A 461373-nucleotide genomic window follows, 5' to 3' on the forward strand; every position below is an offset into this window, starting at 1 on the left:
CAATGGTGAAACCGATCATCTCGGGGAGGATCATGGAACGGCGCGACCAAGTCTTGATCGGCTTCTTGTTGTTGCCCGCGGTCTCCACCTTCTTCGCGAGATGGTGGTCGACGAACGGACCCTTTTTGAGTGAACGTGCCATGGCCGATTAACCCCTGCGATCGCGCACGATGAATTGCGTGGTGCGCTTGTTCTTGCGCGTCTTGTAACCCTTGGTCGGAACACCCCACGGGGTGACCGGATGCGGGTTGCCCTGGCCAGCCTTCGCCTCGCCGCCACCGTGCGGGTGATCGACGGGGTTCATGGCGGCGCCGCGGACGGTCGGCTTGATGCCGCGCCAACGCTTGGCGCCGGCCTTGCCGAGCTTCTCGAGGCTGTGCTCGTCGTTGCCGACTTCGCCAATGGTGGCGCGGCACTCGACCGGCACCTTGCGCATTTCGCCGGAGCGAAGACGCAGCGTGGCGTAGCCCTGCTCGCGAGCGACCAGGTAGGCGCTGGCGCCGGCCGCACGGGCCAGCTGGGCGCCCTTGCCCGGCTTCATCTCGACGCAGCACACGGTCGAACCGACCGGCACGTTGCTCAGCGGCAGCGTGTTGCCCACCTTGATGGGCGCGTCGCGGCCGGCGATGACCTGATCGCCGTCCTTCAGGCCCTTCGGGGCGATGATGTAACGGCGCTCGCCATCGACGTAGCACAGCAGCGCGATGTGCGCGGTGCGGTTGGGATCGTATTCGATCCGCTCCACGCGCGCCGGAATGCCTTCCTTGTCGCGCTTGAAGTCGATGATGCGGTAGTGCTGCTTGTGACCGCCGCCGATGTGGCGGGTGGTGATGCGGCCATGGTGGTTACGACCGCCGGTCTTGCTCTGCTTTTCGATCAGGGCCGCGTGCGGCGCGCCCTTGTGCAGGCCCGGGGTCACGACGCGGACCGCATTGCGGCGGCCGGCGGAAGTGGGCTTGAAAGTCATCAATGCCATGGGTCTTTCCTCAGGCCTTGGCCATCACGTCGATCGACTGGCCGTCGGCCAGCTTCACGTACGCCTTGCGCCAGTCGCCGCGGCGGCCCATGCGGTTACGGAAGGCCTTGTTCTTGCCCTTCACGTTGACCACATTGACGGCCTCGACCTTGACGTCGAACAGCTTTTCCACGGCGACCTTGATGTCGGCCTTGGTGGCTTCGTTCGAGACTTCGAAGACGTATTGGTTGGAAACTTCCTGCAGACGGGCGGTCTTTTCGGACACGCGCGGCGCGCGGATGATGCTGTAGAGCTTGGCGTCGTTCATGCCAGCCACTCCTCGATCTTCTTGACCGCATCGCTGGTGAGCACGACCGAGTCGGCGCCGACGAGGGCGACCGGATCCAGGCCCTGGACATCACGCACTTCGACGTACGGCAGGTTGCGGGCCGAGAGGTACAGGTTCTCGGTGGCCTCTTCGGTGACGATCAGCGGACGGCGGCCGACTTCCAGGCTCTTGAGCTTTTCGATCAGGCCCTTGGTCTTCGGCGCGTCGATGTCGAAGCTCTCGACGACCTTGATGCGGCCCTGGCGGTTCAGCTCGGACAGGATCGCGGCGATCGCGGCGCGGTACATCTTGCGGTTGACCTTCTGCGCGAAGCTGCGCGGCTTGGCCGCGAAGGTCACGCCGCCGCCGACGAAGATCGGAGCGGTCAGAGCGCCGTGACGGGCGCCGCCGCCCTTCTGCTTCTTCGACTTCTTGGTGGTGCCGTTGACTTCGGAGCGGGTCTTCTGGGCCTTGGTGCCCGAACGACCGGCGTTGCGATAGGCGACGACGACCTGGTGGACCAGATCTTCGCTGAATTCGCGGCCGAAGATCTCGTCGGAGACCGACAGAGTCTTGGTGCTGTTGTTGATGGCGAGTTCCATCGTCATCTCTCCTTATGCCTTGCTCGAGGGACGGACGATCACGTCGCCACCCGGCGCGCCCGGCACCGCGCCCTTGATCGCGATCAGGCCGCGCTCGGCGTCGACCTTGACCACTTCAAGACGCTGGGTGCTCTGCTGGACGGCGCCCATGTGGCCGGACATCTTCTTGCCCGGGAAAACTCGGCCCGGCGTCTGGCGCTGGCCGATGGAGCCCGGCGAACGGTGCGACAGCGAGTTACCGTGCGTCGCGTCGCCCATGCGGAAGTTCCAGCGCTTGATCGTGCCCTGGAAGCCCTTGCCCTTGGTGACGCCCTGGACGTCGACCAGCTGGCCGGCGCTGAAGATGTCGGCCTTGATTTCGCCGCCGACTTCGAACGCGCCGATCTGGTCGGCTTCCACGCGCAGCTCCCACAGGCCGCGACCGGCTTCGACCTTCGCCTTGGCGAGGTGACCGGCTTCGGGCTTGTTGACGAGCGCGGCGCGGCGCACGCCGACCGTCACCTGCACGGCGCTGTAGCCGTCGGTGTCTTCGGTCTTGATCTGGGTAATGCGGTTCGGAGTGGCCTCGATGAGGGTCACCGGAACCGACTTGCCGTCTTCGGTGAAGAAACGGCTCATGCCGGCCTTGCGACCGACGATGCCCAACGAATACTTCTTCGCGGTCATAGTGGTTGCCTCAGGTCAGCTTGATCTGGACATCAACGCCAGCCGCGAGTTCGAGCTTCATCAGCGCGTCCACGGTCTTGTCGTTGGGGTCGACGATGTCGAGCACGCGCTTGTGCGTGCGGGTCTCGTACTGGTCGCGCGCGTCCTTGTCGACGTGCGGGGAGACGAGAACGGTGTAGCGCTCGATCTTGGTCGGCAGCGGGATCGGGCCGCGCACTTGCGCGCCGGTCCGCTTGGCCGTTTCGACGATCTCGCTGGCCGAGCGGTCGATCAGACGATGATCGTACGCTTTGAGCCGGATCCGGATCTTTTGGTCCGCCATGAACGGAATTCCTTGGTTGAAAGAGCGACGGGACGGCTTCTGGGTGCGCCGGCCCCACGAAAACGCAAACACTCCAGGGCAACACCCTCGCCCCGGAGCTTCCTTGCCTGGAAAAGCTAAGGCGGCCCGGTTTCCCGGCCCGCCCAGACTGAGCAGAACGCACGAAAGGCCCCGTTACTGTTCCTTGGTTGCCAGAAGGCCCGGAACGTACGGAGCTGCCGTGCGACATATCCCTGTCTGGCGAATACGAGGGACGTCCTGTTCCTCATTTCGCTGGTTGTGCCGGCCCGGAAAAAACAGGGCTGGCACGGTGGTCGCGCATTCTAGCGGCATTAGCGGGGGAGATGCAACACCCCTGCCCTGCGGGATCGCGGACCGGCTCTCGGCGCCGTTCATGGAGCTGAGGAGCCTGAAAAAAGCCGCGGCGGCCAGATGGCCGCCGCGGGATCTTTTCGCCTGAGACTTCGGAGCGGAGTCCTCGTCTCTGGGTCCCCGCTTGCGCGGGGATGACGATTCGGCAAAGCCGTGCGCGCTATGCGCGCACGGGCCGAATCGTCACTTGACGATCTTCGACACCACGCCGGCGCCGACGGTGCGGCCGCCTTCGCGGATCGCGAAGCGCAGGCCTTCGTCCATCGCCACCGGGTTGATCAGCGTGACCACCATCTTCACGTTGTCGCCCGGCATCACCATCTCGACGCCCTCCGGCAGCTGGCACGCGCCGGTGATGTCGGTGGTGCGGAAGTAGAACTGCGGACGGTAGCCCTTGAAGAACGGGGTGTGACGGCCGCCCTCGTCCTTCGACAGCACGTACACTTCGCCTTCGAACTCGGTGTGCGGGGTGATCGAACCCGGCTTGGCCAGCACCTGGCCGCGCTCCACGTCGTCGCGCTTGGTGCCGCGCAGCAGCAGGCCCGCGTTGTCGCCCGCCTGGCCCTGGTCCAGCAGCTTGCGGAACATTTCAACGCCGGTGACCGTGGTCTTCTGGGTCGGACGGATGCCGACGATTTCGATTTCGTCGCCCACCTTGATGATGCCGCGCTCGATACGGCCGGTCACCACGGTGCCGCGGCCCGAGATCGAGAACACGTCTTCCACCGGCATCAGGAACGGCTTGTCGATCGCGCGCTCCGGCTCCGGAATGAAGCTGTCCAGCGCCTCGACCAGCTTGATGATCGCCGGCACGCCGATGTCGCTCTGGTCGCCTTCCAGCGCCAGACGGGCCGAACCGTGGATGATCGGGGTGTCGTCGCCCGGGAACTCGTACTTGCTCAGCAGCTCGCGCACTTCCATCTCGACCAGCTCGAGCAGCTCGGCGTCGTCGACCATGTCGGCCTTGTTCAGGAAAACGACGATGTACGGCACGCCGACCTGACGCGACAGCAGGATGTGCTCGCGGGTCTGCGGCATCGGGCCGTCAGCGGCCGAGCACACCAGGATCGCGCCGTCCATCTGCGCCGCACCCGTGATCATGTTCTTCACGTAGTCGGCGTGGCCCGGGCAGTCCACGTGGGCGTAGTGACGGTTCGGGCTTTCGTACTCGACGTGCGCGGTCGAGATCGTGATGCCGCGAGCCTTCTCTTCCGGCGCCGCGTCGATCGCGTCGTACGCCTTGAATTCGCCACCGAAACGCTCGGCGCCGACCTTGGTCAGAGCGGCCGTCAGCGTGGTCTTGCCGTGGTCGACGTGACCGATCGTGCCGACGTTCACGTGCGGCTTGGTGCGCTCGAATTTACCCTTAGCCATGATTGTCTCTCTTAATTTCTGTGATTCGTGATTCGGGATTCGGGATTGGCGGTCAAAGGCCGCCACCCCTCATCGATCCGTTATTGACCGGCTTCGGCGCGGATTTCGGGAGCGGGTCGGATCCGCTGTTGCGAATCCCGAATCCCAACTCCCGAATCCCTGCCCGATCAGCCGCCCTTCTTGATGACCGTTTCGGCGATGTTGGTCGGCGCTTCGGCGTAATGGTCGAATTCCATCGTGAAGGTCGCGCGGCCCTGGGTCAGCGAACGGATCGTGGTCGCGTAACCGAACATCTCGCCCAACGGCACCATCGCGTTGATGGTCTTGCCCGACGGCGTGTCGTCCTGGCCCTGCAGCAGGCCGCGACGACGGCTCAAGTCGCCCATCACGTCGCCGACGTACTCCTCCGGAGTCACCACTTCGACCTTCATCATCGGCTCCAGCAGGACCGGATCGGCCTTGCGGAAGCCTTCCTTGAAGGCCATCGACGCGGCGAGCTTGAACGCCATTTCCGACGAGTCGACGTCGTGGTACGAACCGAACACGAGCTTGACCTTCACGCCCACGACCGGGAAGCCGGCCAGCGGACCGCTGGTGATGGTCTCGCGCAGGCCCTTCTCGACCGCCGGGATGAATTCCTTCGGAATCACGCCGCCGGTGATGTCGTTGACGAACAGGAAATCGTTCTCGACGTCCTCGTTGGCCTTGTCCTTCTCGTTCATCGGCGACAGCTCGATCACGACGTGACCGTACTGGCCCTTACCGCCGGACTGCTTGGCGTGCTTGTAGTCCGACTTGACGTCCGACTTGCGGATCGTCTCGCGGTACGCCACCTGCGGCTTGCCGACGTTGGCTTCGACGTTGAACTCGCGCTTCATGCGGTCGACGAGGATGTCCAGGTGCAACTCGCCCATGCCGGCGATGATGGTCTGGCCCGATTCTTCGTCGGTGCGCACGCGGAACGAAGGATCTTCCTGCGCCAGGCGGCCCAGGGCGATGCCCATCTTTTCCTGGTCCGACTTGGTCTTCGGTTCGACCGCCATCGAGATGACGGGCTCCGGGAAGATCATGCGTTCCAGGGTGATGATGTGATCCTGCGCGCACAGCGTGTCGCCGGTGGTCACGTCCTTCAGGCCCACGGCCGCGGCGATGTCGCCAGCGCGGACTTCCTTGATTTCGTCGCGCTGGTTGGCGTGCATCTGCAGGATGCGGCCGACGCGCTCCTTGCGCGACTTGACCGGGTTGTACACCTGGTCGCCCGAGTTCAGCACGCCCGAGTAGACGCGGAAGAAGGTCAGCGAACCCACGAACGGGTCGGTCATGATCTTGAACGCCAGCGCCGAGAACGGCTCGGAATCCGAGGCCTTGCGGCTGTCTTCCTTTTCGTTCTCGTCGATGCCCTGCACCGGCGGACGATCCGACGGCGACGGCAGCAGGTTGATCACGCCGTCGAGCATGGCCTGCACGCCCTTGTTCTTGAACGCCGAGCCGCAGAACACCGGCACGATCTCGACCTTCAGGGTGCGCTCGCGCAGACCGGCGATGATCTCGGCTTCGGTCAGCTCTTCGCCGCCCAGGTACTTCTCCATGAACTCTTCCGAGGCTTCCGCCGCGGCTTCGATCATGAAGCCGCGGGCTTCCTCGGCCTTGGCCTGGAGTTCGGCCGGGATGTCGCGGTATTCGAACTTGGTGCCCTGCGAGGCGACGTCCCAATGGATCGCCTTCATCTTCAGCAGGTCGACCACGCCCTCGAAGCCGTCTTCGGCGCCGATCGGCACCTGCATCGGAACGGCGTACGCGCCCAGGCGCGCCTTCAGCTGTTCGACGACCTTGTCGAAGTTGGCGCCGGTGCGGTCCATCTTGTTGACGAACGCCATGCGCGGCACCGAGTACTTGTTGGCCTGGCGCCAAACGGTCTCGGACTGCGGCTGCACGCCGCCGACGGCGCACAGCACGAACACCGCGCCGTCGAGCACGCGCAGCGAGCGCTCGACTTCGATGGTGAAGTCGACGTGTCCGGGGGTATCGATGATGTTGAAGCGGTGCTCGGGCAGCGACTTGTCCATGCCCTTCCAGAACGCGGTGGTCGCGGCGGAAGTGATGGTGATGCCGCGTTCCTGCTCCTGCTCCATCCAGTCCATCGTCGCGGCACCTTCGTGCACTTCGCCGATCTTGTGGCTGACGCCGGTGTAGAACAGGATGCGTTCGGACGTGGTGGTCTTGCCGGCATCGATGTGGGCCATGATGCCGAAGTTGCGGTAACGCTCGATGGGAGTGGTGCGAGCCACGGGACCCTCTCGTAAGTTTTCGAATTCCAGATGGCCGGACGCCGCCTCGTGGGCGGCCTCCGGTTCGCTAGGCGGCCGTCAGCCGCCGCGGCAACATCTCATGCGGATGTTGCGGAAGCCCTGTCGCCAGGGCTTGCGATCACCAGCGGTAGTGAGCGAACGCGCGGTTCGCTTCCGCCATGCGGTGGGTTTCTTCGCGCTTCTTGATCGCCGCGCCGCGGTTCTCGGAAGCGTCGAGCAGCTCGGCGGCCAGCTTGCGCGGCATCGAGCTTTCGCCGCGCTTGCGCGCGGAGTCGATCAGCCAGCGCATCGCCAGGGCCATGCGGCGCGAGGAGCGCACTTCGACCGGCACCTGGTAGGTGGCGCCGCCGACGCGGCGGGACTTCACTTCGACCGACGGGGAAACGTTGGTCAGCGCCTTTTCGACCAGCTCGAGGGCGTTCGGATTCTTCTCGCCGATGACGTCCATCGCGCCGTAGACGATCTTCTCGGCGACCGACTTCTTGCCGCTCTGCATGACCATATTGATGAAACGCGCGATCGTTTCGCTGCCGTGCTTGGGATCGGGCAGGATCGAACGCTGCGGGGCGGAGCCTTTACGCGACATGGTGCGTACCTATTCTCGTGATTCTTGAACGTGCGTGATTGCGGGTGGCGGCGCCTGCGGCGCGCCGGGCATCGACGCGATTAGGACTTCGGACGCTTGGCGCCGTACTTGGAACGGCCCTGGCGGCGCTTGGCGACGCCGGCGGCGTCGAGCGAGCCGCGCACGGTGTGGTAGCGCACGCCCGGCAGGTCCTTCACGCGGCCGCCGCGGATCAGCACGACCGAGTGCTCCTGCAGGTTGTGGCCTTCGCCGCCGATGTACGAAATGATTTCGTACCCGTTGGTCAGGCGCACCTTGGCGACCTTGCGCAGAGCCGAGTTCGGCTTCTTCGGGGTGGTGGTGTACACGCGGGTGCAGACGCCGCGACGCTGCGGGCAGTTGGCGAGCGCCGGCGAGGTGCTCTTGTACGTGGTCGCCTGCCGCGGCTTGCGGACGAGCTGATTGATGGTTGCCATCTGGAACTCTTGTTTAAGGGCCGGGCGGCCGCTTCGTGAGAAACGAACGGCAAGCCGAAACCACCCGACCTGCCGAGACGAAAAAGTATAGCCCGCGCTTAACGTTTCCGTCAACGCAGGCAGCGCGAACAGGCGAAACCGACACCCGGAGGCGGCAGTTTCGTTTCCTTATTCGATGATCCCGCCCTGCCCTGGGCCGAACACTAGGCACTCCCTGTGCCTAATTTCGTGATCTGGGATTTCGACCCATAGGGTCCAATCCGGTCGGCGAGTCTAGCACGTTTTGCCAGACTTGCCAGCCCCACAGCGACCCGCCGTCCCCGTTCATGCGGGTCCGCGGCAACGGATGGAGCAAAAAAGAGGCGGGCATCGCTGCCCGCCTCGGTAGTGCCGCTTCGGCGCCGGCCCGGCCTGACGGCCGGACCGGAGCGCGAATCGCTTACTCGGCGTCGTCGCCGGCGACCGTCTCGACCGGAGCCGGAGCCTCGACCGCCGCGCTCACCGGACCGGCCAGCGCTTCCATCTCCGAGTCGGTCAGGCCCGACGCGTTCTTGCGGCGCTGGCTGTGGTACGCCAGGCCGGTACCGGCCGGGATCAGGCGACCGACGATCACGTTCTCCTTGAGGCCGCGCAGGTTGTCGCGGGTGCCGCGCACGGCCGCCTCGGTCAACACGCGGGTGGTCTCCTGGAACGAAGCCGCCGAGATGAACGACTCGGTCGCCAGCGAGGCCTTGGTGATGCCGAGCAGGACCGGGTCGTACTTGGCCAGGATCTCGCTGCGGGCCTGCAGACGCACGTTCTCCTCGATCAGGCGCTGACGCTCGACCTGTTCGCCGTTGAGGAACTTGCTGTCGCCGCCGTCGACGATCTCGACCTTGCGCAGCATCTGGCGAACGATCACCTCGATGTGCTTGTCGTTGATCTTCACGCCCTGCAGGCGGTAGACGTCCTGGATTTCCTTGGTCAGGTAGACCGCCAGCGGCTCCACGCCCAGCAGGCGCAGGATGTCCTGCGGGCTCGGCTCGCCGTCCACGACCGTCTCGCCCTTCTCCACGTGCTCGCCTTCGAACACGATGATCTGGCGGTACTTCGGGATCAGCTCTTCGTGCTCCTCGCCGTCCGCCTGCTTGATGATCAGGCGCTGCTTGCCCTTGGTGTCCTTGCCGAAGCTGACGATGCCCGAGACTTCGGCCAGGATCGCCGGATCCTTCGGCTTGCGCGCTTCGAACAAGTCGGCCACGCGCGGCAGACCGCCGGTGATGTCGCGGGTCTTGGACGCTTCCTGCGGGATCTTGGCGACCACGTCGCCGACGCCGACCGGCGCGCCGTCCTGCAGGTTGACGATCGAGCGCGGCGGCAGCAGGTACTGCGCCGGCAGGTCGGTACCCGGGATCGACAGGTCCTTGCCGTTCTTGTCGACGATGCGCACGATCGGACGCAGGTCCTTGCCCTGCGAGCCGCGACGCTTGGGATCGGTGATCTCGCGCGAGGCCAGGCCGGTCAGTTCGTCGGTCTTCTCGATCACGGTCACGCCATCGACGAAGTCGATGAAGCGCACGAAACCGGCGACTTCCGAAACGATCGGGTGGTTGTGCGGATCCCAGTTCGCGACCGTGTTGCCGGCCTTGATCTCGGCGCCATCGCGGAAGTTGATGGTCGCGCCGTACGGGATCTTGTAGCGCTCGCGCTCGCGGCCGTGCGGGTCGAGCACCGACAGTTCGCCCGAACGCGACACCGCGACCAGGTGGCCGCCGGCGTGGGCGACGTGCTTGAGGTTGTTGAACTTCAGCGAACCGGTGGTCTTGACGGTGACGTTGTCGATCGCCGCCGCTCGCGACGCCGCGCCGCCGATGTGGAAGGTACGCATGGTCAGCTGGGTGCCCGGCTCGCCGATCGACTGCGCGGCGACGACGCCGACCGCTTCGCCGTGGTTGACCAGGTGGCCGCGGCCGAGGTCGCGGCCGTAGCAGCGCGCGCACACGCCGAAGCTGCTTTCGCAGGTGATGGTCGAGCGCACCTTGATCGACTGGACGCTGGCGTCCTCGAGCTTCTGCACCCAGGCTTCGTCGAGCAGGGTGTTGCGGGTGACGATCGGTTCCTCGTCGTTGCCCGGCAGGAACACGTCCTCGGCCACGACGCGGCCCAGCACGCGGTCGCGCAGCGGTTCGACCACGTCGCCGCCTTCGACGATCGGGGTCATGGTCAGACCCTCGACGGTGCCGCAGTCGGTTTCGGTGATGACCACGTCCTGGGCGACGTCGACCAGACGGCGGGTCAGGTAACCCGAGTTCGCGGTCTTCAGCGCGGTATCCGCCAGGCCCTTACGGGCGCCGTGGGTCGAGATGAAGTACTGCAGAACGTTCAGGCCTTCGCGGAAGTTCGCGGTGATCGGCGTCTCGATGATCGAGCCGTCCGGACGCGCCATCAGGCCGCGCATGCCGGCGAGCTGACGGATCTGCGCCTGCGAACCGCGCGCGCCGGAGTCGGCCATGATGTAGATCGAGTTCATCGACTTCTGCGGGACCATCTCGCCCTTGGCGTTGGCCACGGTGTCGGTGCCGATCGCGTCCATCATCGCCTTGGCCACGCGCTCGTTGGTGCGCGACCAGATGTCGACGACCTTGTTGTAGCGCTCGCCCGCGGTGACCAGACCGGACTGGTACTGCTGCTGGATTTCCAGCACTTCCGATTCGGCCTCGGCCAGGATGCCCTTCTTCTCGCCCGGGATGATCATGTCGTCGATGCCGATCGACACGCCGGCGCGGGTCGCGTAACCGAAGCCGGTGTACATCAGGCGGTCGGCGAACACGACCGTGTCCTTCAGCCCCAGCATGCGGTAGCAGGAGTTGATCAGGCGGCTGATGTTCTTCTTGGTCAGCTCGGTGTTGGCCAGCGCGTACGGCAGGCCGTCCGGCAGGATCTCGCGCAGCAGCGCGCGGCCGACGGTGGTGTCGACGACCGAGGTCTTCTGCGAGCGGGTGCCGTCTTCGGCGATCACGGTCTCGGTGATGCGGACCTTCACCTTGGCGTGCAGCTGCACGACTCGGTTGTCGTAGGCGCGCTTGACTTCGGCCACGTTGGCGAACGCCATGCCCTCGCCCGCCTTGTTCTCCAGGGCGCGGGTCATGTAGTACAGGCCGAGCACGACGTCCTGCGACGGCACGATGATCGGCTCGCCGTTGGCCGGCGACAGGATGTTGTTCGACGCCATCATCAGCGCGCGCGCTTCCAGCTGGGCCTCGAGGCTCAGCGGGACGTGCACGGCCATCTGGTCGCCGTCGAAGTCGGCGTTGAACGCGGTGCAGACCAGCGGGTGCAGCTGGATCGCCTTGCCTTCGATCAGCACCGGCTCGAACGCCTGGATGCCCAGGCGGTGCAGGGTCGGCGCGCGGTTCAGCAGCACCGGATGCTCGCGGATCACCTCTTCGAGGATGTCCCAGACTTCCGCTTCTTCGCGCTCGACCAGCTTCTTGGCGGCCTTGATCGTGGTGGCCAGGCCGCGGCGCTGCAGCTTGGCGAAGATGAAGGGCTTGAACAGCTCCAGCGCCATCTTCTTCGGCAGGCCGCACTCGTGCAGGCGCAGGGTCGGGCCGACCACGATGACCGAACGGCCCGAGTAGTCCACGCGCTTGCCGAGCAGGTTCTGGCGGAACCGGCCCTGCTTGCCCTTGATCATGTCGGCGAGCGACTTGAGCGGGCGCTTGTTGGTGCCGGTGATGGCGCGGCCGCGGCGGCCGTTGTCCATCAGGGCGTCGACCGATTCCTGCAGCATGCGCTTCTCGTTGCGCACGATGATGTCGGGCGCATTGAGTTCGAGCAGGCGGCGCAGGCGGTTGTTGCGGTTGATGACGCGGCGGTACAGGTCGTTCAGATCCGAGGTCGCGAAGCGGCCGCCTTCCAGCGGCACCAGCGGGCGCAGATCCGGCGGCAGCACCGGCAGCACGGTCATGACCATCCACTCCGGACGGTTGCCGGACTCGAGGAAGGCTTCGACCAGCTTGATCCGCTTGGTCAGGCGCTTGAGCTTGGTCTCGCTGTTGGTCGAGGCGATCTCCTCGCGCAGCTGCAGCATTTCGGCCTGCAGGTCGATGGTGCGCAGCAGGTCGTAGACCGCCTCGGCGCCCATCGCGGCTTCGAAGTCGTCGCCGTGTTCCTGGCGCGCCTGCAGGTACTGCTCCTCGGTGAGCAGGTTGCCGCGTTCCATCGGGGTCAGGCCCGGCTCGGTGACCACGTACGCTTCGAAGTACAGGATGCGCTCGATGTCGCGCAGGGTCATGTCCAGCATCAGGCCGATGCGCGAGGGCAGCGACTTGAGGAACCAGATGTGCGCGACCGGCGACGCCAGGTCGATGTGGCCCATGCGCTCGCGGCGGACCTTGGCCAGGGTGACCTCGGTGCCGCACTTCTCGCACACCACGCCGCGGTGCTTCATGCGCTTGTACTTGCCGCACAGGCACTCGTAGTCCTTGATCGGCCCGAAGATCGCGGCGCAGAACAGGCCGTCGCGCTCGGGCTTGAAGGTACGGTAGTTGATGGTTTCCGGCTTCTTCACTTCGCCGAACGACCACGAACGCACCAGGTCCGGGGAGGCCAGGGCGATCTTGATCGCGTCGAAGTCCAGCGCGGGACGCTGCTGGTTGAAGAGATTGAGCAAGTCTTTCATTTCTTTACTCCAATCGGAGGAATTCGGCAGGCGGGGAGCAACAGCGGGGAAAGAAGCGGGGATGGGGGATGGGGAACTGCGGGTAGCGCCAGGCGCCGGATTCCCTCAGTCCCCTAACCCCGATCCCTAATCCCGCTCTTAGTTCTCTTCCAGCTCCATGTTGATAGCCAGCGAACGGATTTCCTTGACCAACACGTTGAACGATTCCGGCATGCCGGCGACCATTTCGTACTCGCCGTCGACGATGTTCTTGTACATCTGGTTGCGGCCCTGCACGTCGTCGGACTTCACCGTCAGCATTTCCTGCAGGGTGTAGGCCGCGCCGTAGGCTTCCAGCGCCCAGACTTCCATTTCGCCGAAACGCTGGCCGCCGAACTGCGCCTTGCCGCCCAGCGGCTGCTGGGTGACGAGCGAGTACGGACCGGTCGAGCGCGCGTGCATCTTGTCGTCGACCAGGTGGTTCAGCTTCAGCATGTGCATGTAGCCGATGGTCACCGGACGCTCGAACGCCTCGCCGGTACGGCCGTCGTGCAGCACGGTCTGGCCGCTGCTCGGCAGGTCGGCGAGTTCGAGCATGCGCTTGATCTCCGACTCGGCCGCGCCGTCGAACACCGGCGTCGCCATCGGCACGCCGTCGGTCAGATTGCGGGCCAGACGCAGCAGTTCCTCATCGGTGAACTGCTTCAGGTCGACGCGCTGGCCGTGCACCTTGGTGTCGTGGTTGTAGACGTCGTCGAGGAATTTGCGCAGGTCGGCGATCTTCTGCTGCGCCTCCAGCATGCGCTGGATCTTCTGGCCCAGGCCCTTGGCGGCCCAGCCCAGATGCACTTCGAGGATCTGGCCGATGTTCATACGCGACGGCACGCCGAGCGGGTTCAGCACGATGTCGACGGTCTGGCCGTCGGCCGCGTACGGCATGTCCTCGACCGGAACGATGGTCGAGACCACGCCCTTGTTGCCGTGACGGCCGGCCATCTTGTCGCCCGGCTGGATGCGGCGCTTGACCGCCAGGAACACCTTGACCGTCTTGAGGATGCCCGGAGCCAGGTCGTCGCCCTGGGTGATCTTGGCGCGCTTGTCGGCGAAACGGCGTTCGAATTCCTTGGCGTGAACGTCGATCTGCTTCTGCGCGCGCTCGATCGCCTCGATCGCTTCCTCGTCCTTCATGCGCAGGGTGAACCAGTCGGTGCGCTTGAGGCCGTCGAGCACCAGCGAGGTGACGGTGTCGCCCTTCTTCAGGCTGGCGCCGCCGTTGGCGACCTTGCCGATCAGCTGCGAACGCAGGCGGTCGTAGATCGCCGCTTCGAGGATGCGGAACTGGTCGTCGAAGTCCTTCTTGACCCGGCGGATTTCCGACTCTTCGATCTGGCGGGCGCGCTTGTCCTTCTCGATGCCGTCGCGGGTGAAGACCTGCACGTCGATGACGGTGCCGTCCATGCCCGGCGGCACGCGCAGCGAGCTGTCCTTAACGTCGGAGGCCTTCTCGCCGAAGATCGCGCGCAGCAGCTTCTCTTCCGGAGTCAGCTGCGATTCGCCCTTCGGTGTGACCTTGCCGACCAGGATGTCGCCGGCGCGGACTTCGGCGCCGATGTACACCACGCCCGACTCGTCGAGGCGGTTCAGCGCCTGCTCGGAGACGTTCGGGATGTCGGCGGAGATTTCCTCCGGCCCCAGCTTGGTGTCGCGCGCCGAACAGGTCAGCTCCTCGATGTGGATCGTGGTGTAGCGATCCTCCTCGACCACGCGCTCGGAGAGCAGGATCGAGTCTTCGAAGTTGTAGCCGTTCCACGGCATGAACGCGACCAGCATGTTCTGGCCGAGCGCGAGCTCGCCGATGTCGGTCGAGGGACCGTCGGCCAGCACGTCGCCGCGCGCGATCACGTCGCCCACCTTCACCAGCGGACGCTGGTTGATGCAGGTGTTCTGGTTCGAGCGGGTGTACTTGATGAGGTTGTAGATGTCCACGCCGGCGTCGGTCACCGCGGAGATTTCCTCCTCGTTGACCTTGACCACGATGCGGCCCGCGTCGACCTGCTCGATCACGCCGCCGCGCAGCGCGTTGACGGTCACGCCCGAGTCGCGCGCCACGGCGCGCTCGATGCCGGTGCCGACCAGCGGCTTCTGCGAACGCAGGGTCGGAACGGCCTGGCGCTGCATGTTCGCGCCCATCAGCGCGCGGTTGGCGTCGTCGTGCTCCAGGAACGGAACCAGCGCGGCCGCGACCGACACGGTCTGCATCGGCGAGACGTCCATGAAGTGGATCTCGCTCGGCGGCTTGAGCAGGGTTTCGCCCTGGAAGCGGCAGGCGACGAACTGGGCGGTGATCATGCCCTTGTCGTCCTGCGGCGCGTTGGCCTGGGCGATGACGTACTCGTTCTCCTCGATCGCCGACAGGAACTCGACGTCCTCGGTGACCTTGCCGTCCACGACCTTGCGGTACGGCGTCTCGAGGAAGCCGTACTTGTTGGTGCGGGCGAACACCGCCAGCGAGTTGATCAGGCCGATGTTGGGGCCTTCAGGCGTTTCGATGGTGCAGACGCGGCCGTAATGGGTCGGGTGCACGTCGCGCACTTCGAAGCCGGCGCGCTCGCGGGTCAGGCCGCCCGGGCCCAGCGCCGAGACGCGGCGCTTGTGGGTGACTTCCGACAGCGGGTTGTTCTGGTCCATGAACTGCGACAGCTGCGAGGAGCCGAAGAACTCCTTGATCGCGGCGGCCACCGGCTTGGCGTTGATCAGCTCCTGCGGGGTCAGGCCTTCGGATTCGGCCATCGACAGGCGCTCCTTGACCGCGCGCTCGACGCGGACCAGGCCGACGCGGAAGGTGTTCTCGGCCATTTCGCCGACCGAACGCACGCGGCGGTTGCCGAGGTGGTCGATGTCGTCGACCACGCCGCGACCGTTGCGGATCTCGGTCAGGGTGCGGATGACGTCGAGGATGTCCGAGGTGTCGCCCAGCTCGTTGCGCAGGCGCGTGGACTCGTCGTCCTTGCGCTCGGCGAAGTACTTCGCGTCGTACAGCACCGAGGCGCCGGTGGTTTCCTTGCGGCCGATGCGGCGGTTGAACTTCATCCGGCCCACGCCCGACAGGTCGTAGCGCTCGAAGGTGAAGAACAGGTTGTGGAACAGGTTCTGCGCGGCGTCCTTGGTCGGCGGCTCGCCGGGACGCATCATGCGGTAGATCTCGACCAGGGCCTCGAGCTGGGTCTTGGTCGGGTCGATGCGCAGGGTGTTGGAGATGTACGGACCGCGGTCGAGGTCGTTGACCCAGATCGTGCCGATCTGGTCGATGCCGGCCTTGCGGAAGGCCTGCAGGTGGTCTTCGTTGATCTCGTCGTTGGCCGAGGCCAGCGGCTCGCCGGTGCGGGTGTCGACGACGTCGTGCGAGAGGATGCGGCCCATCAGGTAGCTGTCCGGCACGGCCAGGGCGGAGATGCCCGACTGTTCCATCTGCTTGACGTGGCGCGCGGTCACGCGCTTGCCGGCTTCGACGATCACGCGGTCGCCGTCAGCCAGATCGAAGTCCAGGGTTTCGCCGCGCAGGCGCTCGGAGACCAGCTCCCACTGCACGCCCTCGGGCATGATGTGGAAGGTGTTGATCTCGAAGAACTTGTTGAGCATCTCCTCGTTGCCGTAGCCGAGCGCGCGCAGCAGCACGGTGACCGGCAGCTTGCGGCGGCGGTCGATACGGGTGAACACCGCGTCCTTCGGGTCGAACTCGAAGTCCAGCCAGGAGCCGCGGTAGGGGATGATGCGGGCGCTGTACAGCAGCTTGCCCGAGCTGTGGGTCTTGCCGCGGTCGTGGTCGAAGAACACGCCCGGCGAGCGGTGCAGCTGCGAGACGATGACGCGCTCGGTGCCGTTGACGATGAAGGTGCCGTTGTCGGTCATGAGCGGGATTTCGCCCATGTAGACCTCTTGCTCCTTGACGTACTTGATCGCCTTGGTCGAGGACTCGCGGTCGTAGATCACCAGGCGCACGGTCACGCGCAGCGGAGCGCCGTAGGACAGGCCGCGGTTGCGGCATTCGCGCTCGTCGAACACCGGGTCGCCGAGCTTGTAGCCCACGTACTCGAGCGCGGCGTTGCCGCTGTAGCTGGAGATCGGGAACACCGACTTCAGCGCGGCGTGCAGGCCGCGGTCGGCGCGCTTGGCCGGGTCGGTGTGCTCTTGCAGGAATTCGCGATAGGAGTCGACCTGGATCGCGAGCAGGAAGGGAACTTCGAGGATGGACTTGCGCTTGCCGAAGTCCTTGCGGATGCGCTTCTTTTCGGTGAACGAATAGTTCTGGGAAGCTGTGGTCATGGTGAGCTACCGCCTCGATTAGCTAATGGGCCGGGAAAGCCGCGTGCCGGCACCTTCCGGGCGAACCGCGCGTCCGCGGTTCGGGGGACTAATGACTGAATGCAAAAATTGCCAGTGGGAAGTCGCTGGTATTGCCGGCACCAGCACGCCTTCTCCCGCTACTTCCGACTGACAACTCACGACGGGAACGCGGACCGAAAAAAACCTCGAACCGGTCCGGAATGCGCGATCCCGCTACAACGGCCAAAGGCCGGGGGCTTTCGCCCCCAGCCTTCGGTTGGTCGCCAATACCAGCCGGCGACGCAAGTACGGCTTACTTGACTTCGACGGTCGCACCAGCGGCTTCGAGGTCCTTCTTCATCTTGGCAGCGTCGTCCTTGGAGACGGCTTCCTTGACGTTCTGCGGAGCGCCTTCGACCAGGTCCTTGGCTTCCTTCAGGCCCAGGCCGGTGATGGCGCGGACGGCCTTGATGACTTCGACCTTCTTCTCGCCGGCGGCCTTCAGCACGACGGTGAACTCGGTCTGCTCTTCGACCGGAGCGGCATCGGCAGCGCCGCCGCCGGCGACGACGACCGGAGCAGCGGCGGTGACGCCGAACTTCTCTTCGATCGCGCGGACGAGTTCCATGACTTCCATCAGGCTCTTTTCGGCGATGGCGTCGACGATCTGTTCGTTGGACAGGGACATTGTGTTTAACCTCAGGAAAATTTGATCTTACGAATCGGGTTCAGTGAAGCGGTCGCGAAGACGGTGCGGCGATTACGCCGGTTCCGCTTCGGCCGGAGCTTCGGCTGCGACTTCGCCGCCGCCCTGCTTGTCGGCCACGGCCTTGACGGCGCGGGCGAACATCGAGGCGGGCTCGGACAGCACGCGGGCGAGCATCGCCAGCGCCTGCTCCAGGGTCGGCAGCGAGGCCAGGACTTCGACGTGGCTGGCCGGATAGACCTGACCGCCCACGGCGACGACCTGAGCCTTGAGCTTGTCGTTGCCCTTGGCGAATTCCTTGATCAGACGACCGGCGGCGCCGGGTTCGTCCACCGAGAACGCATACAGCAGCGGACCGACGAGCTTGTCCTGGACGCACTCGAATTCGGTACCGGCGACGGCGCGCGAGGCCAGGGTGTTCTTGACGACACGCAAGTACACACCGGTTTCGCGAGCCTTCTTGCGCATCGCGGTCAGCTGGCCGACCGTGATGCCCGCGTACTCGGCTGCAATCAAGGAGTGGGCCTTCGCGGCGACTTCTGCCAGCTCGGCGACTACTTCTTGCTTCTGAGACAGATTGAGAGCCATTGCACTCCTCCGAAAAGCCGGGATTCGGGATTTGGGAATCGGGATTCGCCGAGCGGGGCTTTCGCCTTCGCTCCGCCAATCCCTGATCCCGAACGACCCATCCCAGCCTTTATTGACTCCGCTCGCGGCTCCTGCCGCTTGCGGTCCTGGGCGGCGACGGTCCTTGTCGCCGGGGATGCCCGCAGGCATCCCGGGTGGTGGCCTTTCCTGAAAAAATTCAGTCAGGGGCACCATCTACGCCGGCCCGGCTCCGAGGAGTCCGAATTAAGCGATCCCGCTTTACCGACGGCGACTCCTTGCCGTGTCGAGCTTCCGTGCCCGTCGTCGGTATGCGCTGACCGCGCCTGCGGTCTTTGACGGCTATCGCTTCGGGTTGCCCCTGGGCGATGCCCTCAAAATTTCGGCTTGCGGCGGTGTTCGGCCGGTCGCCTGTGTTTCGTTTGGGGTCCGCGGTGAGGCGTGTCCCGGGTATTCGTCGCTTGCGGCCAGAGTTCGGCGGCTCTGGATCCCCGCTTTCGCGGGGATGACGCAATGGCAAAGGCGCTCGCGCTATGCGCGAGCGCGCCATTGCGTCACTTCAGGGTCAGCGAAGCCTGATCGACGATCACGCCCGGACCCATGGTCGAGCTGATCGAGATCTTCTGCAGGTACTGGCCCTTGGCGGTGGCCGGCTTGGCCTTGATCAGGTCGAGCAGCAGCGCCTGCAGGTTGTCCTTCAGCGAGCCGTCTTCGAACGAGACCTTGCCGATGGTGCAGTGGATGATGCCGGCCTTGTCGGTGCGGTAACGCACTTGGCCGCCCTTGGCGTTCTTGACCGCTTCGGCCGGGTTCGGCGAGACGGTGCCGACTTTCGGGTTCGGCATCAGGCCGCGCGGGCCGAGCACCTGGCCGAGCTTGCCGACCACGCGCATCGCGTCCGGGGTGGCGATGACCACGTCGTAGTTCAGATCGCCGGCCTGCATCTTCTCGGCCAGGTCGTCCATACCGACGGCTTCGGCGCCCGCGGCCAGGGCCTCGTCGGCCTTGGCGCCGGCGGGGGCGAACACCGCCACGCGCACGGTCTTGCCGGTGCCGGCCGGCAGCACGGTCGAACCGCGCACCTGCTGGTCGGACTTCTTGGCGTCCACGCCCAGGCGCACGGAGACGTCGACGGACTCGACGAACTTGGCCTTGGTGGCGGTCTTGACGATCTTCACGGCTTCGTCGAAGGCGTAGGCCTTGCCCGGAACCACGGCGGCCTTGATGGCCTTTTCGCGCTTGTTCATTGCCATGTTCTTAACCCTCCACCACAAGGCCCATGCTGCGGGCGGAGCCCGCAATCGTCTTCACCGCCGCATCCAGGTCGGCCGCCGTCAGGTCGGCTTCCTTCTGCTTGGCGATGGCTTCGAGCTGGGCGCGGGTGACCTTGCCCACCTTGTCGGTGTTCGGGCGCTTGGAGCCGGAGGTGATGCCGGCGGCCTTCTTCAGCAGCACCGAAGCCGGGGTCGACTTGGTGACGAAGGTGAAGGTACGGTCCGAGTAGGCCGTGATGATGACCGGGGTCGGCAGACCCGGCTCGAGCTTGGAGGTCGCGGCGTTGAACGCTTTGCAGAACTCCATGATGTTCAGGCCGCGCTGACCCAGCGCGGGACCGACCGGCGGCGAGGGGTTGGCCTGACCGGCCTTGACCTGCAGCTTGATGTAGCCGACTACTTTCTTTGCCATTGCTGTGCTCTCCGGGTGCTAGCGCCTAAAGACCCCAGGCTCCCCATCGGGCCGGAAAATCGCGCGTTCCGGCATCGCGTTGTCTCTCGCGCGAACAGCCGCCCGGGGACTGCTCCGGGGCGGCTGGTCGGTGATGGCTGCCGCCCTGCCGGGCAGCGAGCCGCGCACTATATCAGATTTTTGGGCTGGTGCGGAAGGCGGCCCCGGACGCCGGCCTGCGGGCCGGCGCGGGCGCCCTGCCCGGCTCAGGTGGCCTTTTCGACCTGCCCGAATTCCAGCTCGACCGGGGTCGAGCGGCCGAAAATGAGCACCGCGACGCGCAGGCGGCTCTTTTCGTAGTTGATTTCCTCGACCACGCCGTTGAAGTCGACGAACGGGCCGTCGACGACCCGGACCATCTCGCCCGGCTCGAACAGCACCTTCGGACGCGGCTTCTCGACGCCTTCCTGAACGCGCTGCAGGATACGGTCGGCCTCGGCGTCCTGGATCGGCAACGGGCGGTCGGCGGTGCCGCCGATGAAGCCCATCACCTTCGGGGTTTCCTTGATCAGGTGCCAGCTCTCGCTGTCGATGCGGGGAATGCCCGCCTCGTCGTGGGTGGCGATCTGGACCAGGACGTAGCCCGGGAAGAACTTGCGCTCGGAACGGCGCTTCTGGCCGGAACGCATTTCCACGACCTCTTCGGTCGGGACCAGGACCTCGCCGAAGCGGTCGGTCATCTCGAAGCGGACGATACGGTCGCGCAGCGCCTGGGCCACGGACTTCTCGAAGCCCGAGTAGGCGTGGACGACATACCAGCGCTTGTTTTCTTGCGTGTTCAATTCGGGGGTACTCAACTCGGTCGTCTCCTCAGCGCGCCAGCAGGAACTTGACCGCCGCCTGGATCACCCAGTCGAAACCGGACAGGATCAGGCTCAGGATCAACACCGCGATCATGACCACCCAGGTGGTCTTGAGGGCTTCTTCGCGGGTCGGCCAGACTACTTTGCGCAGCTCGAAGCGCGACTCGGACAGGAATTCGCGGGTCTGGATGCCCTTGGCCGAGAGCAGGAACACGGCCGCGCCGGCGACCAGGCCGGCAACGACGACGCCCGCACGCAGCGGGCCGCTCCAATTCTCGAACCAGATGTAGGCGAACACACCGCCGGCGGCCAACAACAGGGCCACGACGTACTTGACGAGATCGCCGGCGCTGCCGCCGCTGGATTTGTGGTGTTCGGCCTTGCTGTTCATTCTCGGGGCGATTCCCTCGCGAAAGCCCGCCCATCCCTGCGCGGCCCTTTCAATGGCTTGCCAGTCGCCGGGTCGTCCGAGCCGGCTCGGTGTAAGTGGCACGCCAGGAGGGACTCGAACCCCCAACCTGCGGTTTTGGAGACCGCTGCTCTGCCAATTGAGCTACTGGCGTACGTCTGAAATCTCGGGTCCGGAAGGATACTTTCAAGTCCGCGCCCGTGAAGGACTGGGACTACCGGCCGGCCATTGTCTTCGAAAACCGGTCGCCGCGAAACACTTATCGCGCCGGGCGCCCTAAACAACGAAGGCGGACCGGGTTGCCGGCCCGCCGTTCGCGGCCAGGCGGCGACCCGGGGGCCGCCGCGAGGTACAACGATTACTTGACGATCTTCGACACCACGCCGGCGCCGACGGTGCGGCCGCCTTCGCGGATCGCGAAGCGCAGGCCTTCGTCCATCGCCACCGGGTTGATCAGCGTGACCACCATCTTCACGTTGTCGCCCGGCATCACCATCTCGACGCCTTCCGGCAGCTGGCACGCGCCGGTGATGTCGGTGGTGCGGAAGTAGAACTGCGGGCGGTAGCCCTTGAAGAACGGGGTGTGACGGCCGCCTTCGTCCTTCGACAGCACGTACACTTCGCCTTCGAACTCGGTGTGCGGGGTGATCGAACCCGGCTTGGCCAGCACCTGGCCGCGCTCCACGTCGTCGCGCTTGGTGCCGCGCAGCAGCAGGCCCGCGTTGTCGCCCGCCTGGCCCTGGTCCAGCAGCTTGCGGAACATTTCAACGCCGGTGACCGTGGTCTTCTGGGTCGGACGGATGCCGACGATTTCGATTTCGTCGCCCACCTTGATGATGCCGCGCTCGATACGACCGGTCACCACGGTGCCGCGGCCCGAGATCGAGAACACGTCTTCCACCGGCATCAGGAACGGCTTGTCGATCGCGCGCTCCGGCTCCGGAATGAAGCTGTCCAGCGCCTCGACCAGCTTGATGATCGCCGGCACGCCGATGTCGCTCTGGTCGCCTTCCAGCGCCAGACGGGCCGAACCGTGGATGATCGGGGTGTCGTCGCCCGGGAACTCGTACTTCGACAGCAGCTCGCGCACTTCCATCTCGACCAGCTCGAGCAGCTCGGCGTCGTCGACCATGTCGGCCTTGTTCAGGAACACGACGATGTACGGCACGCCGACCTGACGCGACAGCAGGATGTGCTCGCGGGTCTGCGGCATCGGGCCGTCAGCGGCCGAGCACACCAGGATCGCGCCGTCCATCTGCGCCGCACCCGTGATCATGTTCTTCACGTAGTCGGCGTGGCCCGGGCAGTCCACGTGGGCATAGTGGCGGTTCGGGCTTTCGTACTCGACGTGCGCGGTCGAGATCGTGATGCCGCGAGCCTTTTCTTCCGGCGCCGCGTCGATCGCGTCGTACGCCTTGAATTCGCCACCGAAACGCTCGGCGCCGACCTTGGTCAGAGCGGCCGTCAGCGTGGTCTTGCCGTGGTCGACGTGACCGATCGTGCCGACGTTCACGTGCGGCTTGGTGCGCTCGAATTTACCCTTGGCCATGGCTATCGCTTCTCGTGTTTGGTCTGTGTGTCGCGTTGGCTGTCGGTAACTCAGCCGGTACTGCCTTGAAGATGGTGCTCACGAAAGGAATCGAACCTTCGACCTCCTCCTTACCAAGGAGGTGCTCTACCGACTGAGCTACGTGAGCGAAACTTTTTGCTGCGCTGGACGGCGTCGATTCAATGGAGCGGGAGACGGGGATCGAACCCGCACCATCAGCTTGGAAGGCTGAGGTTCTACCATTGAACTACTCCCGCGCCGCGTACAGCTGCTACAGCGTTGGAACTTGCAACTAAACCTTTACCGCTTTGCCTGAGCGCCGCATCGATGAAACCGATCGTCGCACCGGCCAACCTGGTGGAGGGAGGTGGATTCGAACCACCGAAGGCGTAAGCCAGCAGATTTACAGTCTGCCCCCGTTGGCCGCTTGGGTATCCCTCCGAAGAGCCCGTAATTTTGAAGTGCGATCTTCAGCTTGTCAACGCACTTTCACGAAATCTTGCGGGATTTTTTCGCCCCCGCCGCCGGCGCGTGCAGCCGTCGGAAGCGGGGCCGCGTAGTTTACTCAAACATTGAACCGGAAGTGCAATACATCGCCTTCCTGGACGCGATATTCCTTGCCTTCCAGGCGCAGACGGCCGGCGTCGCGGGCGCCGGACTCGCCCTTGTACTTGATGAAGTCGTCGTAGGCGATGGTTTCGGCCCGGATGAAGCCCTTCTCGAAGTCGGTGTGGATCACCGCGGCGGCCTGCGGCGCGGTCGAGCCGGCCTTGACCGTCCAGGCGCGCACTTCCTTGACCCCGGCGGTGAAGTAGGTCTGCAGGCCCAGCAGGGCGTAGCCGGCGCGGATCAGGCGGTTCAGGCCCGGCTCGGCCAGGCCGAGGTCGGCCAGGAAGGTGTCGCGGTCGGCGTCGTCGAGCTGGCTGAGCTCTTCCTCGATCGCGGCCGAGACCGGCACCACCTGGGCGCCTTCGGCGACCGCGCGGGCGCGCACGGCGTCGAGGTGCGGATTGTTCTCGAACCCGTCCTCGAGCACGTTGGCCACGTACATGACCGGCTTGAGGGTCAGCAGGAACAGGTCGCGCAGCGCCGCCTTGTCGTCGTCCGACAGGTTCAGCGCGCGCGCCGGAGTGCCGGCGTCGAGCCCCTTGCGCACGCGGTCGAGGACCTCCTTGCGCACGATCGCTTCCTTGTCGCCGGTCTTGGCCGAGCGCTCGGCGCGCTGGTAGGCCTTCTCGACGCTCTCAAGGTCGGCCAGCGCCAGCTCGGTATCGATGGTCTCGATATCGGCGATCGGATCGACCTTGTTGTTGACGTGGATCACGTCCGGGTGCTCGAAGCAGCGCACCACATGGGTGATCGCGTCGACCTCGCGGATATGCGCCAGGAACTTGTTGCCCAGCCCCTGCCCGCTGGCCGCGCCGGCGACCAGGCCGGCGATGTCGACGAACTCGACCGCGGTCGGGATCAGCTTCTGCGGCTTGACGATCTCGGCCAGCGCGTTGAGGCGCGGATCCGGCACCGGCACCGCGCCGACGTTCGGCTCGATCGTGCAGAACGGGAAGTTGGCCGCGGCGATGCCCGCCTTGGTCAGCGCGTTGAACAGGGTCGACTTGCCGACGTTAGGCAGGCCGACGATGCCGCATTTGATGCCCATGGGTGCTGAGTCCGGGAATAGGGGTTAGGAATCGGGGAGCTGGAGTCGCTTGCCGGGTCGCGCGCTTCGCTGCGGGCAGGCGAACTTCGAGCTGGAAAAGCGGGGTTAGGGGTTGGGGAACCGGAGTCGCGCGCTGGACCGCGCGTTTCGCTGCGAGCCCGCAACCCCATCGAAAATTCTCAGAAGAAGGCCGAGAACCAAGCGCCGGGAAACTCCAGTTCCCCAACCCCCAATCCCGAATCCCGCTTCACTTCGCGGTATGCAACCGCGTCATCGCATCCATGAAATTGCCCTGCACCGCCAGCGGCATCACGTCGATGGCCTCGTCGATGGCGCGCAGGATCGTGGCCTCGTCGTCCTTGCCGGGACGGCCGAGCACCCACGGGGTGACCTTGTCCTTGTGGCCAGGATGGCCGATGCCCACGCGCAGGCGGTGGAACTTGCCGTGGCCGAGCAGTTGCATGGTGTCGCGCAGGCCGTTCTGGCCGCCGTGGCCGCCGTCGAACTTGAGCCGCACGGTGCCGGGCGCGAGGTCGAGCTCGTCGTGCGCCAGCAGCGCCTCCTCGGGCTCGATCTTCCAGTAGCGCAGCGCGGCGGTCACCGACTTGCCGGAGAGGTTCATGAAGGTGGCCGGCTTCAGCAGCCACACCGGCTTGCCTGCGATCTCGATCTTCGAGGTTTCGCCGAACAGCTTGGATTCCAGGCCGAAACGGCCGCCGAACTTTTCGTTCAAGGCGTCCACAAACCAGAACCCGGCGTTGTGCCGGGTCCGGGTGTATTCGGCGCCGGGGTTGCCCAGGCCGACGATCAGGCGCAATCCCGCCATGAACTCAGGACAGTCCGCAAACGCGGACCGGCGCGCCGACGATGGCGCGCCGGCCGGCGATCACTTCTTGTCTTCGTCCTTCTTGGCGACCTTGGCGGCCGGCACGTCCGCGGCCGGCGCGTCTTCGGTCGACTCGGCCTCTTCCTTGCCGTGCTTGGCGATCACGACGGCGACGTCGTGTTCCTTGCCCAGCTTCAGCTCGGGGATCTCGACGCCCTTGGGCAGCTTGAGCTCCGACAGGTGGACGATGTCGCCGACCTTCAGCTCCGACAGATCGATCTCGATGAACTCCGGCAGGTCCTTCGGCAGGCAGGACACTTCGACTTCGTTGAGCTCGTGGGTGACCACGACGTCGGCCGACTTGCCGGCCGGCGACTTGTCTTCGTTGAGGAAGTGCAGCGGCACGGCCACGCGCAGCGCCTGGTTGGCGTCGACGCGCTGGAAGTCCAGATGCATGATGATCTGCTTGAACGGGTGGCGCTGCATGTCGCGCAGGAGGACCTGCTCGACCTTGCCGTCGACGTCCAGGCTCAGGATCGAGGAGTAGAACCACTCGTTCTGGCTGGCCAGCCAGATCTTCTCGTGCTCGAGCTGGATCGGCTGCGGCGCGGCGGCGCCGCCGTAGATGATGGCCGGGATGCTGGCGGCACGACGCAGGCGGCGGCTCGCACCCTTCCCCTCGACGTTGCGGCCAGTGGCCTTGATGATGTGTTCGGACATTGGTGTTTACTCGGTATTTACAGCGTTGGAACCGCCTCGCGGCGGCGGGGAGGCTCATCCGCGACCAGATGAGCCCTGAAACTTATCCGTTGGGTCAGTCGACGTAGAGCGAGCTGACCGATTCGCCGAACGCGATGCGCCGGATCGTCTCGGCCAGCAGTTCCGCCACGCTGAGCTGGCGGATGCGGCCGGTGGCGCGGGCCGCGGCGGTGAGCGGGATGGTGTCGGTCACCACCAGCTCGTCGAGCTGCGACTTCATCACGTTGTCGATCGCCGCGCCCGACAGCACCGGATGGGTGCAGTAGGCGACGACCTTGAGCGCACCCTGCCCCTTCAGCGCGGCCGCGGCCGCGCACAGGGTGCCGGCGGTGTCGACGATGTCGTCGACCAGCACGCAGGTCTTGCCCGACACGTCGCCGATGATGTTCATCACCGTGGCGACGTTGGCGCGCGGACGGCGCTTGTCGATGATCGCCAGGTCCGCGTCGTCCAGGCGCTTGGCGATCGCTCGCGCGCGCACCACGCCGCCGACGTCCGGGGACACCACGACCATGTTGTCGGTGCCGTGCGCGCGCCAGATGTCGGCGAGCAGCAGCGGCGAGGCGTAGACGTTGTCGACCGGGATGTCGAAGAAGCCCTGGATCTGATCCGCATGCAGATCGACCGTGAGCACCCGGTCGGCGCCGACCGCGCCGAACATCTTGGCCGCGACCTTGGCGGTGATCGGCACGCGCGAGGAGCGCGGACGGCGATCCTGGCGGGCGTAGCCGAAGTACGGCACCACCGCGGTCACGTTGGCCACCGATGCGCGCTTGAGCGCGTCGATCAGGACCAGCAGCTCCATGAAATTCTCGGCCGTCGGCGCGTTCGTCGGCTGGATCACGAACACTTCCTGACGGCGCACGTTCTCCTCGATCTCGACCTGCACTTCGCCGTCGGAGAAGCGGCCCACCAGGGCCTTGCCGAGCCGGATGCCGAGCTCCTTGCACACGGCCTCGGCCAGCGGCCGGTTGGCGTTGCCGCTGAAAACCAGCAGGTTGCGATCGTTTTGCACTGTCATTTACTCCGCTTCGCTCTGACCGGGCGGCTGTTGCCGGGATTCGGGATTTGGGATTCGCGATTCGGCAAGCGCGGCTTGCGAATCGCGAATCCCAAATCTCCAATCCCTGGAACGAAATGGCAGGGGCGGTAGGATTCGAACCTACGAATGCCGGGATCAAAACCCGGTGCCTTGGGCCACTTGGCGACGCCCCTGCGGAAACCTTGTAGAACGCGAGGTGGAACCGAACTTGCTGCGCGGCGCGGCGAAGCCGGAAGGCTCAACCGCGCCGGTTGGTTTCGAGCGCGGCGCGCAACGGCGAACGTTGCGCTCCGGCCGCCGTCCAGGCGCGCAGGCCCGGCGGCAGTTCCGCCAATGCGGCTTCAGCGGATTCGCGCGCGGCGAACTCGACGAAACACCCGCTGCCGGACCCGGTCAGGCGTGGCGATCCGATCCGCGCCAAGGCGGCGAAGGCGGCCTCGACGGCGGCCTCGCGCTGACGCAGCACCGGCTCGAACGCATTCCCGAGCGGTTTACCCGAAACGAAGTCCGCCATTGTCGCGGGCGCGGCATCCCGCGTCAATTCGGGGGAACGAAAAAGCGCCGCGGTCGGGGCGTGCACGCCCGGATCGGCCAACACGTACCAGGCGGGCGGCAGTTCCAGCGGGCGCAGGTCCTCGCCGACGCCCTCGGCCCAGGCGTTGTCGCCGCGCACGAACACCGGCACGTCGGCGCCGAGACCGAGGCCCAGTTCGGCCAGGGCGTCGACGCCCAGACCGGTGCCCCAGAGCGCATCCAGGGCGACCAGCACGGTCGCCGCGTCGGACGAGCCGCCGCCGAAGCCGCCACCGGCTGGAATGCGCTTTTCGATGACGATGTCTGCACCTTGGCTGCAACTAGATGCTTTTTGCAGGGCTAGCGCGGCCCGCACCGTGAGATCGTCGGCCTCGGCCACGCCGGCCACCGAGCCGCCGTGGCGGACGATGCGGCCGTCGGCGCGCGGGCGCAAGCGGATGCTGTCGCCCCAGTCGAGGAGACGGAACACGGTCTGCAACAGGTGGTAGCCGTCGGCGCGGCGGCCGACGATGCGCAGGAACAGGTTCAGCTTGGCCGGGGCGGGCCAGGCCGACCAGGCGGGGTCGTTCGGGGCGTCGGACATCGCTACGGCTCGGTCGGTTCAGCGGGCCGGGGCCGTCGCCCCGTCCTGCCACTGGTCCACGATCAGCCGCACCCGCGCCGAATCGCGGCGCGCGTCTAGCCGCGACGGCAGGTCGCCGCTGGCCGGCCATTCGTAGGCGATGGTCCAGCCGCCCTGGGCGATCGACTGCGGGCGGCCGTCGGGGCCGGGGACGATGCGCGCGTCGCGGCCGGCGCCGGCCGGCAGGCCGCGCAGCCAGTCGCTGAGCGCGGCCACCGGGATGTCCCAGCCGGTGGCCTGGAACAGCAGTTCGGCCGCGTCCGCGCCTTCGCGCGGACCGCCGTCCAGGCCTTCCAGGCGGGCGCCGTCGGCGCCGCCGCTGAGGCGCCAGCTCTGCCGGGTCACCGGCGCGCTCAGCGCCACCTGGTAATTGGCGCCGCGCTGGCTCCATTCGATCCGGCCGCTGCCGCCCTTGCCGGCATTGGACACGGCGATGCGGCCGCTCAGCGACCACTGCGCCGCGGCGCGCACGCGCGCGGCGCGGGCGGCTTCGCGCGCGGCCGCGTCCGCGGCCGGCAGCACATGCCCGGCCGGCGCGCCGGGACGCACGCCCGGGCCGGCGCAAGCGCTCAGCAACGCGGCCAGAATCGCCACCGCGCCGAAGCGGACGCGCGCAGCCGCGCTGGCGCGGGCAGCGCCCGCGAACGCGACCGCCTCGTTCGAGGCCGCCCGTCCGGCATTCCCGGCGACGGCGTCGACGACACCGTCCGCATTCGCGACCGCCGCGCTCACAAGCCGTACTTCTTCAGCGCGCGCTGCAACGAGCGGTTGTCGGCATCGATCTTGCGCCCTTGCTCGAAGTACTTGCGCGCTTCGTCGCGACGGCCGGTTTCCCACAGCAGTTCGGCCAGATGCGCGGCGATTTCGGCGTCCTTCTGCATGGTCAGGGCGCGGCGCAGCTCGACCTCGGCCTCCTTGACCCGGCCCAGGCGGTACAGCACCCAGCCGTAGCTGTCGACGATGGCGGCGTTGTCCGGCTCGGCAGTGCGCGCGCGCTCGATCAGCTCCAGCGCTTCTTGATAACGCGTGGTGCGGTCGGCCAGGGTGTAGCCGAGCGCGTTGAGCGCGGCCACGCTGTCGGGTTCGGCGACCAGGATTCGGCGGAAGTCGGCTTCGGCGCGGGCCACGTCGTCGCGGCGTTCCCAGCTCAGGGCGCGCGCGTAGAGGATCTCGGGTTCGTCCGGGAACGCGGCCAGGCCGCGCGCGAAGGCCTCGTTCTCGCCGGCGACGTTCTTGTCCTCGGCGCGCAGGTTGGCTTCCAGGATGTAGGCGTCGCGGCGGGTGTCGTCCTCGGCCGAGGCGTCGGACTGGATCGCGCGCAATGCGGCGAAGGATTCGTCGCCGCGCTTGAGCTTGTGCAGCACGTTGGCCGCGCGCAGCCGCGCGATTTCGCGCTGCGGGCCGCCGGGCACGCCCTGATACCAGCTCAGGGCCTGGTCGAAGCGTTGCAGGTATTCGGCCAACTGGCCCAGCAGCAGGCGCCGCGCCGGATCGGGCTTGGCCGCGCTGGCGCTGAGCTCGTCGTAGAGCGCGGTCAGGGTCGGCTTGTCGTCGGCGCGGGCGAGGTACGACGCGCGCAGGGCGTAGGTCTGGTCGTCCTGCGGGCCGCGCGCGAGCACCGCGGCGACTTTCTGGAAATCGCTGAGGCCTTCGTACTGTTCGGCGACCAGCGCGCGCAGGTTGTTGTCGGTGTCGGCCAGCGGCTCCAGGGTCGCGAGCAGGCGGGTGGCCTCCTCGGTCTTGCCTTCGTCGCGCAGCTGGCTGACCCGCAGCAGGCCGACCCGCGGCTCGCCGGGGAAGCGGCGCACCACCTCGTCGATGATGCGTTCGGTCAGCTGCGGCTGGTCCAGGCGCTGGGCGAGGCCGCCGAAGGCGACCCAGGCCATCAGGTTGCGCTTGGGCAGGTGGCCGCCGTCGACCAGCTTCTCGACCATGCGCGCGGTCTGCTTGGGGTCCTTGGAACCGGCGGTCAGCACGCCGAGCGCCTGGCGCCAGCCGGTGTCGGGCGCGGCGGTCATCAGCGCCTGCAACTGGCGCAGCGCGGCGCGTTCGTCGCCGCGGCGCAGCGACAAGGTCGCCTCGGCCGCGGCCAGCGAGCTGCCCTGGGCGCCGAGCTTGCGCCACAGCGCCAAGGCCTCGGCGGCGGTGGCGTCTTCGCGCGCGACCAGGGCGATGCTGGTGGCGCGCTCGGCGAGCACCGGGTCGGCGGCGGCGCGCGCGGCCTTGAGATAGGCCGTGGAGGCTTCGTTGAGCTTGCCGGACTGCAGCGCGAACTCGCCGACCAGCAGCGATTCAAGCGAGGCCCCGGTCGGGTCCTTGGCGGCGCCGGCCTGGATCGCGGCGCGGGCCGCGGCGAGCGCGGCGGCGCTGGGTTCGGCGACCGCGCCGGCCGTCGGGACCGGAGCGCTGGCGACGGCGCCGGCGCTCCAGCCCACAGCCGCCAGCAACAGCGCGGCAGCCAGCGGCGCGCGCCGGCGGACGGGGGTTTCGGGCTTGTGTTCGGCGCTGTCTATTGGACCGATCGAGCAAATCGAATCGTGAGAAGCCACGGGGGGACCAGTGGGCCGGTAGAATGGCGGCCTTCAGCAGCCCGCAGCTTATCGCAAGCGCCTGAACCGATGTCCCGCGCCCGCCGCCGTTCGATGGAACTTTCCCGCTCGCCCGGGACGGTCGCGGCGCGCGCGCGAAACGCGGGGCGGCGCCTAACCCCATGAGCTTGTTCGTCCTCGGCCTCAACCACCAGACCGCGCCGGTCAGCCTGCGCGAACGGGTGGCGTTCGCCGGCGACGCGGTGCCGGCCGCGCTGGCCTCGCTGCGCGCGCTGGCGCCGGTGCGCGAGGTGGCGCTGCTGTCGACCTGCAACCGCACCGAGATCTACGCGGTCGCCGAAGACGACGGCCGCGCCCTGGCCGAATGGCTGGCGACCCATCCCGACGACAGCGGCGACCTGCACGGTTATCTGTACCGCCATCGCGACGCCGAGGCGGTGCGGCATCTGTTCCGGGTCGCGACCGGCCTGGATTCGCTGGTGCTCGGCGAGCCGCAGATCCTCGGGCAAGTCAAAGACGCCTGGGCCGCGGCGCGCGGCGCCGGCACCCTCGGCGGCCAGCTCGACCGGCTGTTCCAGCAGGCGTTCTCGACCGCCAAGCGCGCGCGCACCGACACCCGCATCGGCGCCAATCCGGTGTCGGTGGCCTCGGCCGCGGTGCGCCTGGCGCAGGAGTCGTTCGCCCGGCTCGAGGACTCCAGCGTGCTGCTGGTCGGCGCCGGCGAAACCGTCGAGCTGGCCGCGCGGCATCTGGTCCAGGCCCGCGCCAAGCGCCTGCTGATCGCCAACCGCACCCTCGCCCACGCCCAGGACCTGGCCACCCGCCACGGCGGCGTGGCGCTGCCGCTGAGCGAACTCGACCGCCATCTGGCCGAGGCCGACATCGTGCTCAGCGCCACCGCCAGCCGCGAACCGATCCTGCGCAAGCCGCAGGTCGCCGCGGCGCTGGCGACGCGCAGGCACCGGCCGATGCTGCTGCTCGACCTGGCCGTGCCGCGCGACATCGCCGCCGACGTGGCCGAACTGAAGGACGTATTCCTGTACACCGTGGACGATCTGGAACGCGCCATCGAAGACAACCGCCGCAGCCGCCGCGAGGCCGCGACCGAGGCCGAAGCCATCGTCGAGCTGCAGGTGGCGCGCTTCGTCGAAACCCTGGCCGCGAGCACCCGCACCGCGCCGATCAAGCGCCTGCGCGACCACGGCGAGGCCGCGCGCGAGGAAACCCTGGCCAAGGCGCGCGCACAGCTGGCCGCCGGGCAGGATCCGGCCGAAGTGCTGAACTTCCTCGCCCACACCCTGACCAACCGCCTGCTGCACGCGCCGACCGTCGCCTTGCGCGAAGCGGCGCTGACCGGCAATCCGGAGCTGGCGCGGGCGGCGGACAAGCTGTTCCCGGCCGCGCCGGGATTCGGGATTGGAGATTCGGGATTGGCAAAAGCCGATTCGCCGGCGGTCGAGGCGAACGAGGCGGACGAGCGCTAGCGAACGCCGCCGCTGCTTCGCCGCGCCGCAACCAATCCCGAATCCCCAATCCCGAATCCCGGCTCCATGACCCCCAGCCTGCGCCGCAAACTCGAAGCCCTGGCCGAACGCCGCGAAGAACTCGAACGCCTGCTCGCCGACCCCGGCGTGATCGGCGACAACGAGCGCTTCCGCAAATGCTCGCGCGAGTTCGCCCAGCTCGAACCGGTGACCCTGGCGCTGGCCGCGGAAACCCAGGCCAAGGCCGACCTCGCCGCGGCCGAAGCGATGCGCGCGGATCCGGAGCTGCGCGAGCTGGCCGAGGAGGAGATCGCCTCCGCGCAGGAACGCCTGCAGCGGCTCGACGTCGAGCTGATGGCGCACCTGATCCCGAAAGACCCGCGCGACGAAGGCGACCTGTACCTGGAAGTGCGCGCCGGCACCGGCGGCGACGAGGCGGCGATCTTCGCCGGCGACCTGTTCCGGATGTATTCGCGCTACGCCGAGCGGCAAGGCTGGAAGGTCGAGGTCGAGTCGGCCAACGCCGGCGAGCACGGCGGCTACAAGGAAATCATCGCCCGGGTCGAAGGCCGCGGCGCGTATTCGAAGCTCAAGTTCGAGTCCGGCACCCACCGCGTGCAGCGGGTGCCGGAGACCGAATCGCAGGGCCGCATCCACACCTCGGCGGCGACCGTGGCGATCATCGCGGTGGAGCCGGAAGGCGAGCCGATCGAGATCAATCCGGCCGACCTGAAGATCGACACCTTCCGCTCCTCCGGCGCCGGCGGCCAGCACGTCAACAAGACCGAGTCGGCGATCCGCATCACCCACGTCCCCACCGGCACCGTGGTCGAGAACCAGACCGAGCGCAGCCAGCACGCCAACCGCGACAAGGCGCTCAAGCGCCTGCAGGCGATGCTGGCCGACGCCGCCGCGGCCAAGGCCGCCGCGGCGCAGGCGCAGGACCGGCGCCTGCAGGTCGGCAGCGGCGACCGCAGCCAGCGCATCCGCACCTACAACTTCCCGCAGGGGCGGATCACCGATCACCGGGTCGAGGGGCTGACCCTGTACGACCTGCCGAACGTGATCGCGGGGGAACTGGACGGGTTGATCGGGCGGTTGCTGCATGAGCATCAGGCCGACGAATTGGCGCAGTTGTCGGCGGGCTGAGGTTTTTTTGTAGGAGCGGCGCGAGCCGCGACCGCGACAACGCAACTACGCCGAACCTTGCGCCGCAGCCGCGTTGTCGCGGTCGCGGCTCGCGCCGCTCCTACAGGGGGATCGCGCGGCTTCGATTGCCCGTCGGCAGTCATGACGCCGCCCCCGGCCTGCGGCCATAATCGGCCCTCCCCCGCCGCGCCGACTTCCGCATGAGCCTCGCCATCCGCCGCGCCAGCGCCGCCGACCTCGACCTCGTCGCGCCGCTGTTCGACCGCTACCGCCACTTCTACACCCAGCGCAACGACGAGGCGGTCTCGCGCGCCTTCATCGGCGAGCGTCTGCAACGCGGCGATTCGGCGCTGCTGCTGGCGAGCCTGGACGGCGCCGACGGCGCCGGCTTCGTCCAGCTCTACCCGACCTTCTCGTCGGTGCGCGCGGCGCGGGTGTGGGTGCTCAACGATCTGTACGTGGAAGCGCACGCGCGCCGCCGCGGCGTCGCCCGCGCCCTGCTCGACGCCGCCGCCGGCTTCGCCCGCGCCGACGGCGCCGCGCGGCTGGAGCTGGAAACCAACCACGACAACGCCCAGGCCCAGGCGCTGTACGACGGCGCCGGCTGGCTGCGCTTCGACGGCACTCAGCGGTATCACCTGCCGCTGGCGCAGGCTGGCTTGCCGCCGGCGCAAGCCTGAGCGCCGCGGGCCGCGCCATGACCGATCCGCGCGCCGCGCTGCGCCAGTCCCTGCGCGCCAACCCCAGCGATGCGATGGGCTGGGTGATGCTGGCCGAACACGAACTCGACGCCGGCGACGCCGCATCCGGCGAACTCGCCGCGCGGCGCGCGCTGGAACTGCGCCCCGGCCATCCCGAAGCGCTGGCGCGGCTGGGCCGCGCGCAGTGGATGCTCGGCCGGCGCGACGAGGCGGTACACAGCCTGCGCGCGGCCGCGCGCGCGGCGCCGAACCATCCCGGCATGGCGGTGTGGCTGGGCCACGCGCTGGAAGACGTCGGCGACGGCGAAGGCGCGCTGGCCGCCTACGCCCACGCCTATGCGCTGGCGCCGCAGGAACCGCAGATCGCCGCGTACCTGCTGGCATGGCGACGCAAGCTGTGCGATTGGCGCGACCTCGACCGGCTCTCGCGCCAGGTGCGCGACGCGGTCGCGCGCGCGCAAGCCTCGGTCGAACCGTTCGGCTTCCTCAGCGAAGACGCCAGCGCCGCCGAACAGCGCCGCTGCGCCGGCCTGCGCGCCTCGACGATCGCGCGCGCGGTGCGCACGCTGGCGCCGGCGCCGCGCAAGGACGCGCACGCGCCGGTGCGCGCCGGCTTCCTCTCCAACGGCTTCGGCAATCACCCGACCGGTCTGCTGACCGTGGCCTTGTTCGAAGCGCTCAAGCGCCGCGGCGGCTTGCAGGTGCATCTGTTCGCGCTGAACCGCGACGACGGCAGCCAGCTGCGCCGGCGCCTGCGCGAGGCCGCCGACGAACTCCACGACGTCGCCCAGCAGCCGCACGCGCGCATCGCCGACGCCATCCGCGGCGCCGGCATCGACGTGCTGTTCGACCTGCGCGGCTGGGGCGGCGGCGGCACCCCGGAAGTGCTGGCGATGCGGCCGGCGCCGGTGCAGGTGAACTGGCTGGCCTATCCGGGCACCAGCGCCGCGCCGTGGATCCATTACGTGCTCGCCGACCGCTTCGTCCTGCCCGAGGCGATGGCCGCGGACTTCAGCGAAACCGTGGCCTGGCTGCCGCGCTGCTTTCAGCCGTCCGACACCGCCCGCACCGTCGCCGAACCGCCGGACCGCGCCGCCTGCGGCCTGCCCGCGCAGGGCGTGGTGTTCTGCTGCTTCAACAACAGCTACAAGCTCAACCCGCGCAGCATGACCCGCGCGCTGGAGGTGCTGCGCGGCGTGCCCGGCAGCGTGCTGTGGCTGCTGTCGGGGCCCGGCAACGCCGACGCGAGGCTGCGCGAGTCCGCCGCCCAGCGCGGCCTCGACCCGGCGCGGCTGGTGTTCATGCGCAAGCAGCCGCATGCCGACTATCTGGCCCGGCTGCGCCACGCCGATCTGTTCCTCGACACCCATCCCTACAACGCCCACACCACCGCGTCCGACGCGCTGTGGGCCGGCTGCCCGGTGCTGACCGCGCCCGGCGCGACCTTCGCCGCGCGCGTGGCCGGCAGCCTCAACCACCATCTCGGCCTGGGCTACATGAACGTCGCCGACGACGAAGCCTTCGTCGCCCGTGCGGTCGCGCTCGGCAACGATCCCGCCGCGCTGGCGGCGCTGCGCGCGGAACTGGCCGCGCGCCGCAGCGACAGCGGCTTGTTCGACATGGACGGCTTCGCGGTCGACTTCGCCGCGATGACCCTGGCGATGGCGCGGCGCCAGCGCAAGGGCGAAGCGCCGGCGCCGCTGCAGGGGCCGGTGCGCGGGTAAGCGCGCATTCGCGGCTGTCGCAGCCTGCGCGCGCGTCGGTGGTTAACATCGCGTCGATCCGTTTTTCACGTCGAACGTTCGCGAGCGCGGCTACGGTCGCAGCATGGAAATGAACGATTCAGACGCCGCAGACGCGTCCTGACGCGGAGGAATTCAATGCGTAGACTGGCCGTCTTTTCGCCGTTCGCCGAATCGCCCGTGAACACGCTGCACCTGGAATTGCGCACCGCTACCGCGCGCCAACACCAAGATCTCGATGCAGCGCTCGCCGGCGGTCTCGACGACCGCGACGGCTACGTCCGCTACCTGCTCGGCATGCTCGCCCTGGTCGAATTGTTGGCGACGCCGCCGGCCGCGGTGGACGCGCGTTCGGCTTGGACGCAATGGTTCGACCCGCGCCGCGGCGAGTTGCTGCGCCAGGACCTGCGCGCCCTCGGCCTGCTGCCGCTGGCGCACGGCCTGGCGCCGCTGCCGGCCTCGTGCTGGATGGGCGCGAACTATGTGCTGGAAGGTTCTGCGCTCGGCGCGCGCGTGCTGCTGCGCGCCGCCGAACGCCTGCGCCTGCGCGAGCCCGGCCTGCCGCTGGCGTTCCTGCAGCACCACGCGCGCCGCGACGATCGCTGGCCGCGTTTTCTCGACGAACTGCAAATGCTCGACGGCCGCCTGCGCGATGACGCGGTGCGCGGCGCGCGCCATGCCTTCGGCGTGGTCGCCGACGGGTTGATCCAAAAGGAATCTGCGTGACCGATCCCCAGTTGCAGGCCGCCTACGACGCCTGCGCGCGCGAACCGATCCATCTAAGCGGCGCGATCCAGCCGCACGGCGCCTTGCTCGCGTTCGCGCCGCGCACCGGCGCGATCGCGGCAGCGTCCGACAACGCCGGCGAACTGTTCGGCACCGACGCGGCCGCCTTGCTCGGCCACCCCATCGACGAACTGTTCGACGGGCACGTGCTGGAGTTGATCCGCGCCACCGCCGCCGCCTCGCGCCCAGGCGATTTCCCGCGTCTGGCCGGCCTGGTCAACGCCGGCGTCTGGGGCGGGCTGCATCACCTGTCGGTGCATGTGCGCGCGGACCTGATCCACGTCGAACTGGAGCCCGCCGCGCGCGGCGGCGCCGAGCCGCTGGAAGCGCACGCGATGATCGCCGGGCTCGACGCCGGCGCGCAGGCGGCGGCGTTCTTCCAGGCCGTGGCCGAACAGGTGCGCACGCTGACCGGCTACGACCGGGTCATGGTCTACGCGTTCCGCCACGACCACTCCGGCGAAGTCGTGGCCGAATCTCTCGGCGGCGAACTCAGCTCCTACGCGGGCCTGCGCTTTCCCGCGTCCGACATTCCGCCGCAAGCGCGCGCGCTGTACCTCGCGAACCGGGTGCGGGTGATCCCGGACGCCGGCTACGTCCCGGTGCCGGTGCGCACGACCGCGCAGGCCGCGCCGCTGGACATGAGCTTCGACATGCTGCGCAGCGTGTCGCCGATCCATCTGGAGTACCTGCGCAACATGGGCGTGCGCGCGTCGATGTCGATCTCGCTGATCGTCGACGGCCGCTTGTGGGGGCTGATCGCCTGCCACCATCCGCAGCCGCGTCTGGTCGGGCCGCGCGAGCGCATCGCCGCGGACGTGTTCGGCCGTTACGTGTCGCTGCTGCTGAGCACCGGCGACCTCAAGCGCAGCGCCGCGGCCGAAGCCCAAGCGCGCCTGCACCGCGACCGTCTGGAACAGGCGCTGGCGCAATCGTCTTCGCTGTTCGCGGCCCTGCGCGAACAGCCCGACGCGCTGCTCGGCGCGCTGGCCGCCGATGCCGCGGCGGTGGTCGCCGGCGACGACGCAGTGCTGGTCGGCGCGCAGCCGGATCGGGAGGTGCTGGCGCCGGCCCTGGCCTGGGCGCGCAGCCACGCCCGTCACGCCGCCGCCGGCACCGCCGCGCGCGCCGACTGGAACCCGGGCGAGCACGGGCCGGCCGGCCTGTTCGCAGCGCCGCTCGACGACGGCGCCAGCGGCTGGCTGCTGCTGTTGCGCAACGAACAGGTCGAGCACGTGCGCTGGGCCGGTTCGCCGGTCGACGCCTATCAGCTCGACGCCGGCCGCCTGACCATCGGCCCGCGCACCAGCTTCGCCGAATGGAACGAAACCGTGCGCGGCACCGCCGAGCCGTGGTCGGAGGAAGACGCCGAAGGCGCCGAGCGCCTGCGCCTGTTGCTGTCGCGCTACCTGCACGCCAACGCCCACGGCGGCGCCGCGCACGACGACATGGGCGGACGCCTGGTGCGCCTGGACGCGCACGGCCACCGCCGCCGCCTGCTGCGTCTGGCCAACCTGCTGGCCGATGCGGCCGAGCACCTGGACCCATCGCAGCGCACCCAACTGGACGAGGCGATCGCGAGCATGGAAGCCGCGCTGGCGCTGCCCACCGGCGCGGATCGCCGCGCCGCCGGCTGAGCCGGCCGGCCGCGCAACCGACCGGTGCGCGCGCGCACGCCTTCGCTGCGCCGCAACCCCGCCCGCGGCCGGTTTGCGCTAGTCTCGGCGGCATGACCGCCGAACGCGATTTCATCCCCCTGAACCTGTGCGTGCTGACCGTTTCCGACAGCCGCACCCTCGCCAACGACAGCTCCGGCGATTACCTGATCCAGTCGCTGACCGACGCCGGCCACCGCCTGGTCGAACGCAAGCTGCTGCCGGACGACCGCTACCAGCTGCGCGCCGCGGTGTCGCAATGGATCGCCGATGCCGGCGTCGACGGCATCCTGGTCACCGGCGGCACCGGCTTCACCGGCCGCGACTCCACGCCCGAGGCGCTGCTGCCGCTGCTGGACAAGGAAATGCCGGGCTTCGGCGAACTGTTCCGCGCGATCAGCTACGACGAGATCGGCACCTCGACCCTGCAGTCGCGCGCGTTCGCCGGGCTCGCCAACGCCACCTTCGTGTTCTGCCTGCCGGGCTCGACCTCGGCCTGCCGCACCGCCTGGGAAAAGATCGTCGGCGCGCAGCTCGACGCGCGCACCCGCCCGTGCAATCTCGCCACTCTGCGTCCCCGCCTCAAGGAGTGATGCGCATGTCGCTGGACACCACCTTGCGTTTGCTGGCCAAGGCCAGCGGCCTGAGCGTGACCGACCTGGCCACCGCGATCCCGCGCGCCGGCGCCAACACCGTCAGCGCCTGGCTGCGCGGCGAGAAGCTGCCCGGCCGCGACCAGCTCGATGCGCTGGCGCGCGCGTTCGGCGTTCCCGCCGGCGCGCTGCTGGCCGAGCTGGCGAGCACGCTCGATCCGGCCCGCACCCAGGGCGAACACGACCTGCTCGCCGCCTACCGCGCGCTCGACACCCGCCAGCAAGGCGCCTTGCTCGAAGTCGCCGCGAGCATGGCCGGCACCCGCCGCGCCGCCGCGCCGCGCGCCGCGCGCAAGACGCCGGCGAAGAAGAAGGCTTCCGTCCGCAACAAGGCCGCCCGATGAGCAAGCTCAAGCGCAAGGACTACGAAGCGCAGCTGGAACCGCTGCAACTGGAACTGGCGGCGCTGGGACGCTGGCTGCAGCACAGCGGCAAGCGCGTGGTGGTGCTGTTCGAAGGCCGCGACACCGCCGGCAAGGGCGGCGCGATCGGTTCGATCTCGGAAAACCTCAACCCGCGCCAATGCCACATCGTGGCCTTGTCCAAGCCGAGCGAACGCGAATCCGGGCAGTGGTATTTCCAGCGCTACGTGCCGCATCTGCCGGCGGCCGGCGAGATCGCGCTGTTCGACCGCAGCTGGTACAACCGCGCCGGCGTCGAGCAAGTCATGGGCTTCGCCAAGCCCGAGCAGGTCAAGGCCTTCCTCAAGCAGGCGCCGGTGTTCGAGAAGCTGCTCGTCGACGACGGCATCCTCTTGTTCAAGTACTGGCTGTGCTGCGACCAGGACATGCAGGAGGAGCGCTTCGCCGAGCGCCTCAACGACCCGCTCAAGCGCTGGAAGCTGTCGCCGATCGACCTGCAGGCGCGCGCCCACTACGACGACTACACCCGCGCCCGCGAAGCGATGCTCGAGGCCACCCACAGCAAGCACGCGCCGTGGACGCTGGTGGACTTCAACGACCAGCGCCAGGGCCGGCTGACCCTGATCCGCGACCTGCTCTCGCGCCTGCCCGACACCGACGTGGCGCCGGCCAAGCTCGACTTCCCGCCGCTCAAGGGCAAACCGGCGAAGGAGAAGTTCGGGGTGTTGAAGCCGATCGGAAAAACGGGCGGCAAGAAGGACTGACCACGTCACCGGAGGCGATATGGACCGCGAACAGGCCGAGCGCACCAGCCTGTTGTTGGCGAGCATGAACGCCACGCTCAACCGGTATTTGCTGCATTTGCAGCCGCAGTTGCCGCACGACGAGTTCCGCGCCTTGTGCGAGGACATCGGCCGGGTCAGCGGCGAGCTGCTGAGCGTGACCGCGCCGCTTTACCAGCAATTCCCGCAGCTCAAGCCCGAGGAACTCGGCGGGCCGTACCGGATGGAATTCGTCGAGGTCCCCGAGGCGATGTTCGCGCGCAAGGCGGTGCCGCCGAGCGCCGAGTTCGACTGAGCGCGCCGATCGGCCGCCCCCTGTAGGAGCGACGCGAGTCGCGACTGCGACAACGCAACCATGACGCAAGGTTCGGCGTAGTTGCGTTGTCGCAGTCGCGACTCGCGTCGCTCCTACAAAAAGCCAAAACCTCAGCCCTGCGAGCGCCGATACGGCTGAAACAGCTGCAACAGCCACGGCTTCTGCGCCAGCACCAGGCTCACCCCCACCCGCTCCTGCGCGCTCAAGGCCGCATCGCGCGCCAGCAACGCATCGAACTCGCGCGCGACCTCGCCGAGCCTTAGCTTGAGCTGACGGATGCCGGCCGGGCTCAGCGCGCCGCTGAGCAGCAGCAGCACGTCCTGCTCGCCGTCGAACGGGTCGGCGAAGTAGTCGTGCAGCAGCTTGAGGCGGAAATAGCGCTCCATCGGCCCGTCGGCGCGCCAGCGGAAGTTGCGCGCGGTCAGCGGGCGGCCGCGGTTGCCGGGCATCAGCTCGATGATGCCGAGCCGGTCCAGCCGCACCAGCAACTGGGTCCAGCGCGCGTCGTCGAAGTTGAAGTGCGCTTGCGCGTCGGACTGCTTCCAGCGGTTCAAGGTCAAAAACAGCGCCAGCAACAGCGCCGGCTCGTCGACCAGCGCCTGCTCCTGCGCCTCGCTGAGCGTGGCCATCGGCGCGCGCCCGCGCCCGGCTTCGGCGCTGAGTTCGGCCAGGCCGATGTCCAGCACGTCGCAGATCTCCTCCAGCCGCGCCAGGCTCATCGCCCGCCGCGAGAACATGCGCTTGACCGCCGCCTCGCTGAGCTTGAGCCGGCCGGCGAGGTCGCGGTAGGTGAGGTCCTGGGCGCGCAAAAAACGCTTGAGGGCGTCGACGAGTTCGATTGAGAGGGCCATGGGTAGCAAAATACGCTACCTCGCAGGGAAAGCCGAGCGACCTTGCCGATCCACGTTGCCAGCCGCACGGCCGCCGCGGAAGTTAGGCCGCAGCCCGCAACGAGGTGGCACGAATGCCAAGGATCGCCGAACGCCTGTTTCCCCTTGCGATGGCGTTGATCGCCGTCGTTGCGCTGCCGGCGGGGGTGCCGGCGCAGGCCGCGTCGAAGAATCTCAAGGACGCCGGTTATCTGAGCCTGTCGCTGGGCGCGCTGGCGTTCGACGCATCGACCGACGCGTCCACCGACGCCGCGCATGCGCTGTCGAACGGCGCGGAATTTTCGGTCGCGACGATCCAGGCCAGCGGCAACGCCGTCGCGGTCACCGTGTCCGCGGCCGGCGCGGGCACTTCGGTGCTGGTCAAGCTCTCGGCCGAACAGGCGCGCAACCTCAGTCTGGCGGTCGGCGCGTCGGTAGTCGTCACCGCGGTCGCCGCCGGCTGGCTGCTCAGCGACGCGGCCGGCCACGTGTTCTGTTTCGTGCCCGATCAGCGGGCGCGCCGCCATCTGCACAGCCGCCGGCTGAGCTGAGATGGACCTCATCACAGGACAGTTGGGCAGGGAGCGGGACCCGGTGCAGGGACAGCGCCGGCGCAACACCGCCGCAGCATCGCGCGCGCCCGGCAGGACGCTGATGACCGCGACGATGCTGGCGGCGGCGCTGGCGCTGCTGCCCGCACAAGGACGTGCGGGCACCGCTTGCAGCGACGAGCCGATGGCGCCGCGCAAGCTCGCCGACGCCGCGCAGACCGCGCTGACCGTGGCCGATGCGCTGGACCGGCGCGATGCGCCGCTGGCGCTGGTGGCGCGGGTCGGCACCGACCTGTCGGCGCAAGGCCTGGTCTACAGCCACGTCGGCTTCGTCGTGCGCGACCATCCGGCCGGGCGCTGGACCGCGGTGCATCTGCTCAACGAATGCGGCAGCGACCGTTCCAATCTGTACGCACAGGGCCTGGTCAATTTCTTCGCCGACGATCTGGTCAACCAGGACGCGCGCATCGTCTGGCTGGAGCCGGCGCTGGCGCAACGTCTGGCCGACCGCCTGCGCGCGTTGCCGCAGGGCGCGCTGCATCAGCCGCACTACAACCTGATCGCGCGGCCCGGCAGCGCCGATTACCAGAACTCGACCGCGTGGGTGCTGGAAACCGTCGGCGCGGCGCTGGCGCAGACGCCGGCGGCCGACCGCATTGCCGCGTTCGCCGCGGCGCAGCGCGACGGCTTCCGCGCCGACCGCGTGCGCATCCCCTATTCCAAGCGCGTGCTCGGCGGCTTGTTCAGCGCCAATGTCGCGTTCACCGACCACCCGGTCGGCACCCGGCTCGGCGGCGACTATCCGGTGGTGACGGTGCGTTCGATCGTCGACTACCTCGACCGCAGCGGCCACGTGCAGGCGCAGCGGGAATGGCGCAACGGGCGGGCGATGGAGACCTTGGGCGCGTTGTAGCGGGGCTTTGGCTTTTGCGTAGGAGCGGCGCGAGCCGCGACCGCGACAACGCAGCTACGCCGCCAGTTTCGCCGTAGTTGCGTTGTCGCGGTCGCGGCTCGCGCCGCTCCTACAGGTCAGGCAGCGACCGGATGTCGCGGCGGTCGGGCGAACCCGCCGCGAGCGTCCGGCGCGGGCTCAGAACACGAAGTCGACCACGCCCTCGACGAAGTCGCCGGCCTTGTCGGCGCCGGCGCTGAGGCCGTCGCCGATGGTGTCGGTGACGTCGCGCACCACGCCGCCGCCGGGGATGCCGGCCCAGTCCATGGCGTCGCCGGCCCAGCCGCCCCACTGGTCGATGGTCTCGTTGGCGAGTTCGCCGCCGCTGTCGATCAGCACATCGGTGAAGTTGCCGGGGTCGGAGGCGATGGTGAGCAGCATCTGGCCCCAGCCCTTGATCAGGTCCGGGCTCACCGCCGAGGTGCCGATGCCGGTGTAGCCCTGGTCGCCGTTGAACTGGCCGTAGATCTCGCGGTGGGCGTTCTCCCACGCGTTGTGCTGGCCGCCGGAGACCGAAGCCAGTTCCTGGATGTCGCCGACCAGCGGGGTGCTGGCCTGGAAGCTGGCGTCCTGGGTCAGGGTGGTTCCGCCGTTGCAGTTCTCGGTGAAGGTGAAGGTCTGGGTGCCGCGCAGCACGTGGCCGTCGAGGGTGTTGATGGTGATGGCGTGGGCGCTGTCGTCGAGGCGGATCTCGACCGGCAGCCAGGTCGGCGGCGGGCCGCCGGTTTCGAGCATGTAGCGGCCGCCGTCTTCCAGGCGCTGCGCCGGCGGGCGGATTTCCATGCCGCCGGCGCCGAACACCTGGTCGGGGTTCTGCACGAAGTGGTCGTAGGCTTCCTGCGGCGTGGCGTTGGGGATATCGCTCTGGTACACCGCGCGGGTCACTTCGCGGCCGACCTCGCCGATCGGCGGGTTCGGCTGCAGGTCGCGCAGGATGTTGCTGACGTCGCCGTCGCTGGGATAGCGCGGCGTGCCCGGCGTGTGGCCGGTCAGATAGCTGGCGAAGCCGCGCGTGGCCAGCGCCAGCAGCGCGTCGCGCTGGTGTTCCTGCTGGTCGTGGCTGCCGCCGACGGCGAGGTCGGGATCGGGGCCCTGCACGCCGATTTCGAACTGGTTCGGGCCGGCGTCGGCCTTGACCGGATTGAGCCCGGGCGCGCGCGGGTCGGCCGGCGGCGGCGTCGGCGGGCAGACGGGGAAGTTGGCGGGGCGGTAGGCGTCGATGGGCAGCATGGGGGAGAACTCCTTTTCCGCGGGGGACTGCCGCCATTGCACTCCCGCGCCGGGCGCGCGCCAATCGGGGCTGGCCCGAGCTAGGGGTGGCCCTAGGATGCTGGCGCTTCGGCCCTTTGTAGGAGCGGCGCGAGCCGCGACCAACCGAAGCGCCGTACGCAAGCGCCCCTCTCCGAAGCCCTAGGCCTCACCCGCTGCCTTTTGTAGGAGCGGCGCGAGCCGCGACCGCGACAACGCAACTACGCCGCAAGTTTCGCGGTGGTTGCGTTGTCGCGGTCGCGGCTCGCGCCGCTCCTACATAAACAGCCGACGCGCCCGTTCAGCCGCAGACGAAGCCGTCCCCCGCCTCGCCTTCGCCGGCCGGCTCGCGTTCGACCCGATCCACCCGCGAATTCGGCGGCCCCTGCCGCAGCCACTCGGCCAGACGCTCGACCGCCGCCTCGTCGCCGACCGCCAACACTTCGACCCGGCCGTCGCGCAGGTTGTTGGCGTAACCGCGCAGCTCCAGCGCCACGGCCTGCTCGCGGGTACTTGCACGGAACCACACGCCCTGTACCTTGCCGGCGACGTAGAAGCGCGCTGCGGCCATCAGGTGTGGCCTGCGCTCGCTCCACCCTTGCTTGCCTCAACCGGCGGCGCCTTCTCGCCCGGCTTCGGCCCGCCAGCCTTGGCGATGGCCTCCTCAAGCTTCTTCGCATCGATTGGCCCGAGGAATTTCTCCGCGACCTTGCCGTCGGGCGCGATCAGATACGTCATCGGCAGCCCCTTCGGCGTGTCGAACGACTTCGGCGGATCGGCCACGTCGACCACCGCGATCGGATACGACACCGGATGCTGCTTGAGGAAGGCCTCCATGTCGGCCTTGTCGATTTCCTCGTAGGCCAGGCCGATCACCTCGATGTGCTCGCGCATCGCGTCGAGCGCCGACAGCTCGGGCATTTCCTTGATGCACGGCGCGCACCAGGTGGCCCAGAAGTTCACCACCACCCATTTGCCGCGGTGTTCGGCCAGGTCGTAGGTCTTGCCGTCGAGGGTGGCGATGCGCAGTTCGGGAACATCGGACGCGGCGGGCGTGTCGGCCGGCTTGTCGGCGGGCGCCGGCGCGGCGGCTTGCGCGGCGATGCGCTCGGCGTCGGCGCGCTTGATCTCGTCGGTCCGGTCGACCGTCCGGGGGTCGTCGGATTTCTGGCAGGCGCCGAGCAGCGTCGCGGCGATCGCGACGGCGAGCAGCGGCAGCGCGCGGCGGGGGCGGGCGGTGGAAATCATGGTGCGTCCTCCTCGGCATGGATGCTGGACACGCGCCGCTTCATCAGCGCGCGCAGCGGTACGCGCAGTTCGTCCATCGCCGCCACCGCCGACTGGCCGAGCGAGTCGTCGCGGCAGGGCAGCATCGCTTCGGCGATGGGAATGCGCAGGTTGCAGGCTTCGTACAGTTCGCCCAGCGACAGGTCGTCGAGATCGCGCGCCAGCAGCCATTCGCCGCTCTCGGCGCGCCGCACCACGCTGATGTCGCCGAGCTGTTCCAGCATCTGCTGGACCAGCGAATCGGTCAGCATCGGCTCGAGCTGCTGGATGTCGTCGATGTGCAGCCCGCTGCCGCGCTTGCGCGCCTCGGCGAAGCGGGCCAGCAGGCGCAGCAGGCCGTACATTTCGAAGCCCAGCGGCAGCCGCATCGCGGCCGGCTGGTAGCGGAACGCGGCGATCGAGGACGCCAGCGAGGCGCCCAGCAGCACCGCGATCCAGCTCAGGTAGATCCACAGCAGGAAGATCGGCACGAACGCCAGGGTGCCGTAGATCTTCGAATACGAGCCGAAGCTGCCCAGGTACAGGCCGATGCCGCCCTTGACCAGTTCGAACAGCACCATCGCCAGGAACGCGCCGGCTACGGCGTGGCGCCACTTCACCGTGCGGTGCGGCACGACGACATAAATCGCCGCGAACGCCAGCCACTCCAGCGCCATCGGCGCGCCGCGCAGCAGCAGGCTTTCGAGCCAGCGGCCGGGCTCGGTGGCGAACACGCCCAGGGCGAAGAACCGCGCCGAGGTCGCCAGGCTGGCCGCGGCCAGCAGCGCGCCGAGGGTCAGCACGGTCCAGTAGATCAGGAAGCGGCCGATGCGCGGGCGCGCGGAATGCACGCGCCAGATCCGGTTGAACGCCGCTTCCACGCCGTTGAGTGTGATCAGCAGCGACACCACCAGGGCGATCACGCCGGCGGCGGTGAGCTGGCCGGCGTTGGCCGAGAACTGCTTGAGGTAGGACTCCACCGAGCGCGCCGCCGACGGCACGAAGTTGGAGAAGATGTAGTCGCTGAGCTTGTCGCTCCATTCGCCGAACATCGGGAACGCGGACAGCACGCCGAACACCACCATCGACAGCGGCACCAGCGCGAACACGGTGGTGTAGGACAGCGCGCCGGCGGCCTGGAACAGGTTGTCGTCGAGGAAGCGGCGGGCGAGAAAGCGGAAGAACGTGTCAACGCGCGCGCGGTCGCGCACGCGGTCGCTCCAGCGGTAGATCGAATCCAATGGCTCCATCGCAGGGAGGGTAACCGATGGGGCGTTGGGGAGGGATGCACGGGGTCGGGCGGCCCTCATCCGCCCTTCGGGCACCTTCTCCCGCAAGCGGGAGAAGGAACAGCATGCCGCTGCGTAATGCTTTAGCCCCTCTCCCGCTTGCGGGAGAGGGGTTGGGGTGAGGGCCGCGCCGCACGCATTCCTCTATCCTGTCCGGCGCAAAGGAGACCCCGATGACCGAAGTGTTGGTGCTCTACTACAGCCGCGGCGGTTCCGTCGCCCGCCTCGCCCGCCAGATCGCGCGCGGCATCGGCGAAGTCGAGGGCGTGAGCGCGCGCCTGCGCACGGTGCCGCCGGTCGCCGCCGTCACCCAGACCGCCGCGCCGCCGGTGCCCGAGGACGGCGCGCCGTACGTCGAGGCGCGCGACCTGGAGGAATGCGCCGGCCTGGTGCTCGGCAGCCCGACCCGCTTCGGCAACATGGCCGCGCCGGTCAAGCACTGGCTCGACGGCCTCGGCGCGCAATGGGCCAGCGGCACCCTGGTCGGCAAGCCGGCGGCGGTGTTCACCTCGACCGCGACCCAGCACGGCGGCCAGGAATCGACCCTGCTGAGCATGATGGTGCCGCTGCTGCACCACGGCTGCGTCCTCCTCGGCATCCCCTACACCGAGCCGGCGCTGAGCCACACCCGCGGCGGCGGCACGCCCTACGGCGCCAGCCACGTCGCCGGCGCCCAGGACGACCCGACCCTCAGCGACGACGAGGCCGCGCTGGCGCGCGCGCTCGGCCGCCGGGTCGCGGCGCTGACCGCGAAGGTGAGCCGGTGAGCGCGGCGGGCTCCGGTTCTGGCGCGGGCGCCGCCCCGACGCCGCCCGCGCCGCGGCCGCGCCCGCAGTGGGTCCTGCTGGGCTGCCTGGTCGCCCTGAGCGCCCTGTTCGCGCTGTGGTACCTGCTGCCGGGCCAGCACTGGATCGCCGGGCTGACCGTGTTCGTGCTGCCGCCGGCGCTGCTGGCCGTCGGCGTGGCCCTGCGCAGCCGGCTCGCGGCCTATTGGGCCGGGGTGCTGGCGCTGTTCTGGTTCTGCCACGGGGTCATGCTGGCCTGGTCGTCGCCGGACGAACGGCTGTACGCCTGGATCGAGCTGATCCTGGCCCTGGCGGTGATCTTCTCGGCGAATCTGGCCGGGATGAAGGCGCGGCTCGGGCGCAAGCGCGGCTGAGGCGCTGTTCCGGCCGCGCGGCGCAGCCCTGGGGCTTCAGCCCCGACGCTTGCGCGCCGGCGCCCGGCGATCCGAATGGAGCGCATCGGGCCCGAAGGCCCGCCCGTTAAAGATCCGGCCCCGCAGGCTGCGGCGACCGGACCGCGCAGCAGAAAGGGCGCGCAAAGAACTCGCCGGCCGCGGGGTCCTATAATCGACGCCCCTCCTCCGCGACCACGCACCCACCCGAGATGGACAAGCTCTGCATCGTCACCACCGGCGGCACGATCGACAAGATCTACTTCGACGACAAGTCGGACTACCAGATCGGCGAACCGCAGATCGGCCACATCCTCGAGGAGCTCGGCGTCGGCTTCCGCTACAGCGTCATCCCGATCATCCGCAAGGATTCGCTGCACATCACCCAGGGCGACCGCGAGCTGATCCGCGCGACCATCGCCGCGCAGGACGCGCGCCACGTGCTGGTCACCCACGGCACCGACAGCATGGTCGAGACCGCCAAGGTGCTGGCGACGATCGCCGACAAGACCATCGTCCTGACCGGCGCGCTGAACCCGGCGCGGTTCCGCGGCTCGGACGCCGAATTCAACATCGGCACCGCGGTCGGCGCGGTGCAGTCGCTGCCGCCGGGCGTGTACATCGCCATGAACGGGCGAATCTGGGATCCGGCCAAGGTCCGCAAGAACGTCGAGGCCAACCGCTTCGAAGCGATCTGAACGCCGCGCCGCGGCGCGTCCGCGGCGGCGCCGGCATCGCCGTACGACAGCGCGGGGCCCGGTTCGCGGTGCGGACCGGGCCCCGTCGTTTTTTGCGCGCCGTCGCGCGCCCTCGCCCTGCCCTCGCCGCCCCGCGAACCGCCGCGGCGTGAGCGCCGCCGCAACCCGCCTGTGATCGCGTTCGCGAAGCCGGTCCGGTTTTCGATCCACACAAGCTGTGCAATCCGCCTTTGCGGCGCCGCGCGATCGATTAGCATCGGCGCTTCGTTCCATGACAGCGGTGATCCAAGATGCGTCGATCCGTTCCGGCCCTGGCGGCTTCCGCGCTGGCAGTCCTCGTCCTGACCGCCTGCCAGAAACCCGCCGACCCCGCCGCCCCGTCCGCGGCCGCGCCGGCCGACGCCGGCAAGGCGCCCGCAGCCGCCGCCAGCCCCGCCAACCCGCTGGAACCGCCGGCGCGCGCGGTGCGCAGCGATGCGGTCGGCTACGACGGCTTCAGCGGCGGCGCCGAACCCGGCAGCCCGGCCGACGCCCGCTTCGGCGCCGACGCCGCCAGCGTGCGCGGCGCCTGGGGCGGCGAAATGAAGGACAACGGCGGCCAGCGCCCCGGCGCGGACTGCTTCCTGCTGTATCCGGTGCGCGGCGCGATCACCCACCAGTACGGCTTCCTGATGGGCAAGAACGGCCTGGCCGGCATCGACGTCTACGATCCCAAGGCGCAGGCGCCCGGCGGCGGCCGCATCGGCATGAGCATCGACGAGATCAACCGCGCCTACGCCGGCAAGATCAAGCAGGTGCCGAACCCGACCTTCGAAGGCGCCGCGTTCCTCGAAGTGCCCGCGCCGGACGGCAAGAACAGCCAGCTGACCTTCGAGACCGACGCGCTCGGCAACGTCACCAACTGGCGCATCGCGGTCAAGGACGCGATGGCGCACGAGGAAAGCTGCACGCGCTGAGCGGCGCGCCGGGCAAAAAGAAACCCCGGCCGAAGCCGGGGCGCGAACGTTTTCGCCAAGGCGGAAACCGTCATCCGGGCCGCAGCCGCGGCCCGGACCTCAGAAGGTGATGCTCCACTTGTCGATGCGGCCGGTGTCGCCGTTGGCGTTGTCGTTGACCCGCAGCTTCCAGGTGCCGTTGAGCGCTTCGCTGGACAGGTTGAAGGTGAAGGTGCCGCTGAGGTTGTCGGCGCTGCCGCCGGCGTAGTTGCTGATGTTGTAGAGCGAACCGTCCGGCGCGACCAAGTCGACCTTCAGGTCGCCGCGGTAGGTGTGCAGGATGTTGACGCTGACCTGCGCGTTGCTCGGCGCGTTGCCGGTGCGGCCGGAAACGCTGATCGGGCTGTCGACCGTGGCGTTGTCGTTGATCGCGTAGTCGGTCTCGTTGCTGTAGGTCTGGGTGCCCGGACCCGGCCCCGGGCCGCTGCCGGCGGTCTTGCCGAGTTCGCCGAGGAAGGCCAGGCCGAGCTTGGCGAACGGCACGCTGTTGGTCGCCGAATTGCCCATGTTCGCCAGCGTGTCCGACGGCGAGTGGATGTACGGCGAATAGCCGCCGCTGGAGGTGCCGCTCTCGAAGTAGATCGCCGCCGGGAAACCCGCCGAGGTCCACGAGGCGTGGTCGGAACAACCGTAACCGCAGGTGTAGCTGCCGAGCGTGCCGCCCAGATACGTCGCATGCAGATCGCGCAGGAACTGCTGCAACGACGAGTTGGAGTAGTCGGTGACCAAACGCACCGGGTTGGCGCCGCCGTTGCGGTAGTTGGTCATGTCGAGCTGCAGCACGCCGACCACGTTGACGCCGCGGTTCTGGAAGTCGGTGGCGATGGCCTTGGAGCCGCGCAGGCCGACTTCCTCGGCGGCGTAGCCCATGAACTTGATCGTGCGCTTGGGCTTGTAGCCGCTGGCCAGGGCCACGCGCAGCACTTCGGTCAGGGTGGCGATGCCGGACGCGTCGTCGTCGGCGCCCGGCGCATTCATCGCATCGCCGCTGCCGCTGCTGGAGATCGAGTCCAGGTGCGCGCCGAGCACCACCACTTCGTTCGGCAGCTCGCTGCCCTGGATGGTGAGGATCGCCGACGGCTGGGTCGAACAGGTGCTGCAACCGGTGAACAGCTCGGCGCTGACGTCGCTGCGGCCGTTGCCGAGCGCCAGCCAGGTGTCCTTGATCCAGGTCGCCGAGGTGCGGCCGTGGGTCGAGGAGTAGTAGCGGTTCGGGTACTGGGTCGACAGATGGCTGATGGTGCCGCGGATGTTGGCTTCGCTGACCTGGCTCAGCCACGGATTGACCGTGGCCTGGTTGTCGACGGTGTAGGTCGCGAACTTGCTGTCGATGGCCTCCCGGCTGCGGTCGGCCTTGACGAAGGCCTCGGCTTCCTGGCGGCTGTCGAAGGCGAAGTAGCCGCCGCAGCGCTTCTCGTTTTCGTGGACGTGGCGGATCAGGTCCGGCAGCTGATGGGTCTTGAGCTCGGCGATCACCAGCGGCTTGCCGACCGCGTTGCTCAAGCCGGTGGAGTTCTTGGCCAGGGTCTTGGCGCCGGCGTCGAAGGTTTCGCGCGAGGTGACGATGTAGACCGGCTTGAACGGATCCTCGCCGGCGGCGAGCGCATGGGCGTGATCGTGGTTCTGCGCGTACGCGGGCGCGAGCGCCGCGGCGAGCGCGAGCGACAGCGAGGCGGCGATGAGGCGTCGGGACCGGGCGTGCGGGGAAGCGGATTGCGGATTCATCGGAAAGCGCTCCAGGTAACGGGCGTCGGCGGCGGATGCTCCGGCATCGGCGCGCGGACGCAATGGACGGAACGGCGTGCGCGTGGCGCACGTCGCGATGACTTGCTGCGCATGAAAGCGCCGTCGAGCCGTACGGGGGAGAACGAACCGATGCGCCGGGATTCGACGCTAAATGCGCTCCGCACGACGGACAAGCGACAAGCGAAGCGAGCGCACATTCGCGTTCGTGACTTGGATCATGCAACCGCGCAGTAAACGCTTACGGTGTTCGTTCGCGGGCTCTCAGCCACGAAAAGGCCGGAAATTTTCGGAGTTTCGCGAATGGAAACGGCATGTCTGCGCGCGCATCGATCGGTCGGCAAGCGCCGCCGGTTGTTGATGGAAGACGAGTTTCGGTGCGAACGTAGAAGCGTCGGGGCCGACATCCACACGCTGGCGTCCGGTTCGCGCGACGACGCTCTGCCGGAGGCTGTTCGAGCCCGACGGCGCGCACCCGGACAGCCGCACCGCGTCGATGCCGAAGCGATTCGTTCAGCCTGCAAGCGCAGATGAAGCGCTTTTGCGCGCTCGAATCACCATGTATCAGCCAATTCGCCGCCGCCGCGCGCAACCTCGGCACAACCGGTTCGCGGCGGTTTGATTTAGCCGCGCGATAGCCTTATTACTCGCCGCGGCCCTGCAGGCTCGACAGCGTAGCGCCTGTCTTGAGCGCGGGGCCGCAGCGACATCGGGCATCCCCTCTGGATCAAAGGACTGCTATGGACACGATGCAAGACCAGGCGCCGGGCGTACCGGGCCAGAACCATGTGCGCGGAACCGGCGGCGACGACACCGTCGTCGGTTCGCAGGGCGACGACATTCTCGACGCCGGCGCCGGCAGCGACACGCTCGAAGGCGGCGACGGCCGGGACTGGCTCGTAGGCGGCATCGGCGCCGACATCCTCGTCGGCGGAACCGGCAACGATGTGTTGGACGGCGGCTACGACACCGACGGCGACACGTTCCGGTTCGAAGCCGGATTCGGACAGGACATCATCCGCAATCGACGTTGGAAAGACCCCGCCAATGGCGTGGAAGCGATCGAGTTCGGCGCGGGGATTTCGACCGCCGACATCCAGGTCGCCCGGATGGGCAGCGCGCTGATCCTCACGGTGGCCGGCACCGCGGACTCGATAACGATCGAGGACCACTTCGTCACCACGATGGACTACAACTTTCAGATCGACGAAGTCCGCTTCGCCGACGGCACCGTGTGGACCGCAGCGGATCTGATCGAACGGATGCCGGGTCCGTCCGAGCAGCGGGACATCATCACGCTCGGCGACGGCGACGATGCCATCAGCGCGCTCGCAGGCAACGACGAAGTGCTCGCGGGCGACGGCAACGACACCGTGCTCGGCGGCGACGGCAACGACTTTGTCGACGGCGGGGCCGGCGATGACACGCTCGCCGGCGGCAACGGCGACGACGGCCTCAACGGCGGCGCGGGCAACGACCACCTGCAGGGCGGCGCCGGCAACGACAGCCTGACGGACTACGACAACGGCGACGACCGCTTGAACGGCGGAACCGGCAACGACTACATGCAAGGCGGAGACGGCAACGATACCTATCGTTTCGACAAGAGCTTCGGCAGCGACACCGTCTACGAATGGCGGCACGCCGGCAGTCAAGCGCGCAACAGCGTCGAATTCGGCGTCGGCATCAAGCCCGCCGACATCATCGTGCGGCGCGACGGCGAGGGCCTGACCCTGAGTCTGGCCGGCGCCAGCGATACGGTGCGGTTCCAGAACTACTTCATCGATACGTTCGACGAGACCTTCCAGATCGCCAGCGTGCGCTTCGCCGACGGCACCGTCTGGAACGAATCCGACCTGCTGTCGCGCCTGCCGGGCGCGAGCGCCGGCGACGACGTGCTGTCCGGCGCGTCCGGCAACGACACGATCGATGGCCTCGACGGCGACGACCTGCTGCTCGGCCAGGCCGGCGACGACACCTTGCGCGGCGGCAACGGCGGCGACGTGCTGTGGGGCGGCGACGGCAACGACCGGCTCGAAGGCGGCGCGGGCGGCGACGTGCTGCGCGCGGGCGCGGGCGCCGACCTGTTGATCGGCGGCGACGGCGACGACCGCATGGAAGGCGGCTACGACGACGACAGCGACGCGTTCCGGTTCGGGCCGCGCTTCGGCCAGAGCGAGATCGTCAACGCGCGGTCGGGCACGGCGAACAGCGTGGACGCGATCGAGTTCGCCGCCGGCATCGCGGCGGCCGACGTCAAGGCGATGCGCAAGGGCGATTCGCTGGTGCTGACGGCGCGGGCGACCGGCGACACGATCACGGTGCATGGGCAGTTCGGCGAGGGCCAGGCGCCCAGCGACGGCCAGCGCATCGACGAAGTCCGCTTCGCCGACGGTACCGTGTGGAGCCTGACGGACCTGGCCGACATGCTGCAGGTCGCCAGCGCCCAGGACGACGGCCTGTCGCTCGGCGACGACGACGACGTGGTCGATGCGATGGCCGGCAACGACCATGTGTACGCGCACGGCGGCGACGACATCGTGCTCGGCGGCGCCGGCGACGACGTCCTGCACGGCGGCAGCGGCTACGACAACCTCGCCGGCGGCCTCGGCAACGACACGCTCGACGGCGGCGACGGCAACGACACTCTGCTCGGCGGCGCCGGCAACGATGCCTTGCAGGGCGGCATGGGCGACGACCGCCTCAACGGCGGCGCCGGCAACGACGTGCTGAGCGGATACGCCGGCGCCGACATCTACCGTTTCGACCGAGGCTTCGGCAACGATACGATCGTCGACTTCAACGACGGCACCTTCGGCATGATGGACACGATCGAATTCGGCACCGGCATCAAGGCCGCCGACATCGCGGTGCAGCGTCGCGACGATGCGCTCGTGTTCGCGTTGGCGGGCAGCACCGACACCGTGACGATCGAGCGTTTCTTCACCCGGCACCCCAACCCCGACAAGCAGTACGGCCGCGTCCGCTTCGCCGACGGCACCACTTGGTACGAATCCGAGCTGCTGGCGCGTCTGCCCGCCCCAAGCGCAGGCGACGACCTGCTTTACGGCGCCGGCGGCCGGGACACGATCGATGCCCTCGGCGGCAACGACACGGTCTACGGCCGGGAGGGCGACGACATCCTGCGCGGCGGCGCCGGCGACGACTTCCTGATCGGCGGAGAGGGCAACAATCAGCTGGACGGCGGCGCCGACAATGATCGACTTGAGGGAGGGTCGGGAGACGACATCCTCAACGGCGGCGCGGGCAACGACTTGCTGTACGGCTATGCGGGCAAGGACACTTATCGTTTCGACTTGGGGTTCGGCCAAGACATCCTCTACGACCAGTACATACTTTCTGACCGCGACGGCGAGACCAGCACGATCGAATTCGGCGCCGGCATCGCCGCGGCCGATATCGAGGTGCGGCAAGCAGGTAACGATCTAGTACTGGCGAGGGTCGGCAGCACCGACACGGTGACGGTGGTGGAACAGTTCAGCCGATGGAACGGCGGCCTCCAAAGCGGCGTCTACGGCGTCGACACGATCCGCTTCGGCGACGGCACGGTCTGGAACCGCGCCGACGTCTACGCGCGGCTCGTCGCACCCGGTGGCAACGGCGAACTGGCGGGCCTGATCCAGACGATGGCCGACTTCGGCGGTACGGAGCCGATGCCGCTGCACTCGCAGGCGTCGTTCGACAGCTGCGCGCTGGCGATTCCGCTGGCCTGACGCTGGGCCGGGTCGGCGACCCGGGAACGCAACGCGAGACGCCGCGGCTTCGCGCCGCGGCGTCGCTGCGCTGGAGCGCGATGCACCATGCACGCGCGCTGCGACATCGTTTTTCGTACAACCGGCAGCAAGCCAGCGCTGCCTCGGCACCACCGCATCGCGGCGGTTTGCCTTGGCCGAGCGATACCACCATCGCTCGACGCGGCCATACAGGCTCGGCGGCCGGGAATATCGTCTTGAGCGCGAGGTCGCGCAGCAAATGGACACGCTTAAATAATCAAGGAACGTTTGCGTTCGTGGCGGGGATCATGCGACCGCTCAGCAAACGCTCTCGCCGTTCTTCCCGACGCTGTTTGGCAGTCGAAGATCCCGAACTCTCCGGAGTTTCGCGACTGGAAACGGCGCGCCTCGCGCTCGTCCAGCGGCGGCCGAACCTGGATCTTCCCGACCAGGAGCGATGCGGCGCCCGGGATCGAACCGCGTTGCGGCACCAGCCGCTGCCGCGCCCGACGCGTGCGGCGGAAGCGGCTTCCGCATGGCGCCGGAGGAGTCGTCGCTTTGCGTTCCGCCACCACGCTCCACCGCTTCGAAAGGCGCACTTCGTGCGCATTGCGCTGATGCGGCAGCGACCGCATCGATGCCGTCCGTCGGATCACGCAGCGCGCACGCATTCGATCGCGCTTGTTCGCACATTAAAAACATACTCGATGACGAACGCGTGTGATCGATCGATGCAATCGCCGCAAACCGGCCCCAGCGCGGTTTGCATTGCCTGATCGATATCACTATTACTCGCTGCGGCTCCGCATGCGCGCCGGCGGACAGCGTGGGCGCGGGCCGAGCCGTCACGCATCCGCCCACGACCAAAGGAAGGCCATGAACGCGAACCACCACGCGCTGCTCGACACGCCGGAACAGGACGTCCTGCACGCAGCTCCGCCCGCCGCAGCCGTCGCCGCACCGCTCGCCGGCGCGATCGCCGGCGAAGGCAACGACATCGTCGACGGCGACGCCGGCGACAACGTCCTCGACGGACTCGGCGGCCAGGACTTCCTGTTCGGCGGCGACGGCGCCGACACCCTGATCGGCGGAACCGGCAACGATACGCTGGACGGCGGCGACGACGACGCCAGCGACGTCTTCCGGTTCGAGGCCGGCTTCGGCCAGGACACCATCGTCAATCGCCGCCGCGGCACCGCCGGCAGCGTCGATGCGATCGAGTTCGGCGCGGGCATCGCCGCCGCCGACGTCAAGGTCAGACGCGACTACTACGGGCTGACGTTGACGATCGCCGGCAGCACCGACCGGATCCGCATCGACGGGTACTTCGCGCCTTCGCTCGACCCCGCGTCCGCGGACGGCCTCCCGATCGACGAAGTCCGCTTCGCCGACGGTACGGTGTGGCGGTTGGCCGACCTGCTCGCGATGCTCGTCGTCCCGACCGAGCAGGACGACGGGCTTTCGTTCGGCGCCGACAGCGACATCGTCAACCTGCTGGGAGGCAACGACATCGTCTATGCCGGCGACGGCGACGACATCGTTCTCGGCGGCGCCGGCGACGACATGCTGGTCGGCGAGGACGGCGACGACAGCCTCGCCGGCGGCAACGGCAACGATACCCTGTACGGCGGCAAAGGCGCCGATCTGCTGCAGGGCGGCGCCGGCGACGACATGCTGTGGGACGGAGCCAACGACGACGGCAGCGACGCCGGACTCAACAGCGACGACCGCCTGAACGGTGGCGCCGGCAACGACTACTTGCACGGCGGCGGCGGCAGCGACACCTATCGCTTCGACAAAGGATTCGGCAACGACATCCTTCAAGAAGAAAGGACATACTTCGATACCGCCCGAAACACGATCGAGTTCGGCGCCGGGATCAAGGCGGCTGACCTTCTCGTGCGCCGCGAGGGCATGGGGCTGCTGCTGAGCCTGGCCGGCAGCAGCGATACGGTCCTGATCCAGAACTATTTCGCCGATTACCAGGACGACAGCTTCCAGATCGCCAGCGTGCGTTTCGCCGATGGCACCGTCTGGGACGAAGCCCAGTTGCTCTCGCGCCTGCCGGGGCCGAGCGAATCGGACGATGTGGTCTCCGGCACGGCCGGCAACGATACGCTCGCCGGACTCGGCGGCAACGATCTGCTGCTCGGCCAGGGCGGCGACGATGTCCTGCGCGGCGGCGACGGCCACGACACCCTGCGCGGCGGCGCCGGCAACGACCGGCTGGAAGGCGGCCTGGGCCAGGACGCGTTGGACGGCGGCGCCGGCGACGACATCCTCGACGCCGGCGAGGACGGCGGATCCATGTACGGCGGCACCGGCGCGGACCTGATGATCGGCGGCAGCGGCAACAACCACATGGAAGGCGGCTACGACAACGACAGCGACATTTTCCGGTTCGGGCCGCGCTTCGGGCAGAGCATGATCTTCAATTCGAGCGCGCGCACCGACGGCGTCGTCGACGCGATCGAGTTCGGCGCCGGCATTTCGGCCGCCGACGTCAAGGCGATGCGCCGCGGCGAGTCGTTGATCCTGGCCGTGCCCGGCACCGGCGACTCGATCATGGTCTACGAACACTTCAGCTACGGGCCCGAGCACAGCGCCAGCCACCGGATCGACGAGGTCCGCTTCGCCGACGGCACCGTCTGGACCCTGGCCGACCTGACCGCGATGCTGCTCGAAGCCAGCGCCCAGGACGACGGGATCTCGCTGACCGACGGCGACGATTCCATCGATGCGCTGGCCGGCAACGACTACGTCAACGGGTACGCCGGCGACGACATCCTGCTCGGCGGCGCCGGCGACGACTTCCTGTACGGCGGCGACGGCGACGATCGGCTCGTCGGCGGCGACGACAACGACGTCCTGACCGGCGGCGCGGGCAACAACGTTCTGCTCGGCGGCAACGGGAGCGACGCACTGCGCGGAGGCGACGACGACGACCGTCTCAACGGCGGCGCCGGCGACGATGTGCTGACCGGATACCTGGGCAGCGACACCTATCGTTTCGACAAGGGTTTCGGCAACGACAGGATCGCCGACTACGACGATTATGGCGCCGGCGACATCGACACGATCGAGTTCGGCGTCGGGATCAAGGCCGCCGATATTGCGGTGCAGCGCCAGAACGCAGCCCTGGTTCTGGCCGTGGCCGGCACCGGCGATACGGTGACGATCGACAACCATTTCGGCGATTACGCCAATTTCCAGATCGAACGCGTCCGCTTCGCCGACGGCACGATCTGGACGGCGGCGGACCTGCTGGCGCGCCTGCCCGCCCCCGGCGCGGGCGACGACCAATGGACGGGCGGCGACGGCAACGACACGATCGACGGCCTGAGCGGCCACGATACGCTGTCCGGCCGGGGCGGCGACGACACCTTGCGCGGCGGCGACGACACTGACGTTTTGCGCGGCGAATCCGGCAACGACCTGCTGCAGGGCGACAGCGGCGCCGACACGCTGGACGGCGGCCTCGGCGACGACAGCCTGCACGGCGGCGACGGCGACGATACCCTCGTCGGCAACCTGGGCAACGACGTGCTCGACGGCGGAGCCGGCAACGACCAACTGGTCGGCGACACCGGCATGGACGTCTATTGCTTCGACGTGGGTTTCGGCAACGACACCATTTACGACTACTTCCCGATGATGTACCGCGACTTCGAGAAGAATGCGATCGAGTTCGGCGCCGGAATCTCCGCAGCCGATATCGAAGTGCGGCAAGTGGGGCAAGACCTGCTGCTGGCGATGGTCGGCAGCACCGATACGGTCACCGTGACCGGCCAGTTCGGCGACTGGGACTACGGTATGGGAAGCACCGTCTTCGGCGTCGATGCAGTCCGCTTCGAAGACGGAACGGTGTGGAACAGGGCGGACATCTTCGCGCGTCTGCCCGGCTCCAGCGGCATCGCCGAAGCCTCGGGACTGGTCCAGGCGATGGCCGAATCCGGCGGCGCGGCCTTGGCCGCATCGCCGTCGCTGGCGCAGGTCTGCGGCAACAACGCCTTCACGATCCTGCCGGTCTGAGCGCGGCCCGGTGCGCGGCGGCGACGGACGCCGCGCACCGATGGCATCAGGCGCCGCGAACCCGCGCCGGCGGCTGCGCGCCGCCCGGCCCGGCGCAGACACGAAAACGCCGCGGCGCAGGCCGCGGCGTTCGTTCTGCGCGCGTCGCGGCCGGCGGGCCGCGACGCGGACGTCGGCGCATCAGAAGGTGATGCTCCAGGCGTCGATCCGCCCGGTATCGCCGCTGGCGTTGTCGTTGACCCGCAGCTTCCAGGTGCCGTTCAACGGCTCGCTCGACAAGTCCTTGTTGAACGTGCCGATGACGTTGTCGGCGCTGCCGCCGGTGCGGTTGTGGATGTTGTAGAGGGTTCCGTCCGGCGCGACCAGGTCGACCTTCAGATCGCTCTTGTAGGTGTGGTAGATCGTCACCTGCACCGGCGTGCTGGCCGAACCGTTGCCGCTGCGGCCGGAAACCACGATCGAGCTCTCCACCGTGGCGTTGTCGACGATGGCCACGTCGGTGTCGTTGCTGTAGGTCTGCGCGCCGCCGCTGCCGACGGTGACCGAACCGGTCTTGGTGTTGGTCGCGCCGTCGTCGTCGGTCACGGTCAGGGTGACGGTGTAGGTGCCGGCGGACGCGTAGGTCTTGCTCGGATTGGTCGCGGTCGAGGTGGTGCCGTCGCCGAAGTTCCAGCTGCGCGAGGCGATGGTGCCGTCGCTGTCGCTGGAGGTGTCGGTGAAGCTGACGCTGAGCCCGCTGGCGGTGCTGCTGAAGTTCGCGGTCGGCGGGTTGTTGGTGCCCGGGCCGCCGCCGGTCACGGTGAAGCGCGCGGCGTTCGGCGTGCCCGGCTTGCCCGAGGCGTCGGTGCCTTGCACGTAGACCGTATGCACGCCCGCGGCCAGGCCGCCGGTCGGGATCGAACCGGTGACGTTCTCGTTGCTGCTGTTGAAGCTGCCGTCGCTGGCGCTCAGTGCGATCGCCACCGCCCCGCTCGCCCACGGCGGCGTGTCGATGTAGGCGCGCGCCGAGGCGATGTTCTGCACCGCTTCGCTGCCGTTGCTCTGGTTGAACTGGCCGTCGTTGACGTTGGCGGTGACCGTGACCGGCGTACCGGCCGGCACCGACGAAGACGACACGCTCACCGAGGTCGTGTCCGGCCCGCTCGGCAGCTGCAGCGGCGCCCACAGCGTACGCGCCAGATAGCGCAGCGTGCGCAGGTTGTTCGGCAAGGTCGTGCCGGTGAAGCTGCTGCAGCTTTCGAAGAAGCTGCCGCCGAGCTCGATGGTGTAGCTGGGCACGCCGAGCAGGCCGTACATGGTGTCGTCGGTGGTGCCGTCGGTGGCGTAGAGCTCGTCGGACTGCTGCGGCCGATAGCCGGTGAAATACGCCATGCGCCGGCCCAGGGTCTGCAACGCGTCGCGGTTCGGCGCCGGGTTGCTGGTGTCGCCCCACGACCACAGCACCTGCGCGGCGTTGCTGTGGATGTCGATGAACACGCCCTGGTAGTCGGCCGGCGTCGGCGTATTGACGTCGTCGGGACGGCGGTCGGGGAAGATGCCGCCGGTGTAGACGCCGTTGCTGCCGCGGGTGCCGGCGACCAGGCGCATCAGGTTCTGGGTTTCCGGATCCGACGACGCGGTCGGGCCGCGATAGGTCTCGGCGCACTGGTTGCCGCTGGAGCCGCCGGACACGCTGTTCCAGTGGTACGGGAAATTGCGGTTGAGGTCGGTGCCGAAGCTGCTCGCGCTGCAACCGCCGCCGTTGCTGTTGTTGACGTTCTTGCGCCAGGACGAACCGGCCTCGGCCTTCTTGCGTCCGTCGGGGTTGGCGTTGAGCACCAACTGGAAGGCGAAGTTGTCGAGCAGCCAGGTCGCTTCGGCGTCGGTGCCGTAGCCGTTGACCAGGCCTTCGGCGAAGCGCGTGACCAGTTCGGCCGGCGCGTACTCGCGCGCGTGGATCGAACCGAACAGCACCAGCGTCGGCTTGTTCGGCAGCGCCGCGTCGGTCGCCGAGTTGGTCAGCTTGAACACCTTCATGTCGTAGCCGGTGCCGGCGTTCTGGGTCTTCTGCCAGCTCGGCCCGATGACCCGCACGCTGGCCAGCTGCGGCTTGCTCGCGGCGAGCTGGTCCATGGTCTGGTAGGTTTCTTCGACCGTGCGGAAGCAGGTGTAGCCGGGGATGCTCTTGGCGCCGTTCAACGAAGACTTCAGCGCGCTTTGCAGGCGCTGCATCTGCGCGGTGGATTCCTGGTCGACTTCGTACTGGAAGCCCGCGGCGCGCAACGCGGCCAGGTCTTCGGGCATGGCTTCGACCTTCACGGTCTTGGCCTGACGGTCGACGATCAAGTGCTGGAAGCGCGAGGCGATGCGTTGCAGCTGCTTGGGATTTTCGTATTTGGCGGTGACGAACACGGGCTGATCGTCGGCGGCCGCGGCGCTGGCGGACAGCGCCAGCAACAGCGGCAACGCGGCAGTGTGGAAGCGCATTGGGAGACTCTCCAAGGACCGGTGCGGTGGGCGGCGACGCGCGATGCGCGCGCCGGAGTCATGCTGTGGATGCGCGGTGGGCGCTGGCAAGCGCCGTGCGGCGCGTAACTTGCGTGTATTCGTGAAGCAGACCAGCAGATCGCAGCTGTGCGCAGTGGCGCACAGTTCGGTCGCTTCCTGTAGGAGCGGCGCGAGCCGCGACCGCGAATCCGCAACTACGGCGCAACTGGCTGCAACCCGCGGCTGCGGCAACTCGCGCGCGCGATGGCGGGTTTCGCCGTGGTTGCGGATTCGCGGTCGCGGCTCGCGCCGCTCCTACAGGGGGACACGAAACAATGCGGTGCCCCGAAAAAAGCCGCGGCCCGAAGGCCGCGGCGTGGTGCGGGTCAAACCGGTCGGATCAGAACGTGATGCTCCACTTGTCGATGCGGCCGGTGTCGGCGGTGGCGTTGTCGTTCACCCGCAGCTTCCAGGTGCCGTTGAGCGCTTCGCTCGACAGGTCCTTGGTGAAGGTCTGGATGATGTTGTCGGCGCTGCCGCCGGTGCGGTTGTGCAGGTTGTAGACGGTGCCGTCCGGCGCGACCAGGTCGACCTTCAGGTCGCTGCGGTAGGTGTGGTAGATCGTCACCTGGATCGGCGTGGTCGCCGAGCCGTTGCCGGTGCGGCCGGACACCACGATGTTGCTCTCGACGGTGGCGTTGTCGGGAATCGCCACGTCGGTGTCGTTGGTGTAGGTCTGCGCGCCCGGGCCGCCGGACACCGTGACCGCGCTGGTCTTGGTGTTGGTGGCGCCGCCGTTGTCGGTGACCGTCAGGGTGACGTTGTAGGTGCCCGCCGCGCTGTAGGTCTTGCTCGGGTTGGTCGCGGTCGAGGTGGTGCCGTCGCCGAAGTTCCAGCTGCGCGAGCTGATGCTGCCGTCGCTGTCGCTGGAGCTGTCGGTGAAGGTCGCGGTCAGGCCGCTGGTGGTGAAGCTGAAGTTCGCGGTCGGCGGAACGTTCGGCGTGCCGCCGCCCGAATCCAGGCCGTCGATGAACTGCGCGCCGGTGTTGGCCGGATCGAGCCAGTCGCTCAGGCGCGAAGCCGCGGCGCCGCCGCCGGTCCACGAGGTGAACACGCGGCCGTACTGGTCGCTGCGGTTGGTGCCGGTCGCGCTGCAGCTCGACGGGCCGCCGTGCAGCTGGCCGAGCACGCGCTTTTCCGGGCTGTAGATCGGCGAACCCGACGAACCCGGCTCGGTCACGCCGCCGGTCGGCTGCCACTGCACGTTCAAGTGGGTGGTGCCGGCGCCGCCGCCCCAGGCCACGAACGAGGTCGGGCTGGTCGAGTTGCTGATGCGCTTCTCGGCCACGTTCGGGTGATGGATGGCGATCGCGCCCGGATAGTTCTGGTCGCGGCGGTCCCAACCGGCCCAGAACAGGTTGAACGCCGGGTTGGCCGCGTTGTTCAACTCGAGCAGGGTGAAGTCGGAGGTGGCGTAGGTCGCCTTGACCGTCGAGCCGGTCTGGCTCTGGCTCATCGAGCCGTCGCCGTTGGCGCCGCTGGCCGGCGTGTTCGGCGCGCGGCAGGTCGAGTTCTGGTAGTTCCAGTACACCACGATCGACGCGGCGGTCGAGGCGGTGCCCATGCCGCAGTGGTGCGCGGTCAGGAAGTACATCTTCCGGTCGTTGGCGGTGTTGTTGACCAGCGAGCCGGTGCAGGCCAGCGAACCGTTCTTGGAGTACGCCGCCACCGAGCGGATGATGTCGCGGCGGCCGTCGCCTTCGGGGCAGACCACGTCGATGTTGCACGAACCGGACACGCCCTTCTCGCCGTTCTGCTCGGCCAGGCGGCGCGCCAGCGGGCCGAAGCCGACGTAGTCGTGGTTGACCTTGGTCAGATGCAGGCGCAGCTGATCGGCCTTGGCGCGCGGCACCACCACTTCGATGACCGCTTCGGCGCCCGGCACCACCGCCGTCCACAGCTGGCGCTGCGCGTTGTTGTTGCTGGCGTCGTACTGGCTGATCAGGGCGCGGTCGCCGCCGGCGGCCTGGGTGGCCGGATACACCAGCAGGCGGCCGCCTTCGGGCATGTAGAAATCGGTGAAGCCGAAGTTCAGCGACAGCGCCTTCTCCGAACGCACGCGCTGGCGCCAGATCAGGGTGTCGGCGTCGACCGACTCCCACACGCCGGAGTTCTGCGGCGTCATGTCGACCGTCATCGGCTGGGCGAAGCGCGGGATGTCGCCGCGCGCTTCGCGCACGCGATCCTCGGCCTTGAGCTTGGCCACGTCGACCGCCGGCATGCTGCGCAGGGCGATCTTGTCGAGGCCGGAAAGATTGGCGTGATCGAACGCCGCGGGCCGCGAAGCCGGCGCGGCGAGAGCGGCGCTGATCGACAAACCGAGCAACATCAGGGAACCACAAATGCGTTTCATTGGGTCTCTCCGTCCGTGATTTGGGCAAGATCGCGACGCCCGGCGTGGCCGGTGCTGGATGGCGATTGGCGTCGGATCAGGCGATGGGAACTGGATGCTCCAGCGAGTGAGGCAGGGACTGCCGCATGCTTCCCCTACAGCTTGCGTTTGAAGCTGGCTTGCGTGTGACGCTGGCTTTCGTTTGACGCTGGCTTGTGCATGAAGCCGGCGCGCGTGCGGAACCGGACGACTTGGAATCCGGTTCGCGCTCGCGTCCGTCGTGCGTAGGTAGCGCTTCGTCGCAGCGATTGCGTTGTCGATCCGCGTGACAACTTCCGCGTGGCGTCGGCATTCGCCGCATTCGCCACGGCAGCGACTTTGAATCACCCCCGTCGCGCACAACAAGACGCAAATCCGCCGGTTCCACATAGCATCCGTGCCTCGCGTCACGCATACGACTAAGAGTTGTTGCAGATGAAATCGGTGGAAAAAACAGGAAATCGGAATTGAGAACGCGCGCGAATTCAGAATGCGCCGCAGCGCACGAAGGGCTGGAACTTCGAGGTAGGGAGGCGGATATCCGCACGCTTGTTCGGAAAATTTTCCGCCCGCGCGAACGCGAAACCCACGGCGAAGCGACTGTAGGAGCGGCGCAAGCCGCGACCGCGCCGGCGCACCTGCGACGCGACCGGCCGCAGCCCGCGGCGGCGGCGAGTGCCGCGCTCGATGGCCGTTGACGTCGCAGGCGCGGTGGCGCGGTCGCGGCTTGCGCCGCTCCTACAGGGAGGCATCGAAGAAGGCGGCGATCGGGACGCATCGAAACAAAAAAGCCCCGGCGGAAGCCGGGGCTTGGGTGCCGCGCGGGCCGTTACGGCCCTGCGGTCAGGATCAGAACGTGATCGTCCAGTTGTTGATGTAGCCCGTGTCCGCCGATGCGCGATCGGCCGCGCGCAGCTTCCACGTACCGTTGAGCGCTTCGCTCGACAGGTTCACCGTGTAGGTCTTCTTGATGTTGTCGGTGCCCGAGCCGGTGCGGTTGTGCAGGTTGTACACCGAACCGTCCGGCGCGATCAGATCGACGATCAGGTCGCCCTGGTAGGTGTGGACGATGTCGACCGCGACCTGGGTGTTGCTCGGCGCGTTGCCGGTGCGGCCGCTGACGCTGATCGAGCTGGTCACGCCGGTGGCGTTGTTGTCCGGAATGTTGACGTCGGCGCCGTTGCTGTAGGTCTGCACGCCGCTGCTTCCGACCGTGACCGTGCCGGTCTTGGTGTTGGTCGCGCCGGCGTTGTCGGTGACGGTCAGGGTGACGGTGTAGCTGCCCGCCGCGCTGTAGGTCTTGCTCGGATTGGTCGCGGTGGAGGTCGTGCCGTCGCCGAAGTTCCAGCTGCGCGACGCGATGCTGCCGTCGCTGTCGGTCGAGCTGTCGGTGAAGCTCACCGTCAGCCCGCTCGCCGACGAACTGAAGTTCGCCACCGGCGCCTGGTTGCCCGGCGTACCGGACGAATCCAGGCCGTCGACGAACTGCGCGCCGGTGCCGGAGGTGTCGAGCCAGTCGCTCAGGCGCGTGGCCGCGGTGCCGCCGCCGGTCCAGGAGGTGAACACGCGGCCGTAGTAGTCGGCCTTCTGTTCCTGCGGCACGGTGCAGCTCGACGGGCCGCCGTGCAGCTGGCCGATCACGCGCTTGTCCGGGCTGTACAGCGGCGAGCCCGACGAACCCGGCTCGGTCACGCCGCGGTTGACGCCCCACTTCACGAACAGATGGGTGCCGTTGGGAACCGTCGGCGGGTTGTAGTCGGCGCCGCCGTAGCCGGTGAAGCGCGACGCGCTGTCGGAGAAGCTGATGCGCTTGTCGGCGACGTTGGGATGGTGGATGGCGATCGAGTTCGGATAGTTCTGGTCGCGGCGGTCCCAGCCGGCCCAGTACAGGTTGTAGGCCGGATTCGCCGCGGTGCTCAGCTCGAGCAGGGTGAAGTCGGACGCGGCGTTGGTCGCGCGCAGGGTCGCGCCGGTCTGCGACTGCGACAGCGAGCCATCGCCGTCGGCGCCGCTGGCGGCCGAGCCCGGCGTGCGGCAGGTCGAATTCTGGTAATTCCAGTAGACCACCATCGAGTTGTTGACCGAGGCGCTGGTCATGCCGCAATGGTTGGCGGTCAGGAAGTACATCTTCTTGTCGTTCGCGGTGTTGTTGACCAGCGAACCGGTGCACCACATGGTGCCCTGCTTCGAATAGGCGCCGACCGCGCGGATGATGTCGCGGAAGCCATTGCCTTCCGGGCAGACCACGTCGATCTCGCAGCTGCCCGAGGCGGCCTTGGTGCCGGCCTGCTGCTGCGCGGCGCGCACCAGCTTGCCGAAGCCGACGTAGTCGTGGTTGACCTTGGCCAGATGCAGCTTGAGCTCGCCGAGCTTGGCCTTCGGCACGACCACTTCGATCACCGCTTCGTCGCCGACCACGACCGGCGTCCACAGTTCGCCGAAGGCGTTGTTGTCGGCGCTGGAGAAGCTGCGCACGCGGCCGGCGGCCGAGGCCGGGCCCTGGTCGGCCGGGTAGATCAGCATGCGCGCGCCGGCCGGCAGCTTGAACTTGTCGAAATGGAAGTTCAGCGACAGCGCGTCCTTGGACTCGATGCGGGTACGCCAGATCGCGGTGTCGGCGTCGAGGTCTTCCCATTCGCCGTCCTTGAGCGTGTCGATGTCGACCGCCAGCGCGGTGGCGAAGCGCGGGACTTCGTTGCGCGCGTTGCGCTTGACGTCTTCGGCGCGCAGCTTGGCGACGTCGACCGCCGGCATGGTGCGCAGGGCGATGCGGTCGACGCGGGTCAGGCGGGCGTGGTCGAACGCGGCCGGGCGCAGGGCCGGCGCGGCCAGCGCGCTGCCGATGGACAGCGCGAGCAGGCCGAGGCTGAGGCAAATTCGTTTCATATCGGTCTCCATCAAGTGGGATGCAGCGATGGCGCCGCCGGGCGGCGGCGCGATGGGCATGGCGACGAGCGAATCGATGCGGCGGTGCGGCTATGCGGAGGTGCGGTTATGCGGAGGTGCGGCTATGCACAGACGCGGCTATGCACAGATGCGGCGATACGGCCGCCATCCGCGCCGCGGCGGCGCGGCGCGCGCACCGGTCCGAGGCGAACCGGGCGCGGCCGCGACCGCGACCGCGGCGGCCCGCGTCCGGGCCGCTGCGCGTCGGCGCGTTGCCGCGTCCGGCGGCGAAGCCGGACGCGGCGATGGCGTTGCGCTCCCCTCAGCGCGGACGCCCGGCGGCACGGGCCGCCGGACGGTGTTGCCGGCCTTGCGGCCGTGAAGCGCGAACGCGTGCCCTGCCCCGCGCGCCGCGGCTGCGGCGCCGCGCGAGGCCGGTTTCAGAACGTGAGGCCGAAGCTGTTGATGTAGCCGGTGTCCTGCGCGGCGCGGTCGGCGACGCGCAGCTTCCAGGTGCCGTTGAGCGCTTCGCTCGACAGGTTCTTGGTGTAGGTCTGGTTGATGTTGTCGGCGCTGCCGCCGGTGCGGTTGTGCAGGTTGTAGACCGAGCCGTCCGGCGCGATCAGGTCGACGATCAGGTCGCCCTGGTAGGTGTGGACGATGTTGACCGCGATCTGGGCGTTGCTCGGCGCGTTGCCGCTGCGGCCCGACACGGCGATCGAGCTGGTGACGCCGGTGGCGTTGTTGTCGGGAATGTTGATGTCGGCGCCGTTGCTGTAAGTCTGCACGCCGCCGGCCGAAACCGTGACCGACGCGGTCTTGCTGTGGGTCGCGCCGCCGTTGTCGGCGACGGTCAGCTTGACCGTGTAGGTGCCGGCCGCGGCGTAGGTCTTGCTCGGGTTGGTCGCGGTCGAGGTGGTGCCGTCGCCGAACTCCCAGCTGCGCGAGGCGATGGTGCCGTCGCTGTCGGTCGAGCTGTCGGTGAAGCTCACCGTCAGCCCGCTGGCCGACGAGCTGAAGTTCGCCACCGGCGCGGTGTTGCCGCCCGGCGCGCCGCGGAACGCCGCGACCGCGGCCTTGGTCTGCACCAGCACGCGCTGGTTGTGGTTGCGGTCGGCGGTGCCCATGGCGATGCCGTTGTAGGTCACGTCCGGGTTCGACCAGTAGTTCAGGCGCGGGCAGCCGCCGCTGCAGGCGTAGGCCATGATCGTGCGCCACTTGTTGCCGGTGGCCGGCTCGTAGCGGTAGCCGTGGCCGTAGGCGTACGGCGTGTTGGTCGGATCGGCGGCGGGATCGTGGCGCGCCGACAGCAGGTGGCCGATTTCGTGGGCGAAGCTGTAGTAGCCGGTAGCGCAGTCGTAGTGCACGGTCGCGAACGCGGTCGCCGCGGTCGAGCCGATCGAATCGGCCAGGCCGCAGTTGCCGGCGTCGTCGATGATCAGCACGCTGACGTCGGCGGCGTTGGCGTCGCGGCTGGCATGGATGTCGTCCATGTAGCCGTCGCTGGGATTGGCGAAGCGTTCTTCGTCGGTGAAGTGGCCGTCGCCGGCCGAGGTGTACTCGACGGTGCGGTAGTTGGCCAGTTCCAGTTGGATGCCGACGTTGGAGTTGGCGTAGCCCTGGTTGCTCTCGGCGATGGCCAGATCGACCAGCGCGCGCATGTCGCCGCCGTAGGCGGTCACCGCCTGGTTGGTGGCGACGACCTGGACGCGGATGGTCGCGGTCGCGCCGGGATCCACCGCGGCCGGGCCGACCGCGGCGAGCGCGGCGCGGCTCGCCGCGCGCATGTCGATCTGCGGCAGGTCCGAATCGCGGTAGCCGGCCGGGTGGTCCGGCGGCATCCGGCTTTCGTCGACTTCGACCACGGCGTGGGTGCCGTCGGCGAGCGGACGGATGCGGTAGAGCTTGCCGTCCACGCGCACGTTGCCGGTCACGCCGTCGCCGCGGCGCACCAGCGCGACCGAGTTGCGTTCGTCGCGGCGCGTTTCGCGCGCGTCGTGCGCGGCCGCCTTGGCGTTCTCTTTCAGATGGCCGAGCCATACCGTGCCGCCGTCGCCGGTGTCGCGCGCGTTGTCGAGCACGGCATTGACCAGATGCGAGCCCAGGCGCAGCTCGATCTCGCGCGTGGCCTTGGACACGAGCCTGGCGTCGGCGCGCTGCAGTTGCAGCGAGGCGGTCGCCGGCGCGGCGGCCAGGCGCTTGGCGCCGAGCGCGGCGGCGGACGGCGCGGCGGCGATGCCGGCGCGCGCGGCGGGCGCGTCGCCGAGGAACAGCGGCTGCGCGGCGAACGCCGGCAGGATCGCGAATCCGGACAACAGTACAGCGGCACGCGCGGCATGGCGCGCGCGCAGGCGTGAGGTGGTGCGCATGTTGTTGAACCCCGAAGTAGAAGGCCGCGCTGCGGCCGCAAAGTAGGTTGAAGCGTCGATGGCGCCGGCGCGTCGCCCGCGCGCGTGGTCCGCTGCGCGTGCGCGTCCGGTCGTGTCGCGGATCGGATCGTCGGCCCGTCCGCACTACGACGCTAACGGCATCGGGCCGGCACCGGCAATGCTTCGCAAGCGCTTGCGGCGCTTACCTTCGTGATGCCTGTCATGCATCGTAAAAATGCTCGATCGGCGCGGTTTTTTACGTCTCATCCGGCGATACGGACGCAAGAAAAAACCCCGGCCGGAGCCGGGGTCTGCAACTGCTGCAATGCGATGCGCGATGCCGCGGGCAATGCGGCTGCGCCCGCGACCTCGCCCCGGCCGAAGCCGCGGCGCGATCGCCGATGCGGCGGCGGCAAGGACGCAGGCGCCTGCCGCCGCCGACGCACGTTACGGCGTGGCGGTGCGCGCCGCCTGCACCGCCGCGGCCGCGTCGACCAGACCGGCGCCGCAACCGCCCGAGCAGTTCTTGGCGGCGATCGGCCGCGCCGTGCTCTTGAGGATCTGCTCGACCTTGTCCGGCGACAGCTTCGCCGGCGCCGCGGCCTGGATCAGCGCGGCGATGCCGGCGACGTGCGGCGATGCCATCGAGGTGCCGGCCAACGGGCCGTACTTGTTGCCGGCCACGGTCGAGATGACGCCATCGGTCGCGCTCGGCCCCAGCAGGCTGTTTTCGCCGCCCGGCGCGGTCACGTCGATGGTCGCGCCGAAGTTGGAGTACGAGGCGCGCTTGCCGCTCTTGTTGGTCGCCGCGACGCTGATCGCGCCGTCGCAGCTGGCCGGCGAGTAGTTGGCGACGTCCTTGTTGCTGTTGCCCGCGGCGACGACCACGACCGTGCCGTTGGCCCGCGCCTCGGCGATGGCGGCCTGATAGGCCGGCATGGCGCTGCAAGGCTTGCCGTTGCCGAGCGAAAGATTCATCACATCGGCGCGATTGGGATTGGCGGGGACGCCGGAAACGCTGCCGCCGGAAGCCCACACGATCGCGTCGGCCACGTTCGAGCTCATGCTGGAACCGCCCTTGCCGGAAACGCGCAGCGGCAGGAGCTTGGCGTTGTACGCCACGCCAAGGCCGCCCTTGGCGTTGTTGCCCACGGCCGCGACGGTGCCGGCGACATGCGAGCCGTGCCCGTTCTTGGTCGAGTCCTCGGGATCGGGGTCGCGTGCGTCGCCGTCGCCGGACGCGCCGCAATCAGGGTCTTTGCCGGCGTCGACGCATTGCTGTCCGTAACCGGTCGCGGTGTCGATGAAGTCGTAGCCCGGCAGCAAATTGGCGGCGAGGTCCGTATGCGTGGCGTAGATTCCCGAATCGATCACCGCGACCACGATGCCGCTGCCGGTGCTCATGCTCCACGCGCTCGGCGCGCGGATGCCCGCGGCGCTATCGGCGTAATGCCACTGCTTGCTGAGGTCGGGATCGTTCGGCACCGCGAACTCGGTCTGCAGTTCGTCGATCTGGACGAACGCGACGTTGGGGTCGGCCGCGATCTGGCGCATCAGGGTTTCGGTCTGGCCGCGGTCGAGCGCGGCGTCGGTGGCGACGACGCGGGCGCCGCTGAGGATCATCGCCCGCACCGGCTTCAGCCCGAGGCCTTGCTTGAGCGAGGCCGGCAGCGCCGCGCGCGACGCGGCGGCGTTCAGCGAGGAGCGCAGGTTCTGCGGCGCCTGGGTCGGCGCGCTGCCCGGCACGTAGCCGACGATGAAACGGCTGTAGTGGCCGTTCGGCTTCAGGTTGTCGAGGTACACCTGGCCGGCCATCGCCGGCGCGGCGGCGCACAGGACGAGCGAGGTGGCGACAGCGAGCGCAAGCGCGCGGCGGGGCGAAGACTTCATGGATCGCATTCCCTAGATTGATTGAATCGGTGGTGTCGGCATTCGGCACCGCGTCCGCGGGGACCGCTGTGCGCTCTCGGGCGGGCCCGCGATACGCGCGGCCCGATCACAGACTGGCGCGGCGATGCGGTTGCGCGGCCGCGAAAGGGTCGCGCACGCCCCGAAAAATCGTGACGGACATCACGCTGAATTTCTTTTAAGACTCGTCCTACCGCGCGAATGCCTGGGTCGCCCCCGACGCTGCGCGCAACGAAAAACCCCGGCGCGGGCCGGGGTTTTCGACTGCCGCAACGCGGCGCGGCGCGGCGATGGGGCGGGCGGCCGCTGTGGCTGCGGGCCGCGCCTTTGAGGCCGAGGTTCGCGGCGGCTCAGGCCGGACCCGCGCGCCGGCGCCCGCGCCTTACTTATCCACCGCCTCGGGCTGGCGGATGATCGGCCCGAGCGAGATGTGGTTGTCCGGCTCGATGAACTGCACGTCCGGATCGGCGGCGAACGCGTTCATCAGCGCCACCGCCTCGCCGCGGCTCAGCGCCGGGCTGACGCTGAACACGTCGGCGTTGATGCCCATGCGGTGCTTCCAGGTCAGCTTGAGCCCGCTCTTGCCGGCCTGCGCGGCGGTGCGGTCCAGGCGCGGCTGCACCGCGCCTTGTTGCTTCAGCGGCTGCGAATCGTCGCGGTACTTGACGATGAACTGGCCGAACGGGCCGGCGCCGGCGGGTTCGCCGACATGGGCCTTGGGCGCGCCGGGGTCGGCGGAGAGGCGGTCGGACGGCATGGGCTTGGGCTCCGGTGCGGAAGGGGCGCCTGCGACCGCAGCCTTCGCGGGCGGCGCGGCGGCCTCGGGCGAGACGTTGCCGGCGGCGCTGCAGGCGCCGACCGCCAGGCACAACGACGCGGCGGCGGCCGAAAGGACGAGGCGACGGGACGAAGACGGCATGCGGGCGACTCCTGGCTGCGGAATGGTCTGCAACGCGCGGCGAGGCGCGCTGGGGTCGATGTAACGGCGCGCCGGCCGAACCGCGGCTGAAAGCGCGCTGGATTGTCCCACAGCGTTGCGGAGTCCGGCGTTGGGCGGTCGTTCGCGACGGCTCGCGCGGGCGCGGCGGCGGCGGCGGCGGCATCGCAAGGGCGCCGGAATTTCGGCGCCGGCGGAATGAATGCGCGGCGGCGATGCCGACGCATGAACGCTCGTCGCTGCGCCTGTGCGGAAAATCCGTTCGCGGCCTGAGGTTGTCGATCCTGTTCGCGGAGATATGTTCGCGGCGATCCTGTTCGCGGAGAGCCTGTTCGCGGCGATCCGAAGCGAAGGCGCCGGGACTGACGTTCCTCCCGCAACCAAGCCGCGCGCCGCAGCCGGGCTCGCAGTCGCTGCGCAGTTGCCCGCGGGCCCGAGGTCCCTGCCCCGGCCAAGGCTCGCATCGAAACGGGAGCCCCGCGCAATGGCGTCGCGCGCCGGAGCCGAACTGCCACAGCGAAACCGCGCGCCGGCAGCGAAGCTGCCCACGCAACCAAGCCGCTCGTACGCGACAAGCCCCGGCCGAAGCCGGGGCCCGTCTACGGCCGCCGCGGTCCGCACGGGCGCCGCGCGCACGATCGCCGGCGCGCGCGGCGCTGCCGCGAGGCGGCTTACTTCGTCGCCGCCGCCACGGCCGCCGCCGCGTCGATGATGCCGGTGCCGCAGCCCTTCGGGCACTTGTTGCTGGCGATCGGCCGCGCGGTGCTCTTGAGCAGTTGCTTGACCTGCGCCGGCGTCTTCGACGGCGCCACCGACAGGATCAGCGCCGCGGCGCCGGCCACGTGCGGCGCGGCCATCGAGGTGCCCTGGTAGTACGCATAGCCGTTGTTGCCGACGGTGGACAGCACGCCGTTGGCATCGCCGGCATACAGGGTGGTGCCGCCCGGCGCGGCGAGGTCCATGCTCTGGCCCCAGTTCGAATACGAGGCGCGCGCGCCGCTCTTGTTGCTGGCGGCGACACGGATCACGCCGTTGCAGCTGGCCGGGGTGAAGCCGGCGACGTCGACGTTGCTGTTGCCGGACGCGACCACCACGGTCGAACCGTTGGCGACGGCGGTGTCGATCGCCGCCTGCCACGCCGGCGTGTCGCTGCACGGCGCCGCGCCGCCGAGCGAGAGGTTGATGACCTCGGCCGGATTGGGATTGGCCGGAACCCCGGCGACGCTGCCGCCGGAGGCCCACACCACCGCGTCGGCGATGTCCGAATCGCCGCCGAAGCCCTGGTTGCCGAGCGCCCGGATCGGCACGATGCGCGCGTTCGGCGCCACGCCGGCGACGCCGATGCCGTTGTTGGTCACCGCGGCGACCGTGCCGGCGACATGGGTGCCGTGCAGGATGCCGGACACGTCGTTGGGATTGGCGTCGCGGCCGTCGCCGTCGTCGGACTTGCCGCAGCCGGGGTTGGCGCCGGCGTCGCGGCACTCGGCGTCGGAAAAGCCGGTGGTCGAGGAAATCATGTCGTAGCCCGGCAGCAGGTTGGCGTTGAGGTCGGTATGCGACACCACGCCGCTGTCGACCACCGCGACCACCACGCCGCTGCCGGTGCTGGCGTTCCACGCGGTCGGCAGGCGGATGCCGACGGCGCTGTCGGCGTAATGCCATTGCTTGGAGAAGTTCGGGTCGTTCGCCGTCGCCTGCACGCGGCTGATGCCGTCGCGCTGGACGAACTCGACGTTCGGATCGGCGGCGATGCGCCGCATCAACGCCGCGGCCTCGGCGCGGCTGAGGTCGGCGTCGGACTGGATCACGCGGCCGCCGGGCATCAGCATCTGGCGCAACGGGCGCAGCTGGATGCGCCGGCTCGTCGACGCCGCCGGCTTCGCGCCCGCGGCCGCCCGCTCCAGCACCTGCGCCATCGCCTTCGGATCGGCGGCCGGCACGCTGCCGCTGCGCAGCTTGACGATGAAGCGGCTGTTGCCGTGGTCGAGAAGATTGCCGAGGTAGACCTGGCCGGCGAACGCCGGCGCGGCGAGGCCGGCCAGGGCCAGCGCGGTGGCGGCGGCGAGCAGGGTCTTGCCGGTCGTACGGTGGGTGAAGCTGGGCATCGTCGAGCGCTCCTGAAGGGGTTGCGAATGCGGCGCGCGGACGCCGCGCCGGTTACGCGGCGCGGCGGCGCATGGCGTGGGCAGACCGCGAAGGACAGGTCCGGCGTCGATGGTTGCGGACAGTGGAGCGCGGCGGCGCAGCCGAACGGGCGCGCCGGCCGCGTCGGAACGCAAACCCGGTCGCAATCGGATCGAATTCGGACGAGTCCTAGAAAGGCTCCCGTACGCAGGCGCCCGGCCAGATCGATAACGCGGCGGCTCCCTGTAGGAGCGGCGCGAGCCGCGACCGCGGTACCGCGCCTACGACGTCAGCAACCATCGAGCGCGGCGCTCGACGCCGCCGCGGGCTGCGGCCGGCTGCGTCGTATGTGCGGTGGCGCGGTCGCGGCTTGCGCCGCTCCTACAGGGGGCGACCGAAGGATTCGCGGATGAGCGGAACCGCAAAAAAAAACCCGGCCGAAGCCGGGGCTGGGTCGCATCGCTGAGCGCGGCCCGAAGGCCGCGCGGCGGCGATCAGAAGGTGATGCTCCAGTTGTTGATGTAGCCCGTGTCCACCGACGCGCGGTCGGCCGCACGCAGCTTCCAGGTGCCGTTCAAGGCTTCGCTCGACAGGTTCACCGTGTAGGTCTTCTTGATGTTGTCGGTGCCCGAGCCGGTACGGTTGTGCAGGTTGTAGACCGAACCGTCCGGCGCGATCAGATCGACGATCAAATCGCCCTGATACGTGTGGACGATGTCGACCGCGACCTGGGTGTTGCTCGGCGCGTTGCCGGTGCGGCCGCTGACGCTGATCGAGCTGGTCGCGCCGGTGGCGTTGTTGTCCGGGATGTTGACGTCGGCACCGTTGCTGTAGGTCTGCACGCCGCTGCTGCCGACCGTGACCGTGGCGGTCTTGGTGTTGGTCGCGCCGGCGTTGTCGGTGACGGTCAGGGTGACGGTGTAGCTGCCCGCCGCGCTGTAGGTCTTGCTCGGATTGGTCGCGGTGGAGGTCGTGCCGTCGCCGAAGTTCCAGCTGCGCGAGGCGATGCTGCCGTCGCTGTCGGTCGAGCTGTCGGTGAAGCTCACCGTCAGCCCGCTCGCCGACGAGCTGAAGTTCGCCACCGGCGCCTGGTTGCCCGGCGTGCCGCCGGCCGCAGCGACCGCCGCGGCGGCGTCGACCAGGCCCGAACCGCAGCCGCCGGAGCACTTGTTCGCCGCGATCGGGCGCGCGGTGCTCTGCAGGATCTGCAGGATCTGCGCCGGCGTGCGCGGGCTCGGCGCCGCGGCCTGGATCAGCGCGGCGATGCCGGCGACGTGCGGCGACGCCATCGAGGTGCCGGCCATCGGGCCGTAGGCGTTGCCGCTGACGGTCGAGATGATGCCCTCGGTCGAGCTCGGTCCGAAGATGCCGTTCTCGCCGCCGGGCGCGGTGACGTGGATGGTCGCGCCGTAGTTCGAGTACGACGCGCGCGAGCCGGCCTTGTTGCTGGCGGCGACGCGGATCACGCCGTTGCAGCTGGCCGGAGTGAAGCCGGCGACGTCGACGTTGTCGTTGCCCGCGGCGACCACCACGGTCGAACCGTTGGCGATGGCCGTGTCGATCGCCGCCTGCCACGCCGGCGTGTCGCTGCACGGCGCCGGGCCGCCGAGCGAGAGGTTGATGATCTCGGCCGGATTGGCGTTGGCCGGAACCCCGGCGACGGTGCCGCCGGAGGCCCACACCACCGCGTCGGCGATGTCGGAATCCGAACCGAAGCCCTGGTTGCCGAGCGCGCGCACCGGCACCACCTTGGCGTTGTAGGCCACGCCGGCGCCGCCGGCGCCGTTGTTGGTCACCGCCGCGATCGTGCCGGCGACGTGGGTGCCGTGGACGATGTTCGACGAATCGTTCGGGTTCGAATCGCGGCCGTCGCCGTCGTCGGACTTGCCGCAGCCCGGGCTGGCGCCGGCGTCGCGGCACTCGGCGTCGGAGAAGCCGGTGGTCGACGAAATCATGTCGTAGCCCGGCAGGATGTTGGCGTTGAGGTCGGTGTGCGACAGGATGCCGCTGTCGACCACCGCGACCACGATGCCGGTGCCGGTGCTGCTGTTCCACGCGGTCGGCGCGCGGATGCCGACGGCGCTGTCGGCGTAGTGCCACTGCTTGCTGAAGCTGGGATCGTTCGGGGTCGCGAACGCGTGGCGGATGCCGTCGACCTGGACGAACTGCACGTTCGGATCCGCGGCGATCTGGCGCATCAGCGCGGCGGCTTCGTCGCGGCCGAGCGCGCGATCGGAGGCGATCACGCTGGCGCCGGGCACCAGCATGCGCCGCACCTGATGCACGCCGAAGCGCGCGCCCTTGGACGCGGCCGGCAGCGCGAGCTTCGCCGCGGCGGCGTCGAGCGAGCGCGTCAACGCCGCGCCGCCGCTGGCGGCGGCGCTGTCGTTCTTGTACTTGACGATGAAGCGGCTGTAGCTGCCGCCGGCCTTGAGCGCGCCCAGGTGGGCGTCGCCGGCGAACGACGGCGCGGCCAGCGCGGTCAGCGCGAGCGCGGTGGCGGCGGCGAGCAGATGCGGACGGTGGCCGCGGACGGAACGCAACGACATGGTGTACCCCTCGAAAGTAAGCGCCGCGATGCGGCGAAAGGAACGTTCCGGCGCGCGGATGTGGCGGGGCCGGGGGACGCGGGAACGTCGTCAAGGGCGCGCGTGGGGTCGCGCCTGGGAGCACACGCTAGTGGTTGCGGTGGCATGCGAACAGGTGTTGCAAGCGTCAATTGAGTGCGTAGGTTCGATGTCAATCACAGTCCGCGCATCGGTAATGAAGCGTTCGTGCGCCGGCGCATTCGCGTGCTGTTCTCGCCTTTTTCCCGGCGCATCGTTTTCCCTGTAGGAACGGCGCGAGCCGCGACCGCGACACCGCAAAAACGGCGCCTGCAACCTATGCACGCATCGTCTTGCGGCTGCGTCGCACGAACGCGGTTTGCGCCGGACGCCGCGTTGTCGCGGTCGCGGCTCGCGCCGCTCCTACAGGGAGCAACGAGCATCGCGAACGAAAAAGCCCCGGCCGAAGCCGGGGCTTTGCGGTGCATCGGCTATCGCGGCCATCGCCGGCCGCGACGCGATCAGAACGTCACGGTCCAGCTGTTGATGTAGCCGGTGTCGACCGACGCGCGATCCGCCGCGCGCAGCTTCCAGGTGCCGTTGAGCGCTTCGCTCGACAGGTTCACGGTGTAGGTCTGGTTGATGTTGGCGGTGCCGCCGCCGCTGCGGTTGTGCAGGTTGTAGACCGAACCGTCCGGCGCGATCAGGTCGACGATCAGGTCGCCCTTGTAGGTGTGGACGATGTTGACCGCGACCTGGGCGTTGCTCGGCGCGTTGCCGGTGCGGCCGGACACGCTGATCGAGCTGGTCACGCCGGTGGCGTTGTTGTCCGGGATGTTGAAGTCCGCGGTGTTGCTGTAGGTCTGGGTGCCCGGGTTCGGGTTGCCGCCGCCGAGCGAGTCCAGCGCCGCCTTGGCGTCGACGATGCCGGTGCCGATGAGCTGGTCCGGGGTGGTCGGGAACGCACGCGCGGTGTTCTTGAGGATGGTCTCGATCTCGGCCGGAGTCTTCGGCGTCGTCGCCTTGGCCTGCAGCAGCGCGACCACGCCGGCCACGTGCGGCGTCGCCATCGAGGTGCCGCCGTAGGACGCGTAGCTCTCCGAACCCGGCGTGGTGGTGCCCGAGTTCAGCGTCGACAGGATGTTCGAGCCCGGCGCGGCCACGTCGACCACGGCGCCGTAGTTCGACTTCTGCGTGCTGCTCCACACCGAACGCTTGCCGGCGCTGTCGACCGCGCCGACCGCGACCACGTTGTTGCAGTTGGCCGGACGCGCGTTGGACGCGTTGACGTTGCTGTTGCCGGCCGCGACCACCACGGTCACGCCGCGCGAGACCGCGCCGTCGATCGCCGCCTGGTAGGTCGAACCGCAGGCGCCGCTGCCGCCGAGCGACATGTTGATGACTTCGGCCGGATTCGGATTGGCCGGAACGCCCGAGACGGTGCCGCCCGAAGCCCAGGTGATCGCGTCGGCGATGTCGGCCAGGGTGCCGCCGCACTTGCCGAGCACGCGCACCGGCACGACCTTGGCGTTGAACGCGGTGCCGGCGACGCCGGCGGCGTTGTTGGTCACCGCCGCAACGGTGCCGGCGACGTGGGTGCCGTGCCAGCTCGAGTTGCTGCTGTAGGTGACGCCGCATTCGCCGGCGGCGAACCAGTCGCCCTGATCGGCGGGATTGGAATCGCGACCGTTGCTGTCGCGCGCGGCGGTCGAGTCGCTGATGAAGTCGTAGCCGGCCAGGATGTTGGCGTTGAGGTCGCTGTGGCTGGTGATGCCGGTGTCGATCACCGCCACGACCACGCCGGTGCCGGTGCTGACGTCCCAGGCCTGCGCGGTGTTGATGCCCGACGCGCCATAGCCCCATTGCTCGCCGAAGCGGGTGTCGTTGGGGGTGAAGAACGCGGTCATCGGCGCGTTTTCTTCGACGTATTCCACGTTCGGATCGGCGGCGATCTGGGCCATCAGCGAGCGCGTTTCGACCGCGTCGAGACGACGGCCGGCCTGGACCACGTCGGCGCCGGTGCCGATGCGGCGCAGGTGCTTGAGGCCGAGCTTGGCGCCCTTGCCGGAGAAGCTGGCGGCGGCGGCGTCGAGGGCGCTGTTGAGGGTGGCGGCGTTGCTGCGCTCGGCGCTGCCGGCGCGGTACTTGACGATGAACTGGCCGTTCGGGGTGGCGTTGGCCAGCGCGGCGAGGTTGATCCGGTCGGCGGCGGACGCCGACATCGCTACGCACGACAGCGCGGCCACGGTGGCGGCGGCGAGCGCGTGCTGGCGCAGCGCGCCGTTGGAGCGGTAGGACATGGTGGAACCCCCAAAATCGAAGTGCCGCTGTGCGGCGTCTCAACGCGCGGTACTCGGGCGGCCACGTCCTTGTCTGCACACGCCAGCGTCCACGCTGTTTGTGTACGGACTCGGTGTTGTCCCGGTCCGCCCTAACACGCTACGGCGTCATTTGAAGTGCCAACAAGCCGGTTCGGGTGTTCAGACAGGGCACGACTCGTGAGCGAGATCGCAGATTCGGACTTCGGTGGCGCGATCGGCTTTGCCGAAGCGGCTGCATCGCGGGTGTTTGAAACGCATACACGACGACGCGCGAACTGCGCTCGAGCGACGGTTCGATGGGTAGGAAGTTGCGGCGATGAAACATCGTCGATGCACGCTCGCTGCGCGCGTCGCACCGGCCAGATATGTGTGCCGGGTGTACGCATACGATCGCGGGCTCGAGCCTGCGCGTGCGGCGCCGGCGATGCGGCGCACGGTCTTGCAGGATTTGGATCGTGCCAAGCGCGCTTCAGGCCGGAGCTTGCCGGCCGAATCAGGAAGTCGCGCCGACCTGCGCAACGCTGGCGTTCGCGCCAGAGCCGGATCGTGGCAAACGCGTCGCGGCCCGAAGCTTGCCGGCCGAATCAAGACGCTGCGCAAATGCACGCAACGCCGGCAACCCACCCGCGTTCGCGCACGAGTCGGATCGCGCCGAACGCATTGCGGCCGCAACCGGCCGGCTTACAGCATCCCGGTCTCGAGCCGCGCCGCCTCGGACATCATGTTGCGGTTCCACGGCGGATCGAACACCAGCTCGACGTCGGCCTCGGCCACGGTCGGGATCATTTCCAGCTTGCTGCGCACATCGTCGACCAGGATGTCGCCCATGCCGCAGGCCGGCGCGGTCAGGGTCATGCGCACCTCGACCGTGCGCTGGCCGTCGTCGCGGTGCTTGACCCCGGCCTCGTAGACCAGGCCGAGCTCGACCACGTTGATCGGGATCTCCGGATCGAAGCAGGTGCGCAGCTGCTGCCACACCAGCCGCTCGACCGCCTCGTCGTCGGCGCCGGCGGGCAGCTCCAGCGGCTCCGGCGGCTCCTTGCCGATGGCGTCGGCGTCGCGGCCGTGGATGCGGAACAGGTTGCCCTCGACGAAGACGGTGTAACTGCCGCCGAGCGCCTGGGTGATATAGCCCACGCTGCCGGCCGGCAGGGTCACCTGCTCGCCTTGGGGCACCATGACGACGGCGCAATCGCGCTCGAAACGGACGGGTTCGCTGCTGCGGGAATACATGCGTGAAAGATGGGGGTGCCGGGGGACGGCTCAAGAGGCGCCATTCTACCGGCCGCGGGCGGCTATGCTGTAGGGCTTGCCCCCGCCCACAGTGTTCCGCCGATGACCGTCGCCTCGCCCGACCGCCCCGCCCCGCGCAGCGCCGCCGGTCCGCGCCCGGATGCCCGTCCGGGCCCACGCCTGTATTCCTGGCTGCTGATCGCCCTGGGCACGTTCGGCTTCGCCGCGTTCTGGGTCCTGGCGGCGCTGGCCTTCGACCGCCAGTTGGGCTGGATGGCGGTGATCGGCGCGCTCGACATCGCCTGGATGCTGCGCCTGGGCGGCTGGCGCCCGGGCTGGAAGCGCGCCGTGGCCGGCGCCGCGGCGACCGCGCTGATCGTCGCGGTGGCCAACTGGGGCATCGTCGCCGGCCAGCTCAGCGGGCCGTTCGGGCTGGACCTGATCTCCTCGGCCGGCAAGCTCGGGCCGAATCTGTTCCTGACCCTGTTCCAGCTGGCCAGCTCCGGGCTGGACCTGGTGTTCATGGTCGTGGCGCTGGCGGTGGCGGCGTTCGCCTCGCGCTGAGCGCGGCCGGGTTCCGGCTGCGCATCTCCGTGTAGGAGCGGCGCGAGCCGCGACCGCGACAACACAACTGCGACGAAGGTTACGGCGTAGGTGCGTTGTCGCAGTCGCGGCTCGCGCCGCTCCTACAGGCAGCTACGGCTAGCCCCGCTCAAGCCGCCGCGGCGAAGCCGATGTCGTGTAGGCAGGCGACGAACAGCCGCGCCGCTTCTTCGATCTCCGCCACCGACAACGCGCCGTAGCCGAACAGCAACCCGGCGCGCTGCGGCGGGCTGATGTAGCACGGCGCCACCGAGTACAGCCCCAGCCCGCGCGCCTGGGCGTGGGCGATGAAGGCCTCGCCCTCGGCCGGGCTGCGCCCGCGCAGCCACACCAGCAGGTGCATGCCGGCGCGCGAGTCCTGGATCTCCAGCGCGTCGCCGGCCAGCCGGCGCAACGCCGACAGCAGCGCGTCGCGGCGCTGGCGCAGGGTCTTGGCGGTGCGGCGCAGGTGCCGCTCGAAGCCGCCGTCGGCGAGGAACTGGGCCAGCGCGGCCTGCTCGATCCCGGGCGAGCCGAAATCGTCGACCCATTTGGCCGAGATGAAATCCTCGCGCAGCCCCGGCGGCACCACCATGTAGCCGAGCCGCAGCGACGGAAACAGCACTTTCGAAAAGGTGCCGACGTAGATCGTGCGGCGCGCGTCGTCGAGCCCGTACAGCGCCGCGTGCGGCTGCGCGTCGAAGCGGAATTCGCCGTCGTAGTCGTCTTCGAAGATCCAGCATTCGTGGCGGCGCGCGTACTCCAGCAGCGCGCGCCGGCGCGGCAGCGACATCAGCGCGCCGGTCGGGAACTGGTGCGAGGGCGTGGTGCAGATCAGCCGCGGCGGCCGCTCCGGCAGCAGGTCGGTGCGCAGGCCTTCGGCGTCGACCGGAATCGGCCGCAGCCGCGCGCCGTGGATCTGCAAGGCTTCGCGCACGGCGAAGTAATGCGGGTCTTCCAGCGCCGCTTCGTCGCCGTCGTCGAGCAGCACCCGCGCGGTCAGCGCGATCGCCTGCTGGGTGCCGGCGACGATCACCACGTCCTCGGGCGCGGCGCGCACGCCGCGGCGCAGCGACAGGTAGTCGCAGACCGCGGTGCGCAAAGCCGGCAGGCCCTGCGCGGTCGGGTAGTTCGGCGGCGTGTAGGCGGCCGCGTGCGACAGCGCGCGCGCCCAGGCCGAGGTCAGCAGCGGATTGGTGAACGGCACGCCGTACTGGAAGCTGTGCACGGTGCCGGGCAGGCGCCGGCCGGGGATGTTGGCGTGGTCGTGGTAGCGGCGCAGGCGCTGGGCGTAGGCGCTTTGCGCCGGCAGCCGCGACGGCGGCTCGCTCGGCGGCTGCGCCGGCGCGCCGGGCAGCACCACGAAGCTGCCCGAGCCGACCCGCGCCTGCATGAAGCCTTCCGCGCGCAGTTGCTCGTAGGCGGCCAGCACGGTGTTGCGCGACAGCCCCAGTTGCTGGGCCAGCAGCCGGCTCGGCGGAAAGCGCATCCCGGCCGGCAGGCGCCCGGCCAGCACCGCGTCCTTGAGCGAGCGGACCAATTGGCCGTGCAGCGGGCCGCGGCCGTCGAGCGGCAGGTACATGGGCGGACTCCCGATTGGCCCTGTCGCGGGCCGTTGCGCAGCGAGTGTGCCAAGCCGATTCGCCGCTGACGAGGCGCCGGGCCCGCGCGAACGCGGGTTTGCCGGTCCGGGCACATCGACGCCGCGAGACCGGCGCAATGCCGGCGGCCCGGCGGTGCCGCCCGGCGCGCGGCCCGCAGCGCCGGCCGGACCGGATTGGCTCCTGCGCTCCCGGGCTAATTGGCCCTCCAGATGACGGCCGCGGCTGGCTAGCTTAGGGGCCAACCGCAAGCCGGTACGCCGCCGAGGCCCCCATGAGCGTGCAACACCACCGCATTCATTTCGCCGAACACCTGGACCTGAGCGCGGCTGCGGTCCGGGACGGTTCCACCTTGCACATGGTCCGCGCCAGCGGCCGCGCCGTGCAGCTCGACCTGCCGCCGAACTGGCTGTCGCTGTGGCTGCCGCTGCGCGGCCCGCTGCGGCTGGAAGCCGCCGACAGCGCCTGGGACCTCGCCCCTGGCCACCTGCAGGTCTGGCGCGACAGCCGCCTGCGCAGCAGCGCGCGCGGCCCCTGCTGGTGGCTGTGCCTGTGCGGGCCCGACACGGCATGGAAACCGCATCTGGACGGCGCCCCGCAGGCGCAGGGCAACGACCTGTTCCCGTGGGAAGGCGCGGCGCCGCGCGAAGCCAGCCGGCTGCTGGTGCGGCTGGGCCGATTGGACGCGCGCCCGAACGAACTGTCCGCCAACGGCCCGACCCTGCTGCGCACCCTCGGCGCGCTGCTGCGCGACGAGCAGCGCGACCTGCTGGAACGGCTGCCGCGTTGCAGCGGCCGCACCCTGCGCCGGCGCCAGCAGACCCTGCTGCGGCTGCTGCGCGTGCAGCACCTGATCCGCCGCCATCCCGACGTGCGCCTGGACCTGGGCCGGCTCGCCCGCAGCGCCAGCTATTCGCCGTGCCACCTGATCCGGATCTACCGCGAAGTGTTCGACGAAACCCCGACCGAATACGCCGCGCGGCTGCGCTCGGACCGCGCCTGGCGCATGGTCCGCGACACCCGCATGCCGGTGTGCGAGATCACCGAGGCGCTCGGCTTCGAAAGCCAGAGCGCGTTCTGCCGCGCGTTCAAGAACTCCTTCGGCGTCACCGCCACCCAGGCGCGGCGCGCGGAAAGCGCGCGCATCGCCCGCGGCCGCGCCGCGTGAGCGCTGCATCCATCCGCGCGATCGCCGCGTAACGCTGCGAACGCTTCCCGCCGCGGCGGCCTCGCCGGCGCGGCCCATCCGTCACCCGCCCGCCACCGAGCCCGCCATGACCGCCGCCTTCCGCTCCGCCCGCTCCCTGCCGCTGTGGACCCTCATCGGCGGCCTCATCGCCGCCACCCTCGATATCAGCTACGCGATCAGTTATTGGGGCCTCACCAAGGGCGTGCCGGCCGAACGCGTGCTGCACAGCGTCGCCTCCGGCCTGATCGGCCGCGAGGCCGCGCTCGGCGGCGGCGCCGGCACCGCGGCGCTGGGCCTGTTCCTGCACTACTTCATCGCCGTGCTGATGGCCGCGGCCTATGCCGTCGGTGCGAGCAAGCTGGCGTGGATGCGCCGCAGCCCGTGGCTGGCGGCGACCCTGTACGGCCTGTGGCTGTTCGTGGCGATGAATTTCATCGTCGTGCCGTTGTCGCGCGCCGGCATGAAGGGGCTGCCGCCGGATCCGGTGTGGATCGGGCTGAGCATCCTGGTCCACATCGTGTTCGTGGCCTGGCCGATCGCCTGGGCGGTCAATCGTGCCTTGAACGCGAAGGGCGGCCTGCATGCGCGCTGATCCCGGCAAGACCCGCTCGCCTCAAGCCGGCGCCCGGGTACGACGCTTCGAACTCGGCGCTGCCTGCCTGGCCGCCGCGCTCGCCCTGAGCTTGAGCGTCGGCTGCCTGGCCCAGGCCGGCACCGCACCGGCCGCGACCGCCGCGACCGCGAACCCGGCCGCCATCGCCTTCCCCGCCGGCTACACGCGCTGGACCCACATCAAGAGCGGCCTGATCACCTCCGCCCACGCCGCGTTTCCGCGCTTCGGCGGCCTGCACCACGTCTACGCCAATCCGGCCGCGCTGCAGGGCCTGCGCGGCGGCGCCTATCCCGACGGCGCGGTGCTGGTCTACGACCTGTTCGAAACCCGCGACAACGCCGGCATCGTCGACCAAGGCCCGCGCCGGCACATCGACGTGATGGTCAAGGACAGCGCGCGCTTCCAGGCCAGCGGCGGCTGGGGCTACGCCGAATTCGCGGCCGGCGAGCGCAGCGACCGCTTGAAGGGCGCCGAACGCGACGGCTGCGCGGCCTGCCACGCGACCCGGCGCGCGCACGGCGATGTGTTCAGCGAATGGGGCAATGCCGGCGAAGCCGACGCTTCGAGCTAGTGAGCGCTCGCCGCGGCCGATCGGGCAGCGCCGAGGCCGAAGCCCCGCCATAGGGGCTCCGCAACTGCGAGGCAGGTAGCGGAAGGGGCTTCAGCCGCGACGCATTTCGACCGCAGGGCCGGAAAACCCGATCCGCCCAAGCCCCGCCCCGCCCGAAATGCGAGAATCCGTCCTCGCCCCCCCACCGTCCCGGCCGCCGCACGCGGCGCCGGCGCGGCATTACCGCCGCGCTCCGCCAAGCGGCCGGCAGGACAGACCATGATCGCCAACGACGTACTGCGCAGCATCCGTTACATGCTCGACCTGAGCGACCAGAAGGTGGTCGAGATCGTCCATCTGGCCGACCCCGGCTTCGCGCTCGAAAAAGCCGACGTGCAAGCCTTCCTCAAGAAAGACGAGGACGAAGGCTACGCGCCGTGCGACGACGCCGTGCTCGCGCGCTTCCTCGACGGCCTGGTGTTCCACTACCGCGGCCGCGACGAAAGCCAGCCGCCGCGGCCGCTGGAAAAGCGCGTCAGCAACAATCTGGTGCTGAAGAAGCTGCGCGTCGCCTTCGAGCTCAAGGACCTCGACATGCATCAGGCCTTCGCCGATGCGGGCTTCCCGGTGTCGAAACCCGAACTGAGCGCGCTGTTCCGCCAGAGCGACCACAAGAACTTCCGCGCCTGCGGCGATCAGATGCTGCGCAACTTCCTCAAGGGCTTGACCTTGCGGATTCGCGGCGCCAATTGAGCGACGGCGGCAGCGGCCGCCGACCGTCACGGGTGGGAACGGGCGCGTGGTTATCCGCGCCCGTTCCGACCAGCGACGGGCGGCTCAATGCCCGCCGTCGAGCGCCTTCAACTCCGACACCAACGCGCTCGCCATCTCCGCGCCGTCGCCGTACAGCATGCGGGTGTTGTCGGCGTAGAACAGCGCATTCTCGATCCCGGCGAAACCGGTGCCCTTGCCGCGCTTGATCACGATGGTGTTGCGCGAATTGACCACGTCGAGGATCGGCATGCCGTAGATCGGCGAGGCCGGGTCGGTCTTGGCGACCGGATTGACCACGTCGTTGGCGCCGATCACCAGCGACACGTCGGTGGTGGCGAATTCGGGATTGATGTCGTCCATGTCGGCGATGAGGTCGTACGGCACGCCGGCTTCGGCGAGCAGCACGTTCATGTGCCCGGGCATGCGGCCGGCGACCGGATGGATCGCGAACTTCACCTTGACCCCGCGGTCCATCAGCTTCTGCGCCAGCTCCCAGATCTTGTGCTGGGCCTGCGCCACCGCCAGGCCGTAGCCGGGCACGATCACCACGCGTTCGGCGAAGGCCATCATCGCGGCGACGTCGCCGGCTTCGATCGGCTTCTGGGTGCCGGCGATTTCCTGCGCCTGGCCGCCGCCGCCGAAGTTCGAGAACAGCACGCCGCTGATCGGCCGGTTCATCGCCTTGGCCATCAAGCGCGTCAGCAGCATGCCGGCCGCGCCGACCATGGTGCCGGCGATGATCAGCGCCTCGTTGCCGAGCACATAGCCTTCGAACGCCACGGCCAGGCCGGTGAAGGCGTTGTACAGCGAGATCACCACCGGCATGTCGGCGCCGCCGATCGGCAGGGTCATCAGCACGCCGAGCGCCAGCGCGGCGACGAAGAAGGCGATGATGACGCCGACGTTGAGGGTCATGAACGCGGCGATGCCGAGCACCACCACCGCCAGCGCGACCACGGCGTTGAACGCCTGCTGGCCGGGGAACACCACGCGCTTGTCCAGGCGCCCGTCGAGCTTGGCCCAGGCGATCACCGAACCCGACAGCGACACCGCGCCGATCGCCGCGCCGACCACCGCCAGCACCAGCGCCACGGTCGGCGTGTGCATCGCGATCACGCCGCGTTCGAGCTGCGCCTGCAGCGGGTCGGCCGGCATCTGCGCGGCCAGCCGCAGCAGTTCGACCGCGCCGATCGCCGCCGCCGAACCGCCGCCCATGCCGTTGTACAGCGCGACCATCTGCGGCATGTCGGTGATGGCGACCTTCTTGCCCGAGATCCACGCCGCCGCGGTGCCCAGCAGCAAGGCCGTGGCGATCAGGCCGAGGTTGTGCAGGCCCGGCAGGAACAGCGTGGCCACGGTCGCGATGATCATGCCCGCGCCGGCCCAGCGGATGCCGCTGCGCGCGCTGACCGGCGAAGCCATGCGTTGCAGGCCGAGCAGGAACAGGGTCGCGGCGACCAGATAACTCAACTTCACTACAGTCGAAAGGACGTCCATCAGCGCGCGCGCTCCAGAGAACGATAACTGCCCGAGCGGCAGCACCCAACCGAGAAAGGAAGCAGCGGCGCAGGCGGCCGCGACGAAGACGGCGGCCGCGGCCGCCGCGAGGTACCGCACCGGCGGCGCATCAACCGCCCGCCTTGCCGCCCGGCGCCTTGCTGGACTTGAACATCTCCAGCATGCGCTCGGTCACCACGTAGCCGCCGGCGGCGTTGCCCGCGCCGAGCAGCACCGCGACGAAGCCGATGGCTTTTTCCAGCAAGGTGTCGGCGTGGCCGAGCACGATGATCGCGCCGATCAGCACGATCCCGTGGATGAAGTTGGAACCCGACATCAGCGGGGTGTGCAGGATCACCGGCACCCGCGAGATGATTACGTGGCCGGCGATCGCGGCCAACATGAAGATGTACAGCGCCACGAACCCGTCGCTCATCCGTTCCGTCCCCATGCGATGTCCGGGCCATCATAACCGGCCGTGAATGCGGCGCCACCGTTGTCAACCGATCCGGACCGCGGGCGTTCCCGGATTGCGTAAGCGCCGCACATTCCGGCGCAGGGATCCGCCGCATGGCCGACACCATTCATCCTCATCGCCGTCCCCGCCGCCGGCACGCCCGCCGCCGCCCGGGCGCGCGCGGCTGAGGCGCCCGAGCGTGCTGCAACCGCCCGCCGCCCGTATCCTGGAGGCCGTGAGCGTCGACCACGACCCGCTGCCGCCGAACGACCCGCTGGAGCATCGCTACGACGCTCGCGGGCCGCAGCGTGCGCAGGCGTCGGGCCCGCGGCCGCCGGCGGACGCGCCGCGACCGGCCCGCGCCGCCTACGGCGAGGCCGTTCGCGGCGACGCCGAGGACGCGCTGCCGCCGCTGCCCGAGCCCGAACCGGCGCCGGCGCGGCTGCCGGCCAGCCTGGAGGAATTCCTCGCCGGCCTGGGCTCGCGCGCGTTCCGCTTCGCCGAACTGGGCCTGCGCCACCGCGAGGACGCGCTGGACGCGGTCCAGGACGCGATGATGAAGATGCTGGGTTACCGCGAGCGTCCGGCGCAGGAATGGACGCCGCTGTTCTGGAGCATCCTGCGCAGCCGCATCGTCGACGTGCAGCGGCGCCGGGCGTTCCGCCTGCGCTGGCTGCTGCCGGCGGCGCGCAACGAGGACGACTCGCCGGCCGACTGGGCCGACGACGGCCCCGACCCGCAGCGCGCCCACGACGGCCGCGAAGCCTACGGCCGGCTGGCGCAGGCGCTGCAACAACTGCCGCGGCGACAACGCGAAGCGTTTTCGCTGCGGGTCCTGGAAGAACTCGACGTCGCCACGACCGCGCGGGCGATGGGCTGCAGCGAAGGCGCGGTGAAGACGCATCTGTCGCGGGCGCGCGAAGCGCTGCAGCGGCAATTGGAGGAATGGCGATGAACACCGACCCGCGCAGCGCCGAAGGCCGCACCCCGGCGCCGCACCGCGCAAGCCCGGCGGCCGATGCGGATGCGCGTTTCGACGCGGCCCTGCGCGCTTTGCACGCGCAGTCGCTCGAACGCGTGAGCCCGCAGGTCCGCCAGCGGCTGCGCACGATCCGCAGCGAGGCCGCCGCGCAGCCCCAGCGGGGCCGCGGCGGCCTCCTCGGCTGGGCCCTGGCCAGTTCCGGCGTGGCCGCGATCGCCCTGGCGCTGGGCCTGCAGTTCGTCGGCGGCGGCGTGCCCGCGCCGGGCCCGGCGACGGCGCCGGTCGAAGTCGCCGCGGCGCCGTCGCGCGCGGCCGCCGCGCCGGTCGCGGTCGAGACCGGCTACGACCCGGACACCGCGGTCGCCACCCTCGACGAAAACCCCGATCTGTACCTGTGGCTGGCGTCCAATTCCGACGCCCTGCCGCGCACCCACGTGGAGTGACCGCCATGCGCCGTACCTTCTTCCGCCGCGCCGGCCTCGCGCTCGCCCTGGCCGCGCTCGCCGCGCCGGCGCTGGCCGCGCCGCCGGCTCCTGCCTCGGCCTCGGCTTCGGCCGCCAACCTGCCGGCCTGGGACCAGCTCAGCCAGGCCCAGCGCGAACAACTGATCGCGCCGATGCGCGACCGCTGGAACACCCAGCCCGACGAGCGCCAGAAGATGCTCGACCGCGCCCGCCGCTGGCAGCAGATGACGCCCGAGGAGCGCCGCGAGGCGCGCAACGGCATGAAGCGCTGGGAAGGGCTGGATCCGGAGGAGCGCGGGCAGATGCGCGCGCTGTTCGCCAAGATGCGCGGCCTCGACGACAACGGCAAGCGCGCGCTGATGGAGAAGTGGCGCGCGATGACGCCCGAACAGCGCCGCGCCTGGGTCCAGGCCAACCCGCCGCCGCCGAAGCCGCACGGCGACCATCCGTTCGGGCCGCCGCCCCCGCCGCCGCCGCGCAATTGACGACGAACCGCCGCAAAAGCCGCGCCCGCCCCCTGCAGGAGCGGCGCGAGCCGCGACCGCGCCACCGCAACAACGTCGCAACAGGCCGCAGCCGTACGCAATCGATCCCGAGTTGCCGCGAACGCCGCGCCGCCTCCCCTGTAGGAACGACGCAAGTCGCGACCGCGCAACCGCAACAACGACGCAACAGGCCGCAGCCGCACGCAATCGATCCCGAGTTGCCGCGAAAACCGCGCGGCCTCCCCGTAGGAGCGACGCAAGTCGCGACCGCGAAGCCGCAACAACGACGCAACAGGCCGCAGCCGCACGCAATAGATGCCGAGTTGCCGCGAACGCCGCGCCGCCTCGCTGTAGGAGCGACGCAAGTCGCGACCGCGAAGCCGCAACGACGACGCAGCGGCCCGCCGGTGTACGCAATCGATCGCGACAGCGGCGTAGATGCGGTTTCGCGGTCGCGACTCGCGTCGCTCCTACAGCGGGCGTTACAGGGTTCAACCTCCGCGCGAACGCGGAGATCCGATGCTGCGGGGCAGGAACCTGGGCAGCGTTCGGATCTCCGCGTTCGCCGGTTCCGTTTCGCCGGCGATGCGGGCTCCGCTGCTGCGGCACAGCCTCGAAACCCGAGGCTCGCGGTTGCAAGAGCGCCTTCAGGCCCGACGCCTTTTTCTCAGCGCATCGCGATCTGCAACAACAGCGCCGGGCCCGACGGCCCTCCCACAAAAAAGGCCCGCACAAAGCGGGCCTGTTCGCACCGACCGCTTACGCCGCCGCGCTCTGCGCCTCGGCCTTGCGCTCCGGCCACACCGTCTTGGCCAGCAGCTCGTCGTTCCAGTCGTACTTGAGTTCGCCGCCGTCGACGAACAGGCTGACGAAGTTGAACACGTTGCGGGCGAACATCTCGCTGGCATGCACCGCGCCGGCGCTGGCGAGGTTCAGCGGGCCGGCGATGATCACGCCGTCGGCGTCGATGGTTTCGCCGGGACGGGTCAGTTCGCAGTTGCCGCCGGTTTCCGCGGCCAGGTCGACCAGCACGCTGCCGGGCTTCATCCCGGCGATCATCGCCGCGGTCACGATCTTCGGCGCCGGCCGCCCCGGCACCGCGGCGGTGCAGACGATCACGTCGATGTTCTTGAGGTGCTCGCCGAGCCGGCGCTGCTGTTCGGCGCGCTCCTCGTCGGTGAGCTGGCGCGCGTAGCCGCCCTCGCCCGCGGCGCTGACGCCGAGGTCGAGGAACTTGCCGCCGAGCGATTCGATCTGCTCGCGCGTTTCCGGACGCACGTCGAAGCCTTCGACCTGCGCGCCCAGGCGCTTGGCCGTGGCCACCGCCTGCAAGCCGGCGACGCCGGCGCCGACGATGAGCACGCGCGAGGGCCGGATGGTGCCGGCGGCGGTGGTCAGCATCGGGAAGAAGCGCGGCGCCAGTTGGGCGGCGATCAGCACCGCCTTGTAGCCGGCCATGCCGGCCTGCGAACTGAGCACGTCCATGGCCTGGGCGCGGGTGGTGCGCGGCAGGCGCTCCAGCGGGAACGCCAGCAGCTTGCGCGCGACGATGGCCTCGCCGCGCGCGGCATCGGCCTGCGGCTGCAGCAGCCCGACCAGGGCCGCGCCTTCGCGCAACAGGTTCAGCCGCTCGCTGTCGGGCGCCTGCACGCACAGCACCACGTCGGCCTCGGCGGTGGCGCCGGCGGCGTCGTCGGCCAGTTCGGCGCCGGCCTGGACGTAGGCCTCGTCGGTGAAGCTCGCGCCGCGTCCGGCGTCGCGCTGGATGCGCACGCGGGCGCCGCGGGCGACCAGTTTCTTGCAGGTTTCCGGCGTCAGCGCCACGCGCCGCTCGCCGGCAGCGGTTTCGCTGGCCACGCCTATCGTGATGCCCGACATGCTCTGCTCCGTGCCCGGTTCGCCGCATCGTAGCGGATGCGAAGGCGCGCGCGCGATCCCGGCCGGCGAACGGTCGCTCAGAAGCGGCGGGAAGTCACAGGGGCGCCACCGATGGAGCACGCCGTTGCGAGAGTGCTTCAGTCTTGAGGCCGGCTGCCGGGAGCGCGGCGAGCCGGGCGGAAAGCGCCGCGGCCGAAGCCCCTGCCACCGCAGCGAGCCGCGTGGCGGCCCGCGCTTCGCTCAGCCTCAGATCACCCGGTCCAGATGCCTGCGCACCTGCCGCATCGCCTCGTCGAACGCGGTGCGCTCGGCGCCGACCACCAGGCGGCCGTTGGAGGCCAGCACCGCCAGTTCCTCGGCCGAGGCGACCAGGGCGCGCACGCCGCGGCGGTTGACCAGCAGCAGGCGCGAGGTCAGCGGGCTCAGCCAGGCCACCTTGACCGCGATGGTTTCGCCTTGCAGGTTGGTCAGGCGCAGCCAGTCGCCGGGTTCGAGCTGGCGCATGCGCTCGGCCAGCAGCGGGTCGTGCCCGCCCTGCGCGGCCTGATCGTCGAGGTAGCGGCGGCGTTCCTCGGCCACGTCTTCCTCGACCTCGGCGGCGCTGGGCTGCGGATGGTCGGCGCGTTCCTTGTCCGGCGTGGCCAGCGCGCGCACCAGCCCGGCCATCGCGTGCTGCGCGGCGCTTTCGTCCAGGCCCGAGGACGACAGGCACTGGATGATGATCGGCTGCAAGGCCAGCAATTGATCGGCGAGTTCGCGGCCGCGGTTCTCGGCGGCGAGCTTGTCGGCCATGACCAGCGCGTCGCCGAGCGCCATCGCCTGGGCGCGGCGCTTGGGGTCTTCGTTCTCGCGCAGCAGCACCTGCACCAGATGGTGGCGCCACGGCGTGGAAATGAAATCGGCGACCGCCGAGGTCAGCTTGCCGTCGGCGATGCGCTCGCGCACCGCCTGGTCGGCCTGGCTGCGCGCGGCGCCGAGGCGCTCGCGGCCGTAGGTGGCCTTGGCCGCGCGCTGTTCCTGCAGTTCGATCCGGCGGCGGTGCTGGGCCAGCATCGCGTCGAGCTCGGCGTGGGCCAGCTCGAACACCGCCAGGTCTTCGTTGTAGTCGGAGACGATGCGCTGGGAAATGTCCGAAGCGCGCTCGAGCAGGTCGCGGTCCTGCGGGGTCTCGCCGTCGTTGCCTTCGCAGGCCTCGGTGATCGCGTCGAGCAGGCGCCGCGCCGGGTGTTCGCGTTTGACGAACACTTCGTTGTCGGTCAGCGCGACCTTGACGTAGGGCATGACCAGCCGCGCGTACACGCGGCGGGCGCGGTCCTGCAGGGCGTGGTTGCGGAACAGCGAGTCGAACAGCAGCGCGACCAGATCGATCGCGTCGTCTTCTTCCGGGCTGAAGCAGGTCTGGTCGGGATTGAAGCCGAGCCGGCGCGCGCCGTCGTAGAGCTGGTCGCGGATGGTCTCGCCGAGGCGTCCGGACACCGCCAGCGCGCGCGCGAACGCGTCGGACGGCTCGGGCTGCAGCAGCGAGGCCATGCCGACGACTTCGTCCACGCGCAGTTCGCGGCGCTGGGCCATCGTGCGCTGCGGCTGGTGGCCGGGCGGCAGGCCGCCGGTCTTGATCATGCCTTCGCGCCAGGCGTGCAGTTGCGTGCGCAGTTCGGCCAGCTCGGCCGCCATCGCGGCGACCTCCACCTGCGACACCGGCGCGCCCTGCGCCGCGTAACCGGGACTGGCGCCCGGGCCCGCCGGCGGCGGATACGATCCTTGTTGATAGTCGTGCGGCACGGACGCTGCGGCCTCGCGATGCGGAACGGTGTCGAACACGCCGTCGAGCGTGTTGCGGTCGCGGCGATCTTCGGCCGCCGCGCGCGCCGGACCGGCGGCCGGCGGCGGCGCGCCGGCGGCCATGCCGTAACCGGCGGTGGCGAGCAATTGGTTGATGCGCGCGTACATGTCGCCGAGCAGCCGCGCCAGTTCCTGCTCGTACTGGCGGAACAGGCGCATGCGCAGGCTTTCGGTGACCTGGGCGTCGGCGTAGACCGAGGTGAAGGCGCGCACCAGCCGGTACGGCCCGATCGGATTGACGCCGTCCGGCGCTCCGAGCGCCTGGGCCAGCATCTGCAGGCGCGCGCGCACCATCTCCAGCGGACGCTGGTAGCGGTGTTCGAGCAGTTCGATCAGGCGCTCGCCGTCGAGGTCGAACGCCAGTTGCTGTTCGCCGACCAGGGTCAGCGGCGAACCGCCGACCCCGCCGACCGCCGCGCCGGGCGCGCGATACGCTTCGAAGCCCGCGGCGATCTGCTGGCGGAAGGCCATGACATGACTGGCCTGTTGCTGGCGCAGGACCCACAATGCGGCCTGATCTTCGAATTGGTGGTTGCGGCCGTCGCCCTTGAGCGAATCGGCCTTCAGGGCGTCCTCGATCGGTCCGTACAGGGAACCGGGCAGCCCCCCGAGTTGCTCGAGCGTCTGTCGTTTGAGTTCTTCGAGCACGCGCGCAGGATCCGCCCGCGTGTTGTGAACGACGCCGTGCAAGTGACCAGACACTCGCAGTTCCCCCTGGTGGATGCGGCACGTCTTTTTACGACCGCGAGCGTCAGGATAGTGCCTAGATTCGACCAAGCTGCGACCGTCACCGTGTCGCCGTTCATTTTTGTGACCAAGGTTCAGATTCCTTAAATGCCCAACCTCGACGCCCCCCTTCTCAACGCCCTCGACCAGCGCCGCTCGGTGCCGGCCAAGCAACTTTCCGCGCCCGGACCGGACGAATCCACCCTGCAGCGTATGTTGGCCTCGGCCGTGCGCGTGCCCGACCACGGCAAGCGCGTGCCGTTCCGCTTCCTCACCATTCAAGGCGACGCCCGCCACGCCCTCGGCGAACGCCTGGCCGCGCGCGGCATCGAACGCTTCCCCGACGCCGGCCCGGCGGCGGTGGAGAAAGACCGCGGCCGTTTCTCGTACGCGCCGCTGATCGTCGCCGTCATCGCCCAGCTAGGCCCGGACGAGAAGATCCCCGAACTCGAACGCACCCTCACCGCCGGCTGCGTCTGTTTCGCCCTGCTGCAAGCCGCGCAGGCGCTCGGTTACGGCGCGGTGTGGCTGACCGGCTGGCCGGCCTACGACGAGGAAGTGGCGCGCTGGTTCGGCGTGCAGGCGCACGAGCGCATCGTCGGCTTCATCCATATCGGCACCGCCCGGCTCGACGCGCCCGAACGCGAACGCCCGGACCCGGCCGCGCTGACCCAGGCCTGGACGCCGTGAGCCGGGGCCGCGCGCACTCGCCGTATCCGCGCCGCGGCGCACGTGCTGGAATGGGCGCATGACTTCGAACGCCGCCGCCGCGCTCACGCCGGTCTATCTGATCGACGCCAGCCTGTACGTGTTCCGCGCCTGGCATTCGATCCCCGACGACTTCCAGGACGCCGAAGGCTGGCCGAGCAACGCCGTGCACGGCTTCGCCCGCTTCCTGCTCGAACTGATCGAGCGCGAGCGGCCGCAGCACATCGCGGTGGCGTTCGACGAAGCGCTGGACTCGTGCTTCCGCAACGCGCTCTACCCGGCCTACAAGGCCAACCGCGAACCCGCGCCGGACGCGCTCAAGCGCCAGTTCGGCCATTGCAAGGCGCTGTGCTCGGCGCTGGGCCTGAGCGTGCTGGCCGACGTGCAGTACGAGGCCGACGACCTGATCGGCAGCGCGCTGCTGCGCATGCGCGGGCACGGCTACCGCGGCGTGATCGTCTCGGCCGACAAGGACCTGTCGCAGCTGCTCGACGCCGCCGACGAGCAATGGGACTTCGCCCGCGGCCTGCGCTGGACCGCCGCCGGCGTGCCCGAGCGGCACGGCGTACAGGCGACCCAGATCGCCGACTACCTGGCGCTGTGCGGCGACGCGGTCGACAACATTCCCGGCGTGCCCGGCATCGGCGCCAAGACCGCGGCCGCCCTGCTCGGCCATTTCGGCAGCCTCGACGCGCTGCTGGCGCGGGTCGAGGAAGTCCCGTTCCTGCGCCTGCGCGGCGCCGCCAGCGCCGCGGCCAAGCTGCGCGCGCACCGCGAGCAGGCGCTGCTGTGCCGGCAGCTGACCACGATCGCGCTGGACGCGCCGCTGGCCGACGACGGCGGCCACTACCGCCGCGGCCAAGCCGACGCGCAGACGCTGCAAGCGCTGTGCGACCGCCTGCGCTTCGGCCCGATGACCCGGCGCCGGCTGTACACGGCGGTCGGGCTCGACTTCGCTGCGTCACAGGTTCCGTCGTAGCATCCAGGTCTTCCCGCGGAGTGCGCGCAACGCGCGTTCCGCCCGCGCGCCGGCGCGGATCCGCACGGCGCGCCCGCATCGATTCCGAATTTCCACTATCGCCCGCCGCCGCGGCTGCGGGCCACCGGCGAGGACCGCTATGACCGCAGACGCCCGACCCCAAGATCATTCGGCCCAGCACGACCCCGTGGAAACCATCTACAACGGCCAATGGCTGCGGATGATGCGGCGCGGCCACTGGGAATACGCCGAACGCACCCACGGCAAGGGCATGGCGGTCATCATCGTCGCGGTCACCCCGGCCGACAACGTGCTGTTCGTCGAACAGTTCCGGGTGCCGCTCAACGCCCGCACCATCGAAATGCCGGCCGGCCTGGTCGGCGACGACCACGCCCACGACACCCTGGAATCGGCCGCCGCGCGCGAACTGGTCGAGGAAACCGGCTGGGAGCCCGGCAAGGTCGAGGTGCTGCTGACCGGCCCGACGTCGGCCGGCATGAGCAGCGAACGCATCGCCTTCGTGCGCGCGACCGACCTGCGCCGGGTCGGCCCCGGCGGCGGCGTCGCCGGCGAGGACATCCTGGTCCACGAAGTCCCGCGCGCGGACGCGCCGGCGTGGCTGATGGGCAAGCAGGCCGAGGGCTACGAGCTCGACCTTAAGCTGTGGGCCGGGTTGTGGATGATCGAGCGCAATCCGGACGGGTCGCCGGCGCGGTGACGAACTGCCGCGCAGTCCGACTGTAGGAGCTGCGCGAGCTGCGACCGCGGGGTTTCCGCTCGCGTCGCAACTCGCGCCGTAGTTGGATTGTCGCGGTCGCGGCTCGCGCCGCTCCTACAGGAGGCTTCCTGCAGGAGCGGCGACCACGAGGTTTGCGTTCGCGCGCGGGTACAACGGGCCCCGGCCGCGATGCGATCCGCGTGCGGATCGCATCGCGCCGCGCTCAGGCGAACTTGTCGGTCGCGCGCACCAGCGCGTCGATGTTCTCGGCTTCGAACGCGGAATGGCCCGAGGCCGGGGTGATGCTCAGTTCGGCCTTCGGCCAGGCCTTCTTCAGTTCCCACGCGTTCTGCACCGGGCAGACCACGTCGTAGCGGCCGTGCACGATCGCGCCGGGGATGTCGGCGATCTTGTGCGCGTCGCGCAGCAGCTGCTCCTCGACTTCGAAGAAGCCGCCGTTGACGAAGTAATGGTTCTCGATCCGGGCGAAGGCCAGGGCGAACTGGGCGTCTTCGTGGCCGCTGACGAAGTCGTCGTCGACGTGCAGGAAGCTGGTCGCGCCTTCCCACACGCTCCACGCGCGCGCGGCGTCGAGGCGGGTCTTCTCGTCTTCGCTGGTCAGGCGGCGGTGGAACGCGCTGATCAGGTCGTGGCGTTCGACCGGCGGGATCGCGTCGACGTAATGCTCCCAGGCGTCGGGGAACAGGCGCGAGGCGCCTTCCTGGTAGAACCATTCCAGTTCCCAGCGGCGCAGCATGAAGATGCCGCGCAGCACCAGCTCGGTGGCGCGCTGCGGATGGGTCTGCGCATAGGCCAGCGCCAGGGTCGAACCCCAGGAACCGCCGAATACCTGCCAGCGCTCGATGCCGAGCTTGACCCGCAGCTTCTCGATATCGGCGACCAGATCCCAGGTGGTGTTGTCGACCAGGTCCGCGTGCGGCGTCGAGCGCCCGCTGCCGCGCTGGTCGAACAGCACGATGCGGTACTTGGCCGGGTCGTGGAAGCGGCGCATCTTGGCGCTGCAACCGCCGCCGGGGCCGCCGTGCAGCATCACCACCGGCTTGCCCTCGGGATTGCCGCACTGCTCGTAATACAGGCTGTGGCGGTCGTCGACCTGGAGCGTGCCGGTGTCGAAGGGTTCGATTTCGGGATAGAGCGTGCGCATCGCGGGCCTCGCAGTCGGGATGCGCGCAGTTTAGCCGGCCGCGCCGGGGCGGTCGGTGCCGGGCGCGGCGGTTCGGGTCGGCGGGCCGGAGTTGGGGCCTGGGCTGGCGGGCCGGCATTCGCCGACCCGGCTCGGCGGTTCCCAGTGCGCGCGGTTCAGAACGCGGCGCCGTGGCCGCACATGTTCAGCCCGGCCGGCGGCCGAGGCTGACGCGGTCGCGCTGCTCCCAGTCGCGCTCGGTCGCGACCTCGCTCAATCCCGCCGCCGCCAGCAGCGCGCGCACCGCCGCGCCCTGCTCCCAGCCGTGTTCGATCAACAGCCAGCCGCCGGGATGCAGATGCGCCGGCGCCTGCGCGGCGATGACCCGGATCGCGTCGAGCCCGTCGCGGCCGGAGGCCAGCGCGCCGGCCGGTTCGAAACGCAGGTCGCCCTGCTCCAGGTGCGGATCGGCCGCCTCGATGTACGGCGGGTTGCTCGCGATCAGGTCGAACCGCTCGCCGGCCAACGGCGCGAACCAGTCGCCGTGACGGAACTCCACGTTGCCCAATCCGAGTTCGAGCGCGTTGGCGCGCGCCACCGCCAGCGCCTCGGCGCTGACGTCGACCGCCAGCACCCGCGCGCGCGGCCGTTCGACCGCCAGGGCCAGGGCGATCGCGCCGCTGCCGGTGCCGAGGTCGGCGAGGCGCAATTCGGCCTGCGCCGGCAGCCGTTCGAGCGCGAGTTCGACCAGCCGCTCGGTCTCCGGCCGCGGGATCAGCGTCGCCGGGCTCACTTGCAGGTCGAAGCGCCAGAAACCGCGGCGGCCGAGCAGATAGGCCACCGGCTCGCCGGCCTCGCGGCGCGCCAGCCAGTCGTGGAACTGCGCCAGCGCGGCCGCGTCGGGGACGTGGTCGTCGTGGGCGAACAGCCAGCTGCGCGGGCGCCGCAGCGCCGCGGCCAGCAGCAGTTCGGCCTCGGCCGCCTCGACCCGGCTGCGCGCGCGCTTGAGCAGTTCGCCGACCCGGACCGGCGCCGCGCCGTCGATGCTCATTCGACGCCTCGATCGGCGCCAGCTGCGCTTGCGCTTTTCGGCCCGACTCCGTCGCAGACGCATTGCGCATTGCAACAAAAAAAATCAATTACCCGTTTCATGACGTATTCCAAAGGGAGCCGCTGCGAAAAACCGGCAAGGCCGACGCATCGAACCGATCACAAATTTGAACAAAAAACCGCAGCGGCGTCACCAAATCGAACTGTCGAATTGCGCAAAGAAGACGATTCGAAGCCACGTGTTGTCAGCCGAAAAAGATTCGTGATAGCCAAGACGGCGAGGATGTCCGCTCGCAGCACGGCTTCGCGGCCGATGCTGCGGGAGCATGCTCCGTCCGCGCAAGCGGGCGTCGCTTTCAACTCAACCAGGAAGTTTTTCTCATGAAGAAGATTTCGATCCTGAAAGTGCAGAAGCTGAAGACCACCTCGGTCGCCGCTTATCCGATCTGGTTCTGCCTCCCCTGGCCGCGCCTGTGACCTGAGCCGCGCCGGCGACCGGCCGCGTCGAGACGCGGCCGCACACCCGGCGTGCGCATGACCGAGTGCCGCCAGGGACGGGCGGATCCCCTTCCATCCCGGCTTCGTTGCCGCATCCGCGCAAGCGGGCCGCGGCGGCGGTGTGGCGCGCTCGCGTCGTGCGCGACGTGAGGAAGCGGGCCGGCGAGCGATCGCCGGCCCGCTTGCGCAGCACCGCAACCCGACGGCCCCGCGATGGCGAACAGCGACGACCAGACCTATTACGTGATCCCGCTGTCGGTGCAGCGCGAGGGCGACGCCTATTACATCGGCAACGCCGAGCTGGGCGAGTTCTACGAGTTTCCCGAGGACGGCCTGCGCATCGTCGAGCGGCTGCAGGCCGGCGACAGCGTCGGCGCGATCAAGCGCGCGCTCGGCGCGCGCGACGCCGGCGGCGCGGTCGCGCTCGAAGACACTCTCGACGTCGACGATTTCGTCGCCCAGTTGCGCGACATCGGCTTCATCCTGCCGCCGCAGGAGCGCGACGCCTACCAGCGCCGGCTCGAAGAATCCGCCGCCGGCGACCGCCGCCTGTCGTTCCGCGGCAACACCGCGCTGGCGCGCGCGCTGTTCTCGCCGGCGACGCTGGTCGCGTACCTCGGCGTGCTGGCCTACGCCGGCTACAGCGCCTGGATCGACCCGCGCCTGCGCCCGAACCTGCAAGCCTTCTACCTGGAACAGCACCTGACCCTGACCCTGGTCGCGCTGCTGGGCCTGTACTTCGTCACCACCATGCTGCACGAGCTCGGCCACATGCTGGCCGCGGCGCGCTACGGCGTGAACTCGCGCCTGGGCATCGGCAACCGCCTGTGGGATCTGGTCGCCGAAGCCGACCTGACCGGCATCCTGTCGCTGCCGCGGCGCCAACGCTATCTGCCGCTGCTGGCGGGCATGATGGTCGACGTGCTCAACATCGCCCTGCTGAGCCTGGCCGTCGGCTGGCTGCTCGACCGCGGCGGCGATCCGTTCGTGGTGCAGCTGCTGCAAGCGCTGGTGCTGCAACTGCTGATCACCCTGTCGTGGCAGCTCAACATCTTCCTGCGCACCGACTTCTACTACGTGGTGTGCAACTACTTCGGCCATCCCGACCTGGACCAGCAGGCGCGGCTGTACCTGCGCGACCGCCTGCACCGTTTCAGCGGCGGCCGCATCGGCGCGGCCGCCGCGCCCGGCGCGCTGGTGCCGCGCAACCTCGGCGTGCTGCGCGCGTTCTCGCTGCTGTGGGTGGCCGGGCGGGTTTCCGCGTTGGCGCTGCTGGCGTTCGTGCTGATTCCGACCCTGACCCGCTACATCGTGCGCGCCTACGACATCTTCGCCAGCCCGGCCGCGACCCGCGCCGCGGCGCTCGACGCGACCGCGTTCGCGGCCATTTCCGTGGCCCTGTTCGCCGCCGGCATGTACCTGTGGCTGCGCCGGCGCTGAGCCGTTCCTTCGAATCCGAAACGACATTCCGCATAAGGAGATTGCGATGAACCTCGCCGCCGACGCCCTCGCGCCCACCGCCGCGCCGCTGCGCCTGCGCCCGCCCGGCGCCGCCGCGCCCGCCGGCGCGCCCGCGCGCCGCTTCGCCATCGACGCCGACTTCGGCCACGGCGGCACCTGGGCCGGCATCGCCGACCTGGCCGAGGCGGCGTGGCGCGAACTGGGCGAACGCGGCCGCGAGGACCTGATCGACGCGCACAACCCCGAACTGCACATGGCGCTGGCGCGCCACCGCGACCGCATCGCGCTCAAGTACGCCTGCCTGACCGAGACCGCGCACGATGCCGAGCGCACCCGCAATTTCCCGCTCGACCGCGCCTACCGGCTGGTGCACGGGCTGGTCGGGCTGATGCTGGACTGGAAGCGCGCGCTCGCGCCGCAGCAGCCGTGGCGGGTCGCGGCGTACGGCTACGACCGCGCCGAGCATCTGGCCGCGCGCTTCTTCGCCGAACTGGCGCGGCGCGGCGCGGACGCGGGCATCGAAGTGGTCGCGTACAGCGCGCTGGACGCCGCCGCGCTCGCGCAACGCGCGCCGGGCCTGTCGGCCGAGCCCGTCGCCGACGACGGCGCCGCGCCGACGCCGCCGGTCGCGCTCGACGAGGCGGGTTACGTCGCGGTCCACGCGCAGCTCGAACGCGGCGATCCTCTGGCCTGGGAAATCCACGCGCCGGCGCTGATCGCCTACCACCGCGCCCGCGGCGAAGACGCGCTGGCCGCGCGCGCCGCGCTGCGCGCGCTGTGCCTGAGCAACCACTACGGCTATTACCACGAGTCGGCCAGCTTCGCCGACGCGGTGCTGGCGCATTTCGAGGACATGGTCGGCGACGACCAGGACGCGCGCTGGAACTACATCGGCAACATCTTCCAGGGACTGGTCAGTTCCGGCCAGCAGGAGCGCGCGCTGGAACTGATCCTGACCCGCGCCGAGCCGCATCTGACCCGGATCGAACTGCGCGCGAAGATGCACTACCTGCTGTCGATGATCCACCTGCGCTACGCGCGCAAGCCCGACATCGCCCTGGCCGAGCGCTACATCCTGCAAGCCGCGCAGGACATCGCCGCCGCGCGCGGCCGCATCGACGACGCCGACCAGACCTTCCTGAGGGTGTTCATCGACAACGGCCTGGCGTTCCTGCGCGTGCGCCAGGGCCGCGCGCCCGAAGCGCTGGCGCTGTGCGAGAGCGGCTACGGCCTGCTGACCCGCGAACTCGGCGAAGCCCGCCACGCCCTGCACCGCTCGGTGCTGCAGTACAACGCCGCCCAGGTCTACGTGATGCTCGACCGCGCCGACGACGCGCTGGCGCATTACCGCAAAGCCATCGAGATGGATCCGTACTACTCCGAGTACTACAACGAAAGCGGCAACCTGCTGCAGCGCCAGGGCCGTTACGAGGACGCGCTGGCCCAGTACGAACTGGCGATCCGCTACAGCGCGCCGTATCCGGAAGTGCACTTCAACCGCGGCGTCTGCCAGTCCCATCTCGGCGACTGGGAGGCGGCGCTGGCCAGCTTCGCGCTGAGCCTGGAGCTCAACCCGCAGCAGCCGGAGATCCATCAGATCCGCGCCGAGATCCACGAGCAGCTCGAAGACGCCGACGCCGCGCTGGCCGATTACGACGCCGCGATCGCCCTGGCCGCCGACTCGGTGACCGCGCGGGTCAACCGCGCGGTGCTGCACTACGGGCGCGGCGACTATCCGCTCGCGCTGGCCGACATGGACCGGGTCATCGCGCTCGACGACGGCCAGCCCGAGCATTACGAGAACCGCGCCGAGATCCACAAGGCGATGCAGCGCGACGAGCTGTACCGCCGCGACCTCGACCGCGCCGAGGCCTGTCGCGCGGCGGCCTGATCGACTCGGCCTGACGACGCGGCCTGACGACACGAACCGGCGACGCGGCCTGAGCGTCGCTCGCGGCCGCGACCCCGCGCCGCGCGCCGCCCGCGCGCGGCGTTCGCGCAAGCTCGTGCTGCGGCGCAACGGCGACCGGTGCCTGCGTCGCCGTAGCCGCTGCAGCGCGCTTCGCCGCCGCAGCGCGCGCAGTGGCTTGATCGGATGGGAAAAACTTCGCCGCGCCCGCGCGGTTAAACGTTTTTGCGTTGTTTAAATCGATCTAAACGTTGACACCGGGAAATTCCCGCTCGCACTGTCGCCTCGTCGCCGCCCCGGCGACAGGCCGGCGCGAACACGGCGCGCGCGGCTCCCGCCCGCCCACCGCCGCGTCTTCGCCGACGCCCACCGCAGGGAATCGCACCATGCCCAAGCCGACTCCGCATTCCACCGTTGCCGACCGTTCGCGCCGCTGGCGCCTGCGCGCCCTGGCGCTGTCGCTGGCCGCGCTCGCCGCGCCGGCGTCCGCCGCCGAATCGGCGATCTTCGGCGGCGGCCCGTTCTATTCCGGCGGGCAGACCGTCATCAACGACCTCAAGTCCTCCGGCTTCACCACCGTGTTCCTGTGGAGCATCCACATCGAGGACAACGGCGACCTGGTCTACAACGACATCCCTATCGTCAAGAACGGCGCCTACACCGGCAGCGACGCCGACTGGCCGGCGCGGCTGGCCTCGCTGAAGACCGCGCCGACCTCGGTCAAGCGGGTCGAAGTCTCGATCGGCGCCTGGGGCGTGCCCGACTTCGAACGCATGGCCAAGCTCGCCAACGGCACCGCGGCCGGTTGCGGCAGCACCCTCGTCTGCGGCACCGGCAGCACCAGCATCCTGTACCGCAACTTCCAGGCGCTGAAGACCGCGACCGGCGCCGACGCGGTCAACTTCGACGACGAGAGCCACTACAACGTCGCCGACACCACCGCCTTCGGCCAGATGCTGGTCGCGCTCGGCTACAAGATCACGTTCGCGCCGTACACCAACCAGAGTTTCTGGAAAGGCGTGAAGGACAACCTCGGCGCCTCGGTCGACCGCATCTACCTGCAGGTCTACGACGGCGGCGCCGGCAACGACCCGGCCAACTGGAACACCGCGATGGGCATGACCGTGATGCCCGGCCTGTGGACCAAGCACGGCAGCGGCTGCACCGCCGGCGACAGTCCCGCCTCGGTGCAAACCCGCATGGCCGGCTGGAAGACCAGCGCCGGCATCAACGGCGGCTTCCTGTGGCTGTACGACGACATCCAGAAGTGCTCGGCGCAAGGCACCAGCGCGCAGTACGCGGCGGCGATCAACAATGCGCTCAGCGGCAACAGCGCGCCGGTGGCCAACTTCGGCGTGACCGTCAACGGCCTGACCGCGAACTTCAGCGATTCCTCCAGCGACGCCGACGGCAGCATCGCTTCGCGCAGCTGGAATTTCGGCGACGGCTCGACTTCGACCGCGACCAACCCGTCGCACGCCTACGCCAGCGCCGGCAACTACACCGTCGGCCTGACCGTCACCGACAACGGCGGCGCCAGCAACACCAAGACCTCGACCGTTTCGGTCGGCGCCGGCAACGTCAACCTCGCGCTGAACAAGCCGACCACCAGCTCGGCCGCGTGCAACAGCAACGAGAGCGCGGCCAAGGCGGTCAACGGCAGCGTCTCCGGCGGCAACACCGACAAGTTCTGCTCGCTGGCCTCGCCGGCGTGGCTGCAGGTCGACCTGGGTTCGGCGCAGACGGTCAGCAGCTTCACCGTCAAGCACGCCGGCGCCGGCGGCGAGTCGGCGAGCTGGAACAGCAAGGCCTTCAGCATCCAGACCTCGACCAACGGCAGCAGCTGGAGCACGCCGGTGTCGGTGACGGCGAACAGCGGCAACACCTCGACCCATGCGATCGGCGCGACCTCGGCGCGCTACATCAAGCTCAACGTGACCACGCCGACGCAGAACGGCGATCCGGCCACGCGGATTTACGAGTTCGAGGTGCGCTGAACCGCGTCGTAGCCACGATGCCCCCTGTAGGAGCGGCGCGAGCCGCGACCGCGACAACGCGACTACGCCGAAACTCGCGCAATCGTTGCGTTGTCGCGGTCGCGGCTCGCGCCGCTCCTACAGGCAAAAAAAAAGATCGCCGGTGTTGCCACCGGCGATCCCCTACCACCATCCAACTTTTAAGCGCGCGGCTCAGGCCTGTTCGAGCGCCACCGCCACCGCATGCACCACCGCGCCGATCTTGAGCGCGCTCTGCACGCCCTGCGCGCTGATCTCGTGCTTGCGCAGCACCTTCTCGTGCGAGTCCATGCAGGCGCCGCAGCCGTTGATCGCCGACACCGCCAGCGAGGCCAGTTCGAAGGTCATCTTGTCGATGCCCGGGTTGGCCATGACGTTCATGCGCAGGCCGGCGCGCAGCTGGCCGTACTCCTCGTTCTGGATCAGGTGGGTGGCGCGGTAATAGATGTTGTTCATGCCCATCACCGCGGCCGCGGCCTTGGCGCCGGCGATTTCCTCGGCCGACAGCTTCTCGGCGGCGAAGGCTTCGATCGCCTCGGTCAGCGGCTTGTAGCGCGAAGCGATCGCGCACGACAGAGCGATGGCGCGGATCTGCTTGGCGTCCAGGCCCTGCGAGCCGGCGTCGCTGAGCACGCTGTCGAGGTTGAGCTTGAGGTCCTTGGCGTAATCGGGCAGCGAATTGCGAAGATCGGTAAGGCTCATCGGAAAGCTCCTGGAATTCTCGAATCGGGGGACGGCCGCGATGCGCGCGCTCAAGCGCCTGGCGGGCGTGCGCAGGCGCACGGCTGGCTGGGAACTCGATCTGGGCGTAAACGCAGCGGCCGCGCTTGCAGCGAGGTAAAAACAGCCGGGGCGAACCCCGGCTGCAGGCACCCGCACGGAGGGGAGGGAGGCCGGTGCGACCGGCCGCATGCGGGGTAGTGCCGAAGAAGACTGCGCTGCCGGCGCGAACCGGCGGCGCAGGGAGAACCGAGGGGGCGCCGGGTCACGGAATCCGGCGCCGCGGGACGAACGTCCCGAGGTCGAAACCCTGCGCCGGGCCGCCGTTCGGGGGCGGCCGGCGCCGGGCGCCTTGCGGCTTAGGCGACCTTCAGGGTGTTGTCGCCCTGGTTCCAGTTGCACGGGCACAGCTCGTCGGTCTGCAGGGCGTCCAGCACGCGCAGCACTTCCTGCGGGTTGCGGCCGACCGAACCGTCGGTGACGTAGACGAAGCGGATGATGCCTTCCGGGTCGACCAGGAAGGTGGCGCGCTGGGCGACGCCGTCTTCGCTGAGGATGCCCAGGGCCGAGGTCAGGTCCTTCTTGATGTCGGCCAGCATGGGGAACGGCAGGTCGCGCAGGTCCTTGTGGTCCTTGCGCCACGCCAGGTGGACGAACTCGCTGTCGGTGGACGCGGCCAGCACCTGGCAGTCGCGGTCCAGGAACTGCTGGTTCAGGTCGCCGAAGCCCTTGATCTCGGTCGGGCAGACGAAGGTGAAGTCCTTCGGGTAGAAGAACACCAGCAGCCACTTGCCCTTGTAGGTGTCGTTGTCGATGTCCGCGAAGGCGGTGTCGAGGTTGTCGATGCCGACGGTGGCCTTGACCTTGAATTTCGGGAACTTCTCGCCGATCGAAAGCATGCGGGTATCTCCTGGATGGGATGGGAGGGTGGTGAAGGAAGGGGGGTGCAGCGGAGGCACAACCTTAGGACGCTTATGTTGCGCTACAGCAATTGATTACTGAAATGAATTGTTCCTATTATGCCGATAGCCATCTTCAATTGACAGCCGAGCGATGAACCTTCGAGACCTCAAATATCTGGTCGCCCTCGCCGATCACAAGCACTTCGGCCGCGCCGCCGCGGCCAGCTTCGTGAGCCAGCCCACGCTTTCGACCCAGATCAAGAAACTCGAGGACGAGCTCGGCGTCTCGCTGGTCGAACGCGCGCCGCGGCGGGTGATGCTGACCCCGGTCGGGCGCGACATCGCCGAGCGCGCGCGCAAGGTCATCGCCGATGTCGAGCAGATGAGCGAGATCGCGCGCCGCAGCCAGGATCCGGAGGCCGGCACGGTGCGGCTGGGCCTGTTCCCGACCCTCGGCCCTTACCTGTTGCCGCATGTGGTGCCGAACCTGCGCAAGCGCTTCCCGCGCCTGGAGCTGCTGCTGGTCGAGGAAAAGACCGACCAGATCCTCGCCCGCCTGCGCGACGGCCGCCTCGACGCCGGCCTGCTGGCGCTGCCGATCCACGACGACCAGTTGCACGTCGAACCGCTGTTCGACGAACCCTTCATGCTGGCGGTGCCGCAGCAGCATCCGATGGCCGCGCGCGACGCGCTGGACCTGCACGATCTCGACGACCAGCACCTGCTGCTGCTCGAAGAAGGCCACTGCCTGCGCGACCAGGCCCTCGACGTATGCCGCATGGCCGGCGCCGACGAACGCGACGGCTTCCGCGCGACCAGCCTGGAAACGCTGCGGCAGATGGTCGCCGCCGGCGTCGGCATCACCTTGCTGCCTACGCTCGCGGTGCAGCCGCCGGTGCCGAACTCGCCCGACATCCGCCTGCTGCGCTTCAACGGCAAGGCGCCGCACCGGCAGATCGGCATGCTGTGGCGGCGCAGTTCGGCGATGTCGGAGTTCCTGATGCAGTTGGCCGACGAGTTGCGCAAGCTGCCGGCCGCGCTGTTGCAGCCGCCCGGCAACCCCACCGGCAAGCGCAAGCCGGCCGCGGGCGCGCGGTGATCGAGCTGCGCCGCGAATGGATCGCCGCGGCGCTGGCGCTGTGCGCGGTCGGTTGGTGGTATTCGCCGATTTCGCCGCGCGCGCTGCCGTTTCCGGCGCAAATGCCCGGCTTCGCCCAACCGTGCCTGCCGCCGCCGCTGGTCGCCGCCGGCGCCGAACCCTTGCAGACCGCGGTGCCCGGCGAACTGCGGCCGTTCCGGCTCGAAGCCGGCACGCTGACGCCGCTGGCCGGTTTCAGCATCGACGCGCGGGTGCTGTCGCGGCGCGATTACCGCGCCGACCGCCTGGCCGATTTCGCGCCGACCGATCTGGCGGTCGGTTGGGGCCGCCTCGACGACGACGCGGTGGTGGCGCGCATGCGCTTCAAACAGGAAGTGCGTTTCGTGACGTATTACTGGGACCAGGAGCCGCCGATTCCGATGCAGGAAATTCTACGTTCCAGCGCCAACCTGCACATCATCCCGGCCGATGCGCAGGTCGCGCGCGAGCTCAAGCGTACCCGCGCCGACGCGCGCGTGCGCGTCGACGGCTGGCTGGTGCGGATCGACTCCAAGCGCGGCTGGGACGCGACCAGTTCGCTGACCCGCGACGACACCGGCGCCGGCGCGTGCGAGATCGTCTACGCCTGCGCGATCCAGGTGCGCTGAGCGCGCGGGCGCTCGCGGCGAGCGCATCTGCGCGAACGCGCGCGCGACGCTGACGGCCGTCACTGGCGGCGCGCGCGGGCGCGTTCGACCATGCGCGTCCTCACGCACAGGACCCGCCCGCATGACCCAGCGCATCGTCGCAGTGATGATCGACCGTCCCGCCGATTGGGAATACGGCCCGTTGCTCGGCGCCGCGCACGCGTGGTTCGGCATCGACGTGGTCAGCGTCAGCCTCGACGCCGCGCCGCTGACCACGATGGGCGGGCTGAGCCTGCAGCCGCAGCGGCGCCTCGACGAGCTCGATCCGGCCGACGCCGAACTGTGGGTCGTGCCCGGCAGCCCGCTGTGGGACGAAGCGCCGGCGCCGGCGGCGATCGTCGCGGCGCTGCGCGCGCGCGCCGCGGCCGGCGGCGCGATCGCCGGCATCTGCGGCGGCACCCGCGCGCTGGCCGCGGCCGGGCTGTTGAACGAGCGCGGCCACACCAGCAACGAACCCGGCTACCTCGATGCGGTGCCCGGCTACCGCGGGCAAGCGCATTACCGCGAACAGGCCTGCGTCAGCGCCGGCGGCATCGTGACCGCGCCCGGCAGCGCGCCGGTGTCCTTCGCCGAAGCGTGCCTGCGCCTGGTGGTGCCTGAGCAGGCGGACGGGATTGCGCAGATGCGCGGAATGTTCGCGCGCGAGTTCGCTTGAGGGCACGAGGCGCGACTTGGGACTCGATTCAAAAAGTCCCAAGGCCTGTCAGCCAAAGCCGCGACCCGCTCGTTTCGCCGAATCCCGGATCCCGAATCCCGAATCCCGAGCTTCAGCCCAACCCCACCGGACAACTCACCCCGGTGCCGCCGAGCCCGCAATAACCGCCCGGATTCTTCGCCAGATACTGCTGGTGATCGTCCTCGGCGTAATAGAACTCCGGCGCCGGCGGCGCGGTGATTTCGGTGGTGATCTCGCCGAAACCGGCCTCGCGCAGCTTGGCCTGGAACGCGTCGCGGCTGGCCAGCGCGGCCTGGTACTGGCTGTCGTCCTCGCAGTAGATCGCCGAGCGGTACTGGGTGCCGGCGTCGTTGCCCTGGCGCATGCCCTGGGTCGGGTCGTGGCTTTCCCAGAACACCTTCAGCAAGTCGTCGAAGCCGATCTTGGCCGAATCGTAGACCACCAGCACGGCTTCGGTGTGGCCGGTCTGGCCGCTGCACACTTCGCGATAGGTCGGGTTCGGGGTGTAGCCGCCGGAATAGCCGACCGCGGTGACCGCCACGCCGGGCAGCGACCAGAACTTGCGTTCCGCGCCCCAGAAACAGCCCAGGCCGAACTGCACCCGCGCCAATCCCGGATACGCATCGCGCAGCTTGGCGCCGGTGACGAAGTGGGCGTTGTGCAAGGGCATCGGCGTCGCGCGGCCCGACAGCGCGTCTTCGCGCTGCGGCATGCGCTGCTTGAACGCGCCAATACCGGGGATGAAGGAACCGGCCATCGTCTGCCTCCGTGTGCGGGGTGTGGCGGGATCGCCGCCGTGCCAATGAAATGCGGTGCCGGTCGCAGGATTCAAGGTTCGCGCGCCGCCGCGCGGCTTGTCCGCGCGCGCCGCGGGCGGGAAGCTCGACGGCGGCCCGCCGCGCCGCCCGCCGCGCGCGTCCCCCGCCCGCTGCCCCGCCCACCGCCGAGGATGCCCCGATGCCCGCACGCCCCGCTCCCGCCCCGACCCGCGCCGCGCGCCGCCGCGCGCGCCTGTCCGCGCTCGCCCTGGCCCTGCTGTGCCTGAACGCCGCGCCGGCGCTGGCCGCCGACGAATTCGGCAGCGACTGGGACGACCCGCGCACCGCCGACCCGCCGGTCGCGCGGCCGCACACGCGCAGCTGCACGGTCGAGATCCTCGACACCGCGTTCGCCGACTTCGAATGGCACCTCGGCAACGTCGCCCCGCCCGCGGCCTGCCCCGGCCCGTGGAGCAAGGTGGTGCTGGAAATGGACGGACAGGTCAAAGGCGTGCAGTACGACCGCCTCGGCCATCTCGAAATCGGCGGCGTCACCGTGTTTTCGACCAGCACGCCGGAGCCCTCGCGCGACGGCATCGGCTGGCATGTGGAGAAGGACCTCAGCGGCTACGCCGCGTTGCTGAAGACGCCGCAGCAGGTGCGCATGGCGCTCGGCAACGTGGTCAACGACACCTACACCGGGGTGATCTACGTGCAGGCGCGGGTCGTGTTCTACAACGCCGACCGCCGCAACCCCGCCGCCGACAGCGCCGATGCGGTCGCGCCGCTGGCCAACGCGCGCCGCGACGGCGGCGACCTGGTCGGCGACTACACCTTGCCGGCCAACGCCACGCGCTGGGTCGGCGAGGTCTACGCCACCGGTTCCGGCGGCGGCTGCGAGGAGTTCTGGTATTTCACCGCGCCGCCGGAAGCGAACTATTCCTGCACCGCCCAGCACGGGCCGTACCGCGAAGTGCAGGTGCTGATCGACGGCCGCGTCGCCGGCATCGCCATGCCGTATCCGCACATCTACACCGGCGGCTGGTCGAACCCGTTCCTGTGGTACGTGCTGCCGGCGCCGCGCGCGTTCAACATCGAGCCGATCCGCTACGACCTCACGCCCTTCATCGGCCTGGTCGGCGACGGCCGCGCGCATGAAGTCCGGTTCCGCGTCGCCAACCTGCCCGACGGCGCTTCGGGCTGGACCTTGCAGCCGAACCTGCAAGCCTGGACCGACGCGCGCCGCGGCGTCACCGGCGGGCGCCTGCTGAGCTACGAACTGACGCCGCTGGCGGCGCAATCGAAGTACAGCGCGACCCCGGACGGAACCTTCCAGGTCGACACCCGCGGCGGCCACCGCCTGCGCGCGAGCGGCTACGTCGATACGTCAAAGGGCCGCGAATACACCACGGTCGAACGCATCGTCGGCAACAACGGCCTGCACAGCTGGGGCGCGGACGAGAACCCCGACGGAATCAAGGCGCAATGGAACGACACCGAAACCGTCAGCCGGCTAGGGCGCGGCCTGCCGACCGTGTCGACGTTCGCCCAGCGTTTCGGCTTCGACGGCGCGATCAGCGTGACGCCGTCGGGCAGCGCGCAGCGCATCGTCACCACGATGAAGATCTTCGACCACGCCGACCGGCTGCAAACGCCGGGGCTGGGCCAGCCGGCGCTGGCGCAGGTCAAGCGCAACACGTTCGAAGGCGAAGCCGGCTGGAATTACGGCGTGCCGCGGCCGGAGCGGCATGCGACGGGGCATTCGGTCCAGCGCCATCGCAGCTATGGCACGCAGGGCTGCTACGACCACGAGATTTCTCAGCGCAACGGGTTCATCGACGTGGATCGGTATAGTTGCGGCAAGCCGTAAGCTCGGTTCGCAGCGCTAGTGCGCGCTGTGACCCGGCGCGCACAACGCCATCGAACCGAGGAAGCACCCGCGTGACCCAGCCGCCGCTCTCCTCCGAGACGTTCCTCAGCGCCGCGATCGCGGCTTTGCCCGATCTGGCGACGGTGATCGAAGACCAAATCGACGATTGGGCGCCGCAGAAGGTTCCGGGCACGATCCTGTATGCCGCGATCGGCGACCGCCTGGCCCGAACCGATCGCGAGGTCCTGCGCAGCAGCGGCATCTTCGATCTCGTCGAACGGGCCATGCGCGGGACCTCGGGCGGATTGGACGTGTGGATCGCAACGGGCTTGATCGAGGGCCTGATCGCCAAGGGCAGGACGCTGGGCACCTGGCCCGACATAGCGTCGCTGTTGGGCCCGCAATCCAGATCGCACGCCGAAGCGTGGGACGGGACGCTGTAAGAACCGGCTGCGGCGGGCGTCGGCGCCGGCGCGTGGTTGCGCGGATCGCCGCGACGCACGCGTCGGGCATCGGATCGCGCCGGGCCTACCTGTAGGAGCGGCGCAAGCCGCGACCACGCACCCTCACGCTCGCGCCGCAACTGCGCTCAATAACGCAGCAACGAATGCACCGGCGCCTCGCCGCTCCAGCGCGCGCGCCCGTTCAACGCCGGCAATTCGATCAGCACGCTGGCGCCGACCAGCACCGCATCCAGACGCTCGACCAGCTCGCGCGCCGCCGCCAGGGTGCCGCCGGTCGCCAGCACATCGTCGACGATCAAGGTGCGCTCGCCCGGCTTGAGCGCATCGCTGCGCGCTTGCAGGCTGTCGCGCCCGTATTCCAGTTCGTACTCCACCGTCACCAGCGGCGGCGGCAGCTTGCCGGGCTTGCGCAGCGGCACGAAGCCCGCGTGCAGCTTCTGCGCCAGCGCCGCGCCGAAGATGAAGCCGCGCGATTCGATCCCGCACACCGCCTGCACGCCGCTGCCCTGCCAGGGCTCGGCCAGCGCGTCGATGCAGCGGGCGAAGCCGCCGGCATCGGCCAGCAGCGGGGTCACGTCGCGGAAGGTGACGCCGGGTTTGGGGAAATCCGCGACGCTGCGGATCAGGCGTTGGATCGGGACCAGGGAATCGCTCATGGGATCGTCGGTGGCAAAGGGGGTATGCACGCGATTGTGCGGGTTCGCGGCGGCGCGCGGCGTCAAGACGGCTTGCGCGCGAACAGCGGCTGATCGCCGCGCGCCAGGCCGAGGAAGATGCCGGCCAGCGACAGCGCGATGCCGAGCAGTTCCAGCCCGCCAAGCTGCTTATGGAAGATCAGCACGTCCCACACATACGCCAGCAGCGGCTGCAACAGCAGGCACAGGCCGACGATGCCGGCCGGCAGCAGCGGCATCGCCCGGCCGATGACCAGCCAGCCGAGCACCTGGGCGATCGCGGCATAGGCGGTCAGGATCAGCCAGTCGTGCGCGGTCTGCGGCCACATGGTCTCGCCGCCGAGCGGCACGGTCAGGCCGAGCACCAGCACGCAGCCCATGCACAGCCACCATTGCAGCGCCTCGTTCGGGGTCTCGCCGCGGCGCGCCTGGGCGGCGCGGAAGGCGAGCAGGAAACCGCCGTAGGCCAGCGCCGCGGCGAGGCCGAAGAACACGCCGAGGCGGAAGCGCGCGTCCATGTGCTCCCAGCCCGGCGCCAGCAGCAGGCCGAGCCCGACCAGGCCCAGGCACAGCCCGACCCACAGCTTCCAGCCGGCGCGTTCGCCGAGGAACAGCGCACCGGCGCCGGCCAGCACGAACACCTGGAAATTCGCCAGCAAGGTCGACAGGCCGACGCCGACGTAGACGATCGAGCGGTGCCACATCCACAGGTCGAAGGCCAGGAACACCGCGCCGAGCATCACCAGCGCCAGCACCCGCGGCTGCGGCCGCCATGTGCGCAGGCGTCCGGGCCGCCACGGCCGGCCGAGCAGCACCAGCAGAATGATCGCGGCCAGGGCCATGCGCCAGAACGCCGAAGCGCCCGGGCCGATCCCGACCCAGCGCACGAACACCGCCGAGCTGCTGATGACGCTGGCGCCGAGCAGCATCTGCAACAGCGGCGCGTTGTTGGACGAAGGCGTGGCGACGGAGGCGTTCATGCGCGCCTCCGCTGTGAACGTCGATCGATGCGGGACATGCTCGGACTCCGGTGGTTCGCCCGCGTCTCGGCGCGGGCGGCGCGTCCGTCGCGGCGGCCGGCGCTGCGCCGGCCGCGCCGCTGCGGGCGCGCGAGGTTGGGTTGGGTGGTGGATGCCGGGGCGGTCCCGGCCCGATCCGCGGCTCAGGCCGGAATCGCGGGCGCCCGGCGCGCCTCAGGCGCCCGGGCGAGCGGCGCGGGCGCCGCTCAGGCCGGCAGCCACGCCGGCGGCGGCATCGCCGCGTACGGGTCCGGTTCGGCCGGCGGGTCGCCCAGGGCCAGTTCCCGGACCACGCCGTCGGCCTGCGCCCAGGCCGCATCCGGCACGCACACCTGGACCGCGCCGAACAGCGGCAGCTCGCCCATCCCGCCGATCAGCGCCTCGCCGCGCAGGAACACCGGAATGCCGGCGTCTTCCAGCGCATGGCGGACCAGATGGGCGTCGATCAGATGGGCGGCTTCGTAGACGACTCGCATCGTCGCGTCCTTCGGCCGGCAGGCCAGGCGGGGTCGCCGCCAGCATACGCCGCAAAAGCGCGCCGGGCGTATCCACTTTCGTCATACCGGCGCGGTGAAATCGGGCGAAAACCGCTGCGCGGCCGGTCCGGCCGGGCCAACCGGCCGCTCCGGCAAAGCCGCGCCCACGCGGCCGCCGGACCGCCCGCCCAGGCAAGCGGCCGCCGCACCGGCTAAACTCCCGTTTCTCTCATTTTCGAAGATGCCGCGCCGCATGTCCGCCGATCCGTCCCGCCTTGCCCCCGAACATCCCAGCGATGCCGCCCCCGCGCAGAAGCAGGATTTCGTCCGTCAGATCGTTCGCGACGACCTGGCCAGCGGCAAGCACCAAACGGTGCGCACGCGCTTCCCGCCCGAGCCCAACGGCTACCTGCACATCGGCCACGCCAAGGCGATCTGCCTGGACTTCGGCGTCGCCCGCGAGTTCGGCGGCCGCTGCAACCTGCGCTTCGACGACACCAACCCGGCCAAGGAAGACCCCGAGTACGTCGAGGCGATCCAGGACGACGTGCGCTGGCTCGGCTTCGAGTGGGCCGAACTGCGCCACGCCTCGGATTACTTCGACCTGTTCTACCTGGCCGCGCAGAAGCTGATCCGCCAGGGCGACGCCTTCGTCTGCGACCTCAGCGCCGAGGAAGTGCGCGCCTACCGCGGCAGCCTCAACGAGCCGGGCCGCAATTCGCCGTACCGCGACCGCAGCGTCGAGGAGAACCTCGACCTGTTCGCGCGCATGCGCGCCGGCGAGTTCGCCGACGGCGCGCGCACCCTGCGCGCCAAGATCGACATGAGCTCGGGCAACATCAACCTGCGCGACCCGGCGCTGTACCGGATCAAGAAGGTCGCCCACCAGAACACCGGCGACGCCTGGCCGATATATCCGATGTACGACTTCGCCCACTCGCTCAGCGATTCCTGCGAGGGCATCACCCACTCGCTGTGCACGCTGGAGTTCGAAGACCACCGTCCGCTGTACGACTGGTGCGTGAGCAAGGTCGACCTGCCGAATTCGCCGGAGCTGCTGGCGCCGCTGCTGGCCAAGGGCCTGCCGAACGAAGCCGCGATTCCGCGCCAGATCGAATTCTCGCGCGCCAACCTCAACTTCACCGTGATGAGCAAGCGCAAGCTCATGGTGCTGGTGCAGGAAAAGCTCGTCGACGGCTGGGACGACCCGCGCATGCCGACCCTGCAGGGCATCCGCCGCCGCGGCTACACCCCGGCGTCGATCCGGCTGTGGGCCGAGCGCCTGGGCGTGAGCAAGCAGAACTCGGTGATCGACTACTCGGTGCTGGAAGGCTGCCTGCGCGAAGACCTCGACGCGGCCGCGGCGCGGCGCATGGCGGTCGTCGATCCGCTCAAGCTGGTCATCACCAACCTCGACGACGCGCACGAGGAATCGCTGCACTTCTCCAACCACCCGAAGGACGAAAGCTTCGGCTCGCGCCAGGTGCCGTTCTCGAACCAGCTGTGGATCGAGCGCGAGGACTTCGAGGAAGTCCCGCCGAAGGGCTTCAAGCGCCTGATCCCCGGCGGCGAAGTGCGCCTGCGCGGCGCCGGCATCCTGCGCTGCGACGAAGTGGTCAAGGACGACAGCGGCAAGATCGTCGAACTGCGCGGCACGCTGGATCCCGAATCGCGTCCCGGCATGGCCGGCGCCGACCGCAAGATCAAGGGCACCATCCACTGGGTCAGCGCGCGCCATGCGGTCGAGGCGGAAATCCGCTTGTACGACCGCCTGTTCGACGTCGCCGCGCCGGACGACGACAGCGACGGCAAGACCTACCAGGACCATCTGAATCCGAATTCGCGCCGCACCGTCGTCGGCTACGTCGAGCCGTCGGCCGCGCAGGCCGCGCCGGAGCAGGCGTTCCAGTTCGAACGCGTCGGCTACTTCGTCGCCGACCGCTACGACCACCGCGCCGACAAGCCGGTGTTCAACCGCGCGGTGACCCTGCGCGATACCTGGGCGAGCAAGGAATGAGTCCGCAGGCATGAGTCCGAAAATCCCCAACCCGCTGACCCGGCAGGTGCAGTTGCTGCTGCCGGACTGGATCGACGCCGCGGTCGACCGCACCCGCATCTACGCCAGCGACGAGGAAAAGGTCGCGCTGGCGATCGAGCTGTCGCGGCGCAACGTCGAGCTCGCCACCGGCGGCCCGTTCGGCGCGGCGGTGTTCGACGGCCACGGCCGCGTGGTCGGCGTCGGCGTCAACCGGGTCGTGCCGCAGAACTGCTCGGTCGCCCACGCCGAGATGATGGCGTTCATGTGCGCGCAGACCGCGGTCAGCCAGTTCCGCCTCAACGAACTCGGGCCGATGACCCTGGCCACCTCGGCCCAGCCGTGCTGCATGTGCTACGGCGCCAGCTTCTGGGCCGGCATCAACAACCTGCTGATCGGCGCGCGCTCGGAAGACGTGATGCGCCTGACCGAGTTCGACGAAGGCCCGCTGCCGGCGGACTGGATCGGCGAGCTGGAACGCCGCGGCATCGCCGTGCGCCGCGACCTCGAGCGCGAGGCCGCGTGCGAGGTGCTGCGCAAGTACGGCGAGAGCGGCGTTTCGTACTGACGGCGGCGTCCGCCGCGCGGCGTCGCGGCGAACGGCAGGCATCGGCACGCAGGCATGAAGATCTGGAAGATGTTCACCCAAGCGGAACTGGCGCTGCCGGATTGGATCGACGCCGCGGTCGACCGCTCGCGCCGCTACCTCAGCGATGAGGATCAGGTCGCGCTGGCCGTGGATCTGTCGCGGCGCAACCTCGCGCAGCGCACCGGCGGCCCGTTCGGCGCGGCGGTGTTCGACATCCACGGGCACGTGGTCGCGGTCGGCGTCGACTGCGCTGCGGCGCAGGATTGCCCGATGGCCCACGCCGAGACGATGGCCTTCCTGTGCGCGCAGCGCACGATCCGGCATTCCCGGCTCGGCGGCATGGCCGGCAAGACCCTGGCCGTCTCGGCGCAGCCGTGCGGCATGTGCTGCGGCGCCAGCGTCCTGGCCGGCATCGGCACGATGCTGATCGGCGCGCGCAGGCAGGACGTGGTGCGTCTGGCCGGGATCGACGACGGCCCGGTGCCGGCGGACTGGGCCGAGGAGTTGCAACGACGCGGCATCGTCGTGCGCCGCGACATCCATCGCGAGGCGGCCTGCGAAGTGCTGCGACAATACGGCGAGAGCGGCGCAGCGCGCTGATCCCGCCCGACCGCTGCGCCGCTCTCGCCGTATCGTCGCCGCGCGTAACCGCCGCACGCCCGTATCCGCGGGCCGGCCCTGCCGCGGGTTGACGCCGCGGCGGCCGCCTGTGCTTCATTCTTCCCACATCACCGCGAGCTGCCCCATGACCGACTCCGCCCTGTTCTGCCTGTGCCGCGCCGGGTTCGAACCCGAGCTCGCCGCCGAACTGAGCGAACGCGCTGCGCTCGCCGGCCACCCCGGCTACGCGCGCACCCAGCGCAACAGCGGCTACGTCGAGTTCGTGCTCGAAGACGCGGCCGCCGCCTCGCGCGCGCTGCCGTGGTCGAAGCTGATCTTCGCCCGGCAGAAGCTGGTGCGGCTGGCCGACCTGCGCGGGCTGGACCCGAGCGACCGGATCGCGCCGATGCTGGCCGCGCTCGACGCGGTCGGCGGCGCCGGCCTCAACGTGTCGATGTTCGGCGAATTGTGGGTCGAGCATCCCGACTCCGACGAAGGCAAACCGCTGGCAGGCCTCGCGCGCAGCTTCGGCAACGCGCTGCGCCCGGCGCTGCGCAAGGCCGGCTGGCTCAGCAAGAACGACGACCCGCGCCGGCCGCGCCTGCACGTGGTGTTCCTGGCCGGCGACCACGCGGTGCTGGCGATGTCCGAACCGCACGACAGCGCGCCGTGGCCGCTCGGCATCCCGCGCCTGAAGATGCACCCCGACGCGCCGAGCCGCTCCGCGCTGAAGCTCGAAGAAGCGCTGCTGACCCTGCTCGACCCGGACGAGCGCGAGCGCCGCGTGCGCGACAACATGCAGGCCGCCGACCTCGGCGCCGCGCCGGGCGGCTGGACCTGGGTGCTGATGCGCAACGGCATGAAGGTCACTTCGGTCGACAACGGCCCGCTGCGCCAGGCCCTGCTCGACAGCGGCCGGGTCGACCACCTGCGCGCCGACGGCTTCACCTGGCAGCCCAAGCGCACGCTCGACTGGATGGTCTGCGACATGGTCGAGTCGCCGGCGCGCGTGGCCGAGCGCATGGCCACCTGGTTCCGCGAGAACTGGTGCCGGCAGGCGATCTTCAACCTCAAGCTGCCGATGAAGAAGCGCTGGGAAGAAACCCGCGTGTGCCTGGAAGCGTTCGAGCATCAGGCGCACCGGCCGCTGATCGTGCGCGCGCGCCAGCTGTATCACGACCGCGAGGAGATCACGGTGTTCGCGACGACGCGTTGAGCGGCGGCGGCCCGGGGTCGAACCAAGATCGCTCGCGCACTCGCCTCGTTGCGAAGACGCTGTTCGCGGCGTCGCGTCGAGCCGCGGCGGCCCGGCGCCGAACCGGGACCGTTCGCGCACCCGCCTCGTCGCGAGGAAAACCGGAATCCATTTGCATGTCGCGCGCACCGGCGGCGAACGTCGCGGCCTTCATGCCGACGCGACAATGCTGAGCGCAAACGCAACGCGCGCGGCTCGCTCATCGTCGTCGGCGCAGCGCCGCGTTCATCGCGCGTTGCGGCAATCGCGAACCGATTAACGAAGGTTTGATCGCAGCGGGTTTAGCGTCGCCTGCGTCCCCACAGCGCGAGGTTCACCCCCATGCGTCAGCACGCGATCCAGCGCAACGCCCTGCTCGCCTTGGCGATGGCCGCGGCTCTGTCCGCCGGCAGCGCCGCCGCGCAGGTGCCGTCGAAAGTGCAGGCCAAACACGACGCGGTCGAGAAGGCCGACGTCGCCGCCGCCGACGCCAGCCAGGCCCGCGACAGCGCCGCCAGCGCCGGACTCGCCGCCACCGCCGCGGTGCAGACCAGCGAGCAAGGCGCGATCAGCGAGCGCGGCGCGATCGCCGCGCAGGCCACCGCGCAACAGGCCCAACGCGCCGCCGTCGACGCGCAGAGCGCCGCCCGGCAGGCGATCCGCGCCGCCGACGAAGCGCGTTCGGCGCAGGCCGCCGCGGTCTCGGGCAGCAACCCCGCCGGCGCCGCGGTGCAGGCGCGCGCCGCCATGAACGAAGCGCGCACCGCGAACGCGGTCGCCGCCGACGCCGGCAGCGTCGCGCGCGCCGCCGCTGCGGCGACCGCCGAAGCCAACCAGTTGCCGGACCGGGTGATCGCTCCGCCCAGCGACGGCCGCAGCGTGAACTTCGCCGCGCTCGACGTCGACGGCGACGGTTCGATCAGCCGCGAGGAATCGCGCGCGCATGGCGCATTGAGCGCGAACTTCCTCGCCGTCGATGCGAACGCCGACGGCCGCATCAGCGTTGGCGAGATCGAAGGCTGGCGCCGCTGAGGCCGTACACCGGCCCCATCTGTAGGAGCGGCGCGAGCCGCGACCGCGCCACGACGACTGCGCCGCAACTTCCGCACCCATCGCGGCCGCCACAGCGGGAATCCAGGACTTCGAGCGTTCTCGCACGAGAGCCCTGGATTCCCGCGTTCGCGGGAATGACGATCTTGAAGTTTCGTGCCCGACTGTAGGAGCGGCGCAAGCCGCGACCGCGCCACGACGACTACGCCGCAACTTCCGCACCCATCGCAACCGCCACAGCGGGAATGACAGCAAGGGGGCGTCGCCTCAGAACGTCGCGCCTACCGCCAGACTCGCGTAATCGTGATCCGCCAACGAATCGTAACGCGCGCTTCCGGCGTAATCGGTGTAGCTCACGCTGGCGAAGTACCGCTTCGCATACTTCGCCGACAACCCGAGCGTCAACTGCCGCCGATCCTCGACCAACTGATTGTCGACCGCGAACCCGCGCACGTCATGGCCGAAACTCAGGCTCGGCGAAACCGTCCAGTCCGCGCCGACCGCATAGTCGAGCTGCGCGCGCAAGCGATAGCCCCAGGCGTTGCGCGTATAGAACCCCTTGTCCACGCAACCGCGCGGATTCTGGATCGGCGGGCACACGCCGCCGTAACCCTGCGGCGAAAACCCCCAATGGAAGCCGCGCCCATAGCGCGCCTGGCTCAGCGCGGGCAAGTCCGCGTAGCTGTACGCCACTTCGCCCGCCAGCGTCGCCTGCTGCGCGCCGAACGCGCCGGCGAAGCTGCGCTGGAAATTCAGCAGCACTTGATCCTTGTCGACCCGGTCGTAACCACGCAGCACCGCGCCCGGCGCCAGCACCGCGTTGCGCGCGCCGATCGGGCCGCCGCTGCTGGTCAGGGCGCGGAACATGTCGGCGGTGTTGAGCTGCACCGGCTGGCCGCGGGTGTGCGAGAGCTCGGCGCCGAGCTTCCAACCGCGCCAGCGGGTTTCGGCGCTGAGGCCGAAGATGCGCACATCGTCGGGGTATTCCCATATCTCGCGGATGGTCGACAGCCGCGCCGACAGCTGCGCGTACGCCGCGGGCACGCCGGCGGCGATCAGCCGCGGCGCCAGGCCCGGATCGGTGCGCGCCGCGTCGATGGTGGTCGCGTCCAGGTACGGCGCGCGCGAGTTGATGCGCAGGTAGTACGCGCCCCAGCCGCGGCCGCTGGCCTCGTCGCGATAGCGCAGCGACAGGCCGTACTGGCCGCGGTCGCTGCCGTACCGGTCGCGGTCGCGCGGCAGGATCGCGCCCATCGACTGCATGAAACCGTCGCTGAGCCAGCGCCCCGCGTCGGCGGACGCGCTGTTGATCGGGTAGTAGGCGTTGGACTGGATGCCGGCGCAGCCACGCTCGATGCCGAGATCGCTGCCGGAGAAGAACGTGCCGCAGGGGTCGTACTCCGACGGCCGCCAGTTCCACTGCCAGAACCCTTCCAGGCTCAGCTTCGAATCCAGCGTCCACTTCGCCCATAGCATCTCGACCGGAATCTGCGCCTCGCCGGCCGCGTCGGTGCCGGGCCGGCGCAACGTGGTGTAGTCGACCGGGTTGATCTGGTTGACGCCGCTGAAGAACAACCCGCTGCCCCACTTCACCGCCTGCTTGCCGACGCGCACGTCGAGCGCGCTGTCGTCGTCGAGCTTGAGATGTCCGTAGACATAAGCGTTGAGCCAGAGAAACCCGGAGAACTTGTTCGAACGCGAGAACCCGCCGTCGCTGAGCGGCGCCGACGGATCGAAGCCGTTGGGCACGTTGCCCTGGCGGGTTTCGCGCCGGTCCAGGGTGGCGTCGTACCAGGTGCGCGCGCTGAGGTTGACGCCGACGTCGCGGTATTTGAGGTCGACCGACTGCACGATCTTGAACAGGCTCGAAAACGCATCGCCGCGGCCGAAGTTCAGATTGCCGTCGTCGGCGGTGTCGGCGCCGGTGCCGCCCTTGGGCCGGCCGTCGGAGGCGTAGCCCTTGCCGAGCAGATGCGGCTGGGCCTTGCCCGTGCGCACCGCGGTGCCGGCGACCGCGCGCAGGTTCCACTGGCCCTGGATGCGGCCGTCGGCCAACTCGAATTCGGCAGCCGCGGCCGGCGCGGCGGCGAGCGCCGCCAGCGACAGGACGCACACTCGGCGCGTGAACGAACTACGGAAAAAAACACCGGAAAACCGCTGAAAAACCGACATGAAAACCGATCCTGCAACACTGCTGCAGGGTTTCTAGCACCGCCCGCGCCGGCGCCGCACTACTACTTTAGGCTGTGTTCCGCGCCGCCCCGGTTGTGCGCGCGCGCAGTTGCGGCATAGTGCGATGCCTGTCCCGCCCGAGCCCGCCGCAGTCCATGAATTCGCCGCAGTCGATGAGTCGCGATGCCGCCGCCGTCCCACCCGCCGGCGCCGCGCCGCTGGGCCACAAGGACGCCCGCACCCTGCTGCTGTCGGCGCTCGGCGGCGCGCTGGAGTTCTACGACTTCGTCATCTTCGTGTTCCTGACCGAGACGCTGCGCAAGCTGTTCTTCCCGGTCGGCATGCCCGAGTGGCTCGGCACGCTGCAGGTCTACGGCATCTTCGCCGCCGGCTATCTGGTGCGGCCGATCGGCGGCATCGTCATGGCCCACTTCGGCGACCGCTCCGGGCGCAAGCGCATGTTCACGCTCAGCGTGTTCCTGATGGCGCTGCCGACGCTGTTCATCGGCCTGCTGCCGACGTATGCGCAGATCGGCCTGGCCGCGCCGCTGTTGCTGCTGTTCCTGCGCATCGTCCAGGGCATCGCGATCGGCGGCGAAGTGCCGGGCGCCTGGACCTTCGTCGCCGAGCACGCGCCGCGCGGCCGGGTCGGCTTCGCCTGCGCTTCGCTGTCGGCCGGGCTCACCGCCGGCATCCTGATCGGCTCGCTGATCTCGACCGCGATCAACACCTTCCTGGCGCCGGCGCAGGTGCTGGACTGGGGCTGGCGGGTGCCGTTCGTGCTCGGCGGCGTGTTCGGTTTTCTCGCCGTGTACCTGCGCCGCTGGCTCAGCGAAACGCCGGTGTTCGCCGCGATGCGCGACAGCCGCCAACTGGTGCGCGAGCTGCCGCTCAAGCAGGTGCTGCGCGACCACCGCGCCGGCATCGTGTTGTCGATGCTGGTGACGTGGCTGCTGACCGCGGCGATCGTGGTGGTGATCCTGATGACGCCGACCATCGTCCAGCAGAAGTTCGGCATGGCGCCGTCGCGCGCCTTCCTCGGCAACAGCCTGGCCGCGTTCTGCCTGACCCTCAGCGCGATCGGCGGCGGCTGGCTGGTCGACCGCATCGGCCGCGGCCGCGCGCTGCTGCTGGGTTCGCTCGGCGTGCTGCTGAGCAGCTTCGCCCTGTATTACGACCTCAACCACGGCGCGCACAACTTCCTGCTGCTGTACGCGCTGGCCGGCGTGTTCGTCGGCGTGGTCGGGGTGATCCCGGCGGTCATGGTCGCCGCGTTCCCGGCGCCGGTGCGGTTCTCGGGCCTGTCGTTTTCCTACAACGTCGCCTACGCGGTGTTCGGCGCAGCGACGCCGCCGTTGATCGGCGGTTATCTGGCGCCGCATTTCGGCGGCATGGCGCCGGCGTACTACGTGATGGCGGTGGCGCTGGTCGGGGTCGCGGTGTCGCTGTATCTGCTGGCCAATCCGCGCCAGCAGTTCCACGAGGATTGATCGGCCTGTCCGGCTCGACCCCGCTTCAACAAACCATTACGAAATACGCGCCGAAGATAAAAAGCCCGGCGATCCAGCAGGCGAACATCGCCAGCACCGCGGCGAAGATCCAGGCCGCGCGCGCCAGACCGCCGCGGCCGAGCGTGCGCCGCACCGCGAGCGCCGGCAAGGCCAGGCCGGCGAGCGCGAACGCACCCAGCACCGTCCAGCCCAGCGCCCAGAACGCGGCCGATTTCTCGCCGTATTCCGGCGGGCATTGGGTGGTGGCGAACGCCAGCGCGGGCCAGCACGCTGCGACCGACGCCAACGCCGCGCCGCAGACGCGGCGCATTCGCAAGACCTGCGCGCCGCTCACACGCCGGCCGCGCGGCGCCAGAAGTAGTGCGCCAGCGGCGGCACCTTGCCGGCCAGCCCCAGCAACGGCCCGCGCACCAAGGTCGCGGCGAGGTCGTCGTTGGAGAACAGCTTGTTCAAACCGTCGAAGCCGTACGCCGCCAGCGCGTTCTCGCTGCGGCGTTCGCGCGCCCAGCGTTCGAGCCGGTGCGGCGAGCCCGGATCGGCGCCGCGGCGGCGCGCCTGCTGCAGGCTCGCGCGCAGGCCGGCGACATCGCGCAGGCCGAGGTTGACGCCCTGCCCCGCGAGCGGATGGACCACGTGCGCGGCATCGCCGATCACCGCGACCCGGCCGGACACGTAGCGCTGCGCGAGTTGCCGGCGCAGCGGGAACGCGGCGCGTTGCGAGACCTTCGTCAGCGCGCCCAGGCGCCCGGCGAAGGCGCGTTCGAGTTCGATCAGGAACGCTTCGTCGCTCGCGCCGAGCAGGCGCCCGGCTTCGGCTTCCGGCAGCGTCCATACGATCGAGCTGCGTTTGTCGCGCGCGCCGTCGTCGCCGAGCGTCGGCAGGAACGCGATCGGCCCGCCCGGCAGGAAACGCTGCCAACAGGTCGCTTCGTGACTGCGTTCGCTGTCGACGTAAGCGACCAGCCCGCGCTGGCCGTAGTCGTGCGCCGGTGCGTCGATGCCGGCGAGCCGGCGCAGTTTCGATTCGGCGCCGTCGGCGGCGACCACCAGCCGCGCGCGCAAACGCCGGCCGCCGGCCAAGGCCACGCCGACGCTGTCGGCCTGGTCGCGCTCCAGCGCTTCGACGTCTTCGGGGCAATGCAACTGCACGCCGGCCGGCGCCAGCGCCGACCACAAGCGGTCGACCAGCAAGCCGTTCTCGACGATCCAGCCCAGTTCGCGCCGGCCGAAGGCGTCGGCGTCGAACGCGATCTCGCCGCCGCCGGCCGCGTCCCACACCCGCATCGCGCGGTACGGTTGCGCGCGCGCGTCGCTCACCGCGTTCCACACGCCCAGATCGTCGAGCAGCGCGGCGTTGTCGGGCGCGAACGCGTACACGCGCAGGTCCGGACGCTGCGGCGACCACGGCGCCGGTTCGCGCGCTTCGACCAGGGCCACGTCGAACCCGTCGCGCGCGAACGCCAGCGCGGCCGCGGCTCCGACCACGCCGGCGCCGACCACGACCACATCGAGCAGGTCGCGCCGGCTCATGCGCGGCCGCCTTGGCGTTGGCTGCGGCACAGCGCGGGGACGTCGCCGCGGTAGCCCATCGCGCCGCCGACCAGGAACGACTGCGCACTCGCCAGTCGGTCGAACGCGAACAGCCCGAGGCTGCGCAGCGGCCGCATCAACTCGGTCTCGTTCGACGCCAGCCGCGCCAGCCCGTCGGAAAAATTCACCGTGCGCTCGCGGTCTTCCTTGCGCCGCTCCAGGTACTGCGCGAGCAAGGCCTCGTTGCCGCAGTCGGCGTCGCCGGCCTCGCGCCGGGTCTGGATCAGTTCGGCCAGGGTCATCGCATCGCGCAGGCCGAGGTTGAAGCCTTGCGCGCCGATCGGGTGGATGGTCTGGGCGGCGTTGCCAACGAGCACCGCGCGCGCCGCTACGGTCTGCCGCGCCAACACCCGGATCGCCGGATACAGGCTGCGCGCGCCGCAGCTGAGCAAGCGCCCGGCGCGCCAGCCGAACGCGTCCTGCACGCGGGCGAGGAAGCCGGCTTCGTCGAGCGCGGCGACCGCGTCGGCGTCGGCGGTAGCGACGCCGTGGATCAAACCGTAATGGCGGTCGCCGCGCGGCAGCAGCGCGGTCGGGCCGTCGCGGCCGAGGCGCTCGTAGGCGGTGCCGTCGGGCGTGCGCTCGCCGCGCAGGCGCGCGACGAACAGGGTCTGGCGGTAATCGTGATCGTCGCTGCCGATGCCCAGCGCCTCGCGCACGCCGCTGCGGGTGCCGTCGGCGGCGACCAACAGCCGGGTGCGCAGGATCCGTTCCCCGGCCCCGTCGGCCACGCGCGCTGCGCGCCAGCCGTCGTCGCTGTCGGCCAGGCCGACGAACCGCACCGGCCGGTAGCGCAGCAGGCGCGGCAGTTCGGCCAGCCGCGCTTCCAGCGCTTCGCCGAAGTCGCGCGCCACCACCACCCGGCCGAACTCCTCGCGGCCGTAGCGGTCGGCTTCGAGCACGGTGCGGCCGAAATCGCCGCGGCGGCTGATGTGGATGCGGCGGATCGGCCCGGTCGGCGCGCGCAGCTTGGCCAGCACGCCGAGCGCGTCGAGGGCGTTGAGGGTGGCTTCGGCGAAGCTGAGGTTGCGTTCGTCGAACACCGCCGGCAGCGCGCCGGGCGGGGCGGCCTCGATCAGGCCGACATCGAGGCCGATCCGGTCCAGGGCGATGGCGAGACTGGCGCCGACCAGGCCGCCGCCGACGATCAGGACATCGTGGCTGGCGTGGATCTGCGCGCCGGAGGAATGCGGCGTAGCGTCTGAAGTCATGGCGTTCATGATACTTGGGCGCTCGCTAAGCGCGCGTTCGCGGATGTCGCAGCGCGGCGATCGGGCGGCAAAGCGCCGGGCCGCAAGGCCGCCGCGCACGATCGCCGCCGCGGCCGCATCGCCGGTGCCCGCAGACGTGCCCTGCAGCCACGAAGCCGTCCTTTCGGCCCCGCCGAATCAACCACTTAGCCCGCAACCGCGACCCAGGCGGCACATTCGCCCCCAGCTTCTTTAGAATGGCCGCATCGACGCGCCCGCGTCCGGAGCCAGATCCATGAAGCCGAACACCCGCAACAGCCTGATCCTCGCCCTGCTGGCCGTGTTGATGGTCGCCACCCGAGTCAATCACTGGGCGCCGATCCCCGATGCGTCGTGGGCGGTGTTCTTCATCGGCGGCTTCTACCTGCGCAGCTGGACCCGCTGGGCGTTCCCGGCGCTGATGGCGCTGGCGGTGCTGATCGATTACGCGGTCATCAGCCGCATGGGCATCAGCTTCTGGGACCACTACTGCGTCTCGGCCGCGTACTGGTTCCTGATCCCGGCGTATTTCGCGATGTGGGCCGGCGGCCTGTTCGTGGCGCGCAACTACAAGCGCCGCTGGAGCACCCTCGGCGTCGCCGCGGTCGCGATGGTGGCGTCGGTGGCGGTGTGCCAGTTGCTGAGCCAGGGCAGCTTCTACTGGATCTCGGCCTCGGTGCCGAACCCGACCGTCGCCGGCTGGGCCGCCAACTACTTCGAATGGCTGCTGCCGTACCTGCGCACCACCGCCACCTACGTCGGCATCGCCGCGCTGGTCCAGGCGATCGCCGCCGGCGCGAGCAAGACCGCGCTGCCGGCGCAGTCCGACGACGCGCGCAAGCGCTGATCCGCGCAACGCACGGGTCGACGCGATGGGCAACCGCCTTTCCAAGATCTACACCCGCACCGGCGACGACGGCTCCACCGGCCTCGGCGACGGCAGCCGCACCGGCAAGGATTCGGCCCGGGTCGGCGCCTACGGCACGGTCGACGAAGCCAATTCGACCATCGGCTTGATCCTCGCCGCCGAGTTGCCGGCCGATGTGCGCGAGCAACTGGTGTCGATCCAGCACCAGATGTTCGACCTCGGCGCCGAGCTGTGCATCCCGGGCCACGCGGCGATCTTCGCCGCCGACATCGACCGGCTGGAACAGTGGCTCGACGCGCACAACGAGGACCTGCCGCCGCTCAAGGAGTTCATCCTCCCGGCCGGCGGCGAGGCCGCGGCGCGCTGCCACATCGCCCGCACCGTGGTCCGCCGCGCCGAGCGCGAGACGGTGGCGCTGGCGCGGGTCGAGGACATCCGGCCCGAGGCGGTGCGTTACCTCAACCGCCTGTCCGACCTGCTGTTCGTGATCGCGCGCGTGCTCGCCCGCGCCGGCGGCCACGGCGAGGTCACCTGGAACCACGAGCGCCGCAAGGCCTAGCCGCGTGCGCGTCTATACGCATCCGGCCTGCACGCGCCACGACCCGGGTCCGGGCCATGCCGAGCGGCCGCTGCGTCTGGTCGCGGTGACCGAATCGCTGCGCGAAGCCTTCGCCGAGCGCCTGCACTGGTGCGAGGCGCCGGCCGCCAGCCGCGGCCAGTTGCTGCGCGCGCACTCCGACGAACTGCTGAGCCTGGTGCTCGACACCGCGCCGGACGGGCCGATGCAGCTCGATCCCGACACCGTGCTGGCGCCGGGCTCGGCCGAAGCCGCGTTGCGCGCCGCCGGCGCCGGCGTGGCCGCGGTCGACGCGGTGCTCAAGGGCGAAACCGGCCGCGCGTTCTGCGCGGTGCGCCCGCCGGGCCACCACGCCACCGCGGAGGTGGCGATGGGCTTCTGCCTGTTCAACAACATCGCCGTCGCCGCCGCCCACGCCTGCGACAAGCACGGGCTGGCGCGCGTGGCGGTGATCGACTTCGACGTCCACCACGGCAACGGCACCCAGGCGATCTTCGACAGCGATGCGCGGGTGATGTACGTCAGCTCGCACCAGATGCCGCTGTATCCCGACACCGGCTACGCGCACGAGCGCGGGGTCGGCAACATCGTCAACGCGCCGCTGCCGGCCGGCACCGGCAGCGAAGGCTTCCGCCGGGTCTGGCGCGAGCGCCTGCTGCCGGCCATCGACGGCTTCCGCCCGCAGCTGGTGCTGATCTCGGCCGGCTTCGACGCGCACAAGCGCGACCCGCTGGCGCAGATCGAGCTCGACGGCGACGACTTCGCCTGGCTGACCGCCGAACTGGTCGCGATCGCCGAGCGCCATGCGCAAGGGCGGGTGGTGTCGATGCTGGAGGGCGGCTACGACCTGGCCGCCTTGCGCGAAAGCGCGGTCGCGCATGTAGGCGCTCTGCTCGCCTGAGTCCCCGGCAGGAGGCGCGAGCCGCGACCGCGGAGTAGCCGGTCGCGTCGCAAGCGAGATGTCGCGGTCGCAGCTTGCGCAGCTCCTACAGTCGCTGCACCCAGCTTCCGAAGCCCCTGTAGGAGCGGCGCGAGCCGCGACCGCGAGGTCGCCGCCCGCGCCGCAAACCGGACGTCCCGAAGCCGGCCGCTCCAACCACCAGGCCGAATCCGCGGCCGACTACAGCGGCCGACCGCATCCGCCGGCTCCGGCCGCCGCGCGCATTACGTCGCTTCGGTTCCTTCGAACTCCAACGCCGCCGAATTGATGCAGTAACGCAACCCGGTCGGCCGCGGCCCGTCCGGGAACACGTGCCCCAGGTGCGACTGGCAGCGCGCGCACTTGACTTCGATCCGGCGCATTCCGTGACTCTCGTCGGCCTGCTCGCTGACCGCCTCGGGCCGGATCGGCTGGTAATAGCTCGGCCAGCCGCTGCCGGAGTCGTACTTGGTGTCGGAGCCGAACAAGGGCTCGCCGCAAGCCACGCAGGTGTAGGTGCCGGCCTCCTTGTGGTTCCAGAAACGGCCGGTGAAAGCGCGCTCGGTGGCCGAGCAGCGGCACACCGCGTATTGCTCCGGCGACAGCTGCTCGCGCCATTCAGCTTCGCTCTTGTCGACCGGGGCGGCGGGGTCGGGGGTGGGGTGCTGGCTCATGCTGTCCTCCTGGGGTGGGCGGCGGCGCGTTGCCGGCACGGTCGCGGGAGTTGGATCGAAAATCCCGGCCGGACCGGCGCGCGTTGGAAGATGAACGCCGATGGCCTACAAATGGCGTTCGCGTTGCCCGCTTGCAAGGGATGGGGCAAGCTAACCGCCGTTTTTCAACGTCTGCCGGATGCTCGCGTGCGCAAACCCCTCCGCCTGCTCCCGTTGTCGCTCTGCATCGCCATCGCCCTGCCCGCTTATGCGGCGGACGACAACGAGAACTGGGGGCTGTGCCCGCTGATCGACGCGGTGCCGTCCTTCGACGACGCCCCCGCCCCGACCGGCACCGCCGACCAGCGCTCCAGCCAGCCGACCGCGATCGACGGCGGCACCCTGCAGCGCGGCGGCGACGACCAGAACATCGTCGTCCAGGACAACGTCCGGCTCAGCCGCGGCGACCAGTTCCTCGGCACCGACAAGCTCAGCTACAACCAGGAATCGGGCAAGTACACCGCCGAGGGCCATGTCCGCTACCAGGACTCGAGCATGCGCCTGGTCGCCGAGCACGCCGAGGGCGACCAGAACGCCGACCAGCACCAGATCGACGACGTCGAATACCAGCTGACCTCGCGCCGCGGCAACGGCGGCGCCGAGCGGATCCAGCTCAACGGCGCCAAGGGCGCGCTGCACAGCTCGACCTATTCGACCTGCGCGCCGAACCAGCGCGCCTGGGAGCTGCGCGCCCACCGCATCGACATCGACACCGAGGAAGGCATGGGCGTGGCCCGCAACGCCACCCTGCGGATCGGCAAGATTCCGGTGCTGTACGTGCCGTGGTTCATGTTCCCGGTCGACGACCGCCGCCGCACCGGCCTGCTGTATCCGAACATCGGCATGTCCGGCAAGAACGGCTTCGACTGGCGCCAGCCGATCTACCTCAACCTGGCGCCGAACTACGACGCCACCTTGTTCCCGCGCTACATGACCCGCCGCGGCGCCGCCCTGGGCGTGGAGTTCCGCTGGCTGTACGAGAACGGCTCGGGCGAGACCTACGTCAACTGGATGCCGCGCGACGACCTCTCGCGCAAGGATCCGGACCGCTACAGCTACTACATCCGCGAAGGCAATCCGGTGCTGAAGCCGGGCGAGGCGATCCCGCTGCTGCCCGAAGGCCAGCGCCCGCGCGACAACCGCGGCGAGTTCGCGTTCAAGGGCACCCACCGCTTCAACGGCACCTGGTACGCCGGCGCCAACCTGGCCTGGGTCAGCGACAAGTACTACCTGCAGGACTTCAGCAACAGCCTGTACGGCCAGTCGGCGACCTCGCTGCGCAGCGAGATCGGCGTGTACGGCCGCGGCCGCTACTGGGACGCGAGCGTCATCGCCGACCACAACCAGCTGGCCGACTTCACCCTGCAAGAAAGCTCGATGGCGTACGACCGCCTGCCGCGCGCGACCTTCCACTGGCAGCAGCCGATGCTGCCGTGGCTGGAAACCGGCGTCGACACCGAGGCCGTGCGGTTCCAGCACGCGGACGTGAAGTACGTCAGCAACGACCCGACTCCGGGCATCCCGGCCAGCCGGCGCGCCGAGATCCCGGGCGGCAGCCGCTTCGACGTGCGCCCGTTCGTCAGCTTCCCGTTGGAAGGCGCGGCTTGGTACATCCGGCCCAAGCTGGCCTGGCGCTACACCGCCTACGAGCTCGACGCCAGCCTGGCCAAGCAGATCGCCAACCAGCGCGCCGACGCCTTCGTCGCGGCCAACTCGGGCACGGTCAAGACCGACGAGATGGTGCGCGGCTTCTACGACAAGTCGCCGACCCGCAGCCTGCCGATCACCTCGATCGACGCCGGCCTGTACTTCGACCGCGAAACCGAAATCCGCGGCGACCATTACGTGCACACCCTGGAGCCGCGCGTGTTCTACCTGCGCGCGCCGTACCGCGACCAGGACGGGCTGCCGCTGTTCGACACCAATCCGATGTCGTTCAGCTGGGGCGCGCTGTTCCGCGACAACCGCTACTCCGGCGCCGACCGCCAGACCGACGCCAACCAGCTGACCACCGCGCTGACCACCCGCCTGATCAACTCCGAGGACGGCCGCGAGCGGCTCGCCGCGAGCATCGGCCAGATCCAGTACTTCGACGACATCCGCGTGGTCGCCGGCGCCGAAACCCCGATCAAGCAGGGCAAGTCGGCCTGGGTCGCCGACGTCAGCGTGTCGCCGACCGACCGCTGGACGATCAACGCCACCTACCAGTGGGACCCGCGCCTGCGCAGCGAGGACGTCGCCACCCTGCGCGCCCGCTACCTGTTCGGCAACGCCGGCGTGGTCAACTTCGCCTACCGCTACCGCCGCAACCTGGCCGCGCCTCCGGGCTCGCCGCGCGATCAGGCCGACCAGTACGAGCAGGCCGACGTCTCCTTCCTGTACCCGATCAACAACAACTGGAGCATCGTCGGCCGCTACTACTACTCGATCAAGGACAGCCGTCCGCTCGAGCAGATCGCCGGCGTGCAGTGGGAAAGCTGCTGCCTGGCGGTGCGCGCGATCGCCCGCCGTTACCAGCGCAACCGCTCCGAAGACCTGAACAGCTCGTTTCAGGTGGAGTTCGAACTCAAGGGTCTAGGCTCGGCGGGCCAGAACACGGAGAAGGTTTTGCGCCGTGCTATTCTCGGCTACAACCGCGACGACCTCTATTTGACGCCTCCGTCTCCCTCGGTCAGCCGCGAAAACCGCGGTCCCGGCGGCGACGAGGCCATCCTCGACCCGACCCTATGAACAATCGTTTTGCGCGCACTCTGTCCGCGGGCGTTCTCGCCGCGGGCCTGCTGATCGGCAGCGTCCACGCCCAGGAGCTGCAGCCGATCGACCGCATCGCCGCGGTCGTGGACGAGGACGTGATCCTCAAGACCGAGCTCGACCGCGCGGTCGCCAACATCCTCAACCAGTACGCCGGCCGCAGCGAACAGCTGCCGCCGCGCGACGTGCTCGAACGCCAGGTGCTCGAGCGCCTGATCCTGCTGAAGCTGCAGGTCGCCCAGGCCCAGGGCACCGGCGTGCGCGTGACCGACCAGGAAATCGAGCAGGCCATCGCCGGCATCGCCCAGTCCAACCGCATCAGCGTCGACCAGCTGCGCCAGCAGATCGCCCGCGACGGCAGCTCCTACGCCGACTTCCGCAGCTCGATCCGCGACGAACTGCTGGTCCAGCGCCTGCGCCAGCGCTTCGCCCAGACCCGGGTCTCGGTCAGCGACGCCGAAGTCGACGCCGCCCTGGCCGCCCAGGCCAACACCGGCACCCAGTACCACCTGGCGCACATCTTGATTTCGCTGCCCGAAGGCGCCACGCCCGAGCAGATCGCCACCGCGCAGAAGAAGGTCGACGGGGTCAAGACCCTGATCGACAAGGGCGAGATGGACTTCAACGCGGCCGCAGTGCGCTATTCCGACAGCCCCAACGCGCTGGAAGGCGGCGACCTGGGCTGGCGCAGCGTCGACGAAATCCCGGCCGCGTTCGCCGAGATGATGAAGTCGATGAAGGCCGGCGACGTGACCCAGCCGCTGCGCGGCCCGAGCGGCTTCCAGCTGCTGAAGCTGGTCGAGGTGCGCGACGCCTCCAAGTCCGGCCCGCAGATGGTCACCCAGTACCACGCCCGCCACATCCTGGTCCGGGTCAACGACAAGATCACCGAAGCCCAGGCCAAGGCCAAGGCCGAGACCCTGCGCGCGCGCATCGCCGGCGGGGCCAAGTTCGAGGACGTGGTCAAGGAAAGCTCCGAAGACCTCGGCACCCAGGCCAAGGGCGGCGATCTGGGCTGGTTCACCCGCGACGAATTCGGTCCCGAGTTCGGCGGCGCGGTCGCGGCCCTGGGCGACAACGACATCTCGCAGCCGATCCACACCAGCGCGGGCTATCACATCGTCCAGCGCCTGGGCACGCGCGAAAGCGACATGGCCGACCAGAGCAAGCGCGCCCAGGTCCAGGAGACCATCGGCCGGCGCAAGCTGGAAGAAGAATGGAACCGCTTCCTGCGCGAGAAGCGCAGCGAGGCCTATGTCGACTTCCGCGTCGGCAAGGGCTCGGAAGGCAACCAACCGGGTACCGAAACCACGCTGCCGACCAAGGGCGGCTGACGTGACCCCGCCCCGGCTCGCGCTGGTGCCGGGCGAGCCGGCCGGCGTCGGGCCGGAGCTGTGCGTGCGGCTGCTGCAACAGCCGCGCGACTACGATCTGATCTGCTACGCCGACCCGCGCAGCCTGCGCGCCGCGGCCGACGCCCTCGCCCTGCCGCTGACCCTGCTGCCGCCCGACCGCCCTTCGCGCGCGCCGGGCGAGGTCGCCGTGGTCGACATCCGCAACCCCGTGCACCCCGCCTTCGGCACGCCCGAGCCCGGCAACGCCGCGGCCGTAATCCAGGCCCTGCGCGACGCCGCCCAGGCCTGCCTGGACGGGCGCCTGGACGGGATCATCACCGGCCCGGTGCACAAGGCCGTCATCAACGAGGGCGGCATCGCCTACACCGGCACCACCGAGCTGCTGGCGCAGCAGGCCGGCTGCGAGGTGGTGATGATGCTGGCCAACGACATCGTCCGGGTCGCCCTGGCGACCACCCACCTGCCGCTGCGCGCGGTCGCCGAGGCGATCGCGGCCGAGCCGCTGGCGCGGACCCTGCGCACCGTCGACGCCGCGCTGCGCGGCGATTTCGGCCTGGAACGCCCGCGCATCGCCGTGCTCGGCCTGAACCCGCACGCCGGCGAAGCCGGGCACCTGGGCCGGGAGGAGATCGAGGTCATCGAGCCGGTGCTGGCCGCGCTGCGCGGCGAGGGCCTGGACCTGATCGGCCCGCTGCCGGCCGACACCGCGTTCCTGCCGGCCAAGCTGGCCGGCTTCGACGCGGTCGTCGCGATGTACCACGACCAGGGCCTGCCGGTGCTCAAGTACAGCGGCTTCGAGCGCGCGGTGAACCTGACCCTGGGGCTACCCTATCCGCGCGTCGCGGTCGACCACGGCACCGCCCTGGACCTGGCCGGGCGCGGCCTGGCCGACCCGTCCAGCCTGATCGCCGCCGCCGAAACCTGCGCCCGCATCGCCCAGATTCGTTCGTCCCGCACCACCCGCATTCCGCCCGGAGGCTCGCCATGACCGGCACCGCCAAGACCCACGCCAAGGGCTTCAAGCCCGAGGCCAAGAAGCATCTGGGCCAGCACTTCCTGCACGACCGCAACGTCATCGCGATGATCGTGCAGGCAGTGGACCCGAAACCCGGCGACCGCCTGGTCGAGATCGGCCCCGGCCAGGGCGCAATCACCTTCCCGCTGCTCGACCGCCACGGCGAGCTGACGGTGATCGAGTTCGACCGCGACCTGATCTTCCCGCTGACCGAGTCGGCACGCACGCACGGCACGCTGGAAGTGATCCATCGCGACGTGCTGACGGTGGACTTCAGCGCGCTGGCGCACAACGGCGGCCCGATCCGGCTGGTCGGCAACCTGCCCTACAACCTGTCCTCGCCGATCCTGTTCCACGCGCTGGAGCACGCCGCGGCGATCCGCGACATGCATTTCATGCTGCAAAAGGAAGTCGTCGACCGCATGGCCGCGGCGCCCGGCAGCAAGGTCTACGGCCGCCTGAGCGTGATGCTGCAGGCCTATTGCGAGGTGATCGCGCTGTTCGACGTGCCGCCGGCCGCGTTCCGGCCGCCGCCGAAGGTCGACTCGGCAGTGGTGCGGATGATTCCGCTGGCGCCGGAGCGGATCGGCATCGACGACCGGGCCCTGTTCGCGCGGGTCGTCCGCGACGCCTTCGGCCAGCGTCGCAAGACCCTGCGCAACGCCTTGTCGCTGGTCTGCGACGGCGCCTCGATCGAAGCCGCCGGGCTGCGTCCCGACGCCCGCGCCGAGCAACTGGACGTGGCCGAGTTCGTGCGCCTGAGCAACTGGCTGCGCGCGCACGACAAAGTCCTGCCCGATCCGTCCGCGGCCTGACCGCGGCGGCGCGCGCGGATCCGTCCGCCGCGCCCGCAGCGGCCGGCGCCGGCCGGCTCCGCACGGCCTGCGTCCGCGATCCCAGCGCCCTCGCCCGGGACGTTTTGCCCCTCCCCGCGTTATTGCCTCAACTCATTCCCGCTTCATCCCCGCTTTGCTTAAACTGCCGCCATGAACCGCCCCACCGAATACGTCTTCGACATCGACGTGGCGACCCGCTACCTGGACGATCAATCCGCTCCGGAGCAGGACCGCTACGTGTTCGCCTACACCATCCACATCCGCAACGCCGGCAAGATTCCCGCGCGCCTGATCTCGCGCCATTGGGTGATCACCGACGCCAACGGCAAGGTGCAGGAAGTGCGCGGCGACGGCGTGGTCGGCGAGCAGCCGTGGCTGCGTCCGGGCGACGATTACGAATACACCTCCGGCGCCGTGCTGGAGACCAGCCTGGGCACGATGGAAGGCAGCTACGCGATGGTGGCCGACGACGGCACCCGTTTCGACGCGCCGGTTCCGTCGTTCACCCTGACCGTGCCGCGCACGTTGCACTGAGCGCGGACGGCACATGAGCGTTTGGGCAATCGGCGACCTGCAAGGCTGTTACGACGCCACCCAGCGGTTGCTGGAGCGGCTGAAATTCGATCCGGCGCAGGACAAACTCTGGTTCTGCGGCGACCTGGTCAACCGCGGCGGGCAATCCCTGGAAACCCTGCGCCTGGTGCACTCGCTGCGCGAGCACAGCGTCGTGGTGCTGGGCAACCACGACCTGTCGCTGCTGGCGATCGGCCAGCGCACCGAGGAAGAAAAGCGCAAGGTCAATCCCGACCTGCAGCGCATCGTCCTGGCCGAGGACGGCGAATCGCTGCTGGACTGGCTGCGCATGCAGAAACTGGTCCACGCCGACCGTTCGCTCGGCTGGATGATGGTGCACGCCGGGCTCGCGCCGCGCTGGACCACGGCGATGGCCGAGCGCCATGCGCGCGAGGTCGAGGAGCGCCTGCACGGCGACCAGTACCGGCGCCTGCTGAAGAACATGTACGGCGACCGCCCGGCCTGGAATCCCAAGCTGGCCGGCATCGACCGCCATCGCGCGATCATCAACATCTTCACCCGCCTGCGCTATTGCACGCCGCGCGGCCGCATCGCGTTCGAGGACAAGGGCAGCCCCGGCACCCAGCCGGTCGGCCTGTACCCGTGGTACGAAGTGCCGGGCCGGGCCGAACGCGATCTCAAGATCGTGTGCGGGCATTGGTCGACGCTGGGCCTGTTCATCGGCCATGGCGTGCACGCGATCGACACCGGCGCGGTCTGGGGCGGCAAGCTGACCGCGTTGCAGCTCGACACCGACGAGTTGCGGCTGGTGCAGGTGCCCGGCCGCGACGTGCCGGCGCATCCGCCGCGGCCGCGGCCGCCGCGGCCGGCGAATCCCGGTTCGAATTCGCAATCGAATTCGAAACCGCACTCGAACTGAGCGGAGCCTGCGCATGCGCCACGGATGGCGGAACGGTTGCGATCTTCGTCCGCCGCGCGCGGCGCGTTCGCTGGCAGCGCGCGAACCGGCGAACGCGCTCGCGTTGCGCATCGCGGCGCCGCTGCTCGCTCTGCTCGCCGCGGCCTGCTCGCAGTCGTCCGCGCCGCCGGCGCAACGCGTCGAAACCCGGGCGTGGCCGGCGCCTGCGGCGCAACCCGCCGCGCCCTCGCCGCCGCTGGTCGCGGCCGCGCGCGCGCAGGTCGGCGTGGTCCGGCGGTACGACCCGGCGTACGTGCAACTGGACTACCCCGGCGGCGACGTCGCGCCCGACCGCGGCGTCTGCACCGACGTGGTGATCCGCGCGCTGCGCGTGCAGGGCCTGGACCTGCAGCGCCAAGTGCACGAAGACATGCGCGCGAACTTCGCCGCATATCCGTCGTTGTGGCGCGCGAGTTCGACGGACCGCAGCATCGACCACCGCCGCGTGCCGAACCTGCGCCGTTGGTTCGAGCGCCAGGGCTGGTCGCTGCCGGTCAGCGCGCAGGCCGGCGACTACCGCGCCGGCGACGTGGTGACCTGGAACCTCGGCCGCGGCCAGACCCACATCGGCATCGTCTCCGACCGCCGCTCGTGGGACCGGCAGCGGCCGCTGGTCCTGCACAACATCGCCCGCGGCACCCAGGAGGAAGACGTGCTGTTCGCCTACGAAATCACCGGGCGCTATCGGCCGCAACTGGCGGCGACGGCGACGGCGACGGCCTCGCGCTGAGCGGAGCGATGCGATGACCGCCGGACTGCCGCAACCGCCGCACGAACCGGGCCGCCAGCCGACGGTGGCCGAGTCGCTGGACGCCATCGCGGAATGGTCGGAAGCGAGGAAACGGCGCAGGAGGACGCTGCTGCTGTTTTACGCCAGCGTCGTGGTCGCGCTGGTCCTGGCTCAGATCGTCCTGGTCAATCTCAATCCGCCGCAGCCGGCGCAGAACCCGGCACCGGCGCCCTCCGCCGCGGCGCCGACGGCTTCCACGCCCGCCGCCGACCCGATCGCGGACCGCGCGTTCGACGCGACGCTCGACCGCCTGCAAGCCGAAAGCGCGGCGAGCGCCGATGGGCGCGAACGCACCCGCGCCCATCGCTCGCAGTTGCAGCAAGCCATCGACCGAGCCGGGCTCGAACTGAAGATAGAACGCTTCGAATGCGGCCCGCGTTTGTGTGCGGCCTGGCTGCTCGGCGGCGGCGACGCCTACGACGGGCTCAACGCGGCGCTGCCGACGATGCCGCAAGCGCCGCTGCGCGCCATCGCCGGCGCCGCCACGCTGCCGGAGCAACGCAGGCATCCGCTGCTGCTGTCGATCGGTACGGACGCCGACGCGGCGGACACGGCGCCGACCGCCGCGCCCTGAGCGCAGCCGCCCGCCGTTTCAGTCCATGCCGAGGCGGACGTAGTCGACGTACTCGAAATCGAATTCGTTGCGCTCGTCGGCGCGGTGGCGCTCGCGCGCGGTCTCGCGCCACTCGGCCGCATCGAAACGCGGGAAGAACGCGTCGGCGTCGGCGACCGCGGTGTCGACCCGGGTCAGGTACAGCCGCGTCGCCGACGGCAGGCACAGCGCGTAGATCTCGCCGCCGCCGATCACGCACAGCTCGGCGGCGCCGTCGGCCGCGGCCAGTTCCAGCGCCTGCTCGGTCGAGCCTACCGCCTCCATGCCCGCGAACGGCGCCGCGCCGGAACGGGTCAGCACCAGATTGCGCCGGCCCGGCAGCGCGCGGCCGAGCGACTGCGCGGTCTTGCGCCCCATCAACAGCGGCTTGCCCAGGGTCAGCGCCTTGAAGCGCTTGAGATCGTCGGACAAACGCCACGGCAGCGCATTGCCGCGGCCGATGGCGTGTTCGCGGTCGAGCGCGGCGATCAGGCTCAGGCGTGGCGCGGAAGTTGCGGATGCGGATGTAGTCATCGGAAAGCCTCGTCGAGAACCAGCGAAAGCCGTGCGTTGCCGCCGGCGCCGGAGCGGTCGAATTCGATGTCGTCGAGCTTCCAGGCGCCGTCTTCGCGGCGCATCAGCGCGTAGTCGCGGCGTTGCCGCGGCGGGTCGGGCGCGGCGGCGACGGTCAGCACGATGTCGATGCGCGCGCTGCCGTCGGCGAGCATCGTCGCGCGGCCCGGCGCGAAGCCGAGCAGGTTTTCGTCCTGGAAGCTGCTGCTGAAGACGTCGTCCTCGATCAGCGGCGGCTTGTCGCCGGGATGCTCGGCGATGAAGCGGTCTTGCAGCCGCAGCGCCTCGCGCAGGCGCCCGCGCAAGGCGCGGGTCACCTGCGGCCCGCACGCGGCCAGGCGCGCGCCTTGCGGCAGGCCGGCCGCGCTGCCGTCGGCGTAAGCGCGGACATGCAGGCGATAGAACGCGGAAGCCGCTTCGATCGCTTCCGCGGGGACGCGCGCATCGGCGGCGTCAGCGGCGGCCGGCGCAGGTACGGACGCGGGCGCGGCGGTGCGCACGCAACCGGCCATCGCCAGCAACGCGATCGCGAACCCACCCACCATGGCCGAACGATGCTGCGGCATGCGCGCTCCTCGCGGCCCGGCGGCGCCGGCGCCGTTCACTCGCGACCGCCGCACGCGGCGGCGGCGTTCATACCGCCACCGGCGCCTTGATCGCCGGCGCCGGGTCGTAACCCTCGATGGCGATGTCGTCGAAACCGAACGCGAACAGATCGCTCACGTCCGGATTGAGCTTCAGCGTCGGCAGCTTGCGCGGCTCGCGCGCGAGCTGCTCGCGGGCCTGTTCGTAATGGTTCGAATACAGATGCGCATCGCCGAGGGTGTGGACGAAGTCGCCGACGCCGAGCCCGCAGCCCTGCGCGATCATGTGGGTCAGCAGCGCGTAACTGGCGATGTTGAACGGCACGCCTAGGAAGATGTCGCCGCTGCGCTGGTACAGCTGGCAGCTGAGCTTGCCGTCGACCACGTAGAACTGGAACAGCGCGTGGCACGGCATCAGCGCCATCTGCGGCAGGTCGGCGACGTTCCAGGCGCTGACGATCAGCCGGCGCGAATCGGGATTGCGCTTGATCTCGTCGACGACCCAGCGGATCTGGTCGATCTCGCGGCCGCGGCCGTCGGCCCAACGCCGCCACTGCTTGCCGTAGACCGGGCCGAGCTCGCCGTCGGCATCGGCCCATTCGTCCCAGATGCTGACCTTGTTGTCTTTCAGGTAGGCGATGTTGGTTTCGCCGCGCAGGAACCACAGCAGCTCGTGCACGATCGAGCGCAGGTGCAGCTTCTTGGTGGTGACGAGCGGGAAGCCCTGGTTCAAGTCGAAGCGCATCTGCCAGCCGAACACGCTGCGGGTGCCGGTGCCGGTACGGTCCGACTTTTCCGCGCCGTGCTCGAGCACGTGGCGCAACAGATCGAGATACTGGCGCACGGCTCAGCCCTTGGCCGGCTCGGCGGCCGGCAATTGCGGTTGCAGGGTCGGCGAACGCGTCGACAGCCACAGCCAGAACAGGCCCAGCACGATCAGCGGCGTGCTCAGCACCTGGCCCATCGTCAGCCAGCCGAACGCCAGATAGCCGTGGTCGCCGAGCTGCTGGTCGGGCACGCGCACGAACTCGACCAGGAAACGGAAGCAGCCGTACAGCAAAGCGAACATGCCCGACACCGCGTAGCGCGGGCGCGGCTTGCTCGAGAACCACCACAGCACCGCGAACATGGTCAGCCCTTCCAGCGCGGCCTGATACAGCTGCGAGGGATGGCGGGCGTAGCGGTCCAGCGCGCCGGCGGCGAACTGGGTCTGCAGTTGCTGCGCGGTCCAGTTGGCGAACTCCGGCGCGCGCGGGAACACCACGCCCCAGCCGGCGTCGGTGAACTTGCCCCACAACTCGCCGCCGATGTAGTTGCCCAGGCGGCCGAAGCCGAGGCCCGGCGGCACCAGCGGGGCGATGAAGTCGAGCGTGTCGAAGAAATGGGTGCGGTGGCTGCGCGACCACCACCACACCGCGGCGACCACGCCGAGCAGGCCGCCGTGGAAGCTCATGCCGCCTTCCCAGATGCGCAGCAGCATCAGCGGGTCGCGGACCAGGTCGGCGTAGCCGTAGAACAGCACGTAGCCGATGCGGCCGCCGAGCACGACGCCGATCATGGCGTAGAACAGCAGGTCGCCGTAGGCCGCTTCGCTGACGCCGGGCAGGCGGCCGGCGCGGACCCGGCGGCGTCCCAGCCACCATGCGGCGACGAAACCCAGCAGGTACATGATGCCGTACCAGTGGATTTGCAGCGGGCCGAGGGACAGCGCGATCGGGTCGATCTGATGCAGGGTGATCATGCGACGGGACGGGCTCGGAGCAGCGGAGGACCGAGCTATTGTGCCCCAGCGCGCCGGCGCGCAGGGTGCGGGTTGCGGCCGCTGGGGCTCGGGCCGCGCCGCGTTTCAGCCGCGCTTACGCTGGCATCGGTTAGGCCCGTCGTCCGGCGGCTACAACAGCGCCGGTTCGTCGGGCAGTTCGTTGCCGGCCGTGCCGGCGCCGCGCGGAAACGCCGCGGCCATGATCTCGTTCAAGGCGGCGATGCCGCCGAGCACGGCCGCCTCGGCCTCGCCCGCGGCCAGCGCCTGCTGGATGCCGTCGCAGACCGCCTGCCAGCGCTCGTCGCCGACCCGGCGCGCGTAGCCGCGGTCGGCGACGATCTCGATGCGGTGATCGGCCAGCAGCAGGTACAGCAGCACGCCGTTGTTGCCGGCCGTGTCCCACACCCCGAGCTGGGCGAACGCGGCGCGCGCGGCCTGGCGCGCGTCGCGCCCGGCCAGCAGCTCGCTCCAGCCCAGCCGCGCCTCGACCGCGAAGCGCAGCTGGCCGCTGTGGTCGGCTTCGCCGGCGGCGATGGCCGCGGCGATGCGGCGCAGGCTGGCTTCGGGAAACCGCCGCCGCGCCGGCGCGGCGCACAGGTGCCTGAGGATGCGCATCACCAACTCCCCGAGGCGCCGCCGCCTCCGCTCGAACCGCCGCCGCCGGACCAACCGCCGCCGCCCCCGCCTCCGCCGCCGCCCCAACCGCCGCCGTAGCCGCCCCAGCCGCCGCCGCCGGCGTAGTGCCCGCCGCCGCGGCCGAACAGCGAGAAGACGAAGCCCGCCACCGCCGCCAGCGCGACGACGCCCCACGACATCGCCAGCAACCAGGCGATGACGCCGGCGCCGATGCCGCCGATCGCGCCGCGCAGCAGGGCCGACATGCCGCCGAAGATGCCGCGGATCAGGCTCGAGCCGACGATCGCCACCACCAGCGCCATGACCCAGTTGCTGTCGCCGCCGTCGCGCGACGCACCTTGCTGGCCCTGGGCCAGCGGCTCGGGCAAGGGCTCGCCGTCGATCAGCCGGGTCAGCGCCGCGGTGGCGTCGATCAGGCCGCCGGCGTAGTCGCCGTTGCGGAACTTCGGCGCGAGGTATTCCTGGATGATGCGGCCGGACTGGGCGTCGGTGATCGCGCCCTCGAGCCCGTAGCCGACCTCGATGCGCACGCGCCGGTCGTCCTTGGCCACCACCAGCAGCACGCCGTCGTCGACGCCCTTGCGGCCGAGCTTGAACTGCTCGAACGCGCGCACCGCGTACTGGTCGATTTCCTCCGGTTGCGTGCTCGCCACCATCAGCACCTGCAGCTGGCTGCCCTTGCGCTGTTGCAGCGCGCGCGCCTGCGCTTCCAGGCCGGCGCGCGCGGTCGCGTCGAGGGTGCCGGTGGTGTCGACCACCGGCGAATCCATCGCCGGGATCGGCGCCAACGGCTGCGCGAACGCAGCCGCGGCGGCCAGCCACAGGCCCAGCGCCAACAGCGCTCGTAAAACACGGCCGCGGGTTCGCATCGCCGACAGGTTCACCATGATCCGCTCGCTCCTCCGCCGCCGCTGCGGCCACCGCCGCCGGACCAGCCCGTGTCGCTGGAGCCCGAATCCGAACTCGAACTTGGGCCCGAACCCGATGCGGATCGGGTGCGGCCGTCTTTATCGCCCGACCCGCGCCTGCGGCCGTCGCGCGCTGCGCTTGTGCGCCTGCCGCCGCCTTCGCGTTCGAACAAGAACACCGCCATCCACGCGATGTAGGCAGCGATGCCGGCGCCGAGCCAACTGCCGGCGTCGAGCGCGGACAGGTCGCCGCCGCTCCAGCGCTGCAAGGCGCGCCAACCGAACCACGCCAACCCGGCCACCAAGCCGGCGCGCACGGCGAAACTCAGCGCGCCGCGCTGCCACGCGATGATCGGCGGCGCGATCGCGCCGAGCAGCAGCGGCAGCGCGAACAGCACCGCCATCGCCGCCACGCCGATATCGCCCGGCGCCGGCGCGCCGCGCCGGACCAGCGCCGCGGCGACCGTCGCGACCGCCAGGCCGACCGCCACCGTTCCGGCCACGCTGCGCAGCCAGCGGTATTGCGGCAGCGCCTGACCGAGCGCGCCGGCGGCCGCGGCCCACAGCAGCGGCGCCCACACCGCGGCCGGCCCGCTCCAGATCCACGCCGCCAGCGCCGGCGGCAGCAGCGCCGCGGGCGCGGCCGCGGCCAGCGCCCAGCCGCGCCGGCGCGCGCACCAGCCCAGGGCCAGGGCGAAGCCGGCGCCCGCGGCGCAGATCCAGTCGAGCGGACGCCACGCGGGGGCCGCGCCGGCGTCGGCACGATAGTCCGCGGCCGCCGGCGGCGGCAGCGGTTCTTGTTCGATCAGCGCGGCCAGCGCCGCGCTCGCCGCGTCGACGCCTTCGGCGTACTCGCCGCGCCCCAGATGCGGCAGCAGATAGTCCGCCAGCACCCGCTGCGCCTGCGCGTCGGCGATGCGGCCTTCCAGTCCGTAACCGACCTGGATGCGCGCGCGCCGGTCCTCGCGCGCGACCACCAGCAGCACGCCGTCGTCGACTCCGGCGCGGCCCAGCTTCCAGGCGTCGAACACGCGCTGCGCATACGCGGCGATGTCTTCCGGCGCGGTGCTGGCGACGATCAGCACCTGCAACTGCGCGCCGCGGCGTTCGCGCAGCTCGCGCGCGCGCGTCTCCAGGCGCGCGCGGGTGGCGGCGTCGAGGCTGCCGGTCGGGTCTTGCACCGGCGAGTCGAGCGCGGGCAGCGGCGCCTGCGCCGGCGCGGCGAACGTCAGCAGGCACAGCAGCAGCGCGGCCGCGCCGATGCGCCAGCGCGCGGCGAACGCGGCGACGACGGGCGCGGCCGTCATCACCAGCTCCCCGACGAGCCGCCGCCGTCGCTGCGCCCGCCGCCGCCGGAGTAACTGCCGGAGCTGGAGGAACCCGACGAAGACGAGGACGAGGAGCGGCGCCGGCGTTCGCGTTCGCGCTCGTCGTAATCGTCCCAGTCCGGGCCGCGCGACGATCCGCCGCCGGCGAACGCGCTGACCGACAGGAACGCGGTGGCGATGTAGGTCAGCAGCGCCATCGGCATCCAGCGCTCCCACTCCGCCACGTCCGGGTCGATTTTCGGCAGGGTCAACAGATACGCGCCGCCGGCGACCGCGGCGATGATCGCCAGCCGGCCGAAGAACGCCAGCGGGCCGCGGCGCCAGGCCGCGCGCATGCCGAACAGCGGGATCAGCACGAACGGCGAGACCATCAATCCGGCGAAGATCATCAGCGGCCAAGGCAGCCGGTCGGGCTCGGGTTCCGGCAGCGGGGTGCCGTCGATCAGGCCGATCAGCGCGTCGTAGGCGCGCGTCAGGCCGCCGGCGTAGTCGTCGTCGCGGAACGCCGGGGTCAGGATTTCTTCGATGATGCGCGCGGCGTTCTGCTCGCCGACCGCATCGTCGAGCCCGCGGCCCAGATGGATGCGCATGCGCCGGTCGCGCTTGGCGACCACCACCAGCACGCCGTCGTCGATGCCGGCGCGGCCGGGCTTCCATTGTTCGAACACGCGCTGCGCGTAGGCGGCGATGTCCTCGCCGCCGGTGCTGTCGATCAGCAGCAGCATCAGCTGCGCGCCTTTGCGCCGTTGTAGGTCGAGCGAGCGTTCGCTCAGGCGCGCGGCCGCGGCGGCGTCGAGGGTGGCGGTGAGGTCGACGACCGGGCCGGTCAGCGCGGGCACCGCGACGGCCGCGGGCGCCGCCGCTGCGACGGTTCCCTCGGCCGGCGCCGCTTCGGTGACCGGCGCCGCCTCGCGCGCGAACGCCGGCGTCGCGACCAGCCACAGCGCCGCATGCGCCACCGCAAGCACGGCCGCCGCCCAGCGCAGCGAGGGCCGGCGCGCGGCCATGCTCATCGCCGTGCGGTCAATGCTGCGGCGCCGGCTGCGGCGGCGGCGCCTGCGCGGGCTGCGGCGGCGCGGGCTGGGCCGAACCGAAGTCGACCGTCGGCGCCTGCTGGATCTGCGCTTCGTTCTCGACCGTGAAGTTCGGCTTGGTCGCATAGCCGAACAGCTTGGCGGTGAGGTTGGTCGGGAACTGGCGGATGAAGGTGTTGTAGTCCTGCACCGAGGCGATGTAGCGCTGGCGCTCGACCGTGATCCGGTTCTCGGTGCCTTCCAGCTGGGTCTGCAGGCTCAGGAAGCTCTGGTCGGCCTTGAGCTGCGGATAGTTCTCGCTGACCACCAGCAGGCGGCCGATGGCGCCGCGCAGTTCGCCCTGGGCCTGTTCGAACTGCTGCAGCGAGGCCTGATCGTTGGCGTTGACGTTTATGCTGCCGACCTTGGCGCGCGCCTCGGTGACCTGGGTCAGCACCTGCTGCTCGTGGCTGGCATAGCCCTTGACCGTGGCGACCAGGTTCGGGACCAGGTCGGCGCGGCGCTTGTAGACGTTGAGCACCTGCGACCAGGCCGCTTTCACGCCCTCGTCCTTCTGCTGGATGGTGTTGTAACCGCAGCCGCTGAGCAGCACGGCCAGGGCGAGCACGATCAGGGGACGGAACATGGCGTCGGCACTCCGGCGGGATGACGGCCGCATTGCAGCATTGGGCGCGGGGCGGCGCAATGGACGGCGCGTGACGAAGTCCCTCCCACGCCAGCCTGCGCCCCGCACAAACGCGAAAGGCCGGCGATCGCTCGCCGGCCTTCCGCGCTGCGACGCCGGCCGGCTTACTCGGCCGTCAGCCGCTGCGCCGCGCGCTTCTTCGCCCACAGGTTCAGGCACTCCACCAGCGCCGAGAAACCCATCGCCGCGTAGATGTAGCCCTTCGGCACGTGGATGCCGAGGCCGTCGAGGATCAGGAACACGCCGACCAGGACGATGAAGGCCAGCGCCAGCATCTTGATGGTCGGGTTGGAATCGATGAACTGGCCCAGCGGACGCGCCGCCAGCAGCATCACGCCGACCGCGAGCAGGATCGCGGCGACCATCACCGGGGTGTGGCTGGCCATGCCGACCGCGGCGATCACCGAGTCCAGCGAGAACACGATGTCGATCACCGCGATCTGGGCGATGACCATCATGAACGACGCCGCCGGCTTGGTGTGGACGTCGTCGGAGTCTTCCTCGCCGACGATCAGGTCCTTGATCTCCATCGAACCCTTCACCAGCAAGAACGCGCCGCCGAGGATCAGCACCAGGTCGCGGATCGAGATGCCGATGCCGGCGACGGTGAACAGGTCGCTGGTCAGGCCGGCCAGCCAGGCCAGGGTCAGCAGCAGCGCGATGCGGGTGATGCAGGCCACCGCGATGCCGAACTTGCGCGCTTTTTCGCGCTGGTCGAACGGCAGCTTGCTGACCGCGATCGAGATGAAGACGAGGTTGTCGATACCCAGCACGATCTCGATCGCGCTCAGGGTGAACAAGGTGATCCAGACTTGCGGATCGCTCAACATTTCAATCACGTGCGGCCTACCTCTGAGTGTTATGGGTGTAGCGCCCGCGGCGAGGCCGCGGGCACGGGCGCGCCGCGGCGGGCGGCCCGGGGCGGACGGCGCGGAAACGCCGTCCTTGCGATGCGCGATGCGTTCCCTGCCGGGGCGGTCAGCCCGTCAAGTGCTGCCACAGGCGCGGGCCGAGGATCGAGGCCCACACCAGCAACACGTTCATCAGCAGCACGAACACCGCCGCCGAGCCCATGTCCTTGGCGCGGCCGGCGAGTTCGTGGAATTCCGGGCCGTAGCGTTCGATCACCGCCTCGACCGCGGAGTTGAGCAGTTCCACGCTCAGCACCAGCAGGATCGAGCCGATCAGCAGCGAGCGCTCGACCCCGGTCTCGCCGAACCACCAGCCGACCGGCGCGAGCACCAGGAACAGGTAGACCTCGAGCCGGAACGAGGACTCGTGCAGCCAGGCCGCGCGCAGGCCCTGGAACGACCAGGTCGCGGCCTTGAGGATGCGGCCGGGGCCGCGCGGCAGATGCCCGTATTCGTCAGCCATGCCGGCAGACCTCGGCGAGAACTAAGGCCGCACAGGCGCGCGCGGTCGGGAACGACGGGGTGGTCGGCATGGGCGGACGTTCTCGGGGCTAAGGCCGGGGCCGGCCCGGCGACGGCGGCCGGCGGCCGCCACAAGGCCGCGATTTTGCCACAAGCCCGGGGCCATCGCCCCGAACGGCGGGGGTGCGGGCGGCCGGCGGCGGCGCGGCGGGCGGGGTCGAGGCGGGTCGGAGCCGGCTGCAACGGGCCGGCGGCCGGACCTGTCCACCCGCCGGAACGGTTCAGCCAGCTGACCGCGCCGCGGCCGCAGCCCCTGTAGGAGCGGCGCGAGCCGCGACCGCGGGGTTGCATGTTCGCGCCGCAAGATGGCAACCCCGCGGTCGCGGCTCGCGCCGCTCCTACAGGGGGTTGGTCAGGGCTTGGCGATATCGCGCTGCCAATAACCGCGCAACTGCGCCTGCTGGCGCGGGCTCAACCCCGTCGCACACTCGTCGAGCAACCCGGCGGCGGTCGCCGCGTCGCCGCCGGCCTGGGCCTCGCGCGCCGCCTCCAGCAGCGCGCGCCGGCGCACGTCGAGGTTGCCGAACGGGTCGAACCAGGAATCCACCCGCGCCGCGTCCTTGACCCCGTTCCAGAGGAATTTCGAAGCGCCGGCCCCGGCGGCGACCGCGCGGTAACGGGCGATGGCCTGCTCGCGCCCGATCCGCCCCTGCAACCGCTCCAGCCGGGTCCGCAGCAGCCGCGTCTGCGCGCTCGCGCCTTCGGCCTCCCACGCGTCCAGCGCGCGCCCGACGAACGCGAAGTCGACCGCGCCGCTCGCCGACTGCACGCCGAGCAGGTTGAACACCGCGATCGCCGCGCGGTATTCGGGCCGGTCGTGGGCGGCGATCTCGCCGGCATCGGGCCGGCCGAGACTGGACGGCTGAACCACGCGGATACCGGCCTCGTCGGCCAGGATCGCTTCGATGTCGTGCTTGTGGAACTCGCCGATCACCACCGCGATCGTGCCGCCGGGGTGCGCGCGCGCGGCCGCGGCGATGCGCTGCGCCTGCAGGTAAGTGCGGTACAGATACAGCCGGCGCGGCAGATCGTGCTTGCGTTTGGCCGCGGGCGTCGCCGCCCAGGCCGCGACTTTTTCGAGTTTCGCCGGGTCGTCGGCATGGAACAGTTCGCGCTGCAACGACGGGGCGGCGAAGCTCAGGAACCCGAACATGCCTTTGAGCGGCCGCAGTTCCGGCGGCGTATCCAGGGCCATGCCGAAACCGAGCCGCTGGTCTTCCACCGGCGGCTCCCAGTCGATCGGGCACAGCTCGATGCCGCGGCGGCGCGCGAACGGCACCGCCACGTCCTGCACTTCGTAGGTGAACTCGTAGAAATCGCCGCGCGCGTAGGCGTCCGGCGTGCGTTCGATGCAGATCGCATCGGGCTTGGCGCGGTCGAGGAAGGCCTCCAGCAACGCCGGCTGGTCGCGCTCGGCGACCAACTGCGCGGCGTGGTCGACGCCGAGCACGACGACCGTCGTCGGCGCGGGCGCCGCGGCCGCCGCCGGCCCGGCCCGCGCCGCGCCGTGCGCGTCCGCCGCCGTCGCCGCGAACGCCTGCATCGCCAACAACGCGCCCAGCCACCAAGTCTTCACCGGCCCGCTCCGTTCGGATCAGCGCGCACCATGTCACGCCGCGCCGCCGCGTACCCGTGTCGGATGTCGTAGTCAGGCCATTACTGCTGGCGCAGCGCCTCGATCGGATCCAGCTGCGACGCCTTGCGCGCCGGGTAGTAACCGAAGAACAAGCCGGTCGCGATCGAGAACCCCGCCGCCAGCGCGATCACCTGCCCGTTCAAGGCCACCGGCAGCGCGCCGAGGCGGCTCACCAGCAAGGTGCCGACCACGCCGATGGCGATGCCGAGCGCGCCGCCGATCAGCGAGATCAGCATCGCCTCGGCCAGGAACTGGCGCTGGATGTCGCGCGGCCCGGCGCCGACCGCCATGCGCAGGCCGATCTCGCGAATCCGCTCGGTCACCGACACCAGCATGATGTTCATGATGCCGATGCCGCCGACGATCAGCGAAATCGTCGCCACCGCGCCGAGCAGCAGCGACATCAGCCGGGTGGTCTGGGTGCGGGTCGCGACCACTTCGGCGATGTTGCGCACGCTGAAATCGTCGTCCGCGCCGGGCTGGATCTTGTGGCGCTGGCGCAGCAGCCCTTCAATCTGCTCCTGCGCGTACGACACGTCCTCGGCGCGGCCGACGCCGACCGCGACCTGCATCACCGCGCCGTTCGGCAGCCCGGTCGCGCCGAGCATGCGCCGGCGCCCGGTTTCCAGCGGCACCAGCACCACGTCGTCCTGGTCCTGGCCGAAACCGCCCTGCCCCTTCGGGTTCAGCGTGCCGATTACGGTGAACGGCACCCGGCCCAGGCGGATGGTCTGGCCGATCGCGTCCTCGTCGCCGAACAGCGCGCGGCGCACGGTTTCGCCGAGGATCACCGACTTGGCGCCGCTGCCGTAATCGCGCGCCTCGAAGTTGCTGCCCGAGCCGATGCTCCAGCCGTTGATGTCGAAGAAGTCCGGCTGCACGCCCTGCCACTGGGTCGACCAGTTGTTCTCGGCGTACACGGCCTGGGTGCCGCCGCGCAGCGACGCGGCGACGTACTGCACTTCCGGCACTTCGTTGCGGATCGCCTCGGCGTCGGCTTCGGTCAGGGTGAAGAAGCTCGACGAGCTCAGGCGCACGCCGCCACCGCCGCGTCCGCCGCCGCCGGAGCTGATATCTAGGCGGTTCGAGCCCAGGCCCGACACCAACTTATCGATTTCCGACTGGGTGCCCTGGCCGACCGAGACCATCACGATCACCGCGGCGATGCCGATGATGACGCCGAGCGAGGTCAGCGCGCTGCGCAGCCAATTGCCTCGCAGAGCGAACACCGCTGTGCGTAGCACTTCGAAGAAGTTCATCGCTCCAGCCCCCGCTCCTGCTCCTGCTCGTGCAACTCGCCGTCGCGCATCACGAAGATGCGGTCGGCGTGCGCGGCCACGTCCGGGTCGTGGGTGATCAGCACCACGGTGTGGTCCTGCGCCTGCAGGCTCTTGAACAACGCCAGGATCTCCTCGCCGGTGCGGGTGTCGAGCGCGCCGGTGGGTTCGTCGGCGAGCAGGATCGGCGGGCGGTTGATCAGCGCGCGGGCGATCGCCACGCGCTGTTGCTGGCCGCCGGACAGTTCGCTGGGCCGGTGGCCGGCGCGCTGGCCCAGACCGACCGCTTCCAGCGCTTCCTGCGCGCGCTGCATGCGCTCGTCGCGGCGCACGTTGGCGTAGCCCATCGGCATCGCCACGTTCTCCAGCGCGTTCATCCGCGGCAGCAGGTTGAAGCCCTGGAACACGAAGCCGATCTTGTCGCGGCGCAGGATCGCGCGTTCTTCCTTGTCGAGCGTGGCCACGTCGACGCCGTCGCACAGGTAGACGCCGCTGCTCGGCGTGTCCAGGCAGCCGATCAGGTTCATCAGGGTCGACTTGCCCGAACCCGAGGGCCCCATCAGTGCGACGAATTCGCCGCGCGCGATGCGCAGGTCGACGCCGTGCAGCGCGATCACCTCGGCCTCGCTGCCGGGCGAATAGACCTTGCCCAGCGCGCGGGTCTCGATCACCGCATCGCCGCGCGCGGGAACGGCCGCAACGCTCATTTCGCGCCGCGCCCGCTGCCGACGACGACTTCGTCGCCTTCCTTGACGTTGCCCGACACCTCAGTCCAGCTGCCGTCGCTGGCGCCGACCCGCACCGTCACCGCTTCGGGCTTGCCGCCGACCAGCTTGTACAGCGGCGCGCGGCGCGCGCTGACCAAGGCGCCGATTTCGCTGTCCCACTTCTGCTTCTGCTCGTCGCTGAGCAGGCCGCGGAACGCGCCGAACTGTTGGTTGAAGCGTTCCAGCATGCGCTGGCGCGCCGCGCCGGAGACCGCGCCGGCGGCGCGGTTGCGGTTGTTGTTGTTGCCGCCACCGCCGCCCGGCCCGCGGCCGCCCATGATGATCGTCGGCGCGCCGCCGCCCGGCGGACCGCCGTTGGCGCCCGCAGGCGCGGCGCTGCGCGCGGCCATGCGCTGCTTCATCTGCTCCAGCGCGGCGTCGAACGCGGCGCGCTGCTCGGCGCTGAGCTTGAGCTGCTCGGCGACGCGCGGCAGGTCGTTGCCGAGGCCGCCGCGCTGGCCGCCGCCGGGCCCGCCGGGCGTTGCGCCGGCCGCGGCCGCCGCGTCGTCGTCGGGCTTGTAGCGCAGCGCAGCGTTGCCGACGCGCAGCACGTCGTCGCGGTGGCTGACTTCGATCTCGGCGTTGGCGGTCATGCCCGGCAGCAGCACGCCGTCGGCGTTGTCGACCGAGACCACCACCGGATAGGTGATGACGTTGCTGGTGTTGGTCGCCGACAGGCGCACCTGCTGCACCGCGCCGCGGAACTTGCGGTCGGGGAAGGAATCGACGGTGAAGTTGACCGCCTGGCCCGGCTTGACCTGGCCGATGTCGGCCTCGTCGATGGCCAGCACGATCTCCATCTTCGACAGGTCTTCGGCGATCTGGAACAGCACCGGCGCCTGCAGGCTCGCGGCCACGGTCTGGCCGGGCTCGATGCTGCGGGTCAGGACCACGCCGTCGACCGGCGCGCGGATCACCGTGCGCTGCAGGTTCAGGCGCGAGGTCTGGGTCGAGGCGATCTGCTGTTCGATCTGCGCTTGAGCGCCGTTGAGCTGGGCGCGCGCCTGATCGAGCGCGGCGCGGGCCAGGTCGGCGTCGCTGCGCGCGATCAGCTGGTCCTTGACCAGCGAGGATTTGCGCTGGTAGTCGAGCTCGGCGTTGCGTAGGGTCGCCTGCGCGGTGGCCAGCGAGGCGCGGGCGTTGGCGACCTGGGCGTTGCCCTGGTTGATCTGCGCCTCGTAGGTGGCCGGGTCGATGCGCGCGATCACCTGGCCCTTGCTCACGTGGTCGTTGTAGTCGGCCAGCACGTCGATGACCTGCCCGGAAATCTGGCTGCCGACGTCGACGGTGGAGATCGCCGACAGCGCGCCGGTCGCGGAGATCGTCACGCGGATGTCGCCGCGCTCGATCTTGGCGGTGCGGTAGGCACCGGCCGCTTCCTCGGCGCTGCGCTTGCTGTAGAAGTGCCAGCCGATGCCGGCCAGGGCCAGCACCGCCACGGCGATGGCGGCGCGCTTGGGCCAGGGCGACTTGCGCGGGCGCAGGGAAGGACGGGACGAGGTCGGCTGGGCTGCGCTCATGAGGTCTGGACGGTGGGCTCTGCGGGTGCCAACGCACGTGGCTGAACAGGGTTGACACCGAATGCCGCGGGTTCGCTGGCGCGCGCTGCCGATGTTCAGTTTGAGCGCGTCGGCGAAGCGGCGGCAAGGCGGTGTCGGTGCATGGATGCCGCGGCGGGTCGAAGCGTCGCGCGACCGCTGCGAGCGGCGCCGGCCTTCGTTCGAGGGACTTCGGTCCCGACGCTTCTGTTTCGGATTGCGACGCACTGAGCGGACAGCGTCGGGACCGAAGTCCCTCCCACGACAGCCGACCTCGGCCGGAAGCGCCGCTTCGAATCCCGAATCCCGAATCCCGAATCCCGGCCCTCAGGCCTCAGGCACCCGCGGCACCGGCGCCGCCGGCGGCAACGGCGCCAGCGGCGGCGGCAGCCCGGGCTTGAACCGGATCACCGCGGTGGTGCCCTGCCCCGGCGCGCTGGTCAGGGTCACCGGCCAGCCGAAGCGTTCGCCGAGCCGGCGCACGATCGACAGGCCCATCCCCTTGCCGTCGCCGGCGGAGAAGTCGGCGCGGTAGAACGGGGTGAAGGCCTTGGTCAGCGTCTCCACCGACATGCCGATGCCGGTGTCGCGGATCTCGATGCTGTCGCGGCCCAGGCGCACGTCGATGCGGCCGCTGTCGGTGAAGCGCACCGCGTTGCTGAGCAGGTTGGCGACCATCACCCCGAGCGCGTGCGGCGGCGCGGTCAGGCGCGGGCCGCCTTCGTCGTACAGGTGCAGCTCCACCGGCTTGCCGTTGAGCAGCGGCAGGATCCGCTCCATCTCGTTGTCGACGATGTCGCGCACCGCGAACTCCTCCGACTGCGGCTCCACGTCGGATTCGCGCGCCAGGATCAGGAACGCGTCGATCACCGCCTCCATGTCGCGGCCGGCGCGCTGCACCCGCAGCAGCGAGCGCTGCGCGCGCACCGGCGTGTCCGGGTCGGCCAGCATCAGGTCGGTGGCGACGCGGATCACCGTCAGCGGCGTGCGCAACTCGTGGCTGGCATCGCGGGTGAAGTCGCGCTCGCGCTGGACGAAGTCGCTGACGCGCTCGGCCAGCCCGCTCAGCGCGCTCGACAGCCGGCGCACTTCGCTGCCGGGGTCGTAGGGGAACTTGATCGGTTCGATCAGGCTGGTGTCGGGATCGCGCGGGTCCCATTGCGAGACCACGTTGGCCAGCCAGCTGACCGGCGACACCAGCCGCTTGGAGGTGCGGTAGGTATGCCAGGAGATCAGATACGTCGTCAGCAGCGAGAACAGCAGCGAGAACAGGCCGGTGTAGAGGATCGCCTCGTCGATCAGCGAGGTCGAGTACACCAGGTAGAAGCTGCCGGGCTCGCGCCGGTCCACCAATACCACCTTGCCGCCGCCGGGCAGGTTGTGCAGGCCCGAATCGACCCCGCGCATCTGCGCCGGCAGCACCGAGTCGCTGGCGCCGGCCGGGACGAAGTGGCCGCGCGTGGTCGAGGTGCGCGGCAGCGGATAGGCCGGGTCGCGCTTGCGCCCTTCCCAATAGTCGTCGGCCTCGCGCTGCATGCGCTGCTCGAGCACCACATGGCGCACCGCCAAGCCCGCCAGGAGGATGCCCAGCGTGATCGCTATGCTGCCGATCAAGGCTTGCAGGATGAACGCAAGCTTGATCTTGCGCGGTAGCCCTTGCGGCATGGCGGTGGCGGCGGACGGGTCCAATCAGTCCGGCGGCTGCGAAATGTCCGCCACCCGGTAGCCGGCGCTCTGCACGGTATGCAGCAGTTGCTTGTCGAAAGGCTTGTCGATGGTCTTGCGCAGGTTGTACAGATGGCTGCGCAAGGTGTCCGAATCGGGCAGGCCGTTGCCCCAGATCTCGCGCTCGATCTCCTGCCGGCTGACCACGCGCGGCGATTCGCGCATCAGGATCGTCAACAGGCGCAGGCCGATCGGCGAGAGCTGGAGTTCGCTGCCGCCGCGGGTGACCCGCAGGCTGGCCGGGTCGAGCACCAGGTCGGCGACCTTGAGCACCTCGCCGCCGACCTGGCGGCGCTCGCGCCGGATCAGGGCGCGCAGGCGCGCTTCCAGTTCCTGGATCGCGAACGGCTTGGTCAGGTAGTCGTCGGCGCCGGCGCTGAGGCCGGTGAGCTTCTCGTCGAGGGTGTCGCGCGCGGTCAGCATCAGCACCGGCGTCGACTTGCGGGCCTCCTCGCGCAGCTTCTTGCAGACCTCGATGCCGTCCATGCGCGGCAACATCAGATCCAGCACGACCACGTCGTAGCTGTTCTCCGTCGCCAACCGGTATCCGTCAAGACCGTCGGCGGCGTAATCGACCTCGAAGCCTCGGCTTTCCAGGTACTCGCCCACCATCTCGGAGATATTGCGGTTGTCTTCGACGATGAGGACCAGGCCCCCGTCTCTCGTACCCTGCATGCAGCGTCTCCACTGTCCTTCAGTTTTGTGAAGATTGCCCTCCACAAGGTGGACGGTTCGTGAAGGCGATACTGTAGGGCCATCACAAACCGACCTCCCGGCCCTTGCATGCTCGCCGACCGCCTCTACCCGATCCTGCTGTTGCTCGGCTCCAACATCTTCATGACCTTCGCCTGGTACGGGCACCTGAAGTACAAATCGGCGCCGCTGACCGTGGCGATCGCGGTCAGCTGGGGCATCGCCCTGTTCGAGTACTGCCTGCAGGTGCCGGCCAACCGCATGGGCAGCGCGGTCTATTCGGCGCCGCAGCTCAAGGGCATGCAGGAGGTCATCACCCTGGTGGTGTTCGCCTGCTTCTCGATCTGGTACCTGGGCCAGCCGCTGAAGTGGAACCACTGGGCCGGGTTCGCGCTGATCGTGGTCGCGGCGTGGCTGATCTTTCTGGACTGAGCGCCGCGCCGACGCGCCGCTGCTGAGCCGACGATGGCCCGCCGCAACCCGCCCTTCGCACCGCCCTGCATCGGCTTGAGCCTGCGGGCCGTGGTCGGGGAGTACCTGCGCCACGGCCGGCTGCTGTCGGCCGCGGCGTTCGGGCTCGATCCGCAGTGGGAGCTCGACGTTGCGCTGGCGCACGGCTGGGAGCGTTCGACGCTGCATGCCTCGGCAACCGAACAGCTCGAACGCGACGTGCGCCTGCGCCATCGCGGCGGCTGGCGGCCGCTGACGCTCAAGCCGTTCTACCTGCGCGGGCGCTGCCTCGGCGCGAGCCTGGACCTGTGGCGCGGCCTGCCGCTGGCGCAGGCCCTGCCCTGGCTGCGTGAGTTGCGGCCGGCGCCGGCGCTGGAGTGGTTCCACTTCGTCGGCGCCGACCAGGGCGCCGTGCTCGTCGACGGCCGCACCGGCCTGCATTTCCGCCGCCGCGGCCGGCGTTTCGTCCTCACCGCCGTGGACGCCAGCATCGCCGCTCCGGCCGACGATCCGGACCTGCCCGGCGGCTTCGACAACGGCCAGTGGTTGCGCAACCTGATGGCGCCGTGCGACGAGCCGGCGCAGTGGCGCGCGCTGGCGGCGCGGGACGCCGATCCGCACGCGGCCCTGCAGGCGATCCGCGAGATCGCGCCTTACCTGCCGGGGCGCTGAGCGCGCCGGCCCGGCGCCGGATCCTGCAGCGGAACAGGCCTCGTCACGGCCCGCAGGTCGAAACCACCTCGACCTCGCGTTCCCAGGCGCGGCCGCGCAGATCCAGGCTGAGCCGGCCCTTCCATACCGTGCGGGTGGAGTCCTCGTCCCGACGGGCCTGGACCGCCGCGGCCGCCGCCACCGCGCGCCAGCCGTCGCGGGTCTCGACGTACAGCCGCGGCGCCTGCAATTGCAGACGCGCCGACACCCGTTCGGCCGGCGCCGCGAAGCGCAGCAGCGCGCCGCGACGCTCGCTCAGGGTCTGCGATTCGACATCGCCGGCGCCCTGCCGGCGCAGCGCCAGCGGCTTGCCGTCCAGCGACAGATACAGCGCCGGCCAGTCCGACAGTTCGCCGGCGTCGTTTCCGCGCGCGCGCCACACCGTCGCCACGCGCTTGCCGGAGCCGGTCTCGCCGTTGCCGCCGACCCACACGTCCACGAGCGGACAGGTCTTGCTGTCGGTCGCCTGCTCCAGCCAAGACGACGCGCGCAGCGGCAGGTCGGGCGTGGCAGGCGCGGCCGCGTGCGCGCTGGCGATGCCCAGGCTCAATGCGAGCAATGCAGCGAATTTCACGGTCGGCACCCTTGCGTGGCGTCGCGGCGCGAACGCCGCGACGGCGGTCAAAACCTGATCTTGCCGGTCAGGATGTCCTTGAACATCACCCAATCGCCGGCGAAGGAATAGAACGGGTGCTTGAAGGTCGCCGGCCGGTTCTTCTCGAAGAAGAAATGCCCGACCCAGGCGAAGCCGTAGCCGCACACCAGCGCCGCCAGCAGCAGCCACGGCCGGCCCTGGGCGATCGCCAGCGCCAGCAGCGCCAGCACCCCGCAACTGCCGATGAAATGCAGGCGGCGGCTGGTGCGGTTGCTGTGCTCGCTCAGGTAGAACGGATAGAACTCGCGGAACGTGGCGAAACTCTGGGACATGCCGGTTTCCTCCCTGCCTGCGCCGGATTCATTTGAGTTGCCGCGACAGTTGCCGCTGGCGCAGCCACAGCACCGCGGCGAACAGCAGCAGTATCGCGCCCATCGCGGTCATGGCGTTGAGCCGGTCGCGTTCGACGAGGCCGAAATACAACAGTACCGCGCCGAGCAGCAGCGGAAACGTCGCCAAGACGACATTTCCGCGCCGGGCGATGCGGTAGCCGGCCTCGCCGTTGCTGACCAGCGCTTCGTTGCGCTGCACCCGCTGCGCGCATTCGTCGCTGCAGGCCAGCGCCGGGCCGGCGGCATCGCGCGCGCACTGCGCGCAGACGCCGCGGCCGCAAGAGCGGCAAATGCCCAGCGCGGGTTCGGGAGCGTGGCGATAGCACAGCATGCGCGGGTTCCGGGCGGGGCCGATGCCGATCCTGCGCCCGCGCGGCGGCCGGTTCAAGCCGCGCCGGCGCGAGCGCTCAGGCCGGACGCGGCGCGAACATGATGACCGCCATCCCGGCCAGACACAGCGCCGCGCCGAGCAGATCCCAGCGGCTGGGCTTGACCGCGTCGACCCACCACAGCCAGAAGATCGCGACGGTGACGTAGACGCCGCCGTAAGCCGCGTAAACGCGCCCGGAGGCGGTCGGATGCAGGGTCAGCAGCCAGGCGAACAGGGCGAGGCTCGCGGCGGCCGGCAGCAGCAGCCAGGCGCTGCCGGCCTTGCGCAGCCACAGGTACGGCAGGTAGCAGCCGACGATTTCGGCGACGGCAGTGATGAGGAACAGCAGCAGGGTTTTGAGCATGCGGCGCTCCGGGATGGTGCGGTCGGCGGGTGCTAGAAGGCCGACTGAAAGAAAGAGCCGGGCGCCCGCGTGCCCTCATCCGGCCCTGCGGGCCACCTTCTCCCGCCAGCGGGAGAAGGAAAGGCGGGATCTTCTTCGCTAACGAAGCAGTGTGGGAGGGCCTTCAGCCCGACGCTATCGGCTCAGCTCGCCGCCGACCGCCCGCGGCTCACTCGCCGCGCTCGGCCCGCTTGGCTTTTTCCCAATACTCGTCCTGCCGCTCCAGCGACAGCTCCGCCAGACCCATGCCGTCCTGCGCGGCCTGCAACTCCATCGCGCGGAAGCGGCGTTCGAACTTGAGGTTGGCGCGGCGCAGCGCGGCGCCGACATCGACCTTGGCATGACGGGCGAGATTGGCGCAGACGAACAGCACGTCGCCGATCTCCTCCTCGAGCCGGTCGCGCGCGGCCGCGTCGTCGGGCGCGGCGGCGACCGCGTCGAACTCGACCCGCACTTCCTCGATCTCTTCGTGCAGCTTGGCGATCACCGGCGCCGGCGCCGGCCAGTCGAAACCGACCGTGGCCGCGCGCTTTTGCAGTTTCACCGCGCGCTGCCATTCCGGCAGGCCGCGGGCGATGCCGGCCAGGGCCGAGGTGTCGGACTCGCCGGCGGCCTGGCGTTCGCGGCGTTTTTGTTCTTCCCACGCCACCGTCTGCGCGTCGGCGTCCTCGACGCTGGCTTCGCCGAACACGTGCGGATGCCGGCGCACCATCTTGTCGCTGATCGCCGCGACCACGTCCTCGAACGCGAACGCGTCCTGCTCCTGGGCCATGCGCGAATGGAACACGACTTGCAGCAGCAGATCGCCGAGTTCGTCCTTGAGCGCGTCGAGGTCGCCGCGGTCGATCGCGTCGGCGACTTCGTAGGCTTCCTCGACGGTGTACGCGGCGATGCTGGCGAAGGTCTGCTCGATGTCCCACGGGCAGCCGCGTTCGCGGTCGCGCAGGCGGGTCATGATTTCCAGCAGGCCGGCGATGCCCGGCGGCAGGTTCAACACTTCAGCCATCGCGCCAGCTCCTCCACGGCAGCGACGCATCGCCCAGGGCGGTGAAGTCGCCGTTGAGCAGGTTGTCGCGCTGGTTGTAACGGAACGGCCGGCCGCGCGGATCCAGCAGCGCGCCGCCGGCGGCTTCGAGCACGCATTGGCCGGCGGCGGTGTCCCACTCGCTGGTCGGGCCGAAGCGCGGATACAGGTCCAGCGAGCCTTCGGCGATGCGGCAGAATTTCAACGAAGAACCCAGGCTGACCATGGCGATGCCGCCGGCGGCTTCGCGATGGGCGCGGGCGAGGAAGTCGTCGCTGCGCTGGCTGTGGTGCGAGCGGCTGGCGGCGACGCGCAGCGGCTGCGCCGGCGGCACCTGCACGCGCACGCGGCGCTCGTGCTCGCCGTCGCGGCGGTAAGCGTGGCCGCCGCGCGCGCCGTGCCACAGCGCGCCGCCGACCGGCGCCAGGACCACGCCGAACACCGGTTCGCCGCGTTCGATCAAGGCCAGATTCACCGAAAATTCGCCGTTGCGCTTGACGAACTCGCGGGTGCCGTCGAGCGGATCGACCAGCCACAGGCGGTCCCAGGCGCGGCGCTCGGCGGTGCCGATCTCGTCGGCGGATTCTTCCGACAGCACCGGAATGTCCGGGGTCAGCCGGGCCAGCCCGTCGAGGATCAGATGGTGCGCGGCCAGATCGGCCGCGGTGACCGGCGAGGCGTCGGCCTTGCGCTCGACCGCGAATTCGCCGTCGTAGACGGTGAGGATCGCGTCCGCCGCGGCGCGGGCGATGGCGATGGCGCCTTCGACCAGGGCGCCGTCGGCGACGAAGACGGGGGCGGCCGGCGCGCTCATGGCGCGATCTCGGCGTTGGCGGCCGGGTCGGCCGGCTCGGCCGGCGGCGGCGCCGGTTCGCCGTGGCGCAGCCATTCGCGCGCGATGAACAGCGCGGCGATGCTGCGGCCTTCGGAAAAGTCCTCGCGCAGGATCAGCTCGTGCAGGCGGTCGAGCTTCCACGGCACCACTTCCAGCTCCTCCGGCTCGTCGCCGGGCAGGCGCTCGGGATACAGGTCGCGCGCCAGCACCAGATAGGCCTGGTGGATCATGTAAGTGGGCGCCAGGCTCAGCGCGCGCAGCACGGTCAGCGAACGCGCGCCGTAGCCGGCTTCTTCCTTGAGCTCGCGGTCGGCGGCCTCGATCGCGTTCTCGCCGGCGTCGATCCGGCCCTTGACCAGGCCGAGCTCGTAGCGGTGCACGCCGGCGGCGTATTCGCGCACCAGCAGGACGGTGTCGTCGTCGAGCATCGGCACCACGATGACCGCGCCGGGACCGGCCGCGCGCGGCCGGCCGAGCAGGCGCTCGTAGCGGCGGCGCTCGCCGTTGGAGAACTCCAGATCCAGCGACTCCATGCGGAAATCGGTGGCGGCGTGCTCGACGACGTTGTGGACGATCGGCAGCCGCCGGCTCATGGCGCGGCTCCGGACCTGAGCGGCGCGCGGCGCGGCGCGGTGAGCGGAAGGCGGAAAGGCACGATAATGGGGGGATGCGAGAGATCACTCACGACCCCCTGATGCTAACAGAGCCCGGCAACGCTGCGGCGGACGCCTGGCGCGAACGCGACTTGAACGTGCTGTGGCACCCGTGCACCCAAATGCGCGAGCACCCGCACACCCTGCCCTTGCTGCCGATCGCCAGCGGCCGCGGGCCGTGGCTGATCGGCCACGACGGCAGCCGCTACCTGGACGCGATTTCCAGTTGGTGGACCAACATCTTCGGCCACGCCGAGCCGCGCATCGCCGCGGCCATCGGCGAACAGGCGCGGACCCTGGAGCACGTGATCCTGGCCGGCGTGTCGCACCCGCCGGCGGTGGAACTGGCCGAACGCCTGCTCGCGATCGCCCCGCGCCAGGCCGGGCGCGCGCCGCTGGCCAAGGTGTTCTACGCCGACAACGGCTCGGCCGGGGTCGAGGTCGCGCTGAAGATGGCCTTCCACTGGTTCCGCAACCGCGGCGAGGACCGCCGGACCAAATTCGTCGCCCTGGAGAACGGCTACCACGGCGAAACCCTCGGCGCGCTCGCGGTCGGCGATATCCCATTGTACCGGCGCATCTACGCGCCTTTGCTGATCGAGTCGCTGTTCGCGCCGTCGCCCGACGCCTACCAGTGCGAACCCGGGCAGAGCCCGGCCGAACGCGCCCGCCAGGCCGCGCAGGCTTTGCGCGATCTGCTCGAACGCCATGCCGGGGAAGTCTGCGCGATGATCCTGGAGCCGCGCGTGCAGTGCGCCGGCGGCATGCGCATGCACGACCCGGAGTACCTGCGGCTGGCGCGCGAGATCTGCGACGAGCACGGCGTATTCCTGATCGCCGACGAGATCGCGGTCGGCTTCGGCCGCACCGGCACGATGTTCGCAAGCGAACAGGCCGGGGTCATGCCCGACCTGCTGTGCCTGTCCAAGGGCCTGACCGGCGGCTCGCTGCCGCTGGCGGCGGTGCTGGCGACCCAATCCATCTACGACGGCTTCCTCGACGATTCGCGCGAACGCGCGTTCCTGCATTCGCACAGCTACACCGGCAACCCGCTGGCGTGCGCGGCGGCGCTGGCGAGCCTGTCGATCTTCGCCGAGGACGATGTGATCGAACGCAACCGCGCCACCAGCGCGCGCATGGCCGAACTGGCCGCGCCGCTGGGCGAACACGCGCACGTCGCCGACCTGCGTCAGGCCGGCATGATCGTCGCGTTCGAACTGACCCGCGGCGGCGACAAGCGCACGCCGTTCGATCCGGCCGCGCGCATCGGTTTGCGCGCCTACCGCGCCGCGCTGCAACGCGGCGTGCTGCTGCGCCCGCTCGGCGACGTGCTGTACTGGATGCCGCCGTACTGCGTCGACGAAGACGCGCTGCAACTGCTCGCGCGGACCACGCGCGAGGCCATCGACCACGCCATCGCCGAGGCCGACGCATGAGACTGACCCGCGTGCATGTGGACGCCGCGCTGGCCCCGGGCCAGGACGTGGTGTTGCCCGAAGGCCCGGCCACGCATCTGGCGCGGGTGCTGCGCCACGAGACGGGCGACGCCTGCGTGCTGTTCAACGGCGACGGCCGCGATTACCACGGGCGGATCAGCGCGATCGGCAAGCGCGAGGTGCGCGTCGAGATCGTTTCGGCCGAAGAGGTTTCGCGCGAATCGCCGTTGCGGCTGGTGCTGCTGCAAGGCGTGGCGCGCGGCGAGAAGATGGACCTGATCCTGCAAAAGGCCACCGAACTCGGCGCGAGCGCGTTCCATCCGCTGTGGTCGCAGCGCAGCGAGGTCAAGCTCGATGCGGCGCGCGCCGACAAGCGCCTGGCGCATTGGCGCAGCGTGGTCGCTTCGGCCTGCGAGCAGAGCGGCCGCGCGGCGGTGCCTGACGTCGCCGCGCCGCTGGCGCTGGCCGCGGCGCTGGCGGCGCTGCCGACGGGCGGGCTGCGGCTGATCCTGGATCCGGACGGCGAACTCGGTTTCGCGACCCTGCAGGTCGACGCCGCCGCGCCGGTGCTGCTGGCGATCGGGCCCGAAGGCGGCTGGTCGCCGTCGGACCGCGAGCAACTGCGCGCGGCGGGTTTCCACGGGCTGCGGCTGGGGCCGCGGATCCTGCGCACCGAGACCGCGGGGCTGGCGGCGATCGCGGCGTTGCAGGCGCGGTTCGGCGATTTGGCCTGAGCAGCGGGCCGACTGGCCTGGGCGGGCTTGTTTGCGGGAGCGGCGCGGGCAGCGATCGCGAATCCGCAGCAACAAGGAAACCGCTCCGTCAGCGAAAGGCTTGCAGGCAGAGGCGTCGTGGTTGCGGATTCGCGGTCGCGGCTTGCGCCGCTCCTACAGGGGGCCTCGGCGGCGGAAGTCGGGCGCGCGGGCTCAGGCCGCGGGCCAGGCGATGCGCACTTCGGTCGAACGCCCGGGCACCGTCACCAGCGACACCCGCGCGTTCAAGCCGCGCAGACGTTCGAGCAAGGACGGCAGGCCCAGCCCGCGGCCGCTGGCGCCTTCGGCCTGCGGCGCGGTGGTGATGCCGGGTTCGAACGCTTTCAGGATCGTCTCGCGCTCGCTCAGTTGCGCAGCCTGCGCCGCGCTCAGGCCGCCGTCGCGGACCAGCGCCGCGCGCAGCCGCACCAGGTTGACGCCGCGGCCGTCGTCGCGCACGCACAGCAGCCAGCCCTCGCGCTCGTCGAAGCTCAGGCCCAGGCGCACCAAGCCGACCGGGTCCTTGCCGATCCGGCGTCGCATCGACATCGACTCGATCCCGTGCAGCACCGCGTTGGCGACCAGTTCCATGCCGAGCTCGCGCAGCATCGCCGCCTGCGCGGCGTTCAAGCGCGCGAACGGTTCCAGCGCGGCTTCGACCCGCACCGCCTTGCCGTGCGCGCCGGCCAGGCGGCGCGCCAGCCCGCCCCATTCGCCGAACATCGCCTTGTCGGCCGGCAGCGCGCCGGGGCCGTCGCCGGACAACGCCAGCAACGCGGCCCAGGCGGCCGGGTCGTAATCCTCGCCGGCGACGGCGCCGAGGCGGGTCGCGGCATCGGCTTCTGCGCGGCGTTGCGATGTCAGCACTTGTGCGTCTATCGCAGCGGCCGCGTCCGGCTGCGCGGTCGTCGCAGCGGGTGCGGCGGGGCGCTGCGGCTCGAGCGGCGGCTGGGCGGGGTGCTGCAGGGTTCGTACCTGCGATGAATCTGGCGTGCCATGGATTGGCGTTGGAACCGCGGGCGGTATGGGTTTCGAGGTCGCGGCGGGCGTTGGCGCGGATGTGGATGTGGATGTGGATGTGGATGTGGATGTGGATGTGGGTGTGGATGCGGGTGCGGGTGCGGGTGCGGGTTTCGATGCCGATGTCGGTGTCGGTGTCGGTGTCGGTGTCGGTGTCGGTGTCGGTGTCGATGCCTTCGGCGAATTCGACATCGCCTCGAAGTTGCGCACAGGCGGCGCGGGCGATTGAGCGGGCGACGCGGGCGAAGCCGCGTTCTCGTCAGTCTTGCGCGGCGGAGGCGGCGAAACCGAGAGCGGCGCCGGCGTGCGCACAGGGCGTTGCGCAATCGGCGTCGGCGTCGGGTGCGTTGGCGGCGCAGACAGCGGTGTCGGCGGTGGACGCAGCGACGACGCGGACAGCGGCGGTAGTGGACGCGCAGCCGTTTCGGCTGTCGCCGCGGTGCGCTCCGGGATCGGCCGGGGCGTGGGCGGCAACGATGCAGCCTGCGCTGCCGGCACGCGGTCGGGCGGCGCAGATGTGGGCGTCGCAGGCGCGGGTTGCACAGGCGAAGGCGGTGCGGGCGCAGGCGAAGGCGGCGCGAGAGAAGCCGGTCGCGCTTCGGTCGCCGCAGTCGCCGCAGGCGCCGCGGGAACTCTGTCCGCCACAGTCAGTGCCGATGGCGTCGTCTTCGCCGCCGGTAACGCCGGCAACACCGGCGGCGTGGACAGCGCCTGCCGGCGCGCCACCGGCGCAACTCGCCGACCGCGTCCCTCGCCCTGCTCCGCCGCCGCGGGGACCGCGTCCTGCGCGACCGCGCTCGCGCGCGCAACGCTGACGCGCGCATCCAGGCCGGCGAGAAACTCGCGCAGCGCCGCGATCCGCCCGGTCAGCGTTTCCAGGTCCGCGGCCAGGCGCGCGTCCGCGCCCGCGGACGTGCGCTCGAACTCGGCCAGATCGCGTTCGAACTGGCGCGCCGGCGTTTCCAGCAGTTCGAGTTCGACGGATGCGGCTTCGCTGCCGATCGTGCGCGCCTGTTCCAGCAACGCGTCGAGCGCGGCCCGGCGCTCGGCCGTGCCGGCGGCCGCGCGCAACCGCGGCAGGCCGGCCTGCGCGCGCCGCAGCGCGGCTTCGGCGCGGAACAGGCCGCCGCGCAACGGCGCGCCGCCGCCGGCGCAGGCGCGCAGCAGGCCGTCGAGTTGGCCGCGCAGGCGCAGCCGCGTGCCGGCCAGTTCCTGCGCCAGACGCAGGCGTTCGCCGATGTCGCCGACGATCACCAGCAGATACGCCACGCGCTCGCCGCTGCGCACCGGCTCGAAGCGGAAGCCCAGTTGCAGCGGCCGCGACGGCGATCCGGGCAGGACGATTTCGGCCAGCGGATTGGGCCCGGCCGGCGGCCCGCCGCCGCCCGCGGCGAAGCGCTGGCGCAGATGGACGCGCAAGGCTTCGGCGGCGTCCGCGCCGAGCATCGGCCGCAACGCTTCGAGCAGGTTCATTCCGGGCCAGAGCTTGCGTTGCAGCACGCCGAACAGCGACGGCGACACCGGTTCGCGAATGACGAAGTCGGCGTCGATCAGGCACATGCCATCGGGGCAGGCGCGCAGGACGCGCTCGCAGTGTTCGCGCCGCTGCGCCTGTTCGTCGCGCTGCCGCTGCAGCCGCCGCGAGTGCGACCGCAGCAGCAGGCAGGCGCCGGCCAATAGGGCCGCGCCGACGATCATGCAGGCGGTCGTGGCGGTCGCCGGCGACGGCGCAGCGACATCCATCGCGCCGACGAAGGCCGCGCCGAAGCGCAGCGTCGCCGCCGCGGCGACCAGCGCGGCGCCGACGGCCACCGCGGCGGCCGCGACCGGCACCACCCATCGGCGCGCTTGCGGTTCGTCTGCGTTTTCGGACATGGCCCTGCTCCCTGCGCGCGCCGTCGCCGCGACGGCGCGCGCCGTCAATCGCGAAGGCCGGCTCCGACCGCGCGGCACGATCCCGCGGCGGCGTTTTATCCGGGGGGAACTCCACCGTCGCCGGCGCGCGGCCGGAGCCGCCTTCGCGAACCTGCGCGGCCGCCCGGCCGCTCGATCCTCTACTCCCCGCAGCGATGCGGGCCCTGCTGTGCAACCGCCGCCCTGCCTCGGCGGCGCCGAACGCCGGCGCCGAGGGCGGCGGCCGGTTCCTGCATTGCGCCGCGGCGTCCGCGCGGCAGTGCGCGGACGCCGCGGTCGGCGCGGTCAGAAATAAATCTGCGCGCGCACCTGAGCGATGTCCGGGTCGAGTTCGACGCCGCGGCGGCGCGCGTCGGTCCACACGTAGTTGAACTGCAGCTTGAAGTGCTGGCCGAGGTACCAGTTGGCGCCCACGGTCCAGTCGCTCTGGCGGCCGCCGAGCGCGGTGCCGGGGTCGTCCAGGTCGACCCGCGAATAGCGCAGCGCCAGTTCCAGCGCGCCCCACTCGCGCGCCGGCACCGCGTTGCCGAACGCGGCGCCCTTGTAGCTGCGCTTCTCGCCGGTCAGCATCCACGCCGCGGCGGCGTAGTAGCCGTCGGCGCTGTAGTCCGGCGCGCCTGCGCGCTGCGCGCGCAGGCGCAGGTACTCGCTTTGCAGCAGCAGCGGGCCGCGCTGCCAGATCGCTTCCAGGCCGAGCCGGTCGATGCCTTCGACCTGCTTCAGCGCGCCCGAATCGACCAGCCGGCGCGGGGTCAGGAACGCCTCCGGACGCACCTGCACGCGCAGGCTGTCGTCGTCGCGCTTCTCGTTCGACATGGCCACGCCGAGGTGCAGCACCTGGGCGTCGTCCTTGATCGGGTTGAACACCACGCGCCCGCCGAGGGTGCGGCCCTTGTTGTCGCCCAGCAGGTCGCCGCCGGCCTGGACGGCCAGGTTGAAGTACCAGCGCGGGACCTTGTCGTAGGTCCAGTCCACGCCGAGGCGGCGGCCGGCGTAGAACGCGGTGACCGGCAGCGCGCGTTCCATGAACGTCGTCGCGGTGGTGCCGACCGCGCTTTCCTCGTAACCGACCGGGCTCTTGAACTGGCCGACGCGCAGGTCGCCGCCGGCGCCGGAGAAACGGAAGAAATTGTCGAGCCAGACCTCGTTGCGGAAGTCGTAGCCCAGGGTCAGCTCGAACACGCCGGGCTTGCGCACGTAGGCGTTGAGTTCCTGCCGGCGCCAGGCGTCGTCGTCGGCGAAGCCGGTCCGGTCGAAGTCGACGTAGTCGTAGCTCAGATTGCCCTTGAGGCCGGCTTCGATGCCGGAGTCGCTCACGTACTTGACCGGCCAGTCGCCGAGCACGCTGTAGCCCTTGTCGCCGGCCCAGGCCGACGACGCCGCCAGCAGCGGCAACAATCCCCATCCCACTCGTTTGAAACGCATGCAGCCTCCTTGAGGCTTTAACCAGGATTCGTGTCGCAGGCGTGCGGGAGGGCGCCGCGGCGCCGCGTCGGTACGATCCGACGCGGCGCCGCCGGCACCATTCGGCAGGCCCTTGCCACCGGCGCACCCCACGCGCGGTCGCCCGCCGTTGCGCCCTCCCCTTGCCCGTTGCTTTCGCGATGCGGAACGTGTCGCGCATCGCATCGCGAGATAGTTCCGGCGCGCTTCGATAGCGAGTCGAACGGGGTCTTGTCCAGCGCGAAAAACAGCAAAGTCGTTGTTTGCGCGCGAACGCACACCTGTTCACGCACGTGCGTTGTGCCTCATGCGGATAGTTCGCGCATCGTTGCATCGGTGCCGCCGCCGATAGCGTGATCGGCTTCGTTCGCGCGCGGGTTCGCTATCGCAATCGATGGCGCATCAATGCACTGGCGCATCGGCGGCGGCGCGGCGCAATCGATGCGATGCATAAATACGGTGTCTATTCGTCGTGTGAGGTCACGCACATGCAAACCTGCAGGCGCTAAGCATCTGCAGGGACAGGTCCGATAAAAAAACTTCGCGAATCGCGGCGCAACGGCGGCGCCGAATGCGATGCCGGTCGCTCATCGTTCATCTTGTGCGCGAACCGATGCGTTCGTTCGGTGGCCGGCATACGTCGCCGATGCACAGATCCCGCGCATGCGGCCCAGCCCGGATCCGGCGGGCTCAGATCTCGAAGCAACTCAGATCTCGAAGCAGCTCGGATCTTGAAGCAGCTCAGATCTTGAAATAGATCCGCCGCGCATCCAGCGCGCGCACCACCAGCCACCACACCGCGACGAAGGCCACGGCGAACGCCAGCGACGGCAGGTACGGGCCGAAGCGCGGCGTCATCCAGTCGGCGAAGCCGTGGCGGTAGACCGGCTCCAGCCACTTCAGGCCCATCAGCAGGTACAGCAGCAGCGCCGAACCGCCGTAGGCGGCGATGGCGTTGACCCCGAACGCGCGCCCCAGCGGCGGCCAGCCGCGGCGGTCGACGAGCGTGTGGCACAGCGCCAGGATCCAGCACGACCAGCCGCCGGCCCACAGCACATAGGCCGGCGTCCACAGGTTCTTGTTGATCGGTTGCGCCAGGCCCAACGTCCAGCCCGCGGCCAGGCAAGCCGCGCCCGCGATCAGCAGCGCGCGCACGTCGCCGCGGCGCAGCCAGTCGCCCGCGCGCAGGCCGAGCAGCGCGGTCGCCAGCGCGCCGAGCGTGGACACCAGGCCTTCGGGATCGTGGCCGCGGCCGCTGGCCGGGTCGATCTGGTAGACGTGCGCGCCGAGGATCGAAAAATCGATGCGGCTGGCGAGGTTGACGAACGGCTCGTAGCTGCCGCCCGCCGCAAGCAGGACGAAATAACCGGCCAGCAGGCCGCCCCACAGCGCCCATTGCGCGCGCGCCGACAGGTACAGCGCGATGCACGCGGCCGCGGCGAAGCACACGCCGATGCGTTGCAGCACGCCGGGCAGGCGCAGGTATTCGCGGTCGGTCACCCACATCGCGATGACATGCAGCAGCAGGCCCAGGCCGACGATGCGCAGCGCGCGCCACAGCGCCGGGCGCAACAGCGCCGGCGCGGGCGTGCCGGCCTCCAGCCGCGGCAGCAGCGCCAGCGCGATCGACACGCCGACGATGAACAAAAACATCGGGAAGACCAGATCGGTCGGAGTGAAGCCGTGCCACTGCGAATGCAACAGCGGCGCGTAGACGTGGCTCCAGTCGCCGGGGTCGTTGACCAGCAGCATCGCCGCCACGGTCAGGCCGCGCAGGGCGTCGACCGAGGCATAGCGCTTGGGCGCGGGCGGGCGCGCGGCGGAAACCGCCGGCGGCGGCGCCGGCTCCGCGCTCACGCGGCTTGCGCGAGGGCTTCGCCGATCATCGCTTCGACCGCTTCCAGATCCGGCAGCAGCGCGGCGTCGTCGTTGAGGCGCACCCGCGCCTGCACGCCCAGCGGCATGACTTCGTCGTCGCGGCTCTGCAGGTACAGGCCGGACGCGGACACGGTGACCAGACGCGGGAAGCCCTGGGTCAGCATGGCGAAGTACGGCAGGCGCGACGCGGCGCTGAGCGCCTTGAGCACCACCACCTTGCTGCCGAGGCCGCCGGGTTCGCGGGCCAGGCCCGAGAGTTCGCCGAACGCGATCATCGGCAGGTTCCAGCCGCGCCAGCGGATCTGCCCGAGCAGCCAGCGCGGCGCGTTGGCGATCGGCGCCGGCGGCGCGTACGACAGCACTTCGGCGATGGTGGCGTTGGGCAGCAGCAGGCGCGCGCCGGCGACCTGGACCAGCACGCCGCGGATGTCGATCGGCGCAGCGCCGTCGCTGCCGCCGTCGTCGGGCGCGGCGCCGGTTTCGTCCTGCACGCCCTCGGCCGCGTCGGCTTCGTTGTCGGGGATCGGATTGGACATCGCGCTTTCCTCGCCGCGGCGTGCGGCTCTTGGCTGGCCCCGCCGCGCGGAGCCGGTGATTGGCAACAGCGGCGCGCGCATGCGCTGCCGCACAACATCATCCACTGGTTGCACCGCCGGCGCGCCGCGCATCGCTGCGCCTGCGGCCGCCTTCGTTCGACGCGACGCGGGCCGCGCCCGCGCCGCGCCTGCGCTCAGACCGGGCTTTGCCGCGACCAGCGCGCCGCCAGGCGCGCGGCCAGATCGCCGGGCTGGCCGCTGAGCGCGCCCTGGGCGATCGCGGCGCTGGCGGCGGCGGCGTCGTAACAACCGTCCGGCGCCTGCCCCGCGACCAGCGCGCCCTGCGCGGCCAAGGCCATCGCCGCGTCGACCTGGGCCGCGTCGGCGCCGCTGAACAACAGCACCGCGCTGTCGCCGGGCGGCAGCGCGGCGAGCACGTCGGCGCCTTCGGCGAACTGGATGCCGCTGTCGGACACTTCGATGCCCAGCCCCGCCGGCAGGATGTAGATCACCCCTTCGATGGTGCGGGTGCCGGCTTCGGCGAGCTTTACCAGCACCGGCGTGGCGCGCTGCATCTGCGCGACCAGCTTGTCGTAGCGGCCGCCGTCCAGGCGCTGTTGCACCAGCACCGGGCGGTCGAAGTTGTCCGGCAGCGCGCCGAGCAGCTGGCGCACCGCATCGGGGCCGCCGATGCCGGCGAGCACCAGCACCGCGCCGTTGCGGCCGCCGCCGAGCTCGGTCGGCTGGTCGGCGACCAGTTCCAGGCCGGAAATGCGCCGTTCGATTTCTTCCAGGTCGTGGCGCGGCGCCGGCGGCGCATGCGCGCCGCTCTGGCCGGTCGCGGCCTCGACCAGGCTGGTTTCGTCGGCGAACGACCAGTCCGGCACCGACGGCGCCGCCGGCGCGGGCGCCTTGGGCGGGGCCGGGGCGAGCTCGTCGCTGGCGAATTCCAAAGAGGTGTCGAAGTTGCGCGGCGGCGCGGCCGCGGGCGCGGCAGCGGGTTCGTCCGCCGCTTCGGGATCGTGCAGGGCGAAGGCAGCGTCGAGGTCGACCAGTTCGCGCACCTGGCCCGGCGCCGGCGCGCGCCACATTTCCATGTCGCCCAGGCCGGTCTCGTCGAGCGGCGGCAGCGCGGCGTCGCTGGCGTCGGCCTGCCAGTCGTGCGCAGCGGCGTCGTAGGCACGCGCCTCGCCCGGCACCTGCGCCGAATAGTCTTCGGCTTCCAGGCTCAGGTTGGAGAAATCGAAATCGTCGCCGTCGCCGCGGCGCGGCTCCTGCGATTCCAGGCCCAGCGCCTGGCGGGCGAAGAATTCGCGCGCCTCGTCGGGCAGTTGCGGCGGCTCGCTCAACACGCGGTCGCCGGCCGAACCGATCGGCGCGACCCGCTCGAGTTCGCCCAGCGATTCGGCGCCGAACGACAGCGGATCGGCCGGCGCTTCGGCCGACACCGGATCGAAGCTGACGTGCGCTTCGGGCGCCGGCGGCAGTTCGTCGGCGTCGTAGGCCGGCAGCGCTTCGACCGCTTCGATTTCCTCGATGTCGCCGTAGTCGGCGGCGTCGAAGCTCAGGCGGGTCGGTTCGGCGCGGTCGGCTTCGGCCGCCTTGGATTCGATGACCTCGGATTCGAAGCCGATCGGATCGAAGCCGGCGTTGTCGGCGGCGCCGGCGTCGAGCGCGAGGCCGTCGCCGCTGTCGTCGAACTCGAGGAACTGGCCGTCCGCGTCCGGCGCTTCGGCGTCGTCGGCCGGCTCCAGGCGCGGCTCGGCGGCGGGCTCGGCGGCAGCCGGCGCGCGCTCGTCGTGCGCGGCGGCGGCCGCGGCCGGACCGGCGGCGGCCACGGCGCCCGGACGCACGAACGCCAGCACGTTGTCGCCGGCCGGGATCTCGTCGGGCTGCTGCGCCAGCGGCGAACCTTCGTGCTCCGGCTTCTGGAAGCCTTCGGCCTGCAGCGACGGCGGCGTCTGCGGCTCGGGCTCGCGGCCCGGCGGCAGCACGTCGTCGTGGCGGTGCAGCTTGGCGCTGAGGTGGCGCGCCCAGCGCGCCGCGTCCCAGCCCTCGCGCGAGGCGGCCAGTTCGGCCTCCTCGAAGATCACTTCGATCGACGGGTCGACCAGCAGGTTCTCGAACCGGTCCAGCGCGTCCTCGGACGCGGGATCGAGCACGACCACGACCACGTCGGGATCGGCCGCATCCAGCGCCTTGGGATCGAGCACGGTCGGATCGCCTTGCAGGACCAACTGCGCGCCGGCCTCGGCCAGCGCTTCGCGCAGGCGCTCGCAGGCCACGCCCGCGCGCGCCAACAACACTACACGACGATCGCCGTCAGACATGGGGACGCGCGATTCCCAGCAATTCGAAAACGTTGCGGATCAATTCCGGCTCCTGGTAGGGCTTGCCGAGATAGCGTTCGACGCCGATCTCGAACGCGCGCTGGCGGTGCTTCTCGCCGCTGCGCGAGGTGATCATCACGATCGGCACATGGCGCAGGATCGGATCGGCCTTCATCTGCGTGGCCAATTCGTAGCCGTCCATGCGCGGCATCTCGATGTCGAGCAGCATCAGATCGGGCACGCGCTCGGCCATGCGCTCCAGCGCGTCGATGCCGTCCTTCGCCGTCGCGACTTCGAAGTTATGGCGCTCCAGCACGCGGCCGGTGACCTTGCGCATCGTGACCGAGTCGTCGACCACCATCACCAGCGGCACCTTGCGCGCTTCCGTCGGCAGCGCCGGCGGCGGCGCGTTGAGCGCGAAGTCCAGCAGCTGCGCGGTACGCCGGCGCACCAGCGGGGCGACGTCGAGGATCACCACCACGCGGCCGTCGCCCATGATGGTGGCGCCGAAGATGCCCGGCACCGACGCGATCTGCGGGCCGACCGGCTTGACCACGATTTCGCGGTTGCCGATGACCTGATCGACCGACACCGCCGCGCGCAGGTCGCCCGAGCGGATCAGCAGCAACGGCATCTGCAGCTGGCCTTCGGCCTTGGCCGGCGCGTGGCCGACCAGCACGCCGAGGTCGTGGACCAGGTAGTCCTCGCCGCCGTAGCGGTAGGCCAGATCGCCCTGGTCGAGCAGGTCGCGCGAGAGCCGGCCGACGCCGCGCACCGAGGCGATCGGCACGGCGAAAGTGGTGTCGCCGATGCGCACGAACACCGCCTGGGTGACCGCGAGCGTCTGCGGCAGGCGCAGGGTGAAGCGCACGCCCTGGCCGGGCGTGGACTGGATGTCGAGCGCGCCGCCGAGCTGGCGGACTTCGCTGGCGACCACGTCCATGCCGACGCCGCGGCCGGCCAGGCGGCTGACCTCGTCGGCGGTGGAGAAGCCCGGCTCCAGGATCAGCATGTCCAGGTCGGAATCGGACAGCACCGCATCGCTGCGGACCAGCCCGCGTTCCTCGCCGCGGCGGCGGATCGCCGCGCGGTCCAGGCCGGCGCCGTCGTCGGCCACTTCCAGCACGACTTCGGAACCTTCGCGGCGCACCGCGATGCGCACCGTGCCCTCGTCGCCCTTGCCGGCGGCGCGGCGCTTGGCCGGGGTTTCCAGGCCGTGCGCGACCGCGTTGCGCAGCATGTGTTCCAGCGGCGCGGTCATGCGCTCCAGAACGTTGCGGTCGAGTTCGCCCTGGGTGCCTTCCAGCTTCAGCGCGACCTGCTTGCCGAGTTCGCTCGAGGCCTGGCGCACCACGCGGCGCAGGCGCGGCAGCAGCGTATCGAACGGCACCATGCGCGTGCGCATGAGGCCTTCCTGCAGCTCCGAGCTGACGCGCGACTGTTGCAGCAGCAGGGTTTCGTACTGACGGGTCAGGTCGTCGAGGGTGATCTGCAGGCTGTTCTGGTCGGCGGCCGATTCGGCCAGCGCGCGCGAGAGCTGCTGCAGGGTCGAGAAGCGGTCGAGTTCCAGCGGGTCGAACGAATGCTGGCCGGCATCGCCCTCGCGCTGGTAGCGCGCGATGATCTGCGCTTCGGTTTCGATTTCCAGGCGGCGCAGCTGGTCGCGCATGCGCAGGTTGGTCTGGGCCATTTCCGCGATCGCGCCGCGGAACGCGCCGAGCTGCTGCTCCAGGCGGGCGCGGTAGATCGCGACCTCGCCGGCGTAGTTGACGAGCCGGTCGAGCAGGTCGGCGCGGATGCGCACCTGTTCCTGCGGCGCGCGCACGCCGATGTCGTCGTCGTCGCCGAGCGGCTGCTCGACGATCGGCTCGGACAGCGGCTTGAGGCCGTTTTCGTCGAGCTGCGGCTGCGCGATCGCCGGCGCGGCGGAGCCCTCGTCGCCGGCGCCGATGGTCAGCTCGCCGCGCGAACGCGCTTCGAACACCGCGATCAGCGCCTGCGGCATGGCGATCGCCTTGCGCTGGCCGACCCGGGTGATCATCGCGTGCAGGCGGTCGAAGCCGCGCTCGAGCAGGACGACGCTGTCGCGGCCCAGCTCGGTGCGGTGGTCGACCACCGCTTCCAGCAGCGATTCCATGACGTGGCCGAGTTCGCCCACGGCCATGATGCCGGCCATGCGCGCGCCGCCCTTGAGGGTGTGCAGGTCGCGCTGCAGGCCGACCAGCAACTCGCGCTCGCCCGGGGTTTCGCGCAACTGCGCGAGCAGGCCGTCGGAGTGGTCGAGCAGGTCGCCGCCTTCTTCGACGAAGATGTCGACCAGCTCGGGATCGAGCTCGCTCAGGTCCAGGGTTTCTTCCGGATCCGGATCGGCGTGCGCGGCGTGCGCGAACGCAGCGGCCAGCGCCGCGGACACGCCGGGGATGGCGTGGCCGGAGCCGGCGGCAGCGGCGGTATCGGCGGCGCCCGTCGCGGCGAGCGAATCGCCTTCGTCGTTGGCGGCGGTGTCGGCCGGCTGCGCGTCCACGCGCGCGTCGTCCAGCGACGCGCCCGGCGCGGTTTCTTCGGTTTGTTCGGTTTGCTCGCGGGCCAGACGCTCGGCGGCGTATTCGGCTTCCAGGCGCTCGTATTCCAGACGCTCGGCTTCGGCCTGTTCGGCGGCGATGCGCTCGGCTTCCAGACGCTCGGCTTCGGCCTGTTCGGCGGCGATGCGCTCGGCTTCCAGACGTTCGGCTTCAACCTGCTCGGCGGCGATGCGCTCGGCTTCCAGACGCTCGGCTTCGGCCTGTTCGGCGGCGACGCGCTCGGCTTCCAGACGCTCGGCTTCGGCCTGCTCGGCGGCGACGCGCTCGGCTTCCAGACGCTCGGCTTCGGCCTGTTCGGCGGCGATGCGTTCGGCTTCCAGACGTTCGGCTTCGGCCTGCTCGGCGGCGACACGTTCGGCTTCCAGACGTTCGGCTTCGGCCTGTTCGGCGGCGAGACGTTCGGCTTCCGCGCGCTCGGCTTCGGCCTTCTCGGCGTTCTGGCGTTCGGCCTCGGCGGCGTACTGCGCTTCCAGACGCGCGTACTCCAGGCGTTCTTCTTCGGCCAGTCGCGCGGCCTCGGCCTGCTCGGCGGCGACGCGTTCGGCTTCCAAACGTTCGGTTTCGGCCTGCTCGGCGGCGACACGCTCGGCTTCCAGACGTTCCGCTTCGGCCTGCTCGGCGGCAACGCGCTCGGCTTCGAGACGTTCGGTTTCGGCCTGTTCGGCGGCAACGCGCTCGGCTTCAAGACGTTCGGCTTCGGCCTGCTCGGCGACGACGCGCTCGGCTTCCAGACGTTCGGCTTCGGCTTGCTCAGCGGCAACGCGCTCGGCTTCGAGACGTTCGGCTTCGGCCTGCTCAGCGGCAGCGCGCTCGGCTTCGAGACGTTCGGCTTCGGCCTGTTCGGCGGCAACACGCTCGGCTTCCAGGCGCGCCGCTTCGGCCTGCTCGGCCGCAAGGCGCTCGGCTTCCAGGCGCTGCGCTTCGGCCTGTTCGGCGGCGAGACGCTCGGCTTCGGCACGCTCGGCCTCGGCCTTCTGCGCCGCCAGACGCTCGGCGACCAGGCGCTCGGCTTCGGCCTGTTCGGCGGCGAGGCGTTCGGCCTGCTGACGTTCGGCTTCGGCGCGTTCGGCGGCGATGCGCTCGGCTTCGACGCGTTCGGCCGCGGCCTTGGCCGCCGCTTCGCGTTCGGCGCGCGCGCGCGCTTCGTCGCTCTGGCCCAGCGAGCCGGCGAAGGAGGCGAAATCGATGGTGAATTCGGAGGTGCGGCGGCCGTCGGTCCGGCCGGCCGGCACTTCGGCGGCGGCGGGGCCTTCGCCCTGGAACGCGCTGAGGTCGTTGACGCTGAGATCGTTGGCGGCGGCATCGGCCGGCGCGTCGAAGTCGAGGTCGTCGACCGGCATCGGCGCGCGCGCGTCCGGCAGGCTGTCGCGCAATGCGGCCAGGCGCTCGGGCAGGCCGAGGAACATCGGCACGTGCGGGCTCGCCGACTTCAGCGCTTCGATGGTGGTGCGGATCGCCGCGGCGACCGCGTCCATCGCGGCCACGCCTTCGGCGCTGGCCGGCGCGCCGCTGGCGAGCAGGCGCTTGACGTAGGCCTCGGTGGGACCGGTGACGTCGGTGATGACCGGCACTTCGGTCATCGCGAACGCGCCGTTCATGGTGTGGATCGAGCGCTGCAGCGCGTCGTTGGCCGGCTGCGGCTTGACCCGCGAGGCCTCGAGCCAGGATTCGATCGTGACCAGATGGCCGGCGACTTCGCCGTCGAGGATTTCCAGCAGCACCGGATCGACCGAGGCCGGCACGTACGGGCCGTCGACCAGCGGCTTCGGCGCCGCGGCTTGTTCGGCCTGCGCTTCGGCCGCCGCGGCGGGCGCGGCCGGCGGCTGGTAGAACGCTTCTTCGCCGCTGGCGAGCAGGTCGGCGTGCGCTTCCAGGCCGGCGATGTCGACGCTCAGCGGCGCTTCGTTGCGCAGCGCGGCGTAGAAGCCCGGCAGCGCGCGGAACGCATGGTCGACCAGGTCCAGCACTTCCGGGCTGGCGACGCGGCCGTGTTCGCGCACGCGGTTGAGCAGGTTTTCGATCTTCCAGCTGAACTCGCCCAAGGTCTTGGCGCCGACCAGGCGGCCGCTGCCCTTGAGGGTGTGGAAGACGCGCCGCACCGGCTGCACGCGGGCCAGATCGTCCGGCGCTTCGCGCCAGGCCGGCAGCAGTTGTTCGAGGTTGCCGATCTCTTCCTCGAATTCCTCCAGGAAGATCTCGCGCACTTCGTCGTCGATGTCGTCGACCTGTTCGAAGCCGCCGTTGGCGCCTCCGGACGGGATCAGGAACGACGGCGGCGACGACGGCACCGCTTCGACCAGCGAGGTGTTGACCAGGCCGCCGGACACGCGCTCGGTGAAGTCGGCCGGCGCCGGGGGCGGCTGGGTGGGCTCGGCGTCGAACGCGGAGGCGTACTGGGCGGCGCCGTGCTCGGCGTCGAGCGAACGCGGCTCGCCGTCGGCGCGCTGCGGCGCTTCGATGTCGGCCAGGCCCCATTCGGGCGCGACCGGAATCTGCGGCGGCGTCTGCGCGGCCGGCGCTTCGGCCGTGGCCGGCGCGGCGGCGTCGTGCGCGGCGGCTTCGGCCGGCGCGGCGACGGGTTCGACCCGGATCACGTCCGGCAACGGCCAGTAACGCAGCGCTTCCAGACTCTGGCGCGCGATGTCGAGGATGTCGTCGCGGTTCGGGCGCTGCTCGCGCAGCGCTTCGAGGTAGTACTCCAGGCTGGCCAGCGCGTCGGCCAGGGTGTCGAGCTGCTGGCCGCTGGGCACGCGGCGGCGGCCGATCAGTTCGACTTCGGTGTAGCGCTTGACCCCGGTCAGGTAATCGGCGGCCAGCGGCAACTCGATCATGCGCAAGGCGCCGGCGACTTCGTCGAGCACGCGCGGCACTTCGCTGAGTTCTTCGTGGTCCCACTTGGTCTCGACGAAGGCGACGAAGGACTGGCGGGCGTCGCCGAAGTTGGCGATGGCTTCGCGCGCGACCACGTCGAGCACCTTGCGCGCCTCGCCGGCGAGCAGGTCCTCATCGCCCTTCTCGTCGGCCAGGCCGAGCCGGCTGACCTGATCGTCGAGCGAGGCGTCCACGTACAGCAGCGCGCCGGCGACGTCGAGCAGGGTGCCTTCGTCGGCGGCGCGGCGGCCGTCGACGATGTCGTTCATGGCGTCGCGCTGCTGCAGCACGACGGTGCGGGCCATGCCCAGGCCCATCATGCCGAGGGTGTCGCTGACCCGCGCCAGCGCCTCGACCTGCGGGCGCAGTTCGCCCGGGTCGGTCTGGTTGGTGCGCAGGTGCAGGTCGAGCGCGTCCTTGACCCGCAGCAGGTCTTCCTTGATCGCCGCGGCGACGGTGTCGAGCAGCGCACGGTTGCGGCCGCTGAGGCTGCCGCGCGCGTGTTCGAGTTCGGATTCGCTGGGCAGGTGCGCAGCCAGTTCGAAGGTCTGGCGCAGATCGTCCAGGGCCGGATGGCGACCGTCGCTGTGGGCGACGTGGTACAGCAGCTGACGGGTCGGTTCGGCCGCGGGTTCGCCGCGCGGCGCGCTGAAGCCGTCGTCGGACAGCATCTGCCGCGCTTCGCGCTCGACGCCGCCGAACGCCTGACGCAGCGCGCGGGTCGGCGGCAACGCGCCGTCGCGGACCGCGTGGGCCACGGCCGAAGCCACCCACAGCATGCGCCGCACCGGTTCCAGCACGGCTTCGGCGAGCAGGCCGTCGATCGCGGCGGCCAGTTGCACGACCTTGCCCGGCGCGCCGTCTTCCGGCCACGCCGCCAGCGCTTCGCGCAATGCGGTCAGGTGCGGGGCGCTGGCGTTGCGGCCGCCGGCCGCGCCGACCGGCAGCGGCGGCGGCAGGTGCGCCGGCAGCGGACGGTCGAGGTTCGGCGCGAACAGCACGCTTTCGCTGAGCCCGGCTTCGCCGCGCGTGGCGCGCAGCTCGTTGAGCAGCGGCAGCAGCACGATCGGGATGTCGCGGTGGCCGCCCTGCAGGCGTTCCAGGTAATCCGGCAGCAGCACCACGCCGCGCATCAGCGCGGCGCAGGCTTCGTCGCGGTCGTGCACGTTGCCCTGCTGCAGGGCCAGCGCCAGCCGCTCCATTTCTTCGGCGACCATCGCCGGCGCGTACAGCTCGACCATGCGCAAGGTGCCGTGCACCTGATGCAGATGGGCCGCGCAGGCGCGCATGCGCGCGGCGTCGGCGGGATCTTCGGCGAACGCCTCGATCTCCTGCCGGGCCTGACGCAGGGTTTCGTCCAGCTCGGGCTTGATCCAGCCCAGCGTGGTGGTGTCGATAGCTTCGCGCAGGGCGGTCATGGCGCGCGGCGCCCGTCAACGCGGGCGCGTCGCAGACGCGATCCGTGGCTCAGCCAACGATGTGTCGGACGCTTCATCCTCGGTACAACCCTATTTCGTATGTCTGTTCCGGAGCCGCTTGCCGCTGCCGCCCTGCACTGCCACGCCTGCGCTTCAAGCGGCTCCTGCCCGCGCTCAGGCCGGCAGCTTGAAGTCGGCCACCGAACGGCGCAGGTCCGCCGCCAACTGCGCGAGGTTTCCAATCGACGCGGCGGTCTGGTTGGCGCCCTGCGAAGTCTGCGAGGTGATCTGCTGAATCGTGTTCATCGTCTGGGTGATGTTCGAGGCCGCGCTGGACTGCTGCTGCGCGGCGCTGGAAATGCCCTGAATCAGGTTCGACAAGTCCGACGACACCTTTTCGATCTCGCCCAGCGCGGTACCGGCGTCCTCGGCCAGGCGCGCGCCGGCGACCACTTCGGAGGTCGTCTGTTCCATCGAGCTGACAGCTTCGTTGGTGTCGGACTGAATTGTCTGGACCAGCGTCTCGATTCGCTTGGTTGCGTTGGACGCGCGTTCCGCCAGTCGCTGCACTTCGTCGGCCACGACCGCGAACCCGCGGCCCGCTTCGCCGGCCGAGGCCGCCTGGATCGCCGCGTTGAGCGCCAGGATGTTGGTCTGCTCGGAGATGTCGTTGATCAGTTCCACGATCGAGCCGATTTCCTGCGAGCTTTCGCCCAGCCGCTTGATTCGCTTCGAGGTCTCCTGGATCTGGTCGCGGATCGAGTCCATGCCCTGAATCGTCTGCCGCACCACGCCGGCGCCCTTGGTCGCGATCTGCACCGAGCGCTGCGCCACGTCGGCCGACTCGGCCGAGTTCTTCGACACCTGGTCGATCGAGGCCGCGATTTCGCTGATGCGGTCCGACGCCGAGTTGATCTCCTGCGCCTGGTGCTCCGCCGCTTCGGCCAGATGCATCGCGGTGGCCTGGGTTTCCTGGGCGCTGGAGGCGACCTGCACCGAGGTGTCGGTAATCGTCTGCACCAGGCTGCGCAGCTGTTCGACCGCGAAATTGATGGAGTCGGCGATCGCGCCGGTCATGTCCTCGGTGACGGTGGCCTTCACCGTCAGGTCGCCTTCCGCGAGCGAACCCATTTCGTCCAGCAAGCGCATGATCGCTTCCTGGTTGCGGTCGTTGAGTTCCTTGGTGGTCTGGTAGCGGCGCTGCTGGGCGTAGTTCAGCGAGAACAGCAAGCCGGCGATCGCGACCAGCGCGCCGAGGCCGGAGATGATCGACAGCCAGATGTTGCCGAGGAAGCTGGTGTCGCTCATCGAGCCGAACGAGGTCAGCGCCGAGAACAGCGACTGGCTGTCGGCGAGCATCTTGTCGGAGCCGCCGGTGATCGATTCGGCCGCGGCCTGGGCCTGGAACAGGTCCTTGGAGCTGGCCGAGATCGCGTCGAGGTCCTTCTTCATTTCCAGCCACAGCGCCTCGGCCTGGCCGAGCGCGGCCAGCGCGCCGCCGTTGCCGAGCGCGTTGACGCCGAACGAGGAGTCGCCCTTGCGCAGGCCGGTGAGGATGTTGCCGAACACGATCGCGTCGCGGCCGAGCGCTTCGCCGGCCATGCCGGCGCCGCTGCCGCCGGCGCGGATTTCGGTGATGCGGCGGGCCATCGTCGCCGACAGCACCACCTGGCGCAGGGCGATGTAGACCTGCGAGGACGGCGAGCCGGAGGCCGACATCGCGCGCACCAGTTCGTCCAGGCGCGCCTGCAGCTGCGGCACGCGGCCGGAGAAGCTGTCGGCGTTGGTCGCCAGCGCCAGCACCGCCTTCTCCGAGGCGATCACCTGGTCGGAGCTCTTGCCCATCGGCTCCCAGGTCTTGGTCGCGGTCTCGATCGGGCCGGACACGTTGGCGGTGTTGCCGTAGTTGTCGTTGAGCGACTTGATGTCGCCGTCGATCGCCGACTTGGTCGACTTGAACGCGGCGAACGCGTCCTTGTTGCCGCCGACCGCTTCGCGCGCCTGCACCGCGAGCTTCTGCGAGTTCACCTGCAAGCGCGAGGCCGCCGAGCTGGCGCCGCCCAGGCGCGCCGCCTGCCAGGTCGCGTAGCCGGTATTGAGGCCGAACACCAACACCGATATGCCCAGCACGATCAGCCAGGTATTGGCGCCCAGCATGCGGCTCTTGCCGGCGTTGTCCATCACAGTGCTCATGGTTCGGGAACCTCGGGTGTACGTGCGTGCGGTCTTGTTGGAGGAAGCGGCTGCGTCAGGCCGCTGCTTGTCGGAATTCGGGGGTGCGGGCCAGGCGGTCGAGGTTGAACACCCCCCAGGCCTGCTCGTCGACGCGGTAGGCGCGCTCGACGAAATGCGCGTAGCGGCCGGCGACCAGGGCCTCGGCGTCGTCCAGGGCGAGCAGGTTGTGCTCGTGGAAGCTGCGCTGGCCGTAGAGCTCGTCGATCAGCACCGCGACGTCGCCGCCGGGCTGGCGCACCAGCAGGATGCGCTGGCCTTCGTGCAGCACCGTGCGCTCGCCTTCCAGGAACTGCTTGAGGTCGACGATCGGCAACAGGTTGCCGCGCACGTTGGCCACCCCGAGCATCCACGGCTGCGCCCCGGGCACCTGGGTGACCTGGGGCAGCGACAGGATTTCCACCACTTCGGCGAAGGTCGAGGCGAGCCGGCGCGCGCCGATGCGGTAGCCGACGCCGCGCCACAGGCCGGGCGCGTCGAGCTGTTCGGGCAGACCGGCCACGTGCGCCAGCGAACGGCGCTCGTAATCGCTCAGCACATCGAACGGCGTCTTCAAAATCATCGTTTCACTTATCCAGCAGTTCTTTGATCCGCGCGATCAGATCGTCCTCGCGCGGCGGTTTGACGATGTAGTCGCGCGCGCCCTGGCGCATGCCCCAGGCGCGGTCGGTCTCCATGCCCTTGGTGCTGACGATCAGCACCGGGATCTGCTTGGTCTGCTCGTCCCGGCTCAGCGCGCGGGTGGCCTGGAAGCCGTTCATGCCGGGCAGCACCACGTCCATCATCACCAGGTCGGGCCGCTCGCGCTTGGCCGCCTCGATGCCGTCCTCGGCACTGCCCGCGGCGAACACCTCGTGACCGTTGCGTTGCAGCAACTGGGTCAGCACCGCGGTATCCGTCGGCGAGTCCTCGATAAGCAGGATGCGTGCCATGGTGTTGCCCTACCCCCCGGTCAGGCGTGTACGTGCTTGCGGATCGCGTCGAGGAGCTCCTCGCGCGTGAACGGCTTGGTCAGATATTGCTCGGAACCGACGATGCGGCCCCGCGCCTTGTCGAACAGGCCGTCCTTGGACGACAGCATGATGACCGGCGTGCCCTTGAACAATTGATTGTTCTTGATGAGCGCGCACGTCTGATACCCGTCCAGACGCGGCATCATGATATCCACGAAAATGATCTGCGGCTGTTGGTCGGCGATCTTGGCCAACGCTTCGAATCCGTCGATGGCCGTGACCACCTCGCATCCTTCGCGCTTCAACAGCGTCTCGGCGGTTCGACGGATGGTCTTGGAATCGTCGATCACCATGACCCTGAGACCATCGAGGCTGCCGCTACGAACCTCGTCGAGCATTCTTTGTATCCCCCATTGCAAACGCCTTGAAATCCCCGGGGCGTCGCGAAGCCGTCTTTATTTCAAGCCGCACGCAGGCTGTCAAGCACGCATTTCGCGCCCGGAAACTGAATACGCACGCCAAGCAGATCACAGGACAACGACTTCGGCGGTCACACTTCGCCGGACGCCGCTTCCCTCGGCTACGCCATCGTCCTGTCCTGCGCAAGGCAGGCGACCTGATCGCTGCGTGTCGCAAATGGACGCTGCACGGCCGTTTGCGACCCCTACATCATGACAGATACCGGCGACCTGCCTGCTACCATCCCGTCAATCTTTGAGGATTCCGTTGCCATGCCGTTGGACATCGTCGTCGTGATGGACCCGATCGGGTCGATCAAGATCGCCAAGGACTCTACCTTCGCCATGTTGCTGGAGGGCCAGCGCCGCGGCCACCGTCTTTGGTATGTGGCGCCCGGCGGGTTGAGCCTGGACGGCGGCGCCGCGCGGGCCAAGGTCGCGCCGGTGCGCGTGCGCGACGATAAAACCGGCTGGTACGAATTGGGAGATTGGTCACAAATCGAACTCGGCCCTGCGCACGTGATCCTGATGCGCAAGGACCCGCCGGTCGACGCCGAGTACCTGCACGACACCCAGATCCTCTCGGTCGCCCAGCGCGCCGGCGCGTTCGTGGTCAACGATCCGCAGGGCCTGCGCGACTACAACGAGAAGCTGGCCGCGCTGCTGTTCCCGCAGTGCTGCATCGACACCCTGGTCAGCCGCGACCCGGCCGAGCTCAAGGCCTTCGTCCAGCGCCACGGCCAGGCCGTGCTCAAGCCGCTGGACGGCATGGGCGGGCGCTCGATCTTCCGCGCCGCGGCCAGCGAGGCCAACCTCAACGTGATCCTGGAAACCCTCGGCGACGGCGGCAAGCACCTGGTGATGGCGCAGAAGTACCTGCCGGAGATCGTCGACGGCGACAAGCGCATCCTGCTGGTCGACGGCGTGCCGGTCGACTACGCGCTGGCGCGCATTCCGCAGGGCGACGAGTTCCGCGGCAACCTCGCCGCCGGCGGCCGCGGCGAAGGCCGCCCGCTGAGCGAGCGCGACCGCTGGATCGCCGCGCAGGTCGGCCCGGAGATGCGCGCGCGCGGCATGCTGTTCGTCGGCCTGGACGTGATCGGCGACTACATGACCGAACTCAACGTCACCAGCCCGACCTGCATCCGCGAACTCGACGAGCAGTTCGGCCTCAACATCGCCGGCCTGCTGTTCGACGCGATCGAAGCCCGCCTGTCGGCCGCGCGCGCCGCATGAGCGCGGCCGGCGTCCCGCACCTGCCCGGCGGCGGGCTGGCCGAGCCGCAGCGCTTCAGCGCGACGATGGTGCTGTCGGTGCTGGTCCACGGCATCGTCCTGCTCGGCGTCGGCTACACCCTGGAGAAGGCCGCGCCGGTGGCGCCGACCCTGGACGTGATCCTGACTCAGACCCAGACCGCGCTGACGCCGAAGCAGGCCGACTTCCTCGCCCAGGCCAACAACCAGGGCGGCGGCGAACACGACAAGAGCACGCGACCGCGCGACAACCAGTCCGGCCCGTCGCCGCAGGCCGAGGCCGGCGTGGCGCAGATGGCGCTGCGCGCGCAGTCGCCGGCGCAGCAGCCGCAGCCGACCGCGCGCGTGGTCAGCAGCACCCGCGGCGAAACCGCGACCGCGCGCGAACGCATCACCCAGACCCCGACCGAGCGCCCGCTGCCGGCCGGCCAGCGCAAGATCGAGCACGACATCGAGATGGCGCGGCTGGCGGCCGAGATCCACATGCGCTCGGAGCGCTACGCCAAGCGCCCGACCCGCAAGTTCGTGTCCGCCAGCACCACCGAGTACGCCTGGGCCGGCTACCTGCGCGGCTGGGCCGACCGGGTCGAACGGGTCGGCAACCTCAACTACCCCGACGAAGCGCGCCGGCGCAAGCTCGCCGGGCAGGTCGTCATCAGCGTCGCGGTGCGCCGCAACGGCAGCGTCGAGCGCACCGACATCGTCCGCAGCAGCGGCATTCCCCTGCTCGACGATTCGGCCCTGCGCATCGCCAAACTGGCCGAGCCTTACCCGCCGCTGCCGAAGACCGAAGAAAATCCGGACATCCTGCACGTGACCCGGACCTGGAACTTCCTGCCGGGCGGGTCGCTGGTCGACGAGTAAGCCGCGCCGCGCCCGCGATGCCGCGGCGCAGGCATGCGGGGCGCAGCCGTACGCACGCTCAGGCGCGAAAGCGCACAGGCGTACAAACGCAAACGGTTCGGCGACGGGTAAATCGTCTTCGGCTCGCGCTATCGTGGGCGGCGCGCCCGCACGCGCGACCGTCTCCGGTTCAATGGATTGAAACGCATGCCCGTGTCCCGCCGCCACGCCAGACATCCCGCCCGCCGGTTGCCGGCCGTCGCCCTCGCCGCCGCGGTTTGCGCCGCGCTGCTGCTCGGCGCCTGCGGGCGCGACGCGCCGGACGCTGCCGACGCCCCCCCTGCCGCCGCGGTCGCCGATGCCGCCGCGCAAGACCCGCGCTGGGCCGCGCTCGGCGCACGCCTGTTCGCCGACGCCCGCCTCAGCGCCGACGGCAAGGTCAGCTGCGCCACCTGCCACCGCGCCGAGCATGCGTTCTCCGACGGCCACCCGGTCTCGGTCGGCGTACACGGCAAGACCAGCACCCGCAACGCGCCGAGCCTGCTCGATGTCGCGCAGTTACCTCACTTCTTCTGGGACGGGCGCGAAGCAAAGCTCGAAACCGTGGTGCTGCAACCGCTGACCAACCCGGTCGAGATGGGCCTGGGCTCGCGCGACGAACTGCTGCAGCGCCTGTCCGCCGACCCGGCCTACGCCGCCGCGTTCGCCGAACTCGGCGGCGTGTCCGCCGACGCCGCCGCACGCGCGCTGGCCGCCTACCTGCGCACCCTGCGCAGCGGCGACAGCGCCTTCGACCGTTACCAGGCCGGCGACCGCACCGCCCTCGACGCCGACCAGCAAGCCGGCCTCGCGCTGTTCACCGGCAAGGCCGCCTGCAACGAGTGCCATCAACTGCAATCTGGCCGCGCGCGCTTCACCGACGACGGCTTCCACCACCTCGGCGTCAACGACGGCGCCATCGCCGGCCGCGTCGCCGGTTTGATCCAGCGCCTGGACGGCCGCCGCGACCTCGGCGAAGCCGTACTGACCGAAACCGATATCGCCGGCCTCGGCCACTTCGTCGCCAGCCGCAAACCCGCCGACCTCGCCGCGTTCCGCACGCCCTCGCTGCGCAACATCGCCCGCACAGCGCCGTACATGCACGACGGCTCGGTGGCGACGCTGGAGGAGGCGGTGGATCAGGAGGTGTACTACCGCGGCATCAACAAGGGGCGGCCGTTGTCGATGACGGTGGAGGAGCGGCGGCAGTTGTTGGCGTTCTTGCGCGGGTTGTCGGATTCGACGCCAACCGCCACCGCGACGAGGGCCGCGATCGTTCCACCAGCCCGCCCCTGAGCGGAACGCGTCGCGCGAGACGGCTTTGTCGGCTCCGCCATCGCAACGATGGCCGCCATCTGCCGCACGAGCCGAATCGCCGTGCTTGCGCCTGGACTAAAGCGCGCTCAGATGCCGCTGTCCCTGGTTCGCGGATTGGCGATCAGGTCGGCCAGCACTTTGGGATCGTTGGAGAACTTCACGGTGATCATGGCCGGGAAGTACACCATCACCGTTTTCTCGCGCATGTAGTAGAAGACGAAGAAGTTGTCGCGCCCAAGACGAACGCCGACCTTTCCGGACAACACCCCAAGGTCGGACACTTGCCTGAAGCTGATGTCCGGGTGCACCAGGGCCACCAGCTTGCGGGCGCATTGCGCCGCATAGGCGACCGCCGCGTCCTTGCCGGTCACATCCTTGCCGTTGAGCGACAGTACATAACCGCCGCGTCCGTCGGGACGCATCTCCGCCACCAGCACTTCGCGCTCCGCGCACGCGGCCTGCGCCGCGCCGGGGGCGGCGGCGGCGAGCAACGCGAGCCATAAACCGAGTTTCATCGTTTCATTCTCCCGTGTAGCGCCGGAACATACTGTTCGAATCGGCGACGGAAGCTTTGAAACCCCACTCCTCCGCGACTCGCGCACTTCCCGCCATCGATGTGGCGGAAACCATTGCTGCTCGCCCCAACACAGCACTGCAACAAATCACGGCAGAACAGACAGCTCTCCGAGCTCGACCTCGCTGTCGAACGAACCCCGGCCACCGAGCATCAACTCGCGAGAACGCAAAACCCTGCCATCCTGACACCGAACGGTGAAGTAGTACGCCTGTTTGTTCGCTGGAACCACGAAACTGGCGGTGAATGCAGTCGCAACCCCACGGGACGAACTCGTCGTCCCGGTCGACGCCCGAACCAGGCTGAGCGTGCAGTCTTCGCGTGCGGCTCCCGAATCGCTCGCAGGTACGGTTCCGGAAACCCGAACCGGCATGTCTCCACCGAACGCGGCGCAACCGCTCGCCAATAGGACCGCAACCAGCGGAGAAAGAAAACATGGCTTTACTTTTCGCATTTGCTTCCCTTATTCAGGCAGTTTTCGAAATTCGCCTGATTCTGGTCCGCGAAGGCGTTCGCAGGGTCCTCGAAGCGGTTGCCTTTGTCCGGCCCATTGCGCAAATACTCGGCAGCGTAGGCCGTTCGCGAAATCTTCCCGACATTCCACTGGTGAATTACGTGGTAGTACTCGTGAAGCACCAGGTGCGGATTGGAGAAGAACTGACCCACGGAAAAGTCCGGGGGCAGCCGGATCGAATTCTTGCGCGTGGTGATCCATTCGTTCTTCACGAACCTTTTGTTCCTCACATCCACGCCTGAGATCGACTCACCAAAGATCAATTTGAGGCAGTCCGCCATCAACCCGGATGCAGGCGCCAGTCCCAGCGGATCGGCCAGACTGACCGGGTCGCCTTCAACATACGCATAAGGGTTCAACCCTCCACTCAGACCGATCGGATCCTCGCTGATGAAGCGCGCCATGCCTGGATGGTAGTAGCGCGCACGGTAGTAATACAGTCCACTGGCATCCATCTCGCGACCTGTGTATTGGTAAGGATTGTCGAATCCAGCCTGAGATGCCTGCGTCTGTCCGTAAGGGGTGTAGTCGTAGCGTTGCACCACAGCGCCAGCGGCATTGCTCAGCGCCTTGGTGCTGCCAAGCGCGTCGACCATGAAATAAGTCCGCCCAGACGCATCGGTGCGCGCGAAACGCTCGTCGATGTCCAGCCCGGTCAAGATTCCACTGACTCTTGCGCCACGGCTCTCCTGTACGGCATCCAACCCATCGTACAGATACTGCACGGATTGGCCGTTTTCGACCTTGCCGACGCGCCGGCCGAGCGGGTCGTAGACGAAGCTGGCTATGGTCTGGCCTTCTTGCTGGATCTGAGTCAATTGGCCGCGCCCATTCCAGACATAGGTACGGCTTCCGTCGTCGACGAGATTCCCATTGGCGTCGTAGTTGAGCGTCCGATCGCGGTACCGGGTCTGGCGTTGGTTGTCGTCGAACGTATTTCCATCGCTGACCTGCGGCAGCAAAGTGTTGGCCCACGAACCGGTCTGCGCCACACGTTGTCCGGTTCGGTCGTAGCCGTACCCCATGGTCCCAAGTACAGAGCCATCGGCACCGGCATAAGCCAGTCCGGCCAGATCGCCGGCCGGATTGAACTCATAGGCAGCGACTACCCCGTTCGGCAGCGTAACCGTCTTGCGACGACCGGCTTCGTCGTAGTCGAACAAAACGATCTCGCCTGCTTGCGCGATCCGACGCAGTCTATTGCCGTCGTCATAGCGATATTCGACCTTGGCCTGGCTACCGGCGGTCATGCCTATCCTCCGGCTCATCACGTCGTACTCATACGCAACCGAGCCCGCGGCGCTGGTTTCCGTCAGCACCCGATCGAAGTCGTCGTAGTCCCAACTGACCGTTCCAGCAGCGGAATCCAGGATCTGGCGGCGCCTATCGCCCGCGTCGTACACGAACGCCTGGGTGCTGCCGTCGGCCAAGGTCGCGCCGCTGGGCCGGCCCAGCTCATCATAGCTCACGCTGGATGTCTTTCCGGCGCGGTTCGTGTGAGTCTTGACCTTGTCCCCATCGAAGTAGGTCCAGGTTTCGGCTTGCCCCAGGGCGTCGCGACGCTCGACCAATCGATCGCGATCATCGTATGCATACGTGATTCCGTTGCCGTGCGGCAACAACACTGCCGTCAAGTTGCCGTTGTTGTCGTAGTCCAGCTCCATCATCCGCCGCATCGGGTCGGTTTGGCTGCGCATTCGGTCGCTGCTGTCGTAGCTGCGCCGGGCGATCCGGCCCTCCTCATCACGTACCACCACCAATCGTCCGAGTGAGTCATAGGCGAACCCCGTGGCGCGCCCCAACGGATCCACTACCGCCGTCAGCTCGCCGCCTTCATAGCGATACGTCACCGTATTGCCTTTGTTATCGGTCACCGCGATCCGCTGCCCAGCCGCGTTGCACTGGATGTCGACGACCCGGTTCATGGCGTCGGTAACGCGGGTCAGGCAATTATCGGTGTACTCGAACGTCGCCCTGCGATTCAGCGGATCGGTGACGCTGCCGACCAAACCATCTGCTCGATAAGACACCCGGATCGACCGCGATTTCGGCGTACCCGCCATTTCGGTCATTTGGGTCAACTGGTCCGCTGCGTTGTACTGGTATTCGGTCTTTCTCCCCAGCGGATCGGTACGCACCCGAACTTGGCCGGAGGCATAGCGCTCGAACAGGTACGTTTGCTCCTTGTTGGTTCCGTAGCCGTAGGTGTCGCTGATCGGATAGGGCGCGGCGTTCTCGTCGAACACCACCCGCCGCTTGACTCCGTCCGGGCGCGTCACCAGCACCGCCAGATGGCCTTCGGGCGTGTTGCTGTATGCGAACGTGAAGATGCTATTGTCCGCCAGCGTTTGCTTGGCGATGCGGCCGATCCAGCTGCCGTACTTGGGATATTCGTTGTAGACCACGCGATGGCCGCGCCGGTCGATCACCGACTCCATCACGTGCTGCATCAGGTAAGTGCCAAGTTTCTTGTGGTAATCCGCGTACAGACAATAGCGATAATCGACGTTGATGCCCTCGGGACATACTGCGAAATCATCCGAGAACGAGCTCACCTTGTAGGTGTACTTTTGGGTCGTCAGGTCCGGGTAGGTCACCGTCTTGAGCAGGCCTTGCTCGTTGTACTCGTACCCCCAGGTTCGCCCGGTGTGGTCTTTTACAGCGCTGATCCGGTTCTGGTTGTCGTAGGTAAAGCCGACGATGCGTCCGTTCGGCGACACCAACTGGCTCAGCAGGCCGGCGTTGTAGACCAGCCGCGTCTGGTTGCCGAACCGGTCCTGCACCCACTGCAGGCGGGTGTTGTTGTAGCTGCCGAACTGCATCTGCGAGCCGTCGCGCAGGGTCACGCGGTAGGCGCGGCCGTACGGCTGCTCAGGGTCGGAATCGAAGATCGAACGCATCACCGCACCGGCGAACGCGCTGCGCGATCCGTTCTGTCGCCACTCGCCCTGCGCGCCGCTGCCGGACAAGCGGTCGAACTGCACCGCCGAACCGTTCGGCAACACCATGCGGATCGCTGCGTAATCGTCGCCGGTGCGCTGCAAGTAGTGGCCGAAGCCCAACGACATGCCCAGACCGAACTCGCGCTTGACCATGTCGCGCGGGCGGTAATGCCGTTCGACCGTCAGCGGCACCACGTCGTTGATCGTCACGTCAGTGTCGGCGTAGATGAAATCGCCGGTGTGCAGATCAACGGGATCGCCTTCAGTACCTGGCCCACCAAGCTTGGCGCCATTGACTAAGCACATTTGGGGTTTGCATTCGCCATCTTGATCCGGCGGCATGCCCTCCTTCGGCGGCGGATCGTTGTTCGGCACGCTGTACATGCCGCCCATCGTCTGGTGCAGCGCCACGCCGCGCTCTGGTTCGAACTGGCGGCCATCGGCCGAGACCGTGCCCTGGCCGTACACCCGCCAGCCTTCGCGCGGGTCGTAGATCCAGAAGTCCGCCAGCGTGCCCGCCGGCTTGCGGTCGTAGTTCGGGTAGTACACGCGGATGCCGCCCGACGCGGCCGGGGTCAGGCCCTGCACCTGGGCGCCGCCCGGTTCCAGGGTGAACGCCATCGGGTGGTTTTCTTTGACCGGGAACGGCGCGCGGTTGACCGGCGTCGGCACGATCGCCAGTTCGGTCACCAGTTGGCCCTTGCGGTCGCGGATCACCGCGCCGGCGGGGATCCGCAATTCCAGACCCGGCATGTCCGGGTGGCCGATGCGCATCTCCTGCTTCAGCGGCGAGGCGATCTTGATCTTGTCGCGCGCGGTGATGCGCGGCAGGTGCAGCAGGTAGTTCAGTTCGGTCAGCTTGCCTTTCGCCACGCGCACGCCGACCACGAACTGGCCGTATTCGGCCTGCGCGGTGTTGGCGCTGCTGCCGTCGACGTACAGTTCCTGCCAACCGGCCGCGGCGTCGAGCAGGGTGAACCAGCCGTCGGCGTCGGTGCGCGCCTTGTGCGCGCCGATGCTGACTTCGACGTTCGCGACCGGTTGTTCGTCGACGCGTACGACCCGGCCGCGCACGACGGTCACGCCGTACAGCGCCGCGGTCTTGGCCATCGACGGGTTCGGCGTCGGCGATTGATCCGGCGTGTAGATGCGCCAGCGGCTGTCGGTGTTGTCGGCGCCGGGTGACCACACGCCGTCCTTGAGTTCGCCGCGCGCGCGGCACGGGGCGTACCAGGCGCCCTTTTGTACGCAGCGGCGCGCGTCTTCGTCGCCGGTGATCTGCACGTCGGTCGGCGGCGTCGCCGGCGTCTGCTCCGCGTTCAAGGCCGCGGTGCGGAAGTCGATCGCAACGGTCGCCAGCGGCTGGCCGTTGCGGCCGCGCACGCCGTCGATCAGCAGGGTGTACGGCGAATCGGGGAACAGCGCCTGCTGCGGGGTCACGAACGCGAGACGGCCGCCTTCGGCGGGCACTACCTTGGCGACGGTGCGGCCGCCTGGGCCGAACAGCACGACGCTGCTGGCGTTGACTTCGCTGGCTTGCAGCGGCTGGGTGAAACGCAGCCACAGGCGGCCATCGGGGGCCACGTTCTGCGCTTTCGCTGCCGGCCACGAGGCGGCGAGCACCGGCGCCGCCTTCGCGGCATCGGCGGCGCGCGCAACCGGCGTAGTTGCAGCGAAGCTTTGCGTTTGCGGATCGAAGCGCGCGTCGCCGCTCACGCGGCGGCCTTGCGCATCGACGCCGCCAGTCAAACGCACGCTGCCGTCGGCGTCCAGTGCGCCGGCATGGCCCAGGCGCGGCGGCGTCCACGCGCCGCCGACGATCTGCACCGCGTCGTCGCGCGAATCCCACAATTCCGCCTTCGCGACGCCGGCGACGCCCGGCGTCCAACCGCCGCTGAGCAACAAGCGGCCGTCGCTGAGCAAGGTCGCCGCATGGCCGGCGCGCGGCGCCAGGCCCGGCAACTGCGCTGCCGTCAGCGTCTGCGTCGCCGGATCGAACCACAGACCTTCGGTGTGCACCTGACCGGCGGCATCGACGCCGCCCCAGACCAACACCCGGCCGTCGGCGAGCACGCTGACGCTGGCCAGCCGGCGCGGCGAACCCAGCGGCCAATGCCGCACCTGGCTGCCTTGCGCATCGTCGCGGCGCAGGCTCAGGCCGCGGCCGTCGCGTTCGAGCACCAGCCAGCGTCCGTCCGGCAACTGCGCGCGCGCTTCGCGCGACTGCAGCGCCAGTTGCTGCGACAGCGACACCGGCAACGGCTCCAGCGCCGCGCCGACGTCGCCCGGCCGCAGCGACACCGCGCCCAGCGACAGGCCCAGTGCCAGCGCCATCGCACCGATGCGCCAGTTCTTGCGCGTTCCTTGCTTCATCCGCAGCATCGCACTTCTCCCGATCCTTCAGCAGCTTGGGCCGTCGGCTGAAACCGACATCGAACCCTGGTGACAGTCGCGCTCAATCGATCCGACGAACTCGCGAGGTTTCAAGGAACCGCAGCGAGCGTGAACTGCGCACTCGCCGTGCCCCCGTGGTTCGGATCCATCCACACTCGGTAACGCCCGGCCTCGGGCAGCGGCGGCAGGTCGATCCGGAAATCGCTGGAAGACTCGTAGGTGCGCCAATGGCTTCCGTCGGGCCGGTAGACCCAGTACGACACGCCGCGATTGCCCGGCGCCGAGGTCTGATTCGATACGTTCAACGCCAGCGTCTCGCCGGCGCTGCCGTCGAAGTACAACCAGCGATCCTGTCCGCGCCGCTCCAGCGTCGCGCTCGCGGCGACGCCGCGGGCCAGCGTTTGCGATTCGATCGCGCTCAAGTTCGCCTTGAAGCTCATCGTTCCTTGCCCGGGAGCGCTGACGACGACGCTGTAGGTTCCCGCCTCCAGGTCGTCCAGATCCAGGTCGCAACCTTCGTAGAACGCATAGCAATACTGGTACGTGCGGCGACTGCCGTCGGCCCTGAGCACGTCCACGAAAAAATAGGAATCGCTGCTCAAGGACAGGTCGAAAAGCCCCAGGCCCAGATCGGCGCCGGACTCCGCGGAGAAGGTCAGGTAGGCATTTTGGCCGCGGACTTGCGTGCCGATGCCGACGGCCGCGGCTCCGGTAACGAGCGAGCGGGACTGGCCGGAGAGCAGGGTCAGCTGGGCCGAGACGACAGCCCCGTACTGAGGATCGACGAACACCGTGTAGTCGCCGCTCGCCGGCAGATTCCACAGATTCATCGTCAGATCGGCGCTGGTGTAGTTCTGCAGCAACACACTGCCGTCGGGTTTGTAGACCGTGTAGTAGACGTAGTTTCCGACAGGCGTCGTGACTTGAGCCGAGACATTCAATGCCAGGGTTTGCCCCGACTGCGCCGCGAACCGTATCGCCGCATTCTGGCCGCGCCGCGCCAGCGACAGGTTCGCCGGAACATCCGGCGTCAGCACAACCGTCGCGTCCGCGCTGAGGCTGGCCTTGAAACTCATCCGCCCGTTGCCGTCGTATGGCGGTACGACGATCACGGAGTACTTGCCGGCGTCGAGATTGCGCAGGTCGAATTCGCAACCGCCGTAGGAGGCATAGCAATAGTCGTACGTCAGTTGGGTTCCGTCCGGCCGGTACAGATAGACAGCGACGTAGCTGGTCGAACCCGGCGTGGCCAGGTCGCCGATGCCGAGACCGAGATTCGCGCCCTGGGCTGCGTCGAAGGTGAAGTAGCTGCGCTCCCAGGGCGTTGAGCTTTGATAGTCCGCCGGCGCGCCGTCCACGGCGAGACCGTCGCCCGTATCGAGTTCGACCTGCGCTGTCGCAGCCGCGCCGTATTCCGGATCGACGAACAGCAGGTACTGGCCGGTGGCCGGCAGGTTAGCCAGGTTCAGGCTCAGGCCTGTGGTCGAATACGTCTGCTGCAACACGCCGCCGTCGGGCTTGTACACGGTGTAGGTCTGATAGCTGCCGACCGGCGTGGTCGCGAAGTTCGAGGCGTTGATCGCCACCGTCTGGCCGGCCGTGCCGGCGAAACTCAGACGACCGTTCTGGCCACGACGGCTCAAGACCAGATCGAGCGGAACGTTCGGCGACAGCGTCGCGATCAGGTCCGGGCTCAAGGTGGCGTTGAAGCTGAAGCGGCCGTTGCCGTCGTACGGCGGCGTCACCACCACGCTGTAGGTGCCGGCGGCGAGATTGCTCAGCTCGAAGTCGCATCCGCGGTAGTAGGCGTAGCAATAGTCGTAGGTGAGCTGGCTGCCGTCGGGGCGATACACATACACGCTGACGTAGCTGGTCGATCCCGGCGTGATCAATTCGCTGATCCCCAGGCCGAGGTTGGCGCCCTGCTCCGCGGTGAAGGTGAAGTAGGCGCGTTGCCACGGCGTCGAACTCGAATACTGCGCCGGTGCGCCGCCCATCGCGAGGCCGTCGCCCGTATCGAGTTCGACCTGCGCTGTCGCGGTGGCGCCGTACTCGGGATCGACGAAGACCGTGTATTGACCGCTCGCCGGAAGATTCGCCAGGTTCAGGCTCAGGCCTGTGGTCGAATACGTCTGCTGCAACACGCCGCCGTCGGGCTTGTACACGATGTAGGTCTGATAGCTGCCGACCGGAGTGGTCGCGAAGTTCGAGGCGTTGATCGCCACCGTCTGGCCGGCCGTGCCGGCGAAACTCAGACGGCCGTTCTGGCCATGGCGGCTCAAGACCAGATCGAGCGGAACGTTCGGCGACAGCGTCGCGATCACGTCCGGGCTCAAGGTGGCGTTGAAGCTGAAGCGGCCGTTGCCGTCGTACGGCGGCGTCACCACCACGCTGTAGGTGCCGGCGGCGAGATTGCTCAGCTCGAGGTCGCATCCGCGGTAGTAGGCGTAGCAATAGTCGTAGGTGAGCTGGCTGCCGTCGGGGCGATACACATACACGCTGACGTAGCTGGTCGATCCCGGCGTGATCAACTCGCTGATTCCCAGGCCGAGATTGGCGCCCTGCTCCGCGGTGAAGGTGAAGTAGGCGCGTTGCCACGGCGTCGAGCTCGAATACTCCGCCGGTGCGCCGCCCATCGCGAGGCCATCGCCCGTATCGAGTTCGACTTGCGCTGTCGCAGCGGCGCCGTACTCGGGATCGACGAAGACCGTGTATTGACCGCTCGCCGGAAGATTCGCCAAGTTCAGGCTCAGCCCCGTCGTCGAATACGTCTGCTGCAACACGCCGCCGTCGGGCCGGTAAACCGTATAGGTCAGATTGCGGCCGGCCGGCGTGGTCGCGAAGTTCGAGGCAGTGATCGCCACCGTCTGGCCGGCCGTGCCGGCGAAACTCAGACGGCCGTTCTGGCCGCGGCGGGCCAGGGCCAGATCGAACGGAACGTTCGGCGACAGCGTCGCGATCACGTCCGGGCTCAAGCTGGCTTTGAAGCTCAGCCGGCCGTTGCCGTCGTACGGCGGCGTCACCACCACGCTGTAGGTGCCGGCGGCGAGATTGCTCAGGTCCAGCTCGCAACCGCCGTAATAGGCGTAGCAATAGTCGTAAGTGAACTGGCTGCCGTCGGGTCGGTAGACGTACACGCTGACGTAGCTGGTCGAACCCGGCGTGACCAGATCGCTCAGCCCCAGGCCCAGGTTGGCGCCCTGCTCAGCGGTAAAGGTGAAATACGCGCGTTCCCACGGCGCCGAGCTCGAGTACTCCGCGGGCGCACCGCCGGTTGCGAGACCGGAACCGCTGTCGAGTTCGACCCGCGAGTTCGCGGTCGCCGCGTATTCGGGGTCGACGAACACCGTGTATTGCCCGTCGACCGGCAAGTTCGCCAGATTCAGGCTCAATCCGTTGCTCGAATAGCCCGACTGCAGGAAGCCGCCGTCGGGCTTGTAGACGCTGTACGCCACGTTGCGCACGCCCGGCGCAGTGACGATGTCGGCGACGTTCAGGCCGAACGTCTGCCCGGCCGTGCCGGCGAAGCTGAGCCGCGCATTCTGGCCGCGGCGGCTCAGCGAGAGGTTCAACGGCACGTCGGGACTCAGCCTCGCGCGTACGTCGGCGCTGATCACGCTGTTGAAGCTCATCGTGCCGTCGCCGCCGCTGGGCGCGGTGACCGTCACGCTGTAGGTGCCGGCGACCAGGTTCGACAGCTCCAGGTCGCAGCCGCCGTAGTAGGCGTAACAGTAGTCGTAGGTCTGGGTGCTGCCGTCGGGACGGTAGACGTACACGCCGACATAGCCGGTGGATCCCGGCGTCGCCAGATCGGTGATGCCCAGCCCCAGATTGGCGCCCTGTTCCGCGGTGAAGGTGAAGTAGGCGTTCTGGCCCGGAGCCTGGGTCAGGAAGCTGCCGGGATCGCCGTCCGGCGTTACGGTCTGCGCCTGTCCCGACACCAGAGTCAGCCGAGCGCGGACTTTCTCGCCGTAGTAGGGATCGATGTAGACCAGGTAATCGCCGCCGACCGGCAGGTTCCACAGGTTCAAGGTCAGGTCCGTGCGCGCGCCGCCTTGCTGCAGCACGGCGCCGTCGGGCTTGTAGACCGTGTAGTACACGTCGCGTCCTTCCGGCGCGGTGACCTGCCCGGCCACGGTGAAGGCGAAGGTCTGCCCGGCTTCGGCGCTGAACTTGACCCGCCCGTTCTGGCCGCGTCGGTCCAGCGCCAGATCGATCGGCGCGTTCAACGCGGCCGTTGCGACCGCATCGGCACTGAGCGTCGCCTGGAAGCTCACGGTCGAGGCATCCGACGGCGGCACTATCAACACGCTGTACTCGCCTGCCGCAAGACCGGCGAGATTCAGATCGCAACCGCCGTAGTAGGCGTAGCAGTAATCGTAGTTCAGCTGGCTGCCGTCGGGACGGTAGACGTAAACGTAAAGAGGATTGCCCGAACCGGGCGTCGATACGTCGGCGAGGCCCAAGCCGAGGTTGTCGCCTTCTTGCGCGGTAAAGGCGAGATAGACGTACTGAGAAGGCACCCGCGTGGCGATATTGCGCGGCTCCGCGCCCTTCTCCAGCCGGCCGACTTCGCCGGGCAGCAGAACCACTGTGGTCTTGGCGGTCTCGCCGTATCCCGGATCGACGAAGATCAGATAGTCGCCGCTCACCGGCAGATTGCTCAGATTCATGGTGAGCCCGGTCTGGGTGTAGCCCTGTTGCAGGCTGCTGCCGTCCGGCTTGTACACGGTGTAGTAGACGTAGCGATCCGCCGGCTCCGTCGACTGCTGCGACACGTTGAACGCGAACGTCTGGCCCGCCTGTGCGGTGAAGCTCAGGCGCGCGTTCTCGCCGCGCTTGGTGAGGTCGATGCTGTTCGGCGAGTTCAGCGCCAACGCGATCTTGCGGTCGTGGCTCAGGGTCGCCTTGAACGCCATCGTGCGGTTGCCGTCGTAGGGCGGCGTCACCACGACGTTGTAGGTTCCGGCGGCCGGAATGCCCATATCCAGCTCGCAACCGGCGTAGTACGCATAGCAGTACTGATAGCCCAGCTGGCTGCCGTCGGGCCGATACACATAGAGGCCGACATAGCTGCCGCTGCCCGGCGTGACCAGATCGCTCAAGGCCAGGCCGAGCGTATCGCCTTGCTCGGCGTCGAAACTGAAGTAGACGTTCTGTCCCGGCGTCTGGGTTTCGAAGCTGCCGAGCGAGCCGCCCGGATCCGGGCCTCCGACCTGCCCGGACACCAGCTTGGCCTGCACCTGCGCGGTCTCGCCCTGGCCCGGGTCCACATAGATCAGGTAATCGCCGGTCGCCGGCAGGTTCGGGAGGTTCAAGGTGATCGTGGAGCGGGTGTTGCCTTGTTGCAGCACGCTGCCGTCGGGCTTGTACACGGTGTAGTAAACGTCGCGATCGGCCGGCGCCGTCGACTGTGCGGAGACGTAGAAGGCGCGGGTGTTTCCCGCTTCGGCGGAGAAGGTCAGGCGTGCGTTCTGGCCGCGCCGGTCCAGCGTCAGCGCGAGCGGCGAATCGACCACCAGGGGCGCGACCGCATCCGCGCTCAACGTCGCGGTGAATCCCATGCGGCGCTCGCCGTCCGAAGGCGCCAGCGCCACGGCGGTATAGGTGCCGGCCGCCAGGTTGGACAGGTTGACGTCGCAGCCGCCGTAACCTGCGTAACAGTATTCGTAAGCCAACTGGCTGCCGTCCGGCCGGTAGACGTACAGGTAAATGCCGGCGTTGCTGCCCGGCGTGATCAGATCGCTGATGCCCAAGCCGAGATTGGCCCCTTGCGCGGCATCGAAGCTGAAGTAGATGTTCTGTCCCGGCGTGCCGGTGAGAAACTCGGCGCTGCTCTGCCCGGGCTCGATTCCACCGGACTGCCCGGACACCAGGGTCGCCTGCGCCGTCAGGCTTTCGCCGTAGTACGGATCGACATAAACCGAGTAGTCGCCTGCGACCGGCAGCCGCGCCAGATTGAGGGTCAGGCCGGTGCGCGCGCTGGCTTGCTGCAATACGCCGCCGTCGGGCTTGTAGACGGTGTAATAGACCTCGCGGCCCGCCGGCACCGTGGTCTGGTCGGCGATGTTGAAAGCGAACGTCTGCCCGGCCTGGGCGGCGAAGCTCAGGCGAGCGTTCTGCCCGCGCCGCGGCAACGCCAGCGTCGCCGGGGTATCCGCGCTCACGGCGATTTCCCGGTCCGCGCTGACCGTCGCCTTGAGCGAGAGCGTGCGCGCGCCGTCGTAGGTCGGCCAGATCACCACGCCGTACTGGCCCGGACTCAGCGCGGGCATGTTCACATCGCAGTCGTAGCCGGCGTAGCAGTACTCGTAGGCGTACTGACTGCCGTCGGGCCGATAGACCACCACCTGCTGATAGCTGGTCGATCCTTCGGTGACCAGATCGTGCAGACCCAGGCCGAGGTTGGCGCCGGCAGCGGCTTCGATGATGTAGCGCTTGTTCTGGTAGGCGACGTTGGTCGAAATCGCCAGAGGCTCGGCTTGCAGGCCCAACACCGCATTCTTCTCCCAGCCGAGGCTCCACGACGCCGCCGCGCTCGGCTTGAGCAGCAACAGGTGCAGGCCGGCAACCAGGCGCGGCAAGTGCGCGCTCGGCGCGGTCGCGCTGACGCTGTTGCTGGCCAGCAGCCGGTTGTCCGGTGCGTACAGCGAGTAGCTCACCGAACCGACCAGATCGCCGAATTGCAAACTGGTCAGGTCGCGGCCGTTCGAATCGAGCAGCAATGCGACGTATTGGTTGTCCTGCGCCGTCGTCAGGATGCGCGGCGCCGCGTCCAGGTTGAGGCGGCCGCCGTTGACCACATCGGCAGCGGCGACGCCCGCCGGCACCACCACGAACTCATCCGCGCTCTGCGCGCTGCCGTACGGCGTGCTGACCGTGATCCTGCCGCTGCCGGCGCGCACCGGCACCGGGAACGTCAACTGGGTCTGGCTCGAGGTGCCCGGCACCGCGATGCGGTCGCCGAGCAGCACGCGGGTCAGGTCCGGCGCCGGATACAGACGCTGGCCGGTCACCGTGACCTGCGTTCCGGCGACGCCGATCAGCGGCGACACGCTCGTTATCTGCGGCGGCTGCGCGTCTTCGTCGACGACGAAGTCGGCCGGGCCCGACACGGTCTGCGTTCCCACCGTCACCGTCAACGGACCGGTGCTCGCGCCCGCCGGCACCGTCACTTTCAGTTCGGTCAGCGTCGCCGACGTCACCGTCGCCGCGACGCCGCTGAAGCGCACGACGTTGTCGCCCGCGGTCGTGCTGAAACCTTGCCCTTGGATCGTCACCGCCACGCCGGTCGCGCCGCGCGCCGGCACGAACGAGAACACCGCCACCTGGCCCGCGGCCAGGCGTTCGATCTTCAGCAGATTGCCGACCTTGTCGTAGACGTAGCGCGCGCTTTCGCCCGACTGCTCGTTGACCATCACCACCAGGCGGCCGTTGTCGTCGTAGACGTACTTGGTCGCCAGCGCCAGCGAGCCGCTGACCAGCAGCGCCAGGGCCAGCACGATCACCCAGCCGCGCGAGAGAAGGCCGAAGCGCCGACGCGGCGAATGCGCATCGTGCTGCGGCCGCGCGCCCGTATCGTTACGGGCAGGGTGCATACGCTGTTCCATGACGCTTTCTCCAAGCGCAACCCGGTCGGCCCGGGTTTCCTGATTCGCATCCGGCATACCGCCGGCGGGTTTACAGCGGTCTTTCGTTTACGCGCCGCCCGGCGCCGCGGGCGGCTTCGGCCGCGCGCCGTCCGGCAGCGTCTGCGTCACTTCGATTTCCTGCCGCCCCGCCGGCTTGCCGGCGATCGCCACTTCCATCACGTAGCGACCCAGCGCCCATGCGCCCGCGCCTTGCTTGACGAATTCCAGGTTGGTCGTCGCCGCGCCGCTCAAGGTCAGGTCGGTGTTCTGCTCGCCGACCACCTGGCCGTTGCTCATCTCGATCAGCTTGACCGACACCGGCACGCTCTTGGCCGAACCTTGAGTGCGCAGCGAGGCGATGATCTTTTCCTGCGGCAGGAACCGGGTCAGCGGCATCACCGTGCCGTCGGGATTCGGGGCCACGCCGACATCGAGCGCGAACAGCGTCAATCCCTGCGTTTCGACCTGCGCGCTTCCGGTGCTGCTCGCAGCCGCAGCAACGACTTGAGGCTTATCGGTCTGCCTGTCGCAACCGGCGCTCAGCACTGCGGCTGTCAATGCAGTCAAAAGAACTGGAACCGATCTGATCATTGGTCTGGGCTCTCCCGAACGATCCAAGTCTGCGTTATCGCATCGACTCCGACAAAATCTCAAGACATAACCGGGACGCACTTTATCCGCATGCACATATAAAACGTGCTTCCCGCGAGCATAGAAGACCAAGAAAATCCAGGGATCTAGCCTCTCGACCGCGCTCGTCGCACTCAACCTGCGCCATGACGTCAAGGCCGATTGCGAACTTCCTCCACGAGCCTGCACGACGTTCGCGTCAGAAGCAGCAGGCGCGCCAGTCCTCAGTCGCGCTCCGGGCCCATCAACGCTGCACGCGAATCGAAATGCATCAAATCGCGCCAGCACAGCCTGACTTTCGCAAAATCAGAATCAAGCGCACCGCAAAGGCACACCGCTCACGCAACCGCTTTCAACGAGACTTGAAGTAGCCGACCCGCTTGAGCTGTCCCAGATAACGCCGCCGGAACGACGACACGCCCGGAATCAGCGACAGCAGGAAGCACGCCACGAACCAGATCACGAACCCGTCGCGCTCGCGCATCGCCGTGCGCCATGGCCCGTACTCGAACAGCGCAAGGAACGGCAGAAACACCACGACAGCGAATGCGAGGTACGCCAGCAGCCCCAGCAGCACGCGCAACGGACCAGGCGCTCGCGCGGCCGCGAGCAAGGCATTGGCGTATCCCGCCAGGAGCGCCGGCCAGGCCAGCGCCCACAAGGCGAAGTACAGCGGTACAGCCAACCAGATCAATTCGACCTCCCGATCCGCAGCCTCGGACTCAACGACCGTAACGCTGGCCCGCGGCGGCGCCGCCCAACTCGCCGCCGCCGACGATCGCGCCCTCGGCGATGGCGCCGATGGTGCGTCCGTTGGCGTAACTCAGATTGCTGGAGCCGACCACGCTGCCGATCACCGGCCGCCGAATCGGATCGATGAACCGGCTGAGCCAGTGATTCAACGGTCCTCCCGCCGCACCGCCGAGAGCGGCGCCGCCGACGGCCCACCAATCGTAGTTGCAGGGGTTGGTGTAATCCTTGCCGCTGGCGGCATTGCCCAATCCTTGGCCGAGCAGGCTGGCGGCAGCCGCGCCGGCCGCGCCGCCGGCCCAGTGCGCCGCGAAGGGATTGACTGCGCCGACCAGGCCGCCGGCGGCGGCTCCGAGCAACGCGCCCTTCCAGCCGCCGGAAATATAGCCGCCGATGCCGCCGGCGATCGCGCCGTAAATCGCACCCGGCACGCCGAAGTGACCGGTCGGATCGACATTGACGATCGGATTGCCGGCCACGTAGGCGTAGGTGTTGACTCCGCCCGCCAGGCCGATCGGGTCTTCGCTGATGAAACGTCCCATGCCGGGGTGGTAATAGCGAGCGCGGTAGTAATACAAACCGCTTTCGTCGCGTTCGCGCCCCGCGTACTGGTACGGGTTGTCGAAGCTGCTCTGACTCGCCTGAGTCTGTCCGTACGGGGTGTAGTCGTAGCGTTGCACCACCGCGCCGGCCGCATCGCTCAAGGCCTTGGTGCTGCCCAGAGCGTCGGACAGGTAGTAGGTGCGCCCGGAGGCTTCGCTGCGGGCGAAACGCTCGTCCATCGCCAGGCCGGTCAATATGCCGGTCACGCGACTGCCGCGCGCCTCCTGCACCGTGTCCAGGCCGTCGTAAAGGTATTGCACGGTCTGGCCGTTCTCGGTCTTGCCGATGCGGCGCCCCAACGGGTCGTATTCGAAGCTCGCGACCGTTTGCCCGCCTTGCTGAATGCTGGTCAGCTGCTCGCGGCTGTTCCAGACGTACGTGCGGCTGCCGTCGCCGACCAGATTGCCGTCGTCGTCGTAGCTCAGGACCTGGCCGAGGAAACGGATCTGGCGATGGTTGTCGTCGAACGCGTTGCCGTCGCTGGCCGCCGGCAGCAGGCTGTTGGCCCACGAGCCGGTCTGCGCTATCCGCTGGCCGACGCGGTCGTAGCCGTATCCGATGCTGCCGAGAACGGTGCCGTCGGCCTTGGCGTAGGCGAGCCCGATCAGGTCGTTGGCGTCGTTGAACGAGTAGCCGGCGACCACCGCGTTCGGCAGCGTCATGCTCTTGCGCCGGCCGATCTCGTCGTAGTCGAACGCGATGGTTTCGCTGCCCTGGATGATGCGCCGCAATTGGTCGGCATCGTCGTAGCGATACTCGACCTTGGCCTGGCTTCCGGCGGTCATGCCGATGCGGCGCCCGGCGGCGTCGTACTCGTAGATCACACTGCCGGCGGCGCCGCTTTCCATGCGCAAGCGGTCGAAATCGTCGTACTCCCAGCTCAAGCTGCCGGCGGCGGAATCGACCAGGCGCTTGCGCCGGTCCACCGCATCGTAGGTCAGCGTCTGCACGCTGCCGTCGCCGAAAGTGAAGGTCTGCGGACGTCCGAGCGCATCGTAGGCGATGGCCGTGGTCTGGCCCTTGCGGTTCTTGTAGGACTTGACCCGGTCGCCGTCGAAGTAACTCCAGAACTCGGCGCGATCCAGGCCGTCGCGCCGCTCCTTCAGGCGGTCGCGTTCGTCGTAGACGTAGGTGATGCCGTTGCCGTGCGGCTGCAGGATCGCGGTGACGTTGCCGTTGTTGTCGTAACTCAGCTCGGTCGCCTGCCGCTGCGGATCGACGACCTTGCGCACCCGGTCGTTGTGGTCGAACTCGCGACGGCTGATGCGCCCGTCGGCATCGCGCATCACGATCAGCCGGCCGAGCGTGTCGTACGCCATGCCGGTGGCCCGTCCCATCGGATCGACCACTGCCGTGAGCTCGCCGCCCTCATAACGGAAGGTGGCGGTATAGCCCTTGGCGTCGGTGATCGCCAGCGGCTGGCCCGACGCGTTGCAGCGGATATCGGTGCTGCGTTGCAGGGGATCGGTGATGCGGCTGAGGCAGCCTTCGATGTATTCGAGCGTAGTGACGCGGCTCAAGGCGTCGGTCACGCTGCGCAATTGTCCGTCGCCGTAGTAGGACATCTGGACCGTCTGCGCTTTGTCCGTGCCGGCCATGACCGTCTGCCGGGTCACCTGGCCCGCCGCGTTGTACTGGTATTCGGTCTTGCGGCCCAACGGATCGGTGCGGACCTTGACCTGGCCCGACGCATAGCGTTCGAACAGGTAGGTCTGCGCCTGGTCGGTGCCGTAGCCATAGGTGTCGCTGATCGGATACGGCGTCGCGTTCTCGTCGAACACCACCCGCCGCTTCACGCCGTCCGGACGCGTCACCAACGACGCCAGATGGCCTTCCGGCGTATTGCTGTAGGCGAACGTGTACACGCTGTTGTCCGCCAGCGTCTGCTTGCTGATCCGACCGATCCAGCTGCCGTACTTGGGATACTCGTTGAAGACCACGCGATGGCCGCGCCGGTCGGTCACCGATTCCATCACGTGCTGCATCAGGTAGGTGCCGAACTGCTTATGCGCCTTGGCGTACAGGCAGAACCGCGGATCGACGTTGATGCCGGACGGGCACACGTCGAAATCGTCGGCGAAACTGCTGGTGATGTAAGCATAGCGCTGCGTCGTCAGATCCGGATACGTCACCGTAGACAGCAGGCCCTTGTCGTTGTAGTCGTAGCTCCAGGTCCGGCCGGTGTGGTCCTTGACGGTCTTGATCCGGTTCTGCGCGTCGTAGGTGAAATTCACCATGCGCCCGTTCGGCGATACCAACTGGCTCAGCAAGCCGGCGTTGTAGACCAGCCGGGTCTGGTTGCCGAACCGGTCCTGCACCCACTGCAGGCGGGTGTTGTTATAGCTGCCGAACTGCATCTGCGAGCCGTCGCGCAAGGTCACGCGGTAGGCGCGGCCGTACGGCTGCTCGGGATCGGAGTCGAAGATCGAACGCATCACCGCGCCGGCGAACTGCGAACGCGATCCGTTCTGGCGCCATTCGCCCTGCGCGCCGCTGCCGGACAATCGGTCGAACTGCACCGCCGAGCCGTTCGGCAACACCATGCGGATCGCTGCGTAATCGTCGCCGGTGCGCTGCAGGTAGTGACCGTAGCCCAACGACATGCCCAGACCGAACTCGCGCTTGACCATGTCGCGCGGGCGGTAATGCCGCTCGACCGTCAGCGGCACCACGTCGTTGATCGTCACATCGGTGTCGGCGTAGATGAAATCGCCGGTGTGCAAGTCGACCGGGTCGCCCTCGCTGCCCGCGCCGCCGCCCTTGGCGGCCTGATCGGCGCAGCCCGGATCGGGACAATTGCCGTCCTGATCCGGCGGCATGCCCTCCTTCGGCGGAGGATCGTTGTTCGGCACGCTGTACATGCCGCCCATCGTCTGGTGCAGCGCGACGCCGCGCTCGGGTTCGAACTGGCGCCCGTCGGCCGAGACCGTGCCCTGGCCGTACACCCGCCAGCCTTCGCGCGGGTCGTAGATCCAGAAGTCCGCCAGCGTCCCCGCCGGCTTGCGGTCGTAGTTCGGGTAGTACACGCGGATGCCGCCCGACGCGGCCGGGGTCAGGCCCTGCACCTGGGCGCCGCCCGGTTCCAGGGTGAACGCCATCGGGTGGTTCTCTTTGACCGGGAACGGCGCGCGGTTGACCGGCGTCGGCACGATCGCCAGTTCGGTCACCAGTTGGCCCTTGCGGTCGCGGATCACCGCGCCGGCAGGGATCCGCAGCTCCAAGCCCGGCATGTCCGGGTGGCCGATGCGCATCTCCTGCTTCAGCGGCGAGGCGATCTTGATCTTGTCGCGCGCGGTGATGCGCGGCAGGTGCAGCAGGTAGTTCAGTTCGGTCAGCTTGCCTTTCGCCACGCGCACGCCGACCACGAACTGGCCGTATTCGGCCTGCGCGGTGTTGGCGCTGCTGCCGTCGACGTACAGTTCCTGCCAACCGGCCGCGGCGTCGAGCAGGGTGAACCAACCGTCGGCGTCGGTACGCGCCTTGTGCGCGCCGATGCTGACTTCGACGTTCGCGACCGGTTGTTCGTCGACGCGCACGACGCGGCCGCGCACGACGGTCACGCCGTAAAGCGCCGCGGTCTTGGCCATCGACGGGTTCGGCGTCGGCGCCTGATCCGGCGTGTAGATGCGCCAGCGGCTGTCGGTATTGTCGGCGCCGGGGGACCACACGCCGTCCTTGAGTTCGCCGCGCGCGCGGCACGGGGCGTACCAGGCGCCCTTTTGTACGCAACGGCGCGCGTCTTCGTCGCCGGTGATCTGCACGTCGGTCGGCGTCGTCGCCGGCGTCTGCTCCGCGTTCAAGGCCGCGGTGCGGAAGTCGATCGCAACGGTCGCCAGCGGCTGGCCGTTGCGGCCGCGCACGCCGTCGATCAGCAGGGTGTACGGCGAATCGGGGAACAGCGCCTGCTGCGGGGTCACGAAGGCGAGACGGCCGCCTTCGGCGGGCACCACCTTGGCGACGGTGCGGCCGCCGGGGCCGAACAGGACCACGCTGCTGGCGTTGACTTCGTTGGCTTGCAGCGGCTGGGTGAAGCGCAGCCACAGGCGGCCGTCGGGGGCCACGTTCTGCGCTTTCGCTGCGGGCCACGAGGCGGCGAGCACCGGCGCCGACTTGGCGGCGTCGGCGGCGCGCGCAACCGGCGCAGTTGCAGCGAAGCTTTGCGTTTGCGGATCGAAGCGCGCGTCGCCGCCCACGCGGCGGCCTTGCGCATCGACGCCGCCAGTCAAACGCACGCTGCCGTCGGCGTCCAGCGCGCCGGCATGGCCCAGGCGCGGCGGCGTCCACGCGCCGCCGACGATCTGCACCGCGTCGTCGCGCGAATCCCACAATTCGGCTTTCGCGACACCGGCCACGCCCGGCGTCCAGCCACCGCTGAGCAGCAGGCGGCCGTCGCTGAGCAAAGTCGCCGCATGGCCGGCGCGCGGCGCCAGGCCCGGCAGCTGCGCCGCCGTCAGCGTCTGCGTCGCCGGATCGAACCACAGGCCTTCGATGTGCACTTGCCCGGTCGCGTCGACGCCGCCCCAGACCAGCACCCGGCCGTCGGCGAGCACGCTGACGCTGGCCAGCCGGCGCGGCGAACCCAGCGGCCAATGCCTTACCTGGCTGCCTTGCGCATCGTCGCGGCGCAGGCTCAGGCCGCGGCCGTCGCGTTCGAGCACCAGCCAGCGCCCGTCCGGCAACTGCGCGCGCGCTTCGCGCGACTGCAGCGCCAACTGCTGCGACAACGACACCGGCAGCGGCTCCAGCGCCGCGCCGACGTCGCCCGGCCGCAGCGACACCGCGCCCAGCGACAGGCCCAGTGCCAGCGCCATCGCACCGATGCGCCAGTTCTTGCGCGTTCCTTGCTCGATACGGTTCATCGTTCGTTTTCCTGTATCCGAAGTCCGCCGTCGCCGCCGCAAGCCGCGGTCACGGCGAAGTCACCGTCAATTGCGCGCCGACCTTGGCGCCGTAGTTCGCATCGACCTGCACCAGGTAGTTGCCGCTGTCCGGCAGGTTCGGCAGCGTCATCGCGGTGCCGGTGCGGGTGTAGGTCTGCTTGAACAACGCGCCGCCGGGCCGGTAGACCGAGTAGTACACGTCGCGGTTGGCCGGGTCGGTGGTCTGCGATGCGACCGTCAGCGTCAACGACTGGCCCGCGGTCGCGGCGAGATTCAGCGCCGCGTTCTGGCCGGCGCGGTTCAGCGCCAGCGTGAACGGCGTAGCCAGCGACAAGGTGCCGGTGGCGTCGCGGCTCAGCGTCACCTTGTAGCTGGCCGTACCGTCGCCGCCGCTCGGCGGCACCGCGAAGATGCTGTAGGTGCCGGCCGGCAGGTTCGGCAGGTCCAGCTCGCAGCCGCCGTACTGCGCGTAGCAGTTTTCGGAAACCAGCAGGGTGCCGTTGGGGCGGTACACGTACAGCGCGACGTTGCTGGTCGAGCCCGGAGTGACCAGATCGCTGAGGCCGAGGCCGAGGCTGGCGCCCTGCGCGACCGCGACCGTGTAGTAGGAGCGGTCCCACGCCGCCGCGCTCGTGTGCGACACCACCGCGCCGTCGACGCTGAGGCCGGCGCCGCTGGACAGTTCCAGACGCGAGCTCGAGGTCATGCCGTAATCGGCGTCGACGAACAGGCTGTACTGGCCGGCGACCGGCAGGCTGGCGAGGTTGATCGCCAGACCGTTGGTCGCATAGCTCTGTTGCAGCAAGCTGCCGTCGGGCTTGTAGACCGTGTAGTAGACGTTGCGCACGGTCGGCGCGATCGCCAGGTTCGAGGCCTTGATCGCGAGGTTCTGGCCGACCGCGCCGGCGAAGGCGAAGCGTCCGTTCTGGCCGCGGCGGCCGAGGTTCAGCGAGATCGGCGCATCCGGCGCCAGGGTCGCGGCGACGTCGGCGCTGAGCGTGGTCTTGAAGCTCATCGTGCCGGCGGCCCCGCTCGGCGGGACGGCGATGATGCTGTAGGTGCCGGCCGGCAGGTTCGGCAGGTCGATCTCGCAGCCGCCGTACTGCGCGTAGCAGTTTTCGTAGGCGAGCTGGGTGCCGTTCGGGCGGTACACGTACAGCGTGACGTTGTTGGTCGAGCCCGGCGTGAGCAGATCGCTGAGGCCGAGGCCGAGGTTGGCGCCCTGCGCCACCGCGACCGTGTAGTAGGCCCGCTGCCACGACGCCGCGCTGCTGTACTCGGCCGGCGCGCCGTCGACGCTGAGGCCGTCGCCGGTGTCGAGCTCGACCTGCGCGGTCGAGGTCATGCCGTAGTCGGCGTCGACGAACAGCGTGTACTGGCCGCTGACCGGCAGGTTGGCCAGGTTGAGGCTCAGGCCGCTGGTCGAATACGACGACAGCAAGCTGCTGCCGTCGGGCTTGTAGACGGTGTAGTAGACGTTGCGCACGGTCGGCGCGACCGCGATGTTGGAGATGTTGACCGCGACCGTCTGCCCGGCCGTGCCGGCGAAGCTCAAGCGCGCGTTCTGGCCGCGCTGGGCGATGTCGAGGTTCAGCGGCGCGTTCGGCGTCAAAGTGCCGGCGACGTCGGCGCTGAGCGTGGTCTTGAAGCTCATCGTGCCGCTGGGACCGCTCGGCGGGACCACGATCGCGCTGTAGGTGCCGGCCGGCAGGTTCGGCAGGTCGATCTCGCAGCCGTTGTACTGCGCGTAGCAGTTCTCGTAGACGAGCTGGGTGCCGTTCGGGCGATAGACGTACAGGCCGACGTTGTTGGTCGAGCCCGGCGTCACCAGATCGCTGAGGCCGAGGCCGAGGTTCGCGCCCTGCGCCACGGTGAAGGTGAAGTAAGCCCGCTGCCACGGCGCGGCGCTGCTGTATTCGGCCGGAGCGCCGCCGACGCTGAGGCCGTCGCCGGTGTCGAGCTCGACCTGCGCGGTCGAGGTCATGCCGTAGTCGGCGTCGACGAACAGCGTGTACTGGCCGGTCGCCGGCAGATTCGGCAGGTTGAGGCTCAGGCCGCTGGTCGAGTACGACGACAGCAAGCTGCTGCCGTCGGGCTTGTAGACCGTGTAGTAGACGTTGCGCACGGTCGGCGCGACCGCGATGTTGGAGACGTTGACCGCGACCGTCTGCCCGGCGGTGCCGGCGAAATTCAGGCGTGCGTTCTGGCCGCGCTTGGCGATGTCGAGGTTCAACGGCACGTTCGGCGACAGGCTGCCGGCGACATCGGGGCTGAGCGTGGTCTTGAAGCTCATCGTGCCGGCGGTGCCGCTCGGCGGCACGGCGATGATGCTGTAGGTGCCGGCCGGCAGGTTCGGCAGGTCGATCTCGCAGCCGCCGTACTGCGCGTAGCAGTTCTCGTAAACGAGCTGGGTGCCGTTCGGGCGGTACACGTACAGCGCGACGTTGTTGGTCGAGCCCGGCGTGACCAGATCGCTGAGGCCGAGGCCGAGGTTGGCGCCCTGCTCCACGCTGAAAGTGAAGTAGGCGCGCTGCCATGGCGCCGCGCTGCTGTACTCGGCCGGCGCGCCGCCGACGCTGAGGCCGTCGCCGGTGTCGAGCTCGACCTGCGAAGTCGCGGTGTTGCCGTACTCCGGATCGACGAACAGCGTGTACTGCCCGCTGGTCGGCAGGTTCGGCAGATTCAGGCTCAGGCCGGTGGTCGAGTACGACGACAGCAGGGTCGCGCCGTCGGGCTTGTAGACCGTGTAGTAGACGTTGCGCACGCCCGGCGCGGTGACGATGTTGGAGGCGTTGACCGCGACCGTCTGCCCGGCCGTGCCGGCGAAGCTCAAGCGTGCGTTCTGGCCGCGCTGGGCGAGGTTGAGGTTCAGCGGCGCGTTCGCCGACAGGGTGCCGGCGACATCGGGGCTCAGCGTGGTCTTGAAGCTCATCGTGCCGGTGGCCCCGCTCGGCGGGACGGCGATGATGCTGTAGGTGCCGGCCGGCAGGTTCGGCAGGTCGATCTCGCAGCCGTTGTACTGCGCGTAGCAGTTCTCGGAGGCGAGCTGGGTGCCGTTCGGACGGTACACGTACAGCGCGACGTTGTTGGTCGAACCCGGCGTGACCAGATCGCTGAGGCCGAGGCCGAGGTTCGCGCCCTGCTCCGCGGTGAAGGTGAAGTAGGCCCGCTGCCACGGCGCGGCGCTGCTGTACTCGGCCGGCGCGCCGCCGACGCTGAGGCCGTCGCCGGTGTCGAGTTCGACTTGCGCGGTCGAGGTCATGCCGTAGTCGGCGTCGACGAACAGCGTGTACTGGCCGGTCGCCGGCAGGTTCGACAGGTTCAGGCTCAGGCCGCTGGTCGAATAGGTCGAGGTCAGGGTGCTGCCGTCGGGCTTGTAGACGGTGTAGTAGACGTTGCGCACGGTCGGCGCGACCGCGATGTTGGAAACGTTGACCGCGACCGTCTGCCCGGCGGTGCCGGCGAAGCTCAAGCGCCCGTTCTGAGCGCGTTGGGCGATGTTGAGGTTCAACGGCACGTTCGGCGCCAGGGTGGCAGCGAGATCCGGCGTCAGATGGGTCTTGAAGCTCATCGTGCCGTTGCCGCCGCTCGGCGGCACCGCAACCACGCTGTAGGTGCCGGCCGGCAGGTTCGGCAAGTCGATGTCGCAACCGTTGTACTGCGCGTAGCAGTACTCGTACGCCAACTGCGTACCGTTCGGACGGTACACGTACAGGCCGACGTAGCTGGTCGAACCCGGCGTGACCACATCGCTGAGGCCGAGGCCGAGGTTGGCGCCCTGCTCCACGGTGAAGGTGAAATAGGCGCGCTGCCACGGCGCCGCGCTGCTGTATTCGGCCGGTGCGCCGCCGATCGTCAGGCCTTCGCCGGTGTCGAGCTCGACCTGCGAGGTCGCGCTGTTGCCGTAGTCCGGATCGACGAACAGCGTGTACTGGCCGGTCGCCGGCAGGTTCGGCAGGTTCAGGCTCAGGCCGGTGGTCGAATAGGTCTGCGCCAGGGTGCTGCCGTCGGGCTTGTAGACGGTGTAGTAGACGTTGCGCACCGCCGGCGAGGTGAGGATGTTCGAGGCGTTGACCGCGACCGTCTGCCCGGCGGCGCCGGCGAAGTTCAGCCGCCCGTTCTGGCCGCGGCGGGCCAGGTTGAGGCTCAGCGGCGCGTTCGGCGCCAGGGTCGCGACGAGGTCGGCGCTGATCACCGCGTTGAAGCTCATCGTGCTGGCGCCGCTGCTCGGCGGCACCACGGTGACGCTGTAGGTGCCCGCCGGCAGGTTGACCAGATCCAGGTCGCAGCCGGCGTACTGCGCGTAGCAGTACTCGTAGGTCAGCTGGGTGCCGTTGGGCCGGTAGACGTAGACCGTCGCGCTGCTGGTCGTGCCCGGGGTGACGAAGTCGGTCAGGCCGATGCCGAGGTTGGCGCCCTGCTCCGCGGTGAAGGTGAAGTACGCGTTCTGGCCCGGCGTCTGGGTGATGAAGCTGCCCGGATCGCCGTCCGGCGGGATCGTCTGGCTCTGGCCCGACACCAGCGACAAGCGCGCGCTGGTCTTGGCGCCGTAGTACGGATCGACGAACACCAGGTAATCGCCGCTGGCCGGCAGGTTGCGCAGGTTGAGGGTCAGCCCGGTCCGGGCCGTGCCGGTCTGCAGGCTGCTGCCGTCGGGCTTGTACACGGTGTAGGTCACATCGCGCGCGGCCGGGTCGCTGGTCTGGCCGGCGACGTTGAAGGCGAAGGTCTGCCCGGCTTCGGCGGCGAACTTGATCCGCGCGTTCTGGCCGCGGCGGTCGAGCACCAGGTCCACCGGCGTGTCGACCGACACGGTGCCGTTGAGATCGGCGCTGAGCACGGCCTGGAAGCTCATCGTGGCCGCGCCGCTCGGCGGCGCCACCATCACCGTGTAGTCGCCGGCCGGCAGGTTGGCGAGGTTGAGCTCGCAGCCGTTGTACTGCGCGTAGCAGTTTTGGTAAGTCAGCTGGGTGCCGTTGGGACGATAGACGTACATCGTCGCGCCGCTGGTGGTGCCCGGAGTCAGCAGATCGCTGAGGCCCAGGCCGAGGTTGGCGCCCTGTTCGGCGCTGAAGCCGAAATAGATGTTCTGGCCCGCGACCTGGGTGGCGAAATTGCGCGGCTCCGCGCCGAGCTGGACCGTGCCGGTCTCGCCCGGCAACAGCACCGCCTGCATCTTGGCGGTTTCGCCGTAGTACGGATCGACGAAGACCTCGTACTGGCCGGCCACCGGCAGGTTGCGCAGGTTCTGGGTCAGCGACGTGCGCGCGCTGCCCTGCTGCAACACGGTGCCGTCGGGCTTGTTGACGTAGTAGTAGACGTCGCGGTTGGCCGGCAGCGTGGTCTGGCCGGAGACGTTGAAGGCGAAGGTCTGGCCGGCTTCGGCGACGAAGCGCAGGCGCGCGTTCTCGCCGCGCTTGGTCAGGTCGAGGTTCAGCGGCGCGTTGATCGCCAGCGTCGCGGTCTGGTCCGTGCTCAGCGTCGCCTTGAACGCCATCGTCTGCGCGCCCGAAGCCGGCGGCGTCACGGTGACGTTGTAGGTGCCGTCGGTCGGGATCGTCAGGTTCAGATCGCAGCCGTTGTTCTGCGCGTAGCAGTACTCGTAGCTCAGCTGGGTGCCGTTGGGGCGGTAGACGTACAGGGTCGCGCCGCTGGTCGTGCCAGGCGTCAGCAGATCGCTCAGCGCCAGGCCGAGCTGGTCGCCCTGCTTGGCCGGGAAGCTGAAGTAGACGTTCTGGCCCGGCGTCTGGGTTTCGAATTCGCCGAGCGAACCGCCCGGATCGGGGCCGCCGACCACGCCGCTGACCAACTTGATCTGCGCCGCCGCGGTTTCGCCCTGGCCCGGATCCATGAAGACGTAGTAGTTGCCCGTGGCCGGCAGGTTCGGCAGGTTCAAGGTCAGCGCCGCGCGCGTGTTGCCTTGCTGCAGCACGGTGCCGTCGGGCTTGTAGACGGTGTAGTACACGTCGCGGCTGGCCGGCGCGGTGGTCTGCGCCGAGACGTTGAACGCGCGCGTCTGCCCGGCCTGCGCGGCGAAGCTCAAGCGCGCGTTCTGGCCGCGCCGGTCGAGCGCCACCGGCACCGCGGTATCGGCGGTCAGAGCCACCGTCAGATCGGCGCTGAGCGTGGCCTTGAACGCGACCGTGCGGTCGCCGGAACTCGGCGGTATCACCACCGCGCTGTAGTTGCCGGCCGGCAGGTTGGGCAGGTTGAGATCGCAGCCGTTGTACTGCGCGTAGCAGTACTCGTAGGCCAGCTGGGTGCCGTCGGGTCGGTAGACGTAGACCGTTGCGTAGCTGGTGCTGCCCGGCGTCAGCAGGTCGCTGATGCCCAGGCCGAGGTTCGCGCCCTGCTCGGCGCTGAAACCGAAATAGACGTTCTGGCCCGGCGTGGCGGTGGCGAACTCGCCGCTGCCCTGGCCCGGCAGCACTTCGCCGGTTTCGCCGGAGACCAAGGCCAGCTGCACGGTCGCGGTCTCGCCGTAATACGGATCGACATAGATTTGATAGCCGCCGCTCGCCGGCAACTTGGCCAGGTTCAAGGTCAGCCCGGCCTTGCTGTTGCCTTGTTGCAGCACGCTGCCGTCGGGCTTGTACACGGTGTAGTAGACGTCGCGGTTGGCCGGCACGGTCGTCTGGCCGGCGACGTTGAAGGCGTAGGTCTGGCCGGCCTGCGCGGCGAAGCTCAGGCGGCCGTTCTGGCCGCGCCGCGACAGCGACAGCGACGCCGGCGCGTCGGCGCTCAGCGGCAGCACGAGGTCGGCGCTCAACGTCGCCTTGAGCGAAAGCAGGCGTTGGCCGTCGGACGTCGGCGTCAGCACCAGGGTGTAAGGGCCGGAGATGCTGAGGCTCGGCAGATTGAGATCGCAGCCGCCGTTGTTGGCGTAGCAATAGTCGTAGGTCAGCTGGCTGCCGTCGGGACGGTACACCGCGGCCTGCACCGAACTGGTCGAGCCTGGCGTCAGCAGGTCGCTGAGGCCGACGCCGAGGTTGTCGCCGGCGGCGACGTCGATGACGTAGCGCTTGCTCTGGTACGCGGTCGCGGTGGCGACCGCGAGCGGTTCGGCCTGGGTGGTCAGGGTCGCGTTCTTTTCCCAGCCGAGGTTCCACGCCATCGGCGCGCTCGGCTTGAGCAGCAGCAGATGCAAACCGGCGCCGAGTCGCGGCAGATGCGCACTCGGCGCGCTGGCGCTGGCGCTGCCGGTCAGCAGTTGGCGGTTGTCGGGGCCGTACAGACTGTAGGCGACGGTGCCGCTGGCGATGCCGGCGAACTGCAGGCTGGTGAGGTCTCGGCCCGGCGCTTCGAGCAACAACGCGATCTGTTGATTGGCGACCGTGGTCTCCAACGCGCGCGCGGCTGCGTCCAAGGTCAGCCGTCCGCCGTTGACGACATCGGCGGCAGTAACGCCGGCCGGCACCACAACGAACTCATCCGCGCTCTGCGCGCTGCCGTACGGCGTGCTGACGGTGATCTTGCCGCTGCCGGCGCGCACCGGCACCGGGAACGTCAGCTGGGTCTGGCTCGAAGTGCCCGGCACCGCGATGCGGTCGCCGAGCAGCACGCGGGTCAGGTCCGGCGCCGGATACAGACGCTGGCCGGTCACCGTGACCTGCGTTCCGGCGACGCCGATCAGCGGCGACACACTCGTTATCTGCGGCGGCTGCGCGTCTTCGTCGACGACGAAGTCGGCCGGGCCCGACACGGTCTGCGTTCCCACCGTCACCGTCAGCGGACCGGTGCTCGCGCCCGCCGGCACCGTCACTTTCAGTTCGGTCAGCGTCGCCGACGTCACCGTCGCCGCGACGCCGTTGAAGCGCACGACGTTGTCGCCCGCGGTCGTGCTGAAACCTTGTCCCTGAATCGTCACCGCCACGCCGGTCGCGCCGCGCGCCGGCACGAACGAGAACACCGCCACCTGGCCCGCGGCCAGGCGTTCGATCTTCAGCAGATTGCCGACCTTGTCGTAGACGTAGCGCGCGCTCTCGCCCGACTGCTCGTTGACCATCACCACCAGGCGGCCGTTGTCGTCGTAGACGTATTTGGCCGCCAGCGCCAGCGAGCCGCTGACCAACAGCGCCAGGCCCAGCACGATCGCCCAGCCGCGCGAGAGAAGGCCGAAGCGCCGACGCGACCAACGCGCCTCGCGCTGCGACCGCGCGCCCGAACCGGTACGGGCAAGATCCACACGCTGTTCCATGACGCTCTCTCCAAGCGCAACCCGGTCCGACCGGGCTTCCTGAGGGGTCGATCGATCTGCCGCCGGCGTTCCGCCGGCGGGTTTACCGCGGTCTTGCATCGCCCGCCGGCGTTTACGCGCCGGCCGGCGCCGGCGCGGCCGCCGGCTTGGGCCGCGCGCCGTCCGGCAGCGTCTGCGTCACTTCGATTTCCTGCCGCCCCGCAGGCTTGCCGGCGATCGCCACTTCCATCACGTAGCGGCCCAGCGCCCATGCGCCCGCGCCTTGCTTGACGAATTCCAGGTTGGTCGTCGCCGCGCCGCTCAAGGTCAGGTCGGTGTTCTGCTCGCCGACCACCTGGCCGTTGCTCATCTCGATCAGCTTGACCGACACCGGCACGCTCTTGGCCGAACCCTGGGTGCGCAGCGAGGCGATGATCTTCTCGTCGGGCAGGAACTGGGTCAGCGGCACCACCGTGCCGTCGGGGTTCGGCGTCACGCCGACATCGAGCGCGAACAACGTCAGCTCAGGCGCTTTGGCCGGCGCGGCCGCGCTCGCCGTCGCGGCGGCGGCCTGCGGTTCGGCGGCCTTCTGGCCGCAACCCACGCTCAGCGCCGCGCACACCAGCGCCGCCGGCACCATCCATCCGATCTTGTTCATGCACTTCCCATCCTGCTGTCGATATCGCCGAATCCCGCGGCTCTCGCCGCCACCCGGCGAACGGCCGATGCCGTCCGCCGCAAACTTCCTGTTCCCGCACGGCCAGCGACGCATGTTCGGAGCATCGCGACGCTTCCCGCGCGACGCGCGAGCGCTGCGCGATCGAGCGCCCGCAACTCACCCGGCCCCGCTGTTTACACGCGCAACCCGAGCCAAACGGCTCACCGATCGCAGCGGCGAATCGCGCGTCGCGACAACCGCGCGCAGCGATGCGCCCGCCCGAAAGCGGCGTCGCGGCCTCGCTATGAACCCCCTAACCCAAACGATTGTCGACGGCTATGACGCTCCATCCTTGAGCCACGGATCCATCCTTTCGCGCTGGCGCGCGCCGTTGGCGATGTCGAACCACACAGACCTTCGATCTGCGCGCGGACTAATAGCAAACGGATTCGTTCATAGACAGTAAAAAAGCCTACCGGTGTGACAAGCCTCACTTAATCCGGCGAAATCGTCGCGCGCGCGGCGGAACTCGCGAAACGGCCCGCGATACGGACGGTTCGAGTCGCAAGCGGATGCGATCCGTCGCGCGACGCAACGCACAGCGCGAACTGTGCGTTGCGACGCGTATACGGATAACGGCGATCGATGCGCGCGAGTGCGCGCGATGGCGTGCGCTCGCGCGAATCCGCACGAACGTACGCGCGCTACCGCGCATGCGGCGATGGTCGGAACGATGGCGTAGCGCGGATCCGCCGGCGCGGCGGTTTCACCCGCGCCGGCGTGGCGACGTCACTTCGCGCTCAGCGCCGGACCCGGATGGCGCTCGACCAGCTTCCACGGCACCAGCGACCACTCCGGGTATTCGCAAGCGCGCGCGACCCGGGCGAAGTACGGGCCGAGGTAGAGGCCTTGCGGGGTCAGGTACCAGATCGAGGTGCCCCAGACGCCGGGATCGGAGTAGTCGCAACCCTCGTCGTCCTTGGGCTTGGCCATGTCGTCCGGATGCAGCCCGGTCAGCGTCTTGATCGTCCACGGCGCCAGCGTCGACTCGCGATATTCCTGCAAGCGCTTGTAGCCGGGACTGTCGTAATCGCCGTTGCCCGCGCTGCGCGGCGGCTGGCCTTTGCCGAGCCACAGCACATCCTCCAGCGCCAGTTCGCGGCCGCTGCGCAGGTCGATGGTCAACGGCGAATCGCCGAAGTCCGGATGCGCGCCGCCGCAGTAGTAGCTGCTCATCAGACTCAGGCTGAGGAAGCGGCGGTCGAGCAGGCGCGGGGTGACGGTCTGCTCGAACTCACTGTTCGGCGCGGACAGGCAGCCCAGGGCATCGACCACCGAGCGCCACAAGCGGCGGTTCAGGATTTCGTTGACGCGCGCGCGGGCCGGCGCGTCGGCGCCGGATTCGAGCGTGAACAACTCCATGCCGGTGCGCGGCTCGCGCCACCATTGCAGGCGCTGGCCCTGGAACTGCTGGGTCTTGGTCTTCTTCAGGCTCAGTTCGCCGACGCGCAGCGCGTCGAACGCGGACGCGTCGTCGCCGATGCGGCGATAGCGCTCGCCGTCGCTGCCGGCGCGCAGCGCTTTCAGGTCCACGCGCTGCAGGCGCACCGGCAGGCTGCGCTTGCCCGCGCTCCACTGCCCTTGCAGCGCGCCGTCTTTCTCGCTCAGTTCCCAGCGTTCGCTGACGGCGTCGTCGCGGCTGCGCACTTCCAGGTGCAGGCCCTTGCCGTCGCGCTTGCCTTGCAGTTCCAGGTCGTGCAGATGCTTGAAATAGAAGTATTGGCCGTAGACCTCGGCGCCCTCGCCTTCATTCAATTGCACCGCCACCGGCAGCGTGCCGACGGTGCCGCGCCAGACTTCGGGCTGCGCGGATGCGAAGGCCGGCAGCGCCAAGGCGGCGCAACACGACAGCAGGAACGGGCGCAGGGTTTTCATGGTTCGTCCTTGAGCGGGGGATTGGACGGGAGCCGTCGGTCGCAGGCGTGGCGGTAAACCACCGGCCGCGGACGGCGATGCGTTACGAGGAGCGCGCGCGCAGCGCGACCTGTTCGGCGATGGTCAGGGCGACGTTGTTGCGCAGGTACGCCGGCTCGATGCGTTCGGGCGCGACGGTCTCGCCGCGCGCGTACGCGGCCGCGGCCAGGCGCGCGAGATCGGCGGCGTGCGGCAGCGCGTCGGCGTCGATCGCGGCGAAGCGCGCGCCCAGGCGCTGGCGCAGGGCGCCGTCGGTAGCGGCGAAACCGGTGCCGACGCCGAACCAGCCGTCGCCGTCGCCGGGCAGTTGCGCCGCATCCGGCGCGAGCACGGCTTCGCGGTCGAGCGCGTGCGGCTCGCCGTCGCGCAGTTCGTAGGCGGCGGTGTAGACCTCGCCCATGCGCGCGTCGATCGCGCTGAGCACGCGCTGCGGCGCGGCGCCGGCGGCCGGCGGCTGCGCGCGCAAGGCCAGCACCGCCAGGGTCGAGACCGGGATCACGGGTACATCGAGCGCCAGCGCGACGCCCTGGGCCAGGGCGATGGCCAGGCGCACGCCGGTGAACGCGCCGGGGCCGCGGCTCAGGGCCACGGCGTCGAGCTCGCGCCGCTTCACTCCGGCCTCGGCCAGCAGTTGTTCGGCCCACGGCAGCGACAGTTCGGCGTGACGGCGCGGCGCCAGTTCGAAGCGCTCGCGCACGTCGCCGTCGAGCCACAGGGCGACGGAGCAGGCTTCGGTGGAGGTTTCGAAGGCGAGGAGTTTCATCGGGCGATTATCGCGCGGATGGGCGTGGGTGGCGTGATTGGGGCGGTGGGCGGGGCTTGTTCGTGTCGTCGTTCCCGCGGAAGCGGGCTCCGCTTTACTGCTGAGCCGAACATCGAAATCGCGGCGTTCTCGCACGAAAAGCCCTGGATTCCCGCTTTCGCGGGAATGACGGTAGGGAGGGTCGCCGAAAATCGGAGGAACGACGGCATCGCCCTTTGAGCAGCCGCCTCAGTACCCCGCCGCCGGCTCCCACAGTTCCAGCAAGCCGCCTTCCGGATCCAGCGCATAGCCGAACTTGCCCTGCTCGGACTCCTCGTACCGGTCCAGCACCTGGCAGCCTTCCTCGCGCAGCCCCTGCAGCGTCGCCTGCAGATCGTCCACGCGCAGGTTCAGCATGTAGGGCTTGTCGCTGGGCTTGAAGTACTCGCTGTCCTCGCCGAACGGCGCCCATACCGTGACCGCGTCGCTGCCGGTGTCGGCGCGGCGCCAGCGCAGCAGCGCGCCGCCCCAGCCCTGCACGTCCAGGTCGAGATGGCGCTGGTACCACTGCGCCAGCGCGGCCGGGTCGCGCGCCTTGAAGAACACTCCGCCCAATCCGTGCACGCGCGGCTTGCGCGCCGCCGGTTCCTGTTCGCTCATGGCCTGCCCCTCCAGCGTCGACCGCATTCAGCGGTAGTAGTAGTCCTCGCCGTCGCGCGCGGACGAGGCCGATTCTAGGGCCAAGGGACGGCCGGCGAAGAAGTCGGCGACGTCCTCGACCCGGCGGCTGCGCGGCAGCGGCGGCAGCGAGTCCAGGAAGGTGCGGCCGTAGCTCTTGCTGTGCAGGCGCGGGTCGCACAGCACCAGCACGCCGCGATCGCTTTCGCTGCGGATCAGCCGGCCGGCGCCCTGCTTCAGCGCGATCACCGCCTGCGGCAGCTGTTCGTCGCGGAACGGGTTGCCGCCGCGGCGGCGGATCGCGTCCAGGCGCGCCTCGAACACCGGGTCGTCGGGCGCGGCGAACGGCAGCTTGTCGATGACCACCACGCTCAGCGCCTCGCCGGCCACGTCCACGCCCTCGCGGAAACTCGCCGCGCCGAGCAGCACGCCGTTGCCGGACGCGCGGAAGCGCTCCAGCAGCACGTGCCGCGGCGCCTCGCCCTGGACGAACAGCGGCCACGGCCCGTCCTTGAGCAGTTCGGCGGTCTCGCGCAGCGCGCGGTGCGAGGCGAACAGCACGAAGGCGCGGCCGCCGGAGGCTTCCAGCACCGGCCGCAGGCGTTCGACCATGGCCTCGTTGTAATGGCGCACGACCGGATCGGGCAGCCCTTGCGGCAGATACATCAAGGCTTGCGTGGCCCAGTCGAACGGGCTCGGCGCGAGCAAGGTCTTCGGCTCGAACAGGCCGAGCTTGCGCGCGTAGTGCTGGAAATTGCCGCCGACGGTCAGCGTGGCCGAGGTGAACACCCAGGCCGCGCGCGAACGTTCGCGGTGCGCGGCCAGCGGCCCGGCCACGTCGAGCGGGGTGCGGCTGAGGCGGAAACCGCGCGCGGTCAGCTCGTACCACAGCACGCTGCCGTCGCGGCCTTCCGGCGGCGTCTGCGCTTCGGCGGCTTCCTGCGCGGCGGCGAACGCGTCCTGGTTCTCGGCCTCGGCCGGAATCTCCTCGCGCCGCGGCGGCGAGAAATCGTCGTCTTCCTCGGGCTCCGGCGGCGGACGCGGCACCGGCGCGCCGCGCCAGCGGGCGAGCCGTTCGATGAACTCCGCCGCGCGCGCGTGGCAGCTGTCGAAGCCCGGCGCGGCGCCGCGCAGCGGTTCCAGCGCGTCGCGCAGATTGGCCAGCGCCGCTTCCAGGTTGTCGAACGCGTCCTCGACCGCCGGCACTTCGCCGGCGCGGCGGCGGGTGCCGCGCACCGGCAGTTCGTCCATCGCCGTGCGCAGCACGCGCACCGAATGCTCCAGGTCGCGCGCCGGCACCTGCAGGCTCGCCAGCGCGCCGGTCACGCTCTTGCATTCGGCCAGCGCGTCGCGCGCCAGTTCCACCAGCGGCCGCGCGCTGATCGCCTCGCCGAAGAACTGCGCGGCCAGCTCGGGCAGCTGGTGCGCCTCGTCGATCACGAACGCCTGCGCGCCCGGCAGGATTTCGCCGAAGCCTTCCTGCTTCAGCGCCAGATCGGCGAGCAGCAGATGATGGTTGACCACCACCACGTCGGCCGCCTGCGCGCGCTGGCGCGCCTGGACCACGAAGCAGTCGGCGTAGAACGGGCATTCGCTGCCGAGGCAGTTCTCCGCGGTCGAGGTCACCATCGGCAGCAGCGGCGATTCTTCCGGCAGCGCTTCGAGTTCGGCCAAGTCACCCAGGCGGGTGCGCCCGGACCAGGCGACGATGCGCTGGAACTGCGCGGCCAGATCGCGCGAGGAGAACTTCGGCTCGCCCTTGGCCTGCTCCACGCGATAGCGGCACAGATAATTCGCGCGGCCCTTCAGCAGCGCGGTCTTCAAGCCCACGCCGAGCGCATCGCGCACCCGCGGCAGGTCGCGGTGATAGAGCTGGTCCTGCAGCGCGCGGGTGCCGGTGGAGACGATGGTCTTCAGCCCCGACAGCAGCGCCGGCACCAGATAGGCGAAGGTCTTGCCGGTGCCGGTGCCGGCCTCGGCCAGCAGGGTCTCGCGGCTTTCGAACGCGTCGGCGATCGCCGCGGTCAGATCCTGCTGGGCCGGCCGCGGGGCGAAGGTTTCGAGCTTGCGCGCGATCTCGCCGCCGTCGCTCAGCGCGGCCCGACTGGCGACGCCGAGGCGACTGGGATCCATCGGCGTGTCAGTACCTGGCGGGCGCGGCGACGGTGCAGACCGCGATCTTGTCCTGCGCCTGCTTGCGCGACTTGATCAGGCCGTCGCGTTGCGGCACCAGCGCGTCGTAATGGTCCTGGCGCTGGGCCAGCTTCATCGCCGCGTTGACGCCGTCGAGCTTGCCCTGGCGCGCCTGGGCGATCGCCGCCCAATGCCGGCGGCACAGCGGGCCGACCTGCGAGCCGCCGTCGAAGGCCTTCTGCGCGTAACGCTCGGCATCGTCGAGGCGATGCAGCAGCAGCGCCGCTTCGGCGCGCTCCTGCAACAGCGCCGGGTCGTCGGCGTTGATCTGCAAGGCCTGATCGAGCGCGGCCGCGGCGTCGGCGTACTTGCGCGCCTTGACCAAGGCATCGGCCTTCTGGCGCAGGTCTTCGACCTGGGTGTCGCGCAGCGGCTGCACATCGAGCTCGCGCGCGGCGGCGCCGGCGGCGCGCACCTGGGCGACCGCGGCTTCGCCGTTGAAGTTGGCTTCGGCCAGCGCCGCAGGCTGCGGCGGCGCGACCGAGCAGGCCGCGGCGAGCGCGGCCAGGGTCGCCAGGGCGGCGCCGCGATACGCGGCGCGCGGGGGAATGCGGATCATCGATTACTGCTCCGGGGACGGGGGAGTGGGCGCCGGCTCGCGCGCAGGCTCGTCCTTGTCCTTGCCGATGCCGAACCATTCGCGCCAGCCGCCGCCGCTGGATTCCTCGGCTTCCGGCTGCGGCGCCGGACACGGCGCGTACTGCGGCGCGAAGCCGGCGACGAACGGGAACCGGCGCGCGCCGGCGCAGGCCGCGTCGGTGCTGTTGCTGCCGATCACCGGCTGCCAGTCGATGCCCTTGTCGGTGACCTGCAGCGGCGCGGTCGGCAGGCGCGAGAAGATCGCCGACCACACCCGCATCGCGCCGGTGGCGCCGTACAGGCCGGTGGTCTGGTTCTGGTCGTTGCCGACCCAGATCACCGCCAGATGATCGCCGGTCCAGCCGGCGAACCAGCTGTCGCGGCCGTCGTTGCTGGTGCCGGTCTTGCCGGCCGGCTGCAGCTTGCCCAGGCCGTCGCCGATCAGCTGGCGGCCGGTGCCGTTGGTGACCGCCTGCTGCAGGGCGATGGTGATCAGGCGCGCGGCGATCGCGTCGCCTTCCTGCGCCGGCGCGGGTTCCTTGTCGTAGCGCTTGACCGCCTTGCCCTGCGCGTCGAGCACGCCGCGCACCGCGTGCAGCGGCTGCACTTCGCCGCCGGAGGCGAGGAACTGGTACAGCTGGGCCATCGCGTACGGGCTTTGGTCGACCGCGCCGAGGATCAGCGAGGGATTGTTCGGCGCCTGGATGCCGGCGAGCTTCTGGGTCAGTTCGCCGATCGCTTCGGGCGAGACCTGCATGCCGACGCGCACGGTGGCCTGGTTGTACGACATCGCCAGCGCATCGACCATGCGCACCAGGCCGTGGCTGCGGCCGTCGGAATTGCCGGGGTTCCAGTTGCGGCCGCGGCCGAGCTTGACCGTCACCGGCGAATCGTCGATCCAGGTCGACAGGTTGAACTCGCTCGGCCGCGCCAGCGCCAGCAGGTACACGAACGGCTTGAGCAGCGAGCCGACCGGACGCTGCGCCTCGACCGCGCGGTTGAAGCCCGGCTGGGTGAATTCGCGGCTGCCGACCACGGCGACCACTTCGCCGTTGTGCACGTCGGTGACCACCAGCCCGGCCTGCAGCGGCGGGCGGCGCTTGTTGTCCAGGCTCTTGAGCGTGCGCGCGACCGCGCCTTCGGCCTGCGCCTGCGCGGCCGGCGACATGCCGCTCATCACGCTCAGGCCGGCGCCGGCCAGCGCATCGGCCGGATAGTCGCGGGCGAGCTGGCGGCGGATCAGGTCGACGTACGCGGGGAAGCGGTTGGCGGCGATGTTGCCGGGGTTCTGGGTGATTTCCAGCGGCGTCTTGACCGCGCGGTCGTGTTCTTCCTGCTTGATCAGCCCGGTTTCGAGCATCTCGCCGAGGACGAAATTGCGCCGGCCCAGCGCGCGCTCGGGATTGCGCCGCGGGTCGTAGTACGACGGGCCGCGGACGATGCCGATCAACAGCGCGATCTGCTCGGTGTTGAGGTCGCGCAGATCGCGCCCGAACCAGAACTCCGACGCGGCGGCGACGCCGTGGATGGCCTGCGAGCCGCGCTGGCCGAGGTAGACCTGGTTGAAGTACGCCTCCAGGATCGTGCGCTTGTCGTAGCGCGCCTCGATCAGCAGTGCGTAGATGATCTCCTTGCCCTTGCGGGTCAGGGTCTGTTCCTGGCCGATCCCGAGCAGGCCGCTGCGCGCGAGCTGCTGGGTCAGGGTGCTGGCGCCCTGCTTGGCGCGGCCGGCGGCGACGTTCTTGAACGCGGCGCGGGCCATGCCCGACAGGTCGATGCCGAAGTGGTGGTTGAAGTCGCGGTCTTCGACCGCCTGCAAACCGGTGACCAGCAACTCGGGCACTTCCTCGATCCGCACCAGCCGCCGTTCTTCCTGCTTCTGGCCGTACAGCGTGGCGATGCGCGCCGGGTCCAGCCGCGCCACGCGCAGCGCTTTCTTGCTGGTCAGGTCGCGCACCGCGGCGACGCGGCCGCCGGATACGCTGACTTCGATCCGGCGCGGCTGCACCGGCCCGTCGACGTCGTTGAAGCCGCGGCTGGCGATGGTGAAGCGGCCGCCGTCGCGGGCGTAGGTGCCCGGGCGCTCGCCGCCGTCCTCGCGGTACGACGCGGCATCGAGTTCGGTCTTCAGCGTGGCCGCGTCGAGCGCCGCGCCGGGCGCGACTTCGAGCGGACGCGCGTAGACCCGGGTCGGGATCTGCCACTGCAGCTGGCCGAAGCGTTCGCCGACTTCGTGGTTGAGATAGAGCGTGTACGGGATCAGGAAACCGAGGCCGAGACCGCCGGCGGCCAGGGTCCAGGTCACCAGCCGGCGACGCCAGCCCGGCCCGGCCTGCCCGTCGTTGTCGTCGTGCTCGTCTTCGTCGTAATCGATTCGGGCCACGGAGATGCTGTGCGTTGAGTCGCGGGCAAGTCTAGCGCAGGCGTCCGGGAGGCGCGCCGGCGGTGCCCTGGGTGGAGGTTGGAGAATCCGACCCCGCGATTGGGCATTGGTTCAGGCCGGGCGACCGGATCGGCAAAGTTTTGCGGGCGGGGTTCGGGGTTGCGCGCCGGCTGCGGCCGGCTGCGGCCGGCTTCGACGCAGGCGCGGTGTCGCGGTCGCAGCTACAAGAACTCCGGCCGGCTCCGTATCCGACTGTAGGAGCTGCGCAAGCTGCGACCGCGACACCGCGCCAACGACGCAACCTGCGCCCTCACCCACGCGGCGGCATCGGCCCCAACCGCCCGGCGATGCCGTCGCGCAAGCCGCTCAGCATCGCCCGCAGATAGCCCAGCCGCGGTCTCAGGAACACCGCGGTGCCGACGAACTTCAGCACCAGCCGCGGCAGGTCCTGCGCGGTCCAGCGCGCCGGCACCTCGGCGCGGCGGTACAGCAGCACGCGGTTGCGCATCATGTAGTACAGCCGGGTCGGGCTGTGCACCACGGTCTTGTACGCCGGCAGCAGGGCGCTGATCGCGACCAGGTCGCCGATGCGGTGCTGCATGTGCGCGTCGCAGACGCCGTACAGCTTGTAGCCGCGGTATTTGGCGCGCGAGCTCCATTCGATGTCGACGTTGTCGATGAACAAACCCTCGTCCATGCCGCCGACCGCGTCGAGCGCGTCCAGCGGCAGCAGGCTGCCCGAGGTGATCAGGAAGTCGCAGTCCACCGTCTGCCCCGGCCCGCCGAACAGCTTGCGGTTCAGCGGAAACGCGATGCGCACGAACGGCGCGACCGCGCCGGTGCGCTGGTCGCGGAACTGCGGGCCGACCGCGGCGACCGGGCCCTGCGCCTGCAATTCGCGCAGGCTGCGCTGCAAGGTCGCGACCATGCCGGCGCCGACCAGGCTGTCCTGGTCCATCAGCAGGATCTGCGCGAACCCGGCCTCGCGCGCGAGCCGCGCGGCATGGTTGATCGCGCTGCCGAGGCCGACGTTGCGTTCGCTGCGCAGCACCTGCACGCCCTGCGCGCGCAGTTCGTCGAACAAGGCCGCGACTTCGGCGCCGGGGCTGGCGTTGTCGAAGATCAGCACCCGGCCGACCTGCGGCCGCACCGCGGCGACGACGGCGCGCAGCAGCTCGATCTGCGGGTGATAGGTGACGATCGCCGCGCACACGTCGGCGCAGGCGGGGACGGCGGAGTCGCTCATGTCAGCGCGGCTCCGCGGCGCGGGTGCGCGGGAGGGGCGGGCTGGGGATTCGGGAGGTGGGGCGGTCGGGCATGGGCGGCATTATCGCCCAGGTGTGCGGATCGGGTCTGGCAAGCGGCCGGCAGGCTGAGCGAACGGCGTATCGCCGGACCCCGCCCTCAGTTGCTCGCCGCCCCCGCCGCCTGCACCCGCGCCGCCAGTTCGGCCAGCCCGGGCGCGTTGGCGTCGAGCGAACGCGCCGCCTGCAACGCGGCGCGCGCGGCGCGCAGTTCGCCGGCGCCGAGGCGCTCGCTGCCGACGCCGATCCAGCGCTGCGCCAGCCGCGCCGAGGCGTCGCGCACGGCGACGCCGCCGCCTTCGAGCGCGCGCCGCGCGTCCAGGCATTCGCCGGCGCGCGACAGCCGGTTGCCGCCGAGTTCGCGTTCGAAGCAGCGCTTGGCCGCCGGCAGCAGGCGCGCGGCGGCGGCGCGCACCGCCGGGTCCTGCGGCGCGATCGCCTGGGCCGCGCGCAGTTTGTCGTAAGCGCTGTCGCCGGGCGGGGTCAGCAGGTCGCCGCGCTGTTCGGCGGCGGCGGCTTCGGCCAGCAGCCGCTGCAGCGATTGGCGCCGATGGCCCGGGCCTTCCTGATCGAAGCGTTTGCGCGATTCGCGCGCGCGGTCCAGATGCTGGTGCGCCAGCGCCACCGCCGGCGCGGCCGGGGCGAGCTCGCGCGCCAGATCGAGTTCGGCCTCGGCGTCGGCGAAACGGAAATCCGCGGCCAACCGTTCGCTGCGTTCCGCATGCGCCGCGGCCACGGCGGTCAATCCCTCGCGCGCCGCGGCATCGTCGGCGCGCACCGCGAGCAGATCGCGATACGCCTCCGCGGCCAGATCCAGACGCTGCCGGCGCAGCGCCTGCGCCGCTTCGCCGCGGCGCCGCTCGACCCGCAATTCGAGCAAGGTCAGGCTGTCGGGCAGGTCGGCGTGGCCGGGGTCGGCCTGCTGGGCGCGGGCGATGCCCTGCGCGCCGCGCACCAGTTCGCCGCGCTCCAGCGCCTGGCGCGCCTGTTGCAGCAGTTCGGCGAGGGTGTCGTCGCGGCCTTCCAGCGCGTCGTTGCGCTGCGGTTGCAGCTCCAGCACGCGCAGGTACAGCGGCAGCGCCGCGTCGGGCGCGCCGTCCAGGCGGCCTTGCTCGCGCGCGCCGGCGGCGGCGGCGACCATCCGGTCGAGCCCGGCATGCGCGGCTTCGCGCTGGCGCAGCAGTTGCGCCAGCGGTTCGACCTTGGCCCGCGGCATGGCCAGGTCGCGCGCCAGTTCGATGCGCTGGCGGGCGAATTCGAAATGGCTGCCGTCGATGGCCTGGCGCGCCTGCTGCAAGGCCATCGCGCCGGTGCGGGTGAGGCCGTCGCGGGCGTCGCTGCGGTCGGGGTCGACCGCCAGCGCGGCTTCGTAGAGTTCGCGCGCGCCGCGGCCGTCGGGCGAACTCAGCCGGCCTTCGGACAGGGCCTGCGCGGCCTGGTCGCGCAGGCGTTGCAGGCGAGTTTCCGGCCACACCCATTCCGACAGCGGCTGGCGCCACAGCGCCAGCGCGGCGAACACCGCGACGACGGCCAGGATCAGGGCGGCGCGCGGCCAATGGCGGGCGAGCCAGTCGCGCGCGCCGGCGCTTTCGGTTTCGGGCGGGCGGCGCCGCGCGGCGGCGTCGAAATCCAGTTCGGTCCAGTCGCCCGCGGCCGGTTCGATGCGCGCGCCGCCCGGCGGGGCGGCGGCGAGATCGGGGCTGGCGGGCGGGCGCGGATTCACGGCGCACAGGATAGCGCTGCGCGGATGACGATCGCGATTGCGTCGAGGTTGCGCGCGGCGGCGGCAGTTGGGGCGGACGACGGTGGAGGCGTGCGGTTCTTGTGCGGTGGCGGTCGGTGGGTTCGGCTTCGTCGGAGCCGGAAGCGTCGGGCCTGAAGGCCGTCCCACACGGGTGTTCGCCTCAGCTCAGGCAGGGTTCGGCGCGTGGACGGCGCGAGGGGATTCGTGTGGGAGGGACTTCAGCCCCGACGCCTTTCGCTCGGTACGCGGCGACCGGCAACAAAAGCGTCGGGACTGAAGTCCCGCCACAACAGCCCAAGCATCGGAACCCAAGCCGTTCCACCGCTTACTTGCGCTGCGCGTACTCCACCCCGGGCAGCGACGACAGCTTGCCGAGCAGGTTCGACAACTGGCCGTAGTCGCCCACGCGCAGGCGGAAGCGCAGCCGCACCTGCGAGCCGTTGCGCTCGACGTCGCTGCGGATGCTCAGCACGTGCGCATTGCCCTGGGCGATGACGTTGGTGACTTCCTTGAGCAGCCACTTGCGGTCCAGCGCCAGCACTTCGATGTCGACTTCGTAGCTGGAGCCCTTGCGCCCCCACTCCACCGGCAGCACCCGCTGCGGCTGGGCCGCGGCCAGGCGCTCGAACGCGGCGCAGCCGGGGCGGTGCACGCTGACGCCGCGGCCGCGGGTCAGGTAGCCGACGATCGGCTCGCCCGGCAGCGGCTGGCAGCAGCGCGCCAGTTGCACCAGCAGGTTGCCGACGCCTTCGACGGTGAAGTCGGTGGCCTTGCCGGGCGGCTTGCGCGAAGACACCGCGAGCACGCTCGACGCCGCCGCCGGCGCGGCCGGCGCCGCGCTGGCGCGCTCGTGCTCCAGCAGCGCGCGGCCGACCTGATGCGGGCCCAGGTAACCCAGCGCCACCTGCACGTACAGATCGCCGTCGCTGGCCAGGCTGAAGCGCTCCAGCACCGGCGCCAGTTCCGCGCCGAGCAGGCCGAGCCGGCGCAGTTCCTTGTCCAGCAGTTCGCGCCCGGCCGCCTCGTTGCGCGAGCGGTCGAGCTTGTGGAACCAGGTGCGGACCTTTTCGCGCGAACGGTTGCTGGCGAGGAAGCCGTTCGCCGCGACCAACCAGTCGCGGCGCGGCTCGCCGGTCTTCGCGGTCAGGATCTCGACCCGGTCGCCGCTGCGCAGCTTGTGGTCGAGCGGCACGATCCGCCCGTCGACCTTGGCGCCGCGGCAGCGGTGGCCGACCTCGGTATGCACGTGGTAGGCGAAATCCAGCGGCGTCGCGCCGGCCGGCAGGTCGATCACCTCGCCCTTGGGCGTGAGCACGTAGACGCGGTCCTCGACCAGCTCGGTGTCGAGTTCGCCGGCCAGCGCCTCGTCGCCGCCGCCCTCGGTCTTGGTGTCGAGCAGGCGCCGCATCCAGGCGATCTTGCGGTCGAACGCGGCGTCGGCGCTGTGGCTGCCGACCTCCTTGTACTTCCAGTGCGCGGCCACGCCGAGTTCGGCCTGGCGGTGCATCTCGACGGTGCGGATCTGCACTTCCAGGGTCTTGCCTTCCGGCCCGACCACGGCGGTGTGCAGCGAGCGGTAGTCGTTGCGCTTGGGCCGGGCGATGTAGTCGTCGAACTCGCTCGGGATCGGCGTCCACTGCGCGTGGACCACGCCGAGCGCGGCGTAGCACGCGCCCAGGTCGTCGACCATGACCCGCACCGCGCGCAGGTCGTAGAGCTCGCCGATCGGCACGTCCTTGCGCTGCATCTTCTTCCAGATGCTGTAGATGTGCTTGGGCCGGCCGGCGATCTCGGCGCGCACGCCCTGCGCGGCCATCGCCTCGCGCAGCACGTGCTTGACGTGCTCGATGTAGCGCTCGCGGTCGACGCGCTTTTCGTCGAGCAGGCGCGCGATCTTCTGGTAGGTCTGCGGCTCCAGGTGGCGGAACGCGAGGTCTTCGAGTTCCCACTTGAGCTGCCAGATGCCGAGCCGGTTGGCCAGCGGCGCGTGGATGTCGCGGGTCAGCGCGGCCAGTTCGCGCCGGGTCGCCGGCGCCAGGCGGTCGGCGTGGCGCAGCCGCGCCAGCTGCCGCGCCAGCAGGATCGGCACCACCCGCAGGTCGCGCACGATCGCCAGCAGCAGCCGGCGCAGGCCTTCGCTGCCGGATTGCCGGCCGGGTTCGGCGTGCAGCGCCCACACCTGTTCGGCGGCGCGCTGGCCGTCGAGCAGCGCGGCGACCAGTGGATGCTCGCGCTCCCAGCCCGGGCCCAGCGCCGCGGCCCAGCCCGGGTAGGCGTGCAGCAGCGCCGCGGCGACGGTGTCGCCGTCGGCGCCGAGCATCGCCAGCGCGTCGAGGGTGGCGGCGACCACCGGCGGCGGGTCGAGCGCGCCCTCGCCGGCTTGCGCCGCGGCGGCGGCGCCGTGCATCGCGGCGCGCAGCGGCGCGGACAGGGCCGACGCCGCGGGCAGGGCCAGGACGTCGGACAGGGGCGGTTCGGGCGGTTCGGCGGAAGCGTTCACTGCGGGGGGAGTGGAGAAGCGGGAGGAGCTAGCGTCTACACTAGCGAGCATCCGTCCCGAGTAACAGCCGAGGAACCGTACGAATGTCCGCAATCGCCCCCACCGCGTCACGCCGCTTCGCCCTCGCCCCGCTGCTGCTCGCCCTGGCCGCCTGTCTGGCCGCGCCGGCCGCGCTGGCGCAGCAGAAGATCGAACAGCAGATGAGCGCCGAGCAGTTCAAGAATTCCGGCCTGACCAAGCTCAGCGACCAGGAGCTGGCCAACCTGAACGCCTGGCTCAACCGCACCCTCGACACCGAAACCGCCAAGGCCGCCGACAAGGCCAAGAGCGAAACCGCGCACGAGCGCCGCGGCTTCTTCGAAAAGAGCCCGGCCAAGGAGCCGGTGGTGGCGCGCATGAGCGGCCGTTTCGAAGGCTTCTCGCGCGGCATGACCTTCGTCCTCGACAACGGCCAGGAATGGCGCCAGGACGACAACGCCGACCTGCCGGGCGTGAACCTGGACTCGCCGCAGGTGCGCATCGCCCCGAGCATCATCGGCAACGCCTGGTACCTGTCGGTGCAGGGCTACAACACCCGCGCCAAGGTGGTCCGGGTCAAGTGATTCCCCGCGCCCCGCCGCACGGCGGGGCGTCCTTCCGCTTTCGCCCCGCTTTCGCCTCAGCGCCGGAGTTCAAGCATGCGAGTGTCGTTGCCGTTGGCCGTTGCCCTGTCGTTCGCCCTCGCTGCCGCCGCCCACGGCGCCGAGCGTTCCTACGTGCCGCTGCAGCAGCGCCTGAGCGCCGAGCAGCTCAAGGCCACCGGCCTGGACACGCTGTCGTCGCAGCAGATCCAGCTGCTCGACCAGCTGCTGTCGCAGGACCATGCCAGCGCGGTCGAGGAAACCGCCAAGCAGGTGCGTTCCGAACGCCGCGGCCTGCTCGACCGCCACGGGCCGGAGGAGCCGCTGGTGAGCCAGCTCAAGGCCGGCGAGTTCCGCGGCTGGTCCAGCGGCACCGTGCTGGAACTGGAGAACGGCCAGCGCTGGCGGGTCATCGAAGGCTCGCTGTTCATCGGCAAGCCGATCCCGGCGCCGAAGGTGACCATCCGCCCGGGCTTGATGGGCGGCTGGTACCTGGAGGCCGAGGGACAGACGCAGAAGGCCAAGGTCAAGCGGGTGGAATGAGCGGCGGGCGGCGGCCCGTAGCGAACGAAGGCGGCCGAAAGGCCGCCTTCGTCGTTTCGGCGCGGCGATGTCGGCGAAAGTCTCGCCTCGGGAACGAAACCCGAAGCGCGGCTCAGCCGCGCAACCCCGCCAACCGCTGCGCCAGCTTCTTCGGCGACACCCCGCCGCGCACGCCCAGTTCCTGCGCGAACAGCGACACGCGCAGCTCCTCGATCTCCCAGCGCAGCGCCTGCCAGCCCGCGTCGTCGCCGGCGCCGGCCGCGGTCGCCGCGTCGAGCGCGTCGACGAAGGGCTTGAGCTCGAGCATGCGCGCCTGATCGCGCACCGGATCGCGCAGCGCGCGTTCGCCGCGGGTCGCCAGCGCCTTGAGGTAGCGCGGGTACTCGGCCAGCGCCGCGGTCGGCACGTCGCGCAGGAAGCCCGGCGGGGTCAACCGCGCCAGCTGCGCACGCATGTCGTCGAGATTGCCGCTGGCCCAACCCATCAGCGGCGAGTCCAGGCGCGCGCGCACCTCGGCCACCGCGGCCAGGATCGCCTCGGCCTGGCGCAGCCGCTCCATCGCCTCCGGGAACAGCTTGCGCGCGACCTCGTCGCGGCGCTGCTCGAACGCGGCCGCGTCGCGCACCTGCACCAGCTCGGCGTCCTCGCCGAGCAGCGACTGCACCGCGCCGTCGACCAGATCCTCGCGCAAACGGTCGCCGTCGCGCGGACGATCCAGCGCGGCGCGGCCGCCGGCGTTGCCGGCTTGCGCCTGACGCAGCAGCGAATCGCGCTCCTGGCGCGGCGCGGCCGATTCGATCGCCGCGTACAGCAGGCCGATCTTCGGCTGGATCGGCAGCTGCTTGCGCGCCTGCTTGAGCTTTTCCAGCATCGCCAGCGCGAGCAGGCGCCGCACCCCGCGCGGATGCGCGCGCCAAGCCGCCTCGCGTTCGGCGTGCACGCGCAGCGACACGCTGTCGCCGTCGTCGTGCAGGGCCGGGAACGCCGGCACGCCGGCGGCGCCGGGCACCGACATCGGGATCGGCTGCTCGGGGAACGCGGTCAAGCCGCGCTGGCCCAGGCCGTCGGCGGCGCGCGCCGCGAACGCGCGCGCGGCGCGTTCGCCGAAGCGCGCGCGCAGCTCGTCGAGGTCGCGCGATTCGGCCAGCACGACGGGTTCGCCCTTGGGTTCGCCCTTGCCGCGGCGTCCGTCGCCGCCGCCCGGGTATTCGAGCAAACGCAGATTCATGCGCAGATGCGCTTCGATCGAGCCCGGATCGAAATCGGTCGCGGCGATCTCGACCCCGCCGAGCTTGCGCAGGAACCGCGCCAGGGTGCCGACGAAATCGTCGGCCTCGGGCTTGGGATGGGCTTCGTAGAACGCCTTGGCGAAATCCGGCGCCGGCACGAAATTGCGCCGCAGCGCCTTCGGCAGCGACTTGATCAGCGCCGCGGCCTTGTCGGCGACGAAACCCGGCGCCAGCCACGACAGCTGCGCCGGGTCGAGCGCGTTGAGCAGGTGCAGCGGCACCGCCAGGGTCATGCCGTCGTCGGGCGCGCCGGGCTCGAAGCGGTAGCGCACCGCCAGCCTGGCCTGGCCGAGCTGCAGGTACGGCGGGAACCGCGCGGCCTCGCTCTCGCCGCCGATCATCAGATCGTCGGCGCTCCATTCCAGCGCAGCCTTCTCGTTCGCGGCCAGCTTGTTGTACCAAGCGTCCAGCGCCTGCGCGTTGTGCACTTGCGGCGGCAGGCGGTCGAGATACCACTGCGCCATCCACTCCTCGTCGACCACCAGGCCGGCGCGGCGCTGCTTGGCTTCTTCTTCGCGCGCCTTGGCCAGCACGGCGAGGTTGCGCGGCAGGAACCCGGCGCGGGTGTTGATCTCGCCGGTGACCAGCGCGTCGCGGGCGAAGATCGCGCGGCTTTCCTCGGGATACAGCGCGCCGTAGTGGATCGGCCGCTTCGGCGCCAGCACCAGCCCGAACAGGCTGATCTGCTCGCTGCCGACGACGCGGCCCTGCGAACGCGACCAGCGCGGGTCGTGGTGGCGGCGCGCGAGCAGGTGCGAAAGCTCCTGGATCGCCCAGTCCGGCTCGATCGAGGCATTGGTCATCGACCACACCCGCTCGGTGTCGAGCAGGGTCGCCGACAACAGCCACGGCGGCGGTTTCTTGGCCAGCGGCGAGCCCGGGAACAAGGTGTACTTTCGCCCGCGCGGACCGTCGTACAGGCCCTTGTCGCCGCGGAAACCGATCTGGGTCGGCAGGCCAGCGATCAGCGCGCGGTGCAAGGTCGCGTAGCCGGCCGCGTCGAGCGGCTCGGGCGAGGCCTCGCCGCTGCGCCAGCCGAGTTCGTCGCACAGCAGCTTCAACTGGCGGTGCAGCTCGCGCCACTCGCGCATGCGCAGGAAGCCGAGGAAGTGCTTCTCGCACCAGCCGCGCAACTTGGATTGAGTGAGTTCCTGATGCGCGTGCTGGTAAGCGTCCCACAGCTTGAGGATGCCGACGAATTCCGAGCGCGGATCGGCGAACAGCGCATGCGCGTTGTCGGCCGCGGCGCGCTGGTCGGACGGGCGTTCGCGCGGGTCCTGGATGCCGAGGAACGCGGCGATCGCGACCATCTCGCGCAGGCAGCCGTGCTGGTTCGCGGCCACCAGCATGCGCGCCAGCTTCACGTCGACCGGCAAGCGCGCCATGGTGCGGCCAGTGGCGGTGAGCTTGCGCTGCTCGTCGACCGCGCCGAGTTCGTTGAGCTGCTGCCAGCCGTCGGCGACGGCGCGGCTGTCGGGCGGTTCCAGGAACGGGAACGCCTCGATATCGCCCAGGCCGAGCGAGAGCATGCGCAGGATCACGCCGGCCAGCGCGGCGCGGCGGATTTCCGGATCGGTGTAGCGCGGCCGCGATTCGAAATCCGGCTCGCTGTAGAGGCGGTAGCAGGTGCCTTCGCTGATGCGCCCGCAGCGGCCCTTGCGCTGGTCGGCGCTGGCCTGGCTGATCGGTTCGATGTGCAGCCGGTCGAGCTTGCCGCGCGGGCTGTAGCGCTTGACCCGGGCCAGGCCCGGGTCGACCACGTAGCGGATGCGCGGCACGGTCAGCGAGGTTTCGGCGACGTTGGTCGCCAGCACGATGCGGCGTTTGGGGCCGGGATTGAACACCCGGTCCTGGTCGCGCACCGACAGCCGCGCGTACAGCGGCAGCACTTCGGTCTCGCGGTATTTGCGCCGCTCCAGCGCCTGGTGCGCGTCGCGGATCTCGCGTTCGCCGGACAGGAAGATCAGCACGTCGCCGCGCGGATCCTCGCGGGTGATTTCGTCGCAGGCCGCGACGATGCCGTCGTTGACCGAGCGCTCGCCGCCGCGCGCCTCGCGCGCGCGGCCGTCGGCGCCTTCGCCTTCGCCCTCGCCTTCCAGCGGCCGGTAGCGCACCGACACCGGGTAGCCGCGGCCTTCCACGCTGACCACCGGCGCGCCGTCGAAATGCGCGGCGAAGCGCTCGGTGTCGATCGTCGCCGAGGTCACGATCACCTTCAGGTCCGGCCGCTTCTTCAGCAGTTGCTTGAGGTAACCGAGCAGGAAATCGATGTTGAGGCTGCGCTCGTGCGCCTCGTCGATGAGGATGGTGTCGTAGGCCGACAGCCAGCGGTCGGACTGGATTTCGGCCAGCAGGATGCCGTCGGTCATGAACTTGACCGCGGTGCGTTCGCCGACGTTCTCGTTGAATCGCACCTGGTAGCCGACCGCGCCGCCGAGTTCGGTGTCGAGTTCCTCGGCCACGCGCCGCGCGACCGCGCGCGCGGCGATCCGGCGCGGCTGGGTACAGCCGATCAGGCCGGCGGCGCCGCGGCCGGCGGCCAGGCACAGCTTCGGCAGCTGGGTGGTCTTGCCCGAACCGGTTTCGCCGGCGATCACCACCACCGGATGCTTGCGGATCAGCTCGACGATGCGCTGCGCTTCGGCCGCGATCGGCAAAGCCGGGTCGACCGGCGCCTGCGGCAACGCGGCCGCGCGCGCTTCGCGCTGCGCGGTCGAGGCGGCCAGCGCGCGCGCGAACGCGTCCTGCGCGGCCGCGTCGCCGGGCTTGCCGCTCCAGCGCGACCACAGCCCGTGCAGGCGCGCGCGGTCGCGGCTCAGCGCGCCGTCGATGGCGCGGCGGGCCTGCCGTAACGCAGCGCTCGCATCGCCCTGCCTAGACTGTTTGGATTGACTGGTATTCATCGATAGATCGTCTGCATTGCAGCGCTAAAAACAAACCATTTCACTTCCGCGGCGACTGCGCCTATTGTCGCCGCAAAGTCCGGACCCCATAGAAACAACGTCCGGATCGCCGGAACCCCGTCCTCCAATGCACGTCCCCCAATGAAGGAGTCGCACATGGCCAAGTCCAACAAGTCCGACAAGACCCAACCCGGCAAGTCCGGCAAGGAAGCGCCGGTGAGCCCGGCGGCCTCGCCCGGCCCGGGCGACCGCGGTCCCTCGATCGATATCGGGATCTCGCCGGCCGATCGCAAGAAGATCGCCGAGGGTCTGTCGCGCTTCCTGGCCGACAGCTACACCCTGTACCTGAAGACCCACAACTTCCACTGGAACGTGACCGGGCCGATGTTCAACAGCCTGCACGTCATGTTCGAGACCCAGTACAACGAGCAGTGGACCGCGCTGGACGAGATCGCCGAGCGCATCCGCGCCCTGGGCTTCAACGCCCCGGGTTCGTACGCCGAGTTCGTGCGCCTGTCCTCGATTCCGGAAGAACCGGGCCTGACCGACGCCGCCGACTGGCGCGAAATGGTACGCCAGCTGGTGGTCGGCAACGAAGCGGTGTGCCGCACCGCGCGCAAGGTACTCGACCAGGCCGACGACGTCGACGACGCGCCGACCGAGGATCTGCTGACCCAGCGCCTGCAGACCCACGAGAAGTACGCCTGGATGCTGCGTTCGCTGCTGCAGTAAGCGCGCCGGGCCCGGCACGGCGAACGCCGGTCGGGCCGCGGCCCCGAAGCCCCTCTCCCGCCTCGCGGGGAGGGGCTTTCTTGTTTGCAGGCCTTGCTCGTGGCAGGGCCTTCAGGCCCGACGCTTGCCGGTCCGCCCGCCGCGACCTGGGCCCGAAGCGCCGTGCCTGAAGGCCCTCCCGCAACGCCCCGACCCGCCGCCGCGGCGGCTTCCGAGCCCGCGCGCGGCATTCTCCGACCGCCGCGCGCGGCCGCGCCGTTAAACTAGGCCCATGTCGTCCCCCGCACTCGAAATCCTCCACCGCGTCTTCGGCCATACCGCGTTCCGCGGCGAACAGGCGCAGATCGTCCAGCACGTGGTCGACGGCGGCGACGCCCTGGTGCTGATGCCCACCGGCGGCGGCAAGTCGCTGTGCTACCAGATTCCGTCGCTGGTGCGCGAAGGCTGCGGCCTGGTGGTCTCGCCGCTGATCGCGCTGATGCAGGACCAGGTCGAAGCGCTGCGCCAGCTCGGCGTGCGCGCGGCCTACCTCAACTCCACCCTGTCGGCCGACGACGCCGCGCGGATCGAACGCGAACTGCTGGCCGGCGAACTCGACCTGCTGTACGTCGCGCCCGAGCGCCTGCTGACCGCGCGCTGCCTGAACCTGATCGACCGCGCCAAGATCGCCCTGTTCGCGATCGACGAGGCCCACTGCGTCTCGCAATGGGGCCACGATTTCCGCCCCGAATACCGCGAACTGACCATCCTGCACGAGCGCTGGCCGCACATTCCGCGCATTGCCCTGACCGCCACCGCCGACGCGCCGACCCAGCGCGAGATCGCCGAGCGGCTCAATCTGGAAGACGCGCGCCGCTTCGTCAGTTCGTTCGACCGCCCGAACCTGCGCTACCGGGTCGTGCACAAGGACAACGGCAACCGCCAGCTGCTGGATTTCCTGTCCGCCCACCGCGGCGACAGCGGCATCGTCTACGCGTTCTCGCGCCGGCGCGTGGAGACCGTGGCCGAACAACTGGTCGCCGCCGGCATCCACGCCCTGCCGTACCACGCCGGCATGCCGGCGGAGACGCGCGCGGGCAACCAGCGCCGCTTCCTGCAGGAAGACGGCGTGGTCATGGTCGCCACCATCGCCTTCGGCATGGGCATCGACAAACCCGACGTGCGCTTCGTCGCCCACGTCGACCTGCCCAAGTCGATCGAAGGCTATTACCAGGAAACCGGCCGCGCCGGCCGCGACGGCGAACCGGCCGAGGCCTGGCTGTGCTACGGCCTCGGCGACGTGGTGAGCCTGCGCCAGCTGATCCAGCAGGGCGAAGCCGGCGAGGAGCGCAAGCGGGTGGAGCTGCGCAAGCTCGATTCGCTGCTGGGTTATTGCGAATCCACCGAATGCCGGCGCAAAGGCCTGCTCGGCTGGTTCGGCGAACCGCATCCGGGCGACTGCGGCAACTGCGACAACTGCCTGGAACCGCCGCAGAGCTGGGACGGCACCACCGCCGCGCGCAAGGCGCTGTCTTGCGTGTACCGCACCGGCCAGCGCTTCGGCGCCGGCCACATCATCGACGTGCTGCGCGGCCAGGCCACCGAGAAAGTCAGCCGCTTCGGCCACGAAGACCTCAGCACCTTCGGCATCGGCGCCGACCTCGACGCGCGCCAGTGGAGCAGCGTGTTCCGCCAGCTCGTCGCCGGCGGCCTGCTCGAAGCCGACATCGAACGCCACGGCGCGCTGCGCCTGACCGGCGAATCCGGCCCGGTCCTGCGCGGCGAGCGCAGCCTGCGCTTCCGCGCCGAAACCGCCAAGCCCGCGCGCGGCGCCGGCGGCAAGAAATCGCGCGGCGGCGCCGGCGCGGCGGCCGCGGCCGCGGCGGTCGCCGACCTCGCCCCGGACGCGCTGATCCGCTTCAACGCCCTGCGCGAGTGGCGCTCGACCACGGCGCGCGAACAGAACGTCCCCGCCTACGTGATCTTCCACGACGCCACCCTGCGCGCGATCGCCGAGCAGGCGCCGGACGACCTCGACGATCTGGCGCAGATTCCGGGCATTGGCGCGAGCAAGCTGGATCGTTATGGCGAGGCGGTGTTGCAGCACCTGCTCGATCACGAGTAAGCGGCGCGCGGGCGGGTCCCGCGTCGTCGGCCGAGTTTCGCCGTCATCGGATTGGCGCGGTCGCGGCTCGCGCCGCTCCTACAGTCGGATACGAACCCCCCTGCAGGAGCGGCGCGAGCCGCGACCGCGACACCGCAACCACGGCGCACCCCGCACGGCCGCCGCCCGCCTCACGCCCACCGTCGCCGCCTCACGGCAACTGATACGAGAAATTCAGATTCCACCGCGGCTTGCGGTCGTCGGTTTCCAACGGCATGTCCGCCGTCGGCTTCGCATACGCGAAGTCGACGTTGTAATGCTTGTTGTCCGACAAGCGCACGCCCAACGCCACCGTGCCCAGCCGGTTCGGCGCCGGCCGCCGGCCGTCGCTCAGCGACACCTGCGCGTGCTGCACGCTGAGGTAAGGCGACACCGCCTTCAGCCAGCGCGTGTCCGGCTTGAAGTTGCGGCTCAGCTCCAGGCCTACGCCCCAGCCGCGGTCGCCGGAGGTCTCGCCGGGATCGTAGGCCAGGGCGAAGCGGCTGCCGCCGAAGCTGATCTGTTCCGACGACGGCAAGCGGTCGCGGGTGTACTGCGCGGTCGCGCGCAGCACCGCGAGGTAGCGCTGGTCCTTCCACGCCCGGCTCTGCGCATAGCCGAGGCTGTAGCGGGTGAAGGCCACGTCGCTGGCCGCCGGCAGGATCGCCCCGCCGATGTTGGTCAGGGTCTCGGCCTTGGCGCCCCAGGCGTCGAGGCCGCGCGCGATCTGCACGCTGACCTGGCGCGCGCGGTCTTTCTTGGCCTGGGCGAAGTCGAGCCCGGCCTGCACCACCCGGGTCTTGGAGCGCTGCTCCAGGGTCGCGCCGTTGATCGTGTTGAGGTAACGGTCGGACTGGTCGGCCGCGTACGCGCCCAGCGACAGGAACAGCGAGCGCTCGGTCTCCAGCTTCAGCGGATAGCGCGCGCCGAGCGCGTAACGGTCCTGTTCGACGCGATGGTCCAGGAACGCCGGCAGCGGCGTCTGGGTGACCGGCACGCCGCGATAGCGCGAACCTTCGGCGCGGCCGATCCAGCCGTCGCTGCCGAACAATTGCTGGTATGCGGCGCTGTAGAAACGCTCGTCGCCGCGGCCGTCGGGATACAGCGCCGCCAGGCTCCATTGCTCGGCCAGCGGCGTCAGCGCATTGAGGTTCAGCGTCGCCAGGCCCTGGGTGCCGGGATGGTTGAATTCCAGCGCCCAGGTGGCATCAAAGCGCTTGGCCGCGACGGTGACGTCGAGCGAGGTCGCGCCGTCGGTGGTCGTCGGCGCCGGCACGTTGAGGCCGATCTTCGCGCCCGGCAGGAAGCCGAGGATCTGCGAATAGCGTTCGAAGGTCTTCTGCCGCAGCGGCCGGTCGTCGACGATGCGCTGGGCGATCGCGCGGATCTTGCGCTCCAGCTTCCCGGCCTTGCCCTGGATGCGCACCTGGGCGACATAGCCTTCCACCGCGACCACCCGCACCGCGCCGTCGGCGAAGTCCTGGGTCGGCACGTAGCAGAACGACAGCGCGTAGCCGTGCTTGCGATAGAGCTTGGTGCAGGCGTCGGCCGCGGTCAGCAGTTGCGCGACGGTGATCTGCCGGCCGGCGAGCGGCTTGAACAGGCCGATCACATCGTCGAACGGCACCGACTTCACCCCCGACACTTCGAATCGCGTCGGCGTCAGTTCCAGCGCCAGGAACGCGGCCATCTCGGGATTCTGCTGCGGCGCGACCGTGGTCTCGACCTTGGACGGGCCTTTCGGCAGCGGCGCCTGCGGCAGCGTTTGCAGCGGATTGCCGGTGCTCGGCAATCGCGGCGGGGCGGTTTGGGCGGATGCCGGCAGGTTCGCGTACAAACACGCGGACATCGCCAGCGCGAGTGGATAGCGCTTTCCCCAAAGCCCTGTAGCCATGCGCGGCCCCTTGTCGATCGTCGGCAAGCTGCGAAATCGGCGCCGGCCGTCGCGGGGCGACCGCGGGCGCCGCAAAAGGAAGGCGCGTCGGCCCTGGGCCGGGCGCGCATCCGCAAGACTCTCGTCCAATCTACGTCGTTATGCCGCGGCGGGAACGGCGCATGGCCGTTCCCGCGCGGCGGATCACACCCCAACCAGAACCCAGCCGACGGTTACGGCTTGGCCCCCTTCTTGCCGCCGAGCAGGCCGGTGCCGAGCAGGCCGCCCTTGTCGTTGCCGCCGGTGGCGTTGCCCAGCACGCCGCCGAGCAGGCCGCCGTTCTGATTGTTGAGCCCGGTCGCCCCGGCTACGCCGTTGACGACCGTGCTCAGCCCCTGAGTCACAGGCTGCAGCGGCCCGTTGACCGCCGCCGTCGCCGCAGTGCCGACCTGGGTCACGCCGCCGCCGACGCCAGCCACCGCGCCGCCGACCAAATTGGTCACAGGCGCAAGCGGAGTCGCCGCGCCGGCGCTGGCCAGCCCGGTGCCGACGCCGCCGACCGTAACGCCGATGCCGCCGACCGCGGTGGTCGCGCCGGCCGCGGTCACGCCGACCGGATTGGCGATCGAACCGGCGTTGCCGAGCCCGGCGGTGATGCCGGTGCCGACCGTGCCGAGGTTGCCGCTGAGTCCGGTCACCGCACCGCCGACCAGACCGGTCACGCCGGCCGCGCCGCCCGGTACCGGCGCGCCGCTGATCGCCGCGCCGAGACCGGCGCCGGCCGAAGCCACGCCGCCGACCACGCCGCCCGCGCCGCGCGAGACGTTCGCGACCAGATTGCCGCCGCCGTTGCCGCCGGCGGTGCCGCCGTTGACCTGCAACAGGCCCGCCACCGGCGTCGCGATCTGGCTCAGCGCGCCGGTCAGCTGCTGCCCGGCCTGCCCTTCGAGCACGCCGCCGAGCTTGCCGCCGACCGTCTTGACCCCGCCGCCGACGCCCGAGACCAGCCCGCCGGCCGCGCTGGTCAGCGGCTGGATCGGCGATCCCTGGAACGCGCCGACCGTGGCGACGGTCTTGCCGAGGTCGTCCACGGTGGTGCCGACGTTGACCACCAGATTGTCGACGCCGCCGACCGTGGTGCCGACCGGATTGGCGATGTTGCCGATCTGGCCGAGCCCGCCGCTGGTGGCGCTGCCGAGGCCGCTGACGGTCTTGCCGAGGTCGTCGACGACCTTGGCCAGGCCTTGCGTGGTCGGGTTGTTGCCGCCGAGCAGCGCCTGGTTCGGAATCTGCGCGCCGAGCGAGCTCACCCCGCTGCCGACGCCGGACACCAGATTGCCGACGGTGCTGATGATCGAGCCCACCGCATTGCTGGAGGTGCTGCCCGGCCCGCCGGGATTGCCCGGACCGCCCGGATTGCCGGGGCCGCCGGGATTGCCCGGGCCACCGGGATTGCCCGGCCCGCCCGGATCGCCGGGGCCGCCGGGATTGCCCGGACCGCCCGGATTGCCGGGACCGCCCGGTTCGCCCGGACCACCGGGGCCGCCGGGCTCGCCGGGGCCGCCCGGACCGCCCGGGTTGGGATTGAAGCTGGATTTGACGCCGCCCGAGCCCGAGCAGCCGGTCGCCGATACCGTGATCGTCAAGATGCACGCGGCCAGCAGGCTGTAGGAAAGGGCCTTACGAATGCCTTGGGTGTCCATCACGTCCTCCGAATGCAGCCTTGCGCTGCTCCGTGCCCTGAGGTTTGGACGGCCGTGCCTGCGTCTGCGTGGGGCGAGACCGGCTAAGCGCCGACAACGCACATTCGAGGTGCGAATCTCGTGTGCATCGCGGACAGGCTGCGCCTGTTTATCGTTAAGGGCGCGTGATGAAAACCGTGATGACGATCAAGCCGCGGAAGATTTCCGATAGCCGGCATTTCCGGTGAGAAACGGTGATTTTCGTTCACTGTGGCAGACAGAAACGCACTTTGCGCAACGGCCCGGACAGCGTCCGACGCGTGACGAAAGTCGCGGAATGCGACGGTGCGCGCGAGGGCGAAAGTCGCAATCTGAAATTGGAAACAAGCCGATGTTCTGCAGGCCACCCAACGGCCGCCGCGGTCGTCGACGCGACACGCAAACCGATGTTTACCACGATGCAATTCAGGGGTCCGATGGCGGCGGTCGCGGCGCCGGCGCCGATTTACGCATTTATTGCAATATTTACGTAAACAGCGGCCCGTGCGTTACGCAAGTAAAAATTGGCAGGAATCGGCACTCACCATTCGACGCTGCCGCGGATCACCGGCTGCACCTGCCCGCCGAGCCAGACCGCGCCGTCTTCGTCGATGCGCAGTTCCACCCGTCCGTCGCGGCCGACTTCGCGGCCCTGGCTGGCGCAATAGCTATCGCCCGCGCGCAACCGCCCGTCGGCGAGCAAGGCGCTGGCGATCGCCGCGTTGGCGCTGCCGGTGACCGGATCCTCGGCGAAACCGTCGGCCGGGCAGAACGCGCGCACGGTGCGCGCGCAGCCGGCCACGTCGCCCGGCGCGAACAGCGCCAGCCCGAGCGCGTCGCCGCGCAGCGCGGCGATCGCCGCCAGATCCGGCCGCCATTCGCGCAAGGCGCGCGCGTCGGCGACCTCGGCCAGCCACCAGCGCGCGCCGTTGTCCCACAGCGCCGGGCGCAGCGCGCCGAGCGGCAGGCCGCGCAAGGCCGCGGCCAACCCGGCGGCGTCGGCTTCGAGCGCGACCGGCGCGGCGCGCGGCGTGCGGATCGAAACGCGCGGCCCGGTCGCGTCGTGCGCCACCTGCACCGGCAAGAGTCCGGCGGCGCACTGTTGCACCATCGTCTCGCGCCCGACCGCCACCCGCCCGGCGTCGAGCACGGCCCAGGCCGCGCCGACGCTGGGATGGCCGGCGAAATCCAGTTCGCGCACCGGAGTGAAGATGCGCGCGCGGTAATCCGCGCCCGGCTCCGGCGGCAGCAGGAACACCGTTTCCGGCAGATGCATCCAGGCCGCGAACGACTGCATCGCCGCATCGTCGAGGCCTTGCGCGTCGAACACCACCGCCAGCGGATTGCCGGCGCCGATGCGGTGGGCGAACACGTCCAGTTGCAGATAGCGGCGCAGGCTCATGCCCGGATCGTAACCGCCGCGGCGCGCGCGGTGATGTGGCTTTCGGCCTGTTGACGCGCGCGCCGGAGCCTACGCGCCGCCGCTCACGGACAACGATTGGCGCTTTTGTAATCGGTGTAGCGGTCGCGGCCGTCGTAGTAATGGATGCCGCGGCCGTCGAACTTGATCTTCTGCAAGGCGCCGTTGAGCAGTTGCTCGTGATGCAGGTGCGCGCCGAACGAGGTACCGGTGTTGCCGACCGCGCCCAGCGCCTGCCCTTGCTCGAGGCGGTCGCCGACCTTGACCGAATACGAATTCAGATGCGCGTACAGCGTGCTCCAGCCGCCGCCGTGATCGACCACCACGTACTTGCCGTAGCTGCGGTTGCCGAGGTTGCGCACCTTGCTCACCGTGCCCTTGGCCGCGGCCACGACCCGGTCGCCCTCGCCGTTGGCGCGGCTCAGGTCGACCGCCAGTTTCGGGCTGTGGTCTTCGCGGGTGTTGCCGTGCCAGACCTGCTTGCACGGGAACGGCATCTGGAACTTGGGCGCGGCGGCGACGGCGCTGGCGGACAAGACCAGGCCCAGCGCGGCGGCGGCGAAACGAACGAAACTGCGGTTCATGCGAATGCTCCTGTGACGAAAACCGAACGCCGGCGGCGCGCACGCGCCGCCGCAGAGAAAACGCCGCGAAGCGGTCTGCATCCACGAATGCAGACCGCAGCGCGACGCCCCGCCAATCGCACTACGGCCGCCTGCGGGCGGCCGCTGGGCCCCGGGGGCACGGGCCCAAGGTGCGCGGCGGGAGAAACTGTCGCCTTGTGGAAGGGCCTTCAGGCCCGATGCCTTCGTTTCAGTCCGGCGCGGACCGACAAAACTGCGCGGTCCCATGCGTGCGCATCACTTCGGCGCGCAGCAGCTCGCGATCGGACGACACCGCCACCGCGCTGACCAACGCGGCCTGCAACGCCAGCGCGCACCACAGCCCGCAGCGGCAGCGCGGCCAAGGACGCAACGAAAACCACGACATGACGAAACTCCGCGCGCCGCAACGCAGCACAAGAAAACCGGCCGGCGGCGGCACGGCCCGAACCGCGGGCGCGCACCGCCGCCACGCCGCGACCTGCGCGGCGGACCGGGGAGAGAACAAAAGCGCCGCAGCGCGACAGCGGCCGCGGCATCGCCGCCCCGTCGTGCCCGCGAACGCCGGCATCCACCAGGGCTTTACCCAAACATCGCCCTGAAGCCTCCGTATCCCCGCTTCCGCGGGGATGACGATCGGCAACAGACGCCGCGACACCCACCTACCCCGTCATGCCCGCGAACGCGGGCATCCAGGGCTTCATCCAAACGTCGCCCTGAAGTCTCTGGATCCCCGCTTTCGCGGGGATGACGCTCTGCAAGAGACGCCGCGACACCCACCTATCCCGTCATGCCCGCGAACGCGGGCATCCAGGGCTTCATCCAAACGTCGCCCTGAAGTCTCTGGATCCCCGCTTTCGCGGGGATGACGGGCTGCAACAGACGCTCAGCGCCCGTCGATCAAACGCGTAGCGATATCCGGCGAAAACGTACCCGCCGGCGTATTCGGCGCGATCCCGCAATTGCCGTCCGAATCGCCCGGCACCTTGACCCACAACAGCATCTCCGCGCCGCTGGCGGAATTCTGCGACACCGCGCCGAGCTTGCGCCCGGCCGGATTGCACCACTCGCCGTTGGAACCGTTGCCGTTGCGGCTGGTGTCGACCACGAACGGCTTGGCGTAGCCGAACTGGTTCTTCAACGCCGCGCTGACCGCCGCGCCGTAGCGGTTGGAATCGGCGGTGGTGTGGTAGTTCGACACGTTCAGCGCAAAGCCGCGGATCTCGCCGGCGGCGGCCGCGTGCAACCGCCGCGCCATTTCTTCCGCAGGCACCCAACTGGCGTTGCCGCCGTCGTGATAGACCAGCGCATTCGGCGCGCGCAGCTTGAACTCGCGCGCGGCGTACTTCAGCAGATCGGTGCGCACCGCGCGCTGGTCGGCGGGCAGACAGTCCAACTGCGCCAGCGCGTCGGGTTCGATCACCACCACCGCGCGGGTGTTGCCGATGCCGGAGGCGAAGCTGGAAATCCAGGTGCGGTACGCTTCCGGACTGCCGGCGCCGCCGCCGGAATGGCCGCCGCAGTCGCGCCCGGGAATGTTGTACGCAACCAGGATCGGCAACTTGTCGGCGCTGCGCGCGGCCTCGACGTAGCGCGACACCGCGCTGCCGATCGAGCCGCTCCAATTGCCGAACCAACGCGCCATCGGCTTGCCCGAAACCGACGCGCGGATCTTCGCCGCGCGCGCATCGCCGCCGTGGTCGCGCACCCAGATCGCCGGGTTGGAATCGGGATCGACGTAGAAGCCGCCGTTCTGGTTGGCCGCGGTAGCGCAGCCCGAAGCGAACAGCCCGGCCAGCGCCAGCGACAACGGCGCGATCGAGCGCGAGCCCGGAACAAGGCGAATACTTTGACGCATATCTCCTCCTGCAAGTGACGCGGACGTGGGGGACCGCCGCCGGCGGCGCGTTGGTTTCGCGCGCTACCTACTTTTGCTTACGACAGCCATCAGCTGCGCTTTTTTGCCGGCGCCGACCGTCGGCAAAATGCCCGGCGCCGGCGCGTCGCTCTTTTAAGCGCCTCACATTTTCGAACTTTGCTTGCGCGGCCCATCGACAGGCCGAACAACGCGTGTTAGTCGTGGACGCATGCTCCCTCCCCGGAGCATGCGTCCAACGGACTATCGACCGGCCAGCGGAACCACGAACCAGCGCGACCGAACACTCCCTCCAGAGCACGCGAACAAGTCTAGGCCGACGGCCTGTCGGCGACCTGTCGCGCGGTGCGGAAGCGGCACGAAAACCGGCGTACGGGCGCCGTTGCGTGCGCCTCGCCCGAGCCGTCGCAGCAGCGCTTTGGCCCCGTCCCCCACCGCACAACGGCGGCGCCGCGCGCGCTCGCCCAGGAGTTTTTCATGCGCATTTTGCTGGTCGAGGACAATCTCGATCTCGCCGATTCGGTGGTGCAGCACCTGCGCCGCACCGGCAACGCCGTCGACCACGAGGCCGACGGTTTGAGCGCGCTGCGCTTTCTCGAACACGAAAGCTACGATCTGGTCCTGCTCGATATCGGCCTGCCGCGCATGGACGGATTGAGCCTGCTGGCCGAGCTGCGCCGGCGCGGCGACGCCACCCCGGTGCTGATGCTGACCGAGCGCTCGGACATCGAGGACCGGATCAGCGCGCTCGACGTCGGCGCCGACGACTACATCGGCAAGCCCTTCGACTTCCGCGAACTGGCCGCGCGCTGCCGCGCCCTGACCCGGCGCCGGCAAGCCCAGGCGCAGACCTCCAGCCTGGTGCGGATCGGCCCGATGCTGATGGACAACGCCGCGCGCCGGCTGCGTTTCGAAGACCGCACGATCGACCTGCCGAACCGCGAGTACAGCCTGCTGGAAATCCTGGTCGGCCGGCTCGGGCAAGTGGTCAGCAAGGCCGAGATCACCAACCGCCTGTTCGCGCTCAGCGAGGAGGCCGGTTCGAATACGGTCGAGCTGTACGTGGCGCGGCTGCGCAAGAAGCTGCCGCAGCAGTTCCTGCGCATCGTGACCGTGCGCGGCACCGGCTATCTGGCCGAAACCTTGCGCGACTGCGCGCAGGCGCAGCCCGCGGGCGGCACGCATGAGTGAGGCCGTCGCCGCTCCCGCGCCCGCGCCCGCGCGGCCGCCGCCGTCGATCCGGCGCACCCTGCTGCTGTCGCTCGGCCTGCTGTCGCTGGTGGCGATGCTGTTGCTGTTCCTCGGCGCCGGCAACTACGGCCGGCGCGCCGCCGACCTGTCCTACGACCGCTTGCTCAACGCCTCGGCGCTGACCATCGCCGACAGTCTGGCGGTGGTCGACGGCCGGCTCGAAGCCAACATCCCCTGCGCCGCGCTGGAACTGTTGTCGGCCGCGCCCGACGACCGCGCGTTCTATCGGGTGTACTCGCCCGACGGCGGCACCCTCACCGGCTACGCCGACCTGCCGCGCCCGCCCAGACCGGTCGGCGAGCAACCGCTGTTCTTCGACGCGCCCTACCGCGGCGAAGCGGTGCGCTTCGCGGTGCTGCGCCGCGCTGCCGGCGGCGACGGCGCCGGCGTCGCGCTGGTGCAGATCGGCCAGACCCGGCGCGCGCGCGAAGCGGTCGCCGACGACATCGTCTGGCACGTCACCGGCTGGATCGCGCTGTTCACCGCGGCCACCCTGGTGCTGGCGTGGCTGGCGGTCGACCGCGCGCTGCAACCGCTGGCGCGGATCGAACAGGACTTCAGCGTGCGCACGCCGTTCGACCTGCGCCCGATCGACCGCGCGGTGCCGACCGAGCTGTCGCACGTGGTCGCCGCGCAGAACCACTTCATGTCGCGGCTGTCGACCAACATCGACGCCTTGCGCGCGTTCATCGCCGAGGCCGCGCACCAGATGCGCAATCCGCTGGCCTCGCTGCGCGCGCAGGCGCAGTTGGCCCTGCACCAGAACAATCCGCAGCAATGGCGACAGGGGCTGCAACAGATCGACCGGCACGCGGGCAAGCTCAGCCGCCTGCTCAATCAATTGCTGAGCCATGCCCACGTCACCCATCGCGCCGAGCTGCACCACTTCAAGCCGCTGCAACTGGAGACCATCGCCCGCCAGGCCCTGCACGAATCGGTGCCGCTGGCCGAGCCGCGCCCGGACGTGCGCTTCGAATGCGACGCCGGCGACACCCGCCTGCTCGGCGATGCGCTGATGCTGCGCGAGGCGATCAAGAACCTGATCGACAACGCGATCAAGCACGGCGGCGACGCGCCGGTGCGGGTGCGCCTGCAACGCGACGACGGCGATCTGGCGCTGAGCGTGGCCGACGCCGGCCCGGGCATGGACGCGGGCGAACGCGAGCGCGCGTTCGAGCGCTTCGTGCGCGGCGACCTCGCCAGCGCGCAAGGCGCCGGCCTCGGCCTGGCCATCGTCAAGCGCGTGGTCGAAAGCCACGGCGGCCGGATCGAACTGGCGCAGTCGGCGTTCGGCGGGCTGGAGGCGCGCCTGCGCCTGCCCAAGGACGCGGCATGAAAGCGCTGCGTTGCGCCGCGCTGGCCGCGCTGTTCGCGGTCGCCGCGCTGGGCATGCTGTACCTGGCGCCGGCGCAGGCGCGGCCGAAGCAGAACGAGCGCATCAGCGTGTACGCGCCGCGCCTGCCCAAACAAGCGCAGCTGGTGCTGCACGGTTCCTCCAACGCCGGGCTGATGCGCGCGCTGATCCTGGATTACCAGCGCCTGCATCCAGGCGTAGAGGTGCGTTACTCGCACCTGGACACGCAGGAGCTGTACGACCGTGCCCTGCGCCCGGGCAACGCCGGCGAACGCGCCGACCTGCTGCTCAGCGCCAGCACCGACCTGCAGACCAAACTCGTCAACGACGGCTACGCCCGCGCCCACCGCTCGCCGCAAGGCCAGGCGCTGCCGGCGGCCGCGCGCTGGCGCGACGAAATCTTCGCCTACGGCTACGAGCCGGTGGCGATGGTCTACCACAGCGGCCGGCTCGACCCGGCGCAGGCGCCGCGCGACCGCGACGGCCTGCTGCGCCTGCTGCGCCGCGCCGATCGGCCGCTGCTGGGCCGCGTCGCCGTGCAAGACCCGCGCGACAGCGCCGTGGCCTATTTCATCGCCACCCAGGACGCCAAACTGCTCGGCCCCGGCGCCGCGCCGCTGCTGGCCGAATTCGGCGCCCAACGCGCGCAGCCGTACAAGCGCATGGACGCCCTGCTCGACCGCCTCGGCGACGGCGAACTGAGCCTGGCCTACGGCGTGTTCGGCTCCTACGCCCTGCAACGCATCGAACGCGGCGCGCCGCTGCGACTGGTGTTGCCGCGCGATCATCTGCTGCTGGTCGCGCGCACCGCGCTGATCCCGCGCGATGCCCCGCACGCCGACGAAGCGCGCCGTTTCCTCGACCATCTGTTGTCGCCGCGCGGCCAGACGATCCTCGCGCGCGAGGCTTATCTGATCCCCGCATTGGCCGACATCGCGCCGCCGCAGGCCTATCGCGGCCTGCTCGGCGCGGTGGCCAATCCGCGCCGGGTGCCGTTGGGGCTCGGCTTGCTGGTGTATCTGGACGCGACCCGGCGGCGGAATTTCCTGCGCGACTGGAACGCGGCGCTGGGCGCGGACGCACCGCCGTCGCGAGCCGCGACATACTGAGCCCCTGCAGCTGCGCACCCGATCGCAAGCAGCGCATCGATGCGGGCCGGCGACCGCCAACGAATCCGCCGACGCGCCATCGGCAGCGAGTCGGCATCGCCGAAACCGATGCGATAAATCCTGCGGAACTTCGAGCGGCGTTCGAAGATGTTCACGTGAGCTCGTCGCAAGTCACGCGAAGTACGTCCAACTCCGCGGCGTCGTCGGCTTCCTTGCGCTTCGACACACATTCGACCGTCATCGCTGCATCGCCTTGCTTGCTGGCGCGGATTTTCGCCGTGTAGCTTGCGGCTGTCGGCGGCAAGAACGCTACCGACGTTCCGCACACATGCGCTCGCGGAAATCCATGCAGGCAAGGAGTTTTCATGAACAAGCTGACACGTCTCGTCGCCGCTACCGCTCTCGTTCTCGGCACCACCTCCGCCTTCGCAAACGGCGGCGATCTGTCGCTGAGCCGTTCCGCGATCAGCCCCAGCCAGACCGCTCTGGACATCGACCAGATCGACGGCCTGGACTCGATCGCGTTCAGCAAGTCGCAGCAACAGCAGCAACAGCAGCAGCAGCAACAGCAGAACAAGCTCAACTCCAACATCGGTTCTGCCGCCTATACGGTGTCCTCGCAGGGCTTCATCGTCTGAATTTGGCGGCGACTGCGGCTCCGTTCAATCGCGGAGCCGCAGTTTTCCGCCGCGGCGATGCGCGCAGCCTCGCAAGCCCGCAGGAGAACGGCCGTGCTGCAATTGATCTACACCCTGACGGGCGACGACGCCCATCCCCCGATCCTCGACGGCCAGATCAAGGCCTTTCTCGGCAAACTCGCCGATCGGCTGGAAAACGCGATATGGCTGGGCCGGCTGCGCGGACGCGCCGGCGCTGTCGAACTGTATCGCCGCTACTGCGCGCTGGATGCGCAGGCCCGCGCGTCGACGCTGCTTTCGCCTCAGGGATACAGCGCGGTGAATGCCTTGTCCCACAGCACCAGCGACGAGAACTTCGAGGCCGCTACCGCGCTTTTCAGCCAGGCCGCCGGGGCGACGGACAGCGTCGAAGACGCCTGGATCCATCAGGCGGCGGGGACGCTCAACGTGGACCTCGGCAGCGGCTTCTGCCGTCGTACGGACCCCACCAGCCCGGTGTTCTTCGGCGAATTCGATCCGCACAGCGACGCCGAGTCCGCGCTCGTACTCGCCAAGCTTTCCTCCGCCTACCTCGGGATCGAAAGGGCCTCGCCCACGTTCGCAAAACTGATCCGCAACAACACGCGCCTGGTCCTGGTGAGGAAGAACGCCGGACTGGTTCCGGCCTCCGAACAGGTCGACACCGAACTGGGCGGAATCCGCCTGCGCAATGTGCATCAGGACGATTACACCCATGGCCAGCTCATGGACGACCTGATCCACGAGAGCGTGCACAACTATCTGGCCACGTTCGAATACATCCATTACCCGTTCCTGATCCACGGCGGGAGCAACGACGCCAATGCGCGCCCGGTCTCGCCGTGGTCGATGCGGCCGATCCGCGCGCTTCCGTTCGTGCACGCGGCGTTCGTCTATTTCGCGATCCTGAATTTCGCGCAACGAAGGCTGCGGCAAGGCATCGACGACCCCGACGAACGCGCGGAAGCCGTGCGCTGCCGCAATCGCTATGCGTCGGGTTTTCTCGTACCGGGCAGCCTTTCGGACAAGGTTCGCGAGGCCGCCGACGTCGATCCGCGCGCATTGCAGATGCTCGACTGGATGCAGCGTCTCGTCGCCAGCCAGTTCGAGCCCGGCCTGCAGCGCGACGCCGACGAACCGGCTCTGGCCGCCGCTGTCCCATAACCCGCTTCAGCATTTTTCGGAGACACCGCATGAACTTGTTCCGATACTTCCGCGCCCGCCGCGCGTGCTTGCTGGCGTTCGCACTTGCCGTCGCCGGCGCTCCCGCGCTGGCCGGATCCAGCGGAAGCGCCACGATCCACAGCAGTCAAGGTTCGCTCGAACTGCACAGCTCCGGCAACGGCGTGTATGTCGCCGTGTCCAAACCCAGTTCCTACTGGTCCTACGCGAGCGGCGACCAGATCGCCAGCGTAGCCGGCCGGCCGGTACGCACGCCCGAGGACATCTTCAGCATCTTGCGCGCCACCTCGGCCAGCACCGTCGACAGCGTGGTGTCGCGTTCCGGCACGACCCTCAGCGTGACCCTCAAGGTCTACAACTACCGCAGTTCGATGCCCCCGGCGCCACCGCCGCCGCCCCCGCCGCCGGGCGCCTGACCCGGCCCCACCGCGACTTTCCGCGCACAGGAGCGCACGCCTTGAACATCGTGATCGTGAAAGACGACGCCATTCCGGAAGCCCTGGAAGAACTGCTGCCGGCGCACAGCCACGGCGGCCGCTATCGCGTGGTCTTGCTGAGCCGGTTCATCGCCATGCACGGGCTGCAGTTCGACGAAGCCTCGGGCCGCTTCCTCGGCGCGGGCGGCGACGGCGGCGAGGCGCTCGCCGATGTCGATCTCGTGGTCGACCGGGTCGTGGAAGTCAGCCGGCAAACTTGCGTCGCCGTCGCCGGCGCCGGAATTCAACCGCCGGCCCGCGGCCAGTTGCTGCAGGCCTATCAGTCGCTGCTCGCGCGCTATCGCCGCCCGCGCGCGGGCGGCGAATGCTACAGCACCGTCGGCACCTTGGTTCCGTTGTTCGCTCAGTGGGCGATCGTGCGGCGCATGCTGCCGTGGCTGCGGGTACCCGAGTACAAGTACGGATACGGCCCGGAGCCCGTCGACGCCGGCGATTTCCTTCGGCCGATCTACAAGACGCCGTTCGATTTTTACGACTGGCGGCCGAATCGGGCGCCGGAGGGCATCCCCAACGACAGGTTCGTCGTGGAGCGGCCGGCCGGCGATCCAACGCTGACGTTCTTCTGCGGGCATCGCGCCGCCACCCGCGCGCTGACCGACAGCGACCGCATCGATGCGTCGATGGCCCTGCGGCTGGCCGACGCGACCACGCTGCTCGCGGACCGTTTCGGCGCCTGGATGGGCGAGGTGCTGTGGTTCGTCGACGGCGACTCGATCGTCTTCGCCGCGTTCTCGCATCGCCTCGACGCCGGCAAGCGCTTTCCCGAGCTTTTCGCCATGTTCGAGCAAGCGATAGCCGATCGCATCGCGTTGGAATCCGGCGCCGCCTGATCCGGCAGGCCCAATGGCGAACATCCGCGCCGACGCCCGCTGAAGCGGTTCGTTCGCCGACGCGCTGGCGCGAGGCCAAGCGCGTGGCCTTTCACCGGCGGTTTTCCGTGGGCGGCTTTCCGGCCCGGCGCTTTCCGCCCGGTTCGCTGCGATTTCGAACGAAAGCGCCGGGTCCGAAGGCTCCGCCTCGGCAGGGAGCCCGCGACGGATTCAGGCAGGCTGCTCCTGCTCGCCGACCACCACCACCACACGATCCGGCGCCACCGGATCGTTGGTGAACACCCGCACCAGCGACCGCGTCCTGCGGGTGACGACGGACGCGTACACCTCGAGCAATACCGAGCAGACCACCACGGCCCGATTCGGCGTGCGGATGAAATGGCGGCAGATCAGATCGCCGGGCCGCGCGACCAGCTCGTCCGTGACCAGCAGGCGCGTCGTCAGCCCGTTGGCGCTGGCGTTGCGGACCGCGATGCAGGTCTCGCTGACCTGGATCGGACCTTTGCCGGTCAACGCAGGAAGACCCAGCGCACCCGAATCGCATACCAACAGAACGGGGTTGAACTCGGTCACCCGGACGAAGACCCTCATGTTTTCGAACAGGCGCCGCTTGAAGGATCAGCATCTGAGCATCCATTCAAAAACCTGACTAGAGATAGCGATCAAGTTGGCTGAACTAGTCAGCTAACGGCGGAGATGCAGTGCTGGACGACCTCGACCGAAGCAGGAAATCTGGCTGAACCAGTCAGCTAAAAGCCGCGACGCAATCCAGTTTTTGGCATGGCCGATGCGCGCGATCGCGGCGCGCATCGACGAGCCGCCGCAAACGAAACCGCGCCGATCCGGCGCGGCCTGCACCGCACGGCATCGGCGCGAGATGCGGTTCGCGCCGATGCGGGCGCCCTCGGCTCAGCGCCGCGGCTCGAGCGCGGACGTACCGAAGATCAACTGCTGCGCCATCGGCCGGCCGATGAAACGCTGCGGGAAGATCGGCTGCGGCGCGCTGGCCGCGTTCAAGCGCTCCAGCTGATCCGCGCTCAGACGCACGCCGAGCGCGCCGAGATTGTCCTCGGCCTGGCTCAGGGTGCGCGCGCCGATGATCGGCGAGACCACCGCCGGATGAGTCAGCGTCCAGGCGATGGCGACCTGCGAGCGCGATACGCCGAGCTCGTCGGCGACCTCGCCGACGACTTCGGCGATGTCGAGCGAGCGCTGGTTGAGGTGGCCGATCGATGCGATCACGCCCTTGCGGTCGCTGGCGATGTCGGCGCTGTTGTCGTCGGACAGGTCGCTGCGGCTGTACTTGCCGGTCAGGATGCCGCCGCCCAGCGGCGACCACGGCAGCACGCCGAGGCCCAGCGCCTGCGCCATCGGCAGCAGCTCGTGCTCGACGCTGCGTTCGAGCAGACTGTACTCGATCTGCAGCGCGACCAGCGGCGACCAGCCGCGCAGGTCGGCTAGGGTCTGCAGTTCGGCCACGCGCCAGGCCGGCGTGTTGCAGATGCCCAGATACAGGACCTTGCCGGCGCGGACCAGATCGTCGAGCGCGCGCATGACCTCGTCCGGGCGCGTGGTGAAGTCCCAGGCGTGCAGGTACATCAGGTCGATGCGGTCGGTGTCGAGCTGGCGCAGGCTGGTTTCCGCCGAACGCACCAGGTTGTAGCGGTGGTTGCCGCCGGAATTGATGTTCGAGGCATCGCGCGCCATGGTGAACTTGGTTGCCAGCACGATGCGCTCGCGCCGGTCCTTCATCAGCCGGCCGAGAATCCGCTCGGACGCGCCGTCGGTGTAGTTGACCGAGGTGTCGACGAAGTTGCCGCCGCGGTCGAGATAGGCGTCGAAGATGCGCTTGGCCTCGGCTTCGTCGGCGCCCCAGCCCCATTCGGAGCCGAAGGTCATGGTGCCGAGCGACAGCGGCGAAACGCGCAGCCCGGAGCGGCCGAGCAAACGGTAGTGATCGAGCGAAGCGGGAGCGGTCATGAGCGTGGTTCCGAAGATCGACGGGGCTGCCGTGGGCGACGCGGAGCGTCGGCTGGCGAGGTCGCCGGCAGCGGCGAAGGTCGTCCTTCGCCTGGGTCCATTGTTCGGATCCGGCGGAAACGCCGGTAGCCGGCTTTTACGCGATCCTTGCACGATCGTCCGGCCGCGTCGGATGATGCCCTCCCCGACCGGAACCGCGCCCATGCCCCGCCCCGAGCCGTTACGAGACGCCATAGCGCGGCACGCGCCGCGCGACGGCACGTTCGATTGCGCGATCGCGGGCGCGAAGCTGATCCGCTGCTCCGCGCCGACGATGCCGATGCCGGTCATCTACGAGCCGACCGTCTGTTTCGTCGCCCAGGGGCGCAAGCGCGCGAGCCTCGGCGAGAGCGTGCTGCATTACGACCCGGCGAATTACCTGCTGGCCTCGGTCGGGCTGCCGGTCATGGGGTCGGTGGTCGAAGCGAGCGCGGCGCATCCCTATCTGTGCCTGCAACTCGATCTCGATCCGGCCGTGCTCGCCGAGCTGGCGTTGAAGTTTCCCCGCACCGCCGCCGCTGACTCCGTCGCGTCCGGCCTGACGCTCGGCCGTACCACGCCGGCCTTGCTCGACGCCGCGACCCGGCTGGTGTCGCTGCTGGACACGCCGGACGACATCGAAGCGCTGGGCCCGCTGGCGACCCGCGAAATCCTCTACCGGCTGCTGACCGGCCCCAGCGGCGGCGTCATCCGCGCGATGACCCAGGCCGACAGCCGCCAAGGCCAGATCGCCCGCGCGATCCTGTGGCTCCGCGCCAACTTCACCCAGGTCTGCCGCATCGACGAGGTCGCGCGCGTCGCCGGCATGAGCCGCTCGGCGTTCCATGAGCACTTCAAGGCCGTGACCGCGATGAGCCCGCTGGAATTCCGCACCCAACTCAGGATGCAGGAATCGCGCCGCTTGATGGTGGCCGACGGGCTCGACGCGGCCAGCGCCGGTTATCAGGTCGGCTACGACAGCCCTTCGCAGTTCAGTCGCGACTATTCGCGCCTGTTCGGTTCGCCGCCGGCGCAGGACGCCAGGCGTTTGCGCGCGGTGGGCGATTGAGCGCGCCCTGCGACCCGCAGTAAGCGCCTTCGCGCCGGCGAGCTTCGAACCGATACGCTAAGCGGCTCGTGCGGCAGCCGAAACGATATCCAGCGCGACCGCCTCGGCCGTGCGGATGCCGTCGACGCCGGCCGACAGGATGCCGCCCGCGTAACCGGCGCCCTCGCCGGCCGGAAACAGGCCGCGCGTGTTCAAGCTGTGGCCGTCGTCGCCGCGGGTGATGCGCACCGGCGAGGACGTGCGGGTCTCCACGCCGGTCAAGATCGCGTCGCGCATCGCGAAGCCGCGGATCTGCTTCTCGAACGCCGGCAGCGCTTCGCGGATCGCCGCGATCGCGTACTCGGGCAGCGACGGCGCCAGATCGCCGAGGCGCACGCCGGGCTTGTACGACGGCAGCACCGCGCCGAATTCGCTCGATGCCTGGCCCTTGAGGAAATCGCCGACCAACTGCCCCGGCGCTTCGTACTCGCCGCCGCCGAGTTCGAACGCGCGCGCTTCCCAGTGCCGTTGCAGCTCGATGCCGGCCAGCGGGCCCTCGCCGTACGGCGCGAAATCCTCCGGGGTGATGCCGCAGACGATCGCCGCGTTGGCGTTGCGCTCGTTGCGCGAGTACTGGCTCATGCCGTTGGTGACCACGCGCCCGGGCTCGCTGGCCGCGGCGACCACGGTGCCGCCCGGGCACATGCAGAAGCTGTAGACCGAGCGGCCGTTGCGGCAATGGTGCACGAGCTTGTAATCGGCGGCGCCGAGCAGGGGATGCCCGGCCTGCGGGCCGAAGCGGGCAGTATCGATCAACGACTGCGGGTGTTCGATGCGGAAACCGATCGAGAACGGTTTGGCTTCGACGAACACGCCGCGCGCATGCAGCATCGCAAAGGTGTCGCGGGCGCTGTGGCCCAGCGCCATGACCACGTGGTCGGCGCGCAACTGTTCGCCGCCTTCGAGCGTCACACCGCGCACGTGGCGCACGCCGGCGCTGTCGGTCTCGACCAGCAGATCGTCGACGCGGTGGCTGAAGCGGATTTCGCCGCCCAGCGATTCGATCGTCGCGCGCATCTGCTCGACCATCGACACCAGCCGGAACGTTCCGATGTGCGGCTTGCTGACGTAGGCGATCTCCTCCGGCGCGCCGGCCCGGACGAACTCGTCGATCACCTTGCGCCCGTAGTGCTTCGGGTCGCTGATCTGGCTCCACAGCTTGCCGTCGGAGAACGTGCCCGCGCCGCCTTCGCCGAACTGCACGTTGGATTCGGGGTTCAGCGTCTTCTTGCGCCACAGGCCCCAGGTGTCCTTGGTCCGCTCGCGCACGGCCTTGCCGCGCTCCAGCACGATCGGCCGGAAGCCCATCTGCGCGAGCACCAGCGCCGCGAACAGGCCGCACGGGCCCATGCCGACGACGAGCGGACGCAGCGGCAGCTCCTGCGGCGCGCGCGCGACGAATTTGTAGCTCGTGTCCGGCGTGCGCATCACCTTGCCGCCGTCGCCGTCGCGCGCGAACTGGGCGGCCTCGGCGTCGAGCTGCAACCGGCGCAGGATGTCGGCTTCGCGCGGGGTGTCCACGTCGACCGAATAGATCAGCACGATCGCGCCGCGCCGGCGCGCGTCGTAGCTGCGCTTGGCGACGGTGTAACCGGCCAGTTCGTCGTCGGCGATGCCGAGCCGCGCCACGATCGCTTCGCGCAGCGCCGCCTCGGGGTGGTCCAGCGGCAGCTTGAGGTCGGTCAGTCGAAGCATGCGGTACATCCGATGGCGCGGGTTCGGCGCCGTTACTAGAGAAATAGGGGGGCGCAGCGGGCGCGCCCGGTCATTGTATAAGTTTCGCCCGGCCGGGCCGAATGTCCCCGGGCGCAGGAAAACCGGGCCCGGGCTGCGGCATAGTCGGCGCTTGCGCCCCACCGGCCCGGCCGGCCGCACTCACAGCGAAGGAAACCACCGATGCCGCACGCTCATCCCCACGTGGACCGAAAGAACTACGCCGCGCTTCCCGACGCGGTGGGCCCCTACTCCCACGCGGTCAAGCACGGGCAAACGCTTTACCTTTCCGGATTCACCGCATTCGGCACCGCCGCCCAGGGCAGCAGCCTGGCGGAACAGGCCGACGCCGTTTTCGATCAGATCGAAGCCGTGGCCGCAGCCGAGGGCGTGGGTATGCGCTCGCTGCTCAAAGTCACCGTGTTCATCACCGATATCGGCCAGATAGCGCAGCTCCGGCCCGTATTGTTGCGTCGCTACGACGGAAATCTTCCGGCCAGCAGCCTCGTCGAGGTTTCGAAACTGTTTTCGCCGGAACTGAACATCGAGATCGAGGCCATTTTCGCGGTCTGAATCGGCGGCGCTTCGGACGCGACGGCCGGCGGAAGATCGCCAGCGGGCTTTACGCCTGGCATCCCGCGAGCCCCAAGGTCGGCCTGAGCGTCGGCGCCCGTCGCGTCGGCCGGTTCGATCAGGCCGAGAGAATCGCGATCCGGTTGCCTTCGCTGTCCTCGATCTCGGCCACGAACTGGACCGCGTCGACCGGCGTCTTCGGAAACAGCACCTTGCCGCCTTGGATTACGGCTTTTTCCAGCACCGGCTCGATGTCGGCGACGCTGAAATAGACGATCGCCCCGTTCTTCGTCGGCACGTAGACCTCGCCCTGGGCCAGCGCCCCGCTGGCGCCGTCGCTGCCTTCCTGAAACGGGAAATGGGCCATCCTGCTGCCGTGGACCGTCACCACGTCGCCGAAGCGCACGTCGAAGACGAGCGCATAGAAGCGCATCGCTCGGTCGAGATCGGCTACGGGTATTTCCACATGCGCTATCAGGTTCACGGGTCGGTCGCTGCTCGGGGCCGGGGCCATGTTATCGCTCCGCAGCGGGTCGCCAAGCGCAGGCGCGCGACGCTGCGACCACACCAGCTTGCGCAGCCTGCGCCGTGGAAGCTGTTGCGGCTCGCGCCGCCGGTGTTTTCCGGCGGCGCAACGAACCTTACAACTGCGACTTGTCGGTGACGAACACCGGCAGCGGCACCTCCAGCGCTTCGTCCTTCACCGCCCGGCCGGCCAGGAAATCGGCGATGTTCTCGGCGATGCGCGGATGGCCGAGCCACAGTTCGTTGTCGTGGCTGGCGCCGCGAACCAGCAGTTCCTGGCCCTTGCTGAAGCCTGGCAGCAAGGCCTGCGCATTGGCTCGCGGCGTGCGGCCGTCGAGGGAGCCGCTGACGAACAGCACCGGCACCTCGCTGCGCAGCGGCGCGCGGAACGCGTCGCCCAGATCGACCAAGCCGAGGCCGTCGGCGAGCTGCGGGAACGGAAAGTTCAACGCGTCGCCGAACAGGCTTTCGCGCGCCTGCGCCTCGACCAGGGCGCGGCGTTGCGGGCTCTGGCCGGAGGCCACGTCCATCGCCAGCGGCATCGCGCGGAATCCGCCGAGGCTCTCGCGCATCATCAGGACGAAGCCGGCCAGCAGGCTGTAGTCGCCGGCTTCGGCCTCGCGCAACATCAGCGGCAGCATCCGCTGGGTGGAGCGCCGCCCGAGCGCATTGGCGATGGCGATCTGCGCGTCGTATTCGCCGATGACGACTTTCCTTCCGTCGTGCATGGAACTGCGGCCTTCGCGCGGCTGACGGCGCAGCGCTTCCAGCACGCGCCGGGCCGATCCCTGCAGATCGTCGAAGCCGTCCTTCCTGGCGACGACGGCCAGATCCGCCAGCAAGGCGTCCGCCGCCAGCGGCAGCTTGATCGTGTCGTCGGGCCCCTCGCTGCCCATCAGCACCACGCGGTCGAGACTCGATCCATGTCGGCGCACCGTGGCCAACGCCAGATGGGTGCCGTAGCTCATGCCCCACAGGCTCAGGCGCTTGAGGCCCATCGCGCGCCGCAGGTCTTCGATGTCGTCGGCGCTCTCGGCCGTGGTGTAGGCGGCCAGGTCGACGCCGCTCTTGCGCCATTCGGCGATGCACGCGGCGGCGGTCGTGCGCAGTGCGGCCAGCGCGGCCTCGCGCTGCAACGGCTGGGCGTCGTCGAAGCGATGCGACTGCGAGCATTCCGGCGGCATCTGCGAAAAGTCGGTGCCGCGCTGGTCGAGCAGCAGCACGTCGGTCTCGCGGCGGACGCGGTCGAACACCGGCCAGCGCGGCCCGAGCGCGGTCCCGAAACCGGAGCCGCCCGGGCCGCCGGCCAGATAGACCACCGGCGCCGTGCGGCCGTCGCCGCCGGTCGCCGGCAGGCGCACCACGCGCAGGCGGATGCGCGGCCCATCGGGCTCGCTGTGCTTGCGCGGCACCTCCAGGAACGCTTCCTCGGTCGCGATGGTGCCGTTGCCCTTGGTTTCCATCGCATAGGGCTTGAACGCCAGCGGCGCGGGCGCTTCGCGGGCCAGTGCCGGCGCCGCGCAGGCCAGTGCGATGCACAGCGCCGCCAAACGCGCGACCCGATGCCGGGAGCGACCGCGATGGCCGGGAACGAAAAGCGATGGGTTGGACATGGCGAACTCCGGTTGGGCGGGATCTGGACGCGGATGAGGCGTTCGCATCGTTCGAAGGAACGAAGCCGCCTCGCCGCGAAGCCAGCATCCGCTGCGACCGACGGGCCCGGCCGCGCCCGTCCGCCGAACAGCTCCAAACGGCGGTCCAGCGTCTCCGCCGGGCCGATAAGATGGACGCATGCAGATTCCGCGCACCTTCGCCGTACTCGCCGTCTTGCTCGCCGCCGTCGCCGCGTGGCTGGCGGCGGCGACGCCCGACATGACCAAGGTGCAGGTAATGACCGGAGAAATGGCGCCGGCGACGATGCCGGCGTCCGGCAGGCTGCCGCAGCGCCCGCCGGCCGGCGCGGACTGGCGCCCGCTCGATCAGCGCGTCCTCGCGGGCTGGCGCGATCCTTATTGGCTGCGCTGGCGCTCGACAGCACCCGCGGCGGCCGACGATGCCGGCCGCGCGCTGCGTCTTTCGCTGCGCGGCGCCAGCCGGCTCTATTGGAACGGGCAGCCCCTGGCGGGCAACGGCCTCGTCGGCCGAACCGCAGCGCAGGAACAGCCCGGCCGCATCGACATCGTCCGCGTGTTGCCGCCGTCCGCGGCCGGCGGGACGGACGAACTGCTCGTGCTCGCTTCCAGCCTCCATCAGAACCTGCCCCTGCACAGCGCGGATGCCTTCGCCATCGTGGCGCCGGCGGAACTGCTTTACCGCGACGTCATGCGTCCTTGGCTGATCGCCGCCTTCGCCACGGGCGCGCTCGCGACGGCGTGCCTGTATTTCCTGGCGGTCCAGCGCGGCCGTCCGCGCAAGCCCGGCGCTCGTTCGCTGCTCGCGCTGTGCGCGGTCGGACTCGCGCTGCCGATGATCGAAGCCTGGCGTCCGCTGCTGGGCTACGCCTATCCATGGCACGGGCAGCGCCTGCTGATGCTGCTGGCGCTGCACACCGCGGCGGCGGCGCTGCTGCCGGCCTACCTCGCGCGTCGCTTCGGCGTTGCCGTGCCCGCCGGCGTGCGCATCGTCTACCTGTCGGCGCTGGTGGCGCTCGCGGCGTTCCTGCCCGGCTTCGATACGCGCTCCGCAGCGGTGCTGTTGCTGAGCCTGCTCGCCTCGGCGGGCCTGTTGCTGCGCGTGCGCGATGCGCAAGAGGAACGCGGGCCGATCCTGGCCTTGCTGCTCGCCGGCTCCGCGGCGCTGGCATTCGCGCCCGGCGCCTTCCTCGATGGCCCGTATTTCCTGCTGCTGGCGGTATTGATGGGCTTCCTGCTGCTGCGCCACGCGGCGCACCTGCGCGCGCTGGACCGCCACAACGCGAGCCTGCGCGAAGAACGCGCGCAGCTCTCCCTGCAGCTGTTGCAACGCGGCATCCATCCGCACTGGCTCATGAACACCCTGACCTGCCTGCAGGAGCTGATCGAGCAGGCGCCGCCGCGCGCGAGCCGGCTGGTCGAGTCCCTGGCCGAACAGTTCGACCGCCTGCGCGACAGCAGCACCCGCCAGAGCGTTCCGCTGGAGGACGAACTGGCGCTGTGCCGCAGCCACCTCGACATCGTCGGTCTGGCTTCGGATCAGCGCATCGCGCTGGAGGTCGACGCCGACGACACCCGGCTGTCGCTGCCGCCCGGCATCCTGCATGCCCAGATCGAGAACGCGTTGACCCATGCCGGCGCCGGCGCCTGCGCGCAGCGCCCGTTCCGGCTGCGCGTACACCGCCTGCGCGACCGCTGGATCGTGGAATTGCGCAGCGCCTGCGGCTCGGCGCCGCACCGCGGCCGCGGCACCGGCACGCGCTACATCGAGGCGAGTCTGGCTTCCGCCTATCCGAACGGCTGGCGTTTCGACCAGGGCATCGACGGCGCCGATTGGTGCGGACGGATCGAACTGACATGCGCATCCTGATCGTCGAGGACGAACCGCTGGTGCGCCAGCGCCTGTTGCGCCTGAGCGCGGAGCTGGCCGGCACGCGTGCGCGTTTCGACGCGGTCGCGGACCTGGAATCGGCCGGCGACCGGCTTCAACGCAGCGTCTACGACGGCCTGTTGCTGGACCTGAACCTCGAAGGCGAGGACGGATTCGAACTGCTGCGGCGCGCGGTGGCCGGACGCTACCACTGCGTCGTGGTCTCGGCCCATCGCGAACGCGCGTTGCAGGCCTTCGAGCATGGCGTGCTGGATTTCGTGCCCAAGCCGTTCTCGCGCGAACGCCTCGGCGAGGCGCTCGAACGCCTGCTCGATGTCGGCCGTTACCGCTCCGGCCGCGCGCGCTATCTCGGCATCTGGCGCGCCCAAGGCACGGCGCTGGTCGAACTGGCCGACGTGGTGTGGATACGCGCCGACGGCGACTACAGCGAACTGCGCATGCGCGACGGCCGCAGCGAACTGCACGACAAATCCCTGGCCGGCCTGACCTCCCTGCTGCCGCCGGATTTCGTCCGCTGCCATCGCTCCTACCTGGTCAACCTGCGCCATATCCGCACCCTGCATGCCGGCTCGGGCAGCCGCTACTGGCTGGTGCTCGGCGACGGCGGAGAGTTGCCGGTGGGCCGCGCCTACGTTGAGGGGCTGCGACGCGAACTCGGGCTCGAATGAGCGCGCTGCGGGCCCTGGCTGCGAACGGGTCTTGAAACATACCGGCGGCGCTCAATCGTCGCTCGCCAGCAGCCGCGCGCGGCGACGGCGCCGCTGATGTTCCAGCCGCGTCTGGCAGCGCTGCGAGTATTCGATCACTTGCCGCGACAGTTCCGGCCCGAACGCTTGCTCCACCGCCAGCGCCGACCAGATTCCGCGTTCCAGCCAGCGGCTGTAGCGATGATGCAGATGCAGCCATTTGCCGAAGCGCTCCCGCGGCAGTTGCATCCAGTGGCGGCGCCCGGTCATCACGGTCAATGCGGCTTCGACGAAAATCCGGTTGGCGTCGTGCTGGTTCGGGCGCAGACGGACCATCGGCCGAGCCGCCCGCAGGAACTGCGCCCATTCCTCGTCGTTCAGACGGACGAATCCCGATTCGTCCACCGGCGCCGACGGGCGCGTTTCGATCGCGGACGATGCCATCGGCGCCTCGTCCTTCGATGGTTGGGCCGCCGGCTGCGGACGGTCCGCGCCTTGCATCGATACGGGCGCGCCGAAATCCGCTTGCGTTTCAGTTGCACGGTTCATGCCGATTTCCGTAGGGACTGTCGTACTGCGGCGACGCCGGAACGGCGAGCGCCGCCACATCCAGGCGCGCGCCGTCCTGAGCGCGCATGCCCATGGCTCTTGCGTAAACACCCGCGATCCGCGGCCACAGCGCTACGCCCGAATTCGCTTCGGGCGCAGGCGGATCCTCGACGTTGCGCGCATCGGTGCGCCGTCGGCGGTCGGGGGCGAATCGAACGCGCATACGCCGCATCGGGCACGCACGCGCGACATTCGGTCCGCTATAGATCTAAACGCATGTGACGCGCGTCGCCCTACGTCTCGCGCATCTCCAACGAAAGTTACATTTGCATCCCTTGGCGCGTTGCGATGGTTCGACGACTGCTATGCGGCACAAGCGGCGTACTGCCCGCCAGTAGCGCTGCGATCAACCTCACAACGAACGCATGCGGCGCCTGGCCGACGGCCTCACCGATCAAGCGGTGAAAAGCGCCTTGAAGTCGGTGAACGAGCTGGCACAAAGGCTGCATCGACGGCGTCGATCAGCGCGCCGACAGGATCGGCGCGATGAACCCGGCGCCGACCGTTCCCCAGCCCGTCAGAGACCTTCGCTGGGCCTGAGCGCCAATAGTCTCTCGAGAAACTATCGGACTGGCCCGCGAGACCGCTATCGCTACGCGGCGCCGCGCAAGCGCCGGCCGACAAGTTCACGCTGCCGATGCCGATGCCGAAGGCCGCTCAAATCGACGGCGATCATTCCAAGCAACAAAAAAACACAAAAAACCGGCCTCGCGATGACGCCCCCTCATATCGGCGATCGAGCAAGCCGTCGCCGGATTTCTATTGCGACACACACAACACTATTGCCGATGCGCGCGAACTCACCGACGGGCAAGTGTGAGAGCTATCACGACGAGCTCGAGGATTAGAGAGTAACTAGCTTCAACAACGGAAGTGTTCGGATCGAACGCGCCGCGCCGACGACTGCCGAGCGTTGCGCGTGCGGACAGGGAGGTCGCCAGGCCTGTCTACGTCGGCCCTCATCCCGGAATTGCAGAAATTCGGCCCGGAACTCTCCTGTGCGCGCTTTGCGCGCCGACGCTTCGCCGCACGACGCATGCGCAAGAGCCCGGGAATATTCGCGGCACTCGGCGTAGTGCGAACCAAACACAGGGCGCACTGCCGCCCTGCTTCGCGGCCACGGACGGCCGCAGCGCGACAACGGACGCGTTCGTTGCCGCTACACCGCCCCCACCGGGCAGGAAGCATCGCGAGAGCGCAGGACGCGTTCGCCGATCGCTTGCCAATGGACTACCCCACCGACAATGGAGCGTGTTATGAAAACTCTGGCTGCGTTTGGTTTGGTGTTGTTGATCTCGGCTCCGCTGGCGAACACCGCGGAAGCGCAACAAACGCCATTCAAGAAATTGAACGAGAAAGCCCGTTTCATCCACGGCGAAAACCTGGTGACCCGCGCGTTGCCGGAAACCGGCGCTTCCATCGACGCGCGCCTGCTGTCGCCTCGGCAAAAGGCGGCCGGGTTGAGCACGGTCATGGTCGCGCCCGACGGCGCGCAGTATGCGGCGACGATGAATCCCGAGGACGTGGCCATCTTCGAAAAGGCCATCGCCGACCTGGAAAAGGTCGGCCGCACGCCGGCTTCGTTTGGCACGCTGCCGGTCTTGCCGGCGGCGTATCGCAACGCCTTGTACACGCCCAAGGTCGTCATCGGCAACGACGACCGCGTGCAGGTCACCAACACCGTCGTGGACCCGCACTGGCATATCGGCCGCATCGGCATCGGCTGCACCGGCACCTTGATCGGGCCGAAGCATGTGCTGACGGCGGGCCATTGCGTGTCCAACGGCTCCGGCACCTGGTATTCCGCGCTGGACTTCACCACGGCGCAGAACGGCAGCTACCAGCCCTGGGGCACGACCACATGGGCGCGCGCGCTGACCACGACCGCCTGGCACAACGGCGCCGACAGCAATTTCGACTACGGCATGATCGTGCTGAGCTCGGCGCCGCACGGCGGCTACTCGGGCTGGGGCACCTATTCCAACGGCAACTATGTGATCACCGGCTATCCGGGCGAAAAGCCCTTCGGCACGATGTGGACGCATTCGGGGTCCGTGTCGACCAGCGGTTCGTATCGGCTGTGCTACACGATCGATACCTCGGGCGGCAACAGCGGCAGCGGCATCGCCGCCGGCGGCTATGTGCGCGGCATCCACACCACCGGATCGTCCAGCCAGAACTGCGGCACACGTCTGACCAGCACGGTGTACAACACCTTGCAGGGATGGATTTCGAGCAATCCCTGAGTTCGCTGCATGGATTCGGAGCGGATCGATCCGGCGCCGATTGCCGTGAAGCGGAGCGGCATGTCCGCGACGGCGTCATGCGGTTCGACTCCGACGGTCTGCCACCGATAGACGCCAACGCACTGGATTCGATCCGAACCGGCGACACCGTGGCGCATCTCCGCGATGCGCCACGGCGTTCGACCGTCAACCAGCTTACGAGGCCAACATGAAATCCATCGCCCTGATCGCCGCGCTGACGCTGATGACCGGCTGCGGGCTCGACGGCAACCGAACGGCGCAGGCGCAAGCGCCGCTGGTCAGCGCGACGATCGCCGGCAGCGCCGAGTCTCCGGATCCGGTACTGGCCAAGGTCATGGAGCTGGAGAAGCGCGGCGTGGTCAAGGACGTGGTCGTGCAGGAATCGTTCCCGGTGCAGATTCGCCTGCGCGCGCCTAAAGAAGTCATCGAGGAGTTGAACCGCATGCCGCGTACCGGCGGGTTGCGCTGATCCGAACTCGTTGCGGCCGGGCGATCGCATATGCGCGGAGGACGCCGTCGACAGTCTTGCTGATCGGGGGGCCGGTTCTTCGCCGGCCTCCCGTTCCGCACCGACGGCCATGCGCCGGCTTCCGCATCACGCTCGAACGGTCCGATTGCATGCACGGAGCCGGTCGGCGACAGCTTCGGTCCGCGACGCGCAGGCAACTGCGCGGGACATGCACGGGTACGGTACGTCGAGCAGGAAGCCCCGGACTCAGTTCGCGCCCGCGGCCGCAGCCGCAGCGACCTTGCCGACCCAGGCTCCCGCGTCGACGACACGCTGCGGGGCCTCCTCCCGGGCGACCCGTTCGAGCATCGCGCGATTCCTGTAGCTGCCGACGACCATGACGCGCTGGCCCGGGTGGTCGCGCACGGCCTTGCGCACCTGGCTGGCCATGTAGCCCTCCCATCGGGCCTGCGCGGCCGCGAACTCCGGGCCGGCCAGCGCGAACTGGGCCGACTGCAAGCCATGGGCCATCGCCGCGGTCTTTTCGTCCTGGATTTGTCCCGGCTGCTGCCAGTAGGCCAGCAGCGCTTCGTCGGTCGCCTCGTCCAGGCGGGCCAGGACGGCGGCTCCGGCCGGGTTGCGTTGTTTGAGCGTTGCGAACGCCGCGCCTGCCTGGCCGGTAATCTCTTTATAAAGATCGCCGCCGGGCTCCATGGCGACCGTATTGACCCGCATCTGGGCGAGCAAGGGCCAGATCACCGCCGGATATTCCGGCCGCCCCGGGGTCGGCTTTTTCTCCGCCAGTTCGTCGGGCCGGACCTCCAACACCAGGACGTCCGGGCGGAAGTCGGCGATCGCCGAGCGCAGTCGCTCATAACCGAAGGCCGGCTCGCGATCGTGCAGACCGTGCAGGGCGCCGACGACCACGACCCGGTCGTCGGCGTCGAACGCCTTGATCGAGCCGATCGCCAGCAACTGGAGGGGGAGAGCGAACAGCAAGGCGGAGTACATGTTGCGCACGGCGGAGCACCTCGTTCCAGGACCTGGAGGCACGCTAAGCCGGGGCCGCCCGCAGCGGCCAGCGCAATTCTGCGAGCGGGACCGCCCGGTCGGCGAGCGGGCTCAGCGGGCGCGGAAGCTCGCGAGGTTGTCCCGGTAGCGCCGGCTCAGGCGCAAGGTGTGGCCGCCCTGCAGGACCACATTGGCGTCGCCCCGGCCCAGGTTGCGGATCTCGCTGATCCGGTCCAGGCGCACGATCGCGCCGCGATGGATGCGTGCGAAGCCGGCCGGGAGCTCGTCGGTCAGCGCGGCGAGCGACCGGTCCATGAGCAGGCTGCGGCCGCCGGCGTGCACCTCGGCGTAGTCGCCGGCGGCGGCGATCCAATCGATCTCCTGAAAGCGGACCAGGCGCGAGCCGGCGCCGACGCGTATCCACAGCCCTTCGCTTTCGGGCCGTTCCGGCGCCGCTTCGGCGGCTTCGGCGACGTCGACAGCGTCGGGGCGCTGGCGCAGGTGCCGACGGATCAGCACGGCGATTATCAAGGCGGCATAGGCGAAGGCGGCCTTGTCGAAGTTGGCCAATACCACCGGCCCTACCATCGCCAACGGGTTCGCCAGCCCCGACCCGTAAACGGGCCAGAAAACCGCGACGAACAACGCGACGTGCAGTGCGCTGGCCACCAAGTATCCAAACACGGCGATGGCCGACTGCAGGCCCTTGTTCAAACCGCTTGCGAACAAGCGTTCGGCTGCGGCCATGATCGCCGGCGCCAGCACCGCCCACACCGAGAAGATCGCCGCGGTGTACCCCAGCGTGCCCCACCAATCCTGGGGACGGCCCCGGTAGGCGGCGAAAGCCTGCCCTTGAGCGGCGCTGACCAGGCTCACCAAGGCCCAAGCCGCCACGCCCAGCAGTATCGGGCGCACGCGGGGCGCAGGCAGGCGGGCCTGGATCCGGGTTCGAATCTTGTCCCACGCCTTGCGCATCGAAGTTCGATTCTTTCGGGTAACTCGGAGCGTAAGTCTGCTGGGTTTTGCTGCGCTTGTAACCTGCCTTTCGTTGGCAGGATCCCGTGAGACGGCGCGGAGCGGATCCGCCCGCAAGCGCAGTATCGATGCCGCCGTCTACGGCACCCGACCGGTCGTGGGCGAAGACGGAAAGCCGCCACGCCTGCTCGGCCAACGTTATACGTTGCGCACCGCCAGCCACCCTGCGCCACCCGCGCCGCCGCGTGACAGACCGATGCGATCGACGGCGCGCCCCGGAAGGCGCGCCGTCGTTTACGGCCAAGCCGAGTCAACCTGCGGCAAGCGTCACTTGTCCAACTTGTCGCGCACCTTGTCGGCGAGCTCGCCGGCCTTGGTCTGCGCCTTGCCGATGTTCTTTTCGGCGACGCCTTCGAGTTCGGTCTGGGTATCGCCGGTCATCTTGCCGATCGCTTCCTTGACCGAGCCCTTGACCTGCTTCGCCATGCCTTCGATACGGTTCTTGTCCATGTGGCACCTCGTAGTGGGGGTTAGCTCCCGGCGTCGGCGACGCCTGGGACGACGCCACTGTGCGCGTCCGCGAGTCGTTGCAACAGCGATGAATGCACCAACCCGGCTAGTGCGTTTGCGCCGTCAGGAACGGCTGCGCTTCTTCGCCCTCGCCGGCGATCCGCCGGCGCTGCCGAAGAATCCGCGTTCGCGCGCCCAGACGATGGCCTCGCTGCGGCTGTGGACGCCGAGCTTCGAGTACAGCGCAGCCACATGGTTGCGAACGGTGTTCGGCGCCAGTTCCAGGCGCGCGGCGATTTCCTTGTCGGCCAGGCCCTCGCAAATCAAACCGAGAACGTCGCGCTCGCGCGCGGTCAGCTCGCCGAGCTCGGCCGACGGAGTCGACTGTCCATTGCGGCGCACGTTGGCCAGCTTCTCGATCAGCGTCTGGCTGAACCACGAGGCGTCCTGCATCACCGTCTCGATGGCGCTCACCAGTTCCAGTTCGTTGCGCTTGCGATCGCTGATGTCCATCAGCACGAGCAGGTAGCAGTCGGCGCCCTGAATGCTCACGCTCTCGGCCGACACCAGACAGTCCAGCGCGCCGCCGTCCTTGCGCGCGATGCGGAATTCCAGATTCTGAAGCGCCGCCTGCTTGGTCAGAACGTTGCCGACCTGCAAGGCATCGGCGGTGCGTTCGAACAGGCCGGAACCGGCCAGGGTCTTGCCGATCACGTCCTCGGCGCCGTAACCGGTCGCTGCGAAAAACGCTTCGTTGGTCTCCAGGATCGCCAAGCGATCGGCGCTGCACACCAACGTGGGCACCGGCGTGAGCTTGAACGCCTTGGCGAAACGCTCCTCGCTCTGGCGCAACGCGATTTCGGCTTTGCGTCGCGGCTCCAGGTCCATGAAGGTGAACAGCATGCAGGCTTCTTCGCCTACCTCGATGGGCTGTCCGGCGACGATCACCAGCTTGCTGCCGCCGTCGGGCAGGCTGAGCTCGGCTTCCATCTGCGGGATCGTGGCGCCCTCTCCCAACCGCTGGATCGCCAATTCGCGATTCTGCGCGCCCTCCAGCACATCCAGCTCGTACACCGAACGGCCGATGACCCGGTCGCGCTCGTGGCCGGTCATCTCCAGGAAGCCCTGATTGACCTTGATGTAGCGCAAGTCGCCGAGCCGGCAAATGACTGCGGGCGAAGGATTGGCGTTGAAGGTTTTCTCGAAGCGCTGCTCCGCGCTCGCCCAGTCGGTGGCGTCGGCGAGGATCAGGACCAAACAGTCCGGTGCGCCATCGGCATCCGTCAGCACCAGGCTGCGCACGCGGTGGACCCAGCGCGCATCCGCATCCGCGACCGGAACGACTTCGACGACCACGTCGCTGAAGGCTTCGCCCGCGACGACCCGGTCGATCGGATAACTGCCTTCGCTCAGGCGATGGTGGTTGCGATAGCGCAATTCATAACGGTCGCGGTATTCGCTCACGGTCGCCCCGAGGCCTTCGATCGCCTCCACGCCATGCATCTTCAGCGCGGCGTCGTTGGCCCAGACGATGCGTTGATCGGGCTCGACGAGGATCACGCCGTCGCTGAGTCCGCGGATGATCTGCTGCAGTTGCTGTCGGTCGGTCTGGCGTTGCAGGACGGGGTCGTTCATGGCCGGTCGCAGCTGGGGGAGCGGCGATGATCGTGTAGAGGATGTGATCGCCGGATGAGACGAATGCACCAGATCCAGTAGTGCATTTGAAAGACGCCCAGACGCATTCGCGTGCGCAGACTGGATCCAGGACAACGGCCGCTCGGCGAAACCCGCCAAGCGCTATCCGGTGGATGGACACCGCACAGCGCCGTCGAGCCGTTCGAACCTGCCCCCCACTGCAATTCGAGGTAATCCATGAACACCGTTCTCGTCGATCCGCGCCCCGCGCGTATCTCCTGGGGCGCCGTTTTCGCCGGCGGCCTGATCTCGCTGATCGTGTACTTGGTGCTGAGCGTGCTCGGCACCGCGATCGGCGCGTCCGCGCTGGATCCGATCGGCGACGCGCACCCGTTGGCCGGGTTCGGCACCGGCACCGGCGTCTGGCTGACCGGTACGACGTTGCTGGCCATCTTCGCCGGCGCGTATATCGCCGGCCGCTCGGCACCGAGCCAGGGCGCGCTGCATGGCGTGTTGACCTGGGCGGCGACCACGCTGGCGACCGTGTGGCTGCTGGCCTCGCTGGCGGCGGGCCTGGCCGGAGCGGCCGCCAACACCGTCGGCAAAGGGCTGAGCCTGGCCGGCCAGGGTGCGGCCGCGGCCGCGCCGCAGCTGGCGTCCAGCGTGCAGGCGCAACTGCGCGAAAACGGCATCGCCCTGGACTGGGACGACCTCAAGCGCGAGCTGGACACCGCCCTGCGCCAGACCGGCAAGGCCGAGCTGGATCCGCAGCGCCTTCGCCAGGATGCGCAGCGCAGCGCCGACGAGGCCAAGGGCGTCGCGCAGGAGGCCGCGCTCGATCCGCAGGCTGCGAACGCCGAGTTGAGCGATTGGTTCGCCCAGGTGCGCGAGCGCGGCGAACCGGCCCTGGCCGCCGCGGACAAGGACGCGCTGGCGCATTTGATCGCCGCCCGCACGGGTCAGTCGCTCGACCAGGCGCGCGTCACCGCCGACCGTTACGCGCAGACCTACGACCAGGCGATGGCCAAGTACCAGCAGCTCAAGACGCAGGCCGAACAGAAGGCGCGCGAAGCGGCGCAGACCGCCTCGGCGGGCGTGTCGAAGGCCGCCTGGAGCAGCCTGATCGTGCTGATCCTGGGCGGGCTGCTGGCGTTGTTCGCCGGTCGCCTGGGTTACCGCCGCCAGGTGCTCTGATCTGAGCTCGCCGGACCAGGCAAGCTTGGCTCCGCGTAATCAAGGCAAGCCGACGCCCCTCGGGGCGTCGGCTGTCGCCGTTCAGGGCTTCACTCCACTCGCTACACGTCCGTCGCCGCGGATCCTCGCTCACAGCGACTCGAGGAACGCCACGACATCGGCGCGTTCGTCGCGACTCAGCGCTTCGAAGCGGCGGCGGCTGTTCTCGCCCTCGCCGCCGTGCCAACCGATCGCCTCGACCAGGCTGCGCGCGCGGCCATCGTGCAAGTAGCGCACGTTCTGCGCGCCGCCCTGGACGAAGCGCAGCGAACCCAGCCCCCACAGGGGCGGCGTGCGCCACTGTTCCGGGCGGGCGCGGCCTTCGGCCAGGGTGTCGGCCAGTCCCGGCCCCATGTCGTGCAGCAGCAGATCGCTGTAGGGATGGATGGTCTGGTCGCGCAGTTCCGCGAACGGATGGGTGCTTCCGGTTTTCAGCGTCGGCGCGTGGCAGGCCGCGCAGCCGGCGCGCTCGAACAGCGCCGCGCCGTTGGCGATGCGCGCCGGTTCGATCTGGTGTTCGAGCGGCACGCGCATGCCCGCCGGATAGTCGCTGCGCACGCTGCGCTGCGCCGGCACGCCGATCAGCGCCAGGTACTCGGCGATGCGTTGCAGTTCGGTCTCGGCGACCGACACCGGCGCGGTCGGAATGCGGCAGTCGGCGCCGCCGCGCTGGCAGCTGCGCGAGGGGAACACCGGCGAGGTCACGCCGATGTCCTTGACCAGGGCGTCGCCGACCTGCTGGCGCAGGCTGGCCTTGGCGGCTTTCCAGCCGAACCGGCCGAGCAAGGTGCGGCCGGTTTCCGGATCCTCGATCCAGTTGGGAACGCCTTTGACTCCGTCGCCGTCGGCGTCGTCCGGATCGGCCAAGGCCAGTACGGTCGCCTCGGCCACCGCTTCCAGCAACCCCAGGCCGATGACCTGCGGCGCCTGGCGCGCGGAATAGCGCGCGGGCGTCGGCCCCTTGAACGCGTACACCGGTTTGCGCAGCTCGATCGTCTCGCCGTCGTGCAGGGTGCGCGTGGCGACCTCGTAGGAACCCACGCTGACGCCGTAGTCGGGCGCTGCGGCGTCCTGCGCGTTCTGCTGGACGTTGAAGCCGTACGTCGCATCCGGCAAGACGACTGCGCCCGAATCCCCGGCCGCAGCAAGGATCGACAAGGTATCGAGGCGCACGCCGACCGCCGGCGCCGCGCCGCGGCCGTTGGCCGTGTGGCAGGCGATGCAGCTGCTCTGGTTGTAGCGTGGACCGCGCTGGCCGATGTGCGCGGCGAACACCGGATTGACTGTCGGATGCTCGGAGTGCCGGCCGTCCTGGAACGAGGTGTGGAACAGCCGCCGCCCTTCGACGAAACGCTTGGCGTTGCCGATGCCGATGTTGTTGGCCATCTGCTGGAACATCCGCATCGGCTCGTCGGAATAGTTGTACGACACGCTGGTGAGGCCGCCGAGCAGCGTGTCATCGGGCAAGGGGTGCGAGTCGAGGTTCGGCGCGACGCCGTACCAGGGCCGCAGGCCGACGCCGACGATGTACAACTGCTCGAACGAGTAATAGCGGTCGCCGCCGCCGTCGACGGTCGGACGCTTCAGACGCGGCGCCGGCGCCAGTTCGATCTTGTCGCCGATCTTCAGCGGGCTGTGCGGGCTGGTGCGCCAGTTGGACTGGAACACCATCATGCAGTCCTCGCGCGGCTGCCCGGCGTGGCAGACCGGCAGGTTGCCTTCCTTGGGATTGTTGAAGCCGTAGTTCAGCGACCAGCCGTAGTCGCGCACGTTCGGATTGTTGATGTTGCGGAACAGGCTGAAGGTGGTGCCGTCGAAGGTGCCGTCGTTGACGCGCAGATAGACTTCGATGCGCTGGCGGCCGGCGGGCACGCCGTCGCGGATTTCCAGGCCGAAGGTGCGGTTCTGGAAATAGAAGGTCGGGAACGTGAGGTAGCGGCCGGGGCCGTTGTCGGGCGCGAACCAGTCCTCGCCGCGTTCGCGCGCATGCCGTTCGGTCGGCCGCATGCCCATCAGCGTCACGAGCGTGCCGTCGGCCTCGGTGTAGCTCAGTTGCTCGACCAGCGGCGTGCCTTGCGGAAACAGCTCCGAATACCCCGGCGGCGCGCTGCGCGCGGCATGGTGTGTCGACACGGCGATGCGCGCCGCAGACCTTGCCGCGTCGGTTGCGCCCGCGGGCTCCGTCGACGCAGGGTCGTTGCCGCCGCAGGCCGACAGCAGCAACCCCAGCGCCGCAGCCGCGAGCGCGTGTACGCGCAGCGCACGGGCCTTGCTGCGCGACGGCGCGGATCGACGGCCCTCGAATCGGGTGTCGCGAGACGGCAGACGAACGTCTGAGTGCGGACGCATGGGCGGTCTCCTTGGCGAGCGGCTGAGGAAGGACGCTGCCCCGCAAGCGATGGCCTCGAGCGCGGGCGAATCGAGCCTAGCAGCCGCTGTCCCGGCCTCCACGTGCCGGTGCCGGACACGCGTCGCAGTTCTTCGGCATTCGCCGTCCAGCGGCTGGCGCGATTGAAGAAATGCAATCGCGTCATCGTTGCCTTTCGATACTCTGTCACTGCGGTTCCGTGCTTTCGCCTGCGGTTGCGAAGCATCGGCCAATGGCCCGGGTGACGAGAGTGCGCTTTGCCGATTCCGGTTGTTCGGCCGATGCGCATCGGCGAACCGGGCCGCTCAGCCTGGATCGAGCTCGATTTCGGCCGCTGAAACTCGCGCCGGACCCGGTCGGCACGACGCCGGGTGCTAGCATTCACAGCGATGTTGAGCCCCGGCGCGAAAACCCGGATCCGCGGATTCCTTTCAGGCGAAGCCTGGAAGCGCCGCATCGCGCTGTGGGGCGGCGCCGTCGCGGTCGCCTTGGCCGCCATCGTGTTCGCCAGGCTTGGAGACGCCGCCAGCCGCTTGTTCGTGTCGGCGCTGGCGATCTCGCCGTACTGGTCGCTTGCGATCACGCCGGCGGTGTTCGCGCTGCTGGCCTGGCTCACCCGCGGCAGCCTCAAGGGCACCCGCGGCAGCGGCATTCCGCAGGTGATCGCCGCCGTGCAGTCGCGCGACCACGGATTGCGCGAAAACTGGCTCTCGCTCAAGGTCGTCGCCAGCAAGCTGTTGCTCACCGTGGCCGCGCTGGCCGGCGGCGCCTCGGTCGGCCGCGAGGGGCCGACGGTGCATATCGGCGCCGGCATCATGCACGCGGTCGGCCGCTGGATGGGCTATCGCGATCCTTATCAGACGTCGCGCTTCCTCCTTGCCGGCGGCGCCGCCGGCATCGCCGCCGCGTTCAATACGCCGCTGGCCGGCGTGGTGTTCGCGATCGAAGAACTCAGCGGCACTTTCGAGCACCATTTCTCCGGCGTGTTGCTGACCGCGGTCATCGCCGCGGGTGTGGTCTCTCTGGGGCTGATGGGCAACTACGCTTACTTCGGCCACGCCAATGTCGCCCTCGCCTTCGGCCCCGGTTGGTGGGCGATCGCGTTGTGCGGCGTGGTCTGCGGATTGCTGGGCGGCGCCTTCGCGCGGTTGATCGTAGCGGCCGGCGCCGGGCGTCCGCACTGGCTGTTCAAGCATCGCGCGCGTGCGCCGGTCTGGTTCGCCGCCGGCTGCGGCCTGGCGCTGGCGCTGCTCGGGCTCTGGCTCGGCAAGGGCATGTTCGGCACCGGCTACGAACAGGCGCGCGAACTGTTGCAGGCCGACCACCCCCATGGCGGTCTGTTCGGCGTGGGCAAACTCGCGGCCAACCTGGTCTCCAGCCTGGCCGGCATCCCTGGCGGGCTGTTCGCGCCGGCGCTCGCGGTCGGCGCCGGCATCGGAGACAACCTGTCGCAATGGGTGCCGTCGGCGCCGCACCAGGCGGTGATCCTGCTCGGCATGTGCGGCTACCTCGCCGGTCTGACCCAGGCGCCGCTGACCTCGGCGGTGATCTGCATGGAAATGACCGACAACCGCGAGTTGATGCTGCCGGTACTGGCGACCGTGCTGCTCGCGCGGGCGTGCTCGGCGCTGGTCTGCCATACGCCGATCTACAAGGCTCTGGCGAATCAGCTCGCCGGGACCGGCGCCGGGCAAGCGGCGCCGGTCGCGCGCTGAACGCGCGCGTGGCGAGACGCACTACGCTGCAATGCATCCGCGACGAGTCGCCTTGAGCCTCAAGGAGACCGAGCGCCGCCCGCCCTGTCGCGCGCTTGACCTGAAAGTCGTCGAACAGCCGACGTCGACGCCGCCGCGTTCCCCTCGATAGTTCGCAGCGCGGATGCGCGTAGCGCCGGTGAGCTCGAAGCGCCGCCCGAAGTCGAACGGCGCTCAAGCGCGGGAAGCGCAGGTCAGTTCCAGTTGTCGATCTTGACGTCGTCGGGGCTGGGGCGACCGGTCCCGGTTTCCAGGTACGCCTTGAGGCTCATCAAAAAGATCGCCCACTTGGTGCTGCAATGGTGCATGGACTCCGATGCCTCTCGCCAACCCTCGTGCTTGAACAGGACGACCGCATACTCGCCTTCCTGCTTCAGATCGAAGCCGATCTTGGTGCCGATCCAGTCCTGCGGACCGGCGGCCACTTGCCACGATACGCGCTTGCCGGGATCCAGTTCGAGCACGTTCATCTCGAACGCGCCGATTTCGTTGTCGCCGGCGTAGAACCGGAACGTAAGCGAACGACCGACCTGGCTGTCGCCTTCGACCGTGGTCGTCCACCATGCGCTGATGCCCTCTCGGGTGGCCAGCGCGTCGTAAACTTTTTCCATCGGCGCTTTCGTCGCGATCTTGTGCAGGATATCGACCATCTTGGTTCTCCTTGGTGGTTGCTTGAAAGTTGCGTAAACCGCTTATTTCGACGGCGATTGCGCGGCCCGAGGCGCGGAAGCGCTGCCTTCGACCGCCCCTTCGAGAAAAGGCCCGACCGTTTGCGCCAGCAGCGGCGAAGACGCGATCTCGTAGTGCGTCACGCCCGGCAGGATCGCCAGACGATTTCTGGAAACGCCTTCGCGCTGCCAGCCGCCGTCGCGCTTGCCGCCACCGAGCAGTTGAAAGAATGCGATCTCGCTTTCCGGACGGAACAGATCGCTGTCGCCGTACACGAGCATGACCGGCCCTTGCAGTTTCGACACGTCGGCCGACCAATCGAAGGGACGCGACAGGAAGCCGCCGATGGCATCGAGAAGGCGCGGGAAGTCGTCGGGCTTGGGAGCTACCGCGACGTAGGACTCGTACATGGGCGTGCCCTTGAACATCGGAGCCGCGCTGGCGTTGATCCCTTTCTGCTGACCGCCGATCGCCGGGTAGAACGCATCGTTGGAATAGGAAGAAGACACCAACACCAACTTGCGCACCCGCTCGGGCCGCTGGACCGCCATGCGCAGCGCGACGCCGCCGCCGAGGGAATAACCGACGACGTCCGCGCTGCCGTAGCCCAGACGTTGCACCAGCGCGCCCATGTCGTCGCCCATCGCCGCGATGCTGAATGGCCGATCGCCGAGCGCGGTACGGCCATGGCCCTGCAGGTCGACCAAGATCACGGTGTTGCGCCGGGCGAGCGCGTTCAATACGGGGCCGAACATCGCACCGCTTCCAAGGCCGCCGTGCAGCAACAGCAACGGTTCGCCTTGGCCGTGCAGTTCGTAGTAATAGTCGACGCCATTGATCGGAACAACGCCGCTGCGCGGCGTCGCGGCGGCAGCGCGCGAGGACGTGGATGCGCTCCCGCCGGCCGCTTCAGGTGGCGCAGCGTATGCCGCGGGGGCCGTCAGCGCGGCGAACAGGCAGGTCAGCAACAAGGACAGGCGCATGGGAATCTCCGGAAAGTGGATGGCGGGCCAGCCGTTGCTTGGCCTTCCCTCAAACGACGTACGGCCGTGAGCCAAATCGACATCGAAAAATATTTCGGGCGTTCCTGCCGTTTGCCTGCGCTCGCAGCGACGTTTCCGCGGACCGGGGCACGGCGACACCGGCGCGATCGGCGCCGAAAGTTGACGACCTTCCAATCCCCGCGCCCAGCGCCTCGCGCTTGACGACCCTCTGCGCCATGCATCGATATGCTCGCCAGCCAGGCGCTTCGGCTTTTTCGAGCCGTCGCTCGATGAGGTTCGGCTCCGACGCCGTCAGCCAGCCTCCGCCCCCTGTGCGCCCGGCTGACGCCCTATCGCAAGCGACCGGCTTAGATTATCTTGACGATCAAGATAAATGCAAGGACCCTTCGATGACCATCGATTCCATCGTCTTCAGTCTGTCCCTGACGACGCTCGCCGCCGGCGCGCTGCTGGGCGGCGGCGCTTACGAAACCCGGGTCGTCGACCCGGTCTGGCCACGCCGGATCGAGATCGTGCAGCCCCGACACGGCGGCATGTCGCGCGCGCGCTTCTGGATCCCCGCGCATGCGGTGTTCGAGCTGCTGCTGATCGCATCGCTGGTTCTGGCGTGGGCGTCGCCGCAGGTCAGGACCTGGTTGCTCGTGAGTCTCGCGAGCCACGCGGCGGTGCGAATCTGGTCCGCGTTCGACTTCATTCCCAAAGCGCTGGCGTTCGAGCGCGGCGACGCCGCGGCCGTCAGCGAGGAATCGATCGAGGACTGGGTCAGACGCAGCAAATGGCGTTTGCCCTTAGACTGGGCCACCTGCGGCGCGTTGCTCGTCGCATTGTCCCAAGCCGGCGGCGCCTCATGACCCGGCATCGATCGCTCGAACCTATTCATGGCCAAGCAAAGCAAGACCTCGCCGCCCGCGGACCCGTCCTTGGTTGAGCAGGTGGGGCTGTGCGTGCGCAGAATGGGCGCGCAGAGCGTTCTCACCAGTCAGGTGATCGCGCAGATCTTCGACATGCACACCACCGACCTGGAAGTTCTCGATCTGATCTTCCTGAAGAAACAGGTGTCCGCCGGACAGCTTGCGGAAGCGACCGGCTTGTCGACGGGATCGGTCACCGCCTTGATCGACCGGCTGACGGCAGCGGGCTATGTCGAACGAACCACCTGCGCTCAGGATCGGCGCCGGGTGCTGGTGTCGGTGCGCCCCGAGGCGATCGAGCCGATCAAGTCGGTCTACATGGACATGAAACGACGCATGTTCGCGTTGTGGTCGGGCTACTCGGCGAGCGAGCTGGAGCTGGTTTGCGACTTTCTGACCCGAAGCACCGCACTCCAGGTCGAATGCGTCACGACCATCCGCGCCGACAACGCGGCCGATCGCCCCGCCAAGAAGACGTCGCGCAAAAGACGCACGAACCCGGCCGTTTGAACGGCGATGCATGCTCTCGTCCGAAAGCATGCTTCTGCCGAGCCACACTGCCCTGCTCCGACCTCGCACCGCTTTGCCCGATCCACCGCGACACCGAAGCCACCACGCCATTCGCCCACGCAGACAGGAGTTCCATCGATGCGCCGTCTTTTCGCCACGATCGCCTGGTCGCTCGCTGTAGCGCCCGCTGTCCTCGCTGCCGCGCCGGCGCCGAAAACGCCGGTATTCGATGTCCACGTCCACCTGCGCGAGGGCGAGGCGTCGCTGAAGACCTACGAGACCGAGGCATCCGACGCCAAGCTCGAGCTGGCCGGTTTCGCCGGCATGTGGTTCGGCGGCCCGCATCAGGCGCTTCAGGGCGATCCGGCGGCGATACGCCAGGCCAACGACGCCCACCTCGCGCTCGCGGCCAAGCATCCGGAAATGCTGCCGGTGGCGACCGTGCATCCGTACGACGGCCAGGCCGCGCTCGACGAACTGGCGCGCGTCGCCGGCCGCGGGGTCAAGGTGCTCAAGCTGCATCCGCACACGCAGAAGTTCGATGCCGCCGACCCGCGCGTTCTGACCCTGGTGCGCAAGGCCGGCGAACTCGGCGTCGTGGTCCTGTTCGACAACGCCAACATCCTGCCCGGCGACAGCGAGCGGCTGTTCAACCTCGCCGTGCAGGCGCCCAAGACCCGTTTCATCTTCGCCCACATCGGCGGCATGAATTTCCGTTTCTGGAACATGCTCGCGCTGGCGCGCACGGCCAAGGACTTCTTCGCCGACAACATCTTCTTCGACATCTCCGCCACCGCGGTGCTGGTGGCCGACTCGCCGATCGAGGCCGAGTTCGTCTGGACGTTGCGCAACGTCGGCATCGACCAGGTGCTGCTGGGCTCCGACTATCCGCAGTTGCCGCTGGCTCAGGCGGTCGATGCGCTGAACCGCCTGGACTTGAGCGAGCAGGAGAAGGAGAAGATCCGGATCGGCAACGCGCGCAGGTTGTTCGGCTTGCGCTGACCCATCCAGGCGACGGACTCGGCAGGAGCACGACGCCCCCTCTGCTTTTCCATGGTCCGGCGGCAGGCCGTCCACAGGAAGGAAGAAAACGCAGAAAGTTCGGCGAAACTTCGCCAAAAAGAGACTGCGGCTATTCGACTAGTCCGCAAGCCGAAGACGAAGCGGCCAGAAGCAGGGCCTTTTCGTGGGCATCCAGCGGGCAGACGCGGTTCGAGCTCGGGGGAATGGTGGAGCGTGGGCAACCGAGGTCCAACTCTCTTGATTGTCCAGAGTTACCCACGGTTATCCATAAATACCCTGAATCAAGGCCTCACAGCATGATGCTCGGCAAGCGTGCGCCGCCATCGGCGAGTCGGGCGGCGCACGCCGGAGCCCTTGCTTTCGGCAGGGTGCGGCGCGATCCGCCGGCGCTATGCTGCGCTCAACCGTTCGTGCCGGAGTTCGCCGTGATGAAGCCGCCGTGGTGGGTGTTGTCCGTCGCGATCGCCGCGGCCGCCGCCGCCGCGCCCGCGCAGGCGCGCATGCAGTACGCGCCGTTCGCGATGGTGGAGCATTTCGGCGACCGTCCCGTAGTGCAGGCGCGCATCGATACGACGCCGGTCGCGCTGCAGGTGCATTCCGGCGCGTCGGGCACGATCGAGATCACGCCCGAAGCGGCCGACGCCCTGGGCTATCGCGAGCGCGCCGCGTCGGGGCGCTACGGCATCGACCGCAGCGGCCACCTGGCCGCCGCAGGCGCTTCGCGCACGACCTTGCGCCGCTTGAGCGTCGGGCCGAGCGCGGTCGTCGACGTTCCCGCGTTCGTGCACGCGTTGCCGGGCGCGAAGGTCGAACTGCCTGGCGCGGGCGAAGCGGGAATGCTTGGGGTCGGATGGTTGCGCAAGACCCGAGCGATCGTCGACTTCGACGGCAAGCGCATCGGTTTTCCCGATGAGGCCGGCGACAGCGCCGCCGAGCGCGCGCGCCTGGTCGCGGCCGGCTACGCCGCACTGCGCATGGTCTGGGACGAGAAGGAAGCGTGCTACCTGATCGATGCGAGCCTGGACGGCCGTCCGGCGCGGTTGATCGTCAACACCGTGTCCAAGGGCTATCTCGACCTGCCGTCCGCGCGCGCGGCGAAGCTGAAGTTCGGCGGCCGCACCGGCACCGCCGGCGGCCCGGGCGGCGCCAGCGTTCCGGTGCACAAACCGCTCAAGCCGGTGAGCGTGCGCATCGGCGGTATCGACTACGGCCGCATCCAGCCGCCGGCGTGGGACACCGGGGCGTATCTGTCGGCGGCGTCGGCGCAAGGCGGCGGGCCGATCCAGGGCGCGCTGGGCGCCACGTTCTGGATCGCGCACAAGGCGTCGATCGACTTCGGCGACGGCTGGCTGCTGCTGGCCCCGCCCCCGCGCAGCGATCGATGACCGCACCGGCAGGCTTTGCGGCACGCACTCAGCGACCGACGAACATCTACAAAGTCCCGGGCGATTCGCTCAGCCTCGATCGGATGCAGACGTTCGACTCCGCGATCGCTTCCATTCCTTCAGCGCGCGACTACCGCTTCGAAAGCGTCAGCAAGACGCTCTTTTCCCGCTCCAGCGCCCGGCGGGCCGCGGGTCGGGCGGTCAGGCGATCGTTCATGGCGGCGAGATGGGTCAGCTCTTTAATCGGCAGTCCCAGTTCGCGCCCCCACGGGTAGAAGACGAGCGCATAAGGGTCGGCTAAGGTGAAGCGATCGCCCATGACCCACGGACGATCCGCCAACAGCGCATCGATTTCGCGCAGTTGAGCCCAATACGTCTCTTTGGCCTGCGCTTTGATCGCCGCGTGCGCAGCCGCGTCCGCCGCAAACTGTTCGGGGTGGATGAACTGTTTGAACGTCTGGTGTACGGCCCCGGACAGCCACGCGCAAAAGGCGAGCGTGCGCGAGCGTTCCAACGCATCCGCGCCGAGCAGTTCGCCGTCGAGGTGGTTGTATCCGATCCATCCAAGAATCGCGACGGTTTCCAACAGCACTCGTCCGTCGTCGAAAACCAGCGCCGGTACTTTCGCGCGCGGGTTGATCGCCAGGTAGTCGGGCCTGAATTGCTCGCCCGTGAAGATGTTGACCTTCCGGAGTTCGAATGCGATGCCGGCTTCTTCCAGCGCGACATGCGATGCCATCGAGCAAGCGTAAGGGCAGTAGTAAAGCGTCGGCATGGCGGCGTGTCCTCAGGGTGGGGATTCAAGGTGTTCGGGGCGCTCTCTATCGCCGGTCCGGTGGATGCGTGGCGACGGCGCAGGCGCGGGCGCTCGACGTGCGAGCTGCCGTCGACACCGCCTGTTACTCCTCGGCGAGGCATCGACACCCGCAGCGTGTTGGCTGGTGGGCAAGATAGCGGGCTTGCATTTGCGCCACAATCGAACAAAGTTGCGCAGAACCTTTGCGAAAAATGAGGAGATCCATGGATCGGCTGGAGACCATGTCGCTGTTGCTCGACAGCCTGGACGCCGGCAGCTTCTCGGCAGCGGCGCGGTTGCGCGGCCTGGCGGTCGCGTCGTTGACCCGCAAGATCGGCCAGTTGGAACGGCAATTGGGCGCCGCGCTGCTGATCCGCTCCACACGCCGCCTGACCTTGACCGACGCCGGCCGTCGCTACGTCACGGATGCGCGCCGGATCCTGGCGCAAGTGGACGAGATGAAGCGCGAGGCAGCCGGCGAGTTCATCGAACCGACCGGTCGCTTGGTCATCAGCGCGCCGCGCATGTTCGGACGCAAGCATGTACTGCCGGTTGTCGGCGATTTCCTGCGCGAACACAAAGGAATCAGCGTCCATCTGCAATTGCTCGACAACAACGTCGACTTGAGCGCCGGCGCTGCGGATATCGCGGTGCGGATCGGCGCATTGACCGACAGCAGTCTGGTCGCTACCCGGCTCGGCGCCATGCGTGCGTTGCTGGTCGCCAGCCCCGGGTTGCTGCAGCAGCACGGCGTGCCGCAGCATCCGCGCGATCTGGCCAAACTACCGGCGGTTGCGCTGGATATTCCGCTCTCGAACCTCGCGGCCCACGACCCGACGGGCGCGCAGACACGCCTGTCGGTGACCGGCGCCGAGGCGGCGGTCGATGCGGTGGAGGCCGGCCTCGGTTACGCACGGCTGCTGCACTACCAAGTGGCCGATGCGCTGAAAGCGGGACGGCTGGTGCCCGTTTTGGAATCTTTCGAGCCCACACCGTTGCCGGTTCATGCGTTGCATCATCCGCTGGCGCAATTGCCGTTGAAAACCCGTCGTTTTCTCGATTACGCGCGCGACCCGCTGCGCGCTTCGTTGCGCAAGATCGCGCGCACCGCCGCATAGTTTACGGTCGTCGGTTGAGGCGTCGGCTGGGATACGTCCCGTTCGAACTCCGCGACTGTTGGCACGATGTCGCCAGGAATGTGCCCTCGGCAGCAGCACTAAGAGGCGACGACATGGGCAACAGCCAGCAAGGACAGGCTGGTCGACAAGGCCGACGGGGCCGCAGGATCAAACCTGGAAGGATCGCGACCGCGAGCGTGAAGGGCGCGAGGTTGGCCGCAACCCGAACCAGGGGCGCGGACCACGACGATCAACGCAAGCGCGGCTCAGGGACTATGGATATTCGACAAGTCCATAGGCACGCGACGGAAAGGCCGCAGACAAGGCCTTTCGCGAGTGGGTGCGGCGGAAATATGCGGCTGGACCGCGGGGGAATGGTGGGTCGTGATGGATTCGAACCATCGACCAGCGGATTAAAAGTCCGATGCTCTACCGACTGAGCTAACGACCCATTCCGAACTCCGGGCGCGCCGGAGCCGGGCATTCTAGCCCAGGATGACGCCCGCGTCAGGCCCCTGGGGCGAACGCGTTCAGACGTACTGGGTCGGGTCGGCGACGCCGGCGGCGTGGAAGCCCTCGGCGCGCAGGCGGCAGGCGTCGCAGTGGCCGCAGGCGCGGCCGGCTTCATCGGCCTGGTAGCAGGACACGGTCTGGCCGAAGTCGACGCCCAGGCGCACGCCTTCGCGGACGATGTCGGCCTTGCTGAGGAACTGCAGCGGCGCGATCACGCGCAGGCCGGCGCCCTCGACCCCGGCCTTGGTGGCGAGGTTGGCCAGGCGCTCGAAGGCGTCGACGAATTCCGGGCGGCAGTCGGGATAGCCGGAGTAATCGACCGCGTTGACCCCGCAGAAGATGTCGTTGGCGCCCAGAACTTCGGCCCAGCCGAGCGCGATCGACAGCATGATGGTGTTGCGCGCCGGCACGTAGGTCACCGGGATCGCGTCCTTGGCCGCGTCCTGGCCGATCGCGTGGCCGTCGTCGTCGAGCGGCACCTGGATGCTCTCGTCGGTCAGGGCCGAGCCGCCGATGCTGCGCAGGTCGACGCTGACGGTCTTGTGCGCGGCCGCGCCGATGGACTGCGCGATGCGCGCGGCGGCGTCGAGTTCGGAGGTGTGGCGCTGGCCGTAGCGCACGCTCAGCGCATGCACCGCGAAGCCCTGCTCGCGCGCGATGGCGGCGACGACGGCGGAGTCCATGCCTCCGGAGACGAGGACGACGGCTTTTTTCATGGTTTTGACGATCGGCAGGGATTACGGGAGGGAGACAGGCTACAGCAGCCGGGCTTGCGCGGTTTGGCGCCTGCGGGGCCTGCGGCCCGATGCATCTGCGCTCTTGCGGCAAGGCCTGGACGGCCTCCCGCAAGGGCTCAAGCGGCGCTCAGCGCCCCGGCGCGTCGTCCCACAGGATCTTGTGCAGTTGCAGCTGGAACCGTACCGGCAGCCGGTCGGCGACGATCCAGTCGGCCAGGTCGCGCGGGCGGATCTGGTGGAAGCTCGGCGAGAACATCACCGCGCAGATCGCGGTCAGGCCGTGCTCGGCGACGATGGCCTTGGACCATTCGTAGTCCTCGCGGCTGCAGATCACGAACTTGATCTGGTCGCGCGCGCTCAGCAGCGGCAGGTTGCTCCACAGGTTGCGGTGGGCTTCCTTGGAATCGGGGGTCTTGATGTCGAGCACGCGCGACACGCGCGGGTCGACCGCGGCGATGTCGATCGCGCCGGAGGTTTCCAGCGAGACTTCGTAGCCGGCATCGCACAGGCGCTTGAGCAGTTCGATGCAGCGCTTCTGCGCCAGCGGCTCGCCGCCGGTCACGCAGACGTGGCGGGCGCCGTGCTGAGCGACTTCGGCCAGGATCGAATCGAAAGTCCACCACTCGCCGCCGTGGAATGCGTAGGCGGTGTCGCAGTACTGGCAGCGCAGCGGGCAGCCGGTCAGGCGCACGAACACGGTCGGCCAGCCGATGCTGTCGGATTCGCCTTGCAGCGACAGGAAGATTTCGGTCAGCCGCAGGCGCTCGGAGGACGGCGCTGCGGCCGTCTCGGAGACAACGGCGCTCATGACGGGACTCAGTTGCGCAGCCGGCTCAGCTGGATCGCGTTGAGGCGATCGGCAGCGGTGCGGGCCGCATCGGTACCGGGATACCGGTTGGCCACGTCGGCGAGCGTGCGCTCGGCGGCGTCGACCTGTTTCAGCCCGAACTGGGCCAGGCCGACCTTGAGCAGGGCCCCGGCGGCCTTGTCGTGGGTCGGATAACGATCGAGCAGGGCCTGGAACTGCTCCTGCGCGAGCTGGTAGTTCTGGGTGACGTAGTAACTCTCGCCGAGCCAATACAGTGCGTTCGGCGTGTAGGCGCCGTTCGGGTGCACGGCCAGGAACTCCTGGAACAGGCGCGCCGATTCGACGTACTGGCCGGCCTTGAGCTGGTTGAACGCGGCGTCGTAGGCGGTGCGTTCGTCGCCGCTCTGGGCCAGCAGGCCCGGATCGCCGTGCACGCTCGGCGGGGTGTCCTTCACCGCCGGCTTCGCCGCCGCGGGCGGCGGCGAAGGCTTGGCGGCCGCTTGCGGCCCCGGCGCGGCGGCGGCGGGCGCGCCGCTTTCGAGCCGGTTGAGGCGGTTGTCGGTGTCCAGGTACTGCGCCTTGCCCGATTCCTGCAGCTGGCGGTTCTGCTGCTGCAATTCCTCGACCTGGGCGCGCAGCGCCTGCATTTCCGACTTGAGCTGGGTGACCTGGTTGAGCAGGTCCATGTTGGCCTGGTTGTCGGAAGCGCGCTGTTCCAGCGTCGCCACCCGATCGGCCAGGCTCGCGCGCTGGGCAAAAGCGGGCGTGGCGGCCGCTAGGGCCGCCACGACTGCCAAGGCCAGTGCGAACTTGCGATCTGCGAACTTCCGCATCGCGGGTCAGCCTCGTCTTGAGTTGCTCGGTAAAGCTTCAGCCGCCGATTACTTGGCGGTGTAGACGATCTCGACGCGACGGTTCTTCGACCAGCAGTCTTCGTTCGAGTCGGTGCAGACCGGACGCTCCTCGCCGTAGGACACGACGGTGATCTGGCTGCCCGAGCCGCCGTTGGCCTGGATGGCCGAGGACACGGCATTGCCGCGGCGCTCGCCCAGACCCAGGTTGTACTCGCGGCTGCCGCGCTCGTCGGCGTTGCCTTCCAGGGTCATGCGCGAGGACGGACGGTCGCGCAGGTACTTGGCGTGGCAGCCGACGATGGCCTGGAATTCCGGCTTCAGCGAATCCTGGTCGAGGTCGAAGTAGACCACGCGCTGGCGCAGGCAGGCGTCGGTGTCGAGGTCGTTCGGGCCGTAGGCGCCCGAGGCGACCGGGCCGGTGTCGCCGCCGGGCTGGGTGGTGGTCGGGCCGGTGCCGGTGTCGGTCGGGACGTTTTCCTTGACCTTCTTCGAGCAGGCGACGGCCGCGGTGCAGAGCACGGCGACGAGCAGGATGCGGGCAGCGTTGTTCATGGGTATTCCTCGTCAGTTGTAACGTGGGGCAGGAGTCGTTCGGGGAGTGGTGCAGGCGTAATTCGGCGCGTTCCGCGCGTGGGGGCCGGCCGGCGCATCAGCGCGGCAGGCGGTAGGGCCCCCAGGCCGGTTCGCGCACGTCGCCGTCGGCGAGCACCAGGCGCTGGCGCACCCGGGCATCGGCGGAAACGGCATACAGCACGCCACGGCGTCCTTCGCGCGCAGCATAAATGATCATGGAGGCGTTCGGGGCAAAGCTCGGCGATTCGTCCAGCGAACCGGGCGACAGGGTGCTCCACAGGGCGCCGCCGGTGCTGGAATCCATGACCGCGATCCGGTAGGTGTTGCCCGCGCCCTGGGCGGTGGCGATCTTCTTGCCGTCGAAGGACACGCTGGCGCTGGCGTTGTAGCTGCCCTGGAAGGTCACCCGGGTGGCGCTGCCGCCGCTGGCCGCGACCGAGTAGATCTGCGGCTTGCCGCCGCGGTCGGAGGTGAAATAGATCTTGCCGCCGTCGGCCGACCAGGTCGGCTCGGTGTCGATGCCGAAGTGGTTGGTCAGCTGGGTCAGCGCCTTGCTGCCGAGGTCCATGACATAGATCTCGGGGTTGCCGCTGCGCGACAGGGTCAGGGCCAGGCGGCGGCCGTCGGGCGAGAACGCCGGGGCGCCGTTGATGCCGCGGAACTTGGCGACCAGCTCGCGGCTGCCGGTGCCGATGTTCTGGATGTAGATCGAGGAATTGCCGCCTTCGAAGCTGACGTAGGCCAGGCGGTTGCCGTCCGGGCTCCACGACGGCGACAGCAGCGGCTCGGGCGAGCGCACCACGGTCTGCGGGTTGTAGCCGTCGGAGTCGGCGACCATCAGCGCGTAGTTGGCGCCGCGGCCGGTGCCGGTGGCGGTCACGTAGGCGATGCGGGTGAAGAACGCGCCGCGCACGCCGGTGACCTGCTCGTAGATCTTGTCGGCGACCTGATGGGCGACGTCGCGCAGGGCGTTGGCGCGCGCGGTCAGGGCGAAGCCGAGCAGGCGCTGCTGCTTGCCCACGTCGTACAGCTCGTACTCGACCCGGTAGCTGCCGGCGCCGGCGTCGAGCACGCGGCCGACCACGATGTAGTCCTGATTCAGCGCGCGCCAGTCGGGGAAGCTGATTTCGCTGCCGCGGGTCGGCTTGGCCGCCATCTGCTCGACCGGCAGGCCGCGGAACTGGCCGGAACGGTTGAGGTCGTTGCGGACCACTTCGGCCACGTCGGTCGGCGGCGCCGCGCCGCCGCCCTGGTAGGGCATGGGCACCACGGCGATCGGGGTGGCCGAAGCCAGGCCGCCGACGATGTCGATCTCCAACCCCTTTTGCTGGGCCGATGCGGCGAAGGGGATCAGGACGGCGAGCAGCGTGGCCAGCCAGCGCAGGGGTCGTTTCATCGGCACTCCGTGAAGATCCAACGGGGGTTTGTTCAGGTTCGGCATTGTTAACGCTGTTGGGTGAACGTGGGCTCAAAACCCAGGGTCAATTTGCGTTTCAAAGTGTTATCGGCGCGCGTACGGCGGCAAACGGCGCGTAAAGAGCGTCATAAATGTCCAATTCGGTCGAATTCGGCCCATTCAGGCCAGCCGACGGCGTATCCGCCGGGCGGACCGCCCGAGCCGGCACAGGCCGGCGCGGTCAGCGTTCGCGCACCTGCCGCCACCAGCGTTTGACCCGGCCGGCGCGCTCGTCCGGTTCGGGCACGTGCACGGCCAGCCGCAGTTGCGGCTTGAACACCTGCTGGTAGCCCTGGTACGGCAAGGGGCTGGCCTCGCGCACGGCCGCCAGCAAGGTGTCGCGCGCGGCGGCGTCGAGGCCGCAGGGTTCGATCACGCGCACCGAAGTCACCGCGCCGCCGGGCGACTGGTTCAGTTCGAGGGTGCAGACGCTGTCGGCGGCGGCGCTGTCCGGCGGCCGCCAGTGCTGGCCGATCGCCTGGCGCAGCAGTTCGTAATAGCGCAGCTGGTTCTGCGGCAGGCAGTGCTCGGGGCTGTCGCAGGCCTGGCCGATTTCGTTCTTGGCCGCGGTTGCGGGCGCGGCGGCGACCAGAGCGGCGGCGGCGAGGATCGCAGCCGACAGCAGACGGTGAGAGGCGGCGCGCATCAGCGGTCCTCGGCGCGGAAATTGATGGTCAGGCTGCGCTGGAACACGCTTTCGAACCCGGCGTACGGCAGCGGCTGGGCCTTGAGCACCGCCGCTTCGACCGAACGCCGGCCGGCCTCGTCGTAACTGCAGGGCTCGACCACTTCCACCGCGATCACCTGCCCGCCGGGCAGCTGGCGGATGCTGAGGCGGCACGCGGCGCCGAGCGGCACCGAGTCCGGACGCGTCCACTTGCTCTTGATCGCCGACTGCAACGCCGCCTGATAGCGCGCCAGCAAGCCGGTATCGGCGCCCTGGTTGCCGGCCTGCTGCGCCGGCGCGGCCGCCGCAGCGGATTGGCTGGCCTGGGTCGCGCGGCGGTCGGCGAGCTGTTGCAGCTTCTGCTCGGCCAGATTCTGCTCGCGTTGCAGGTTCGCGCGCTCGCGGCGGATTTCCTCGAGCTTCTTCTGCCGCTCGGCGTCCTGCTGCTCGGCCAGGCGCTGCTTCTGCTGCGCTTCTTCCTGGCGCTTCTGCTCGGTCAGGTCGACCTGTTCCTGGCGCGCCTTGGCTTCCTGCAGCTTCTTTTCCTCGGCCGGATTCGGCGTCGGCGCGTCGACCACCTGCTCCTGGCTGGTGGTGTCGGGCACCGGAATGAAATCCTGCGGCGACTGCTGCTGCGGCGACACCGCGTCCTGCGGCTTGGGCTCGGCGACCGGCTGCGGCAGCGGCTCGGCCTCCTCCGGCAACGGCTCGGGCTGTTCGACCGGCTTGACCTTGCTGCGCAGGGTGCGCTGCATCGCCGGCGACAGGTCGCTCATCTCGGCCAGTTCGGTGGTCACCGGCGAACCGGCCGCGGACACCGCGCCGCTGTTCCAGCTCAGCAGCGCGGCGATGATCAGCGCAGCGAGCAACAGGCCGTGCAGCAGCACGACCAGGATCAGCGCTTGCACCGTGTCGGCGCGGCTCTCCCTCATTGCTTGTTCTTCTCGGGCTGGCTGATCAGGCTGACCTTCTCGACCCCGGCCTTCTGCAGGATGTTCATCGCATCCATGACCGGCTGGTAATTGGAGCGGCCGTCGCCGGCGATGTAGACCTGCAGCTTGTCCTTGTCGTTCTGCTTGACCATCGCCCCGACCTTGGTCGCCAGGGTTTCGGCGGTCACCGCTTCCTTCTTGCCGGCGCGCACGGTCAGGAAGAAGTTGCCGGACTCGTCGACCTGGACCACGACCGGGTCGCTGGTGGTGTTGGTCGATTTGGCGTTGGACTTGGGCAGGTCGACGTCGACGCCGAGCGTCAGCAGCGGCGCGGTGACCATGAAGATGATCAACAGCACCAGCATGACGTCGATGTACGGCACGACGTTGATGTCGGCCTTGAGCTTGCGTTTGTGCGGGCGGCGGATGGTGCCGGACATGACGGATTCCTCGGGTTGCGCGCTGGTGGTGCGGGGCGCCGCGCCCGCTCGGGTCGCGTCGCGCGCCCGCGGCGCGGGCTATGCGGTGGCGATGGCTTGCGCCCGCATCACTCGTCCAGGTGCGCCTGCCGTTGCAGGATCGAGGAGAACTCCTCGGAGAACGCGTCGTAACGCACCGCCAGCCGCTCCACGCCGGTGGCGAAGCGGTTGTAGGCCCACACCGCCGGGATCGCCACGAACAGGCCCATCGCGGTCGCCAGCAGCGCCTCGGAAATGCCCGGGGCGACGTCGGCGATGCCGACCTGCTTGGACGCGGACACCAGCGAGTGCATGGTCACCATGATGCCGAACACGGTGCCGACCAGGCCGATGTAGGGCGAGGTCGAGCCGATGTTGGCGAGCAGTTCCAGGTTGTGCTCGAGCCCGTCGATCTCGCGCGAGCCGGTCGCGCGCATCGCGCGCTGGGCGCCTTCGATCTGGGCGCGGGCGTCGACGCCGCGGCGCTGGCGCACGCGGTTGAACTCGCGGAAGCCCGATTCGAAGATCGCTTCCAGGCCGCCGATGCTGCGCGCGCGCTCGGTGGTGCCGGCGTACAGCTTGGACAGTTCGGCGCCGGACCAGAAGCGCTCTTCGAAATGGTCGGCTTCGGCCTTGGCGCGGCGGATCACTTTCCATTTGCGGAAGATGATGAACCACGAGGTCAGCGAGGCGATCACCAGCAGCGCCATGATGAACTGCACCGGCAGGCTGGCCTTGATCACCAGGTCCAGCAGGCTGAATTCGGCGGACGCCTTGCCGGCGGCGGTGGCGGCCTGGGTCACCGCTTGGGTGGCTTCCTCCGGCAGGGCCTGCACGGTGGTGGCCAGTAGCGCGATCAGCGATGACGTCATGCTCGGTTCTCCATGCCCGGTGCGAGGGCTTGTGTGGGGCGTGCGGCGCGTCGGGAGTCAACGTTCCGCAGGGTGTCGTGGGGTTGGCGGCGCAGGTTGTAGCGGGCGGGTCGAAGCGGGCCGGTGCAGCTGGCGGGGCGAAGCGGGCGGAACGGAACGCAAGCGGCAACGGTTGGCGCGGGTTTTACTACCGGGCCCGTGAAGCCGGCCGCAATGCGGACGGCGACGCGGCTCAGCCGCCCGGCGCCGGCACTTCCTGCGCCTGCAACTGCGCGTACAGCGTCGGCGGGATCGGGCACGGACGCAGTTGCCGCGCGTCCACCGAAGCGATCTTCACCTCGGCCTCGATCAGCCGCTCCTCGCCGCGCAGCACGCGCTGGACGAAGATCAGGCTGGCGCGGCGGCAGCGCACCAGTTCCACGGTGACGCGCAGTTCGTCGTCCAGCCGTCCGGGCTTGAGGAAGCCGATCTGCATGCCGGCGACCACGAACATCAGCCCGTGCTGCAGCCGCAGGCCGTCCTGGCCGTAACCCAGGGCGCGCACCCATTCGCTGCGCGCGCGCTCCATGAAAGCCAGGTATTGGGCGTGGTACACCAGCCCGCCGGCGTCGGTATCTTCCCAATAAACGCGTGTCGGCCAACTGAATAAGCCGGGAATTCGCGCCGCATCCGCCGCGGCCGCGCTCATGCGCGGCCCCCGTGCGGTGCGGCGGCCGGCGTCGCTGCGGCTCGCATCAGAACAGTTCTCCGGCTCCGCCCGGCCGCTCGCGCGGGTCCAGGCCGAAATGGCGATAAGCGCGCGAGGTCGCCATGCGGCCGCGCGCGGTGCGGATCAGATAGCCCTGCTGGATCAGGAACGGCTCGATCACGTCTTCCAGCGTGCCGCGCTCCTCGCTCAGCGCCGCGGCCAGCGATTCGACCCCGACCGGGCCGCCGTCGAAGGATTCGATGATGATCCGGAGCATGCGCCGGTCGAGATCGTCGAAGCCTTCCGGATCGACCTTGAGCATCGCCATCGCCGCATCGGCGACGGCGCGGTCGATGTGGCCGTTCGCGCGCACCTGGGCGTAGTCGCGCACCCGCCGCAGCAGGCGGTTGGCGATGCGCGGGGTGCCGCGCGAGCGCTTGGCGATTTCGGCCGCGCCCTCGGCCTCGCAGGCGATGCCGAGGATCTGCGCCGAGCGGCGCACGATCCGGGTCAGTTCCTCGGCGTTGTAGAACTCCAGCCGCTGGACGATGCCGAAACGGTCGCGCAGCGGCGCGGTCAGCAGGCCGGCGCGGGTGGTCGCGCCGATCAGGGTGAACGGCGGCAGGTCGATCTTGATCGAGCGCGCGGCGGGGCCCTCGCCGATCATGATGTCGATTTGGTAGTCCTCCATCGCCGGGTACAGCACTTCCTCGACCAGCGGCGAGAGGCGGTGGATTTCGTCGACGAACAGCACGTCGTGCGGCTGCAGGTTGGTCAGCAGCGCGGCCAGGTCGCCGGCCTTCTCGATCACCGGGCCGGAGGTCTGGCGCAGGTTGACCCCGAGTTCGTTGGCGATGACGTGGCTCAGCGTGGTCTTGCCCAGGCCCGGCGGGCCGAAGATCAGCACGTGGTCGAGCGCCTCGCCGCGGCCCTTGGCCGCCTCGATGTAGATCTTGAGCTGCTCGCGCACCGGCTGCTGGCCGAGGTATTCGTCCAGGCGCTTGGGCCGGATCGAGGCCTCGATGGCCTCGTCTTCGCGGGTGGCGCCGGAACCGATGATGCGCTGATCGTTCATGCGGATATGTTCGCATGGGACGGGGCGCGGGCGCAGCGGCGGAACGTACCGGATCGGCCGCCGCTGCGCGCTCGTCGCGGAAACCATGCGCTCGGACGCGGCCCGGCGCGCAGCGTGCGCCGTTCGCCTCGGCGCCGGCCGGGCCGCGCCTGTGGACAAATCGCGCCAGGCCGGCCGCGGCGGGACGCGGCGGCTCCCCTGCCCCGCCCGCGACGATCCGGCCGGCCGCTCAGACGAAATGCACGTCGTAGCGTTCGTGCATCTGCGCCAGTTCGTCCGCGCCGACCTCGCCGCGCAGGATCTTCGGCAACGCGCGGAAGTAATCGAAGCGGTCGGTGCCCGGCGCCAGGGTCACGAAGACGTCGGCGACTTCGTCCGCGCCGGCGCGGAAGGAATGCGTCACCCCGGCCGGGATCACCGCGAGCCCGCCCTGCTCCAGGCGCACGCTCTCGCCGTCGATCTGCATCTCCAGGACGCCGTCGAGCACGTAGAACGCCTCGCTGGAGCGCCGGTGCAGGTGCGGACGGGCGCCGGCGGCGCCGGGTTGCAGGCGCAGGCGGTTGCAGCCGAGCGCGCCGCAGCAGTCGCTGGCGTCGGCCAGCAGCCACAGTTCGCTGCCGTCGCCGCGCAGCCGCTCGGCCTGGTCTTGCTGGATGACGAACACGCCGTTGTCGCGGCGCGTGGCGGAGCGAAGATCGGTCATGGCGCAATCCTCATCGCAGAAAGTGGCGATGAGGCTAGGCGCGCCCGGCGCGCGCCGGCAATCCGGCGCCGGTGGAACGGTTCTTCCCGGCGCGACGCGCGCACCGCAGCATTCCGCGCCGGGGCTTGCCGGCGGCGGCCGACGCGGTTACGACGACTCGCCGCGGCGCAGGTCGGCGAAGAAGCGGTGGAAGTCGCGGGCGCGGTACAGCTCGACCAGTTCGCCGAAGAATTCGAAGCTCACCACCTCGGGCTCGGCGTGCGGACCGCGCTCGCGATAGTCCAGGCACAGCATCCATTCGACGCCGTGCATGGCCAGGATCAGCAGCCGCTCGCAGCCGGCGTAGCCGCGCAGGAAGCCGGACGCCGCGTCGCCGCCCTGGAACGCCTCGGCCCAGTCGGCCAGGGTCTGCAGGTCGTCGAGCGCGCACACGGTATTGTCGGGAATCGCCGCTTCCCAGTCGTAGCGATGGCGCGAAGGCTGGCGCCGCAACGGCACCCATTCGAACTCGGTGTCGCCGCCGTTCTGGCGCAGGTACAGCGCGCGCAGCAGCGCAGGCAGGCGCAGGCCCAGGCGCGCTTCGGCCGCGGCGAGCGCCGCTTCGTCCGCGGGTTCGGCGCGCTCGGCCCAATAGCCGGGGCCGCTCCAGAACGTATCGAGCGCCGGCGGTTGCGGATCGCATTCGACCTGCGCAGCCGGATCGTGGCGCGACTGCAGGGCCGGGCTCCAGTACTGGAGCTCGACCAGATCGGCGAAGAATTCGGCGTGGCCCGGGTAGTCGCGCAGGCGTCGGCGCCGGTCGGTCAGCACGATGCGCGGCGCGCCGGGCGCGCTGTAATCCAGGCACAACGTACCGTCGCCCTCGCCCAGCGCGATCGCGATCAGGCGGCTGTCGTCGGCCGCGAGCGCGGCGAAAGCGTCGTCGCGGCAATCCTCGCGCCGGCGCAGTTCGGCCAGCGAGAACCATTGCGCCAGCGGCAGCAGCCGCGCGCGCGGCACCAGCCAGTCGGCGTCGATCCAGTCGTCGCCGTGCAGCGGCTTCGCCCGCGCCATCCGCACCGCGCCGCCGTCGTAGCGCGCGTACAAGGCGCGCAACCACTGCGGCACTTCGATCGCCAGCCGGGTTTCGGCCGCGGCGATGTCGGCCGCGCCGGCGCCGGCCCGGCCGAGGTTGCGTTGCTCGTCCCAGAACGTCTCAAGACTCGGCGCGCGGCCGTAGACGCGCCAGTCCAGGACGCTGCCGGCCATGCTCAGATCTCGACCTGCGCGCCCAGCTCGACCAGGCGGTTGCCCGGAATGCGGAAGAATCCGGTCGCCGGCGCCGCGTTGCGGTGCATGAAGGCGAACAGGCGGTCGCGCCAGATCGGCATGCCGCGGTGGCGGCTGGCGACGACGGTCTCGCGGCTGGCGAAATAGGTCGTGTCCATCGGATCGAAGTAGATGCCGCCGGCGTCGCACGAGCGCATCAGCGCCAGCGGCACGTCGGGCACTTCCATGAAGCCGAAGCGGATCAGCACGCGGTAGAAGTCGTTGCCGATCGCCTCGATCTTGAGCCGCTTCTCCTTGGGCGCGTACGGCACGCCGAGGGTTTCCACGGTCAGGAACACGTTGCGCTCGTGCAGCACCTTGTTGTGCTTGAGGTTGTGCAGCAGCGCGTGCGGCACCACGCCCTTGTCGGCGGTCATGAAGATCGCCGTGCCCGGCACCCGCACCGGCGGCGCCAGCATCAGCCCGGGCAGGAAGCTGTCGAGCGAAATGCCTTCCTTGCGCACTTCCTCGTGCAGCAGCTCGCGGCCGCGGCGCCAGGTGCGCAGCAGGGTGAACACGATCAGGCCCAGCGCCAGCGGGAACCAGGCGCCGTCGAAGAACTTGGCGCCGTTGGCGATGACGAAGCCGACGTCGACCACGAAGAACAGCACGCACAGCGGCAGCACCCACTTGCGCCAGCGCGGCCACAGCGCGCGCGCGACCAGGGCCAGCAGCAGGGTGTCGATCAGCATCGTCGCCGACACCGAGATGCCGTAGGCGGTGGCCAGCGCGGTCGAGCTGCGGAACGCCAGGACCACGGTGATGACCGCGATCGCCAGGATCCAGTTGATGTACGGAACGTAGATCTGGCCGATCGTGCTCGAGGAGGTGTGCTTGATCTGCATGCGCGGGATGTAGCCCAGCTGCATGGCCTGGCGCGACACCGAGTACGCGCCGGTGATGACCGCCTGCGAGGCGATCACCGCCGCCATCGTCGCCAGCACGATCATCGGATACAGCGCCCACGGCGGCACCGATTCGAAGAACGGATTGACCACCGCGCGCGGATGGTTCAGCACGAACGCGCCCTGGCCGAGGTAGTTCAGCATCAGGCTCGGCAGCACCATGATGTACCACGCGTAGCGGATCGGCTTGGCGCCGAAGTGGCCCATGTCGGCGTACAGCGCTTCGCCGCCGGTCACCGCCAGCACCACCACGCCGAGGATCAGCACCGACTGCGCGCCGTGTTCCATGAAGAAGCGCGCGCCCCACATCGGGTTCAGCGCCTTGAGCACTTCCGGGCCCTGGATGATGTTGTAGACGCCGATCGCGGCCAGCGACACGAACCAGATCATGGTGATCGGCCCGAACACCTTGCCGACCTTCTCGGTGCCGAAGCGCTGGGCCAGGAACACCATCACCAGGATCACCACGGTGATCGGCACGATGAAGCGGTGCAGGCCGGGCGCGGCGACTTCCAGGCCCTCGACCGCGCCGAGCACCGAGATCGCCGGGGTGATGACGCTGTCGCCGAAGAACAGCGAGGCGCCGAAGATGCCGAGGATGCCGACCACGTACGCCGAGCGCCCGCCCTTGGCCAGGGTGCGCTGGGCCAGGGTCATCAGCGCCATGATCCCGCCTTCGCCGTCGTTGTCGGCGCGCATGATGATGGTGACGTACTTGACCGTCACCACGATCATCAGCGCCCAGAACACCAGCGACAGGATGCCGAGCACGGTGTCGTGGTTGCTGGTCAGGTGGAAGTGCGGCGAGAACGCTTCCTTCAGTGTGTACAGCGGGCTGGTGCCGATGTCGCCGAACACCACCCCGATCGCGCCGACGATGAGTCCCGGCAGGCCTTGCTTGCCGTGGTGGTGCCCGTGTTGGCCGTCCGACGCGGAGTCGTGGGCCTTTTTCGGGGCGTGCGAGGTAGGAACGGTAGAAGACATTGTCGTCAGATTCCGGGCGGTGAACCGCCGTCTCAACGCAGCGCGGACTGTAGCGCTTTGCGGATGATGGCGGCGGCTTCGTCGCCGGCCGCGGTGGCCTCGCGCGCCATGCGCGCGGCTTCGGCCGGCTTGTAGCCGAGCTGCTGCAAGGCCACTACGGCCTCGCTCTGCGGGTCGGCGGGGATGCCGCCGCTGGGCAGGGTGGCGCCGGCGCCGGCCAGGTCGGCGGCGCGGTCGCGCAGTTCCACCACCATGCGCTCGGCGGTCTTCTTGCCGATGCCGGGAATGCGGGTCAGCGCGGTGACGTCGCCGACCTGGACCAGCCGCGCGAATTCGTCGACCGACACGCCCGACAGCACCGCCAGCGCGATCTTGGCGCCGATGCCGCTGACCTTCTGCACGTCGCGGAACAGCCGCCGTTCGCTCTCGCGCAGGAAGCCGTACAGCGAGACGCTGTCTTCCTTCTGCGCGTAATGGGTGAACAACGCGACTTCGCGGCCGACGTCGGGCAGGTCGTAGAACGTGCTCATCGGCGCTTCGAGCTCGTAGCCCACGCCATGCACGTCGACCACCAGCCACGGCGGCTGCTTGTGCGCCAGGATGCCTTTGAGGCGACCGATCACGGGATGACTCCGATAGGGCGATGCGACCCGCCGTCGCCGGCGCGTCGCGAACAAGAGAAAAGGGAAACCGAAGCGCGGCGGCTATCAGGGACAACGCGGACGCGCGCGCGGGACCCTACCCCGCGCGCCGCGGACGGCGCGGCGACGACCCGGACGGCGGCCATCTCAGGCGCCGCGCCTGCGCAGCTGGTGGGTGGCGATGCCGGTGCGCTGGGCCGTAGCGCTCACATGGGCATGGGTCAGCGCGACCGCAAGCGCGTCGGCGGCGTCGGCCTGCAGCTTCACTTCGGGCAGGTTCAGCAACAGCCGCACCATGTGCTGGACCTGCTGCTTGTCGGCCGCGCCGCGCCCGACCAGCGACTGCTTGATGAGCCGCGGCGCGTATTCGCTGATCGGGATGCGCCGGCGCACCACCGTGGCCAGGGCGGCGCCGCGGGCGTGGCCGAGCTTGAGCGCGGAAGTCGCGGACTTGTCCATGAACACCGTCTCGATCGCGACCTGCATCGGCCCGAATTCGTCCAGCGCCGCTTCCAGGCCTTCGCACAGCAGGCCCAGGCGCGAGGGGAAATCCTCGGCGTCGAGCAGCTTGAGCGCGCGCGCGGCGACGAAGGTGCAGCGGCCGTCGGCGGCCATGTCGATCACGCCCAGGCCGGTGCGCTGCGAGCCGGGGTCGATGCCCAGGATGCGCACGTGGCCGGGATTGGGGATTGGGGATTGGGGATTGGGCATGGCGCCGCGTCAGCGCGAGTCCGCCGACGAATCCCGAACCCCGAATCCCGAATCCCGATGCTTACGCATACGCATCCTCGCCGAGGTCGGCGTTGGAATAGACGTTCTGCACGTCGTCCATGTCTTCCAGCCAGTTCAGCAGCTTGACCACCTGCTGGGCGGTTTCGCCTTCCACCGCGCTGGTGTTGTCGGCGCGGAAGGTCACTTCGGCCTGGCCGGGGACGAGGCCGGCGGCTTCCATCGCGGCCTTGACCGCGGCGAAGGCCTCGGGCGCGGTCAGCACGTCGATCGAGCCGTCTTCGGGATAGACCACGACGTCGTCGGCGCCGGCGTCGATCGCCGCTTCGGTGATCTTCTCCTCGTCCGCGCCGCCCTCGAACCACAGCACGCCGCGCTTGGCGAACATGAAGGACACCGAGCCGTCGGTGCCGAGGTTGCCGCCGAACTTGTTGAACGCGTGGCGCACGTCGGCCACGGTGCGGACCTTGTTGTCGGTCAGGCAGTCGACGATCACCGCCACGCCGCCGGGGGCGTAGCCCTCGTAGCGCACTTCTTCGTATTCCACGCCTTCCAGCGCGCCGGTGGCCTTCTTGATCGCGCGCTCGATCACGTCCTTGGTCATGTTCGCCGACAGGGCCTTGTCGACCGCGGTGCGCAGGCCCGGATTGCCGTTGGGGTCGCCGCCGCCGCGGCGCGCGGCCACGCTGATCTCGCGGATGATCTTGGTGAAGATCTTGCCGCGACGCGCGTCTTCGGCGTTCTTGCGTGCTTCGATCGACGGACCTCTACCCATGGCGTTACCGGCTTATGTCTGAACAAGCCGGCGATTTTACCTGATCGGTCCTGCGCCGGGACTCGAAAAGCGCGATCCGTGCGACGCCGCCCGGATCGCCGGGCGCCGCTCAGTCGCCGAACCGGCCGCGACGGAAGAAGGCCTCGGCCATGCGCGCGGCCTGCGCCGAGAACAGCAGGCCGCTGTGGCTGGCGTCGATGACCGCGTGCGCGGCCAGCCCCGGCAGGCGGGTTTCGGCGACTGCGACGGTGCCGTCGCTGTCGCCGTCGAAGTGGCCGAAATAGCGGCCGAGCCCGTGCGGGCTGCGGCCGGCGATCAGGCCGACCTGGGCCGCGCCCTGCCACGGCGGGCAGCCTTGCAGCAGCAACGCGGCGGCGCGGCCGAGCACCGGCGCGCTCCAGGAACGGCGCGACAGGCCGCCGGCGGCGGAACTGCCGAGCAAGGGCGAGCCCAGGCAGACCACCCGCCGCACCGGCAGCTCGGGGTGGTCGCGCAGCGCGCTCAGGGTGATCAGGCCGCCGAGGCTGTGGGCGAGCACGTGCGCCGGTTCGCGGCGCAGGCTCTCGACCAGCTTGGGCAGCACCGCGTCGGGGCCGGCGGCGGCGCCGGCGTAGGCGAAGGTCTCGGGCTGGAAGCCGGCCGCGGCCAGGCGCGCGCCGAGCCAGGCCATCGACACGCCGGGCATCCAGATGCCGTGCAACATCACGATCCTGCGCAGGTTGGGCGAGCGGGCCATAGCGATGCGGAGTGGGAACCTGCGACCACTATCGGGCCGCATCGGCGGCGCGCCAACCGGCGGCGGCGGCCGGTAGTCACCATGACTTCAGGCAGCGGCCACGACGGGGCGGTCGGCCGTAGCGTCGCCGCTCCCGTCCCGGAGACCGCCGCATGCCTTCGCTTCCGCGCCACGCCCTGCCGCTCGTGCTGTGCCTGCTGCCGCTGTCCGCCGTCGCCCAAACCGCCGTCCAGGCGCCCGTCGCGGCCGACGGCCCGCGCGGCGAACTGTTCGCGCCCGGCGTCGTGTCGACCGCCGCCAACGAAACCAGCGCCAGCTTCAGCGCCGACGGCCGCACGGTCTACTTCATGCGCGGCGACTACGCCTCGGCCGACACCACCATCCTGACGGCGCAGCGCACGGCCAAGGGTTGGGGACAGGTACGCACGGCGCCGTTCTCCGGCCGCTGGCGCGACTCCGAGCCGCACCTGACCCCCGACGGCCGGCGCCTGTACTTCGTCTCCAACCGCCCGCCCGCGCCGGGCGCGGCGGCGGTGACCGTCGCGCGCGCGGGCCAGTCCTTCCCCGGCGCCAATCTCTGGTACGTCGACGCGCGCGCCGACGGCGGCTGGGGCGAGCCGGTGCATATCGACGGCGAGATCAACCGGCTGCCGACGGTCTACAACCCGTCCCAGGCGGCCAACGGCAATCTGTACTTCTCCGCGGTGCGCGAAGACTCCGGCGGCGCCAACCAGCTCTATCTGGCGCGCCGCGAAGGCGACGGGTTCGCCGCGCCGCAGCGGCTCGACATCGGCGTGGGGGTCAAGGCCAACCGCATGGACCCGGCGATCGATCCGCAGGAGCGCTTCATCGTGTTCGCCGGCAACGAGGGCGATTCGCGCGGCGCGGCCGACATCTACATCGCCTTCCGCGCGGCCGACGGCGGCTGGGGCAAGCCGTTCGCCCTGCCCGGCGAGGTCAACAGCGTGTGGCTGGAAAACGCCCCGACCCTGGGCCGCGGCTTCGGCGAGCTGTACGTCACCAGCATGCGGCCGCAGACGGTCGAGTTCCCCAAGCGCGGCGACGACCCGGCGGCGATCGCCCGGCGCATCGCCGGGCCGCTCAACGGCTCGCGCAACCTGTGGCGTTTCGATATCGCCGCGCTGCTGCGCGCGCACGGGGTCGAGGAGACGCCGGCGCCGCAGCGCTGAGCCGACGCGCGCCGGGCGGCCGTCGGCCCCGGCGCCGCCTGCCCGGCCGCGGGCCGGCCCACGCGGCCCGGTTACAAACGTTCAGCCAAGCCGAACCGCGTTCACAGTTCCGCGCCGCGCGTCCGCCGGCCGGCGAGACCGGTCCCGACCGGGGTCACGCGCCCGGCCCTCGCGGCAAATCCGTCAAGTCCCGGCGATGCGATCTGCGTCGCCAAAATGAGATGGATGTCATCGAACAACAAATGTGAAACAGCCAAGCATCCAAATCGTGATGGCGTGCAAATATTGCACGGCCGGCGCGCCGCAGGATGCGCGCCACCCGCAGTCGACGGCACCGCTCTCATGGCCCCGCGCTCCACGACGACCGCCCTGCCCATCGCCAACGTGCTCGCCTCGGCGCTGCTGGCCGTGGTGGCGATGTACTCGGCGGCGCCGGTGTCGTGCGAACAGCCCAGCCATATCGGCCTGGTCCACCCGGTCCACCTGTTCTTCGACCGGGCCAGCGCGCGCCTGGAGCGCAGCTACCCGAAGCTGATGCAGTGGTCGCCGGCGCAGTGGGTCCTGCCGCGCCGGATCGACTGCCGCTGCACCCATCCCGCACCGCCGCCGCCGACCCCGGCCGCGGCCTCGCGCTGGACCGGGCCGCTGCACCGGGCGCTCGGCGCGCTCGGCTGAACCGACCCGCCCGGGTTCGCGCTTCGCAACCGCCGCAGCGCACATAACCGCGAACCGCCGCGCGCCGGCCGCCGCGGGCGCGCGCGCGGTCACGGTCGCGCGGGTCCCGGGCCCCTAGATTCGCGCGGCGTCCGGCGTGGGCGCGACCCCAAGGTACGGTTATGAATCGATCTTCGTGGTTCCTGGCGCTGGGTCTGGCGCTCGCGCCGATGCTGGCCGCACAGGCGGCGCCGCCCCGGGTCACCAGCGGGCTGGTCGGCGAATGGCATCTGGACCTGTCCGGCAACGCCGCCCCCGACACCAGCGGCTACGGCCGCAACGGCAACGTCGTCGGCGGCGCGGCGTCCTCGTGGGGCTGGCTCGGCACCGGCGCCGACCTCAGCGGCGGCAAGTACGTCGAGGTGCCGAATTCCAGCAACCTCAACGTCGGCACCGGCAGCTTCACCGTGGCCGCGTGGGTGCGGCTGGCCGCGCCGGGCTCGTCGGGGGTCAAGACCCTGATCGAGAACCGCGGCGCCGGCGCCGGCCGCGGCTACGCCTTCGGCATCGACCAGGGCCGCAACGTGCTGCTCCAGCTCAACGACGGCAGCGCCTGGAGCAACTACGTCTCCGACGGCAGCGTGAGCCTGGCGCCGAACCGCTGGCACCACATCGCCGCGGTGGTCAACCGCAGCGCCGCGCCGTACACGATCTCGTTCTACGTCGACGGGCGCCGCGCCACCACCCAGCCGACGCCGATCGCGGCCAACCTGGACAACACGACCCAGCCGTTCCTGATCGGCGGGCACAAGGACACCGCGTCGTACCGCTTCAACGACCGCGCCGACGAAGTGCTGGTCTACAACCGCGCGCTGCCGGCCGACGCCTCCGGCGGCCTCGGCGACATCATGTTCCCGGGCCGAACCACGTATCAGTCGACGTACTGGAACGACGGCGGCACCCGCCAGCGCTACAACAACTGCTACAACTACGCCAACAACCGCGCCACCAACACCTTCGCCCAACCCGGCCGCGCCACCGGCGGGCAAGCCGGCACGATGAGCTGCGCCGCGGTGCGCGCGGCGGCCGAGCGCGACGGGCTGGAGCCGGTCGCCGACACCGCGATCAACGCGACCAGCTACAAGAACATCGCCGCGCTGGTCGTCGCGCCGGGCTACGACTACCACTGGTACCGTCGCGACGGCAACGGCAAGTGGACCCACAAGCCCGGCCAGACCGCGGCCACCAACCGCGACAACGGCGGCGCCGAAATCACCGACCCGCGCACCGCCAACCGCGGGCCGTACAGCGATTTCTGCGGCTTCTACCGGGTCTGGTCGGACAGCATCGAAGGGAGCGGCCATGAACAGGTCAACTGACACCGCGTCCACCGTCTCCGCCCGAGGAACCGCCATGCGCAAGCGCTCGCGCCTTACCCTGCTCGCCGCCGCGGCGTTGATCGCCGCGCCGCTGTTCGCCCACGCCGCCGACGCGCCGGGGCTGCGCATCACTTACCTGGTGTATTCGGGCCGGCCGAACCCGGAGCTGACGGTGACCGATCCGGCGCAGCTGCGCGCGATCGAAAGCCGCCTCGGCGATGCGCTGGCCGCGCCGGCGCGCGCGGGCGCGGCGGCCGACGCGGTGCTCGGCTACAACGGCATCCTGATCGAACACGTCGGCGGCCCGGCGGCGAAAGCCAAGCCGCAGGCGGCGACGGTGAAGGGACAGCGGCTCAGCGTGGATACCGCCGCGGCGACCGAGTTCAAGTCGGCGACGGCGACGACGCGGGTCTCGGCCGCGGCCGGCGATCTGGAATCGATGCTGCTCAAGCTCGGGCAGAAGCGCGGCGTGCTGGATGCGGCGACGTTGAATGTGTTGCTCGAGCAGAAGTGAGGTGCGGGCGGGGCGGTTAGCCCCGCTTGCTGAGGCATCGCGGACGCCGGCGTTGCGACGCCGGCGTTCGCGTTTGCGCGCGTCGAAACGATTTCGCCGGAGTGTGTGGCTTCGCGGTCGCGGCTTGCGCCGCTCCTACAGGTAAGCCATGCGGTTACGGCGAAGGCTTCGCGGCGCGGCTGAAGATGAATTCGTGGTCGCGGGTGTCGCCGACGATGAAGTCGTAGTGGCCGACTTTCTCGAAGCCGTAACGGCCGTAGAAACGCTGCGCGCCGTAATTTTCCGACCACACGCCGATCCACAGCCGGCGCGGTCCGTCGCGTTCCAGCCAGGCCAGCGCGGTTTCGAACAGGCGGCTGCCCCAGCCGCCGTTCTGCGCGTCGGGCAACAGGTACAGGCGCTTGAGTTCGCCGTCGCCGGGCGCGACCTGCGCGTGCGGCAAGCCGCAGGCGCCGGCCAGCGCGTGGCCGACCGCGACGCCGTCGCGTTCGAGCAGCCACGCCGCGCACTCGGGGTCGGCGAGCAAAGCGCCGATGGCTTCGTGCGAATAGGTTTCGGCGAGGAAACCGCTCAGGTCGACCGGCGGATAAGAGTCGCCGAAGGTGACGACGAAGCAGCGCGCGGAGATTTCCGCGAGCACGGCGGTGTCGGCCGGGGTGGCGCGGCGGATGGCGAAGTTCGCGGACATGGCGGGTGCGTTCGTAGACGACGATGTTGCGGATTCTAAATGCGGAAGGGGCTTCAGCCCCGACGCTTTCGTGCCGGATCGTCGCGATCCCGGCGCAAAGCCTCGGGGCTGAAGCCCCTCCCACGACGATCGAAGCGGTGGCCCGACGTACGCGCCGGGCCGCCGCAGCGAAACTCAGGCCGGATCTTTCGGCCGCACCATCACATGCACCTCGGCCAGTTGCGCGTCCGGGATCGGCGACGGCGCGCCGGTCATCAGGCATTGCGCGGTGGTGGTCTTGGGGAAGGCGATGACGTCGCGGATCGATTCGGTGCCGGCCATCAGCGCGGCGATGCGGTCGATGCCGAAGGCGATGCCGCCGTGCGGCGGCGCGCCGTACTTGAGCGCGTCGAGCAGGAAGCCGAACTTGGCCTCGGCCTCCTCGGCGCCGATGCCGAGCAGGTCGAACACCGCCGACTGCATCTGCGGACGGTGGATGCGGATCGAACCGCCGCCGATCTCGTTGCCGTTGAGCACCATGTCGTAGCCGCGCGACACTGCGGTCTTCGCGTTCGCGCGCAGGTCGGCGATGTCGTCCACCGCCGGCGCGGTGAAGGGATGGTGCAAGGCGACGTAGCGCTGCGCTTCCTCGTCCCACTCGAACATCGGGAAGTCGGTGACCCACAACGGCTTCCAGCCTTCGCCGACCAGGCCCAGGTCCTTGCCGAGCTTCAGGCGCAGCGCGCCCATGAAGTCGCTGGCGGTCTTGTAGTCGGCCGCGCCGAAGAAGATCGCATCGCCGCTCTGTGCGCCGCTGGCTTCGACGATCTTGGCCAGGGTGGCGTCGTCGAAGAACTTGGCGATCGGCGAATTGATGCCTTCGCGGCCCTTGGACGCGTCCTCGATCTTCATCCACGCCAGACCCTTGGCGCCGTGCTTGGCCGCATGCGCGCCGGCCTCGTCGATCTGCTTGCGCGACCAGCCCGCGGCGCCCGGCGCGCGCAATGCGATCACGCGGCCGTCGGCGTGGTTGGCCCAGTCGGTGAAGACCTTGAATTCGCAGCTCTTGACCAGCTCGGCGATGTCGACGAATTCCAGCTCGATGCGCAGGTCGGGCTTGTCGGAACCGTAGCGGCGCATGGCTTCGGCGTAGGTCATGCGCGGGAACGTCGCGTCGAGCTCGACGTCGATGGTTTCCTTGAACACTTCGCGGATCATGCCCTCGACCGTGTCCTGCACGTCGCGCTCGGACACCCAGGCGAACTCCATGTCGAGCTGGGTGAACTCGAGCTGGCGGTCGGCGCGCAGGGCTTCGTCGCGGAAGCAGCGCGCGATCTGGTAATAGCGGTCGAAGCCGGCCACCATCAGGATCTGCTTGAACAGCTGCGGCGACTGCGGCAGCGCGTAGAACTCGCCCGGGTGCATGCGCGCCGGGACCAGGAAGTCGCGCGCGCCCTCGGGCGTGGCCTTGGTCAGGATCGGGGTTTCGATGTCCTGGAAGCCGCGCGCGTCGAGCCAGCGGCGCAGCGACTGCACCAGGCGGATGCGGGTGCGCATCATCTTCTGCATTTCCGGACGGCGCAGGTCCAGGTAGCGATAGGTCAGGCGGGTTTCCTCGCCGGCGTTCTCGTGGGCGTGGAACGGCAGCGGCTCGGCCTTGTTGAGCACTTCGATCTGCGCGGCCAGCACTTCGACCTTGCCGCTGCGGATCTTGTCGTTGGCGGCGCCGCGCGCGCGTACCGTGCCGGTCACGCGCACGCAGCTTTCCGCGCTGAGATCGCCGGCGGCCTTGAACAGATCGCCCATGTCCGAATCGACCACGATCTGGACCACGCCTTCGTGATCGCGCAGATCGGTGAACACCACGTGGCTTTGCACACGGTTGGTGTTGACCCAGCCGCACAGGGTGACGGTCTGGCCGATCAGCGCCTCGTCGACGAGGCCGCAGAAGTGGGTACGCATGGAAGCTCCGGATTGGTCGATCGGGCGGGCCGATCGTTGGATCGTGGGGGTTTTGCCGCTGGCGGCTCGCAGGGACCGCGGCGCGAAGCCGGGCCGGAGCCGTCCCGCCGGCGCTCAGGCCGGGGCCGGACATTCTAGTCCAGGCGCCGCGGGGATTGGCTCAGGCGGCGCAGGCCGGATGTTTTTGCGCGGAGCGCTTTGCCGGGAGAGCCTTTTTGCAGGAGAACTCCGGGTGGGAGGGCCTTCAGGCCCGACGCTGATGGCTAAGGTCGCGGCGGCCTGGCAGGAAAGCGGCGGGCCTGAAGGCCTGCCACAAAGCAGCAGTTTCGGTTTTAGGCCTGCAGGGGTTTCGTGCCTGAAGGCCCTGCCACGAGAAAGGGCGCCTCGCGGCGCCCTTTCAGGTATCGCTGAAGGCGCGGCGGCGTCAGCTGCCGCTGGCCGCCGGCTTGGCGGCCGGCGCCGGAGCCGCCGCGGCCGGCGCCGGATCGGCCTTCTTTTCCGCCGGCTTGCTCGCCGCGGCGCCGCCGCTGCTGCCTTCGCCGGCCAGATTGCGCTTCTTGTCGCCGTCCTTCTTGAAGTCGGTTTCGTACCAGCCGCCGCCGGCCAGACGGAACTGCGGCGCGGTCAGCTGGCGCCCGACCTGGTCGGCGCCGCACTCGGGGCAGGCCGAGGGATCGGGGTCGGAAAGCTTCTGCAGGCGGTCGAAGCTGTGGCCGCAGGCATTGCACTGAAAGGCGTAGATGGGCATGGCGGGGAACGTGGGGAAGCCGACTCAGGCTGGCTAGTTTGGGGCTCGACGCCGCCGATGCAAGCGCGCGGCCGCGGCGAGCGGCCGGTTTCGGCCCGGATCCGCGCCCGCTCCGCCCGTCCGGCGGCGGTTTCAGCCGCCCGGCGGGTTCGGATCCGGCCGCCCCGCAGCGACCGCGGCCGCGGGCACCGCGGTCGGCTCCGGTTCGGGCCGGCCGACCCCGGCCGCGGCCTCGCGGCGGCGGCGGTCGCCGGCGTCGTCGGGATGGCTGGGGCCGCCTTCGCCGACATGCCCCTCGGCCGGATCGACGTCGAACGGCGCGCGGAACACCAGCGACGGCAGGATCGTGGTCAGCGCGGCGTACAGCAGCAGCGCGCCGAACCACGCGTCCGGCAAGGCGAAGCGCTCGCGCAGGATGCCGGCCAGGACCAGGGTGAAGATCAGCGTCGGCGCCAGCGCCACCGACACCCGCAGGCTGGCGCCGTGCTTCTCGCCGAACAGCGCGCGCCGTTGCAGCCAGACCACGCCGATCCGCAGCGGCAGCACCACCGCGGTCAGCAACAGGCCCAGCCCCAGCGCCTCGAAGCTCAGCGCGCCGCCGGGCACCTTGGTGCCGGCGTTGAAGAAATAGAACGGAACGAAGAACGAGGCGAACAAGCGCACCGCATGCAGGTTCTCGTGCGAGGCCAGCAGCGGCATGCGTTCGCGCAGCAGCCGCGCGATCAGGCCGGCGACGAAGGCGCCGACCAGGTAATAGACGCCGAGCTTGGCGGTGGCGAACGCGGCGATCATGCCGACCATCACCAGCAGCGAGAACTCCGAGCCCGGCGCATGCGGCGCGACCCAACGGCCGAGCGCGACGAACAGCAGCGGCAGGCCGACCAGCATCGCGATCAGCGCGCCGGACGACAGCGCCATGCGCACCGGATCGCTGGCCTGCAACACCACGAACAACGCCGCCAGCGCCAGCAATTCGCCGGCGATGGCCTTGCTGGTGACCCAGAACCGCTCCTCCTCGTCCAACCCGAGCCGCGCCAGGCTGTCGAGGATGAAACCGGTCGACGGCGTCAGCAGCGCCAGCGCGAGCAGGCCCGCGGCCTGCCAGCCGAGCCCGCCGTAGCGCCAGGCCAGCCAGCCCACCCCGACCAGGGTCGCGGTGCGGATGAGCAGATGCGCGACCAGCGGCCACAGCCCCTTGCGCAAGGCGCTTAGCTCGACCTCCAGGCCGGCGAACAGGAACAGCGAGGAGATGCCGAGCGTGGCCAGCATGCCGACCACGGTGTCGTGGGATTTGTCGCCCCAGGCCAGCATCGCGACGATGCCGAACAACAGGCAGGTCAGCGGCGCCGGGATCTTGTAGCGCTGCAACGCGCGCGGGACGACCAGCAGGCCGAAAATCAGCAGCAGATAGATCAGTTCGCGGCTCATGCGGCCCCCTGTTGCGAAATCAGGGCGGGACGATAGGGGAGAGGATGTCTAGGCGGCGACAATGGCCCGGGGGCAATGCATGCCATGCACGCTCCAAAGTCTATTCCCCATCATTCCAGCGAAAACCGGAATCCGTTTTGACTTTGCCGTTGCCGTTGGCTCCTTGCTCCCCCCGCCGCCCCGAACTCGCCACAGGCAATGAGAGACCCGAAGGGCGCGCGCATGGATGCGCGCGTGCGGGACCGGGCCAGGATGGCCCTTGTCCCGCATCCCTGCGCAGGCATCGAACCTTAGTGGCTCTTGATTCGAAAACAAGGAAAGCGCCTTTCTTTGGTTACTTTCTTTGGCAAGACAAAGAAAGTGACCCGGCCGCTTGCGGACGGAAGCTTTGGATTGTGGCTTGTCGTCGCGCGCAACCAACAGGCTCAGACGACGTTCGTCGTAGTTGCGTTGGCGCGGTCGCGGCTCGCGCCGCTCCTACAGGGGGCGTTTCGCTGTGAATTTCAGAATGACGGACCTGGGGATACGCCAAGACAACGCACCCCGCCACCAGACACCGAACTCACGCCCCGTCGTACAACCCCATCCAGGCCGCCTCGGCCTTCTCCAACTCCGCCGCCACCTGCTCGCGCTGCCGCGCCAACTCCGCAGCATTGTCGCCGCCGCCGGCGTACTTGGTCGGATCGGCCAGATCCATGTCCAGCGTATGCAGCTTGGATTCCAGCTCGGCCACGCGCTTCTCGGCCTCGGCCAGCTTGACCGGGTTGATCTTCTTGCCGGACTTGCCGGCCGCAGGCGCGGCCTTGCCCGCAGCGCTGGCAGCGGCGGCGGCTTTGGTCGCGGCCGCGCCCTTGCCGTCGTTGCTGTTGTCGCGCGTACGCAGCCACACCGCGTACGCGTCGAGGTCGCCGTCGAACGGTTGCGCCACGCCATCGGCGACGCGCCAGAAGGTTTCGCAGACCAGGCCGATCAAGTGGCGATCGTGCGACACCAGCACGATCGCGCCGGGGAAATCCGACAACGCTTCGGCCAGCGCTTCGCGCACGTCCAGGTCGAGGTGGTTGGTCGGTTCGTCGAGCAGCAGCACGTTCGGCTTGCGCCACGCGATCAGCGCCAGCGCCAGGCGCGCGCGCTCGCCACCGGAGAAACCGTCGACCGATTCGAACGCGCGGTCGCCGGGGAAATTCCACTTGCCTAGGAAATCGCGCAATTGCTGGGTCGCGACGCCCGGAGCGATTTCGGCCAGATGGTCGATCGGGCTCACCCCGGCGTGCAGCGATTCGACCGTGTGCTGGGCGAAGTAACCGATGCGCAGGTCCGGATGGCCGCCGCGCTCGCCGGTCAGCAGGTCCAGTTCGCCGACCAGCGATTTCACCAGGGTCGATTTACCCGCGCCGTTCGGCCCCAGCAGCGCGATGCGGTCGCCGGCCTCGAGAATGAAGCTGACGTTGTCGAGCACGACATGATCGCCGTAACCGCAATCGGCGTGGATCAGGCGCAGCAAGGCGTGCGGCAGCTTGGCCGGCGCGGGGAATTCGATGCGCATCGCGCGCTCGACCCGCACCGCCTCGGTGCCGACCATCTTGGCCAGGCGTTTGACCCGCGACTGCGCCTGCTTGGCCTTGGCCGCGCTGGCGCTGAAGCGGTCGATGAAGCTCTGCAGATGGGCGCGTTCGGCCATCTGTTTTTCGTGGGTGATCTGCTGCAGGCGCAGGTGTTCGGCGCGCTGGCGCTCGAAGGCGGTGTAGTCGCCGGTGTAGAGCTTGGCCTTGCCGTCGTGCAGATGCAGGGTGTGGGTGGTGACTTCGTCGAGGAACTCGCGATCGTGCGAGATCAGCAGCAAGGTGCCCGGATACTTCAGCAGCCACTGCTCCAGCCACAGCACCGCGTCGAGGTCGAGGTGGTTGGTCGGTTCGTCGAGCAGCAACAGGTCCGACGGCGTCATCAGCGCGCGCGCCAGGTTCAGGCGCACGCGCCAGCCGCCGGAGAATTCCTTGACCGCGCGCTCGTGGGTGTCGGCGCTGAAGCCCAGGCCGTGCAGCAGCTTGCCGGCGCGCGCGGTGGCGTCGTAGCCGCCGAGTTCCTCGAGCTGATGGTGGGCGTCGGCGACCGCTTCCCAGTCCTCGCGCTCGACCGCTTCGCGCTCGGCGACGATGACCTTGTAGACGTTGGCGTCGCCGGACAGCACGAAATCCAGCGCAGGATCGTCCAGCGCCGGAGTCTCCTGGGCCACGCTGGCGATGCGCACCCGGTTGGGCACCTCGATGTCGCCGCGGTCGGCCTCGACTTCGCCCTGGATCGCCGCGAACAGCGAGGACTTGCCCGTACCGTTGCGGCCGATCACGCCCACGCGCCAGCCGGCGTGCAGGGTCAGGTCTACGTTGGACAGCAGCAGGCGTTCGCCGCGCCGCATGGCGAAATCACGGAAAGCAATCATGCCGATATGGTCGCATGACTGATCGGTATTTGCTCATGAGGATCGGTTCGGCCGCGCGGCGGGCCGCCGTCGAATAATCGGGACACCGGCCTCAGACCGCCCCCACGCGTCAACGAGATCGCCTTTCGCGGCAAACCGCCCCAGCGGGCCGGCCGCGCGGGTTCGCTCGGCCCGACGTTCCCCGTTCGCACCGCCCGGAGTCTTCATGCACCGCCGTCTGTCCCTGCTCAGCCGCGCCGTATCGCTCGCCCTCGTCGCCAGCGTCGCCCCGGCCGCCGCCCTCGCCGCCGACGCCCCGGCCGAGGCCGAACGCGCCAATCCGACCGACCTCGACACCCTGATCGTCACCGGCACGCGCGTGTCCGACCGCACCGTGGCCGAGTCCACCGCGCCGATCGACATCATCACCCCGCAGACCCTGGAGGCGACCGGCACGGTCGAACTGGCGACCGCGCTGGCGCGCGCCCTGCCCTCGCTGAACTTCCCGCGCCCGGCGATCACCGACGCCACCGATGCGGTGCGTCCGGCGCAGTTGCGCGGCCTCGCCCCCGATCAGGTGCTGGTGCTGGTCAACGGCAAGCGCCGCCACACCACCGCGCTGATCAACCTCAACGACAGCATCGGCCGCGGTTCTTCGCCGGTCGACCTCAACGCGATCCCGATCGCCGCGATCGAACGCGTGGAAGTGCTGCGCGACGGCGCTTCGGCGCAATACGGTTCCGACGCCATCGCCGGCGTGATCAACATCGTGCTCAAGGGCGCGGGCGAAGGCGGCTCGGTCGCGGCGCGCTACGGCCAGTACAGCGCCGGCGACGGCGAGCAGTACCAGCTGTCCGGCGACGTCGGTTTCAAGCTCGGCGACAACGGCGCCGTGCATCTGGCCGCGCAGGGCGGCCACAGCGACAACACCAACCGCGCCCGCCCCTACCTCGGCCCGGTCACCCCGACTAGCAACCCGAAGGGCCGCGTGGTCCATCGCTACGGCGATCCGGAAATCGACCAGGGCGCGTTCGCCTACAACGCGCAGTACCAGGCCGCCGAAGGCGTGGAGTTCTACTCGTTCGGCACCGCCAGCCGCCGCCGCGCGATTTCCAACGGCTATTACCGCGCGCCCGGCAATCCCAACAACATCCTCTCGGTCTATCCCGACGGCTTCCTGCCGCAGATCGACAACGTCAGCAAGGACCGCGCCGCCGTGCTGGGCCTGCGCGGAAAAACCGCCGGCGGCTGGAACCTCGACCTGAGCTACAACTACGGCCAGAACCAGCTCGACTTCGACGTGCGCCACAGCCTCAACCGCACCCTCGGCGCGTCCTCGCCGCGCAGCTTCTACATCGGCAGCCTGGAAACCACCCAGAACGTGCTCAACGCCGACTTCAACAAGGCCTTCGACGTGGGCTGGCTGAAGTACCCGCTGACGGTGGCGTTCGGCGCGGAATGGCGCGGCGAAAAATTCAACCAGAGCGCGGGCGAACCGGCGTCCTACATCGCCGGCCCCGAACCCGGCGCGCCGGGCGCGCAGGTGTTCCCCGGCTTCACCCCGTCCGACGCCAGCCGCCGCGACCGCCACAGCTATTCGTTCTACGCCGACCTCGAAAGCGATGTGACCGACAAGCTCTCGCTCGGCGCGGCGGCGCGCTACGAGAGCTACAGCGACTTCGGCGAAACCACTTCGGGCAAGCTGTCGGCGCGCTACGCCTTCAACGACAAGGTCGCGCTGCGCGGCACCGTGTCGACCGGCTTCCGCGCGCCGTCGCTGCAGCAGCAGTTCTACCAGTCGACCCAGACCGTGATCGTGCTCGGCGATCCCAACCCGTTCCAGGTGCGCACCTTCGCCGTCGACGACCCGGCCGCGGTCGCGCTCGGCGCCGAACCGCTGAAGGCCGAGGAGTCGACCAATCTCGGCCTGGGCCTGGTGCTGCAACCGGTCGAAGGCCTGTACATCACCGTCGACGCGTACCAGGTCGACATCGACGACCGCATCATCCTCTCGGAAAACCTGCGCGGCCCGGCGGTCGCGAGCTTCCTGGAAGCGCGCGGCTACCCGGGCATCAACGGCGGCCGCTACTTCACCAACGCGGTCGACACCCGCACCCGCGGCCTGGATATCGTCGGCAGCTACAAGTTCCAGCTCGCCGGCGGCGCGCTCGACCTGACCGCCGGCTACAACCGCAACAAGACCACGCTGGAACGCATCGCGCCGAACCCGCCGGAGCTCACCGCCGGCGGGCTCAACCTGCAACGCATCGGCCGGGTCGAGCGGGGCCGCATCACCCAGGGCGCGCCGCAAGACAAGTTCTTCCTCGGCGGCAGTTGGAACCGCGACGGCTGGCGTTTCGACGCGACCGCGACCCGTTACGGCGAATTCCACACCTTCAACGACGATCCCAGCGGCGTGCGCGATCAGACCTTCGCGGCGAAGTGGACGTTGGACCTCGCGGCGACCTACGCGGTCAACGGCTGGGAGTTCACCGTCGGCGGCGACAATGTGCTCAACGAATATCCCGACGAGTCGATCTACGCCAACAGCGAAAGCGGGCAGCTGCCGTACACCAGCTACGCGCCGTTCGGCTTCAACGGCGCGTTCGCTTACGCCAAGGTCGGCTACAAGTGGTGAAAGCGCGGGAGGCGGCGGCGCACGCCGCCTCCTGCTGTCGTGGACGGCGCGTTGCGGGACCCGGCTTCGCGCCGCAACGCCCCGGCGTCGGGCTTACAACGTGGACAGCAAGGCATCGGCGAACAGGTCGATGGTCTTCTGGCTCAAGCTGGTGTTGTTGAGCACGACCAGGCTGGTCCGCCCGTCCAGGCGATGGCCCAGCAGCGAACGGTAGCCCTCGGTGTTGCCGGTTTCCCAGGCGAACGGCATCGACCGGGCGCCGATCTTCACCGTCCGCACCCGCCCGCCGAGCGCGTACTCGTCCGCCGCAGAGCGCACCGCGCTCAACGCGGCGCGCGATGTATCGCTGAGGAAGCCGTCGGCATAGGCGCCGTGCGCGGCGCGGATCAGGTCTTGCGCGCGACCGCAGTAACCGCCGGACGCGAGGCCGTACACCCGCTGCGGAAACATCTTGCGCACTAGCGGTTCGGTCGAGGCGTATCCGATCGCCACGCGTTCGCGCGCATCGTCGGTGTAGCGCGGCACGATCCCGGGCAGCCGCAACGGGGTCAGGGTCAGGCTGTCGACCGCGTCGGCGAACATGCGGCCGGTCACCGTCTCGACGATGCCCTGCACGATCACCCAGTTGGTGAATTGGTAGTCGAAGCGGGTTCCGGGATCGAACGCCAGGTCGCCGGAGCAGAACGCGGCGATCGCCTCCTGGGTGGTGTACGGCCGCGTCCATACGCCCGGATCGGCCTTGGGGTCGAAGCGGTTGGGGATGCCGCTCATGTTCGACAACAAGTGCGCAAGCGTGACCCGCGCGCCGGTGTCGGCGCGATACCCGCTGAGGTAATCGCTGATGCGTCCGGCCAGATCGAGCTGGCCGCGGTCGACCAGCCGCAAGACGCTCAGCGTGGTCAGCCATTTCGAGATCGACGCCAGCGGGTACAGCGTGTCGACCGAAGCCGCGCGCCCGGCTTCGATATCGGCCATGCCGAAGGCGCGGGAGAACACGACGCGACCGTCGTGCACCAAGCGGACGACGCCGTGGAAGCCGTTGTCGCGGACGAAGGATTCGACGATCCGCTGCCGCGCGGCGGACGCGGGCTGCGCGGCGCGCGCGCCGAACGGCAGCGCGGCCTGCGCGATTGCGGCGGCGGAGGCGGCGAGAAACGCGCGACGCGTCCAACCCATCTGCATCGTCATCCGAATCCCCTGCGCGGCGGCCTGCGCCACCCTATCCAATCGCGACAGCGGCGGCAGATGCTTAAAGTCATATCCGCGCGGGCGCAGCGCCGGCGCGGTTCGCGCCGTGCCGCACGGGCGGCGAAGGCCGCGCCGTTCGGCCCGGTTTTGTGCGAGAGGCCCGAAACCGGCGCGGCCCCGGTGCTACCTTCTGCGGGCCGAACGACTCGGCGCGATCATGGGAAGGACCGTCATGTTCAAGTCTGTCTTGCTGACCCCCGTAGTGCTCGCCACCGTCACCGCGATCGCCGCGCTGCTGCCGATCTCCAGCGCGTTCGCGGCCTGCAACGATTGTCCCTGGCTGTTCAACCGCTGCATGAGCCGCGCCGATACGCCGGAAAAGGCGCAGGCCTGCGAAGAAGCGCGGCAGTTGTGCGAGGAGACCTTCTGCACCAATCCGCTCGCCAAGCGCCTGTCGGCGCCGGCGGTCGTCGAGAATCCGTTGCCGAAGGCGCGCGACGGCGAAAGCCGCCAGCCGCAGGCGCGCAGCAGCGCGCGGTAACGCCTTCGCCGGCGACGATGGCCGGCTCGAAGCCCCGCGTTTGGCGGGGCTTTTTTATGTCTGCGCCGGTGCGAACCTTGCGCGGGCGTGCGTTCGGCGGGCGATGTTTCGCCTTGGGGACTTGCGTTCGTCGCAGGCGGGTTGGCGCGGTCGCGACTTGCGTCGCTCCTACAGGGGGCTTGGCGGGAAACGCGAACGCTCGTGCTTTCGGCGCGCGGGAACCACTCGCGGATCGCGCGGTCTCAGAGCCCGGCCAACGTGTGGGCGCGCTGCATCCGCCCGCGCATTCCCGGCCGCCTCCCGCGCAAATCCCGCCACCGCCGCCGTCGCGACGGCGCGGGGATGAATCCCGGTTCATCCTCGCGCATCACGCCGGAGCGACCGGCACGCAGGCATAAAACCCGCTGTTCCCTCTCGGCTGCAGGCCTTGCCGCGCGGGCTCGGGCGGCTGCGCGCCGGCGTCGCCGCCGCGCTCGTCGCGGGGCGAAAAATCCCGCAGAAACAATCGTTTGCGAGAATGAATCGAACGAGAAAGACTTGCATCTGAATCGTTCAGCACACATTCTTCCAAGGACCAGACCACAGGAGAGCCGATGCACCACACGTCCCTGATCGCGATCCTGGTAGCCGGCTTCGTCCTGGCCTTCATCTTCGGAATGATCGCTCAACGCCTGCGGCTGTCGCCGCTGGTGGGCTACCTCATCGCCGGCGTCATCGCCGGCCCCTTCACGCCCGGCTTCGTCGGCGACCAAACGCTCGCGCCGCAGTTGGCCGAGATCGGCGTCATCCTGCTGATGTTCGGCGTCGGCCTGCACTTCTCGCTGGGCGACCTGCTCGAAGTCAAAGCCATCGCGCTACCGGGCGCGATATTGCAGATCGCGGTCGCCACGGCCTTGGGCTGGGGCATGGCGTATTACCTGGGCTGGTCGCACGGCGCCGGCCTGGTGTTCGGTCTGGCGCTGTCGGTCGCCAGTACCGTGGTGCTGCTGCGCGCGCTGGAAGAACGGCGGCTGGTGGAAACCGCCAAGGGACGCATCGCGGTCGGCTGGCTGATCGTCGAGGATCTGGCGATGGTGCTGGCCCTGGTGCTGCTGCCGGCGCTGGCCGGCCTGCTCAAGGGCGAAGGCGGCGACGCCAGCCAGATCTGGAGCCAGTTGTTCGTGACCCTGGCCAAGGTCGGCGCGTTCGTGGCCTTCATGCTGATCGTCGGCCGCCGGGTGATTCCGTGGATCCTCGAACGCGTGGCCGGCACCGGTTCGCGCGAACTGTTCACCCTGTGCGTGCTGGCGATCGCGCTCGGCGTGGCGTTCGGCTCGGCCGAACTGTTCGGCGTGTCGTTCGCGCTCGGCGCGTTCTTCGCCGGCATGATGCTCAACGAATCCGAATTCAGCCATCAGGCCGCCAACGAGACCCTGCCGCTGCGCGAAGCGTTCGCGGTGCTGTTCTTCGTCTCGGTCGGCATGCTGTTCGATCCGCAGATCCTGCTCAAGGAACCGCTGGAAGTGCTGGCGGTGTTCGCGATCATCGTGATCGGCAAGTCGCTCGCGGCCTACGCCCTGGTGCGCGCGTTCGGCAAGCCGAACTCGACCGCGCTGATGATTTCCGCGAGCCTGGCCCAGATCGGCGAGTTCTCCTTCATCCTCGCCGGCCTCGGCATGGACCTGGAGATCCTGCCGAAGGAAGGCCACGACCTGATCCTGGCCGGCGCGCTGCTGTCGATCGTGGTCAACCCGCTGCTGTTCGCCTGGCTCGACCGCAAGAACGCGCGCGAAGCCGCCGCGGCGCAGGAAGCGCGCGGCGAAGACCCGCCGCAGGTGCCGGCCGACATCGACAACCACGTCATCCTGGTCGGCTACGGCCGCGTCGGCAGCGAGCTGGCGCGCCTGCTCGGCGAGCACAAGATCCCGATGGTGGTCATCGACGGCGAGGAAAGCCTGATCGCCAAGGCGCGCGCGGCCGGGCTGCCGGCGATCCTCGGCAACGCGGTCAACGAGCGGGTGCTGCGCGAAGCGGTGCCCGAGCGCGCGACCACGGCGATGCTGGCGATCCCGCATGCGCTGGAAGCCGGCGAGATCATCGCCAAGCTGCGCGAGATCAACCCGGGCCTGAGCATCGTCGCGCGCGCCCACAGCGACAACGAGGTCAAGCACCTGATCGAGCACGGCGCCGACGGCGCGGTGATGGCCGAGCGCGAGCTGGCCCACAGCCTGGCCGAAATGGTCATGGCCGCGCCGGTCTACCGCGGCGAACGCCAGCTGCCGCCGTCGACGGCGCTGGTGTGAGGGCGCCGGCGCGGTACGCGCTGGCGCCCGATGTCGGCTAGTGTGATGTCCTCCCGCCGCCGCGGACCGCGAGGTCCGCAGCGGCAGGCGCCGGCGCCGGGCGCCGGCGCCTTTCGTCCACCGCCCTTGCCGAACCGCAGCCATGAGCGATATCGAACCGTCCGCCACCGATCCCAGCGCAAACGCCGCCGCCCCGCCGCCGCAACTGACTCCGATCGAAGCGCGCGTGGTCGCGGTGTTGATCGAGAAGGAAGCGACCACGCCGGACGTGTATCCGCTGACCCTCAACGCGATCGTGGTCGCCTGCAACCAGAAGACCTCGCGCGACCCGGTCACCCACCTGGAACAGGGCGACGTCGCCCACGCGCTGCGCCAGCTGGAGCCGCGCGGCTGGGTCAAATCGCACCATTCCCCGCGCGCCGAGCGTTACGGCCACCGCGCCGGCACCGCGCTCGACGCGACCCGCCCGCAGACCGTGCTGCTGGCCCTGCTGATGTTGCGCGGCCCGCAGACCGCCAACGAACTGCTGAGCCGCAGCGAGCGCATGGCCAAGTTCGAATCGGCCGGCGACGTGCAGTACGCGCTGGAGCGTCTGTCCCAGCACCAGCCGCCGCTGGTCAAGCTGCTCGGCCGGCAGAGCGGGCAGCGCGAAGACCGCTACGGCCATTTGCTGTGCGGCGAACCGGAATGGACCGCGTCGGCCTCCGGCGCGGACCCGACGCTGGCGAGCCCGGCGGCGCAATCGGCGCTGACCGAGCGCATCGCCGCGTTGGAGGCGAAGGTCGCCGAGCTCGAGGCGCGGCTGGAAGCGGCCGGCGCCTGACGTGCCGGGCCGCGCGTAGCGGCCGCGGCTTTGTGCAGGAGCGGCGCGAGCCGCGACCGCGGCACCGCATACGCCCGCGCCGCTTGCTTCGCGCGGGTGGTCTTGATCGCCTTCGATTCGTTGCGCCGGTCATTGCCTTGGCGCGGTCGCGGCTTGCGCCGCTCCTACAGGTAGCCACCGCGGCAACGCATGCGTCCGCACCGCTTGGTTCGTGCGGGTGGTTTTCGTCGCCTTCGATCGGTTGCGCCGGCCAATGCGTCGGCGCGGTCGCGGCTTGCGCCGCTCCTACAAAAAGCCACGGCCGCTACCTGTAGGAGCGGCGCGAGCCGCGACCGCGGCACCGCATACGTCCGCGCCGCTGGATTCGTGCGGGTGGTTTTCATCGCGTGCGATTGGTTGCGCCGAGCATCGCTCCGGCGCGGCCGCGGCTCAGGCCAGCGGCAGGTAGATGTCGGTGCGCAGCACCGCTTCCGGGGTTTCGTCCGGGTCGTCCAGGTATTCGTGGAACAGCGGCGCGGCGCGCAGGGTTTCGCCGCTGTCGGGCAGCCAGCGCGCCAGCAGGGCGTCGGTCAGCGCTTCGAGGCCGTCGAAGGCGCCGACCAGACGGACCCGCGCGTAGCGTCCGCCGCCCAGCGTTTGCAGGCGGATGCCCTCGCCCGGGTCGTCGGCGAAGGCCGCGCCGAGCGCCAGCATGCAGTCGAACGCGCAGGCCTGCGGCGGCACGTCGCGGCGGTCGTCGAGCGGGACGCCGTACAGACCGCGCAGCGAGTCGAGCAAGCCGTTCTGCGCCGCCCAACCGAACAGGCGGCCATAGCCCTGGTTCTGTTCGGGATACGCGCCGGTCACCCGCAACGCGGCGACCTGGAACGGTTCGACGCTGACCACTTCGACCCGCAGCGGCGCGGCCGTGCCGTCCTCGGGCGCGGGCGGCTGGGCCAGGCGGTCGATCTCGCGCCACAGCCGCTCCGGCTCGGCGCGCAGTTCGCTCGGGGTGCCGCCGATGCCCTGGCGCAGCGCGCGGGTGAAGGCCTGCGGAGTCTGGTAGCCGACCGCGAGCGCGGCGTCGGTGACGGTGCGCTCGCCGTTGGCGAGCAGGCGCAGGCCTTGCAGCAGGCGCAGCCGGGCCACGGTCTGGCCGGTGGTTTCGCCGGTCATCGCGCGGTAGACGCGGTGGAAGTGGAACGGCGAGAACGAGGCCGCTTCGGCCAGCCGGCCCAGCTCCGGCGGCTCGTCGCCGTGGCCGATGGCCTGTTCGATCAGCGCCACCGCGCGCTGGATGCGGCGGTGATGGGCGTCGCGGGTGCCGGGCTTGAGCGCGCCGCGCGCCGGCGCCGCGGCGGTGCGGCCGCTGTCGGGCGCGGGTTCGACGATGGGCGCGCCGGCGGCGGCGGCTTCGGCCACGGTGGAGACGGCGGCGGGCGCCGGCACGGGAGCCGCGACGGCGGCAGGCGATTCCTTGACGGGGGGCATGGTCTTGCTCCTCGCGCTCGGCGGTGGGATGGCGGTCAGCATCGCAGTCGCGGCGGTACGCGGCGGTTCCTATCTTGCGCTTTCGCGCGCCGCCGCAGGCTCAGTACGACAGCGCCAGCGCCGCCAGCACCGCCGCCTCGGTCAGCTCGGTCAGCGCGCCGCAGGTGTCGCCGGTCATGCCCTGCAGCCGGCGCAGGCAGGCCCGCCGCCACAGCGCGAACACCAGCGAAGCCGCCGCCAGCGCCAGCGCGCCGCGCCAGCCGGCCAGCGCGCACAAGGCCGCGCTGACGATCAAGGCGGCGATGCAGGCCGCGCGCGGCGCCGCGACCAAGGCCTCGCCGAGGCCGGCCTTGCGCACGTACGGCGTGGTCACAAACGCCAGCGTCAACGTCGCGCGCGCCAGCAGCGGCGCCAGCGCCAGCGCCGCCCACGCCGGCGCCGGCAGGCTCGCCAGCGCGGCGAACTTCAACAACAGGACCAAGGTCACCGCCACCACCGCGAGCGGACCGCTGCGCGGGTCTTTCATGATCTCCAGGGTGCGCGCGCGGCTTTGCTGCGGATCCGCGCGCAGGCCGCCGACCCAGGCGTCGGCCATGTCGGCCAGCCCGTCCAGATGCAAGGCGCCGGTCAGCGCCGTCCACGCGATCAGCAACAGCGCCGCCGACAGCAGCGGCGGCCGCGTCTGCAACGCCCACGCCAGCGCGCACAGCAGCGCGCCGATCAATGCGCCCGCCAACGGATACCAGATCAGCGCGCGGCGTTGCGCCTCGGCGTCGGCGAACGCCCGCGCGGGCACCGGGATGCGGGTCAGGAAACCGATCGCGGCCAGCGCGGCGCGCATCAACCGTCGACTGGATCGGCCTGCGCGCTTGCGTCGGCCTCGGCGCGCGCGTGCGCGCCGTCGCGCGCGGCCTGCGGCGGCCAGCTGACGCTGTGCAGCGAGGCGTGGGCGACATCGATGTTGAGCAGGTCGGTGTAGCGGCGGCCGGCGGCGATGCAGCGCAGCAGGCGGATCGCGCCGCCGTGGGTCACCACCAGCACGCGGCGGCCGCTGTGGCGCTCGGCGATCTCGTTCATCGCCGCGGTCAGGCGCGCGGCGAATTCGTCGAAGCCTTCCGCGCCCGGCGGCGGGTGCGCGACCGGATCGGCCCAGAACCGCGCCAGCGCGTCGCCTTCTTGCGCGGCGATGGCGTCGACCGGGCGGCCCTGCCAATCGCCGAAGTGGTATTCGCGCAGGCGCGGCTCCAGCGCCCACGGCAGACCGCGCGCCTGCGCCAGTTCCTGCGCGAACGCGGCGCAGCGCTGCAACGGCGAGCTGACGATGGCGTCCCAGTCGCGCCCCAGCACCGCGTCGCGCATCTGCCGCCAGCCCAGTTCCAGCAGGCTGTCGTCGAGCTGGCCGCGGTAGCTGCGGTGGCCGGTGTCGCCGTGGCGCAGCAGGTCCAGGTGGACCGGGCCGGCGTGGACGGAGCCGGCCTGGGCGTGGCCGGCGTGGACAAAGCCGGAATCGGCGGCGCCGGAATCGACAGAGCGTGGCGGGGTCATCTCGGCGTCGGTCCTTGTACGCGGTCGGTGGCGGACACCGATGATGCCCGCGCGAGCCGGGTCAGGGAAATAGGCCGCAAGCTGGGCGCGCCCGGCGCGGGCGCCGCTGCCGGAGCAGGGCCGGCCGACGCGCCCGCGTTCACGCCGACGCGCCGGAGACGCCGGCCTGGGCGAAGGTCGCCATGCCGTTGTGCAGATCGCAGGCCAGCCGCAGCAACGGCACCGCGACCGCGGCGCCGCTGGCTTCGCCCAGGCGCAGGCCGAGATCGAGCAGGGGCTGCGCGCCGAGCGCGTCGAGCAAGGCGGCGTGGCCGCGCTCGTGCGAGCGGTGCGCGTACAGCAGCCATTCGCCGCAACCGGGATTGAGCCGCTGCGCGGCCAGCGCCGCGACGGTGCAGATGAAACCGTCGACCAGCACCGGCACGCCGTGCTGGGCGCAGGCGATGTAGGCGCCGGCCAGGGCCGCGATCTCGAAGCCGCCCAGGCGCCGCAGCCGTTCCCAATCGCTGTCGGCGTCGGCGTGCAGCGCCAGCGCGCGTTCGATCGCGGCGACCTTGCGGGCGATGCCGGCCTCATCCAGCCCGGTGCCGGCGCCGGCCAGTTCCTTTGGTGCGCGCTGCAACAGCGCGCAGGCCAGCGCCGCCGCGGCGGTGGTGTTGGCGATGCCCATTTCGCCGCCGATGAACAACTGCGCGCCGGTGTCGCGCGCGGCGCGCACGCTGGCGACGCCGGCCGCGAGCGCGGCGCGCAGCTGCGGCTCGCTCATCGCCGCGGTTTCGCAGAAGTTGGCCGTGGACGCGGCGATGACCGCGCGATGCACGCCGCTGATCGGACCCGGATCGTTGACCGTGCCGAGGTTGACCACGTCCAGGTTGGCGCCGAGGCTGCGCGCGAGCACCGCGATGGCCGCGCCGCCGCCGGCGAAGTTGCGCAGCATTTCGCCGGTGACCGCCTGCGGAAACGCCGACACGCCTTCGGCGGCGACGCCGTGGTCGGCGGCGAACACGCTGATCCACACCCGTTGCAGCGAAGGCCGCGGCGTGGCCTGCAGCCCCGCCAGCCGCACCGCCGCGTCTTCGAGCCGGCCGAGCGAGCCCGGCGGTTTGGTCAGTTGCGCCTGCCGCGCGAGGGCCTGTTCGGCGATGGCCGCGTCCGCGCGCAGGCACGCGCGCGACCACCATTGGGTTTCTTCGTTCAAGGTCTCGCTCTCCGCATCGTGCCCGCCTACAGCGCCGGGCCTTTCAATACCAGCGGCAAACCTGCCGCCACGAATGCCACCCGCTCGCAGCTCTGGCCCAGCGCCTGATGCAGGCGCCCGGCCTCGTCGACGAAGCGACGGCCCAGTTCGCCCATCGGCACCACGCCGAGGCCGACTTCGTTGCTGACCAAAAGCACCGACCCGCGCAGCTCGGGCAAGGTCGACAAGAAGGCTCTGCGTTCGCGTTCGAACACTTCTGCATCGCAGTGTTCCAGCAAATTGCTGAGCCACAACGTCAAACAATCCACCAACACGCACCGCCCGGGCGCCGCATGCGCCCGCAACGCGTCCGCCAGCGCGAGCGGCTCCTCCACGCACCCCCACCGCGCCGGCCGCCGCGCCCGGTGATGGGCGATGCGCGCATCCATCTCGCCGTCCAGCGCCTGCGCGGTGGCGATGTAGACCACCTCGTCGTGCGCCGCAGCCAGACGTTCGGCCAACGCGCTCTTGCCCGAGCGCGCGCCGCCGAGGATCAGGGTACGCATACGCGCTCCTCGTCGCCGTGACGCAGGCCGAACAGTGCGGCCAACGCGTCGGTGTCCAGGTGTTGTTCGACCGCGTCGGCGAGGCGGTCGATCGATGCTTCGCGCAAACCTCGCAGGTCCAGCGTTTGCGCATCGTCGAGGCCGGCCCAGCGCAGCAGCGCGGCCAGCGCCTGCGGATGGTCGAACAGGCCGTGCAGATAGGTGCCCAGCACTTGCCCGTCGGCCGACAGCGCGCCGTCGCAGCGGCCGTCGGCGAAGCGCAGCGCGGGCCGGCCCAGGCCGGCGCCGGCGCTGACGCCGCAGTGGATCTCGTAACCCTCGACCGCGGCATCGGCGAAGCTCAGATGGCCGCGCACGTTGCGCAGCAGCTTCTGCCCTTGCAGCGTGGTGTCGAGTTCGAGCCAACCCAGGCCCTGGCTGGAACCGGCCTCGCCTTCGATGCCGTGCGGATCGTGCACGGCGCCGCCGAGCATCTGCATGCCGCCGCAAATGCCGACGACCCGGCCGCCGTAACGCAGATGGCGGGCGATCGCCTCGGCCCAGCCGTTGCGGCGCAGCCAGTCCAGATCGGCGCGGGTCGACTTGGAGCCCGGCAGCACGATCAGATCGCAGGCCGGCGGCGTTTCGCCGGGGCCGACGAAGCGGCAATCGACCTGCGGATGCGCGCGCAGCGCGTCGAAATCGGTGTGGTTGCTGATCCGCGGCAGCGCCGGCACCGCCACCCGCAGGCGCGCGCCGGGCTTGGCGCCGGCCTCGCGCGGCAACGCGTCTTCGGCTTCCAGGTGCAGGCCGTGCAGGTACGGCAGCACCCCGAGCACCGGCTTGCCGGTTTCGCGTTCGAGCCAATCGAGCCCGGATTGCAGCAAACCGATGTCGCCGCGGAAACGGTTGATTACGAACCCGGCGACGCGCGTGCGTTCGCTGTCCGACAACAAAGCCAGGGTGCCGACCAGATGCGCGAACACGCCGCCGCGGTCGATGTCGGCGATCAGGATCACCGGGCAATCGACCGCCTCGGCATAGCCCATGTTGGCGATGTCGCGGTCGCGCAGATTGATCTCGGCCGGACTGCCGGCGCCCTCCACCACGACCGCGGCGTAGCGCGCGCACAGGCGCGCGTGCGAGGCCAGCACCGCCTGCATCGCGACGCGCTTGTAGTCGTGGTAGGCGCGCGCGTCCAGCTCGGCGACGGCGCGGCCGTGCACGATCACCTGCGCGCCGGTGTCGCTGTTGGGCTTGAGCAGGATCGGGTTGAAGTCGGTGTGCGGCGCCAGCCCGGCGGCCTGCGCCTGCACCGCCTGGGCGCGGCCGATCTCGCCGCCGTCGGCGGTGACCGCCGAATTCAGCGCCATGTTCTGCGGCTTGAACGGCGCCACCGCGACGCCGCGGCGGTGCAGCCAGCGGCACAGCGCCGCGACCAGTGCGCTCTTGCCGGCGTCGGAGGTGCAGCCTTGCACCATCAGCACGCGTGCGCTCATTCGTGCAGGTCTCCGAGTTCGGCCAGCGCGGCGTCGAGCCGCCGCCATTCGTCTTCGCCGCCCGGCAGGCCGAAGCGCAGGCTCGCCGGTTGCTCGAACAACCGGGTCAGGATCGCGCGCCGGGCCAGCGCGTCGTGCAGTTGCGCGGCGCGCGGATCGCGGCGCCACTGGAAGAACGCGCTGCCGCCGCTGGGCGCCAGGCCGTGCGCCGCGAGCAAGGCCGCCAGCCGTTCGCCCTGCGCGCGCAGTTGCGCGCGCATGGCCTGTTGCCAGTCGCGGTCGGCCAAGGCGTGGCGCAGCACGTAACGCGCCGGGCCGGTCAGCGTCCACGGGCCGAGCCGTTCGCGCAGCGCGGCCAGCAGCGCCGGTGCGGCGCAGACGAAGCCGGCGCGAGCGCCGGCCAGGCCGAAGAACTTGCCGGCCGAGCGCAGCACGATCAGCCCGTCGCGCGCGGTGTCGCCGCACAGGCTGCGCTCGGGCGTGGCGTCCATGAAGGCCTCGTCGATCAGCAACCAGCCGCCGCGCGCGGCCAAGCCTTGGTGCAGCGCCAGCAGCGCGTCGCGTTCGAAGCGGTCGCCGCCGGGGTTGTTGGGATGGATCAGCACGACCACGTCGTAGCGTTCGCGCTGCGCGAGCAAGTCGTCGCCAGACAAGGTTTCGACCTCGTGGCCGGCGCGGCGCCAGGCATGCGCGTGTTCGGCGTAGCCCGGCGCGAGCACGCCGACGCGCGAGCGCGCGCGCAGCTCGGGCAAGGCCTGGATCGCCGCCTGCGAACCGGCGACCGGCAACGCCTGCGGCGCGCCGTAATAGCCGGCGGCGATTTCGGCGAGGCCGTCGTCGTCCTCGGGCAGCCGCTGCCAGGCGCGCGCGGGGATTTGCGGCAGCGGCCAGCTGTCCGGGTTGATCCCGGTCGACAGGTCCAGCCACTGCGCCGCGGGAATGCCGTAGCGCTGCGCGGCGCGCAGCAGACGACCGCCGTGTTCAAGCATGGGGCGCTCCCGACGGTTGCGACGCGTTGCGCTCAGCCCGCATGCCGCCACTCCAAGACCGCGACCACGGCGACGATCAGCAACCACAGCCACGCGCCGCGTTCGACCAGGGCCAGCGCGCGGCGCACCGACCCGGCGTCGGGCGCCGCGCCTTCGCCGAGCAGCGGACGCGCTTCCCACACGCCCTCATACGGCGCCGCACCGCCGAGGCGCACGCGCAGCGCGCCGGCGCCGGCGGCCATCACCGGGCCGGCGTTGGGGCTGTCCCACGTCGGCGCCTGGGTGCGCCAGCAGCGCAGCGCGCAGCGGCCGTCGCCGAGCGCGGCGTAGGTCAGCGCGGTCAGCCGCGCCGGCACCCAGTTCAGCGCGTCGTCGATGCGCGCGGCGGCCCAGCCGAAACGTTCGTAGCGTGGGTTGCGGTAACCCCACATCGCATCGAGCGTGTTGCTGAGCCGGTACAGCACCGCGCCGGCCGGGCCGAGCAGGGCGAACCAGAACAATGCGGCGAACACCGCATCGCTGCCGTTTTCCAGCACCGACTCGGTCGCCGCGGCGGCGACCCGCTCGGCGTCGAGCGCATGGGTGTCGCGGCTGACGATGCGGCCGACCGCGGCGCGCGCGTCTTCGAGCCGGCCGGCCTGCAACGCGGCGGCGACCGGCGCGGCGTGTTCGCGCAGGCTGCGCAGGCCGATCGCGAAGTACAGCGCCAGCGCCGCGTACGCGCCGCCGAGCCATGGCGACGCGCCCCACAGCGCGAGCTGCAGCCAGCCCGCGGCGGCGCTCAGCGGCAGCACCGCCAGCGTCCACGCCGCCAGCCCGCGCGCGCGGCTGTCGGCGTGCAGCGCGGTTTCCAGCGCGCGCGCCAGCCGCCCGAACGCGACCAGCGGATGGGCGCGGCGCGGCTCGCCGAACGCGGCGTCGAGCAGCGCGCCGCCGAACATCGTCCACGCCAGCGCCTGCGCGCTCATGCCGCGAACAGGCGCACGGCCGCGTCGGGATTGGAAGGGAAATAGAAGTGCACGAAGCTCGCGTGCATGCGGCTGCGGCGGTACACGGCCTCGCGGCTCGGCCCGCCGTTGGGGTTGACCGACATCGCCACCGCCTCGTCGTCGATCTGCGCCTGGGCGTAGTGGAAGGTGTGGCCGCGCAACTCGCCTTGCGGCAGCGCCACCGCTTGCAGCCCGAGCGCGGCCAGCCGCGCGCCGATGCGCGCATGGCCGCGCAGCAGTCCGGCCATCGGCGCGGCGCGGCCGTCGCGGTCGCTCAGTTCGTCCAGGCAGTACAGCAGGCCGCCGCACTCGGCCAGCAGCGGTTTGCCGGCGTCGACATGGGCGTGCAGGCCCTGGCGCAGCGCCGCGTTGGCCGCGAGCGCGTCCAGGTGCAGTTCCGGATAGCCGCCCGGCAGCCAGGCCGCATCGCACTCGGGCAAGGCCTCGCCGGCCACCGGCGAGAAGAACGTCAGCTCGGCGCCGGCCGCGCGCAGCAGATCGAGGTTGGCCGGATACAGGAAACAGAACGCGGCGTCGCGGGCGACCGCGATGCGGCGGCCGCGCAGGCTCTGCGTCGGTGCCGGCATCGATGCAGCGGCGAATTCGAGCGCCGGCGGCAGCTGCGCGTCGGCGTGCGCGGCCCAGGCATCGGCCAGCGCGTCAAGGCGCGCGTCGATATCGCCGAGTTCGCCGGCCGCGACCAGCCCCAGGTGCCGCTCCGGCAAGGCCAGCGCCGGATCGCGCGGCAACGCGCCGAGCCAGCGCAGATCGGCCGGCAGGCTCTCGCGCAGCAACTGCGCGTGGTACGCGCTGCCGATCCGGTTGGCGGCCACGCCGTACACCTGCAAGCCGTCGCGGTAACGCGCCAGGCCGGCGGCGAGCGCGCCGAAGGTCTGCGCCATCGCCGAACCGTCGATCACCGCCAGCACCGGCACGCCGATGCGCTGGGCCAGGTCGGCGCTCGACGGCGAACCGTCGAACAAGCCCATCACCCCTTCGATCAGGATCAGATCGGCTTCGGCCGCCGCCGCGTGCAGGCGCGCGCGCACGTCGTCCTCGCCGCACATCCACAGATCGAGTTGCTGCGCCGGCGCGCCGCTGGCGCGTTCGAGCACCATCGGGTCGAGGAAATCCGGCCCGGTCTTGAACACGCGTACGCGCCGGCCCTGGCGCGCATGCCAACGCGCCAATGCAGCGGTGACGCTGGTTTTTCCTTGATTGGAAGCGGGCGCGGAAACCAACAGCGCCGGGCAGCGGGCGGGACTCGCAGCAGCCGGAATGCCGCCGACGCCCGATGCCCGGCTGCCGACGCCCGGCTTCAAAGCTCGATCCCCTTCTGCGCCTTGATCCCGGCCTTGAACGCATGCTTGACCACGCGCATGTCGGTGACCGTATCGGCCGCCTCGATCAACGCATCCGGCGCGCCGCGGCCGGTGACGACGACATGCTGGCGCGGCGGACGCGCGGCGACCGCGGCCAGCACGTCGTCGACGGCGACGTAGCGGTGCGCGAGGGCGATGTTGAGTTCGTCGAGCAGGACGAAATCGTAGGCCTCGTCGCCGAGCATGCGCGCGGCCACCGCCCACGCCGCCTGCGCGGCGGCGATGTCGCGCTGCTTGTCCTGGGTCTCCCAGGTGAAGCCCTCGCCCATCACGTGATAGTCGAGTTCCTCGAAGCGGCGGAAGAACGCTTCTTCGCCGGTCGAAAAGCTGCCCTTGATGAACTGCACCACCCCGCACTGCAAGCCGTGGCCGAGCGAGCGTGCGAGCATGCCGAAGCCCGAGGAGCTCTTGCCCTTGCCGTTGCCGGTGTTGACCACCAGCACGCCGCGCTCGATGGTGGCGCGGGCGATCTTGCGGTCGATCAGTTCCTTCTTGCGCTGCATGCGCTCGCGATGTTTTTCCTCGCCGGCGGCGGCGAAGCCGGCGCGGTCGCGCGCGTCCTCGCTCATGCCGGCGCTCCGGCGCGCTGGCGCGCTTCGAACAGACGCGCGACGGCGTAGACCGCGAAGCCGGCGCCGACATAGCCGGCCAGGGTGCCGAGCGCGCGCGGATAGTAGTGCGGGATGCGGTCGACGAAGCCGATCCAGCTCGCGTCCGGATAACGCCCGGACAGGAAATAGAAGCCGCCCTTGGAAATCAGATAGGCCACCACCGAAGTTCCCAGCAGGGTCAGCGCCAGCACCGGCACGGTGGCGATGCGGTCGCGGTGCATGCGCGCGTACACGCGTCCGCCCCACCACAGCGCGCCGTAGGCCACGGCCAGCGCCCAGTACGCCGGCGACAGGCACCAGTCGGTGACCCGGCCCAACGCCAGGCTGGCCAGGTCGAGCAGCGAGGACAGCACGAAAAACGCCGGAAACAGCCAGGCCGGCCGCAACAGCGCGCCGGCCAGGAAGAACACCGCCCACGACGCGCTCGGCAAGGCGTCGACGGTGGCGAAATGCTGGCCGCGCGTGCACACCATCAGCGCGGCGAGGGCCAGGGCGGCGACGATCTGCGCGTTGCGCGAACGCAGCGGCAATGCGGCTTCGCTCGGCGGAAGCAACCAGGTCATGACGGACTCCTCAGGGATCGGTGCTGCGGACGTTGCGGCTCAGTCTTGCGCGCGCGGCGCGGCGCCGCGCGCGCCGGCGAAGCGCGCGAGCAGCGCGTGCGCGAGCAGCGCCGCGCCGATGTAGGCCATGGTGGTGCCGACGAACACCGGGCCCCAGCGCAATACGCGCTGCACGTACTCGGCGAAGTTCGGATCCGGGTAACGGCCGCCGAACCAGTAGAACGCGCCGTTGGAGATCAGGAACGACGCCGTCGCCGCGACCAGCGCCACCGCCAGCGCGCCGGCGAACGCGCGCGGCCGCGCCGCCATCGACGGCGCCCAGGCCCGGCCCAGGTACCACAGCACCGCGTACGCCAGCAGCAGGAACCAGTACGACGGCGTCACGCAGTAGTGCTGGAAGAAGTCCAGCCCGCGCCCGGTGATGGCGAGGTAGTCGATCGCCACCGCCGCGGCGAGCAGGCCGGCGAACAGCCGGTGCCGCTGCAGATACAGCCCGCCGAGGAAGAACACCGCCATCGACGCGTCGGGCAGGTGCAGCAGCGTGCCGACGGCCTTGAACCGGGTCGCCGCCAGCAACACCGACAACACCGCGAGGATCGCGAACTGCGCCGGGCCGGCGAGCAGCGGTTGCAGATCGTCCAGGGTCCGGATCGGCGCGTGGGAATGGGTCGTGGGCTTCATCGTCGGGTCTCCTTCTGGGCCGGCCGCATGCGGGGTCAGCGATTGGGACGGTAACGCAGGCTCAGCAGATAGGTGCGGCCCGGCTGATTGTAGAAGGCCGCGGTTTCGTAACGCCGGTCGAACACGTTATTGGCCGAAAGCTGCACGTTCCAGTCGCTGCCCAGCGCGTAGCCCAGGCGCAGGTCGGTCAGCGCGTAGCCGCCGAGGCGGCGGGCGTTGGCCAGATCGTCGTAGCGGTCGTTGGCGGCGTAGACGCTGGCGCCGAACGAGAACGCGTCGTCCGCGCCGAGCGCGAAGCGCCGGTCCAGGTCCAGCCGCGCACTCTGCCGCGCGCGCCGCGGCAGGACGTTGTCGCGGTAGCTGCCGCGGCTGTCGTTGCGCGGATCCAGCCAGGTCGCGCTGGCGCGCAAGTCCCAGCCGGCCACGCGCGTGTCCAGCGCCGCTTCCAGGCCGCGGATGCGCGCGCGGTCGACGTTGCCGGGCAGGCCGATCGACGCGTCGTAGGCGATCAGATCGTCGATCCGGGTCTGGTACGCGTTGAGCGACCACACCTGCCGGCCGCCGTCGCCGAACGTGCCGCGCAGGCCCAGTTCGAAGCTGCGCGAGGTTTCCGGGCCGAGCTCCGGATTGCCGTAGCCCGGGTAGTACAGCTCGTTGAAGGTCGGCGCCTTGAACGCGGTGCCGTAGCTCGCGGTCAGGCGCAGCGCGTCGCTGAGGTTCCAGCCCCACAGCACGCTGCCGGTGGTCTTGCCGCCGAACTGGCTGTCGTCGTCGCGGCGCACGCTGGCCTGCAGCGCGTGCGCGCCGAAGTCGCGCTGGTATTGGCCGAACGCGCCGCGCAGCACGCGCGAATCGCGCTTGTACGCCGTGTTGCTGTCGACTTCGTCGCGCTGCCAGTCGAAGCCCAGCGTCAGCAGGCCGCCGCCGAGGCCGAGGTCGCCTTGCAGCGAGCCGAGCTGGCGGCGGGTGTCGAAGGTGCTGGAGTACTTGCCGTCCTTGTATTGCTCGCTCAAGTCCCAGCTGCGCCCGGCGTTGAGGCTCAGCGCGAGGCGCTCGCTGGGGCGGTAGCGCAGCTTGGCGCCGACCACTTGCTGGACGATGTCGGCCTGGTTGTTCTGGCTGCCGTCGTACTCGTTGCGGCCTTCGGCGCGGAACGCGCGCGCGTCGGCGTCCCATTGTTCGTTGAAGCGGTAGCCGCCCTGCATCGTCAGCGAGCTGTTGCGGTAACCGTCGCGGTCCGGCGAGTGGGTGAAGCAGCCGGCGCCGCGCGGATTGGGCTTGCCGCGGCAGGCGTTGATGCCGTCGGTGTCTTCGTGCGCGGCGTTGACCGAGTACCAGCCGCGCTCGCCCTTGCCGGCCACGCCCGCGGAGGCGCGGTGGGTCTGGTTGCTGCCGATGCCGACGCTGAAGCTCGGCGCGAACGGCCCCTGCGGGCGGCGGGTGAAGATCTGGATCACGCCGCCGATGGCTTCCGAGCCGTACAGGCTGGAGAACGGGCCGCGCACGATCTCCACGCGTTCGATCTGTTCGACCGGAATGTCCTGCAGCGAGGCGCCGCCGCTGGTGGCCGAACCGAGCTTGATGCCGTCGACCAGCACCAGCACGTGGTCGGACTCGGTGCCGCGCAGGAACAGCGACGTGCTCTTGCCGGGCCCGCCGTTGTTGGCCAGCGAGGCGCCCGGCGTGCCGCGCAGCAGGTCCGGCAGCGAGGCCGGCTGCAGGCGCTCGATGTCGGCGCGGTCGATCACGGTGACCGCGGCCAGGGTCGCGTCCTGGGTTTGCGCGGTGCGGCTGGCGGTCACCACGACCTGATCGAGCTCGACCGCGGGCGCGGCCTGGGCGACGGCGGCGGCGCCGTACAAGGCGACGGACAGGGCCGGCGCGAGCGCGCGGCGGAAGGACACGATCTGGGACGAAACGGACGGCGGCATTGCGTGCAGGTCTCCAGGCCGCGCCTCACCCGCGCGGCCGACAAGGGTCGGGACCGACGCAGACACGGCACGGACAGATGCGCGCAAGCGCGATCGCCCCGCTACCAGGCCCACCGCCGGTCGGTTCGCGCTCCGGGCCGGTCTCCGGGCTTGCGAGCGGAACCTGTCGAGCGTCCTTGTCCGGGTTCCGGTACCGCGCCTTCCCATGCCGCCCTTGCGGGCGCAGGCACAGTGGCCGTTGCGGTACGTAGACTCGCCTACCGTTGCGGGGGCAGCTCCGGCTTGAGCGCGCGGACCGTTCTGGACGAACTGGCCAGCGGCGCGACCGGATTCCCGTTTCAATCGCCGGACTGTGCCGGCGATCACCTTGAGCGCGGGCATCTTAGCAGCCGGGCGCCGGAGCGCGGCCAGTACGCGCGAACCGCGTGCGTCCCGGCCGACGCAGAAACGCAGGATTCGGACTCGTCCCATTCAAATCCGGCGCCGCGCTCGGCGATGCTGGCCGCGTTCCAACTCCTGCGGACGCACGGGACACCCCTCCCGCTTTCCGGCCGCCGGCCCGCGTCGCAGTCGCGGCCGGCGGTTCTTTTTGTCCGCACGCCGCCGGCCCCTCGCTCATGCCCTCAGGCGACCCGCCGGGGCCTCGCTGCGCCTTCGCCGACGACTCCAGCGGCAAAAACGAGGCGGCTACCACTTTTTGATTACTTGCGTTAGCCGCTTTCTGGCCGCTTCATTGACCCGGTTGTTACGACCGTGTTAAACCCGATGACATCGCTGTCAGTCCCCTTGCAGGAGTCTTCATGCACGCCAGCCGCACGCACCGCCGCCGCGCCCGCCATCCTCTCGCCCTGGGTCTGTTGATCGCCCTGGCCGCGCCCGCCGCGCTGGCCCAACAGCCCGCCCAGGCCGACGCCAAGACCCTGGACCAAGTCATCGTCACCGGCACCCGGGTCAGCGACCGCACCGTCGCCGAATCGACCGCGCCGATCGACATCATCACGCCCGAAACCCTGGAAGCCAGCGGCACGGTCGAACTGGCCACGGCGCTGGCGCGCGCCCTGCCCTCGCTGAACTTCCCGCGCCCGGCGATCACCGACGGCACCGACGCGGTGCGGCCTGCGCAGCTGCGCGGCCTCGCCCCCGATCAGGTGCTGGTGCTGGTCAACGGCAAGCGCCGCCACACCACCGCGCTGATCAACCTCAACGGCAGCCAGGGCCGCGGCTCCTCGCCGGTCGACCTCAACGCGATTCCGATCGCCGCGATCGAACGCGTGGAAGTGCTGCGCGACGGCGCCTCGGCGCAGTACGGCTCCGACGCCATCGCCGGCGTGGTCAACATCGTGCTCAAGGGTTCGGGCAGCGGCGGTTCGATCGCCGCGCGCTACGGCCAGTACAGCGCCGGCGACGGCGAGCAGTACCAGCTCTCCGGCGACCTCGGCCTGCAAGGCGAGCGCAGCTGGCTGCATCTGGCCGCGCAAGGCGGCCATCAGGACCAGACCAACCGCGCGCGGCCGTTCCAGGGCGTGGTCGAACAGCGCTACGGCGATCCGGAGATCGACCAGGGCGCGTTCTCCTACAACGGCGAATTCAAGCCGGTCGATTACCTGACCTTCTATTCGTTCGGCAGCTACAGCGAACGCGACGTGCTGTCCAACGGCTATTTCCGCTTCGCCGCCGACCCGCGCAACATCCCCTCGATCTATCCCAACGGCTTCCTGCCGCAGATCCACAACGTCAGCAAGGACCGCGCCGCGGTGTTCGGCCTGCGCAGCGAAACCGCCGGCGGCACCCAGATCGACCTGAGCTACAACTACGGCCACAACGGCCTGACCTTCGACATCGAGAACACCCTCAACCGCAGCCTCGGCCCGAGCTCGCCGCGCAAGTTCTACGCCGGCGCGCTGGAAGTGACCCAGCACGTGTTGAACCTCGACTTCACCCGCCCGGTGGATTTCGGCTGGAAGTACCCGATCACCTTCGCCTGGGGCGCGGAATGGCGCGGCGAGGAATTCAGCCAGCGCGCCGGCGAGCCGCTGTCGTACGCCAACGGCGGCGTGCCCGCGTCGAACGGCCAGATCATCCCCGGCGCGCAGGTGTTCTCCGGCTTCCGCGCCAGCGACGCCGGCGAGTTCGACCGCCACAGCTATTCGTTCTATCTGGACGTGGAAGGCGACCTGACCGACAAGTTCTCCGCCGGCGTCGCCGCGCGCTACGAGAGCTACAGCGACTTCGGCGACACCACCTCGGGCAAGCTGTCGGCGCGCTACGCCTTCACCGACAAGGTCGCGCTGCGCGCCACCGCCTCCACCGGCTTCCGCGCGCCGTCGTTGCAGCAGCAGTTCTTCCAGTCCATCGCCACCAACTTCATCAGCGGCATTCCGTACGAGATCGGCACCTTCCGCGTCGACAACCCGGCCGCGGTGGCGTTGGGCTCGGAGCCGCTGAAAGCCGAGGAATCGACCAACTACAGCCTGGGCCTGGTGTTGCAGCCGGCCGACGGGCTGTACATCACCGTCGACGCGTACCACATCAAGGTCGACGACCGCATCCTGCTGTCGGAGAACCTGACCAGCACGGCGGTGCGCAACTACCTGCAGGCCAACGGCTATCCCGGCATCGGCGGCGGCCGCTACTTCACCAATGCGGTCGACACCAAGACCCAGGGCGTGGACGTGATCGCGACCTACGCCTGGGACGTCGGCAACGGCAAGCTCAGCACCACCGCCGGCTACAACTATTCCAAGACCGAGATCGAGAACATCGCGCCGAACCCGCCGCGGCTGGCGGCGATCGACCCGGCCGCGGTGCGCATCGGCCGCACCGAGATCGGCCGCATCACCAAGGGCGCGCCGAAGGACAAGTTCTTCCTCAGCGGCGACTGGAAGACCGGCAACTGGAGCTTCAACGCCACCGCCACGCGCTACGGCGAGTTCACCGAACTGCATGCGACCGATCCGCTGCAGGACCAGACCTTCGGCGCGAAGTGGACGCTGGACCTGGCGGCGACGTATCGCTTGAACAACTGGGACTTCACCGTCGGCGGCGACAACGTGCTCAACGAGTATCCCGACGAGTCCAAGCTGGTGCGCGGGACGCGCAACTATCTGCCGTACAACACGGCGTCGCCGTTCGGGTTCAACGGCGCGTTCGCTTACTTGAAGGCGGGCTACAAGTGGTGACAGCGTTCGCGGTTTGAACGACTGGTCGAAGGCCCGGGCGAACCGGGCCTTCGCTTTTTTGGCGCGGCCCTCATCCGCCCTTCGGGCACCTTCTCCCGCAAGCGGGAGAAGGAACAGCAGGCTTTCGTCTCTCTCCCGCAGCCAGCTTTAGCCCCTCTCCCGCTTGCGGGAGAGGGGTTGGGGTGAGGGCCGCCTACCAGATCCCCCAGCATCCCCATCATTCCGGCACATCCCCACCCGCCACCAATCGGCTATACAACGCCGACACCGCCCCCACTGCCAGCACGCCACCCCGGAGCCCTTCGATGCGCCCGATCGCCCTGCTGTCGCTGTCCCTCGCCCTGTCCCTGGCCCTGTCCGCCCACGCCGCGCCCGCCGCGCGCGACTACGCGATCTTCATGCAAGGCCGCGCCGCCGGCGAACAGAAAGTCGCCGTCGCCGACGACGGTTCGGTCCGGGTCGACTACCACTACACCGACCGCGGCCGCGGCGACCGCAGCACCACGCGCTGGCGCGCCAACGACGACGGCACCCTGCGCGAGTACAGCGGCAGCGGCAACGATTACCTGCTCAATCCGTTCGAAGAAAACTACCGCGTCGACGGCGCCAAGGCGCAATGGAAGAACCCCGCCGAACGCGGCGAACGCGAACTCGCCGCGCCGGCGTTCTTCCTGCCGCTGCAGGCCGCGCCGGAAGCCACCGGCGCGCTCGCCCGCGCGCTGCTGAAGGCGCCGCAACGCAAGCTGGCGCTGCTGCCGGCCGGCGAAGCGAGCATCGCCGCGGTCGGCGACTACGACATCGCCGGCAAACGCGGCAACGCCAAGCTGCGGCTGTACCGCATCGAAGGCCTGGACTTCACCCCGCGCATGGTCTGGCTGCGCGAAGACGGCGCGACCGCGGCGGTGATCTTCGCCTCCGGCTGGTTCGTGGTGGTCGACCGCGAGTTCGAGGACGCCGCGCAGAAACTGGTCGAACTGCAGGAAGCCGCCGGCGCGCAATGGGGCGCCGATCTGGCCAAACGCCTGACCCACGCGCCGCAAGGCCCGCTGCTGATCCGCAACGCGCGCCTGTTCGACCCGCGCGACCTCAGCGTCAGCGCCGGCACCAGCGTGCTGATCGACAACGAACGCATCGTCCGGGTCGCGCCCGACGCGCAGATGCGCGCGCCGGCGTCGGCGCAGACCCTGGACGCGCGCGGCCGTTTCCTGATGCCGGGCCTGTGGGACGTGCACAAGCACTACACCGCGATCGAAGACGGCGCGCTCGACATCGCCGCCGGCATCACCAGCGCGCGCGACATCGCCAACAACTTCGACACCTTCCTGGAACGGGTCAAGCGCTTCGACGCCGGCAGCGAAGTCGGCCCGCGGGTGCTGATGGCCGGCTTCATCGACGGCCCCGGCCCCTATGCCGGCCCGACCAAGATGCTGGTGTCCACGCCCGAGGAAGCGGTCAAGGCGGTCGATTTCTACGCCGACCGCGGCTACATGCAGATCAAGAGCTATTCCTCGCTGAAACCCGAGCTGGTGCCGGTCATCGCCGACCGCGCCCACGCGCGCGGGCTGCGCTACAGCGGCCACGTGCCGGCGTCGATGTCGGCACGGCAGTTCATCGAGAACGGCGCCGACGAGTTGCAGCACCTGCTCTACGTCGAACTGAACTTCATGTATCCGGAAGTGAAGGACACCCAGAGCATGCAGCGGCTGACCGCGGTCGCCGCGCACGCGCACGAGTACCCGCCGGAAGCGCCGAAGGTGCGCGAGTTCATCGACTTCCTCAAGCGCCACCGCACCGTCATCGACGCGACCATGGCGCTGGAGGAAGACCTGTTCGGCGGCGACCCGACCGACAAGACCCCGCCCGGCCTGCGCGGCGTCGCCGAGCGCTTCCCGCCGCAGGCGCGGCGCAACCTCAGCTGGGGCGCGCTGAAGCCGCCGCACGGCCAGGAGGAGGCGTACAAGCAGGCGTTCCCGAGCATGCTCAAACTGCTCAAGGCGCTGTACGACGCCGGCGTGACCCTGATGCCGGGCACCGATGCGATGTCCGGCTACATGCTGCACGCCGAACTGGAGGCGTACGCGCGCGCCGGCATCCCCAACGCCGAAGTGCTGCGGCTGGCGACGCTGACCCCGGCGCAGGTGCTTGGCGTGGACAAGGACCGCGGCTACATCGCACCGGGCAAGTACGCCGACTTGGTGCTGATCGACGGCGACCCGACCCGGGACATGCGCGACATCCGCAAGGTCGATGCGGTGTTCAAGGGCGGCAAGCGGTTCGATCCGGGCGAGATCGAGCGGGCGCTCGGGATCGTGCCGCGCAAGGCGCCTGTGGTGGCGGTGGCTGAAGGACGGTAACGCCGGGGTTTGTGGTGTCGCGGTCGCGGCTCGCGCCGCTCCTACATGGCTTCCTGTAGGAGCGGCGCGAGCCGCGACCGCGACAACCCGAACCACCGCGCCACCGCTTCATCCCGAAAACGAAAACGGCCCGCATCGCGGGCCGTTCTCTTTTGCTTCGCAAACTCCGAGCCTCAGCCCTTGGCGAACACCAGATGCCCGCCCGCGGCATCGACCTGGATCGTATCGCCATTGGCGAACTCGCCGCTGAGGATCTTCTGCGCCAACGGATTCTCGATCTGCTGCTGCACCGCGCGCTTCAGCGGCCGCGCGCCGTACACCGGATCGAAACCGACGTTGCCGATCAAGGTCAGCGCCGCCTCGCTCAGCGACAGCTTCAGGCCGCGCTCGGCCAGCCGCTTCTCCAACCCGTGCAGCTGGATCTTGGCGATCTCGCGGATCTGGCTCTTCTCCAGCGGATGGAACACCACGATGTCGTCGAGACGGTTGATGAACTCCGGCCGGAAGTGGGTCTGGACCACGCCCATCACCGCCGCCTTCATCTGCGTGTAGGCCTCCGGCGTGGTGTCGCTGCTGAGTTCCTGGATCATCTGCGAGCCCAGGTTCGAGGTCATCACGATCACCGTGTTGCGGAAATCCACGGTGCGGCCCTGGCCGTCGGTCAGGCGGCCGTCGTCGAGCACCTGCAACAGGATGTTGAACACGTCCGGGTGCGCCTTCTCGACTTCGTCGAGCAGGATCACGCTGTAGGGACGGCGCCGCACCGCTTCGGTCAGGTAGCCGCCTTCCTCGTAGCCGACATAGCCCGGAGGCGCGCCGACCAGACGGCTGACCGCGTGCTTCTCCATGAACTCGCTCATGTCGATGCGGATCATCGCGTCGGAGGAATCGAACAGGAACTCGGCCAGCGCCTTGCACAGCTCGGTCTTGCCGACGCCGGTCGGGCCGAGGAACAGGAACGAGCCGCTCGGGCGGTTCGGATCGGACAGGCCGGCGCGCGAACGCCGCACCGCGTCGGACACCACCCGCACCGCCTCGTCCTGGCCGACCACGCGCGCGTGCAGCGCCTGCTCCATCTTCAGCAGCTTGTCGCGCTCGCCTTCGAGCATCTTCGCCACCGGGATGCCGGTCCAGCGCGCCACGACTTCGGCGATCTCCTCGGCGGTGACCTTGTCCTGCAGCAGCTTGAAGCCCTGGGTTTCGGCTTCCTGCGCGGCCTTGAGCTGCTTCTCCAGTTCCGGCATGCGGCCGTACTGGATCTCGCTCATGCGGGCGAAGTCCTGGGTGCGCTGCGCGGCTTCCAGGTCGAGCTTGGCCTGCTCGATCTGTTCCTTGATCTTGGTCGCGCCCTGCAAGGTCGCCTTCTCGGCCTTCCACACCTCCTCCAGGTCGTTGAACTCGCGCTCGAGCGTGGCGATCTCGGCTTCGAGATCGGCCAGGCGCTGCTTGGATTCGGCGTCCTTCTCCTTTTTCAGCGCCTCGCGCTGGATCTTGAGCTGGATCAGCCGGCGCTCCTTGCGGTCGAGCTCCTCGGGCTTGGAGTCGATCTCCATGCGGATGCGCGAAGCCGCCTCGTCCATCAGGTCGATGGCCTTGTCGGGCAGCTGGCGGTCGGCGATGTAGCGGTGCGACAGCGTCGCCGCGGCGACGATCGCCGGGTCGGTGATCTCCACGCCGTGATGCACCGCGTAGCGCTCCTTGAGCCCGCGCAGGATCGCGATGGTGTCCTCGACCGTCGGCTCGCCGACGAACACCTTCTGGAAGCGGCGCTCCAGCGCGGCGTCCTTCTCCACGTACTTGCGGTATTCGTCGAGCGTGGTCGCGCCGATGCAGTGCAGCTCGCCCCTGGCAAGAGCAGGCTTGAGCATGTTGCCCGCATCCATCGCGCCCTCGGCCTTGCCGGCGCCGACCATGGTGTGCAGTTCGTCGATGAACAGGATCACCTGGCCTTCGTTCTTGGACAGGTCGTTGAGCACCGCCTTGAGCCGTTCTTCGAACTCGCCGCGGAACTTGGCGCCGGCGATCAGCGCGCCCATGTCGAGCGACAGCACGCGCTTGCCGCGCAGGCCTTCGGGCACCTCGTTGTTGACGATGCGCTGGGCCAGGCCTTCGACGATCGCGGTCTTGCCGACGCCGGGCTCGCCGATCAGCACCGGGTTGTTCTTGGTCCGGCGCTGCAGCACCTGGATGGTGCGGCGGATCTCCTCGTCGCGGCCGACCACCGGATCGAGCTTGCCGTTCTCGGCGCGCGCGGTCAGGTCGATGCAGTACTTTTCCAGCGCCTGGCGCTGGTCTTCGGCGTTTTCCGATTGCACGCTCTCGCCTCCGCGCAGTTTGTCGATGGCCGCCTCGAGCTTGGCCTTGGTCGCGCCGGCCGCCTTCAGCGCGCGGCCGACATCGCCGCCGTCGTCGAGCGCGGCGAGCAGGAACAGTTCGCTGGCGATGAACGCGTCGTTGCGCTGCTGCGCCAGCTTGTCGGTGACGTTGAGCAGGCGCGCCAGATCGTTGCCGAGCGACACGTTGCCGGCCTGGCCGCTGACCTTGGGCAGCTTTTCCAGCGCCTCGCCGAGGCGCTCGCGCAGCGACGGCACGTTGATGCCGGACTGGGCCAGCAGCGGCCGGGTGCTGCCGCCGCTCTGGTCGAGCAAGGCGGTCAGCAGGTGCGCCGGTTCGATCACGCTGTGGTCGCGCCCGACCGCCAGCGACTGCGCGTCCTGCAAAGCCTGCTGGAAGCGCGAGGTCAGCTTGTCCATCCGCATGGAGGGTTCTCCCGAAAAGTAGGTGGCGGCTGGGCGCGCAGTGTCGCGCGCGGGCCGCGAATGACCTGTTAATGCGGGCTTTGGCGGGTGTTTCAAGATCGGCGCAAACGCCGGATTCAGGCCGCCGCGGGCCGCTCCGGCGCGCTGCGGGCGCTGCGGAAAACGGCCGGTTTTCACGGTCGGCGACAGCAAGGGAGCGCTGGATTCCCGCCGCTGCCGGCGGCGAAAAAGCGAATCCCCCGGCCGCGGGCTGCGGCTCGGGGGATTCGTCGTCCGGGATCGCCTCCCAGGCTCGCCGCGCGCGGCCGCGGCGGCGCGGCTCAGACCCGCGAGGTCGGCTGCAGGATTTCGACCCAGTAGCCGTCCGGATCCTTGATGAAGGCGATGTCCTTCATGCGCCCGTCGGTCAGGCGCTTCTGGAACGCCACGCCGAGCTGCTCGAAGCGCGCGCACGCCGCTTCCACGTCCGGCACCGACACGCAGATGTGGCCGAAGCCGCGCGGATCGCTGTTGCCGTGGTGATAGGCGAAGTCCGCGTCGTGCTCGGTGCCGTGGTTGTGGGTGAGTTCGAGCACGCCGCGCTGGCTCAGCAGCCACTGCCCGCGCGCCGGTTCTTCGGCCGGAATCTGCGCCGGGTCGTCGACCAGCACCAGGAAGTACAGGCTGAACTGCGCTTCCGCGAAGTCGCGCTTGCGCACCAGGGTGAAGCCGAGCACGCGGGTGTAGAAATCCAGCGAGGCCTTCGGGTCCTTGATCCGCAGCATGGTGTGGTTGAACACGAAGTCGCGCGTGGCGGCCTCCGGTTGCGCGGTCACGCCGGGCACGGCGTTGAGTTCGTTCTGCAGGGACATGGCGTGGGCCGGTGTGAGGGTCTGAAGGTTTGGGGCCGCCGACGCGGGCTCTCAAGCCTGCGCCGGCGGCTCGACCGGATCGCGCTGCAACGACAGCAGGATCAGCAACGCCGCCAGCCCCACGTACGCGCCGATGAACTGCCAGGCGATGACCTTCTGCAAGCCGTCCAGCGCCCACGGCAGGTACACGCCGCCGCGCGGATCGACCGAATGGATGATGCCGAACAGCGCCAGCGCGGCGCCGCCGAGCAGGAACGCCGCGGCCCGGCGCAGGCGGCCGTCGACCATCGCCGCGACCGCCGAGGTCCAGATCATCGAGGTCATGATGAAGCCGTTGCCGAGGGTCACGATGACCGCCAGCTCCGGCAGGCCGTGGCCGTCGAGCAGGCCGGCGAGTTCGGCGTGGCGGGCCGGATCGATCCAGGCCGGGTTGCCGGTCTTGATCGACAGCATGTACGCGACCGGCGGCAGGAAGCCGAACACCATCGCGGTGGCGTGCTTCGCCGGCGTGGCCTGGAACGCCTGGGTGGTGATGTCGAGCGCGACGTAGACGATGATCGGCGCCAGCACCGCGAGCGGCAGCCACTGCACCAGCCCGGAGACGATGCCGAGCATGCCGCCGAGGCCGATGAACAAGCCGGTCAGCAGGGTGTAGCCGCTGCGCGCGCCCATGTGCTTGTACGCCGGCTGGCCGATGTACGGCGTGGTCTGGGCGACGCCGCCGACGAAGCCGGCGACCAAGGTCGAGAACGCTTCGGCCAGCAAAATGTCGCGGGTGCGGTAGTCGTCGCCGGCGGCGCGCGCGCTTTCGCTGACGTTGATGCCGCCAACCACCATCAGCAGGCCGAACGGCAGCAGCAGCGGCAGGTAGGGCACGGTGTACTTCAAGCCGTCGATGAAGCCCAGGGTCGGCAGCGGCAGCACGAGTTGCAACGGTTGCGGAGTCGGCCAATGGAAACCCGGCGCGCCCAGGCCGAGCGCGCCGAAGCCGTAGAACAACACGGTGCCGAACACGAACGCGACGAACACCCCCGGCAGCTTCACCGGCAGCTTGCCCTTGGCCACCAGCACGTACAGCAACAGGCCCAGGGTCATGAAGCCGACCAGCGGCGAACGCAGGGTTTCGATCAGCGGCAGGAAGCCCATCAGCACCAGCGCGGTGCCGGCGATCGAGCCGAGCAGGCCGGCGCGCGGAATCAAGCGGGTCACCGCGTCGCCGGCGAACGACAGCGCGAACTTCAGCAGGCCCATGACCACCAGCGAGGCCATGCCGAGCTTCCAGGTGGCGTCGGCCGCGGCGGCCGCGTCCATGCCGGCCTGCTTGAAGCCGACGAAGGCCGGGCCGAGCACCAACAGGGCCATGCCGATGCTGGTCGGCGCGTCCAGGCCGAGCGGCATCGCGGTGACGTCGTCGCGGCCGCTGCGCGCGGCCAGCCGGCGCGCCATCCAGGTGTAGATCAGGTTGCCGACCAGCACGCCGAACGCGGTGCCGGGGAACATGCGGGTGTAGATGACTTCGGCCGGGAAGCCGAAGATGCCGATCAGCGCGGCGGCGATGAAGCCGAGGATCGAAAGATTGTCGACGACCAGGCCGAAGAAGCCGTTGAGGTCGCCGGGGACGAACCACGAGCGCTGTATCCGCTTCATATCGACGTTCACCGTCCGCGTCCCCCGTACCTCAACCCCGACGCGGCCAATGGCAAACGAAGCCACCCCCGCGCCGCCCCAGCCGCGAAATCGAAACAAGATGCTGGCGACCCAGCGCGAACGTAGCTCATCGACGGTACTCGTAACGCGGAAAGGGACGCGTCCATGCCGGTTGGGCCTGCGATCCGTTCGCAGCCGCGAGTGTGCCGCCAATCGGCGGCGTTGGGGCGATCCGAGCCGGGCCGATGGGTTATCGGCTCATGCCCTACCGGTGCGGTGAATCCGACCCTTCTATCCCTTCGTTCCGGCGCAAGCCGGAACGAAGCAGCGCTGCGGAAACAGGTGTCCTACTCCGCCACCTCGAGCCAACCGCGATACCGCACCAGCAGCCCCACCAGCGGCAACTGCGCGGCCACGTCGAAGTGATAACGCCCCTCGCGTTCGAACTCGCGCGCGCGCACGCCGGCGAACCAGCCGCGCGGCAACGGCAGGCCGAGCGCGCGCACGCGCATCAGCCGCCAGGACAGGCCCGGATCGTGGCGCTCGCCTTCGGCTTCGCCGTGCTCGGCGCCGTAGCTGGTCGGCGCGCCCATCGCCGCCGCCGGCAACGCCGCGGACGAGACCGTGATCGAATCGCCCGTGTGCGCCGACACGGTGCGCGCCAGCGCCGCCTCGGGCGCCTCGCCGACCGGTTCCAGCGCGAACGCGAAACGCATCGGCCCCAAGCGCTCCAGCACCAGCCCGTCGCGCCCGCTCAGGCGCGAGCGCAGGGTCGACTTGCCGAACCGCCGGGTCCAGGTTTCGCCGTGCGGCCCGGCCTGGATCTCGACTTCGATCGGCCCGGCGTAGGCCTTGGGCAACCGCACGATGCGCGCGAACAGCCGCGAGCACAGGCCGTGGCCGCGCTCGACCACGGCTTCGCCGCGATACGACTGGCGTCCGCTGCGTCCGTGCAGCAGCCGCAGCGTGCGCGGCAACAACACGAAGCGCACGCCGAGCGCGCGCGGATACAGGCCTTCGCGCGCGCCGAGGCGGGTAGCGTCGCGAGCAACGTTGGTTGCGCCGGCGTCCATCACAGTCCACGCAGCGATTGGGGCACGACGTACTCGCGGCCGTCGAAGGCCAGGCGCACGCTGCTCTTGTTCTTGGCCACGGTCTTTTCGCTGCAGTCCTTGCCGTCGGCGACGGCGCGGCTGCTTTGCCCGGCGCTGGCGACCAGCAGGCCGGCGTAGCCGTGGTCGCGCTTGGCGTCGATGGCGACGGTGCGCTTGGCGTTCTCGAATTCGCCGGCGCAGTTGCCGTCCCATTCGCCGCGGTCCAGCGCGACTTCCAGCTTGCGCAGCACCGGCCGCAGCTTGCCCTCGTCGGCGGCGTAGAGGTTCAGCACCGTGCTCGCGTACGGGTTGACCCGCGAAGAACCGCTGTAAGCGACGCGCACGCCGAACGCGGTGACGCTGTCGTTGAGGCGGTAGCGCGCGGTGTCCAGGGTCACCGAGGAAATCCGCATCGCGTCGGAGGTCAGCGCCTCGTTCTCGCGATAGCGCTGCAGGATCCGCGGCCGGTTCGAATCGCCGACCAGCACCTCCAGGTCGGCGACGTCGACGTCGCCGTCGGCGGCCTCGTGGCGCAGGCGCACCGCCAGCAGAGTCTTGTCGGGCGAGGCCGGCCAGACCTTGCAGGCGACATCGCCGAGCTTGATCCAGCGCGTCGGCGCGCCGGGCGTGCGCAGCAGTTCGCCGTTGTCGCCGGTTTCGCTGGTCGAGCCCGGATAGGCGGCCAGCAGCAGTTCGTAGGAACGCTCGTCGCAGCCGTCCGCATGCGCGCTGAAGGACGCGGCGAGGGAAAGCGAAAGCAACAGGACCGTCCGTGGGGCCGTGCGCATCAGTTTTGCATCCAGATCAGAGTCGCCATGCGTCCGGTGCGGCGGTCGCGGCGGTGGGAATAGAAACGGTCGGGGTCGGAAATCGTGCACAAGCCGCCGCCGTGGATGTGGTCGGCGCGCAGGCCGGCGCGCGCCAGCCGTTGCCGCGCCAGCGCGTACAGATCGACCCGCCAATGGCCCGGCCGGGTCGCGACGAACGCGGCGTCGGCGGCGGCGTCGACGGCGAGGAAGGCGTCGCGCACGTCGGCGCCGATCTCGTAGCGCTGCGGCCCCGCGGCCGGGCCGAGCCAGGCGCGCAGGCGCGCGGGATCAGTGCGCATCGCCGCGACCGTGGCCTCGAGCACGCCGTCGGCGAGCCCGCGCCAGCCGGCGTGGGCGGCGCCGACTTCTTGGCCGTCGTCGGCGGCGAACAGCACCGGCAGGCAGTCGGCGGTGAGGATCGCCAGCACCGTGCCCGCGGTGGAGGTCACCGCGGCGTCGGCTTCGGGTTCGCCGTTCGCATCGTCGCCGCCGTCGAAGCGGACCACGCCGGCGCCGTGCACCTGATGCAGCCAGCGCGGCGACGCCGGCAGCGCCGCGGCCTGCGCGAGCAGCTCGCGATTGCGCAGCACCGCGGCCGGCTCGTCGCGCTGTTCGCCGTAGAGCGTGCCGAGGTTGAGCGCGTCGAACGGCGCCTGCGACACGCCCAGGCCGGCGCGCACGGTGGTGAAGCCGCGCACGCCCGGCGGCGCCGGCCAATCGGCTTCGATCCAAGGTGTCGCGGCGCGACCGCCCATGCTCAACGCCCGGCCTCGGCCGCGGCGCGCGAATCGGCGCGCAGTTCGGCGATCAGCTGCAGCATGTCGGCCGGCACCGGCGCGGTGCAGCGCACCGGTTCGCCGCTGACCGGGTGGACGAATTCCAGGGTCTCGGCGTGCAGCGCCTGACGCTTGAAGCCGCGCAGGGCCTCCACCAGCGTCTCGCTCGCGCCCTTGGGCAGCTTGAGCGGGCCGCCGTACAGCGGGTCGCCGACGATGGGGTGCTTGAGGTGCTGCATGTGCACGCGGATCTGGTGGGTGCGCCCGGTTTCCAGGCGGCATTCCAGCAAGGTGTGGGCGCGGAAGCGCTCGCGCAGGCGGTAGTGGGTGACCGCGTCGCGGCCGTCCTCGCGCACAGCCATGCGCAGGCGGTCGCGCGGGTGGCGGTCGATCGCGGCATTGGCGGTGCCGCCGGCGACCAGCGCGCCGACCACCACGGCCAGGTACTGGCGGTGGACTTCGCGCGCGGACAGCTGATCGACCAGCGAGGTGTGCGCCGGCAAGGTCCGCGCCACCACCATGACCCCGGAGGTGTCCTTGTCGAGGCGGTGGACGATGCCGGCGCGCGGCAGCGCGGCCAGCGACGGGTCGCGGTGCAGCAGGGCGTTGACCAGGGTGCCGGCGGGATTGCCGGCGCCGGGGTGGACGACCAGCCCGGCGGGCTTGTCGAGCACGATGACCTCGGCGTCCTCGTACAGCACGTCCAGGGCGATGTCCTCGGCCACGGCGTGGGTCTGGGTGTCCAGGACCACGTTCAATTCGACCGCCTCGCCGCCCTGGACCGGGTCGCGCGGGCGCGCCTCGCGGCCGTTCAGGCGGGCGTCGCCGGACTTGATCCAGGCGGCCAGGCGCGAGCGCGAGTAATCGGGGAACAGTTCGGCCAGGACGGCGTCGAAACGGCGGCCGGCCGCGCTGTCGGGCACGGTCGCGGTCAGGGTCTGGCGGGAGTCGGTCATTGCGGCATCGGCTGGTGAGGGAAGACGGGTCCGGTTAAGGGCTCGGACCCGCGGACTGCTATTATCGGCGCTTCGTGCCTCCGGCGCCTGTCGATGCCTGCCATGACCGTACGTTCCACCCCGTCCCGCGCCCCGCTCCGCCTGCTGGCCCTGTTGCTGATCGTGGCCGTCGCCGGCACCGGCTGCTCGCGGGTCGGCAAGATGTTCAAGAAGAACAAGGACAGCGACGAAGGCCAACCGGTCGAGGCGATCTACGAGAAAGCCCACAAGTCGATGACCAACGGCAACTGGGCCTCGGCCGAGGTCAGCTTCCGCCGCCTCGTCGCCCAGTACCCGTACGGCCCGTACACCGAGCAGGCGCTGATCGAGACCGCGTACGCCCAGTACAAGTCGGGCAAGCACGACGACGCGATCAGCAGCATCGACCGCTTCATCCGCACCTACCCGACCCACCGCAACATCGCCTATCTGTACTACCTGCGCGGGCTGGTCAATTCCAGCCGCGACACGGTGTTCCTGCAGAAGGTCTGGCGCCTGGACGTGAGCCGCCGCGACCTGGCCACGCCGATGCAGGCGTACAACGACTTCCAGATCGTGGTCGAGCGCTACCCGAACAGCCGCTACGCCCAGGACGCGCGCAAGCGCATGATCGTGCTGCGCGACACCTTCGCCCGCCACGAGCTCGACGCCTCGCTGTACTACCTGCGCCGCACCGCCTACGTGGCCGCGGCCGACCGCGCCAAGTACCTGCTCGAAACCTACCCGCAGAGCGGCTACCAGTACGACGCGATCGCGGTGCTGCTGAAGGCCTACGAAGGCCTGGACAACCAGGCGCTGGCCGCCGACGCCAAGCGCGTGCTGCAGCAGAACGACCCCAACCACCCGGCGCTGACCGGCAAGTGGCCGGACTACCCGAGCAACCTGCGCAAGCTCAACCCGTTCGCGGGCGAGCGCTCGGCGGTCGACAACCGCGACAAGCTCGAAGCCAAGCGCGCCGAGCAGGCGGGCAAGGGCCAATAAGCCGCCGCCTTCCGCAACGAAAACGCCGCCTCCGGGCGGCGTTTTGGTTTATGGAGCCCCCCCCTGTAGGAGCGGCGCGAGCCGCGACCGCGTCACCGCAACCACGACGCAACAACGAACATGCGACGCAGCATCCGCCGTCGCGCTGCGATCAGTCGCAAGGGCTAGGCTGCGCGGGCGGATCGCCGCCGGGCCTTAGCCGCCGGCCGGATCCGATTCCGCCGTGGGTACGCGCCTGCGGCGACGCTGAGCGCCGCCGGTTTCGTCGTGGTTGCGTTGTCGCGGTCGCGGCTCGCGCTGCTCCTACAGGGAGCCGGCCCGAGTTGCCGCGGCAGCGGCCTCAGCCGGAATAACGATTGGTGATCGGATAGCGCCGCTCGCGCCCGAACGCGCGCCGCGAGACCTTCGGCCCCGGCGCGGCCTGGTGCCGCTTCCATTCGCTGATGCGCACCAGCTTGAGCACGCGGTCGACCGTGGCCGCATCGAACCCGGCCCGCACGATCTCGTCGCGCGACTGCTCCTGGTCGACGTAGCGCAGCAGGATCGCGTCGAGCACGTCGTACGGCGGCAGCGAATCCTGGTCCTTCTGGTTCTCGCGCAGTTCCGCCGACGGCGGCCGGTCGATCACCGCCCACGGGATCACCGGCGAACCGGCGACCGCGTTGCGCCAGCGCGCGAGCGCGAACACCTCGGTCTTGTACAGGTCCTTGATCGGCGCGTAGCCGCCGCACATGTCGCCGTAAATAGTGGCGTAGCCGACCGCGTACTCGCTCTTGTTGCCGGTGGTCAGCAGCAGGCCGCCGAACTTGTTGCTCATCGCCATCATCAGCGCGCCGCGGGTGCGCGATTGCAAGTTTTCTTCGGTCACGTCCACCGGCTTGCCGTCGAAGGCCTCGGCCAGGGTGTCCAGAAAGCCCTGGAACGGCTTCTCGATCGGCAGCGCCAGCAGGCGCACGCCCTGGCTCGCGCACTGTTCGGCGGCCAGGTCGTTGGACAGATCGGCGGTGTAGCGCGACGGCATGCGCACCGCGACTACGTTCTCCGGGCCGAGCGCATCGACCGCGATGGCCATGACCACCGAGGAATCGATGCCGCCCGACAGGCCCAGCCAGACTTTCTCGAAACCGTTCTTGCGGCAGTAGTCGCGGGTGCCGCGCACCACCGCGCGCCAGGCCAGGGCGTCGCGGCTTTCCTCGTGCTCGACCGGCCACGACACCGGGGCGAAGCGGCGGGTCGCGTCGTCGTAGTCGGCGACCAGCCAATGGTCCTCGAACGCGACCGCGGCCGGATGCACCGCGCCGTCGCCGTCGGCGAGCACCGAGGCGCCGTCGAACACCAGCGCGTCCTGGCCGCCGACCACGTTGAGATAGGCCAGGGCCACACCGGTCTCGCCCACGCGCAGGTCGAGCAACGCGTCGCGCTGGGCGTGCTTGTCGCGCTCGAACGGCGAGGCGTTGGGCACCAGCACCAGGCTGGCGCCGGCGCGCGCGGTCGCCGCGAGCGGCTCGGCGAACCACAGGTCTTCGCAGATCACCACGCCGACCTGCACGCCCTTGAGCTCGAACACGACCGCCTCGCCGTCGGGATCGACGTCGAAGTAGCGGCGCTCGTCGAACACCGCGTAGTTCGGCAGCTCGCGCTTGCGGTAGGTCGCCTCGACCCGGCCGCCGCGCAGCACGCTGGCGGCGTTGTAGACCACCGACCCGGCCGCCTGCGGCCAGCCGACCACCGCGACGATGCCGTGCGCGGCCGCGGCCACGCGTTCCAGCGCGGCCTCGCAATCGGCGAGGAAGCCCGGGCGCAGCAGCAGGTCTTCGGGCGGATAGCCGCTGATCGCCAGTTCCGGGAACAGCACCAGGTCGGCGCCGTGCTCGTCGCGCGCCTGCGCGATCAGCGCGCACATGCGCTCGGCGTTGCGGTCGACCGCGCCGACGGGGAAATCGAACTGGGCCAAGGCGATGCGCAGCGGTGCGGACATGCGGGACTCGAGATTCACAAGTGGGAGTGGAAAGCCGGCGCGAACCAGGGTCCGCGCCGGATCGGAAACTCGCTGCGCTCAGGGCTGCGCGTAGCCGGCTTCGCGCTGGGCCCGGATCGCCAGGATCAGGACAGTATCGAACTCGCTCAGGTAGCGGTACAGCGCCACGTAGCCGCTGGCGTCGCGGCCGATGACCAACTCGCGCAGTTCCGCTTCGGCCGGCCGGCCAATCAGCGGATTGTCGCTCAGTACGTCGATCGCGCGCACGATGCCGTCGATGCGCTGCTCGCGCCTTGCCGCATCGTGGCGGTCGAGATGATCGAGAATGCGGGCGAAGTCCTCGGCCACGGCCGGCGCCAGGACGATTCGGGTCACGGCTCGCGCCCGAGGGGCTTCTTCGCCGGCGCCGCCGCGTTCTCGCCGCGCGCGCGGCGGCCAAGATAGTCGCGCATTTCATCCCACTCCAAGGCCTGCCCGTCGGCGACGAAGCTGCGCCAGCGCGCCTGCGCTTCGTCGAGGAACTGCGCGCGGCGCTCGGCCTCGCCGACCTTTTCCTCCAGCGCGCCGAGGATGAAGCCGTGCGGCGTGGTGCCGGCGCGTTCGGCGGCGTCGGCGATGCGCGACTTGAGTTCGTCGCTGAGGCGGATGGTGGTGGTGGACATGGCGACCTCGACCGGTGGGGCCGAAGCCGAATGTAGCACGCCTGTGCTACAAACGAAAAAGCCGCCCGAAGGCGGCTTTTCGCAGGTACGGGCCGGAACCTCCGGCCCGCACGCCGACTTGCTTTTACTTGGCCAGACGCTTGGCGATCGCCGCGCCGAGGTCGCCCGGCGACTTGACCGTGGTGACGCCGGCCTTCTCCATCGCCGCGAACTTGCCTTCGGCCGTGCCCGAACCGCCCGAGGCGATCGCGCCGGCGTGGCCCATGCGCTTGCCCTTCGGCGCCGAGGCGCCGGCGATGAAGCCGACCACCGGCTTGGTCACGTACTGGGCGATGAACTCGGCCGCTTCTTCCTCGGCCGAACCGCCGATCTCGCCGACCATGATGATGCCTTCGGTCTGCGGATCGTCCTGGAACCACTTCAGCGCGTCGATGAAGTTGGTGCCGTTGATCGGGTCGCCGCCGATGCCGATGCAGGTCGACTGGCCCAGGCCCACGTCGGTGGTCTGCTTGACCGCTTCATAGGTCAGCGTGCCCGAGCGCGAGACGATGCCGACCTTGCCCGGCTTGTGGATGTGGCCCGGCATGATGCCGATCTTGCACTCGCCCGGGGTGATCACGCCGGGGCAGTTCGGACCGACCAGGACCACGTCGTCGTAGCCGTTGAGGGTGTTCTTGACCCGCAGCATGTCGAGCACCGGGATGCCCTCGGTGATGCACACGATGACCTTGATGCCGGCGTCGGCCGCTTCCAGGATCGCGTCGGCCGCGAACGGCGGCGGCACGTAGATCACCGACGCGTCGGCGCCGGTTTCGTTGACGGCGTCGCGCACGGTGTTGAAGACCGGCAGGCCCAGGTGCTGGGTGCCGCCCTTGCCCGGGGTCACGCCGCCGACGACCTTGGTGCCGTACTCGAGCATCTGCTCGGCGTGGAAGGTGCCCTGCGAGCCGGTGAAGCCCTGCACGATCACCTTGGTGTTCTTGTTGATCAAAACGGACATGTCATCGGCCCCTTACTTGCCAGCGACGGCGGCAACCGCCTTCTTCGCGCCATCGTTGATGTTGTCGGCCGGGGTAATGGCCAGACCCGAGTTCTTCAGCAGTTCCTTGCCGGCTTCCACGTTCGTGCCTTCCAGGCGCACGATGACCGGAACCTTGACGTCGACTTCCTTGACCGCGGCGATGATGCCCTCGGCGATCATGTCGCAGCGGACGATGCCGCCGAAGATGTTGACGAAGATGGCCTTGACCTTGTCCGAGCTCAGGATGAGCTTGAACGCTTCGGTCACGCGCTCCTTGGTGGCGCCGCCGCCGACGTCGAGGAAGTTGGCCGGCGAGCCGCCTTCCAGCTGGATCACGTCCATCGTCGCCATCGCCAGGCCGGCGCCGTTGACCATGCAGCCGATGTTGCCGTCCATGGTGACGTAGTTGAGGTCGTGCTGGCTGGCCTTGACCTCGGTCTCGTCTTCCTGGCGGATATCGCGCATGTCGGCGAGATCCTTGTGACGGAAGGTCGCGTTGTCGTCGCTGTTGACCTTGCCGTCGAGCACGGCGAGGTCGCCGTTGGTGAGGACGGCGAGCGGGTTCAGTTCGACCAGCGCCAGGTCCTTCTCGTTGAACAGCTTGTACAGGCCCAGCATGATCTTGGTCAGCTGGCCGGCCTGCTTGGCGTTGAGGCCCAGGTCGAAGGCGAGCTCGCGGCACTGATAGGCCTGCAGGCCCTGCACGTAGTTGACGTGGATGGTCTTGATCGCGTCCGGGTTCTCCTCGGCGACCTTCTCGATCTCCACGCCGCCTTCGGCCGAGGCGATGAAGGTGACCGACTTGGTCGAGCGGTCGACCAGGACCGACAGGTACAGCTCCTTGGCGATGTCGGTGCCTTCGGAGATCAGCACCGTATCGATCGGCAGGGCGACGCCGGCCGACTGGTAGGTCTCCATCTTGGTGCCCAGCATGGCCTGGGCGTACTGCTTCACTTCGTCGAAGTTCTTCGCCAGCTTGACGCCGCCGGCCTTGCCGCGGCCGCCCGCGTGGATCTGGGCCTTGACCACCCACAGGTCGCCCGGAATGGCCTTGGCGGCCGCAACGGCCTCTTCGGGAGTGCGCGCAACGCGCCCGGCCGGCACTGCGATGCCGTAGTCGGCAAACAGCTGCTTTGCCTGATATTCGTGGAAATTCATGCGTCACCGAGGGGAGTGAAAGACGTCCCGCGCGGACGCACGGCCGAGGGCCGGAGCGGGCGCGAGGGGGCCGCATTGTCGCCGATCGCGGCGGGGCGAGCAAAACCCCGGGTCGCCGGGCCGACGGCCGGTGGGCCCGGCGCGGGCCCGCGGCGCGGCCGCGCGCGGCGCCGGCCGGGCCCAGGACGGCGCCGTCGGCGGGCTGTGGCCAGATACGGCAAGGTCCCGACGCGCATGGCGCAAGGCGGGTGCCGGCCCGGTTACATCGCGGCACTACCCGCGTTCCGCCCGCGCCGGCCAGCCGCCCTATACTGATCGATACTCCGCCCGCGCAGGGAAACCCGCTTGCCGTCAGGTCTCGCCCCCGTCACTCCGGCCGATGCCGACTCCGCGCTGCGCCGCGAACTCTATTTCTTCACCCTCTACCGGTTGCTGGAAGCGGCCCTGCTGGTGCTGTTCCTGTTCGGGCCGGTCGACAACCTGATCGCCGCGCCGCGCCACGACCTGTTCGCCCGCTCGCTGGCGCTGTCCTATCTGTTCATCGCCGGCCTGCTGTTCGTGTTCGGCCGCCGCGGCGACCTGCGCGGCCATGTCTTCGCCGGCATCGCCTGCGACCTGTTCTTCGGCCTGCTGTCGATCCACGCCCTGCCCGGCGCCGGCACCGGCATCGCCCTGATGCTGATGTTCAACGTCGGCGCGGCGGCGCTGCTGCTGCCGACCCGGTTCGGCATCGGCGCGGCGATCGCCGCCTGCCTCGGCCTGATCGGCGAGTGGCTGTGGACCGAGCTCGGCAACGAAGCGCTCGGCCGCACCGTCGCCGAACCGGTGATGTTCGCGCTGGGCTACCTGTCGATCGCGCTGCTGACCAACACCCTGGGCCGGCAGATGCGCGAGAGCCAGGAACTGGCCGAACGCCGCGGCGCCGAGGCCGCCAACTACGCCGAGATCAACGAACTCATCATCCGGCGAATGCGCACCGGCGTGCTGCTGGTCGACGGCGAAGGCCGGCTGCGCCTGGCCAACGAGGCGGCGATGCTGCTGCTCGGCGACAGCGGCGAGCACAACGGCAGCCAGCACGGCCATCGGGTGCTGGCGATCGCCTCGCCGGAGCTGGCGCGCCGGCTCGGCCGCTGGCGGGTCGAGGGCCGCCCCGACGAAAGCCCGCTGCGGCTGGCGCCGGACCTGCCGGAAGTGGTGCCGCGCTTCACCCGCCTGCTCGCCGGCAGCGACCAGACCCTGATCTTCCTCGACGACACCTCGCTGGTCTCGCGCCGCGCCGAATCCATCACCCTGGCCGCGCTCGGCCGCTTTTCGGCCAGCCTCGCCCACGAGATCCGCAACCCGCTGGCGGCGATCAACTACGCCGTGCAGTTGCTGGAGGAATCGCGCGACATCGCCATGTCCGACCGGCGCCTGCTCGAAATCATCCGCCAGCAGGGCACGCGCATGAACGGCATCGTCGAGAACGTGCTCGGCATGGCCCGGCGCGAACCGGCCAAGCCCGAGCACGTCGAGCTGATGGGCTTCGTGCGCCAGTTCGTCGACGAGTACCGCGCCAGCCACCCGATCGAGCTCGACACCTTGCGCGCCACCGGCTCGCACACGCAGGCGCCGGCGCTGATCGATCCGCGTCAGCTGCACCAAGCGCTGACCGTGCTGGTGCACAACGCGCTGACCTACGGCCGCCAGCCCGGCGAGCCGGCGCGGGTGACCGTGCACGTGTACTTCGACGAAGTCGGACTGCCGGCGATCGACGTGCTCGACCGCGGCCCCGGCATTCCCGACTCGGTCGCCGAACGCCTGTTCCGGCCGTTCTTCACCACCTCCGCGCACGGCACCGGCCTGGGCCTGTACATCGCGCGCGAGCTGTGCCGGGCCAATCAGGCCTCGCTCGACTACGTCGCCGTGCCCGGCGGCGGCGGCTGTTTCCGCATCCGTCTGGCCGGCGCGAGCGCGCTTTCGCCGGCCTGAGCCGCAATGTGACTGCGCGCACGGCAAGCAGAAAACGTGCCATCAGCGTCTTGGCCGCGACAGGTTCGTTAAGTTATCGTGGGCGGTGGAGGGCGTAATGGCTGAAACCCGTAGTGCATTGGTGGTCGACGACGAACGCGACATTCGCGAGCTGCTCGTCATGACCTTGGGCCGCATGGGCCTTCGTTGCGACACCGCGTCGGGCCTCAACGAGGCTCGCAGCCAGCTGCTGCGCAATCGTTACGATTTGTGCCTGACCGACATGCGCCTGCCCGACGGCTCGGGCATGGACCTGGTCGCCGAGATCAGCCAGAAGTATCCGAACACGCCGGTGGCGATGATCACCGCGTTCGGCAACGTCGAGGCCGCGGTGGAAGCGCTCAAGGCCGGCGCGTTCGATTTCGTCGCCAAGCCGGTCGACCTGTCGGTGCTGCGCGACCTGGTCCGCCACGCGCTGGAACTGCACGAAACCCGGCGCAACGCCAGCGAAGCGGTCGGCTCGCGCCTGTACGGCGAATCGCCGGCGATGATCAAGCTGCGCCAGACCATCGGCAAGGTCGCGCGCAGCCAGGCGCCGGTGTACATCGCCGGCGAATCCGGCGTCGGCAAGGAACTGGTCGCGCGCACCATCCATTCCGAGGGCGGGCGCGCCGACGGACCGTTCGTGCCGGTCAACTGCGGCGCGATCCCGGCCGAGCTGATGGAAAGCGAATTCTTCGGCCACAAGAAGGGCAGCTTCACCGGCGCCCACGCCGACAAGCCCGGCCTGTTCCAGGCCGCCGACGGCGGCACCTTGTTCCTCGACGAAGTCGCCGAGCTGCCGCTGGCGATGCAGGTCAAGCTGCTGCGCGCGATCCAGGAAAAATCGATCCGCCCGGTCGGCGCTCAGGCCGAAGTCACCGTCGACGTGCGCATCCTGTCGGCCACCCACAAGGACCTGGCCGCGCTGGTCGCCGAAGGCCGCTTCCGCCAGGACTTGTACTACCGCATCAACGTGATCGAACTGCGCGTGCCGCCGCTGCGCGAGCGCCTGGACGACCTGCCCGGCCTGGCCGCCAAGATCCTGCACCGCCTCGCCGGCACCCAGGGCCGGGTGGTGCCGCGCCTCGGCGACGACGCCCTGGAAGCGCTGCGCGCCTATACCTTCCCCGGCAACGTGCGCGAACTGGAGAACATCCTCGAGCGCGCCCTGGCCCTGGCCGAAGGCGAAGTCCTCAGCGCCAGCGATCTGCGCCTGCCGCGCCTGGCCACCCAGGGCGGCCCCGCCGCGACCGCCGCCCCCGGCGCCGCGCCGGCCGCCGCGGGCCAGCCAGCGCTGCCGCCCGGCGCAGTCGACCCGCGCACGATCAGCCCGCGCGACACCGCCACCAGCGCGCTGCCGTCGTACATCGAAGAGATCGAGCGCGCCGCGATCCAGCAGGCGCTGCAGGAAAACCGCTACAACAAGACCCGCACCGCGGCGGCGCTGGGGATCACGTTCCGGGCGCTGCGCTACAAGCTCAAGAAGCTCGGGATCGATTGAGGCGAGGCGGCCGGTGGCGGCCGTACCTTCTCCATATAGATAGAGAACGACAAGCCCGACAACAAGACGCCGGCCCGCGAGGGCCGGCGTTTTTGTTTTGGCCTGGCTTGGGCGGGCAGCGGGGCGGCACGCCAGGGCGTCGTGGCGGTCCGCCCTGGGCGGCGTCTGCGATGAGCGCCGAGCGCCGCGCCCTGCGTGCGCGCGTTCGCAGCCACCGGCGCCTGGCGCCTCGGCGAACCGCGCAGTGGCGAATCGACGCGACATACAAGCGGACACGTTTGCGCGCATCGCTTCGGTGCATCGCCCGCGAATGCGCGTCGCTGCCAACCGAAGATCGTCGCATGCATTCGACGCACACTTTCGAATGCAAATGCGCTACATCGATCGCGCTCGAATGCATCGCGATCCTCGCAACGATATCGCTTCGAATCGTTGCAGCAGCAAAGGACGCACGATGCATGCACTCAACAGCGCACTGCATACACGCTTACTGCATACCCCTTCGAATTGGCACGAGCTCTGCGTAACCCGATACGCACCAGCAACGCGTGCGCCCGTCGGACTTTCGCGGTCGCCGTCCTTGCCGGCGCGAGCCAACGACTTACACCTCCTAGGGGAAACACCATGAACAAGCAGCAAGGCTTCACCCTGATCGAACTGATGATCGTGATCGCGATCCTCGGCATCCTGATCGCGATCGCGTTGCCGGCGTATCAGGACTACACCATCCGTACCAAGAACGCCGAGTGCTTGAACGTTGCCGCCGCGGCGAAGCTGGCGGTTTCCGAGACCGCCCAGGATCGCGGTTCGCTCGGTGCGATCACCGCGCAGTCCATCACCGGCTACAGCTTCAGCGCCAGCGAGTACTGCGCCGACGTGACCATCGGCGTCAAGGGCAAAATTACCGCCACCACCCGCGCCACCGGCGGCACCCCTTCGGCTGTCTTCGAACTGACCCCCTCCGCCGATCTCGGCCGTATCGACTGGGTCTGCAAGGAAACCAACAAGGCCCGCAAGTCGCAGCTGCCGGCCGAGTGCAGGGGCTGATTCGCGAGACCCATCGCAACGCGATGATCGACGGATCAGGGCGCCGACCACGGCGCCTGCATCCGGCAGCCCGAACGCCGGCCCGCAAGGGCCGGCGTTTTTTGTTCTGTCCGGCACAGCCGCGCGCAATTGCGCGCAACCAAAGGCTCGTTCCAGGGTCGGTCGAGGCCGCCGCCGACCGTCTGCCACGACTGCGAACAACAGCGAGCCAAACGAGCCGCAGAAAGTCGCCCGCACTGGGCCGGGCCTGCGGCTGCGCATGCTTCCTCAACACCGCCAGGCGTTGAGCGCCAAGCAGAGACGCGATCTTCGACTTCAGGCCCGACGCTCGCCCATGCCGCCACGCGGCCTCAACCCGCCCGTTATTGCGTACTAGTAAACGGGACCGGATACATCGCGCGACCGACGTCGGTCGGTAGCCGCATCAGCGAAGTACCGGCGCTGGCGTTAAAGACCAGGCGTACCTGCAGTTATTAGCCCTTCGGTTCAAGGGCCTGTTCAGCCGCCAAATCCGGGCAAACCCCCTCGCGACGGACGTCGTGAAAACGCGCGGGCGGAAATGATTGATGACAATCACATTTCCAGGGTGGCGCCTTCCAATCTGACGCATTTGGTCACCACTCCGGCCTCTGGACTGACCCAAAGCGTCACCCCGCTCACCCCTGCCCACCTTCGTTGCGTGACTGCCCTAGCAGTTTCACAGCCAGTGCCATCGGCATCGCTACTTGGCACGGGTTGTGCGTAGTCCTTACGTGCACGGACAGCTCGCCTGGCACCTTCGATGGATCGAAAGCCTAGCCTGCTGGCACGTGAAGCAACCAACACTCCTAGGGGATACACCATGAAGAAGCAGCAAGGCTTTACCCTGATCGAACTGATGATCGTCATCGCGATCCTGGGCATCCTGATCGCCATCGCTCTGCCGGCCTATCAGGACTACACCATCCGCACCAAGAACGCTGAGTGCATCAACGTCGCCGCCGCCGCCAAGCTGGCCGTGTCGGAAACCGCTCAGGACCGCGGCTCGCTGGGCGCGATCACCTCGCAGGCGATCACCGGCTACAGCTTCGCTGCCAGCAGCTACTGCGCCAGCGTGACCATCGCCGCCGGCGGCGAAATCACCGCCACCACCCAGGCCACCGGCGCTGGCACCCTCGCGGTCTTCAAGCTGACCCCGAGCTCCAACACCGGCCGCATCGACTGGGCTTGCACCGAGAGCGCCGGCGCCAAGAAGTCGCAGCTGCCGGCCGAGTGCCGCAAGTAATAGCTGAGACTCACGCTCCAAGCGCTTCACCAGAAACCCCGGTTCGCCGGGGTTTCTTCTAGGTAAGGACGCAATGCCCAGCGTCCGCGCCGAACGGATCCACCCCCCTGTCGATCCAGACAACCAGCATCAACATCAGCGGTCTACGGGGTTCCATATGAAGCGGCAAACAGGTTTTACTTTGATCGAGCTGATGATCGTGATCGCGATCCTCGGCATTCTCATCGCGATCGCGCTTCCGGCCTACTTGGATTACGTCACGCGTACCAAGAACGCCGAATGCCTCAACGTAGCGGCTGCCGCCAAGCTATCGGTATCGGAAACCGCCCAGGACCGCGGCTCATTGAGCCTGGTCACTGCGACCAACACAGGCTACAGCTTCGCTGCTTCGAGCTACTGCGCCAGCGTCGACATCGGAGCCAACGGCGTAATTACGGCCGTCAGTTCCACCTCCAGCCCCGTCGCTTTCACCTTGCGCCCGACCTCGGGCAGAGGCGTACTCGAGTGGGATTGCAGCGTACCCAGCGGCACGAATCTGACGCTGGTGCCGGCGGAATGCCGCTGACAATCGGCTGAAGCGTCGCCCGCGCTGCCTGTTTGGAGCCGCTGCGCAACGCCTGCTCAACACTCGGCACGAACCGGTTCTTGCCTTTATAGTCTGCGCCGGGGATTTATCAGGACAGACTCATGCAGGCTCGCATCGCGCTTTTCGCCGCTTTGGCGTTGACGGTGTTCGTTTACTGGACGGGCCTCTCCGGCCCGTTCATGTTCGACGACCTACCGAATCTCAACCCTGTCCAGAACTGGCTCAACGGCGAGATGAGTTGGCAGTCGGTCATGCTCGACAATCAGTCGGGCATGCTCGGCCGGCCGGTATCGATGGCCAGCTTCCTGCTCAGCGCCGAGTTGGGCGGACACACCCCGTTCGCCTACAAACTCGGCAATCTGCTGATCCACCTGTTGTGCGGCCTGGTCGGTTGGCAGGTCCTGCGCCGCGCGCTTCGCGAAGACGGCCGGCTGCAGGCCAACGCCGATCTTTTGGCCGCCATCGCCGTCTCGCTGTGGTTGCTGCATCCGATCCACGTCAGCACCGTGCTCTATTCGGTGCAGCGCATGGCCCAGCTCAGCACCTTGTTCGTGCTGCTGTCCTTGTGGACTTATCTGACGGCGCGGCGCCAGCTGATCGAAAACCGCGTCGGGAAAGCGACGCTCAGCCTGTTCGTCCTGTTTCCCGCATTCTTCATCGCCGGCTTGCTGAGCAAGGAGAACGCCGCGGTCGCGCCCGCGCTGTGCCTGGTGTTCGAGCTGGCTTACTTCCTCGGCCGCACCGAACACCGTCGGGTCCGGCAAGCGTTCTTCGGCGTGTTTCTGGCGCTGCCCGCGCTGGGCGCGGTCGCCATTCTCGCGTCGTCGCCCGGGCGGCTCCTGGGCGGCTATTGGGAACGCGACTTCACCTTGACCGAGCGTCTGCTGACGCAGTCGCGGGCGCTGATGGACTACGTCGGCACGCTGCTGCTCCCGCGCACTCCGTTGCTGGGCCTGTACACGGACGATTTCGTCCCGTCCACCGGCTTGCTGAGCCCCGCGACCACGCTGTTGTCGCTGCTCGCATTGCTGGTCATCAGCGGCGGCGCCATCGCGCTCCGCAAGCGCGCGCCTACGTTCTTCGCCGGCTGGTTCTTCTTTTTGGTCGCGCACGGGGTGGAATCGAGCATCCTCGGGCTCGAACTGTACTTCGAGCATCGCAACTACCTGCCGGCATTCGGCCTGATCTTGGCGGTCATCGGGCTGACCTCGCTGATTCCCCACGACATCCCGACCAACATATTCAAGCCTCGCACGCTCGGCTTGCTGGTCGCAGGCGGGCTGGCGCTGTCCTTCGCCTTCGCCACCGGCGGCCGCGCCCGAGTCTGGCAGGCGGAAGACACCATCCTCGCGCAGGGATTGAAGTTCCATCCCGACTCCATGCGCGCCCAGTTGCTCCGGGCCACGCATGCCTTGCAGCAAGCCAATCCCCAGGGCGCTTACGATGCGTTCGCCGATCTGCTGACCAGCCCGGTTGCGCGCAACAGGGTGATCGGCCGCATCAGCTGGGTCACGCTCGACTGCATGCTGCGAAAACCCGTCCTCGCCCAGGACTTGCGCACCGCGGTGGCCGATGCGCGCCCGAACCTGAGCACCGCCGAGGTGCCCGCCCTGAGACTGCTGGCCAAAGTCAGCAGGGAACAAAACTGCGGCGAACTGACCGACTCGGTGTTGGCCGACAGCCTGTTGACGATGCTCGACAAAGCCAAGAACCAGCCCGATCGTTCGCGCTCGAAATGGCTGACCCGCTACCTCACCGCCGAAGTCCTGGCGCGCGCCGGGCGCTTGCCGGAAGCGCAGCAACAAGCGGAGCTGGCCTGGAACGCCAGCGGCGACCTGCCCGTCGGCTCCTTGCTCGCCAACCTCTACGCGCATCGGAAGCTGCGCCCGCAGGCGGAGCAGTTGCTGACGGTCCTGGATCAACGCATGAAGCCCTACGACAAGATCGGCCGCGCGGAACTGGCGAAGACCCGCGCACTGCTAGATCAGAAGTGATATGCACGGAGCCTTTGCAGCCAACCGGGCGTCGACAGGCGTCGCCGCGCCAGCCCGGTTCAATCGCGCGCATTGGCTCCTGTTCGCTGTCCTGCTTGCGACCTCGTTGATCTATGCGCTGGGTCTGGACGGCCCGTATCTGTTCGACGACAGCTTCAACCTGGAGCCGGTGCGGTTGTGGGAACGCGGCCGGTTAGGCTGGAGCGAAGCGATGTTCGGCAACGTCTCCGGCGTACTGGGGCGTCCGGTGTCGATGGCCAGCTTCATGCTGAGCGCGGGCCTGGGCTCGCCCACGCCGCTGGACTACAAGCTCGGCAATCTGCTCATCCATCTGATTTGCGCGGTCTTGATCTATCGCCTGCTGCGTCGCCTGCTCGCAGGACGCGACGCGGCGCTCGCCGCAGTGGCGTTGACGGCGCTGTGGGCGCTGCATCCTCTCCACGTCAGCACCGTGCTGTACGCCATCCAGCGCATGGCGCAGCTGAGCAGCCTGTTCGCATTGGCGTGTGTGCTCGCGTATCTGCGAGGCCGCGATTCGCTTCGAGACGATCGCAAACGCGCCGCCGGCCTTTGGTTGTTCGTGGCGTTTCCCCTGCTGTGGATCGCGGGATTGTTCAGCAAGGAAAACGCGGCGGTCGCTCCCCTGCTGTGCCTGGTTCTTGAGATCGCCTACTTCCAGCGGACTCCCGCCTCCAAGCGTTGGCTATCGGCGTTCTACGCGGCCACTTTACTGCTGCCCGCCATTGCCGCGGCGTGGATACTTGCGTTCAAGCCGGGGACGGTTCTGGCCGGTTACGCGATCCGCGATTTCGGCATGCCCGAAAGACTGCTGTCGCAGAGCCGCGCGCTGGTCGACTATCTGGGAATGTTGGCCGTCCCGCGCGCAGAGCGCATGGGATTGTTCGCCGACGACTTCGCGACCTCGCACGGCTTGTTTTCGCCGCCGACCACAGCGGCGGCGATCGTGTTTCTGTCGGCGGCCAGCATCGGCGCGATAGCGCTCAAGCGCAAAGCCCCGCATATCTTTGCGGGGTGGTTCTTCTTCCTGTTCGCGCACTCGGTCGAATCCAGCATCCTGCCCCTGGAGCTGTATTACGAACATCGCAACTACCTTCCTTCGGTCGGTTTGCTGCTGATGCTCGCCGGATTGATCGGCCTGTTGCCGGCCGGTTGGCGATCCCGGCGCCGTGTGCGTTTCGGCATTGCCGGCCTGTGGGTCGCGGCCTGCATCGCGCTGGCGACGATCGCCGCGCAGCAGACGCAGGTCTGGCGAAGCAAAGATCTGATCGTAGAGCAAGCGCTGCGCGGACACCCCGAATCGGTCCGCGCCCGCCAGGCCAAGTTCGTGGCGCTGGTGAACAAGCGCCGGTACGACGAAGCCGAAGCGGTCCTGCGCCCCCTGGAATCGTCCGCGCAGCCACGCAGCCGTCTGCTCACCGAACTCGACCTGCTGTCCGTCGCGTGCCTGCGCGGCAGCGGCGTGGACCCGAACAGACTCGATCGCGCCGTCGCCGATGCCCAGCCCCGCCTGACCATCGGCGAGATGCAGTCGGTAGGCTTGCTGATGCAGGTCACCGATGCGGGACGGTGCCCGGCCTTGAACGACGCCGAGATCGCCGGCGCGGTAGCGGCCCTGGCCGAAGCGGCAAGCGAACAAGGCGGCGACATCCTGCCGAAATGGCAACTGCGCTACGCGGCCGCTTCGATCTACGCGCGCTCGGGCCACTGGCCGGACGCGTTGAAGCAGGCACGGCTCGCGGCGGTTCCGCCGGCAGGCATCGAAGTGGATGGGATTTTGATTCAGGCGCTCGCACATAATGGGCGTCTCGACGAGGCCCGCGAGAAACTGCGGGTGCTGGTCGGCAAAGCGGACCCTCGCGACCGTCGCGCAGGCTTCATCATCGAGCGCGCCCGCGACAGCATCGCGACGAGCGCCTCTCCCTCAACCTCCTCGGACACCCCGCCGCATGAGCCCCATCGATAGCAAGCCGCCGTTCCTGGTCTTCGCTGCTCCCGACATCCAGGAGCCGGAAATCGCCGAAGTCGAAGCCTGTCTGCGTTCGGGATGGCTCGGCACCGGGCCGCGCGTCGCCCGTTTCGAAGCCGACGTCGCCGCGTACAAAGGCATCGGGCCCGAACTCGTTGCGGGCGTCAACTCGTGTACGGCCGCAATGCACGTCAGCATGGTGGCCGCAGGCATGGAGCCAGGCAGCGAAGTCATCACCACGCCGATGACCTTCTGCGCCACCGTCAATTCGATCGTCCACGCCGACCTGGTTCCGGTGCTGGCCGACGTGGATCCGGCGACCCAGAACATCGATCCCGATGCGATCGAAGCGGCGATCACGCCGCGCACGCGCGCCATCCTTCCGGTGCATTTCGCCGGCAGGCCTTGCGACATGGAGCGCATCATGGCCATCGCGCGCAAGCACGACCTGATGGTCATCGAGGATTGCGCGCACGCGATCGAAACCGAGTACCGCGGAACCAAGGCCGGCACGTTCGGGGATTTCGGCTGCTTCAGTTTTTACGTGACCAAGAACGTGGTCACCGGCGAGGGCGGCATGATCGTGGGCCGCGATCCGAAACTGGTCGCGCGCGCACGCACGCTGGCTTTGCACGGAATGAGCAAGGACGCCTGGCATCGTTTCAGCGACAAGGGCTACAAGCACTATCAAGTCGTCGAATGCGGCTTCAAGTACAACATGATGGACCTGCAAGCGGCGATCGGGCTGCACCAGCTCGCCCGCGTCGAGCAGAACTGGCTGCGGCGACGCGAAATCTGGCAGGCCTACGACGAAGCGCTGGCGGATCTGCCGCTGGGGCTGCCCGCGGCGCCCGAGGCCGATACCCGTCACGCCTTCCATCTTTATACGGTGATGGTCGATCCCGAACGCGCGGGCATCGAACGCGATGTCTTCCTCGACCGCATGAATGCGCTCGGGATCGGCACCGGCGTGCACTACCAGTCGGTCGCCGAACATCCTTATTACCGCGAACGCTTCGGCTGGCATCCCGATCAGTGGCCGAACGCCCGCAAGATCGGCCAGCGAACGGTGAGCCTGCCGATTTCCTCCAAGCTCAGCGATTCCGATCTGGCCCGGGTGGCCGCAGCGGTCGGCAGCGCGCTCGCCTGATCCACGCCGCAGATGCCGCATCTTCCTTCCCACCCATCGGATCGCGCGGCTGCGGCCGAGGCGCCCGCCGGCAAACGCCACGGGCTCGCCCGGCGCATTTTGACCTGGGCGCTGATACTCGCAGCCGGCGCGTTCCTGGTCCGCGTGCTCGCGCCGCAGATGGCCCTGGTCGGCACCTCGATCCGCGACGTGCGCTGGTGGCAGGTCGCCGCGGCCATCGTCGTGGCGACGCCGATGTACGCGCTGAAGGGCTGGTACCACCTCAATCTGCTCGACCGGCTCAATCGCGGACGCAGTTCGCGGCGCGAAGCGCTGCCGATCTATCTGCAGGCGCAGATCGTGCGTTACCTGCCGGGCAAGATCTGGGGGGTGGTGTATCAAAGCCAGCGCATGGCCGCGACCCATCGCGCCAGCGACGTGGTGATCGCCAATCTTTGGCAGATGGCGACCACCAACGCGCTGGCCGTCGGCCTGGTCGTGAGCTTGCTGCTGGCCCTGCGGGTTTCGATGGCCTGGCTGCTGTTGCTAGTACCCGTTGTGCTGGCGGTGGAGTGGCTGCATCGCCATCCCGCCATCGAAACCTGGGGACTGCGTCTGCTGAGCCGGTTCCTGCCGAAGCTGGCGCCGCTCGCCTCCAGCGAACCGGTTCCGCCGATGCCGTGGAAGGGCACGGCCCTGCTGTGCTCGGAATGGATTTTCTATTTCCTCGCGTTCGCGGCGATCCTGTACGGCCGGGTCGGCTGGTACGAGTGGGCCTTGCTCGGCACGTGGTACGGCGGCGCTTCGGTATTGGCGCTGGCGGCTTTCGTCGTCCCGGCCGGCATCGCGGTTCGCGAGGCGATCTTCGTCTCGGCACCGAGCTTGATCGGCGTGGACGCCGCGACCTTGGCGGTGACCGCCGCGTTGGCGCGGCTGGCGTTCCTGGCGGCCGAAATCGCGGCCGCCGCGTTCGCGACCGTATTCGCTCTCGCCCTGAGACCCCGCCGTGAACGACGCTGACCGCCAGCAACGCGAGCATTGGGACGGTCTGGCCGGCATCGATCCGGATGCGGCGATCATCGACCCGTTGGACCGTCGCGGCCTGAAGAACCGGTATTTGGCCGCGATCCGCGATGGCGCGTTCGAGGACAGCATGGCCCGACACGGGATCGTCGCCGGCGCGTTGCTCGACCTGGGCTGCGGTACCGGCAGCGCTTCGCAGCCGCTGATGCGCGCGGGGCACCGCATCGTCGGCGTCGATATTTCTCTCGGCCTGCTGCGCCACGCCCGCGCTCGCTGCGGCGACGAAGGCTGTGCGTTCGTCAAGACCGACGGACACGCGCTTCCCATCGCCGACGCGGCGATGGACGCCGCCGTGATCTATGTGGTGTTGAGCTATCTGACCGACGATGCGGCCGCCTTGGCGCTTCTGCGCGCCGCGCGCGCCGCGCTCAAACCCGGCGCGCCCTTGGTGATGATCGAGCAGGCGCGCCGCAGACGCAGACTCTGCGAGGACGGATTGAAGATCCATCGCACCATTGCGCAGTGGAACTCGTTGCTGGAACAAGCCGGCTTCGCCCTCGGGCGCTGCACCGTTCTGCGCCATGGCCGCTTCCCGACGACGCCGCTGGTACGCCTCGGGCTGCTGCCGCAGCGCAGTTGGGCCTTGCTCGCCCGCCTGGAAGCGCGGGTGGCTCGCTGGACCGGCGTGTTCGGCTGGGATTACGCCGAGGTCCGCTTCGAGGCGAAAGCATGATCGCCATCATCGGCGGCGGCCCGGCGGGCATCGCCTTGGCGGCGGAGCTCGATGCGCTCTCGATCGGATACGAGCTGTTCGAGGAACGCCAGTTGGCCGCAACCTGGCGCGCCGCGCCGCCGGACCTGCGGGTTCTGAGTCCGTGGTGGACCAATGTGCTGCGCTGGCGCGATGCCTTGCGCGGCAATCCTTTGCGCAAATCGCCGGCCAGAGAGTATGTGGCCCACCTGCTCGAAGTCTCCGGCGGCCTGCGCGGAGCCGTCCACGAGCGCACCCGGATCTCGGCGATAGAGACGGCGCAGAACGGCCATTGGCGCTTGTTCACCGAACACGGCGAGCGCGGAGTCTATTCGGCCGTCGTGCTGGCCACCGGCTATTTTTTCCGCCCCATGCTGCCGCAGCCGGAAATCGTCAGCGACGGTTCGCTGCCGATGCTCCACGCCGCGCAAATTTCCGACTACGCGCAATTGAACGGTTTGCGCGCCGGCGACGCCCCCGTCGTGGTGGTCGGGCGCCGAGTGACGGCAGGGCAGTTGATGCTCGAATTGAACGCCAGGGGCATTGCGTGCGCTTTGAGCCTGCGTTCCCCGATCGAGTACCGCCGCCACGGCCTTGTCGCCTCGCTGCGCGAAGCGGCCTATTTCTTCTGGGAGGAGTTGCAGGCGCGCCTGCGCCCGGGCTTACGCCGCCCTTCTTACCCGGTCATGGACGGCGGAGCGACGCGTGCGCTGGTGGACAGCGCGACGGTGAAGATCTGGCCGAAAATCGACCGCATCGAGCGCGGCGCGCTCTTGCTCGAGGACGGTCGCCGGGTCGAGGCCGCGGCGGTGGTGTTGGCCACTGGCTACCGCGCCGTGCTCGACCTGCTGCCGCAGCCTGCGGAACTCGACGAATACGGCGTTCCGGCGCATCGCGATTTCGAATTGCGCGCGCATCCCGGCCTGTACCTGCTGGGTTTCGACAACCTCTACGATCATCGCAGCCGTTATCTGCGCGGCATCCGCGCCGACGCCCGGCGCTTGGCGCACCGGTTGTCCATGCGCTCAACCGCGGCGAAATGAATCCACCGCCTTGCTCAAGCGCAACGCGATGGAGAAGCCTTTGGCGCGCAACGGACGCAGCGCCAGGTCGCTGACGGTCAACGCCTCGTCGCTGCCGCCCCACGCGCGCTTGTAGGCGCTCAGGCTCGACTGCCCGGGCGGAGACGGCAGGAAGTCGAAACGCTGCATGCCCGCCTCGCGGGCGCGCCGGAGCATTTCGAGGAACAACAGGTCGGACGGATAGTGCGCGCGCGCTTCGGGATCGTGCGCCCCGTGCATGTAACACGCCCTGCCTCGCTGAAAGCCCGCGCAGACGAAACCGCAGATCGTCCCGTCCAGTTCCGCCACGATCGCGGCGGCCGGGGCGATGAGTTCGAAGTAGCGGCGGTTGTAACGGATCGAACCGCCGTGCCGGCGCAGCGTCGCCTGATACAGACGGTCGATCTGTGCGCCGTCTTCGGCGCGTCCCGGCCGCAACCGCAACGGCGAGCGCGGCGCCCGGTTGCCGGCGCGCCGGGCCTTTTCCCACGAACGTTCCTGCCAATCGGCGAGCCGCCCGATCGCGATGCTGCCGATCGAATGCACGGCCTGGACGCGCGCATCGACGGGCGCCTGGGCCGCTTGCAGCCGAATCAGGTCGGCGCGCAGTCCGGCAGCGGCGGCAACGCGCTCGTCGAGCGCCTGCGCATCCAAAACCGCTGAGCTACCGATCAGGAAATCCGGATACGCAACGCGGAACGGGCCGGCCTTGAAGCAGGCCACCGTACCGCCGTCGCGCAATCGCGTCAGTTGCGCGCCCAAGCCTTCGCCGAGGGCTTGCGTCCATTGGGCGGAGTCCAGATCAAGCACGTTTCGGACCGCCCGTCCGCATCGTCCCGGCGACATCCTCGGCGATTCCGCGCAAGGAGAAGCGCTCGCTCATTTTCGCCAACGCCGCTTCGTCGTGACCGCTGCGCAGGCAATGGGCGATCGCCTCGGCAAACGCCGGCGCCGAGACTTGCCCGGCCAGCCAGCCGGTTCCCCTGCCGATCAACGACGGCAAGTCGCCGACCGGCATCGACACGACCGGCAACCGGAACTTCATCGCATCGGAATAGACCACGGGAATGCTTTCTACGCGCGACGGCAGCAGCAACCTGTCGGCTTCGGCGAACGCCCGCGAAGCGCCCTCCTTGTTGAGATAGCCGCTGAGCCGCATCGGACGCCCATCGCGCTGCAGAGCCTGCACGGCCTCGGCGACGAGTTCCGCGAGCGGTCCGCCGCCGGCGATGTGGACCTCGGCGATCAGTCGCCAATCCTCGTCCTTCAGCAGACGCAGGGATTCCAGCAGAAGATCCACGCCCTTGTTCGGATGCCAGCGCCCCAGAAACAAAAGCCGCCAAGGCGGCGACGACGCGACCGGCCTGTCCCGACGCGCATCGAGTCTGCGAGTGCTCGGAAGAAAGGCGAACTCGCGCCCGGTCAACGCGGTGGCGTCCGCTCCCAGCTTCAGCCCGTCCGCATAGGCCGCATGCGCCTGCAGCGATATCCGCTTCAAAAAACCTCTCACCACCGGCAGCCGGCCCAGCGACCAGATATCGCTGCCCAATGCCCACACGCTGTAGTTCGTACCGTGCCGGCGCTTGAGCGAGCGCGCCGCCCATCCCGACGGCAGGACCCAGAATGCGAGGGCGTGCGCGACGCGACCGTCGGCGCCCGCAGCGATGGTGATGCGCCGCAAGGAACGCAGCGTGCCGAAGATCGCCGGCCAGTTTCGCGGATCCGCGGGAGACAACAACGAAAGCGGCTTGTCCGGCGCGCGGAAGGTCCAGACCTCGACCTCGCCGACCCGCGAAACGCCTTCGGCCCGTCCCGGCACTACCGCGCGCACCGGCATGATCGCGCTCAATTCCTCGGCCAGATCGGCGACGAACGCACCGGCGGCCTCGCTGCCGTCGCCGCCCTGAGCGAACGACGTGCTGATCAGCAGTGCGGTATCGGATTCGGCCATATCGCTCAGGTATCCGAGCCGCGCGCCCGTCCCGACAGGCAAGGGCTCGTCGGCGCCGATGAGCCCGCGCTCGCGCAGGGCGGGCGGCTCATGGCCTATCGGTGCGCGTATTGTAGGTCAGCGACGTGATCTGCTCGGAAATCAGCCCGATCAGAAACACGATCACCGCCGCGCTCAACATCAGCGCGCTCATGTTGGTGAAACGGCCTTCGTTGAAGTAAGTCCAGGCGTAGTGCCCCAGCCCCAACGCGGCGAAGCCGAGCGAGGTCGGCAAGAACAGCTTCAGCGGCGAATACAGGGTGGCGATCTTGAAGATGATCAGCAGGAAGCGGATACCGTCGCGCAGCGGCCGGATATGGCTCTGCGTGCCGACCCGCTTGGCCACGTCGATCGGCACGTAGGTCACCGGGTAGGCGCTGCGGAAGAACGCCATCGTGCTGGTGGTCGGGTAGCTGAAACCGTTCGGCAGCAGGTGCAGGAACTCGCGGAACTTGGCCGCGCGCACGGCGCGGAAGCCCGAGGTCAGGTCCTGGACCTTGTGCCCGGTCATCCAGCTGGCCAGCCGGTTGTACAGCGCGTTGGCCGCGCCGCGGCCGATGCTGGCCTGGCCGCTGGCGTTGCGCGCGCCCACCGCCATGTCGTAGCCGCGGTCGAGCTCGGCCAGCAGCAAGGAAATATGGCCCGGATCGTGCTGGCCGTCGGCGTCCATGAACACGATCACCTCGCCGCGCGCGGCGCGCGCGCCGCGCTTGATCGCCGCGCCGTTGCCCATCGAATACGGCGAGCTCAGCACCCGCGCGCCGAGCGTGGCGGCGATCTGGGCGGTGTCGTCGGTCGAACCGTCGTCGACCACGATGATCTCCGCGTCCGGCCACGCCGCACGCAGCGCCGGCAAGGTACGGCGCAGCCCCTCCGACTCGTTCTTGGCCGGCAAAACAATAGAAATAGACATGCCACCTCCCCGTGGCGGAGGATACCTTGTCCCGGTTGGACCTGACACGGGCCGACCGCAGAATAGCGACGCCGTTCCGCTCGCCACGACCTGAGATTGCGGTAAAGTCAGGGTGGGGAAAACTGAGGGCTGAGATGTCCACCGCTACTGCCAACCTGGTGGGAATCACCGGCATTGCCCGGCGTTTGGTCATGGACGGCGCCCTGGACGAGGTCAAGGCCCGCGAAGCGATGGCCGCGGCCAGCGCCGAGCGCAAGCCGCTGGCCTCATACCTGGCTGAGAACCGCCTGGCGACCTCGGCCCAGCTGGCCGCCGCCAACTCCATCGAATTCGGCGTGCCGCTGTTCGATCCGACCGCGATGGATCCGAACCAGTCGGCCTCGCGCCTGATCAGCGACGAACTGGTGCGCAAGCACAACGCGCTGCCGCTGTTCAAGCGCGGCAACAAGCTGTTCATCGGCCTGGCCGATCCGACCAACAGCCGCGCGCTCGACGAGATCAAGTTCCAGACCAATCTGGTCATCGAAGCGATCCTGGTCGACGAGGCCCTGATCAAGTCGACCCTCGACCGCTGGACCGAAACCAACGACACCCTCGGCGACGCGGTCGGCGACGGCGAAGGCCTGGACACCCTGGAGGTCGGCAAGGACGACGAGGGCCTGGGCGCCGGCGGCGACACCGGCATCGACGCCAAGGGCGACGACACCCCGGTGGTGAAGTTCGTCAACAAGGTGCTGGTCGACGCGATCCGCCGCGGCGCCTCGGACATCCACTTCGAGCCCTACGAAACCGAATACCGGGTGCGCCTGCGCATCGACGGCCTGCTCAAGCAGGTCGCCAAGGTCCCGAACAAGCTGCATTCGCGCATCGCCGCGCGCCTGAAGGTCATGGCGCAGCTGGACATCGCCGAGAAGCGCGTGCCGCAGGACGGGCGCATCAAGCTCAACCTGTCCAAGACCAAGCAGATCGACTTCCGCATGAGCACCTTGCCGACCCTGTTCGGCGAGAAGATCGTGCTGCGTATCCTCGACGGCTCGGCCGCGCGCCTGGGCATCGAAAAGCTCGGCTACGAGGACGACCAGCGCGACCTGTTCGTCAACGCGGTGGTCAAGCCTTACGGCATGGTCCTGGTGACCGGCCCGACCGGCTCGGGCAAGACGGTGTCGCTGTACACCGCGCTGAACATCCTCAACGACGACCAGCGCAACATCTCCACGGTCGAGGACCCGGTCGAAATCCGCGTGCCGGGCATCAACCAGGTGCAGATGAACGTCAAGCGCGGCATGACCTTCGCCGCCGCGCTGCGCAGCTTCCTGCGCCAGGATCCGGACGTGATCATGGTCGGCGAAATCCGCGACCTCGAGACCGCCGAAATCGCCATCAAGGCCGCGCAGACCGGCCATATGGTGCTGTCGACCCTGCACACCAACGACGCCCCGCAGACCATCGCGCGCCTCATGAACATGGGCGTGGCGCCGTACAACATCACCTCCTCGGTGACCCTGGTGATCGCCCAGCGCCTGGCCCGGCGCCTGCACGACTGCAAGCGCGAGGTCCACCTGCCGGAACACGCGCTGCTGGCCGAAGGCTTCACCCACGAAGAAATCGCCGCCGGCATCGCCCTCTTTGAACCGGTCGGCTGCCCCGACTGCACCGAGGGCTACAAGGGCCGTACCGGCATCTACCAGGTCATGCCGATGACCGAAGAAATCCAGGCGATCGTGCTCGAAGGCGGCAACGCGATGCAGATCGCCGCCGCCGCCACCCGGTCCGGCGTGCGCGACCTGCGCCGCTCGGCCCTGGTCAAGGTGCTCAACGGCGTCACCAGCCTGGCCGAAATCAACCGCGTAACCAAGGACTAACCCATGTCCGCGTCCCGATCCGCCACTCGCACCGCCACCAAGACCGCCCCCCAGGTCCGCCGCGAAAATCCGCTGGAAGTCTTCGTCTGGCAGGGCACCGACAAGCGCGGCATCAAGATGAAGGGCGAGCAGGCGGCGAAGAACGCCAACCTGCTGCGCGCCGAACTGCGCCGCCAGGGCATCACCCCGAACGTGGTCAAGCCCAAGGGCAAGCCGCTGTTCGGCGCCTCCGGCAAGCGCATCACCCCAGGCGACATCGCCATCTTCAGCCGCCAGATCGCCACGATGATGAAGTCCGGCGTGCCGATCGTGACCTCGCTGGAGATCATCGGCGAGGGCCACAAGAACCCGCGCATGAAGAAGCTGCTCAACGCGATCCGCGCCGACCTGGAAAGCGGTCTGTCGCTGTATGAGGCGATGAGCAAGCACCCGGTCCAGTTCGACGAGCTCTACCGCAACCTGGTCAAGGCCGGCGAATCCGCCGGCGTGCTCGAGACCGTGCTCGACACGGTCGCGACGTACAAGGAAAACATCGAAACCCTGAAGGGCAAGATCAAGAAGGCGCTGTTCTACCCGGCCACGGTCGTCGCGGTCGCGATCCTGGTCAGCGCGATCCTGCTGATCTTCGTGGTGCCGCAGTTCCAGGCCACGTTCAAGAGCTTCGGCGCCGACCTGCCGGCCTTCACCTTGATGGTGATCGGCATGAGCGACTTCATGATCCAGTGGTGGTGGGCGATCCTGTTCCTGGTGATCGGCGCGGCGGTCGCCTTCATCATGGCCAAGAACCGCTCGCCGGCGTTCGCCCATTTCCTCGATCGGGTCATGCTGAAGATCCCGGTCGTCGGCCAGATCCTGCACAACGCCGCGATCGCGCGCTTCGCCCGCACCCTGGCGGTGACCTTCCGCGCCGGCGTGCCGCTGGTGGAAGCGCTCGACACCGTCGCCGGCGCGACCGGCAACGTGGTCTACGAGAAGGCGGTCAACCGCATCCGCGACGACGTCTCGGTCGGCTACCAGGTCAACATGGCGATGAAGCAGGTCAACCTGTTCCCGCACATGGTCGTGCAGATGACCGCGATCGGCGAAGAAGCCGGCGCGCTCGACACCATGCTGGTCAAGGTCGCCGAGTTCTACGAGCAGGAGGTCAACAACGCCGTCGATGCGCTGTCGAGCCTGCTGGAACCGCTGATCATGATCATCCTCGGCGTCATCGTCGGCGGCATGGTGGTGGCGATGTATCTGCCGATCTTCAAGCTGGCGGCGACGATCTGATCGGCGATATCCTCACCGCATGGCATTCCTAGATCAGAATCCCGGCCTCGGGTATCCGCTCGCGGCCGGTTTCGGGCTGCTGCTCGGCAGTTTCTACAACGTCGTCATCCTGCGCCTGCCGAAGCGGCTGGAATGGCAGTGGAAGAAGGACGCGCGCGAGGTCCTCGAACTGCCGGAGGTCTACGACCCGCCGCCGCCCGGAATCGTGGTCGAGCGCTCGCACTGCCCGCACTGCAAGCATCAGCTGTCGTGGTTCGAGAACATTCCGCTGTTCAGCTACCTCGCGCTGCGCGGGCGCTGCCGTTACTGCAAGACCCCGATCTCGATGCAGTACCCGGCGGTCGAGCTGCTGACCATGCTGCTGATGCTGGCCTGCGTGGCCCGCTTCGGTTTCGGCTGGCAGGGCTTCGGCGCGATGGTGCTCACCAGTTTCCTGATCATCCTGTCGGGCATCGACCTGCGCACGCAGTACCTGCCCGATAGCCTGACCTTGCCGCTGATGTGGCTCGGCATCGTCGCCGCCAGCGACAACCTGTACTTCCCCGTCAAACCGGCCGTGCTCGGCGCGATCGCCGGCTTCGGCAGCCTGTGGCTGGTCAACTGGATCTACAAGCAGTACCAGGTGGTCGTCAAACACGTCAAAGACCCGCGCGAAGGCATGGGCGGCGGCGACTTCAAGCTGCTCGCGGCGATCGGCGCCTGGGTCGGGCTCAAGGGCGTGCTGCCGGTGATCCTGATGTCGTCGCTGGTCGGCGCGGTGATCGGCTCGATCTGGCTGGCGATCAAGGGCCGCGACATGGGCATCCCGATCCCGTTCGGGCCGTACCTGGCCATCGCCGGCTGGATCGTGTTCTTCTGGGGCGAAAACCTGCTGCAGGCCTACCTGTCCTTCTCCGGACTGCGTTGATGGCCGGGTTCTGCGTCGGCGTCACCGGCGGCGTGGCTTCGGGCAAGAGCGAGGTCACCCGGCGCTTCGAAGCGCTGGGCATCGTCGTCGCCGACGCCGATCTGGCCGCGCGCGCCGCGGTCGCGCCGGGCAGCGAAGGCCTGGCCGAAGTCGCGGCCGCGTTCGGGCCGCAGGTGCTCGCCGCCGACGGCGGCATGGACCGCGCCGCGATGCGGCGCCTGGTGTTCGCCGACGAGGCCGCGCGCAAGCGGCTGGAAGCCATCGTCCACCCGCGCGTGCGGGCGATGCTGCAGGCGCAGTGCGAGCAGGCGCCCGGCGCCTACGCGATCGCCGCGATCCCGCTGCTGGCCGAAGGCGGCCGCGATGCGTATCCCTGGCTGCATCGGGTGCTGGTGGTGGACGTGCCGACGGCGGTGCAGCAGGCGCGGGTGATGCAGCGCGACCGCATCGACGCCGAACTGGCCGCGCGCATGATCGCCGCGCAGGCGACGCGCGAGGCGCGGCTGGCGGTGGCCGACGACATCGTGGTCAACGACGGGCCGCTGGAGGCGCTGCAGGCGCAGGTCGAAGCGCTGGATCGGCGTTATCGGGCGATGGCCGACGCCGCGGCCTGAGGCTTCGCGAATCCGCGCCGGGCGATCGGCCCGTCAGCTTCCAACGACCGATCGCGCGTTGGCGCGCGAAGACCTTCCCGCGACGCCACGAAACGGCCTTCAGGCCCAGGACTTTAGATCCCGGTCGATGTGTTGCGCCGTAGTTGCGGTGTCGCGGTCGCGGCTCGCGCCGCTCCTACAGTCGCGAGCGAAGCCGCGCCGCCTCATTACGCCGGCCACAGACTCCGGATCGCCGCCACGCCCTGCGCCCCGTGCCGGCGCGCATCGGCCAGATCCTCGACCCCGAGCCCGCCGATGGCGTAGATCGGCAGCGACGCCGATTCGCGCAAGGCCGCGAACGCCTCCCAGCCGATGCCGAGCACGCTGGGGTGGCTCGGCGTCGGCTTGATCGAGCCGACCACGGCGAAATCGCAGCCCAGGGCCTGCGCCGCGCGCAGCTCGCCGGCGTCGTGGCAGGACGCCGCCAGCGGCAGTTCGGCCGGCAGCGGGCGCTCGCCTACGGCGGCCGCGTCGCGCAGTTGCGCCGCGCGCAGGTGCGCGCCCACGCCGAGCTCGCGCGCCAGCGCGAGGTCCGCATTGATCAGCAGTTCGGCCTTGGCCGTACGGCAACGCTTGGCCGCGGCCGCGGCGAGCCGGCGCCAGCGCGCGGGATCGGCCGCGCTCAACGCCGGCGCGCGCAGCTGCACGCGCTTGACGCCGGCGGCCAGCGCGGCCGCCAGCGCCGCCAGCCAGGCCTCGTCGTCGGCGCCGGGTTCGGGCGTCACCAGATAACGGTCGGGCTGCTCCAGCGCCGCCACCACCGGCCGGTCGGCCGGCGGCATGGCGTAGCTGGCCAGCTTGTGCGGCGGCACCCAGACCAGGGCCTGGCCCTCGCGCCCGCGCGCACTGCCGCGCCACGCGCGCACCTCGCGCACGTCGAGCACCAGACGCTTGTCGGGATAACGCTGCGGCACCCGGATCAGCTCGGCGCCGATCTCGCTGTCGATGCCGAGCTCCTCGTGCAGTTCGCGGCTCAACGCCGCCTCGGGCGTCTCGCCCGGCTCGCGCTTGCCGCCCGGGAATTCCCACAGACCGGCCAGATCGCGGCCTTCGGTGCGGCGGGTCAGCAGGACCCGGCCGCGCGCGTCGCGGATGACGCCGGCGACGACTTCCACGACCCGGGATGGGCGATTGGGGATTGGGGATTCGGCGACGGGCGCCGCGACCGCCGAGGGCGGCTCGGGATCGGCATCGGCGGCGTCGCCCATCCCGAATCCCGAATCCCGAATCTCGGCTGTATCAGCCCAACTGCCCATGGCAATGCTTGTACTTCTTGCCGCTGCCGCAAGGGCAAGGATCGTTGCGGCCGACATTGGCGAAGGCTTCGTCCGCCAGCACCTGCTCGGCTTCCTCGTCGGCGCCGAAACCGCCGGCGCTGGCGTGCTGGAACTGCATCTGGCCGAGCTGGGCTTCGGCCTGGGCGCGTTCCTGCTGCTCGAGCGCGGCGATTTCTTCCTCGCTCTGGATGCGCACGCGCGCCAGGATCGTCACCACCTCGCGCTTGACCTTGTCGAGCATCTCCGAGAACAGCTCGAAGGCTTCCTTCTTGTATTCCTGCTTGGGCTGCTTCTGCGCGTAACCGCGCAGGTGGATGCCCTGGCGCAGGTAGTCCATGCGCGCCAGATGCTCCTTCCAGTTCTGGTCGAGCACGTTGAGCATGATGTGCTTTTCCAGCATGCGCATGGTCTCGGCGCCGAGCTGCTGCTCGCGCGCGGAGAAATGCCCTTCCACCGCCTCGTGGACCTGGCGCGCGACCGCTTCGGCGTCGAGCTCCTCGGCCTTGGCCGCGGTCTCGACCAGCGGCACCTGCACGCCGAACTCCGAGGCCAGCGTGGCCTGCAGGCCCGGCAGGTCCCACTGGTCGTCGACCGAGTCGGCCGGCACGTGGCGCTGCACGATCTCGGCGACCACGTCGCCGCGGATGCCGTCGACGTTCTCCTGCACGCTCTCGGCTTCCAGCAGCTCGTCGCGCTGGCCGTAGATCACCTTGCGCTGATCGTTGTTGACGTCGTCGAAGTCGAGCAGGTTCTTGCGGATGTCGAAGTTGTGGGCCTCGACCTTGCGCTGCGCGTTGGCGATCTGCTTGGTCACCAGCGGGCTTTCGATGATGTCGTCTTCCTTCAGGCCCATCCGCGCCATCACCTTCTGCACCCAGTCGGCGGCGAAGATGCGCATCAGATTGTCTTCGAGCGACAGGTAGAAGCGCGAGGAACCCGGGTCGCCCTGGCGGCCGGCGCGGCCGCGCAGCTGGTTGTCGATGCGGCGCGATTCGTGGCGTTCGGTGCCGACGATGTGCAGGCCGCCGGAGGCCTTGACCGCGTCGTGGCGCTGCTGCCACTCGGCCTTCAGGCGCTTGTGGGTGACCTCGTCGACCGGCTCGCCGTTGTTCTGCGCGGCGAGCTCGGCGAGCTCGGATTCCAGCGAGCCGCCGAGCACGATGTCGGTGCCGCGGCCGGCCATGTTGGTCGCGATGGTGATCGCGCCCGGACGCCCGGCCTGGGCGATGATGTTGGCCTCGCGCTCGTGCTGCTTGGCGTTGAGCACCTCGTGGTGCACGCCGGCGGCCTTGAGCTGCTGGCTCAGCATTTCCGACACTTCGATCGAGGTCGTGCCGACCAGCACCGGCTGGCCGCGCTCGTGCGAGGCCTGGATCTCGGCCAGCACCGCGCGGTACTTGCCGTTGCGGTTGAGGAACACCTGGTCGGAGTGGTCCTTGCGCTGGGCCGGACGGTTGGTCGGGATCACGATCACTTCCAGGCCGTAGATGCTCTGGAATTCGTACGCCTCGGTGTCGGCCGTACCGGTCATGCCGGCCAGCTTCTTGTACATGCGGAACAGGTTCTGGAAGGTGATGCTCGCCAGGGTCTGGTTCTCGCGCTGGACCGGCACGCCTTCCTTCGCTTCGACCGCCTGGTGCAGGCCGTCGGACCAGCGCCGGCCCGGCAGGGTGCGGCCGGTGAATTCGTCGACGATCACCACCTCGCCGTCGCGCACGATGTAGTCGACGTCGCGCTGGTAGATCGCATGGCCGCGCAGCGCCGCGTTGAGGTGGTGCACGACCGAGATGTTCTGCCCGGCGTACAGCGATTCTTCGTCGCCGATGATGCCGGCCTTGCGCAGCAGTTCTTCGGCGTGCTCCTGGCCGGCTTCGGACAGGTGCACCTGCTTGCCCTTCTCGTCGACCCAGTAGTCGCCGTCGCCGTCTTCCTTCTCCTGACGCGTCAGCGAGGGGACGATGCGGTTGACTTTGATGTACAGCTCCGGCGATTCGTCGGCCGGACCGGAGATGATCAGCGGGGTGCGCGCCTCGTCGATCAGGATCGAGTCGACTTCGTCGACGATCGCGTAATGCAGGCCGCGCTGGAAGCGGTCGTCCTTCGACAGCGCCATGTTGTCGCGCAGGTAGTCGAAGCCGAATTCGTTGTTGGTGCCGTAGGTGATGTCGGCGGCGTACGCGGCGTGCTTGTCGGCGTGGTTCATGCCCGGGTAGACCACGCCCACGCTCAGGCCGAGCCAGTTGTAGAGCTTGCCCATCCAGGCCGAGTCGCGCCGGGCCAGGTAGTCGTTGACGGTGACGACGTGGGTGCCCTTGCCTTCCAGCGCGTTGAGGTAGACCGGCAGCGTGCCGACCAGGGTCTTGCCCTCGCCGGTGCGCATCTCGGCGATCTTGCCCAGGTGCAGGACCATGCCGCCGATCATCTGCACGTCGTAATGGCGCATGCCGAGCACGCGCTTGGACGCTTCGCGGCAGACCGCGAACGCCTCCGGCAACAGCTTGTCGAGCGATTCGCCATCGGCGATGCGCTTCTGGAACTCCGGCGTCTTGGCCTGCAGCTGGGCGTCGGAGAGTTTCTCGAACTCCGCCTCGAGCGCGTTGATCTTGACGACGGATCGTTGCAGTTGGCGCAGCAGGCGGTCGTTGCGGCTGCCGAAAACGCGGGTAAGCAAGCTGTTGAGCATGACGGGTCCGTGTAAAGCGAACGGGGTTGCACAGGCGGGACGTGTTAAGAACGCGTTGCCGCCGGCAAGTTCCCCAGGAATCCAGAGGACCGCCCGATCGCTGCGTCCGAACCCCCGCGAACGGGGGCCGTAAAACGCGATCGGGGGCGCCATGCGCCCCCGATCGGATCGAGCCTGGTCTTTGGCCACACGCATTCTAGCGTGGGGGGCGACCTGAACGGTATCAAGGGGGAAAAGCGACGGCGGAATGTGGGACTTTGCCCGATTCCACGGTTCGCGAGTCAGTCCTCAGCGGCGACTTGCGCGTCCGGCCGGCCGCGGAGCGGCCGGCGTTCGAGGGGCCGCGAGCCAGTGGCTCGCAAGCAGGCCCCTCTCACCCCCGGAGCGGCGACTGCTGGTTGAGGAACTTGACCGGATTGACCACCCGCCCGTTCTCCCACACCTCGAAATGCACGTGGGCGCCGGTGGAGCGGCCGCTGGAACCGGCCTTGGCCACTTCCTGGCCGGCGCGGACCAGCTCGCCGACCTTCATCAGCAGGCGCGAGTTGTGCGCGTAGCGGGTCACGTAGCCGTTGCCGTGGTCGATCTCGATGACGTTGCCGTAGCCCGAGCGCACGCCCGAGTAGCTGACCACGCCGTCGGCCACCGCCAGCACCGGGTCGCCGACGTCGGCTTCGAAGTCGATGCCCTTGTGGAACGCGGCACCGCCGTTGAACGGGTCGGCGCGGCCGCCGAAGCCGGAGGTGATGTAGCTGTTGGCGATCGGCGCGCGCGAGGGCACCGCGTTCATGTCGATCTGGCGGTTGAACAGCAGCGATTCCAGCACCGTCAGCTGCTCGCCGGAGGCCTTGAACTGCTGCTTGAGCTGGTCCATGCCCATGTCGAGCTCGGGCTTGGACATGTCGCGGACCGGGCCCGCGCCGCCGACGCCGACCGGCTTGTTGAAATCGAATTCGCCGTCCTGGAGCTGGCCGATCCGGGTCAGGCGCTCGCCGAGGGCGTTGAGGCGGTTGGCCTCGGCCTGCAATTCGCCCATGCGCGCGGCCAGGGCATTGATCTCGCGCTGCGCGTCGCGGCGGGTGACGGCGATCTGGTCGTGCTGCTGGGCCAGTTCGGCGCGTAGCATGCGGTTGTCGGCGATGCCGGCGCCGGCGCCGACGCAAACGCCGGTGCCCAGCAGCAGCGCGATCGCCAGTGCGGGACGGCGGGCGCCGGCCCGGCCGCACTGCTGGAAGAAGTTCCCCAGCCGTTCGCGCGTGTGCTCTACGATGGATTGATAGGTCATGAGTCCGATGTCTGATTCCAAGCCCAAAAGGCCGCCGTCGCGCCGCCCTTCCGCTCCGCGCATCGCCCTGGATGCGTTGATGGAGGACACCGCCGGCAACCCGATCAAGCGAGCCTTGTGGCTCGAAGATCTGGACCTTCGGTTACGCCCCTACCTGCCGCCTTCGCTCGCCGCGCACGCGCGGCTGGCCAACTTCGAACGCGGCAGGCTCGTGTATGTCGTCGATGCTCCGGTGTGGCGCGCCAAATTGCGGCTGGCCGCACCGGAAATGCTCGACGCAGCCCGGTCCGTCGGGCTGAAAGCGGCCGAACTCGTCGTCAAGACGACGATCCCGCAACCGGCGGCAGCACCGGTGCGGCAGGCCAAACCCCTGTCGGCCGCGACGCAGAAAGCGTTGCAGGCCGCGCTGGACTCGCTGCGCGGCCCCGATGATTCCAAGGGCCGCGGCGACGCCAGCTGACGCTCGGACGGTACGCGCGGGGGGCGTTCCGGTAAGGGCCGAGTGCCGGGTCGGGGCATCCTACTGGCCCAACCCCGGGGGTTTGTTAAACGATCGGAAGCATTCCGGAAAAGTTCCGTTAGAAATTCGTTAACCCGTCACGTGGCATTCACGAGTGTGATCTGGTTAACGTTCCTGACTTTTCCGGGCCGGCATCACGGGCCGGTAGAGACGCGCGTTCAGCTTGGAACGCGGATCGGAAGCGCTGGGCGGGCACAAATTTCCCGCGGTGCAGCAGGCGCGGAGCCTGCCGCGGGCGTCCGCCTCAGGCGAACGCGGTCTCGCTGGCGTAGGCGACCGGGCCGGCTTCGGTCTGGTCGAAGCTGACCAGTTCCCAGGCCGAACGCTCGGCCAGCAGCGCGCGCACCAGCTTGTTGTTGAGCGCGTGGCCGGACTTGTAGCCCTCGTAGGCGCCGATGATGGCGTGGCCGGCCAGGTACAGGTCGCCGACCGCGTCGAGGATCTTGTGGCGGACGAACTCGTCGGCGTAGCGCAGGCCGTCGTCGTTGAGCACGCGGAATTCGTCGAGCACGATCGCGTTGTCCATCGAGCCGCCGAGGCCGAGGTTGCGTTCGCGCATGTATTCCAGGTCGCGCATGAAGCCGAAGGTGCGGGCGCGGCTGACTTCGCGGATGTAGTTCTGGGTCGAGAACTCGACCTGCGCGCGCGACTGCGAGGCCGGGATCGCCGGGTGGTCGAACACCACGGTGAAGCCGAGGCGGAACCCGTCGAACGGCTCGAACCGGGCGACCTTGTCGCCGTCGCGCACTTCCACCGGGTGCTTGATGCGAATGAAGCGCTTGGGCGCGTCCTGCTCGGCGATGCCGGCGGACTGCAGCAGGAATACGAACGGACCGGCCGAGCCGTCCATGATCGGCACTTCCGGCGCGGACAGCTCGACATAGCAGTTGTCGATGCCCAGCCCGGCCATCGCCGAGAGCAGGTGCTCCACCGTCATGACCTTGCCCAGACCGTAGGTCAGGCCGGTGCACAGGGTGGTTTCGGTGACCAGGTCGGCGCGCGCGGGCATCTCCACCACCGGATCGAGATCGGTGCGGCGGAACACGATGCCGGTATCGACCGGCGCCGGGCGCAAGGTCAGGAAGACCTTTTCGCCGCTGTGCAGACCCACGCCGGTGGCGCGGATGACGGTCTTGAGGGTGCGCTGGCGCGACATGGGCGTGAGGGGCTTTCCGCGGAACGGGTGAGGACTTGCAGCGATCGGCCCGCGTGGCCGCTGCGGCTCGTCGGGGCGGAATAGCTAATGGGGGTTGTCACTAAACCGCGCAAGAGTAGCACGCGGGTTCCTGAACCTGAACGCAAGGGACACACTGTCCCGCCGTTGTCAACAGCGCTGCGCAAACTGACCGATCGGCCCTGGAACGGGCCGACCGGCCCAAAAGCCCCGACGCCTGAGCGCCGGGGCAAGGTGCCCTGGGGACCGGGGACGAGTCCGGCCCGGGGATCGCGCTGGCCTTCGCGGGCGGCAGGCACCGGCAACGGTCCGCGGCGCGGACGGTTGACACCCGTCCGCTCCGAAGTCGCGCCGCGCGCCCTGCCCGCGCGGCCGTCAGTCCGCCTGGCGGCGCAGGAACGCCGGGATGTCCAGGTAGCTGTTGTCGCTGCCGAAGTCCGCCACCGCCGGGCCGGTCGGTTCCTGGCGGGCGCTGCCGCGCAGGTTGCCGCCGAAGCTCGGCATCGGCGCGTGGCCGACGTCGTCCATCGCCGAGAACTCGGGCTGGCCGGTGGTCGCGTTGCGCACCAGCTGGATCGGCGCGCGCTGCGGTTCGCGCTCGTAGCCGCTGCCGCGCACCGACTGCTTGGCGACGACGCGGTTGAGGCCGGTGGCGACCACGGTGACCTTGACCTCGTCCTGCATGTCCGGGTCGAGCACGGTGCCGATGACCACGGTCGCGTCTTCGGAAGCGAAGTTCTCGATGGTGCGGCCGACTTCGTCGAACTCGGCCATGGTGAAGTCCGGACCGGCGGTGATGTTGACCAGGATGCCGTTGGCGCCGGCCAGGTTGACGTCGTCGAGCAGCGGGTTCTGGATCGCCGACTCGGCCGCGGCCTGGGCGCGGTCGTCGCCGCGCGCGGCGCCGGTGCCCATCATCGCCAGACCCATCTCGCTCATGACCGTGCGCACGTCGGCGAAGTCGACGTTGATCAGGCCCGGACGCACGATCAGGTCGGCGATGCCCTGCACGGCGCCGAGCAGCACGTCGTTGGCGGCGCGGAAGGCCTGGATCATGGTCGCGTTGCGGCCCAGCACGGTGATCAGCTTTTCGTTCGGAATCGTGATCAGCGAATCGCAGTGGTGCGACAGTTCCTCGATGCCCTTGAGCGCGACCTGCATGCGCCGGCGGCCCTCGAACGGGAACGGCTTGGTGACCACGGCGACGGTCAGGATGCCCATCTCCTTGGCCAGTTGCGCGACCACCGGCGCGGCGCCGGTGCCGGTGCCGCCGCCCATGCCGGCGGTGATGAACACCATGTCGGCGCCGGTCAGCGCGTCCATGATGCGCTCGCGGTCTTCCAGCGCTGCTTGACGACCAACCTCCGGATTGGCGCCCGCGCCCAGGCCCTTGGTGACGTTGCTGCCGAGCTGCAGCTGCAGCTTGGCGCCGCAGTTCTTGATCGCCTGCGCGTCGGTGTTGGCGGTGATGAATTCCACGCCGTCGACGTTGCCGCTGACCATGTGCGCCACGGCGTTGCCGCCGCCGCCGCCCACGCCGACGACCTTGATGACCGCGTTCGGGGCCATTTTTTCAACCAGTTCGAAATGTGCCATGTCCTCGTCCTCTTTGAGCCGGGATTTGGGAGTGGGGATTCGGGATTCGCAAGATGCGATCCGACCCTCCATCACCTTCTCGGCGTTTATGGTTTTTATGTTGAACAACTAAACGACCTAACGCTTCGTTACGACTTCCGTGTTTGCCCTGTTCCGAGTTGCCTCTAGCTTTTGCTCTGCCTCTAAAACGAATCCCGACTCTCGAATCCCGGCCTTCAAAACTCGCCGCGATACCAATTCTTCAACTTGCTCAGGAAACTGCCGGCGCGACCGGTCGAGATCACCGGACGGCGCGGGTTCTCGATCTGGCTGCCCATCAGCAGCAGGCCGACGCCGGTGGCGTGGACCGGGTTGCCGACCACTTCGCCCAGGCCGGTGACGTGCTGGGGAATGCCCACGCGCACCGGCATCTGCAGCATTTCCTCGGCCAGCTCGACCACGCCTTCCATCTTCGCGGCGCCGCCGGTCAGGACCATGCCGGCGCGCACGTGATGCTCGAAGCCCGAGCGGCGCAGTTCGGCCTGGATCATTTCGAAGATTTCCTCGTAGCGCGCCTGCACCGCCTGCGCCAGCGAGTGGCGCGGCATGCGCCGCGGCGGGCGGTCGCCGACGCTGGGCACCTGGATGGATTCCTCGGCGGTCGCCATCTGCGCCAGCGCGCAGGCGTAGCGGACCTTGATCTGCTCGGCCTCCGGGGTCGGCGTGCGCAGCATGTGGGCGATGTCTTCGGTGACCTTGTCGCCGGCGATCGGCAGGCTGGCGCTGTGGGCGATGGCGCCCTGCACGAACACCGAGATGTCGGTGGTGCCGGCGCCGATGTCGACCAGGATCACGCCGAGCTCGCGCTCGTCGCTGGTCAGCACCGCGTTGCTGGAGGCCAGCACGCCGAGGATCAGGTCGTCGACCTGCAAGCCGCAGCGCTGCACGCACTTGCTGATGTTGGCCGCGGCCGACTGCGCGCACACCACCAGGTGCGCATGCACCTCCAGGCGCACGCCGGTCATGCCGACCGGGTTGCGGATGCCTTCCTGCGAATCGTCGAGCACGTAGTCGCGCGGGATCGCGTGCAGGATCTTCTGGTCGGCCGGGATCGCCACCGCCTTGGCCGCTTCCAGCACCCGGTCGAGATCGCCGTAGGTGACCTCGCCGTCGCGGATCGGGGCGATGCCCTGCGAGTTGCGGCACTGGATGTGGTTGCCGGAGATCGAGGCGTAGACCGAGCGGATCTCGCAGCCGGCCATCAGCTCGGCTTCCTCGATCGCGCGCTGGATCGACTGCACGGTGGATTCGATGTCGACCACCACGCCGCGCTTGAGCCCGCGCGATTCGTGCGAACCGATGCCGATCACCTCGATCGGATTTCCGGGCGAATACTCGCCGACCAGCGCCACCACCTTGGAGGTGCCGATGTCGAGGCCAACGATGAGCGACTTGTCGCCTTTGCGGTTCATGACTGTCCTTGCTGCTTCGGTGCGGCCGCCGGCGCCTGTTGCGCCGGCGCCCACGTCAGCGAAAAACCATTGGTGTAGCGAAGATCGGCGCGCTCGAGCACCTGCGCCTTCTGCGCGGTGAGCTGCGGCAGCATGTGCACGAAGCGGCTCAGGCGCGAACGCTGCTCGGTGCGGCCGATCACGATGCGCGCGCCGTTGCTCAGGCCCATCGTCCAGCTGCCGCGCTGATCGACCTGCAGGTCGCGCACTTCCAGCCCGACCGGCGCGAACAGCTCGCGCGACTCGTTGTACAGCGCCACCACGTCGGCGACCCGGCTGTCGGGACCGCCGAACTGCGGCAGCTTTTCCGGGACCTGCAGATCCTTGCCGAGCGGGAACAGGCGGCCCTGCTCCGACAGCAAACGATCCTCGCCCCAGCGCGCGAACGGCTTGTGCTCGATCACCGTCACTTCGAGCACGTCCGGCCAGCGCTTGCGCACTTCGGCGCGCTCGACCCACGGCAGCTTCGACACCGCGTCCTGCGCCTTGGGCAGGTCGACCGCGAAGAAGCCGCGCTGGGCGTACGGCAACAAGGTCTTGCGCAGCGCCGCCGTATCGACCCGCTCGAACTCGCCGGTGACGCGCAGGCGCTTGAGCGGCCACTGGTTCGCGCCGATCCAGCCGTTCAACACGGCCACGACCGGCAGCGCCACCAGAGCCAGCGCCAGCACCCATCCGACGAGTCGCAGCAGGGCGTTCACGCCGCGCCACCTCCCGCGATCGCGGTGGCTTCGAGCACGCGCCAGCACAGCTCGTCGTATTCGATGCCGATCTGGCGCGCGGCCTTGGGCACCAGGGAATGGCTGGTCATGCCCGGCGCGGTATTGACCTCGATCAGATAGAACTTGCCGTCGCGGTCGCGCATGAAATCGACCCGGCCCCAGCCCTTGCAGCCGGCGGCGACGAAGGCCTCCATCGCCAGGCGGCGGATCTCGTCTTCGGCGGCGCCGTCCAGGCCCGGGCACAGGTACTGGGTGTCCTCGGCGATGTACTTGGCGTGGTAGTCGTACCACTCACCCTTCGGCACGATCCGGATCGACGGCAGCGCGGTGTAGCCGTCGCCGTCGATCAGCACCGCGACGGTGAGCTCGTCGCCGACGATCATCTGCTCCATCAGCATCTCGCCGGGGTAGCGCGCGGCCAGAGCCACCGCCTGATCGATGTCGGCATCGGCGAGCACGCGCGAAACGCCCACGCTGGAGCCTTCGCAGGACGGCTTGATGATGACCGGCAGGCCGATCTCGCGCGCCGCCGCATGCACGTCGTCGCCCTTGGCGATGCGCTTGAAGCGCGGGGTCGGCAGGCCGGAACCGATCCACACCTGCTTGGTCCGGATCTTGTCCATCGCCAGCGCCGAGCCGAGCACGTCCGAGCCGGTGTACGGCACGCCGAGCGCTTCCAGCACGCCTTGCAGCACGCCGTCTTCGCCGCCGCCCTTGTTGCCGTGCAGGATGTTGAACACGCGGTCGACGCCGCCTACGCGGATCTGCTCGATCAGCGCCGGGATGCCGTCGACCGCGAACGCGTCGACGCCGCGCGAGCGCAGCGCTTCGAGCACGCCGCGGCCGGAATCCAGCGACACCTCGCGCTCGGCGCTGGTGCCGCCCATGAGCACGGCGACGCGGCCGAACACGGCCGGGTCGGTGACGCGCAACGCAGCGAACTTCGCACTCACTTCGACTCTCCCTGGAAACCGTTGCTGGCGATCTGCTGGGCCGCGGCGCCGATGTCGCCGGCGCCCATCAGCAACAGCAGGTCGCCGTCGTTCAATACGTCCGGCAGCACGCCGGCCAGATCGGCCGCGCCGGGGACCACGACCGGGTCGATGCGGCCGCGCGCGCGGATCGCGCGCGCCAGCGACTTGGCGTCGGCGCCGGCGATCGGCGCTTCGCCGGCCGGATAGACCTCGGTCAGCACCAGCGCGTCCACCGACGACAGCACCGCGGCGAAGTCGTCGAACAGGTCGCGGGTGCGGCTGTAGCGGTGCGGCTGGAACGCGACCACCAGGCGCTTGTCCGGCCAGCCGCCGCGCGCGGCGGCGAACACCGCTTCGAGTTCCTTGGGGTGATGGCCGTAGTCGTCGACCAACTGCACGGTCGCGCCCTTGTCGGTCTTGATCTGCGCCAGCAGGTTGAAGCGGCGGCCGATGCCGGCGAACTTCTCCAGCGCGCGCGCGATCGCGTCGGGCTGCACGCCGAGCTGCCACGCCACCGAGGCCGCGGCCAGCGCATTGAGCACGTTGTGGCGGCCCGGCAGCGCCAGGGTCACCGCGGTGCGGGTCGCATCGGGCAAACATAGGGTGAAATGCATCGCGCCGCCGTGCTGGCTGACGTCCTCGGCGCGCACGTCGGCTTCTTCGCTGAAGCCATACGTCATCACATGGCGCGGGGTTTCCGCGGCCAGCCGGGCGACGTTGGCGTCGTCGATGCACAGCACCGCCAGCCCGTAGAACGGCAGCCGGTGCAGGAATTCCTCGAACGCGGCCTGGACCTTGGCGAAGTCGCCGCCGTAGTTCTCCAGGTGGTCGGCGTCGATGTTGGTGACGATGGCGATCTGCGGGTTCAGACGCAGGAAGCTGCCGTCGCTCTCGTCGGCTTCGGCGACCAGCCACTGGCCGCCGCCGAGGCCGGCGTTGGCGCCGGCGGCGAGCAGCTTGCCGCCGATCACGAAGGTCGGGTCGATGCCGCCTTCGGCCAGCACGCTGGCGGTCAGCGAGGTGGTGGTGGTCTTGCCGTGGGTGCCGGCCACGGCGATGCCGCGGCGGAAGCGCATCAGCTCGGCCAGCATCTCGGCGCGCGGCACCACCGGAATGCGCTGCGCGCGCGCTTCCATCAGCTCGGGGTTGTCGCGCTTGATCGCGCTGGACACCACCACGCAGTCGGCGCCGAGCACGTTCGCGGCGGCGTGGCCGCGGTGCACGCTGGCGCCCATCGACGCCAGCCGGCGGGTGACGGCGTTGTCGGCCATGTCCGAACCGGACACCTGATAGCCCAGCGTGCACATGACTTCGGCGATGCCGCTCATGCCGGTGCCGCCGATGCCGACGAAGTGCACGCGCGGGAACGCCTTGGCCAGGTCGCCGGTGTGTTGCAGGCGGCGGCGGAGGGCGGTGCTCATGGCGTGGGGTCCGAGGTTGGGGGCTGGATGTCGGGGGTTAGGGAACTGCAGATGTCGCGTGTATCTGGAACGGTGCGCAGAGTAGTCAGTACAGGTGAAGCGGCGGAGAAGAACGAAACAACGGTTCCCCATCCCCCAACCCCGCTCTTTACTCCGCTTTCAAGCCTCCTCATCGCGCCGCCTCCAGCACCGCATCGGCGACGCGCTCGGCCGCATCGGGCCTGGCGATCGCGCGCGCGGCCTCGGCCATCTGCAGCAGCACGCCGCGTTCGGCCAGGATTTCGATGGTCGCCGACAGCCGCGCGCCGAGGTCGTCGCCGGCCTGCGGCAGCAACTGCGCCGCGCCGCGGTCGACCAGATAGCGCGCGTTCTTGGTCTGGTGGTCGTCGACCGCCTGCGGGAACGGCACCAGCACGCTGCCGACGCCGGCCGCGCACAGTTCGGCCAGGGTCAGCGCGCCGGCGCGGCAGACCACCAGGTCGGCCCAGGCGTAAGCGGCCGCCATGTCCGCGATGAAAGGCTCCAGCGAAGCCGCGACGCCGGCCTTCGCATAAGCCTCCTGCGCGTCGGCCAGCAGCTTCTCGCCGCACTGGTGCCGCACTTCGCACGGCACCCGCCCGCGCAGACCGGCGACCGCTTCGGGCACCGCGCGGTTCAAGGCGCGCGCGCCCTGGCTGCCGCCGAGCACCAACAGCTTGAGCGGACCGCTGCGGTCGGCGAAACGCTGCGCCGGCGCGGCGATCGCGGCGATCTCGGCGCGCACCGGGTTGCCGACGACTTCGTCGTTCGGACCGAAGGTGTCCGGGAAACCGGTCAGCACGCGCCGCGCCAGCCGCGAGAGCACGCGGTTGGTCATGCCCGGGGCGCGGTTTTGTTCGTGCACGATCAACGGCAGCCCGGCCAGACGCGCGGCCAGGCCGCCGGGGCCGGCGGCGTAACCGCCGAAGCTGATGACCGCGCGCGGCTGGCGCTGGCGCAGCACCCGGCCGGCGGCGCGCACCGACGCGGCGATGCGCAACGGCGCGCGCAGCAGCGTGGCGACGCCCTTGCCGCGCACGCCGCTGATCGCCAGCGTGTCGATCTCGATGCCGTGCTGCGGCACTAGGCGGGTTTCCATGCCGCCGTCGGCGCCCAGCCACGACACCGCGACGCCGCGCGCGCGCAGCGCCTTGGCCACGGCCAGGCCCGGGAAGATATGCCCGCCGGTACCGCCGGCGAGGATCAGCACGGGGCGCTCGCTGTTGCGCTCGCTCATGCGGTCCTCCCGAGCGCGGGCTCGACCCGGTCGCGCAGGCGGCTGGTGCCGCGCGCCGCGCCCGCGGGCGCAGCGGCCGGGCTCGCCGCCGCCGGCGCGGCGCCCGCGGCTTCGCCGCGCAGGCGCGCGACCTGGCGCTGGGCGCGGTCGAGCTCGTAGGACACGCGCAGCAGCACGCCGAGCGCGGCACAGCTCATCAGCACGCTGGAGCCGCCGTAGGAAATCATCGGCAAGGTCAGGCCCTTGGTCGGCAGCAGGCCGAGGTTCACGCCGATCGAGACGAAGCTCTGCAAGCTCATCCACAGGGCGATGCCGAAGGCGACATAGCCGGAGAAATGGCGGCGCATCTCCACGCACTTCAGGCCGACCCACAGCGCGCGGCCGGCCAGCAGCGCGTACAGGCCGACCACGCCGCACACGCCGACGAAGCCGAATTCCTCGGCGATCACCGCCATGATGAAGTCGGTATGCGCTTCGGGCAGGTACGACAGCTTCTGCACCGAGGCGCCGAGGCCGACGCCGGTCCACTCGCCGCGGCCGACCGCCATCAGCGCGTTGGTCAGCTGATAGCCGGTGCCGAACGGATCGCTCCACGGGTTCATGAACGAGGTCAGGCGGATCACGCGGTACGGCTCGGCGATGGCGATCACCGCCAGCACCGGCAGGCCGATCAGCACCGGGCCGAACATCCGCGGCATGTTGACGCCGCCGAGCACCAGCATGCCGGCGGTGATCGCCAACAGCAGCGAGGACGAACCGAAGTCGGGCTGCATCAGCAGCAGTCCGACCAGCACCACGGCCACGCCGATCGGCTTGAGCATCGCGCCCCAGGTCGCCGAGATGTCTTCGCTGAAGCGCTTGAGGTAGCTGGCCAGCCAGATGATGTAGAGCAGCTTCACCGCTTCCACCGCCTGGAAACCGATCACGCCCAGGTTGATCCAGCGCCGCGCGCCGTTGACCTGGCGGCTCACGCCGGGCACGAACACCGCCACCAGCAGCACCACGCACACCAGCAGCAGCCATTGGTTGTGTTGCTCGATGGTCTTGAGCTCGGTGCGCATCAGCCAGATACCCAGCGCCAGACCGATCGCCAGGAACATCAGATGGCGGGTCAGGAAGTAGAACGGGTCCACCGCGTGGGTGTTGGCCACGCCGAGCGAGGCCGAGCCGACCATGATGACGCCCACGCACGCCAGCGCCGCGGACGCGGCGAGCAGCCACGGGTCGTAACGACCGTGGATCGCATCGAGTCTCGTCGCCTGGCGCGCGGTGTTTTCCATCAGCGGACCTTGAGCGTGGCCAGGCCGATCAGCACCAGCACCACCGAGATGATCCAGAAGCGCACGATCACGCGCGGCTCCGGCCAGCCCTTGAGTTCGAAGTGGTGATGGATCGGCGCCATGCGGAACACGCGCTTGCCGGTCAGCTTGAACGAGGCGACCTGGATCATCACCGACAGGGTCTCGATGACGAAGATGCCGCCCATGATCACCAGCACCAGCTCCTGGCGCACGATGATGGCGATGGTGCCGAGCACCGCGCCGAGCGCGAGCGCGCCGATGTCGCCCATGAACACCATCGCCGGGTAGGTGTTGAACCACAGGAAGCCCAGCCCCGCGCCGGCGATGGCCGCGCAGATGATGATGAGCTCGCCGGCGCCCGGCACCGCCGGGATCTGCAGGTACTTGGAGAACTCGGCGTGGCCCGAGGCGTAGGCGAAGATGCCGAGCGCGCAGGCCACCAGCACGGTCGGCATGATCGCCAGACCGTCGAGGCCGTCGGTGAGGTTGACCGCGTTGGAGAAGCCGACGATCCACAGGTAGGCCAAGGCGACGAAGCTCACCCCGGCCAGCGGCAGCGCCACCGACTTGAACAGCGGCACGTAGAAGGTCGTCGCCGCCGGCACGTCGGCGTACAGCCACAGGTACAGGCCCGCGGCCAAACCGAAGATCGACTGCAACAGGTACTTCCAGCGCGACTTCAGGCCGTTGGGGTCGCGGCGCACGATCTTGATCCAGTCGTCGTACCAACCGATCGCGCCGAACGCCAGCATCACCAGCAACACGATCCACACGTACTTGTTGCGCAGGTCGCCCCACAACAGCACCGAGGCCATCACCGTGAACAGGATCAGCGCGCCGCCCATGGTCGGGGTGCCGGCCTTGGAGAAGTGCGACTGCGGGCCGTCCTTGCGGATCGGCTGGCCGCCCTTGAGCTGGCCGAGGCGGCGGATCACCGCCGGGCCCCACCACAGCGACAGCGCCAGCGCGGTCAGCGCGCTGAGGATGCCGCGGAAGGTCAGATAGCCGAACAGATTGAACACGCTTTGCAGCTGTTCAAGCCAACGAGTCAATTCAAGCAACATGCGTCGTGCCCTCCCCCGGCCGGTGTGCCGACAACAACGCCGTCACGATCTTGTCCATCGCACTGCTGTGCGAACCTTTCACCAACACCCGCACCTTGCCCGCCGCGCCCGCGTCGAGCTCGGCGGCCAGCGCCGCGGCGAGCTCGGCGTGGCTGGCGAACGTGCGCGCGCCGTCGCCGAACGCAGCGGCGGCCGCAGCCGGCAGTTCGCCGAGCGCGTACAACCGGCGCAGGCCGGCGGCCTTGGCGCGGCGGCCGATCTCGGCGTGCATGGCGATTTCTTCGTCGCCGATCTCGCGCATCGCGCCGAGCACCAGCCAGTTTTCGCCGCCCATCTCGGCCAGCGTGTCGATCGCCGCAGCGGTCGAACCCGGGTTGGCGTTGTAGCTGTCGTCGATCAGCACCGCGCCGTTGGCCAGGCGGTGGGTGATCAGGCGGCCATCGGCCGGCTGCGCGGCGTTGAGGCCGTCGGCGATGTGCTGCAGCGACACGCCCGCGCCCAGCGCCAGCGACGCGGCGGCCAGGGCGTTGCGGACGTTGTGGCGTCCGACCAGGGCCAGCGCGATCTGCGCCTCGCCTTGCGGCGCGACCAAGGTGAAGCTCGAACCTTCCGGCGCCACGCGCACGTCGCGCGCGGTGACTTCGGCGCTGGCGTCCAGGCCGAAGCGGATCAGCCGGCGCCCGGCCGCGCGTTGCTCAAGGACACGCTGTTCAAAATAGGGCGCGAACGCATCGTCGGCATTGATCGCCGCGACGCCGTCGGCCGGCAGCGCGTCGTAGATCGCCGCCTTGGTGTCGGCGATGCCGAGCAGGCTGCCCATGCGCTCCAGGTGCGCCGGGGCGATGTTGTTGACCAGCGACACCTGCGGCCGCGCCACCCGCACCAGATAAGCGATGTCGCCCGGCTTGCCCGCGCCCATCTCGTAGATCGAGAACTGCGCGTCTTCCGGCGCGTCCAGCACCGCCAGCGGCAGGCCGATCTCGTTGTTGCGGTTGCCCGGAGTCGCATAGGTCGTGCCGGCGCGTTCGAGGATCGCCGTGGTCAGCGCCTTGACGCTGGTCTTGCCGTTGCTGCCGGTGATCGCGACCACGGTGTTGCCGGCGCGCTGCGCCTGCACGCCGGCGGCCAGATCGGCCAGCGCCTGCTGGGTGTCGGCGACCACGACCTGGGCGATCGGCGCGTCGATTTCGCGCGCCACCAGCGCCGCGGCGACCGCGGTGTGGGCCAGTCCGGCGACGTGGTCGTGGCCGTCGAAGCGCTCGCCCTTGAGCGCGACGAACAGCGCCGCGCCCTCGCCCGGCAGCGCGCGGGTGTCGGTGCACACGGCATCGATCTCCACGTCGGCGCCGTGCACGCGGCCGCCGGTGAGGCGCGCGATCTCGCAGAGGCTCAAGCGCTTCATGCGCGAGCCTCCAGCGCGGCGCGCGCGACCAAGGTGTCGTCGAAGGGATGCCGCACGCCGTGGATTTCCTGGTAAGGCTCGTGGCCCTTGCCGGCCACCAGCACGATGTCGTCGGGGCCGGCTTCGGCGATGGCGCGCTCGATCGCCGCGCGGCGGTCGCGCAGCACGACCGCGCGCTGCGGGTCGCGGAAGCCTTCGAGGATGTCGGCGACGATGACGTCGCCGTCTTCGCCGCGCGGGTTGTCGTCGGTGACGATGGCCAGGTCCGCGCCGTGTTCGGCGATCGCCGCCATCTGCGGACGCTTGCCGCGGTCGCGTTCGCCGCCGCAGCCGAACACGCAGATCAGCCGCGCCTGCGCGTGCGCGCGCAGCGAGGCCAGCGCCTGTTCCAGCGCGTCGGGCGTATGCGCGTAATCGATCACCACCAGCGGCAGGCGGCCGTCGCCGCCGAGGCGGTTCATGCGGCCGTGGATCGGTTCGAGCTGCGACAGGATCCGTGCGATCTGCGCGGGCTCCTGATCCAGCGCATACAACGCGCCGGCCACCGCCAGCAGGTTGTCGACGTTGAAGCGGCCGAGCAGGCGCGAGGCGACCGGATGCGCCTTGCCGGCGACGACCAGATCGAAACCGATGCCGCGGCTGTCGAAGCTCAGCTTGTCCGCGCGCACGGTCGCGCCGGCCTGGCCGCGCGAGCTCAGGCCGATCGCGCGCACGCGCTTGGGCAGCTGCGCGAGCAGCTCGCGGCCGAACTCGTCGTCGAGATTGATCGCCGCCGCCTTCAACCCGTCCCAGCCGAACAGCCGCGCCTTGGCCGCGCCGTAGCTGGCCATGTCGCCGTGGTAGTCCAGATGGTCGCGGGTGAGATTGGTGAACACGCCGACGTCGAAATGCACGCCGGCCACGCGGCCCTGGTCGAGCGCGTGCGAGGACACTTCCATCGCCACCGCCTGCGCGCCGGCATCGCGCATGCCGGCCAGCAGTTCGTGCAGCGGCAGCACCAGCGGGGTGGTGAAGCCGTTCGGCACCACCTGCCCGTACAAGCCGGCGCCGAGGGTGCCGATGGTGCCGCAGGAAACGCCGAGCAGATGCCAGGCCTGCGCGATCAACTGCACGGTCGAGGTCTTGCCGTTGGTGCCGGTGACGCCGACCACGTTCATCGCCGCGCTGGGACGGCCATGGAACGCATCGCCCATTTCGCCCAGGCGCGAACGCAGCCCCGGCACGGCGATGGCGTCGGCCGGCGCCGGCAGATCGTCGGGCGCCGGCGGTTCGAACAGGATCGCGGCCGCGCCGGACGCGCGCGCCTGCTCGACGAACTTGAGCCCGTGCGCGCCGAAGCCGGCGATGGCGACGAAGGCGTCGCCCGCGCGCACCGCGCGGCTGTCCATCACCAGGCCGCCGATGCGCAGATCGCCGGGGATGCCGGCGATGTCGGGCAACAGCTCGGTCAACCGCATCGAGCGGCTCATCGCGCGCCTCCGTGTGCGGAGGCCTGCGCCACCGCGGCCGGAGTGCCGGCGGCGATGGGCGCGGGATTAATGGGCGCCGTATTAAGTGGTCTGTTCGCAGGCTTCGGCGTCGCCGCTGCCGCGCGCGTCGCTGCGGGCACGACCGGGCCGGCGGGTTTGCCGCCGTTCTGCTTCTGCCGCTTGGCCTCGGCCGCGGCCTGCACCGCCAGCCAGGTTTCGATGTCGTCCGGCGCCACGTCCATCAGGCGCAGCGCGCCGTCCATGACGTTGCGGAACACCGGGCCGGACACCGAACCGCCGTAGTAGCCCTTCTTGGTCGGATCCGGTTCGCTGACCACCACCACCATCGAGAAGCGCGGCTTCTCCACCGGCACCACGCCGGCGAAGGTCGACACGTACTTCTTGGAATAGCCGCCGGTCGGGCTGAACTTGCGCGTGGTGCCGGTCTTGCCGGCGACGTGGTAGCCCAGGATCGCGGCCTGCTTGGCGGTGCCGCCGGGCTCGGTCACGGTCTGCATCATGCGCATGACTTCGCCGGCCAGCGCCGGTTCGATCACCTGCCGGCCCTCGTTGCGCTGGCCCTTGACGAAGGTCGGCGGAATCAGCGAGCCGCCGTTGGCCATCGCCGCGTAGACCATCGCGATCTGCAACGGCGTGGCCGACAGGCCGTAGCCGTACGACATCGTCGCCTTGGTCGTGCCGCTCCAGCGCTGCGGCGGCGCGAGCAGGCCCGAGGATTCGCCCGGGAAACCGCTGCCCGGCTTGCTGCCGTAGCCGAAGTTGTGCACGAACTTGTAGTAGTAGTCGTTCGGCAGTTGCAGCGCGAGCTTGGCCGCGCCGACGTTGGAGCTCTTGGTGATGACGCCGGTGACGGTCAGCACGCCGTTGTTGTGGGTGTCGGTGATGCGGTAGCGGCCGTTCGGCATCCAGCCCGGCGTGGTGTTGACCAGGGTCTGCGGGGTCACGATGCCGGCGTTGAGCGCCGCGGCCACGGTCACCGGCTTCATCGTCGAACCCGGCTCGACCACGTCGGTGACCGCGCGGTTGCGGTGGGTGTCGCGGTTGCCGGCGCCCGGCAGGTTCGGGTTGTAGGTCGGCAGGTTGACCATCGCCAGCACTTCGCCGGTCTCGATGTCGAGCACCACCGCCGAGGCGCTGGACGCGCCGGTGTCGTTGAGCGCGCGGCGCAGCTCGCGGTAGGTCAGGTACTGGATGCGGCGGTCCAGGGTCAGGGTGATGTCCTTGCCCGGCTCGGCGCTGCGCACCAGATCGACGTTCTCGACGATGTTGCCGGCGCCGTCGCGGATCACCCGCTTGCTGCCCGGCTTGCCGCGCAGTTCGTGGTCGAACGCCAGCTCCAGGCCTTCCTGGCCGCGGTCGTCGATGTTGGTGTAGCCCAGCACGTGGGCCATCGCTTCGCCCTGCGGGTAGAAGCGGCGGAACTCGCGCTGCGAGAACACGCCCGGCACCTTCAGCGCCAGGATCCGGCGCGCCTCGTCGGGGTTGATCCGGCGCTTGAGGTACATGAACTCCTTGCCCGAACGCTGCGCGAGCTTGCGCGCCAGTTCGTCCTGGGCCACGCCGAGGGCCTTGGCCAGCTCGGGCAGGCGCTCGGTGTTCTTGGCCAGTTCCTTCGGGTTCGCCCACACCGATTCGACCGGCGTGGACACCGCCAGCGGCTCGCCGTTGCGGTCGGTGATCATGCCGCGCGAGGTCGGGATCGGGATTTCGCGCAGCGAGCGCGCATCGCCCTGCTGGCGATAGAAATCGTTGCTGATGACCTGCAGGTCGAGCGCGCGCGCGACCAGCGCCAGCGCGCACAGGCCGAGCGCGCCGCCGACCAGCATCAGCCGGTTGCGCAGGTGGAACTGCAGATTGCGGCCGCGCGGCTTGTTGTTGCGGCTGCGCTCCTCGCGCAGGCGGGCGAAGCCGTCGCCGAGGTTTTCGACCAGGCGATCGAGCCCGCCGCGGCCGGCGCGTTCGCCGAGCACGCGGTCGAGCGGGCCGCTGCGGCCGCCGTTGCGGTTCTTGCGCGCGCCGCTCATGGCCGGCCCTTCATGGTCTGATCACCACGGTTTCGGCGCCTTCGGGGAACTTCATCCCGATGCGCTCGCGCGCGACCTGGTCGATGCGGTTGCTTTCCGCCCAGGTCGCCTGCTCCAGCTGCAGCCGGCCGAATTCGATGTTGAGCTCGTCGCGCTCGCGCTGCAGCTTGTTGAGCTGCACGAACAGTTGGCGGTGCTCGTGGCGGGCGAACACCACCAGCAGCGCCGACACCACGTTGGCGACGATCAGCAGGATCAGCAGCAGCCGCATCATGCTGCGCCTCCTTGAGGCGCCGGGATTCGGGATTCGGGATTCGGGATTCGCCCAAGCGCCTGCGCGCCGAAGCCGCGGCCGCGCGCGGCCTCGCCCGTCCCGGCAGATCCGGCCTCTTCCAATCCCGAATCTCCAATCCCCAATCCCAGCTTTTCGGCCACGCGCAGCACCGCGCTGCGCGCGCGCGGGTTGCCGGCCAGCTCTTCGTCGTCGGCCTTCTGCGCGCCGCCGACGGCCAGCAGGGTCGGGGTGAACGCGATCTCGACCGGCATCCGGCGATTGGCCGGCGGGGCCTTGGAGTGGCGGACGATGAACTGCTTGACGATGCGGTCTTCCAGCGAATGGAAGCTGATCACCGCCAGCCGGCCGCCCGGCTTCAGCCGCGCCAGCGCGGCGTCGAGCCCGGTTTCCAGGTCGGCCAGCTCGCGGTTGATGAAGATGCGGATGGCCTGGAAGCTGCGCGTGGCCGGATGGATCTTCTGGTCGCCGCGCGGCACCGCCTGGGCGATCAGCTCGGCCAGCTCGGCGGTGCGCGCCAGCGGCTGGGCGGCGCGGCGGGCGAGGATGGCGCGGGCGATGCGGCGGCTCTGGCGTTCCTCGCCGTAGGTCCACAGCACGTCGGCGATGTCCTTCTCGGCCGCGCTGTTGAGCCACTGCGCCGCGCTCTGGCCGCTGTCGGGGTCCATGCGCATGTCCAGCGGGCCATCCTTGCCGAAGCTGAAACCGCGCTCGGCCACGTCGAGCTGCGGCGAGGACACGCCCAGGTCGAGCAGCACGCCGTCGAGGCCGGCGGCGGCCGCATCCCAGTGCGCGAGTTCGGCGAAGCTGCCGCGATGGATGGACACGCGCGGATCGGCGCCGAACTCGCGTTCGGCCACGGCGATCGCTTCGGGGTCCTTGTCCATCACCAGCAAGCGTCCTCCGGCCTGCAACTGCGAAAGCACGCCGCGGGCATGCCCGCCGCGGCCGAACGTACCGTCCAGATAGGCTCCGTTCCCGTGCACCCGCAGGCCTTCGAGCACCTGCCGGTACATCACGGGAAGGTGGCCGGATCGCGCGTGAATGCGTTCCATGCCACCGTCCGTCATAGCTGCAGGTCGAGCAGCTCGTCGCTCAGATCGTCATCGCCGATGGTCTGACGGATCTGCGCGTGATGCGCCTGCTCGCTCCAAAGTTCGAACTTGTCGCCCATGCCCAGCAGCACCGCCTTCTTCTCGATGCCGACCGCGGCGCGGTGGCTGGGGGGCACGGTGATGCGGCCGTTGCCGTCGAGCTCGACGAACGCGGCGGCGCCGACCAGCTTGAGCTGCATCGTGCGGTTGACCGCCTTGGCCTTGGGCAGCTTGTTGACCTGCTCGCGCAAGCGCTCCCAGATCGACAGCGGATAGAGATAGAGAGAACCGGACTCGAACGGGTTGTAGGTGATGACCAGGCGGTTGTCGCATTCGCGCGCGACAAGCTCGCGGTAGGCGGTAGGTACCGCCAGCCGTCCCTTGTCGTCGATCGTGATGGCGGTTTCGCCTTGGAACATCTGCGCACCTTGTGGGCTCCCGTCTCTACCGGACGGGTCGCCTCGTTCATTCGTCCCTACCGGGACGACGGGCCTCCGAAAACCACAAAAACCCCGGTTTTCCCTCGGATGCCCACATTATCAGGGCGCAACAGGTTGTCAACAACTTTCCTGACTGAATTTCGCTAGGCGCATCAATGGCTTGCGATGAACTTGAGAGTCTTATTCAAGACTTATCCACTAAGCGTTGTTTCGTCTCAGGTTTTGAGACTCATAGCGTCACAAAGTGACCCTTGCGCGAGCGCCGTCACGTTTTCTTCACCCTTGGCGGTTTGAGGCGTTTTGCGCGAATCGCCGCTAAGCATCGGAATGCAAAGGATGATTGCCGCCGGCTATCGGCCTGGACGCGCTGCGTCCAATGCGGGGGCGTAGGGTGGACTCGACATTCATTTGACGCGCGCGGATTTAGCGTGGCGTCCACTTGTCCCGGAGTTATCCACAATGCGCGTCCCGACCCCGCTGCGCACCGCCGCGCCCCTGCTGTTCCTGCTCGCCGCGGCCGCGGGTTGCGCGCGCCAGGAACCGGCCCAGGTCCCGCTGACCGCCGCCCGCGCCGACGCCACCCTGCTCAAGCGCCTGCAAGCCGAGCAGACCCAGCAGGACCGCAACCTGCAGACGTTCGACGAGCTCGACTTCGTCCACTACAGCGGCCAGCAGTGGGACCACTTCCACCGCAGCCACGCGCCGAACATCGTCGTCCACTACCCCGACGGCCGCACCACCACCGGCCTGGACGCGCACCTGGCCGAGCTCAAGCCGCAGTTCGTATTCGCGCCCGACACCCGGATCAAAGTGCATCCGGTCAAAGTCGCGCAGGGCAACCTGACCGCGGTGACCGGGGTGATGGAAGGAACGTTCACCCAGCCCATGCCCTTGCCCGACGGCAAGACGCTGGCGCCGACCAACAAGCCGTTCAAGCTGGAAATGGCGACGTTCGGGCGTTGGGAGAACGGGGTGATGGTCGAGGAGTGGCTGTTCTGGGACAACCAGGCCTTCATGAAGCAGATCGGCGCGGCGCAGTAGCCGCGCGCGCCCTCACCCCAACCCCACCCCGGCCCGAACGCATAGCGTTCGGGCGTTCGGTGCTGCGCGAGCCGACGGCTCGCAAGCGCAGCCCCTCACCCCGCAAACGGGAGAGGGGCTAAAAGCAGGAAAAAAAGGGCTTCACCCAGCGCATGCCCCAATACGAGCAGCCCCCTTTAGTAAAGGGGGCGCCCCGACAGGGGCGGGGATTTGGAAGCGCATAGCTGGGGCCCGAAGTTTGCGCAGCAAACTTTGGGGTTTTTGGGCGAAGCCCAAAAGCAGCCCCCGACAGGGGCGGGGATTTGGAGGCACATAGCGGGGCCCAAAGTTTGCTGCGCAAACTTTGGGGGTTTTTTGGGCGCAGCCCAAAAAAAGCCGCAAAGTGGGCCTGTAAGCCGGGTTCTGTCGTGGACAGTCATTCCTCTAGGCGCAACGTCGCCGTTACGCTCAAGCAACCTACCCGGAGGCAACGCGGGCCGCGCCATAGCCTCCCTATTTGGTTTTGCTCCCGGTGGGGTTTGCCGTGCCGGTCCGTTGCCGGACTCGCGGTGCGCTCTTACCGCACCGTTTCACCCTTACCACGCGCTTCCGAAGAAGCCGTTCGGCGGTCTGCTCTCTGTTGCACTTTCCGTCGGCTCGCGCCGCCCAGGCGTTACCTGGCACCGTGCCCTGCGGAGCCCGGACTTTCCTCGGCACCGGATCTTGCGACCCGATGACGCGACTGCCTGGCCCACTTTGCGGCGCGCATTGTCGCACGAGCGCGCCGCCGCCGCTCGGCGAAGGTGAACGCTCGCGACATCTCGGTCAGAACCAAGGATCAAGCCCAGCCGCGCCGGCGCGGCTTACTCGCCGCTGCCGTACAAGGCCTTGCGCGGCGCGCCGCTCAACTCCGCCGCCAGCTTGGCCGCGGTCGACGGCGGCAAATGCTCGCTGAGCTTGGCGTACAGCCGCTTGCCTTCGATCACCTTGGCGTCGGCATCCTCGCCGGCGCCTTCCACGATGACCACGAACTCGCCCTTGCGCTGGTTCGGGTCGGCCTTGACCTGCGCCGCCAACGACGCCAGCGGCCCGTCGAGCACGGTTTCGAACAGCTTGGTCAGCTCGCGCGCGATCACCGCGCCGCGCGCACCGCCGAACGCGGCGGCCATGTCGTCGAGGGTTTCCTCGATCCGGTGCGCGGATTCGTAGAACAACAAGGTGCGCGGCTCGGCCGCGAGCCGGGCCAGGCGCTCGCGGCGGCCGCTGGCCTTGGCCGGCAGGAAGCCTTCGAAGGCGAACCGGTCGGAGGCGACGCCGGCCACGCTCAGCGCGGCGATCGCCGCACAGGCGCCGGGCACCGGCGACACCTTGATCCCGGCCGCGCGCGCGGCGCGGACCAAGCGATAGCCCGGATCGCTGACCAACGGCGTCCCGGCGTCCGACACCAAGGCCAGCGAATCGCCGGCCTGCAAGCGCGCCACCAACTGCGCGGCCTGCTGTTCCTCGTTGTGTTGATGCAGCGCCAGCAACGGCCGCTCCAGGCCGAAGTGCGACAGCAACTGGCGGGTGTGGCGGGTGTCCTCGGCGCAGATCGCCGCGACCGTGCGCAGGGTCTCCAGCGCGCGCGGCGTGAGGTCGCCGAGGTTGCCGATCGGGGTGGCGACGATGTGCAGGGTGCCGGGGGTTTGCATCTGAAGACGGAATCTCGGGGCATGGCAGGGGAACGGCCTGAACGGGCCGGGCCGAAGCACGCGTCCGCGTCGCCCGGGCCGGGTAGAATCCTACCCGGTCCCAATGGAACGCCGTCCGCGGCGCACGCAAGCCGATGAATCGAAGCAAGAACCGGCCCGCTTTTACATGGATGTTCGCGGCCCTGGCCGCCACTGCCCTGCTCGGCGGCTGCGCCAGCGTCGAGACCCGCCCGGTCGCGACCGTCGCCGCCTCCAATCCGCTGGTCGCCCAGGCCCAGCACTTGGCCCGCAACCACGCCTCGCTGGCCGGCGCCGAACGCGCCGAGAACGAGCGCCAGATTGAGCGCCTGCTCGGCCAGCTCGACGACGCCACCCTCAGCCGCGAAGCCAATGCGCTGATCGAAGGCGATCCGCTGTACAACTTCGTCGGCCGCGCGCTGGTCAAGCGCGGGCTGCCGCTGCCGCGCCCGTTCGACCGCACCTCCGACTGGAGCTTCCACGCCGCCCAGCGTCCGCCGGCCGAAGCCGACGGCTACCGCCCGCCGGTCAAGCTCGCAGTGCTGCTGCCGAGCACCGGCCCGGCCGCGGTCGCCGCCGCCTCGGTCCGCGACGGCCTGCTCGCCGCCTACTACGGCGAAAGCCGGCGCCGTCCGGAAGTCCGCTTCTACGACACCGCCGGCACGCCGGCCGGCGCATTGTCGGCCTACGACAAGGCCGCCGCCGAGGGCAACGACTTCGTGATCGGCCCGCTCGGCCGCGACGAAGTCTCAGCGCTGTTCGCCAAGGGCGCGCTGCCGGTGCCGGTGCTGGCGCTCAACCGCAGCAACACCACCCCGCCCAGCGGCAACGTCAGCTTCTCGCTGACGCCCGAGGACGAAGGCACCGCCGCCGCCGACTATCTGGTCGAACGCAAGGCCAAGCGCGTGCTGGCGATCGCCGGCGACGACGACAGCCAGCGCCGCGCGGTCGCCGCGCTCAAGGAACGTCTGGCCGGCCGCGGCGCGGTGGTCACCGACACCATCGGCGAAGGCACCGCCGACCTCACCCCGTTCGTGACCAAAGAAGGCGGCGTCGACGCGGTCTTCCTCGCGGTCAAGGGCAGCGTCGGCCGCACCCTCGTGCCGAAGCTGGCGCTGTCGGGACTGGCCGACAAGCCGCGCGCGGCGACCTCGCAGCTGCTGCTCGGCACCGGCAAGCCGGAGCAGGACCGCGTGCTCGACGGCATCGCGTTCCCGTCGGAATCCTGGATCAGCGGCGGCATCCGCGGCCTGCCGCCGGCGGTGGGCACGGCCCAGCAGCTGCCGACCGCGCGCGGCCCGGCCGCGCGCCTGTTCGCGTTCGGCTACGACGCGTGGCAGCTCAGCGCGTATCTGGAACGCCTGGCCGGCCGCTCCGACGCCTACGTCGCCGGCGCCACCGGCGTGCTGCGCGTCGACGGCTTCGGCAACGTGCTGCGCACCCCGGCATGGTCGACCTTCAGCAGCGGCGTCGCGGTGCCGCTGGCGGATGCCTCGCGCCGCTGACAGCGCCAGGCGCGAACGCGGCGCCGCGGTGGAAGCCGCGGCGCGCGACCATTTGAGCGGACACGGCTTGCGCGAACTCGCGCGCAACGCCGGCTTCCGCGTCGGCGAGCTCGATCTGGTGATGCTCGACGGCGCGACCTTGGTGTTCGTCGAAGTGCGCTACCGCCGCGACGACCGCTACGGCGGCGGCGCGGCTTCGGTCGACGCGCGCAAGCGGCGCAAGCTGGTGCTGGCCGCGCAGGCGTTCCTGCAGCGGCATCCGGCGTATGCCGACCACGCCTGCCGCTTCGATGTGGTCGAAGCCGACGGCGATCCGGCGCAGCCGCAGTTGCGTTGGTTGCGCGACGCGTTCCGCGCCGACGATTGAATCGCCGCGTCCCTTCCGACTCCCAACTATCCCGCTGCGCCAGTTCCCGGACCCGCCCGCATGCCGACCGTGATGACCCACGCCGTAGTCCCGCTGGCCCTGGGCCTGGCACTGGGGCGCCAGCGCATCCCGCCGCGCCTGCTCGTCGCCGGCGCGCTCGCGGCGATGCTGCCGGACGCCGACGTGGTCGCGTTCAAGCTCGGCATCGCCTACGCCGACGATTTCGGCCATCGCGGCGCCAGCCATTCCTTCGCTTTCGCCGCCGCCTTGGCCGCGCTCGGCGCGCTGGCCGCGCCGTGGCTGCGCGCGCCGCGCTGGCGCGCGGCGTGGTGGCTGTTCGTGTGCGCGGCCTCGCATCCGCTGCTGGATGCGCTGACCGACGGCGGCCTCGGCGTGGCGCTGTATTGGCCGTGGTCGGACGCGCGCATCTTCGCGCCGTGGCGGCCGATCGAAGTCTCGCCGATCGGCGCGCGCTTCTTCAGCGCTCGCGGATTGGAAGTGCTGTGGTCGGAAGCGCGCTGGATCGTGTTGCCGGCGCTCGCCGTCGGCGTCGCCGGCGCGTTGTTGCGGCGCCTCACGCGCAGCCCGGCCGCGACACCAAGCGAGCCGCTGCGATGAACGCCGCCACGACGCTGCCGCCGTCGTTGCAGGCCGAACTCGCGCAACTGCTCGGCGACGCATGGCTGACCGATCCCGGCGAACGCTTGGCTTACGCGTACGACAATTCGCGCCGGCTCGCCCTGCCCGACGCGGTCGCGCTGCCGCGCACGCGCGAACAGGTGCAGGCGCTGGTGCGCGCGTGCCGGCGCGAGCGCGTGCCGCTGGTCGCGCGCGGCCGCGGCACCAACACCACCGGCGCCTCGGTGCCGGTCGCCGGCGGCGTGGTGGTGTCGTTCGAACGCATGAACCGGATCGTCGACATCCGCCCCGGCGACCGCTGCGCGGTGGTCGAGCCCGGCGTGCTCAACGGCGACCTGCAGACCGCGCTGAAGCCGCACGGCCTGTTCTGGCCGCCGGACCCGACCAGCGCCGCCTACAGCAGCGTCGGCGGCAATCTCGCCTGCAACGCCGGCGGCCCGCGTGCGGTGAAGTACGGCGCCAGCCGCGACAACGTGCTGGCGCTGACCGCGGTGACCGGCGCCGGCGAACTGATCGTCTGCGGCACCGCCACCACCAAGGGTTCGACCGGCTACGACCTGCACCGCTTGCTGGTCGGCAGCGAAGGCACGCTGGCGCTGATCGTCGAAGCCAGCCTGCGGCTGACCCCGACCGCGCCGGCGCGCGCCGCGCTGCGCGCGGTGTACCGCGACGTGTCGTCCGCCGCGCAGGCGGTCGCGCGGCTGATGGCGCAGCCGGTGACGCCGTCGATGCTGGAATTCATGGACGCGCAATGCGTGCGCCTGGCCCGCGACGTCGGCGGCGCCGACTTGCCGCACGATGCCGGCGCATTGCTGATGATCGAAGCCGACGGCGACGCGCACACCCTCGCGCACGCGATCGACGCGCTCAAGCGCGCCGCCGCGGGCGACGGCCTGCTGTCGCTCGACGACGCCGCCGACGAGGCCGCGCGCGAAAAACTCTGGGCCGCGCGCAAGGCGCTGTCGCCGTCGCTGCGCACGCTGGCGCCGGGCAAGATCAACGAAGACGTGGTGGTGCCGGTCTCGCGCATTCCCGAACTCGTCGACGGCGTGCAGGCGCTGGCGCGCGAGTTCGATCTGCCGATCGTCTGCTTCGGCCACGCCGGCAACGGCAACCTGCACGTCAACCTGCTTTACGACCCCGCCGACGCCGCACAGAGCGAACGCGCGCACGTCGCGATGGGGCATGTGTTCGAACGCGCGCTGGCGCTCGGCGGCACGCTGTCGGGCGAGCACGGCATCGGCTTGGCCAAGCGCGATTTCATGCCGCAGGCGGTCGGCGCGCAGACGCTGGCGCTGATGCGCCAGATCAAGCGCGCGTTCGATCCGGACGGAATCTTGAACCCCGGCAAGCTGCTGCCGGAGGAATGAAGCGCGCGCGCATCGCGGCGGCTCAGCGCGGGTCCGGCAACAACTCGATGCCGGGAACGGAACGGAAATAGCGCGCGACGTCGCCGGCGCTGGCCTGCGCGCTGCCGGCGCGCCCGGCCGAACCGTAGACGCCGTAGTTGCCGGAATTCCCGGAGTTACCGCTGCCGCCCGCGCCGCTGCCCGAACCGGCCGAGCCGCCCGAGCCGGCGCGTCCCGATGCGCCGGCCGCGCCGCCTTCGCCAGGCAACCCGCCGTCGACGTCGAACAGCAACAGCCGCGCCAGTTCCGGATAGCGCGCGTCGTAGATCAGCTCGATCCTGCCGCCGTTGCCGCCGACGCCGCCCGCACCGCCGGAGCCGCCGTGACCGCCGTCGCCGCCCTGGCCGCCGCCGCTGTTGCGGCCGTCGTCGTTGCCGCCGCCGCTGCCGTTGCCGCCGTCTCCTCCGTCGCCGCCGCGGCCGCCCGCGCCGCCGCGACCGCCCTGCCCGCCGCGCGCGATCAGCGCGAACGGGCGATCGGCCGGCGCCAGCACTAAGTCGTTGAGATCGCCGCGCACGCGCACGGCGAGCAGCTTCGGATAGCGGCGGGTGCGGACATAGCTGGCGTACACCTGCAACTGCGGTCCGTCGTAGCCGGGTCCGCCGGGGCCGCCGCTTTCGCCGTCGCCGCCGTCGCCGCCGCGCTCGTTGCTGCCGCCGCGGCCGCCGGAAGAACCGTCGGAGCCGTCCGTGCCGGCGCGGCCCGGCGCGGCGGGCTTGCCGGCGCTGACGATGCAGCTGTATTCGGCGTCGTAGTGCCGTTGATCGCTCAGTTGCGCGCTGGGATGCAGCAGCCGCGCGACGATGGTGAACCCGTTGTCCACCGTCGCCAGCACATCGGGATTGGGCTCGAACCAACCCCATTCGTCGAACCGGCCCTGATCGCTGGCGAAGGCGAAATCGGCGAAATCCAGCTTGCCGTTGTGGCGGATGCCGGGCACGCCGCGCCAGGTGTCGTAGGTCGCCGGCGCGGTCTGGCCTGGCAGTTGCGCCGAGACCGCCACGTGCATCTGCATCGGCTGGCGCGGGCAGATCGTGCGCGCGCCGTTGCCGATCTCGACTTCCATCGCCTCGACCCGCGCATCGTGCAGGCGCACGGTATTGACCCCGGCGATCGTGCGCACCGCGCCGCAGCCGCTCAGCGCGAGCGCCGCGCCGGCCGCCAGCGCGGTCAGCGAGAACGAAGACCTGCCGCTGCGCGGCGCGGAGAAACACGAGAAGACGGCGCGATGCATGAAATCCATTTCGGCCAATGCGGTGTCGACGGTCGCCGCCACGTTCGCATCGTCGCGGTTAAAACGTTCTGAAATTGCCGCCGCGAGACCGCGCGACGGACGCACGCCGCGGCTACAGCGGCGTCACCCCGCGCAGGCCGCGGAATCGCTGCGTGACGTCGCCGGATTCCATCCGCGCGAAACCCGGCCGGCCGCCGGGCGCGCTCGGCCCGCTGCTGCCGTAAACGCCCGAACGCCCGTCGCGGCCGGAGCCCTGCCCGCCGCTGCCGCCGTCGCCGGCGCTGCCGCCGGAACCGCCGGAACCGCCGCTGCCGCCAGGGCCGCCGGACACATCCATGCGCAGCAGACCGGCGAGTTCGGGGAAACGCCGGTCGTAGATCAGCTCGATCTCGCCGCCGTCGCCGCCGCGGCCGCCCGGCGCGCCGTAACCGCCATCGCCGCCGTCGCCGCCATCGCCGCCGTAACCGGAGCGGTCCTTGTCGTGTTTGCCGTTGCCGCCGTCGCCGCCGCTGCCGCCGCTGCCTCCGTCGCCGCCGCGACCGCCGACGCCGCCGGCCGCGATCACGGTGAACGCGCGGCCGGCCGGCGCCAGCACGAAATCCTGCACGTCGCCTTCGACCATCACCGCGAGCAGCCTGGGATAGCGCGCGGTGGCGACGTAGGTCGCGTACGCGCGCAAGTGCGGCCCGGCGAAACCGTTGCCGCCGGGCTCGCCGTCGCCGCCGTGCTGGCCGTCGCGGCCGTGCCCGCCGTTGTCGCCGTCGTAGCCTTTGCCGCCCATGTCGCCATAGCTGCCGTCGCGCCCCGAGGGGCCCGGGCCGCCGGGCGCGCCGATGCCGGCGATGCAGTCGTAGCCGGCCGGGTAATGCAGGGTCTGCGCGAGTTGTTGGGTCGGATGCACCAGGCTCGCGCCGATCGCGAAGCCGCTGTCGATGGTGGCGAGCACGTCGGGGTTCGGCGAGTACCAGCCCAGTTCGTCGAACCGGCCCTGATCGCTGGAGAAAACGAAGTTGCGGAAATCGAGCATGCCGTTGCGGCGGGTGCCGTTGCTGCCGCGCCAGGTTTCGTACATCGCCGGCGCCGGCTGGCGCGGCAGCTGCGCGACCGCGCTGACGTGCATCTGCACGCGTTCGCGCGGGCAGATCGCGGCGACGCCGGGGCCGATGTCGGCCTGGATCGAATCGACCCGGGCCTGATCGAGATGGAGGGTGTTGATGCCGGCGATGCTGCGCACCGCGCCGCAGCCCGACAGCGTCAGCGCGAGGCCCGCGGCGACGGCCAGCGCGGCGCGACGCCGACGCGGGAGGGAGAAAGTCGGCGCGATCCGGCGCATGCGGGCAGTCCGTGGAGAGAGGCGTTCAGGCTTGCATCGGCGCGATGAAAGCGGTCTGAACTTTTTCGCGCGGCGGAGCCAACTGATGGCAGGGTTCGCGACGGGGAAACGGTTTCGGCCGATCGTGCAAGGCGACGGCGGGAATCGCGTGGTTTGTCGCGGCGATCCGGAACGACAGCAGCGGGACTGAAATCGCTCCCACGCGGGCGCACGCGACCGGACTGAAGTCGCTGGCTGCAATCGGAACCGCTGCGGCGAAGGCAAAGCGGCCGCGGCGCTGCCGAAGCGCGGTCAGCCGAAGTGCTGGTAGCCGCGGCGCGGCGGCGTCCACAGCGCGCCGTCGGGCAGGCGCACGCGCACGCCGGGTTCGGCTTCGATGCGGCCGATCACTTGGGCCGGCGTGCCCGAGGCGGCGAGCGAGCGGGCGATCGGGTCGCGCTGGCGCGCCGGCGCGGTGAAGCACAGTTCGTAGTCGTCGCCGCCGCCGAGCTGCAGGGCGCGGCGCGCGTCGTCGGCGCAGGCCGCGGCGAGCGCGCGCGAAGCCGGCAGCGCCGCCGCGTCGAGGCCGGCGCCGACGCCGGAAGCGGCGCAGATGTGGCCGAGGTCGGCGAGCAATCCATCCGACACGTCGATGCCGGCGCGCGCCAGCCCGCGCAAGGCGCGGCCCGCGGCGACGCGCGGTTGCGGCCGGCGCAGGCGTTCGGACAGGCGCGCGCTGGCGACCGCGGGGTCGGCGTCGGCGCCGTCGATGCGGCGCACGGCGAAATCGCGATACCCCTCGACGCCGTCGAGCGCGAGCGCAGCGCCGGCGTCGCCGAGCGTGCCGGTGACCCAGATCTCGTCGTCGACCCGCGCCGCGTCGCGGCGCAGCGCCCAGCCCGGTTCGACCAAGCCGATTACCGTCACGCACACCGACAACGGCCCGCGCGTGGTGTCGCCGCCGACCAGGGCGACGCGATGGCGCGCGGCCAGTTCCAGGAAACCGTCGGCGAAACCGTCGACGAAGGCCGCGCGCGCGGCCGCATCGCCTTCGGGCAGCGACAGCGACAAGGTGCACCACGCCGGTTCGGCGCCCATCGCGGCGAGGTCGGACAGATTCACCGCCAAGGCCTTCCAGCCGATGTCGGCGGGCGCCGCGTCGTCGGCGAAATGCACGCCGCGGTTGAGCGTGTCGGTGGCGACCGCCAGATGCCGGCCCGGCGGCGGCGCCAGCAGGGCGGCGTCGTCGCCGATGCCGAGCACGACGTCGCTGCGCTCGGCCTCGAGCGCGGCGGCGCGCGTGCGGATCGCGGCGATCAGGTCGAATTCGGCGGACATGGGTTTGGAGCAGGAGGTAGCGATCAGGAGCTAGGAGATAGCAAAAGCGGTTGCGCGGCACGATGGCCATGGCTTTTCGCTATCTCCTATCTCCTGTTCGCTATCTCCTGCCTTATCGCTTCTTCGCCGCAGCCGCGGCCTCGGCCGCGCGCCACTGCGCGGCGGCGCGGTCGAGCACGCCGTTGACGTAGGTGTGGCCGTGCTCGGCGCCGAAGCGCTTGACCGATTCGATCGCCTCGTTGATGACCACGCGGTACGGCACGTCGACGCGGTGGCGCAGTTCGTACGCGGCGATGCGCAGCGCGGCGCGTTCGATCGCGTCGACCTGCTCGATCTCGCGGTCGAGGAACGGGGTCAGCGCCGGGTCGAGGTCGTCGGCCTGGTGGCGGACGACGCCGCGCACCAGGTCTTCGAAGTAGGCCAGGTCGGCGACTTCGTGGGCTTGTTCGTGGGCGAACTGGGCGATGATCTCGTCGGCCTTGGCGGCGGTCATCTGCCAGGCGTAGATCGCCTGCAGGGCGCGGCGGCGGGCGCGCGAACGCGCGACGGGGTCGATGCCATCCGGACGGCGGCGATTCATGGCAGTTGCTCCAGCAGGTGACTCATTTCCAAGGCGGCCAGCGCCGCTTCCTCGCCCTTGTTGCCGTGGCTGCCGCCGGCGCGGTTTTCCGCGTCCTCGTGGCGTTCCACCGCGAGCACGCCGTTGGCGATCGGCAGGCCGAAGTCGAGCGAGACCCGCATCAGGCCGTCGGAACAACCGTCGGCGACCTGTTCGTAATGGCGGGTGTCGCCGCGCACCACGCAGCCCAGAGCGACGACCGCGGCGTGCTTGCCGTCGGCGGCGAGGCGGCGCGCGAGCACCGGCAGTTCCCAGGCGCCGGGGACGCGGATCACGTCGATGGCGTCCTCGGCGACGCCGTGGTCGGCGAAGGTCTTGCGCGCGCCGGCCACCAGGGCGTCGGTGATGCGCGGGTTCCAGCGGCTGGCGATGATGGCGTAGCGCGCGCCCGGCGGGCTGCGCAGGTCGCCTTCGTAATGGGGCATGGGGGATTCGCTGTGCTGGGACGGACGAAAGGGGGGCTAGTTTACCGGTTGGGGGGCGGTGGCGGGCTGGAGGCCGCCGCGTGCGGACTTCCGCGCCACCACCACCCCATCATTCCCGCGAAGGCGGGCTCCGCTTTAATTCGGCGAGCCGAATATCCAGAGCGGGGACGACGCGGCCCGAAGGCCGCCGCTGTCGGGTCGGCCTCCGTGGGGAGTTGAATGATCGCGCTGAAGGCTCTGGATCCCCGCTTTCGCGGGGATGACGGTCGGGAGGTGGCGCGCAAGCCCGGCCGACTCGGGTTTTCACCGTTACCGGAAGTTACGCCCCACCGCCCTTCGCCTCGAGCCCAGCGCTCAGCCGAGCCGGGCGATATCCACGTACTCGACCACCTCCAGCCCGAACCCGGCCAGGCCGATCTGCTTGCGCGGGGTGCCCAGCACGCGCAGCTTGCCCAGGCCCAGGTCGGCCAGGATCTGGCCGCCGGCGCCGTTGCGGCGCCATTCGGCCAGGGCGTGGCCGCGGGTCGGCGGCGCGGCGGCGGCTTCGTCGGCGGCCTCGGCGTGCGGCTCGTGCGCGCCGGGCTGCTCGCGCACCCGCGCCAGCAGCGCGTCGGGGTCGGCGTGGTCGGACAGCAGCACCAGCGCGCCGCGGCCCTCGCGGGCGATCGCGGCGAGCACGTCGCCGACCGCCGGGCCGAAATCGGGCCGGCGCCAGTGCAGCGCGTCGGCCAGCGGGTTCTGCATGTGCACCCGCACCAGGGTCGGCGCGGCCGCGTCCGGCTCGCCGAGTTGCAGGGCGAAGTGCACGGCGCGGGTCAGGCGGTCGCGGTAGCTCAGCAACTGGAACGGGCCGTGCTCGGTCTCGATCCGGCGCGAATCGACCCGCTCGACCGTGTGCTCGGTGGCCAGGCGGTAACGGATCAATTCCTCGATCGAGCCGATCTTGAGGCCGTGCTCGGCGGCGAACTTCTCCAGCTCCGGCCGCCGCGCCATGCTGCCGTCGGGGTTCAGCACTTCGACCAGCACGCCGGCCGGTTCCAGGCCGGCGAGCATCGCCAGATCGCTCGCCGCCTCGGTGTGGCCGGCGCGGCTGAGCACGCCGCCGGGCTGCGACATCAGCGGGAAGATGTGGCCGGGCTGGGCGAGGTCGGACGGTTTCGCGTCCGGCCGCACCGCGGTGCGCACGGTGTGGGCGCGGTCGTAGGCGGAAATGCCGGTGGTGACGCCCTCGGCCGCCTCGATGCTGACGGTGAAGTTGGTGTGGTGCGGGGAGGTGTTGTCGCGCACCATCGGGCCGAGCCCGAGTTGCAGGCAGCGCTCGCGCATCAGCGACAGGCACACCAGCCCGCGGGCGTGGGTGACCATGAAGTTGATGTCGGCCGGGCGCACCAGTTCGGCGGCCATGATCAGGTCGCCTTCGTTCTCGCGGTCTTCGTCGTCGACGATGACGACCATGCGGCCGGCGCGGATCTCTTCGAGCAGTTCGGGAACGCTGGCGAAGCTCATGCCGACACCTCCGCGCCGCCGATGCCGGGACGCTCGCCGAGCAGGCGCTCGACGTAACGCGCGACCAGGTCGATCTCCAGGTTCACCGGCGCGCCGACGGCGCTGTCGGAAAACGCGGTGTTGGCGACGGTGTGCGGAATCAGCGCGACTTCGAAACCTTCGCGGTCGACTTCGTTGACGGTCAGGCTGACGCCGTCGACGCAGATCGAGCCCTTCTTGGCGATGTAGCGCAGCAAAGGCGCCGGCGCGCGGAAGCGCCAGCGCTGCGCGCGCGCGTCCTCGCGCACCGATTCGACCGCGCCGACGCCGTCGACGTGGCCGCTGACCAGATGGCCGCCGAGCCGGTCGCTGGGCCGCATCGCGCGTTCCAGGTTGACCTTGGCGCCGGCCTGCAGCGAGCCCAGCGTGGTCAGCGCCAGGGTCTCGGTCGACGCGTCGGCGTCGTACCAGTCCGCGCCGAATTCGATCACGGTCAGGCACACGCCGTTGACCGCGATGCTCTCGCCGAGCTTGGGTTCGGAGAAATCCAGGCTGCCGGTGGCGATGCGCAGGCGCACGTCGCCGCCGATGGGCTGGGTCGAGACCAGGCGGCCGACGCCTTCGATGATGCCGGTGAACATCAGCGCGCCCCCTGGCGGAGGGCCGGTCGGTTGTCGCGATTGGAGTGGGTCATGAAACGTTTCCCGCAAGTGGTGAGCGAAAAACGCCTCAAGGCTTCGAGGACAACGCACGACGCGCGGCACGGGGCCGCGGGTAGAGTTCCCGCCCGTCCTAGCGGACGGGCTCGCGCGCAGCCGTCTTCTTTCATCCGGACTGTGACCGTCGGCTCCGGCATCGGACCGGATCTGCTGACCCCGCGCGGCGCGGCTTCCGTATGCGGAAACCGGGCCGTCCGGGCGCTCGCGGGCTCGCGCGCAAGGCGCCTACCGCCGGTGGGGAGTTTCGCCCCGCCCTGAAGACGTTACTGGTGGTGCCGGCCTGGGCCGGCGGGGCGCAGTTTACCACCCGGGGGGCGGGCGGCCGGTTGTCGCAAGCGGGCGGAGGAGGCCGGATGCTGTGTTCCGCGAGGGCGCCCGTTGGCGGGCAGAGCCCTTCGGAGCCTGGGTGGGACGGCCTTCAGGCCCGGGGCTCGCGTTTCGGACCGTCGCGACCTGAGACGAGAGCCTCGGGCCCGAAGGCAGCCCCACGAAAGGCGCGGCCTTGAGCCTGGAAGCCTTCCGCAAAGGTCAGGACCGCTTACCGATCAATCCGGCTTGCGCCGCAGGTGCAGCGTCAGCGGCCAGCGCAGCTCGCGCTCGCTGTCCGGCGGGCCCCAGGCGCGGGTCAGCGCGCTGCGGTGGGCGTAGACCGGGTCCTCGCCGGTCGCGAGCTTGCAGCGCTCGCTCGCCGACAGCGAATTCAGATAGCCCAGGAAGCGCGCCAGGCCCCAGCGCGCGCTCACCCACAGCGCCGGCGCCGGCAGCGCTTCGAACGGCCAGTCGTAGCCGGCGTAGCCGTCGCGCACTTCTTCGTTCTCGCGCTGCCAGTAACTGTCGATGTCGGCGCGGAACGCCGACACCGCCGCGTCCATGCCCTCGGGAATTTCGAAATCGCCGTAGCACCACGCCGCCAGCACCCCGCCGGGCGCGAGCGCACGCTCGCACTCGGCGAAGAAGCGCTCGCGTTCGAACCAGTGCAAGGCCTGCGCCACCGCGACCAACCCGAGGCTGCCGTCGTCGAGTTCGCAACGCTCGCCCGGCGCCACGCTCAGGCGCACGAGGCCTTCGCCGCGCATCGCCGCGGCGTAGGCCCAGTGGCGTTGCAACTGCTGCGCGCTGGGATCGCTGGCATGCACCCGCGCCCAGCGCGCGGCGAGCCCACGCGTGGCCTGGCCGCTGCCGCAGCCGGGTTCCCACACTTCGGCCTGCGCGGGAACGTGCGCGGCGATCGCGTCGAACAAGGCGTCCGGGTATTCCGGACGCGAGGTCGCGTAGGTGTCGGCGATGGCGGAGAAGTGGTCTTTGAAATCGTTGCGCTGCATGGGCGGCTCCGCGTTGCGTGCGCAGCCGCGGGGGCGGTGCGTTGCGAACGATGCGGTGAGGATAACCGGAGGGGTGCGGGGGCGTTGGGGCTTGCGTCGCGACGGTCGGGGCGCGGTCGCGGCTTGCGCCGCTCCTACAGGGGATGCAGGAATTCAACGCCAGTTGCGGTTGTGGACGAAGGCGTGGCAGTCGCCGCTGCGGTCTTCGGCCACGCCCCAGCGGCAGCCGGCGACGGCGCCTTCGGCGGCGCCGAACTTGCGCCGCAGCCAGTGCCGGTGCGCGGCCGCGCCGGCGCCGGGCAAGACGCAGAACGCGCTGACCCATACGCCGTCTTCGAAGCGCAGCCGCAGGTGCACGCGACGGCCGCTCTCGCCCGGCGCGTCGTCGCGCCAATCGGTTTCGGCGAACCGGCACGACACGCGGCGGCCGGCGACTTCAATGGTTTGCGCCGCGCCGGTTTCGAACCCGGGCGGCAACCCGTCGATAGCGATTTCCGCGCTCACTACCATCGCGCCCAGATGCAAGGCGCCGGTGCTTGCATCGAACCCGATCGCCGCGCGCGGCGTCTCGCGTTCGCTGCGGCCGGCGGTGGACACGCGTTCGCTCAGGCCGTCGGCGCGCGCGGCCGCAGCAGCACGCGGGTATCGTCGCCGAGCCGGCGCACGTCGAGCACGTCGAGCTGGAACTTGCGGCTCATCGCCTCGATGCCGAGGCCGTCGAACAGCGGCCGCGCGGTTTCGCCGAGCAGCACCGGCGCGACGTACAGCAGCACTTCGTCGACCAGTCCGCGGGTCAGGAACGCGCCGGCCAGGGTCGCGCCGGCTTCGAGCTGGATCTCGTTGACGCCGCGCGCGGCCAGCAGTTGCAGCACCGCTTCCAGGTCGATGCGGCCCTCGCGCACCGCGACCGCCGCGACCTGCGCGTCCAGGCCGCGCGGCGGCTTGGCGTCGGGCGCGTGCAGGTACAGGGTCGGCGCATCGCCTTCGCGCACACGGCCGCGCGCGACCGTGGCCAGCCCAGGATCGAGCACCACCCGCAGCGGCGCCACGAACGGCGTGTCGTCGCCCAGGCGCACGGTCAGCGAAGGATCATCGGCCAGCACCGTGCCGGCGCCGGTCACGATCGCGCCGGCGCGCGCGCGCCAATGCTGCACGTCCAGGCGCGAGGCCTCGCCGCTGATCCACTTCGACTCGCCGCTGGCCAGCGCGCTGCGCCCGTCCAGGCTCGCCGCCAGCTTGACCCGCAGCCACGGCCGCCCGCGCTCGACCCGCGACAAAAACCCGCGGTTGAGCGCGCGCGCCTGCGCTTCCATCAGCCCGCTGCTGACCGCGATGCCGGCGGCTTGCAACTTGGCGAAACCGGCGCCGTCGACTTGCGGGAACGGATCGCGCATCGCCGCGACCACCCGCGCGACGCCGGCCTCGATCAACGCATCGCTGCACGGCCCGGTGCGGCCGGTGTGCGCGCACGGCTCGAGGGTCACGTACGCGGTCGCGCCGCGCGCGCGTTCGCCTGCGTCGCGCAGCGCGTGCACCTCCGCATGCGGCTCGCCGGCGCGCACGTGCCAGCCTTCGCCGACGACCTCGTCGCCGTGCGCGATCACGCAGCCGACCATCGGGTTGGGCTTGGTGGTGTAGGCGCCCTTCTCGGCCAGGCGCAGCGCGCGGGCCATGTGGACGTGGTCGGTGGCGGTGAAATCGTTCATGGGCCTGGATTCTCGATGAGCGTTCGCCGCGGCGGCCGCGAAACCGATGCCTGCGCGCCGCCGCCCGGCTCAGCGCTTCTTCTTGTCCATGCGCAGGTCGTCCTCGCCCAGCAACGGCAACTGCCCGTCGCCGGGCGCGTCGCGTTCGAGCCGGTCGAGTTCCTCGCGGAAATCGGCCACGTCCGAGAACGAGCGGTATACCGAGGCGAAACGCACGTAGCCGACGTGGTCGAGCTTGCGCAGCTCGGCCATGACGAATTCGCCGACCCGGCGCGAGGCCAGCTCGCGCTCGGCGGTCATGCGCAGCTGGTGCACGACTGCGCGCACCGCCGCTTCGATCTGTTCTTCCGACACCGGCCGCTTCTGCAAAGCGCGGTCGAAGCCGGCGCGCAGCTTGCGCGCGTCGAACGCCTCGCGGCGGCCGTCGCCCTTGATGATGACCGGCAGCTTCAGCTCGATGGTTTCCAGCGTGCTGAAGCGCTCGCCGCAGGCTTCGCACACGCGGCGGCGCCGGATCGTGGCGCCGTCGTCGGACACGCGCGAGTCGATCACGCGGGTGTCGTGGTGCTGGCAGAAAGGGCAATGCATGAGGGGCGGAGATCGGGGATCCGGGAATTGGGATTCGGAAGATCAAAAGCGCTTGCGTCGGCGCCCAGCATAGTGCCAAGCCGCCGCGAATGCGCTTTTCAATCCCGAATCGCCAATCCCGAATCCCGGCCTTTCAGCCGTACACCGGGAACTGCGCGCACTGCTTGGTCACGTTCTCGCGCACCCCCGCAATGACCTTCTCGTCCTTCGGGTTGTCGAGCACGTCGCAGATCCACTCCGCCAGCGCCACGCAGTCGGCTTCCTTGTAGCCGCGGGTGGTCACGGCCGGGGTGCCGATGCGCAGGCCCGAGGTCACGAACGGCTTCTGCGGGTCGTTCGGCACGGCGTTCTTGTTGACGGTGATGTGGGCGCGGCCGAGCGCGGCTTCCGCGTCCTTGCCGGTGATGCCCTTGCCGATCATGTCGACCAGCATCAGGTGGTTCTGGGTGCCGCCGGAGACGATCTTGTAGCCGCGCGCGATGATGGTCTTGGCCATCGCCTGGGCGTTCTTGACCACCTGGGCCTGGTACGCCTTGAACTCCGGCTGCAGCGCTTCCTTGAACGCCACTGCCTTGGCCGCGATCACGTGCATCAGCGGGCCGCCCTGGATGCCCGGGAAGACGATGCTCTGCAGCTTCTTCTGCATGTCGTCGAAGCTCACCGCGCTGTCGCCTTCGCCGACCGCGCCGTCCCAGCGCTGGGCCACGACGATGCCGCCGCGCGGGCCGCGCAGGGTCTTGTGGGTGGTCGAGGTGACCACGTGCGCGTGCGGCACCGGGCTCGGGTAGACGCCGGCGGCGATCAGGCCGGCGACGTGGGCCATGTCGACGAACAGGAACGCGCCGACCTTGTCGGCGATGGCGCGGAAGCGCGCCCAGTCGACCACCTGCGAATACGCGCTGAAGCCGCCGACGATCATCTTCGGCTTGTGCTCCACGGCCAGGCGCTCGACTTCGTCGTAATCGATCAGGCCCTGCTCGTTGACGCCGTACTGCACGGCGTTGAACAGCTTGCCCGAGGCGTTGACCTTGGCGCCGTGGGTGAGGTGGCCGCCGTGGGCCAGGCTCATGCCGAGGATGGTGTCGCCCGGTTCGAGCAGGGCGAAGTACACCGCCTGGTTGGCCTGCGAGCCCGAATGCGGCTGCACGTTGGCGTAATCGGCGCCGTAGAGTTCCTTGACCCGGTCGATCGCCAGCTGTTCGGCGATGTCGACGTACTCGCAACCGCCGTAATAGCGCTTGCCCGGGTAGCCCTCGGCGTACTTGTTGGTCAGCACGCTGCCCTGGGCCTCCAGCACGCGCGGGCTGGCATAGTTCTCCGAGGCGATCAGCTCGACATGGTCTTCCTGGCGGCGGGCCTCATCGGCAATGGCCTGGGCGAGCTCGTCGTCGAATCCGGCAATACGGGTGGTGCTGGGGAACATTCGCGGCCTCGGGGAGAAGTTAAGCGGACGGGAGGGAGGAGGACTCGCGCCAGACCGCCCACGGGCCCGGACAGCGCGCGGGCGGCCCGCCCGGGCTTGAAATCTCGGACCGGGCGGCCCATCTCCGCAGCGCGGCCCGAGTGCCTGAACCGGCCCGGGCGGCTTGACGTAAGACTTGAAATGTTAGCCTAGGGGCGTATGGCGGCCAACCGCCAAAGCGCGGCTCGCGCCGTCCCGGTCCGGGGCGGACAATGGCCCCGCCCTTCCCCACCTTCCCGGCCCGCCGCCGCCCGGCCGGCCGATTCGCCGATCTTGGATGCCCCGACCGTGAAATGGGTCTTCGTTTTCCTGTTCCTGGCCGCCGCCGTCTACGTGCACTTCCGCGGCCGGGTCCGCCACCGCCTGGGCCGGCAGCTGCTGGACCATTCCACGTTCATGGCCCCCATCAACGTGCTGATGTACGCCTGTTCGCGGGTGCCGACCACGCCGTTCCTGACCCCGGAGCAGCATTTCCCCGAGCTTGCGCCGCTGCGCGCGCGCTGGAAGGAGGTCCGCGCCGAGGCCCTGCACCTGCGCGAGATGCAGCAGATCAAGGCCGCCGACCAATACAACGACGTCGGCTTCAACTCGTTCTTCCGCCGCGGCTGGAAGCGCTTCTACCTGAAGTGGTACGACGAGGCCCATCCCTCGGCCGCCGAGCTGTGCCCGGTCACCACCCAGCTGCTGCGCGAGGTGCCGAGCGTCAAGGCGGCGATGTTCACCGAACTGCCGCCCGGCAGCGAACTGCGTCCGCACCGCGACCCGTACGCCGGCTCGCTGCGCCTGCACCTGGGCCTGGAAACGCCGAACGACGACGCCTGCTTCATCGACGTCGACGGCCAGCGCTACAGCTGGCGCGACGGCGAATGGACCATGTTCGACGAGACCTACATCCACTGGGCGCAGAACGGTTCGCAGCACAACCGCATCATCCTGTTCTGCGACATCGAGCGGCCGATGCGCTTCGGCTGGGCGCGCGGGCTGAACCGCTTCATCGCCAAGCGCCTGATCGCCGCGGGCGCCTCGCCGAACAGCGAGGGCGACAAGACCGGTGCGATCAACAAGATCTTCAAGTACTTCTACGCGTTGCGGCTCAAGTCCAAGGCGCTGAAGGAACGCAGCAAGGGGACGTATTACTTCTTCAAGTACGCCGCCGTGGTCGCGGTGATCGCGCTGATCGTCTGGCTGTAAGGCCGACTCGCACGAACCCCCGCCTCGTCGTTCCCGCGAAGGCGGGAACCCAGGGCTCAATCGCGACATACCGCTGAAGTCTCTGGATCCCCGCTTTCGCGGGGATGACGGTCTGGGCAGGACGCGGCGAAACCCACCTGGCGTCGTTCCCGCGAAGGCGGGAACCCAGGGCTTCACCGCGACATACCGCCGAAGTCTCCGGATCCCCGCTTTCGCGGGGATGACGGTCTGGGCAGGACGCGGCGAAACCCACCTGTCGTCGTTCCCGCGAAGGCGGGAACCCAGGGCTTCATCGCGACATACCGCTGAAGTCTCTGGATCCCCGCTTTCGCGGGGATGACGGTCTGGGCAGGACGCGGCGAAACCCACCTGGCGTCGTTCCCGCGAAAGCGGGAACCCAGGGCTTCATCCAGGCATGGCTCCGAAGTCCCTGGATCCCCGCATTCGCGGGGATGCCGGTTGGAGAGCCGCGGCGGGCCCGAAGGCCCTGCCACAACCGCCGGCACCTCGGGCTCGAAAGGCCTGTTACAGGGGACCGCGGCCCCCCGATTCACCCTCCGCGCTGGAACCCGTCACCCGGCTGCGGGATAATCGCCAGTTCGCAACGCCCCCCGTCCCGCCCCGCGGCCCCTTCCGGGCCCGGCCAGGCGCGCCTCTGCTTCGGAGTCCGCATGCAATACATCTACACCATGAACGGCGTCAGCAAGACCGTGCCGCCGAAGCGTCAGATCATCAAGGACATCTCGCTGTCGTTCTTCCCCGGCGCCAAGATCGGCCTGCTCGGCCTGAACGGCGCCGGCAAGTCGACCGTGCTCAAGATCATGGCCGGCGTGGACACCGACTACAGCGGCGAAGCGCGTCCGGCCGCCGGCATCAAGGTCGGCTACCTGCCGCAGGAACCGCAGATCGATCCGGAAAAGACCGTGCGCGAAGCGGTCGAGGAAGGCGTCGGCGAAGTGCTCAACGCCCAGGCCGCGCTCGACGCGATCTACGCCGCCTACGCCGAGGAAGGCGCCGATTTCGACGCGCTGGCCAAGGAACAGGAGCGGCTCGAAGCGGTGCTCGCCGCCGGCGACGCCCACACCCTGGAAAACCAGCTCGAAGTCGCCGCCGACGCGCTGCGCCTGCCGCCGTGGGACGCGGTCGTCGGCAAGCTGTCCGGCGGCGAGAAGCGCCGCGTCGCGCTGTGCCGCCTGCTGCTGCAGAAGCCCGACATGCTGCTGCTCGACGAACCGACCAACCACCTCGACGCCGAGTCGGTGGAATGGCTGGAACAGTTCCTAGCCCGCTACACCGGCACCGTGGTCGCGGTCACCCACGACCGCTACTTCCTCGACAACGCCGCCGAGTGGATCCTCGAACTCGACCGCGGCCGCGGCATTCCGTGGAAGGGCAACTACACCGACTGGCTGGTGCAGAAGGACGAGCGCCTGAAGCAGGAAGACAACCAGGAAAAGGCGCGCCAGAAGGCGATCCAGAAGGAACTGGAGTGGGCCCGGCAGAACGCCAAGGGCGGCCGCTCCAAGGGCAAGGCGCGACTGGCGCGCATCGAGGAGCTGCAGGCGGTGGACTACCAGCGCCGCCAGGAAACCAACGAGATCTTCATCCCGCCGGGCGAGCGCCTGGGCAACAAGGTGATGGAGTTCAAGAACGTCTCCAAGAAGTTCGGCGAGCGCCTGCTGATCGACAACCTCAGCTTCGTCGTGCCGCCGGGCGCGATCGTCGGCATCATCGGCCCGAACGGCGCCGGCAAGTCGACCCTGTTCCGCATGATCATCGGCCAGGAAAAGCCCGACTCGGGCGAGATCGACATGGGCCCGACGGTCAAGCTGGCGTATGTGGACCAGAGCCGCGACAAGCTGGAAGGCAACCACAACGTCTTCCACGAAGTGTCCGGCGGCCTCGACATCCTCAACATCAACGGCATCGAGATCCAGTCGCGCGCCTACATCGGCCGCTTCAACTTCAAGGGCCAGGACCAGCAGAAGATGGTCGGCAGCCTGTCCGGCGGCGAACGCGGCCGCCTGCATCTGGCCAAGACCCTGCTGCAGGGCGGCAACGTGCTGCTGCTCGACGAACCGTCCAACGACCTCGACGTGGAAACCCTGCGCGCGCTCGAAGACGCGCTGCTCGAGTTCCCGGGCAACACCTTCGTGATCTCGCACGACCGCTGGTTCCTCGACCGCATCGCCACCCACATCCTGGCGTTCGAAGGCGACTCGCACGTGGAGTTCTTCCAGGGCAACTACCGCGAGTACGAAGAAGACAAGAAGCGCCGTCTGGGCGAGGAAGGCGCCAAGCCGCATCGTCTGCGCTTCAAGGCGTTGAAGTAAGCAAGGGGGCTTGGGTATGCAACCGTTCGACCGCTGGCTCAACAACGGCGACTTCAACGGCATACTCAGGCCCAACTTGTTGCCGCTGTACTGCGACGACGACGGATCGGCCTTGGACGTCCAAGGCCGGACCGTCGTTTTCGCCGAAGGGATGGTGTTGACCGTCTTCGACGAAGACACCGGCGACGACGGCCGACCCGACCGCTTGTTCGCCAGCGGAACCGTCGTGCCGTCCCCCTGGCCGGTCGGCCGCCGCTGGTACCTGGACATCGATGGCGACGGTCTTCGCCACGAGTCCGACTTGAGCCCCTCTATATCGCCGCCTCGATAGCGGCCATCGGCACGGGAGCGATCACATGACCCTGATGCACGCATTCGAACTCGAAGGCCTGCGCCGCGCCGGCGCGCTGGTGTCTTCGATCCTGACCACGATGCGCGAGGCGGCCGTGCCCGGCGCAGTGTCGCGCGATCTCGACGCGATCGGCGCGGCGATGCTGCGCGAGGCCGGCGCGCGTTCGGCGCCGCAGCTGACCTACGATTTCCCCGGCGCGACCTGCATCAGCATCAACGAGGTCGCCGCCCACGGCATTCCCGACGGCACCGTGCTGCGCGAAGGCGACCTGGTCAACATCGACGTGTCGGCCGAACTCGACGGCTATTTCGCCGACACCGGCGGCAGTTTCGTGGTCGGCGAGGCCACGCCGGCGCAGCGCAAGCTGCTAGCCGCGACCCTGGAGGCGCGCGACGCCGCCATCGCCCAGCTGCGCGCCGGCAACCTCATCAACAGCATCGGCCGCACCGTCGAAGCGGTGGCCGCGCGCCACGGGCTGCGGGTGATCCGCAACCTCGGCAGCCACGGGGTCGGCCGCGCCCTGCACGAAGCGCCCGGCAACATCCCCGGCTATTACGATCCGCGCGACACCCGCCGCCTGCACGAGGGCATGGTCATCACCGTCGAACCGTTCCTGGCGACCCACTGCACCCACACCGACGAAGGCGACGACGGCTGGGCGATGCGCTGCCGGCGCGGGTTCGCGGCGCAGTTCGAGCATACGGTGGTGGTGACCTCGGGCGAGCCGATCGTGGTGACGTAGCGCAGCGACGCAGCTCCGCCGCATCCAACACAATCCAGCCGTTTACCCCCGTTCCGGCGAACGCCGGAGTGGCGGTAAGAAAGATTCACCTACTCAACGCACCGCATCGCGAAGGAACACCCCCATGAGCTTCATGCAGGCATTGCGCCGCCGCTGGCAACAGGCCGACACCCTGGTCTGCGTGGGCCTGGATCCGGAACCGGCCAAGTTCCCGGCGAAGTTCGCCGCCGACGCCGACGCCGTGTTCGCCTTCAACCGCGACATCGTCGACGCCACCGCCGAATTCGCCTGCGCGTTCAAGCCGCAGATCGCCCACTTCGCCGCGCTGCGCGCCGAAGACGCGCTGACCCGCCTGATCGCCCACATCCACGCCCGCCACCCCGACGTGCCGGTGATCCTGGACAGCAAGCGCGGCGACATCGGCAGCACCGCCCAGCACTACGTCGGCGAAGCCTTCGAGCGCTACCGCGCCGACGCGGTGACGGTGAACCCGTACCTCGGCCGCGACTCGGTGCAGCCCTTCCTCGACCGCGCCGACCGCGGCGTGGTGATCCTGTGCCGCACCTCCAATCCCGGCGCCGGCGACCTGCAGGACCTCGACGTCGGCGGCCGCCCGCTGTACCAGCGCGTGGCCGAGAAAGTCGCGCGCGAGTGGAACGGCCACGGCAACTGCGCGCTGGTGGTCGGCGCGACCTGGCCGGAACAGCTGCGCGAAGTGCGCGCCATCGTCGGCGAGGTGCCGTTCCTGGTGCCCGGCGTCGGCGCCCAGGGCGGCGATGTGCAGGCGGTGGTCAGCAACGCCAAGACGGCCGACGGCACCGGGCTGATGGTCAGCAGCTCGCGCGCGATCCTGTACGCCTCGGGCGGCGAGGATTACGCCGAGGCGGCAGGCAAGGCGGCGCGATCGCTGCGCGACGAGATCAACCGCTACCGCTAAGCGCCATCGCCCGCATGCCTGCGCGCCTGGAGGAACTGGATTACCCGCAACTGCGCGCGGCCGTGGCCGCGCTGCACGGACGCGGGCGGATCGACGAGGTCCGCCACGTCGCGATGGCCGAAGCGGAAGTGTTCCTGTGCAGCCGCCAGCGGCGCCGCTTCAACGTCAAGTTCGATCAGGCTTACGGCGCGCTGCTGGAGCCGGTGGACGAGTTCGCGCCGCAGGAGCTCGCGCAGATCGAACAGGAACTGATCGCGGCCGCTGTCGAGGCGGTTTAGCGCGAGGCGTTCGGCTTCGCTGGGTCCGCGCCGCGGCGCGCGGTCTGCAGAACCGAAAGCGCCGGTCCCGACGGCCCTCGCGCAGCGGCGCCCGAACGCCTTCGCGTCGGGCGCGCGATCGCCGGCGCGGACGACCTCAGCCTTCGTACGCGCGCAGCCCGCCGTCGCGCCAGACGAACAGGCCGGCCGACAAGGCATACGGCGAGGTGCGCGAAATCTCCTGCGCGATCGCGCGCAGCTCGGCGACGCTCTCGCCGTCCTCGCTGCCGCACACCAGCAGTTCGTCGCGCGCGGCGATCGCGAACACCGGTTCGCCGCGCACCTCGATGCGCTCGCGCCAGCGTTCGAACAGCAAGGCCATGCCGGCGTCGTAATTGCGGTCCAGACGCGCGGCGTAACGGCCGCCGGCGCCCTTGAGTTCGAGCTCGGGCAGCCATCGGGCGAGGTTGTCCAGGGCGTGCGCGCGCAGCGCCTCGCCGCGCAGCTCGCGTTGCTCGGCGTCCTGCGGCGACAGGAAACTCATCGACGCAGGGGTGTCGACCACGTAAGTCAGCAACAGGTCGCCGGCCAGCGGTGCGATCACGAACGGCTCGTCGCTGCGGTCCGGCTGCGACGCGCGCAACTGGTTCATCGCGGTCTCGTGCCAACTGCGGGTCTTGATGACCGGCAGCACCACGCCCGCTTCGGCGGCCTCGTCTTCGCCGGACAGCCGCTGCTGCATCTCGCGCACCGTCGCCAGCTGGTCGGCCAGCACCGATTCCAGTTCCTGCGGATCGCTCAGATAGCGCTGGTAGATGTTGCCCAGCTGCAACCCGGCCTGGATTCCGTCGGGCAGCGACAGGTCGATGCGCGCTTCGTTCTGGGCGCCGGGCACGATCCGGATGTGGGCGTCGGGAAACGCGTCGCGCAGTTCGCCGGCGAAGCGCTGGGCGAAGGCCTGCAGGTCGAGGACGGAGGGGGCGGCGGAAGCGCCGGGGGCGGCCGGCTTGCGGCCGAACAGCTTGCGGATGAACGACACGACCGGTTCCTTGTGGTCATTGGGGTGGGCCGACTATACCGCCGTGCCGCAGCGCATCACGGATCCGCCGCGAGGCCCGCCGCTGTTCATCCGTCGAACGCGCACAGCGCGCCGGCGCGGTGCACGAACAACCGCGCCGACAGGCCGTAGGCCGAGCCGCGCGAAATCTCCTCGGCGATCGAGCGCAGCGCGCGCAGGCCGTGGCGGTCGAGGCTGTCGCAGACGATCAGCTCGTCGCGCGCGGCGATCGCGAACACCGCCTCGCCGCGCACCGGCACGCGCGCGCGCCAGTGCTCGAACAGCAGCGCCATGCTGGCGTCGTAGTTGCGGTCCAGGCGCACGGCGTAGAGGCCGCCGTCGCCCTGCACGTCGAGTTCCGGCAGGAACTTCTGCAGGTTGCGCAGCGCGCAGGCGCGCAGGCTGTCGCGGTCGAGGCCGCGGCGCTCGGCTTCGGCCGGCGACAGGTAATCCATCGAATCGGGGCGGTCTTCGGCATAGGTCAGCACCAGGTCGCCGGCCAGCGGTTCGATCACGAACGAGAGGCGCGCGCCGCCGCCGATCGAACGCGCCTGCTGCTGCGCCAGCTCGTGCCAGCCGCGGGTCTTGAGCACCGGCAGGATCGCCTCGTCGAGCCCGGCGTCGACGCCGCGGCCGAAACGCCGCTGCGACTCGCGCGCCGCCGCGACCTGTTCGGCCAGCACCTGTTCCAGCGCCGCGGGCGCATCGAGATAGCGGCGGTAGCTGTGGCCGACGAAGCGGGTGTCGGCGAAACCGTCCGGCAGCGACCAGTCGATGCGGGTGTCGGCCAGTTGCGCGCCGAACCCGACCCGCAGCTGGGCCTGCGGCCAGGCTGCGCGCAGGGCTTGGGCGTAGCGTTCGGTGAAGGCGTGCAGGTCGAGCGGATAGGCCGGCGCATGCGGCTCAGGTCGCGGCTCGCGGCCGCCGAACAAGCGGTTCAACAACGACAACGACATCGCCGTTCCCTCCCTGGCCGGGCCCCCTGCCCGTCCCGGGCGACTATACGAACGCCGCCGTGACGGCCCGCCTCACGCCGCAACGCACGCGGCGAGCGCGAACGGCGTCGCTGCCCGGTAGGCTAGCGGGCATGGATTCTCCCGCCTCTCCCGCCCGCCGTCGCGTGCTGACGGCCTCGCTGGCCGCGTTCGGCGCGGCTGCCGTGCCTGGCTTCGCCGCCGCGGCGGCGGCGTCCGCCACCCGCATCGTCCTGCTCGGCACCGCCGGCGGGCCGACGCCGAAAGCGCTGCGCGCCGCGCCGGCCAGCGCGGTGGTGGTCGGCGACGCGGTCTACGTGGTCGACTGCGGCAACGGCGTCGCGCGTCAGCTCGCGCTGGCCGGGCTGCGCCTGGGTTCGCTGCGCGGCGTGTTCGTGACCCATCACCATTCCGACCACAACGCCGACTACGGCAACCTGCTGCTGCTCGCGTGGGCCGCGGACCTGCGCACGCCGGTCGACGCCTGGGGCCCGCCGCCGCTCAAGCGCATGACCCGGCAGTTCCTGCGCATGAACGAGGTCGACATCCGCACCCGCATCGCCGACGAGGGCCGGCCCGATCCGGCCACGCTGATCCGCGCTCACGACCTGCGCGCCCACGACCTGCGCGCCGGCGGCGAGGTCATGCGCGACGAACGCGTGCGGGTGCGCGCGGCCGTGGTCGAGCATCCGCCGCTGCGGCCGGCGTTCGCGTACCGCTTCGACACCGCCGACCGTTCGGTGGTGTTCTCCGGCGACACCCGGCCGAGCGAAGCGCTGATCGAACTGGCGCGCGGCGCCGACGTGTTGGTGCACGAAGTGATGTACCTGCCGGCGCTGGAGAAACTGATCGCCAGCGAACCGCAGGCCGCGCGGCTGCGCCAGCACCTGCTCGACAGCCACACCAGCGCCGAACAGGTCGGCCGGGTGGCGACTGCTGCCGGCGTGAAGACGCTGGTACTCAATCACTTCGTGCCCGGCGGCGACCCGGCGCTGACCGACGAGGTGTGGCGCGCGGCGGTGGCGCCGCATTTCGGCGGCGAACTGGTGATCGGGCGCGATCTGATGACGTTGTGAGGCTGCGGGCTGAGGTCGGCGTCTGTGCCGCCGACGATTGCGGCGCCCGAGAAGACTTCAGAGTCATGCTTCGATGAAGCCCTGGATTCCCGCGTTCGCGGGAATGACGGTAGGCAGGTTTCACCGCGTCCGTTCCAGCCGTCATCCCCGCGGAGGCGGGGATCCAGAGACTTCAGCGCACGGTAGGCAGGTCTCACCGCGTCCGTTCCAGCCGTCATCCCCGCGAAGGCGGGGATCCAGAGACTTCAGCGCCATGCTTCGGTGAAGCCCTCTATGTTCGGCTCCGCCGAAGTAAAGCGGAGCCCGCGCTCGCGGGAACGACGGCCGGCAAGTCGCCGCGCTCTTGCAGCCCCCTTGGTGCAAGCCCATCGCAGCGGCGACAATGCGCAGTCGACACCGGAGCGCGCAATGGAGTTCTCGTACGAGATCCTGCTGGCCTTGTTCTTCATCTCCATCGTCGCCGGCTGCATCGATTCGATCGCCGGCGGCGGCGGGCTGATCACCTTGCCGGTGCTGCTGGCCGTCGGCATGCCGCCGGCCGCGGCGATCGCCACCAACAAGCTCGGCTCGGTCGCCGGTTCGCTGTCCGCCAGCGTGCACTTCATCCGGATCAAGCAGGTGCGGCTGGCCGACATCCGCCTGACGATGGCGACGACCTTCGTCGGCGCGCTGCTCGGCGGCTTCGCCCTGACCCGGATCGACAGTTCGGTCCTGGGCTATCTGATCCCGGTGCTGCTGATCGGCTTCGCCCTGTACTTCGCGTTCGCGCCCAGCGTCGGCAGCGTCGACCGCGAAGGCAGGATCTCGCAGAGCGCCTACGCGGTCTTCGTCGCCCTGGCGATCGGTTTCTACGACGGCTTCTTCGGCCCCGGCACCGGCACCTTCTTCGCGATCTCGGCGGTGATGCTGCTGGGCTACAACATGATCCGCGCGACCGCCCAGGCCAAGGTGCTGAACTTCTGCAGCAACCTGGCCGCGCTGCTGTTCTTCCTGGCCAAGGGCGCGATCGTGTTCAAGGTCGGGCTGGCGATGCTGTGCGGGCAGATCATCGGCGGCGCGCTCGGCGCGCGCCTGGTGGTGCGCAGCGGCACCCGCCTGATCCGGGTGGTGATGGTGTGCGTGGCGTTGGCGATCTCGATCAAGATGATCGTCAGCTAGCTTTGCGCGGCCGCGAAGCCGGCGTCTGCGTCGCCGGTTCAGCGCAACGCCGCGCGCAGCGCCGCGACCGGGAAACGCAGCCAGATCGCCGCGAACACCCCGGCCCGCACCAGCGCGCCGCGCCGCGGCGCTTCGAACTTGCGGAAGTAGCGCCACAGGCCGCGGTGCTTGTTCCATTCGACGAAGAACGGCCGCGAACGGCTCGACACGCCGCGCACGTGGACCACGCGGATGCCGTTGGCGACCGCGACCGTGCCGCCGGCTTCGCGCACGCGCCGGCACAGGTCGAGGTCTTCGGCGTGCAGGCGGTAGCCTTCGTCGAAGCCGCCGATGCGCGCGAACAGCGCGCGCGGCATCAGCATCAGCGCGCCGGAGGTGGCCTGCACTTGCTGCAGGGCCTGGGCGTCGTCGGGCGCCACCGCCATTTTCGGCGCCGCCCACGGGCGCGCGATGCCGGCCAGCATCGCGCCGAAATCCGGATCCCGCCGGCGCACCGCGGCGTCGCGCTCGCCCTGTTCGTTGACCAGGTCGGCGCTGAGCAGGCAGTCGCCGAGCGGCGCGCCGAGTGCGTGCAGCCGGCGCAAGGTGTCGGGTTCGACCATGCAGTCGGGATTGACGAAGGCCAGCCAGTCGTCCTGGTCCGGCTCCAGGTCGGCCGCGCCCTGGTTGCAGCCGACCGAGAAGCCGGGATTGTCGGGATTGGCGATGAAGCGGATGCGCGAGTCGAGCGAGGCCTGGCGCTGGACGATGTCGAGGGTGCCGTCGTCGGACTGGTTGTCGACCACGCGGATCGCGCCGACGCCGTCGCAGGCGCGCAGCCGCTCCAGGCATTCGTCGATGGTCGCGGCGCTGCGGTAGCTGACCACCACGGCCTTGAAGACCGGCCGCGCGGCCGGGTCAGAGAAAGAGATCACGTTGCATGTCCGGTGGGCCGACCGCGCTGAGGCGTTCGGCGAGTCGTTGGCGCAGGTCGCGCAGCGGGTCCTGCATGAGGAAGTGGGCCAGGCGCGCATGCCAGTCGGGCCAGCGCGCGGCCAGCGCGTCCATGTCGCCGTCGCTGGGCCGGCCTTCGCCGGCGCGGGCGACGAAGGCGGTATCGCACAGCACGTTGCGCCAGCCCAGGCCGGACAGGCGCAGCGACAGATCGGTCAGTGCGGCGTACCAGGAGCCGTAGCTTTGCGCGTCGAGGCCGCCGGCGCGGCGGCGCGCGGCGCCGCGCAGCAACACGGCATGGCCGATCGCGGCCGGCAGTTCCGGATGCGCGGCCGGCATCTGCGCCAGCGCGCGCGCCAGCCGCTCGGCGTCGCCGGCGTCGGGAACCGGATCGATCTCGCCGATGCGCGGCCACGACGCGGCTTCGCCGGCGTTGCACCACGGCGTGGCCGAGGCGATCGCGCCGTCGACGGCGAAGCTGGCCTGCAGGCGGCTGAGCCAGCCCGGCGCCGGCACCGCGTCGGCGGCGAGCACGGCGACGTCGGCGTCGCCGCAGGCCTTGAGGATTTCGTCGAGGTGCGCGACTTCGCCGATCGAACGCTGGCGCCGGCTGTAGTCGGCGCGCAGGCGCGTGCTTTGCAGCCAGCGTTCGACGATGGCGTAGCCGCGCGGGCCGGCCTGGGCGTCGTCGGCGAGCCACACCCGCGCGCCCGGCGGGGTGCAGGCGTCGAGCGCGGCGAGGCAGGCGTCGAGAGCGTCGTCGTCGACGCCGACCGGGACCACCACGATCGGCAGTTCGCTCATCGCGACGGCTCCGCGGGTGCGGGTGCGGGTGCGGGTGCTTGGACGCGTGCGCGTACGTGCGCGTGCGGGCGGGTGGCCGCAGCGGCGCGGATCGTGCCGGCGCGGCCGTCGTCGCCGGTTCGCGCGGCCGCGACGCGGACGGCGCCGGCCGCGGCAGCGGCGGCGCGGCGGTGCGTCGGCGGGGGCGTGCGGCGATCGGCCATCGGAGCGTCGGTACGGGACGGCCCATAGTGTGCGGGATCGCGGCGGGCTGCGGGTGATGGCGGCGTCACCGCGGCGGGGGCGCGCCGCTCTCTGCAGGAGCGGCGCAAGCTGCGACCGCGCCGATACGAACGCCGGCGCGATTGGTTTGCGGGCGGAATCGCGATGGTCCATGCGGTTGGCGCAGCAGGCGCGGTGTCGCGGTCGCGGCTCGCGCCGCTCCTACAGGGGGGCGACCGCGGCAAACGCTGCGGGCGTCCAAAAAGCGCGGGGCCGGCTAGGCCGGCCCCGGGCGGTCGCGCGCGCTGCGTCGCAGCGGTGCGGCTTACTTCTTCTTCGGTTTCGGATTGAGCGGTTCCATCGCGCGGAAGCGGCGGCCGTACTCGTCGGTGAGGTTGCGCGATTCCTGCGGATTGCGCACCAGGGTCGGGGTCAACAGGATGATGGTCTCGCGCCGCTCGGTGGCCGACGCCTGGTTGCCGAACAGGCCGCCCAGCACCGGGATCCGGCTCAGGCCCGGCAGGCCCTTGGAACCGCGGTCGGTCTTGTCGTTGATCAGGCCCGCCAGCAGCACGGTCTCGCCGCTCTGCACCGCGGCCTCGGTCTTGAGCTTCTTGGTGTCGATGGTGACGTTGTTGCTGTTGCCCAGGCGCGGGCCGGCCGAGCTGACTTCCTGGACGATGTCCAGGAACACCATGCCGTCGCGGCTCACCCGCGGCCGCACCTTGAGGATCACGCCGGTGTCGAGGTACTGCACCTGGCTGTAGGTGTTGTTGTTGCCCACGCCGGTGTTGACCGACACCGATTCGATCGGGATGCGGGTGCCGACGTTGAGCGTGGCCTCGGCGTTGTTGCGCACGAACACCGACGGCGTCTGCAGGATGCGCACGTCGGTGACCTGATCCAGCGCGGTCAACACCGCCGCCGCATCGTTCTTGATCAGGGTCCAGGCCAGGCCCGGGCCGGACTTGCCGCCGATGCTGCCGGCGATCGTGCTCCAGTTCGACGGCACGTTGGGATTGGTCCTGCGGTTGAGATTGGGGAAGCCGTTGTCGGCCGCCGCCTGCTCCAGGAACCACTGCACGCCGTACTGCAGGCCGCTGGTGAGGGTGACCTCGGCCACCTGCGCCTCGATGTGCACCTGCATCGGCATCACGTCGAGCTTTTCGATCACGTTGCGGATCGACTTCCACGCCTGCGGCGTGGAGCGCACCAGGATCGAGTTGGTTTCCTCGACCGCGGCCACGCCGACCTTGGCGCCGTCGACTTCCAGGGTCACCGCGCCGTTGCCGGCCTGGCGCTGGCCGAGCGAAGCGCCGGCGCCCAATCCGCCGCCGCTGGAGGAGCCCAGGCCGCTGCCGCTGTCGCTGCCGCTCTTGCCGATGTCGGCGCTGGAGGTGCCGTTGCCGTTGTCGCGCACTTCGGTCGATTCCAGGCCCGGCATCAGCGAGGGCGAACCTTCGCCGCCGCCACCGCCGCCGCTGCGGCCGGCGCCGAACACTTCGGCCAGGCGGTCGGCCAGGTCCTTGGCCTTGATGTACTTGAGCTCCTGCGTGTACAGCTGGACGCCGTCGCCGGCGCTGTCGATGCGGTCGAGCCAGTCCTTGATGTCGTCGAGGTACTCGGCCTGCGGGGTGATCACCATCACCGCGTTGGCGCCCTCGATCGGCATGAAGCGGAACATGCCCGAGACCGGCGACTTGCTCTGTTCGCCGAACACCTTTTCCAGGTCGGCGACGACCTTGCTGGCCTTGCCCGACTGCAGCGGGAACACGCCGACCGACATGCCCGACAGCCAGTCGACGTCGAACACTTCGATCGTGCGCAGGTAGTTCTCCAACTCCTGGCGGGTGCCGCCGACGGTCACGACGTTGCGCGCGTTGTCGACATTGACGATCGCATTGGGGCGCGCGTACGGCTTGAGGATCTTCTCCATCTCGGTCGCCGAGACGTACTTCAGCGGCACCGTGCGCACTTCGAAGCCGCGCGCGTTGGCGGCTTCGCCGGTGCGCGCGGACACGTTGCCCGCCAGCGCCTGGTCGGCCGGCACGATGTTGTAGCGGCCGCCGCTGTAGATCAGCCGCGCGTTGTTCCAGCTCAGCACCATCTCGAGCAGGTTCATCGCCTCGGAGGCGTTGACCTGCTTCGGCGTGGCGAGCGTGACCGTGCCCTGCACGCCGGGCGCGATCACGTAGTTCTGGCCGAGCATCTCGCCGAGGATGGCCTTGACCACCGCATGCAGCGATTCGCCTTCGAAATTGAACGAGGCGGTGCCGGTGGTGCCCGGCAGGCCCGGCGGCGGCTTGGCCGCGACGCCGCGGTTGATGACCTGACCGGTGCCGCGGCGGATCTGCGCCTTGGGGCCTTCCTCGCCGTCCTTGTCCGACAACGGTTCCTGCTCGACGCCGTTGCGGACGATGCGTACGCCGGCCTGCTCCCCGCCCGTCCCGTTCAAGGCCCGCGGGTCGCCCTCGCGCTTGAGCTTCGGGGAAATCACACTGGCGCACGAGGCCAACTGGGTGGCGATGATCGCCGCGGCCAGGGCGTGAGTGGCGAATTGCTGGGTTCGTTGCTTCATGCGTTCCACTCTGCGAGCCATCCTCAAGGCGAGTTGGCCGGGGGTTGGGCGGCTTGCTGCTGCCGCAGTTGCGCGCGTCGCGCTTCGATGCGCTTACGGATGGCTTCCATCTGGGCTTGCTCGGTCAGCGGCGCGGCCGCTTCGGTGCTTTGTCCCGGCTGCGGTTGCGGCTGCGGCTGCGCTTGCGGCGGCGGCACGTTGGCCTGCGGCGACGGCGGCGGCCGGTTCGGCGCGGGCATCGGCATCGGCCGTCCGGCCGGCGGCGGGTTCGGGCCGGCGACCGCGGTCGGCGGCTGCCCGCCCTGGCCGTTGAACACGCGCAGGTCCAGTTCGCGCCGGCCTTCGGCGCCTTCGAACACGGCCCGGCGCGGCTCCAGCGAGGTCAGGCGCCAGGCCGGATGCGACTCGGGCACCTCGCCGAGCTTGACCGGCACCGACTCGCTGCCGTCGGCCGGCTGCAGGATCGCCATCGACAGCTTCGGCGTGATCAGCACGCTGGTCAGCAGGTAATCGAACGCGGCCTGCTGGTTCTCGCCCTCGCCCTTGCCCTGCATGAAGAACGGCTTGGGCCGGCGGTCGTCGACGAACAGCGGGCGCGCCGCGATCTCGCCGTATTGGCTCAGCGGGCCGAGCGAGTCGGGCGGGCTTTTGCGCACCTGCGGCAGCGGCTTGACCAGGGTCGGGTCGGGCGGCAGCGCGTCGATGTGCCGGCCCATGCCGGCCAGCGCCAGCACCCAGGTCAGCAGCGCCCAGCCGGCCGCGGTGGCCAGCAGCCAGGTACGCGGGCTGGCGTCGTCAAGGCGCATCGGCACCTCCGCCGGCGTTGGCGTTGCCGCCGCGCGGGTTGGCCGCGGCCGCGGCGGCCGGATTCGGCCGCAGGTAACCGTACAGGTCGAAGCTCACGTCCAGGCCGCCGTCGCTGGCCGGGCCGGCGCTGCCGGGGACGAAGTAGCCGCGCGTGGACAGCAGGTTGAGGTTGCCGACGAACAGCCGCGGCGAGCCGCTTTCCAGCGAATGCAGCACCGCCGCGGTCTCCGGCGCGCCGCAGCGCAGGCGCACCTGCACCACCACGCGCGCGTAGCGGTCGCCGCGGCGCGGTTCGGCCAGCGGCGAGCGATTGACGATGCCGCAGCTACGGTTGCCCGGGCTGGCCTGCAGGACCACGGTTTCCAGGCGCTGGACCAGGCCGGCGGTGGCCAGCTCGGCGGTGTTTTCGGGCAGGAAGCCGGGACGGCTGGTCTGCTGCTCGCGCACGCGCTGGAGCAGGTTGCGCACCTGCGGCGCCTGCTGCAGTTCCATGCGCTGGCGCAGTTCGCGCTCCTGCAGGCCGTGCAGAGTGTCGTCGGCCTCCAGCATCGGCACCGTCCACCACGGGTGGATCAGCACCGCGTAGGCGATGCCGAGCGCGGCGACCAGCAGGCCCAGGGCCAGCCAGCGTTCGCGGTCGGCGCCGAGCTGGCGCAGGCGGTTGCCGGTCACGTTAAGGGCCACGCGCGCCCTCCGCGTTCTGCGCCTTGGGCGGGCCGATCTCGGCGGTGAGGGTGAAGCGGTCGCGACCGGTCGCCGGGTCCGGCTGGACCGCGCCGGTCAGCGCCGGCGAACGCCACAGCGTCGTGCTCTGCAGCTTGCCGATCAGCGACGAGGCCTCGCGGCTCAGGCCGATCATCAGCAGGCTCTCGTCCTCGATCGCGAGTTTTTCCAGGTACGTGGTGTCGGGCATGCGCCGGCTCAGTTCGTCGATGATCTGCACGGTGCTCGGGCGCGCGGCGCGGGTGCGGTCGAGGAAGGCCTGACCTTCGATCAGGTCGACCAGTTCCTGGCGCTGGCTCGCGGCCTGGCGCGCGGCGTTGGCGTTGGCGGCGATGGCCTGCTGCAGTTGCTTGATCGCGGCGCGGCGGTTGTCGAGCACCTGCCACATCGCCGCGGCCAGGGCCAGCACGGCGACCGCGGCCAGGGCCAGGTTCCAGTAGCGGAACGGGTCGCTGCGGGTGCGGCGCTGCGCCGGCGGCAGCAGGTTGACTCCGAGCGGGGCGCCGTCGGCGCCGGCGACTTCGATCCCGGCCAGCGTCGCCGCGAGCGGACCGAGCGCCTGCAACTGCGGGTCCAGCGACTGGCGCGGCACCGCGACCAGTTCGGCGTCGATCTGGCCGTCGCCGTCGCGGCGCGACAGCACCCGCGCGTCGAACGCGACCGCGTCGGCGGTGAACGGGGTCTGCCGGTCGATCTCGAAACCGACCACGTCGCGCAGGCGGTCGGCGGCGGCGGCCGGCAGGGTCAGGCGCCGGCGCAGGCTCGCCGCCGGCGGCAGCAGCAGCCAGCGCGGCAGTTCGGCCACGCGCGGCGGCAGCAGCGGCGCCAGCGGATCGGCGTCGGCGTCGTCGCTCCAGTCGGACAGGTTCGGCAGCAGGGCCAGTTCCTGCACCTGCTCGGCCTGTTGCAGGCGCAGGCGGATCTGGCCGCCGTCGACCTGCAGCAGCAATCGCCCGCGGTCCACGCCCAGGGCCTGGCGCGTGCGCAACGGCAGCCAGGACGCCAGGGTGCGGCCCCACCAGGAGAAAAAGCCGCCCGCGCCCGGCGCGAGGCGCGCGCTGAGGCTACGCAACCGGTTGGCGGCCAACCGGCCTTCGGCTACTTGCGAGTTCATCGTGTTGAAGCTCCCTCCTCCCAACGCAGCGGGGTATAAGGCATTCCCGGCACCGCTCCCCCTCCCGCGCGCACGACCACCCGCAACACCGATTCGCGGCCATCCGTCAGCCGTGCACGGCTCTCGATACTATAGGTGCCGCTGCGTTCGCCGACGAGACCGCCGCCGACGCCGTCCGCTCCGGCACCCTGCAATTGTGACCCCGGCTGGTTTCTTTCTCGTTGACGTACCAGGTCGGCGCCGTTCAACCCCATAGCATCGAGCACTTCCTTGGCGGCGAAGGCCTGCTCGGGGCGCGTGCGCCCGCTGTAAACCGTGACCAGGGGCTCGATCCGCGCATACAGCTCGGGAGTGAAGCCCAGCACCTGTTCGAGTTCGGCCACGCTTTCGAATTCGGCATCCTTGGCACCGTAAGGACGCCCGGCCGATGAGTAATCGGCATCTTCGGCGCCGCCGGCGGGCTGCGTCAGGGTGTCGGCGTCGCGCCAGTCGATGATCGCGCCGGCCAGTCTCGCCGCGTCGGACTGCTCGAGTTTCCCCGCGTATTGCAGCAAGCCGGTCAGCAACTGCATGTCCGCCTGGTTGAGGTCGACCTTGCCGTTCTCGTCGACGAGCTTGATCTCCAGTTGCGCCTCGCCGTAACGCCAGCGATTCGGGCGCCCGTCGGGCAGCCATTGCAGCTTCTGGTCGCTCATCGCGACCCGGGTCAGCGCGTACTCGACCCCGGCGCGCGCGGCGTTCTGCGCGACCAGGCCGCGCACCTGCACCCGGCCCTGCAGGTTTTCGGTGCGCGCGCTCAAGGCGAAGGCGCCGATCAGCGCGGTCAGCAGGGCGATCACCCACATCACCAACAGCAGCGCCGCACCGCGGCTGCTTGAAGGTCCGGCAAAAGCCCCATCGCGATCCGACAGCCGCCGCGCAGCGCCATCCGCGCCGCGAATATTCGAAGACCCGACAAACGCACCATCGCGCCGCGCCGCCGCCCGAGCCGCGACCCGGGCGCCGCGAACGCCAGCCCTCGCCTGCGCGCCGCTGCGCTGCATGGCCCCCGACGATGCCCCCAGGCCGGCCTTCATCACAACTCCGGCACGAAGCCGCCGCCGGCGGCGGTCGCCAGCGGCAACGACACCACCAACGGCGGCCAGGCGCGGCCGTCGCGGTCGGTCAGGGTGACTTCGACCAGCATCGGCAGTTGCTCGGGCTGCTTCCAGCTCTCCTGCCACTCGCCCATCTGGCCGCGCTGCGGATCCATGCTGCGGTAACGGAAACGCGCCGATTTCAATCCGTCCACCAACACCTCCGGCGGACGCGCGACGTTGTCCTTGATGGTTTCGCCGGCCAGCACCATCGACAGCTGCAACACGATCCGGGCCTGGTCGCCGTCGCCTTCGATCGAGAAATCGTGCAGATACGGCCCGCCCTGGCCGAGGTAATCGGGCAGGTCGGCGACGAAGCGCAAGCGGTCGGGCTCGCCGACGAAGCGCTGCGGCACCGCGGTGCTCTGGTCGAACGCGAACGGAATCGGCCGGGTCGCGGCGATGCGCCGGCGCAGGAAATTCTCCACCGCGCGCTCGCGCTCGCTGCGCTGGGCCAGGGCTTCGCCGCGCGCGGCGGTCTTGGTCGCCGCCGACAAGGTGGCGAAGGCCAGCGCCAGACCGGCGACCAGCAACACCATCGCCAGCAGCACTTCGATCAAGGTGAAGCCGCGCGCGATGCGCGGCGGCGCGGCGCGGCGGCGCGGCGCGCGGCTCACAGCTGCGCCTCGCTGCCGGCGGCGCTGCTGCGCAGGCTGCGCAACAGCAGGCGGCGGCCGGAACCGCCCTCGCCCCACTCCACCGCCAGCTGCACTTCGAACAGGCGCATGGCGTTGGGATCGATCGGCTGGTTGGACGGCGGCAACTGGGTGTCGCGCCACTGGGCGACGCCGAGGGTCCAGCGATAGCGGCCGTTCTCGAACTGGCCGCTGCGCTGGCCCGGCGTCAGCCGCTCGCCGACGCCGACCTGATCCATCAACGATTGCGCGTACAGCGCGGCGCGGCCGGCGTCGGCCGACCAGCGCACCTGCTTGGCCGCGCCGGACAGCGAGCCCAGCAGCAAGGTCAGCGCCGCCGCCAGCAAGGCGAAGGCGACGATCACTTCGAGCAGGGTGTAGCCGCGCTGGCCGGCGCGGCGGCCGCCTGTGCGGCGCGGTGCGGAGCGCACGCGGCGCGCGCTCATCGCGGCGCCTCGCCGCGCTTGAGCTTGACCTCGCCCGTCAGCCAGGCGACGTCGACGTTCCAGGCCGCCTGCTTGGCGTGCAGCTTGACCCGGCCGCCGGTGGAGGCGCCGTCGGGGAAAAACATGATCGCGCCTTCGCCGCGACGCGGCTGCACTTCGCGCGCGCCGGTGAAGACGATGCCGACGGTCTTGGGGATGTCGCCGCTGCGCCCGTTCGGCGCGCGCCAGGTATGCGCGGCGGGATCGATGGTGAACTTCTGCGAGCGGCCGGTGGCGATGGCCTGGCTGCGGGTGTAGCGCAGTTGCGCGGCGATCTGCTTGGACGCGCTGCGCAACTGGATGCCGGCGATGCCGCCGTTGAGCGCGCCGACGGTCAGCACGCCGATCGCCGCGATCAACGCGATCACCAGCAGCATTTCGAGCAGCGACATGCCGCGCTGGCGGGCGTTCGCCGCGGACGCGCCGCGCCGCGCGAGCGCAGGCGCGGCGGCGATCCCCGGCGCGGCCGTCGCCGCGCGCGCGGACGCGGCCGGCGTCGCGGCCGGTCCCTGGCGCCCTTCGCGGGCGAAGGGACTGTGCCGCGAAGCGCGCATCCAGCGGCCTCAGTTGTTCTTGATGTCGCCGTCGACGCTGCTGCCGCCCGGCTTGCCGTCCTTGCCGTAGCTCACCAGGTCGTACGGGCCGTTCTCGCCCGGCTGGCGGTATTCGATCGCGTGGCCCCACGGATCCTTGAGCTCGGCTTCCTTGGCGTACGGCCCGAGCCAGCCGCTGGCGTCGGCGGGCTGCTTGACCAGTTCCTCGAGCGTGCCCGGCAGGCGGCCGGTGTCCATCTGGAACGAATCGACCTTGCCCGACAGGGTCTGGATCTGGCCCTTGGCGAGGTTGTAGTCGCCGCGGTCCTTGCCGCCGAGCACGCGGTTGCCGACGAACGCCAGCACCGCGCCGATCAGCACGATCACGATGATGATCTCGATCAGGCTCATGCCCTGCTGGCGGGCCGGGGACGGGGAGCGGGTCATGGAGCGGAGGTTGCGCATCGTCGTCGTCATCCGTTGTTGGTGGCAGTGGCGCACTGCCGGGGTTGCAGTCGAATGGAGGATCCGCGGCGCCGGCGGCCGACGTCACCGGCTTCGCTGGTGAACGTCCCGCGAACGCGAACGGGGTTGCAAGGATTCTGTTCCGCGCCGATTCGCGAAGTTCGCGGTTTCCGGCCATCGGTACAGGTTGCGTTCAAGCCGCGCGCATGAACAGGCGCATCGGCGTGATGCGGCGCGGCAAATCCGCGTCCTGGTTCGCACTTGGGTTCGCGCATGCGGGCCTGGATCGGGACGGGGACGGCGGACGACGCGCGGGCGGCCATGCTCAGCCGATCTGGTTGGTGAGGTCGTACAGCGGCAGCAGCACCGCCATCACCACCGTGCCGACGATGCCGGCCAGGACCACGGTCACCACCGGCACCAGCGCCGCCAGCATGCGGTCCAGGGCCATGCCGGTGTCCTGCTCGAAGGTCTCGGCGGTCTTCATCAGCATCGCGTCGAGCGCGCCGGATTCCTCGCCGACCTGGATCATCTGCAGGGCCAGGCGCGGAAAGCGCTTGCCCTTGGCCAGCGCGGTCGACAGCGCCACGCCGTTCTTGACTTCCTCGGCGGCGGCGTCGACATCGGCGGCCAGCACCCGGTTGTTGAGCACGTTGCGGCCGATGCCGATCGCGGTCATCAGCGGCACGCCGTTGCGCACCAGGGTGCCGAGCGTGCGCGCCAGCCGCGCGGTCTCGATCTTGCCGATCAGCGGGCCGACGAACTTGCGCTTGAGCAGCCACTCGTCGAGCGCCTCGCGGAACGCCGGATCGCGGCGCTTGCGGTCGAACCACAGCGCGGCCAGCGCCGGCACCGCGATCAGCACGATCCACCACTCGCGCACGAAGGTGCCGGCCCACAGCACGACCTGGGTGAACATCGGCAGTTCGGCGTCGAGGCTTTCGTACATCGCGCCGAACTGCGGCACCACGTAGCCGAGCAGGAACAGCAGGCTGGCGCCGACCATCAGCAGCAGGATCGCCGGATAGATCAGCGCGTTGATGACCCGCCCCTGCAACTGTCGGCTGCGTTCCAGATAATCGTCGAGCCGCGCCAGCGTGTCGTGCAGGTTGCCGCCGGCTTCGCCGGCGCGGACCATGTTGATGTACAGGCGCGAGAACGTGCCGTGCTGCCGCTCCAGCGCCACCGACAGCGAAGTACCGCCGCGCACCGCATCGCGGATGTCGGCGACCGTGCTCTTGGCCGCCTCGTCCTCGGGCAGGTCGAGCAGGATCGTCAGCGCGCGGTCGAGCGGCTGGCCGGCGCCGAGCAGGGTCGACAACTGCTGGGTGAACTGGACCAGGCGCGCGCCGGTGAACGGTTTGGGCTTGAACAGCCCGCGCCAGCTCGACCCCGCGCCCGCCTCCGACGCCGGCTTGGCCTCGACCGGCAGATGCCCCTGCTCCTGCAGGCGCTGCACCACCTCGACGCTGCTGGCGGCCTCCATCTGGCCGTCGAGCAGCTCGCCGCGGGCGTTCAGGGCTTTGTAGTGGAAGAGGGGCATGGGGAGGAAGATGGAGCGGGATTAGGGATTAGGGAACTGAGGGACGAAGGGAAACGGGAAACCGTTCGAGTTCTCGACGCAACCAGGGTTCCCCAACCCCCAGCCCCGCTTTTGATCCCCCGCTCTACCTCAAGCATCCTCGGTCACCCGCAACACTTCCTCGATCGTGGTCAGCCCCGCCAGCGCCTTGGCGATGCCGTCCTCGTACATGGTGCGCATGCTCGCGGTCTCGCGCGCGATCTGCTCGATCTCGCCCATGCCGGCGTGGCGCATCACCGCCCGGCGCAACTCGTCGTTCATGACCAGGAATTCCATGATCGTGGTGCGGCCGTGGTAGCCGCTCGGCGCGATCGCCGAACCGCGCGGGCGGTACAGGTAGATCTCGCCTTCGGGCTGATAGCGGCGCAGCGAGAACTTTTCGATTTCCTCGGGCGAAGCGGGATATCTCTCGGCATGGGTCGGCTCCAGCCGGCGCACCAGGCGCTGGGCGAGGATGCCGTTGATGGTCGAGGTCAGCAGATAGTCCTCGACGCCCATGTCGAGCAGGCGGGTGATGCCGCCGGCGGCGTTGTTGGTGTGCAGCGTCGACAAGACCAAGTGACCGGTCAGCGCCGACTGGATCGCGATCCGGCAGGTCTCCAGATCGCGCATTTCGCCGATCATGATGATGTCCGGGTCCTGGCGCACGATCGAGCGCAGGGCGTGGGCGAAGTCCAGGCCGATCTGCGGCTTGGCCTGGATCTGGTTGATGCCCTCGATCTGGTATTCGACCGGGTCCTCGACGGTGATGATCTTGACGTCGCTGGTGTTGAGCTTGCTCAGCGCGGTGTACAGCGTGGTGGTCTTGCCCGAACCGGTCGGGCCGGTCACCAGCATGATCCCGTGCGGCTGGTCGAGCACCTTCTGGAACTGCGGCAGGAACTCGTCGGTGAAGCCGAGCTTGTAGAAGTCGAACACCACCGTTTCGCGGTCGAGCAGACGCATCACCACCGACTCGCCGTGCGCGGTCGGCACCGTACTCACGCGCAGGTCGAGCTCCTTGCCCTGCACCCGCAGCATGATGCGGCCGTCCTGCGGCAGCCGGCGCTCGGCGATGTTGAGCTTGGCCATGATCTTGATGCGGCTGATCACCGCCGCGGTCAGGTTGGCCGGCGGGCTCTCGCCCTCGGCCAGCACGCCGTCGATGCGGTAACGCACCTTGAGCCGGTTCTCGAACGGCTCGATGTGGATGTCGGACGCGCGCAGCTCGACCGCGCGCTGGATCACCAGGTTCACCAGCCGGATCACCGGCGCTTCCGAGGCCAGGTCGCGCAGGTGTTCGACGTCGTCGAGATCGCCGCTGCCCTCGCCCTCGGCGGTTTCCACGATCGCGCCCATCGCGCTGCGGCCCTGGCCGAACCAGCGCTCGACCAGATCGCCGACCTCGGCGCGCACCGCCACCAGCGGCCGGATCTCGCGCCCGCCGCTGGCCAGACGCAGGGCGTCGAGCTGGTAGCGGTCCTGCGGATCGGCCATCAGCACATCGACATGCCCCTCGCTCTCGGCGACCGGGCACAGCGCGAACTGCTTCATGAATTTCGGAGTCAGGCTGACGCCTTCGGGCGGCAGCTCCGGCGCGTCCTTGACGCTGACCAGGGGCAGCCCGAGCACCGCCGAGACGGTCTCGGCGTGATCGCGCTCGGACACCAGCCCGAGCCGCGCCAGCAGCGCCAGCAGGCTGCCACCGGTTTCCTCCTGCAGGCGCCGGGCGCGGATCAGGTCGGCGTCCTTGAGCCGGCCCTTGGCCAGCAGGGCGTCGACGATGCGGGCGTCGACGGCGGCCTGGCCGTCGTCGGCTGCCGCTCCCCCCGAGTCCGGAGCGGCATGCGCATCGGTACTGTCGGCTACTGCGTTCACGTCTCGCTCCTACGCATTCACACTGTCGCGAATGGTCCCTGACTTTAGCAGTTTCGGCCGCGGTCTTTGCCAGTCCGGCGGGCCGACAACAAGACTTGGAGATTCAGAGCAAGCTAAGGCGATACAGTGTCAAGCCAAGCGACCAAAATTAAGCCGAGCGAAACTATAAGCGTTGTCACATTTACCCCTCGCGCAAGCTGCGATTCGTTCTTGCCGGACACAAGAGCGTTACGCCGGGGCGATTGTGGGCAACCGATTTTCAGGGCGCGCCCTTGATCGGCGTCCGGCCGCAGGGTTACGTCGGGACGAAATGCAGTGGCCACTGCCGCCGGCGCTTGCCGATCCCAGGCTCGAGCTGCCGATCCGACCAATGCCCCGACTTTCGACATGACACAAGCGATTGGTCGCCCGAAGGCCTGCGGAACTGCCGCAGTCTGACCCGCGCCCGGGACGCCTTATGCCACTCAATCGCGTATGGGTTGATCGCGCAGCCAGCCTACCGCTTCGGTCAGTGCGGCCGCCAATTCGAAATCGGAAGCGGCCCGACGCGGGCCGATACTCACCGCGAAATCCGAGTTGGTGTTGCTGACGTTGGCGTCCACGACGATTTCGTCGCCCTCGACGCTCAAATCCAACCACCAACAAAAGCACCCCTCATGGCGAGTGGGAACTTCGATCCATTTTTCCAGTCGCGGTCCGTCCTCGTATACCCGCGCATCCGTGCCTGTGGTAACACCCGCAACCCCGCTGTCGCGCAGGCTCCTGGCAAGCTCGTTGAGCGACTCCGCGGCGCGGGCGAATTCAGTGATCGCTTTGCTGGTAATGGTCACGGCTTCTCAACTTTGTAGTTTTCGACCTTATAAATCGCCTTCTTGATCACATCGGACGGTACGTTGGGCCCGATGCTTACATGCCCCGGCGGCATCCGACCGTAAGGTGCGCCGTCCACCACCACAGACCCTGCCGGAAGCTTGTCCGTCTCGATCACGACATACCCCTTGCTGGAAGGAAGCACCGGCTGCTGCCCCTCTTTCAAAGGAAATGGATTGGAGGCGGAACTTCGGGTGGACAGCATACCGCCGTCGCTGGTGCGAGGTGTCAGGTTCCCCGGATTCGCCCCCCCGCTGCGATACAAGAACTGCGGAAGCGGCCCAGGCGGCGGCAAAGGCTTGGGTATCAGCGATAAGGCGAACTTCACTCCTTGCACCACGGCCGTCGCTCCCGCCGTTTCCATTGGCGTGAATACCGACTGCATTTGCCCGCTACCGTTCGGCGCCCGATAGTTGAGGTCGCAGAACCCGCACAGGAACTCTACCATTCCCCATTCAATCAAGTTGGGCCCGGGGCCGGAAGGACTGCGCGCGCCGGAGAGTCTGTACTCGTTCTCCAGATCCCGGGATTGCCTGCCGTCAGGATCGACAAAGCGGAATGGATTGTTGTTCGCGTACGCGTACCTTGCGAAATTGGTCGCGCGATAAGGATCCACTGCGACCGGGTCTACCGACAGGAAACGGCCGATGGCGGCGTCGTAGTATCTCTGTTGCATGTACGTCAACGCGGTGGCCGCATCCATCACATGCTTTGCGTAACCAATACCATCGTACTGAGGCTTGCCGATCGCAACGCCGTAAGGCGCCCAATCCGTGCGTGTTCCAAGCACCGCTCCCGCGGCGTTGGTTTCGACCAGCGGACTGCCCAATCCATCGGTGTGGTGATATTTGACCACGCCGCTGCCGAGCGCCCGATTCCATTCGATACTGGCCAGCAGACTGTCGCTCAGGTAAATGTGGGCGGTGTCGACCTCTCGGTGCAGATCGTTGACCGCCTCATCTCGATGATGCTCCGAACGCAGGAGGAGTTGGCCGGCCTGATCGTAGACGGAGTACACATAGGTGCCGTCGGGACGCCCGGTCTGACTGACTCGGCGACCGTGAGCGTCGTAACGATAGAACTCCTTTCCGGCTGCCCCGCGCAAGCGGTTCCCCATATCGAAGTCGAAAGCCTGACCGTCCTTGTTGTTGAGGTTTCCCTGCGCGTCGTAACCGAGACCGCTTACGCTTGGACCGCCTTCGCCCACGCGAAGATTCGTCAAGTGGTTCTTTGCGTCGTATACGTAATAGTGATTCTTGACACCGCCAAGCGACCAACGGGCAAGATTGTCCAGCGCATCGTAATCGAACCGGTGCCAGCAGTCGCCGCCGAAACTGCACGAGCCGGCCGCAGTTAGCCGGTCGAGGTTGTCATAGCTCATCCAGCGGCTATAAGTCGTGCCGCGACCGTGATCGATGATCTCGGTGACGTTCGCATTCTGGTCGTAGCCGGTCGCCAGATCGACAACGCCCGAATCCGTGCTTCGCGATGGCAATTGCCTTGCGTTTTGTTGCGTGACATGGACGATGCCGTTCCCATAGACGAACCGGTTGATCGCACCGTTCGGATAATAGGTAATGGCAGAGGCATGAACGCCCCACTGGCTGCTCACCCCTAACGGCTGCCCGAGCGCATTATTGGCATAGCTGACTTGCAGGCCATCAGGCCCGGTGTAGCGGTTTCGATTGCCGTTGGCGTCGTATCCGTAAGAACTCATCCACGCGTACGAGCCAGGCTCGCTCAACCACTCGGCGGCAGGCATCCGACGCTTGTTGTAGCCGTATGTGTTGACGACGTTGCCCAATCCCGGCCCGTCGTTGCTGGTGGTTACTTCACGCACGAGCCCGTCGGGCGTATACGCCCAGACCTGATTGCCACGCCCGTCGGGAAACGACAAGGTCTTGAGTCGATTCCGATCGTCGTAGCTTCGATCGACGCGATGGCCGGACCCATGCGCTTGCTCGCGATTGCAATCGGTGCGACTCGAAAAATCCAGACCCGACGCAGTCCAGGCCACGTTGCCGGCCGCATCGTAATCGGTGACGGTCGCTGCCGTCTCCGGCTCGATAGTCTTGCACAGGCGCTGATGCTGGTCGTAAACCAGATAGCGCTCCAGCGAAACGCTGCCTCCCCCGTTGCGCCGGCGCAACATTTTCGGCTTGCCGAACAGATCCCGGCTTATCTCGGTATGGCTGTCCTGCGGACTATGGATAGCCACCGGCAGGTCGTAGCGCGGTTCGCTGAAAGCCTGAAACGCACTCACGGTCTGATGGCCGCGCGCGTTGGTGGTTACCACCGTAAGGCCGGCGCCGTAACCAGTAGTCGAGGTCAGTACACCGATTTCGGAATCCTGCGCAACGCTGATCACTCGCCCCAGGGCGTCGTAACGGGTCTTGACGCCGAGCATCCCCGAGGCGGGCGGATCGGCAACCTGCACCGCCACGTTCGGCGATAGCGCGCCGAACCAGACCAAGCCTTCTTGCAGCATTCTCCATTGAAAGTTATAGCTGCCGGCCGAAGCAGGCGCAATGACGTCGAAATCGAAGGACGCCACCTGCCCGGGAGCTATATCTGCACCCAGATCGACCCTAGACCGGCTCCAAATACCATTGTCGTGTGGATTCTGTGCCCCGAGCCGATAGCTGCCCGCAACGGTCCAAGTGGCGGTGCCAGTGTTGCGCACCTTGATGTTCACCGGATAGGTCAGTCCGACGGTCATGCTTGACGGCACGGATTGGCTCACGATCTCGGCGTCGCGTTCCAGAGGCGCCCTGACCAGGATCGCCAGATTGGTCGTGGCCGCGCCGAACCACTGCACGCCTTCCTGCAACATTTGCCACTGAAAGTCGTAGGTACCTGGAGTCGCAGGTGCGACCACATCGAAGTTGAAGGTCGCTACCGCGCCCGGCGCGACGTCGCTCGTCATGTCGGCGCGGCCGCGCCCCCAGTTCCAATTGTCGCGTGGATTCTGCGACCCTAAGCGATGAAGCTCGCCAACTCGCCAGACCGACGAACCGGTATTGAGCATTCGCACAGTGACCGAATAGGTCGCGCCGGCGGACATCACGGCCGGGACGGCTTGGTCGACGAATCCGGCATTGGCGACCTGCGCTGAAGCCGGCGCCGAAAGGCCGCACAAACACAGCGCAGCGATCAGCGCCAGCGCCCTTAAAGTACGATCCGCGTGCCCGGCCATGACCCGCAACCGCTCACCGACACGTCGCCCGACTGCGGCCCCGAAGCTGCCCGGATCGATGAATAGCGCCACCCGACTCATCGATCGACTCCGGAACAGTTGAAGCGGCTTCCGTCCACGACAGGATTGCGCGGGTAGGACTCGAAGGTTTTTCGCCCCTCATGGTCGTAGCACTTCATGATCCACCGCGCGCTGCTGCGCGGATCGGCGACGTCTTCCTCGCGTTCCACCACAGGGCGCAGCAGCGCATCGAACAGAACGGTGCTTTTACGGTTCCCGGTCGTAACCGTCTGCCGCCAATGGCCAGCGGGTACGCCGGACTCGTCGGAGCCGACCTGCTCGAATCGCAAGCGCGTGTCGTTCCACAGCGTGTCGTCGCCAGTCGGATAGACGATCCTGGCCATGCGGCCCATCGGATCGTACTCGTAGCTGGTCGTGATCGAATTCTCGTCGGTCGCGGACGCGATCCAACCGTTGTCGTCGACTACGGAAACCTTCTGCGTGCCGTCGTGGTAACGGACCAGTTGCGGCACGCCGCGCTTCCAGTTGCTCAGACTGACGACGAGACCGCGGCCGTCGGCGATGGTCGCCACATTGCCGTCAGGATGGTATGTCAGAGTCTGTTGCAGCTTGCCGAATTCATAGATGGCGACCGGCATGGCGCTGGCTGCATCGAACTCGACGTTCGAAGCCACCGCACCGGTTTCCTGATTGGTTTCGCTCGCGGTCTGCCCGAGCACCCACCTCGCCGCGTTGTCGTAGTACGTCGTCACATCGGTTCTGGCGTAACCCAGTGAACTCCAGCTCGACACGCTGGTCGGCCGCAGGAACGAATCGAATCCGTTGACATCACTATGGAAATGGGCGCCGTCCTGAACCGTCTCGGCATTCTTGAGCCTGCGTCGGCGCTGCTCCCAATAATGGTTGCCGGCGCCGTTGAGCGGCAGGCCCACGCCATCGAAGACCTGCCACGCCTGATTCACCGTTTTCAGCACCATGCCGTTGCCGCCCCATTCGGTTCTGAGCAACATGCCGTCGGTTTCGTAAGCTTTATTGCCGTAGACGTAGCGCACGAAAGTCCCCGCCGGACCATTGACATCCACAGTGCGAGTCACCGGCGAGGCCGCGGTGCAGTCGTCCGATTGTCCCGCTCCCGTATAGCAGGCATTTGCGGGGCCATAAGCGAACGTCCAGTTCATCGCAGCCACGCCGGGGCCATGAATTGTCTTTTGCTGCAAAGCGATGCCGTCGAACACCTTCGGCTCTTGATCGCACCAGACGCTGCCCGGAAGGGGCCACCACTTCACGTAAGAAACGCCACGACGCAGATTCGCGAAAGAAAACTGTCCTACCGCGCCGGAGGGATGCTGCAGAGTCAACGTCGCAGCTCCCGTGAACCGCACTACGGGCCCGGTGCCCTGGCAACCGTTCATGCCCACGCGGCTGATCTGACCGGCCAACGAGGAACTCCAGACAGAGCCATCGGGATAGATGAGTTTGACTCCATTCGTCGGATATTCGTACGACCAGGTTCTCCTGCCGTCGGTCACCGAGACAAGTCGCGCGGCACTGGCATCGTACGTCAGCGCCAGACTGCGGCCGTCGCTGGCGACGATGCTGGACAGATTCTTTCCCTGGTAGCCGTAATCGACCCAATTGCCAAACCGGTCTTCAATTCGGGTGGCGTACAACCGGTACTCCCTGCGGCTCAGCCCCGTATCGCCCCCATTGAACGCACGTTTGCGGATTTGTCCGGCATCCGCGCCGGCCACCATCCAATCGAAGTAGTATTTGTTGCCGGCTGGATCACGTCCGAGAAAACCGTCGCCGGCGTATGCGTTCTTGAGTTGGGCGAGACAAGAGAAACGCCAGTCGCCGTTGGTTGCCCAACGATAGGTCTGGCCATCGCCGGGTTTGGGCGCGTCGGAGAACGCCGAGAGCATGAGCTGGGTTTCGCCGCCCGGTAGATTCAAGCGAATTCCATGGAAGTACTCGTCGGCCATGAACGTGTCTTCTTTACCGTCGCTCTGCTTGACCTCAGGCGGTGGAGTGACGTTCTGACAGCGTTTCTCGTAGCTACCGCGCACCCAACTGTTCCAGCCGTTCAAATCCCGGCTGGCCGAACCGTCCGGAAAGATGCCCGCCAGATATGGAGCTTCGAAGTTGCTCCATTTCATGTACTCGCCCACTCCGTCGTCGATGCCTTTGAACCTACGCACCAAGGCAACCGACAAGGCGCTGTTACCGGGCAGGCTGACATCGGTCACCCAGAAATTCGTGCTTCCGGTGTAGGGATCGGTCTCATCGCCGAAAAGCCGGGAACCCAAAGCTCCGACGCTCTGGGAGGTTTTCAGACTGGTATCGAAGTCCTCGTAACGGGTCCGGCCTTGGCCGTAGCCGAGTACCGGAGCGATCATGCAGACGATCGCCCAGACGGTCGCCAGACGATGGACCGGACTTTTCTTGCGAAGACTATAGGTCGTCATGGCCGCTCGTCGTTGGCAGTGGGGCATCCGCCGGGCGGTAATACGCACTCGTGCGGGCGAAATCGAATGATGAAGTCGGCGCAGCGTGCGCCTGCGACTTCATCGTAAGCGCAGGGCATATGGTGACGGAGGTACCACGCCCGTCGAATCGCTGCCACGGCCTAGACAAAGGACTCATGCGGGAGAGGCCGTCCGACTGCAGCGGCGGTCGACAACGGCATGGAACGCTTGTGAGCGCGTACTGCATGGCCTCAATCCCCCCAAGAGATTCCTTGGCCAGTTACGAAGCCGGCACGTTCTTGTGCCAACTAAACCACTTCTAGCACACCTAACAACACGTTAACAACACTCGAAGTGTATTTTCGAACTTAGCTGTCGGGCACAAAGAAAAAGGGCGCCTCAGCGCCCTCTCCCATTGCTATCCCTGCTGCTCACCCCACCCAAACCCGCGCATTGCGGAACATCCGCAACCACGGCGAATCTCCCGCCCAATCCTTCGGCGCCCAACTGAAGTTGGCCGCGCGCAGGGTGCGTTCGGGGTGCGGCATCAGGATGGTGGCGCGGCCGTCGCGGCTGCTCAGGCCGGCGATGCCGTCGGGCGAGCCGTTGGGGTTCAGCGGGTAGCGCTCGGCGACGCGGCCGTCGCCGTCGATGTAGCGCAGCGCGATGTCGGCGGCGCTCTGGTCGAGGTTGTCGGCGAAGCTGGCGCGGCCTTCGCCGTGCGCGACCGCGACCGGGATGCGCGAGCCGGCCATGCCGCGCAGGAACAGCGACGGCGATTCGACCACTTCCAGCAGGCCCAGGCGCGCTTCGAACTGTTCGCTGCGGTTGCGCAGGAACACCGGCCAGTGTTCGGCGCCGGGCACGATCGGCTTGAGCTGGGCCAGCATCTGGCAGCCGTTGCACACGCCCAGCGAGAAGCTGTCCTCGCGCGCGAAGAACGCGGCGAAGGCTTCGCGCAGCGCGCTGCGTTCGAGGATGCTGGTGGCCCAGCCGCGGCCCGCGCCGAGCACGTCGCCGTAGCTGAAGCCGCCGCAGGCGGCGAAGCCCTTGAAGTCGGCCAGGTCGAAGCGGCCGGAAATCAGGTCGCTCATGTGCACGTCGAAGGCTTCGAAACCGGCCTGGTCGAAGGCCGCGGCCATTTCGATCTGGCCGTTGACGCCCTGCTCGCGCAGGATCGCCACCTTCGGCCGCGCGCCGGTGTTGATGAACGGCGCAGCGATGTTTTCGTTCGGGTCGAAGTTGAGCTTCGGCTTCAGCCCCGGCGCGGCGAAGTCGCGCGCCACCGCGCGTTCCTCATCGGCGCAATCGGGGTTGTCGCGCAGCTTCTGCAAGGCGTGGCTGGTCGACCACCACGCGTCGAACAGCTCGTCCCAACGCCATTCGACGACGATCTTGCCTTCGTCGCGGACCCGCACCGACGGCGCCGTGGTCGGCTTGGCGATGCGCTGGGCGCAGTCGATCAGGCCGTGGCGCGCGACCAGGTCGGCGAACACCGCGCGGTCTTCGTCGTGGATCTGCACGATCGCGCCGAGTTCTTCGTTGAAAAGGGTGCGGAACGGATCCTCGCCCCAGCCGTCGAGGCTGATGTCCAGGCCCAGGCGCGAGCAGAACGCCATTTCGGCCAGCGCGGCGAACGCGCCGCCGTCGCTGCGGTCGTGGTAGGCCAGCAGCAGGCCGGCTTCGCGCGCGTCGCGGATCAGTTCGAAGAAATCGCGCAGGCGCTGCGGGCTGTCGAGGTCGGGCACGCCGAGCTCGTGGCGCGCGCCGTCGCCGGGCGCGCCGGCGAACGCCGGCAGGCCGTCTTGCGCGCCGGCGTGCGGATGCACCTGCGCCAGCACCGAACCGCCGAGGCGCTGCTTGCCGGCGCCCAGGCCGATCAGCCACAGCTCGGTCTCGGCTTCGCGCGACAGCAGCGGCGTGAGCTGCTGGCGCACGTCGACCACCGGCGCGAACGCGCTGACGATCAGCGACACCGGCGACACCGACTTGCTCGCGTTGTCGCCAGAACCCCATTGCGCCTGCATCGACAGCGAATCCTTGCCGACCGGGATGCTCAGTTCGAGCTCCGGGCACAGTTCCATGCCGACGGCCTTGACCGCGTCGAACAGCAGCGCGTCTTCGCCCGGATGCGATGCGGCCGCCATCCAGTTCGCCGACAGCTTGATCCGGTTCAGCGATTCCACCGGCGCCGCGCACAGGTTGGTGATCGCTTCGCCGACCGCCATGCGCGCGGCCGCGGCCGCGTCGAGCAGGGCCAGCGGAGTGCGTTCGCCGATCGCCATCGCCTCGCCGACGAAACCGTCGAAACCGCTGAGTGTGATCGCGCAATCGGCGACCGGCAGCTGCCACGGGCCGACCATCTGGTCGCGCGCGACCAGGCCGCCGACGGTGCGGTCGCCGATGGTGATGAGGAAGTTCTTCGCCGCCACGGTCGGATGGGCGAGCACGCGCAGGCCGGCTTCGCGCAGGTCCAGGCCGCTCCAGTCCAGTTCCGGCCACGGCGCGCGCGCCGGGTAGCGCGCGTCGCGGTGCATCTTCGGCGGCTTGCCGAACAGCACGTCCATCGGCAGATCGATGGGCCAGTCGGCATCGGTCTTGGCGGCGTCGCCATAAACGGTTTCGACGGTGGCGCCATAACCGACGACCAGACGCTCCTCAGCGGTCGCATAGCCGACCACCGCGAACGGGCAGCGCTCGCGCTCGCAGATCGCGGCGAAGTCGGCGACGCGGTCGGCCGGCAGGCCGAGCACGTAGCGTTCCTGCGATTCGTTGCACCACAGCTGCATCGGCGACAGCGACGGGTCGTCGCTGGGCACGCGCGCCAGATCGATCACGCCGCCGAGGCTGGAATCGTGCAGCAGTTCGGGAATCGCGTTGGACAGGCCGCCGGCGCCGACGTCGTGGGCGCTGTCGATCGGATTGGCCGCGCCGAGCGCGACGCAGCGGTCGATGACTTCCTGGCAGCGCCGCTCCATTTCCGGGTTGTCGCGCTGCACGCTGGCGAAGTCGAGCGATTCGTCGCTGTCGCCGGAAGCGACCGAACTGGCCGCGCCGCCGCCGAGGCCGATCAGCATCGCCGGGCCGCCGAGCACGATCACCGCATGGCCGGGCTTCAAGCCGAGCTTGGCGACCTGCACGCGGTCGATCGCGCCGAGGCCGCCGGCGAGCATGATCGGCTTGTCGTAGGCGCGGGTGATCGCGCCTTGGCCGAGCTCGAAGCTGCGGAAATAGCCGTTGAGGTTCGGCCGGCCGAATTCGTTGTTGAACGCCGCCGCGCCGATCGGGCCGTCGAGCATGATCTCCAGCGCCGGCGCCATGCGCGGATTGAGCGCGCGTTCGCCTTCCCACGGCTGCGGCAGGGTCGGAATGCGCAGGTGCGAGACGCTGAAACCGCACAGGCCGGCCTTCGGACGGCCGCCGCGGCCGGTCGCGCCTTCGTCGCGGATCTCGCCGCCGTTGCCGGTGCTCGCGCCCGGGAACGGCGCGATCGCGGTCGGGTGGTTGTGGGTTTCGACCTTGATGCAGAACGCCGAATCGACCTGCGCCTCGGCCGCGTAGGCCTGGGTGCCCGGCTGCGGGCGGAACCGGCGCGCCGGATAGCCTTCGACCACCGCGGCGTTGTCGCTGTACGCCGAGAGCGTGTTCTCGGGCGTCTGCGCGTGGGTGTACTTGATCATCTTGAACAACGACTGCGGCTGCTCGCGGCCGTCGAGGGTCCAGGATGCGTTGAAGATCTTGTGCCGGCAGTGCTCGGAATTGGCCTGGGCGAACATCATCAGTTCGACGTCGGCCGGCATCCGGCCGAGCGCGGCGTAGCGCTCGCGCAGGTAGGCGATCTCGTCCTCGGCCAGGGCCAGGCCGAGGCGGGCGTTGGCCGCTTCCAGCTGGTCCAGGGCGATGCGTTCGAGTTCGCCGCGCGCCGGCACCGCGAACAGCGCGGCCGCGTCGTCGCGCGATTCCAGCAGCGACTGGGTCATCGGGTCGTGCAGGACCTTGGCCAGCGCGCCCTGGGTCGGCGCGTCGTCGGGCCATCCGGCGAGGTCGTAGCGCAGGCCGCGCTCGACCCGCTTGACCGGCTGGCCGGCGCCGCGCAGCAATTCGGTGGCCTTGCTGGCCCACGGCGACAGCGTGCCCAGGCGCGGCGTGGCATAGCGCGAAACGGCGCCGCTTTCGCGCGCCGCTTCGCTGGATTCGGCCTGGAGGATGCGGCGCAGGGTGGCGCCGTCGGGCGCGCTGCCGGGCTCGGGCTCGACCCAGTACACGGGCCAGGCATCGAGCAGGCGGACAGCGGGATGAAGGGCGGACAGGCGGGCTTGCAGCCGCTCGCGGCGGAACGAAGACAGGGCCGAGGGGCCCTCGAGGACGATCATGTCCGAAGAACCGTGCAACGCAGGGCCCGGTATTGTACCCAAAAGCCCGCCCGGGCTCGGGACTACAGGCGACCGGCCCACGTCCTGGGCCGGCCGGCCACCTGTAGGAGCGGCGCAAGCCGCGACCGCGCCACCGCAACAGCCGGCGCCAGCCCGGTGTCCGACCCAAATTCCCGCCCTCGCGGCTTGCGCCGGTTTTTGCGAGGTCGCGGTCGCGGCTTGCGCCGCTCCTACAGGTAGCCCATGCGGCTTCAAAACGCCGAAAGGCCCGCGGGGCGGGCCTTTCGGGGGAATTCAGCGGACTGAAATCAGCCGCCGACCGGGGTCGCCACCGCCGCCGCCGGCTTGGCCGCGGTCTTGGACTCGGCCGCCAGCTTGTCCAGCGCCTCGCGCAGCTGCGCCGGCGGGACGTAGCCGCCGAGCTGGACGCCGTCGGCGTTGAGGATCATCGGGGTGCCGGTCAGGCCGGCGCGCTGGCCGACGTCGTACTGCTGCTCGACCGTGTTCTTGCACTGCTTGGCCGAGACCGCGCCGTGGTCGGACTTGGCGTCGGTCAGGGCCTTGCGGCGGTCGGCCGCGCACCACACCGACACCATCTTCTTGTAGTCCTCGCTGCCGATGCCCATGCGCGGGAAGGCCAGGTATTCCACCGCGATGCCCTGGCGGTTGTATTCGGCGATCTCGCTGTGCAGCTTGCGGCAGTAGCCGCATTCCACGTCGGTGAACACCGTCACCGTGTGCTTGGGATTCGGCGGCGAGAACACGATGCGCTCGCTGACCGGGATGGTCTTGAGCAGGTCGCGGCGCATGCCGGCCAGGGTGTCTTCCATCAGGTTGCGCTTGGCCTGGGTGTCGAACAGGGCGCCGCCGGAGCCCGGCAGGAACAGGTAGCGGCCGTCGTCGCTGACGTAGACCACCTGGCCCTGGACCAGGGCTTCGCGGAAGCCCGGCATCGGCGCGGCGCCGACCTTGTCGATGTTGACCTTCGGGTTCAGCGTGCGCACCGCAGCGACCGCGCGGGCGTCGGCGCTGCCGGCGGCGACCTTGGGGGCGACGCCGGCGGCGGCTTCGGCGGCCGGCTTGACCGGGTCGGTCTTGGCCGCCGCGGCGGCGCTCTGCGGCGCCTGGGCGCAGGCGGACAGGCTGATGGCGCCGAGCACGGCGAACAGGATGCGCTTCATTTGCAGTGAATCCTTGGCGGGAGCGAGTGGGCGGTTGGACCGCCCGGGAGACAGTAGGTTCGGCCGATTGTGGCACGGCGGGGGTTTGCAGTTCGTGTTCCGCGACCCGGGTCACGCGGGCGGCGGCGGGCCTGGGTCACGGGACCGGCATCGCGTTCGCGCGGCGGCTGCGGACCTTCCGGTGCGGATCGTTCGACCGCCGGCGCACTGCTCCGCCGGAGTGCGCGGGTGCGGCAGCCTGTCCGGATCGGCGCGACGAGGCCGCTGCGCCCGCGGCGATCCCGGCGCGCCGGTGCGGCGGATTGACCTGCGCCGACGCCGGGCGTAAGACCCGCAGGGAGGCGGCAGGACCGGTACGCGAACGAGCCGACACCAGGAGGGCGGACATGGCGGGCAATCCCACCGGCGCGGCCGAAACGGCGGCGCGGATCGGACGCGGCACGGCCCTTCCCTGTGCGACCCGCTTGCTGGCCGTCGCGGCCCCGGGTCGCCGCCGCGCGCCCGACCCACGTCGGCGCCGCCTCGGATTGCTGCTGTGCTGCGCCTTGACCGGCGCAGGTTGCGCCGACGCCAGCCCCGTCCATTCCGCGGAGATGCCCGTGAGTTCTTCTTCCGCCAGCGGCGGCCCCGCTTCGGCCTCGACCGGGCGCGCGGCGCGCACCCGCTTGCAAGACCGCTCCGGCGCCGTGGTCGAGGTCGAATTCGCCTACCGCGCCGACCGGCGTTCCGTGCAGGTCCGCTACGACCTGCGCAACACCGACCCGCGCACGGCCTTGGCCGTGTTCGACCGCGGCGGCGCGCACGAAGTCCGCAGCGGCCGGCACGCGCTCGGCGCGGTCGCCGCGCCGACCGTGACGGACGCGGGCGGCGACGTCGAATTGCGCCACGCGGCCTTGCCGCTGCCGGACCCGGCGCCGTACGCGCCGTCCCGGCCGCTCGCGATCAAGCTCGCGCCGGGCGCCTCGCTCAGCGGCCAATTCGAATTCGCGCTGCCCGGCGACGCCGCGCCCAAGCGCTTGCGCTGGTGCCTCGGCGTGATGGCGTTCGATGCCGACCTGTTCGACGCGCCGCGCGCGACCGACTACAGCGAAGTGTCGGCGTCGACGTTCGCAGCGGTGGATAAGCAACGCCTGCTGTGCACGCCTTGGTTTGTCGTCGCCACGCAGGCGTTCGAGCGTTAGAAACGGCCGGCCCGCGGTGCGCGGGCCGGCGCGCCGCTGCGGGCAGGCGCGACGCAACGCGGGTCTGCGCGGATCGCAGTGAGCGGTTCGCTGCAGCTCAACGGTCGCCAGCCGCTGCGGCCGGCGCCGGATTGGCCGGCGGAACCGCAGCCTGCGCCGCCAGCTTGTCCAAGGCCTCGCGCAGTTGCGCCGGCGGCAGGTAACCGCCGAGCTGGACGCCGTCGGCGTTGAGCACGCTCGGCGTACCGAACGTGCCGACGCCGATGCGCTCGCCGATCCGGTAATGCTGCTCGACCGGGTTTTTGCACGTCGCGGCCGGCAGGTTGCGGCCGGCCTTGATGTCGGTCAGGGCCTTGCGGCGGTCGGCCGCGCACCACACCGACACCATCTTCCTGTAGTCCTCGCTGCCGATGCCCATGCGCGGGAACGCCACGTATTCCACCGCGATGCCGTGGCGGTTGTACTCGGCGATCTCGCTGTGCAGCTTGCGGCAATAGCCGCATTCGGCATCGGTGAACACCGTGACCGTGTACTTGGGATCGGCCGGCGCGAACACGATGCGCTCGCTCGCCGGGATCGTCTTGATCAGCTCGCGGCGCACCGCCGCGATGCTGTCCTGGGTCAGGTTGCGTTGGGCCTTGATGTTGAACAGTGCGCCGCCGGTACCGGGCAGAAATAGGTATTCGCCGTCGTCGCTGACATAGACCACCTGCCCCTGCACCAGCGCTTCGCGAAAGCCCGGCAGCGGCGCCGGCCCGACCTTTTCGATATCGGCCGCGCGATTGAGCGCGCGCACCGCCGCGATCGCGCGCGCATCGGCGCTGCCGGCGGCGACGGCGGGCGCGGAACCGATCGCGGGCGCGGCGGCGGCCGGCTCGACCCGGGCCGGCTGCGGCGCCTGGGCGCAGGCGGGCAGGCTGAGAATCGCGAATACGACGAAAAGCATGCGCTGCATTGCGGTGTCTCCCGGGCGGACGAGCCAATCGACCGATTCGGAACAGCGGAGTTCACCGCCACGACGCGCGCGGCGACGGACGGTTCGCGTTTCCGTGGGCCGGATCACGCAGGCGCGGCGCGCCTGTCGTTCGCAAGACATCGCCGCCGGCCACGCGAACGCGGACACACGCGGACATACGCGGCCGCCGCGCGTGCGACGCGAAACCTATTCAGCCACGCGGATGATGTTTCGAATGCAGGCGCTTGAGCTGCTCGCGCGCGACCAGGGTGTAGATCTGGGTCGTCGACAGCGAACTGTGGCCGAGCAGCATCTGCAGCGCGCGCAAGTCGGCGCCGCGGTTGAGCAGATGGGTGGCGAAGCTGTGGCGCAAACCGTGCGGGCTGATCCGGGCCGGATCGATCCCGGCCACCGCGGCGTAGCGCTTGACCAGATGCCAGAACGCCTGCCGGCTCGGCGCTTCGCCGCTGGCCTCGACGAACAGCGGCGCCAGCGCGCGCTTGCCGGCGAGTTTCGGCCGCGACTGGGCCAGATAGCGCTCCAGCCAGTGCTGCGCCTCCTCGCCGAGCGGCACCAGCCGTTCCTTGCTGCCCTTGCCCATGACCCGCAGCACGCCCTGGCGCAGGTTCAGCGCGGTCGCCGGCAGATGCACCAGTTCGCTGACGCGCAGGCCGCAGGCGTACATCAGCTCGAGCATGGCGCGGTCGCGCAGGCCCAGCGGCGCGTCCGCGTCGGGCGCGGCCAGCAGCGCGTCGATCTGGCTTTCGGCCAGCGCCTTGGGCAGCGAACGCGGCAGCTTCGGCGGCGCCAGCAGCGCGGTCGGGTCGTCGCGGCGCAGGCCGCGGCGCAGGCGGAACGCGTAGAACGCACGCAGCGCCGACAACAGGCGCGCGTTGCTGCGCGGCGAATAGCCTTCGCGGGTGCGCCAGGACAGATAGTCGAACAACGCCGCGCGATCGGCCGCGGCCAGGCCCGCGCCGTCGCGCCAGCGCGCCAGGCCTTCGAGGTCGCGGCGGTAGCTGTGCAGGGTCTGCTGGGCCAGGCCGCTTTCGGCCCAGATCGCATCCAGGAACGACGCGATCGCGTCGGCGTCGGCCTGTTGCAGCGGCGGCAGCGACATCGCCTGGGTGCGGCGTTCGGCGGGAGTGGCGGTCATGGCGCCAAGCTTAGGAGATAGCGGACAGGAGTTGGGAGACAGCGAAAGGCAACCGCCGGCGACCTGCGCTGTAGCTACCTCCCAACGCCTATCCGCTGCTTCCTTCCTTTCGCCGTCTCCCAGTTCCTATCCGCTAGCTCCTGCATTTCGCTATCTCCCAACTCCTATCCGCTACCTCCTGCCTTTATCCTGACGCGATGACCGCACCCGCCGCCGACACCGCCACCGCCCCGCCCGACCGCCCCGCCGCGCTGATCGGCTGGCGCCTGCTGTCGCTGCTGTACGACTTCTGGCCGGTGCTGGCGCTGTGGATGCTGATCGGCGCGGCGATGGTGGTGCTGTTCACCGTCGCCGGCCACGACACCCACGAGAACATCCGTCCGCTGACCGCGTGGTGGTTCGCCGAATGGACGCTGTGCTGGCTCGCCGCCGGCGGCTACGCCACGATGAGCTGGCGCCGCGGCGGCCAGACCCTGGGCATGCGGCCGTGGCGGCTGCGGGTCGTCGCCGCCGACGGCGGCGCGCCGGGCTGGAAAGCGCTGTGGCTGCGCTACGCGGTCGGCGCGCTGTCGCTGCTGCTCGGCGGGCTCGGATTCTGGTGGGCGTGGTTCGACCGCGAGCGGCTGACCTGGCACGACCGCGCCAGCGGTACGCGCACGGTGCGCCTGCCCAAACGCCCGCGCTGATCGGCGGCTTCCTCTACTGCAGCATCGCGGCTGCGATGCCCGTCGTTACGCGGAAATCGGAATCGCGCCGGCCGTTGCGGTGGCGCGGTCGCGGCTTGCGCCGCCCCTACAAAAAGCTGCGCTGCATCGGCCGCTCCCTGTAGGAGCGGCGCGAGCCGCGACCGCGACATCGCAACCGCGACGCAAGCCGCCTTGCCCGTCGTTGCGAGGGGATCGTAGTCGCGCCGGCCGTCGAGGCGGCGCGGTCGCGGCTCGCGCCGCTCCTACAGGAAGCGGCGGCCGCGACGTGACGACTAACCGGACCGCCGTCGGAACAAGAACGCCGACACCGACAGCATCACCACCGTCGGCCCCAGATACGCCAGACGGAAGTCGAAGCGGAACACCTTGGCCAGTTCGACGAACTGGTTTTGCAGCAGCCAGAACATCAGCGCGAACACGATGCCGATGAACAAGCGCTTGCTCATGCCGCCGCTGCGCAGGCTGCCGAACGCGAACGGCACCGCGGCCAGACACAGCGCCAGCACGTTGAGCGGGTAGAACCAGCGGCCCCAGTAGTGGGCTTCGAACTCGGCCGCGTCGAGCTGGTTGCGCTGGCGGTCTTCGATCGCCTTGTGCAGGGCGGCGGCGCTGAGATAGCGCGGCCGGTTGGTCCCGCTCATCAGCGCCGAGCTGTCCAGCTTGGACTGCCAGCGCTCCTCGGCGACGTGCTTCTTCTCCGCCGATTTCTCGTGGAAGGTGATGCGGGTGACGTCGCGCAGCAGCCAGCCGCCGGGGCGGTGCTCGGCGATGCCGGCGACCGCAATCGACGCCAGCCGCCCGTCCGGGCCGAACTGGTACAGGTTGACGTTGCGCAGTTCCAGCCAACGGTCGGCGCCCTGACTGCGCTCCTGGCCCTGCGAGGCGGCCAGGATCACATCGCCCTCGCGCGCCCACAGGCCGGAATACTCGGCCACGACCTGGTTGTTGGACTTGGCCGCGGCCTTGAGGCCCTCGGCGCGGCGCTGCGCTTCCGGCGCCACGGTCTCGCCGTTGACCACCATCGCCAGGGTCAGGATCGTCAGCGCGCCGGCGACCGCCAGGCTCAGCCGGCGCCGCGACAGGCCGACCGCGCGCAGCACGGTCAGCTCCGAGGTCGAGGCCAGCTGGCCCAGCGCCATCAGCGAACCGACCACCGAGGCGTAGGGGAACAGCGCGTAGGCGCGGCGCGGCACGGTCAGGGCCATGTAGGCCAGCGCCTGCATGATGCCGTAGCGGCCCTTGCCGATATCGCCGAATTCGCCGACGAAGCTGAGCATGAAGTCCAGGCCCAGCAGCACCGCCCAGGTCAGCAGCACGGTGCTCAGCACCACCTTGCCGACGTAGATGTCGTGGATCTTCGGGAACGGCTTCATGCGCGCGCCCTCCGCCAGCCCAGGCGGCCGTCGCGCAGGTACATCCACAGCGCCACCGCCAACAGCGGCAGGCTCAGCCACCACAAGCCGAGCAGGCTCGGAATCTTGCCGTCCTCGAGCCAGCCGGTGCCCATCATCATGAAGTTGAAACCGATCAGGTAGGCCAAAAAGCCGATCAGCATGCTGCCGTAGCGGGCCTGACGCGGGGTGCTGCGCGCCAGCGGGATCGCCAGCAGGGCGAAGGCCAGCGCCAGCAACGGCGGGGTCAGGCGGTAGTTGAGCTGGGCCCAGGCTTCCGGGCGCGGATCGCCGACCAGTTGCAGGGTGGTCAGCATTTCCGGCGATTTGGGATCGTAGCGGTCCTCGTTCGCCGGCAGCAGCACGTCGTTGCGCTTGTAGCGCATCAGCCGGTAGTTCAGGCCCTGGTCGGCCGGGCCTTCGACTTCGAAGCCGTCGTCCAGGGTCAGGTAGCGCTCGCCGCTGGCGTCGACGGTCAGGCGGCCGGTCTTGGAGGTGGTGATGTCGCGCCGGTCGGGCTTGTTGCGGTAGATGAAGACCCGGTCGAAGCTCTTGCCGTCGTTGGACATGCCGCCGACGTAGATCACCCCGCCGCCGTTGGGCAGGCCGGTGAAGGCGCCCGGCTCCAGCCCGGCCACGACCAGGCTGCGGTTGGCCTCGTTGATCATCTGGCGCGAGGAGCGGTCGGCCCACGGGCCCAGCCACAGCGAGCAGGCGCCGACCACCAGCACGATCGGCCCGGCCACCAGCAGCAGCGGCTTGAGCAGCCGGCGCGGGCCGACGCCGACCGAGGCGATCACCGGCATTTCCGAATCGCGGTACAGCCGGCCCATGCCGAGCATCAGCCCCAGCATCAGCGCCAGCGGCAGGATCAGCGGCAGCCACTTGATCAGCACCAGGCCCAGCTGGACCAGCATCAGGCCGGCCGGGACCTTGCCCTTGGCGATGTCCTCGAGCACGTCGGTGAAGGCGCCGCCGACGCAGACGATCAGCAACACCACCAGGGTGGCGAAGATCGCCTGGGCGAATTCGCCGGTCAGGTAACGGTCAAGCTTCTGCATGAGGCGTGAGGGCGCGCTTCGGAATGGGCTTCGGCATCGGGCGGGCTTGCTTTAAACTCGGGGGTTCGTTCGACGGCGGGCCAGCCTTCGCCGCCCGGAGACCGGTTCGATCCAGGCTCCGGACGCCAAGGCGGGCCGGGCCCCGGTCGCGAGTCCTCAAGCGCCCGCGTCGCCGGCCGTCCGCCGGTTCCGCGGCCCGCCCCGCAAGGCATGCCGCAGGGCATGCGTTCTCAGGATCGGCCTCGGCACAGCCGGACGATTGTACGTACTCACCTTCTTATCTGCTCGGGAATCTGTTGGATGACCCTCGAATTCGACCTGAACCGCGACGCTGCGGCCGCCGCTCAAACCGATTGCGTCGTGGTAGGCGCCTTCGCCGACAAGACCCTGACCGCCGCCGCGCGAACGCTGGATGAAGCCAGCGGCGGGCGCCTGACCGTGCTGCTCGAGCGCGGCGACATCAGCGGCAAGACCGGCAAGACCGCCTTGCTGCACGACGTCCCCGGCGTGGCCTCGCCGCGCGTGCTGGTGGTGGGCCTGGGCGAAGCCGGCAAGTTCGGCGTGGCCCAGTACCTCAAGGCGGTGGGCGATGCGGCCCGCGCGCTCAAGGCCGGCCCGGTCGCGCACGCGCTGCTGACCCTCAGCGAAGAACCCGTCGCCGGCCGCGACGCCGGCTGGGCGATCCGCCAGGCCGCGATCGCCGCCGACCACGCCTGCTACCGCTACACCGCCACGCTCGGCAAGAAGAAAGACGAGCCGGGCCTGCGCAAGCTCTCGATCGCCGGCGGCGACGACGCCGCGCTCGCCCACGGCCAGGCCATCGCCGCCGGCGTGCAGTTCGCGCGCGAGCTCGGCAACCTGCCGCCGAACGTCTGCAACCCGGCCTACCTGGCCCAGCAGGCGAGCGAGTTCGCCGCCCGCTTCGGCAACACCGAATGCGAAGTGCTCGACCGCGCGCAGATGCAGGAACTCGGCATGGGCTCGCTGCTCGCGGTCGCGCGCGGCTCGGCCAATCCGCCCAAGCTCATCGTGCTGAAGTACAACAACGGCGGCGACGCCAAGCCTTATGTGATGGTCGGCAAGGGCATCACCTTCGACACCGGCGGCATCAACCTCAAGGTCCAGGGCGGCATCGAGGAGATGAAGTTCGACATGTGCGGCGCGGCCTCGGTGATGGGCGCGTTCGTCTCGGCCGTCGGCATGCAGCTGCCAATCAACCTGGTGGTGATCGTGCCGGCGGTGGAGAACATGCCCGACGCCGACGCCTACCGCCCGTCCGACGTGCTGACCAGCATGTCCGGCAAGACCATCGAAGTCGGCAACACCGACGCCGAAGGCCGCCTGATCCTGTGCGACGCGCTGACCTACGCGCAACGTTTCGAACCGCAGGCGCTGCTCGACGTGGCGACCCTGACCGGCGCCTGCGTGGTCGCCCTGGGCAAGTTCGCGACCGGCCTGATGAGCAAGGACGACGACCTCGCCGCCGAACTGCTCGGCGCCGGCGAACAGGTGTTCGACCGCGCCTGGCGCCTGCCGCTGTGGGACGAATACCAGACCCAGCTCGATTCGACCTTCGCCGACGTCTACAACATCGGCGGCCGCTGGGCCGGCGCGATCACCGCCGGCTGCTTCCTGGCCCGCTTCACCGAAGGCCAGCGCTGGGCGCACCTGGACATCGCCGGCGTATCCAACGAAGAAGGCAAGCGCGGCCTGGCGACGGGCCGGCCGGTCGGCCTGCTGTCGCAGTGGCTGCTCGAGCGCAATTGATCCACGCGCGTCCAGGCAACGACGAGGAACGCGGGAAGCGGGCGATGGCGGTTTCGTTGCGCTTCCCCTTCCCCGCTCCCGTGGTTCCCTTCATCTCCTCGACTGAAGCCTTATGCCCCGCGCCGACTTCTACCTGATCCAATCGCCGCGCTTCAAACAAGAACCGCTGCGGTTGGTCTGCGAGCTGGCGCGCAAGGCCCACGCCGCCAACCTGCCGACCCTGATCCTGGCGCGCAGCGCCGAGCAGGCCGAACAGCTCGACGACCTGCTGTGGGACATGGGCGAAGACGCCTACATCCCGCACCAGATCGCCGGCCTGGACGAGGACGAGGACGAAGCCGACGTGCTGATCGCCGCGCCCGACAGCGACGCGGCGCTGCGCCCGCTGGTCATCAACCTGCGCGACGCCGCGGTGGCCGACGGCTTCGAGCGCGTACTGGAAGTCGTCCCCGCCGACGACAGCGCGCGCGGCCCGCTGCGCGAGCGCTGGAAGCAGTATCAGGCGCGCGGGTTGCAGTTGAACAAGCACGATATGTAGGTGGAGCGGGGAGAGGCGGGAAAGGCAAAAACGGGGTTGGGGAACTGTGGGTTCGTTGACGTTCGTTTGCTCTGCTTTGCTCCGCCCGACCCCTCAGTTCCCTAACCCCGCTTTACCGCTTTTCCCGCTTCATCGTTCTTCCCGCTTTCGCGTCCCCGTCCCATCCCCTCAGATACCGACCACACTATGTCCCTCGACTCCAGCTACGATCCCAAACAGTTCGAAGCCCGCCTGTACGAACAGTGGGAAAGCAGCGGCGTATTCAAGCCGCGCGGCGAGGGCCCGGCGTATTCGATCCTGCTGCCGCCGCCGAACGTCACCGGCACCCTGCACATGGGCCACGCGTTCCAGCACACCTTGCAGGACGCGCTGATCCGCTATCACCGCATGCTCGGCTGCGATGCGCTGTGGCAGATGGGCACCGACCACGCCGGCATCGCCACCGAGATGGTGGTCGCGCGCAATCTCGGCCAGGAAGGGCTGACCCGCGACGGTCTCGGCCGCGACGGCTTCATCGAGAAGGTGTGGGAGTGGAAGCAGCATTCCGGCGGCACCATCGAACGGCAGATGCGCCGCCTCGGCGCGTCCGGCGACTGGTCGCGCTCGATGTTCACGATGGATCCGATCGCTTCCAACGCGGTGGTCGAGGCGTTCGTGCGCATGCACGAGCAGGGCCTGATCTACCGCGGCCAGCGCCTGGTCAACTGGGATCCGGTGCTGAAGACCGCGATCTCGGATCTTGAAGTCGTCAACGAGGAGGAGAACGGCTTCCTGTGGTCGATCTCGTATCCGCTCAGCGACGGCAGCGCGACCCTGGTGGTCGCGACCACGCGTCCGGAAACCATGCTCGGCGACACCGCGGTGATGGTCCATCCCGACGACGAGCGCTACCAGCACCTGATCGGCAAGACCGTCAGGCTGCCGCTGAGCGAGCGCGAGATTCCGGTCATCGCCGACGCCTACGTCGACCGCGAGTTCGGCACCGGCGTGGTCAAGGTCACCCCGGCGCACGACTTCAACGACTACGCAGTCGGCCAGCGGCACAACCTACCGCTGATCAACATCTTCACCCCCGACGCCAAGGTCAACGACAGCGCGCCGGCGAAGTACGTCGGGCTGGACCGCTTCGACGCGCGCAAGGCGGTGCTCGCCGATCTGGAAGCGCTGGGCCTGCTGGTCGAGACCAAGGACCACAAGCTGCAGGTGCCGCGCGGCGACCGCACCAACCAGGTCATCGAGCCGTATCTGACCGACCAGTGGTTCGTGAAGATGGACGGCTTGGCCGCGCGCGGCCTGGAGATCGTCGAAAGCGGCGAAGTGCGCTTCGTTCCGGGCAACTGGATCAACACCTACCGCCACTGGATGGAGAACATCCAGGATTGGTGCATCAGCCGCCAGCTGTGGTGGGGCCACCGCATCCCGGCGTGGTACGACGACGCCGGCAAGATCTACGTCGGCCGCGACGAAGCCGACGCGCGCGCGCGCGCCGGGCTCGGCGCGGACGTCGCGCTGCGCCAGGACAACGACGTGCTGGAGACCTGGTTCTCGTCCGGCCTGTGGCCGTTCAGCACCCTGGGCTGGCCCGACGAAGCGGCGATGGGCGCGCGCGGCTACGAGCGCTACCTGCCGACCAGCGTGCTGGTGACCGGCTTCGACATCATCTTCTTCTGGGTCGCGCGCATGATCATGCTGACCGACCACTTCGTCGGCGTGGTGCCGTTCAAGGACGTGTACATGCACGGCCTGGTGCGCGACAAGGACGGGCAGAAAATGTCCAAGTCCAAGGGCAACGTGCTCGATCCGCTCGACCTGATCGACGGCATTCCGCTCGAGGACCTGGTCGCCAAGCGCACCGCCGGGCTGATGCAGCCGAAGATGGCCGAGAAAATCGAAAAGGCCACGCGCAAGGAATTCCCCGAAGGCATCCCGGCGTTCGGCGCCGACGCGCTGCGCTTCACCATCGCCGCGCTGGCGACCCACGGCCGCGACATCAAGTTCGACCTCGGCCGCGCCGAGGGCTACAAGAACTTCTGCAACAAGCTGTGGAACGCCACCCGCTTCGTGCTGATGAACACCGACGGCGCCGGTTTCAGCGGCGCGCCGCAGCCCAAGACCGACGCCGAGCGCTGGATCCTCGCGCGCCTGGACAAGACCGCGGCCGAGGCGGCCGAGTACTTCGCCGCGTACCGCTTCGACCTGCTGACCCAGTGCCTGTACGA

General features: G+C 69.5%; 376 protein-coding genes, 6 tRNA genes, 1 other RNA gene, 4 pseudogenes and 2 riboswitches (2 of these 389 cut by a window edge). Of the genes and pseudogenes, 136 read left to right on the forward strand and 251 right to left on the reverse strand.

Going from position 1 to position 461373, the window contains the following annotated elements:
* From rpsS to JHW38_RS09860, 31 genes are all read right to left on the reverse strand, one after another.
* On the reverse strand, window positions 1-142 hold the 5' portion of the coding sequence (rpsS, locus tag JHW38_RS09710; RefSeq protein WP_207525729.1) for a 30S ribosomal protein S19. The gene continues 128 nt to the left of window position 1, outside the view; only the first 142 of its 270 coding nucleotides appear in the window; the start codon lies at window positions 140-142; the stop codon falls past the left edge of the window.
* A gap of 6 nt (window positions 143-148) precedes the next feature.
* Window positions 149-976 carry a 50S ribosomal protein L2 gene (gene rplB / locus JHW38_RS09715; protein ID WP_207525730.1) on the reverse strand — a complete coding sequence of 276 codons (828 nt, stop codon included), beginning with the start codon at window positions 974-976 and terminating at the stop codon, window positions 149-151.
* Between the two features lie 10 nt (window positions 977-986).
* Entirely contained in the window at window positions 987-1283 is a 297-nt protein-coding gene (rplW, locus tag JHW38_RS09720) for a 50S ribosomal protein L23 (RefSeq protein WP_206411188.1), read from the reverse strand.
* On the reverse strand, window positions 1280-1885 hold the full coding sequence (gene rplD, locus JHW38_RS09725; RefSeq protein ID WP_207525731.1) for a 50S ribosomal protein L4: 606 nt from the start codon (window positions 1883-1885) through the stop codon (window positions 1280-1282). The genes rplW and rplD overlap by 4 nt, the downstream gene beginning before the upstream one ends.
* A 12-nt stretch (window positions 1886-1897) precedes the next feature.
* Entirely contained in the window at window positions 1898-2551 is a 654-nt protein-coding gene (gene rplC / locus JHW38_RS09730) for a 50S ribosomal protein L3 (RefSeq protein ID WP_057948555.1), read from the reverse strand.
* 10 nt (window positions 2552-2561) lie between these two features.
* Window positions 2562-2873: a 30S ribosomal protein S10 gene (gene rpsJ, locus JHW38_RS09735; RefSeq protein ID WP_022968186.1), complete on the reverse strand. Its 312-nt coding sequence runs from the start codon at window positions 2871-2873 to the stop codon at window positions 2562-2564.
* 555 nt (window positions 2874-3428) lie between these two features.
* Entirely contained in the window at window positions 3429-4619 is a 1191-nt protein-coding gene (tuf, locus tag JHW38_RS09740) for an elongation factor Tu (RefSeq protein WP_057948556.1), read from the reverse strand.
* Between the two features lie 167 nt (window positions 4620-4786).
* Window positions 4787-6907 (reverse strand): elongation factor G, encoded by a 2121-nt coding sequence (gene fusA / locus JHW38_RS09745; protein ID WP_207525732.1) that lies wholly within the window; start codon window positions 6905-6907, stop codon window positions 4787-4789.
* Window positions 6908-7046: 139 nt separating this feature from the next.
* Window positions 7047-7514 (reverse strand): 30S ribosomal protein S7, encoded by a 468-nt coding sequence (gene rpsG, locus JHW38_RS09750; protein WP_074873725.1) that lies wholly within the window; start codon window positions 7512-7514, stop codon window positions 7047-7049.
* Window positions 7515-7594: 80 nt separating this feature from the next.
* Window positions 7595-7969 (reverse strand): 30S ribosomal protein S12, encoded by a 375-nt coding sequence (rpsL, locus tag JHW38_RS09755; protein ID WP_207525733.1) that lies wholly within the window; start codon window positions 7967-7969, stop codon window positions 7595-7597.
* Between the two features lie 439 nt (window positions 7970-8408).
* Window positions 8409-12632: a DNA-directed RNA polymerase subunit beta' gene (rpoC, locus tag JHW38_RS09760; RefSeq protein ID WP_207525734.1), complete on the reverse strand. Its 4224-nt coding sequence runs from the start codon at window positions 12630-12632 to the stop codon at window positions 8409-8411.
* A gap of 138 nt (window positions 12633-12770) precedes the next feature.
* Window positions 12771-16934, reverse strand: coding sequence for a DNA-directed RNA polymerase subunit beta (gene rpoB, locus JHW38_RS09765; RefSeq protein WP_207525735.1), 4164 nt, complete (start codon window positions 16932-16934; stop codon window positions 12771-12773).
* Between the two features lie 313 nt (window positions 16935-17247).
* Window positions 17248-17622 carry a 50S ribosomal protein L7/L12 gene (rplL, locus tag JHW38_RS09770; protein WP_207525736.1) on the reverse strand — a complete coding sequence of 125 codons (375 nt, stop codon included), beginning with the start codon at window positions 17620-17622 and terminating at the stop codon, window positions 17248-17250.
* A 72-nt stretch (window positions 17623-17694) separates the two neighbouring features.
* Window positions 17695-18228: a 50S ribosomal protein L10 gene (gene rplJ, locus JHW38_RS09775; protein ID WP_207525737.1), complete on the reverse strand. Its 534-nt coding sequence runs from the start codon at window positions 18226-18228 to the stop codon at window positions 17695-17697.
* 572 nt (window positions 18229-18800) lie between these two features.
* Window positions 18801-19499, reverse strand: coding sequence for a 50S ribosomal protein L1 (rplA, locus tag JHW38_RS09780; RefSeq protein ID WP_207525738.1), 699 nt, complete (start codon window positions 19497-19499; stop codon window positions 18801-18803).
* Between the two features lie 4 nt (window positions 19500-19503).
* Window positions 19504-19932 (reverse strand): 50S ribosomal protein L11, encoded by a 429-nt coding sequence (gene rplK, locus JHW38_RS09785; protein ID WP_057948565.1) that lies wholly within the window; start codon window positions 19930-19932, stop codon window positions 19504-19506.
* A gap of 245 nt (window positions 19933-20177) precedes the next feature.
* Window positions 20178-20753: a transcription termination/antitermination protein NusG gene (gene nusG, locus JHW38_RS09790; protein ID WP_207526319.1), complete on the reverse strand. Its 576-nt coding sequence runs from the start codon at window positions 20751-20753 to the stop codon at window positions 20178-20180.
* A gap of 28 nt (window positions 20754-20781) precedes the next feature.
* Window positions 20782-21165, reverse strand: coding sequence for a preprotein translocase subunit SecE (secE, locus tag JHW38_RS09795; RefSeq protein WP_207525739.1), 384 nt, complete (start codon window positions 21163-21165; stop codon window positions 20782-20784).
* Between the two features lie 96 nt (window positions 21166-21261).
* Window positions 21262-21337, reverse strand: a tRNA-Trp gene (locus JHW38_RS09800).
* A 204-nt stretch (window positions 21338-21541) separates the two neighbouring features.
* Window positions 21542-22732: an elongation factor Tu gene (tuf, locus tag JHW38_RS09805; RefSeq protein WP_057948556.1), complete on the reverse strand. Its 1191-nt coding sequence runs from the start codon at window positions 22730-22732 to the stop codon at window positions 21542-21544.
* Window positions 22733-22804: 72 nt separating this feature from the next.
* Window positions 22805-22880, reverse strand: a tRNA-Thr gene (locus tag JHW38_RS09810).
* A 35-nt stretch (window positions 22881-22915) separates the two neighbouring features.
* Window positions 22916-22989 (reverse strand) — tRNA-Gly (locus JHW38_RS09815).
* A 98-nt stretch (window positions 22990-23087) separates the two neighbouring features.
* A tRNA-Tyr gene (locus JHW38_RS09820) sits at window positions 23088-23173 on the reverse strand.
* Window positions 23174-23297: 124 nt separating this feature from the next.
* Window positions 23298-24389 (reverse strand): redox-regulated ATPase YchF, encoded by a 1092-nt coding sequence (gene ychF / locus JHW38_RS09825; protein WP_207525740.1) that lies wholly within the window; start codon window positions 24387-24389, stop codon window positions 23298-23300.
* 247 nt (window positions 24390-24636) lie between these two features.
* On the reverse strand, window positions 24637-25215 hold the full coding sequence (gene pth, locus JHW38_RS09830) for an aminoacyl-tRNA hydrolase (RefSeq protein ID WP_207525741.1): 579 nt from the start codon (window positions 25213-25215) through the stop codon (window positions 24637-24639).
* Window positions 25216-25275: 60 nt separating this feature from the next.
* Entirely contained in the window at window positions 25276-25935 is a 660-nt protein-coding gene (locus JHW38_RS09835; protein WP_207525742.1) for a 50S ribosomal protein L25/general stress protein Ctc, read from the reverse strand.
* 94 nt (window positions 25936-26029) lie between these two features.
* On the reverse strand, window positions 26030-26989 hold the full coding sequence (locus JHW38_RS09840; RefSeq protein WP_207526320.1) for a ribose-phosphate diphosphokinase: 960 nt from the start codon (window positions 26987-26989) through the stop codon (window positions 26030-26032).
* A 123-nt stretch (window positions 26990-27112) separates the two neighbouring features.
* A tRNA-Gln gene (locus tag JHW38_RS09845) sits at window positions 27113-27189 on the reverse strand.
* Between the two features lie 65 nt (window positions 27190-27254).
* Window positions 27255-28133, reverse strand: coding sequence for a 4-(cytidine 5'-diphospho)-2-C-methyl-D-erythritol kinase (ispE, locus tag JHW38_RS09850; protein ID WP_207525743.1), 879 nt, complete (start codon window positions 28131-28133; stop codon window positions 27255-27257).
* Between the two features lie 18 nt (window positions 28134-28151).
* Window positions 28152-28766 (reverse strand): lipoprotein insertase outer membrane protein LolB, encoded by a 615-nt coding sequence (gene lolB / locus JHW38_RS09855; RefSeq protein ID WP_207525744.1) that lies wholly within the window; start codon window positions 28764-28766, stop codon window positions 28152-28154.
* Between the two features lie 134 nt (window positions 28767-28900).
* Window positions 28901-30508: a tetratricopeptide repeat protein gene (locus JHW38_RS09860; RefSeq protein WP_428995316.1), complete on the reverse strand. Its 1608-nt coding sequence runs from the start codon at window positions 30506-30508 to the stop codon at window positions 28901-28903.
* Between the two features lie 374 nt (window positions 30509-30882).
* On the opposite strand from JHW38_RS09860, the gene hemA reads away from it, so the two are divergent.
* The 10 genes from hemA to JHW38_RS09910 all read left to right on the forward strand — a co-directional run bounded on the left by hemA (window position 30883) and on the right by JHW38_RS09910 (window position 40330).
* Window positions 30883-32205 (forward strand): glutamyl-tRNA reductase, encoded by a 1323-nt coding sequence (gene hemA / locus JHW38_RS09865; protein WP_207525745.1) that lies wholly within the window; start codon window positions 30883-30885, stop codon window positions 32203-32205.
* Between the two features lie 66 nt (window positions 32206-32271).
* Complete coding sequence (gene prfA / locus JHW38_RS09870) at window positions 32272-33354, forward strand: peptide chain release factor 1 (RefSeq protein ID WP_207525746.1); 1083 nt, start codon at window positions 32272-32274, stop codon at window positions 33352-33354.
* A 200-nt stretch (window positions 33355-33554) separates the two neighbouring features.
* Window positions 33555-34034 carry a GNAT family N-acetyltransferase gene (locus tag JHW38_RS09875; protein WP_207525747.1) on the forward strand — a complete coding sequence of 160 codons (480 nt, stop codon included), beginning with the start codon at window positions 33555-33557 and terminating at the stop codon, window positions 34032-34034.
* A 17-nt stretch (window positions 34035-34051) separates the two neighbouring features.
* Window positions 34052-35779 carry a tetratricopeptide repeat protein gene (locus JHW38_RS09880; RefSeq protein WP_207525748.1) on the forward strand — a complete coding sequence of 576 codons (1728 nt, stop codon included), beginning with the start codon at window positions 34052-34054 and terminating at the stop codon, window positions 35777-35779.
* Between the two features lie 198 nt (window positions 35780-35977).
* Window positions 35978-36523 (forward strand): biliverdin-producing heme oxygenase, encoded by a 546-nt coding sequence (locus tag JHW38_RS09885; protein ID WP_207525749.1) that lies wholly within the window; start codon window positions 35978-35980, stop codon window positions 36521-36523.
* Window positions 36520-38220 carry a GAF domain-containing protein gene (locus JHW38_RS09890; protein ID WP_207525750.1) on the forward strand — a complete coding sequence of 567 codons (1701 nt, stop codon included), beginning with the start codon at window positions 36520-36522 and terminating at the stop codon, window positions 38218-38220. The genes JHW38_RS09885 and JHW38_RS09890 overlap by 4 nt, the downstream gene beginning before the upstream one ends.
* Before the next feature lie 92 nt (window positions 38221-38312).
* Window positions 38313-38831 carry a molybdenum cofactor biosynthesis protein B gene (moaB, locus tag JHW38_RS09895; RefSeq protein WP_207525751.1) on the forward strand — a complete coding sequence of 173 codons (519 nt, stop codon included), beginning with the start codon at window positions 38313-38315 and terminating at the stop codon, window positions 38829-38831.
* A gap of 5 nt (window positions 38832-38836) precedes the next feature.
* Window positions 38837-39235 carry a helix-turn-helix domain-containing protein gene (locus tag JHW38_RS09900; RefSeq protein WP_242691306.1) on the forward strand — a complete coding sequence of 133 codons (399 nt, stop codon included), beginning with the start codon at window positions 38837-38839 and terminating at the stop codon, window positions 39233-39235.
* The gene (gene ppk2, locus JHW38_RS09905) at window positions 39232-40017 is read left to right on the forward strand and encodes a polyphosphate kinase 2 (protein WP_207525752.1); all 786 of its coding nucleotides are present in this window, start codon (window positions 39232-39234) and stop codon (window positions 40015-40017) included. Before JHW38_RS09900 ends, ppk2 begins: the two co-directional genes overlap by 4 nt.
* Before the next feature lie 19 nt (window positions 40018-40036).
* Window positions 40037-40330: a hypothetical protein gene (locus tag JHW38_RS09910; protein ID WP_207525753.1), complete on the forward strand. Its 294-nt coding sequence runs from the start codon at window positions 40037-40039 to the stop codon at window positions 40328-40330.
* A gap of 131 nt (window positions 40331-40461) precedes the next feature.
* Here JHW38_RS09910 and JHW38_RS09915 read toward each other — a convergent pair whose 3' ends face one another.
* Window positions 40462-41202: a helix-turn-helix domain-containing protein gene (locus JHW38_RS09915; RefSeq protein WP_207525754.1), complete on the reverse strand. Its 741-nt coding sequence runs from the start codon at window positions 41200-41202 to the stop codon at window positions 40462-40464.
* 113 nt (window positions 41203-41315) lie between these two features.
* On the opposite strand from JHW38_RS09915, the gene JHW38_RS09920 reads away from it, so the two are divergent.
* Window positions 41316-41771: a hypothetical protein gene (locus JHW38_RS09920; RefSeq protein WP_207525755.1), complete on the forward strand. Its 456-nt coding sequence runs from the start codon at window positions 41316-41318 to the stop codon at window positions 41769-41771.
* Between the two features lie 103 nt (window positions 41772-41874).
* Window positions 41875-42684: a DUF2145 domain-containing protein gene (locus tag JHW38_RS09925; protein WP_207525756.1), complete on the forward strand. Its 810-nt coding sequence runs from the start codon at window positions 41875-41877 to the stop codon at window positions 42682-42684.
* Between the two features lie 177 nt (window positions 42685-42861).
* Here JHW38_RS09925 and JHW38_RS09930 read toward each other — a convergent pair whose 3' ends face one another.
* The 4 genes from JHW38_RS09930 to JHW38_RS09945 all read right to left on the reverse strand — a co-directional run bounded on the left by JHW38_RS09930 (window position 42862) and on the right by JHW38_RS09945 (window position 46487).
* A complete protein-coding gene (locus tag JHW38_RS09930) occupies window positions 42862-43953 on the reverse strand; it encodes an SRPBCC family protein (RefSeq protein WP_207525757.1) in 1092 nt (363 codons plus the stop codon).
* A 319-nt stretch (window positions 43954-44272) separates the two neighbouring features.
* On the reverse strand, window positions 44273-44542 hold the full coding sequence (locus tag JHW38_RS09935; RefSeq protein ID WP_207525758.1) for an acylphosphatase: 270 nt from the start codon (window positions 44540-44542) through the stop codon (window positions 44273-44275).
* Window positions 44542-45219 (reverse strand): TlpA family protein disulfide reductase, encoded by a 678-nt coding sequence (locus tag JHW38_RS25460; protein WP_207525759.1) that lies wholly within the window; start codon window positions 45217-45219, stop codon window positions 44542-44544. The genes JHW38_RS09935 and JHW38_RS25460 overlap by 1 nt, the downstream gene beginning before the upstream one ends.
* Window positions 45216-46487, reverse strand: coding sequence for a YihY family inner membrane protein (locus tag JHW38_RS09945; protein WP_207525760.1), 1272 nt, complete (start codon window positions 46485-46487; stop codon window positions 45216-45218). Before JHW38_RS09945 ends, JHW38_RS25460 begins: the two co-directional genes overlap by 4 nt.
* A gap of 212 nt (window positions 46488-46699) precedes the next feature.
* Here JHW38_RS09945 and wrbA point away from each other — a divergent pair, with 212 nt between their 5' ends.
* The 4 genes from wrbA (at window position 46700) to JHW38_RS09965 (ending at window position 49357) form a co-directional block, all read left to right on the forward strand.
* Window positions 46700-47293, forward strand: a complete 594-nt coding sequence (gene wrbA / locus JHW38_RS09950) for an NAD(P)H:quinone oxidoreductase (RefSeq protein ID WP_207525761.1) — start codon at window positions 46700-46702, stop codon at window positions 47291-47293.
* The gene (locus tag JHW38_RS09955) at window positions 47290-47685 is read left to right on the forward strand and encodes a DUF2069 domain-containing protein (protein WP_207525762.1); all 396 of its coding nucleotides are present in this window, start codon (window positions 47290-47292) and stop codon (window positions 47683-47685) included. The genes wrbA and JHW38_RS09955 overlap by 4 nt, the downstream gene beginning before the upstream one ends.
* Before the next feature lie 230 nt (window positions 47686-47915).
* Complete coding sequence (locus JHW38_RS09960) at window positions 47916-48401, forward strand: asparaginase domain-containing protein (RefSeq protein WP_207525763.1); 486 nt, start codon at window positions 47916-47918, stop codon at window positions 48399-48401.
* Window positions 48402-48691: 290 nt separating this feature from the next.
* Window positions 48692-49357, forward strand: a complete 666-nt coding sequence (locus JHW38_RS09965; RefSeq protein ID WP_207525764.1) for a hypothetical protein — start codon at window positions 48692-48694, stop codon at window positions 49355-49357.
* 99 nt (window positions 49358-49456) lie between these two features.
* On the opposite strand, the gene JHW38_RS09970 is transcribed toward JHW38_RS09965, so the two are convergent.
* Entirely contained in the window at window positions 49457-51121 is a 1665-nt protein-coding gene (locus JHW38_RS09970; RefSeq protein WP_207525765.1) for a M20/M25/M40 family metallo-hydrolase, read from the reverse strand.
* A gap of 758 nt (window positions 51122-51879) precedes the next feature.
* Here JHW38_RS09970 and JHW38_RS25690 point away from each other — a divergent pair.
* Both JHW38_RS25690 and JHW38_RS10015 read left to right on the forward strand, forming a co-directional pair.
* Complete coding sequence (locus JHW38_RS25690; RefSeq protein WP_278249809.1) at window positions 51880-54873, forward strand: calcium-binding protein; 2994 nt, start codon at window positions 51880-51882, stop codon at window positions 54871-54873.
* An 876-nt stretch (window positions 54874-55749) separates the two neighbouring features.
* On the forward strand, window positions 55750-58905 hold the full coding sequence (locus JHW38_RS10015) for a calcium-binding protein (protein WP_207525766.1): 3156 nt from the start codon (window positions 55750-55752) through the stop codon (window positions 58903-58905).
* A 180-nt stretch (window positions 58906-59085) separates the two neighbouring features.
* Here JHW38_RS10015 and JHW38_RS25695 read toward each other — a convergent pair whose 3' ends face one another.
* The 11 genes and pseudogenes from JHW38_RS25695 to sufT form a co-directional block, all read right to left on the reverse strand.
* Window positions 59086-61371 carry a M14 family zinc carboxypeptidase gene (locus tag JHW38_RS25695; protein ID WP_207525767.1) on the reverse strand — a complete coding sequence of 762 codons (2286 nt, stop codon included), beginning with the start codon at window positions 61369-61371 and terminating at the stop codon, window positions 59086-59088.
* A gap of 400 nt (window positions 61372-61771) precedes the next feature.
* Window positions 61772-63784, reverse strand: a complete 2013-nt coding sequence (locus tag JHW38_RS10025; protein ID WP_207525768.1) for a proprotein convertase P-domain-containing protein — start codon at window positions 63782-63784, stop codon at window positions 61772-61774.
* 867 nt (window positions 63785-64651) lie between these two features.
* Window positions 64652-66688: a proprotein convertase P-domain-containing protein gene (locus tag JHW38_RS10030; protein ID WP_207525769.1), complete on the reverse strand. Its 2037-nt coding sequence runs from the start codon at window positions 66686-66688 to the stop codon at window positions 64652-64654.
* Between the two features lie 440 nt (window positions 66689-67128).
* A complete protein-coding gene (locus tag JHW38_RS25915) occupies window positions 67129-67716 on the reverse strand; it encodes a proprotein convertase P-domain-containing protein (RefSeq protein WP_428995317.1) in 588 nt (195 codons plus the stop codon).
* 27 nt (window positions 67717-67743) lie between these two features.
* Window positions 67744-69057: pseudogene (locus JHW38_RS25760) on the reverse strand (M12 family metallo-peptidase); the annotation flags it as partial.
* Between the two features lie 447 nt (window positions 69058-69504).
* Complete coding sequence (locus JHW38_RS10050; RefSeq protein ID WP_207525770.1) at window positions 69505-70947, reverse strand: S8 family serine peptidase; 1443 nt, start codon at window positions 70945-70947, stop codon at window positions 69505-69507.
* Between the two features lie 400 nt (window positions 70948-71347).
* Entirely contained in the window at window positions 71348-71722 is a 375-nt protein-coding gene (locus JHW38_RS10055) for a hypothetical protein (RefSeq protein ID WP_207525771.1), read from the reverse strand.
* An 851-nt stretch (window positions 71723-72573) separates the two neighbouring features.
* On the reverse strand, window positions 72574-74007 hold the full coding sequence (locus JHW38_RS10060; protein WP_207525772.1) for a S8 family serine peptidase: 1434 nt from the start codon (window positions 74005-74007) through the stop codon (window positions 72574-72576).
* Window positions 74008-74520: 513 nt separating this feature from the next.
* On the reverse strand, window positions 74521-76575 hold the full coding sequence (locus JHW38_RS10065; RefSeq protein WP_207525773.1) for a S8 family serine peptidase: 2055 nt from the start codon (window positions 76573-76575) through the stop codon (window positions 74521-74523).
* Between the two features lie 518 nt (window positions 76576-77093).
* Window positions 77094-78872: a S8 family peptidase gene (locus JHW38_RS10070; protein ID WP_207525774.1), complete on the reverse strand. Its 1779-nt coding sequence runs from the start codon at window positions 78870-78872 to the stop codon at window positions 77094-77096.
* 702 nt (window positions 78873-79574) lie between these two features.
* Window positions 79575-80126: a putative Fe-S cluster assembly protein SufT gene (sufT, locus tag JHW38_RS10075; protein WP_207525775.1), complete on the reverse strand. Its 552-nt coding sequence runs from the start codon at window positions 80124-80126 to the stop codon at window positions 79575-79577.
* A gap of 102 nt (window positions 80127-80228) precedes the next feature.
* Between sufT and JHW38_RS10080 the strand changes: the two genes are divergently transcribed.
* Window positions 80229-80690 (forward strand): hypothetical protein, encoded by a 462-nt coding sequence (locus JHW38_RS10080; protein WP_242691308.1) that lies wholly within the window; start codon window positions 80229-80231, stop codon window positions 80688-80690.
* 148 nt (window positions 80691-80838) lie between these two features.
* Here the strand turns inward: JHW38_RS10080 and JHW38_RS10085 are convergent, their stop codons facing one another.
* A complete protein-coding gene (locus JHW38_RS10085) occupies window positions 80839-82290 on the reverse strand; it encodes a PLP-dependent aminotransferase family protein (RefSeq protein ID WP_207525776.1) in 1452 nt (483 codons plus the stop codon).
* Window positions 82291-82583: 293 nt separating this feature from the next.
* On the opposite strand from JHW38_RS10085, the gene JHW38_RS10090 reads away from it, so the two are divergent.
* The 4 genes from JHW38_RS10090 to JHW38_RS10105 all read left to right on the forward strand — a co-directional run bounded on the left by JHW38_RS10090 (window position 82584) and on the right by JHW38_RS10105 (window position 85414).
* Entirely contained in the window at window positions 82584-83477 is an 894-nt protein-coding gene (locus tag JHW38_RS10090) for a helix-turn-helix domain-containing protein (protein ID WP_207525777.1), read from the forward strand.
* A 106-nt stretch (window positions 83478-83583) separates the two neighbouring features.
* On the forward strand, window positions 83584-84090 hold the full coding sequence (locus tag JHW38_RS10095) for a hypothetical protein (RefSeq protein ID WP_207525778.1): 507 nt from the start codon (window positions 83584-83586) through the stop codon (window positions 84088-84090).
* Window positions 84080-84682, forward strand: coding sequence for a cytochrome P460 family protein (locus tag JHW38_RS10100; RefSeq protein WP_207525779.1), 603 nt, complete (start codon window positions 84080-84082; stop codon window positions 84680-84682). Before JHW38_RS10095 ends, JHW38_RS10100 begins: the two co-directional genes overlap by 11 nt.
* A 258-nt stretch (window positions 84683-84940) precedes the next feature.
* Complete coding sequence (locus tag JHW38_RS10105; RefSeq protein ID WP_207525780.1) at window positions 84941-85414, forward strand: DUF1456 family protein; 474 nt, start codon at window positions 84941-84943, stop codon at window positions 85412-85414.
* 84 nt (window positions 85415-85498) lie between these two features.
* Here JHW38_RS10105 and JHW38_RS10110 read toward each other — a convergent pair whose 3' ends face one another.
* Both JHW38_RS10110 and JHW38_RS10115 read right to left on the reverse strand, forming a co-directional pair.
* Window positions 85499-86932, reverse strand: a complete 1434-nt coding sequence (locus tag JHW38_RS10110; RefSeq protein WP_207525781.1) for an NAD(P)(+) transhydrogenase (Re/Si-specific) subunit beta — start codon at window positions 86930-86932, stop codon at window positions 85499-85501.
* 130 nt (window positions 86933-87062) lie between these two features.
* On the reverse strand, window positions 87063-87368 hold the full coding sequence (locus JHW38_RS10115; protein WP_206413795.1) for an NAD(P) transhydrogenase subunit alpha: 306 nt from the start codon (window positions 87366-87368) through the stop codon (window positions 87063-87065).
* 424 nt (window positions 87369-87792) lie between these two features.
* Between JHW38_RS10115 and JHW38_RS25500 the strand changes: the two genes are divergently transcribed.
* The 4 genes from JHW38_RS25500 to JHW38_RS25920 all read left to right on the forward strand — a co-directional run bounded on the left by JHW38_RS25500 (window position 87793) and on the right by JHW38_RS25920 (window position 90162).
* Complete coding sequence (locus JHW38_RS25500) at window positions 87793-88344, forward strand: RNA polymerase sigma factor (protein WP_242691380.1); 552 nt, start codon at window positions 87793-87795, stop codon at window positions 88342-88344.
* Entirely contained in the window at window positions 88341-88814 is a 474-nt protein-coding gene (locus tag JHW38_RS10125; protein ID WP_207525783.1) for a hypothetical protein, read from the forward strand. Before JHW38_RS25500 ends, JHW38_RS10125 begins: the two co-directional genes overlap by 4 nt.
* 5 nt (window positions 88815-88819) lie before the next feature.
* Window positions 88820-89320: a DUF3106 domain-containing protein gene (locus JHW38_RS10130; protein ID WP_207525784.1), complete on the forward strand. Its 501-nt coding sequence runs from the start codon at window positions 88820-88822 to the stop codon at window positions 89318-89320.
* 407 nt (window positions 89321-89727) lie between these two features.
* Window positions 89728-90162 (forward strand): DUF6053 domain-containing protein, encoded by a 435-nt coding sequence (locus JHW38_RS25920; protein ID WP_428995295.1) that lies wholly within the window; start codon window positions 89728-89730, stop codon window positions 90160-90162.
* On the opposite strand, the gene JHW38_RS10135 is transcribed toward JHW38_RS25920, so the two are convergent.
* Entirely contained in the window at window positions 90080-91198 is a 1119-nt protein-coding gene (locus JHW38_RS10135; protein WP_207525785.1) for an NAD(P) transhydrogenase subunit alpha, read from the reverse strand. The two genes, JHW38_RS25920 and JHW38_RS10135, sit on opposite strands and share 83 nt — an antisense overlap.
* A gap of 246 nt (window positions 91199-91444) precedes the next feature.
* The gene (locus JHW38_RS10140) at window positions 91445-93742 is read right to left on the reverse strand and encodes a DUF1631 family protein (protein WP_278249810.1); all 2298 of its coding nucleotides are present in this window, start codon (window positions 93740-93742) and stop codon (window positions 91445-91447) included.
* 132 nt (window positions 93743-93874) lie between these two features.
* Here JHW38_RS10140 and JHW38_RS10145 point away from each other — a divergent pair, with 132 nt between their 5' ends.
* The 3 genes from JHW38_RS10145 to JHW38_RS10155 all read left to right on the forward strand — a co-directional run bounded on the left by JHW38_RS10145 (window position 93875) and on the right by JHW38_RS10155 (window position 96171).
* Window positions 93875-94456 (forward strand): nitroreductase family protein, encoded by a 582-nt coding sequence (locus JHW38_RS10145; protein WP_207525787.1) that lies wholly within the window; start codon window positions 93875-93877, stop codon window positions 94454-94456.
* A gap of 58 nt (window positions 94457-94514) precedes the next feature.
* The gene (locus JHW38_RS10150) at window positions 94515-95453 is read left to right on the forward strand and encodes a 5'-3' exonuclease (RefSeq protein WP_207525788.1); all 939 of its coding nucleotides are present in this window, start codon (window positions 94515-94517) and stop codon (window positions 95451-95453) included.
* 139 nt (window positions 95454-95592) lie between these two features.
* On the forward strand, window positions 95593-96171 hold the full coding sequence (locus JHW38_RS10155; protein ID WP_207525789.1) for an NUDIX hydrolase: 579 nt from the start codon (window positions 95593-95595) through the stop codon (window positions 96169-96171).
* A gap of 223 nt (window positions 96172-96394) precedes the next feature.
* On the opposite strand, the gene pip is transcribed toward JHW38_RS10155, so the two are convergent.
* A complete protein-coding gene (gene pip, locus JHW38_RS10160) occupies window positions 96395-97336 on the reverse strand; it encodes a prolyl aminopeptidase (RefSeq protein WP_207525790.1) in 942 nt (313 codons plus the stop codon).
* Window positions 97337-97520: 184 nt separating this feature from the next.
* On the reverse strand, window positions 97521-98366 hold the full coding sequence (prmC, locus tag JHW38_RS10165; RefSeq protein ID WP_207525791.1) for a peptide chain release factor N(5)-glutamine methyltransferase: 846 nt from the start codon (window positions 98364-98366) through the stop codon (window positions 97521-97523).
* 710 nt (window positions 98367-99076) lie between these two features.
* Between prmC and JHW38_RS10170 the strand changes: the two genes are divergently transcribed.
* The 3 genes from JHW38_RS10170 (at window position 99077) to JHW38_RS10180 (ending at window position 104230) form a co-directional block, all read left to right on the forward strand.
* A complete protein-coding gene (locus tag JHW38_RS10170) occupies window positions 99077-100303 on the forward strand; it encodes a hypothetical protein (protein WP_207525792.1) in 1227 nt (408 codons plus the stop codon).
* A gap of 46 nt (window positions 100304-100349) precedes the next feature.
* Entirely contained in the window at window positions 100350-102215 is a 1866-nt protein-coding gene (locus JHW38_RS10175; protein ID WP_207525793.1) for a tetratricopeptide repeat protein, read from the forward strand.
* 404 nt (window positions 102216-102619) lie between these two features.
* Window positions 102620-104230, forward strand: coding sequence for a PKD domain-containing protein (locus tag JHW38_RS10180; RefSeq protein WP_207525794.1), 1611 nt, complete (start codon window positions 102620-102622; stop codon window positions 104228-104230).
* Window positions 104231-104422: 192 nt separating this feature from the next.
* Here JHW38_RS10180 and JHW38_RS10185 read toward each other — a convergent pair whose 3' ends face one another.
* Together JHW38_RS10185 and JHW38_RS10190 are read right to left on the reverse strand one after the other, a co-directional pair.
* Window positions 104423-104950: a carboxymuconolactone decarboxylase family protein gene (locus JHW38_RS10185; RefSeq protein ID WP_091802742.1), complete on the reverse strand. Its 528-nt coding sequence runs from the start codon at window positions 104948-104950 to the stop codon at window positions 104423-104425.
* Between the two features lie 377 nt (window positions 104951-105327).
* Window positions 105328-105867: a peroxiredoxin gene (locus JHW38_RS10190; RefSeq protein ID WP_057948623.1), complete on the reverse strand. Its 540-nt coding sequence runs from the start codon at window positions 105865-105867 to the stop codon at window positions 105328-105330.
* Between the two features lie 154 nt (window positions 105868-106021).
* On the opposite strand from JHW38_RS10190, the gene oxyR reads away from it, so the two are divergent.
* From oxyR to JHW38_RS10205, 3 genes are all read left to right on the forward strand, one after another.
* On the forward strand, window positions 106022-106969 hold the full coding sequence (gene oxyR / locus JHW38_RS10195; RefSeq protein ID WP_207525795.1) for a DNA-binding transcriptional regulator OxyR: 948 nt from the start codon (window positions 106022-106024) through the stop codon (window positions 106967-106969).
* A complete protein-coding gene (locus tag JHW38_RS10200) occupies window positions 106966-107616 on the forward strand; it encodes a hypothetical protein (RefSeq protein ID WP_207525796.1) in 651 nt (216 codons plus the stop codon). Before oxyR ends, JHW38_RS10200 begins: the two co-directional genes overlap by 4 nt.
* A 121-nt stretch (window positions 107617-107737) precedes the next feature.
* The gene (locus JHW38_RS10205; RefSeq protein ID WP_207525797.1) at window positions 107738-108310 is read left to right on the forward strand and encodes a DJ-1/PfpI family protein; all 573 of its coding nucleotides are present in this window, start codon (window positions 107738-107740) and stop codon (window positions 108308-108310) included.
* 112 nt (window positions 108311-108422) lie between these two features.
* On the opposite strand, the gene msrA is transcribed toward JHW38_RS10205, so the two are convergent.
* Window positions 108423-109073 carry a peptide-methionine (S)-S-oxide reductase MsrA gene (gene msrA, locus JHW38_RS10210; RefSeq protein ID WP_207526325.1) on the reverse strand — a complete coding sequence of 217 codons (651 nt, stop codon included), beginning with the start codon at window positions 109071-109073 and terminating at the stop codon, window positions 108423-108425.
* Window positions 109074-109288: 215 nt separating this feature from the next.
* Between msrA and JHW38_RS10215 the strand changes: the two genes are divergently transcribed.
* Window positions 109289-110959, forward strand: coding sequence for a peptide-N4-asparagine amidase (locus tag JHW38_RS10215; RefSeq protein ID WP_207525798.1), 1671 nt, complete (start codon window positions 109289-109291; stop codon window positions 110957-110959).
* A gap of 71 nt (window positions 110960-111030) precedes the next feature.
* Window positions 111031-111402 (forward strand): hypothetical protein, encoded by a 372-nt coding sequence (locus JHW38_RS10220; protein ID WP_207525799.1) that lies wholly within the window; start codon window positions 111031-111033, stop codon window positions 111400-111402.
* A gap of 146 nt (window positions 111403-111548) precedes the next feature.
* On the opposite strand, the gene JHW38_RS10225 is transcribed toward JHW38_RS10220, so the two are convergent.
* The 3 genes from JHW38_RS10225 to JHW38_RS10235 form a co-directional block, all read right to left on the reverse strand.
* Window positions 111549-112079 (reverse strand): adenine phosphoribosyltransferase, encoded by a 531-nt coding sequence (locus tag JHW38_RS10225; RefSeq protein ID WP_207525800.1) that lies wholly within the window; start codon window positions 112077-112079, stop codon window positions 111549-111551.
* A gap of 62 nt (window positions 112080-112141) precedes the next feature.
* On the reverse strand, window positions 112142-113077 hold the full coding sequence (locus JHW38_RS10230) for a DMT family transporter (protein WP_207525801.1): 936 nt from the start codon (window positions 113075-113077) through the stop codon (window positions 112142-112144).
* 245 nt (window positions 113078-113322) lie between these two features.
* Window positions 113323-113592, reverse strand: coding sequence for a DUF2007 domain-containing protein (locus JHW38_RS10235; protein WP_207525802.1), 270 nt, complete (start codon window positions 113590-113592; stop codon window positions 113323-113325).
* 253 nt (window positions 113593-113845) lie between these two features.
* Here JHW38_RS10235 and JHW38_RS10240 point away from each other — a divergent pair, with 253 nt between their 5' ends.
* The 5 genes from JHW38_RS10240 to JHW38_RS25505 all read left to right on the forward strand — a co-directional run bounded on the left by JHW38_RS10240 (window position 113846) and on the right by JHW38_RS25505 (window position 119082).
* A complete protein-coding gene (locus tag JHW38_RS10240; RefSeq protein ID WP_207525803.1) occupies window positions 113846-115609 on the forward strand; it encodes a glutamine--tRNA ligase/YqeY domain fusion protein in 1764 nt (587 codons plus the stop codon).
* Window positions 115610-115619: 10 nt separating this feature from the next.
* A complete protein-coding gene (locus tag JHW38_RS10245; protein ID WP_207525804.1) occupies window positions 115620-116195 on the forward strand; it encodes a nucleoside deaminase in 576 nt (191 codons plus the stop codon).
* Window positions 116196-116249: 54 nt separating this feature from the next.
* Window positions 116250-116816 carry a nucleoside deaminase gene (locus JHW38_RS10250; protein WP_242691310.1) on the forward strand — a complete coding sequence of 189 codons (567 nt, stop codon included), beginning with the start codon at window positions 116250-116252 and terminating at the stop codon, window positions 116814-116816.
* 145 nt (window positions 116817-116961) lie between these two features.
* Window positions 116962-118032 (forward strand): 23S rRNA (cytidine(2498)-2'-O)-methyltransferase RlmM, encoded by a 1071-nt coding sequence (gene rlmM, locus JHW38_RS10255; RefSeq protein ID WP_207525805.1) that lies wholly within the window; start codon window positions 116962-116964, stop codon window positions 118030-118032.
* Between the two features lie 360 nt (window positions 118033-118392).
* The gene (locus JHW38_RS25505; protein WP_242691311.1) at window positions 118393-119082 is read left to right on the forward strand and encodes a hypothetical protein; all 690 of its coding nucleotides are present in this window, start codon (window positions 118393-118395) and stop codon (window positions 119080-119082) included.
* Window positions 119083-119367: 285 nt separating this feature from the next.
* On the opposite strand, the gene JHW38_RS10265 is transcribed toward JHW38_RS25505, so the two are convergent.
* Window positions 119368-121215: a DUF1302 domain-containing protein gene (locus tag JHW38_RS10265; protein ID WP_207525806.1), complete on the reverse strand. Its 1848-nt coding sequence runs from the start codon at window positions 121213-121215 to the stop codon at window positions 119368-119370.
* Window positions 121216-121445: 230 nt separating this feature from the next.
* Here JHW38_RS10265 and JHW38_RS10270 point away from each other — a divergent pair, with 230 nt between their 5' ends.
* Complete coding sequence (locus tag JHW38_RS10270; RefSeq protein WP_242691313.1) at window positions 121446-122762, forward strand: MFS transporter; 1317 nt, start codon at window positions 121446-121448, stop codon at window positions 122760-122762.
* Between the two features lie 25 nt (window positions 122763-122787).
* Here the strand turns inward: JHW38_RS10270 and JHW38_RS10275 are convergent, their stop codons facing one another.
* Genes JHW38_RS10275 through ubiH form a run of 3 tightly spaced genes read right to left on the reverse strand, consistent with a single transcriptional unit; the run spans window position 122788 to window position 125584 of the window.
* On the reverse strand, window positions 122788-123093 hold the full coding sequence (locus JHW38_RS10275; protein ID WP_207525808.1) for a hypothetical protein: 306 nt from the start codon (window positions 123091-123093) through the stop codon (window positions 122788-122790).
* A 20-nt stretch (window positions 123094-123113) separates the two neighbouring features.
* A complete protein-coding gene (locus JHW38_RS10280) occupies window positions 123114-124313 on the reverse strand; it encodes an FAD-dependent oxidoreductase (protein ID WP_207525809.1) in 1200 nt (399 codons plus the stop codon).
* The gene (ubiH, locus tag JHW38_RS10285) at window positions 124310-125584 is read right to left on the reverse strand and encodes a 2-octaprenyl-6-methoxyphenyl hydroxylase (protein WP_428995296.1); all 1275 of its coding nucleotides are present in this window, start codon (window positions 125582-125584) and stop codon (window positions 124310-124312) included. Before ubiH ends, JHW38_RS10280 begins: the two co-directional genes overlap by 4 nt.
* A 274-nt stretch (window positions 125585-125858) precedes the next feature.
* Here ubiH and JHW38_RS10290 point away from each other — a divergent pair, with 274 nt between their 5' ends.
* Genes JHW38_RS10290 through JHW38_RS10300 form a run of 3 tightly spaced genes read left to right on the forward strand, consistent with a single transcriptional unit; the run spans window position 125859 to window position 127948 of the window.
* The gene (locus tag JHW38_RS10290; protein WP_207525810.1) at window positions 125859-126449 is read left to right on the forward strand and encodes a hypothetical protein; all 591 of its coding nucleotides are present in this window, start codon (window positions 125859-125861) and stop codon (window positions 126447-126449) included.
* Window positions 126450-126474: 25 nt separating this feature from the next.
* The gene (locus JHW38_RS10295) at window positions 126475-127029 is read left to right on the forward strand and encodes a cob(I)yrinic acid a,c-diamide adenosyltransferase (RefSeq protein ID WP_207525811.1); all 555 of its coding nucleotides are present in this window, start codon (window positions 126475-126477) and stop codon (window positions 127027-127029) included.
* 4 nt (window positions 127030-127033) lie between these two features.
* On the forward strand, window positions 127034-127948 hold the full coding sequence (locus tag JHW38_RS10300; protein WP_207525812.1) for a histone deacetylase family protein: 915 nt from the start codon (window positions 127034-127036) through the stop codon (window positions 127946-127948).
* A 263-nt stretch (window positions 127949-128211) separates the two neighbouring features.
* Here JHW38_RS10300 and msrB read toward each other — a convergent pair whose 3' ends face one another.
* Window positions 128212-128640: a peptide-methionine (R)-S-oxide reductase MsrB gene (gene msrB, locus JHW38_RS10305; RefSeq protein WP_207525813.1), complete on the reverse strand. Its 429-nt coding sequence runs from the start codon at window positions 128638-128640 to the stop codon at window positions 128212-128214.
* A 186-nt stretch (window positions 128641-128826) separates the two neighbouring features.
* Here msrB and lptD point away from each other — a divergent pair, with 186 nt between their 5' ends.
* The 8 genes from lptD to JHW38_RS10345 all read left to right on the forward strand — a co-directional run bounded on the left by lptD (window position 128827) and on the right by JHW38_RS10345 (window position 137492).
* A complete protein-coding gene (gene lptD, locus JHW38_RS10310; protein WP_242691315.1) occupies window positions 128827-131409 on the forward strand; it encodes an LPS assembly protein LptD in 2583 nt (860 codons plus the stop codon).
* Window positions 131406-132764 (forward strand): peptidylprolyl isomerase, encoded by a 1359-nt coding sequence (locus JHW38_RS10315; RefSeq protein ID WP_207525815.1) that lies wholly within the window; start codon window positions 131406-131408, stop codon window positions 132762-132764. The genes lptD and JHW38_RS10315 overlap by 4 nt, the downstream gene beginning before the upstream one ends.
* Window position 132765: 1 nt before the next feature.
* Window positions 132766-133773 (forward strand): 4-hydroxythreonine-4-phosphate dehydrogenase PdxA, encoded by a 1008-nt coding sequence (pdxA, locus tag JHW38_RS10320; RefSeq protein ID WP_207525816.1) that lies wholly within the window; start codon window positions 132766-132768, stop codon window positions 133771-133773.
* On the forward strand, window positions 133770-134615 hold the full coding sequence (rsmA, locus tag JHW38_RS10325) for a 16S rRNA (adenine(1518)-N(6)/adenine(1519)-N(6))-dimethyltransferase RsmA (protein WP_207525817.1): 846 nt from the start codon (window positions 133770-133772) through the stop codon (window positions 134613-134615). Before pdxA ends, rsmA begins: the two co-directional genes overlap by 4 nt.
* 171 nt (window positions 134616-134786) lie before the next feature.
* Entirely contained in the window at window positions 134787-135170 is a 384-nt protein-coding gene (gene apaG / locus JHW38_RS10330; protein ID WP_207525818.1) for a Co2+/Mg2+ efflux protein ApaG, read from the forward strand.
* A gap of 13 nt (window positions 135171-135183) precedes the next feature.
* Window positions 135184-136089 carry a symmetrical bis(5'-nucleosyl)-tetraphosphatase gene (locus tag JHW38_RS10335; protein ID WP_207525819.1) on the forward strand — a complete coding sequence of 302 codons (906 nt, stop codon included), beginning with the start codon at window positions 135184-135186 and terminating at the stop codon, window positions 136087-136089.
* Between the two features lie 103 nt (window positions 136090-136192).
* Window positions 136193-136858, forward strand: a complete 666-nt coding sequence (locus JHW38_RS10340; protein WP_242691317.1) for a DUF1287 domain-containing protein — start codon at window positions 136193-136195, stop codon at window positions 136856-136858.
* 13 nt (window positions 136859-136871) lie between these two features.
* The gene (locus tag JHW38_RS10345; RefSeq protein WP_207525821.1) at window positions 136872-137492 is read left to right on the forward strand and encodes a hypothetical protein; all 621 of its coding nucleotides are present in this window, start codon (window positions 136872-136874) and stop codon (window positions 137490-137492) included.
* Between the two features lie 18 nt (window positions 137493-137510).
* Here the strand turns inward: JHW38_RS10345 and JHW38_RS10350 are convergent, their stop codons facing one another.
* From JHW38_RS10350 to JHW38_RS10430, 18 genes are all read right to left on the reverse strand, one after another.
* Window positions 137511-138044 (reverse strand): dihydrofolate reductase, encoded by a 534-nt coding sequence (locus JHW38_RS10350; RefSeq protein WP_207525822.1) that lies wholly within the window; start codon window positions 138042-138044, stop codon window positions 137511-137513.
* A complete protein-coding gene (locus JHW38_RS10355) occupies window positions 138041-138649 on the reverse strand; it encodes a hypothetical protein (protein ID WP_207525823.1) in 609 nt (202 codons plus the stop codon). The genes JHW38_RS10350 and JHW38_RS10355 overlap by 4 nt, the downstream gene beginning before the upstream one ends.
* A gap of 67 nt (window positions 138650-138716) precedes the next feature.
* Entirely contained in the window at window positions 138717-139511 is a 795-nt protein-coding gene (locus tag JHW38_RS10360) for a thymidylate synthase (RefSeq protein ID WP_207525824.1), read from the reverse strand.
* Between the two features lie 3 nt (window positions 139512-139514).
* A complete protein-coding gene (gene lgt / locus JHW38_RS10365) occupies window positions 139515-140408 on the reverse strand; it encodes a prolipoprotein diacylglyceryl transferase (protein WP_207525825.1) in 894 nt (297 codons plus the stop codon).
* 150 nt (window positions 140409-140558) lie between these two features.
* Window positions 140559-141044 (reverse strand): TPM domain-containing protein, encoded by a 486-nt coding sequence (locus JHW38_RS10370; RefSeq protein WP_207525826.1) that lies wholly within the window; start codon window positions 141042-141044, stop codon window positions 140559-140561.
* Entirely contained in the window at window positions 141044-141934 is an 891-nt protein-coding gene (locus JHW38_RS10375; protein ID WP_207526329.1) for a TPM domain-containing protein, read from the reverse strand. The genes JHW38_RS10370 and JHW38_RS10375 overlap by 1 nt, the downstream gene beginning before the upstream one ends.
* Window positions 141935-141945: 11 nt before the next feature.
* On the reverse strand, window positions 141946-143280 hold the full coding sequence (locus tag JHW38_RS10380) for a TPM domain-containing protein (protein WP_207525827.1): 1335 nt from the start codon (window positions 143278-143280) through the stop codon (window positions 141946-141948).
* Window positions 143280-144314 (reverse strand): TPM domain-containing protein, encoded by a 1035-nt coding sequence (locus JHW38_RS10385; RefSeq protein WP_207525828.1) that lies wholly within the window; start codon window positions 144312-144314, stop codon window positions 143280-143282. The genes JHW38_RS10380 and JHW38_RS10385 overlap by 1 nt, the downstream gene beginning before the upstream one ends.
* A 10-nt stretch (window positions 144315-144324) precedes the next feature.
* The gene (locus JHW38_RS10390) at window positions 144325-144960 is read right to left on the reverse strand and encodes a LemA family protein (RefSeq protein ID WP_207525829.1); all 636 of its coding nucleotides are present in this window, start codon (window positions 144958-144960) and stop codon (window positions 144325-144327) included.
* Between the two features lie 164 nt (window positions 144961-145124).
* Window positions 145125-145850: a TerC family protein gene (locus JHW38_RS10395; RefSeq protein ID WP_207526330.1), complete on the reverse strand. Its 726-nt coding sequence runs from the start codon at window positions 145848-145850 to the stop codon at window positions 145125-145127.
* A 148-nt stretch (window positions 145851-145998) separates the two neighbouring features.
* Window positions 145999-146394: a diacylglycerol kinase gene (locus JHW38_RS10400; protein ID WP_207525830.1), complete on the reverse strand. Its 396-nt coding sequence runs from the start codon at window positions 146392-146394 to the stop codon at window positions 145999-146001.
* A gap of 411 nt (window positions 146395-146805) precedes the next feature.
* Window positions 146806-148029 (reverse strand): hypothetical protein, encoded by a 1224-nt coding sequence (locus JHW38_RS10405; protein WP_207525831.1) that lies wholly within the window; start codon window positions 148027-148029, stop codon window positions 146806-146808.
* An 80-nt stretch (window positions 148030-148109) separates the two neighbouring features.
* Window positions 148110-149318, reverse strand: coding sequence for an ABC transporter permease (locus JHW38_RS10410; protein WP_242691319.1), 1209 nt, complete (start codon window positions 149316-149318; stop codon window positions 148110-148112).
* Between the two features lie 26 nt (window positions 149319-149344).
* On the reverse strand, window positions 149345-150073 hold the full coding sequence (locus tag JHW38_RS10415) for an ABC transporter ATP-binding protein (RefSeq protein WP_207525833.1): 729 nt from the start codon (window positions 150071-150073) through the stop codon (window positions 149345-149347).
* Window positions 150070-151653, reverse strand: a complete 1584-nt coding sequence (locus JHW38_RS10420; RefSeq protein WP_207525834.1) for an efflux RND transporter periplasmic adaptor subunit — start codon at window positions 151651-151653, stop codon at window positions 150070-150072. Before JHW38_RS10420 ends, JHW38_RS10415 begins: the two co-directional genes overlap by 4 nt.
* A gap of 95 nt (window positions 151654-151748) precedes the next feature.
* Complete coding sequence (locus tag JHW38_RS25925; protein WP_428995297.1) at window positions 151749-151934, reverse strand: DUF6053 domain-containing protein; 186 nt, start codon at window positions 151932-151934, stop codon at window positions 151749-151751.
* A gap of 64 nt (window positions 151935-151998) precedes the next feature.
* Window positions 151999-153336: a sensor histidine kinase gene (locus tag JHW38_RS10425; RefSeq protein ID WP_207525835.1), complete on the reverse strand. Its 1338-nt coding sequence runs from the start codon at window positions 153334-153336 to the stop codon at window positions 151999-152001.
* A gap of 24 nt (window positions 153337-153360) precedes the next feature.
* Window positions 153361-154071: a response regulator transcription factor gene (locus tag JHW38_RS10430; protein WP_057948657.1), complete on the reverse strand. Its 711-nt coding sequence runs from the start codon at window positions 154069-154071 to the stop codon at window positions 153361-153363.
* 108 nt (window positions 154072-154179) lie between these two features.
* Between JHW38_RS10430 and JHW38_RS10435 the strand changes: the two genes are divergently transcribed.
* Both JHW38_RS10435 and JHW38_RS10440 read left to right on the forward strand, forming a co-directional pair.
* A complete protein-coding gene (locus JHW38_RS10435) occupies window positions 154180-154521 on the forward strand; it encodes a DMT family protein (protein ID WP_207525836.1) in 342 nt (113 codons plus the stop codon).
* 75 nt (window positions 154522-154596) lie between these two features.
* Window positions 154597-155211 carry a hypothetical protein gene (locus JHW38_RS10440; protein ID WP_207525837.1) on the forward strand — a complete coding sequence of 205 codons (615 nt, stop codon included), beginning with the start codon at window positions 154597-154599 and terminating at the stop codon, window positions 155209-155211.
* Between the two features lie 43 nt (window positions 155212-155254).
* Here the strand turns inward: JHW38_RS10440 and JHW38_RS10445 are convergent, their stop codons facing one another.
* From JHW38_RS10445 to nudE, 7 genes and pseudogenes are all read right to left on the reverse strand, one after another.
* Entirely contained in the window at window positions 155255-155824 is a 570-nt protein-coding gene (locus JHW38_RS10445; protein ID WP_207525838.1) for a hypothetical protein, read from the reverse strand.
* Window positions 155825-155871: 47 nt separating this feature from the next.
* Complete coding sequence (locus JHW38_RS10450) at window positions 155872-156177, reverse strand: DUF962 domain-containing protein (protein WP_207525839.1); 306 nt, start codon at window positions 156175-156177, stop codon at window positions 155872-155874.
* A 28-nt stretch (window positions 156178-156205) separates the two neighbouring features.
* The gene (locus JHW38_RS10455) at window positions 156206-156568 is read right to left on the reverse strand and encodes a hypothetical protein (protein ID WP_207525840.1); all 363 of its coding nucleotides are present in this window, start codon (window positions 156566-156568) and stop codon (window positions 156206-156208) included.
* 76 nt (window positions 156569-156644) lie between these two features.
* Window positions 156645-156971, reverse strand: coding sequence for a YnfA family protein (locus JHW38_RS10460; RefSeq protein WP_207525841.1), 327 nt, complete (start codon window positions 156969-156971; stop codon window positions 156645-156647).
* A 208-nt stretch (window positions 156972-157179) separates the two neighbouring features.
* On the reverse strand, window positions 157180-158016 hold the full coding sequence (gene mazG / locus JHW38_RS10465) for a nucleoside triphosphate pyrophosphohydrolase (protein ID WP_207525842.1): 837 nt from the start codon (window positions 158014-158016) through the stop codon (window positions 157180-157182).
* On the reverse strand, window positions 158009-158848 hold the full coding sequence (gene cysQ, locus JHW38_RS10470; protein ID WP_207525843.1) for a 3'(2'),5'-bisphosphate nucleotidase CysQ: 840 nt from the start codon (window positions 158846-158848) through the stop codon (window positions 158009-158011). Before cysQ ends, mazG begins: the two co-directional genes overlap by 8 nt.
* 65 nt (window positions 158849-158913) lie before the next feature.
* Window positions 158914-159462 (reverse strand): annotated as a pseudogene (nudE, locus tag JHW38_RS10475) (ADP compounds hydrolase NudE); the annotation flags it as partial.
* Window positions 159463-159563: 101 nt separating this feature from the next.
* Here nudE and bioA point away from each other — a divergent pair.
* Window positions 159564-160958 carry an adenosylmethionine--8-amino-7-oxononanoate transaminase gene (bioA, locus tag JHW38_RS10480; RefSeq protein ID WP_242691381.1) on the forward strand — a complete coding sequence of 465 codons (1395 nt, stop codon included), beginning with the start codon at window positions 159564-159566 and terminating at the stop codon, window positions 160956-160958.
* Window positions 160955-161692, forward strand: a complete 738-nt coding sequence (locus JHW38_RS10485; RefSeq protein WP_207525846.1) for a 16S rRNA (uracil(1498)-N(3))-methyltransferase — start codon at window positions 160955-160957, stop codon at window positions 161690-161692. Before bioA ends, JHW38_RS10485 begins: the two co-directional genes overlap by 4 nt.
* A 192-nt stretch (window positions 161693-161884) precedes the next feature.
* On the opposite strand, the gene JHW38_RS10490 is transcribed toward JHW38_RS10485, so the two are convergent.
* The 11 genes from JHW38_RS10490 to pilG all read right to left on the reverse strand — a co-directional run bounded on the left by JHW38_RS10490 (window position 161885) and on the right by pilG (window position 181285).
* Complete coding sequence (locus tag JHW38_RS10490) at window positions 161885-164605, reverse strand: hypothetical protein (protein ID WP_207525847.1); 2721 nt, start codon at window positions 164603-164605, stop codon at window positions 161885-161887.
* A gap of 324 nt (window positions 164606-164929) precedes the next feature.
* A complete protein-coding gene (locus tag JHW38_RS10495; protein ID WP_207525848.1) occupies window positions 164930-166069 on the reverse strand; it encodes an OprO/OprP family phosphate-selective porin in 1140 nt (379 codons plus the stop codon).
* 323 nt (window positions 166070-166392) lie between these two features.
* Entirely contained in the window at window positions 166393-166539 is a 147-nt protein-coding gene (locus JHW38_RS10500) for a hypothetical protein (protein ID WP_207525849.1), read from the reverse strand.
* A gap of 289 nt (window positions 166540-166828) precedes the next feature.
* Entirely contained in the window at window positions 166829-167944 is a 1116-nt protein-coding gene (locus JHW38_RS10505) for an acyltransferase family protein (RefSeq protein ID WP_278249811.1), read from the reverse strand.
* A complete protein-coding gene (locus JHW38_RS10510; RefSeq protein WP_207525850.1) occupies window positions 167941-168501 on the reverse strand; it encodes a chemotaxis protein CheW in 561 nt (186 codons plus the stop codon). Before JHW38_RS10510 ends, JHW38_RS10505 begins: the two co-directional genes overlap by 4 nt.
* A 194-nt stretch (window positions 168502-168695) precedes the next feature.
* Entirely contained in the window at window positions 168696-170831 is a 2136-nt protein-coding gene (locus JHW38_RS10515; RefSeq protein ID WP_207525851.1) for a chemotaxis protein CheB, read from the reverse strand.
* Window positions 170824-177702, reverse strand: a complete 6879-nt coding sequence (locus tag JHW38_RS10520; RefSeq protein ID WP_207525852.1) for an Hpt domain-containing protein — start codon at window positions 177700-177702, stop codon at window positions 170824-170826. The genes JHW38_RS10515 and JHW38_RS10520 overlap by 8 nt, the downstream gene beginning before the upstream one ends.
* A gap of 174 nt (window positions 177703-177876) precedes the next feature.
* Entirely contained in the window at window positions 177877-179895 is a 2019-nt protein-coding gene (locus tag JHW38_RS10525; protein ID WP_207525853.1) for a methyl-accepting chemotaxis protein, read from the reverse strand.
* A gap of 55 nt (window positions 179896-179950) precedes the next feature.
* On the reverse strand, window positions 179951-180490 hold the full coding sequence (locus JHW38_RS10530) for a chemotaxis protein CheW (RefSeq protein WP_207526332.1): 540 nt from the start codon (window positions 180488-180490) through the stop codon (window positions 179951-179953).
* Window positions 180491-180500: 10 nt separating this feature from the next.
* Complete coding sequence (locus JHW38_RS10535; RefSeq protein WP_207525854.1) at window positions 180501-180866, reverse strand: response regulator; 366 nt, start codon at window positions 180864-180866, stop codon at window positions 180501-180503.
* A 20-nt stretch (window positions 180867-180886) separates the two neighbouring features.
* On the reverse strand, window positions 180887-181285 hold the full coding sequence (gene pilG / locus JHW38_RS10540) for a twitching motility response regulator PilG (protein ID WP_031372856.1): 399 nt from the start codon (window positions 181283-181285) through the stop codon (window positions 180887-180889).
* Window positions 181286-181618: 333 nt separating this feature from the next.
* On the opposite strand from pilG, the gene gshB reads away from it, so the two are divergent.
* The 3 genes from gshB to JHW38_RS10555 all read left to right on the forward strand — a co-directional run bounded on the left by gshB (window position 181619) and on the right by JHW38_RS10555 (window position 184776).
* The gene (gshB, locus tag JHW38_RS10545) at window positions 181619-182581 is read left to right on the forward strand and encodes a glutathione synthase (protein ID WP_207525855.1); all 963 of its coding nucleotides are present in this window, start codon (window positions 181619-181621) and stop codon (window positions 182579-182581) included.
* Window positions 182578-183462 (forward strand): energy transducer TonB, encoded by an 885-nt coding sequence (locus tag JHW38_RS10550; RefSeq protein ID WP_207525856.1) that lies wholly within the window; start codon window positions 182578-182580, stop codon window positions 183460-183462. Before gshB ends, JHW38_RS10550 begins: the two co-directional genes overlap by 4 nt.
* Before the next feature lie 186 nt (window positions 183463-183648).
* Window positions 183649-184776, forward strand: a complete 1128-nt coding sequence (locus tag JHW38_RS10555) for a cytochrome-c peroxidase (RefSeq protein WP_207525857.1) — start codon at window positions 183649-183651, stop codon at window positions 184774-184776.
* A 107-nt stretch (window positions 184777-184883) separates the two neighbouring features.
* Here the strand turns inward: JHW38_RS10555 and JHW38_RS10560 are convergent, their stop codons facing one another.
* The 16 genes from JHW38_RS10560 to JHW38_RS10635 form a co-directional block, all read right to left on the reverse strand.
* Window positions 184884-185312: a hypothetical protein gene (locus tag JHW38_RS10560; protein WP_207525858.1), complete on the reverse strand. Its 429-nt coding sequence runs from the start codon at window positions 185310-185312 to the stop codon at window positions 184884-184886.
* Window positions 185313-185812: 500 nt separating this feature from the next.
* Window positions 185813-191209, reverse strand: coding sequence for an RHS repeat-associated core domain-containing protein (locus JHW38_RS10565; protein ID WP_207525859.1), 5397 nt, complete (start codon window positions 191207-191209; stop codon window positions 185813-185815).
* A 101-nt stretch (window positions 191210-191310) separates the two neighbouring features.
* On the reverse strand, window positions 191311-198819 hold the full coding sequence (locus JHW38_RS10570) for an IPT/TIG domain-containing protein (RefSeq protein ID WP_207525860.1): 7509 nt from the start codon (window positions 198817-198819) through the stop codon (window positions 191311-191313).
* A 99-nt stretch (window positions 198820-198918) separates the two neighbouring features.
* Window positions 198919-199302, reverse strand: a complete 384-nt coding sequence (locus JHW38_RS10575; RefSeq protein WP_207525861.1) for a hypothetical protein — start codon at window positions 199300-199302, stop codon at window positions 198919-198921.
* A gap of 532 nt (window positions 199303-199834) precedes the next feature.
* The gene (locus JHW38_RS10580; protein ID WP_207525862.1) at window positions 199835-200176 is read right to left on the reverse strand and encodes a hypothetical protein; all 342 of its coding nucleotides are present in this window, start codon (window positions 200174-200176) and stop codon (window positions 199835-199837) included.
* A 28-nt stretch (window positions 200177-200204) separates the two neighbouring features.
* The gene (locus JHW38_RS10585; protein ID WP_207525863.1) at window positions 200205-205694 is read right to left on the reverse strand and encodes an RHS repeat-associated core domain-containing protein; all 5490 of its coding nucleotides are present in this window, start codon (window positions 205692-205694) and stop codon (window positions 200205-200207) included.
* Window positions 205695-205743: 49 nt separating this feature from the next.
* Entirely contained in the window at window positions 205744-213900 is an 8157-nt protein-coding gene (locus JHW38_RS10590) for a pre-peptidase C-terminal domain-containing protein (protein WP_207525864.1), read from the reverse strand.
* Between the two features lie 124 nt (window positions 213901-214024).
* On the reverse strand, window positions 214025-214549 hold the full coding sequence (locus tag JHW38_RS10595; protein WP_207525865.1) for a hypothetical protein: 525 nt from the start codon (window positions 214547-214549) through the stop codon (window positions 214025-214027).
* Between the two features lie 789 nt (window positions 214550-215338).
* Complete coding sequence (locus JHW38_RS10600) at window positions 215339-216484, reverse strand: hypothetical protein (RefSeq protein ID WP_207525866.1); 1146 nt, start codon at window positions 216482-216484, stop codon at window positions 215339-215341.
* An 82-nt stretch (window positions 216485-216566) separates the two neighbouring features.
* Window positions 216567-217286 carry a tRNA (adenosine(37)-N6)-threonylcarbamoyltransferase complex dimerization subunit type 1 TsaB gene (tsaB, locus tag JHW38_RS10605; protein ID WP_207525867.1) on the reverse strand — a complete coding sequence of 240 codons (720 nt, stop codon included), beginning with the start codon at window positions 217284-217286 and terminating at the stop codon, window positions 216567-216569.
* 228 nt (window positions 217287-217514) lie between these two features.
* Window positions 217515-217925, reverse strand: coding sequence for a VOC family protein (locus tag JHW38_RS10610; RefSeq protein WP_207525868.1), 411 nt, complete (start codon window positions 217923-217925; stop codon window positions 217515-217517).
* 27 nt (window positions 217926-217952) lie between these two features.
* Window positions 217953-220076, reverse strand: a complete 2124-nt coding sequence (locus JHW38_RS10615) for an ATP-dependent DNA helicase (protein WP_207525869.1) — start codon at window positions 220074-220076, stop codon at window positions 217953-217955.
* 7 nt (window positions 220077-220083) lie between these two features.
* Complete coding sequence (locus tag JHW38_RS10620) at window positions 220084-220695, reverse strand: hypothetical protein (RefSeq protein ID WP_207525870.1); 612 nt, start codon at window positions 220693-220695, stop codon at window positions 220084-220086.
* 3 nt (window positions 220696-220698) lie between these two features.
* Window positions 220699-223098 carry a penicillin-binding protein 1B gene (gene mrcB, locus JHW38_RS10625; RefSeq protein WP_428995298.1) on the reverse strand — a complete coding sequence of 800 codons (2400 nt, stop codon included), beginning with the start codon at window positions 223096-223098 and terminating at the stop codon, window positions 220699-220701.
* Window positions 223099-223408: 310 nt separating this feature from the next.
* Entirely contained in the window at window positions 223409-224344 is a 936-nt protein-coding gene (locus tag JHW38_RS10630; protein ID WP_207525871.1) for a glycosyltransferase family 2 protein, read from the reverse strand.
* A gap of 158 nt (window positions 224345-224502) precedes the next feature.
* Window positions 224503-226125, reverse strand: coding sequence for a hypothetical protein (locus JHW38_RS10635; protein ID WP_207525872.1), 1623 nt, complete (start codon window positions 226123-226125; stop codon window positions 224503-224505).
* Between the two features lie 227 nt (window positions 226126-226352).
* Between JHW38_RS10635 and JHW38_RS25930 the strand changes: the two genes are divergently transcribed.
* Window positions 226353-226544 (forward strand): DUF6053 domain-containing protein, encoded by a 192-nt coding sequence (locus JHW38_RS25930; protein WP_428995299.1) that lies wholly within the window; start codon window positions 226353-226355, stop codon window positions 226542-226544.
* On the opposite strand, the gene JHW38_RS10640 is transcribed toward JHW38_RS25930, so the two are convergent.
* Window positions 226472-228553 (reverse strand): RelA/SpoT family protein, encoded by a 2082-nt coding sequence (locus JHW38_RS10640; RefSeq protein ID WP_242691383.1) that lies wholly within the window; start codon window positions 228551-228553, stop codon window positions 226472-226474. The two genes, JHW38_RS25930 and JHW38_RS10640, sit on opposite strands and share 73 nt — an antisense overlap.
* 176 nt (window positions 228554-228729) lie before the next feature.
* Between JHW38_RS10640 and JHW38_RS10645 the strand changes: the two genes are divergently transcribed.
* A complete protein-coding gene (locus JHW38_RS10645) occupies window positions 228730-229248 on the forward strand; it encodes a hypothetical protein (protein ID WP_207525874.1) in 519 nt (172 codons plus the stop codon).
* 75 nt (window positions 229249-229323) lie between these two features.
* On the forward strand, window positions 229324-229809 hold the full coding sequence (locus JHW38_RS10650) for a hypothetical protein (protein ID WP_207525875.1): 486 nt from the start codon (window positions 229324-229326) through the stop codon (window positions 229807-229809).
* Window positions 229810-229921: 112 nt separating this feature from the next.
* Here JHW38_RS10650 and hrpA read toward each other — a convergent pair whose 3' ends face one another.
* Window positions 229922-234001 (reverse strand): ATP-dependent RNA helicase HrpA, encoded by a 4080-nt coding sequence (hrpA, locus tag JHW38_RS10655; RefSeq protein WP_207525876.1) that lies wholly within the window; start codon window positions 233999-234001, stop codon window positions 229922-229924.
* A gap of 156 nt (window positions 234002-234157) precedes the next feature.
* Here hrpA and JHW38_RS10660 point away from each other — a divergent pair, with 156 nt between their 5' ends.
* From JHW38_RS10660 to recQ, 3 genes are all read left to right on the forward strand, one after another.
* Window positions 234158-234733 (forward strand): Dps family protein, encoded by a 576-nt coding sequence (locus JHW38_RS10660; protein ID WP_207525877.1) that lies wholly within the window; start codon window positions 234158-234160, stop codon window positions 234731-234733.
* A gap of 99 nt (window positions 234734-234832) precedes the next feature.
* The gene (locus tag JHW38_RS25935) at window positions 234833-235000 is read left to right on the forward strand and encodes a DUF6053 domain-containing protein (protein WP_428995318.1); all 168 of its coding nucleotides are present in this window, start codon (window positions 234833-234835) and stop codon (window positions 234998-235000) included.
* A 4-nt stretch (window positions 235001-235004) separates the two neighbouring features.
* Window positions 235005-236837: a DNA helicase RecQ gene (recQ, locus tag JHW38_RS10665; RefSeq protein WP_207525878.1), complete on the forward strand. Its 1833-nt coding sequence runs from the start codon at window positions 235005-235007 to the stop codon at window positions 236835-236837.
* Between the two features lie 190 nt (window positions 236838-237027).
* On the opposite strand, the gene JHW38_RS10670 is transcribed toward recQ, so the two are convergent.
* The 4 genes from JHW38_RS10670 to JHW38_RS10690 form a co-directional block, all read right to left on the reverse strand.
* Window positions 237028-238647: a ShlB/FhaC/HecB family hemolysin secretion/activation protein gene (locus JHW38_RS10670; protein ID WP_207525879.1), complete on the reverse strand. Its 1620-nt coding sequence runs from the start codon at window positions 238645-238647 to the stop codon at window positions 237028-237030.
* A 314-nt stretch (window positions 238648-238961) separates the two neighbouring features.
* Window positions 238962-240431, reverse strand: a complete 1470-nt coding sequence (locus JHW38_RS10675) for a collagen-like triple helix repeat-containing protein (protein WP_278249812.1) — start codon at window positions 240429-240431, stop codon at window positions 238962-238964.
* Between the two features lie 559 nt (window positions 240432-240990).
* Window positions 240991-241851: a PhzF family phenazine biosynthesis protein gene (locus JHW38_RS10685; RefSeq protein WP_207525882.1), complete on the reverse strand. Its 861-nt coding sequence runs from the start codon at window positions 241849-241851 to the stop codon at window positions 240991-240993.
* Window positions 241852-241934: 83 nt separating this feature from the next.
* Window positions 241935-242453 (reverse strand): M23 family metallopeptidase, encoded by a 519-nt coding sequence (locus JHW38_RS10690; RefSeq protein ID WP_207525883.1) that lies wholly within the window; start codon window positions 242451-242453, stop codon window positions 241935-241937.
* Window positions 242454-242722: 269 nt separating this feature from the next.
* Between JHW38_RS10690 and JHW38_RS10695 the strand changes: the two genes are divergently transcribed.
* A complete protein-coding gene (locus JHW38_RS10695; protein WP_207525884.1) occupies window positions 242723-243073 on the forward strand; it encodes a hypothetical protein in 351 nt (116 codons plus the stop codon).
* Between the two features lie 284 nt (window positions 243074-243357).
* Here JHW38_RS10695 and JHW38_RS10700 read toward each other — a convergent pair whose 3' ends face one another.
* On the reverse strand, window positions 243358-244329 hold the full coding sequence (locus JHW38_RS10700) for a glycoside hydrolase family 6 protein (protein WP_207525885.1): 972 nt from the start codon (window positions 244327-244329) through the stop codon (window positions 243358-243360).
* 495 nt (window positions 244330-244824) lie between these two features.
* Between JHW38_RS10700 and JHW38_RS10705 the strand changes: the two genes are divergently transcribed.
* The 7 genes from JHW38_RS10705 to JHW38_RS10735 all read left to right on the forward strand — a co-directional run bounded on the left by JHW38_RS10705 (window position 244825) and on the right by JHW38_RS10735 (window position 251226).
* Complete coding sequence (locus JHW38_RS10705) at window positions 244825-245538, forward strand: response regulator transcription factor (protein WP_207525886.1); 714 nt, start codon at window positions 244825-244827, stop codon at window positions 245536-245538.
* On the forward strand, window positions 245531-246934 hold the full coding sequence (locus JHW38_RS10710) for a sensor histidine kinase (RefSeq protein WP_207525887.1): 1404 nt from the start codon (window positions 245531-245533) through the stop codon (window positions 246932-246934). Before JHW38_RS10705 ends, JHW38_RS10710 begins: the two co-directional genes overlap by 8 nt.
* Window positions 246931-248061 (forward strand): ABC transporter substrate-binding protein, encoded by a 1131-nt coding sequence (locus tag JHW38_RS10715; RefSeq protein ID WP_207525888.1) that lies wholly within the window; start codon window positions 246931-246933, stop codon window positions 248059-248061. Before JHW38_RS10710 ends, JHW38_RS10715 begins: the two co-directional genes overlap by 4 nt.
* A gap of 365 nt (window positions 248062-248426) precedes the next feature.
* Window positions 248427-248699, forward strand: a complete 273-nt coding sequence (locus JHW38_RS10720) for a hypothetical protein (protein ID WP_207525889.1) — start codon at window positions 248427-248429, stop codon at window positions 248697-248699.
* A 93-nt stretch (window positions 248700-248792) separates the two neighbouring features.
* Window positions 248793-249881, forward strand: coding sequence for a hypothetical protein (locus JHW38_RS10725; RefSeq protein ID WP_207525890.1), 1089 nt, complete (start codon window positions 248793-248795; stop codon window positions 249879-249881).
* 29 nt (window positions 249882-249910) lie between these two features.
* Window positions 249911-250315: a hypothetical protein gene (locus JHW38_RS10730; RefSeq protein ID WP_207525891.1), complete on the forward strand. Its 405-nt coding sequence runs from the start codon at window positions 249911-249913 to the stop codon at window positions 250313-250315.
* A 41-nt stretch (window positions 250316-250356) separates the two neighbouring features.
* A complete protein-coding gene (locus JHW38_RS10735; RefSeq protein WP_207525892.1) occupies window positions 250357-251226 on the forward strand; it encodes a hypothetical protein in 870 nt (289 codons plus the stop codon).
* Window positions 251227-251436: 210 nt separating this feature from the next.
* Here JHW38_RS10735 and JHW38_RS10740 read toward each other — a convergent pair whose 3' ends face one another.
* Together JHW38_RS10740 and JHW38_RS10745 are read right to left on the reverse strand one after the other, a co-directional pair.
* Window positions 251437-251817 (reverse strand): hypothetical protein, encoded by a 381-nt coding sequence (locus JHW38_RS10740; RefSeq protein ID WP_207525893.1) that lies wholly within the window; start codon window positions 251815-251817, stop codon window positions 251437-251439.
* Between the two features lie 318 nt (window positions 251818-252135).
* Complete coding sequence (locus JHW38_RS10745) at window positions 252136-253206, reverse strand: aldo/keto reductase (RefSeq protein WP_207525894.1); 1071 nt, start codon at window positions 253204-253206, stop codon at window positions 252136-252138.
* Window positions 253207-253408: 202 nt separating this feature from the next.
* On the opposite strand from JHW38_RS10745, the gene JHW38_RS10750 reads away from it, so the two are divergent.
* Window positions 253409-254293, forward strand: a complete 885-nt coding sequence (locus JHW38_RS10750) for an AraC family transcriptional regulator (protein WP_207525895.1) — start codon at window positions 253409-253411, stop codon at window positions 254291-254293.
* A 57-nt stretch (window positions 254294-254350) separates the two neighbouring features.
* On the opposite strand, the gene JHW38_RS10755 is transcribed toward JHW38_RS10750, so the two are convergent.
* On the reverse strand, window positions 254351-256027 hold the full coding sequence (locus JHW38_RS10755) for an NAD(P)/FAD-dependent oxidoreductase (RefSeq protein WP_207525896.1): 1677 nt from the start codon (window positions 256025-256027) through the stop codon (window positions 254351-254353).
* Between the two features lie 201 nt (window positions 256028-256228).
* On the opposite strand from JHW38_RS10755, the gene JHW38_RS10760 reads away from it, so the two are divergent.
* Window positions 256229-256618: a RidA family protein gene (locus JHW38_RS10760; protein WP_207525897.1), complete on the forward strand. Its 390-nt coding sequence runs from the start codon at window positions 256229-256231 to the stop codon at window positions 256616-256618.
* 118 nt (window positions 256619-256736) lie between these two features.
* Here the strand turns inward: JHW38_RS10760 and JHW38_RS10765 are convergent, their stop codons facing one another.
* Complete coding sequence (locus JHW38_RS10765) at window positions 256737-257102, reverse strand: VOC family protein (protein ID WP_207525898.1); 366 nt, start codon at window positions 257100-257102, stop codon at window positions 256737-256739.
* A gap of 157 nt (window positions 257103-257259) precedes the next feature.
* The gene (locus tag JHW38_RS10770) at window positions 257260-258756 is read right to left on the reverse strand and encodes an alpha/beta fold hydrolase (protein WP_207525899.1); all 1497 of its coding nucleotides are present in this window, start codon (window positions 258754-258756) and stop codon (window positions 257260-257262) included.
* A 178-nt stretch (window positions 258757-258934) separates the two neighbouring features.
* Here JHW38_RS10770 and JHW38_RS10775 point away from each other — a divergent pair, with 178 nt between their 5' ends.
* On the forward strand, window positions 258935-260644 hold the full coding sequence (locus JHW38_RS10775; RefSeq protein WP_207525900.1) for a histidine kinase: 1710 nt from the start codon (window positions 258935-258937) through the stop codon (window positions 260642-260644).
* Window positions 260632-261333 carry a LytR/AlgR family response regulator transcription factor gene (locus JHW38_RS10780; protein ID WP_207525901.1) on the forward strand — a complete coding sequence of 234 codons (702 nt, stop codon included), beginning with the start codon at window positions 260632-260634 and terminating at the stop codon, window positions 261331-261333. The genes JHW38_RS10775 and JHW38_RS10780 overlap by 13 nt, the downstream gene beginning before the upstream one ends.
* Before the next feature lie 51 nt (window positions 261334-261384).
* Here the strand turns inward: JHW38_RS10780 and JHW38_RS10785 are convergent, their stop codons facing one another.
* Window positions 261385-261960 carry a transposase gene (locus JHW38_RS10785; RefSeq protein ID WP_207525902.1) on the reverse strand — a complete coding sequence of 192 codons (576 nt, stop codon included), beginning with the start codon at window positions 261958-261960 and terminating at the stop codon, window positions 261385-261387.
* Between the two features lie 1256 nt (window positions 261961-263216).
* Between JHW38_RS10785 and JHW38_RS10790 the strand changes: the two genes are divergently transcribed.
* Together JHW38_RS10790 and JHW38_RS10795 are read left to right on the forward strand one after the other, a co-directional pair.
* The gene (locus tag JHW38_RS10790; RefSeq protein WP_242691321.1) at window positions 263217-264206 is read left to right on the forward strand and encodes a trypsin-like serine peptidase; all 990 of its coding nucleotides are present in this window, start codon (window positions 263217-263219) and stop codon (window positions 264204-264206) included.
* 208 nt (window positions 264207-264414) lie between these two features.
* Complete coding sequence (locus JHW38_RS10795; protein ID WP_207525904.1) at window positions 264415-264696, forward strand: hypothetical protein; 282 nt, start codon at window positions 264415-264417, stop codon at window positions 264694-264696.
* Window positions 264697-264942: 246 nt separating this feature from the next.
* Here JHW38_RS10795 and JHW38_RS10800 read toward each other — a convergent pair whose 3' ends face one another.
* The 4 genes from JHW38_RS10800 to JHW38_RS10815 form a co-directional block, all read right to left on the reverse strand.
* Window positions 264943-265695 (reverse strand): hypothetical protein, encoded by a 753-nt coding sequence (locus JHW38_RS10800; protein WP_207525905.1) that lies wholly within the window; start codon window positions 265693-265695, stop codon window positions 264943-264945.
* Between the two features lie 102 nt (window positions 265696-265797).
* The gene (locus tag JHW38_RS10805; RefSeq protein WP_207525906.1) at window positions 265798-266661 is read right to left on the reverse strand and encodes a LytTR family DNA-binding domain-containing protein; all 864 of its coding nucleotides are present in this window, start codon (window positions 266659-266661) and stop codon (window positions 265798-265800) included.
* A 327-nt stretch (window positions 266662-266988) separates the two neighbouring features.
* Complete coding sequence (locus tag JHW38_RS10810; RefSeq protein WP_207525907.1) at window positions 266989-267171, reverse strand: CsbD family protein; 183 nt, start codon at window positions 267169-267171, stop codon at window positions 266989-266991.
* Window positions 267172-267294: 123 nt separating this feature from the next.
* Window positions 267295-268965, reverse strand: a complete 1671-nt coding sequence (locus tag JHW38_RS10815) for a helix-turn-helix transcriptional regulator (RefSeq protein WP_242691323.1) — start codon at window positions 268963-268965, stop codon at window positions 267295-267297.
* A gap of 78 nt (window positions 268966-269043) precedes the next feature.
* Between JHW38_RS10815 and JHW38_RS10820 the strand changes: the two genes are divergently transcribed.
* Window positions 269044-270000, forward strand: a complete 957-nt coding sequence (locus tag JHW38_RS10820; protein WP_242691324.1) for a YrzE family protein — start codon at window positions 269044-269046, stop codon at window positions 269998-270000.
* Between the two features lie 129 nt (window positions 270001-270129).
* On the opposite strand, the gene JHW38_RS10825 is transcribed toward JHW38_RS10820, so the two are convergent.
* Window positions 270130-272172 (reverse strand): di-heme oxidoredictase family protein, encoded by a 2043-nt coding sequence (locus JHW38_RS10825; protein WP_207525908.1) that lies wholly within the window; start codon window positions 272170-272172, stop codon window positions 270130-270132.
* A gap of 624 nt (window positions 272173-272796) precedes the next feature.
* On the opposite strand from JHW38_RS10825, the gene JHW38_RS10830 reads away from it, so the two are divergent.
* Window positions 272797-274122, forward strand: a complete 1326-nt coding sequence (locus JHW38_RS10830; RefSeq protein WP_207525909.1) for a chloride channel protein — start codon at window positions 272797-272799, stop codon at window positions 274120-274122.
* Between the two features lie 233 nt (window positions 274123-274355).
* Here the strand turns inward: JHW38_RS10830 and JHW38_RS10835 are convergent, their stop codons facing one another.
* Both JHW38_RS10835 and JHW38_RS10840 read right to left on the reverse strand, forming a co-directional pair.
* A complete protein-coding gene (locus JHW38_RS10835; RefSeq protein ID WP_207525910.1) occupies window positions 274356-274811 on the reverse strand; it encodes an SRPBCC family protein in 456 nt (151 codons plus the stop codon).
* A gap of 42 nt (window positions 274812-274853) precedes the next feature.
* Window positions 274854-275813: an alpha/beta fold hydrolase gene (locus tag JHW38_RS10840; protein WP_207525911.1), complete on the reverse strand. Its 960-nt coding sequence runs from the start codon at window positions 275811-275813 to the stop codon at window positions 274854-274856.
* A 410-nt stretch (window positions 275814-276223) separates the two neighbouring features.
* On the opposite strand from JHW38_RS10840, the gene JHW38_RS10845 reads away from it, so the two are divergent.
* From JHW38_RS10845 to JHW38_RS10860, 4 genes are all read left to right on the forward strand, one after another.
* A complete protein-coding gene (locus JHW38_RS10845) occupies window positions 276224-276685 on the forward strand; it encodes a hypothetical protein (protein ID WP_207525912.1) in 462 nt (153 codons plus the stop codon).
* A gap of 27 nt (window positions 276686-276712) precedes the next feature.
* Entirely contained in the window at window positions 276713-277255 is a 543-nt protein-coding gene (locus JHW38_RS10850; protein WP_207525913.1) for a MarR family winged helix-turn-helix transcriptional regulator, read from the forward strand.
* A gap of 138 nt (window positions 277256-277393) precedes the next feature.
* Entirely contained in the window at window positions 277394-278257 is an 864-nt protein-coding gene (locus JHW38_RS10855) for an amidohydrolase family protein (protein WP_207525914.1), read from the forward strand.
* 317 nt (window positions 278258-278574) lie between these two features.
* The gene (locus tag JHW38_RS10860) at window positions 278575-279663 is read left to right on the forward strand and encodes a hypothetical protein (RefSeq protein WP_207525915.1); all 1089 of its coding nucleotides are present in this window, start codon (window positions 278575-278577) and stop codon (window positions 279661-279663) included.
* A 130-nt stretch (window positions 279664-279793) separates the two neighbouring features.
* Here JHW38_RS10860 and JHW38_RS10865 read toward each other — a convergent pair whose 3' ends face one another.
* Window positions 279794-280438 (reverse strand): glutathione S-transferase family protein, encoded by a 645-nt coding sequence (locus tag JHW38_RS10865; RefSeq protein WP_207525916.1) that lies wholly within the window; start codon window positions 280436-280438, stop codon window positions 279794-279796.
* A gap of 245 nt (window positions 280439-280683) precedes the next feature.
* Here JHW38_RS10865 and JHW38_RS10870 point away from each other — a divergent pair, with 245 nt between their 5' ends.
* Complete coding sequence (locus JHW38_RS10870) at window positions 280684-281577, forward strand: LysR family transcriptional regulator (protein WP_207525917.1); 894 nt, start codon at window positions 280684-280686, stop codon at window positions 281575-281577.
* 375 nt (window positions 281578-281952) lie between these two features.
* Here JHW38_RS10870 and JHW38_RS10875 read toward each other — a convergent pair.
* The 19 genes from JHW38_RS10875 to JHW38_RS10965 all read right to left on the reverse strand — a co-directional run bounded on the left by JHW38_RS10875 (window position 281953) and on the right by JHW38_RS10965 (window position 297991).
* Window positions 281953-282028, reverse strand: a tRNA-Lys gene (locus JHW38_RS10875).
* Window positions 282029-282107: 79 nt separating this feature from the next.
* Window positions 282108-282806, reverse strand: coding sequence for a 7-cyano-7-deazaguanine synthase QueC (gene queC, locus JHW38_RS10880; protein ID WP_207525918.1), 699 nt, complete (start codon window positions 282804-282806; stop codon window positions 282108-282110).
* Window positions 282807-282954: 148 nt separating this feature from the next.
* Window positions 282955-283635 (reverse strand): 7-carboxy-7-deazaguanine synthase QueE, encoded by a 681-nt coding sequence (gene queE / locus JHW38_RS10885; RefSeq protein ID WP_207525919.1) that lies wholly within the window; start codon window positions 283633-283635, stop codon window positions 282955-282957.
* 8 nt (window positions 283636-283643) lie between these two features.
* A complete protein-coding gene (gene ybgF / locus JHW38_RS10890; protein ID WP_207525920.1) occupies window positions 283644-284468 on the reverse strand; it encodes a tol-pal system protein YbgF in 825 nt (274 codons plus the stop codon).
* A gap of 48 nt (window positions 284469-284516) precedes the next feature.
* Window positions 284517-285041, reverse strand: coding sequence for a peptidoglycan-associated lipoprotein Pal (gene pal / locus JHW38_RS10895; RefSeq protein WP_207525921.1), 525 nt, complete (start codon window positions 285039-285041; stop codon window positions 284517-284519).
* 97 nt (window positions 285042-285138) lie between these two features.
* Window positions 285139-286458: a Tol-Pal system beta propeller repeat protein TolB gene (gene tolB / locus JHW38_RS10900; protein WP_207525922.1), complete on the reverse strand. Its 1320-nt coding sequence runs from the start codon at window positions 286456-286458 to the stop codon at window positions 285139-285141.
* Between the two features lie 241 nt (window positions 286459-286699).
* Window positions 286700-287164 (reverse strand): TonB C-terminal domain-containing protein, encoded by a 465-nt coding sequence (locus tag JHW38_RS10905; RefSeq protein WP_207525923.1) that lies wholly within the window; start codon window positions 287162-287164, stop codon window positions 286700-286702.
* Entirely contained in the window at window positions 287164-288117 is a 954-nt protein-coding gene (locus JHW38_RS10910) for a cell envelope integrity protein TolA (protein WP_207525924.1), read from the reverse strand. The genes JHW38_RS10905 and JHW38_RS10910 overlap by 1 nt, the downstream gene beginning before the upstream one ends.
* Window positions 288114-288557, reverse strand: a complete 444-nt coding sequence (gene tolR / locus JHW38_RS10915) for a protein TolR (protein WP_207525925.1) — start codon at window positions 288555-288557, stop codon at window positions 288114-288116. The genes JHW38_RS10910 and tolR overlap by 4 nt, the downstream gene beginning before the upstream one ends.
* Before the next feature lie 107 nt (window positions 288558-288664).
* Window positions 288665-289447, reverse strand: a complete 783-nt coding sequence (gene tolQ / locus JHW38_RS10920) for a protein TolQ (RefSeq protein WP_207525926.1) — start codon at window positions 289445-289447, stop codon at window positions 288665-288667.
* A gap of 232 nt (window positions 289448-289679) precedes the next feature.
* Window positions 289680-290135, reverse strand: a complete 456-nt coding sequence (ybgC, locus tag JHW38_RS10925; RefSeq protein WP_207525927.1) for a tol-pal system-associated acyl-CoA thioesterase — start codon at window positions 290133-290135, stop codon at window positions 289680-289682.
* Between the two features lie 46 nt (window positions 290136-290181).
* Entirely contained in the window at window positions 290182-291210 is a 1029-nt protein-coding gene (gene ruvB / locus JHW38_RS10930; RefSeq protein ID WP_207525928.1) for a Holliday junction branch migration DNA helicase RuvB, read from the reverse strand.
* 229 nt (window positions 291211-291439) lie between these two features.
* The gene (locus JHW38_RS10935; protein ID WP_207525929.1) at window positions 291440-291913 is read right to left on the reverse strand and encodes a cupin domain-containing protein; all 474 of its coding nucleotides are present in this window, start codon (window positions 291911-291913) and stop codon (window positions 291440-291442) included.
* A 147-nt stretch (window positions 291914-292060) separates the two neighbouring features.
* Window positions 292061-293161, reverse strand: a complete 1101-nt coding sequence (locus JHW38_RS10940; protein ID WP_207525930.1) for an SMI1/KNR4 family protein — start codon at window positions 293159-293161, stop codon at window positions 292061-292063.
* 2 nt (window positions 293162-293163) lie between these two features.
* Window positions 293164-295110 carry a potassium transporter Kup gene (locus tag JHW38_RS10945; protein WP_207525931.1) on the reverse strand — a complete coding sequence of 649 codons (1947 nt, stop codon included), beginning with the start codon at window positions 295108-295110 and terminating at the stop codon, window positions 293164-293166.
* 32 nt (window positions 295111-295142) lie between these two features.
* Window positions 295143-295733 (reverse strand): Holliday junction branch migration protein RuvA, encoded by a 591-nt coding sequence (gene ruvA, locus JHW38_RS10950; RefSeq protein ID WP_207525932.1) that lies wholly within the window; start codon window positions 295731-295733, stop codon window positions 295143-295145.
* A 165-nt stretch (window positions 295734-295898) separates the two neighbouring features.
* The gene (ruvC, locus tag JHW38_RS10955; RefSeq protein WP_207525933.1) at window positions 295899-296462 is read right to left on the reverse strand and encodes a crossover junction endodeoxyribonuclease RuvC; all 564 of its coding nucleotides are present in this window, start codon (window positions 296460-296462) and stop codon (window positions 295899-295901) included.
* Window positions 296463-296523: 61 nt separating this feature from the next.
* The gene (locus tag JHW38_RS10960; RefSeq protein WP_207525934.1) at window positions 296524-297255 is read right to left on the reverse strand and encodes a YebC/PmpR family DNA-binding transcriptional regulator; all 732 of its coding nucleotides are present in this window, start codon (window positions 297253-297255) and stop codon (window positions 296524-296526) included.
* A 109-nt stretch (window positions 297256-297364) separates the two neighbouring features.
* Window positions 297365-297991 (reverse strand): esterase/lipase family protein, encoded by a 627-nt coding sequence (locus JHW38_RS10965; protein WP_207525935.1) that lies wholly within the window; start codon window positions 297989-297991, stop codon window positions 297365-297367.
* Window positions 297992-298143: 152 nt separating this feature from the next.
* On the opposite strand from JHW38_RS10965, the gene JHW38_RS10970 reads away from it, so the two are divergent.
* The 4 genes from JHW38_RS10970 to JHW38_RS10985 all read left to right on the forward strand — a co-directional run bounded on the left by JHW38_RS10970 (window position 298144) and on the right by JHW38_RS10985 (window position 301728).
* A complete protein-coding gene (locus tag JHW38_RS10970) occupies window positions 298144-299181 on the forward strand; it encodes a TolB family protein (protein WP_207525936.1) in 1038 nt (345 codons plus the stop codon).
* Between the two features lie 342 nt (window positions 299182-299523).
* Window positions 299524-299856: a hypothetical protein gene (locus JHW38_RS10975; RefSeq protein ID WP_207525937.1), complete on the forward strand. Its 333-nt coding sequence runs from the start codon at window positions 299524-299526 to the stop codon at window positions 299854-299856.
* A 161-nt stretch (window positions 299857-300017) separates the two neighbouring features.
* Complete coding sequence (locus JHW38_RS10980; RefSeq protein ID WP_207525938.1) at window positions 300018-301214, forward strand: LamG domain-containing protein; 1197 nt, start codon at window positions 300018-300020, stop codon at window positions 301212-301214.
* 34 nt (window positions 301215-301248) lie between these two features.
* The gene (locus JHW38_RS10985; RefSeq protein WP_207525939.1) at window positions 301249-301728 is read left to right on the forward strand and encodes a hypothetical protein; all 480 of its coding nucleotides are present in this window, start codon (window positions 301249-301251) and stop codon (window positions 301726-301728) included.
* 154 nt (window positions 301729-301882) lie between these two features.
* Here JHW38_RS10985 and JHW38_RS10990 read toward each other — a convergent pair whose 3' ends face one another.
* Window positions 301883-302416 (reverse strand): GNAT family N-acetyltransferase, encoded by a 534-nt coding sequence (locus tag JHW38_RS10990; RefSeq protein ID WP_207525940.1) that lies wholly within the window; start codon window positions 302414-302416, stop codon window positions 301883-301885.
* A gap of 23 nt (window positions 302417-302439) precedes the next feature.
* Between JHW38_RS10990 and JHW38_RS25940 the strand changes: the two genes are divergently transcribed.
* Window positions 302440-302709, forward strand: coding sequence for a DUF6053 domain-containing protein (locus JHW38_RS25940; RefSeq protein WP_428995300.1), 270 nt, complete (start codon window positions 302440-302442; stop codon window positions 302707-302709).
* Here the strand turns inward: JHW38_RS25940 and aspS are convergent.
* Window positions 302591-304357 carry an aspartate--tRNA ligase gene (gene aspS / locus JHW38_RS10995; protein WP_207525941.1) on the reverse strand — a complete coding sequence of 589 codons (1767 nt, stop codon included), beginning with the start codon at window positions 304355-304357 and terminating at the stop codon, window positions 302591-302593. The two genes, JHW38_RS25940 and aspS, sit on opposite strands and share 119 nt — an antisense overlap.
* Between aspS and JHW38_RS25945 the strand changes: the two are divergent.
* Window positions 304356-304655 (forward strand): annotated as a pseudogene (locus tag JHW38_RS25945) (DUF6053 domain-containing protein); the annotation flags it as partial. The gene aspS and the pseudogene JHW38_RS25945 sit on opposite strands and share 2 nt — an antisense overlap.
* Here the strand turns inward: JHW38_RS25945 and JHW38_RS25950 are convergent.
* From JHW38_RS25950 to JHW38_RS11010, 4 genes and pseudogenes are all read right to left on the reverse strand, one after another.
* A pseudogene (locus tag JHW38_RS25950) lies at window positions 304586-304843 on the reverse strand (DUF6053 domain-containing protein); the annotation flags it as partial. The pseudogenes JHW38_RS25945 and JHW38_RS25950 overlap by 70 nt on opposite strands.
* Window positions 304782-305105 carry an FmdB family zinc ribbon protein gene (locus JHW38_RS11000; RefSeq protein ID WP_207525942.1) on the reverse strand — a complete coding sequence of 108 codons (324 nt, stop codon included), beginning with the start codon at window positions 305103-305105 and terminating at the stop codon, window positions 304782-304784. The gene JHW38_RS11000 and the pseudogene JHW38_RS25950, both read right to left, overlap by 62 nt.
* A gap of 132 nt (window positions 305106-305237) precedes the next feature.
* Window positions 305238-306533, reverse strand: a complete 1296-nt coding sequence (locus JHW38_RS11005; RefSeq protein WP_207525943.1) for a cation:proton antiporter — start codon at window positions 306531-306533, stop codon at window positions 305238-305240.
* 562 nt (window positions 306534-307095) lie between these two features.
* Window positions 307096-308970, reverse strand: a complete 1875-nt coding sequence (locus JHW38_RS11010) for an ABC-F family ATP-binding cassette domain-containing protein (protein ID WP_207525944.1) — start codon at window positions 308968-308970, stop codon at window positions 307096-307098.
* Between the two features lie 205 nt (window positions 308971-309175).
* Between JHW38_RS11010 and JHW38_RS11015 the strand changes: the two genes are divergently transcribed.
* A complete protein-coding gene (locus JHW38_RS11015; RefSeq protein WP_207525945.1) occupies window positions 309176-311587 on the forward strand; it encodes a TonB-dependent receptor plug domain-containing protein in 2412 nt (803 codons plus the stop codon).
* 93 nt (window positions 311588-311680) lie between these two features.
* Here the strand turns inward: JHW38_RS11015 and JHW38_RS11020 are convergent, their stop codons facing one another.
* The gene (locus tag JHW38_RS11020; protein WP_207525946.1) at window positions 311681-312763 is read right to left on the reverse strand and encodes a serine hydrolase domain-containing protein; all 1083 of its coding nucleotides are present in this window, start codon (window positions 312761-312763) and stop codon (window positions 311681-311683) included.
* A 244-nt stretch (window positions 312764-313007) separates the two neighbouring features.
* On the opposite strand from JHW38_RS11020, the gene JHW38_RS11025 reads away from it, so the two are divergent.
* The 3 genes from JHW38_RS11025 (at window position 313008) to JHW38_RS11035 (ending at window position 316421) form a co-directional block, all read left to right on the forward strand.
* Complete coding sequence (locus JHW38_RS11025) at window positions 313008-313316, forward strand: hypothetical protein (RefSeq protein ID WP_207525947.1); 309 nt, start codon at window positions 313008-313010, stop codon at window positions 313314-313316.
* Between the two features lie 593 nt (window positions 313317-313909).
* Window positions 313910-315598: a YbaL family putative K(+) efflux transporter gene (gene ybaL, locus JHW38_RS11030; RefSeq protein ID WP_207525948.1), complete on the forward strand. Its 1689-nt coding sequence runs from the start codon at window positions 313910-313912 to the stop codon at window positions 315596-315598.
* A 142-nt stretch (window positions 315599-315740) separates the two neighbouring features.
* Window positions 315741-316421 carry a YceH family protein gene (locus JHW38_RS11035; protein WP_207525949.1) on the forward strand — a complete coding sequence of 227 codons (681 nt, stop codon included), beginning with the start codon at window positions 315741-315743 and terminating at the stop codon, window positions 316419-316421.
* A 429-nt stretch (window positions 316422-316850) separates the two neighbouring features.
* On the opposite strand, the gene JHW38_RS11040 is transcribed toward JHW38_RS11035, so the two are convergent.
* From JHW38_RS11040 to btuB, 13 genes are all read right to left on the reverse strand, one after another.
* Complete coding sequence (locus JHW38_RS11040) at window positions 316851-317891, reverse strand: AraC family transcriptional regulator (protein ID WP_207525950.1); 1041 nt, start codon at window positions 317889-317891, stop codon at window positions 316851-316853.
* A 100-nt stretch (window positions 317892-317991) separates the two neighbouring features.
* Window positions 317992-318735 (reverse strand): adenosylcobinamide-GDP ribazoletransferase, encoded by a 744-nt coding sequence (locus JHW38_RS11045; protein ID WP_207525951.1) that lies wholly within the window; start codon window positions 318733-318735, stop codon window positions 317992-317994.
* Window positions 318732-319436 (reverse strand): histidine phosphatase family protein, encoded by a 705-nt coding sequence (locus JHW38_RS11050; RefSeq protein ID WP_207525952.1) that lies wholly within the window; start codon window positions 319434-319436, stop codon window positions 318732-318734. Before JHW38_RS11050 ends, JHW38_RS11045 begins: the two co-directional genes overlap by 4 nt.
* A gap of 139 nt (window positions 319437-319575) precedes the next feature.
* Window positions 319576-320634, reverse strand: coding sequence for a nicotinate-nucleotide--dimethylbenzimidazole phosphoribosyltransferase (cobT, locus tag JHW38_RS11055; RefSeq protein ID WP_207525953.1), 1059 nt, complete (start codon window positions 320632-320634; stop codon window positions 319576-319578).
* 26 nt (window positions 320635-320660) lie between these two features.
* Entirely contained in the window at window positions 320661-321179 is a 519-nt protein-coding gene (gene cobU, locus JHW38_RS11060; RefSeq protein WP_207525954.1) for a bifunctional adenosylcobinamide kinase/adenosylcobinamide-phosphate guanylyltransferase, read from the reverse strand.
* Window positions 321167-322657, reverse strand: a complete 1491-nt coding sequence (locus JHW38_RS11065; protein ID WP_207525955.1) for a cobyric acid synthase — start codon at window positions 322655-322657, stop codon at window positions 321167-321169. The genes cobU and JHW38_RS11065 overlap by 13 nt, the downstream gene beginning before the upstream one ends.
* Window positions 322654-323646, reverse strand: a complete 993-nt coding sequence (cobD, locus tag JHW38_RS11070) for a threonine-phosphate decarboxylase CobD (RefSeq protein ID WP_207525956.1) — start codon at window positions 323644-323646, stop codon at window positions 322654-322656. Before cobD ends, JHW38_RS11065 begins: the two co-directional genes overlap by 4 nt.
* 32 nt (window positions 323647-323678) lie before the next feature.
* Window positions 323679-324614, reverse strand: coding sequence for an adenosylcobinamide-phosphate synthase CbiB (gene cbiB / locus JHW38_RS11075; RefSeq protein ID WP_207525957.1), 936 nt, complete (start codon window positions 324612-324614; stop codon window positions 323679-323681).
* On the reverse strand, window positions 324611-325879 hold the full coding sequence (locus tag JHW38_RS11080) for a cobyrinate a,c-diamide synthase (RefSeq protein WP_207526336.1): 1269 nt from the start codon (window positions 325877-325879) through the stop codon (window positions 324611-324613). Before JHW38_RS11080 ends, cbiB begins: the two co-directional genes overlap by 4 nt.
* Before the next feature lie 74 nt (window positions 325880-325953).
* Window positions 325954-326586, reverse strand: a complete 633-nt coding sequence (gene cobO, locus JHW38_RS11085) for a cob(I)yrinic acid a,c-diamide adenosyltransferase (protein WP_207525958.1) — start codon at window positions 326584-326586, stop codon at window positions 325954-325956.
* A complete protein-coding gene (locus JHW38_RS11090; protein WP_428995319.1) occupies window positions 326583-327182 on the reverse strand; it encodes a hypothetical protein in 600 nt (199 codons plus the stop codon). Before JHW38_RS11090 ends, cobO begins: the two co-directional genes overlap by 4 nt.
* A gap of 48 nt (window positions 327183-327230) precedes the next feature.
* Window positions 327231-327872, reverse strand: a complete 642-nt coding sequence (locus tag JHW38_RS11095; RefSeq protein ID WP_242691329.1) for a hypothetical protein — start codon at window positions 327870-327872, stop codon at window positions 327231-327233.
* 35 nt (window positions 327873-327907) lie between these two features.
* A complete protein-coding gene (gene btuB, locus JHW38_RS11100) occupies window positions 327908-329803 on the reverse strand; it encodes a TonB-dependent vitamin B12 receptor (RefSeq protein ID WP_207525959.1) in 1896 nt (631 codons plus the stop codon).
* Between the two features lie 118 nt (window positions 329804-329921).
* A riboswitch (cobalamin riboswitch) is annotated at window positions 329922-330188 on the reverse strand.
* 415 nt (window positions 330189-330603) lie between these two features.
* Here btuB and JHW38_RS11105 point away from each other — a divergent pair.
* Entirely contained in the window at window positions 330604-332982 is a 2379-nt protein-coding gene (locus tag JHW38_RS11105) for a TonB-dependent receptor plug domain-containing protein (RefSeq protein WP_207525960.1), read from the forward strand.
* Window positions 332983-333287: 305 nt separating this feature from the next.
* On the forward strand, window positions 333288-335336 hold the full coding sequence (locus JHW38_RS11110) for an amidohydrolase family protein (protein WP_207525961.1): 2049 nt from the start codon (window positions 333288-333290) through the stop codon (window positions 335334-335336).
* 173 nt (window positions 335337-335509) lie between these two features.
* Here JHW38_RS11110 and clpB read toward each other — a convergent pair whose 3' ends face one another.
* The 7 genes from clpB to rluD form a co-directional block, all read right to left on the reverse strand.
* Complete coding sequence (gene clpB, locus JHW38_RS11115) at window positions 335510-338095, reverse strand: ATP-dependent chaperone ClpB (RefSeq protein WP_207525962.1); 2586 nt, start codon at window positions 338093-338095, stop codon at window positions 335510-335512.
* Window positions 338096-338415: 320 nt separating this feature from the next.
* Window positions 338416-338946 carry a lactoylglutathione lyase gene (gene gloA / locus JHW38_RS11120; protein WP_207525963.1) on the reverse strand — a complete coding sequence of 177 codons (531 nt, stop codon included), beginning with the start codon at window positions 338944-338946 and terminating at the stop codon, window positions 338416-338418.
* Between the two features lie 51 nt (window positions 338947-338997).
* Window positions 338998-340593 carry a hypothetical protein gene (locus JHW38_RS11125; protein WP_207525964.1) on the reverse strand — a complete coding sequence of 532 codons (1596 nt, stop codon included), beginning with the start codon at window positions 340591-340593 and terminating at the stop codon, window positions 338998-339000.
* A 347-nt stretch (window positions 340594-340940) separates the two neighbouring features.
* On the reverse strand, window positions 340941-341666 hold the full coding sequence (locus JHW38_RS11130; RefSeq protein WP_207525965.1) for a DUF4166 domain-containing protein: 726 nt from the start codon (window positions 341664-341666) through the stop codon (window positions 340941-340943).
* Entirely contained in the window at window positions 341666-342448 is a 783-nt protein-coding gene (locus tag JHW38_RS11135) for a hypothetical protein (protein ID WP_207525966.1), read from the reverse strand. The genes JHW38_RS11130 and JHW38_RS11135 overlap by 1 nt, the downstream gene beginning before the upstream one ends.
* Before the next feature lie 26 nt (window positions 342449-342474).
* Entirely contained in the window at window positions 342475-343251 is a 777-nt protein-coding gene (gene pgeF / locus JHW38_RS11140; protein ID WP_207525967.1) for a peptidoglycan editing factor PgeF, read from the reverse strand.
* 2 nt (window positions 343252-343253) lie between these two features.
* Window positions 343254-344228, reverse strand: a complete 975-nt coding sequence (rluD, locus tag JHW38_RS11145; RefSeq protein ID WP_207525968.1) for a 23S rRNA pseudouridine(1911/1915/1917) synthase RluD — start codon at window positions 344226-344228, stop codon at window positions 343254-343256.
* Window positions 344229-344330: 102 nt separating this feature from the next.
* On the opposite strand from rluD, the gene JHW38_RS11150 reads away from it, so the two are divergent.
* On the forward strand, window positions 344331-345248 hold the full coding sequence (locus JHW38_RS11150; RefSeq protein ID WP_207525969.1) for an outer membrane protein assembly factor BamD: 918 nt from the start codon (window positions 344331-344333) through the stop codon (window positions 345246-345248).
* A gap of 340 nt (window positions 345249-345588) precedes the next feature.
* Here JHW38_RS11150 and JHW38_RS11155 read toward each other — a convergent pair whose 3' ends face one another.
* From JHW38_RS11155 to sucC, 5 genes are all read right to left on the reverse strand, one after another.
* Window positions 345589-347226, reverse strand: a complete 1638-nt coding sequence (locus JHW38_RS11155; RefSeq protein WP_207525970.1) for an NAD+ synthase — start codon at window positions 347224-347226, stop codon at window positions 345589-345591.
* Window positions 347227-347304: 78 nt separating this feature from the next.
* Complete coding sequence (locus JHW38_RS11160; RefSeq protein WP_207525971.1) at window positions 347305-347601, reverse strand: type II toxin-antitoxin system RelE/ParE family toxin; 297 nt, start codon at window positions 347599-347601, stop codon at window positions 347305-347307.
* A complete protein-coding gene (locus JHW38_RS11165; protein ID WP_207525972.1) occupies window positions 347598-347888 on the reverse strand; it encodes a CopG family ribbon-helix-helix protein in 291 nt (96 codons plus the stop codon). Before JHW38_RS11165 ends, JHW38_RS11160 begins: the two co-directional genes overlap by 4 nt.
* A 124-nt stretch (window positions 347889-348012) precedes the next feature.
* Window positions 348013-348888: a succinate--CoA ligase subunit alpha gene (gene sucD / locus JHW38_RS11170; RefSeq protein ID WP_207525973.1), complete on the reverse strand. Its 876-nt coding sequence runs from the start codon at window positions 348886-348888 to the stop codon at window positions 348013-348015.
* Window positions 348889-348900: 12 nt separating this feature from the next.
* On the reverse strand, window positions 348901-350067 hold the full coding sequence (gene sucC / locus JHW38_RS11175) for an ADP-forming succinate--CoA ligase subunit beta (RefSeq protein WP_207525974.1): 1167 nt from the start codon (window positions 350065-350067) through the stop codon (window positions 348901-348903).
* A gap of 345 nt (window positions 350068-350412) precedes the next feature.
* Between sucC and JHW38_RS11180 the strand changes: the two genes are divergently transcribed.
* The 11 genes from JHW38_RS11180 to JHW38_RS11230 all read left to right on the forward strand — a co-directional run bounded on the left by JHW38_RS11180 (window position 350413) and on the right by JHW38_RS11230 (window position 364384).
* The gene (locus JHW38_RS11180) at window positions 350413-352038 is read left to right on the forward strand and encodes a sensor histidine kinase (RefSeq protein ID WP_207525975.1); all 1626 of its coding nucleotides are present in this window, start codon (window positions 350413-350415) and stop codon (window positions 352036-352038) included.
* A gap of 97 nt (window positions 352039-352135) precedes the next feature.
* On the forward strand, window positions 352136-353560 hold the full coding sequence (locus JHW38_RS11185; RefSeq protein ID WP_207525976.1) for a sigma-54-dependent transcriptional regulator: 1425 nt from the start codon (window positions 352136-352138) through the stop codon (window positions 353558-353560).
* A gap of 624 nt (window positions 353561-354184) precedes the next feature.
* The gene (locus tag JHW38_RS11190; protein WP_207525977.1) at window positions 354185-354607 is read left to right on the forward strand and encodes a pilin; all 423 of its coding nucleotides are present in this window, start codon (window positions 354185-354187) and stop codon (window positions 354605-354607) included.
* A gap of 841 nt (window positions 354608-355448) precedes the next feature.
* Window positions 355449-355871 (forward strand): pilin, encoded by a 423-nt coding sequence (locus JHW38_RS25700; RefSeq protein WP_207525978.1) that lies wholly within the window; start codon window positions 355449-355451, stop codon window positions 355869-355871.
* 73 nt (window positions 355872-355944) lie between these two features.
* A complete protein-coding gene (locus JHW38_RS25705) occupies window positions 355945-356436 on the forward strand; it encodes a pilin (protein ID WP_278249813.1) in 492 nt (163 codons plus the stop codon).
* Window positions 356437-356558: 122 nt separating this feature from the next.
* Window positions 356559-358451: a hypothetical protein gene (locus JHW38_RS11205; RefSeq protein ID WP_207525979.1), complete on the forward strand. Its 1893-nt coding sequence runs from the start codon at window positions 356559-356561 to the stop codon at window positions 358449-358451.
* Window position 358452: 1 nt separating this feature from the next.
* Window positions 358453-360435 carry a hypothetical protein gene (locus JHW38_RS11210; RefSeq protein WP_207525980.1) on the forward strand — a complete coding sequence of 661 codons (1983 nt, stop codon included), beginning with the start codon at window positions 358453-358455 and terminating at the stop codon, window positions 360433-360435.
* Entirely contained in the window at window positions 360419-361588 is a 1170-nt protein-coding gene (locus JHW38_RS11215) for a DegT/DnrJ/EryC1/StrS family aminotransferase (protein ID WP_207525981.1), read from the forward strand. Before JHW38_RS11210 ends, JHW38_RS11215 begins: the two co-directional genes overlap by 17 nt.
* Before the next feature lie 99 nt (window positions 361589-361687).
* Entirely contained in the window at window positions 361688-362587 is a 900-nt protein-coding gene (locus JHW38_RS11220) for a lysylphosphatidylglycerol synthase domain-containing protein (protein WP_207525982.1), read from the forward strand.
* A 97-nt stretch (window positions 362588-362684) separates the two neighbouring features.
* Entirely contained in the window at window positions 362685-363323 is a 639-nt protein-coding gene (locus tag JHW38_RS11225; RefSeq protein WP_207525983.1) for a class I SAM-dependent methyltransferase, read from the forward strand.
* Complete coding sequence (locus JHW38_RS11230; RefSeq protein WP_207525984.1) at window positions 363320-364384, forward strand: NAD(P)-binding domain-containing protein; 1065 nt, start codon at window positions 363320-363322, stop codon at window positions 364382-364384. The genes JHW38_RS11225 and JHW38_RS11230 overlap by 4 nt, the downstream gene beginning before the upstream one ends.
* Here JHW38_RS11230 and JHW38_RS11235 read toward each other — a convergent pair.
* From JHW38_RS11235 to JHW38_RS11245, 3 genes are all read right to left on the reverse strand, one after another.
* Entirely contained in the window at window positions 364367-365212 is an 846-nt protein-coding gene (locus JHW38_RS11235) for a GNAT family N-acetyltransferase (RefSeq protein WP_207525985.1), read from the reverse strand. The two genes, JHW38_RS11230 and JHW38_RS11235, sit on opposite strands and share 18 nt — an antisense overlap.
* Window positions 365205-366353: a glycosyltransferase gene (locus JHW38_RS11240; RefSeq protein WP_207525986.1), complete on the reverse strand. Its 1149-nt coding sequence runs from the start codon at window positions 366351-366353 to the stop codon at window positions 365205-365207. The genes JHW38_RS11235 and JHW38_RS11240 overlap by 8 nt, the downstream gene beginning before the upstream one ends.
* Window positions 366354-366441: 88 nt before the next feature.
* Window positions 366442-367305 (reverse strand): glycosyltransferase family 2 protein, encoded by an 864-nt coding sequence (locus tag JHW38_RS11245; RefSeq protein WP_207525987.1) that lies wholly within the window; start codon window positions 367303-367305, stop codon window positions 366442-366444.
* A 134-nt stretch (window positions 367306-367439) separates the two neighbouring features.
* Between JHW38_RS11245 and pilB the strand changes: the two genes are divergently transcribed.
* From pilB to coaE, 4 genes are read left to right on the forward strand one after another with little or no spacing between them, the layout of a single operon-like run.
* Complete coding sequence (gene pilB / locus JHW38_RS11250; RefSeq protein WP_207525988.1) at window positions 367440-369167, forward strand: type IV-A pilus assembly ATPase PilB; 1728 nt, start codon at window positions 367440-367442, stop codon at window positions 369165-369167.
* Between the two features lie 3 nt (window positions 369168-369170).
* Window positions 369171-370439 carry a type II secretion system F family protein gene (locus JHW38_RS11255; protein WP_207525989.1) on the forward strand — a complete coding sequence of 423 codons (1269 nt, stop codon included), beginning with the start codon at window positions 369171-369173 and terminating at the stop codon, window positions 370437-370439.
* 19 nt (window positions 370440-370458) lie between these two features.
* Window positions 370459-371346: a prepilin peptidase gene (locus JHW38_RS11260; protein WP_207525990.1), complete on the forward strand. Its 888-nt coding sequence runs from the start codon at window positions 370459-370461 to the stop codon at window positions 371344-371346.
* On the forward strand, window positions 371346-371960 hold the full coding sequence (gene coaE, locus JHW38_RS11265) for a dephospho-CoA kinase (protein ID WP_207525991.1): 615 nt from the start codon (window positions 371346-371348) through the stop codon (window positions 371958-371960). The genes JHW38_RS11260 and coaE overlap by 1 nt, the downstream gene beginning before the upstream one ends.
* A 206-nt stretch (window positions 371961-372166) precedes the next feature.
* Here the strand turns inward: coaE and JHW38_RS11270 are convergent, their stop codons facing one another.
* The 3 genes from JHW38_RS11270 to JHW38_RS11280 all read right to left on the reverse strand — a co-directional run bounded on the left by JHW38_RS11270 (window position 372167) and on the right by JHW38_RS11280 (window position 377244).
* Window positions 372167-373207, reverse strand: coding sequence for a Nudix family hydrolase (locus tag JHW38_RS11270; RefSeq protein WP_207525992.1), 1041 nt, complete (start codon window positions 373205-373207; stop codon window positions 372167-372169).
* Between the two features lie 31 nt (window positions 373208-373238).
* Entirely contained in the window at window positions 373239-375959 is a 2721-nt protein-coding gene (gene secA, locus JHW38_RS11275) for a preprotein translocase subunit SecA (protein WP_207525993.1), read from the reverse strand.
* Between the two features lie 373 nt (window positions 375960-376332).
* Window positions 376333-377244 carry a M23 family metallopeptidase gene (locus JHW38_RS11280; RefSeq protein WP_207525994.1) on the reverse strand — a complete coding sequence of 304 codons (912 nt, stop codon included), beginning with the start codon at window positions 377242-377244 and terminating at the stop codon, window positions 376333-376335.
* On the opposite strand from JHW38_RS11280, the gene JHW38_RS11285 reads away from it, so the two are divergent.
* A complete protein-coding gene (locus tag JHW38_RS11285; RefSeq protein ID WP_207525995.1) occupies window positions 377243-377704 on the forward strand; it encodes a DUF721 domain-containing protein in 462 nt (153 codons plus the stop codon). The genes JHW38_RS11280 and JHW38_RS11285 overlap by 2 nt on opposite strands.
* Window positions 377705-378008: 304 nt before the next feature.
* On the opposite strand, the gene lpxC is transcribed toward JHW38_RS11285, so the two are convergent.
* The 15 genes from lpxC to mraZ all read right to left on the reverse strand — a co-directional run bounded on the left by lpxC (window position 378009) and on the right by mraZ (window position 395482).
* Window positions 378009-378920 carry a UDP-3-O-acyl-N-acetylglucosamine deacetylase gene (gene lpxC, locus JHW38_RS11290; RefSeq protein ID WP_207525996.1) on the reverse strand — a complete coding sequence of 304 codons (912 nt, stop codon included), beginning with the start codon at window positions 378918-378920 and terminating at the stop codon, window positions 378009-378011.
* Between the two features lie 393 nt (window positions 378921-379313).
* On the reverse strand, window positions 379314-380534 hold the full coding sequence (gene ftsZ / locus JHW38_RS11295) for a cell division protein FtsZ (RefSeq protein WP_207525997.1): 1221 nt from the start codon (window positions 380532-380534) through the stop codon (window positions 379314-379316).
* 215 nt (window positions 380535-380749) lie between these two features.
* Window positions 380750-381985: a cell division protein FtsA gene (gene ftsA, locus JHW38_RS11300; RefSeq protein WP_074862643.1), complete on the reverse strand. Its 1236-nt coding sequence runs from the start codon at window positions 381983-381985 to the stop codon at window positions 380750-380752.
* A complete protein-coding gene (locus JHW38_RS11305) occupies window positions 381982-382725 on the reverse strand; it encodes a cell division protein FtsQ/DivIB (RefSeq protein ID WP_207525998.1) in 744 nt (247 codons plus the stop codon). Before JHW38_RS11305 ends, ftsA begins: the two co-directional genes overlap by 4 nt.
* Complete coding sequence (locus tag JHW38_RS11310; protein ID WP_278249814.1) at window positions 382722-383699, reverse strand: D-alanine--D-alanine ligase; 978 nt, start codon at window positions 383697-383699, stop codon at window positions 382722-382724. The genes JHW38_RS11305 and JHW38_RS11310 overlap by 4 nt, the downstream gene beginning before the upstream one ends.
* Complete coding sequence (gene murC, locus JHW38_RS11315; protein WP_207525999.1) at window positions 383696-385141, reverse strand: UDP-N-acetylmuramate--L-alanine ligase; 1446 nt, start codon at window positions 385139-385141, stop codon at window positions 383696-383698. The genes JHW38_RS11310 and murC overlap by 4 nt, the downstream gene beginning before the upstream one ends.
* 169 nt (window positions 385142-385310) lie before the next feature.
* Window positions 385311-386396, reverse strand: coding sequence for an undecaprenyldiphospho-muramoylpentapeptide beta-N-acetylglucosaminyltransferase (gene murG / locus JHW38_RS11320; RefSeq protein WP_207526000.1), 1086 nt, complete (start codon window positions 386394-386396; stop codon window positions 385311-385313).
* On the reverse strand, window positions 386393-387676 hold the full coding sequence (gene ftsW, locus JHW38_RS11325) for a putative lipid II flippase FtsW (RefSeq protein WP_207526001.1): 1284 nt from the start codon (window positions 387674-387676) through the stop codon (window positions 386393-386395). Before ftsW ends, murG begins: the two co-directional genes overlap by 4 nt.
* Window positions 387676-388761 carry a phospho-N-acetylmuramoyl-pentapeptide-transferase gene (mraY, locus tag JHW38_RS11330; RefSeq protein ID WP_207526002.1) on the reverse strand — a complete coding sequence of 362 codons (1086 nt, stop codon included), beginning with the start codon at window positions 388759-388761 and terminating at the stop codon, window positions 387676-387678. Before mraY ends, ftsW begins: the two co-directional genes overlap by 1 nt.
* Window positions 388751-390163, reverse strand: a complete 1413-nt coding sequence (locus JHW38_RS11335; protein ID WP_207526003.1) for a UDP-N-acetylmuramoyl-tripeptide--D-alanyl-D-alanine ligase — start codon at window positions 390161-390163, stop codon at window positions 388751-388753. The genes mraY and JHW38_RS11335 overlap by 11 nt, the downstream gene beginning before the upstream one ends.
* On the reverse strand, window positions 390160-391620 hold the full coding sequence (locus JHW38_RS11340; protein ID WP_207526340.1) for a UDP-N-acetylmuramoyl-L-alanyl-D-glutamate--2,6-diaminopimelate ligase: 1461 nt from the start codon (window positions 391618-391620) through the stop codon (window positions 390160-390162). Before JHW38_RS11340 ends, JHW38_RS11335 begins: the two co-directional genes overlap by 4 nt.
* Window positions 391621-391628: 8 nt before the next feature.
* Window positions 391629-393479: a peptidoglycan D,D-transpeptidase FtsI family protein gene (locus tag JHW38_RS11345; RefSeq protein ID WP_207526341.1), complete on the reverse strand. Its 1851-nt coding sequence runs from the start codon at window positions 393477-393479 to the stop codon at window positions 391629-391631.
* 208 nt (window positions 393480-393687) lie between these two features.
* Window positions 393688-393951 (reverse strand): cell division protein FtsL, encoded by a 264-nt coding sequence (gene ftsL, locus JHW38_RS11350; RefSeq protein ID WP_207526004.1) that lies wholly within the window; start codon window positions 393949-393951, stop codon window positions 393688-393690.
* Window positions 393948-395024: a 16S rRNA (cytosine(1402)-N(4))-methyltransferase RsmH gene (gene rsmH / locus JHW38_RS11355; RefSeq protein WP_242691330.1), complete on the reverse strand. Its 1077-nt coding sequence runs from the start codon at window positions 395022-395024 to the stop codon at window positions 393948-393950. The genes ftsL and rsmH overlap by 4 nt, the downstream gene beginning before the upstream one ends.
* Before the next feature lie 11 nt (window positions 395025-395035).
* Entirely contained in the window at window positions 395036-395482 is a 447-nt protein-coding gene (gene mraZ, locus JHW38_RS11360) for a division/cell wall cluster transcriptional repressor MraZ (protein ID WP_207526007.1), read from the reverse strand.
* Between the two features lie 480 nt (window positions 395483-395962).
* On the opposite strand from mraZ, the gene JHW38_RS11365 reads away from it, so the two are divergent.
* A complete protein-coding gene (locus JHW38_RS11365) occupies window positions 395963-396544 on the forward strand; it encodes an ester cyclase (protein ID WP_207526008.1) in 582 nt (193 codons plus the stop codon).
* A 375-nt stretch (window positions 396545-396919) separates the two neighbouring features.
* Here JHW38_RS11365 and rnpB read toward each other — a convergent pair.
* Together rnpB and rsmI are read right to left on the reverse strand one after the other, a co-directional pair.
* An RNA gene (gene rnpB, locus JHW38_RS11370) (RNase P RNA component class A) lies at window positions 396920-397281 on the reverse strand.
* 105 nt (window positions 397282-397386) lie between these two features.
* Window positions 397387-398214 carry a 16S rRNA (cytidine(1402)-2'-O)-methyltransferase gene (gene rsmI / locus JHW38_RS11375; RefSeq protein ID WP_207526010.1) on the reverse strand — a complete coding sequence of 276 codons (828 nt, stop codon included), beginning with the start codon at window positions 398212-398214 and terminating at the stop codon, window positions 397387-397389.
* Between the two features lie 170 nt (window positions 398215-398384).
* On the opposite strand from rsmI, the gene JHW38_RS11380 reads away from it, so the two are divergent.
* The 4 genes from JHW38_RS11380 to JHW38_RS11395 are packed head-to-tail and all read left to right on the forward strand — an operon-like array spanning window position 398385 to window position 402113.
* Window positions 398385-399737, forward strand: a complete 1353-nt coding sequence (locus tag JHW38_RS11380; RefSeq protein ID WP_242691331.1) for a penicillin-binding protein activator — start codon at window positions 398385-398387, stop codon at window positions 399735-399737.
* The gene (locus tag JHW38_RS11385; protein WP_207526013.1) at window positions 399721-400104 is read left to right on the forward strand and encodes a YraN family protein; all 384 of its coding nucleotides are present in this window, start codon (window positions 399721-399723) and stop codon (window positions 400102-400104) included. The genes JHW38_RS11380 and JHW38_RS11385 overlap by 17 nt, the downstream gene beginning before the upstream one ends.
* A gap of 60 nt (window positions 400105-400164) precedes the next feature.
* Window positions 400165-400722 (forward strand): metal-dependent hydrolase, encoded by a 558-nt coding sequence (locus JHW38_RS11390; protein ID WP_207526014.1) that lies wholly within the window; start codon window positions 400165-400167, stop codon window positions 400720-400722.
* Window positions 400719-402113 (forward strand): FAD-binding oxidoreductase, encoded by a 1395-nt coding sequence (locus JHW38_RS11395; protein WP_207526015.1) that lies wholly within the window; start codon window positions 400719-400721, stop codon window positions 402111-402113. The genes JHW38_RS11390 and JHW38_RS11395 overlap by 4 nt, the downstream gene beginning before the upstream one ends.
* 22 nt (window positions 402114-402135) lie before the next feature.
* Here JHW38_RS11395 and JHW38_RS11400 read toward each other — a convergent pair whose 3' ends face one another.
* The 14 genes from JHW38_RS11400 to glyA form a co-directional block, all read right to left on the reverse strand.
* Complete coding sequence (locus JHW38_RS11400) at window positions 402136-403491, reverse strand: hypothetical protein (protein ID WP_207526016.1); 1356 nt, start codon at window positions 403489-403491, stop codon at window positions 402136-402138.
* 7 nt (window positions 403492-403498) lie between these two features.
* Window positions 403499-404719, reverse strand: a complete 1221-nt coding sequence (locus JHW38_RS11405) for a hypothetical protein (protein ID WP_207526017.1) — start codon at window positions 404717-404719, stop codon at window positions 403499-403501.
* Window positions 404720-404744: 25 nt separating this feature from the next.
* Window positions 404745-405050 carry a hypothetical protein gene (locus JHW38_RS11410; protein WP_207526018.1) on the reverse strand — a complete coding sequence of 102 codons (306 nt, stop codon included), beginning with the start codon at window positions 405048-405050 and terminating at the stop codon, window positions 404745-404747.
* Window positions 405011-406036 carry a thiamine-phosphate kinase gene (thiL, locus tag JHW38_RS11415; protein ID WP_207526019.1) on the reverse strand — a complete coding sequence of 342 codons (1026 nt, stop codon included), beginning with the start codon at window positions 406034-406036 and terminating at the stop codon, window positions 405011-405013. Before thiL ends, JHW38_RS11410 begins: the two co-directional genes overlap by 40 nt.
* Before the next feature lie 112 nt (window positions 406037-406148).
* Entirely contained in the window at window positions 406149-406616 is a 468-nt protein-coding gene (gene nusB, locus JHW38_RS11420; protein WP_207526020.1) for a transcription antitermination factor NusB, read from the reverse strand.
* Window positions 406613-407080 carry a 6,7-dimethyl-8-ribityllumazine synthase gene (gene ribH, locus JHW38_RS11425; protein WP_207526021.1) on the reverse strand — a complete coding sequence of 156 codons (468 nt, stop codon included), beginning with the start codon at window positions 407078-407080 and terminating at the stop codon, window positions 406613-406615. The genes nusB and ribH overlap by 4 nt, the downstream gene beginning before the upstream one ends.
* 354 nt (window positions 407081-407434) lie before the next feature.
* Window positions 407435-408586, reverse strand: coding sequence for a 3,4-dihydroxy-2-butanone-4-phosphate synthase (gene ribB / locus JHW38_RS11430; protein WP_207526022.1), 1152 nt, complete (start codon window positions 408584-408586; stop codon window positions 407435-407437).
* Window positions 408583-409206, reverse strand: a complete 624-nt coding sequence (locus tag JHW38_RS11435) for a riboflavin synthase (protein WP_207526023.1) — start codon at window positions 409204-409206, stop codon at window positions 408583-408585. The genes ribB and JHW38_RS11435 overlap by 4 nt, the downstream gene beginning before the upstream one ends.
* Before the next feature lie 172 nt (window positions 409207-409378).
* A riboswitch (FMN riboswitch) is annotated at window positions 409379-409550 on the reverse strand.
* 34 nt (window positions 409551-409584) lie between these two features.
* A complete protein-coding gene (locus JHW38_RS25955) occupies window positions 409585-409773 on the reverse strand; it encodes a DUF6053 domain-containing protein (protein WP_428995301.1) in 189 nt (62 codons plus the stop codon).
* A 56-nt stretch (window positions 409774-409829) separates the two neighbouring features.
* Window positions 409830-410606 carry a class I SAM-dependent methyltransferase gene (locus JHW38_RS11440; protein WP_207526024.1) on the reverse strand — a complete coding sequence of 259 codons (777 nt, stop codon included), beginning with the start codon at window positions 410604-410606 and terminating at the stop codon, window positions 409830-409832.
* 153 nt (window positions 410607-410759) lie between these two features.
* Window positions 410760-411203: a hypothetical protein gene (locus JHW38_RS11445; protein ID WP_207526025.1), complete on the reverse strand. Its 444-nt coding sequence runs from the start codon at window positions 411201-411203 to the stop codon at window positions 410760-410762.
* Window positions 411204-411211: 8 nt separating this feature from the next.
* Complete coding sequence (gene ribD, locus JHW38_RS11450; protein WP_207526026.1) at window positions 411212-412312, reverse strand: bifunctional diaminohydroxyphosphoribosylaminopyrimidine deaminase/5-amino-6-(5-phosphoribosylamino)uracil reductase RibD; 1101 nt, start codon at window positions 412310-412312, stop codon at window positions 411212-411214.
* 69 nt (window positions 412313-412381) lie between these two features.
* Entirely contained in the window at window positions 412382-412900 is a 519-nt protein-coding gene (gene nrdR / locus JHW38_RS11455; RefSeq protein ID WP_207526027.1) for a transcriptional regulator NrdR, read from the reverse strand.
* 133 nt (window positions 412901-413033) lie between these two features.
* Window positions 413034-414323, reverse strand: a complete 1290-nt coding sequence (gene glyA, locus JHW38_RS11460) for a serine hydroxymethyltransferase (RefSeq protein ID WP_207526028.1) — start codon at window positions 414321-414323, stop codon at window positions 413034-413036.
* 327 nt (window positions 414324-414650) lie between these two features.
* Here glyA and lpxO point away from each other — a divergent pair, with 327 nt between their 5' ends.
* From lpxO to JHW38_RS11490, 6 genes are all read left to right on the forward strand, one after another.
* Window positions 414651-415553 (forward strand): lipid A hydroxylase LpxO, encoded by a 903-nt coding sequence (gene lpxO / locus JHW38_RS11465; RefSeq protein WP_242691332.1) that lies wholly within the window; start codon window positions 414651-414653, stop codon window positions 415551-415553.
* Between the two features lie 671 nt (window positions 415554-416224).
* Entirely contained in the window at window positions 416225-417886 is a 1662-nt protein-coding gene (gene ettA, locus JHW38_RS11470; protein ID WP_207526030.1) for an energy-dependent translational throttle protein EttA, read from the forward strand.
* Window positions 417887-417902: 16 nt separating this feature from the next.
* The gene (locus tag JHW38_RS11475) at window positions 417903-418217 is read left to right on the forward strand and encodes a hypothetical protein (RefSeq protein ID WP_207526031.1); all 315 of its coding nucleotides are present in this window, start codon (window positions 417903-417905) and stop codon (window positions 418215-418217) included.
* Between the two features lie 25 nt (window positions 418218-418242).
* Complete coding sequence (gene map / locus JHW38_RS11480) at window positions 418243-418980, forward strand: type I methionyl aminopeptidase (RefSeq protein WP_207526032.1); 738 nt, start codon at window positions 418243-418245, stop codon at window positions 418978-418980.
* Window positions 418981-419104: 124 nt separating this feature from the next.
* Entirely contained in the window at window positions 419105-419917 is an 813-nt protein-coding gene (gene pyrF, locus JHW38_RS11485; RefSeq protein WP_207526033.1) for an orotidine-5'-phosphate decarboxylase, read from the forward strand.
* A 14-nt stretch (window positions 419918-419931) separates the two neighbouring features.
* Entirely contained in the window at window positions 419932-420195 is a 264-nt protein-coding gene (locus tag JHW38_RS11490; protein WP_207526034.1) for a hypothetical protein, read from the forward strand.
* A gap of 136 nt (window positions 420196-420331) precedes the next feature.
* On the opposite strand, the gene JHW38_RS11495 is transcribed toward JHW38_RS11490, so the two are convergent.
* Complete coding sequence (locus JHW38_RS11495; protein ID WP_207526035.1) at window positions 420332-421213, reverse strand: hypothetical protein; 882 nt, start codon at window positions 421211-421213, stop codon at window positions 420332-420334.
* Between the two features lie 86 nt (window positions 421214-421299).
* On the reverse strand, window positions 421300-422187 hold the full coding sequence (locus tag JHW38_RS11500) for a hypothetical protein (protein WP_207526036.1): 888 nt from the start codon (window positions 422185-422187) through the stop codon (window positions 421300-421302).
* Window positions 422188-422318: 131 nt separating this feature from the next.
* On the opposite strand from JHW38_RS11500, the gene JHW38_RS11505 reads away from it, so the two are divergent.
* Both JHW38_RS11505 and JHW38_RS11510 read left to right on the forward strand, forming a co-directional pair.
* On the forward strand, window positions 422319-423281 hold the full coding sequence (locus JHW38_RS11505; protein WP_207526037.1) for an MBL fold metallo-hydrolase: 963 nt from the start codon (window positions 422319-422321) through the stop codon (window positions 423279-423281).
* 408 nt (window positions 423282-423689) lie between these two features.
* A complete protein-coding gene (locus JHW38_RS11510; RefSeq protein ID WP_207526038.1) occupies window positions 423690-424439 on the forward strand; it encodes a TSUP family transporter in 750 nt (249 codons plus the stop codon).
* 38 nt (window positions 424440-424477) lie between these two features.
* Here the strand turns inward: JHW38_RS11510 and JHW38_RS11515 are convergent, their stop codons facing one another.
* The 18 genes from JHW38_RS11515 to JHW38_RS11600 all read right to left on the reverse strand — a co-directional run bounded on the left by JHW38_RS11515 (window position 424478) and on the right by JHW38_RS11600 (window position 450398).
* Window positions 424478-425353, reverse strand: coding sequence for a glycosyltransferase family 2 protein (locus tag JHW38_RS11515; protein ID WP_242691333.1), 876 nt, complete (start codon window positions 425351-425353; stop codon window positions 424478-424480).
* Window positions 425337-426176 (reverse strand): glycosyltransferase, encoded by an 840-nt coding sequence (locus tag JHW38_RS11520; protein ID WP_207526040.1) that lies wholly within the window; start codon window positions 426174-426176, stop codon window positions 425337-425339. The genes JHW38_RS11515 and JHW38_RS11520 overlap by 17 nt, the downstream gene beginning before the upstream one ends.
* A gap of 526 nt (window positions 426177-426702) precedes the next feature.
* Window positions 426703-428955, reverse strand: coding sequence for a type II secretion system secretin GspD (gene gspD / locus JHW38_RS11525; RefSeq protein ID WP_207526041.1), 2253 nt, complete (start codon window positions 428953-428955; stop codon window positions 426703-426705).
* Between the two features lie 23 nt (window positions 428956-428978).
* Window positions 428979-429761 (reverse strand): general secretion pathway protein GspN, encoded by a 783-nt coding sequence (locus JHW38_RS11530; protein WP_207526042.1) that lies wholly within the window; start codon window positions 429759-429761, stop codon window positions 428979-428981.
* Window positions 429751-430419 (reverse strand): type II secretion system protein GspM, encoded by a 669-nt coding sequence (gene gspM / locus JHW38_RS11535; protein WP_428995320.1) that lies wholly within the window; start codon window positions 430417-430419, stop codon window positions 429751-429753. Before gspM ends, JHW38_RS11530 begins: the two co-directional genes overlap by 11 nt.
* Window positions 430420-430435: 16 nt before the next feature.
* Window positions 430436-431599, reverse strand: coding sequence for a PilN domain-containing protein (locus JHW38_RS11540; protein WP_207526043.1), 1164 nt, complete (start codon window positions 431597-431599; stop codon window positions 430436-430438).
* Entirely contained in the window at window positions 431596-432444 is an 849-nt protein-coding gene (locus JHW38_RS11545; RefSeq protein ID WP_207526343.1) for a general secretion pathway protein GspK, read from the reverse strand. The genes JHW38_RS11540 and JHW38_RS11545 overlap by 4 nt, the downstream gene beginning before the upstream one ends.
* A 230-nt stretch (window positions 432445-432674) precedes the next feature.
* Window positions 432675-433352 (reverse strand): prepilin-type N-terminal cleavage/methylation domain-containing protein, encoded by a 678-nt coding sequence (locus JHW38_RS11550; protein WP_207526044.1) that lies wholly within the window; start codon window positions 433350-433352, stop codon window positions 432675-432677.
* A complete protein-coding gene (xpsI, locus tag JHW38_RS11555; protein WP_207526045.1) occupies window positions 433349-433816 on the reverse strand; it encodes a type II secretion system protein XpsI in 468 nt (155 codons plus the stop codon). Before xpsI ends, JHW38_RS11550 begins: the two co-directional genes overlap by 4 nt.
* On the reverse strand, window positions 433813-434232 hold the full coding sequence (gene xpsH / locus JHW38_RS11560; RefSeq protein ID WP_242691389.1) for a type II secretion system protein XpsH: 420 nt from the start codon (window positions 434230-434232) through the stop codon (window positions 433813-433815). The genes xpsI and xpsH overlap by 4 nt, the downstream gene beginning before the upstream one ends.
* 186 nt (window positions 434233-434418) lie before the next feature.
* Window positions 434419-434853 carry a type II secretion system major pseudopilin GspG gene (gspG, locus tag JHW38_RS11565; protein ID WP_207526047.1) on the reverse strand — a complete coding sequence of 145 codons (435 nt, stop codon included), beginning with the start codon at window positions 434851-434853 and terminating at the stop codon, window positions 434419-434421.
* Window positions 434854-435178: 325 nt separating this feature from the next.
* Complete coding sequence (gene xpsF, locus JHW38_RS11570; RefSeq protein ID WP_207526048.1) at window positions 435179-436396, reverse strand: type II secretion system protein XpsF; 1218 nt, start codon at window positions 436394-436396, stop codon at window positions 435179-435181.
* 129 nt (window positions 436397-436525) lie between these two features.
* Window positions 436526-438199, reverse strand: a complete 1674-nt coding sequence (gene gspE, locus JHW38_RS11575) for a type II secretion system ATPase GspE (protein WP_242691390.1) — start codon at window positions 438197-438199, stop codon at window positions 436526-436528.
* Between the two features lie 557 nt (window positions 438200-438756).
* The gene (locus JHW38_RS11580; RefSeq protein ID WP_207526050.1) at window positions 438757-439122 is read right to left on the reverse strand and encodes a hypothetical protein; all 366 of its coding nucleotides are present in this window, start codon (window positions 439120-439122) and stop codon (window positions 438757-438759) included.
* Complete coding sequence (locus tag JHW38_RS11585; RefSeq protein ID WP_207526051.1) at window positions 439119-442439, reverse strand: RHS repeat domain-containing protein; 3321 nt, start codon at window positions 442437-442439, stop codon at window positions 439119-439121. Before JHW38_RS11585 ends, JHW38_RS11580 begins: the two co-directional genes overlap by 4 nt.
* Window positions 442436-444844 (reverse strand): RHS repeat protein, encoded by a 2409-nt coding sequence (locus JHW38_RS11590; protein WP_207526052.1) that lies wholly within the window; start codon window positions 444842-444844, stop codon window positions 442436-442438. Before JHW38_RS11590 ends, JHW38_RS11585 begins: the two co-directional genes overlap by 4 nt.
* Before the next feature lie 431 nt (window positions 444845-445275).
* Window positions 445276-449217 (reverse strand): phosphoribosylformylglycinamidine synthase, encoded by a 3942-nt coding sequence (purL, locus tag JHW38_RS11595; RefSeq protein ID WP_207526053.1) that lies wholly within the window; start codon window positions 449215-449217, stop codon window positions 445276-445278.
* A gap of 308 nt (window positions 449218-449525) precedes the next feature.
* On the reverse strand, window positions 449526-450398 hold the full coding sequence (locus JHW38_RS11600; protein ID WP_207526054.1) for a DsbC family protein: 873 nt from the start codon (window positions 450396-450398) through the stop codon (window positions 449526-449528).
* Between the two features lie 302 nt (window positions 450399-450700).
* Here JHW38_RS11600 and JHW38_RS11605 point away from each other — a divergent pair, with 302 nt between their 5' ends.
* Window positions 450701-451579: a hypothetical protein gene (locus JHW38_RS11605; protein ID WP_207526055.1), complete on the forward strand. Its 879-nt coding sequence runs from the start codon at window positions 450701-450703 to the stop codon at window positions 451577-451579.
* Window positions 451580-451676: 97 nt separating this feature from the next.
* Here JHW38_RS11605 and JHW38_RS11610 read toward each other — a convergent pair whose 3' ends face one another.
* Together JHW38_RS11610 and xerD are read right to left on the reverse strand one after the other, a co-directional pair.
* Window positions 451677-452534, reverse strand: a complete 858-nt coding sequence (locus JHW38_RS11610; RefSeq protein ID WP_207526056.1) for a DsbC family protein — start codon at window positions 452532-452534, stop codon at window positions 451677-451679.
* A 211-nt stretch (window positions 452535-452745) separates the two neighbouring features.
* Window positions 452746-453690, reverse strand: a complete 945-nt coding sequence (xerD, locus tag JHW38_RS11615) for a site-specific tyrosine recombinase XerD (RefSeq protein WP_207526057.1) — start codon at window positions 453688-453690, stop codon at window positions 452746-452748.
* A 197-nt stretch (window positions 453691-453887) separates the two neighbouring features.
* Between xerD and JHW38_RS11620 the strand changes: the two genes are divergently transcribed.
* The gene (locus JHW38_RS11620; RefSeq protein ID WP_207526058.1) at window positions 453888-454376 is read left to right on the forward strand and encodes an RDD family protein; all 489 of its coding nucleotides are present in this window, start codon (window positions 453888-453890) and stop codon (window positions 454374-454376) included.
* Between the two features lie 293 nt (window positions 454377-454669).
* Here JHW38_RS11620 and lptG read toward each other — a convergent pair whose 3' ends face one another.
* A complete protein-coding gene (gene lptG / locus JHW38_RS11625) occupies window positions 454670-455770 on the reverse strand; it encodes an LPS export ABC transporter permease LptG (RefSeq protein ID WP_207526059.1) in 1101 nt (366 codons plus the stop codon).
* Window positions 455767-456849, reverse strand: a complete 1083-nt coding sequence (lptF, locus tag JHW38_RS11630) for an LPS export ABC transporter permease LptF (protein WP_207526060.1) — start codon at window positions 456847-456849, stop codon at window positions 455767-455769. The genes lptG and lptF overlap by 4 nt, the downstream gene beginning before the upstream one ends.
* Before the next feature lie 300 nt (window positions 456850-457149).
* Here lptF and JHW38_RS11635 point away from each other — a divergent pair, with 300 nt between their 5' ends.
* The 3 genes from JHW38_RS11635 to JHW38_RS11645 all read left to right on the forward strand — a co-directional run.
* The gene (locus JHW38_RS11635) at window positions 457150-458616 is read left to right on the forward strand and encodes a leucyl aminopeptidase (protein WP_207526061.1); all 1467 of its coding nucleotides are present in this window, start codon (window positions 457150-457152) and stop codon (window positions 458614-458616) included.
* A gap of 112 nt (window positions 458617-458728) precedes the next feature.
* Window positions 458729-459154 carry a DNA polymerase III subunit chi gene (locus tag JHW38_RS11640; protein WP_207526062.1) on the forward strand — a complete coding sequence of 142 codons (426 nt, stop codon included), beginning with the start codon at window positions 458729-458731 and terminating at the stop codon, window positions 459152-459154.
* 186 nt (window positions 459155-459340) lie between these two features.
* A protein-coding gene (locus JHW38_RS11645; RefSeq protein WP_207526063.1) for a valine--tRNA ligase crosses the window boundary here: on the forward strand, window positions 459341-461373 show its 5' portion. 733 nt of this gene lie beyond the right edge of the window; 2033 of the gene's 2766 nt are visible here — the first part of the coding sequence; the start codon lies at window positions 459341-459343; the stop codon falls past the right edge of the window.

It is taken from the genome of Lysobacter enzymogenes, assembly GCF_017355525.1.
Classification (GTDB): Bacteria; Pseudomonadota; Gammaproteobacteria; order Xanthomonadales; family Xanthomonadaceae; genus Lysobacter; species Lysobacter enzymogenes_C.

Excerpts from the sequence above, each read along its gene's own strand:
- rplB (WP_207525730.1), bottom strand. The coding sequence starts at position 976 with ATGGCATTGATGACTTTCAAGCCCACTTCCGCCGGCCGCCGCAATGCG.
- rplW (WP_206411188.1), bottom strand. The coding sequence starts at position 1,283 with ATGAACGACGCCAAGCTCTACAGCATCATCCGCGCGCCGCGCGTGTCC.
- rplD (WP_207525731.1), bottom strand. The coding sequence starts at position 1,885 with ATGGAACTCGCCATCAACAACAGCACCAAGACTCTGTCGGTCTCCGAC.
- rplC (WP_057948555.1), bottom strand. The coding sequence starts at position 2,551 with ATGACCGCGAAGAAGTATTCGTTGGGCATCGTCGGTCGCAAGGCCGGC.
- rpsJ (WP_022968186.1), bottom strand. The coding sequence starts at position 2,873 with ATGGCGGACCAAAAGATCCGGATCCGGCTCAAAGCGTACGATCATCGT.
- tuf (WP_057948556.1), bottom strand. The coding sequence starts at position 4,619 with ATGGCTAAGGGTAAATTCGAGCGCACCAAGCCGCACGTGAACGTCGGC.
- rpsG (WP_074873725.1), bottom strand. The coding sequence starts at position 7,514 with ATGTCGCGTAAAGGCTCCGCCCCGCAGCGTTCGATCCTGCCCGATCCC.
- rpsL (WP_207525733.1), bottom strand. The coding sequence starts at position 7,969 with ATGGCAACCATCAATCAGCTCGTCCGCAAGCCGCGGCAGGCGACCACG.
- rpoC (WP_207525734.1), bottom strand. The coding sequence starts at position 12,632 with ATGAAAGACTTGCTCAATCTCTTCAACCAGCAGCGTCCCGCGCTGGAC.
- rpoB (WP_207525735.1), bottom strand. The coding sequence starts at position 16,934 with ATGACCACAGCTTCCCAGAACTATTCGTTCACCGAAAAGAAGCGCATC.
- rplL (WP_207525736.1), bottom strand. The coding sequence starts at position 17,622 with ATGTCCCTGTCCAACGAACAGATCGTCGACGCCATCGCCGAAAAGAGC.
- rplJ (WP_207525737.1), bottom strand. The coding sequence starts at position 18,228 with ATGGCTCTCAATCTGTCTCAGAAGCAAGAAGTAGTCGCCGAGCTGGCA.
- rplA (WP_207525738.1), bottom strand. The coding sequence starts at position 19,499 with ATGGCAATGAACAAGCGCGAAAAGGCCATCAAGGCCGCCGTGGTTCCG.
- rplK (WP_057948565.1), bottom strand. The coding sequence starts at position 19,932 with ATGGCAAAGAAAGTAGTCGGCTACATCAAGCTGCAGGTCAAGGCCGGT.
- secE (WP_207525739.1), bottom strand. The coding sequence starts at position 21,165 with ATGAACAGCAAGGCCGAACACCACAAATCCAGCGGCGGCAGCGCCGGC.
- tuf (WP_057948556.1), bottom strand. The coding sequence starts at position 22,732 with ATGGCCAAGGGTAAATTCGAGCGCACCAAGCCGCACGTGAACGTCGGC.
- ychF (WP_207525740.1), bottom strand. The coding sequence starts at position 24,389 with ATGGGCATCAAATGCGGCATCGTCGGCCTGCCTAACGTCGGCAAGTCG.
- pth (WP_207525741.1), bottom strand. The coding sequence starts at position 25,215 with ATGGCGGGATTGCGCCTGATCGTCGGCCTGGGCAACCCCGGCGCCGAA.
- JHW38_RS09835 (WP_207525742.1), bottom strand. The coding sequence starts at position 25,935 with ATGTCCGAACACATCATCAAGGCCACTGGCCGCAACGTCGAGGGGAAG.
- ispE (WP_207525743.1), bottom strand. The coding sequence starts at position 28,133 with ATGTCCGACGCCCCGAACGACCCCGCCTGGTCGGCCTGGCCCGCCCCG.
- hemA (WP_207525745.1), top strand. The coding sequence starts at position 30,883 with ATGAGCTTGTTCGTCCTCGGCCTCAACCACCAGACCGCGCCGGTCAGC.
- prfA (WP_207525746.1), top strand. The coding sequence starts at position 32,272 with ATGACCCCCAGCCTGCGCCGCAAACTCGAAGCCCTGGCCGAACGCCGC.
- JHW38_RS09875 (WP_207525747.1), top strand. The coding sequence starts at position 33,555 with ATGAGCCTCGCCATCCGCCGCGCCAGCGCCGCCGACCTCGACCTCGTC.
- JHW38_RS09880 (WP_207525748.1), top strand. The coding sequence starts at position 34,052 with ATGACCGATCCGCGCGCCGCGCTGCGCCAGTCCCTGCGCGCCAACCCC.
- moaB (WP_207525751.1), top strand. The coding sequence starts at position 38,313 with ATGACCGCCGAACGCGATTTCATCCCCCTGAACCTGTGCGTGCTGACC.
- JHW38_RS09900 (WP_242691306.1), top strand. The coding sequence starts at position 38,837 with ATGTCGCTGGACACCACCTTGCGTTTGCTGGCCAAGGCCAGCGGCCTG.
- ppk2 (WP_207525752.1), top strand. The coding sequence starts at position 39,232 with ATGAGCAAGCTCAAGCGCAAGGACTACGAAGCGCAGCTGGAACCGCTG.
- JHW38_RS09910 (WP_207525753.1), top strand. The coding sequence starts at position 40,037 with ATGGACCGCGAACAGGCCGAGCGCACCAGCCTGTTGTTGGCGAGCATG.
- JHW38_RS09915 (WP_207525754.1), bottom strand. The coding sequence starts at position 41,202 with ATGGCCCTCTCAATCGAACTCGTCGACGCCCTCAAGCGTTTTTTGCGC.
- JHW38_RS09920 (WP_207525755.1), top strand. The coding sequence starts at position 41,316 with ATGCCAAGGATCGCCGAACGCCTGTTTCCCCTTGCGATGGCGTTGATC.
- JHW38_RS09925 (WP_207525756.1), top strand. The coding sequence starts at position 41,875 with ATGACCGCGACGATGCTGGCGGCGGCGCTGGCGCTGCTGCCCGCACAA.
- JHW38_RS09930 (WP_207525757.1), bottom strand. The coding sequence starts at position 43,953 with ATGCTGCCCATCGACGCCTACCGCCCCGCCAACTTCCCCGTCTGCCCG.
- JHW38_RS09935 (WP_207525758.1), bottom strand. The coding sequence starts at position 44,542 with ATGGCCGCAGCGCGCTTCTACGTCGCCGGCAAGGTACAGGGCGTGTGG.
- JHW38_RS25460 (WP_207525759.1), bottom strand. The coding sequence starts at position 45,219 with ATGATTTCCACCGCCCGCCCCCGCCGCGCGCTGCCGCTGCTCGCCGTC.
- JHW38_RS09945 (WP_207525760.1), bottom strand. The coding sequence starts at position 46,487 with ATGGAGCCATTGGATTCGATCTACCGCTGGAGCGACCGCGTGCGCGAC.
- wrbA (WP_207525761.1), top strand. The coding sequence starts at position 46,700 with ATGACCGAAGTGTTGGTGCTCTACTACAGCCGCGGCGGTTCCGTCGCC.
- JHW38_RS09960 (WP_207525763.1), top strand. The coding sequence starts at position 47,916 with ATGGACAAGCTCTGCATCGTCACCACCGGCGGCACGATCGACAAGATC.
- JHW38_RS09965 (WP_207525764.1), top strand. The coding sequence starts at position 48,692 with ATGCGTCGATCCGTTCCGGCCCTGGCGGCTTCCGCGCTGGCAGTCCTC.
- JHW38_RS09970 (WP_207525765.1), bottom strand. The coding sequence starts at position 51,121 with ATGAATCCGCAATCCGCTTCCCCGCACGCCCGGTCCCGACGCCTCATC.
- JHW38_RS25690 (WP_278249809.1), top strand. The coding sequence starts at position 51,880 with ATGGACACGATGCAAGACCAGGCGCCGGGCGTACCGGGCCAGAACCAT.
- JHW38_RS10015 (WP_207525766.1), top strand. The coding sequence starts at position 55,750 with ATGAACGCGAACCACCACGCGCTGCTCGACACGCCGGAACAGGACGTC.
- JHW38_RS25695 (WP_207525767.1), bottom strand. The coding sequence starts at position 61,371 with ATGCGCTTCCACACTGCCGCGTTGCCGCTGTTGCTGGCGCTGTCCGCC.
- JHW38_RS10025 (WP_207525768.1), bottom strand. The coding sequence starts at position 63,784 with ATGAAACGCATTTGTGGTTCCCTGATGTTGCTCGGTTTGTCGATCAGC.
- JHW38_RS10030 (WP_207525769.1), bottom strand. The coding sequence starts at position 66,688 with ATGAAACGAATTTGCCTCAGCCTCGGCCTGCTCGCGCTGTCCATCGGC.
- JHW38_RS10050 (WP_207525770.1), bottom strand. The coding sequence starts at position 70,947 with ATGAAGTCTTCGCCCCGCCGCGCGCTTGCGCTCGCTGTCGCCACCTCG.
- JHW38_RS10055 (WP_207525771.1), bottom strand. The coding sequence starts at position 71,722 with ATGCCGTCCGACCGCCTCTCCGCCGACCCCGGCGCGCCCAAGGCCCAT.
- JHW38_RS10060 (WP_207525772.1), bottom strand. The coding sequence starts at position 74,007 with ATGCCCAGCTTCACCCACCGTACGACCGGCAAGACCCTGCTCGCCGCC.
- JHW38_RS10065 (WP_207525773.1), bottom strand. The coding sequence starts at position 76,575 with ATGTCGTTGCGTTCCGTCCGCGGCCACCGTCCGCATCTGCTCGCCGCC.
- JHW38_RS10070 (WP_207525774.1), bottom strand. The coding sequence starts at position 78,872 with ATGTCCTACCGCTCCAACGGCGCGCTGCGCCAGCACGCGCTCGCCGCC.
- sufT (WP_207525775.1), bottom strand. The coding sequence starts at position 80,126 with ATGTATTCCCGCAGCAGCGAACCCGTCCGTTTCGAGCGCGATTGCGCC.
- JHW38_RS10080 (WP_242691308.1), top strand. The coding sequence starts at position 80,229 with ATGACCGTCGCCTCGCCCGACCGCCCCGCCCCGCGCAGCGCCGCCGGT.
- JHW38_RS10085 (WP_207525776.1), bottom strand. The coding sequence starts at position 82,290 with ATGTACCTGCCGCTCGACGGCCGCGGCCCGCTGCACGGCCAATTGGTC.
- JHW38_RS10090 (WP_207525777.1), top strand. The coding sequence starts at position 82,584 with ATGAGCGTGCAACACCACCGCATTCATTTCGCCGAACACCTGGACCTG.
- JHW38_RS10095 (WP_207525778.1), top strand. The coding sequence starts at position 83,584 with ATGACCGCCGCCTTCCGCTCCGCCCGCTCCCTGCCGCTGTGGACCCTC.
- JHW38_RS10100 (WP_207525779.1), top strand. The coding sequence starts at position 84,080 with ATGCGCGCTGATCCCGGCAAGACCCGCTCGCCTCAAGCCGGCGCCCGG.
- JHW38_RS10105 (WP_207525780.1), top strand. The coding sequence starts at position 84,941 with ATGATCGCCAACGACGTACTGCGCAGCATCCGTTACATGCTCGACCTG.
- JHW38_RS10110 (WP_207525781.1), bottom strand. The coding sequence starts at position 86,932 with ATGGACGTCCTTTCGACTGTAGTGAAGTTGAGTTATCTGGTCGCCGCG.
- JHW38_RS10115 (WP_206413795.1), bottom strand. The coding sequence starts at position 87,368 with ATGAGCGACGGGTTCGTGGCGCTGTACATCTTCATGTTGGCCGCGATC.
- JHW38_RS10125 (WP_207525783.1), top strand. The coding sequence starts at position 88,341 with ATGAACACCGACCCGCGCAGCGCCGAAGGCCGCACCCCGGCGCCGCAC.
- JHW38_RS10130 (WP_207525784.1), top strand. The coding sequence starts at position 88,820 with ATGCGCCGTACCTTCTTCCGCCGCGCCGGCCTCGCGCTCGCCCTGGCC.
- JHW38_RS10135 (WP_207525785.1), bottom strand. The coding sequence starts at position 91,198 with ATGTCGGGCATCACGATAGGCGTGGCCAGCGAAACCGCTGCCGGCGAG.
- JHW38_RS10145 (WP_207525787.1), top strand. The coding sequence starts at position 93,875 with ATGCCCAACCTCGACGCCCCCCTTCTCAACGCCCTCGACCAGCGCCGC.
- JHW38_RS10150 (WP_207525788.1), top strand. The coding sequence starts at position 94,515 with ATGACTTCGAACGCCGCCGCCGCGCTCACGCCGGTCTATCTGATCGAC.
- JHW38_RS10155 (WP_207525789.1), top strand. The coding sequence starts at position 95,593 with ATGACCGCAGACGCCCGACCCCAAGATCATTCGGCCCAGCACGACCCC.
- pip (WP_207525790.1), bottom strand. The coding sequence starts at position 97,336 with ATGCGCACGCTCTATCCCGAAATCGAACCCTTCGACACCGGCACGCTC.
- prmC (WP_207525791.1), bottom strand. The coding sequence starts at position 98,366 with ATGAGCATCGACGGCGCGGCGCCGGTCCGGGTCGGCGAACTGCTCAAG.
- JHW38_RS10170 (WP_207525792.1), top strand. The coding sequence starts at position 99,077 with ATGGCGAACAGCGACGACCAGACCTATTACGTGATCCCGCTGTCGGTG.
- JHW38_RS10175 (WP_207525793.1), top strand. The coding sequence starts at position 100,350 with ATGAACCTCGCCGCCGACGCCCTCGCGCCCACCGCCGCGCCGCTGCGC.
- JHW38_RS10180 (WP_207525794.1), top strand. The coding sequence starts at position 102,620 with ATGCCCAAGCCGACTCCGCATTCCACCGTTGCCGACCGTTCGCGCCGC.
- JHW38_RS10185 (WP_091802742.1), bottom strand. The coding sequence starts at position 104,950 with ATGAGCCTTACCGATCTTCGCAATTCGCTGCCCGATTACGCCAAGGAC.
- JHW38_RS10190 (WP_057948623.1), bottom strand. The coding sequence starts at position 105,867 with ATGCTTTCGATCGGCGAGAAGTTCCCGAAATTCAAGGTCAAGGCCACC.
- oxyR (WP_207525795.1), top strand. The coding sequence starts at position 106,022 with ATGAACCTTCGAGACCTCAAATATCTGGTCGCCCTCGCCGATCACAAG.
- JHW38_RS10205 (WP_207525797.1), top strand. The coding sequence starts at position 107,738 with ATGACCCAGCGCATCGTCGCAGTGATGATCGACCGTCCCGCCGATTGG.
- JHW38_RS10215 (WP_207525798.1), top strand. The coding sequence starts at position 109,289 with ATGCCCGCACGCCCCGCTCCCGCCCCGACCCGCGCCGCGCGCCGCCGC.
- JHW38_RS10225 (WP_207525800.1), bottom strand. The coding sequence starts at position 112,079 with ATGAGCGATTCCCTGGTCCCGATCCAACGCCTGATCCGCAGCGTCGCG.
- JHW38_RS10230 (WP_207525801.1), bottom strand. The coding sequence starts at position 113,077 with ATGAACGCCTCCGTCGCCACGCCTTCGTCCAACAACGCGCCGCTGTTG.
- JHW38_RS10235 (WP_207525802.1), bottom strand. The coding sequence starts at position 113,592 with ATGCGAGTCGTCTACGAAGCCGCCCATCTGATCGACGCCCATCTGGTC.
- JHW38_RS10240 (WP_207525803.1), top strand. The coding sequence starts at position 113,846 with ATGTCCGCCGATCCGTCCCGCCTTGCCCCCGAACATCCCAGCGATGCC.
- JHW38_RS10245 (WP_207525804.1), top strand. The coding sequence starts at position 115,620 with ATGAGTCCGAAAATCCCCAACCCGCTGACCCGGCAGGTGCAGTTGCTG.
- JHW38_RS10250 (WP_242691310.1), top strand. The coding sequence starts at position 116,250 with ATGAAGATCTGGAAGATGTTCACCCAAGCGGAACTGGCGCTGCCGGAT.
- rlmM (WP_207525805.1), top strand. The coding sequence starts at position 116,962 with ATGACCGACTCCGCCCTGTTCTGCCTGTGCCGCGCCGGGTTCGAACCC.
- JHW38_RS25505 (WP_242691311.1), top strand. The coding sequence starts at position 118,393 with ATGCGTCAGCACGCGATCCAGCGCAACGCCCTGCTCGCCTTGGCGATG.
- JHW38_RS10270 (WP_242691313.1), top strand. The coding sequence starts at position 121,446 with ATGAGTCGCGATGCCGCCGCCGTCCCACCCGCCGGCGCCGCGCCGCTG.
- JHW38_RS10275 (WP_207525808.1), bottom strand. The coding sequence starts at position 123,093 with ATGCGCCGCGTCTGCGGCGCGGCGTTGGCGTCGGTCGCAGCGTGCTGG.
- JHW38_RS10280 (WP_207525809.1), bottom strand. The coding sequence starts at position 124,313 with ATGAGCCGGCGCGACCTGCTCGATGTGGTCGTGGTCGGCGCCGGCGTG.
- ubiH (WP_428995296.1), bottom strand. The coding sequence starts at position 125,584 with ATGACTTCAGACGCTACGCCGCATTCCTCCGGCGCGCAGATCCACGCC.
- JHW38_RS10290 (WP_207525810.1), top strand. The coding sequence starts at position 125,859 with ATGAAGCCGAACACCCGCAACAGCCTGATCCTCGCCCTGCTGGCCGTG.
- JHW38_RS10295 (WP_207525811.1), top strand. The coding sequence starts at position 126,475 with ATGGGCAACCGCCTTTCCAAGATCTACACCCGCACCGGCGACGACGGC.
- msrB (WP_207525813.1), bottom strand. The coding sequence starts at position 128,640 with ATGAGCCAGCACCCCACCCCCGACCCCGCCGCCCCGGTCGACAAGAGC.
- JHW38_RS10315 (WP_207525815.1), top strand. The coding sequence starts at position 131,406 with ATGAACAATCGTTTTGCGCGCACTCTGTCCGCGGGCGTTCTCGCCGCG.
- rsmA (WP_207525817.1), top strand. The coding sequence starts at position 133,770 with ATGACCGGCACCGCCAAGACCCACGCCAAGGGCTTCAAGCCCGAGGCC.
- apaG (WP_207525818.1), top strand. The coding sequence starts at position 134,787 with ATGAACCGCCCCACCGAATACGTCTTCGACATCGACGTGGCGACCCGC.
- JHW38_RS10335 (WP_207525819.1), top strand. The coding sequence starts at position 135,184 with ATGAGCGTTTGGGCAATCGGCGACCTGCAAGGCTGTTACGACGCCACC.
- JHW38_RS10345 (WP_207525821.1), top strand. The coding sequence starts at position 136,872 with ATGACCGCCGGACTGCCGCAACCGCCGCACGAACCGGGCCGCCAGCCG.
- JHW38_RS10350 (WP_207525822.1), bottom strand. The coding sequence starts at position 138,044 with ATGACTACATCCGCATCCGCAACTTCCGCGCCACGCCTGAGCCTGATC.
- JHW38_RS10355 (WP_207525823.1), bottom strand. The coding sequence starts at position 138,649 with ATGCCGCAGCATCGTTCGGCCATGGTGGGTGGGTTCGCGATCGCGTTG.
- lgt (WP_207525825.1), bottom strand. The coding sequence starts at position 140,408 with ATGATCACCCTGCATCAGATCGACCCGATCGCGCTGTCCCTCGGCCCG.
- JHW38_RS10370 (WP_207525826.1), bottom strand. The coding sequence starts at position 141,044 with ATGCGCATCCTCAGGCACCTGTGCGCCGCGCCGGCGCGGCGGCGGTTT.
- JHW38_RS10375 (WP_207526329.1), bottom strand. The coding sequence starts at position 141,934 with ATGCGAACCCGCGGCCGTGTTTTACGAGCGCTGTTGGCGCTGGGCCTG.
- JHW38_RS10380 (WP_207525827.1), bottom strand. The coding sequence starts at position 143,280 with ATGACGGCCGCGCCCGTCGTCGCCGCGTTCGCCGCGCGCTGGCGCATC.
- JHW38_RS10385 (WP_207525828.1), bottom strand. The coding sequence starts at position 144,314 with ATGAGCATGGCCGCGCGCCGGCCCTCGCTGCGCTGGGCGGCGGCCGTG.
- JHW38_RS10390 (WP_207525829.1), bottom strand. The coding sequence starts at position 144,960 with ATGTTCCGTCCCCTGATCGTGCTCGCCCTGGCCGTGCTGCTCAGCGGC.
- JHW38_RS10395 (WP_207526330.1), bottom strand. The coding sequence starts at position 145,850 with ATGTTGAGCGATCCGCAAGTCTGGATCACCTTGTTCACCCTGAGCGCG.
- JHW38_RS10400 (WP_207525830.1), bottom strand. The coding sequence starts at position 146,394 with ATGGCTGACGAATACGGGCATCTGCCGCGCGGCCCCGGCCGCATCCTC.
- JHW38_RS10415 (WP_207525833.1), bottom strand. The coding sequence starts at position 150,073 with ATGAGCGTTGCGGCCGTTCCCGCGCGCGGCGATGCGGTGATCGAGACC.
- JHW38_RS10420 (WP_207525834.1), bottom strand. The coding sequence starts at position 151,653 with ATGAGCGCAGCCCAGCCGACCTCGTCCCGTCCTTCCCTGCGCCCGCGC.
- JHW38_RS10425 (WP_207525835.1), bottom strand. The coding sequence starts at position 153,336 with ATGCCGCAAGGGCTACCGCGCAAGATCAAGCTTGCGTTCATCCTGCAA.
- JHW38_RS10430 (WP_057948657.1), bottom strand. The coding sequence starts at position 154,071 with ATGCAGGGTACGAGAGACGGGGGCCTGGTCCTCATCGTCGAAGACAAC.
- JHW38_RS10435 (WP_207525836.1), top strand. The coding sequence starts at position 154,180 with ATGCTCGCCGACCGCCTCTACCCGATCCTGCTGTTGCTCGGCTCCAAC.
- JHW38_RS10450 (WP_207525839.1), bottom strand. The coding sequence starts at position 156,177 with ATGTCCCAGAGTTTCGCCACGTTCCGCGAGTTCTATCCGTTCTACCTG.
- JHW38_RS10455 (WP_207525840.1), bottom strand. The coding sequence starts at position 156,568 with ATGCTGTGCTATCGCCACGCTCCCGAACCCGCGCTGGGCATTTGCCGC.
- JHW38_RS10460 (WP_207525841.1), bottom strand. The coding sequence starts at position 156,971 with ATGCTCAAAACCCTGCTGCTGTTCCTCATCACTGCCGTCGCCGAAATC.
- mazG (WP_207525842.1), bottom strand. The coding sequence starts at position 158,016 with ATGGCTGAAGTGTTGAACCTGCCGCCGGGCATCGCCGGCCTGCTGGAA.
- cysQ (WP_207525843.1), bottom strand. The coding sequence starts at position 158,848 with ATGAGCGCGCCGGCCGCCCCCGTCTTCGTCGCCGACGGCGCCCTGGTC.
- bioA (WP_242691381.1), top strand. The coding sequence starts at position 159,564 with ATGCTAACAGAGCCCGGCAACGCTGCGGCGGACGCCTGGCGCGAACGC.
- JHW38_RS10485 (WP_207525846.1), top strand. The coding sequence starts at position 160,955 with ATGAGACTGACCCGCGTGCATGTGGACGCCGCGCTGGCCCCGGGCCAG.
- JHW38_RS10490 (WP_207525847.1), bottom strand. The coding sequence starts at position 164,605 with ATGTCCGAAAACGCAGACGAACCGCAAGCGCGCCGATGGGTGGTGCCG.
- JHW38_RS10495 (WP_207525848.1), bottom strand. The coding sequence starts at position 166,069 with ATGCGTTTCAAACGAGTGGGATGGGGATTGTTGCCGCTGCTGGCGGCG.
- JHW38_RS10500 (WP_207525849.1), bottom strand. The coding sequence starts at position 166,539 with ATGCATCGCATCGATTGCGCCGCGCCGCCGCCGATGCGCCAGTGCATT.
- JHW38_RS10510 (WP_207525850.1), bottom strand. The coding sequence starts at position 168,501 with ATGTCCAATCCGATCCCCGACAACGAAGCCGACGCGGCCGAGGGCGTG.
- JHW38_RS10515 (WP_207525851.1), bottom strand. The coding sequence starts at position 170,831 with ATGTCTGACGGCGATCGTCGTGTAGTGTTGTTGGCGCGCGCGGGCGTG.
- JHW38_RS10520 (WP_207525852.1), bottom strand. The coding sequence starts at position 177,702 with ATGACCGCCCTGCGCGAAGCTATCGACACCACCACGCTGGGCTGGATC.
- JHW38_RS10525 (WP_207525853.1), bottom strand. The coding sequence starts at position 179,895 with ATGAGCACTGTGATGGACAACGCCGGCAAGAGCCGCATGCTGGGCGCC.
- JHW38_RS10535 (WP_207525854.1), bottom strand. The coding sequence starts at position 180,866 with ATGGCACGCATCCTGCTTATCGAGGACTCGCCGACGGATACCGCGGTG.
- pilG (WP_031372856.1), bottom strand. The coding sequence starts at position 181,285 with ATGCTCGACGAGGTTCGTAGCGGCAGCCTCGATGGTCTCAGGGTCATG.
- gshB (WP_207525855.1), top strand. The coding sequence starts at position 181,619 with ATGCCGTTGGACATCGTCGTCGTGATGGACCCGATCGGGTCGATCAAG.
- JHW38_RS10550 (WP_207525856.1), top strand. The coding sequence starts at position 182,578 with ATGAGCGCGGCCGGCGTCCCGCACCTGCCCGGCGGCGGGCTGGCCGAG.
- JHW38_RS10555 (WP_207525857.1), top strand. The coding sequence starts at position 183,649 with ATGCCCGTGTCCCGCCGCCACGCCAGACATCCCGCCCGCCGGTTGCCG.
- JHW38_RS10560 (WP_207525858.1), bottom strand. The coding sequence starts at position 185,312 with ATGAAACTCGGTTTATGGCTCGCGTTGCTCGCCGCCGCCGCCCCCGGC.
- JHW38_RS10565 (WP_207525859.1), bottom strand. The coding sequence starts at position 191,209 with ATGCTGCGGATGAAGCAAGGAACGCGCAAGAACTGGCGCATCGGTGCG.
- JHW38_RS10570 (WP_207525860.1), bottom strand. The coding sequence starts at position 198,819 with ATGCACCCTGCCCGTAACGATACGGGCGCGCGGCCGCAGCACGATGCG.
- JHW38_RS10585 (WP_207525863.1), bottom strand. The coding sequence starts at position 205,694 with ATGAACCGTATCGAGCAAGGAACGCGCAAGAACTGGCGCATCGGTGCG.
- JHW38_RS10595 (WP_207525865.1), bottom strand. The coding sequence starts at position 214,549 with ATGAACAAGATCGGATGGATGGTGCCGGCGGCGCTGGTGTGCGCGGCG.
- JHW38_RS10600 (WP_207525866.1), bottom strand. The coding sequence starts at position 216,484 with ATGAAAACCCTGCGCCCGTTCCTGCTGTCGTGTTGCGCCGCCTTGGCG.
- tsaB (WP_207525867.1), bottom strand. The coding sequence starts at position 217,286 with ATGAAACTCCTCGCCTTCGAAACCTCCACCGAAGCCTGCTCCGTCGCC.
- JHW38_RS10610 (WP_207525868.1), bottom strand. The coding sequence starts at position 217,925 with ATGAGCGAACAGGAACCGGCGGCGCGCAAGCCGCGCGTGCACGGATTG.
- JHW38_RS10615 (WP_207525869.1), bottom strand. The coding sequence starts at position 220,076 with ATGGATCCCAGTCGCCTCGGCGTCGCCAGTCGGGCCGCGCTGAGCGAC.
- JHW38_RS10620 (WP_207525870.1), bottom strand. The coding sequence starts at position 220,695 with ATGATCCGCATTCCCCCGCGCGCCGCGTATCGCGGCGCCGCCCTGGCG.
- JHW38_RS10630 (WP_207525871.1), bottom strand. The coding sequence starts at position 224,344 with ATGAGCGACTCCGCCGTCCCCGCCTGCGCCGACGTGTGCGCGGCGATC.
- JHW38_RS10640 (WP_242691383.1), bottom strand. The coding sequence starts at position 228,553 with ATGCACGGCGCCGCCGCCGCGGCGCAAGCCGGCGAGGGCGCGCTCGAC.
- JHW38_RS10645 (WP_207525874.1), top strand. The coding sequence starts at position 228,730 with ATGTCCGCAATCGCCCCCACCGCGTCACGCCGCTTCGCCCTCGCCCCG.
- JHW38_RS10650 (WP_207525875.1), top strand. The coding sequence starts at position 229,324 with ATGCGAGTGTCGTTGCCGTTGGCCGTTGCCCTGTCGTTCGCCCTCGCT.
- hrpA (WP_207525876.1), bottom strand. The coding sequence starts at position 234,001 with ATGAATACCAGTCAATCCAAACAGTCTAGGCAGGGCGATGCGAGCGCT.
- JHW38_RS10660 (WP_207525877.1), top strand. The coding sequence starts at position 234,158 with ATGGCCAAGTCCAACAAGTCCGACAAGACCCAACCCGGCAAGTCCGGC.
- recQ (WP_207525878.1), top strand. The coding sequence starts at position 235,005 with ATGTCGTCCCCCGCACTCGAAATCCTCCACCGCGTCTTCGGCCATACC.
- JHW38_RS10675 (WP_278249812.1), bottom strand. The coding sequence starts at position 240,431 with ATGGACACCCAAGGCATTCGTAAGGCCCTTTCCTACAGCCTGCTGGCC.
- JHW38_RS10685 (WP_207525882.1), bottom strand. The coding sequence starts at position 241,851 with ATGAGCCTGCGCCGCTATCTGCAACTGGACGTGTTCGCCCACCGCATC.
- JHW38_RS10690 (WP_207525883.1), bottom strand. The coding sequence starts at position 242,453 with ATGAACCGCAGTTTCGTTCGTTTCGCCGCCGCCGCGCTGGGCCTGGTC.
- JHW38_RS10700 (WP_207525885.1), bottom strand. The coding sequence starts at position 244,329 with ATGCGTCAAAGTATTCGCCTTGTTCCGGGCTCGCGCTCGATCGCGCCG.
- JHW38_RS10705 (WP_207525886.1), top strand. The coding sequence starts at position 244,825 with ATGCGCATTTTGCTGGTCGAGGACAATCTCGATCTCGCCGATTCGGTG.
- JHW38_RS10710 (WP_207525887.1), top strand. The coding sequence starts at position 245,531 with ATGAGTGAGGCCGTCGCCGCTCCCGCGCCCGCGCCCGCGCGGCCGCCG.
- JHW38_RS10715 (WP_207525888.1), top strand. The coding sequence starts at position 246,931 with ATGAAAGCGCTGCGTTGCGCCGCGCTGGCCGCGCTGTTCGCGGTCGCC.
- JHW38_RS10720 (WP_207525889.1), top strand. The coding sequence starts at position 248,427 with ATGAACAAGCTGACACGTCTCGTCGCCGCTACCGCTCTCGTTCTCGGC.
- JHW38_RS10730 (WP_207525891.1), top strand. The coding sequence starts at position 249,911 with ATGAACTTGTTCCGATACTTCCGCGCCCGCCGCGCGTGCTTGCTGGCG.
- JHW38_RS10740 (WP_207525893.1), bottom strand. The coding sequence starts at position 251,817 with ATGAGGGTCTTCGTCCGGGTGACCGAGTTCAACCCCGTTCTGTTGGTA.
- JHW38_RS10745 (WP_207525894.1), bottom strand. The coding sequence starts at position 253,206 with ATGACCGCTCCCGCTTCGCTCGATCACTACCGTTTGCTCGGCCGCTCC.
- JHW38_RS10750 (WP_207525895.1), top strand. The coding sequence starts at position 253,409 with ATGCCCCGCCCCGAGCCGTTACGAGACGCCATAGCGCGGCACGCGCCG.
- JHW38_RS10755 (WP_207525896.1), bottom strand. The coding sequence starts at position 256,027 with ATGCTTCGACTGACCGACCTCAAGCTGCCGCTGGACCACCCCGAGGCG.
- JHW38_RS10760 (WP_207525897.1), top strand. The coding sequence starts at position 256,229 with ATGCCGCACGCTCATCCCCACGTGGACCGAAAGAACTACGCCGCGCTT.
- JHW38_RS10770 (WP_207525899.1), bottom strand. The coding sequence starts at position 258,756 with ATGTCCAACCCATCGCTTTTCGTTCCCGGCCATCGCGGTCGCTCCCGG.
- JHW38_RS10775 (WP_207525900.1), top strand. The coding sequence starts at position 258,935 with ATGCAGATTCCGCGCACCTTCGCCGTACTCGCCGTCTTGCTCGCCGCC.
- JHW38_RS10780 (WP_207525901.1), top strand. The coding sequence starts at position 260,632 with ATGCGCATCCTGATCGTCGAGGACGAACCGCTGGTGCGCCAGCGCCTG.
- JHW38_RS10785 (WP_207525902.1), bottom strand. The coding sequence starts at position 261,960 with ATGTGGCGGCGCTCGCCGTTCCGGCGTCGCCGCAGTACGACAGTCCCT.
- JHW38_RS10790 (WP_242691321.1), top strand. The coding sequence starts at position 263,217 with ATGAAAACTCTGGCTGCGTTTGGTTTGGTGTTGTTGATCTCGGCTCCG.
- JHW38_RS10795 (WP_207525904.1), top strand. The coding sequence starts at position 264,415 with ATGAAATCCATCGCCCTGATCGCCGCGCTGACGCTGATGACCGGCTGC.
- JHW38_RS10805 (WP_207525906.1), bottom strand. The coding sequence starts at position 266,661 with ATGCGCAAGGCGTGGGACAAGATTCGAACCCGGATCCAGGCCCGCCTG.
- JHW38_RS10810 (WP_207525907.1), bottom strand. The coding sequence starts at position 267,171 with ATGGACAAGAACCGTATCGAAGGCATGGCGAAGCAGGTCAAGGGCTCG.
- JHW38_RS10820 (WP_242691324.1), top strand. The coding sequence starts at position 269,044 with ATGAACACCGTTCTCGTCGATCCGCGCCCCGCGCGTATCTCCTGGGGC.
- JHW38_RS10830 (WP_207525909.1), top strand. The coding sequence starts at position 272,797 with ATGTTGAGCCCCGGCGCGAAAACCCGGATCCGCGGATTCCTTTCAGGC.
- JHW38_RS10835 (WP_207525910.1), bottom strand. The coding sequence starts at position 274,811 with ATGGTCGATATCCTGCACAAGATCGCGACGAAAGCGCCGATGGAAAAA.
- JHW38_RS10840 (WP_207525911.1), bottom strand. The coding sequence starts at position 275,813 with ATGCGCCTGTCCTTGTTGCTGACCTGCCTGTTCGCCGCGCTGACGGCC.
- JHW38_RS10845 (WP_207525912.1), top strand. The coding sequence starts at position 276,224 with ATGACCATCGATTCCATCGTCTTCAGTCTGTCCCTGACGACGCTCGCC.
- JHW38_RS10850 (WP_207525913.1), top strand. The coding sequence starts at position 276,713 with ATGGCCAAGCAAAGCAAGACCTCGCCGCCCGCGGACCCGTCCTTGGTT.
- JHW38_RS10855 (WP_207525914.1), top strand. The coding sequence starts at position 277,394 with ATGCGCCGTCTTTTCGCCACGATCGCCTGGTCGCTCGCTGTAGCGCCC.
- JHW38_RS10860 (WP_207525915.1), top strand. The coding sequence starts at position 278,575 with ATGATGCTCGGCAAGCGTGCGCCGCCATCGGCGAGTCGGGCGGCGCAC.
- JHW38_RS10865 (WP_207525916.1), bottom strand. The coding sequence starts at position 280,438 with ATGCCGACGCTTTACTACTGCCCTTACGCTTGCTCGATGGCATCGCAT.
- JHW38_RS10870 (WP_207525917.1), top strand. The coding sequence starts at position 280,684 with ATGGATCGGCTGGAGACCATGTCGCTGTTGCTCGACAGCCTGGACGCC.
- queC (WP_207525918.1), bottom strand. The coding sequence starts at position 282,806 with ATGAAAAAAGCCGTCGTCCTCGTCTCCGGAGGCATGGACTCCGCCGTC.
- queE (WP_207525919.1), bottom strand. The coding sequence starts at position 283,635 with ATGAGCGCCGTTGTCTCCGAGACGGCCGCAGCGCCGTCCTCCGAGCGC.
- ybgF (WP_207525920.1), bottom strand. The coding sequence starts at position 284,468 with ATGCGGAAGTTCGCAGATCGCAAGTTCGCACTGGCCTTGGCAGTCGTG.
- pal (WP_207525921.1), bottom strand. The coding sequence starts at position 285,041 with ATGAACAACGCTGCCCGCATCCTGCTCGTCGCCGTGCTCTGCACCGCG.
- tolB (WP_207525922.1), bottom strand. The coding sequence starts at position 286,458 with ATGAAACGACCCCTGCGCTGGCTGGCCACGCTGCTCGCCGTCCTGATC.
- JHW38_RS10905 (WP_207525923.1), bottom strand. The coding sequence starts at position 287,164 with ATGCGCGCCGCCTCTCACCGTCTGCTGTCGGCTGCGATCCTCGCCGCC.
- JHW38_RS10910 (WP_207525924.1), bottom strand. The coding sequence starts at position 288,117 with ATGAGGGAGAGCCGCGCCGACACGGTGCAAGCGCTGATCCTGGTCGTG.
- tolR (WP_207525925.1), bottom strand. The coding sequence starts at position 288,557 with ATGTCCGGCACCATCCGCCGCCCGCACAAACGCAAGCTCAAGGCCGAC.
- tolQ (WP_207525926.1), bottom strand. The coding sequence starts at position 289,447 with ATGACGTCATCGCTGATCGCGCTACTGGCCACCACCGTGCAGGCCCTG.
- ybgC (WP_207525927.1), bottom strand. The coding sequence starts at position 290,135 with ATGAGCGCGGCCGCGGCGGATGCGGCGCGAATTCCCGGCTTATTCAGT.
- ruvB (WP_207525928.1), bottom strand. The coding sequence starts at position 291,210 with ATGAACGATCAGCGCATCATCGGTTCCGGCGCCACCCGCGAAGACGAG.
- JHW38_RS10935 (WP_207525929.1), bottom strand. The coding sequence starts at position 291,913 with ATGACCGATCTTCGCTCCGCCACGCGCCGCGACAACGGCGTGTTCGTC.
- JHW38_RS10940 (WP_207525930.1), bottom strand. The coding sequence starts at position 293,161 with ATGGCCGGCAGCGTCCTGGACTGGCGCGTCTACGGCCGCGCGCCGAGT.
- JHW38_RS10945 (WP_207525931.1), bottom strand. The coding sequence starts at position 295,110 with ATGTCTTCTACCGTTCCTACCTCGCACGCCCCGAAAAAGGCCCACGAC.
- ruvC (WP_207525933.1), bottom strand. The coding sequence starts at position 296,462 with ATGCCCAATCCCCAATCCCCAATCCCCAATCCCGGCCACGTGCGCATC.
- JHW38_RS10960 (WP_207525934.1), bottom strand. The coding sequence starts at position 297,255 with ATGGGTAGAGGTCCGTCGATCGAAGCACGCAAGAACGCCGAAGACGCG.
- JHW38_RS10965 (WP_207525935.1), bottom strand. The coding sequence starts at position 297,991 with ATGGCCCGCTCGCCCAACCTGCGCAGGATCGTGATGTTGCACGGCATC.
- JHW38_RS10970 (WP_207525936.1), top strand. The coding sequence starts at position 298,144 with ATGCCTTCGCTTCCGCGCCACGCCCTGCCGCTCGTGCTGTGCCTGCTG.
- JHW38_RS10975 (WP_207525937.1), top strand. The coding sequence starts at position 299,524 with ATGGCCCCGCGCTCCACGACGACCGCCCTGCCCATCGCCAACGTGCTC.
- JHW38_RS10980 (WP_207525938.1), top strand. The coding sequence starts at position 300,018 with ATGAATCGATCTTCGTGGTTCCTGGCGCTGGGTCTGGCGCTCGCGCCG.
- JHW38_RS10985 (WP_207525939.1), top strand. The coding sequence starts at position 301,249 with ATGCGCAAGCGCTCGCGCCTTACCCTGCTCGCCGCCGCGGCGTTGATC.
- JHW38_RS10990 (WP_207525940.1), bottom strand. The coding sequence starts at position 302,416 with ATGTCCGCGAACTTCGCCATCCGCCGCGCCACCCCGGCCGACACCGCC.
- JHW38_RS25940 (WP_428995300.1), top strand. The coding sequence starts at position 302,440 with ATGTTGCGGATTCTAAATGCGGAAGGGGCTTCAGCCCCGACGCTTTCG.
- aspS (WP_207525941.1), bottom strand. The coding sequence starts at position 304,357 with ATGCGTACCCACTTCTGCGGCCTCGTCGACGAGGCGCTGATCGGCCAG.
- JHW38_RS11000 (WP_207525942.1), bottom strand. The coding sequence starts at position 305,105 with ATGCCCATCTACGCCTTTCAGTGCAATGCCTGCGGCCACAGCTTCGAC.
- JHW38_RS11005 (WP_207525943.1), bottom strand. The coding sequence starts at position 306,533 with ATGAGCCGCGAACTGATCTATCTGCTGCTGATTTTCGGCCTGCTGGTC.
- JHW38_RS11010 (WP_207525944.1), bottom strand. The coding sequence starts at position 308,970 with ATGATTGCTTTCCGTGATTTCGCCATGCGGCGCGGCGAACGCCTGCTG.
- JHW38_RS11015 (WP_207525945.1), top strand. The coding sequence starts at position 309,176 with ATGCACCGCCGTCTGTCCCTGCTCAGCCGCGCCGTATCGCTCGCCCTC.
- JHW38_RS11020 (WP_207525946.1), bottom strand. The coding sequence starts at position 312,763 with ATGGGTTGGACGCGTCGCGCGTTTCTCGCCGCCTCCGCCGCCGCAATC.
- JHW38_RS11025 (WP_207525947.1), top strand. The coding sequence starts at position 313,008 with ATGTTCAAGTCTGTCTTGCTGACCCCCGTAGTGCTCGCCACCGTCACC.
- ybaL (WP_207525948.1), top strand. The coding sequence starts at position 313,910 with ATGCACCACACGTCCCTGATCGCGATCCTGGTAGCCGGCTTCGTCCTG.
- JHW38_RS11035 (WP_207525949.1), top strand. The coding sequence starts at position 315,741 with ATGAGCGATATCGAACCGTCCGCCACCGATCCCAGCGCAAACGCCGCC.
- JHW38_RS11040 (WP_207525950.1), bottom strand. The coding sequence starts at position 317,891 with ATGCCCCCCGTCAAGGAATCGCCTGCCGCCGTCGCGGCTCCCGTGCCG.
- JHW38_RS11050 (WP_207525952.1), bottom strand. The coding sequence starts at position 319,436 with ATGACCCCGCCACGCTCTGTCGATTCCGGCGCCGCCGATTCCGGCTTT.
- cobU (WP_207525954.1), bottom strand. The coding sequence starts at position 321,179 with ATGCGTACCCTGATCCTCGGCGGCGCGCGCTCGGGCAAGAGCGCGTTG.
- JHW38_RS11065 (WP_207525955.1), bottom strand. The coding sequence starts at position 322,657 with ATGAGCGCACGCGTGCTGATGGTGCAAGGCTGCACCTCCGACGCCGGC.
- cobD (WP_207525956.1), bottom strand. The coding sequence starts at position 323,646 with ATGCTTGAACACGGCGGTCGTCTGCTGCGCGCCGCGCAGCGCTACGGC.
- cbiB (WP_207525957.1), bottom strand. The coding sequence starts at position 324,614 with ATGAGCGCGCAGGCGCTGGCGTGGACGATGTTCGGCGGCGCGCTGCTC.
- cobO (WP_207525958.1), bottom strand. The coding sequence starts at position 326,586 with ATGAGCGAGGACGCGCGCGACCGCGCCGGCTTCGCCGCCGCCGGCGAG.
- JHW38_RS11095 (WP_242691329.1), bottom strand. The coding sequence starts at position 327,872 with ATGAAGCCCACGACCCATTCCCACGCGCCGATCCGGACCCTGGACGAT.
- btuB (WP_207525959.1), bottom strand. The coding sequence starts at position 329,803 with ATGCCGCCGTCCGTTTCGTCCCAGATCGTGTCCTTCCGCCGCGCGCTC.
- JHW38_RS11105 (WP_207525960.1), top strand. The coding sequence starts at position 330,604 with ATGCACGCCAGCCGCACGCACCGCCGCCGCGCCCGCCATCCTCTCGCC.
- JHW38_RS11110 (WP_207525961.1), top strand. The coding sequence starts at position 333,288 with ATGCGCCCGATCGCCCTGCTGTCGCTGTCCCTCGCCCTGTCCCTGGCC.
- clpB (WP_207525962.1), bottom strand. The coding sequence starts at position 338,095 with ATGCGGATGGACAAGCTGACCTCGCGCTTCCAGCAGGCTTTGCAGGAC.
- gloA (WP_207525963.1), bottom strand. The coding sequence starts at position 338,946 with ATGTCCCTGCAGAACGAACTCAACGCCGTGCCCGGCGTGACCGCGCAA.
- JHW38_RS11125 (WP_207525964.1), bottom strand. The coding sequence starts at position 340,593 with ATGAAGCGGATACAGCGCTCGTGGTTCGTCCCCGGCGACCTCAACGGC.
- JHW38_RS11130 (WP_207525965.1), bottom strand. The coding sequence starts at position 341,666 with ATGGACGCCGGCGCAACCAACGTTGCTCGCGACGCTACCCGCCTCGGC.
- pgeF (WP_207525967.1), bottom strand. The coding sequence starts at position 343,251 with ATGGGCGGTCGCGCCGCGACACCTTGGATCGAAGCCGATTGGCCGGCG.
- rluD (WP_207525968.1), bottom strand. The coding sequence starts at position 344,228 with ATGACCGACTCCCGCCAGACCCTGACCGCGACCGTGCCCGACAGCGCG.
- JHW38_RS11150 (WP_207525969.1), top strand. The coding sequence starts at position 344,331 with ATGACCGTACGTTCCACCCCGTCCCGCGCCCCGCTCCGCCTGCTGGCC.
- JHW38_RS11155 (WP_207525970.1), bottom strand. The coding sequence starts at position 347,226 with ATGTCCGCACCGCTGCGCATCGCCTTGGCCCAGTTCGATTTCCCCGTC.
- JHW38_RS11165 (WP_207525972.1), bottom strand. The coding sequence starts at position 347,888 with ATGTCCACCACCACCATCCGCCTCAGCGACGAACTCAAGTCGCGCATC.
- sucD (WP_207525973.1), bottom strand. The coding sequence starts at position 348,888 with ATGTCCGTTTTGATCAACAAGAACACCAAGGTGATCGTGCAGGGCTTC.
- sucC (WP_207525974.1), bottom strand. The coding sequence starts at position 350,067 with ATGAATTTCCACGAATATCAGGCAAAGCAGCTGTTTGCCGACTACGGC.
- JHW38_RS11185 (WP_207525976.1), top strand. The coding sequence starts at position 352,136 with ATGGCTGAAACCCGTAGTGCATTGGTGGTCGACGACGAACGCGACATT.
- JHW38_RS11190 (WP_207525977.1), top strand. The coding sequence starts at position 354,185 with ATGAACAAGCAGCAAGGCTTCACCCTGATCGAACTGATGATCGTGATC.
- JHW38_RS25700 (WP_207525978.1), top strand. The coding sequence starts at position 355,449 with ATGAAGAAGCAGCAAGGCTTTACCCTGATCGAACTGATGATCGTCATC.
- JHW38_RS25705 (WP_278249813.1), top strand. The coding sequence starts at position 355,945 with ATGCCCAGCGTCCGCGCCGAACGGATCCACCCCCCTGTCGATCCAGAC.
- JHW38_RS11205 (WP_207525979.1), top strand. The coding sequence starts at position 356,559 with ATGCAGGCTCGCATCGCGCTTTTCGCCGCTTTGGCGTTGACGGTGTTC.
- JHW38_RS11210 (WP_207525980.1), top strand. The coding sequence starts at position 358,453 with ATGCACGGAGCCTTTGCAGCCAACCGGGCGTCGACAGGCGTCGCCGCG.
- JHW38_RS11215 (WP_207525981.1), top strand. The coding sequence starts at position 360,419 with ATGAGCCCCATCGATAGCAAGCCGCCGTTCCTGGTCTTCGCTGCTCCC.
- JHW38_RS11230 (WP_207525984.1), top strand. The coding sequence starts at position 363,320 with ATGATCGCCATCATCGGCGGCGGCCCGGCGGGCATCGCCTTGGCGGCG.
- JHW38_RS11240 (WP_207525986.1), bottom strand. The coding sequence starts at position 366,353 with ATGGCCGAATCCGATACCGCACTGCTGATCAGCACGTCGTTCGCTCAG.
- JHW38_RS11245 (WP_207525987.1), bottom strand. The coding sequence starts at position 367,305 with ATGTCTATTTCTATTGTTTTGCCGGCCAAGAACGAGTCGGAGGGGCTG.
- pilB (WP_207525988.1), top strand. The coding sequence starts at position 367,440 with ATGTCCACCGCTACTGCCAACCTGGTGGGAATCACCGGCATTGCCCGG.
- JHW38_RS11255 (WP_207525989.1), top strand. The coding sequence starts at position 369,171 with ATGTCCGCGTCCCGATCCGCCACTCGCACCGCCACCAAGACCGCCCCC.
- JHW38_RS11260 (WP_207525990.1), top strand. The coding sequence starts at position 370,459 with ATGGCATTCCTAGATCAGAATCCCGGCCTCGGGTATCCGCTCGCGGCC.
- coaE (WP_207525991.1), top strand. The coding sequence starts at position 371,346 with ATGGCCGGGTTCTGCGTCGGCGTCACCGGCGGCGTGGCTTCGGGCAAG.
- JHW38_RS11270 (WP_207525992.1), bottom strand. The coding sequence starts at position 373,207 with ATGGGCGACGCCGCCGATGCCGATCCCGAGCCGCCCTCGGCGGTCGCG.
- secA (WP_207525993.1), bottom strand. The coding sequence starts at position 375,959 with ATGCTCAACAGCTTGCTTACCCGCGTTTTCGGCAGCCGCAACGACCGC.
- JHW38_RS11285 (WP_207525995.1), top strand. The coding sequence starts at position 377,243 with ATGAGTCCGATGTCTGATTCCAAGCCCAAAAGGCCGCCGTCGCGCCGC.
- JHW38_RS11280 (WP_207525994.1), bottom strand. The coding sequence starts at position 377,244 with ATGACCTATCAATCCATCGTAGAGCACACGCGCGAACGGCTGGGGAAC.
- lpxC (WP_207525996.1), bottom strand. The coding sequence starts at position 378,920 with ATGTCGCGCCAGCGCACCCTCAAGACCGTCATCCGCGCCACCGGCGTG.
- ftsZ (WP_207525997.1), bottom strand. The coding sequence starts at position 380,534 with ATGGCACATTTCGAACTGGTTGAAAAAATGGCCCCGAACGCGGTCATC.
- ftsA (WP_074862643.1), bottom strand. The coding sequence starts at position 381,985 with ATGAACCGCAAAGGCGACAAGTCGCTCATCGTTGGCCTCGACATCGGC.
- murC (WP_207525999.1), bottom strand. The coding sequence starts at position 385,141 with ATGAGCACCGCCCTCCGCCGCCGCCTGCAACACACCGGCGACCTGGCC.
- murG (WP_207526000.1), bottom strand. The coding sequence starts at position 386,396 with ATGAGCGAGCGCAACAGCGAGCGCCCCGTGCTGATCCTCGCCGGCGGT.
- ftsW (WP_207526001.1), bottom strand. The coding sequence starts at position 387,676 with ATGGAAAACACCGCGCGCCAGGCGACGAGACTCGATGCGATCCACGGT.
- mraY (WP_207526002.1), bottom strand. The coding sequence starts at position 388,761 with ATGTTGCTTGAATTGACTCGTTGGCTTGAACAGCTGCAAAGCGTGTTC.
- JHW38_RS11335 (WP_207526003.1), bottom strand. The coding sequence starts at position 390,163 with ATGAAGCGCTTGAGCCTCTGCGAGATCGCGCGCCTCACCGGCGGCCGC.
- JHW38_RS11340 (WP_207526340.1), bottom strand. The coding sequence starts at position 391,620 with ATGCGGTTGACCGAGCTGTTGCCCGACATCGCCGGCATCCCCGGCGAT.
- JHW38_RS11345 (WP_207526341.1), bottom strand. The coding sequence starts at position 393,479 with ATGCTGGTCGGCGGCGCGCTCGGCCTGTGCGCGCTGGCGCTGGTCGCG.
- ftsL (WP_207526004.1), bottom strand. The coding sequence starts at position 393,951 with ATGATGCGGCTGCTGCTGATCCTGCTGATCGTCGCCAACGTGGTGTCG.
- rsmH (WP_242691330.1), bottom strand. The coding sequence starts at position 395,024 with ATGGAACGCATTCACGCGCGATCCGGCCACCTTCCCGTGATGTACCGG.
- mraZ (WP_207526007.1), bottom strand. The coding sequence starts at position 395,482 with ATGTTCCAAGGCGAAACCGCCATCACGATCGACGACAAGGGACGGCTG.
- JHW38_RS11365 (WP_207526008.1), top strand. The coding sequence starts at position 395,963 with ATGCGCGTCCCGACCCCGCTGCGCACCGCCGCGCCCCTGCTGTTCCTG.
- rsmI (WP_207526010.1), bottom strand. The coding sequence starts at position 398,214 with ATGCAAACCCCCGGCACCCTGCACATCGTCGCCACCCCGATCGGCAAC.
- JHW38_RS11380 (WP_242691331.1), top strand. The coding sequence starts at position 398,385 with ATGTTCGCGGCCCTGGCCGCCACTGCCCTGCTCGGCGGCTGCGCCAGC.
- JHW38_RS11385 (WP_207526013.1), top strand. The coding sequence starts at position 399,721 with ATGCCTCGCGCCGCTGACAGCGCCAGGCGCGAACGCGGCGCCGCGGTG.
- JHW38_RS11390 (WP_207526014.1), top strand. The coding sequence starts at position 400,165 with ATGCCGACCGTGATGACCCACGCCGTAGTCCCGCTGGCCCTGGGCCTG.
- JHW38_RS11395 (WP_207526015.1), top strand. The coding sequence starts at position 400,719 with ATGAACGCCGCCACGACGCTGCCGCCGTCGTTGCAGGCCGAACTCGCG.
- JHW38_RS11405 (WP_207526017.1), bottom strand. The coding sequence starts at position 404,719 with ATGCGCCGGATCGCGCCGACTTTCTCCCTCCCGCGTCGGCGTCGCGCC.
- thiL (WP_207526019.1), bottom strand. The coding sequence starts at position 406,036 with ATGTCCGCCGAATTCGACCTGATCGCCGCGATCCGCACGCGCGCCGCC.
- nusB (WP_207526020.1), bottom strand. The coding sequence starts at position 406,616 with ATGAATCGCCGCCGTCCGGATGGCATCGACCCCGTCGCGCGTTCGCGC.
- ribH (WP_207526021.1), bottom strand. The coding sequence starts at position 407,080 with ATGCCCCATTACGAAGGCGACCTGCGCAGCCCGCCGGGCGCGCGCTAC.
- ribB (WP_207526022.1), bottom strand. The coding sequence starts at position 408,586 with ATGAGCTTCGCCAGCGTTCCCGAACTGCTCGAAGAGATCCGCGCCGGC.
- JHW38_RS11435 (WP_207526023.1), bottom strand. The coding sequence starts at position 409,206 with ATGTTCACCGGCATCATCGAAGGCGTCGGCCGCCTGGTCTCGACCCAG.
- JHW38_RS11440 (WP_207526024.1), bottom strand. The coding sequence starts at position 410,606 with ATGCAGCGCAACGATTTCAAAGACCACTTCTCCGCCATCGCCGACACC.
- ribD (WP_207526026.1), bottom strand. The coding sequence starts at position 412,312 with ATGAACGATTTCACCGCCACCGACCACGTCCACATGGCCCGCGCGCTG.
- nrdR (WP_207526027.1), bottom strand. The coding sequence starts at position 412,900 with ATGCATTGCCCTTTCTGCCAGCACCACGACACCCGCGTGATCGACTCG.
- glyA (WP_207526028.1), bottom strand. The coding sequence starts at position 414,323 with ATGTTCCCCAGCACCACCCGTATTGCCGGATTCGACGACGAGCTCGCC.
- ettA (WP_207526030.1), top strand. The coding sequence starts at position 416,225 with ATGCAATACATCTACACCATGAACGGCGTCAGCAAGACCGTGCCGCCG.
- JHW38_RS11475 (WP_207526031.1), top strand. The coding sequence starts at position 417,903 with ATGCAACCGTTCGACCGCTGGCTCAACAACGGCGACTTCAACGGCATA.
- map (WP_207526032.1), top strand. The coding sequence starts at position 418,243 with ATGACCCTGATGCACGCATTCGAACTCGAAGGCCTGCGCCGCGCCGGC.
- pyrF (WP_207526033.1), top strand. The coding sequence starts at position 419,105 with ATGAGCTTCATGCAGGCATTGCGCCGCCGCTGGCAACAGGCCGACACC.
- JHW38_RS11490 (WP_207526034.1), top strand. The coding sequence starts at position 419,932 with ATGCCTGCGCGCCTGGAGGAACTGGATTACCCGCAACTGCGCGCGGCC.
- JHW38_RS11500 (WP_207526036.1), bottom strand. The coding sequence starts at position 422,187 with ATGTCGTTGTCGTTGTTGAACCGCTTGTTCGGCGGCCGCGAGCCGCGA.
- JHW38_RS11505 (WP_207526037.1), top strand. The coding sequence starts at position 422,319 with ATGGATTCTCCCGCCTCTCCCGCCCGCCGTCGCGTGCTGACGGCCTCG.
- JHW38_RS11510 (WP_207526038.1), top strand. The coding sequence starts at position 423,690 with ATGGAGTTCTCGTACGAGATCCTGCTGGCCTTGTTCTTCATCTCCATC.
- JHW38_RS11520 (WP_207526040.1), bottom strand. The coding sequence starts at position 426,176 with ATGAGCGAACTGCCGATCGTGGTGGTCCCGGTCGGCGTCGACGACGAC.
- gspD (WP_207526041.1), bottom strand. The coding sequence starts at position 428,955 with ATGAAGCAACGAACCCAGCAATTCGCCACTCACGCCCTGGCCGCGGCG.
- JHW38_RS11530 (WP_207526042.1), bottom strand. The coding sequence starts at position 429,761 with ATGCGCCTTGACGACGCCAGCCCGCGTACCTGGCTGCTGGCCACCGCG.
- JHW38_RS11540 (WP_207526043.1), bottom strand. The coding sequence starts at position 431,599 with ATGAACTCGCAAGTAGCCGAAGGCCGGTTGGCCGCCAACCGGTTGCGT.
- JHW38_RS11545 (WP_207526343.1), bottom strand. The coding sequence starts at position 432,444 with ATGTGGGTGATCGCCCTGCTGACCGCGCTGATCGGCGCCTTCGCCTTG.
- xpsI (WP_207526045.1), bottom strand. The coding sequence starts at position 433,816 with ATGAGCGCGCGCCGCGTGCGCTCCGCACCGCGCCGCACAGGCGGCCGC.
- xpsH (WP_242691389.1), bottom strand. The coding sequence starts at position 434,232 with ATGCTGCTGGTGATCGCGTTGATCGCGGCGATCGGCGTGCTGACCGTC.
- gspG (WP_207526047.1), bottom strand. The coding sequence starts at position 434,853 with ATGCGCAACCTCCGCTCCATGACCCGCTCCCCGTCCCCGGCCCGCCAG.
- xpsF (WP_207526048.1), bottom strand. The coding sequence starts at position 436,396 with ATGCCCCTCTTCCACTACAAAGCCCTGAACGCCCGCGGCGAGCTGCTC.
- JHW38_RS11585 (WP_207526051.1), bottom strand. The coding sequence starts at position 442,439 with ATGAGTCGGGTGGCGCTATTCATCGATCCGGGCAGCTTCGGGGCCGCA.
- JHW38_RS11590 (WP_207526052.1), bottom strand. The coding sequence starts at position 444,844 with ATGACGACCTATAGTCTTCGCAAGAAAAGTCCGGTCCATCGTCTGGCG.
- purL (WP_207526053.1), bottom strand. The coding sequence starts at position 449,217 with ATGATCGTCCTCGAGGGCCCCTCGGCCCTGTCTTCGTTCCGCCGCGAG.
- JHW38_RS11600 (WP_207526054.1), bottom strand. The coding sequence starts at position 450,398 with ATGAAGCGCATCCTGTTCGCCGTGCTCGGCGCCATCAGCCTGTCCGCC.
- JHW38_RS11610 (WP_207526056.1), bottom strand. The coding sequence starts at position 452,534 with ATGCAGCGCATGCTTTTCGTCGTATTCGCGATTCTCAGCCTGCCCGCC.
- xerD (WP_207526057.1), bottom strand. The coding sequence starts at position 453,690 with ATGACCGCCACTCCCGCCGAACGCCGCACCCAGGCGATGTCGCTGCCG.
- JHW38_RS11620 (WP_207526058.1), top strand. The coding sequence starts at position 453,888 with ATGACCGCACCCGCCGCCGACACCGCCACCGCCCCGCCCGACCGCCCC.
- lptG (WP_207526059.1), bottom strand. The coding sequence starts at position 455,770 with ATGAAGCCGTTCCCGAAGATCCACGACATCTACGTCGGCAAGGTGGTG.
- lptF (WP_207526060.1), bottom strand. The coding sequence starts at position 456,849 with ATGCAGAAGCTTGACCGTTACCTGACCGGCGAATTCGCCCAGGCGATC.
- JHW38_RS11635 (WP_207526061.1), top strand. The coding sequence starts at position 457,150 with ATGACCCTCGAATTCGACCTGAACCGCGACGCTGCGGCCGCCGCTCAA.
- JHW38_RS11640 (WP_207526062.1), top strand. The coding sequence starts at position 458,729 with ATGCCCCGCGCCGACTTCTACCTGATCCAATCGCCGCGCTTCAAACAA.